Annotated in this window: 417 protein-coding genes, 4 tRNA genes, 2 other RNA genes, 4 pseudogenes, 1 riboswitch and 1 other annotated feature (2 of these 429 running past the window's edge); of the genes and pseudogenes, 201 read left to right on the top strand and 226 right to left on the bottom strand. The window is 69.7% G+C overall.

What is annotated here, in order from left to right:
- Positions 1-927 carry the 3' portion of a malate dehydrogenase gene (gene mdh / locus M8231_RS12820; protein ID WP_250201627.1) on the top strand. It extends 36 nt beyond the left edge of the window, so the window shows 927 of its 963 coding nt (coding positions 37-963); its start codon lies off the left edge, out of view; its stop codon occupies positions 925-927.
- A gap of 76 nt (positions 928-1,003) precedes the next feature.
- Here mdh and M8231_RS12815 read toward each other — a convergent pair whose 3' ends face one another.
- From M8231_RS12815 to M8231_RS12795, 5 genes are read right to left on the bottom strand one after another with little or no spacing between them, the layout of a single operon-like run.
- On the bottom strand, positions 1,004-1,786 hold the full coding sequence (locus M8231_RS12815; RefSeq protein ID WP_250201626.1) for a MipA/OmpV family protein: 783 nt from the start codon (positions 1,784-1,786) through the stop codon (positions 1,004-1,006).
- Positions 1,787-1,830: 44 nt separating this feature from the next.
- Positions 1,831-2,568, bottom strand: a complete 738-nt coding sequence (locus M8231_RS12810) for a lysophospholipid acyltransferase family protein (RefSeq protein WP_250201625.1) — start codon at positions 2,566-2,568, stop codon at positions 1,831-1,833.
- Positions 2,569-3,195, bottom strand: a complete 627-nt coding sequence (locus tag M8231_RS12805) for a YdcF family protein (protein WP_249749619.1) — start codon at positions 3,193-3,195, stop codon at positions 2,569-2,571. It lies immediately after the preceding gene.
- The gene (locus M8231_RS12800; protein WP_250201624.1) at positions 3,192-4,082 is read right to left on the bottom strand and encodes a cell division FtsX domain-containing protein; all 891 of its coding nucleotides are present in this window, start codon (positions 4,080-4,082) and stop codon (positions 3,192-3,194) included. Before M8231_RS12800 ends, M8231_RS12805 begins: the two co-directional genes overlap by 4 nt.
- On the bottom strand, positions 4,079-4,789 hold the full coding sequence (locus M8231_RS12795) for a cell division ATP-binding protein FtsE (RefSeq protein WP_250201623.1): 711 nt from the start codon (positions 4,787-4,789) through the stop codon (positions 4,079-4,081). Before M8231_RS12795 ends, M8231_RS12800 begins: the two co-directional genes overlap by 4 nt.
- Positions 4,790-4,861: 72 nt before the next feature.
- Here M8231_RS12795 and M8231_RS12790 point away from each other — a divergent pair, with 72 nt between their 5' ends.
- Together M8231_RS12790 and M8231_RS12785 are read left to right on the top strand one after the other, a co-directional pair.
- Positions 4,862-5,878 (top strand): MJ0042-type zinc finger domain-containing protein, encoded by a 1,017-nt coding sequence (locus M8231_RS12790; RefSeq protein ID WP_250201622.1) that lies wholly within the window; start codon positions 4,862-4,864, stop codon positions 5,876-5,878.
- On the top strand, positions 5,871-6,404 hold the full coding sequence (locus M8231_RS12785; RefSeq protein ID WP_250201621.1) for a phosphoribosyltransferase: 534 nt from the start codon (positions 5,871-5,873) through the stop codon (positions 6,402-6,404). The genes M8231_RS12790 and M8231_RS12785 overlap by 8 nt, the downstream gene beginning before the upstream one ends.
- Here the strand turns inward: M8231_RS12785 and lysA are convergent.
- The 3 genes from lysA to argH are packed head-to-tail and all read right to left on the bottom strand — an operon-like array spanning position 6,401 to position 9,351.
- Entirely contained in the window at positions 6,401-7,675 is a 1,275-nt protein-coding gene (gene lysA / locus M8231_RS12780) for a diaminopimelate decarboxylase (RefSeq protein WP_250201620.1), read from the bottom strand. The two genes, M8231_RS12785 and lysA, sit on opposite strands and share 4 nt — an antisense overlap.
- A 3-nt stretch (positions 7,676-7,678) precedes the next feature.
- On the bottom strand, positions 7,679-7,915 hold the full coding sequence (locus M8231_RS12775; RefSeq protein ID WP_250201619.1) for a hypothetical protein: 237 nt from the start codon (positions 7,913-7,915) through the stop codon (positions 7,679-7,681).
- Positions 7,912-9,351, bottom strand: a complete 1,440-nt coding sequence (gene argH, locus M8231_RS12770) for an argininosuccinate lyase (protein ID WP_431307105.1) — start codon at positions 9,349-9,351, stop codon at positions 7,912-7,914. Before argH ends, M8231_RS12775 begins: the two co-directional genes overlap by 4 nt.
- Here argH and M8231_RS12765 point away from each other — a divergent pair.
- Entirely contained in the window at positions 9,350-10,015 is a 666-nt protein-coding gene (locus tag M8231_RS12765) for a TlpA family protein disulfide reductase (RefSeq protein ID WP_250201618.1), read from the top strand. The genes argH and M8231_RS12765 overlap by 2 nt on opposite strands.
- A 2-nt stretch (positions 10,016-10,017) precedes the next feature.
- Here the strand turns inward: M8231_RS12765 and M8231_RS12760 are convergent, their stop codons facing one another.
- Positions 10,018-10,320: a hypothetical protein gene (locus M8231_RS12760; RefSeq protein ID WP_250201617.1), complete on the bottom strand. Its 303-nt coding sequence runs from the start codon at positions 10,318-10,320 to the stop codon at positions 10,018-10,020.
- 82 nt (positions 10,321-10,402) lie between these two features.
- A tRNA-Met gene (locus M8231_RS12755) sits at positions 10,403-10,479 on the bottom strand.
- A gap of 186 nt (positions 10,480-10,665) precedes the next feature.
- Here M8231_RS12755 and M8231_RS12750 point away from each other — a divergent pair.
- The 4 genes from M8231_RS12750 (at position 10,666) to M8231_RS12735 (ending at position 15,878) form a co-directional block, all read left to right on the top strand.
- Positions 10,666-11,898, top strand: a complete 1,233-nt coding sequence (locus M8231_RS12750) for a PQQ-dependent sugar dehydrogenase (protein WP_250201616.1) — start codon at positions 10,666-10,668, stop codon at positions 11,896-11,898.
- A gap of 36 nt (positions 11,899-11,934) precedes the next feature.
- The gene (locus M8231_RS12745) at positions 11,935-12,150 is read left to right on the top strand and encodes a hypothetical protein (protein WP_249749624.1); all 216 of its coding nucleotides are present in this window, start codon (positions 11,935-11,937) and stop codon (positions 12,148-12,150) included.
- A 312-nt stretch (positions 12,151-12,462) separates the two neighbouring features.
- The gene (locus tag M8231_RS12740; protein ID WP_250201615.1) at positions 12,463-13,668 is read left to right on the top strand and encodes an acetyl-CoA C-acetyltransferase; all 1,206 of its coding nucleotides are present in this window, start codon (positions 12,463-12,465) and stop codon (positions 13,666-13,668) included.
- Positions 13,669-13,685: 17 nt separating this feature from the next.
- Complete coding sequence (locus tag M8231_RS12735; protein ID WP_250202613.1) at positions 13,686-15,878, top strand: 3-hydroxyacyl-CoA dehydrogenase NAD-binding domain-containing protein; 2,193 nt, start codon at positions 13,686-13,688, stop codon at positions 15,876-15,878.
- A 116-nt stretch (positions 15,879-15,994) separates the two neighbouring features.
- Here M8231_RS12735 and M8231_RS12730 read toward each other — a convergent pair whose 3' ends face one another.
- A complete protein-coding gene (locus tag M8231_RS12730) occupies positions 15,995-16,831 on the bottom strand; it encodes an aldo/keto reductase (RefSeq protein ID WP_250201614.1) in 837 nt (278 codons plus the stop codon).
- A 31-nt stretch (positions 16,832-16,862) separates the two neighbouring features.
- Between M8231_RS12730 and M8231_RS12725 the strand changes: the two genes are divergently transcribed.
- Positions 16,863-17,822: an alpha/beta fold hydrolase gene (locus M8231_RS12725; RefSeq protein ID WP_250201613.1), complete on the top strand. Its 960-nt coding sequence runs from the start codon at positions 16,863-16,865 to the stop codon at positions 17,820-17,822.
- Here the strand turns inward: M8231_RS12725 and M8231_RS12720 are convergent.
- Positions 17,819-18,823, bottom strand: a complete 1,005-nt coding sequence (locus M8231_RS12720) for an LLM class flavin-dependent oxidoreductase (protein ID WP_250201612.1) — start codon at positions 18,821-18,823, stop codon at positions 17,819-17,821. The two genes, M8231_RS12725 and M8231_RS12720, sit on opposite strands and share 4 nt — an antisense overlap.
- An 89-nt stretch (positions 18,824-18,912) precedes the next feature.
- Between M8231_RS12720 and M8231_RS12715 the strand changes: the two genes are divergently transcribed.
- The 4 genes from M8231_RS12715 to M8231_RS12700 all read left to right on the top strand — a co-directional run bounded on the left by M8231_RS12715 (position 18,913) and on the right by M8231_RS12700 (position 21,554).
- Positions 18,913-19,224 carry a ribonuclease gene (locus M8231_RS12715; RefSeq protein WP_250201611.1) on the top strand — a complete coding sequence of 104 codons (312 nt, stop codon included), beginning with the start codon at positions 18,913-18,915 and terminating at the stop codon, positions 19,222-19,224.
- Positions 19,225-19,297: 73 nt separating this feature from the next.
- Positions 19,298-19,804, top strand: a complete 507-nt coding sequence (locus M8231_RS12710) for a hypothetical protein (protein WP_250201610.1) — start codon at positions 19,298-19,300, stop codon at positions 19,802-19,804.
- Entirely contained in the window at positions 19,801-20,601 is an 801-nt protein-coding gene (locus tag M8231_RS12705; RefSeq protein ID WP_250201609.1) for a phosphatase PAP2 family protein, read from the top strand. The genes M8231_RS12710 and M8231_RS12705 overlap by 4 nt, the downstream gene beginning before the upstream one ends.
- A gap of 2 nt (positions 20,602-20,603) precedes the next feature.
- Positions 20,604-21,554, top strand: coding sequence for a right-handed parallel beta-helix repeat-containing protein (locus tag M8231_RS12700; protein WP_250201608.1), 951 nt, complete (start codon positions 20,604-20,606; stop codon positions 21,552-21,554).
- Here the strand turns inward: M8231_RS12700 and glmM are convergent.
- On the bottom strand, positions 21,551-22,900 hold the full coding sequence (gene glmM / locus M8231_RS12695; protein WP_250201607.1) for a phosphoglucosamine mutase: 1,350 nt from the start codon (positions 22,898-22,900) through the stop codon (positions 21,551-21,553). The genes M8231_RS12700 and glmM overlap by 4 nt on opposite strands.
- Positions 22,901-23,063: 163 nt before the next feature.
- Between glmM and glmS the strand changes: the two genes are divergently transcribed.
- Positions 23,064-24,878, top strand: coding sequence for a glutamine--fructose-6-phosphate transaminase (isomerizing) (gene glmS, locus M8231_RS12690; protein ID WP_250201606.1), 1,815 nt, complete (start codon positions 23,064-23,066; stop codon positions 24,876-24,878).
- Here glmS and M8231_RS12685 read toward each other — a convergent pair.
- The 5 genes from M8231_RS12685 to M8231_RS12665 form a co-directional block, all read right to left on the bottom strand.
- Positions 24,865-25,479 (bottom strand): helix-turn-helix domain-containing protein, encoded by a 615-nt coding sequence (locus M8231_RS12685; RefSeq protein WP_250201605.1) that lies wholly within the window; start codon positions 25,477-25,479, stop codon positions 24,865-24,867. The genes glmS and M8231_RS12685 overlap by 14 nt on opposite strands.
- A gap of 52 nt (positions 25,480-25,531) precedes the next feature.
- Positions 25,532-26,275: a Crp/Fnr family transcriptional regulator gene (locus tag M8231_RS12680; RefSeq protein ID WP_250201604.1), complete on the bottom strand. Its 744-nt coding sequence runs from the start codon at positions 26,273-26,275 to the stop codon at positions 25,532-25,534.
- Positions 26,272-26,535, bottom strand: coding sequence for a DUF6894 family protein (locus tag M8231_RS12675; protein ID WP_249749637.1), 264 nt, complete (start codon positions 26,533-26,535; stop codon positions 26,272-26,274). The genes M8231_RS12680 and M8231_RS12675 overlap by 4 nt, the downstream gene beginning before the upstream one ends.
- Positions 26,536-26,591: 56 nt before the next feature.
- Entirely contained in the window at positions 26,592-27,680 is a 1,089-nt protein-coding gene (locus tag M8231_RS12670) for a glycosyltransferase family 4 protein (RefSeq protein ID WP_250201603.1), read from the bottom strand.
- A 76-nt stretch (positions 27,681-27,756) separates the two neighbouring features.
- The gene (locus tag M8231_RS12665) at positions 27,757-28,218 is read right to left on the bottom strand and encodes an Lrp/AsnC ligand binding domain-containing protein (RefSeq protein WP_249749639.1); all 462 of its coding nucleotides are present in this window, start codon (positions 28,216-28,218) and stop codon (positions 27,757-27,759) included.
- A gap of 111 nt (positions 28,219-28,329) precedes the next feature.
- Between M8231_RS12665 and putA the strand changes: the two genes are divergently transcribed.
- A complete protein-coding gene (putA, locus tag M8231_RS12660) occupies positions 28,330-31,461 on the top strand; it encodes a bifunctional proline dehydrogenase/L-glutamate gamma-semialdehyde dehydrogenase PutA (RefSeq protein ID WP_250201602.1) in 3,132 nt (1,043 codons plus the stop codon).
- Between the two features lie 21 nt (positions 31,462-31,482).
- Here the strand turns inward: putA and M8231_RS12655 are convergent, their stop codons facing one another.
- On the bottom strand, positions 31,483-31,668 hold the full coding sequence (locus M8231_RS12655) for a hypothetical protein (RefSeq protein WP_250201601.1): 186 nt from the start codon (positions 31,666-31,668) through the stop codon (positions 31,483-31,485).
- 109 nt (positions 31,669-31,777) lie between these two features.
- Between M8231_RS12655 and M8231_RS12650 the strand changes: the two genes are divergently transcribed.
- The 9 genes from M8231_RS12650 (at position 31,778) to rfbA (ending at position 40,201) form a co-directional block, all read left to right on the top strand.
- Positions 31,778-33,100 carry a glycosyltransferase family 4 protein gene (locus tag M8231_RS12650; protein WP_250201600.1) on the top strand — a complete coding sequence of 441 codons (1,323 nt, stop codon included), beginning with the start codon at positions 31,778-31,780 and terminating at the stop codon, positions 33,098-33,100.
- A gap of 92 nt (positions 33,101-33,192) precedes the next feature.
- Positions 33,193-33,966, top strand: a complete 774-nt coding sequence (locus tag M8231_RS12645) for an ABC transporter permease (protein WP_250201599.1) — start codon at positions 33,193-33,195, stop codon at positions 33,964-33,966.
- A gap of 40 nt (positions 33,967-34,006) precedes the next feature.
- Positions 34,007-35,170 carry a KpsE/RkpR family capsule polysaccharide export protein gene (locus tag M8231_RS12640; protein WP_249749643.1) on the top strand — a complete coding sequence of 388 codons (1,164 nt, stop codon included), beginning with the start codon at positions 34,007-34,009 and terminating at the stop codon, positions 35,168-35,170.
- Positions 35,170-35,853: an ABC transporter ATP-binding protein gene (locus M8231_RS12635; protein WP_250201598.1), complete on the top strand. Its 684-nt coding sequence runs from the start codon at positions 35,170-35,172 to the stop codon at positions 35,851-35,853. Before M8231_RS12640 ends, M8231_RS12635 begins: the two co-directional genes overlap by 1 nt.
- A complete protein-coding gene (locus M8231_RS12630; RefSeq protein ID WP_250201597.1) occupies positions 35,850-36,716 on the top strand; it encodes a hypothetical protein in 867 nt (288 codons plus the stop codon). Before M8231_RS12635 ends, M8231_RS12630 begins: the two co-directional genes overlap by 4 nt.
- A 62-nt stretch (positions 36,717-36,778) precedes the next feature.
- On the top strand, positions 36,779-37,387 hold the full coding sequence (gene rfbC, locus M8231_RS12625; protein ID WP_348521879.1) for a dTDP-4-dehydrorhamnose 3,5-epimerase: 609 nt from the start codon (positions 36,779-36,781) through the stop codon (positions 37,385-37,387).
- Positions 37,387-38,439, top strand: coding sequence for a dTDP-glucose 4,6-dehydratase (rfbB, locus tag M8231_RS12620; RefSeq protein WP_250201596.1), 1,053 nt, complete (start codon positions 37,387-37,389; stop codon positions 38,437-38,439). Before rfbC ends, rfbB begins: the two co-directional genes overlap by 1 nt.
- Positions 38,436-39,329, top strand: coding sequence for a dTDP-4-dehydrorhamnose reductase (gene rfbD / locus M8231_RS12615; protein ID WP_250201595.1), 894 nt, complete (start codon positions 38,436-38,438; stop codon positions 39,327-39,329). Before rfbB ends, rfbD begins: the two co-directional genes overlap by 4 nt.
- Positions 39,326-40,201 (top strand): glucose-1-phosphate thymidylyltransferase RfbA, encoded by an 876-nt coding sequence (gene rfbA, locus M8231_RS12610; RefSeq protein ID WP_250201594.1) that lies wholly within the window; start codon positions 39,326-39,328, stop codon positions 40,199-40,201. The genes rfbD and rfbA overlap by 4 nt, the downstream gene beginning before the upstream one ends.
- A gap of 7 nt (positions 40,202-40,208) precedes the next feature.
- On the opposite strand, the gene M8231_RS12605 is transcribed toward rfbA, so the two are convergent.
- Positions 40,209-41,177, bottom strand: coding sequence for a cell wall hydrolase (locus tag M8231_RS12605; protein ID WP_250201593.1), 969 nt, complete (start codon positions 41,175-41,177; stop codon positions 40,209-40,211).
- A 117-nt stretch (positions 41,178-41,294) separates the two neighbouring features.
- Between M8231_RS12605 and M8231_RS12600 the strand changes: the two genes are divergently transcribed.
- From M8231_RS12600 to M8231_RS12590, 3 genes are read left to right on the top strand one after another with little or no spacing between them, the layout of a single operon-like run.
- Positions 41,295-41,912, top strand: a complete 618-nt coding sequence (locus M8231_RS12600; protein ID WP_250201592.1) for a prepilin-type N-terminal cleavage/methylation domain-containing protein — start codon at positions 41,295-41,297, stop codon at positions 41,910-41,912.
- The gene (locus tag M8231_RS12595) at positions 41,902-42,951 is read left to right on the top strand and encodes a type II secretion system protein GspK (protein WP_250201591.1); all 1,050 of its coding nucleotides are present in this window, start codon (positions 41,902-41,904) and stop codon (positions 42,949-42,951) included. Before M8231_RS12600 ends, M8231_RS12595 begins: the two co-directional genes overlap by 11 nt.
- Complete coding sequence (locus tag M8231_RS12590) at positions 42,920-44,020, top strand: hypothetical protein (RefSeq protein ID WP_250201590.1); 1,101 nt, start codon at positions 42,920-42,922, stop codon at positions 44,018-44,020. Before M8231_RS12595 ends, M8231_RS12590 begins: the two co-directional genes overlap by 32 nt.
- Here M8231_RS12590 and M8231_RS12585 read toward each other — a convergent pair.
- Together M8231_RS12585 and gspG are read right to left on the bottom strand one after the other, a co-directional pair.
- A complete protein-coding gene (locus M8231_RS12585) occupies positions 43,944-44,453 on the bottom strand; it encodes a pilus assembly FimT family protein (RefSeq protein ID WP_250201589.1) in 510 nt (169 codons plus the stop codon). The two genes, M8231_RS12590 and M8231_RS12585, sit on opposite strands and share 77 nt — an antisense overlap.
- The gene (gene gspG, locus M8231_RS12580) at positions 44,425-44,922 is read right to left on the bottom strand and encodes a type II secretion system major pseudopilin GspG (protein WP_250201588.1); all 498 of its coding nucleotides are present in this window, start codon (positions 44,920-44,922) and stop codon (positions 44,425-44,427) included. Before gspG ends, M8231_RS12585 begins: the two co-directional genes overlap by 29 nt.
- A 155-nt stretch (positions 44,923-45,077) precedes the next feature.
- Between gspG and M8231_RS12575 the strand changes: the two genes are divergently transcribed.
- From M8231_RS12575 to M8231_RS12565, 3 genes are read left to right on the top strand one after another with little or no spacing between them, the layout of a single operon-like run.
- Positions 45,078-45,707 carry a hypothetical protein gene (locus tag M8231_RS12575; protein ID WP_250201587.1) on the top strand — a complete coding sequence of 210 codons (630 nt, stop codon included), beginning with the start codon at positions 45,078-45,080 and terminating at the stop codon, positions 45,705-45,707.
- Positions 45,704-46,189, top strand: coding sequence for a hypothetical protein (locus tag M8231_RS12570; protein ID WP_250201586.1), 486 nt, complete (start codon positions 45,704-45,706; stop codon positions 46,187-46,189). Before M8231_RS12575 ends, M8231_RS12570 begins: the two co-directional genes overlap by 4 nt.
- A gap of 38 nt (positions 46,190-46,227) precedes the next feature.
- Positions 46,228-48,570 (top strand): secretin N-terminal domain-containing protein, encoded by a 2,343-nt coding sequence (locus M8231_RS12565; protein ID WP_250201585.1) that lies wholly within the window; start codon positions 46,228-46,230, stop codon positions 48,568-48,570.
- Here the strand turns inward: M8231_RS12565 and M8231_RS12560 are convergent.
- The 5 genes from M8231_RS12560 to M8231_RS12540 form a co-directional block, all read right to left on the bottom strand.
- Entirely contained in the window at positions 48,567-49,007 is a 441-nt protein-coding gene (locus tag M8231_RS12560) for a type IV pilus modification PilV family protein (RefSeq protein WP_250201584.1), read from the bottom strand. The two genes, M8231_RS12565 and M8231_RS12560, sit on opposite strands and share 4 nt — an antisense overlap.
- A complete protein-coding gene (locus M8231_RS12555; protein ID WP_250201583.1) occupies positions 49,004-50,209 on the bottom strand; it encodes a type II secretion system F family protein in 1,206 nt (401 codons plus the stop codon). The genes M8231_RS12560 and M8231_RS12555 overlap by 4 nt, the downstream gene beginning before the upstream one ends.
- Positions 50,210-50,220: 11 nt before the next feature.
- The gene (locus M8231_RS12550; protein ID WP_250201582.1) at positions 50,221-51,978 is read right to left on the bottom strand and encodes a GspE/PulE family protein; all 1,758 of its coding nucleotides are present in this window, start codon (positions 51,976-51,978) and stop codon (positions 50,221-50,223) included.
- A 147-nt stretch (positions 51,979-52,125) separates the two neighbouring features.
- Positions 52,126-53,646 (bottom strand): hypothetical protein, encoded by a 1,521-nt coding sequence (locus M8231_RS12545; protein ID WP_250201581.1) that lies wholly within the window; start codon positions 53,644-53,646, stop codon positions 52,126-52,128.
- 456 nt (positions 53,647-54,102) lie between these two features.
- Complete coding sequence (locus tag M8231_RS12540) at positions 54,103-55,209, bottom strand: phytase (protein ID WP_250201580.1); 1,107 nt, start codon at positions 55,207-55,209, stop codon at positions 54,103-54,105.
- A 240-nt stretch (positions 55,210-55,449) separates the two neighbouring features.
- Between M8231_RS12540 and M8231_RS12535 the strand changes: the two genes are divergently transcribed.
- A complete protein-coding gene (locus M8231_RS12535) occupies positions 55,450-58,272 on the top strand; it encodes a TonB-dependent receptor (RefSeq protein WP_250201579.1) in 2,823 nt (940 codons plus the stop codon).
- A 192-nt stretch (positions 58,273-58,464) separates the two neighbouring features.
- Entirely contained in the window at positions 58,465-59,865 is a 1,401-nt protein-coding gene (lpdA, locus tag M8231_RS12530; RefSeq protein WP_250201578.1) for a dihydrolipoyl dehydrogenase, read from the top strand.
- A 15-nt stretch (positions 59,866-59,880) separates the two neighbouring features.
- On the opposite strand, the gene M8231_RS12525 is transcribed toward lpdA, so the two are convergent.
- From M8231_RS12525 to M8231_RS12480, 10 genes are all read right to left on the bottom strand, one after another.
- Positions 59,881-60,276, bottom strand: coding sequence for a hypothetical protein (locus tag M8231_RS12525; protein ID WP_250201577.1), 396 nt, complete (start codon positions 60,274-60,276; stop codon positions 59,881-59,883).
- Between the two features lie 107 nt (positions 60,277-60,383).
- On the bottom strand, positions 60,384-61,910 hold the full coding sequence (gene odhB, locus M8231_RS12520; RefSeq protein WP_250201576.1) for a 2-oxoglutarate dehydrogenase complex dihydrolipoyllysine-residue succinyltransferase: 1,527 nt from the start codon (positions 61,908-61,910) through the stop codon (positions 60,384-60,386).
- Between the two features lie 39 nt (positions 61,911-61,949).
- Complete coding sequence (locus M8231_RS12515) at positions 61,950-64,961, bottom strand: 2-oxoglutarate dehydrogenase E1 component (RefSeq protein WP_250201575.1); 3,012 nt, start codon at positions 64,959-64,961, stop codon at positions 61,950-61,952.
- 224 nt (positions 64,962-65,185) lie between these two features.
- On the bottom strand, positions 65,186-66,088 hold the full coding sequence (gene sucD, locus M8231_RS12510; protein WP_250201574.1) for a succinate--CoA ligase subunit alpha: 903 nt from the start codon (positions 66,086-66,088) through the stop codon (positions 65,186-65,188).
- 17 nt (positions 66,089-66,105) lie between these two features.
- On the bottom strand, positions 66,106-66,531 hold the full coding sequence (locus M8231_RS12505) for a PIN domain-containing protein (protein WP_250201573.1): 426 nt from the start codon (positions 66,529-66,531) through the stop codon (positions 66,106-66,108).
- A complete protein-coding gene (locus tag M8231_RS12500; protein ID WP_250201572.1) occupies positions 66,515-66,778 on the bottom strand; it encodes a ribbon-helix-helix protein, CopG family in 264 nt (87 codons plus the stop codon). The genes M8231_RS12505 and M8231_RS12500 overlap by 17 nt, the downstream gene beginning before the upstream one ends.
- A gap of 73 nt (positions 66,779-66,851) precedes the next feature.
- The gene (locus tag M8231_RS12495) at positions 66,852-67,400 is read right to left on the bottom strand and encodes a hypothetical protein (protein WP_249749666.1); all 549 of its coding nucleotides are present in this window, start codon (positions 67,398-67,400) and stop codon (positions 66,852-66,854) included.
- Positions 67,400-68,590: an ADP-forming succinate--CoA ligase subunit beta gene (gene sucC, locus M8231_RS12490; protein WP_249749667.1), complete on the bottom strand. Its 1,191-nt coding sequence runs from the start codon at positions 68,588-68,590 to the stop codon at positions 67,400-67,402. The genes M8231_RS12495 and sucC overlap by 1 nt, the downstream gene beginning before the upstream one ends.
- 86 nt (positions 68,591-68,676) lie before the next feature.
- Complete coding sequence (locus tag M8231_RS12485) at positions 68,677-70,047, bottom strand: spinster family MFS transporter (protein ID WP_249749668.1); 1,371 nt, start codon at positions 70,045-70,047, stop codon at positions 68,677-68,679.
- Between the two features lie 128 nt (positions 70,048-70,175).
- The gene (locus M8231_RS12480; RefSeq protein ID WP_249749669.1) at positions 70,176-72,404 is read right to left on the bottom strand and encodes a TonB-dependent receptor; all 2,229 of its coding nucleotides are present in this window, start codon (positions 72,402-72,404) and stop codon (positions 70,176-70,178) included.
- Between the two features lie 177 nt (positions 72,405-72,581).
- On the opposite strand from M8231_RS12480, the gene M8231_RS12475 reads away from it, so the two are divergent.
- Together M8231_RS12475 and M8231_RS12470 are read left to right on the top strand one after the other, a co-directional pair.
- Positions 72,582-73,340, top strand: a complete 759-nt coding sequence (locus M8231_RS12475) for a TetR/AcrR family transcriptional regulator (protein ID WP_249749670.1) — start codon at positions 72,582-72,584, stop codon at positions 73,338-73,340.
- Positions 73,337-74,098 carry a LytTR family DNA-binding domain-containing protein gene (locus M8231_RS12470; RefSeq protein ID WP_250201571.1) on the top strand — a complete coding sequence of 254 codons (762 nt, stop codon included), beginning with the start codon at positions 73,337-73,339 and terminating at the stop codon, positions 74,096-74,098. The genes M8231_RS12475 and M8231_RS12470 overlap by 4 nt, the downstream gene beginning before the upstream one ends.
- A 3-nt stretch (positions 74,099-74,101) precedes the next feature.
- Here M8231_RS12470 and M8231_RS12465 read toward each other — a convergent pair whose 3' ends face one another.
- Positions 74,102-74,617 (bottom strand): COG3650 family protein, encoded by a 516-nt coding sequence (locus tag M8231_RS12465; RefSeq protein WP_249749671.1) that lies wholly within the window; start codon positions 74,615-74,617, stop codon positions 74,102-74,104.
- Between the two features lie 79 nt (positions 74,618-74,696).
- Between M8231_RS12465 and M8231_RS12460 the strand changes: the two genes are divergently transcribed.
- Positions 74,697-75,824: a DNA cytosine methyltransferase gene (locus tag M8231_RS12460; RefSeq protein WP_249749672.1), complete on the top strand. Its 1,128-nt coding sequence runs from the start codon at positions 74,697-74,699 to the stop codon at positions 75,822-75,824.
- Positions 75,825-75,831: 7 nt separating this feature from the next.
- On the opposite strand, the gene M8231_RS12455 is transcribed toward M8231_RS12460, so the two are convergent.
- The 4 genes from M8231_RS12455 to M8231_RS12440 form a co-directional block, all read right to left on the bottom strand.
- The gene (locus tag M8231_RS12455; protein WP_250201570.1) at positions 75,832-76,107 is read right to left on the bottom strand and encodes a hypothetical protein; all 276 of its coding nucleotides are present in this window, start codon (positions 76,105-76,107) and stop codon (positions 75,832-75,834) included.
- 9 nt (positions 76,108-76,116) lie between these two features.
- Entirely contained in the window at positions 76,117-76,476 is a 360-nt protein-coding gene (locus M8231_RS12450; protein ID WP_250201569.1) for a DUF1318 domain-containing protein, read from the bottom strand.
- Positions 76,477-76,507: 31 nt separating this feature from the next.
- The gene (locus M8231_RS12445; RefSeq protein ID WP_250201568.1) at positions 76,508-76,696 is read right to left on the bottom strand and encodes a YnbE family lipoprotein; all 189 of its coding nucleotides are present in this window, start codon (positions 76,694-76,696) and stop codon (positions 76,508-76,510) included.
- A gap of 82 nt (positions 76,697-76,778) precedes the next feature.
- Complete coding sequence (locus M8231_RS12440) at positions 76,779-79,970, bottom strand: intermembrane phospholipid transport protein YdbH family protein (RefSeq protein WP_250201567.1); 3,192 nt, start codon at positions 79,968-79,970, stop codon at positions 76,779-76,781.
- A 376-nt stretch (positions 79,971-80,346) separates the two neighbouring features.
- Between M8231_RS12440 and M8231_RS12435 the strand changes: the two genes are divergently transcribed.
- Entirely contained in the window at positions 80,347-81,702 is a 1,356-nt protein-coding gene (locus M8231_RS12435) for a M23 family metallopeptidase (RefSeq protein ID WP_284150790.1), read from the top strand.
- Positions 81,703-81,705: 3 nt separating this feature from the next.
- On the opposite strand, the gene M8231_RS12430 is transcribed toward M8231_RS12435, so the two are convergent.
- Positions 81,706-83,349 carry a TadG family pilus assembly protein gene (locus M8231_RS12430; RefSeq protein ID WP_250201566.1) on the bottom strand — a complete coding sequence of 548 codons (1,644 nt, stop codon included), beginning with the start codon at positions 83,347-83,349 and terminating at the stop codon, positions 81,706-81,708.
- A gap of 1 nt (position 83,350) precedes the next feature.
- Complete coding sequence (locus tag M8231_RS12425; RefSeq protein WP_249749678.1) at positions 83,351-83,740, bottom strand: TadE/TadG family type IV pilus assembly protein; 390 nt, start codon at positions 83,738-83,740, stop codon at positions 83,351-83,353.
- A gap of 308 nt (positions 83,741-84,048) precedes the next feature.
- Between M8231_RS12425 and M8231_RS12420 the strand changes: the two genes are divergently transcribed.
- Positions 84,049-84,402 (top strand): helix-turn-helix domain-containing protein, encoded by a 354-nt coding sequence (locus M8231_RS12420; protein WP_249749679.1) that lies wholly within the window; start codon positions 84,049-84,051, stop codon positions 84,400-84,402.
- Between the two features lie 151 nt (positions 84,403-84,553).
- Positions 84,554-85,744, top strand: coding sequence for a methionine adenosyltransferase (gene metK / locus M8231_RS12415; RefSeq protein WP_249749680.1), 1,191 nt, complete (start codon positions 84,554-84,556; stop codon positions 85,742-85,744).
- Positions 85,745-85,750: 6 nt separating this feature from the next.
- Here the strand turns inward: metK and M8231_RS12410 are convergent, their stop codons facing one another.
- The 3 genes from M8231_RS12410 to gpmA are packed head-to-tail and all read right to left on the bottom strand — an operon-like array spanning position 85,751 to position 88,405.
- Positions 85,751-87,019 carry a pentapeptide repeat-containing protein gene (locus tag M8231_RS12410; protein ID WP_250201565.1) on the bottom strand — a complete coding sequence of 423 codons (1,269 nt, stop codon included), beginning with the start codon at positions 87,017-87,019 and terminating at the stop codon, positions 85,751-85,753.
- Positions 87,020-87,065: 46 nt separating this feature from the next.
- A complete protein-coding gene (gene ribD / locus M8231_RS12405) occupies positions 87,066-87,695 on the bottom strand; it encodes a bifunctional diaminohydroxyphosphoribosylaminopyrimidine deaminase/5-amino-6-(5-phosphoribosylamino)uracil reductase RibD (protein ID WP_249749681.1) in 630 nt (209 codons plus the stop codon).
- Positions 87,692-88,405: a 2,3-diphosphoglycerate-dependent phosphoglycerate mutase gene (gpmA, locus tag M8231_RS12400; RefSeq protein ID WP_249749682.1), complete on the bottom strand. Its 714-nt coding sequence runs from the start codon at positions 88,403-88,405 to the stop codon at positions 87,692-87,694. The genes ribD and gpmA overlap by 4 nt, the downstream gene beginning before the upstream one ends.
- 257 nt (positions 88,406-88,662) lie before the next feature.
- Between gpmA and M8231_RS12395 the strand changes: the two genes are divergently transcribed.
- A complete protein-coding gene (locus M8231_RS12395; protein ID WP_250201564.1) occupies positions 88,663-90,162 on the top strand; it encodes a phosphomannomutase/phosphoglucomutase in 1,500 nt (499 codons plus the stop codon).
- Positions 90,163-90,830: 668 nt separating this feature from the next.
- Here M8231_RS12395 and M8231_RS12390 read toward each other — a convergent pair.
- From M8231_RS12390 to M8231_RS12380, 3 genes are read right to left on the bottom strand one after another with little or no spacing between them, the layout of a single operon-like run.
- Positions 90,831-92,156 (bottom strand): ammonium transporter, encoded by a 1,326-nt coding sequence (locus tag M8231_RS12390; RefSeq protein ID WP_284150789.1) that lies wholly within the window; start codon positions 92,154-92,156, stop codon positions 90,831-90,833.
- Between the two features lie 32 nt (positions 92,157-92,188).
- Positions 92,189-96,700 carry a glutamate synthase large subunit gene (gltB, locus tag M8231_RS12385; RefSeq protein ID WP_250201563.1) on the bottom strand — a complete coding sequence of 1,504 codons (4,512 nt, stop codon included), beginning with the start codon at positions 96,698-96,700 and terminating at the stop codon, positions 92,189-92,191.
- Positions 96,697-98,127 carry an NAD(P)-dependent oxidoreductase gene (locus M8231_RS12380; protein WP_250201562.1) on the bottom strand — a complete coding sequence of 477 codons (1,431 nt, stop codon included), beginning with the start codon at positions 98,125-98,127 and terminating at the stop codon, positions 96,697-96,699. The genes gltB and M8231_RS12380 overlap by 4 nt, the downstream gene beginning before the upstream one ends.
- 230 nt (positions 98,128-98,357) lie before the next feature.
- On the opposite strand from M8231_RS12380, the gene M8231_RS12375 reads away from it, so the two are divergent.
- Positions 98,358-100,787: a membrane-bound PQQ-dependent dehydrogenase, glucose/quinate/shikimate family gene (locus M8231_RS12375; protein WP_250201561.1), complete on the top strand. Its 2,430-nt coding sequence runs from the start codon at positions 98,358-98,360 to the stop codon at positions 100,785-100,787.
- A 96-nt stretch (positions 100,788-100,883) separates the two neighbouring features.
- On the opposite strand, the gene M8231_RS12370 is transcribed toward M8231_RS12375, so the two are convergent.
- Positions 100,884-102,146 (bottom strand): glutamate-5-semialdehyde dehydrogenase, encoded by a 1,263-nt coding sequence (locus M8231_RS12370; RefSeq protein WP_250201560.1) that lies wholly within the window; start codon positions 102,144-102,146, stop codon positions 100,884-100,886.
- Complete coding sequence (gene proB, locus M8231_RS12365) at positions 102,143-103,309, bottom strand: glutamate 5-kinase (protein ID WP_249749686.1); 1,167 nt, start codon at positions 103,307-103,309, stop codon at positions 102,143-102,145. Before proB ends, M8231_RS12370 begins: the two co-directional genes overlap by 4 nt.
- Before the next feature lie 65 nt (positions 103,310-103,374).
- On the opposite strand from proB, the gene M8231_RS12360 reads away from it, so the two are divergent.
- Positions 103,375-104,157 carry a ZIP family metal transporter gene (locus M8231_RS12360; protein WP_250201559.1) on the top strand — a complete coding sequence of 261 codons (783 nt, stop codon included), beginning with the start codon at positions 103,375-103,377 and terminating at the stop codon, positions 104,155-104,157.
- 109 nt (positions 104,158-104,266) lie between these two features.
- Positions 104,267-106,636 (top strand): glycoside hydrolase family 3 N-terminal domain-containing protein, encoded by a 2,370-nt coding sequence (locus tag M8231_RS12355; protein ID WP_250201558.1) that lies wholly within the window; start codon positions 104,267-104,269, stop codon positions 106,634-106,636.
- Positions 106,637-106,655: 19 nt separating this feature from the next.
- Here M8231_RS12355 and M8231_RS12350 read toward each other — a convergent pair.
- The 3 genes from M8231_RS12350 to metX all read right to left on the bottom strand — a co-directional run bounded on the left by M8231_RS12350 (position 106,656) and on the right by metX (position 109,033).
- Positions 106,656-106,730, bottom strand: a tRNA-Glu gene (locus tag M8231_RS12350).
- Between the two features lie 51 nt (positions 106,731-106,781).
- Positions 106,782-107,963 (bottom strand): cystathionine gamma-synthase, encoded by a 1,182-nt coding sequence (gene metB / locus M8231_RS12345; RefSeq protein WP_250201557.1) that lies wholly within the window; start codon positions 107,961-107,963, stop codon positions 106,782-106,784.
- Positions 107,960-109,033: a homoserine O-succinyltransferase MetX gene (metX, locus tag M8231_RS12340; RefSeq protein ID WP_250201556.1), complete on the bottom strand. Its 1,074-nt coding sequence runs from the start codon at positions 109,031-109,033 to the stop codon at positions 107,960-107,962. Before metX ends, metB begins: the two co-directional genes overlap by 4 nt.
- A gap of 77 nt (positions 109,034-109,110) precedes the next feature.
- Positions 109,111-109,223, bottom strand: a riboswitch (SAM riboswitch).
- Positions 109,224-109,412: 189 nt separating this feature from the next.
- On the opposite strand from metX, the gene M8231_RS16940 reads away from it, so the two are divergent.
- From M8231_RS16940 to thrB, 3 genes are all read left to right on the top strand, one after another.
- A complete protein-coding gene (locus M8231_RS16940; protein WP_283843605.1) occupies positions 109,413-109,538 on the top strand; it encodes a hypothetical protein in 126 nt (41 codons plus the stop codon).
- 103 nt (positions 109,539-109,641) lie between these two features.
- A complete protein-coding gene (locus tag M8231_RS12335) occupies positions 109,642-111,387 on the top strand; it encodes an amino acid kinase family protein (protein WP_250201555.1) in 1,746 nt (581 codons plus the stop codon).
- 3 nt (positions 111,388-111,390) lie between these two features.
- The gene (gene thrB / locus M8231_RS12330) at positions 111,391-112,335 is read left to right on the top strand and encodes a homoserine kinase (protein ID WP_250201554.1); all 945 of its coding nucleotides are present in this window, start codon (positions 111,391-111,393) and stop codon (positions 112,333-112,335) included.
- A 15-nt stretch (positions 112,336-112,350) separates the two neighbouring features.
- Here thrB and M8231_RS12325 read toward each other — a convergent pair whose 3' ends face one another.
- From M8231_RS12325 to tsaD, 3 genes are read right to left on the bottom strand one after another with little or no spacing between them, the layout of a single operon-like run.
- A complete protein-coding gene (locus M8231_RS12325) occupies positions 112,351-112,734 on the bottom strand; it encodes a Rieske (2Fe-2S) protein (protein ID WP_249749692.1) in 384 nt (127 codons plus the stop codon).
- Entirely contained in the window at positions 112,731-113,729 is a 999-nt protein-coding gene (locus M8231_RS12320; protein ID WP_249749693.1) for an NAD(P)H-dependent glycerol-3-phosphate dehydrogenase, read from the bottom strand. The genes M8231_RS12325 and M8231_RS12320 overlap by 4 nt, the downstream gene beginning before the upstream one ends.
- Before the next feature lie 26 nt (positions 113,730-113,755).
- Entirely contained in the window at positions 113,756-114,895 is a 1,140-nt protein-coding gene (gene tsaD, locus M8231_RS12315; protein ID WP_249751941.1) for a tRNA (adenosine(37)-N6)-threonylcarbamoyltransferase complex transferase subunit TsaD, read from the bottom strand.
- Between the two features lie 46 nt (positions 114,896-114,941).
- Here tsaD and hemC point away from each other — a divergent pair, with 46 nt between their 5' ends.
- The 4 genes from hemC (at position 114,942) to M8231_RS12295 (ending at position 117,203) form a co-directional block, all read left to right on the top strand.
- Entirely contained in the window at positions 114,942-115,916 is a 975-nt protein-coding gene (gene hemC / locus M8231_RS12310) for a hydroxymethylbilane synthase (protein ID WP_249749694.1), read from the top strand.
- Positions 115,913-116,626 carry a uroporphyrinogen-III synthase gene (locus tag M8231_RS12305; protein WP_250201553.1) on the top strand — a complete coding sequence of 238 codons (714 nt, stop codon included), beginning with the start codon at positions 115,913-115,915 and terminating at the stop codon, positions 116,624-116,626. Before hemC ends, M8231_RS12305 begins: the two co-directional genes overlap by 4 nt.
- 36 nt (positions 116,627-116,662) lie before the next feature.
- Positions 116,663-116,738 (top strand) — tRNA-Thr (locus M8231_RS12300).
- Between the two features lie 198 nt (positions 116,739-116,936).
- Positions 116,937-117,203, top strand: coding sequence for a hypothetical protein (locus M8231_RS12295; RefSeq protein ID WP_249749696.1), 267 nt, complete (start codon positions 116,937-116,939; stop codon positions 117,201-117,203).
- Between the two features lie 3 nt (positions 117,204-117,206).
- On the opposite strand, the gene M8231_RS12290 is transcribed toward M8231_RS12295, so the two are convergent.
- The 7 genes from M8231_RS12290 to purL all read right to left on the bottom strand — a co-directional run bounded on the left by M8231_RS12290 (position 117,207) and on the right by purL (position 125,325).
- Positions 117,207-118,160, bottom strand: coding sequence for a hypothetical protein (locus tag M8231_RS12290; protein ID WP_250201552.1), 954 nt, complete (start codon positions 118,158-118,160; stop codon positions 117,207-117,209).
- Complete coding sequence (gene carA / locus M8231_RS12285) at positions 118,157-119,323, bottom strand: glutamine-hydrolyzing carbamoyl-phosphate synthase small subunit (RefSeq protein WP_249749699.1); 1,167 nt, start codon at positions 119,321-119,323, stop codon at positions 118,157-118,159. Before carA ends, M8231_RS12290 begins: the two co-directional genes overlap by 4 nt.
- Positions 119,324-119,426: 103 nt before the next feature.
- Positions 119,427-120,989: an alkaline phosphatase D family protein gene (locus tag M8231_RS12280; RefSeq protein WP_249749700.1), complete on the bottom strand. Its 1,563-nt coding sequence runs from the start codon at positions 120,987-120,989 to the stop codon at positions 119,427-119,429.
- 39 nt (positions 120,990-121,028) lie between these two features.
- A complete protein-coding gene (locus M8231_RS12275) occupies positions 121,029-122,444 on the bottom strand; it encodes a cytochrome P450 (protein WP_249749701.1) in 1,416 nt (471 codons plus the stop codon).
- Between the two features lie 28 nt (positions 122,445-122,472).
- Entirely contained in the window at positions 122,473-122,787 is a 315-nt protein-coding gene (locus tag M8231_RS12270; RefSeq protein WP_249749702.1) for a type II toxin-antitoxin system RelE/ParE family toxin, read from the bottom strand.
- A gap of 3 nt (positions 122,788-122,790) precedes the next feature.
- The gene (locus tag M8231_RS12265) at positions 122,791-123,048 is read right to left on the bottom strand and encodes a ribbon-helix-helix domain-containing protein (protein ID WP_249749703.1); all 258 of its coding nucleotides are present in this window, start codon (positions 123,046-123,048) and stop codon (positions 122,791-122,793) included.
- A 48-nt stretch (positions 123,049-123,096) separates the two neighbouring features.
- Positions 123,097-125,325 carry a phosphoribosylformylglycinamidine synthase subunit PurL gene (gene purL / locus M8231_RS12260; RefSeq protein WP_249749704.1) on the bottom strand — a complete coding sequence of 743 codons (2,229 nt, stop codon included), beginning with the start codon at positions 125,323-125,325 and terminating at the stop codon, positions 123,097-123,099.
- Positions 125,326-125,428: 103 nt separating this feature from the next.
- Here purL and M8231_RS12255 point away from each other — a divergent pair, with 103 nt between their 5' ends.
- Both M8231_RS12255 and M8231_RS12250 read left to right on the top strand, forming a co-directional pair.
- Positions 125,429-125,656, top strand: coding sequence for a hypothetical protein (locus tag M8231_RS12255; protein WP_249749705.1), 228 nt, complete (start codon positions 125,429-125,431; stop codon positions 125,654-125,656).
- Entirely contained in the window at positions 125,653-125,889 is a 237-nt protein-coding gene (locus M8231_RS12250; protein WP_249749706.1) for a Tat pathway signal protein, read from the top strand. The genes M8231_RS12255 and M8231_RS12250 overlap by 4 nt, the downstream gene beginning before the upstream one ends.
- Here the strand turns inward: M8231_RS12250 and M8231_RS12245 are convergent.
- The gene (locus M8231_RS12245; protein ID WP_249749707.1) at positions 125,886-126,683 is read right to left on the bottom strand and encodes a hypothetical protein; all 798 of its coding nucleotides are present in this window, start codon (positions 126,681-126,683) and stop codon (positions 125,886-125,888) included. The genes M8231_RS12250 and M8231_RS12245 overlap by 4 nt on opposite strands.
- Before the next feature lie 144 nt (positions 126,684-126,827).
- On the opposite strand from M8231_RS12245, the gene M8231_RS12240 reads away from it, so the two are divergent.
- Positions 126,828-127,226, top strand: coding sequence for a hypothetical protein (locus M8231_RS12240; protein ID WP_250201551.1), 399 nt, complete (start codon positions 126,828-126,830; stop codon positions 127,224-127,226).
- 54 nt (positions 127,227-127,280) lie between these two features.
- Entirely contained in the window at positions 127,281-127,517 is a 237-nt protein-coding gene (locus M8231_RS12235; protein ID WP_249749709.1) for a hypothetical protein, read from the top strand.
- Here the strand turns inward: M8231_RS12235 and M8231_RS12230 are convergent.
- The 8 genes from M8231_RS12230 to purC all read right to left on the bottom strand — a co-directional run bounded on the left by M8231_RS12230 (position 127,514) and on the right by purC (position 132,726).
- Positions 127,514-128,332: a hypothetical protein gene (locus tag M8231_RS12230; protein ID WP_250201550.1), complete on the bottom strand. Its 819-nt coding sequence runs from the start codon at positions 128,330-128,332 to the stop codon at positions 127,514-127,516. The genes M8231_RS12235 and M8231_RS12230 overlap by 4 nt on opposite strands.
- Positions 128,333-128,362: 30 nt before the next feature.
- Positions 128,363-129,025 (bottom strand): phosphoribosylformylglycinamidine synthase subunit PurQ, encoded by a 663-nt coding sequence (gene purQ, locus M8231_RS12225; RefSeq protein WP_249749712.1) that lies wholly within the window; start codon positions 129,023-129,025, stop codon positions 128,363-128,365.
- Between the two features lie 33 nt (positions 129,026-129,058).
- A complete protein-coding gene (locus tag M8231_RS12220; RefSeq protein WP_249749713.1) occupies positions 129,059-130,276 on the bottom strand; it encodes an MFS transporter in 1,218 nt (405 codons plus the stop codon).
- Positions 130,277-130,348: 72 nt separating this feature from the next.
- Positions 130,349-130,828 carry a YbhB/YbcL family Raf kinase inhibitor-like protein gene (locus tag M8231_RS12215; protein ID WP_250201549.1) on the bottom strand — a complete coding sequence of 160 codons (480 nt, stop codon included), beginning with the start codon at positions 130,826-130,828 and terminating at the stop codon, positions 130,349-130,351.
- Between the two features lie 178 nt (positions 130,829-131,006).
- A complete protein-coding gene (locus M8231_RS12210) occupies positions 131,007-131,414 on the bottom strand; it encodes a type II toxin-antitoxin system VapC family toxin (RefSeq protein ID WP_249749714.1) in 408 nt (135 codons plus the stop codon).
- On the bottom strand, positions 131,411-131,671 hold the full coding sequence (locus M8231_RS12205; protein WP_249749715.1) for an AbrB/MazE/SpoVT family DNA-binding domain-containing protein: 261 nt from the start codon (positions 131,669-131,671) through the stop codon (positions 131,411-131,413). Before M8231_RS12205 ends, M8231_RS12210 begins: the two co-directional genes overlap by 4 nt.
- Positions 131,672-131,716: 45 nt before the next feature.
- Positions 131,717-131,968: a phosphoribosylformylglycinamidine synthase subunit PurS gene (gene purS, locus M8231_RS12200; protein WP_249751942.1), complete on the bottom strand. Its 252-nt coding sequence runs from the start codon at positions 131,966-131,968 to the stop codon at positions 131,717-131,719.
- Complete coding sequence (gene purC / locus M8231_RS12195) at positions 131,968-132,726, bottom strand: phosphoribosylaminoimidazolesuccinocarboxamide synthase (protein ID WP_250201548.1); 759 nt, start codon at positions 132,724-132,726, stop codon at positions 131,968-131,970. Before purC ends, purS begins: the two co-directional genes overlap by 1 nt.
- A 275-nt stretch (positions 132,727-133,001) precedes the next feature.
- On the opposite strand from purC, the gene M8231_RS12190 reads away from it, so the two are divergent.
- Positions 133,002-133,325, top strand: a complete 324-nt coding sequence (locus tag M8231_RS12190) for a DUF1476 domain-containing protein (RefSeq protein WP_249749716.1) — start codon at positions 133,002-133,004, stop codon at positions 133,323-133,325.
- 183 nt (positions 133,326-133,508) lie between these two features.
- On the opposite strand, the gene purU is transcribed toward M8231_RS12190, so the two are convergent.
- Genes purU through purB form a run of 3 tightly spaced genes read right to left on the bottom strand, consistent with a single transcriptional unit; the run spans position 133,509 to position 136,173 of the window.
- Positions 133,509-134,363: a formyltetrahydrofolate deformylase gene (gene purU / locus M8231_RS12185; protein WP_249751943.1), complete on the bottom strand. Its 855-nt coding sequence runs from the start codon at positions 134,361-134,363 to the stop codon at positions 133,509-133,511.
- Positions 134,360-134,875, bottom strand: coding sequence for a DNA-deoxyinosine glycosylase (locus M8231_RS12180; protein WP_249751944.1), 516 nt, complete (start codon positions 134,873-134,875; stop codon positions 134,360-134,362). Before M8231_RS12180 ends, purU begins: the two co-directional genes overlap by 4 nt.
- The gene (purB, locus tag M8231_RS12175; RefSeq protein ID WP_250201547.1) at positions 134,872-136,173 is read right to left on the bottom strand and encodes an adenylosuccinate lyase; all 1,302 of its coding nucleotides are present in this window, start codon (positions 136,171-136,173) and stop codon (positions 134,872-134,874) included. The genes M8231_RS12180 and purB overlap by 4 nt, the downstream gene beginning before the upstream one ends.
- Positions 136,174-136,236: 63 nt before the next feature.
- Between purB and M8231_RS12170 the strand changes: the two genes are divergently transcribed.
- On the top strand, positions 136,237-136,881 hold the full coding sequence (locus M8231_RS12170) for a glutathione S-transferase (protein ID WP_249749717.1): 645 nt from the start codon (positions 136,237-136,239) through the stop codon (positions 136,879-136,881).
- An 86-nt stretch (positions 136,882-136,967) separates the two neighbouring features.
- On the top strand, positions 136,968-137,096 hold the full coding sequence (locus M8231_RS16935) for a hypothetical protein (protein WP_283843608.1): 129 nt from the start codon (positions 136,968-136,970) through the stop codon (positions 137,094-137,096).
- A 7-nt stretch (positions 137,097-137,103) separates the two neighbouring features.
- Here M8231_RS16935 and M8231_RS12165 read toward each other — a convergent pair whose 3' ends face one another.
- Positions 137,104-138,660: a lytic transglycosylase domain-containing protein gene (locus tag M8231_RS12165; RefSeq protein WP_249749718.1), complete on the bottom strand. Its 1,557-nt coding sequence runs from the start codon at positions 138,658-138,660 to the stop codon at positions 137,104-137,106.
- A 223-nt stretch (positions 138,661-138,883) separates the two neighbouring features.
- Positions 138,884-139,684 carry a uracil-DNA glycosylase gene (locus M8231_RS12160; protein ID WP_250201546.1) on the bottom strand — a complete coding sequence of 267 codons (801 nt, stop codon included), beginning with the start codon at positions 139,682-139,684 and terminating at the stop codon, positions 138,884-138,886.
- 196 nt (positions 139,685-139,880) lie between these two features.
- On the opposite strand from M8231_RS12160, the gene M8231_RS12155 reads away from it, so the two are divergent.
- The 6 genes from M8231_RS12155 to glyS all read left to right on the top strand — a co-directional run bounded on the left by M8231_RS12155 (position 139,881) and on the right by glyS (position 148,874).
- Positions 139,881-141,536 carry an electron transfer flavoprotein-ubiquinone oxidoreductase gene (locus tag M8231_RS12155; protein WP_249751945.1) on the top strand — a complete coding sequence of 552 codons (1,656 nt, stop codon included), beginning with the start codon at positions 139,881-139,883 and terminating at the stop codon, positions 141,534-141,536.
- A 67-nt stretch (positions 141,537-141,603) separates the two neighbouring features.
- Positions 141,604-143,553, top strand: a complete 1,950-nt coding sequence (locus M8231_RS16930) for a tetratricopeptide repeat protein (protein ID WP_284150788.1) — start codon at positions 141,604-141,606, stop codon at positions 143,551-143,553.
- A 2-nt stretch (positions 143,554-143,555) separates the two neighbouring features.
- Positions 143,556-144,461 carry a 4-(cytidine 5'-diphospho)-2-C-methyl-D-erythritol kinase gene (locus M8231_RS12140; RefSeq protein WP_249749719.1) on the top strand — a complete coding sequence of 302 codons (906 nt, stop codon included), beginning with the start codon at positions 143,556-143,558 and terminating at the stop codon, positions 144,459-144,461.
- Positions 144,462-144,637: 176 nt separating this feature from the next.
- Positions 144,638-145,543, top strand: a complete 906-nt coding sequence (locus tag M8231_RS12135; protein WP_249749720.1) for a fasciclin domain-containing protein — start codon at positions 144,638-144,640, stop codon at positions 145,541-145,543.
- 100 nt (positions 145,544-145,643) lie between these two features.
- On the top strand, positions 145,644-146,537 hold the full coding sequence (locus M8231_RS12130) for a glycine--tRNA ligase subunit alpha (RefSeq protein WP_249749721.1): 894 nt from the start codon (positions 145,644-145,646) through the stop codon (positions 146,535-146,537).
- A gap of 156 nt (positions 146,538-146,693) precedes the next feature.
- Positions 146,694-148,874: a glycine--tRNA ligase subunit beta gene (gene glyS / locus M8231_RS12125; protein ID WP_249749722.1), complete on the top strand. Its 2,181-nt coding sequence runs from the start codon at positions 146,694-146,696 to the stop codon at positions 148,872-148,874.
- Positions 148,875-148,926: 52 nt separating this feature from the next.
- On the opposite strand, the gene M8231_RS12120 is transcribed toward glyS, so the two are convergent.
- Both M8231_RS12120 and M8231_RS12115 read right to left on the bottom strand, forming a co-directional pair.
- Complete coding sequence (locus tag M8231_RS12120; RefSeq protein ID WP_249749723.1) at positions 148,927-149,604, bottom strand: SDR family NAD(P)-dependent oxidoreductase; 678 nt, start codon at positions 149,602-149,604, stop codon at positions 148,927-148,929.
- A gap of 45 nt (positions 149,605-149,649) precedes the next feature.
- Positions 149,650-150,147 carry a GAF domain-containing protein gene (locus tag M8231_RS12115; protein ID WP_250201545.1) on the bottom strand — a complete coding sequence of 166 codons (498 nt, stop codon included), beginning with the start codon at positions 150,145-150,147 and terminating at the stop codon, positions 149,650-149,652.
- 114 nt (positions 150,148-150,261) lie between these two features.
- On the opposite strand from M8231_RS12115, the gene M8231_RS12110 reads away from it, so the two are divergent.
- Together M8231_RS12110 and M8231_RS12105 are read left to right on the top strand one after the other, a co-directional pair.
- On the top strand, positions 150,262-151,464 hold the full coding sequence (locus M8231_RS12110) for a tetratricopeptide repeat protein (RefSeq protein ID WP_249749725.1): 1,203 nt from the start codon (positions 150,262-150,264) through the stop codon (positions 151,462-151,464).
- Positions 151,440-152,105 (top strand): FkbM family methyltransferase, encoded by a 666-nt coding sequence (locus M8231_RS12105; RefSeq protein WP_249749726.1) that lies wholly within the window; start codon positions 151,440-151,442, stop codon positions 152,103-152,105. The genes M8231_RS12110 and M8231_RS12105 overlap by 25 nt, the downstream gene beginning before the upstream one ends.
- On the opposite strand, the gene M8231_RS12100 is transcribed toward M8231_RS12105, so the two are convergent.
- The 9 genes from M8231_RS12100 to M8231_RS12060 all read right to left on the bottom strand — a co-directional run bounded on the left by M8231_RS12100 (position 152,099) and on the right by M8231_RS12060 (position 162,191).
- Complete coding sequence (locus M8231_RS12100) at positions 152,099-153,118, bottom strand: class I SAM-dependent methyltransferase (RefSeq protein ID WP_250201544.1); 1,020 nt, start codon at positions 153,116-153,118, stop codon at positions 152,099-152,101. The two genes, M8231_RS12105 and M8231_RS12100, sit on opposite strands and share 7 nt — an antisense overlap.
- A 164-nt stretch (positions 153,119-153,282) precedes the next feature.
- Positions 153,283-153,966, bottom strand: a complete 684-nt coding sequence (locus tag M8231_RS12095; RefSeq protein ID WP_249749728.1) for a response regulator — start codon at positions 153,964-153,966, stop codon at positions 153,283-153,285.
- Positions 153,967-153,973: 7 nt separating this feature from the next.
- Positions 153,974-156,643, bottom strand: coding sequence for a DUF4118 domain-containing protein (locus M8231_RS12090; RefSeq protein WP_431307134.1), 2,670 nt, complete (start codon positions 156,641-156,643; stop codon positions 153,974-153,976).
- A complete protein-coding gene (gene kdpC / locus M8231_RS12085; protein WP_249749729.1) occupies positions 156,640-157,215 on the bottom strand; it encodes a K(+)-transporting ATPase subunit C in 576 nt (191 codons plus the stop codon). Before kdpC ends, M8231_RS12090 begins: the two co-directional genes overlap by 4 nt.
- The gene (locus tag M8231_RS12080; RefSeq protein WP_249749730.1) at positions 157,215-157,952 is read right to left on the bottom strand and encodes a TorF family putative porin; all 738 of its coding nucleotides are present in this window, start codon (positions 157,950-157,952) and stop codon (positions 157,215-157,217) included. Before M8231_RS12080 ends, kdpC begins: the two co-directional genes overlap by 1 nt.
- A gap of 29 nt (positions 157,953-157,981) precedes the next feature.
- Positions 157,982-160,030 (bottom strand): potassium-transporting ATPase subunit KdpB, encoded by a 2,049-nt coding sequence (kdpB, locus tag M8231_RS12075; RefSeq protein WP_430641224.1) that lies wholly within the window; start codon positions 160,028-160,030, stop codon positions 157,982-157,984.
- Positions 160,031-160,066: 36 nt separating this feature from the next.
- Positions 160,067-161,776: a potassium-transporting ATPase subunit KdpA gene (kdpA, locus tag M8231_RS12070; RefSeq protein ID WP_249749732.1), complete on the bottom strand. Its 1,710-nt coding sequence runs from the start codon at positions 161,774-161,776 to the stop codon at positions 160,067-160,069.
- A 13-nt stretch (positions 161,777-161,789) separates the two neighbouring features.
- Positions 161,790-161,876 (bottom strand): potassium-transporting ATPase subunit F, encoded by an 87-nt coding sequence (locus M8231_RS12065; RefSeq protein WP_250202610.1) that lies wholly within the window; start codon positions 161,874-161,876, stop codon positions 161,790-161,792.
- Positions 161,877-162,115: 239 nt separating this feature from the next.
- Positions 162,116-162,191: transfer RNA gene (locus M8231_RS12060), tRNA-Ile, on the bottom strand.
- A gap of 183 nt (positions 162,192-162,374) precedes the next feature.
- Between M8231_RS12060 and M8231_RS12055 the strand changes: the two genes are divergently transcribed.
- The 3 genes from M8231_RS12055 to M8231_RS12045 all read left to right on the top strand — a co-directional run bounded on the left by M8231_RS12055 (position 162,375) and on the right by M8231_RS12045 (position 165,868).
- Positions 162,375-163,136 carry an SIMPL domain-containing protein gene (locus M8231_RS12055; protein WP_249749734.1) on the top strand — a complete coding sequence of 254 codons (762 nt, stop codon included), beginning with the start codon at positions 162,375-162,377 and terminating at the stop codon, positions 163,134-163,136.
- A gap of 71 nt (positions 163,137-163,207) precedes the next feature.
- Positions 163,208-164,908 (top strand): bifunctional protein-serine/threonine kinase/phosphatase, encoded by a 1,701-nt coding sequence (locus M8231_RS12050; RefSeq protein ID WP_249749735.1) that lies wholly within the window; start codon positions 163,208-163,210, stop codon positions 164,906-164,908.
- A gap of 132 nt (positions 164,909-165,040) precedes the next feature.
- Positions 165,041-165,868 (top strand): outer membrane protein, encoded by an 828-nt coding sequence (locus tag M8231_RS12045; RefSeq protein ID WP_249749736.1) that lies wholly within the window; start codon positions 165,041-165,043, stop codon positions 165,866-165,868.
- A 19-nt stretch (positions 165,869-165,887) separates the two neighbouring features.
- On the opposite strand, the gene M8231_RS12040 is transcribed toward M8231_RS12045, so the two are convergent.
- Positions 165,888-166,457: a YqgE/AlgH family protein gene (locus tag M8231_RS12040; protein ID WP_249749737.1), complete on the bottom strand. Its 570-nt coding sequence runs from the start codon at positions 166,455-166,457 to the stop codon at positions 165,888-165,890.
- 122 nt (positions 166,458-166,579) lie between these two features.
- Here M8231_RS12040 and M8231_RS12035 point away from each other — a divergent pair, with 122 nt between their 5' ends.
- Both M8231_RS12035 and M8231_RS12030 read left to right on the top strand, forming a co-directional pair.
- Positions 166,580-167,065: a peroxiredoxin gene (locus tag M8231_RS12035; protein ID WP_250201543.1), complete on the top strand. Its 486-nt coding sequence runs from the start codon at positions 166,580-166,582 to the stop codon at positions 167,063-167,065.
- Between the two features lie 54 nt (positions 167,066-167,119).
- Complete coding sequence (locus M8231_RS12030) at positions 167,120-167,542, top strand: very short patch repair endonuclease (protein ID WP_249749738.1); 423 nt, start codon at positions 167,120-167,122, stop codon at positions 167,540-167,542.
- On the opposite strand, the gene M8231_RS12025 is transcribed toward M8231_RS12030, so the two are convergent.
- The 5 genes from M8231_RS12025 to M8231_RS12005 all read right to left on the bottom strand — a co-directional run bounded on the left by M8231_RS12025 (position 167,527) and on the right by M8231_RS12005 (position 172,240).
- Positions 167,527-169,470 (bottom strand): hybrid sensor histidine kinase/response regulator, encoded by a 1,944-nt coding sequence (locus M8231_RS12025; protein WP_250201542.1) that lies wholly within the window; start codon positions 169,468-169,470, stop codon positions 167,527-167,529. The two genes, M8231_RS12030 and M8231_RS12025, sit on opposite strands and share 16 nt — an antisense overlap.
- Positions 169,471-169,535: 65 nt before the next feature.
- Positions 169,536-170,579, bottom strand: a complete 1,044-nt coding sequence (locus tag M8231_RS12020; RefSeq protein ID WP_249749740.1) for a quinone-dependent dihydroorotate dehydrogenase — start codon at positions 170,577-170,579, stop codon at positions 169,536-169,538.
- A complete protein-coding gene (locus tag M8231_RS12015; RefSeq protein ID WP_249749741.1) occupies positions 170,576-170,920 on the bottom strand; it encodes a DUF952 domain-containing protein in 345 nt (114 codons plus the stop codon). Before M8231_RS12015 ends, M8231_RS12020 begins: the two co-directional genes overlap by 4 nt.
- The gene (locus tag M8231_RS12010; protein ID WP_249749742.1) at positions 170,917-171,420 is read right to left on the bottom strand and encodes a SixA phosphatase family protein; all 504 of its coding nucleotides are present in this window, start codon (positions 171,418-171,420) and stop codon (positions 170,917-170,919) included. Before M8231_RS12010 ends, M8231_RS12015 begins: the two co-directional genes overlap by 4 nt.
- 49 nt (positions 171,421-171,469) lie before the next feature.
- Entirely contained in the window at positions 171,470-172,240 is a 771-nt protein-coding gene (locus M8231_RS12005; RefSeq protein WP_249749743.1) for a class I SAM-dependent methyltransferase, read from the bottom strand.
- Positions 172,241-172,287: 47 nt separating this feature from the next.
- On the opposite strand from M8231_RS12005, the gene gloB reads away from it, so the two are divergent.
- Complete coding sequence (gene gloB, locus M8231_RS12000) at positions 172,288-173,016, top strand: hydroxyacylglutathione hydrolase (protein WP_250201541.1); 729 nt, start codon at positions 172,288-172,290, stop codon at positions 173,014-173,016.
- A gap of 3 nt (positions 173,017-173,019) precedes the next feature.
- Here the strand turns inward: gloB and M8231_RS11995 are convergent, their stop codons facing one another.
- The 11 genes from M8231_RS11995 to M8231_RS11945 all read right to left on the bottom strand — a co-directional run bounded on the left by M8231_RS11995 (position 173,020) and on the right by M8231_RS11945 (position 181,673).
- A complete protein-coding gene (locus tag M8231_RS11995; protein ID WP_250201540.1) occupies positions 173,020-173,727 on the bottom strand; it encodes a DUF4908 domain-containing protein in 708 nt (235 codons plus the stop codon).
- A gap of 90 nt (positions 173,728-173,817) precedes the next feature.
- Entirely contained in the window at positions 173,818-174,543 is a 726-nt protein-coding gene (gene phbB / locus M8231_RS11990; RefSeq protein WP_249749745.1) for an acetoacetyl-CoA reductase, read from the bottom strand.
- 108 nt (positions 174,544-174,651) lie between these two features.
- Positions 174,652-175,716: an NAD(P)-dependent alcohol dehydrogenase gene (locus M8231_RS11985; protein WP_249749746.1), complete on the bottom strand. Its 1,065-nt coding sequence runs from the start codon at positions 175,714-175,716 to the stop codon at positions 174,652-174,654.
- Between the two features lie 48 nt (positions 175,717-175,764).
- Positions 175,765-176,538, bottom strand: a complete 774-nt coding sequence (locus M8231_RS11980; RefSeq protein WP_250201539.1) for a DUF72 domain-containing protein — start codon at positions 176,536-176,538, stop codon at positions 175,765-175,767.
- The gene (locus tag M8231_RS11975; protein WP_249749747.1) at positions 176,535-176,855 is read right to left on the bottom strand and encodes a type II toxin-antitoxin system RelE/ParE family toxin; all 321 of its coding nucleotides are present in this window, start codon (positions 176,853-176,855) and stop codon (positions 176,535-176,537) included. Before M8231_RS11975 ends, M8231_RS11980 begins: the two co-directional genes overlap by 4 nt.
- Entirely contained in the window at positions 176,852-177,106 is a 255-nt protein-coding gene (locus M8231_RS11970; protein WP_250201538.1) for a type II toxin-antitoxin system ParD family antitoxin, read from the bottom strand. The genes M8231_RS11975 and M8231_RS11970 overlap by 4 nt, the downstream gene beginning before the upstream one ends.
- Before the next feature lie 211 nt (positions 177,107-177,317).
- Positions 177,318-178,679, bottom strand: coding sequence for a glutamate--cysteine ligase (locus M8231_RS11965; protein ID WP_249749748.1), 1,362 nt, complete (start codon positions 178,677-178,679; stop codon positions 177,318-177,320).
- 66 nt (positions 178,680-178,745) lie between these two features.
- Positions 178,746-179,219, bottom strand: coding sequence for an ion channel (locus M8231_RS11960; RefSeq protein WP_249749749.1), 474 nt, complete (start codon positions 179,217-179,219; stop codon positions 178,746-178,748).
- 38 nt (positions 179,220-179,257) lie between these two features.
- Positions 179,258-179,977: a 16S rRNA (uracil(1498)-N(3))-methyltransferase gene (locus tag M8231_RS11955; RefSeq protein ID WP_249749750.1), complete on the bottom strand. Its 720-nt coding sequence runs from the start codon at positions 179,975-179,977 to the stop codon at positions 179,258-179,260.
- 81 nt (positions 179,978-180,058) lie between these two features.
- Positions 180,059-180,391: a GIY-YIG nuclease family protein gene (locus M8231_RS11950; RefSeq protein WP_249749751.1), complete on the bottom strand. Its 333-nt coding sequence runs from the start codon at positions 180,389-180,391 to the stop codon at positions 180,059-180,061.
- 118 nt (positions 180,392-180,509) lie between these two features.
- Complete coding sequence (locus tag M8231_RS11945; RefSeq protein WP_250201537.1) at positions 180,510-181,673, bottom strand: acyl-CoA dehydrogenase family protein; 1,164 nt, start codon at positions 181,671-181,673, stop codon at positions 180,510-180,512.
- Positions 181,674-181,746: 73 nt separating this feature from the next.
- On the opposite strand from M8231_RS11945, the gene M8231_RS11940 reads away from it, so the two are divergent.
- Positions 181,747-182,112 carry an ATP-binding protein gene (locus M8231_RS11940; protein WP_249749752.1) on the top strand — a complete coding sequence of 122 codons (366 nt, stop codon included), beginning with the start codon at positions 181,747-181,749 and terminating at the stop codon, positions 182,110-182,112.
- Here M8231_RS11940 and M8231_RS11935 read toward each other — a convergent pair whose 3' ends face one another.
- The 6 genes from M8231_RS11935 to M8231_RS11910 form a co-directional block, all read right to left on the bottom strand.
- Positions 182,113-183,897 carry an acyl-CoA dehydrogenase C-terminal domain-containing protein gene (locus M8231_RS11935; RefSeq protein ID WP_250201536.1) on the bottom strand — a complete coding sequence of 595 codons (1,785 nt, stop codon included), beginning with the start codon at positions 183,895-183,897 and terminating at the stop codon, positions 182,113-182,115.
- A gap of 2 nt (positions 183,898-183,899) precedes the next feature.
- The gene (locus M8231_RS11930; RefSeq protein WP_249749754.1) at positions 183,900-184,379 is read right to left on the bottom strand and encodes a MerR family transcriptional regulator; all 480 of its coding nucleotides are present in this window, start codon (positions 184,377-184,379) and stop codon (positions 183,900-183,902) included.
- 150 nt (positions 184,380-184,529) lie between these two features.
- The gene (locus M8231_RS11925; protein WP_249749755.1) at positions 184,530-184,856 is read right to left on the bottom strand and encodes a DoxX family protein; all 327 of its coding nucleotides are present in this window, start codon (positions 184,854-184,856) and stop codon (positions 184,530-184,532) included.
- A gap of 235 nt (positions 184,857-185,091) precedes the next feature.
- Entirely contained in the window at positions 185,092-185,325 is a 234-nt protein-coding gene (locus M8231_RS11920; protein WP_250201535.1) for a helix-turn-helix domain-containing protein, read from the bottom strand.
- An 8-nt stretch (positions 185,326-185,333) separates the two neighbouring features.
- Positions 185,334-185,861 (bottom strand): DUF2975 domain-containing protein, encoded by a 528-nt coding sequence (locus M8231_RS11915; RefSeq protein WP_250201534.1) that lies wholly within the window; start codon positions 185,859-185,861, stop codon positions 185,334-185,336.
- Between the two features lie 116 nt (positions 185,862-185,977).
- Positions 185,978-187,420: a protein adenylyltransferase SelO family protein gene (locus tag M8231_RS11910; RefSeq protein ID WP_250201533.1), complete on the bottom strand. Its 1,443-nt coding sequence runs from the start codon at positions 187,418-187,420 to the stop codon at positions 185,978-185,980.
- A gap of 264 nt (positions 187,421-187,684) precedes the next feature.
- On the opposite strand from M8231_RS11910, the gene nhaA reads away from it, so the two are divergent.
- On the top strand, positions 187,685-188,929 hold the full coding sequence (nhaA, locus tag M8231_RS11905; RefSeq protein ID WP_250201532.1) for a Na+/H+ antiporter NhaA: 1,245 nt from the start codon (positions 187,685-187,687) through the stop codon (positions 188,927-188,929).
- A gap of 212 nt (positions 188,930-189,141) precedes the next feature.
- A complete protein-coding gene (locus tag M8231_RS11900) occupies positions 189,142-191,793 on the top strand; it encodes a TonB-dependent receptor (protein WP_250201531.1) in 2,652 nt (883 codons plus the stop codon).
- Positions 191,794-192,257: 464 nt separating this feature from the next.
- On the opposite strand, the gene M8231_RS11895 is transcribed toward M8231_RS11900, so the two are convergent.
- Together M8231_RS11895 and M8231_RS11890 are read right to left on the bottom strand one after the other, a co-directional pair.
- On the bottom strand, positions 192,258-195,353 hold the full coding sequence (locus M8231_RS11895) for an efflux RND transporter permease subunit (protein WP_250201530.1): 3,096 nt from the start codon (positions 195,351-195,353) through the stop codon (positions 192,258-192,260).
- A 9-nt stretch (positions 195,354-195,362) separates the two neighbouring features.
- Entirely contained in the window at positions 195,363-196,532 is a 1,170-nt protein-coding gene (locus M8231_RS11890; protein ID WP_250201529.1) for an efflux RND transporter periplasmic adaptor subunit, read from the bottom strand.
- A gap of 192 nt (positions 196,533-196,724) precedes the next feature.
- On the opposite strand from M8231_RS11890, the gene lepA reads away from it, so the two are divergent.
- Positions 196,725-198,533 (top strand): translation elongation factor 4, encoded by a 1,809-nt coding sequence (lepA, locus tag M8231_RS11885; protein ID WP_250201528.1) that lies wholly within the window; start codon positions 196,725-196,727, stop codon positions 198,531-198,533.
- A gap of 9 nt (positions 198,534-198,542) precedes the next feature.
- Here lepA and putP read toward each other — a convergent pair whose 3' ends face one another.
- Both putP and uvrB read right to left on the bottom strand, forming a co-directional pair.
- A complete protein-coding gene (putP, locus tag M8231_RS11880) occupies positions 198,543-200,051 on the bottom strand; it encodes a sodium/proline symporter PutP (protein WP_284150787.1) in 1,509 nt (502 codons plus the stop codon).
- 348 nt (positions 200,052-200,399) lie between these two features.
- Positions 200,400-202,739: an excinuclease ABC subunit UvrB gene (uvrB, locus tag M8231_RS11875; protein ID WP_250201527.1), complete on the bottom strand. Its 2,340-nt coding sequence runs from the start codon at positions 202,737-202,739 to the stop codon at positions 200,400-200,402.
- 153 nt (positions 202,740-202,892) lie between these two features.
- Here uvrB and M8231_RS11870 point away from each other — a divergent pair, with 153 nt between their 5' ends.
- The 3 genes from M8231_RS11870 (at position 202,893) to M8231_RS11860 (ending at position 206,219) form a co-directional block, all read left to right on the top strand.
- On the top strand, positions 202,893-203,225 hold the full coding sequence (locus tag M8231_RS11870; RefSeq protein ID WP_250201526.1) for a PadR family transcriptional regulator: 333 nt from the start codon (positions 202,893-202,895) through the stop codon (positions 203,223-203,225).
- Between the two features lie 26 nt (positions 203,226-203,251).
- Complete coding sequence (locus M8231_RS11865) at positions 203,252-204,271, top strand: HAAS signaling domain-containing protein (protein ID WP_250201525.1); 1,020 nt, start codon at positions 203,252-203,254, stop codon at positions 204,269-204,271.
- A gap of 172 nt (positions 204,272-204,443) precedes the next feature.
- Positions 204,444-206,219, top strand: a complete 1,776-nt coding sequence (locus M8231_RS11860; protein WP_249749767.1) for an SLC13 family permease — start codon at positions 204,444-204,446, stop codon at positions 206,217-206,219.
- Between the two features lie 16 nt (positions 206,220-206,235).
- Here the strand turns inward: M8231_RS11860 and M8231_RS11855 are convergent, their stop codons facing one another.
- Complete coding sequence (locus M8231_RS11855; protein ID WP_249749768.1) at positions 206,236-206,445, bottom strand: flagellar basal body rod C-terminal domain-containing protein; 210 nt, start codon at positions 206,443-206,445, stop codon at positions 206,236-206,238.
- Between the two features lie 185 nt (positions 206,446-206,630).
- On the opposite strand from M8231_RS11855, the gene M8231_RS11850 reads away from it, so the two are divergent.
- The 3 genes from M8231_RS11850 (at position 206,631) to M8231_RS11840 (ending at position 209,923) form a co-directional block, all read left to right on the top strand.
- Positions 206,631-208,523 (top strand): DEAD/DEAH box helicase, encoded by a 1,893-nt coding sequence (locus M8231_RS11850; RefSeq protein WP_250201524.1) that lies wholly within the window; start codon positions 206,631-206,633, stop codon positions 208,521-208,523.
- A gap of 80 nt (positions 208,524-208,603) precedes the next feature.
- The gene (locus tag M8231_RS11845) at positions 208,604-208,927 is read left to right on the top strand and encodes an Mpo1-like protein (protein WP_249749770.1); all 324 of its coding nucleotides are present in this window, start codon (positions 208,604-208,606) and stop codon (positions 208,925-208,927) included.
- 93 nt (positions 208,928-209,020) lie between these two features.
- The gene (locus M8231_RS11840; protein WP_249749771.1) at positions 209,021-209,923 is read left to right on the top strand and encodes a hypothetical protein; all 903 of its coding nucleotides are present in this window, start codon (positions 209,021-209,023) and stop codon (positions 209,921-209,923) included.
- Positions 209,924-210,016: 93 nt separating this feature from the next.
- Here the strand turns inward: M8231_RS11840 and M8231_RS11835 are convergent, their stop codons facing one another.
- The 3 genes from M8231_RS11835 to dusA all read right to left on the bottom strand — a co-directional run bounded on the left by M8231_RS11835 (position 210,017) and on the right by dusA (position 212,499).
- Positions 210,017-210,583, bottom strand: coding sequence for a 3D domain-containing protein (locus M8231_RS11835; protein WP_249749772.1), 567 nt, complete (start codon positions 210,581-210,583; stop codon positions 210,017-210,019).
- Between the two features lie 84 nt (positions 210,584-210,667).
- Positions 210,668-211,492 (bottom strand): sulfite exporter TauE/SafE family protein, encoded by an 825-nt coding sequence (locus M8231_RS11830; RefSeq protein WP_249749773.1) that lies wholly within the window; start codon positions 211,490-211,492, stop codon positions 210,668-210,670.
- A 32-nt stretch (positions 211,493-211,524) separates the two neighbouring features.
- On the bottom strand, positions 211,525-212,499 hold the full coding sequence (gene dusA / locus M8231_RS11825) for a tRNA dihydrouridine(20/20a) synthase DusA (RefSeq protein WP_249751951.1): 975 nt from the start codon (positions 212,497-212,499) through the stop codon (positions 211,525-211,527).
- Between the two features lie 250 nt (positions 212,500-212,749).
- Between dusA and M8231_RS11820 the strand changes: the two genes are divergently transcribed.
- From M8231_RS11820 to M8231_RS17090, 3 genes and pseudogenes are all read left to right on the top strand, one after another.
- Positions 212,750-213,939 (top strand): IS3 family transposase gene (locus tag M8231_RS11820; RefSeq protein ID WP_250201334.1). Its coding sequence is split into 2 segments (ribosomal slippage): positions 212,750-213,002 and positions 213,002-213,939, totalling 1,191 coding nucleotides; the frame shifts between segments, so codons are not numbered across the junction.
- Positions 213,936-214,544, top strand: coding sequence for a TonB-dependent receptor domain-containing protein (locus M8231_RS11815; RefSeq protein WP_250201523.1), 609 nt, complete (start codon positions 213,936-213,938; stop codon positions 214,542-214,544). Before M8231_RS11820 ends, M8231_RS11815 begins: the two co-directional genes overlap by 4 nt.
- Positions 214,545-214,653: 109 nt before the next feature.
- Positions 214,654-214,740, top strand: a pseudogene (locus M8231_RS17090) (hypothetical protein); the annotation flags it as partial.
- A gap of 39 nt (positions 214,741-214,779) precedes the next feature.
- On the opposite strand, the gene M8231_RS11810 reads toward M8231_RS17090, so the two are convergent.
- The 5 genes from M8231_RS11810 to M8231_RS11790 form a co-directional block, all read right to left on the bottom strand.
- Positions 214,780-217,782 carry a TonB-dependent receptor gene (locus M8231_RS11810; protein ID WP_249749818.1) on the bottom strand — a complete coding sequence of 1,001 codons (3,003 nt, stop codon included), beginning with the start codon at positions 217,780-217,782 and terminating at the stop codon, positions 214,780-214,782.
- A gap of 115 nt (positions 217,783-217,897) precedes the next feature.
- Positions 217,898-218,800, bottom strand: coding sequence for a FecR family protein (locus tag M8231_RS11805; RefSeq protein WP_250201522.1), 903 nt, complete (start codon positions 218,798-218,800; stop codon positions 217,898-217,900).
- Positions 218,801-218,820: 20 nt separating this feature from the next.
- Entirely contained in the window at positions 218,821-219,423 is a 603-nt protein-coding gene (locus M8231_RS11800; protein ID WP_250201521.1) for an RNA polymerase sigma factor, read from the bottom strand.
- Between the two features lie 175 nt (positions 219,424-219,598).
- Positions 219,599-220,474 carry a tyrosine-protein phosphatase gene (locus M8231_RS11795; RefSeq protein ID WP_249749820.1) on the bottom strand — a complete coding sequence of 292 codons (876 nt, stop codon included), beginning with the start codon at positions 220,472-220,474 and terminating at the stop codon, positions 219,599-219,601.
- Positions 220,475-220,499: 25 nt separating this feature from the next.
- On the bottom strand, positions 220,500-223,136 hold the full coding sequence (locus M8231_RS11790; protein ID WP_249749821.1) for a TonB-dependent receptor: 2,637 nt from the start codon (positions 223,134-223,136) through the stop codon (positions 220,500-220,502).
- Positions 223,137-223,381: 245 nt separating this feature from the next.
- Between M8231_RS11790 and M8231_RS17085 the strand changes: the two are divergent.
- Positions 223,382-223,438 (top strand): annotated as a pseudogene (locus M8231_RS17085) (hypothetical protein); the annotation flags it as partial.
- 105 nt (positions 223,439-223,543) lie between these two features.
- Positions 223,544-224,515 (top strand): TetR/AcrR family transcriptional regulator, encoded by a 972-nt coding sequence (locus M8231_RS11785; RefSeq protein WP_249749822.1) that lies wholly within the window; start codon positions 223,544-223,546, stop codon positions 224,513-224,515.
- A gap of 69 nt (positions 224,516-224,584) precedes the next feature.
- Here the strand turns inward: M8231_RS11785 and M8231_RS11780 are convergent, their stop codons facing one another.
- Both M8231_RS11780 and M8231_RS11775 read right to left on the bottom strand, forming a co-directional pair.
- Positions 224,585-225,361: an SDR family NAD(P)-dependent oxidoreductase gene (locus M8231_RS11780; protein WP_250201520.1), complete on the bottom strand. Its 777-nt coding sequence runs from the start codon at positions 225,359-225,361 to the stop codon at positions 224,585-224,587.
- Between the two features lie 81 nt (positions 225,362-225,442).
- Entirely contained in the window at positions 225,443-226,282 is an 840-nt protein-coding gene (locus tag M8231_RS11775) for an SDR family NAD(P)-dependent oxidoreductase (protein WP_249749824.1), read from the bottom strand.
- Positions 226,283-226,361: 79 nt separating this feature from the next.
- Here M8231_RS11775 and M8231_RS11770 point away from each other — a divergent pair, with 79 nt between their 5' ends.
- A complete protein-coding gene (locus M8231_RS11770; protein WP_249749825.1) occupies positions 226,362-227,255 on the top strand; it encodes a LysR family transcriptional regulator in 894 nt (297 codons plus the stop codon).
- A gap of 77 nt (positions 227,256-227,332) precedes the next feature.
- Here M8231_RS11770 and M8231_RS11765 read toward each other — a convergent pair whose 3' ends face one another.
- The gene (locus M8231_RS11765; RefSeq protein ID WP_249749826.1) at positions 227,333-228,133 is read right to left on the bottom strand and encodes a helix-turn-helix domain-containing protein; all 801 of its coding nucleotides are present in this window, start codon (positions 228,131-228,133) and stop codon (positions 227,333-227,335) included.
- A 95-nt stretch (positions 228,134-228,228) separates the two neighbouring features.
- Here M8231_RS11765 and M8231_RS11760 point away from each other — a divergent pair, with 95 nt between their 5' ends.
- On the top strand, positions 228,229-229,515 hold the full coding sequence (locus M8231_RS11760; RefSeq protein ID WP_249749827.1) for an acetamidase/formamidase family protein: 1,287 nt from the start codon (positions 228,229-228,231) through the stop codon (positions 229,513-229,515).
- 261 nt (positions 229,516-229,776) lie between these two features.
- On the opposite strand, the gene M8231_RS11755 is transcribed toward M8231_RS11760, so the two are convergent.
- From M8231_RS11755 to M8231_RS11745, 3 genes are read right to left on the bottom strand one after another with little or no spacing between them, the layout of a single operon-like run.
- Complete coding sequence (locus M8231_RS11755) at positions 229,777-230,397, bottom strand: 2-dehydro-3-deoxy-6-phosphogalactonate aldolase (protein WP_249749828.1); 621 nt, start codon at positions 230,395-230,397, stop codon at positions 229,777-229,779.
- Positions 230,394-231,284: a 2-dehydro-3-deoxygalactonokinase gene (locus M8231_RS11750; RefSeq protein ID WP_250201519.1), complete on the bottom strand. Its 891-nt coding sequence runs from the start codon at positions 231,282-231,284 to the stop codon at positions 230,394-230,396. The genes M8231_RS11755 and M8231_RS11750 overlap by 4 nt, the downstream gene beginning before the upstream one ends.
- 1 nt (position 231,285) lies before the next feature.
- Positions 231,286-232,860 (bottom strand): sodium/sugar symporter, encoded by a 1,575-nt coding sequence (locus tag M8231_RS11745; protein ID WP_250201518.1) that lies wholly within the window; start codon positions 232,858-232,860, stop codon positions 231,286-231,288.
- Between the two features lie 188 nt (positions 232,861-233,048).
- Between M8231_RS11745 and M8231_RS11740 the strand changes: the two genes are divergently transcribed.
- The 3 genes from M8231_RS11740 (at position 233,049) to M8231_RS11730 (ending at position 236,509) form a co-directional block, all read left to right on the top strand.
- Complete coding sequence (locus M8231_RS11740) at positions 233,049-233,822, top strand: IclR family transcriptional regulator (RefSeq protein ID WP_249749829.1); 774 nt, start codon at positions 233,049-233,051, stop codon at positions 233,820-233,822.
- Positions 233,823-233,961: 139 nt separating this feature from the next.
- A complete protein-coding gene (locus M8231_RS11735; RefSeq protein ID WP_249749830.1) occupies positions 233,962-234,711 on the top strand; it encodes an SDR family NAD(P)-dependent oxidoreductase in 750 nt (249 codons plus the stop codon).
- A 1-nt stretch (position 234,712) separates the two neighbouring features.
- Positions 234,713-236,509 (top strand): IlvD/Edd family dehydratase, encoded by a 1,797-nt coding sequence (locus M8231_RS11730; RefSeq protein ID WP_250201517.1) that lies wholly within the window; start codon positions 234,713-234,715, stop codon positions 236,507-236,509.
- Between the two features lie 48 nt (positions 236,510-236,557).
- On the opposite strand, the gene M8231_RS11725 is transcribed toward M8231_RS11730, so the two are convergent.
- A complete protein-coding gene (locus M8231_RS11725) occupies positions 236,558-238,516 on the bottom strand; it encodes a glycoside hydrolase family 97 protein (RefSeq protein ID WP_250201516.1) in 1,959 nt (652 codons plus the stop codon).
- Entirely contained in the window at positions 238,513-240,045 is a 1,533-nt protein-coding gene (locus tag M8231_RS11720; protein WP_249749831.1) for a tryptophan halogenase family protein, read from the bottom strand. The genes M8231_RS11725 and M8231_RS11720 overlap by 4 nt, the downstream gene beginning before the upstream one ends.
- 219 nt (positions 240,046-240,264) lie before the next feature.
- Between M8231_RS11720 and M8231_RS11715 the strand changes: the two genes are divergently transcribed.
- The 4 genes from M8231_RS11715 to M8231_RS11700 all read left to right on the top strand — a co-directional run bounded on the left by M8231_RS11715 (position 240,265) and on the right by M8231_RS11700 (position 249,849).
- On the top strand, positions 240,265-243,126 hold the full coding sequence (locus M8231_RS11715) for a TonB-dependent receptor (protein WP_249749832.1): 2,862 nt from the start codon (positions 240,265-240,267) through the stop codon (positions 243,124-243,126).
- A gap of 86 nt (positions 243,127-243,212) precedes the next feature.
- The gene (locus M8231_RS11710) at positions 243,213-244,850 is read left to right on the top strand and encodes a DUF5597 domain-containing protein (protein WP_250201515.1); all 1,638 of its coding nucleotides are present in this window, start codon (positions 243,213-243,215) and stop codon (positions 244,848-244,850) included.
- Positions 244,851-244,876: 26 nt separating this feature from the next.
- A complete protein-coding gene (locus M8231_RS11705) occupies positions 244,877-247,813 on the top strand; it encodes a TIM-barrel domain-containing protein (protein ID WP_250201514.1) in 2,937 nt (978 codons plus the stop codon).
- Positions 247,814-247,872: 59 nt separating this feature from the next.
- The gene (locus M8231_RS11700; protein ID WP_250201513.1) at positions 247,873-249,849 is read left to right on the top strand and encodes a sialate O-acetylesterase; all 1,977 of its coding nucleotides are present in this window, start codon (positions 247,873-247,875) and stop codon (positions 249,847-249,849) included.
- Positions 249,850-249,863: 14 nt separating this feature from the next.
- Here M8231_RS11700 and M8231_RS11695 read toward each other — a convergent pair whose 3' ends face one another.
- Genes M8231_RS11695 through M8231_RS11680 form a run of 4 tightly spaced genes read right to left on the bottom strand, consistent with a single transcriptional unit; the run spans position 249,864 to position 255,914 of the window.
- Positions 249,864-250,880, bottom strand: a complete 1,017-nt coding sequence (locus tag M8231_RS11695) for an SMP-30/gluconolactonase/LRE family protein (RefSeq protein WP_348521878.1) — start codon at positions 250,878-250,880, stop codon at positions 249,864-249,866.
- Between the two features lie 15 nt (positions 250,881-250,895).
- Positions 250,896-251,996, bottom strand: a complete 1,101-nt coding sequence (locus M8231_RS11690) for a Gfo/Idh/MocA family protein (RefSeq protein ID WP_347342302.1) — start codon at positions 251,994-251,996, stop codon at positions 250,896-250,898.
- Positions 251,997-252,036: 40 nt separating this feature from the next.
- Positions 252,037-253,656 carry an alpha-L-fucosidase gene (locus tag M8231_RS11685; protein WP_250201512.1) on the bottom strand — a complete coding sequence of 540 codons (1,620 nt, stop codon included), beginning with the start codon at positions 253,654-253,656 and terminating at the stop codon, positions 252,037-252,039.
- Positions 253,653-255,914, bottom strand: a complete 2,262-nt coding sequence (locus M8231_RS11680; RefSeq protein ID WP_250201511.1) for a WD40/YVTN/BNR-like repeat-containing protein — start codon at positions 255,912-255,914, stop codon at positions 253,653-253,655. The genes M8231_RS11685 and M8231_RS11680 overlap by 4 nt, the downstream gene beginning before the upstream one ends.
- Positions 255,915-256,201: 287 nt before the next feature.
- Here M8231_RS11680 and M8231_RS11675 point away from each other — a divergent pair, with 287 nt between their 5' ends.
- Both M8231_RS11675 and M8231_RS11670 read left to right on the top strand, forming a co-directional pair.
- Positions 256,202-258,754, top strand: coding sequence for a glycoside hydrolase family 3 protein (locus tag M8231_RS11675; protein ID WP_249749836.1), 2,553 nt, complete (start codon positions 256,202-256,204; stop codon positions 258,752-258,754).
- A 24-nt stretch (positions 258,755-258,778) separates the two neighbouring features.
- Positions 258,779-260,131, top strand: coding sequence for a glycoside hydrolase 5 family protein (locus tag M8231_RS11670; protein WP_249749837.1), 1,353 nt, complete (start codon positions 258,779-258,781; stop codon positions 260,129-260,131).
- Positions 260,132-260,236: 105 nt separating this feature from the next.
- Here the strand turns inward: M8231_RS11670 and thrS are convergent, their stop codons facing one another.
- The 5 genes from thrS to M8231_RS11645 all read right to left on the bottom strand — a co-directional run bounded on the left by thrS (position 260,237) and on the right by M8231_RS11645 (position 264,663).
- Complete coding sequence (gene thrS, locus M8231_RS11665) at positions 260,237-262,171, bottom strand: threonine--tRNA ligase (protein ID WP_249749838.1); 1,935 nt, start codon at positions 262,169-262,171, stop codon at positions 260,237-260,239.
- Complete coding sequence (yidD, locus tag M8231_RS11660; protein ID WP_250201510.1) at positions 262,168-262,410, bottom strand: membrane protein insertion efficiency factor YidD; 243 nt, start codon at positions 262,408-262,410, stop codon at positions 262,168-262,170. The genes thrS and yidD overlap by 4 nt, the downstream gene beginning before the upstream one ends.
- Before the next feature lie 77 nt (positions 262,411-262,487).
- Positions 262,488-262,943 (bottom strand): iron-sulfur cluster assembly scaffold protein, encoded by a 456-nt coding sequence (locus M8231_RS11655; RefSeq protein WP_249749839.1) that lies wholly within the window; start codon positions 262,941-262,943, stop codon positions 262,488-262,490.
- Between the two features lie 206 nt (positions 262,944-263,149).
- On the bottom strand, positions 263,150-263,797 hold the full coding sequence (locus tag M8231_RS11650; RefSeq protein WP_250201509.1) for an HAD-IA family hydrolase: 648 nt from the start codon (positions 263,795-263,797) through the stop codon (positions 263,150-263,152).
- A 59-nt stretch (positions 263,798-263,856) separates the two neighbouring features.
- Positions 263,857-264,663: a tetratricopeptide repeat protein gene (locus M8231_RS11645; protein WP_249749841.1), complete on the bottom strand. Its 807-nt coding sequence runs from the start codon at positions 264,661-264,663 to the stop codon at positions 263,857-263,859.
- 81 nt (positions 264,664-264,744) lie between these two features.
- Between M8231_RS11645 and M8231_RS11640 the strand changes: the two genes are divergently transcribed.
- Positions 264,745-266,130: a leucyl aminopeptidase family protein gene (locus tag M8231_RS11640; RefSeq protein ID WP_250201508.1), complete on the top strand. Its 1,386-nt coding sequence runs from the start codon at positions 264,745-264,747 to the stop codon at positions 266,128-266,130.
- On the opposite strand, the gene M8231_RS11635 is transcribed toward M8231_RS11640, so the two are convergent.
- Positions 266,118-266,603, bottom strand: coding sequence for a hypothetical protein (locus tag M8231_RS11635; protein ID WP_249749843.1), 486 nt, complete (start codon positions 266,601-266,603; stop codon positions 266,118-266,120). The genes M8231_RS11640 and M8231_RS11635 overlap by 13 nt on opposite strands.
- Before the next feature lie 182 nt (positions 266,604-266,785).
- Here M8231_RS11635 and M8231_RS11630 point away from each other — a divergent pair, with 182 nt between their 5' ends.
- Positions 266,786-267,577: a C40 family peptidase gene (locus M8231_RS11630; protein WP_249749844.1), complete on the top strand. Its 792-nt coding sequence runs from the start codon at positions 266,786-266,788 to the stop codon at positions 267,575-267,577.
- A 72-nt stretch (positions 267,578-267,649) separates the two neighbouring features.
- On the opposite strand, the gene M8231_RS11625 is transcribed toward M8231_RS11630, so the two are convergent.
- Positions 267,650-268,369 (bottom strand): c-type cytochrome, encoded by a 720-nt coding sequence (locus M8231_RS11625; RefSeq protein ID WP_250201507.1) that lies wholly within the window; start codon positions 268,367-268,369, stop codon positions 267,650-267,652.
- Positions 268,370-268,502: 133 nt separating this feature from the next.
- Between M8231_RS11625 and M8231_RS11620 the strand changes: the two genes are divergently transcribed.
- The gene (locus M8231_RS11620) at positions 268,503-269,225 is read left to right on the top strand and encodes a 3-deoxy-manno-octulosonate cytidylyltransferase (RefSeq protein WP_249749846.1); all 723 of its coding nucleotides are present in this window, start codon (positions 268,503-268,505) and stop codon (positions 269,223-269,225) included.
- Between the two features lie 147 nt (positions 269,226-269,372).
- Here the strand turns inward: M8231_RS11620 and nudC are convergent, their stop codons facing one another.
- Positions 269,373-270,290: an NAD(+) diphosphatase gene (gene nudC / locus M8231_RS11615; protein WP_250201506.1), complete on the bottom strand. Its 918-nt coding sequence runs from the start codon at positions 270,288-270,290 to the stop codon at positions 269,373-269,375.
- A gap of 50 nt (positions 270,291-270,340) precedes the next feature.
- Here nudC and ffs point away from each other — a divergent pair.
- Positions 270,341-270,436: signal recognition particle sRNA small type (ffs, locus tag M8231_RS11610), an RNA gene on the top strand.
- Positions 270,437-270,447: 11 nt separating this feature from the next.
- Here the strand turns inward: ffs and M8231_RS11605 are convergent.
- The gene (locus M8231_RS11605; RefSeq protein ID WP_250201505.1) at positions 270,448-270,993 is read right to left on the bottom strand and encodes a lipocalin family protein; all 546 of its coding nucleotides are present in this window, start codon (positions 270,991-270,993) and stop codon (positions 270,448-270,450) included.
- 136 nt (positions 270,994-271,129) lie between these two features.
- Here M8231_RS11605 and M8231_RS11600 point away from each other — a divergent pair, with 136 nt between their 5' ends.
- The 4 genes from M8231_RS11600 to M8231_RS11585 all read left to right on the top strand — a co-directional run bounded on the left by M8231_RS11600 (position 271,130) and on the right by M8231_RS11585 (position 274,373).
- A complete protein-coding gene (locus M8231_RS11600) occupies positions 271,130-272,062 on the top strand; it encodes an ABC transporter ATP-binding protein (RefSeq protein ID WP_249749848.1) in 933 nt (310 codons plus the stop codon).
- Positions 272,059-272,826: an ABC transporter permease gene (locus M8231_RS11595; protein ID WP_249749849.1), complete on the top strand. Its 768-nt coding sequence runs from the start codon at positions 272,059-272,061 to the stop codon at positions 272,824-272,826. Before M8231_RS11600 ends, M8231_RS11595 begins: the two co-directional genes overlap by 4 nt.
- A 40-nt stretch (positions 272,827-272,866) precedes the next feature.
- On the top strand, positions 272,867-273,961 hold the full coding sequence (locus M8231_RS11590; RefSeq protein WP_250201504.1) for a hypothetical protein: 1,095 nt from the start codon (positions 272,867-272,869) through the stop codon (positions 273,959-273,961).
- Between the two features lie 94 nt (positions 273,962-274,055).
- Positions 274,056-274,373 (top strand): CsbD family protein, encoded by a 318-nt coding sequence (locus tag M8231_RS11585; RefSeq protein ID WP_249749851.1) that lies wholly within the window; start codon positions 274,056-274,058, stop codon positions 274,371-274,373.
- 45 nt (positions 274,374-274,418) lie between these two features.
- On the opposite strand, the gene thrC is transcribed toward M8231_RS11585, so the two are convergent.
- The gene (thrC, locus tag M8231_RS11580) at positions 274,419-275,810 is read right to left on the bottom strand and encodes a threonine synthase (RefSeq protein ID WP_250201503.1); all 1,392 of its coding nucleotides are present in this window, start codon (positions 275,808-275,810) and stop codon (positions 274,419-274,421) included.
- Positions 275,811-275,971: 161 nt separating this feature from the next.
- On the opposite strand from thrC, the gene M8231_RS11575 reads away from it, so the two are divergent.
- Entirely contained in the window at positions 275,972-276,931 is a 960-nt protein-coding gene (locus M8231_RS11575) for a retropepsin-like aspartic protease (RefSeq protein WP_249749853.1), read from the top strand.
- Here M8231_RS11575 and M8231_RS11570 read toward each other — a convergent pair.
- Entirely contained in the window at positions 276,903-277,967 is a 1,065-nt protein-coding gene (locus M8231_RS11570; protein ID WP_250201502.1) for a winged helix-turn-helix domain-containing protein, read from the bottom strand. The two genes, M8231_RS11575 and M8231_RS11570, sit on opposite strands and share 29 nt — an antisense overlap.
- Positions 277,968-278,052: 85 nt before the next feature.
- Between M8231_RS11570 and M8231_RS11565 the strand changes: the two genes are divergently transcribed.
- Positions 278,053-278,583, top strand: a complete 531-nt coding sequence (locus M8231_RS11565) for a hypothetical protein (protein WP_249749854.1) — start codon at positions 278,053-278,055, stop codon at positions 278,581-278,583.
- Here M8231_RS11565 and ypfJ read toward each other — a convergent pair.
- Together ypfJ and M8231_RS11555 are read right to left on the bottom strand one after the other, a co-directional pair.
- The gene (ypfJ, locus tag M8231_RS11560) at positions 278,570-279,421 is read right to left on the bottom strand and encodes a KPN_02809 family neutral zinc metallopeptidase (protein ID WP_249749855.1); all 852 of its coding nucleotides are present in this window, start codon (positions 279,419-279,421) and stop codon (positions 278,570-278,572) included. The two genes, M8231_RS11565 and ypfJ, sit on opposite strands and share 14 nt — an antisense overlap.
- Positions 279,422-279,481: 60 nt before the next feature.
- Positions 279,482-279,871: a hypothetical protein gene (locus tag M8231_RS11555; protein WP_249749856.1), complete on the bottom strand. Its 390-nt coding sequence runs from the start codon at positions 279,869-279,871 to the stop codon at positions 279,482-279,484.
- 105 nt (positions 279,872-279,976) lie between these two features.
- On the opposite strand from M8231_RS11555, the gene M8231_RS11550 reads away from it, so the two are divergent.
- Positions 279,977-280,570 (top strand): type 1 glutamine amidotransferase domain-containing protein, encoded by a 594-nt coding sequence (locus M8231_RS11550; RefSeq protein WP_249749857.1) that lies wholly within the window; start codon positions 279,977-279,979, stop codon positions 280,568-280,570.
- 40 nt (positions 280,571-280,610) lie between these two features.
- On the opposite strand, the gene M8231_RS11545 is transcribed toward M8231_RS11550, so the two are convergent.
- Positions 280,611-281,261: a class I SAM-dependent methyltransferase gene (locus M8231_RS11545; protein WP_249749858.1), complete on the bottom strand. Its 651-nt coding sequence runs from the start codon at positions 281,259-281,261 to the stop codon at positions 280,611-280,613.
- Between the two features lie 130 nt (positions 281,262-281,391).
- Between M8231_RS11545 and M8231_RS11540 the strand changes: the two genes are divergently transcribed.
- Genes M8231_RS11540 through M8231_RS11530 form a run of 3 tightly spaced genes read left to right on the top strand, consistent with a single transcriptional unit; the run spans position 281,392 to position 282,960 of the window.
- The gene (locus tag M8231_RS11540; protein ID WP_249749859.1) at positions 281,392-281,796 is read left to right on the top strand and encodes a hypothetical protein; all 405 of its coding nucleotides are present in this window, start codon (positions 281,392-281,394) and stop codon (positions 281,794-281,796) included.
- A complete protein-coding gene (locus tag M8231_RS11535; RefSeq protein ID WP_250201501.1) occupies positions 281,793-281,990 on the top strand; it encodes a helix-turn-helix transcriptional regulator in 198 nt (65 codons plus the stop codon). Before M8231_RS11540 ends, M8231_RS11535 begins: the two co-directional genes overlap by 4 nt.
- Positions 281,991-282,027: 37 nt before the next feature.
- Positions 282,028-282,960 carry an alpha/beta fold hydrolase gene (locus M8231_RS11530; protein ID WP_249749860.1) on the top strand — a complete coding sequence of 311 codons (933 nt, stop codon included), beginning with the start codon at positions 282,028-282,030 and terminating at the stop codon, positions 282,958-282,960.
- Here M8231_RS11530 and M8231_RS11525 read toward each other — a convergent pair.
- From M8231_RS11525 to M8231_RS11505, 5 genes are all read right to left on the bottom strand, one after another.
- A complete protein-coding gene (locus M8231_RS11525; RefSeq protein ID WP_249749861.1) occupies positions 282,957-283,781 on the bottom strand; it encodes a DUF3298 and DUF4163 domain-containing protein in 825 nt (274 codons plus the stop codon). The two genes, M8231_RS11530 and M8231_RS11525, sit on opposite strands and share 4 nt — an antisense overlap.
- 11 nt (positions 283,782-283,792) lie before the next feature.
- Complete coding sequence (locus M8231_RS11520) at positions 283,793-284,824, bottom strand: UbiA family prenyltransferase (RefSeq protein ID WP_250201500.1); 1,032 nt, start codon at positions 284,822-284,824, stop codon at positions 283,793-283,795.
- Positions 284,825-284,935: 111 nt separating this feature from the next.
- Positions 284,936-285,715, bottom strand: coding sequence for a GIN domain-containing protein (locus tag M8231_RS11515; protein WP_249749862.1), 780 nt, complete (start codon positions 285,713-285,715; stop codon positions 284,936-284,938).
- Positions 285,712-286,305, bottom strand: coding sequence for a DUF1700 domain-containing protein (locus M8231_RS11510; RefSeq protein ID WP_249749863.1), 594 nt, complete (start codon positions 286,303-286,305; stop codon positions 285,712-285,714). The genes M8231_RS11515 and M8231_RS11510 overlap by 4 nt, the downstream gene beginning before the upstream one ends.
- Positions 286,302-286,667, bottom strand: coding sequence for a PadR family transcriptional regulator (locus M8231_RS11505; protein ID WP_249749864.1), 366 nt, complete (start codon positions 286,665-286,667; stop codon positions 286,302-286,304). Before M8231_RS11505 ends, M8231_RS11510 begins: the two co-directional genes overlap by 4 nt.
- Before the next feature lie 254 nt (positions 286,668-286,921).
- Here M8231_RS11505 and coxB point away from each other — a divergent pair, with 254 nt between their 5' ends.
- The 5 genes from coxB to M8231_RS11480 all read left to right on the top strand — a co-directional run bounded on the left by coxB (position 286,922) and on the right by M8231_RS11480 (position 291,402).
- Positions 286,922-287,950, top strand: coding sequence for a cytochrome c oxidase subunit II (coxB, locus tag M8231_RS11500; RefSeq protein WP_431307104.1), 1,029 nt, complete (start codon positions 286,922-286,924; stop codon positions 287,948-287,950).
- Positions 287,951-287,971: 21 nt separating this feature from the next.
- The gene (gene ctaD, locus M8231_RS11495) at positions 287,972-289,624 is read left to right on the top strand and encodes a cytochrome c oxidase subunit I (protein WP_249749865.1); all 1,653 of its coding nucleotides are present in this window, start codon (positions 287,972-287,974) and stop codon (positions 289,622-289,624) included.
- An 86-nt stretch (positions 289,625-289,710) separates the two neighbouring features.
- The gene (gene cyoE / locus M8231_RS11490; RefSeq protein WP_250201498.1) at positions 289,711-290,676 is read left to right on the top strand and encodes a heme o synthase; all 966 of its coding nucleotides are present in this window, start codon (positions 289,711-289,713) and stop codon (positions 290,674-290,676) included.
- Positions 290,677-290,680: 4 nt separating this feature from the next.
- Positions 290,681-290,866 (top strand): hypothetical protein, encoded by a 186-nt coding sequence (locus tag M8231_RS11485; protein ID WP_249749866.1) that lies wholly within the window; start codon positions 290,681-290,683, stop codon positions 290,864-290,866.
- Positions 290,863-291,402 (top strand): cytochrome c oxidase assembly protein, encoded by a 540-nt coding sequence (locus M8231_RS11480; RefSeq protein ID WP_249749867.1) that lies wholly within the window; start codon positions 290,863-290,865, stop codon positions 291,400-291,402. The genes M8231_RS11485 and M8231_RS11480 overlap by 4 nt, the downstream gene beginning before the upstream one ends.
- 15 nt (positions 291,403-291,417) lie before the next feature.
- Here M8231_RS11480 and M8231_RS11475 read toward each other — a convergent pair whose 3' ends face one another.
- Positions 291,418-291,786 (bottom strand): hypothetical protein, encoded by a 369-nt coding sequence (locus M8231_RS11475; RefSeq protein ID WP_249749868.1) that lies wholly within the window; start codon positions 291,784-291,786, stop codon positions 291,418-291,420.
- A gap of 114 nt (positions 291,787-291,900) precedes the next feature.
- Here M8231_RS11475 and M8231_RS11470 point away from each other — a divergent pair, with 114 nt between their 5' ends.
- The 6 genes from M8231_RS11470 to M8231_RS11445 all read left to right on the top strand — a co-directional run bounded on the left by M8231_RS11470 (position 291,901) and on the right by M8231_RS11445 (position 296,896).
- Positions 291,901-292,590: a hypothetical protein gene (locus M8231_RS11470; protein ID WP_249749869.1), complete on the top strand. Its 690-nt coding sequence runs from the start codon at positions 291,901-291,903 to the stop codon at positions 292,588-292,590.
- Positions 292,591-292,716: 126 nt separating this feature from the next.
- The gene (locus M8231_RS11465) at positions 292,717-293,625 is read left to right on the top strand and encodes a cytochrome c oxidase subunit 3 (RefSeq protein ID WP_250201497.1); all 909 of its coding nucleotides are present in this window, start codon (positions 292,717-292,719) and stop codon (positions 293,623-293,625) included.
- Positions 293,626-293,875: 250 nt separating this feature from the next.
- Positions 293,876-294,577 (top strand): SURF1 family protein, encoded by a 702-nt coding sequence (locus M8231_RS11460; RefSeq protein WP_249749870.1) that lies wholly within the window; start codon positions 293,876-293,878, stop codon positions 294,575-294,577.
- A 50-nt stretch (positions 294,578-294,627) separates the two neighbouring features.
- The gene (locus tag M8231_RS11455; protein WP_249749871.1) at positions 294,628-295,839 is read left to right on the top strand and encodes a M16 family metallopeptidase; all 1,212 of its coding nucleotides are present in this window, start codon (positions 294,628-294,630) and stop codon (positions 295,837-295,839) included.
- Between the two features lie 63 nt (positions 295,840-295,902).
- Positions 295,903-296,457 carry an NADPH-dependent FMN reductase gene (locus M8231_RS11450; RefSeq protein WP_249749872.1) on the top strand — a complete coding sequence of 185 codons (555 nt, stop codon included), beginning with the start codon at positions 295,903-295,905 and terminating at the stop codon, positions 296,455-296,457.
- A gap of 94 nt (positions 296,458-296,551) precedes the next feature.
- The gene (locus tag M8231_RS11445) at positions 296,552-296,896 is read left to right on the top strand and encodes a YMGG-like glycine zipper-containing protein (protein ID WP_249749873.1); all 345 of its coding nucleotides are present in this window, start codon (positions 296,552-296,554) and stop codon (positions 296,894-296,896) included.
- An 87-nt stretch (positions 296,897-296,983) separates the two neighbouring features.
- Here M8231_RS11445 and M8231_RS11440 read toward each other — a convergent pair whose 3' ends face one another.
- A complete protein-coding gene (locus M8231_RS11440) occupies positions 296,984-297,196 on the bottom strand; it encodes a cold-shock protein (protein WP_249749874.1) in 213 nt (70 codons plus the stop codon).
- 212 nt (positions 297,197-297,408) lie between these two features.
- On the opposite strand from M8231_RS11440, the gene M8231_RS11435 reads away from it, so the two are divergent.
- Positions 297,409-297,591 carry a hypothetical protein gene (locus M8231_RS11435; protein ID WP_249749875.1) on the top strand — a complete coding sequence of 61 codons (183 nt, stop codon included), beginning with the start codon at positions 297,409-297,411 and terminating at the stop codon, positions 297,589-297,591.
- An 8-nt stretch (positions 297,592-297,599) separates the two neighbouring features.
- On the opposite strand, the gene M8231_RS11430 is transcribed toward M8231_RS11435, so the two are convergent.
- The 4 genes from M8231_RS11430 to M8231_RS11415 are packed head-to-tail and all read right to left on the bottom strand — an operon-like array spanning position 297,600 to position 301,979.
- Entirely contained in the window at positions 297,600-297,770 is a 171-nt protein-coding gene (locus M8231_RS11430) for a hypothetical protein (RefSeq protein ID WP_249749876.1), read from the bottom strand.
- A gap of 58 nt (positions 297,771-297,828) precedes the next feature.
- On the bottom strand, positions 297,829-299,019 hold the full coding sequence (locus M8231_RS11425) for a DUF1501 domain-containing protein (protein WP_250201496.1): 1,191 nt from the start codon (positions 299,017-299,019) through the stop codon (positions 297,829-297,831).
- On the bottom strand, positions 299,016-300,437 hold the full coding sequence (locus tag M8231_RS11420) for a DUF1800 domain-containing protein (protein ID WP_250201495.1): 1,422 nt from the start codon (positions 300,435-300,437) through the stop codon (positions 299,016-299,018). Before M8231_RS11420 ends, M8231_RS11425 begins: the two co-directional genes overlap by 4 nt.
- A gap of 57 nt (positions 300,438-300,494) precedes the next feature.
- A complete protein-coding gene (locus M8231_RS11415; RefSeq protein ID WP_249749881.1) occupies positions 300,495-301,979 on the bottom strand; it encodes a SulP family inorganic anion transporter in 1,485 nt (494 codons plus the stop codon).
- A 50-nt stretch (positions 301,980-302,029) separates the two neighbouring features.
- Positions 302,030-302,093: a sequence feature (sul1 is cis-regulatory element that is thought to sense ions involved in sulfur or methionine metabolism; They are found in Alphaproteobacteria), on the bottom strand.
- Positions 302,094-302,185: 92 nt separating this feature from the next.
- Between M8231_RS11415 and M8231_RS11410 the strand changes: the two genes are divergently transcribed.
- A complete protein-coding gene (locus M8231_RS11410) occupies positions 302,186-302,788 on the top strand; it encodes a GNAT family N-acetyltransferase (RefSeq protein ID WP_249749882.1) in 603 nt (200 codons plus the stop codon).
- A 16-nt stretch (positions 302,789-302,804) separates the two neighbouring features.
- Positions 302,805-304,472 carry a putative bifunctional diguanylate cyclase/phosphodiesterase gene (locus M8231_RS11405; protein ID WP_249749883.1) on the top strand — a complete coding sequence of 556 codons (1,668 nt, stop codon included), beginning with the start codon at positions 302,805-302,807 and terminating at the stop codon, positions 304,470-304,472.
- Between the two features lie 61 nt (positions 304,473-304,533).
- Here M8231_RS11405 and panD read toward each other — a convergent pair whose 3' ends face one another.
- Positions 304,534-304,890 carry an aspartate 1-decarboxylase gene (gene panD / locus M8231_RS11400; RefSeq protein WP_249749884.1) on the bottom strand — a complete coding sequence of 119 codons (357 nt, stop codon included), beginning with the start codon at positions 304,888-304,890 and terminating at the stop codon, positions 304,534-304,536.
- Between the two features lie 228 nt (positions 304,891-305,118).
- Between panD and sppA the strand changes: the two genes are divergently transcribed.
- From sppA to M8231_RS11385, 3 genes are all read left to right on the top strand, one after another.
- Entirely contained in the window at positions 305,119-306,900 is a 1,782-nt protein-coding gene (gene sppA / locus M8231_RS11395) for a signal peptide peptidase SppA (protein WP_249749885.1), read from the top strand.
- A gap of 229 nt (positions 306,901-307,129) precedes the next feature.
- Positions 307,130-307,453: a hypothetical protein gene (locus M8231_RS11390; protein WP_250201494.1), complete on the top strand. Its 324-nt coding sequence runs from the start codon at positions 307,130-307,132 to the stop codon at positions 307,451-307,453.
- Between the two features lie 13 nt (positions 307,454-307,466).
- A complete protein-coding gene (locus M8231_RS11385; protein ID WP_250201493.1) occupies positions 307,467-308,228 on the top strand; it encodes a peptidoglycan recognition protein family protein in 762 nt (253 codons plus the stop codon).
- Here M8231_RS11385 and M8231_RS11380 read toward each other — a convergent pair.
- On the bottom strand, positions 308,225-308,521 hold the full coding sequence (locus M8231_RS11380) for a type II toxin-antitoxin system RelE/ParE family toxin (RefSeq protein WP_250201492.1): 297 nt from the start codon (positions 308,519-308,521) through the stop codon (positions 308,225-308,227). The two genes, M8231_RS11385 and M8231_RS11380, sit on opposite strands and share 4 nt — an antisense overlap.
- Entirely contained in the window at positions 308,518-308,715 is a 198-nt protein-coding gene (locus M8231_RS11375) for a hypothetical protein (protein ID WP_249749886.1), read from the bottom strand. Before M8231_RS11375 ends, M8231_RS11380 begins: the two co-directional genes overlap by 4 nt.
- A 79-nt stretch (positions 308,716-308,794) precedes the next feature.
- Between M8231_RS11375 and rnpB the strand changes: the two genes are divergently transcribed.
- From rnpB to M8231_RS11315, 12 genes are all read left to right on the top strand, one after another.
- An RNA gene (gene rnpB / locus M8231_RS11370) (RNase P RNA component class A) lies at positions 308,795-309,170 on the top strand.
- Positions 309,171-309,580: 410 nt separating this feature from the next.
- A complete protein-coding gene (locus M8231_RS11365; protein WP_249749887.1) occupies positions 309,581-310,057 on the top strand; it encodes a division/cell wall cluster transcriptional repressor MraZ in 477 nt (158 codons plus the stop codon).
- Positions 310,054-311,022: a 16S rRNA (cytosine(1402)-N(4))-methyltransferase RsmH gene (gene rsmH / locus M8231_RS11360; protein ID WP_249749888.1), complete on the top strand. Its 969-nt coding sequence runs from the start codon at positions 310,054-310,056 to the stop codon at positions 311,020-311,022. Before M8231_RS11365 ends, rsmH begins: the two co-directional genes overlap by 4 nt.
- Positions 311,019-311,462, top strand: coding sequence for a cell division protein FtsL (ftsL, locus tag M8231_RS11355; protein WP_249749889.1), 444 nt, complete (start codon positions 311,019-311,021; stop codon positions 311,460-311,462). The genes rsmH and ftsL overlap by 4 nt, the downstream gene beginning before the upstream one ends.
- Positions 311,459-313,237, top strand: a complete 1,779-nt coding sequence (locus M8231_RS11350) for a peptidoglycan D,D-transpeptidase FtsI family protein (RefSeq protein WP_430641148.1) — start codon at positions 311,459-311,461, stop codon at positions 313,235-313,237. Before ftsL ends, M8231_RS11350 begins: the two co-directional genes overlap by 4 nt.
- Entirely contained in the window at positions 313,234-314,703 is a 1,470-nt protein-coding gene (locus M8231_RS11345; protein WP_249749890.1) for a UDP-N-acetylmuramoyl-L-alanyl-D-glutamate--2,6-diaminopimelate ligase, read from the top strand. Before M8231_RS11350 ends, M8231_RS11345 begins: the two co-directional genes overlap by 4 nt.
- Complete coding sequence (locus M8231_RS11340; protein ID WP_250201491.1) at positions 314,696-316,135, top strand: UDP-N-acetylmuramoyl-tripeptide--D-alanyl-D-alanine ligase; 1,440 nt, start codon at positions 314,696-314,698, stop codon at positions 316,133-316,135. The genes M8231_RS11345 and M8231_RS11340 overlap by 8 nt, the downstream gene beginning before the upstream one ends.
- 11 nt (positions 316,136-316,146) lie before the next feature.
- Positions 316,147-317,256: a phospho-N-acetylmuramoyl-pentapeptide-transferase gene (mraY, locus tag M8231_RS11335; RefSeq protein WP_250201490.1), complete on the top strand. Its 1,110-nt coding sequence runs from the start codon at positions 316,147-316,149 to the stop codon at positions 317,254-317,256.
- Between the two features lie 133 nt (positions 317,257-317,389).
- Complete coding sequence (locus M8231_RS11330; protein ID WP_250201489.1) at positions 317,390-318,913, top strand: Mur ligase family protein; 1,524 nt, start codon at positions 317,390-317,392, stop codon at positions 318,911-318,913.
- Positions 318,910-320,085, top strand: a complete 1,176-nt coding sequence (locus M8231_RS11325; RefSeq protein WP_249749891.1) for an FtsW/RodA/SpoVE family cell cycle protein — start codon at positions 318,910-318,912, stop codon at positions 320,083-320,085. Before M8231_RS11330 ends, M8231_RS11325 begins: the two co-directional genes overlap by 4 nt.
- A gap of 344 nt (positions 320,086-320,429) precedes the next feature.
- Positions 320,430-321,548 (top strand): undecaprenyldiphospho-muramoylpentapeptide beta-N-acetylglucosaminyltransferase, encoded by a 1,119-nt coding sequence (gene murG, locus M8231_RS11320; RefSeq protein WP_249749892.1) that lies wholly within the window; start codon positions 320,430-320,432, stop codon positions 321,546-321,548.
- Positions 321,549-321,580: 32 nt separating this feature from the next.
- Positions 321,581-322,732: a mechanosensitive ion channel family protein gene (locus M8231_RS11315; protein WP_249749893.1), complete on the top strand. Its 1,152-nt coding sequence runs from the start codon at positions 321,581-321,583 to the stop codon at positions 322,730-322,732.
- Here M8231_RS11315 and M8231_RS11310 read toward each other — a convergent pair.
- The 5 genes from M8231_RS11310 to M8231_RS11290 all read right to left on the bottom strand — a co-directional run bounded on the left by M8231_RS11310 (position 322,683) and on the right by M8231_RS11290 (position 328,644).
- On the bottom strand, positions 322,683-323,126 hold the full coding sequence (locus M8231_RS11310; protein WP_250201488.1) for a hypothetical protein: 444 nt from the start codon (positions 323,124-323,126) through the stop codon (positions 322,683-322,685). The genes M8231_RS11315 and M8231_RS11310 overlap by 50 nt on opposite strands.
- Before the next feature lie 170 nt (positions 323,127-323,296).
- Entirely contained in the window at positions 323,297-326,734 is a 3,438-nt protein-coding gene (smc, locus tag M8231_RS11305; protein WP_250201487.1) for a chromosome segregation protein SMC, read from the bottom strand.
- A gap of 12 nt (positions 326,735-326,746) precedes the next feature.
- On the bottom strand, positions 326,747-327,343 hold the full coding sequence (locus M8231_RS11300) for a thioredoxin domain-containing protein (RefSeq protein ID WP_249749895.1): 597 nt from the start codon (positions 327,341-327,343) through the stop codon (positions 326,747-326,749).
- An 8-nt stretch (positions 327,344-327,351) separates the two neighbouring features.
- The gene (locus M8231_RS11295) at positions 327,352-327,996 is read right to left on the bottom strand and encodes a DsbA family protein (protein WP_250201486.1); all 645 of its coding nucleotides are present in this window, start codon (positions 327,994-327,996) and stop codon (positions 327,352-327,354) included.
- A 96-nt stretch (positions 327,997-328,092) separates the two neighbouring features.
- Entirely contained in the window at positions 328,093-328,644 is a 552-nt protein-coding gene (locus M8231_RS11290) for a DUF721 domain-containing protein (protein ID WP_250201485.1), read from the bottom strand.
- 20 nt (positions 328,645-328,664) lie between these two features.
- Between M8231_RS11290 and mutY the strand changes: the two genes are divergently transcribed.
- The 3 genes from mutY to M8231_RS11275 are packed head-to-tail and all read left to right on the top strand — an operon-like array spanning position 328,665 to position 330,225.
- Positions 328,665-329,717 carry an A/G-specific adenine glycosylase gene (gene mutY, locus M8231_RS11285; protein ID WP_250201484.1) on the top strand — a complete coding sequence of 351 codons (1,053 nt, stop codon included), beginning with the start codon at positions 328,665-328,667 and terminating at the stop codon, positions 329,715-329,717.
- Between the two features lie 12 nt (positions 329,718-329,729).
- Positions 329,730-330,002: a BrnT family toxin gene (locus M8231_RS11280; protein WP_249749896.1), complete on the top strand. Its 273-nt coding sequence runs from the start codon at positions 329,730-329,732 to the stop codon at positions 330,000-330,002.
- Positions 329,962-330,225: a BrnA antitoxin family protein gene (locus M8231_RS11275; protein ID WP_249749897.1), complete on the top strand. Its 264-nt coding sequence runs from the start codon at positions 329,962-329,964 to the stop codon at positions 330,223-330,225. Before M8231_RS11280 ends, M8231_RS11275 begins: the two co-directional genes overlap by 41 nt.
- Here M8231_RS11275 and M8231_RS11270 read toward each other — a convergent pair.
- The 4 genes from M8231_RS11270 to M8231_RS11255 form a co-directional block, all read right to left on the bottom strand.
- Positions 330,222-332,369 carry an amylo-alpha-1,6-glucosidase gene (locus M8231_RS11270; protein WP_249749898.1) on the bottom strand — a complete coding sequence of 716 codons (2,148 nt, stop codon included), beginning with the start codon at positions 332,367-332,369 and terminating at the stop codon, positions 330,222-330,224. The genes M8231_RS11275 and M8231_RS11270 overlap by 4 nt on opposite strands.
- A 135-nt stretch (positions 332,370-332,504) precedes the next feature.
- On the bottom strand, positions 332,505-333,620 hold the full coding sequence (locus tag M8231_RS11265; protein ID WP_249749899.1) for a glycosyltransferase family 4 protein: 1,116 nt from the start codon (positions 333,618-333,620) through the stop codon (positions 332,505-332,507).
- Between the two features lie 200 nt (positions 333,621-333,820).
- Positions 333,821-334,912 carry a site-specific DNA-methyltransferase gene (locus M8231_RS11260; protein WP_249749900.1) on the bottom strand — a complete coding sequence of 364 codons (1,092 nt, stop codon included), beginning with the start codon at positions 334,910-334,912 and terminating at the stop codon, positions 333,821-333,823.
- Positions 334,913-335,009: 97 nt separating this feature from the next.
- Entirely contained in the window at positions 335,010-337,097 is a 2,088-nt protein-coding gene (locus M8231_RS11255) for a catalase (protein WP_250201483.1), read from the bottom strand.
- A gap of 173 nt (positions 337,098-337,270) precedes the next feature.
- On the opposite strand from M8231_RS11255, the gene murC reads away from it, so the two are divergent.
- From murC to lpxC, 8 genes are all read left to right on the top strand, one after another.
- Positions 337,271-338,683, top strand: coding sequence for a UDP-N-acetylmuramate--L-alanine ligase (gene murC / locus M8231_RS11250; protein WP_249749901.1), 1,413 nt, complete (start codon positions 337,271-337,273; stop codon positions 338,681-338,683).
- A complete protein-coding gene (locus M8231_RS11245; RefSeq protein WP_249749902.1) occupies positions 338,680-339,147 on the top strand; it encodes a hypothetical protein in 468 nt (155 codons plus the stop codon). Before murC ends, M8231_RS11245 begins: the two co-directional genes overlap by 4 nt.
- Positions 339,140-340,057, top strand: coding sequence for a UDP-N-acetylmuramate dehydrogenase (murB, locus tag M8231_RS11240; protein WP_250201482.1), 918 nt, complete (start codon positions 339,140-339,142; stop codon positions 340,055-340,057). The genes M8231_RS11245 and murB overlap by 8 nt, the downstream gene beginning before the upstream one ends.
- Before the next feature lie 111 nt (positions 340,058-340,168).
- Positions 340,169-341,110: a D-alanine--D-alanine ligase gene (locus tag M8231_RS11235; protein ID WP_249749903.1), complete on the top strand. Its 942-nt coding sequence runs from the start codon at positions 340,169-340,171 to the stop codon at positions 341,108-341,110.
- Positions 341,098-341,985 carry a cell division protein FtsQ/DivIB gene (locus M8231_RS11230; protein ID WP_430641151.1) on the top strand — a complete coding sequence of 296 codons (888 nt, stop codon included), beginning with the start codon at positions 341,098-341,100 and terminating at the stop codon, positions 341,983-341,985. The genes M8231_RS11235 and M8231_RS11230 overlap by 13 nt, the downstream gene beginning before the upstream one ends.
- 63 nt (positions 341,986-342,048) lie before the next feature.
- Positions 342,049-343,341, top strand: coding sequence for a cell division protein FtsA (ftsA, locus tag M8231_RS11225; RefSeq protein ID WP_249751963.1), 1,293 nt, complete (start codon positions 342,049-342,051; stop codon positions 343,339-343,341).
- Between the two features lie 191 nt (positions 343,342-343,532).
- Positions 343,533-345,122, top strand: coding sequence for a cell division protein FtsZ (gene ftsZ / locus M8231_RS11220; RefSeq protein WP_249749905.1), 1,590 nt, complete (start codon positions 343,533-343,535; stop codon positions 345,120-345,122).
- Positions 345,123-345,325: 203 nt separating this feature from the next.
- Complete coding sequence (gene lpxC / locus M8231_RS11215) at positions 345,326-346,225, top strand: UDP-3-O-acyl-N-acetylglucosamine deacetylase (protein WP_249749906.1); 900 nt, start codon at positions 345,326-345,328, stop codon at positions 346,223-346,225.
- A 47-nt stretch (positions 346,226-346,272) separates the two neighbouring features.
- Here the strand turns inward: lpxC and pgeF are convergent, their stop codons facing one another.
- Genes pgeF through lgt form a run of 3 tightly spaced genes read right to left on the bottom strand, consistent with a single transcriptional unit; the run spans position 346,273 to position 348,976 of the window.
- Positions 346,273-347,043 (bottom strand): peptidoglycan editing factor PgeF, encoded by a 771-nt coding sequence (gene pgeF, locus M8231_RS11210; RefSeq protein WP_249749907.1) that lies wholly within the window; start codon positions 347,041-347,043, stop codon positions 346,273-346,275.
- Positions 347,040-348,113: a class I SAM-dependent methyltransferase gene (locus tag M8231_RS11205; protein WP_249751964.1), complete on the bottom strand. Its 1,074-nt coding sequence runs from the start codon at positions 348,111-348,113 to the stop codon at positions 347,040-347,042. The genes pgeF and M8231_RS11205 overlap by 4 nt, the downstream gene beginning before the upstream one ends.
- The gene (gene lgt, locus M8231_RS11200; RefSeq protein ID WP_250201481.1) at positions 348,110-348,976 is read right to left on the bottom strand and encodes a prolipoprotein diacylglyceryl transferase; all 867 of its coding nucleotides are present in this window, start codon (positions 348,974-348,976) and stop codon (positions 348,110-348,112) included. Before lgt ends, M8231_RS11205 begins: the two co-directional genes overlap by 4 nt.
- Positions 348,977-349,077: 101 nt before the next feature.
- Between lgt and M8231_RS11195 the strand changes: the two genes are divergently transcribed.
- The 11 genes from M8231_RS11195 (at position 349,078) to M8231_RS11145 (ending at position 361,568) form a co-directional block, all read left to right on the top strand.
- Positions 349,078-350,373: an Nramp family divalent metal transporter gene (locus M8231_RS11195; RefSeq protein ID WP_250201480.1), complete on the top strand. Its 1,296-nt coding sequence runs from the start codon at positions 349,078-349,080 to the stop codon at positions 350,371-350,373.
- Positions 350,374-350,466: 93 nt separating this feature from the next.
- The gene (locus M8231_RS11190; protein WP_249749910.1) at positions 350,467-351,897 is read left to right on the top strand and encodes a purple acid phosphatase family protein; all 1,431 of its coding nucleotides are present in this window, start codon (positions 350,467-350,469) and stop codon (positions 351,895-351,897) included.
- Between the two features lie 103 nt (positions 351,898-352,000).
- Positions 352,001-352,945 (top strand): ACP S-malonyltransferase, encoded by a 945-nt coding sequence (fabD, locus tag M8231_RS11185; protein ID WP_249749911.1) that lies wholly within the window; start codon positions 352,001-352,003, stop codon positions 352,943-352,945.
- Between the two features lie 150 nt (positions 352,946-353,095).
- A complete protein-coding gene (fabG, locus tag M8231_RS11180) occupies positions 353,096-353,836 on the top strand; it encodes a 3-oxoacyl-[acyl-carrier-protein] reductase (protein WP_249749912.1) in 741 nt (246 codons plus the stop codon).
- Between the two features lie 171 nt (positions 353,837-354,007).
- The gene (locus tag M8231_RS11175) at positions 354,008-354,247 is read left to right on the top strand and encodes an acyl carrier protein (protein ID WP_249749913.1); all 240 of its coding nucleotides are present in this window, start codon (positions 354,008-354,010) and stop codon (positions 354,245-354,247) included.
- 136 nt (positions 354,248-354,383) lie between these two features.
- Positions 354,384-355,658, top strand: a complete 1,275-nt coding sequence (gene fabF / locus M8231_RS11170) for a beta-ketoacyl-ACP synthase II (RefSeq protein WP_250201479.1) — start codon at positions 354,384-354,386, stop codon at positions 355,656-355,658.
- 1 nt (position 355,659) lies between these two features.
- A complete protein-coding gene (gene mltG, locus M8231_RS11165; RefSeq protein ID WP_249749915.1) occupies positions 355,660-356,820 on the top strand; it encodes an endolytic transglycosylase MltG in 1,161 nt (386 codons plus the stop codon).
- A 17-nt stretch (positions 356,821-356,837) separates the two neighbouring features.
- Positions 356,838-357,704: a YicC/YloC family endoribonuclease gene (locus M8231_RS11160; protein ID WP_250202608.1), complete on the top strand. Its 867-nt coding sequence runs from the start codon at positions 356,838-356,840 to the stop codon at positions 357,702-357,704.
- Positions 357,694-358,335, top strand: a complete 642-nt coding sequence (gene gmk / locus M8231_RS11155; RefSeq protein ID WP_249749916.1) for a guanylate kinase — start codon at positions 357,694-357,696, stop codon at positions 358,333-358,335. The genes M8231_RS11160 and gmk overlap by 11 nt, the downstream gene beginning before the upstream one ends.
- 199 nt (positions 358,336-358,534) lie before the next feature.
- On the top strand, positions 358,535-360,289 hold the full coding sequence (locus M8231_RS11150; RefSeq protein ID WP_250201478.1) for an ATP-binding protein: 1,755 nt from the start codon (positions 358,535-358,537) through the stop codon (positions 360,287-360,289).
- Between the two features lie 79 nt (positions 360,290-360,368).
- Positions 360,369-361,568, top strand: a complete 1,200-nt coding sequence (locus M8231_RS11145) for a cation:proton antiporter (protein ID WP_250201477.1) — start codon at positions 360,369-360,371, stop codon at positions 361,566-361,568.
- On the opposite strand, the gene M8231_RS11140 is transcribed toward M8231_RS11145, so the two are convergent.
- From M8231_RS11140 to M8231_RS11110, 7 genes are all read right to left on the bottom strand, one after another.
- Positions 361,565-362,689: a pyridoxal phosphate-dependent aminotransferase gene (locus M8231_RS11140; protein WP_249749919.1), complete on the bottom strand. Its 1,125-nt coding sequence runs from the start codon at positions 362,687-362,689 to the stop codon at positions 361,565-361,567. The genes M8231_RS11145 and M8231_RS11140 overlap by 4 nt on opposite strands.
- Positions 362,686-363,498 (bottom strand): 16S rRNA (adenine(1518)-N(6)/adenine(1519)-N(6))-dimethyltransferase RsmA, encoded by an 813-nt coding sequence (gene rsmA / locus M8231_RS11135; protein ID WP_249749920.1) that lies wholly within the window; start codon positions 363,496-363,498, stop codon positions 362,686-362,688. The genes M8231_RS11140 and rsmA overlap by 4 nt, the downstream gene beginning before the upstream one ends.
- A gap of 9 nt (positions 363,499-363,507) precedes the next feature.
- Positions 363,508-364,503 carry a 4-hydroxythreonine-4-phosphate dehydrogenase PdxA gene (gene pdxA / locus M8231_RS11130; protein WP_249749921.1) on the bottom strand — a complete coding sequence of 332 codons (996 nt, stop codon included), beginning with the start codon at positions 364,501-364,503 and terminating at the stop codon, positions 363,508-363,510.
- On the bottom strand, positions 364,500-365,858 hold the full coding sequence (locus M8231_RS11125) for a peptidylprolyl isomerase (RefSeq protein ID WP_250201476.1): 1,359 nt from the start codon (positions 365,856-365,858) through the stop codon (positions 364,500-364,502). The genes pdxA and M8231_RS11125 overlap by 4 nt, the downstream gene beginning before the upstream one ends.
- Positions 365,859-365,937: 79 nt before the next feature.
- Positions 365,938-368,439: an LPS-assembly protein LptD gene (locus tag M8231_RS11120; RefSeq protein WP_249749923.1), complete on the bottom strand. Its 2,502-nt coding sequence runs from the start codon at positions 368,437-368,439 to the stop codon at positions 365,938-365,940.
- A gap of 45 nt (positions 368,440-368,484) precedes the next feature.
- Positions 368,485-369,624, bottom strand: coding sequence for an LPS export ABC transporter permease LptG (gene lptG, locus M8231_RS11115; protein WP_249749924.1), 1,140 nt, complete (start codon positions 369,622-369,624; stop codon positions 368,485-368,487).
- Positions 369,621-370,757, bottom strand: coding sequence for an LptF/LptG family permease (locus M8231_RS11110; RefSeq protein ID WP_249749925.1), 1,137 nt, complete (start codon positions 370,755-370,757; stop codon positions 369,621-369,623). The genes lptG and M8231_RS11110 overlap by 4 nt, the downstream gene beginning before the upstream one ends.
- Positions 370,758-370,896: 139 nt before the next feature.
- On the opposite strand from M8231_RS11110, the gene M8231_RS11105 reads away from it, so the two are divergent.
- From M8231_RS11105 to M8231_RS11085, 5 genes and pseudogenes are all read left to right on the top strand, one after another.
- Entirely contained in the window at positions 370,897-372,372 is a 1,476-nt protein-coding gene (locus M8231_RS11105) for a leucyl aminopeptidase (RefSeq protein WP_249749926.1), read from the top strand.
- A gap of 45 nt (positions 372,373-372,417) precedes the next feature.
- Positions 372,418-372,732: pseudogene (locus M8231_RS17005) on the top strand (endonuclease domain-containing protein); the annotation flags it as partial.
- A gap of 144 nt (positions 372,733-372,876) precedes the next feature.
- On the top strand, positions 372,877-373,332 hold the full coding sequence (locus M8231_RS11095; protein ID WP_249749928.1) for a DNA polymerase III subunit chi: 456 nt from the start codon (positions 372,877-372,879) through the stop codon (positions 373,330-373,332).
- Positions 373,290-373,658 (top strand): hypothetical protein, encoded by a 369-nt coding sequence (locus tag M8231_RS11090; RefSeq protein ID WP_249749929.1) that lies wholly within the window; start codon positions 373,290-373,292, stop codon positions 373,656-373,658. Before M8231_RS11095 ends, M8231_RS11090 begins: the two co-directional genes overlap by 43 nt.
- A gap of 29 nt (positions 373,659-373,687) precedes the next feature.
- Positions 373,688-373,996: a hemolysin gene (locus M8231_RS11085; RefSeq protein WP_249749930.1), complete on the top strand. Its 309-nt coding sequence runs from the start codon at positions 373,688-373,690 to the stop codon at positions 373,994-373,996.
- A gap of 3 nt (positions 373,997-373,999) precedes the next feature.
- Here the strand turns inward: M8231_RS11085 and M8231_RS11080 are convergent, their stop codons facing one another.
- Positions 374,000-374,926, bottom strand: coding sequence for a LysR family transcriptional regulator (locus tag M8231_RS11080; protein ID WP_250201475.1), 927 nt, complete (start codon positions 374,924-374,926; stop codon positions 374,000-374,002).
- A gap of 112 nt (positions 374,927-375,038) precedes the next feature.
- On the opposite strand from M8231_RS11080, the gene M8231_RS11075 reads away from it, so the two are divergent.
- Both M8231_RS11075 and M8231_RS11070 read left to right on the top strand, forming a co-directional pair.
- Positions 375,039-375,737, top strand: a complete 699-nt coding sequence (locus tag M8231_RS11075) for a pirin family protein (RefSeq protein WP_249749932.1) — start codon at positions 375,039-375,041, stop codon at positions 375,735-375,737.
- Positions 375,738-375,822: 85 nt separating this feature from the next.
- Positions 375,823-376,206: a DoxX family protein gene (locus tag M8231_RS11070; protein WP_249749933.1), complete on the top strand. Its 384-nt coding sequence runs from the start codon at positions 375,823-375,825 to the stop codon at positions 376,204-376,206.
- A gap of 167 nt (positions 376,207-376,373) precedes the next feature.
- On the opposite strand, the gene M8231_RS11065 is transcribed toward M8231_RS11070, so the two are convergent.
- The 5 genes from M8231_RS11065 to M8231_RS11045 form a co-directional block, all read right to left on the bottom strand.
- The gene (locus tag M8231_RS11065; RefSeq protein ID WP_249749934.1) at positions 376,374-378,347 is read right to left on the bottom strand and encodes a M61 family metallopeptidase; all 1,974 of its coding nucleotides are present in this window, start codon (positions 378,345-378,347) and stop codon (positions 376,374-376,376) included.
- A gap of 68 nt (positions 378,348-378,415) precedes the next feature.
- On the bottom strand, positions 378,416-380,371 hold the full coding sequence (locus M8231_RS11060) for a M61 family metallopeptidase (protein ID WP_250201474.1): 1,956 nt from the start codon (positions 380,369-380,371) through the stop codon (positions 378,416-378,418).
- Positions 380,372-380,428: 57 nt separating this feature from the next.
- The gene (locus M8231_RS11055; RefSeq protein WP_249749935.1) at positions 380,429-381,439 is read right to left on the bottom strand and encodes an alpha/beta fold hydrolase; all 1,011 of its coding nucleotides are present in this window, start codon (positions 381,437-381,439) and stop codon (positions 380,429-380,431) included.
- 55 nt (positions 381,440-381,494) lie between these two features.
- On the bottom strand, positions 381,495-382,037 hold the full coding sequence (locus tag M8231_RS11050; RefSeq protein WP_249749936.1) for an FKBP-type peptidyl-prolyl cis-trans isomerase: 543 nt from the start codon (positions 382,035-382,037) through the stop codon (positions 381,495-381,497).
- A gap of 40 nt (positions 382,038-382,077) precedes the next feature.
- Positions 382,078-382,725 carry a glutathione S-transferase family protein gene (locus M8231_RS11045; protein ID WP_249749937.1) on the bottom strand — a complete coding sequence of 216 codons (648 nt, stop codon included), beginning with the start codon at positions 382,723-382,725 and terminating at the stop codon, positions 382,078-382,080.
- Positions 382,726-382,874: 149 nt separating this feature from the next.
- Here M8231_RS11045 and M8231_RS11040 point away from each other — a divergent pair, with 149 nt between their 5' ends.
- On the top strand, positions 382,875-385,511 hold the full coding sequence (locus tag M8231_RS11040) for a TonB-dependent receptor plug domain-containing protein (RefSeq protein WP_250201473.1): 2,637 nt from the start codon (positions 382,875-382,877) through the stop codon (positions 385,509-385,511).
- Between the two features lie 17 nt (positions 385,512-385,528).
- Positions 385,529-385,873: an ArsC family reductase gene (locus tag M8231_RS11035; RefSeq protein WP_249749940.1), complete on the top strand. Its 345-nt coding sequence runs from the start codon at positions 385,529-385,531 to the stop codon at positions 385,871-385,873.
- Positions 385,874-386,020: 147 nt separating this feature from the next.
- Here the strand turns inward: M8231_RS11035 and M8231_RS11030 are convergent, their stop codons facing one another.
- The 14 genes from M8231_RS11030 to folE form a co-directional block, all read right to left on the bottom strand.
- Entirely contained in the window at positions 386,021-386,815 is a 795-nt protein-coding gene (locus M8231_RS11030) for a 3'(2'),5'-bisphosphate nucleotidase CysQ (RefSeq protein ID WP_250201472.1), read from the bottom strand.
- Complete coding sequence (locus tag M8231_RS11025) at positions 386,812-388,176, bottom strand: TldD/PmbA family protein (RefSeq protein WP_249749941.1); 1,365 nt, start codon at positions 388,174-388,176, stop codon at positions 386,812-386,814. Before M8231_RS11025 ends, M8231_RS11030 begins: the two co-directional genes overlap by 4 nt.
- A 40-nt stretch (positions 388,177-388,216) precedes the next feature.
- Complete coding sequence (locus M8231_RS11020; protein WP_250201471.1) at positions 388,217-388,627, bottom strand: MAPEG family protein; 411 nt, start codon at positions 388,625-388,627, stop codon at positions 388,217-388,219.
- 3 nt (positions 388,628-388,630) lie between these two features.
- Positions 388,631-390,406, bottom strand: a complete 1,776-nt coding sequence (locus tag M8231_RS11015) for a M14 family metallopeptidase (RefSeq protein ID WP_431307133.1) — start codon at positions 390,404-390,406, stop codon at positions 388,631-388,633.
- 86 nt (positions 390,407-390,492) lie between these two features.
- The gene (locus tag M8231_RS11010; RefSeq protein ID WP_249749945.1) at positions 390,493-391,110 is read right to left on the bottom strand and encodes a hypothetical protein; all 618 of its coding nucleotides are present in this window, start codon (positions 391,108-391,110) and stop codon (positions 390,493-390,495) included.
- A 28-nt stretch (positions 391,111-391,138) separates the two neighbouring features.
- The gene (locus M8231_RS11005) at positions 391,139-392,668 is read right to left on the bottom strand and encodes a UbiD family decarboxylase (RefSeq protein WP_249749946.1); all 1,530 of its coding nucleotides are present in this window, start codon (positions 392,666-392,668) and stop codon (positions 391,139-391,141) included.
- A gap of 9 nt (positions 392,669-392,677) precedes the next feature.
- Entirely contained in the window at positions 392,678-393,337 is a 660-nt protein-coding gene (locus M8231_RS11000) for a Pr6Pr family membrane protein (RefSeq protein ID WP_249749947.1), read from the bottom strand.
- 1 nt (position 393,338) lies between these two features.
- Positions 393,339-394,073, bottom strand: a complete 735-nt coding sequence (locus M8231_RS10995) for a sulfotransferase family 2 domain-containing protein (RefSeq protein WP_250201469.1) — start codon at positions 394,071-394,073, stop codon at positions 393,339-393,341.
- 46 nt (positions 394,074-394,119) lie between these two features.
- Positions 394,120-394,962, bottom strand: a complete 843-nt coding sequence (locus M8231_RS10990) for an aldo/keto reductase (RefSeq protein ID WP_249749949.1) — start codon at positions 394,960-394,962, stop codon at positions 394,120-394,122.
- A 33-nt stretch (positions 394,963-394,995) separates the two neighbouring features.
- A complete protein-coding gene (locus M8231_RS10985; RefSeq protein ID WP_249749950.1) occupies positions 394,996-395,874 on the bottom strand; it encodes an alpha/beta hydrolase family protein in 879 nt (292 codons plus the stop codon).
- A 63-nt stretch (positions 395,875-395,937) separates the two neighbouring features.
- On the bottom strand, positions 395,938-396,282 hold the full coding sequence (locus tag M8231_RS10980) for an MmcQ/YjbR family DNA-binding protein (RefSeq protein ID WP_249749951.1): 345 nt from the start codon (positions 396,280-396,282) through the stop codon (positions 395,938-395,940).
- 13 nt (positions 396,283-396,295) lie between these two features.
- The gene (locus M8231_RS10975) at positions 396,296-398,146 is read right to left on the bottom strand and encodes a gamma-glutamyltransferase family protein (protein WP_249749952.1); all 1,851 of its coding nucleotides are present in this window, start codon (positions 398,144-398,146) and stop codon (positions 396,296-396,298) included.
- 128 nt (positions 398,147-398,274) lie between these two features.
- The gene (locus M8231_RS10970) at positions 398,275-398,712 is read right to left on the bottom strand and encodes a biopolymer transporter ExbD (RefSeq protein ID WP_249749953.1); all 438 of its coding nucleotides are present in this window, start codon (positions 398,710-398,712) and stop codon (positions 398,275-398,277) included.
- Positions 398,713-398,862: 150 nt separating this feature from the next.
- A complete protein-coding gene (gene folE / locus M8231_RS10965) occupies positions 398,863-399,477 on the bottom strand; it encodes a GTP cyclohydrolase I FolE (protein WP_249749954.1) in 615 nt (204 codons plus the stop codon).
- Positions 399,478-399,606: 129 nt separating this feature from the next.
- On the opposite strand from folE, the gene cysS reads away from it, so the two are divergent.
- From cysS to M8231_RS10915, 10 genes and pseudogenes are all read left to right on the top strand, one after another.
- The gene (gene cysS, locus M8231_RS10960) at positions 399,607-401,016 is read left to right on the top strand and encodes a cysteine--tRNA ligase (RefSeq protein ID WP_249749955.1); all 1,410 of its coding nucleotides are present in this window, start codon (positions 399,607-399,609) and stop codon (positions 401,014-401,016) included.
- Between the two features lie 213 nt (positions 401,017-401,229).
- Positions 401,230-401,697, top strand: a complete 468-nt coding sequence (locus M8231_RS10955) for a hypothetical protein (protein WP_250201468.1) — start codon at positions 401,230-401,232, stop codon at positions 401,695-401,697.
- Positions 401,694-401,879 (top strand): hypothetical protein, encoded by a 186-nt coding sequence (locus M8231_RS10950; RefSeq protein WP_250201467.1) that lies wholly within the window; start codon positions 401,694-401,696, stop codon positions 401,877-401,879. The genes M8231_RS10955 and M8231_RS10950 overlap by 4 nt, the downstream gene beginning before the upstream one ends.
- A 4-nt stretch (positions 401,880-401,883) precedes the next feature.
- On the top strand, positions 401,884-402,258 hold the full coding sequence (locus M8231_RS10945) for a hypothetical protein (RefSeq protein WP_250201466.1): 375 nt from the start codon (positions 401,884-401,886) through the stop codon (positions 402,256-402,258).
- A 99-nt stretch (positions 402,259-402,357) separates the two neighbouring features.
- Positions 402,358-404,193 carry a type I restriction-modification system subunit M gene (locus M8231_RS10940; RefSeq protein WP_250201465.1) on the top strand — a complete coding sequence of 612 codons (1,836 nt, stop codon included), beginning with the start codon at positions 402,358-402,360 and terminating at the stop codon, positions 404,191-404,193.
- Positions 404,190-404,549, top strand: a complete 360-nt coding sequence (locus M8231_RS10935; RefSeq protein WP_250201464.1) for a hypothetical protein — start codon at positions 404,190-404,192, stop codon at positions 404,547-404,549. The genes M8231_RS10940 and M8231_RS10935 overlap by 4 nt, the downstream gene beginning before the upstream one ends.
- Entirely contained in the window at positions 404,546-406,501 is a 1,956-nt protein-coding gene (locus M8231_RS10930) for a restriction endonuclease subunit S (protein ID WP_250201463.1), read from the top strand. Before M8231_RS10935 ends, M8231_RS10930 begins: the two co-directional genes overlap by 4 nt.
- A 66-nt stretch (positions 406,502-406,567) precedes the next feature.
- Positions 406,568-407,536, top strand: coding sequence for a DUF4268 domain-containing protein (locus tag M8231_RS10925; RefSeq protein WP_250201462.1), 969 nt, complete (start codon positions 406,568-406,570; stop codon positions 407,534-407,536).
- Positions 407,533-408,471 carry a GIY-YIG nuclease family protein gene (locus M8231_RS10920; RefSeq protein ID WP_250201461.1) on the top strand — a complete coding sequence of 313 codons (939 nt, stop codon included), beginning with the start codon at positions 407,533-407,535 and terminating at the stop codon, positions 408,469-408,471. Before M8231_RS10925 ends, M8231_RS10920 begins: the two co-directional genes overlap by 4 nt.
- Positions 408,468-411,287: pseudogene (locus M8231_RS10915) on the top strand (type I restriction endonuclease subunit R); the annotation flags it as partial. The gene M8231_RS10920 and the pseudogene M8231_RS10915, both read left to right, overlap by 4 nt.
- 302 nt (positions 411,288-411,589) lie before the next feature.
- On the opposite strand, the gene M8231_RS10910 reads toward M8231_RS10915, so the two are convergent.
- The gene (locus M8231_RS10910; RefSeq protein WP_250201460.1) at positions 411,590-411,952 is read right to left on the bottom strand and encodes a DUF6471 domain-containing protein; all 363 of its coding nucleotides are present in this window, start codon (positions 411,950-411,952) and stop codon (positions 411,590-411,592) included.
- Positions 411,953-412,185: 233 nt separating this feature from the next.
- Here M8231_RS10910 and M8231_RS10905 point away from each other — a divergent pair, with 233 nt between their 5' ends.
- Positions 412,186-413,805, top strand: coding sequence for an IS1595 family transposase (locus M8231_RS10905; RefSeq protein ID WP_250201459.1), 1,620 nt, complete (start codon positions 412,186-412,188; stop codon positions 413,803-413,805).
- On the opposite strand, the gene M8231_RS10900 is transcribed toward M8231_RS10905, so the two are convergent.
- Both M8231_RS10900 and M8231_RS10895 read right to left on the bottom strand, forming a co-directional pair.
- Positions 413,802-414,329 (bottom strand): hypothetical protein, encoded by a 528-nt coding sequence (locus tag M8231_RS10900; RefSeq protein WP_250201458.1) that lies wholly within the window; start codon positions 414,327-414,329, stop codon positions 413,802-413,804. The genes M8231_RS10905 and M8231_RS10900 overlap by 4 nt on opposite strands.
- An 886-nt stretch (positions 414,330-415,215) precedes the next feature.
- Complete coding sequence (locus M8231_RS10895) at positions 415,216-416,502, bottom strand: lytic murein transglycosylase (protein WP_250201457.1); 1,287 nt, start codon at positions 416,500-416,502, stop codon at positions 415,216-415,218.
- A gap of 604 nt (positions 416,503-417,106) precedes the next feature.
- On the opposite strand from M8231_RS10895, the gene ykgO reads away from it, so the two are divergent.
- From ykgO to M8231_RS10880, 3 genes are all read left to right on the top strand, one after another.
- Positions 417,107-417,232: a type B 50S ribosomal protein L36 gene (gene ykgO, locus M8231_RS10890; protein WP_031448545.1), complete on the top strand. Its 126-nt coding sequence runs from the start codon at positions 417,107-417,109 to the stop codon at positions 417,230-417,232.
- Positions 417,233-417,393: 161 nt separating this feature from the next.
- Positions 417,394-417,669, top strand: coding sequence for a nucleoid-associated protein GapR (gene gapR, locus M8231_RS10885; RefSeq protein ID WP_135063746.1), 276 nt, complete (start codon positions 417,394-417,396; stop codon positions 417,667-417,669).
- Positions 417,670-417,680: 11 nt separating this feature from the next.
- Entirely contained in the window at positions 417,681-418,052 is a 372-nt protein-coding gene (locus M8231_RS10880) for a hypothetical protein (RefSeq protein WP_249749957.1), read from the top strand.
- A 105-nt stretch (positions 418,053-418,157) separates the two neighbouring features.
- Here the strand turns inward: M8231_RS10880 and M8231_RS10875 are convergent, their stop codons facing one another.
- Both M8231_RS10875 and M8231_RS10870 read right to left on the bottom strand, forming a co-directional pair.
- Positions 418,158-419,630 carry a sigma-54-dependent transcriptional regulator gene (locus M8231_RS10875; protein WP_249749958.1) on the bottom strand — a complete coding sequence of 491 codons (1,473 nt, stop codon included), beginning with the start codon at positions 419,628-419,630 and terminating at the stop codon, positions 418,158-418,160.
- A gap of 109 nt (positions 419,631-419,739) precedes the next feature.
- Positions 419,740-421,500, bottom strand: a complete 1,761-nt coding sequence (locus M8231_RS10870) for a DUF4153 domain-containing protein (RefSeq protein WP_250201456.1) — start codon at positions 421,498-421,500, stop codon at positions 419,740-419,742.
- 95 nt (positions 421,501-421,595) lie between these two features.
- Between M8231_RS10870 and M8231_RS10865 the strand changes: the two genes are divergently transcribed.
- The 7 genes from M8231_RS10865 to M8231_RS10835 all read left to right on the top strand — a co-directional run bounded on the left by M8231_RS10865 (position 421,596) and on the right by M8231_RS10835 (position 427,898).
- On the top strand, positions 421,596-423,407 hold the full coding sequence (locus tag M8231_RS10865) for a M3 family oligoendopeptidase (protein WP_249749962.1): 1,812 nt from the start codon (positions 421,596-421,598) through the stop codon (positions 423,405-423,407).
- 239 nt (positions 423,408-423,646) lie between these two features.
- Positions 423,647-423,916 carry an aa3-type cytochrome c oxidase subunit IV gene (locus tag M8231_RS10860; protein WP_249749963.1) on the top strand — a complete coding sequence of 90 codons (270 nt, stop codon included), beginning with the start codon at positions 423,647-423,649 and terminating at the stop codon, positions 423,914-423,916.
- 250 nt (positions 423,917-424,166) lie between these two features.
- A complete protein-coding gene (locus M8231_RS10855) occupies positions 424,167-425,300 on the top strand; it encodes a Re/Si-specific NAD(P)(+) transhydrogenase subunit alpha (protein ID WP_250201455.1) in 1,134 nt (377 codons plus the stop codon).
- A gap of 160 nt (positions 425,301-425,460) precedes the next feature.
- On the top strand, positions 425,461-425,784 hold the full coding sequence (locus M8231_RS10850; protein WP_249749964.1) for an NAD(P) transhydrogenase subunit alpha part 2: 324 nt from the start codon (positions 425,461-425,463) through the stop codon (positions 425,782-425,784).
- Complete coding sequence (locus M8231_RS10845; RefSeq protein ID WP_249749965.1) at positions 425,781-426,047, top strand: hypothetical protein; 267 nt, start codon at positions 425,781-425,783, stop codon at positions 426,045-426,047. The genes M8231_RS10850 and M8231_RS10845 overlap by 4 nt, the downstream gene beginning before the upstream one ends.
- 22 nt (positions 426,048-426,069) lie before the next feature.
- Entirely contained in the window at positions 426,070-427,488 is a 1,419-nt protein-coding gene (locus M8231_RS10840; protein WP_249749966.1) for an NAD(P)(+) transhydrogenase (Re/Si-specific) subunit beta, read from the top strand.
- Positions 427,489-427,490: 2 nt separating this feature from the next.
- Complete coding sequence (locus M8231_RS10835; RefSeq protein WP_249749967.1) at positions 427,491-427,898, top strand: DUF1801 domain-containing protein; 408 nt, start codon at positions 427,491-427,493, stop codon at positions 427,896-427,898.
- A gap of 115 nt (positions 427,899-428,013) precedes the next feature.
- Here M8231_RS10835 and recA read toward each other — a convergent pair whose 3' ends face one another.
- The 6 genes from recA to chpT all read right to left on the bottom strand — a co-directional run bounded on the left by recA (position 428,014) and on the right by chpT (position 434,874).
- Positions 428,014-429,096 (bottom strand): recombinase RecA, encoded by a 1,083-nt coding sequence (gene recA / locus M8231_RS10830; RefSeq protein ID WP_249749968.1) that lies wholly within the window; start codon positions 429,094-429,096, stop codon positions 428,014-428,016.
- 145 nt (positions 429,097-429,241) lie between these two features.
- Complete coding sequence (locus M8231_RS10825) at positions 429,242-430,906, bottom strand: MHYT domain-containing protein (protein ID WP_249749969.1); 1,665 nt, start codon at positions 430,904-430,906, stop codon at positions 429,242-429,244.
- Positions 430,907-430,972: 66 nt separating this feature from the next.
- The gene (locus tag M8231_RS10820; protein WP_250201454.1) at positions 430,973-432,859 is read right to left on the bottom strand and encodes a M20/M25/M40 family metallo-hydrolase; all 1,887 of its coding nucleotides are present in this window, start codon (positions 432,857-432,859) and stop codon (positions 430,973-430,975) included.
- A gap of 61 nt (positions 432,860-432,920) precedes the next feature.
- Entirely contained in the window at positions 432,921-433,736 is an 816-nt protein-coding gene (locus M8231_RS10815) for a CheR family methyltransferase (RefSeq protein WP_249749972.1), read from the bottom strand.
- A complete protein-coding gene (locus M8231_RS10810; protein WP_249749973.1) occupies positions 433,733-434,110 on the bottom strand; it encodes a response regulator in 378 nt (125 codons plus the stop codon). Before M8231_RS10810 ends, M8231_RS10815 begins: the two co-directional genes overlap by 4 nt.
- Positions 434,111-434,208: 98 nt before the next feature.
- Positions 434,209-434,874, bottom strand: coding sequence for a histidine phosphotransferase ChpT (gene chpT, locus M8231_RS10805; protein WP_250201453.1), 666 nt, complete (start codon positions 434,872-434,874; stop codon positions 434,209-434,211).
- A gap of 100 nt (positions 434,875-434,974) precedes the next feature.
- Between chpT and cysQ the strand changes: the two genes are divergently transcribed.
- Positions 434,975-435,802 carry a 3'(2'),5'-bisphosphate nucleotidase CysQ gene (cysQ, locus tag M8231_RS10800; protein WP_249749975.1) on the top strand — a complete coding sequence of 276 codons (828 nt, stop codon included), beginning with the start codon at positions 434,975-434,977 and terminating at the stop codon, positions 435,800-435,802.
- Here the strand turns inward: cysQ and M8231_RS10795 are convergent.
- The 4 genes from M8231_RS10795 to M8231_RS10780 form a co-directional block, all read right to left on the bottom strand.
- Positions 435,799-438,243 carry a PAS domain-containing sensor histidine kinase gene (locus tag M8231_RS10795; RefSeq protein WP_249749976.1) on the bottom strand — a complete coding sequence of 815 codons (2,445 nt, stop codon included), beginning with the start codon at positions 438,241-438,243 and terminating at the stop codon, positions 435,799-435,801. The genes cysQ and M8231_RS10795 overlap by 4 nt on opposite strands.
- A gap of 88 nt (positions 438,244-438,331) precedes the next feature.
- The gene (locus M8231_RS10790; RefSeq protein ID WP_250201452.1) at positions 438,332-438,880 is read right to left on the bottom strand and encodes a hypothetical protein; all 549 of its coding nucleotides are present in this window, start codon (positions 438,878-438,880) and stop codon (positions 438,332-438,334) included.
- A gap of 119 nt (positions 438,881-438,999) precedes the next feature.
- Complete coding sequence (locus M8231_RS10785; RefSeq protein ID WP_249749977.1) at positions 439,000-439,410, bottom strand: CBS domain-containing protein; 411 nt, start codon at positions 439,408-439,410, stop codon at positions 439,000-439,002.
- A gap of 67 nt (positions 439,411-439,477) precedes the next feature.
- Positions 439,478-439,882, bottom strand: coding sequence for a winged helix-turn-helix transcriptional regulator (locus M8231_RS10780; RefSeq protein WP_249749978.1), 405 nt, complete (start codon positions 439,880-439,882; stop codon positions 439,478-439,480).
- 105 nt (positions 439,883-439,987) lie between these two features.
- Here M8231_RS10780 and M8231_RS10775 point away from each other — a divergent pair, with 105 nt between their 5' ends.
- Positions 439,988-440,740, top strand: coding sequence for an SDR family oxidoreductase (locus M8231_RS10775; RefSeq protein ID WP_249749979.1), 753 nt, complete (start codon positions 439,988-439,990; stop codon positions 440,738-440,740).
- 2 nt (positions 440,741-440,742) lie between these two features.
- On the opposite strand, the gene M8231_RS10770 is transcribed toward M8231_RS10775, so the two are convergent.
- Positions 440,743-441,126: a MerR family DNA-binding protein gene (locus tag M8231_RS10770; RefSeq protein WP_249749980.1), complete on the bottom strand. Its 384-nt coding sequence runs from the start codon at positions 441,124-441,126 to the stop codon at positions 440,743-440,745.
- 76 nt (positions 441,127-441,202) lie between these two features.
- On the opposite strand from M8231_RS10770, the gene M8231_RS10765 reads away from it, so the two are divergent.
- The 3 genes from M8231_RS10765 to M8231_RS10755 all read left to right on the top strand — a co-directional run bounded on the left by M8231_RS10765 (position 441,203) and on the right by M8231_RS10755 (position 444,704).
- Positions 441,203-441,958, top strand: a complete 756-nt coding sequence (locus tag M8231_RS10765; protein WP_249749981.1) for a glutaredoxin family protein — start codon at positions 441,203-441,205, stop codon at positions 441,956-441,958.
- 67 nt (positions 441,959-442,025) lie between these two features.
- A complete protein-coding gene (locus M8231_RS10760; protein WP_249749982.1) occupies positions 442,026-442,910 on the top strand; it encodes a hypothetical protein in 885 nt (294 codons plus the stop codon).
- 327 nt (positions 442,911-443,237) lie between these two features.
- A complete protein-coding gene (locus M8231_RS10755) occupies positions 443,238-444,704 on the top strand; it encodes a DEAD/DEAH box helicase (RefSeq protein ID WP_249751965.1) in 1,467 nt (488 codons plus the stop codon).
- A gap of 91 nt (positions 444,705-444,795) precedes the next feature.
- Here M8231_RS10755 and M8231_RS10750 read toward each other — a convergent pair whose 3' ends face one another.
- Complete coding sequence (locus M8231_RS10750; RefSeq protein WP_249749983.1) at positions 444,796-446,145, bottom strand: OmpP1/FadL family transporter; 1,350 nt, start codon at positions 446,143-446,145, stop codon at positions 444,796-444,798.
- Positions 446,146-446,475: 330 nt separating this feature from the next.
- On the opposite strand from M8231_RS10750, the gene map reads away from it, so the two are divergent.
- From map to M8231_RS10730, 4 genes are all read left to right on the top strand, one after another.
- On the top strand, positions 446,476-447,294 hold the full coding sequence (map, locus tag M8231_RS10745; protein ID WP_249749984.1) for a type I methionyl aminopeptidase: 819 nt from the start codon (positions 446,476-446,478) through the stop codon (positions 447,292-447,294).
- A gap of 53 nt (positions 447,295-447,347) precedes the next feature.
- Positions 447,348-447,806 (top strand): JAB domain-containing protein, encoded by a 459-nt coding sequence (locus M8231_RS10740; protein ID WP_250201451.1) that lies wholly within the window; start codon positions 447,348-447,350, stop codon positions 447,804-447,806.
- A gap of 139 nt (positions 447,807-447,945) precedes the next feature.
- Positions 447,946-448,764, top strand: coding sequence for a hypothetical protein (locus M8231_RS10735; protein ID WP_165118071.1), 819 nt, complete (start codon positions 447,946-447,948; stop codon positions 448,762-448,764).
- 152 nt (positions 448,765-448,916) lie between these two features.
- Positions 448,917-449,585: a 3'-5' exonuclease gene (locus M8231_RS10730; RefSeq protein ID WP_250201450.1), complete on the top strand. Its 669-nt coding sequence runs from the start codon at positions 448,917-448,919 to the stop codon at positions 449,583-449,585.
- A 13-nt stretch (positions 449,586-449,598) separates the two neighbouring features.
- Here the strand turns inward: M8231_RS10730 and M8231_RS10725 are convergent.
- Positions 449,599-450,794 (bottom strand): IS3 family transposase gene (locus M8231_RS10725; protein WP_250201343.1). Its coding sequence is split into 2 segments (ribosomal slippage): positions 449,599-450,524 and positions 450,524-450,794, totalling 1,197 coding nucleotides; the frame shifts between segments, so codons are not numbered across the junction.
- Between the two features lie 166 nt (positions 450,795-450,960).
- Here M8231_RS10725 and M8231_RS10720 point away from each other — a divergent pair.
- Positions 450,961-451,836: a 3'-5' exonuclease gene (locus M8231_RS10720; protein ID WP_250201449.1), complete on the top strand. Its 876-nt coding sequence runs from the start codon at positions 450,961-450,963 to the stop codon at positions 451,834-451,836.
- Here M8231_RS10720 and M8231_RS10715 read toward each other — a convergent pair.
- The 3 genes in view from M8231_RS10715 to M8231_RS10705 are tightly spaced (at most 15 nt apart) and all read right to left on the bottom strand, a layout consistent with a single transcriptional unit that may run on beyond the window.
- Positions 451,833-452,006 (bottom strand): GIY-YIG nuclease family protein, encoded by a 174-nt coding sequence (locus tag M8231_RS10715; protein ID WP_184280343.1) that lies wholly within the window; start codon positions 452,004-452,006, stop codon positions 451,833-451,835. The two genes, M8231_RS10720 and M8231_RS10715, sit on opposite strands and share 4 nt — an antisense overlap.
- 15 nt (positions 452,007-452,021) lie before the next feature.
- On the bottom strand, positions 452,022-452,420 hold the full coding sequence (locus tag M8231_RS10710) for a hypothetical protein (protein ID WP_250201448.1): 399 nt from the start codon (positions 452,418-452,420) through the stop codon (positions 452,022-452,024).
- A protein-coding gene (locus M8231_RS10705) for a hypothetical protein (protein WP_184280345.1) crosses the window boundary here: on the bottom strand, positions 452,417-452,481 show its final stretch. The gene runs 409 nt beyond the window's last position; 65 of the gene's 474 nt are visible here — the last part of the coding sequence; the start codon falls outside the window, past its right edge; it ends in the stop codon at positions 452,417-452,419. The genes M8231_RS10710 and M8231_RS10705 overlap by 4 nt, the downstream gene beginning before the upstream one ends.

Below are 452,481 nucleotides of genomic sequence, written 5' to 3'. Positions count from 1 at the left end.
ATGATCGGCGGCACCCTGGCCCATGTGGCCGCGCGCGAAGCGCTGGGCGACGTCATCCTGTTCGACATCGCCGAGGGCACCCCCCAGGGCAAGGCGCTGGACATCGCCGAAGCCTCGGCCGTCTTCGGCCAGGACGTGGCCCTGAAGGGCGCCAACGACTACGCCGACATCGCCGGCGCCGACGTCTGCATCGTCACCGCCGGCGTGCCGCGCAAGCCGGGCATGAGCCGCGACGACCTGATCGGCATTAATCTGAAGGTCATGAAGGCCGTCGGCGAAGGCATCAAGGCGCACGCCCCGAACGCCTTCGTCATCTGCATCACCAACCCGCTGGACGCCATGGTCTGGGCCCTGCAGAAGTTCTCGGGCCTGCCCAAGGAGAAGGTCGTCGGCATGGCCGGCGTGCTGGACAGCGCCCGCTTCGCCTACTTCCTGGCCGAGAAGACCGGCGTGTCGGTGCAGGACGTCCACGCCTGGACCCTGGGCGGTCACGGCGACGACATGGTGCCGATGGTGCGTCACTCGACCGTCGGCGGCCTGCCGCTGCCGGACGCCGTCGCCGCCGGCTTCCTGTCGCAGGCCGACCTGGACGGCATCGTCGATCGCACCCGCAAGGGCGGCGGCGAGATCGTGGCCCTGCTGAAGACCGGCTCGGCCTTCTACGCCCCGGCGGAATCGGCCATCGCCATGGCCAAGTCCTACCTGCTGGACCAGAAGCGCGTCCTGCCTTCGGCCGTCTATCTGAACGGCGAATACGGCCTGTCGGACCTCTATGTCGGCGTCCCCGCCCTGATCGGCGCAGCCGGCGTGGAGAAGGTGGTCGAGTTCACGACCAACGACGACGAGAAGGCCATGCTGGCCAAGTCGGTCGATTCGGTGAAGGGCCTGATCCAGGCCTGCAAGGACATCGAGTCCTCGCTGGCTTGATTTGAAGGGGCGCGGATCAGCGCCGCCTGGAGTTCGGAAAGGGCCGTGGAGCGATCCGCGGCCCTTTTTCCATGCGTCAGCTTCCGCTGGAGAAGCGAACGACCCCGATCAGGCCGGCGCGCCACACGCCCTCGTCCTCGACCAGGGGGCTGTCCTTGGTGTCGCCCAGCCGCTGCTCGTAGTTGACGAAGCCGCCGACGCCGAACCGCTCGCCGATCGGAATGGCCAGGAAGGGCACGGCCCCGGCGCCGGACAGGCCGCCCGACGCCTCGTACGGCTGATAGCCGCTGCCCGGCGCCTGCTCGGGGGAGACGCCGAAGTAGCGCTGGATGCGCTCGTCGTTTCCGCCCACGACATAGCCCGACACCCGCAGCAGGCCCACCGGCGTCACGCGCTGGTGGCCGATGGAGGCGAAATACTGCAGGCCGGCGTCGTCGCCCGACACGTCCTGGGCCACGCGGCCGCCCACGACCACGCCGCCCAGGCGCTTGTAGGCGTAAAGCGCCGCATCGGCGCCGAAGTCGGGCCGCTCCAGGTTGGAGGCCTCGATGTCGCCGGCGGCGAAGCGGGGACGAAGCTGGACGCCGGCGCGGAAGTCGTCGGTCTTGACCGCGTTCCAGCCCAGGCCGTCCAGGCCGTTGGCGTAAATGATGTCGCGATAGCTGGCCGAGCCCCAGGCGGTGTAGTTCACGTCGTCGCCGGTGTTCCCCGTGGCGCTGAAGCCGTGGGTGATCCCGCCGCCGACGTCGACGCGCCAGGTCTTGGGCGCCTCCACCTGCTCATAGGGCTGGGACTGCGCCAGGGCCGAGCCGGCGACGGCGGCGAAGGCGGCGGACAGGACGAGGGTGCGAAACGACATGGATGCGGCCTTGGGCGATCTGCGGGACGCCCGGCCGGGGAGGGTCAGGCCGGATCAGAATGCGCAAGCGCGGCCTTTGGCTCCAGCAGCGCGCTCGAAGCCGTCTCGATGCGGCTTTCCAGCAACGCCATCATCGGGCCTCGCTTCAGGCCGGCGGGGATGGGCTCCAGAAACTCGAAGGTCACCACGCCGGGATGGCGCATGACGCCGTGCGCGGGCCAGCCGACGCCCGAGTTGGTCGCCACCGGCCAGCACGGCCCCTCCAGGTCGCGATAGATGGCCGCCACGCCGGGCTTGTAGTCGCCGGGCGCGCCCGGCGCGGTGCGGGTGCCCTCGGGGAAAATCACGATCTGGCGCCCTTCGGCCAGGCGTTCGCGCGCCTGGCGGGCCATGTCCTTCAGCGCCTTGGCGTGGCCGGCCCGGTCGACGGCGATCATCTTGGTCTTCCAGGCGAACCAGCCGAAGAAGGGCAGGGGCATCAGCTCCTTCTTCAGCACGAAACAGGCGTCGGGCAGGATGGCCAGCAGGGCCACCACGTCCAGCATCCCCTGGTGCTTGGACGCCACCAGGGCGGCGCCCGAGGGGCGGTGTTCCAGCCCCTTCACCTCGACCTTCACCCCGGCGATCCAGCGCAGGCCGAACAGCACCGTGCGCGCCCAGGCCTTGATGACCCCCATCGCATAGCGGTGCGGCATCAGCAGCGCCGGCGACAGGCCGACGGCGAACAGCGGCATCGACAGATAGAGCCACAGGGTGAAGACCAGGGAGCGCAGCAGGGTCACTTAAGCCGGAGCCTTCTCGTCAACGGGCGCGGCCGCGGGCCGGTCGCGGGTCACACGCTCGACCCCCTCGCGGCCCAGGGCGACCAGATACTTCATGTATTCCAGGGTCATGCGCCGGGCGGTGACGGCCGCGCGCCACCAGCGGGCGTTGTCCAGCGACGGCGTCGACACCGCATAGGGCGTCAGCCGCACCCCGGGCAGGGCGCCGCGGATCTCCACCAGGGACCGGGGCATGTGGTAGTCGGAGGTGACGACGATCAGGTCGTCATAGCCCTTGGCGCGGGCCCAGGCGGCGATCTCCTGAGCGTTGCCGACCGTGTCCTCGGCCTCGAAACCCAGGTCGACGCAGCAGTTGAACAGGCGGCTGGAGCCGGGCGTCAGCTCGCGCAGCTCGCGCCGGCGCACCTCGCGGTTGACGCCCGAGATCAGAACGCGCTGGCCCTTGCCCTGCTCCAGCAGGCGGATGGCGGCGTTGACGCGTTCGGACGACGGGCCGGTCAGGGCCACGATGGCGTCGGCGCGGGCCGGCTCCTCGGCCGGCGTCAGGCCTCGCACCCGATCGGCGAAGGCGAACAGCCCGACCAGCCAGATCAGGGCGACGATGGCGATGATGACCAGCAGCCTCATCCGTCCTGCCTGTCCGAGCCCAGCACCTTCAAGGCGGCGAATCTGGCCGCGAGAACCGCCACAGTAGCGGCCAGCAGCGGGCAAGGCGAGAGCAGCAGCAGATCGCTCCACGCCAGGGGCAGGGCCTGGGTCAGGCCCTCCGATCCGCCCAGGAAACGCAGGAAGATCACCAGCAGCCCCGCCCCCGCCGCGCCGATGGCGCCCGCCGCCAGCGCCATCAGGCCGAAGCGGCGCATGAACAGGCCGGCGATCCGCGCATCGGTCGCCCCGTTCAGGCTCAGGGTCTCGATCGTGCTGCGCCCCGCCGCGAGGCCCGCGCGGGTGGCGTAGGCGATGGCGGCCCCGGCGGCCAGCGCGATCGCCAGGAAGGCGGCGGCGGCCAGAAGGGCGATCAGCCGCGCCGACCGCTCGACCTCGCCGCGCCACAGGCTGTGGTCGTCGACGCTGGCGTCCAGGCCGGCTTCGGCCAGGGCGCGGCTCAGCGTCAGGGCGCTGGCGGGCGCCTCGGGGTTCAGGCGGACGGCGACCAAGAACGGCAGGGGAAGGTCGGGAAGCACCGCGTCTCCCAGCCAGGGACGCAGCAGGTCCTCGGCCGCCTTGCGGTCTAGGGCGGCGGCCTCCTCGACCCCGTCGACGCCGGCCAGGGTCTCGGCGGCGCGGGCCGCGGCGGTGGCGCCCGATTCGCCCACGCGCGGGCGGACCTGGACGGTGGCCTCGGCGCCCAGCTGGCGCGCCCAGCCCTGGGCGGCGCGGTCGGCGGCGGCCCCCGCGACCGCGGCCAGGCAGGCCAGGAAGCACAGGACGGCGATGACCGTCATCAGCCACGGCTCGCCGGCGGCGGCGGGCGGCAGCAGGCCGGGGCGGCGTGCGGGGACCAGGCGGATCACGCGGCCGCCTCGTACAGTCCGCCCTTGTGCAGATGAAGCACGCGCGCGCCGGAGCGTTCGGCCAGGGCCTGGTCGTGGCTGGCGATCAGCACCGTCGCGCCCAGCCGGTTCAGCGACTGGAAAAGGCGCAGCAGCCTGTCGGCCATGGCGGCGTCGACGCTGCCGGTCGGTTCGTCGGCGACGATCAGGCCGGGGCGGTTGATAACGGCGCGGGCGATGGCCAGCCGCTGCTTCTCGCCGCCGGACAGGGCGGGCGGGCGGGCGTCCATCCGACGGCCCAGGCCGACCCACTTCAGCATTTCTTCCACGTCGGCGTCCTGGCCGACCTCGCGCCCGCCAGCCAGCCGCAGAGGCAGGGCGGCGTTGTCGAAGGCGGACAGGTGGTCCAGCAGGCGGAAGTCCTGGAACACCACGCCCATCCGTCGGCGGAAGGCGGGAATGTCGCGGCGCGCGATGTCGGTCACGTCCGAGCCGAACAGGCTGATCCGGCCCGTCTGAGGGCGCGCCCCCAGCGTCAACAGGCGCAGCAATGAGGACTTCCCCGCCCCCGAGGGGCCGGTAAGGAAGTGGAAAGAGCCGCGCGGCAGAATGAGGTTAACGTCCCGCAGGATCCCGGGCGCGTCCGCATAGCCGAAACCCACGCCGGACAGGCGGACGGTTTCGGGCGCGGAGGCGGTTTCGGCGGCGCTGGCGGGCGGGGACGGCATGGTTTCGGTTTCAGGGACGGGCGCGCGGGTCGCGCCTCTCGGGAGGGGGCGCAAGCCTCGCAGTCAGACGACATGATACTGACCTGCCCCGCCTGCGCCACCAGCTATTTCATCCGCGACGACCTGGTCGGGCCTAACGGGCGCAAGGTCCGCTGCCAATCCTGCGGCGAGGTCTGGCGCGCGGGCGCCGAGGAGCCCCTCGAACTGACGGCCGAGCCCGAGGCGGCGGCCCCCGCCCAGCCTTCGCCGACGTCGGCCGGCGCGCCCGAACCGGCCAGCCTGGCCGAGACGCCCGCCCCCGAACTGCCCAAGGCCTTCCGCGCCCGCGCCGAGCAGCAGCGCCGCCTGCGCCGCGCCGCCGCGCAGGGCGCGGTCTGGGCCGCGATGGCGGCGATCTTCGTCGGCCTGCTGGTTTCGGCCTGGCTGTTCCGGGTCGAGGTGGTGCGCGCCTTCCCCCGCGCGGCGGCCGCCTACGCCATGGTCGGCGCGCCGGTGAATCCGGTCGGGCTGGACTTCGAGGCCATGAGCGCGCGCGAGGCGCCGGACCGGCCGGGCGTGGTCCTGGTGGCCGGCGCCCTGCGCAACGTCCGCGACGAGGAGATCGTCGCCCCGCCCGTGCGCGTGGCGCTGCTGGACGAGCACGGCGCGGAGGTCGGCTTCAAGGTCATACCGATCGACGCGGCCCCGGTCCTGCCCGGCAAGGTGCAGGGCTTCGCCGCGCTGATCCCCGATCCTGGCGGCCATGCGGCCGACATCAGCGTCGATTTCGCCCCCGCGCCGGCCCAGCGTGCAAGGGCCGAAAAGAGCGCAAAGGCGCACGGGGCGGCCGCGCCCGAAACGTCCGATCATGGCGCCGCCCATGGCGAACCGGCCCAGGCGACGGGCGCGCTGAAGACGGCCGACGCTTCGGCTGACCACGCGCCGCCGGCGTCGCCGGGCAAGACGCCCGCCAGCGCCCAGACACGGGGTCTGCGCCCCGCCGCCGCGCCCGGTTTCGACGGTTCGGCCGCCGCGCCGGTCGACGCCAAGCCGCTGAGCGCGGTGGACAGCGGACACGGGGAGGCGGTATCGGCCTCCCATCATGGCTGACACCTCCCCGACGCCGACCGTCCTGCTGCCCGAGGCCGAGATCGCCCGCATCGTCGCCGACCTGGCCCGGCGCATCGCGCCCGCCATCGACGACGACACCGTCGCGGCCGTGCTGCTGACCGGCGGCCTGTGGTTCGCCGCCGACCTGACCCGCGCCCTGGCGCGCGAGGGCCGGCGGGTGCGCTTCGACGCCCTGTGGCTGGCCTCCTACGGCGACGACAAGGCCAGCCGGGGCGCGATCGACGTCCATGCCCCGTTCCAGCGGCCGATCGAGGGCCGGCGCGTGCTGATCCTGGACGATGTGTTCGACACCGGCCTGTCGCTGGCCGAGGCCGTGCGGATCGCGCGCGAGGGCGGGGCGTCCGAGGTTCTGACCTGCGTCTTCGCCCGCAAGCCCTGGCCCAAGCCGCGCGCGCCCGAACCCGACTTCGTCGGCTGGGAGGCGCCGAACCGGTTCCTGGTCGGCTACGGCCTGGACCACGCCGGAGGGCTGCGCGGCCTGCCGGACATCTGCGCCCTGGATTAGAGCCAGTCGGCGAAGGGCTCGCGGTCCAGCATCTCCTCATAGGTCGGGCGCGGACGGATGACCGCCCATCGGTCGCCATCGACCAGCACCTCGGGGACCAGCGGGCGGCTGTTGTATTCGCTGGCCATCACCGCGCCATAGGCGCCGGCCCCGGTGAAGACGACCAGGTCCTCGGCTTCCAGCACAGGCAAGTCGCGGTCGCGCGCGAAGGTGTCGCCTGTCTCGCACACCGGGCCGACCACGTCGTGGGGCCGCCTCGCGCCCGAGCGGGGCCGCACCGGGACGATGTCGTGAAAGGCGTCGTAAAGGGCCGGGCGCATCAGGTCGTTCATGGCCGCATCCAGCACCAGGAAACGGCGGCCGTCCGAGCGCTCGGTGACCTGGATCACCTGGCTGAGCAGGACGCCGGCGTTGGCGGCCAGAAGACGGCCCGGCTCGAACGCCGCCTCGACCTCCAGCCCGGCCAGCACGCGTGCGGCCATGGCGACATAGTCGGCGGGAGAGGGCGGCGCCGCGCCGCCGGCGTAGGGGACGCCCAGCCCGCCGCCCAGGTCCAGCCGGGTGACGGCGCAGCCCTGGCCGCGCAGCGTCAGGGTCATTTCGGCCAGGACGCGGAAGGCGGCCTCCAGCGGGGCCAGGTCGGTGATCTGGCTGCCGATGTGGCAGGCCAGGCCGACGGGCGTGACATGGGGCGAGGCCGAGGCGCGGGCGTACAGCTCCAGCGCTTCGTCCACCGGCACGCCGAACTTGTCGCCCTTGCCGCCGGTGGTGATCTTGGCGTGGCCGCCGGCGCCGATGTTGGGATTGACGCGCACGGCGACGGCCGGGCTGGCGTCCAGCAGGGCCGCGACCTGGATCAACCGGTCCAGTTCGGCGCCGGATTCGATGTTGATCTGGCGCACGCCGACGGCGATGGCGAAAGCCAGTTCGACATCGGTCTTGCCCACGCCGGAGAAGATGATCCGCTCGGCCGGTATTCCCGCGGCCAGGGCGCGGCGGATCTCGCCTTCCGACACCGTGTCCGCCCCCGACCCCATCCTGGCCAGGGTCGCCAGCACCGACAGGTTGGAGTTGGCCTTGACCGCGAAGGCGATCAGGGCCTCTCCCAGGGCGTCGCGATGCGCGTCGGCGGCGGCCCGAAGCAGCCCGTAGTGCCGCTTCAGCGTGGCGGTCGAATAGACATAGACCGGCGTGCCGACCTCGTCGGCGAGGGTCTCCAGCGAGACCCCCTCGGCGTGCAGCACGCCGTCCTTCGGTTCGAAATGGTGCAAGGCCTAGCGGGGTTCGTTCTGGGCGGCGCCGGCGCCGATGGGATTGGTGGGGCCGCCGTCGATCGGCACGCTGCTGGACGGACGGTTCACCGTCGCGGGCTCGGGCAGGGACGGGGCGTTGCGGTCGCGCACGGCGCGCTCGGTCTCGCGGCGCGGGGCCTCCAGGTCGGCCATGCGGCCGCAGGCGGAGGTCGCCAGCGCTAGGACGCCGACGACAAGCAGGGATTTCTTGATGATCACAGGCGCTTCCTCCAGTCGGCGACGCGCGCGCGGACCTGTTCCGGCGCGGTTCCCCCAAAGCTCTGACGGCTGGCGCAGGAAGCCTCGGGCGAGAGCACCTTGTAAACCGCCTGCGTGACGCCGGCGTCGAGTTTCTGCAGTTCTTCCAGGGGCAGTTGCGCCAGGTCCACGCCCAGGGCTTCGGCCCGCTTCACCGCGGCTCCGGTGACGTGGTGCGCCTTGCGGAACGGCAGGTTCAGTTCTCGCACCAGCCAGTCGGCCAGGTCGGTGGCGGTGGAGAAGCCCGCGCCGGCGGCCTCGGCCATCCGTTCGGTGTTGGGTCGCAGGGCCGCGATCATGGCCGTCATGGCGTTCAGCGCCAGGTCCAGGGCGTCGAAGGCCTCGAACACCGGCGGCTTGTCCTCCTGCATGTCCTTCGAATAGGCCAGCGGCAGGCCCTTCATCACCGTGGACAGGGCGATAAGCGACCCCATGATCCGGCCCGTCTTGGCCCGCACCAGTTCGGCGGCGTCGGGATTGCGCTTCTGCGGCATGATGGACGAGCCGGTGGTCAGGTCGTCGGGCAGGGTTGCAAAGCCGAACATCGGCGTCATCCAGACCACGATCTCTTCCGCCAGGCGCGACAGGTGGCCGGCGCAGATCGAGGCGGCGGCCAGGCTTTCCAGCGCGAAGTCCCGGTCCGACACGGCGTCCAGGCTGTTGGCCATCGGCCGGTCGAAGCCCAGTTCGGCCGCCGTCATGTGGCGATCGATCGGGAAGGGCGAGCCGGCCAGGGCCGCGGCGCCCAGCGGGCTTTCGTTCATGCGGGCGCGGGCGTCGGCGAACCGGCCGGCGTCGCGGCCGAACATCTCGACATAGGCCATCAGGTGGTGGCCCAGCGTCACCGGCTGGGCGGTCTGCAGATGGGTGAAGCCCGGCATCAGGTCGCCGGCGTGCTGTTCGGCGCGGTCCAGCAGGGCCGATTGCAGCGCCTTCAACTGGGCGAGCGTGCGATCGCAGGCGTCGCGCACCCACAGGCGGAAGTCGACGGCGACCTGGTCGTTCCTGCTGCGGGCCGTATGCAGACGGCCCGAGGGCTCGCCGATCAGCTCGTTCAGGCGCGCCTCCACATTCATGTGGATGTCCTCGAACTGATCGCGGAAGGGGAAGGTCCCGCCCGTGATCTCGGCCTCGACGGCGTCCAGGCCGCCCAGGATGGCGTCGGCGTCGGCCTGCTGGATCACGCCCTGTTTGGCCAGCATGCGGCAATGGGCGCGCGATCCGGCCAGGTCCTGGGCCCACAGGCGCCGGTCCACCCCGATGGAGACGTTGATCGCCTGCATGATCTCGGCCGGGCGCGACGAAAAGCGTCCGCCCCACATGTCTTGACCCGCCGGCTTCAGGGGCGCAGTCGAACCGCCGTCAACGGTGGCGTCGGAAGAGGTCTGGTCGGTCATGAGCGGCTCAAGAAAGGCGATCTGGGCGGTGGTCGGCGGCCTGGTCCTGATCGGAACCCTGGCCGGCGCGGGGGGCGTGGCGATGTCGCTATACGCCAATCACCGCAGGGCCGCGCAAGAGCAACCGGCCGTTCCGAGCGCATCCGAGGCGAAAAGCGACCTGGCGCGCTTCGCCGTCGGCCCCCTGGCGGCGCTGGAGACGCCGGCGGATGCGCCCCCGGCTCCCGACTATGCGTTTCGCGACGCGCACGGCACGGCCGTGCGTTTCGCCGCCTTCCGCGGCAAGGTGACGGTGGTCAATCTATGGGCCATGTGGTGCGCGCCCTGCCGCCAGGAGATGCCGACGCTGGCGGCCCTGGCGCGGCGCTATTCGGACCGTGAGGACATGATCGTGGTTCCGGTCAACGTCGACGCCACGCCGGAGGGCGTCGCCCAGGCCAGGGCCTTCCTGGACGACCACAGGCCGCTGCCCTTCTACGCGGACGCGCGGTTTCAGCTGCCGTTCGAGTTTCCCGGCAAGGGCAAGATGCCGCAGACGATCCTGCTGGACCGCCAGGGACGCATCCGCGCCGCCCTGTCGGGCGAGGCGAATTGGGACGGGCCGGAGGCGCGCGCCCTGATCGACGCGCTGCTGGCCGAAGGGACGGCGCCGTCGGCGACCTGACGTCAGTGCGAGGGGACGCGCTGGTCCGTGGCCGGGTCGATGGCGCCGGGGCGGCCCTCGGCGGCGGCCTCGGACTGGTTCTCCTCGAGTTCGCCCGCGACCTTGCCCGCGCCGGTCTCCACGGCCTGGGCAGCCTTCATGGCGCCCGCCTCGATCACTTCGCCGGCCTGGGCCGCGGCGTCCTGGGCCTTGTCGCCCGCGGCCTCGGCGTGGACCTCGGCGCGATCCTGCTCGGCCTCGGTGCAGGCGGCTGCGCCCAGGGTCAGGACGGCGGCGGCGAAAAGGGTGTTGATGCGCAGGCCCATGGCTGATCTCCGGTCAAGGTTAGGCTTGGCCGTTGAACGCGGAAGTGGAGGGGGAGTTGCGCCGGCCCCGATAGGGGGGCGGTGGTGGCTGGGGGCGGGATCGAACCGCCGACCTGTGGGTTATGAATCCACCGCTCTAACCACCTGAGCTACCCAGCCGTCGCCCTTCGCACGGACGGGCGGTGCGAAGGGAGGCGTGCCTATATCGCCGCCGGGCCCCCGGTTCAAGTCATCCGATGCGAAAGGCTGCGGCGATCGGGCGCACGGCCAGCGGGTCGTCGGAACGCTAACGCTCGAGGCGTCGTTTCGCGACCGTTCGCGTCGCCCTTCCGGAGATCTCCGTCCATGCGCCTGATCGTTTCCGCCGCTTCCGCTTCCCTGTTGGTCCTGGCCGCCGCTTGCGGAGCCAACGGCGAGGCGAGGCAGGACGCGCCGGCCGGGGCGCCGCTCGAGACCCGGCCCGCCAACGGCGTCGGGCAGGAGCCCGCCTTCGCCGGCCAGACGCGCGCGCCGGGGGTCCGCACCGAACAGGCGCTGGCGCACACGGTCGTCGCGTCCGGGCTGGAGCACCCCTGGGGGTTGGCCCTGCTGCCCGACGGAAACTGGCTGGTGACCGAAAAGCCGGGCCGGATGCGGATCGTCACGGCCCAGGGGCGGGTCGGGCAGCCGATCCAGGGGCTGCCGCCGGTCGATGCGCGGGGCCAGGGCGGCCTTCTGGACGTGATCGTGGGGCCAAGCTTCGGTCAGGACCGGATGATCTACTGGAGCTACGCCGAGCCTCGCGAGGGCGGCAACGCCACCTCGGTCGCGCGGGGCCGCCTGTCGCAGGACGGCGGCCGCGTGGAGGACGTCCAGGTCATCTTCCGCGCCCTGCCGACCTATGACGGCGACAAGCATTTCGGGTCTTCCCTGGCCTTTGCGCCCGACGGCAAGCTGTTCGTGACCCTGGGCGAACGGTCCGACAGGCCGATGCGGCCCCAGGCCCAGGACCTGGGCTCGCACATGGGCAAGACCATCCGCATCAACGCCGACGGCTCGGTCCCCCAGGACAATCCCTTCGTCGGTCGGGGCGGCGCGCGGCCCGAAATCTGGAGCCTGGGCCACCGCAACGTCCAGGGCATCGCCGTCCAGCCGGGCACAGGGGCGGTCTGGACCATCGAGCACGGCACGCGCGGCGGCGACGAGGTCAACCTGGATCGCGCGGGCATGAACTACGGCTGGCCCGACGCCGCCTATGGGGTCGAATACGCCGGCGGGGCGATCAACGGCGGCGCCACCCGAAAGGACGGCTCCGAACAGCCGGTCTATTACTGGGATCCCGTCATCGCGCCGGGCGGCGCGGTCTTCTACCAGGGGGCGATGTTCCCGGGATGGGACGGGAACCTGCTGGTCGCCGCGCTGAAGGAAAAGCATATCGCCCGGCTGGTCATCGAGAACGACCGTGTCGTCGGCGAGGAACGGCTGCTGACCGACCTGGGCGAGCGGGTGCGCGACTTGGCGATCGGGCCGGACGGGGCGGTATGGGCGATCACCGACGAGGACGACGGCAAGCTGGTCAGGTTGGCCGTCGCGCGCTAGTCTCCGCTGCAAGGGGCTGTTTGAAGGAGTACGCCAATGCGCGTGATGATTTCGCTTGCCGTTCTGGCCCTGCCTCTGGTCGCCGGCTGCGCCACCACCGACGGTCCCAACCGCTATCAGGCCGACCTGGATCGGCTTGACGCCCAGTGCACGGAACGCGGCGGCATTCTTCAGCCCACGGGATCGCAGAGCGGCGAGCCGGCGCGCGATTACGCCTGCCGCATCACCGGCGGGGCCAGCCGCCTGAACTGACGGCCGGCCGGGCGCGCGGGCCTGGCCTCGCGCGCCCCTGCCTTATTCGCTGGGCGCGTGACGTCTTCCCGAAGGTCGCGCCTCAAGCCCGCGCGTCGGCCAGCGTTTCAAACGCCAAGCAAGATAAAGCCGGTCTTCTCGATGCGGCGCCGTATCGGCGCCACCGGAGGCGGGCCCTCGCGTTCAGCCCAAGGAGCCGTTGCCCCCTGGCGTCCGCTCACGCGGCTTATTACTTGACGTTGACGTAAACGTAGGGTTCTTGGCCTCAACGCCTTGACCCACCTTTCCAGGGTCCGAAAGAGGAGAGGCCTGATGGCTGACGCCTATATCTACGACGCCGTTCGCACCCCGCGCGGCAAGGGCAAGAAGGACGGCTCGCTGCACGAGATCACCGGTCTCAGCCTGGCGACCCAGGTGTTGCAGGCCCTGCGCGACCGCAATGACCTGGACACGTCCAAGGTCGACGACGTCATCCTGGGCTGCGTGACGCCGGTGGGCGAACTGGGCGCCGACATCGCCCGCACGGCGGTGCTGTCGGCCGGCTGGTCGCAGGACACGGCGGGCGTCCAGATCAACCGCTTCTGCGCCTCGGGCCTGGAAGCGGTGAACATGGCCACGGCCAAGGTGAAGTCCGGCGAGGCCGACTTCGCCGTCGGCGGCGGCGTCGAGGTCATGAGCCGCGTGCCGATGGGTTCGGACATGGGCGCCTGGCCGACCGACCCGTCCTCGGCCTTCCCGACCTATTTCGTGCCGCAGGGCGTGTCGGCGGACATGATCGCCACCAAATACGGCTTCAGCCGCGACGACGTGGACGCCTATTCGGTCGAGAGCCACAAGCGCGCGGCCAAGGCCTGGGCCGAGGGCCGGTTCAAGAACTCGGTCCTGGCGGTCAAGGACCAGCTGGGCTTGACCATCCTGGACCATGACGAGACCATTCGTCCGAACACGGACATGCAGACCCTGGGCGGTCTGAACCCCTCGTTCGCCATGATGGGCGAATTGGCCTTCGACAGCGTGATCAACCAACGCTACCCCGAGGTCGAGCGCGTCAACCACGTCCACACGCCCGGCAATTCGTCCGGCATCGTCGACGGTTCGGCCGGCGTTCTGATCGGCACGCTGGAGGCCGGCCAGGCCCTGGGCCTGAAGCCGCGCGCCAAGATTCGCGGCGGCGCCTCGATCGGGTCCGAGCCGTCGATCATGCTGACGGGGCCGGAGTACGTCTCGCGCAAGCTGCTGAACAAGCTGGGCATGACCACGGCCGACATCGACCTGTGGGAGCTGAACGAGGCCTTCGCCGCCGTGGTGCTGCGCTACATGCAGGCCATGGACATCCCGCATGACAAGATGAACGTGAACGGCGGCGCCATCGCCATGGGCCACCCGCTGGGCGCCACGGGCGCCATGATCCTGGGCACGGTGCTGGACGAGCTGGAGCGCTCGGACAAGTCGACCGCCCTGATCACCCTGTGCATCGGCGGCGGCATGGGCACCGCCACCGTCATCGAACGCGTCTGATCCGGGAGCGAATGAACATGGAAAACTTCAAGATCGACGTCGACGCCGACGGGATCGCCCTGGTCGTCTTCGACGTGCCGGGCCGGTCGATGAACACCCTGACCTCCTCGGTGATGAAGGAAATCCCCGAGCTGGTCGAACGCATCAAGACCGACGAGGCCATCAAGGGCGCGGTCATCACCTCGGGCAAGGCGTCGGGCTTCTGCGCCGGCGCCGACCTGGGCGACATGGCCGGCGGCGTGCTGTCGGGCGGCGGCGACCTGCAGAAGGCGTTCGACGCCGGCTGGGCGCTGAACGGCGCCTTCCGCGCGCTGGAAACCTCGGGCAAGCCGATCGCGGCCGCGATCAACGGCCTGGCCCTGGGCGGCGGGCTGGAGTTCACCCTGGCGACCCACTACCGGGTGGTCGAGAACGACAACAAGATCCAGCTGGGCCTGCCCGAGATCAAGGTCGGCCTGTTCCCCGGCGGCGGCGGCACCCAGCGCCTGACGCGCCTGATCGGCGTCCAGGCCGCCATGATGGCCATGAGCGAGGGCAAGTCCTTCCGCCCCAACGACGCCAAGGGCGCCGGCATTGTTCATGAGGTGGTCGAGAAGGGCCAATCGGTCGAGGCGGCCAAGGCCTGGATCAAGGGCGGCGGCAAGGCCGTCCAGCCGTGGGACGACAAGTCGTTCAAGCTTCCCGGCGGCGGCCCCTATCACCCGGCCGGCATCCAGAACTTCATGGTCGGCAACGCCATGCTGCGCAAGCAGTCCTACGGCAACTATCCGGCCGTGGTGAACCTGATGAAGGCCGTCTATGAGGGAACCCAGGTTCCGATGGACGCGGCCCTGCGCATCGAGACCCGGTACTTCATCAAGACCCTGATGACGCCGCAGGCCCAGGCCATGATCCGCAGCCTGTTCTTGTCCAAGCAGGAGCTGGACAAGGGCGCGGTGCGTCCCGCGGGCGTGCCCAAGTCCGATCCGAAGAAGGTCACCGTCCTGGGCGCCGGCATGATGGGCGCGGGCGTGGCCTATGTTCAGGTCATGGCCGGCATCGAGACGGTGCTGATCGACCGCGACCAGGACGCCGCCGACAAGGGCAAGGCCCACGTCGAGGAACTTCTGAAGAAGCGGCTGTCGCGCGGCCAGATGACCCAGGAGAAGTATGATGCGACCCTGGCCCTGGTCACGGCGACGACCGACTACGACCTGATCAAGGGCTCGGACCTGGTGATCGAGGCGGTGTTCGAGAACCGCGAGATCAAGGCTGACGTGACCAAGCGCGCCGAGGCCCAACTGGCTGAAGGCGCGGTGTTCGGCTCCAACACCTCGACCCTGCCGATCACCGGCCTGGCCGAGGCCAGCGTGCGGCCCGAGGACTTCATCGGCATCCACTTCTTCTCGCCCGTCGACAAGATGATGCTGGTCGAGATCATCCTGGGCGAGAAGACCGGCGAGGCGGCGATCGCCAAGGCGCTGGACTACGTCCTGAAGATCAAGAAGACGCCGATCGTCGTCAACGACAGCCGCGGCTTCTACACCTCGCGCTGCTTCTCCACCTTCCTGATGGAAGGCATGGCGATGCTGGAGGAAGGCTGGGCGCCGGCCCTGATCGACAACGTCGGCCGCATGACCGGCATGCCGCGCGGCCCGCTGGAGATGCACGACGACGTCGCCCTGGACCTGTCCTACAAGATCGCCAAACAGACCCGCGAGGACTTGGGCGACAAATACGTGCCGACCGAGGGCGAGGACATCGTCGCCAGGATGGTCGAGGGCGGACGCTTCGGCCGCAAGAACGGCAAGGGCTTCTACGACTACGACAGCAAGCCCAAGACGATCTGGAAGGGCCTGGCCGAGCTGGCGCCCGTGACCAAGGCCATCGAAGGGCCGGAAGAGCCCGGCGCCTTCGCCCAGATCGACGAACTGAAGACGCGGCTTCTGTATCGCCAGGCCGTCGAGGTCGCCCGCTGCTGGGAAGAAGGCGTCATCGACGACCCGCGCGAGGCGGACCTGGGCGCCATCCTGGGCTGGGGCTTCGCGCCCTGGACCGGCGGTCCGATCAGCTTCATCGACGGCATCGGCCTGGCCAAGTTCGTCGAGACGGCGGACCGGCTGGCCCAGACCTACGGCGACCGGTTCAAGGTCCCGCAGCTGCTGCGCGACATGGCGGCCAAGAACGAGACCTTCTACGGCAAGTTCGCGCCGGAGAAGAAGGCGGCGTGATCGGCGGCTGAGCCAGAAAAACGAAGGGGCCGGGAGTGATCCCGGCCCCTCTTGCTTTCCATCATCCTCGGGTCAAGCCCGAGGGTGACGGGATGAGGCGGCAGTTCACGCGAACGTCAGATGATATCCAGCGGCGTCTCGTGCGTGGGCGGCGGGAAGGCGTGGTCCAGACGTTCCAGATCCTCGGCGTCGAACTGGACGTCCAGCGCGTCCGCGTTCGCCTCGACGTGTTCGACCGACGACGCCTTGGGAATGGCGATGACGCCGTCGTGACGCAGGACGGCGGCCAGGGCCACCTGGGCCGGCGAGGCGTCGTGGCGGTTGGCGATGTCGACGATCAGCGGGTGCTCCAGCAGGCCGCCGCGTCCCAGGGGCGAATAGGCCATCATCGGCATGTCGCGCGCCTGCATCCAGGGCAGCAGGTCGAACTCCACCCCGCGCGAACCCAGGTTGTAGAGCAACTGGTTGGCGGCGCAGAGGTCGCCGTCGTCCAGCGCCTCCAGCCGGCGCATGGTCGCGAGGTCCAGGTTCGACACGCCCCAGCGGGCGATCATCCCCTCGTCGACCAGTTCCTGGAAGGCGGCGACCGTCTCTTCCAGGGGCACGCGCCCTTCCCAGTGCAGCAAATAGAGGTCGAGGCGGTCCGTTCCCAGACGCTCCAGCGATCGCTCGCAGGACAGCATCATCTTCATTTCGGAGGCGTTTTCGGGTCGGACCTTGGAGACCAGGAAGACCTCGTCGCGGCGTCCGGCGATCACCTCGCCCACCAGCCGCTCGGAGCGGCCGTCGCCGTACAGTTCGGCGGTGTCGATCAGGGTCAGGCCCAGGTCCAGGCCGCGGGCCAGGGCCTGTTGCTCGGCGTCGCGGCGGGCGGGATCGTCGCCGATCTCCCAGGTCCCTTGGCCGAGGGCGGGGACGGTCGTACCGTCCGCGAAGGTGACGAGGCGGGTCATGCGCGTTCTAATGCCTGCCGCAGGGGGAAAGATGCAGTCGCGCCATATCAAGACCGACGGGCTGATCCAACAGGTGCTGGAGGCGGGCGACGGGCCGCTGGTGTTGCTGATCCACGGCTTTCCCGAACTGGGCGTCAGCTGGCGCGCCCAGGTCGAGGCGCTGGCGGCGGCGGGCTATCGGGCCGTGGCGCCCGACATGCGCGGCTATGGCGGGACCGAAAAGCCGGAGGGCGTCGCGGCCTATTCGATACTGAGCCTCGTCGGGGACATGGTCGATCTGGTGCGGGCGCTGGGCGCCGACGCCTGCGTCGTGGCGGGGCATGACTGGGGCGCGCCGGTGGCCTGGCATTGCGCGCTGCTGAGGCCGGACGTCTTCACCGCCGTGGCGGGCCTGTCGGTGCCGTTCCAGCCGCGCCGCCCTGGCGGGCCGCCCACCCCCGTCATGGCCGCCATGACCAGGAAGGCGGGGCAGGGCGAACTCTACATCAACCGCTTCCAGGCGCCGGATGCGCACAAGGCCCTGGAGGCCGATCCGGCGACGACGCTGAGGAAGCTGTTCTTCGCCTACGACGGGGCGACCCCGGCGGAGCGGCGCTCGACCGGCTTCATGCCGCAAGGCGTCAGCCTGCTGGACAGCATCGACGACGGGGCCAGCCTGCCGCCGTGGATGGGTGCGGATCATTTCCGGGACTACGTCGACGCCTTCTCGGCCGGCGGTTTCGACGGGCCGCTGAACTGGTATCGGGCGCTGGACCTGAACTGGACCCTGACCGCCTTCCTGCAGGACCAGAGGATCGCTGCGCCCGCCCTGTTCATGGTCGGCGAGAACGATCCCGTGCGTCGCTACGCCGGGCGGCAGGAGGCGACGCTGAAGGACTGGGTTCCGAACCTGACCCGGATGGAGGTGCTGCCCGGCGCCGGTCACTGGATCCAGCAGGAACGGGCGGCCGAGGTGAACGCCCTGCTGCTGGATTTCCTGTCGGGGCTCTAGGCGGCGTCGGCCGCGTCCAGGGCCGCGCGGGCGTCGGCGACGATCTCGAGGCTGCGGATGCGGGCGGCGTTGTCGTGCATCATGCCCGTGACCATCAGCTCGTCCACGCCGGTCAGAGCGATGAAGTCGGCCAGCTTGCGACGCACCGTGTCGGGACCGCCGACGGCGGAATAGAGCAGCCGGCTTTGCGCGCCCGCGATCTGCTGGGGCGTCAGGACGGAGGCGATGTCGTCGACGGGCGGCGGCAGCTTGCCCGGCTTGCCGGTGGTCAGGCGCGCAAAGCTCTGCTGCATGGAGGTGGACAGGCGCACGCCCTCTTCATCGGTGTCGGCGGCGAAGACGTTGATGGCGGCCATGGCGTAGGGCTTGTCCAGCCGGTCCGAAGGTTCGAACGATCGCCGGTAGAGGGCCAGGGCCTCCAGCAGCAGTTCGGGGGCGAAATGGCTGGCGAAGGCGTAGGGCAGACCCAGCTGTCCGGCCAGTTGGGCGCTGAACAGGCTGGAGCCCAGCAGCCAGATCGGCACGCGCAGGCCGGCGCCGGGGACGGCGCGGACGGCTTGCCCGGGCGTTTCCGGCTCGAACCAGTGGATCAGTTCGGCCACGTCGCGGGGAAACTGGTCCGCGGCGTCGAAATAGCGGCGCAGGGCGCGGGCGGTCGCCCCGTCCGTGCCGGGCGCGCGGCCCAGGCCCAGGTCGATGCGGCCGGGAAACAGCGTCTCCAGCGTTCCGAACTGTTCGGCCACGACCAGGGGCGCGTGGTTGGGCAGCATGACGCCGCCCGAGCCGACGCGGATGCGTGCGGTCCCGGCCGCCACATGACCGATCACGATCGCGGTGGCCGCGCTGGCGATGCCGGGCATGTTGTGGTGTTCGGCCAGCCAGAACCGCTCATAGCCCAGGCGGTCGGCCGCCTGGGCCAGGGACAGGGTCTCGTCGAGGGCGCGCCGGGCGTCGCCGCCTTCGACGATGGGGGACAGGTCGAGGACTGAGAACGGGATCATGACGTCTAGATCGGGACGCGGGGCGACGGATCAAGGGGAACCGCAACCGAAGCTGCGGCTTTGACTCTGCCGTAGCGAAGGAGCGCGCCATGACCGACCAGCCCCCCAAGCCCTTCCCGCCAAGGACCGCTGACGGCGGCGACGCCCGAGAGGCGGCCGACATGGGCGAGAAGCCGGACCTTGGCCATCGCGCCGATGCCTTGATCGAGGCGCTGGACGGCACGGACTCAGGCTCCGACACCCGCGCCGGGTCGCTGCGGGGCGGGTCGGCCAGCGGGTCGGACGACGATCCGGATTCCGCTCGCATCAATCACGCGCTAGCCGAGGAAGGGGAGGCCCTGGGCGAGGCGGACAGCGATGCGGACATTGACGCCGACGGGGGCGGGCGCGAAGAGACGTGATCCCTTCGCCTTGCCGCCGCCATACGGAGGCGCCACGGTGGCGCTTCGATCCTGCGCCTGAGATGTGCCCTCGATGATGCGACGACTGGCGGCCTCGGCCGCTTTCCTGGTTCTCGGCCTGGCCGGGTGCGACCGAACCGAGCAGCCGGCCGAGACCGTCTCGGAGACGTCCGCGCTGGAGGTCGAGGCGTCGCAACCTGCGCCGGCCCAGACCCCGGCCGACGCCCCGACTTCGATGGCGGCCCTGGGCGAGGCCGAGCCGGCGGCGCCGGGCGCGCCCCCCTTCGCCGCCCTGTATCCGGGCGCCACGGCCGACACGCCGGCCGTGATCGCCGCCGGGGACGCTGGGCAGGGCGGACTGGTGACGTTCGAGACCACCGCCACGCCGGACGAGGTCATCGCCTACTATCGCGACCGCGCCGCCCAAGCCGGTCTGAGGCCGGTCATGGGCATGAACCAGGGGGACGCGCGGGCCTATGGCGCCGCCGACGGGGAACCCGACGGCGCCAAGCTGTCGGTCGTCGCCGCCCCGGCCGAGGGCAGCACCTCGGTGCAGCTGAGCTGGAGCGAGGGCCGGTGAGGGGGGCGGCCGGGGCCAGCGCCCTGGCGGCGCTGCTGCTGGCGGCCTGCGCGCCCGGCGCTTCGCATCCGCCCGTCTTTCTGGACAGCGACACGGGCTATCTGGCGCCGGCCGACCTGGCGCGGCTGGCCCAGGCGGTCCCGCCGCCGCCCGCGCCCGGGTCGGCGACCGACCGGGCCGACAAGGCGGCCTCGGCGCGCTATGCGGCGCTGGAGGACAGCGACCGCTGGCTGCTGGCGACGGCCCACGCCGAACTGCGTCCGCCGCTGGCGCTGCAGCATTTCGATTGCGCCCTGGGGGTGCGGCTGGGGTCGGCCGAAACCCCCGCCCTGGACCGGGTCATGGCGCGCGCCTTTCATGACGCCAACGCCGTGGCGGAGTTGGCGAAGGCGCGAGCGACGCGGCCGCGGCCGGTCGGCGACGATCCCGAGCGCCGGGCCTGCCAGAGGCTGGACGCGGCGGCCCGCGACAGCGCCTCCTATCCGTCCGGAAGCGCTGCGGTCGGCACGGCCTATGCCGAGACCTTCGCGGCGCTGGAGCCCGGGCGGGCCGAGGCGGCGCGGCGCATCGGCCGCGAGATCGGGATCAGCCGGCTGATCTGCGCCATGCACTATCCCAGCGACGTGGCGGCTGGAGAGGCTCTCGGGCGCGCGGTCGCGGCCGAGATCACGGCCGCGCCGGCCTTCGCCGAGGACGCGCCGGCGGCTCGCGCCGAACTGGCCGCCGCGCGCGCCTCGGGCCGAACCAGCCCCGGCTGCGCGGCCGAGCGTGCGGCGCTGGCGACGCCGCTGCCCTGACCATGCTGGCGCTGCTGGCCGCGCTGGCGATCCAGGCCGGGCCCCCGGCGGCGCGGCCCTGCTCGACGGCCGAGATGGACGCGCTGACGCAGCGGTCGGCAGAGCCGTATCGCCTGCTGTGCCGGGCCGCGCTGGCGGGGCGCGACGTGCGCCGGCCGGTGCTGATCGAGGGCGCGGAGGCCTCGGGCGCGGCGCTGGACTGCGGCGGCGGCCGGATCGAGGGTCCGGACGAGGCGACGACGCGGGTTCCCACGATCGCCGTCTGGTCGCGGCGCGACGGCGCGGGCTGGAGCCGCCCGTCCGGCGTGACGGTGCGCGACTGCCGGGTGGCGGGCAACATCCGCATCTGGGGCATGGGCGCGGGCGGGTCGATGCGCGACCTTCTGGCCTCGTCGCGCACGCCCGGTCACACGCGCGCCGCCCAGGCCGCCGCGCCGACCCAGGTGCGGATCGAGCGGGTGCGGTTCGAGGCGACGGGGACCATTCCCCTCTATGTCGGGCCGGGCGTGACGCGCACGACGGTGACGGGCTCGACCTTCGCGGGCCGGTCGACCTCGACGGCCATCTATCTGGACGCCGAGAGCGCGAGGGCGGAGATACGGGGCAACGTCTTCGACATCCGCACCGGACGCGAGCAGATCGCGGTGGACGGGTCCGGGGCCAACCGCATCGTCGACAACCGCTTCGCCCTGCACGGCCAGGGCGGGATATTCCTCTATCGCAACTGCGGCGAGGACGGGGTGATCCGACACCAGACGCCGTCCCACAATCAGATTACGGACAATGTCTTTTCCGGCGCGGCGTGGCTGAGGCCGCGCACGGTCGTGATGGGCGCGCGCGAGGGGCGGCGGCGCTATTGCGGCGACGACGCCGGCTGGCCGTTCGGGTCCAGCGCCGACGACGGCGACGGCGCGCGCGGCAACCGGGTGTCGGGCAACCGGACGACCCGCTAGCCGGCGGCCCGCACCGCGGCCGAGACGTCGGAGACGACCTGCCGCACCAGGGCCTCGTCGTCGCCCTCGGCCATGACGCGGATCAGCTTTTCGGTGCCGGAGGGGCGGACCAGAAGGCGGCCCTGGCCGTCCAGGGCGGCCTCGGCCTGGCGGATGGCGGCCTTGACGGCCTCGCTCTCCAGCGGCTTTTCGGCGCCGTAGCGGACGTTCTCCAGCCGCTGCGGCACCGGGTCGAACTGGCGGGCCAGTTCGCTCATCGGCTTGCCGGAGTCGACCAGAACGGCCAGGACCTGAAGCGCCGCCATCAGGCCGTCGCCGGTGGTGGCGTGGTCGTGCAGGATAATGTGGCCGGATTGCTCGCCGCCGATGTTGAAGCCGCCTTCGCGCATCCGTTCCATGACGTAGCGGTCGCCGACCTTGGTGCGCTCAAGCGTCAGGCCCTCGGCCGTCAGGCGGCGCTCAAGACCCAGGTTGGACATGACGGTGGCGACCACGCCCCCGCCGGTCAGGATGCCGCGCCGGGCCCAGTCCAGGCCGACCAGGGCCATGATCTGGTCGCCGTCCACGACCTGGCCCTTCTCGTCGCAGATGATCAATCGGTCGGCGTCGCCGTCCAGGGCGATGCCGATGTCGGCCCGGTAGCGCTTCACCGCCTCGGCCAGGGTCGCCGGATGGGTCGAGCCGCATTCGGCGTTGATGTTCAGCCCGTCGGGCGACACGCCGACGGCGCAGACCTCGGCGCCCAGCTCGAACAGGGTGGTGGGGGCGACCTTGTAGCCGGCGCCGTTGGCGCAATCGACCGCGATGCGCAGGCCCTTCAGGCTGAGGCGGCGGGGAAAGGCCTGTTTGGCGATCTCGATATAGCGCGCCTGGGCGTCGTCGATGCGCTTGACCCGGCCCAGCCGGTCCGACGGCGCCAGCCCCTTGTCCAGGCCGTCGTCCATCATGGCCTCGATCTTCAGCTCGATCTCGTCGGACAGCTTGTAGCCGTCCGGGCCGAACAGCTTGATCCCGTTGTCGGCGTAGTCGTTGTGCGAGGCCGAGATCATGACGCCCAGGTCCGCGCGCATCGAGCGGGTCAGCATGGCCACGCCCGGCGTCGGCACGGGGCCGAAGGTGCGCACGTCCATGCCCACCGAGGCGAAGCCGGCGACCAGGGCCGGCTCGATCGTATAGCCCGACAGGCGGGTGTCCTTGCCGATCACCACCAGGTGGCGGCGGTCGTCGCCGGTGTTGAACAGCTTGCCCGCGGCCAGGCCGACGCGCAGCGCCACCTCGGCGGTCATCGGATGGACGTTGGCGCGGCCGCGAATGCCGTCGGTGCCGAAGTATTTTCTCTCGCCCACGCGGTGGTCCTCAGTCTCGGGTAACGTTCCGAAACCCCAATTTTGATGCGGCCCGCCTTAAGATTGCATAGACGGCCGTTGGGGCATCGCTAGCGTGGCTTAGTCCCTGTTCGCCGCCAGTGCAAAGCGGCGCTTCCTGTTTCCCCAAGGCGGAGTTCGCGGCATGTGCGGCATCATCGGCGTCACCGGCAACGGGCCGGTCGTTCCCCGGCTGATCGACAGCCTGAAGCGGCTGGAATACCGGGGCTATGATTCCGCCGGCGTCGCGGCGGTGGTGAACGGCCACGTCGAGCGCCGTCGCGCCCAGGGCAAGATCCGCAATCTGGAAGCCGTGCTGGCCGCCGATCCGCTGAACGCCACGGTCGGCATCGGCCACACCCGCTGGGCCACCCATGGCGCCCCGACGACGGCCAACGCCCACCCGCACAAGGCCGGGCGCGTCACCCTGGTCCACAACGGCATCATCGAGAACTTCGCCGAGCTGAAGGCCGAACTGGCGGCCGAGGGCCATGTGTTCGAGAGCCAGACCGACACCGAGGTCATCGCCCATCTGCTGGACGCCGAGCTGAAGACCGGCCGCGCGCCGCTGGAGGCGTTCAAGGCGGTGCTGGACCGGCTGACCGGGGCCTATGCGCTGGCGGTGCTGATCGACGGCGAGGACGACCTGATCCTGGGCGCGCGGCGCGGCAGCCCGCTGGTCGTCGGATGGGGCGAGGACGAGATGTATCTGGGCTCCGACGCGCTGGCGGTCGGGCCGTTCACCCAGAAGATCAGCTATCTGGAAGAGGGCGACTATGTCGCCGTGACCAAGGCGGGCGCGCGGATGTTCGACGCCTCGGGCGCCGCCGTCGAGCGCCCCGTCGTGCAGGTGTCGGCGTCCTCGGCCATGGTCGAGAAGGGCGAGTACCGCCACTTCATGGAAAAGGAGATCCATGAACAGCCCGACAGCGTCCAGCACACCCTGTCGGAATACCTCGACCTGGTGACCGGCGCGGCCAAGACCAACGCCGTCGATTTCGCCGCCGTCGAGCGCATCCAGATCGTGGCCTGCGGCACCGCCTTCTACGCCGGCCAGATCGGCCGCTACGCCTTCGAGAAGCTGGCCGGCCTGCCCTGCGACGTCGAGATCGCGTCGGAGTTCCGCTACCGCTCGCCGGCGGTGTCGAAATCGACCCTGGCGGTCGCCGTCAGCCAGTCGGGCGAGACCGCCGACACCCTGGCCAGCCTGACCTGGTGCAAGGCGCAAGGGTTGAAGACGGCGGCCGTGGTCAACGTCCATTCCTCCTCGATGGCGCGCGAGGCCGAGGTGCTGTGGCCGACCCACGCCGGGCCCGAGATCGGCGTGGCCTCGACCAAGGCCTTCACCGCCCAGGTGGCCGCCTTGCTGGCCCTGGCGGTGGCGGCGGGCGTGGCGCGCGGGCGGATCGACGCCGCGACCGAGGCCGAACTGGTCAAGGCCCTGTTCGAAAGCCCGCGCCTGATCGCCGAAGCCCTGCGGATGGACGGCTCCATCCGGGCCGTGACGCAGGACCTGGCCAAGGCCGACGACGTGCTGTTCCTGGGCCGAGGCGCCATGTTCCCCCTGGCCATGGAGGGCGCGCTGAAGCTGAAGGAGATCAGCTATATCCACGCCGAGGGCTACGCCGCGGGCGAGCTGAAGCACGGCCCGATCGCCCTGATCGACGAGGCGACCCCGACCATCGCCCTGGCCCCGCTGGACGAGGTGTTCGAAAAGACCGCGTCGAACCTGCAGGAGGTGGCCGCACGCGGCGGGCCGGTCATCATGATCGCTCCGGAAAAGGCGCCCGATCCCCACGGCGCCGGCATCCGCCGGGTCCATGCGCCGGACTGCCATCCGCTGATCGCGCCGCTGGTCTATGCGGTCCCGGTGCAGCTTTTGGCCTATTACACCGCCGTGCAGAAGGGGACCGACGTCGACCAGCCCCGCAACCTGGCCAAGTCCGTCACGGTCGAGTGAGGCCGGAGGCGCTCGCCAGGGTCGCGACATCGGCGACCTCGATCCCGCCGCGATGCAGACGCACGGCGCCGGCCGCCCGAAGCGCGGCGGCGGCGGTCGACACCCCGGCGCGCCGCACGTGCAGCAGGTCGGCCAGGTCGCTCTGACGCAGCGCCACCTTTTTCTGGCCGCCGCTTTGATGGACGTCGTGCAGCAGGGCGGCCAGCCGCTGGACCAGGGTCAGCCGGGCGTGACGCAGCACCTCCTGGCGCAGGGCGACGGCCTTGGCCTCCAGATCCGCCATCCGAAGCTGGGCCAGCAGGCCGGGTTCGATCGACAGGACGTCGCGCATCGACACGCGGGCCGCGCGACCCGGCGTCAGCCAAACGGCTCCGTCGGCCGGGCCTTCCAGCCCGACCGCCTGCCCCGGTCCCGCCAGACCCATGGACACCGCCGACCCCGCCCGTTGTCGCGCCAGGACGCCCTCGAGCACCAGAAGGACGGCGGGCGGCCCGTCCGGAGCCGCGGCCGGTCGACCCGGAGAGCCGTTCAGGTCCTGGGCGGCCACGCCCCGCACGGCGAGGTGCGACAACAGCGTGGAGGCGATGTCGGGAATATTCATGATCCCGCTCGACGCCGATCCGGGCGCGGGCGCGATAACATGGGTTAAGCCGTCAGACGGGTTCGTTGCTGAGGCGCAGGTAGGTGGCGTCGAATTCGGCGATTTCGGCCAGCCGGTGCCAGTCCAGGATCTCCACGCGCCGGCCCGACCAGTTGACCACGCCCTCGCCGCGCAATTCGGTGATCAGGCGGCTGACGTGGACGGTCGACAGGCCCAGGGCGTCGCCCAGAACGGTCTGGGTCAGCGGCAGGTCGAACGTCATGTCGCCCGCCTGCCCCGCCGCGCGCAGGCGCAGATAGAGCTCGCACACCAGGTGCGCCAGGTGGCTCAGGCCGCTGCGCCTACCCATCGCGACCAGCCACTGGCGATGGATGGCGGCGTCGATGATGGTGTCCAGCCACAGCAGTCGCGCCAGGTGCGGATGGCGCTCGGTCAGTTCGATCAGCCGGGCGTGGGGGGCGCTGGCGATCACGCAGTCGGTCAGGGCCAGCACGCCGTGGTCCATCTGCTTCATCAGCAGGCTGTGAAGGTCGATGAAGTCGCCCGAGATGTTGATCTCGGTGATCTGGCGACCCCCGTCCTTGAGCGTCGAATAGCGCGCCGAGAAGCCGGAGATCAGCAGGGTGCTCTGCAAGGGGTGGCTGTGTTCGCGCACGATGTCGGCGCCGGCGGGGATGGTGCGGCTGGGGCCGAGCACGGTCTCCAGGGCGACGACCTCCTCGGGGGACAAGGCGTCGCGCAGGGACAGTTTCTCGACCAGATTGGCCACCTTGGCTTCCGCCACGGGCGCGTTCATCGACCCGCCTCCGACGCGGGCGCGCCTTGCTGCGGCTCCTCGGAGGCCGCGGCGGTGACGCGGACCACCGTGCGGCCGCCGTCGTCGGTGACGATCACGCTGAACGAGCCGGTGTCCCAGAAGCTGGCGCCGCGATAGCGCAGGATTTCACCCAGGACCGTGACCGCCTCCTCGCGCGCGGCCTCGACGCCGGCCAGTTCTTCACCCTGATCGTCGCGAATGCGATCGCCGTTTTCGGTGTGGAAATAGTAGCGGGGCAAGCCGTCCTCCAGCAGCGGGCGAGGAAGGAAGCGAGCGACGCCGATTTTGGTTCAGATCAGGCCGCGGCGGCGCGCTTCCTGATGCGCGCGATGCGGCGCAGGCGGCGCCAGAAGCGGCCGCGTTCCGGTTCGGGATAGGGCTGGAGGTTCTCGACGAACTGCTCGGCCGAGGCGCGCCAGCTGAACTTCTCGGCGTAGGCGCGCACGTCCTTTCGATCCAGCTCCAGGCACGCCAGGCAGGCGGTCTTCAGGTCCTTGTCGATGGCCCCGGCGTTCGATCCGGGGATGATGTCGATCGGGCCGTGGGCCGGATAGGCGGCGACCGGCGTGCCGGCGGCCATCGCCTCCAGGATCACCAGGCCGAAGGTGTCGGTCCAGCTGGGGAAGACGAAGACGTCGGCGTCGCGGAAGCAGCGGGCCAGATCCTCGCCGAACTTCGCGCCCAGGAACTTGGCCTCGGGGTATTTTTCCTGAAGCTCGGCGCGGGCGGGGCCGTCGCCGACGATGATCTTGGTGCCGGGCAGGTCCAGCTCCAGGAAGGCCTCGATGTTCTTCTCCACGGCGACGCGGCCGACGTTGAGGAAGAAGGGCCGGGGCCAGTCCTTGCCGCCCATCTCTTCGAAGATGCGCGGCAGGTCGGGGTTGAACAGTTCGGTGTCCACGCCGCGCGACCAGGGCGAGACGTTCTTGAAGCCGTGCTCCACCAGTTCGTCGCGCAGCGTCGGGGTGGCCACCATCAGACGGCCCGACGGCTTGTGGAACCACTTCATATAGGCGTAGCCGACCTGGACGGGGATCGGGAACCGGGCCGAGACGTATTCCGGAAATTTCGTGTGGTAGCTGGTGGTGAAGGGCAGCTTCCATTCCACGCAGATGCGCCGCGTGGCGATGCCGATGGGGCCTTCGGTGGCGATATGCACGGCCTCGGGCTCGAAGGCGCGCAGCATTTCGCGAATCTCTTCCTCGGCGCCCAGGGCCAGCCGAATCTCCGGATAGGTGGGGCAGGGAATGGTCTTGAACAGGCTGGGCTCGATGACCTCGACCTCGTGGCCCATGCCGCGGCATTCCGCGACCGTGCGCGTCAGGGTGCGGACGACGCCGTTGACCTGAGGTTCCCAGGCGTCGGTGGCCAGAACGATGCGCATGGAGGCAGGGCGACCCTGAGCCGTGAACGAAGGGCGGAACTTCTAGACCGTTCGGATGACGAAGGCGAGACGGATGCTAGAGCGGCAGCACCGTCGTCGACTTCACCTCTTCGAGAACGGCGTAGGTCCGGGTTTCGCGCACCCCCGGCATCTTCACCAGAACGTCGCCCAGGAAGGCGCGATAGGCGTCCATGTCGCCGACGCGGGCCTTGATCAGATAGTCGAAGCCGCCGGCGACCATGTGGCACTCCAGCACCTCGGGCTGTTTTCGCACGGCCTCGGCGAAGGCTTCGAACACATCGCCGGTGGTGCGGTCCAGAAGCACCTCGACGAAGATCAGCAGGTCGCGGCCGACGCGCGACGGGTCGATCATGGCCGCATAGCCGGTGATGATCTTCTTCTCGCGCAGACGCCGGACCCGCTCGAAACAGGCGGCGGGCGACAGGTTGCAGCGGCGGGCCAGCTCGGCGTTGGAAATGCGCGCGTCGGTCTGCAGCACGCGCAACAGGCGACGGTCGACGGCGTCAATATCGGACATCGGAAAACAGGCCACTTCGCCGAAGGTTCTTCGGTCAGCGACCCTATCATACGAAGCACATTCCACGAACTCAGGAATATACGGCGGAAATCCACAGGACATGACGCCCCGATGACGCCGCCCGCCTTTTCGCCTTCGAGCCTGGCCGCATGGGACGCGCTGGATCGCGACAAATTCCGCGACGAACGCGAGGCGGTGGCCGAAAACCTGCTGCTGGCGCCCCTGGACCCGGCCGAGCGCGAGGCGGTGACGGCCGAGGCCGTCGCCCTGGTCGAGGGCGCGCGCCGCAGCCAGAAGAAGCAGGGGGTGGTCGAGAGCTTCCTGCAGCAGTTCGGCCTGGGCACGCGCGAGGGTCTGGCCCTGATGTGCCTGGCCGAAGCGCTGCTGCGCGTGCCTGACGAGGAGACGCGCGACCGCCTGATCGCCGAAAAGATCGGATCGGCCGACTGGGCCGCCCACCTGGGCCGATCCGACAGCCTGTTCGTCAACGCCTCGACCTGGGGCCTCATGCTGACGGGCAAGCTGGTGGATGTCGACGACCAGGCCCGCAGCGACCTGCCGGGGTTCCTGAAGCGCGTCGCCGGCCGGCTGGGCGAGCCGGTGATCCGCCAGGCCGTGGCCACCGCCGTCAAGATCATGGGCGAGCAGTTCGTGGTCGGCCGGACCATCGAGGCGGCGCTGAAGCGCTCGAACCGCGAAGGCTGGCTGTGCAGCTTCGACATGCTGGGCGAGGGCGCGCGGACGACGGCCGACGCCGACCGCTACGAAGCCATCTACGCCCACGCCATCGAGGCGGTGGGGCGGACGGCGACGGGGCGCGGGCCCGAACATGGCCACGGCGTGTCGGTCAAGCTGTCGGCCCTGTCGCCGCGCTACGAGCCGGCGCTTGAGGCGGCGGTGTGGGCCACCCTGTATCCGCGCGTGAAGCGGCTGGCCCTGATCGCGGCGCGCCACGACATCAACTTCACCCTGGACGCCGAGGAGGCCGACCGGCTGGCCCTGTCGCTGAAGATGCTCGACCGGTTGGCGCACGAGCCCGACCTGGGCGGCTGGACGGGCCTGGGCCTGGCGGTGCAGGCCTATCAGAAGCGCGGCCTGGAGACGATCCAGCGGGTCGCCGACCTGGCGCGGCGGTCCGGTCGTCGCCTGATGGTGCGGCTGGTCAAGGGCGCCTATTGGGACACCGAGATCAAGCGCGCCCAGGTGGCGGGCCGCACCGACTATCCGGTCTTCACGACCAAGGCGGCGACCGACCTGAACTATCTGGTCTGCGCCCGGGCCATGATCGAGGCGTCGCCTGCGATCTATTCCCAGTTCGCCAGCCATAACGCCCATACCCTGGCGGCGGTGCGCCACATGGCCCGCGATCGCGGCGTGACCATCGAGCACCAGCGGCTGCACGGCATGGGCGAGGCCCTGTACGACGCCGCCATCGAGGAATGGTCCGACGAGACGGTGATCGTGCGCGCCTATGCCCCGGTCGGCGGCCATGAGGAACTGCTGCCCTATCTGGTGCGCCGCCTGCTGGAAAACGGCGCCAACTCCTCCTTCGTCCACGCCCTGCTGGACGAGCGCGTGCCCGCCTCGGCCGTGGCGGCCGATCCTATCTCCCTGGTCGAGGCGCAGCCCGACCGTCACCCCAAGATTCCGGTTCCGAAAGACATGTACGGCGATCGTCAGAACTCCCTCGGCCGCGACTATTCCCAGGCCGCCGTCCGCGAGGCGCACGCGCGCGCCCTGGAGGGCGTCGATCGCGAGAAACTGACCGCCGGGCCGATCGTGGGCGGCAAGCTGCGCGCCGGGGTCGACGCGCAGACGGTGACCAATCCGTTCGACCGGTCCCAGGTGCTGGGCCATGTGTCGGAGGCGACCGAGGCCGATGTCGACGCCGCCGTCGAGGCCGCGGCCAAGGCCCAGATCCACTGGGATCGCCAGGGCGGCGCCAAGCGCGCCGTCGTCCTGCGGGCCATGGCGGACGCCCTGGAAGCCGAGATGGACCGGCTGGTCGCCCTGCTGAGCCGCGAGGCCGGCAAGACGCTGAACGACGGCGTGGCCGAGGTGCGCGAGGCCGCCGATTTCTGCCGCTACTACGCCCTGCTGGCCGAGCGGGACTTCGCCGCGCCCGAGACGCTGAAGGGGCCGACCGGCGAGACCAACCAACTGGTCCTGCACGGCCGCGGCGTCTTCGCCTGCATCAGCCCGTGGAACTTCCCCCTGGCCATCTTCACCGGCCAGATCGCCGCCGCGCTGGCCGCCGGCAATGCGGTGCTGGCCAAGCCGGCCGAGCAGACGCCGCTGATCGCCGCCGAGGCCGTGCGGCTTTATCACAAGGCCGGGCTGGACGCGGACCTGCTGGCCCTGGTTCCTGGCCGCGGCGAGACGGTCGGGGCCCAGCTGGTCAGCCACGCCGGGATCGACGGCGTCGCCTTCACCGGCGGCACCGACACGGCCGGCGCCATCAACCGCGCCATCGCCGCGCGGCCGGGGGCCATCATCCCCTTCATCGCCGAGACCGGCGGGCTGAACGGCATGTTCATCGACACCACGGCGCTGAAGGAACAGGTCATCGACGACGTGATCGCCTCGGCCTTCGGCTCGGCCGGCCAGCGCTGTTCGGCCCTGCGCGTTCTTTATGTGCCCAAGGATTCGGCGGACGCCCTGATCGAGGGGCTGAAGGGCGCTTTGGCGGTGCAGACGGTGGGCGATCCGTCCGACCCCGCCACCGACATCGGCCCGGTGATCGACGCCGAATCCCGTCAGGCGCTGGAGGCCCATGTCGAGCGCCTGACCAGGGAGGCCAAGGTGCTGGCCCGCGCCGACCTGCCGGCGGGCGCCGACAAGGGTGATCTGTTCGCCCCGACCATCGCCGAAATCCCCACGCCCGACTTCCTGGAAAAGGAGGTGTTCGGTCCGATCCTGCACGTCTATCGCTACGATCCGTCGGAGCTGAAGTCGGTGGCCGGGCGGCTGGCGGCGCGCGGCTATGGCCTGACGCTGGGCGTGCACAGCCGGATCGACGCCTTCGCCGAGGAGGTGATCGCCCTGGTCCCGGCCGGCAATGTCTATGTGAACCGCTCGATCACCGGCGCGGTGGTGGGCGTCCAGCCCTTCGGTGGCGAGGGCCTGTCGGGCACCGGGCCCAAGGCCGGCGGACCCAACAGCCTGATCCGCTATGCCTCCGAAAAGGCGATCAGCGTCAACATCGCGGCCCAGGGCGGCGACCCGGCGCTGCTGAACCTGTAGGACACGCGCTGGACTGGCGGGTCATCCCCCGCCGGTGCGGCCCACCGCCCGGCCCGTGCCTTCGCATACGGGGCAGGTCTCGCCGGACGGCAGCGCGCCGGCGCCCTCGCATTCGGGGCACAGGGACGCGTCGTGATGCTGGGCCGCCGCGGGGTCGACCGGGTCCTGCGGGCCCAGGCCGCGATCGTCGATCTCGGTCTCGTTCATGTCGGGACAACGGCCGTAGGCGCGCCGGGTTGCGGGGCGGAGGCGACACGCCTTGACGGGGAGGGGGCATCCGTCGTCCATGCCGGTTCAAAGGCGCTGACGGATTCCCATGACCACCATCTGCATCGACGGCTTCAACCTGGCCCTGGCCAAGGGCTCGGGCATCGCCACCTATGGCCGCAACCTGCTGCAGAACGTGCGCGCCATCGGGTTGGGGACCGAGGTGCTGTACGGGCCGCCGACGCCGCGCCGGTCCGACAATGTGCTGAACGAGGCCGCCTTGGCGGACGCCGAGCGTCCCCCCCAGAAGCTGAGCCGAAAGCGCAAGATCCAGCGCTTCCAGGAAACCTACAAGTCGCGCTTCGGGCGCGAGGCCTATCCGATCACGCCGTCGGGCGAGGTGATCTGGCCCGAGCGGGACGGCGGCCGTCCGGCGGCGGACCGGTTCTGGGCCTCGCAGGATCTGTTCAGCTACGGCAACCGCGCCTTCGCCGCCTACGGCAAGGAGACGCCGGTGGATTTCGACGCCTCGGCCGACGCGCCGGCGCCGGACGTGATGCAATGGACCGCGACCTTGCCGCTCTACGCCCGCAAGGTCCCCAATATCTACACCATCCACGACCTGATCCCGCTGCGGCTGCCGCACACCACCCTGGACGACAAGGCGACGTACAAGGCGATGTGCGACGCCATCGCCCGGCGCGCGGACCACATCGCCGTGGTGTCCGAAACGACGCGCCAGGACGTCATCCGCCTGCTGGGCGTGCCGGAAGATCGCGTCACCAACACCTATCAGGCGGTCAGCATTCCCGAGAAGCTGACGGCCCGCAGCCAGTTGGAGGTGGAGCTGGAGCTGTCCGGCGTCTTCAACCTGGGCTGGAAGGACTATTTCCTGCATTTCGGCGCCATCGAGCCGAAGAAGAACCTGGGCCGCATCGTCGAGGCCTATCTGGCCTCCGGCTCGACCACCCCCCTGGTGGTCATCGGCGGCCGGGCCTGGCTGGACGAGGGCGAGACGGCCCTGCTGAATCAGGTCAAGCGCGACGGCGGGCCCAGCGCCGACCGCATCCGGCAGTACGAGTACATGCCCTTCTCCATGCTGATCAGCCTGATCCGCGGCGCCAAGGCCACGCTGTTTCCGTCGCTGTACGAGGGTTTCGGCCTGCCGGTGCTGGAGTCCATGGCCCTGTCGACGGCGGTGCTGACCTCGACGGGCGGATCCCTGCCCGAGGTGGCGGGCGACGCGGCCGTGGTGGTCGATCCCTATGACGTCCAGGCCATCACACGCGGCATCCAGGCGCTGGACGCGGACGAGGCGATGCGGGCCGATTTTGAAGGGCGCGGCCTGGCCCAGGCCGCCCGCTTCACGCCGCAGGCCTATCAGGCGCGGCTGCGCGATCTGTACGCCAAGGTCGGGGTCGCCGTCGGCTGAGCTTGCCCTTGACCCGGACCGGTCTTCGAGCGCATGACCGGACAAGACATCCCGGCCGAGAACGGCGCCCGCATCCTTCCGCACGCGAGAGAATGGTCGCCTTTTTCACTCGAAACGCCACCATCGTGTCGGCCTTGATGAAGCGGGAGATGGTGACCCGCTTCGGGCGTGAAGGGCTGGGCTTCGCCTGGCTGATCGCCGAGCCGCTGGTGTTCTGCTTCGGCGTGATGATCCTGTGGAGCTTCACCAAGCCGGCCTATGAGCATGGCGTGCGATTGGCCCCGTTCGTGATGACGGCCTATATGTCGCTGATCCTGCTGCGGCACCTGATCTCGTACATGAGCGGGGCGGTGCAGGCCAACATCGGCCTTTTGTACCATCGACAGATCACGCCGATCCACATCTTCACCTCTCGCATCTTGCTGGAGATTCTAGGGGGCGGGACGGCCTTTTTCATCGTTTACGCCATCCTGTTCGCCATCGGCGAGGTCGGGCTGCCGCACGACTATCTGCTGCTTTACACGGGCTATGTGATCCTGGGCTGGACCGGCGCCGGGTTCGCCTTGATCCTGGCCGGCATCGCGATGCGCTATGAGTTCTTTGAGAGATTCGTAACCCTGATCAGTTACCTTCTTATACCGATCTCGGGGGCGTTCGTGATGGTCGCCTGGCTGCCGCCGCAATATCAGGACCTTTATCTGAAGGTGCCCTTCACCCACCCCATCGAGATGATCCGCGCCGGGGTGTTCGGCGAGTTCGTCGAAACCCACTATGATTTCGGCTATCCCATCCTGGTCGGAGCGATCATGAACATCGGCGGCCTGCTTCTGATCGCCAGCGCCCGGGACCGGATAGAGACGCAATGACGACGACCTGCCCGACCGCCCTTCGCCTTGCGGACCTGACATGAGCGACACCAAACTGAATTATCTCGGGCCGATCCCGGAACTGCTCAGCGGCCCGCGCCGGTCTTCGCTGCGTCGACGCATTCCTCTGGTCTTCATGGGCGTGGTGGTGCTGCCGACCCTGCTGGTCGCGATCTACTACCTGCTCATCGCCGCGCCCCGCTACGTTTCGGAATCGCGTTTCGTCGTCCGGGCGGCGGCGGACAGCAGACCCCAGGCGACCGGTCTGGGCCTGGCGCTGCAGGGCGTCGGCCTGACGGCGTCCAACGACGCCTACGCCGTGCACGACTACATCACCTCGCGCGACGGCGTCGATGCGCTTGAAGCCCGGTTCAACTTCGCCGAACTTCTGCACCCGCGCGGTCTGGACGTCTTCAACGGCTGGCCGCGTTTCTGGGAAGGGCGGTCGGCGGAGAGCCTGGAAAAGGGCCTGAACCGGCTCGTGACCGTCGGTCATGACGCCTCGACGGGGATCAGCGTGCTGCGGGTCGAGGCCTTCGATCCGCGCGCGGCCCAGCAGATCAACGAGGCCATGCTGCGCAACGGCGAGGGGCTGGTGAACCGGCTGAACGACCGCCAGGCGCAGGACGCCGTCTCTCAGGCCCGGCTGGCGACCTCCGAGGCCCGCACGCGGCTGGCGTCGACCCAGCAGCAGCTCACCGCCTTCCGCAACCGCGAGCAGTTCGTCGATCCCGAGAGCAGCGCCAGCCAGGGCGCGGGCCTGATCAGTTCGCTGCTGACCACGGTGGCGAACCTGCGGGCCGAACGAGCCCAGATCGCCGCCGAGGCGCCGGCCAGCCCGCAACTGGCCGCCATCGACAGCCGCATCAACGCCTTCGAGCGCCAGATCGAGGCCGAACGGGCCAAGCTGGCCGGCGCGTCGGATTCGCTGGCGTCCAAGCTGGGGACCTATGAGGAACTGGTCGCGCAGCGCGAACTGGCCAGCGAGGAACTGGCCCAGGCCACCGCCGCCCAGATCAGCGCCGAACAGGAGGCGCGCCGGCAGAAGCTCTACCTGGAGCGCATCGTCAATCCGAGCCTGCCGGAAAAGGCCACGGCCCCCAACCGCTGGCGCGCGATCCTGACGGTGTTCGTCAGCCTGCTGCTGGTTTACGCCATCGGCTGGCTGATCTGGACCGGCGTGCGCGAGCACAGACAAACCTGATGTCCGCCCTGCCTGTCGAGGCCGATGTCGGGCTGGTCGTCACCGACCTGGCCCGGACCTACCACGGGGCGCATCGGCCGCTGTTCTCGGGGCTGAACTTCTCGCTGAAGCGGGATGGGCGGATGGCTGTCCTGGGGCGAAACGGCCAGGGCAAGTCGACCCTGATCCGAATGCTGGGCGGGGTGGATCGGCCCTCGGCGGGACGCATCGACTGGCTCATGAGCCCGTCGTGGCCGATCGGCTTCGGCGGCGGCTTTCAGGGCAGCCTGTCGGGCCTGGACAATATTCGCTTTCTGTCGCGCCTCTACGGCCGGGATTTCAAGGAAGCCCTGGCGCGGGTGGACGACTTCGCCGAACTCGGCCGGGTCGCGCTGCGTCAGCCGGTCAAGCAGTATTCGTCAGGCATGCGCGCGCGCCTGGCGTTCGGGCTCTCCCTGGCGATCGAGTTCGACTGCTATCTGGTGGACGAGGTGGTGGCCGTCGGCGACGCCCGTTTCCAGCGCAAGTGCCGCGAACAGCTGTTCGAACACCGCGCGCACCGGGCCTTCCTTATGGCCACGCACGTCATGGACATGGTCTCGGACTATTGCGATCGCGCCCTGATCGTCGAAAGCGGCAAGGCCAAGATGTTCGACGACGTCGGGGAGGCGATCGAGGTCTATACGTGGCTGAGGGCGGCGTGAGCGGGACGGCGACCTCCAGGGCCCGCTGGATCATCCTGCCCGCGATCCGAGACCACGAGGCGTGGCGATCCGCGATAGCGGCCGCGACACAGGCCGCCGGACTGCATCTGATCGACTGGGACGCCGCGCCCCTGGCGGATGCGCGCGACGATCCCGCGGCGATCCTTCTCACGATGGACGCCGATGCGGCGGCGGCGGCCGGAGCCGACCCGGAGCGCACCACGGTCGTCCTGGGCGCGGGGGCGCCGGATGTCGAGGCGGTTCCCGAAGGGGCCGATCGCAACGCCTTGCTGCTGCATCTCACCCAGCACCTGGCGCGGGCGGAAGCCTTCGCCGGCGCGCGGGTGGTGGGCGTTCGGGATCTGAACGGCGCCCCGGTCGAACTGGCGCCGGGGCTGAACGTCGCGCCGCCGCCGACGGCCGCGCCGTCGGACCTGGCGCGGAACCTGACGCTTTACGGGCGGCCCGACGCGGCGGTGACCTGGGGACCGTCGTTCTTCACCTTTGATCCGCGCAATGCGGACCAGGGGCCCAGGACGGGCGAGATGGACCTGACGGGTCGTCCGCGCTTCCTGATCCACGGTCCCTACATCGTCATGCCGCCAGGGCGATGGAAGGCGGTCTTCCGCCTGAGTTTCGACCGGCCGGGCAGCCGGGTGCGCTTCCGCCTCGATTGGGGCGGCCAGACGGAATACGACTCCGAGGAGTTCATTCCCGGCAAGCCGGGCCAGTTCGAGATCGAGATGGACTATGTCTGGCGCGAGCCCGCGCCGGCCGAGTTCCGCATCCTGGTGATGGAAGGCGTGTTCGACGGCCGGCTGACCTTCGGCGGGGTGAAGGTGTCGCGGATGAGCGACGTCTGACGGTCGCACTGGCGACGACGGCCGCGCCCGTCCTATCTAGGCGCGACAGGGAGACGATCCGCATGGGCGAGGCGGCCACGGGACGACGGGCGACGAACGGACCGGTGATCCTGCTGCGTCCGCAACGCCACGGCGATGCGCGCGGCTGGTTCATGGAAACCTGGTCCGAGGCCTGGGCTGCGACGGGCGGGATCGCGGCGCGCTTCGTCCAGGACAACCACTCCTTTTCCCAGGCCGAGGGGACGGTGCGGGGGCTTCACCTGCAACGCCCGCCCCACGCCCAGGCCAAGCTGGTGCGCTGCCTGCGCGGCGCGATCATGGACTATGCGGTCGACCTTCGCCGCGACTCGCCGACCTATGGGCGCTGGACCGCCGCGCGGCTGACGGCCGAAGGCGCCGAACAACTGTTCGTGCCGGTCGGGTTCGCCCACGGCTTCGTCACCCTGAGCGCGGCGACGGAGGTGGCCTACAAGGTTTCCGACATCCATGCGCCGCCGTGCGAGGCGGGCTTGGCGTGGGACGATCCGGCGCTGGGGCTGGACTGGCCGCTGCCTGCGACCGGACCGGTGCTGTCCGCGCGCGACCGCGCCTGGCCGACGCTGGCCGCCTTCGACAGCCCCTTCGCCTATGACGGCGAGCCGCTGGCCGCGCCCGACGAGCGGATGAACTGATGCGGGTGCTGATCACAGGCGGCGCCGGCTTCATCGGTTCGGCCCTGGCGCGACGGTTGATGGCCGGGGGCGGCCATGCGGTGCTGGTCTATGACGCCCTGACCTATGCGGCCTCTCCCGAGGCGTTGAAGGCGCTGGACGGCCGGCCCAGCTACGGCTTCGTCCAGGGCGACGTGTGCGACGCCGCCGCCGTGGCGTCCGCCCTGGCGGCGTTTCGGCCCGAGGTGATCGCCCACCTGGCGGCTGAGACCCATGTGGACCGGTCGATCGACGGGCCGCACGCCTTCGTGCGGACCAATGTGACGGGCACGGCGGTGATGCTGGAGCAGGCCCTGGCCTATTGGCGCGGGTTGGACGCGCCGGGGCGAGAGCGGTTTCGTTTCCATCACATCTCGACCGACGAGGTGTTCGGATCGCTGGGGGAGGAGGGGCGGTTCACCGAGGCCTCGCCCTATGACCCGCGCTCGCCCTATGCGGCGTCGAAGGCCGGGGCCGATCACCTGGTCCGGGCGTGGGGGGCGACCTACGGCCTGCCCGTGCTGGTGACCAACTGCTCCAACAACTACGGCCCGTTCCATTTTCCGGAGAAGCTGATCCCGCTGATGATCGCGCGGGCGCTGCAGGGGCGGTCCCTGCCGGTCTATGGCGACGGGGGGCAGGTGCGCGACTGGCTGCACGTGGACGACCACGCCCGGGCGCTGGAGACGGTGTTCCTGCGCGGCGCGCCGGGACGGACCTACAACGTCGGCGGCGACGCCGAGCGGCGCAACATCGAGGTGGTCCAGGCGATCTGCCGGTTGCTGGACCGATTGCGGCCGAGGCAGGACGGCCTGTCCTACGCCGAGCAGATCGTCTTCGCGCCGGACCGGCCGGGCCACGACCGCCGCTATGCGATCGACGCCTCGCGCATTCGCGACGAGCTGGGCTGGGCGCCCGAGATCGACTTCGACCAGGGTCTGGAGGGGACAGTCCGCTGGTATCTGGAGAACGAGGCGTGGTGGCGCGCCATCCTGGCCGGACCCTACGACGGCGGGCGGCTGGGGAAGACATGACCCGCAAGGTGCTGATCCTGGGCGGGACCGGGCAGGTCGGGCGCGCCCTGAAGCGGCTGTCCTGGCCCGCCGATGTCGCATTGGACGTCCCGGCCCGTGCGGATCTGGACCTGACTGACGCCGAGGCCGCGCGTCGCCGGATCGGCCAGGGCGGATACGCCGCCGTGATCAACGCCGCCGCCTATACCGCCGTGGACCGGGCCGAGCGCGAACGGGACGCCGCCTTCGCCGTCAACGGCGTCGCTCCGGGCGTACTGGCCGACGCCGCGGCGACCGCGGACGCCGTCCTGATCCACCTGTCGACCGACTATGTCTTCGACGGCCGGGCGGGCCGACCGTATGATGAGGATGACGCCCCGGCGCCGCTGAACGTCTATGGCGCGTCCAAGCTGGCGGGCGAGCGGGTGGTGCTGGAAGCCCAACCCCAGGCGACGGTGATGCGGACCTCGTGGATCGTCGGGCCGGATGGAAACAACTTCCTGACCACCATGCTGCGCCTGGCGGGCGAGCGCGCAGCGATCGACGTCGTCGACGACCAGACAGGACGCCCGACGGCGGCGTCGGAGGTGGCGCGGGCGGCGCAGACCGTGCTGCTGCGGCGGCTGGACGATCCGACCGCTCCGGGCGGGCTGCTGCATTTCGCCGGGGCGGGCCAGGCGACCTGGGCGGACCTGGCGCGGTCGGTTCTGGACGCCAGCCGCGCCCGCGGCGGCCCCCACGCCGAGGTGCGGCCCATTGCGACCCGCGCCTATCCCACGCCGGCGCGGCGGCCCGCCGACACGCGGCTGGCGACCGGGCGAATCACGCGCGACTATGGCGTCCGGCCGCGACCGTGGGACGAGACGGTCGCGGAGATCGTGGCCGAACGTCTGAAGGGAGCGGGGGCATGAAGGGGATCATCCTGGCCGGGGGCTCGGGCACGCGGCTGCACCCGATGACGCTGGCCGTCTCCAAGCAGCTGATGCCGGTCTACGACAAGCCGATGATCTATTATCCGCTGTCGACCCTGATGCTGGCCGGCGTGCGCGAGGTCCTGGTCATCTCCACGCCGCGCGACACGCCGCTGTTCGAGACGCTGCTGGGCGACGGGTCGCAATGGGGGATCGAGATCCGCTACGCCGTCCAGCCTGAACCCGGCGGCCTCGCGCAGGCCTATCTGATCGGCGCGGACTTCGTCGGCGACCAACCGTCGGCGCTGATCCTGGGCGACAACATCTTCTATGGTCATGGGATCGCCGACCTGTTCGCGCCGGCGCTGGCGCGACCGGAGGGGGCCACCATCTTCGCCTACCACGTCAATGATCCGGAACGGTACGGCGTGGTCGAGTTCGACGCGGCGATGCGCGCGCGCTCGATCGAGGAGAAGCCCGCGCGGCCGCGCTCCAGCTGGGCGGTGACAGGGCTCTATTTCTACGACGCCGAGGTGGTCGACATCGCGCGCGGGCTGAAGCCGTCGGCGCGGGGCGAGCTGGAGATCACGGACGTGAACCGCGCCTATCTGGAGCGGGGGCGTCTGTCGGTGGAGGTGATGGGGCGGGGCTACGCCTGGCTGGACACCGGCACGCCCGACAGCCTGATGGAGGCGGCCCAGTTCGTGCGGGTGCTGGAACATCGCCAGGCGCTGAAGATCGCCTGCCTGGAAGAGGTCGCCTACCGCCAGGGCTTCATCGACGCCGAGGCGGTGGAGCGGGCGGCGGCGGCGATGGGCGCCAACGCCTATGGCCGCTACCTGACCGAACAGGTGCTGGGCCGGCGCACCTGACGGACGATCAGGAGCCGGCGTCTTCGGCCGGCTTGCCCGTCAGCATGGCGTAGGCCCGCTCGAAGGCGTCGTTCTTGACGAACATCAGGCCGCGCTGGCGCGGGGCCGGTGCCTCGTTGGCGCCGGGCGTCGAGCCGTTCAGCGCCGCGCCGTAGAAGATGTGCGCTCCGATGCGGCGCACGCGTTCCAGCCGCGACGACCAGCTGGGGCGGACATAGTTGGCGTGATAGTTGACCGAAGTGCGCGGGAGCAGGGTCGTCGGCTTTCCGGCGTAAACCTCGCGCGCGATGCGTTCGGCGCGGGCCCAGGCGGTCATGTTGACCGGATAGCGGCCGATGGAGCCGTCGCAGGTGAAGGTGAACTGGCAGGTGCGGCTGTTGCGCTGATAGACCACCGCGCAGACGTCGCCCGGATAGCGCCCGCTGTCGGCGCGGTTCAGCACCACCTCGGCGACGGCGGCCTGGCCGTCCTCGCTCTCGTTGCGGGCCTCGTAATAGATGGCCTGGGTCAGGCATTCGACCGGATCGGTCGGGACAGCCGGCATGGAAGTCAGGTCCAGCTTCGGCGCCGTATAGCCGCGTCCGCCTGTCGGCCGCGCCCGGCTCGGGTCATAGGCCGGCGGGGCGATGGTGGCGGTCGGCTCCAGCGCGGGCGCCGTCGCGCGCGCGGCGACGGCCCGGGCCGGCCGAGGCGTCTCGGGCGATCGGCGGGCGGCGGTCTGGCGGCGGGGCGCGGGCGTGGTCTGCGGCTTGGGATCGGCCAGGCGCGCCCCCTTGCCGTCCTGCAACATCGCCTGGAGTCGCGCGTTCAATTCGGCGCGGCGGTCGGCGTCGCTGACGACCGCGACCTTGGCGGGAGCGTGCAGGGCCTGGGGCGGACGACCGGCCTCGGCGCTGGCGTCGCGCACGGCCGCGTCGCCGAACCACAGGGTCCCGCCGACGGCCGTTGTGATGATGATCGACGCGGTGTGGCGCATCCCCGTCCCCGAAATATTGTCCGCAAATATCCCAAAGCGGCGAAAGCGCCAAGCGCGGCCGTGCGCGGCGCGCCTGGATCATTGGCGCGCGGGGCGTCAGGGTCTAGGGAGAAGGCCATGCGCGCGCGCCGTCCCGGATTTTCGCTGATCGAGGCGCTGGTGGTCCTGGCCATCAGCGGCATGGCGTTGGCCATCGTCTTCTCCATCGGCCTGAAGGCGGGGGACGCGGGCTTCGGCCTGGGGCGCAAGGCCATGTCGGCGGCCGACCTGGACGTGGCGGTCAGCGACTTTCGCGCCGTGGTGCGCAGCATCGCCCTGCGCCCCGAGCGCGCCTTCCTGGCGGGCGTGGACAAGCCGGTCGTAGGCGCGGCGCGGCGTTTCGAGGGCGAGGTGGTGATGGAGCGCGCCACCCAGTGCGCGCCGGCCGGCTGGGCCGGAACCCTGGTGCTGGCTGTCGAGCCGCGAGGCGACGAACAGATCCTGACCTGCACCGCCGGAGAGCGCACCGCGACGCTGTTCGCCACGCGAAAGCGCGACGCGGCCCTGTCCTATTCGGTGAACGGCCGGGACTGGAGCGACAGCTACACCAACGCCCCGCCGGATGGGTTCGGCGAAGGCCTGCTGCGGTCCGCGCGCGTCTTCGTGCGTTTTTCGGGCGGCGCCGGCATGGACGTGATCGAGGCGGCCTCTTCGGGGCTGCCGGACAACTGGGCGCGGCCGGTCGATGATTTCTGAGCCTATCGACGGCGCCAGGCGCGGTTTCGCCCTTCCGGCCGTGCTGGCGGTGATCGGGGTGGTGACCATCGTCTTCCTGGTGGCCATGACGGCCCTGAGCAGCCTGAACGCCGAGGCGGCTTCGGCGCGCGACCGCGTGCGCTTCACCCAGCGCGCCCTGACGGCGGAGGCGACCCTGGCCCATATGATGTCGACCGAGCCGTTCGGTCCCCTGGGGATGCGGATCGGCGCGCCGCGCGCCCTGGATCCCTTTCTCGAACCCGAGGACGTGGAGGCGCTCGCCAGCGGTGTCCCGACCCAGGATTTGCGGCTGGACGGCAGTCCCTATCTGCTGGACGTGGGCGGCCCGATGATGGTCAGCCTGCGCGACCAGGCGGGGATGGTGAACCTGGCCTATCTGACGCCGGACCAGGCCGAGCGGCTGGCCGAACAGGCGGGGGCGCCGCGCGGTTTCGGGCGGACGCTGCTGGCGCGATATCGCGACTATGCGGACCCGGACGATCTGCGCCAGATCGACGGCGCCGAGTCCTCGGAATACGGCGGCGATGGGCCAGCCAATCGCAATCTGCTGCGGGCCGACGAATATCTGTCGATCCTGGGGGTGCGGCAGGCGGTCGACAGCCGCAGGTGGCGGGCGCTGCGCGACGCCCTGGCGGTCGACGCCGGCGTGCCGCGCGCCAATGTGAACACCGCCAGCGCCGACGCCCTGGAAATCCTGTTCGGCGCCTCGCCGCAGCAGGCCGAGGCGGCCATACGCGCGCGTCAGCAGGCGCCCTTCCTGTCCTTCCAGGACTTCGTGGCGGCCAGCGGCGTGCCCGACGTCAGCAATGACGAGATCCTCTACACCTTCCCGGCGGGAAAGGTCTTCTTCACGCTTCGGGACGGGCGCTCGGCCTGGATTTACCGGGGCCGCATCTCGTTGACGCCGTCCGGGCTTGAGCGACCGGTCTGGATCGACCAAACTGACACCACAGAAGCCCCGCGCCGGGTCGCCGCCGATACATCCAATGCAACTCGATTTCCTTACGCCCCGCGTTGAGCGGCTGTCGGCCGACGGGGCCTGGACGACGCTGCATCAGGGCGGCGCGATCGGACGCCTGCGCACGCCGGTGGTGCTGCTGGCGCGCGAGCTGACGGTCTTTTCCCGCTTCGAGACGGCGGCCCTGCCCAAGAACCGCCGCCGCCAGGCCGCCCGCCTGCACGCCCGGACCGGCGCGCCCTATCTGAACGCGGCCTCGCTGGTGATCAAAAGCGGCGCGGACTTCGGCCTGTGGTGGTGGGACGCCGAGCGGGTCGACGCCATGGTGCGGCAGCGTTGGGGCGGACAGATCCCGGCCCTGCGCCCGGAAACCCTGGCCCAGCCTGCGGGCAGGGGCTGGCGCATCGTGCGCCTGACGGAAGGTCACGAGGCGCAATACTGGCGCGACGGCCAGCTGCACGCTTCGGCCTGGCGCCGCGAGCGCTTCGACGCGCCCGCCTGGGCGGCCTTCACCCGCGTTCAGCGGGGCGCGGAAGACGCGCCGGAGACGCCGCCGGCGCCTCAGGCTCTGCCCATCGACTACGACGGGCCGGCCTTCTCGCTTTCGACGACCGAGATCACGCGTGAACAAGCCATCGGCGGGGCGGGCGCGGCCTTGGCGACGACGGCGATCTGTGCGGCGCTGTTGCTGGCGGGGCAGGGCGCGCGCCTGTCTTCGGACGCCAAGGAGATCGAGGCGGAAACCGCCGATATCCAGGCCCAGACCCCGCGCGCCGGCGCCCTGCAAGGGCTGGAGACCAACCGGCGCCGTCTGGCCGCCTATCGCCAGGTGGAGGAGCGCACCAGCCCGCTGAGCGCCGCCGGCGCGGCCATCGGCATCGTCGCCATTCAGGACCTGACGCCGCTGGCGCTGGACGTGCAGGAGGACAGCCTGTCCATCACCCTGCCGTATTCGGCGGTCGGCCGGGCTGACAGCCTGATCGCCGACTTCGAGCAGTCGGGCTACTTCTATGACGTCCAGCCCCGCACCGACGCGCAGAACCAGCGGCTGGTCATGGAGATGAAGGTGCGAGAGGCGGCGCCGCCCCTGTCGGCCGATCTCTCCGCAGGTCCGACTGCAGGCGGATGAAGCGGCAGTCGTCGCCGACCGAGCGCAACGTCATCACCACCCGGTCGCCGTTGATCAGGTTGGCGGTCGTGGGCGAGCACACGCCCCCGGCGGCGATGTCCAGCGCCGGCGCCAGGGTGTAGCGCCAGGGCGAGCGCAGGGTCAGGGTGCGGGCGTCGTCCGCCTCGGCCGGGTCCTGACGGCCCGATGCGGCGACCGGATCGACCAGGCGGATCGGCAGGCTGGTGCGGTTCGCCTCGCGACGCAGGTCCGAGACCTGACGCTGGAATTCGAAGAAGACCGCGTGCGCCGTGGCCTGGTCCAGCATGCGCGACGTCGACGGCATGATCACCGCCGTGCTGAGGGCCAGGATCACCAGCACGACCAGGATCTCCATCAGGGAGAAGCCGGCCCGGCCGGCGGCCTTACCGCTGGTCGGAGTTGACGTCGGCATTGACGCCGCTGCCGCCTTCCTGCCCGTCGGCGCCGTAGCTGACGACGCGGGCCCGCGCCTCTGGGGCGCCTGGCGCGCCGGTGGCGGCCGCCGCGGGGGGCACGTAGATGTAGGGGCGCGCCCACGGATCGGAGGGCAGGGCCTTGTCCAGATACGGGCCGGACCAGCCGGGCACCTGTTGCGGATCGGCCTGCATCAGAAGGGCCAGGCCCTCCTGTTCGGTCGGCAGGCGGCCGATGTCGATCCGCATCGTTTCCAGCGCCGCCTCGATGGAGCGGATCTGCAGCCGGGCGGTGGTGGTCTTGGACCGGTCCAGCTGCGCGAACAGACGGGGCCCGACGACCGAGGCGATCAGGGCGATGATGGCCAGGACGACCAGGATCTCGAGCAGGCTGTAGCCGGCGCGGGCGCCGCGGGCGGCGCGTCGCGCGCGGAGGCGGCGTTGAAGGCGGGAAAGGCGGAGAAACACGCGGACGACCCTGAAAAGGCTGGACCTATTACGATGGCTCAGGGGCTGCTATAGCTCACGCCCATGCGCCCGTCGATGCGAAACGACCCGGGCGACCAGACGCAGCGGGACGGCATTTGCAGGACATCACAGCCGGATTGAGGGCCTCTGCGGGCGTGCGGACCCGCGACCTCGTCGCCCGCCTGAAGCGCACCACGCCCCGCGAACGGGTGCTGCTGGCGGTGCTGGTGCTGGGGGCGCTGGTCTATGCGCCGATCGCCGCCTCGGACTGGCGCGCCGCTCAGGAGACGCGGTATGTCGACGCGATGAGCGAGCGCTCCTCGGCGCGGCTCGCCGCCGCGGCCGCCCGACGAATCGAGGCCGCCACCGCCGACCAGGCGGCGCTGGAGGACATGGAGACCTGGGGCTTCGAGGCCTCGAACGTGGCCGTCGCCCAGGTGCGGATCGAACAGCAGCTGGTCGAGGCCGCCACGCGCGCGGGCCTGACCAATCTGCGCGTCACCACCGACAGCGAGGTCGAGACGATCGGGCCGACCCAATGGCTGGGCGCCGAGGTCCAGGCCAATCTGCTGTGGACGCCGACCTTCGCCTTCCTGGACGCCCTGGCCGCCTGGCCCGAGGGATTCCGCGTCACCGGCTTCCAGTACGAGATGCAGCCGCTGACGCCGCTGCAACAGGAGGCGGGCATGACCGCGCCGACCGGATCGGTGCGGATCGGCGTGGCCTTTCCGGTGATCCTGCCGCCGACGGCCGCGGCCCCGGCCGCCGGGGGAGCCGGGTCGTGACGCGCTGGCTGCCGTTCGTCCTGCCGGTGCTGATGGCCGCCGCCTTCCTGTGGGGCTGGCTGGCGCCCGGTCGTCCGGAAGAGCCGCCGGGCGTGACGCGCGGCGCCGGCGGCGGGGAGCTGGCGACGTTGCGGCCGGGCGAAAGCGCCGCCGCGGCCGTGCGTTTCCTGCGCACCCTGCGCTCCGACCCGCCGCCGCCGCCAGGACCTCCGCCCCCGCCGCCGCCGCCCCCTCCGCCGCCGCCGCCCCCGCCGCCCGATGTGGCCGTGGTGTTCAAGCAGGCGCTGGCCGGGATCGAGCGCGATCCGCAGTCCCTGACCTATGCCGCGCTTGTCCGCGATCCTGCCGCGCCGGGGCCGCAAATACGCTCTATGCGGGTCGGAGACACGTTCGGGGAAGGCTGGCGGGTCAGTCAGATTACGGAATACGCCGTGACGCTGAGCAAGGGACGCGAGACGCGCGTCGTGCGCCTGTTCGGCTGAGGGGGAATGAAGTGGATAGAGGCATGAAGAAGGCGGGGATGCGGGCTCGGCCCGCGCTGCGATTGAAGGCGGCGGTTTGCCTGGCGCCGCTGGTGATGACCGCCGCCTGCGCCGCCTTTCCGACGATGACCACGTCGATCGAGCGGGGCGGGGACGGATCGCGGCTGGAAGGCGAGACCACGCTGCCTACGGTCGACGGCCCGGCCGGCTCCACGGCGACCGACCGCACCCCCGAACGGCTGAACGTCCCCGGCGCGGCGCGCCCGACCCGCACGCGCGAACCGGCCACCGAGGCCCAGATCGCCGCCCTGGTGCCGGACGAGATGGTGGACGCCACCCTGGCGCCCCAGCCCATTCCCCAGTTCGCCGCCACGGTCTTCGGCGGCCTGCTGAACCTGCCTTATTCGCTGGCGGGAGACGTGGCTTCGCGCGGCGAGATCGTGGCGGGCGGCACGGGCGGCTCAATCTCCAAGCGCGCCCTGTTCCGGCTGACCCAGCAGGCGCTGAAGCAGTACGGCGTGGATGTCTATGTCGACGGCGCGGGGGTGACGATCGGCAACGCCGAGGCCTCGTCCATCGGCGCGACGGTGAACCGCAACCGCGACGTCCCCAACGCCAGCGGCCGCGTGGTGCAGTTCTTCGCCGTGCAGACCATCGAGGTGAACGCCCTGCAGTCGCTGCTGTCGGGCCTGTTCCCCAATCTGGGCGGAGCGCGCATCACCCCGGACCCGCTGACCAACAGCCTGCTGATCTCGGGCTCCGGGCGCGACGTGGCGCAGGTGGTGCGGGTGCTGCGCGAACTGGACCAGCCGCGCTTCGCCGGCGGCCAGGTGCTGCGCGTCGAGCCGGTCTATTGGCCCGCCGACCAGTTGGCCCAGTCGCTGGAACAGGTGCTGAAGACCGAAGGCTATGTCGTCAGCCTGCAGGCCCAGGCGGCGCGCGCCATCACCATCCTGCCCTTCCCGCAGGCCAATCAGATCCTGATCTTCACCCGCGAGCCCGAGGCGCTGGACCGCGTCAACTACTGGGTCGGGCAACTGGACCGGCCGGCGGCGCTGGGCGACAAGGCCACGACCTTCGTCTATCAGGTGCGCAACACCGATGCGACGTCGTTGGGCGAACTGGCCATGGGCCAGACGCCGACGACCAACCAGGTCCAGACCCCGGTGGGCGTCCCCGGCGCGGTGCCCGCGCAGACGCCGACCGTCAGCCTGAGCGACGACGGGGGCCAGAACTCCAGCCGGTCACAGCGCGGCCGGAGCGGCGGCGGCTCGGGCCAGTTCATGAACGGCCGGCTGCTGACCGACCCGATCGGCAACCGCATCCTGTTCACCGGAACCGCGACCGAATACGCCCAGCTGCGAAACCTGCTGACCACGCTGGACATTCCCGCGCCGCAGGTGGTGATCGAGGTGATGATCGCCGAGGTGACGCTGACGGATTCGACCGATATCGGCGTCAGCCTGTTCGGACGGGAACAGCGTGGCGATGGCTTGCTGACGGGGTCGACCGAGGGATTGTCGCTGGGCAGCGGCGCGGGCGTCTTCTCGTTCACGGGCCCGGACTATCGCGTGCGGCTTGTGGCCAATGCGACCAACGACCGGGTCAACATCCTGCAGCGGCCGCAGTTGGTGACGCGCAGCGGCGGCGTCGCGCGGTTCCAGGTCGGCACGGACGTTCCGATCATCACGTCCCAGCGGGCGTCGGACAACACCAGCAACGGCGACACCGACATCCTGCAGAGCGTCCAGTATCGCCAGACCGGCACGATCCTGGAGATCGAGCCCGTCGTCTATGGCGACCGCGTCGACATCACCATCAGCCAGGAGCTGTCGTCCGCCGGCGCTTCGCCGCCCGGAATCGCCAGCCCGACCATTCTGAACCGCAGCCTGACCACGCAGATCGCCATCAAGGACGGCTGGACCGGCGTTCTGGGCGGCCTGATCGACAATCAGTATTCGAAGGTGAACACCGGGATTCCTTTCCTGAAGGACATTCCCATCGTCGGGTCGGCCTTCCAGTCGAACACGGTGGAAGGCGGGCGGACCGAGCTGTTGCTGCTGATCACCCCCTATATCGTGCGCGGGGACGAGGACATGGCCGACTTCGCCGACCAGTACGCCAACAACATGAACGCCGCCTTCCGCACCGGACGCGGCTGGTCCTATACGCTGACGCCGTGGTCGGTCGGGACGTCCCGTTTCCGGGGCATCGGCTTCGACCTGCCCAGTCCGCTGCCGGCGTCTGAGACGCCGCCGCTGATCCCGCGCCGGGGCCGCCCCGGGATCCCGCAAGACATCGACGGCGCGCTGGAGGCGGCGCCGGCCGCGGATGCGCCGACCGAACCGACCGTCACGATCGAGCCGACGCCCGGCGCCTAGCCGAAGGGGTCGGCCAGGGGATCGGCCCCGCCCAGGCGACGCCAGCCCATCCGCTCGAAGGTCAAGGGCGGGGGCGGGCGGCCCTCGCGGCGGTCGATGGTCACCGCCACGGTGAAGCGCTGGACCTCGAAGGCGCCGTTGCCGCTGGGAAAGCCGGCGTTGACGATGGGGCGGCCGATCGGCGTGGAGCTCCACTGGATCACGTCGCCCTCGGGTATGGCGATCTCTCCCTCCGGATCGCTCATCGGATTCAGTTCGCGCAGCAGGGCGATGGCGTTCTCCTGGGCCGTGACCTGGGCCATGGCCTCGACCGCGCGCTGCTGGCCGCGCGCCATCTGGATCTGAAGCTGGAAGATGGCCGTCAGGGTCATGGCCGCGATGGCCAGGGCGACCAGGGCCTCGATCAGGCTGAAGCCCGCGCGGCGCCGCTTCGTCACACCACACCCTCGTAGACGCTGGACAAGGCCAGGACCAGCGACAGGGCCACGAAGCCGACGATCAGCGAGATCACGGCGATGGCGATCGGCTCCAGCAGCGAGGTCATGCGCTTCATGCTGTCCTTGAGCCGGTTCTCGTAGTTGTCGGCCATGAAGCCGAACATGGCGCCGACCGCGCCCGAGCGCTGGCCCGCGCGCAGCAGCGACAGGTCCATCGCCTCCAGCTTGGTGTGCGCCGCCAGCGACGCGTCCAGCGTCATGCCGGCCTTGAGGTCGCTCTCCAGCCGGTTCAGGCCCTGGCGGAAGGGACCGATGGGCACGGCGGCGCGGGCCAGGCCCACGGCCGAAAGGATGGGCACCCCGTTGTTCAGCGCAAAGGCCGTCAGCCGGGCCCAGGACGACACCTCGCGCGCCTGGAGCACATTGCCCACGACCGGCAGGCCGTGCGCCACGGTGTAGGCGCGCGCGCGAATCTCGGGGTTGGTGACGATGAAGGCTACGGCGGCGGCCAACACGCCCAGGACGATCAGGACCAGGGCCGAGTTGGCGTTGGCGAACTCCCCCGCCGCCAGGACCCAGCGCGACATGGCCGGGACGTTGGAGCGGTCGTCGCCGATCATGGCCCCGAAGCGCGGCACGACCTGGGTGAAGATGAAGGCGATGGCGGCCACCCCGGCGCTGAGCAGAAAGGCCGGATAGGTCATGGCGTTGCCGAACTCCTTTCGGAGCCGATCCTCGTAGGCCATCTGCTCTGCCGCCTGTTTCAGCACCTCGGCGATGCGGCCCGAGGCCTCGCCCACGCGGGCCATGGCGTAGAGGTAGTCGGGAAAGCCGGGGACGTTGTCCTCCAGCGCCTGGCCCAGGGAATCGCCCCGGCGCAGGGCGGCGATGGCGGCCTGGAACTGCTGGCGGCCCTTTCGCGCCTGCATCCCCTGCGCGACCGTGTCCAGCGCCTCCAGCAGGGAGACGCCGGCCTCCAGCATCAGGCCCAGCTGGCGCAGGATCAGCACCCGCTCGGCTGGCTTCAGATTGCGGTTGGCCCCGTCGGCGCGGGCGGCGACCGCCGGGGCGATCTTCAGCACCGTCAGGCCGTCCGACGACAGGCGGCGCACGGCGGCCGCCTCGGTGCCGGCGCTGATCACGCCCTTGACGATCTGTCCGTCCCGCTGGGCGGCCTGGTACTGGAAGGCGAGGTCGGTCATCGGCGGGCGGGTCAGACCGTCTCGACGCCCGCGTCGCCGCCGGCGATGCGGTGGATTTCGCTGAGGGCGGTCTCGCCGCGCCGGGCCTTCAGATAACCGTCGTCGACGAAGCTGAGAAAGCCGTCGCCGCGCGCCGTGGCGGTCAGCCGGTCCTCGTCGGCGCTGTCGCGCAGGCCGGCGATCAGGGCGGGGGACATGGGCGCGATCTCATAGACGCCGACCCGGCCGCGAAAGCCGCTCTGGCCGCATTTGGGACAGCCGACGGGCTCGCGCCAGGCGGCGGGTTCGCGCTCGGCGAGGGGGCGCAGGTGGGCGGGCAGCGAGCGTTCGTGGGCGGCGGCCTCTTCGGGCGTCGAGGGCCGGGCGCAGTCGCACAGGCGGCGCACCAGCCGCTGGCCCGCCACGCCGCGCAGCACATCGGCCAGCAGATAGTCCTCGATGCCCAGGTCCAGCAGGCGGGGAATGGCGGCCAGCGCGGTGTTGGTGTGGACGGTGGAGATGACCAGGTGGCCGGTCAGGGCGGCCTGCACGGCGATGCGCGCCGTCTCGGGGTCGCGGATTTCGCCCACCATGATGACGTCGGGGTCCTGGCGCAGGATGGACCGAAGGCCGGCGGCGAAGGTCAGGCCGATCTCGGAACGGACGCGAACCTGGATCACGCCCGGAAGGTCCAGCTCGACCGGATCCTCGACGGTGATGATCTTGCGCTCGCCGTCGTTCAGGTGGCTGAGCAGGCGATAGATGGTGGTGGTCTTGCCCGAGCCGGTGGGGCCGGTGATCAGGAAGACGCCGTTCGGGTGTTCCGACAGGGTCAGGAAGGTGCGTTCCTGGGCCGGGCTGACGCCCAGTTCCGACAGTTCGGGCAGACGGCTGGTCTTGCCCAGCAGGCGCAGAACGATCGATTCGCCCCAGGAGCAGGGCAGGGTGGAGACGCGCAGGTCGATCTCCTGGCCCGAGACGCGGATGGTCTGGCGGCCGTCCTGCGGCAGGCGGCGCTCGCCGATGTCCATCTGGGACAGCAGCTTGATGCGCGAGGCCACGGCCTCGAAATTGGCGCGCGGCGCCGCGCGGGCGGTGGACAGGACGCCGTCGATCCGCATCCGCACCAGGAAGCGGTCCTCATAGGGTTCGACGTGGACGTCGGAGGCGCGGCGGGCCAGGGCCTCGGCGAAGACGCTGTTGACGAAGTCGATGGTGGGGGCTTCCTGCGCCAGTTCGCGCAGGCGCGCGGCGTCGGCGCCGGTCCCGCTCATCAGGTCCAGACCGGGCGCGGCGTCGGCGTGCAGGTCCTGGGTCAGGGCCTCGATCAGGGAGCGCTGGGCCAGCAGGAAGTCGATCGGGTCGTCCGAAACCTGGGCGATGCGCTCAGCCAGCTGGGGATCCAGCGGCTGGACGCCGGCCAGGCGGACGCGGCCGGTCTCGTCGTCGCGCCAGGCGACGGCCTCGGCCTCGGCCCACCAGGACAGGGGCGAGCGGATTTCGGCCAGGAAGCCGGCGACCTGGTCGGGGCGGGGGCCGTCCTCGGCCAGCAGGATGGGCAGGTCCAGCTGTTCGGACACGACCTCCAGCAACTGGGCTTCGGAAATGGCGCCCAGACGCACCAGGTTCAGGCCCAGAAGGCCGCCGTTCTGCTGCTGCAGGGTCAGGCCGTTGGTCAGGTCGGCGGGGCGGATCAGGCCGCGCTCGACCAACAGTTCGCCCAGCCGCCGACGGTCGGGCGCGGGCAGGGCGGGAAAGCGGATGGCGACGGTTTCGACGGTGTCGGTCAAGGCGGACTGCGCGGGCAAGGAATGACCCGGCGTTGATAGCCGGTTTTCCCGCCGCGATCACGCGCCGCGTGGCGGGAGGGGCGGCGCGCAAAAGAAAAGGGAGGGCCGAAGCCCTCCCTTCCCAAAATCCAGAAGGATTTTTGTCGGTTACTCGACGTCAGCCGAGTCGGCCGGCGTTTGCTCGGAAGCAACGGTGCCGTTCGACAGCTCGGTGATGCCGCCGTTGGCGGTTTGCAGGTAACGACGAGCCGTGATGTTGGCCGGCGGGGCTTCGACGCTGATGCGCACGTCGCCGCGGCCGAAGGCGCCCAGGGCGGCCGTCAGCGACGCGGTGCTGATGCGCACTTCGCCGTTGGCCGGGATGCTCGGGGCGATCTGCACCGGAGCGCGCGAGACCGAACCCGTTTGGTTCAGCACTTCGGCGTAGACCGGACCGGTCGCAGCCGTGCCGGTGTTGCCCAGACGGATACGGTTGGTGGTGCCGCTTTGACCCGAAACGGTCTCGTCGTTCAGCCAGGGGAACACGACGTTGGTGCCGTCACGACCGATACGCTCCAGGTCGCCCTGAGCCGTTTCGCTCTCGACGTAGAACGTCGGGTTCAGCTGGTACGTAACCGTCGAGCGGTAATCCGAGGTCGGGATGGCCACAGCCGGGGTCTCACGGGTCACGATGAAGGCGTCCGGAGTCGTGGCGGTAGTGCCGGCTTCGACCAGCGAGCCCAGCAGCGGCGAACCAGAAGCAGCCGTGTGGGTGACTTGCGACGCAGCTGCATTGAACGTGCCAGCCACACCACCCAGCGTGGCGCCGCCGCCCGTGCCATTGAAGGCCGAGAAGTTGCCGACCGTCACGATGCTGGCGCTTTGGACGTCGGCGACGTCGACCAAGGCCTTGGCGAGGTTGCGGTAAGCGGTGGTGTCGACGGCGATGCCGATGGTGCCCAACTGGCCGACGGTGGCGGTTTCGGTGGCATTGTTGTGGCCCGGAGCGCCGACCTTAAAGGTCGTGTAGACCGGGGTCACGGTCAGGGTGGCGTAGGTGTCGTCCAGAGCGCCTTGGCCGATCACGCCGTTGATGAACGCATTGAAAGCGCTCGGACGGGTGACGATAGTCAGTTGCTCTTGGTTCGCAGCGGTGGCGGTGTTGGTGGAATCCGGGTCGATCGGGCTGCCTGCTTCGGTGGTCAGCGTGGTCGTCACAACAGTGGAGCCTGTGGCACCCGGGGTGACCGGCAGGTCAAGATTGGCGACGTTACAGCTGGCGCCCGCCGACGACACGAGGAAACGTGCCGTGGTCGAACCCGAAGCGCCGCCCGAGGACAGAACCACGGTACAGCCCGGAGCGACGACAGTCGACGACGTCAGGCCCGAAGCAAACGAGCCGTTGGTCAGGTCGATCTGGATGAAGTTGTTGCCCGAGGGGAAGCTGCTGCCCGTAGACAGCGCAGCCGCGAGTTCGAAGGTCGCGGAGGTCGGCGTGGTAGCCGTGGATTCGACCGCCAGCTTGTACGGCGACGTTGCGCCGCCCGTACCGCCGTTGGCACCCCCCGGCGCGCTGCCGTTGATGTTGGGAGAAGGCGCGGTGCGATATTGCAGGGTGTGAGCGCTGGCGGCGCCCGCGAAGGCCATAGCGGACAGAGCCGCCGCAGCCAGAAGGATGTTCTTGGTCATAAGGATATGGTCCCCTCAGAGAAGCCTTGATGTGTGGACGAAGCCAACTTTAGACGCCTTCCGGCCACAGTCCTGAACTCGAATTGAGTCGGAGGCTGCGTCCACGGCACCCGCCTTGTATCCCGCGCCAATCCGGGGCGTCAAGCCGGTTGTGGCCAAAATCGTGGCGCGGTTGAGTATTCGAAAAACCGATTGAATTCCGCGATGTGGGAAGGGGAAATTGGTCTTCCCGGCGTTCGCCGAATGTGGCTCGGGCGCCGCAGTCGATGCGTTAATGCGAGACTTTCGCGCTTTTTCAGAGGTGAAATCGTGACCTGAGTCGATGAAATCTTAAGGCCAAGGTCATTTTTCTATCAAGATTTCACGGTTCGACTTGTCACTTTTGAGATGACTTCGATCAGTCGAACTGTGTCGCAAACAGCAATGCGGCGACAGGCGTTCGGTTGCACCGCGTGATCAGAGACCCAGCGCCGTGCGGATGGCGCGCCAGTCGACGTACTTGAAGTTCTGGGTGCCGACGTCGTTGACGTCGTCCTGGATGACCACCAGGCCCTCGGGGAAGGGGCCGACCGGACCGCCCAGGGCGGCCAGGCCGTCGGTGCCGGTCACTCCGTCGACGGCGCCGTCGACCACCACGAACCGGCCCTTGTATTCCGGCGCCGCGCCGTCGATGCGCCAGACGGGGAAGGTGGAATCGCCCTGGCTGGAGCCGATCAGATAGCGGGCCTGGCCGTCCGCGAGCGTGGTCAGCCCCTCGGCGTCGGCGACCAGGACGCCGGGCGCGACCGGCTGGACCAGGGTGCGGGCCGCCCCCGACGCGGGGTCCAGCCCATAGCGCCACAGGCCGACATTCTCCTCGTTGACATAGAGGGCGTCGGCGCCCTCGTCGGCGGCGCAGCCCTCGGAGATCGAACCGATCTCGGCGCGGCGGACCTCGCGCGCTGCGGGCGCGCCGGCCGGGTCGGCGGTCAGGACGAATTGGCGCAGCTCGCCCTCATGGCCGACCAGGACGGCGTGGATCTCGTCGCCGCGCCTGCCGAAGCAGAATCCGTAGGGCTCGACCACGTCGGTCGCGATGGAGCCCCAGTAGCGCACCCCGTTGTCGCCGGTCCCCGCCGGGTCGAACAGATAGAGGGCGACGCCGGTCTTGCCGGGCGTGCGGTCGCTGGCGCCCAGAACCAGCTGGGGCCGACCGGCGACGCTGAGGCCCTCGGCCACGTCGACGTTGTTCAGCAGGCCCTGGGGCATGAACTGCAGCATCTGGCCGTCGAAGCCGTAGATATAGAGACCGGACTTCTTGTCGGTGCCGGCCACGAAGCCGGAGGTCTGCCGGCCCATGACCGTGACGGGCGTGGCGGAGGCCCAGACCGCGGGGTCGTCGGCGGCGTCGTCGCCCACCGTGCCGACCGACGGCGTCTCCAGCACCGCCATGACCGGCGCGCCCTGGCCGACGAAACCTTCGCCCTCGCCTTGGAAGTCCACCTCGTGCGTGGCGCAGGCCGCCAGCAGGGAAAGGATGGAGGCGGCGGCCGTCAGGCGAGCGGCGAAACGAAACGTCGGCATGGCGAACCCCCGCATATGAAACGTCGGCGCCCTGATCATCGTCGCGCGCGGCCAGGTCAACGGCGCGAGAATGACGATTTCCCTTCGCTTTGGTGACGACCGATCCCGATACGGAAGTTTCGTCATGCGTCGTTCCCAAAACGGCGATGCAGTCGTCGCGGAACCGTCGTTATCGCTTCGCGCCTCGGCAATATGCGCAGCGCCATTCGTCGGCGACCGCGCCGGCCCAGGGGATTTCGCATGAAACTGCATCTGCTCGCGGGCGTCTCGCTCGCGTCCGTCGCCGTCGTGTTCGCTTCCGGCGCGGCTCGCGCCGAAGCGACCGCCGCCGCCGTCTCGGCCGCCATCGCCGGAGAGGTCGTCCACGGCCGCGTGGTCAACGGCGCGGGCGAGCCGCTGCCGGGCGCCGAGGTGCGCGTACGCGGCTCGGGCCAGCGCGCGGTCACCGACACGCAGGGCGAGTTCAACCTGGTGCTGCCGACCGGCCAGGCGGTGCTGGACGTCAACTACATCGGCCTGCCCTCGACCAGCCAGCCGCTGACGGTCGCCGCCGGCGGCGTGGATCTGTCCATCGTGCTGGGCGGGACCGCCACGGACCTGGCCGACGTTGTCGTCACCGGCCTGATCTCGGACGGGGTGGCGCGTTCGCTGAACCAGCAGAAAAACGCCGATGGGACGCTGAACGTGCTGTCGGCCGACGCCATCGGCCGCTATCCCGACCCGAACGTGGCAGAGTCGCTGCAACGCGTGCCCGGCATCGCCATCCAGCGCGACCAGGGCGAAGGCCGCTACATCAACGTGCGCGGCGCGCCCTCGGCCTTCACCGCCGTGTCGGTGGACGGCGTCCAGGTGCCCGCGGTCGATCCGGGCACGCGCGCGGTCGATCTGGACACCCTGCCCAGCGACATCGTGTCGAACGTCGAAGTGTCCAAGACCCTGCTGCCCAGCCAGGACGCCGACTCCATCGCCGGCGCCGTGAACATAAAGACGCGCTCGCCCTTCGATCGCCGCCGGCTGGTGCTGAACGGCTACGGCGGCGGCAGCTACAACGACTACGGCGGCTCGGACGTGCGCGCCGGCGCCACCGTGTCCAACGTCTTCGGGCCGAACGAAATCTTCGGCGCCCTGGTCTCGCTCAGCTATTCGCAGACCAATCGCCGCCCCGAGAACGTCGAATCCGGCTGGACCAAGATGGAGACGCCGGAAGGCGGCGAGGTCTTCGCCCTGGAAGAGAGCCTGTTCAAGGACTACGACACCGAGCGGACCCGCCAGGCCGTCACTGGCGCGCTGGAATACCGCCCGTCGGACAACTTCCGCGCCTGGCTGCGCGGCTCGTTCGCCCAGTTCGAGGACGACGAGTACCGCAACCAGCTGCTGCTGACCTATGACGAGGACAACCTCCAGCCCGGCGCGACCGACAGCGCGGCGGAATTCTCTGAGGTGACGGTCGAGCGCCAGCTGCGCCACCGCACCCAAAAGAACGAGATCACCATCCTGTCGCTGGGCGGCGAGCGCACCTTCGGCAACGGCGCGGTGTGGGACGCCAACCTGTCGTGGGCCGACAGCGAGCAGACCTATCCGAACCGCAACGAGCTGCTGTTCCGCTCCGAGCTGGAGCCGACCGTCTCCTACGACTTCTCGGGCGACCACTACGAGCCGACCTATTCGATCTTCGAGACGGGCGAGCATCTGGACGCCTCGGAATATGCGTTCCGCGAGAACGTCTACCGCTCGAACACGACCCAGCAGGAAGACGTCGCCTTCCAGACCAACGTCGAACTCCCGTCCAACTTCGGCGGCCGGGACGTGACCTGGAAGTTCGGCGCCAAGTACCGCACCCGCGACGTGACCGCCGACGAGGAGCGCTTCCGCAGCCGGGCTTCGGCCGACGCGCCGTCGCAGACCTTCGCCGATCTGCTGACGGACTCGCCGTCGCGCAACTACGGCTACTTCCTGGGCGACAAATTCGACAGCGGCCTGGTCGACGACTATTTCGCCAGCCACCGCGCCACCTCGGGCCGTCGCATGCCCGACTCGGTGGTCGCCGACTACGAGGCGCAGGAGGACATCCTGGCCGGGTACGGACAGGCCCGCCTGGACATCGGCGCCACGAACGTCGTCCTGGGCCTGCGGGTCGAGCAGACCAAGTTCGAAGGCTCCGCGCCGACCTATACGGTGACCGAGGACGGCGACGAGATCTATTCGACCGCCAGCGTCGATCGCGACCAGACCGACTTCTTCCCCAGCCTGACGGTCCGCCACAGCTTCTCGGACAACCTGATCGGGCGGTTCGCGCTGACGCGTTCCATTTCCCGCCCCGAGTTCAGCCAGATCGTGCCGCGCCGCATCGAGGAGACCGACGGGACGGATATCTCCTACGAGATCGGCAACCCGGACCTGGAACCGACGCTGTCGAACAACGTCGACCTTGGGCTGGAATACTATTTCGCCTCGCTGGGCGTGGTGTCGGCCAACGCCTTCTACAAGGACCTGACCGACTATCGCTACGTCCTGACCTATGAGGACGAACTGAACATCGGCGGGACGATCTTCGACGCCGAGTTCGAGACCCCGATCAACGCCCCGGACGGCCACATCGCCGGCCTGGAACTGAACTGGCAGCAGAAGTTCGGCTTCCTGCCGGGGCTGCTGTCCGGATTGGGCGTGTTCGCCAACTACACCTGGACCGACGCCGAGATCACGACCGCGCAGCCCTATGGCGGCCGCACCGACTTCGCCTTGCCGGGCCAGTCGGACAACAACTACAACGTCGCCGTCTTCTACGAGAAGGCGGGGGTCAGCGCCCGTCTGTCCTACACCAAGCGCAGCGACTACCTGGAAGAGATCAACGCCGACGATCCCGATTTCGACCTGTACGTCGAAGGCCGCGAGCAGCTGGACTTCACGGCTAGCTACGACTTCGGCAACGGGGTGGAGGTCTTCACCGAGGCCAAGAACCTGACCAACTCGGCCGGGACCCGCTACTACGGTTCGCGCGAGCGGACCTACGAGTACGAGAAGTTCGGCTACAACGTCTTCTTCGGCGTGCGCTTCAAGCTCTGATCCGCGATCAGAAGCGGTGAGGGGGCCGGGCGGCGACGTCCGGCCCCTTTTCGTCGTCTGCGACCCTCCAAAGGTCGAGATCGGGCCCCATATGGGGGCGGGGCGGTTGACCCCGGCGGGGCGTCTGCCTACAGCCCCGCATAGTCTGTATTTGCGCGTCGTCTCCCCCGCGCCGAACGATCAGAGGACACCATGGCCGAAGCTTCCTACGACGTCGTCATCATCGGGGGCGGCCCGGGCGGCTACAACGCCGCGATCCGCGCCGGTCAGCTGGGCCTGAAGGTCGCCTGCGTCGAAATGCGCGAGACCCTGGGCGGCACCTGCCTGAACGTCGGCTGCATGCCGTCCAAGGCCTTGCTGCACGCCTCGGAGCTGTGGGACGCCGCCAACGGCGAGTTCGCCAAGATCGGCATCGAGGTGAAGCCCAAGCTGAACCTGCCCCAGATGCACAAGGCCAAGGACGACAGCGTCGGCCAGCTGACCAAGGGCATCGAATTCCTGTTCAAGAAGAACAAGGTCGAGTGGCTGAAGGGCAGGGGCAAGATCGTCTCAAAGGGCAAGGTCGAGGTGACCGCCGCCGACGGATCGGTCCAGACCGTCGAGGCCAGGAACATCGTCATCGCCACCGGCTCGGAGCCGACCCCGCTGCCGGGCGTCGCCTTCGAGGACGGCAAGGTGATCGATTCCACCGGCGCCCTGTTCCTGCCGGCCGTGCCCAAGAAGCTGATCGTGGTCGGCGCCGGCATCATCGGCCTGGAGCTGGGCTCGGTCTGGCGCCGCCTGGGCGCCGAGGTGACTGTGGTGGAGTTCCTGGACCGCATCACGCCGGGCATGGACACCGAGGTCGCCACGACCTTCCAGCGCACCCTGACCAAGCAGGGCATGACCTTCAAACTGGGCGCCAAGGTCACGGCCGCCACGTCGGGCAGGGACGGGGTGGAGCTGACGGTCGAGCCGGCCGCCGGCGGCGCCGCCGAGACGATCAAGGGCGACGTCGTTCTGGTCGCCATCGGCCGGCGTCCATACACGGACGGCCTGGGGCTTGAGAGCATCGGCGTGACGCCGGACAAGCGCGGTTTCATCGATCACGACCACTTCAAGGTCGCCGACGGCGTCTGGGTGATCGGCGACGTGACCCACGGGCCGATGCTGGCGCACAAGGCGGAAGAGGACGCCGTGGCGGTGATCGACACCATCGCCGGCAAGTACGGACACGTCGACTACGCCCTGGTTCCCAGCGTGGTCTATACGGCGCCTGAAGTCGCCTGGGTCGGCCAGACTGAGGATCAGCTGAAGGCCGCCGGCGTCCAGTACAAGAAGGGCAAGTTCCCCTTCACCGCCAACAGCCGCGCCAAGATCAACCACGAGACCGACGGTTTCGTGAAGGTGCTGGCCGACGCCGCGACCGACAAGGTGCTGGGCGTGCACATCATCGGCCCGCAGGCCGGCGAGATGATCCACGAGGCCGCCATCACCATGAGCTTCGGCGGCGCCTCGGAAGACATCGCGCGCACCTGCCACGCCCACCCGACGCGTTCGGAAGCCGTCCGTCAGGCGGCCATGGATGTCGAAGGCTGGATGATGCAGGCCTGACGGCCGCCGGTCGCCCTAGCTGAGAACACCCAGCAACGGCAGGCACAGCACGCCCGCCGTCACCATGGTGTAGGCCGCGAAGGCGTCGACCGACAGTCGACGCCCGCGTCGCGCCACGGGCTTGCGCGCGCGGATTTCGGCGGTCGGCCACAGCAGATAGGCGGCCTGGATCGACCAGCCCGCCAGGAAGGCCACGACCGCCAGCGCGCTGAGCAGCGCCAGCGCCAGGCCGGACAGCAACACGACCAGGCCGCCCAGGGCGATCACCAGATCGGCCGCCCGCTCGCGCGGGCTGGGCGCCAGGAAGCCCGGCAGGGCGGCCTGGACGCGCCAGTTCGCCCACGCCTGATGCAGCAGCATCAGGCCCCCCAGGCCGTAGAACACCCCGATCGCGCGCGCCGCCCACTCCATGGCGAGAATATGGCCACGGAAATTATCGGCTGTAACGTCCCGAAATGAGAAAAGGCGGCGATCCCATCGGACCGCCGCCTCCAAGACACAATCGCTGATATGCGACCTTACAGGTCCAGCAGGGCGCGCTGCGGGTCTTCCAGCAGTTCCTTGACGCGGACCAGGAAGGTCACGGCTTCCTTGCCGTCGACGATGCGGTGGTCGTAGCTGAGCGCCAGGTACATCATCGGGCGAATCTTGACCTCGCCGTTGATGGCCATCGGGCGCTGGACGATGTTGTGCATCCCCAGGATGCCCGACTGCGGCGCGTTCAGGATCGGCGTCGACATCAGCGACCCATAGGTGCCGCCGTTGGTGATGGTGAAGGTGCCGCCCTGCAGCTGGTCCAGGCTGAGCGAGCCGTCGCGCGCGGCCTTGCCCAGGGCGGCGATGCCCTTCTCGATGCCCGCCAGATTCAGCGTGTCGGCGTCGCGAAGGACGGGCACGACCAGGCCCTTCTCGGTGCCGACGGCGATGCCGATGTCGTAGTGGTTCTTGTAGATGATGTCCGTGCCGTCGATCTCGGCGTTGACCGCCGGAATCTCGTGCAGGGCCGCGATGACCGCCTTGGTGAAGAAGGACATGAAGCCCAGCTTGACGCCGTGGCGCTTCTCGAAGGCGTCCTTGTACTGGCTGCGCAGGGCCATGACGTTGGTCATGTCCACCTCGTTGAAGGTGGTCAGCTGGGCGGCGGTGTTCTGCGATTCCTTCAGGCGACGGGCGATGGTCTGACGCAGGCGCGTCATCTTGACCCGCTCCTCGCGCGGCTGGTCGGCGCGGGGCGCGGCCGGGGCGGCGGCCGGGGCGGGCGTCGGCGACTGGCCGATAGCGGCGATGGCGTCGGCCTTGGTGATGTTGCCCTTGGGGCCGGTCGCGGCGATCGACTTCGGGTCCAGGTTGTTCTCGGCGACCACGCGCTGGACCGCCGGGGACAGGGTGTCGTTCCTGGCGCCCGAAACCTGGGCCGATCCCGTGTTGGCGGGGGCGGCGGCGTGGGCCTGGGCGGGGGCGGGGGCTGCGGCGGACGGCGCGGCGGCCGAGGCGTCGCCCGATGCGGCGACAGAGCCGATCTTCTGGCCCGGGGTCACCGTCGCGCCCTCGTCGGCGGCGATGGTCAGCACGCCATCGGCCGGGGCGGAGACCTCTACGGCGACCTTGTCGGTCTCGATCTCGACCAGCAGTTCGTCCTTCTTGACCGCTTCGCCGCTCTTCTTGAGCCACTTGCCCATCGAGCCCTCGGCCACGCTCTCGCCCATGGTCGGCACATTGATGTCGACGGTCTCGGACGCCGCAGCGGCCGGCTTGGCCTGCTTGGCAGGGGCGTCCTTGGCCGGGGCCGACTTGGCCGGCGCGGCGGCGCCGCCTTCGGAGACGGAGCCCAGGACGGCGCCCGGCGTCACCGTGTCGCCCTCGGCGGCCTTGATGTCGCCCAGCACGCCATCGGCCGGAGACACGACTTCCAGCGAGACCTTGTCGGTCTCCAGTTCGACCAGCAGTTCGTCCTTCTTGACCGGATCGCCGACCTTCTTGGTCCATTTGGCGATGGTGGCTTCGGTGACGGATTCACCGAGGGCGGGGGTCAGGATGTCGGCCATGTCGGGTCCAGCTGTCTTTCGGTCGGTCTTGCAGGCTTATCAGGCGAAGGCTTCGTTGGTGAAGGTCTCGAGTTCCTTCAGGTGCCGGCTCATCAGGCCGGCGGCGGTCGAGGCGGAGCCGGGACGGCCGACGTAGCGGGCGCGCTTGGCCGCCACGTCCAGCTTGTCCAGCGTCAGTTCGATCCACGGATCGACGAAGGTCCAGCCGCCCATGTTCTTGGGCTCTTCCTGGCACCAGACCACTTCCGCCTTGGGGAAGCGGGCCAGTTCCTTGCGCAGCGACTGGATCGGCCACGGATAGAACTGTTCCAGGCGCAGGATATAGACGTCGTCCACGGCCTGGCCGTCCTTGGCCTTCTTCTCGCGCGCGTCCAGCAGGTCGTAATAGACCTTGCCCGAGCACAGGATGACGCGGCGGATGTCCTTGTCCGCCTTGATCTTGATCCCGGCGATCTCGGGCCGCGTCTGGGCGTCGTCGTGCAGCACGCGGTGGAAGGACGAGCCCTCCGCCAGGTCGGCCAGGGCCGAGGTCGCCTTCTTGTGACGCAGCAGCGACTTGGGCGTCATCAGGATCAGCGGCTTCCTGAACGACCGGTGCATCTGGCGACGCAGGATGTGGAAGTAGTTGGCCGGGGTCGTGCAGTTGGCGACCTGCATGTTGTCTTCGGCGCAGGCCTGCAGGAAGCGCTCCAGGCGAGCCGAGGAGTGTTCCGGGCCCTGGCCCTCGTAGCCGTGGGGCAGCAGCATGGTCAGGCCGCTCATCCGCAGCCACTTGCGTTCGCCCGAACTGATGAACTGGTCGATCACCACCTGGGCGCCGTTCACGAAGTCGCCGAACTGGGCTTCCCACATCACCAGCGTGTTGGGGTCGGCCAGCGAGTATCCGTATTCGAAGCCCAGCACCGCCTCTTCCGACAGGGCCGAGTCGATGACCTCGAAGTTGGCCTGGCCCTCACGCAGGTTGTTCAGCGGGACGTAACGCTCCTCGGTCGTCTGGTCGATGACGCCCGAATGGCGCTGGGAGAAGGTGCCGCGCACGGAATCCTGGCCCGACAGGCGCACCGGGAAACCTTCGTCCAGCAGGCTGGCGAAGGCCAGGCTCTCGGCGGTGGCCCAGTCCAGGCCCTGGCCGGAGGCGATCGCCTCGCGCCGGCCGTCGATGACCCGCTTCAGCGTCTTGTGCATGTCGACGCTGTTGGGAATGGTCGTCAGCCGGTGGCCGAGGTCCTTCAGCGTCTCCAGCGGCACGGCGGTCTCGCCGCGCTGCTCTTCCTTCTGCGCCGCCAGCCCCTTCCACTGGCCGTCCAGCCAGTCGGCCTTGTCCGCCGACCAGGTCTTTCCGGCGTCGAACTGCTCGTCCAGGAAGGTCTCGAACCGCTCGATCTCGGCGTCGACCTCGGCCTGGGTCAGGACGCCCTGCTCGACCAGACGCTTGGAATAGATCTCGCGCGTCGACGGTTGCGCCTTGATCTTGGCGTACATGATCGGCTGGGTGAAGGTCGGATCGTCGCCCTCGTTGTGGCCGAAGCGGCGGTAGCAGAACATGTCCACCACCACGTCCTTGTTGAACTTCTGGCGGTATTCGGTGGCCACCTTGGCGGCGAACACCACAGCCTCCGGGTCGTCGCCGTTCACGTGGAAGATCGGCGCCTGGACCATCAGCGCCACGTCCGACGGATAGGGCGACGAGCGCGAGTTGCGCGGGCTGGTGGTGAAGCCGATCTGGTTGTTGATGACGAAGTGCAGGGTGCCGCCGGTGCGATAGCCCTTCAGCCCCATCAGGGCGAAACATTCGGCCACCACGCCCTGGCCGGCGAAGGCGGCGTCGCCGTGGATCAGCAGCGGCACGACCTTGGAGCGGTCCAGCGCCCACTGGCCTTCCGGCACGCCTTCGTTGGCCTCGCGGATGTCGAAGGCCTGCTTGGCGCGGGCCTTGCCCAGGACGACCGGGTTGACGATCTCCAGGTGCGACGGGTTGGCGGTCAGCGACAGGTGGACGTGGTTGCCGTCGAACTCGCGGTTCGAGCTGGCGCCCATGTGGTATTTGACGTCGCCCGACCCCTCGATGTCGCTGGGCACGGCCGAACCGCCCTGGAACTCGTGGAAGATGACCTTGTAGGGCTTGCCCATCACGGCGGCCAGCACGTTCAGGCGTCCGCGGTGGGCCATGCCCAGCACCACCTCGTCGACGCCCAGGGCGCCGCCGCGCTTGATGACCTGCTCCAGCGCCGGGACCATGGCCTCCCCGCCGTCCAGGCCGAACCGCTTGGTGCCGGGGAAGCGCTTGTGCAGGAACCTCTCGAACCCTTCGGCCTCGATCAGCTTGTTCAGGATGGCCAGCTTGCCTTCCTTGGTGAAGCCGTTCCGCTCGAACTTGTCCGGCCCTTCGAAGCGCTCCTGCAGCCAGGATTTCTCCTCCGGCTCGGCGATGTGCATGAACTGGATGCCGATGTTGCCGCAGTAGGTGCGCTTGAGGATGTCCAGCACCTCGCGGATCGTGCCGGTCTGAAGGCCAAGCACGCCGTCCAGGAAGATCGGCCGATCCAGGTCTGCGCCCGAGAAGCCGTAGAATTCCGGCGTCAGCTCCGGGTTCTCGATCGGCTGTTCGATGCCCAGCGGGTCGAGGTTCGCCTGCAGGTGGCCGCGCACGCGATAGGCGCGGATCAGCATCAGGGCGCGGATGGAATCGTGGGCGGCGGCGCGAACGTCGTCGACCGACACGGCGGCGCCGGCCGAGGCGGCCTGGGGCGCGGGCGCGGCGCCGGGCTTCTTCGGATCGGGCTTGGGGGCGGGCCAGCGGCCGTCGAACACCGCCGTCTGTTCGCTGGGCTCGGTGACGGCGGGACGGCCCCATCCGCCGGCGGCGGCCGAGGCCTTCACGCTGGCGGCGTTGTCGCGAAGCTGGTCGAAGAAGGTGCGCCACTCCGACGAGACCGAGCCGGGATCATTGGCCCACTTCTCGTGGAGCTCCTCGATATAGGCCGCGTTCGACCCGTAGAGGAAAGAGGTCTCGGCAAAGACCTGGTTCAGCCGACCCGCATCGTCCGCCATCGTTCTCGTCAGTCCCTTGGAGCCCTTCCGGACACATCTCCGTGAGGGCGCGCCCGTCATATAGGCGTCGTTTCTTCATGGGTCATGACCGAAACGGGGCAATTGGGTGAGAAATTGGTCGCAGGCGCAAAGAAAAACGCCCCCGGCGCGAACCGGGGGCGTTCCTGCCGGTCGGACCCGGCATTTTTGATGCGCGACGCGCGGAGGGCGCCCGATCGGGCCTCTTAGCCCTTCAGCACTTCAACCAGGGTCTTGCCCAGGCGCGCGGGCGAGGGCGAGACCTTGATGCCGGCCGATTCCATGGCCGCGATCTTGGATTCCGCATCGCCCTTGCCGCCCGAGACGACGGCGCCGGCGTGGCCCATGGTGCGGCCCTTGGGCGCCGTGCGGCCCGCGATGAAGCCGGCCATCGGCTTCTTGCGGCCCTTCTTGGCCTCGTCGATCAGGAACTGGGCGGCGTCTTCCTCGGCCGAGCCGCCGATCTCGCCGATCATGATGATGGACTCGGTCGCGTCGTCGGCCAGGAACATCTCCAGCACGTCGATGAACTCGGTGCCCTTGACCGGGTCGCCGCCGATGCCGACGGCCGTGGTCTGGCCCAGGCCCTCGTTGGTGGTCTGGAACACGGCCTCATAGGTCAGAGTGCCCGAACGCGAGACGATGCCGACGTTGCCCTTCTTGAAGATCGAGCCTGGCATGATGCCGATCTTGCACTCTTCCGGCGTCAGGATGCCCGGGCAGTTCGGGCCCAGCAGACGCGAGTTCGACTTGTCCAGGCGCGCCTTGACGCGGACCATGTCCAGCACCGGGATGCCTTCGGTGATGCAGACGATGAAGGGGATCTCGGCCTCGATGGCCTCGATGATGGCGTCCGCCGCGCCGGCCGGCGGGACATAGATGACCGAGGCGTCGGCGCCGGTGCGCTCCTTGCCCTCGGCGACCGAGGCGAAGATCGGCAGGGTCTCGCCCTTGGAGCCGGTCCAGGTCTCGCCGCCCTTCTTGGGGTGGATGCCGCCGACCATCTGCGTGCCGTAATAGGCCAGCGCCTGTTCGGTGTGGAAGGTGCCGGTCTTGCCGGTCAGGCCCTGGACCAGGACCTTGGTGTCTTTGTTGACGAGGATGGACATGGCGTCTCGCTTGTTGGTTAGGCGGGAAGGAAGGGGTTTTCGACGCGGACCGACCCGTAGGTCTGACCGTGGCTCAGGTCTTCGGAATACAGCACCTTGGCGCCCAGGCGCTCGGCGGCGGCGACGATCGCGCCGTCCCAATAGGAGAGCTGGTAGCGACGGGCGTTGTCGATCCCGGCCACGACCACCTCGGGCGTGATCGGCTGGCAGGGTTTCATGGCGACGACGCGCACCCACTCGCGGGCCTTGTCAGGCGACAGGGGCGTGGCGCTCTTGCGAATGGCGTTGTTGTAGAATTCGGCCAGCACCTGGCCGGAGGTGCAATAGTCCTCGGTCAGCACGATCTCGCGCGCGCGCTCCCACCGGTGACCGGCGTGGTCGCGGCCCAGGGCGGCGTACAGCAGCACGTTGGTGTCCAGGAAGACGTCAGAATTCGCGATCAAACCGGGGCTCGCCGCTGTAGGTTTCTTCTCGCGTGGGCGGACGCCAGCCCTCGCCGCCACGGCCTTCCGACTCGTCGATCAGCTTCAGCAGGGCCTCGCGCGCCTCGTCCTTCGACTGTTCCTCGGCGACCAGCCGGGTCAGGAAGCCGCGCACCATCTCGTTGACGCTGGTCCGTTTCATAGCCGCCAGCACCCGCACCTTGTCGAGGAGGTCGTCGTCGATGGCGAGAGTCAGGTTGCGGGTCACACGTCCGATTTACACGGGTTATGTGGAGCACGCAATCCGTGGACGCATCGGCGGTCGGAGCACGAGGCGCCCGTCAAGGCGTCGGAGCGACGGTTCTCGTCCAGGTAACCTCCATCGTGTTCTGGCGCCGTCGGTACTGACCCTCGATCTGATCGCCATCCCTGCTCCACCAGGCCGTCTGAAAGTCGGCATCGGGATCACGTCGGACAATCGGCCTATTCAGGGTCATGCCCAGCCGGTCCTCGGCGACCTCGCGCAGAGGGTCCCGCCACCCTTCCTGCAAGACACCTGACACGCGACAGATCACGGCCCCGGGATAGCTCACGGAGACCACCGATCCCGTGCCGCTGCTTGAAGCGCTGCCAGCCGAATAGGAGAAGAGATAGATCGTGCTAGAGCCGACGGCGTAGGCGTCGGCCCAGTCGACCCTGTCCGAAACCTGACCCTCGGCGACCGGGACCTGCGGCCAATCGCGTGTGTCAGCGATACGCCGCAACGCCGCGCGATCTCCGGCGATCAAGGCGCAGGAGTCCGCGAACACGGCCACGACCGGGGGCGCAGCCTGGACTTCGCCGGTCGGTGCGCCGGCGGCGATGACCAGCATCGCCGCCTGACTGATCATCAGCCGACCGCCTTCACGATCTTCTGGGCGGCGTCGTCCAGGTCGTCGGCGGCCTGGATGGTCAGGCCGGACTCGTTCAGGATTTTCTTGCCCAGTTCGGCGTTGGTGCCTTCCAGGCGCACGACCAGCGGCACCTTCAGACCGACTTCCTTGACCGCGGCCACCACGCCCTCGGCGATGACGTCGCAGCGCATGATGCCGCCGAAGATGTTGACCAGGATGCCCTCGACCTTGGGGTCGGCGGTGATGATCTTGAAGGCCGCCGCGACCTTGTCCTTGCCGGCGCCGCCGCCGACATCGCAGAAGTTGGCCGGCTCCTTGCCGTACAGCTTGATGATGTCCATCGTCGCCATGGCCAAGCCAGCCCCATTGACCATGCAGCCGATGTTGCCGTCCAGGGCGACATAGGCCAGGTCCCACTTGGAGGCCTCGATCTCCTTGGCGTCCTCTTCGGTCTCGTCGCGCAGTTCCTTCATGTCGTCGTGGCGGAACAGGGCGTTGCCGTCGAAGCTGACCTTGGCGTCCAGGACGCGCAGGTGGCCGTCGGTCATGACGATCAGCGGGTTCACTTCCAGCAGGGCCATGTCCTTGTCGACGAACGCCTTGTAGAGCGCCGGGAACAGGGTCTTGGCGTCCTCGGCCGCCGGGCCTGTCAGGCCGTAGGTCGAGACGATCTTGGCCACGTCGGCGTCGGTCACGCCCGTTTCCGGGTCGATGGCGACGGTGATGATCTTTTCGGGCGTGTCGTGGGCGACGGCCTCGATGTCCATGCCGCCCTCGGTCGAGACGACGAAGGCCACGCGGCCGACCGAGCGATCGACCAGCAGCGAGCAGTACAGCTCACGGTCGATGTCGGCGCCGTCCTCGATGTAGAGGCGGTTGACCTGCTTGCCGGCGTCGCCCGTCTGGGCGGTGACCAGGGTGTTGCCCAGCATTTCCTTGGCGTGGGCGACGACCTCTTCGATCGACTTGGCCAGGCGAACGCCGCCCTTGGCGTCGGCGCCCAGTTCCTTGAACTTGCCCTTGCCGCGCCCGCCGGCGTGGATCTGGGACTTCACGACATAGAGCGGACCCGGCAGCTGCTTGGCGGCGGCCTCGGCCTGATCGGCCGAGGTGATGGCCACGCCCTGGGCGACCGGGGCGCCAAAGCCCTTCAAGACCTGCTTGGCCTGATATTCGTGAATGTTCATGGGGGACCACCGCAACCGCTGCTGGGAAAGTTGCGGGGCTTATAGGCCCCCCGCATTCGCAGGTGCAACAGGGGGCGGTCGCGACTCTAGTCGACCCAGTCCTTCTTTAGCGTGCGCGAGGCTCCGATCAGCAGGGCCGAGGCCAGCAGATAGAAGCCCATACCGGTGTAGATGGCCCAGCGCAGGCTCTCGTCCCCGAAGGTGGGACGAAGCAGGTCCGACATCCAGCCGAAGTAGAAAATGCCCACGGCGATGCCGAGCAGGTTGTTGATCAGCAGGAACAGGGCCGAGGCGGTGGTGCGCATATTGGCCGGGACCAGATGCTGGACCGAGGCGGTGATCGGCCCCAGCCACGCCAGGTTCAGCCCCGTGGGGATCAGGAAGATGACGAAGGCCAGAGTCAGGGCGGCGGCGCCATTGGCGTCCCCGCCCGGCAGGACGGCGCCGATGATCGCGCCCGAGTTCATCGCCAGCAGGAAGCAGGGCACGGAAATCAGGAAGGCGATGGCCGGCACCAGCGGATAGGCCCCGCGCGAGGCCCGGCCCAGCCGGTCGGCGACGGCGCCGCCCAGCCAGATGCCGGTCAGACCGCCGACCAGGGCGATGCCGGAATAATACCAGGCCGTCTCGGCCAGGGTCAGGCCGAAGCTGCGCTGGAAGAAGCTGGGCAGCCAGGCGGCGACGCCGTAGCCGCAGACCGACGAAGCCGCCGCGCCGAACGACAGCAGCCAGAAGCTGGGCTTGGGCAGCAGGGTCTTCAGCACCTGGCCGAACGGCGGGGCCTTGGGCGGCGCGGCGACCATGTTGGCGACGGGGGCGGGCGCCGCGGTCTCGACCGGGACGGGCTCGTCCATGCCGCCGCGCTTGGGATCGCGCACGGTCAGGCGCAGCAGCGGCGCGGCCAGGACGCCCAGCAGGCCGACCACGATGAAGGCGGTCCGCCAGCCGTAGGTCGCCGCCAGCAGGCCGCCGACCAGGGTGCCCGCCGCCGTGCCGATGGGAATGCCGAAGGCGTAGGCCGCCAGCGCCCGCGCGCGCTGCGACTTGGGGAAATAGTCGGCGATCAGCGAATACGCCGGGGCCACGCCGCCCGCCTCGCCCACGCCGACGCCCATGCGGCACAGGAACAGCTGGCCGAACGATCCCGCCGCGCCGCACAGGGCGGTGAAACCGCTCCAGACCGTCAGGGCCGCGGTCATGATCCAGACGCGGCTGAACCGGTCGGCCAGCCAGGCGATGGGGATGGCCAGGGTGGAGTAGAGCAGGGCGAACGCCAGGCCGCCCATCAGGCCGAACTGGGCGTCGGTCAGGCCGAACTCGGCCTTCAGCGGCGTGGCCAGGATGCCGACGATCTGCCGGTCCAGGAAGTTCAGCATATAGACGAAGATCAGGACCGCCAGGACATAGTAGCGGTAGCCCGAGGCGGGCGCGGCCTCGCGCGACGGTGCGGTCGTCATCGGCGTTTCCCTTCGATCATTCGTGCGATCGTTCTTGTCTTGTCGGGGGCGAGGCTAGCCATAAGCCTCGCCGGAAAGCAAAGGGCGGCGGCCTTGCGACCGCCGCCCCCATGTCGTTGCGCGTCGGGTCAGAACTTGACCGTCAGGCGGGCCGAATAGGTCGTCGGCGGACCGTAGAAGGCGCTGATCGAGTTGTTGTAGGTCGCGCCGGGGAAGCTGTAGGCGCCGACCCGGTAGCGGACGTCGGTCAGGTTGCGGCCGAACAGCCCGATCTCCCAGCGCTCGCTGGGCGCGGTCCAGATCACGCTGGCGTCGGCCAGGACATAGCCGTCCTGGTCCAGGATCGGATCGGGAATATCGAACAGATGGTAGTCCGACCGATAGGACAGCGACGGCGTGACCCGCAGTTCGCCGCCCATGATGTCGCCACGCCAGGTCATGCCGTAATAGGCCGACCATTCCGGAGAGTTCTGGGGCTCGCGCGTGTCGGAGATGTCGACCGGCGTACCGGTGACCAGGGTGATGAACTCGTCGAACTCGTTCTTCAGATAGCCGACCGAGAAGTTGGCGGTGATGTCGTCGGTCAGGAAGGCCGATCCCTCCAGCTCGAAGCCGTAGATGGTCGAGGCGCCGACGTTGTCGACCACCGAGGCGATGCCGACGGCGGGCGGGGTCGCCACCTGCTGGGTCGTGATCTGCTGGTCCTGATAGTCGGAATAGAAGACCGCGGACGCGAACGACAGGCGCCGGTCGAAGGCCGAACCCTTCAGGCCCAGTTCATAGGCGGTGACCGTCTCGGGCTGATAGCCATTGACCGTCTGGGGCACCAGGGCGGCGTCGCCGCGCATATCCCAGCCGCCCGACTTGAAGCCCTGGCTGACCGAGGCGTAACCCGTGATCTGGTCCGAGAAGTCGTACGAGAGGCTGGCGCGCGGCGTGAACTTCTCGAAGGTGTCCGATGCCGTGTAGTCCGTGCGAACCGCGAACACCGGGCGGTCAACGCCGCCGGTGAACGGCGTGCGCGTGGCGCCCAGGTAGAACAGGCGCAGGACCGAAGCGTCCTTGTCATCCTTGGTGTAGCGGCCGCCCAGCGACAGATGCAGTCGGTCGGTCAGATCGTAGCTGAAGTCGGCGAACGCCGAGAAGGATTGGGTGTCGACCGAACCGGCGGCGGCGATCGACAGGCCCAGGTTGCCGGCGATGGTGTCGAAGGCGCCCGACGAGGTGCCGTCCAGATAGAACAGACCGGCCACGCCCGACCAGCGGTCGCCGGTGAACAGGGCCTGGAATTCCTGGGTGAACTGGTCGTCGGAATAGATGGCCGGGATGTCCAGGGTCGGGTTCGGCGTCTCGTCGAAGTCGATGATCGTCTGGGTGTCGCCCGAACGATAGGCGGTGATCGACTTCAGGGTCAGCCAGTCGTTGACGCGGTATTCGCCGGTCAGCGACACGCCTTCGGTGACGACCTTCTGCTCGCCCGTGATGCCGGCGTAGGTGTCGTATTCGCTGGCCGGCGGCGTCCACAGGCCGTCGGTGGAGATGACCTCGCGGTGGCCGTGACGGGGGGCGGAATCGTCTTCCACGCGATCCCAGGCCAGGCGGAAGAACAGGTCGTCGCTGGGCGTCCACTCCGCGCTGGCGCGATAGGCCATCACGTCCTTGTCGTACTGGTCCTCGCCGGTGAACAGGTTCTCGCCGTAGCCGTCGTGATTGTAGCTGGCGACGGCGGCGCCGATGGCGAAGGTGTCGCCCACGGGAAGGGAACCCGACAGCAGGAAGTTGTGCTCGTCATAGCTGCCGAACTCGGCCCGCGCCGTCAGGTTGGGGTCTCGGTCCAGGCGCTTGGTGACGTATTTGATCGCGCCGCCGATGGTGTTGCGGCCGTACAGGGTGCCCTGCGGCCCGCGCAGCACCTCGATGCGCGAGATGTCGAACACGTCCAGCACCGCGCCCTGCGGGCGCGCGACATAGACGTCGTCGATATAGAGGCCGACGCCGGGTTCGAAGCCCCACAGCGGATCCTGCTGGCCCACGCCGCGGATGAAGCTGATCAGGGTGGAGTTGGAGCCGCGCGCCACCTGCACCGTGGCGTTGGGCGTCTGCTGTTGCAGCGCCGTGATGTCGACCGCCCCGGTCTGCTCCAGGCGCTCGGCGCTCAGGGCCGAGACGGCGACCGGCACGTCCTTCAACTGCTCGTCGCGGCGACGGGCGGTGACGACGATGTCCTCGACCGTGGCCGTGGACTGATCCGCATTGGCCGCCTGGGCGGCCGCTTCGGCGTCCTGGGCGGCCGAAGCCCCCGCGAGCACGCCCCATGCCGCGCCGGCCAGCAGCGCGCACTTCACATGACGATTCATGGTCCTAAACCCCTTTGTCGTTTCCAGCCCGTTGACGCTTTTATTCAGCGTTCAATGATTTTCCCGAACGTGACCCGCTTTCGCGTCCCTGTCAAACCTTTGCGGTGAAGCGGCGTCAGGTCCTGCGGGCGGCGTGGCGCCGTTGCACCGGACGCGGCCCCCGCCTAAGCCTGTGGCATGAGCAAGCCGGACGCCGCCATCGCCGCCCGCCCCGTCGCCGCCGCCCGCCGCAAGGCCGCCGCGGGCGCGGCGCCCGCCCGCCGGGGACGTCCGCCCAAGGCCCAGGCCAAGGCCGCCGGGGAGACCCGCGACCTGATCCTGGACGCGGCCGAGGACCTGTTCTCCAAGCATGGCTTCTATGGCGTCACCATCCGCGAGGTGGCGCGCGAGGCGGGCGTCGACACCGCCCTGGTCCACTACTATTTCGGCGCCAAGCGCGACCTGTTCGATGCGGTCTTCCTGCGCCGGGCCGAGGTGTGGAACAGCGAGCGCGTCGACGCCGTGAACCGTTACGCCGAACAGGCCGGTTCGGACATGACGCTGGAGGGATTGCTGGACGCCTTCCTGCGCCCCCCGTTCGAATGGTCGCTGAAGGGCGGGCCGGGATGGAAGCACTACGCGGCCCTGGTGGCCCAGGCCAACGCCAATCCCACCTTCGGCGGCGAGACGATGGCGCGCTATTTCGACCCGGCGGTGCGGCGCCTGATCGAGCTGATCCGCCAGGTCCTGCCGGGCGCGCGGGAAGTCGATCTGTACTGGGCCTATCACAACCTTTCGGGCGCCCTGACCCTGACGCTGGGCGAGACGGGGCGTCTGGACCGGTTGTCGAACGGCCTGTGCCGTTCGGGCGATCTGGAAAGCGCCGGCGACTACATGGTCCGCTTCGCCGCCGCGGGCTTCCGCGCCGTCTGCGCGCCCGGGAGCGATCGCCCTTGAGCCTGGCGGAGCGGCTGCGGCTGAAGGACATGGCGCGGGGGCTGGCCACGGCCGCGGCGGGCGGCCTGCTGCTGGCGCTGACCGGGGCCTTCGAGACCGGGCGCGTGCCGCTGGGGCTGCGGCTGTCCTACTGGATTCCCGTCATGGTGGGGGGCGGGCTGTGGGGCCACGCCTGCTCGTTGATGCTGGACCGGATCGTCGCGCTGGACGAGCGGCCCTGGCTGTCGGTGGTCCTGTTGACGGCGGTGATCTCGGGTCCGCTGTCGGTGGTCGTCTGGGCGGTGACGGGGCCGGCGCTGAACGGGGGCATGATGCCCCTGTCGCACCTGCCGATGATCGCCTTCTATGTGGTGACGATCACCGCCGCCATCAGCGCCGTCAACGTCTTCGTCACGCGCGCGCGTCCGGTCCAGACCCATGCGCCGGGTCCGGTCGACCGGACCGCATCGCGCTTTCCGGAGCGTCTTCCCGCCCGGTTGAGGGGGGCCGCGATCCGGGCGGTCCAGGCCGAGGATCACTATCTGCGCATCCACACCGACCGAGGGTCGGACCTGATCCTGATGCGGCTGTCCGACGCCCTGGAGGAGCTGCAGGGTCTTGAGGGCGCGCAGACGCACCGCAGCTGGTGGGTCGCGCGCGAGGCGGTGCGCGACGTGGCGCGCAGCGACGGTCGTGCTGTTCTGACGCTGGAGGGCGGCCTGACGGCGCCGGTCAGCCGCCGCTACGCCCGGGCCCTGCGCGCCGCCGGCTGGTACTGAGGCTCAGCCCGCCGCCGGTTCGACGACCGGACCGGACTCGCCGCCGGCCATGATGGCGGCGGTGGACGCCGCGCAGCCGTTCAGCGTCTGGTCGCCGATCTCGACCCGCGCCGTCAGCGGATAGGTGCGGTCGCTCATCCCGTCCGAACATTCGGTGGCGATCAGGCTGACGTTCAGCGGCTGGTTCAGGCTGGTCGTGGTGGTGAAGGTCGCCACCGTGCCCTGCACCGTCACCCCGCGGTTGGGCGCGCGCTGCTCGGGCTGGTCCATGCGGGTGTAGATCAGGGCGTCCGGCGTGATCTCGACGCTCCAGAAGGGCTCGGTTCCCAGGACGCGCACCGGTCTCGACAGGTCCACGCCGCCCAGTTCGGCCGACGTCTCCGGCGCCGGCGCGGGCTTGGGCGCGTTCTCCTGCCGGTCGTAGCATCCGGCCAGGGTCAAGCCGGCCAGGACCAGGCCCACCAGGGTCAGGGTCGGCGGCAGGGCGCGGGCGCGCTTGCGAAGCGTGATCGGGGGCATGGCGAGGTCCTCTCTCAGACCCGCAGGTGTGCAGCCCGCCGGCCTCGGTCAAGGGCGCCGGCTGCGCTATGGTCGCCCCATGTCGATTCGTCCGACCGTATTCGAGTTCTTCGCCGGCGGCGGCCTGGCGGGTCTGGGGCTGGACGGCGCCGGCATGGGCGGGATGGATGTCGCCTTCGCCAACGACATGGATTCCATGAAGTCCGCGGCCTTTCGGGCCAACCATCCCGGCACGGCCTTCCGCCAGGGCGACATCTGGGCGCTGACGGCGGCGGACCTGCCCGGGCGGCCGGATCTGTGCTGGGCGTCCTCGCCCTGTCAGGACGTCAGCCTGGCCGGCGCGCGCGGCGGGCTGGAAGCGGGTCGGTCGGGCGCCTTCTGGGGTTTCTGGAAACTGATCCAGGAGTTGCAGGCCCAGGGGCGGGGTCCGCGCGTCATCGTGCTGGAGAACGTCATCGGCCTGCTGACCTCGGGCCAGGGCCGCGACTTCGCCGCCGTGTGCGCCGCCATGGTCCAGGCCGGCTATCGCGTCGGCGCCTTGGAGATGGACGCGGCGCTGTGGCTGCCGCAATCGCGGCCTCGATTGTTCGTGGTCGCCGTGCAAGGCGAGGCGCCGCAGGCCGCCGGACCGATCGCGCCCTTTCACAGTCCCCGCGTGGTCGCCGCGCACGACCGGCTGCCCGAGGCGGTGCGCGCGGCGTGGGCCTGGTGGTCCTTGCCCACGCCGCCCCGGCGCAATCTGGATCTCGCCGCCGTTCTGGAGCCGGACGAAACGGCGGGCTGGCTGGACGACCCGGAGGCTGTGCTGTCCCTGGCCGCGCCGCTGCACCGGGCGCGGATCGCCGCCGCCGTCGCGTCGGGACAGCGCCGGGTCGGGGCCGCCTATCGTCGCGTGCGGGTGGAGAACGGCCTCAAGGTCCAGCGGCTGGAAGTGCGGTTCGACGGCCTGGCCGGCTGCTTGCGCACGCCGGCCGGCGGCTCGTCGCGACAGTATGTCGTGGTCTGCGACCAGGGGCGGGCGCGGGTGCGCCGCCTGACGGGGCGTGAAGCGGCGCGGCTGATGGGGGTGTCGGACGACTATCGCCTGCCGTCCAGCGAAAGCGCCACACTGAAGCTGATGGGCGACGCCGTCGCCGTGCCGGTGGTCCGGGCCCTGGCCCAGGGGCTGCTGCTGCCCGCCCTTCAGGCGAGCCGCGCCGCGGCTTGATCGGCCGTCAGTCGTCCTCGCGGCCGGGATCCAGGCGGTTGTCCACGCGGTCGTCCCACCCCTCGCGGTTCGACTTGAAGGCCAGGGCCATCAGGACCCAGGTCAGCAGCACCGTGCCGACGACGCCCAGGGTCAAGGCGATCCAGCCGTGCAGCGTCAGGTCGCCGCCGCCCATCAGCGACCAGGCGACGTTCAGCAAGGCGGTCGCGACGGCGGCGACGAACCCCGCCAGCAACAGCGCCAGCAGAAGGCGGACGATCCGGTCACGCCCGGGACCGCGCATCGGATCGGCCTAGCGCTGGACCCACTGGCCCTGGGGGTTGCGATACCACTGGCCGGACTGGATGCGCGGCAACAGTTGGCTTTCGAACATCCGGGCCCCGGCGACGTCGGCGCTGGTGCCGGCGTCGGCGGCGCTGCGGGCGTAGGCGGCGCGACGGCCGCTGTTGGTGGCGTCCACGGCCGCGCGCAGGGCGGCGTCCGAAGACGAGGAGCGGAAGCCGAGGTAGCCGTCGGCCTGTTCGCCGACCACGCCCTGGGCCTTGGCCTGGTCGATCATCGACTTCTGGGCGGCGGTCTGGGCCACGGCGGCGCCGGCCACGCCCAGCGCGGCGACGGCGGCCCCGATCACGAAGAGCTTGCGGAAGGTCATGTCAGCCTGTCCTTTCAAAAGAGCGAGGCGATCAGAAGAGGTTCGGATTTTCCTGGAGCAGTTGCTGCAACTCCTGATCCAGGCGAACGCGAACGTCGGCGTCCAGTTTCGCATAGATCTGGATCGGCGCGACTTCCAGACGGATGGTGGGGGCGCAGGCCGAGACGGCGACGACCGCCGCTCCAAGGCCGAGGCCGGCCAACTGCCGCTTGGTGATCATGGCGAAGGCTCCGTTCGGCCAAGGTTGAAGGATGTTCTAGCACGTCCGGCGGTGAACGGCGGCTGAATGATGGCGACGTCCGTCATGGGCGGCTGGCGTCTTCCTCGGCCTGGCCCTGGCGGGCGCGGTTGACCGCCATCAGGTCGCCGATCAGTTGGTTCAGGTTCAGCGTCGTGTCCAGCGTCAGGTCGATGCCGGTGTCGGACGGCAAGGGCAGGGTGCGGTTCAGGAAGCGCCGGCTGATCAGGTCGCTGATCGTCAGGCGCAGCTCCTGCCGCTGGGGCGGATCGTGGCGGCCCCGGATGTGGAACAGCACGGCCATGCGGTCGTCGTCGCGGCTGTTGACGTCGGCGGTCAGCACCTCGAACGCCAGGTTCTCCATCGCCTGGTAGGCCAGGTCCTCGACCATGCCGGGCGGCACGGCGTCGCCTCCGCCGCCCGCGTCCACATCGGTCAGCACCTCCCGGCTGATCGACAGCCGACCCGGCTGGACCGCGACCAGCGATCCGCCGACGACCTTGAAGCCGGTCCTGGGGTCGGAGGTGAAGGGCAGGCGGCCGGAGACCAGGGCGTCCAGCTTGACCTTGTCTCCGAAGCCGGAATCGGAAACCACCTGGCCCAGTGGCACGCGGTCCAGCACCACTACGCCGCTGTATGGCTGCGTCGAGTCCAGCGGGATCGAAAGCGGCTCGACGGAGACGAAGCCGCCCGCCGCCGCCACGCGCGCCCCGGCGACCTCCAGGGCCGTCGGCGTCAGCGAGAAGGTCAGGTCCAGGGCCGTCGCGTCGGTCGCCGTGTCCAGCCGGTCGATCGTCAAGTGCTGATCCGGCGCCGTGACCAGCGGCGTCAGGCTGGTCAGGACGATGTCGCCCTTCAAGCCTTCGATCGGTCCCGCCGGGCTGACGAAGTCCAGACCGGGCACGGTCAGGCGGCCGCTCGAGGTCGGTTCGGCGTCCTTGGTCCAGTCGAAGCGCCCCTCGAAGCCGACCGATCCCGTCACCGGCGACTGGACGAAGTCGTCCAGCAGGGGCGACAGGTCCGACGGTTGAAGCCCGTGTTCGGCGAAGACGATCTGGGGGGTGTGGATGCTCAATCCCCCCGCGCCGGTGCGGCCGTCGTGCGCCAGGGCCAGGTCGCCCAACGCCGCGCCCGCGCGGCTCAGGTCGAAGGCGCCGGTCCAGCGTTCGCCCGCCAGGCGCGCCTGGCCCCGCGCCGTGAGCGGATGGAAGCGCCGCGGGTCGGTCGCGTCGACGACGCGGGCGTCGCCCACGGTCGCCGTCAGGCCGATCCCCGCGGGGCCGCCGTCCACCGCGACCTGGCCGGCCACCTGTTCGAACCGCATTCCCAGGAACGGCGCCTGGGCCTGCGCCTCCTGGAAGGCGCCGCGCACGCGCCAGACGCCTTCGCGCGAGGCGAACAGGGGGCCGTCCTGCGGGCATAGCCGGCCGGCGATCTGGTGGACGTCGTTCTCGTCCAGCTCCAGCCGGTCGACGGTCAGCCCGATGCAACCCTGCGGCGCATAGGTCAGGGTTCCGTCCGTCAGGGCCAGCCGGCCCGCCGTCCGCGCCTTGACGCCGCGCGCCAGGTCGAAATCGAGCGCGGCGCGGCCGTCCAGTCGCGCCTCGAAGCCGCCGGGCGTCAGGCGCCATTCCGGCACGGCGACGTCCAGTTCGGGCAGGCCGCGCCCGCGCGTCGCCTTCAGCGCCAGGGCGCCGCCGCCCAGGCGGCCCGGTTCGGCCTGATAGACGGCCTGTCCCGACGGGCTCACCGTCAAGGCGCCGCCGTTCATCGGCCGAAGAACGGCGGGCCGGGCCAGGTTGACGCGCGTGCCCTCGCTGCCGGTCTCGATGGCGAAGGCCGGGGCGTCGAGAGCGAAGGCCCCCAGCGCCCGCTTGATCTCCGCCAGGTCCGGCAGGTCGTCGCCCGCGACCGGCCCGAACAGCGGCCACGACGCCTCCGCGGACCGCAGGCCGCCGGTCAGCCCGATCCGCATCGCTCCGTCCTGGACGAGGTCCAGCGCCATCCGGCCCCGGGCCTGGCGCAGGGTCAGGTCGGCGAAGCCCAGCGCGTCGAAGGCGACGTCGGCCTGGCCGGTCGCCTCCACGGCCGCGCCGCGTCCGCCCAGGCTCAGGTCGCCGATGCGGATGTCGGCGCCGCGCGCCTGGGCCTCTCCGCTCCGGGCGGAGGCCGCGGTCAGCCGGAGCGGCGTGTCCACGCTCCAACGCAGGTCGTCGTCGCGGGCCACCACCAGGCGGCCGCCATCGGCCTGGGCGGCCAGGCGGGCGACACGGAGGTCCAGCCCCTCGACGGTCTCGGCCTTGAGGTCGAGGTCCTGGCGGCCCTCGATGCGGAAGGTCTCCAGCCACCCGGCGGTCCGCCCGTCGAAGCGCCAGGCGACATCGGCCCGGCGGGCCTGAAGACCCGTTGGGCCCAGGCTGTCGGCGGTCAGCCGGGCGTCCAGGATCGCCCGGCCGTCGCCGCGGCGCGTCTTCAGGTCCGGATAGGGCAGGTCGCCCTGCAGCGTCAGCCGCGCTGTCCGGCCGGCCGCCGCCGGAGCGTCGAAGGCCGCCGCCGTCGCCGCAAGGGTCACGGCCACGCGGTCGCCGCGCGTGGCCAGGTCGATGCGCCCGCCCAGGCCCTGCGCCTGGATGTCGCCGCTCTTCAGCGCGGGCGCGGCCACGTCCGCGGCCAGGCGCATCAGCTTGCCGTCGTCCAGGCGCGCATCGCCGCGCACGGTGATCTGTCCGTATTCGGTCTGGACGCGGGCGCGGCCGTCCTCGACGATGACCACGGGCGCGCGGGAATCCGGGCGCGGCGGCTGTCCCGTGAACTCCTTCAGGACCGGATCCAGCGCGCCCAGCGACAGCTTTCCGTCACGCCAGGCGGCGCGCACCACGGGGCGCACCAGCCGGATGCGGCTGGGCGTGACGCCCAGGCCGGCGCGGGACCACGGCAGGCCGACCGCATAGTCGACCTCGACCCGTTCCACGGTCACGTCGGGGTTGGCCGGATCGCCGATGCGGATACGGCCGACGAAGCCGTCCAGCTCTATCCGCTCCACCTCGACCTCGGCCGGAACGCCGCGCTGGTCCAGCCAGCCCACCAGCGCCTGCCGCGCCGCCGCGCGGCGGTTCAGGTAAAGGGCGGCCAGCGCCACCGCCGCGATGATCAGCACGACCAGCAAGGTCGCGCCGGCCCGCCGCGCCAGGCGCGCCGAGCGGGGCGAGGGCGGACGCCCGGGGGCGGGCTTCGGATCGGCCGGGGCGTCGGTCAAGCGATTGGCGTCAAGCGAGAGGTGAGAACTGAGACAGAATCGATGTCGCCCGAGGTCAGCACAAGATCGATATCCAGGCGTGCGAACACCATCCGGCGGGCATGCGTTGCAGCCAAGCTGGGCGACAAGAGGGCGGGAATGTCAACAAGCGCGGCGCGCACGCCCCTCATGTTCTCTAACGTGTTCTCTGAACCGTCGGCGCGAAAAGTGAAACGTTTACAGAAGATGTCGGCCCGTTAACCATTTGTAACGGACTGTCTTCCCAAACTGGTACAGGCGGGCTATAGGGCTTGCCTTCGCGTCCGGGGCCTTGGGCGCGAGCCTTCGCTGCAGTACGCTTTGGCGCCCTAGGGGCGTCGCCAACAGACGGGGAACGATGGCTCAGTTCGACCCACGCCGGCAGCACATGCGCCTTGCGCCGCACATGCTGACCGCGGTCGCCGCCATATCGGTGGCTCTGTTCGCCGGACGCGCTTATCAACCCGCCCAGGCGGAAGAGGTTTCGCCTCTGTCCGCCACCCAGATCGCCGCGCTGGAGGCCGAAGCCTTCGCCGCCGCTGGATCGCCCGCCGGCCTGACCGCCCCCGAGGCCGTTCCCGTTCAGATTCGTCGCGGCGAGACCTTCGAGCAGGCCGTGCGCCGCACCGGCGTCGCCGCCGAGGAAGCCAGCGCCGTCGCCGCCACCATCGCCAACGCCTTCGACCTGACCGAGCTTCGCGCCGGCCTTCGGTTCGAGACGGCCATCGCCAAGCCCAGGGACGGTTGGGGCGACGCCCGCCTGATCGGCCTGACCATGCGGACCGGCCCGGCCAGCCAGTTGACGGTGTCGCGCAGCTTCGACGGCGCGCTTCGCCTGCGCTCGCTGGAGGAAAAGGTCACCCACGAGACCGTCGTGCTGAAGGGCGACGTGGAGCGCTCGCTGTCGGCCAGCGCCCGCGAACTTGGCGCGACCGCCTCCATCGTGCGCGCCGCCAGCCGCCTGTTCGCCACCAAGTTCGATCTCCAGCGCGACATCCGCGCCTCGGACGAGTTCACCCTGGTGTTCGACCGCGACGTCACCGAGGCCGGCCGCACGGTCGGCGTCGGCGACCTGATGTACGCCGAACTCAAGGGCCGGACCTTCTACCGCTTCCGTCCCGCCGGCGCGAAGGAAGACCAGTTCTTCGACGAGAACGGCAAGAACCTGCGCTCGGCCATGATGCGCACGCCGCTGCAGAGCTTCCGCCGCATCAGCTCCAGCTTCGGCGTTCGCACGCACCCGATCTCGGGCTTCCGCAAGATGCACCAGGGCATCGACTTCGCGGCCGGCTCCGGCACGCCGGTGGTCGCGCCGGCGGACGGCGTGGTCGTCGAGGCCCGTCGTTGGGGCGGCTACGGCAACTGGCTGCGCATTCGCCACGCCAACGGCCTGGAAAGCGGCTACGGCCACCTCTCGCGTTATGGCTCGGGCATCCGCGCCGGCCAGCGCGTCAGCCAGGGCCAGGTTGTCGCTTACGTCGGCTCGACCGGCGCCTCGACAGGCCCGCACCTTCACTATGAAATCTGGCGCAACGGCCAGCGGATCAATCCGGCGGGCATCCGCACCCAGGAGGGCACGGAACTGACCGGCGCTGACCTGGCCGCCTTCCGCGCCGAAAAGAGCCGCATCGACCGCATCATCGCCTCGGGCGGCCAGCGCCGGCCTGCGATCCAGCAGGCGTCGGCCGCCGGCCTGCGCGCCGCCAGCGCCTGATCGTCATCCCACCAGCCTGGGGAGGCCCCGGCCCTGGTCGGGGCAGGACAGGCCGTGGACCTGCACGTCCGCCTCTCCGAACCTGAGACCCAGCAGGTCGAAGACCGGGTTCAGCAGGGCGTCCAGCGCCGGCCCGATCGGCGCCAGCAGGCCGCCCAGCGCCCGCGTCAGCCCTCCCAGATCGAGCGGCAGGTTCAGCACGCGGGGCGTCAGCTCCAGCCGTTGCAGCAGCGAGGCGATCAGACTGTCGGCCAGATGGCGGGAGGCGACGGTCTTGACCGCGCCGGCGTCGATCTCGGCGCGGTCGAACCGTAGAGCCTTGAAGCGCGTGTCCGCCGCCTCGATGTCGGCCTTGGCGTCGAGCACGACCAGGCCAAGCAGGGACAGGATCGTGGCGGGCTGCGGGTTCAGCGGGCGCTTGAAATCATCCAGGCGGCTTTCGTCCACCACGCCGACCATGGCGCGCGCCAGGCCGGGGCGCACCCCCACCTCGACCGCCTCGTTCGGCCGGCACGACAGGGCGTTCAGTCGCGCCTCCGACGCGGCGAGCTCCACCAGGATCGGCAGGTCCACCTGCGCCAGGCCGGCCAGCTTGGCCGACGTCCTAAGGCGGATGTAGAGGCGCGTCTGCGCCGTGCGGATGATCGGAGCCCCCGTCCCGGTGACGGTCAGCCAGGGCGAGCGATTGGGGCGCTCCCCGATCGCCAGGCGGGTCTTCAGATCGGCCACGCCGAGCGGCGCGTCCAGCTTCAGCGCCATCTGCCGGTCGCCGGCGCCGACCTCCAGCATGGCGGTGATCAGGTCCAGCGCCGAGACCTCCGCGTCCAGACCGGCGCGCAGTCCGTCCGGGGCCTGGGCGTCGACCCCAATCAGGCGCCCAAGGGGCACCTTGACCCCCGCCGCCGCGCCGGTGAGCTTGCCCAGCGCGCCGCCGTCCCGGCCGCCCGCCAGCGCGTCCAGGACGCCCAGCGCGGTTCCTGCGTCCACCGTGGTCCCCAGCAGGGCGTCGTAATCTCCAGCAGTCACGCCCAGGCGCGTGGCCAGGGCGTCGGTGAAGGCCAGCAGATTGACGTCCAGGTCCGCCACGGCGCGGTAGTCCATGAGGCTGAGCGACACCTGGCTGCCGGTCAGGCCGGTCAGCAGTTGGTTGGCCACGCCGCCATCCAGCCGCGCCAGGCGCGAGCCCAGGCTGAACATGGCCTTGGGGCTGTCGGAAATCGCCGCCGTCGCGTCACGGGCGACGACGACCCGGTCGCGGCCCATCAGCCACCGGCTGAAGAACAGCGGCGCGGGCGCCGTCAGCGTCACGCGGGCCGCGTTGGGTTCGCCGCCGCCCGCGTTGAAGCGGTTCTCGGGCGCCACGGCCTTGTCGGGCGTGTAGCGGCCGATCGCGGTCTCCACCGACAGAGGACCGCGCGCGACATTGGCCTGGGCCGTGGCCTGCGCGGCGGCGGCCGCTCCGTCCAGATTTCCGGCCGCGGCCAGGGCGGCCAGGTCGGCGGCCCCCTGAAGCCGCCGCGCGTGCAGCGCCAGGCCGCCGAGGTCGATCGCCATGGCCGCGACCAGGGCGAGCAAGGCCAGGCCCGCCGCCGCCGTCACCCCGACCGCGCCGCGTCGATCCGTCAGCAGCTTCCGCGCGCGGATCACCTCACCGCTCCCCGAACCGGACGACGGCGGAACGTTCTATGACCTCCGGGGGACGGGGCAGCATCCCGCCCAGCAGCATGATCGGGTGGTCATGGATGTCGTAGGCGGCGACCACGCGCACCGTGACGCCGTCGTCCTCGACCCGCAGCGCCAGCCGCCGGGCCTCCAGGGCGCCGATATCGCCCACTGTGGCGTCGGCCTCGGCCTGGGCCAGCGCGGCGCGCTCCTGGGCGTCGAGCCCACCCAGCGCGGCCCGGGCGGCCTCCGACGCCAGGGACTGCACCGACTGGGCCAGCAGAAACCAGCCGCCATACACCACCGCCGCCAGCAGAAGCGCGATCAGGACAGGACCGATCAGGGCGAACTCGACGGCGGCGGAGCCTTGCCGCATCCGCAGCGGCGAATTCCGGACTGAAGACGATGAGGCCACGACCGCGCTCCTTCGACAGCACGGATAGGTTGTATATCGGCCAGGATTAACAGGGCGTGTGCGTTCACAGTCTGGGCGTGTGATGGGCCCGGTCTTCGCCTGTGTAGGGAAGACTCCGCGTTGTTCAACGCTTTCAGGGCCTTGGCGCGAGCAGTCGTCGCCGACAACCCGCATAGGGCGTATAATTGCGTGAAATATGAGGAGCGCGGCCTTGACGGACGCCGTGTTTTCAGGCCTCACGCGGCTTTCGTCGAGCTTTACAGGCCCCAATGACCGACGCAGTAGATCCCGTTGACGTGGCGATCGGAACCCGCATCCGCAGCCGCCGCGAAGAACTCCGTATCACCCAGGCCCAACTGGCCGCCGGCGCCGGAGTGACCTTCCAGCAGATTCAGAAGTACGAGCGCGGCGTGAACCGTGTCTCGGCCGCCCGTCTGCTGCAGATCGCGGCGGTGCTGAAGACGACCGGCGCAGCCCTGCTGGGCGAGTTGGACGGCGAGCACGGGGACGAGCTGGTCCTGGCGGCGCCGGGCGTGTCGGAGTTGCTGTCGGCCTTCCGCGGCATCGACGACGCGGACAAGCGCGACGCCCTGCTGCTGGTCGCGCGCGGCCTGCGCAACTGATCCATCGCGGCTCCGGCCGTTGAGCCCTCTTCGCCGTCGGGCGGGGAGGGCTTTGTCATGTCTGCGGCGCCGGGGATGGATGTCGAACGCTTGAAGATATAAGCATGTCTTTATATGTGTGTTCGCCACATCCCAGACAGGAGCCTTCGGCTTGGCGCGTTCGTCCTTTCTCTTCACCTCCGAAAGCGTTTCCGAGGGCCATCCTGACAAGGTCGCGGATCGCATCTCCGACACGGTCGTCGACCTGTTCCTGGCCAAGGATCCCGAGGCGCGCGTCGCCTGCGAGACCCTGACAACCACCAACCGGGTGGTCCTGGCCGGCGAAATTCGCGGCAAGGGGATCTGGGAAGACGGCGGCTGGGCGCCGGGCGTCGAGGCCGAGATCGAGGCCGCCGTGCGCGCCGCCGTCAAGGACATCGGCTATGAGCAGGACGGCTTCCACTGGCGGACGTTCGAGTTCTCCAACCACCTGCACGGCCAGTCGGTCGACATCGCCGTGGGCGTCGATTCCACGGACACCAAGGACGAGGGCGCCGGCGACCAGGGCATCATGTTCGGCTACGCCTCGAACGAGACGCCGGAACTGATGCCGGCCACCCTGGCCTACAGCCACCGTATCCTGCGTAAGCTGGCCGAGCTGCGGCACGGCGGCGACACGCGGCTGGAGCCGGACGCCAAGAGCCAGGTCACGCTGTACTACGAGGACGGCAAGCCGGTTCGCGCCGCCTCCATCGTCGTCTCGACCCAGCACGCCAAGGGCCTGACCCAGGCCCAGGTGGCCGAGGTGGTCAAGCCGGTGGTGGCCGAGGTGCTGCCCGACGGCTTCATCACCAACGAGACCGTGTGGCACATCAATCCGACCGGCATCTTCGAGATCGGCGGGCCGGACGGCGACGCGGGCCTGACGGGCCGCAAGATCATCGTCGACACCTATGGCGGCGCGGCCCCGCATGGCGGCGGCGCCTTCTCGGGCAAGGATCCGACCAAGGTGGACCGCTCGGCCGCCTACGCCGCGCGCTACCTGGCCAAGAACGTCGTGGCCGCCGGCCTGGCCGACCGCTGCACCATCCAGCTCAGCTACGCCATCGGCGTGGCCCAGCCGCAATCCGTGCACGTCGACCTGCATGGCACCGGCAAGATCGACGAGGCGGTGCTGGAGCGCGAACTGCCCCAACTGATCGGCGGGGCGACGCCGCGCGCCATCCGCGAGCATCTGAAGCTGAACAAGCCGATCTACGCCCGCACGACTTCCTATGGCCACTTCGGCCGCGAGCCGGACGCCGACGGCGGCTTCAGCTGGGAAAAGACCGATCTGGTCGAAAAGCTGCAGGCCCTGGCGTAAGCGCGATCAGGCGGCCTGGTCGATGGTCAGGCCGCGCACGCCCGTCAGATTGGCGTCGGTGAAGTCCGTCTGACGGGTCTGGGCGCCGTGCAGGGTCGCCCGACCCAGGTCCGCCCCCGCAAGGACCGCGCGGCGCAGGTCCGCGCCGGCCAGGTCCGCGCCGCGCAGATTGGCGCCCGTCAGATCGGCGGGCAGCAGCCGGTCCGCCGTGATCATCAGCGGTCCCAGTTGGGCCTCGCGCAGGTCGGAGCCCGTCAACTTGGCCCCCCTCAGCCGCGCGCCCCGCAGGTCCGCGCGGCGCAGGTTGACCGATCGCAGGTCGGCGTTCTCCAGGTGCGCGCCCTGCAGTTGCACGCCCTCCATGTCCAGGCCGTAGAAGACTGCGCCCTTGGCGGACAGGGCGGTCAGGTTCAGGCCGACGATCGACTTCAGCGGCCGGAGGTCGACCCCGTCGAAGACTGAGGGCTGGCCCTGGGCGCCGCCGCTTTCGCACCAGCGGGCGTGTTCGCGCAGCATTTCGGCGGCCGGCATCTCGGAGACCGGCGCGCCGGCGCAGCGGGTGTCGGTCAGGGCGCCGTCCAGATCGGCCCCGTCGGCGCGCCACATCGTGGTCTTGGCGCCGACCAGGATGGCGTCGCGCAAGTCGGCGCCCGACAGGTCGGCGCCCGACAGGTCGGCCCCGGCCAGATCGGCGCCGCGGAAGTCGGCCTGTTTCAGATTGGCCCGGACCAGCTTGCAGTCCTTCATCACCGCGCCGGAAAAGTCGGCCTTGATGGCGATGACGCCGGACATCTTGGAACGCTGCAGATTGGCGCCGGCCAGGCAGGCGCCGCCGACCTGGGTCTGGTCGCGGGGACGCGGCTCGATGACCTTGAAGCCCAGCTTGGCGTCGGCGGCGGCGATGGTGCCCTCGCGCAGGTCGGCCTCGAACAGGTCGGCGCCGGACAGGTCCGCGCCGCGCAGGCAGGCCCCGCGCAGATCGGCGCGGCGCAGGGAGGCGTCGGCCAGGATCGCGTCCTGCATGTCGGCGCCGAAGAAGTTGGCGTTGTCCAGCTTGGCGCCGGTCAGGTCGCAGGTCTCGAGACAGGCGCCGGCGAAGTCCGCGTCGGAAAGATTGCGCCCCTTCAGGCTGAGGCCCGTCAGGTCCAGCCAGGCGAAGACGGCGCGCGCGCCGCCGGGGCGCGCCTGGAACAGACGGTCGTGCCGGGCGCAGATCACGTCCAGCTCAGCCTGGGAAAGGCGCTTCCTGACGATCGGTTCGGCGACGGCGACCATCCGATCACCTTACGGCGTCCGACTTAAGAAAGATTATCGATCCGCGCTATTCGGTCAGCAGGCCCTGGTCGCGCAGGGCGTCGGCCAGTTCGCCGGGCGCGGTCCACAGGCGGGTGTAGCCGGCCTCGCCCAGCCGCTTCAGTTCGGTGACCAGATCGGCCTTGGAAGAGGCGGCGAAACGGCCGTCGAAGCCGGCCCCGTCCTTCGACACCCGCACCATCGGCCGGCCGGTCTCCAGCCGGTGCAGGAAGCCTTCGCACAGGGCCGCGCCCTCTTCGCACATCAGGCCGGTCTCGACGGTCAGGCCGGCGGCGCGCAGCCGCTCGGTGCCGCGTCCGGCGGCGAAGGGTGAGGGGTCCAGGCAGGCGATGACGACGCGCGACACCCCGGCGTCGGCCAGGAAATGGGCGCAGGACTTGCGGCCTGACGAGCGGGCGCCGCACGGCTCCAGCGTGACATAGGCGGTCGCGCCCTTCGCCTGGTCGCCGGCGGCGGGCACGGCCTGTTCCTCGGCGTGGGGGCGCCCGCCCGGCGCCGTGGCGGCCTGGGCGACCACGCGGCCGTCCTTGACCAGGACGCAGCCGACCGCCGGATTGGGCCAGGTCTCGCCCATGCGTCCGGTCGCCAGATCGATGGCCTGGGCCATGAAGGCGCGGTCGGCGTCGCTCCAGGTCATGCGACGGCCGGAAGGTCTTCGGCGCGCGACGCATCGAGATAGCGCGCGGCGGTCGGCTTCAGCTGATCGTCCAGGTCGATCTCCAGCGGATTGCCGGTCGGGATCTCGACACCGACGATCTTGTCGTCCGGCACGGCGAACAGCAGCTTGACGATGGCGCGCAGCGAATTGCCGTGCGCGGCGATCAGCACGTCCTCGCCCGCCTTCAGGCGCGGCGCGATCTCTTCGTCCCAATAGGGCTTCACCCGGTCCAGGGTGGTCTTCAGGCTTTCGGTGTCCGGGATGGCCTTGCCGGCGTAGCGGGGGTCGGTGGTGAAGTCGAACTCGCCGCCCGGCGCCAACGGGGGCGGCGGCGTGTCATAGCTGCGCCGCCAGACCTTGACCTGGTCCTCGCCGTGCTTTTCGGCCGTCTCGGCCTTGTTCAGCCCGGTCAGCCCGCCGTAGTGGCGCTCGTTCAGGCGCCAGTCCTCGATCACGGGAACGTCCTTCAGGCCGGCGGACTGAAGCGCCAGGGCGCCGGTCCGCTTGGCGCGGGTCAGGACCGATGTGAACATCACCGCCGGCTTGAAACCCGCCTCGGCGATCAGTTCGCCGCCCCGCCGGGCCTGGGCCTCGCCCTCGGCGGTCAGGTCCACGTCGACCCAGCCGGTGAAGCGGTTTTCGAGGTTCCACTGGCTCTGGCCGTGGCGCAACAGGATCAGGCGGGGCATGGGCGTCTCCGGGAGGCGGTCCGTCGGGCGTAGGACGCCGTCACGAACCGGTCAAGTTTTCGCCGGGCGACGCGGCGACCGGAGCCATATCGTCCTCCGTGCGTTGTTGCAGCTTCACCGGGGCCGCCGCTATACCTTCGCCATGTCCGACCGCCTGTTCTTCGCGCTGGCCCTGACCGGCGTCGTCCTGATGGTCGCCCTGGCGCTGGTCTGGCCCTAAGGCCCGGTCGCCCCGCCGTTCTTTCCCAAGGATTCCCATGCTGAAGCCCCGCCAGGACCTGAAGCCGAACACGGCCGCCTATGAGACGCAGGCGCTGGTCAAGCCGACCGGCTTTCGGGAATACGACGCCCGCTGGATCCTGGAGAAGGAGATCAACCTGCTGGGCGTCCAGGCGCTGGGTCTGGGCCTGGCGACCTATGTCCACGAGATCGGCGTCAGGCCCAAGATCGTCACCGGCCACGACTTCCGGGGCTATAGCCTCAGCGTCAAGCAGGCGCTGATCCTGGGCCTGCTGGAAGGCGGCATGGAGGTGCTGGACGTGGGCCTGGCCCTGTCGCCGATGGCCTATTTCGGCCAGTTCGAACTGGACGCCCCGTGCGTGGCCATGGTCACCGCCAGCCACAACGAGAACGGCTGGACCGGCGTGAAGATGGGCGCCAATCCGCCCCTGACCTTCGGCCCCGACGAGATCGGCCGCCTGAAGGAGATCGTGCTGAACGGCCAGGGCGTGGCCCGCGACGGCGGCAAGCTGGTGCGGGTCGAGGACTTCCGCGAAAAATACATCGCCGATGTCGCCTCCAAGGTTCAGGTCAAGCGGCCGCTGAAGGTGGTCTGCGCCTGCGGCAACGGCACCGCCGGCGCCTTCGCCCCCGACGCCCTGCGGCGCATGGGCGTGGAGGTGATCGAGATGGACACCGACCTGGACTTCACCTTCCCCAAGTACAATCCCAACCCCGAGGACCACGCCATGCTGGTGCAGATGGCCCAGCGGGTGAAGGAGACGGGCGCCGACCTGGCCCTGGGCTTCGACGGCGACGGCGACCGCTGCGGCGTGGTGGACGACACGGGCGAGGAAATCTTCGCCGACAAGATCGGCCTGATGCTGGCCCGCGACCTGTCGGCCATCCATCCGAACAGCACCTTCGTCGTCGATGTGAAGTCGACGGGCCTGTACAAGACCGACGAGGTCCTGAAGGCCAATGGGGCGGAGACCGTCTATTGGAAGACGGGGCACAGCTACATCAAGCGCAAGACCGCCGAGATCGGCGCCCTGGCCGGGTTCGAGAAGTCGGGCCACTTCTTCATGGCCGGCGAACTGGGCCACGGCTACGACGACGGCCTGGTCGCGGCCGGCGCCGTCCTGGCCATGCTGGACCGCAATCCGGGCAAGACGCTGTCGGAGCTGAAGGCGGCCCTGCCGGACGCCTGGACCAGCCTGACCATGAGCCCGCACTGCGACGACGAGCTGAAGTACGAAGTGCTGGAGCGGATCGTGAAGGAATATTCCGACCTGGCCGAGGCCGGGGGGGAAATCCTGGGCCGCAAGATCGTCGAGGCCATCACCGTCAACGGCGTTCGGGTGCACCTGGAGGACGGATCGTGGGTGCTGGTCCGCGCCTCGTCCAACAAGCCCGAACTGGTCGTGGTGGTCGAGAGCATGCGGTCCGAGGACGACATGCGCGACCTGTTCAGGAAGGAGGTCAAGCCGCGCCTGGCCGCCTATCCCGAGATCGGCGCCTTCAACCAGGAAATCTGACGGGTCGGGCATGGCGGGGCGCCTCCGCCGTTCCGGGCGGAGTTTGGAGGGCCGGGCGGAGCGCCGGGCCTTCGCCCGGAGGTCTGTGATGTGAGTACCGTTTCGACGAAGTTCGACGCTCCGCGCGGAGGATTGACCTGCAAGCTCGGGGCGCCGAGTGGTGGCGGTCTTATCGCCTAACCCCATAAGCCTGCGGCGGGCCGGCGGCTCCTGCGAGAACCGTCCGGGTGCGGCCGAGTATCCCCCTCGACCCTCCGCCTCGCGCGTCCGGTGCGCCGGCCGGCGAGGCGGCGCGGGCCGTTCCAGACCCGCCCCCGCTTCCTCCGCTCCCGCCGCCGCAAGGTCGCAGGCCTTACGAGCCCTCCGGTGCGACGGGACGAGGAAAGCATGGCACGGTTTCCAGCTCAGGCGGGCTGGGGGGCGCGAGAATCAGGCAAGCCGTTGGAATCGTTGCGGTCGAGGCAGCGTCACTTGGAGAGTTGGCGGGTTCCGACCTCGCATTCCCGCCGTCCTCCACACCCGTCATCCTCGGGCTTGACCCGGGGATCGGAGGTTCAGCCGCAGGTGCGAAGACAGCGACGTACGGCCCGATCCACGCCCGATCCTCGGGTCAAGCCCGAGGATGATGGGAGAGGGAGGCAGGACGGGGACGGGAGAGGGCGTTCAGGTCAGTGGATGGCTTCGCCGTGCTGGGTGTAGTCCAGGCCCTCGATCTCCTGCTCTTTGGTCACGCGCAGGCCGGTGGTCAGGCGGCAGATGGTCAGCACCAGATAGGCGCCGGCGGCGCTCCAGGCGATGACGCCGAGCAGGCCCACGGCCTGCTTCCACACCGTGGCGCCCTCGGCCAGCGGATTGACGGCGGTGGTGGCGAACAGGCCGGTCAGCAGGGCGCCGACGATCCCGCCGATCCCGTGCACGCCGAAGGCGTCCAGGCTGTCGTCGTATTTCAAGGCGCGCTTCAGCCACACCGCCCCGGCGTAGCAGGCCGGGCCGGCGATCAGCCCGATGAAGAAGGCGCCCTTGGGGTCGACGAAGCCGGCGGCGGGGGTGATGGCGACCAGACCGCCGACGATGCCCGACAGCAGGCCCAGCAAGGTCGGGCGCTTGCGCTCGATCCATTCCACCACCATCCAGCCGATCGCGGCGCTGGCGGCGGCCAAGAGGGTGTTGAAGGCGGCGGCGGCGGCCAGGGCGTCGGCGGCCCCGGCGGACCCCGCGTTGAAACCGATCCAGCCGACCAGCAGCAGGCCCGTGCCGATGGCGCTGTAGGCCAGGTTGGCCGGCGCCATGTTGTCGCGCCCGAAGCCGTGCCGCGGCCCCAGCGCCAGGGCGCAGACCAGGCCCGTGACCCCGGCGTTGACGTGGACAACCGCCCCGCCGGCGAAGTCCAGCACGCCCAGCGACCCGATCCAGCCGCCGCCCCAGACCTGGTGGCAGATCGGCGCATAGACGATCAGGTGCCACAGGGCGAAGAACAGGACGCTGGCCGAGAACTTCATCCGTTCGGCGAAGGCGCCGGCGATCAGGGCCGGGGTGATGATGGCGAAGGTCATCTGGAAACTGACGAACAGCAGTTCGGGCAGGCCGGGCAGCAGGCCATGCGCCGTCCGCATCGTCACGCCGTTCAGGAAGGCCGCCTGCAGGCCGCCGACGAAGCCGTCCACGGCGGCCGGTCCGGCGCCGAACGACAGGCTGTAGCCCGCGATGAACCACAGCACGCTGACCACGGCGAAGGCGGCGGCGGACTGGGCGATGACGCTGATGATGTTCTTCTTCCTGACCATGCCGCCGTAGAACAGGGCCAGGCCCGGCAGGGTCATCATCAGGACCAGGGCGGTGGCGGTCAGGATCCAGGCCGTGGCCGCCCCGTCGATCTGGAGCGGCGCCTGGTGGGCCAGAAGGGCCCCCTGGGTCAGCGTCTGGGCCAGGGCCGGACAGGCCAGGGACGCCGCCCCGGCGGCGGTTGCGGCGGCGAGGGCGACGTGTCGTTTCATCGGCGTGAACCCTGGGGAGAGAGCGAAGGCGGTCAGGCCGAAGTCTTGAGCCGTTCCGGCTGTCTGACAATCTCCGTCAGCGGAAGAATCCGCGTGAACTGTCCCAGGGCCGTCGGCCAGTCGGCCAGCAGGCGGCGCGCCAGGGGCGAGGCGGTGACGTCCAGATGCGCGCGGATCAGGCTCTGCAGCCGCTGGGCCGCCGCCTCGTCCATGTCGGCGAAGCCGGCCAGGTCGCCGTTCAGGGCCTTGGCCGCCGCGCCGTCGGCGTCCCAGACGAACAGTTCGCCGCCGCTCATGCCCGCGGCCAGGTTCCAGCCGACCGAGCCCAGCACGACGACGCGGCCGCCGGTCATGTATTCGCAGCCGTGGGCGCCCAGGCCCTCGACCACGGCCTCGGCGCCGGAGTTGCGCACGGCGAACCGCTCGCCCGCCGCCCCGGCGATGAACAGCCGGCCCGAGGTCGCGCCGTACAGGGTGGTGTTGCCGCAGATCAACTGGTTCGGGCGCCATTCCGGCGTGCGGATGGAGATTTCGGCGCCCGACAGCCCCTTGCCGACATAGTCGTTGGCCTCGCCGGTCAGGTGCAGTTCCAGGCCCCTGGCCGCGAAGGCGCCGAAGCTCTGGCCGGCGATGCCTTCCAGCTTCAGCCGCAGCCGCCCGGTCGGTCCCTGCGGACCGAAGCGGCGGACGATGGCCGAGGAGACGGCGGCGCCGACCGTGCGCTGGGTGTTGTTCAGCGGATAGGACAGCTCCAGCGTCTGGCCGCGATCCAGGAAGCGCACCGCGTCCTTCAGCACGCGGGCGTCCAGGCTGTCCTCTATGGGCTTTCTCGCCGCCTTGTCGGCCCACTTGCCGGCCGCGCCCTCGTCGACCTGGACCAGCAGGGGGTTCAGGTCGAGGTCGTCCAGATGCGATCCGCCGCGATGGACCTGGCGCAGCAGGTCGGTGCGGCCGATGATCTCGTCCAGGGTGCGGGCGCCGATGGAGGCCAGGATCTCGCGCGTTTCCTCGGCGATGAAGGTGACCAGGTTGACGACCTTGTCGGCCGTGCCGGTGAACTTCTCGCGCAGCCGCTCGTCCTGCGAGCAGACGCCGACGGGGCAGGTGTTGGAATGGCACTGGCGCACCATCAGACAGCCCATGGCGATCAGGGCCGTGGTGCCGATGCCGAACTCCTCGGCGCCCAGCAGGGCGGCGACGACCACGTCGCGGCCCGTGCGCAGGCCGCCGTCGGTCCGCAGCGTGACCGAGCCGCGCAGATTGTTCAGCGTCAGAACCTGATGCGCCTCGGCCAGACCGATTTCCCACGGCAGGCCGGCGTGCTTGATCGAGGTCTGGGGCGAGGCCCCGGTGCCGCCGTTGTGGCCGGCGACCAGGATGGCGTCGGCCTTGGCCTTGGCCACGCCGGACGCAATGGCGCCGATGCCGGAGGCGGACACCAGCTTCACCGTGACCCGGGCGTCGGGATTGATCGCCTTCAGGTCGTAGATCAGTTGGGCCAGGTCCTCGATCGAATAGATGTCGTGGTGCGGCGGGGGGCTGATCAGGGTGGTGCCGGGCACGGCGTGGCGCATGCGGCCGATGAATTCGGTGACCTTGAAGCCGGGCAGCTGGCCGCCCTCGCCGGGCTTGGCGCCCTGGGCGACCTTGATCTCGATCTCGCGGCACTGGTTCAGATATTCGGCCGTGACGCCGAAGCGGCCGGACGCCACCTGCTTGACCGCCGAATTGGCGTCGTCGCCGTTCGGGCGGGGGTGATAGCGCTCCGGATCCTCGCCGCCCTCGCCGGAGACCGAACGGGCGCCGATGCGGTTCATGGCGATGTTCAGCGTCTCGTGCGCCTCCGGCCCCAGGGCGCCCAGCGACATGGCCTGGGTCAGGAACCGCTTGCGGATGTCCGAGACGCTCTCGACCTGGTCGATGGGAATGGCCGCGCCTTCGCGGAAGTCCAGCAGGTCGCGCAGGCTGAGGTCCGGCTGGTTCCGCACCACCTCGGAATACTGCTTGAAGCGACGGTAGTCGCCGCGGTTGCAGGCGTCCTGCAGCAGGTGGATGGTCCGCGCCTCGTGGGCGTGGGCCTCGCCGCCCGAGCGGATCTTGAAGAAGCCGCCGATCGACGGGACGGGCTGGGCCTCGCCCCAGGCCAGGCGGTGGCGCTTCATGGCCGCCTGCTCCAGCCCGGCCAGGCCGATGCCGGAGATGCGCGACGGGGCGCCGGGGAAGAACTCGGCCGTCAGGGCGCGCGACAGGCCCAGCACCTCGAACTCGCAGCCGCCGCGATAGGCGGAGATGACGCTGATGCCCTTGCGCGCCAGGGTCTTCAGCAGTCCGGCCTCGATCCCCTTCTTGTAGTTCAGGCAGGCGTCGCGCAGCGTCAGGCCGGGATACAGGCCTCGGTCCAGACGCTCCTGGAACAGGTCCTGGGCCAGCCAGGCGTTGACGGTGGTGGCGCCGACCCCGACCAGGACGGCGAAGCCGTGCGGATCCAGCGTCTCGGCGGTGCGCACGACGATCGAGCAATAGGTGCGCAGCCCGACCTTGGTCAGGCGACCGTGAACCCCGGCGGTCGCCAGGATCATCGGTGCGGCCAGGCGCTCGGCCGCGCCGTGCTGATCGGTCAGGACGATCAGGGCCGCGCCGTCGCGGGCGGCGGCCTCGGCCTCGTCCATGATGCGGTCCAGCGCCGCCCGCAGCCCGGCGCCGGGCCGCGCGTCGTCGGCCGGCACGTCGTAGCTGCAGTCGATGACGGCCGTGGCGCCGGCGCCGACGGTGTCCAGCATCCGGTCGTACATGCCGTTGGTCAGGACGGGGCTGTCCAGCACGAAGACGTCGGTCTGGGCCTCTTCCTCGGCCAGGATGTTGCCCAGGTTCTTGAACCGGGTCTTCAGGCTCATCGCCCCCGCTTCACGCAGCGGGTCGATGGGCGGATTGGTGACCTGGCTGAAGTTCTGGCGGAAATAGTGCGACAGCGGGCGCGGCAGGGCCGACAGGACGGCGGGCGGCGCATCGTCGCCCATCGAGCCGACCGCCTCCTTGCCGTCGCGGATCAGCGGATCCAGCGTCAGGTCCAGGTCCTCGCGGCTGAAGCCGGCGGCGATCTGGCGGCGCGTCAGGGCCTCGCCCTGGGCCGAGCGAGGCTCGGGTCCGGGGCCGATGATCGGCTCCAGGTCCACCATGTTGTCCAGCCAGTCCGTATAGGGATGGGCGGCGGCCAGGGCCTCGACGGCCTCGTGCTCGTCATAGAGCCGGCCGTTCGCCATATCGACGGCGATCAGCTTGCCGGGGCCGATGTGCAGACGGCGCTTCACCCGGCTCTCGGGGATCGGCACCAGACCGGCCTCGGAGCCGGCCATCAAGAGGCCGTCCACCGTCTCGACCGCGCGCAGGGGCCGCAGGCCGTTGCGGTCCTTGCCGGCCACGACCCAGCGGCCGTCGACGGCGCAGATGGCGGCCGGGCCGTCCCACGGCTCCATCACCGCATTGCAGTAGGCGTAGAAGGCGCGGTGCGCCTCGGGCATCACCACGTCGTCCTTGGCCCAGGCCTCGGGGATCAGCAGGGCCTTGGCCATCGGGGCCGGGCGGCCGGCGCGCACCAGCACCTCGAAGACGTTGTCCAGAGAGGCCGAGTCCGACCCGCCCGGCTGGACCACCGGCTTCACCTCGCCGTCGCGGTCGCCGAAGGCCTGGGCGGCCATGCGGATCTCGTGCGACTTCATCCAGTTGAGGTTGCCCTTCAGCGTGTTGATCTCGCCGTTGTGGGCCAGCATGCGGAAGGGCTGGGCCAGCCGCCATTCCGGAAAGGTGTTGGTCGAATAGCGCTGGTGGAAGACGGCGTAGGCCGAGACGAAGCGCGGGTCTTCCAGGTCCGGATAGAGGTCGCCCAGCAGTTCGGCGCGGACCATGCCCTTGTAGGCGATCGAGCGCGACGACAGGGTGCAGATATAGACGCCCTGCAGGTTCTCGGTCTTGACGGTCTTCTCGATGCGGCGCCGGGTCAGGAACAGTTCGCGCTCCAGCGCCTCGCCGTCCAGGGGCCGGCCGGCGTCGTCCAGCGGGGGCGCCAGCATGATCTGTTCGATCTCCGGACGGGTCGCCCCGGCCTTGGTCCCGACCACGGACAGGTCCACCGGCGTCTGGCGCCAGCCATAGATCCAGAAGCCGGCGCGCAGCGCCTCGGTCTCGACGATGGCGCGGGCGCGGTCCTGGTCGCCCAGGTCGGTGCGCGGCAGGAAGATCTGGCCGACGCAGATCGGGCCAGGGCGCACCGACTGGCCGATGGAGGCGACCTGGTCGGCGAAGAAGCCCTGCGGCAGCTCGACCATGACGCCGGCGCCGTCGCCGGACAGGCCGTCTGGATCGACCGCGCCCCGGTGGGCCACGGCCTTCAGGCTGCGGATCGCATAGTCGACCACGTCGCGGCGCGGGCTGCCGTCGATGGAGCAGACCAGGCCGACGCCGCAGGCGTCGCGTTCGGACGCGCGGTCATAGGCGTGGCCGGCTTCCAGCCGCGCGCGGGTTTCTTCGTACTGGTTCAGCCAGGTCACGCCGCGACCTCCTGGGTGCGGGTCTTCAGGTAACGATCGATCTCGGCGGCGGCGTCCTGTCCTTCGCGCACCGCCCACACGACCAGCGAGGCCCCGCGCACCGCGTCGCCGGCGGCGAACACGCCGGGCAGGCTGGTGGCGAAGCTGACGGCGCCGACCTTGATCGTGCCGTCGTCGCGCAGCTTGAGGTCGGGCTCGTGCGCCGCGAAGGGCTCGGGCTGGAAGCCCAGGGCCTCGATGACGATGTCGGCGGGAATGTCGAAATCCGAGCCGGGGACGGGCGCGATGTTGCGACGCTCGCCCGGCGCGGCCTCGGTCAGGGCCATGCGCTGGGCGCGCACGCCGGTCACGGCGTCGCCCTGGGACAGCAGCGCCTTGGGCGCGGCCAGCCATTCGAAGACGACGCCTTCCTCCTCGGCGTTCTGCACCTCGCGGGCCGAACCGGGCATGTTGTCCCGGTCGCGGCGATAGACGCAGGTGACGCTGCGGGCGCCCTGGCGGACGGCGGTGCGGACGCAGTCCATCGCCGTGTCGCCGCCGCCGATCACCACGACGCGCTTGTCGCGCGCCTCGTGCCAGCCGTCCTGTTCGGCGTCGCCCAGGTCGCGACGGTTCTGGTGCGTCAGGTACTGCAGCGCCTCCACGGTCGAGTCCGGGCCCCGGCCCGGGGCCGACAGGATGCGCGGCTGATAGACGCCCATGGCCAGCAGCACGGCGTCGTGGCGGTCGCGCAGTTCGCTCAGGGTCACGTCCTTGCCGACCTCGCAGCCCAGGACGAATTCGACCCCGCCCTCGGCCAGGCGGTCGACGCGACGCTGGACGACGTGCTTCTTCAGCTTGAAGCCGGGGATGCCGTAGATCAGCAGGCCGCCCGCCCGGTCGTGCCGGTCATAGACGGTGACCTGATAGCCTTCGCAGCGCAGCCGGTCGGCCGCCGCCAGGCCCGCCGGGCCGGCGCCGATCACGCCGACGCTCTCGCCGCGTTCGGCCAGGGGGCGGATCGGTTCGACCCAGCCGTTCCGCCACGCCTGTTCGGCGATCCAGGCTTCGACCGAGCCGATGGTGACGGCTTCCCAGCCGGACTGGTTCAGGGTGCAGCCGCCTTCGCACAGCCGGTCCTGCGGGCAGATGCGGCCGCAGATTTCAGGCATGGTCGAGGTCTGGGACGACACGCGCCAGGCCTCGCGCACCTCGTTCTCGGCCGACAGGCGCAGCCAGTCGGGGATGTTGTTCTGAAGCGGGCAGGCGTTCTGACAGAACGGCACGCCGCAGTCGGTGCAGCGCGACGCCTGTTTCTCGGCCGTCTCGGTGGACGGGGGCAGGGTGATCTCGCCGAAACCGCGGGCGCGCAGTTCGGCGGAGGCCTTCGAGAGGCGGCGCGGCTCTACGACGAAAGTCCCGCCTGGCGTTATGGTCTTGTGTGTCACGGCGTCGCATATGCCGCAAACGAGACATTCAAGGCAAATAATATTGGCGTAACCGGCGTTATCGTCCGTAAAAAGAAATAATATTTCAAAACCTGCGTTTGAGGCATCAAAAGATGCTGACAGGGCGGTGTGCAGCGCAACAGAGTTTTTGGTTCCCGCCTGCGACAATCTGGAACTCCCTCTGGCAGCGAGCGTTGCCGTTCCTTGATCAGCAGTTTCAGGGGGCTCTCATGCCACGATGGACAACACCAACCGGTCTGGGGGGCTGGCTGACGCTGCTTCTCGGCGTCTTGCTCGCCGTGATCGGCCTGATCCTGACCGTCGGCGGGGTGCAGCTCGCGACCCTGGGCGGCTCCTGGTACTATCTGATCGCGGGGCTGGCGCTGATCGCGTCGGGCGTGCTGCTGATCCTGCGCGACGTGCGCGGGGCGTGGATCTACGGCGCGACCTTCCTGGCGACGCTGATCTGGGCCTTCTGGGAAAAGGGTCTGAACGGCTGGGCCCTGGTGCCGCGCCTGGTGGGACCGCTGGTGCTGATGTTCCTGGTCATCGCGACCCTGCCGGCGCTGCGTCGCGGCGCGGGCCGGCTGGCGGCCGGATCGGCGGCGGGCCTGGCGGTGCTGACCCTGATCTTCGGCGTCGTGATCGCCCAGGCCAACAAGGCCCAGGTCGACCATCCGGTGCCGGGCGCGCGCGGCGCCTACAACGACCCCGCCCTGCTGAAGACGGGCGCGGACTGGCCCGCCTGGGGCGGCACCGACAGCGCCCAGCGCTACACCCCGCTGACCCAGATCAACAAGGACAACGTCGGCCGGCTTGAACGCGCCTGGACCTTCCGCACCGGCGACCTGCCGGGCGAGCGATGGGGGGCGGAGACCACGCCGCTGAAGGTCGGCGACACCGTCTATCTGTGCTCGGCCCGCAACAAGCTGTTCGCCCTGGACGCCAATACGGGCCAGCAGAAGTGGACCTATGATCCCCAGGTCGCCGACGACCAGATCCCCTACACCGCCGCCTGCCGCGGCGTGGCCTATCACGCCCGGGCGAACGCCAATCCGGCCGAACCCTGCGCCATCAAGATCATCGAAGGCACGCTGGACGGGCGGATCATCGCCGTGGACGCCCGCACGGGCCGTCCGTGCCCGGCCTTCGGCCAGAACGGCGCCGTCAGCATCAAGGTCGGCATGGGCGATCCCTATCCGGGCATGGTGTCGATCACCTCGGCGCCCGTCATCGTGCGCGGCGTCATCGTCACGGGCCACCAGGTGCTGGACGGCCAGAAGCGGTGGAACGCCTCAGGCGTGATCCAGGGCTTCGACGTGGAGACGGGCGAGCTGCGCTTCGCCTGGGACATGATGCGGCCCGACCGCAACGGCCTGCCGCCGGAGGGCGAGACCTATACGCCGGGCACGCCCAACATGTGGACGACCGCCTCGGTCGATGAAAACCTGGGCCTGGTCTATCTGCCGATGGGCAACTCCGCGGCCGACTACTGGTCCAGTTCGCGCCGCCCGCTGGAGAAGCAGTATTCGACCTCCATCGTCGCGCTGGACGTGACCACCGGAAAGCCGCGCTGGCACTATCAGACCGTCCATAACGACGTGTGGGACTTCGACCACGGCTCGCAGGCGACGCTGATCGACTTCCCGACGGCGGCGGGCGTGGTCCCGGCGCTGCTGGTGCCGACCAAGCAGGGCGACATGTACGTCTTCAACCGCGCCAACGGCCAGTTGCTGCACCGCGTGGAGGAACGGCCCGTGCCGACGACCGGCGGGACCGAACAGGGCCAGCGCTCGCCGACCCAGCCCTTCTCGCTGTTCGCCACCCTGAGGAAGCCGAACCTGGTCGAGGCCGACATGTGGGGCATGTCCCCGATCGACCAGATGTTCTGCCGCATCAACTTCAAGAAGGCGAACTATCAAGGCTATTACACCCCGCCCTCGACCAACCACTACATCAACTATCCGGGCTATAACGGCGGCTCGGACTGGGGCGGCGTGGCGGTCGATCCGGTGCGCGGCGTGATCGTGGCCAACTACAACGACATGCCCAACTACAACCGGCTGGTGCCGCGCGCCGAGGCCAACGAGAAGGGCTGGTTCCCGCGCGACGACCCGCGCTACATCGCCCAGCAGAAGCAGGCGGCCGAGCGCGGCGGCAGCCTGTCCAAGGGCGAAGGCGCCGGCGACCCGCAGATCGGCGTGCCCTACGCCATCGACGTCAACGCCGGCTGGCGCGTGAAGTGGACGGGCCTGCTGTGCAAGGAGCCCCCCTATGGCGGCATCACCGCCATCGACATGCGGACCGGCCAGACCCTGTGGGACCGTCCGTTCGGCACGGCGCGCAAGAACGGCCCGTGGGGCATCCCCTCGATGCTGCCGCTGGAGATCGGCACCCCCAACAACGGCGGCGCCGTGGTGACGGCCAGCGGCCTGATCTTCATCGCCGCGGCCACCGACGACCTGATCCGCGCCATCGACATCGAGACCGGCAAGACCGTCTGGTCCGACGTCCTGCCCGCGGGCGGCCAGGCCAATCCGATGATCTATGAGCAGAACGGCCGCGAATACCTGGTCATCATGGCGGGCGGCCACCACTTCATGGAGACGCCGGAAGGCGACTACGTGATCGCCTATGCTCTGCCCGAAGGTAGAGCCTAGGCTCTCCTATGGGCCTATCGCGCTTGGCGCGGCTTGAGGCCCGGATGAGGTAGACGGCGAGGAGCCGGAGGCGGAGACGTCTCCGGCTTCCTGCTGTCACGGCCTGATCTGGCCCTGGCCGCGGACGACGTATTTATAGGTCGTCAGCTGCTCGGCGCCGACGGGGCCGCGGGCGTGCAGGCGGTTGGTCGAGATGCCGATCTCTCCGCCGAATCCGAACTCGCCGCCGTCGGCGAACTGGGTCGAGGCGTTGACCAGGACGATGGCGCTGTCGACCTGGGCGGCGAACCGCTCGGCCGCCTCCACGTCGGCGGTGACGATGGCCTCGGTGTGGCCCGAGCCGTAGCGGGCGATGTGGTCGGTTGCGGCGTCCAGGTCGTCGACCACCCGCACGGCCAGGATCGGGGCCAGATATTCGGTGGTCCAGTCCGCCTCGGTCGCGGGCGTCATCTCGGGCACCAGGGCGCGAGCGGCCTCGTCGCCGCGCAGTTCGCAGCCGGCGGCGATCAGGTCGGCGGCCACGGCCGGCAGCAGGCTTTCGGCCGCGGCGCGATCCACCAGCAGGGTCTCGGTGGCGCCGCAGACCGAGGTGCGCCGCATCTTGGCGTTGACCGCGATGGCGCGCGCCGCGTCGGGATCGGCGGCCCGGTGCAGATAGGTGTGGTTCAGCCCCTCCAGGTGGCTGAGCACGGCGGTGCGCGCCTCGGCCTGGACGCGGGCGACCAGGCTCTTGCCGCCGCGCGGGACGATGACGTCGATGGCGCCGTCCAGACCGCCCAGCATCAGGCCCACGGCCGCCCGGTCGGGGGTGTCGACCAGCTGGACGGCGTCGGCGGGCAGGCCCGCTTCGGACAGGGCCTCGGCGACGACCCCGGCGATGGCCAGGGACGATTGCAGGCAGTCCGAACCGCAGCGCAGGATGGCGGCGTTGCCCGAACGGATGCACAGGGCGGCGGCGTCGGCGGTGACGTTGGGCCGGCTTTCGTAGATGACGCCCAGCACGCCGATGGGGGTGCGGACGCGGGCGATGTCCAGGCCGTTGGCGGGGGTCCAGCGCTCGGTCTCGACGCCCAGGGGGTCGGGCACGGCGGCGATGACGGCGACGGCCTCGACCATGCCGGCGACGCGGGCCGGCGTCAGGGTCAGACGGTCCAGCAGGGCCTCGCTCATGCCGTTGGCGCGGGCGGCCTCGACGTCGCGGGCGTTGGCGGCCAGCAGGTCGTCCTGGGCGTCGCCCAGCTTTTCGGACAGCAGGGTCAGGGCGCGGGTGCGCGCATCGGCCGGGGCCTGGCGCAGGGCCGAGGCGGCGGCGCGGGCCCGGCGGCCCAGGCCCGTCATGGCGGTCGTCAGGTCGGTCATCGCTTGTCCAGCACCAGGTCGTCTCTGTGTATCAATGCGGCGGGGCCGCGGTGGCCGAGCAGCAACTGGATCTCGTCGCTGCGCCGTCCGCGAATGCGGAAGGCTTCGTCGGCGGGATAGGCGGCCAGGCCCACCCCGATCACGGCGCCGTCCGGGTCGGTGATCTGAACGCAGTCGCCCTTGGCGAAGTCGCCGATCACGGCGGTCACGCCCGCCGGCAGCAGGCTCTTGCCCTTGCGCAGGGCGGCCACGGCGCCGGCGTCCAGCTTCAGCTCGCCGGCGGGCGCCAGGCTGCCCGCGATCCACTGCTTGTAGGCCGCCATCGGGCTGTCGGGCGCATCGATCAGGGTGGCGCGCGCGCCCTGGCGAATGGCGCTCAGCGGCGCGATGGTCTGGCCCGACGCGATCACCGTGGCGCAACCGGCCGAACGCGCGATCTGGGCCGCCTTCAGCTTGGTGGCCATGCCGCCGGTGCCGACCCCGGCCGAGGCGTTGGCCCCGCCCGCCATCGCCAGGATTTCCGGCGTCAACTCCTCGATCAGGGGCAGGTGCCGGGCCGACGGGTCGCGGCGCGGGTCGGCGGTGTAGAGGCCGTCGACGTCCGACAGCAGGATCAGCAGGTCCGCATGGGTCAGCTGGGCCGCGCGGGCGGCCAGCCGGTCGTTGTCGCCGTAGCGGATTTCCTCGGTCGAGACGGTGTCGTTCTCGTTGACCATGGGAATGACGTTATGGGCCAGCAGCACCTCGATGGTGGCGCGCCCGTTCAGCCAGCGGCGGCGGCGTTCGGTGTCGTCTCGCGTCAGCAGCACCTGGCCGACCGTCAGGCCGTGCGGCTGGAACACCTCCTGCCAGGCGGCCATCAGCAGGGACTGGCCCACGGCGGCGGCGGCCTGCTTGTCGTGGACGCGCCGGCCGATGTCGCCCAGGCGGCCCCGGCCCAGGGCGACCGAACCGGAAAAGACCACGATCACCTCGCGCCCGTCGCGGCGGAAGGCCGCCAGCTCGGTCGCCAGCGCCGTCAGCCATTCGCGCGCGACCCCGCGCGAGGCCGGGTCGATCAGCAGCGACGAGCCGATCTTGACGACGATGCGCCGCGCGGCGGCGAGGGCGGAGGCGGCGGTGTGATCGGGTGTTCGGGCGGCGGAGGGCGTTGCGGCGGACATCTGCGCCCTTGTAACGCGATATTGCCGACTTGTCTCATCGGCGCGGTCCGGTCACAGCAGGGGACATGATGGAAACCCTCTCTCCGATCGCCCTGGGCGCCCTGGGCAGCCTGGCGGCGGGCATGATGACGGCGCTGGGCGCCGTGCCCATGCTGTTCTTCCGGCGGCCCGGCGAACAGACCCAGCGCGTCCTGCTGGGCTTCGCCGCGGGGGTGATGCTGGCGGCCTCGTTCTTCTCGTTGATCATCCCCGGCGTGGCGGTGCTTCAGGACGGGGGCGCCGGCAAGGGAACGGCCGCCGCCGCCATGGCCGCGGCGGTGCTGATCGGCGCGACGGTGATCGGCCTTTTGAACCGGTTCGCGCCGGTCGACATGCTGGCGATCGGTCCTGCCGGGTCGCGCGATCTGGCGCGGCGCATCTGGCTGTTCATCATCGCCATCACCCTGCACAACTTCCCCGAGGGGGCGGCCGTGGGCGTCAGCTTCGGCGGCGGCGACATGAACCAGGGCCTGGCGACCGCGCTGGGCATCGGCATCCAGAACATGCCCGAAGGCCTGGCCGTGTCGGCGGCCATGGCCAGCCTGGGCTACGGCCGCTGGCCAGCCTTCGCGGCGGCCACGGCGTCGGGCCTGGTGGAGCCGATCGGGGGCCTGATCGGGGCCAGCGTCGTGGGGTTGCTGCCGGGCGCGCTGCCGTGGGGCCTGGGCCTGGCCGCCGGGGCGATGATCTATGTCGTCACCGCCGAGATCATTCCCGAGACGCGCGGGCGCGCCAAGGGCGAAGGCTCGATGATCGGCCTGATGATCGGACTGGTCGGGATGATGTTCCTGGATATCGCCCTGGGATAGCCGCCCGCGCGTCGCCGCGCGACGCAATCGGGGCTGGACGGGGCGGGGGCGCCAAGGCTAGGCCTTGGGACAAGGCGAGGGGGAAGATCGCCGATCGCCACGGAGCCCCATGAGTTCGACCCGACCCCTCAGGGCCGCGCCCTCCAGACGCGGCGTCCTGTCCGGCCTCAGCCTGATGACGATCATGGGCGTTGGAGGCCCGGCCATGTCCGCGTTCGCCCAGACCGCCCGCTCCCCTCATTCGGCCCAGCCCTCGGCCGTCGAGCGTCACGCCGCCCGGATCGAGGATCTGATCGCGCGCATGACGATCGACGAGAAGGCCGGCCAGCTGAACCTGCTGGCCGATCCGTTCCGCTGGCGGCCGCAGAACGTCAATCCACTGGACGGCCAGGGCGATCCGGGCCGGGTCACGGCGATGATCCGGGCCGGCCAGGTCGGGTCGCTGTTCAACGGCGTCGGCGCGGCCATGGGCCGGACCATCCAGCGCGTGGCGGTGGAGGAGAGCCGGCTGGGCATACCGCTGCTGTTCGCCGCCGACGTGATCCACGGGCTGAAGACGGTGTTTCCCGTGCCGCTGGCCGAGGCGGCGGCCTTCAATCCCGAACTGGCGCGGCGCACGGCCCAGGCCGCCGCGCTGGAGCTGGCGGCGTCGGGCGTGCACCAGACCTATGCGCCGATGGTCGACGTCGCCCGCGACCAGCGCTGGGGCCGGGTGGTCGAGGGCGCCGGCGAGGACGTGACCCTGAACAACCTTCTGGCCGCCGCGCGCGTGCGCGGCTTCCAGGGGGACGAGGGGCTGGACCATCCCGACGCCATCCTGGCCACCGCCAAGCACATGGCCGGCTATTCCGCCGCCATCGGCGGGGTGGAATACAACACCACCGACATGAGCGAGCAGACGCTGCGCGGGGTCTTCCTGCCGCCGTTCAAGGCGGCGGTGGACGCCGGCTGCCTGGCGATCATGAGCGCCTTCAACGACGTCAACGGCGTGCCGGCCTCGGCCAATCACGAGCTGCTGACCGAGATCCTTCGGGACGACTGGAACTTCCAGGGCTTCGTGCTGTCGGACTACACCTCCGAGCAGGAGCTGGTGGCCCACGGCTTCGCCGAAGACGGTCGCGACGCCACGCGCCTGGCGATCATGGCCGGGGTGGACGTCAGCATGGTCTCGGGCCTGTTCCTGCAGCACATACCGGAACTGGTGCGCTCCGGCGCCGTGCCGATGGCGCGGGTGGACCAGGCGGTGCGCCGGGTGCTGAGGACCAAGGCCGCGCTGGGCCTGTTCGACGATCCCTACCGCGGCACGGACCCGGTGCGCGAGCAGGCCATGGTGGGATCGCAGGCCCACTACGCCCTGGCGCGAGAGGCGGCGCGCGAATCCATCGTCATGCTGAAGAACGACGGCGACCTTCTGCCGCTGAGCAAGGCCGGCCAGAGGATCGCCCTGATCGGGCCGTTCGCCGACGACGTGGACAATGTGTTCGGGCCGTGGACCATCTGGGGCGACGAGAGCCGGCGGGTGGCGCTGGACGTCGGGCTGCGCGAGGCGATGGCCGATCCGTCGCTGCTGACGGTGACGCGCGGTTCGGGCGTGGAGGGGGCGCTGGACGGCGGGATCGACGCCGCCGTCGCGGCCGCGCGCGCGGCGGACGTCGTGGTCCTGGCCATCGGCGAGAGCCAGCGGATGTCGGGCGAGGCCCAGTCGCGCACCGACATCGTCGTGCCCGAGGCGCAGCAGCAGCTGGCCGAGGCGGTCGCGGCCGTCGGCAAGCCGGTGGTGGTGGTGCTGAAGAACGGCCGGGCTTTGGCGCTGAGCGGGGCGGTGCGCAACGCCCAGGCGATCCTGGTCACCTGGTTCCTGGGCAGCGAGACCGGGCGCGGGATCGCCGACATCCTGTTCGGCGACTTCGGGCCGTCAGGGCGCCTGCCGGTCAGCTTTCCCCGGCGTTCGGGCCAGCAGCCCTTCTATTACGACCGCAAGAACACCGGCCGTCCCGCCGATCCGAACCTGGAGGAGGAGGAGTACAAGGCCCGCTATCGCGAGACGCCCAACACCGCCCTCTATCCGTTCGGCCACGGCCTGACCTACGGCCGGATCGAATATGGCGCGGTCGAGCTGAGCGCGTCGGAGCTGCCGCTGAACGGCACGCTGGAGGTGGCCGTCACGGTCACCAACCGCGGCGCGCGGGCGGCCGAGGAGACGGTGCAGCTGTATGTCCACGACCGGGTGGCCAGCCTGACCCAGCCGGGGCGGTTGCTGAAGGATTTCAAGGCGGTGCTGTTGCAGCCCGGCCAGTCGGCGCGCGTCGCTTTCGACCTGCGGCCGTCGCAGCTGACCTTCATCAACGCCGATCTGGAATCGGTGGTGGAGCCGGGGCTGTTCGACGTCTGGGTCGCGCCCTCGGCCCAGGGCGGACCCGTCGCCACCTTCCGCGTCACGGCCCCCGAAGGCCAGACCCCGGTGGGCGATCAGCGCTGACGAGGGGCGGAGGCGCCGGTGGCAGTCCCTAGGGGAATCGAACCCCTCTTTTCAGGTTGAAAACCTGACGTCCTAACCGATAGACGAAGGGACCGCGGCCGGGGCGGCGCATTTGCCCCGGTTCGCGTTTCTCCGCAAGAGGAAATTACGCCGCGGCGGCCTCGGGCTGGTCGACCAGGGCGTCCAGCGCCGGGATCAGGTCGGCGATCAGGTCCTCGACATGCTCCAGCCCGACCGACAGCCGCACCAGGCCGTCGCCGATGCCGGCGGTGGCCCGCTGCTCCGGCGTCATGGCGGCGTGGGTCATGGTGGCCGGGTGGGCGATCAGGCTTTCGACCCCGCCCAGCGATTCCGCCAGGGTGAAGATCTCCAGGCTTTCGACCAGATCGCGCACGGCCCCGGTCCCGCCGGCCAGTTCGAAGCTGAGCATGGCGCCCGGCCCGGCCTGCTGGGCGGCGACCAGGGCGTGGTTCGGGTGCGACTTCAGGCCGGGATAGCAGACCGCCTTGACCGCCGGGTGGGCGTCCAGCAGCTCGGCGATGCGGCCGGCGGTCGCCTGCTGGCGCTCGATGCGGGCGAACAGGGTGCGGACCCCCCGCAGGGTCAGATAGGCGTCGAAGGGCGAGCCGGTCACGCCGGTGCAGTTGGCCCACCAGGCCAGCTGTTCATGATCCGCCGCATCGGCCGAGACGACGGCCCCGCCCACCACGTCGGAGTGGCCGTTGATGAACTTGGTCGTCGAATGGACCACGAAGTCGGCGCCCAGCTTGATCGGGTTCTGCAGCGCCGGCGACAGGAAGGTGTTGTCGCACACCACCTTGGCCCCGGCCGCATGGGCGCGGGTGCAGATGTCGGCCACGTCGACCAGGCGCAGCAGGGGGTTGGACGGCGTCTCGACCAGGACCAGCTTGGGCTTCAGCGCCAGGGCCGCTTCCAGCGCGACGGGGTCGCCCTGATCGACCAGCAGCAGTTCGAAATGGCCCTTTCTGGCGCGGGCGTTCAGCAGGCGACAGGTGCCGCCGTAGCAATCGTGCGGCGCGATCAGCAGGTCGCCGGGCTCCAGCAGGGCCAGCGGCAGATCGACCGCGGCCATGCCGGTGGCGGTGATGACGCAGCCGGCGCCGCCCTCCAGTTCGGCCAGGGTTTCGGCCAGGACGTCGCGGGTCGGATTGCCCGAGCGGCTGTAGTCGTACTTCCGCTTCTGCTCGAAGCCGGCGAAGGAATAGTTCGACGACAGATACAGCGGCGGCATGACCGCGCCGTGCGCCGTGTCCGAATCCACGCCCGTGCGGGCGGCGATCGTGTGCGGGGAGGCGAAGCGGGTCATGCTTTGATGTCCTTGAAGGCGGTGCGGAGGATGTCGCCGACGAAGGCGTCCTCCTTCAGAAAGGCGTCGTGGCCGTAGAGAGAGGGCGCCTCGACGAAGCGCCACAGGGTCGGCAGGCGGGCGGCCAGCTCGCGCATGTCGTCGATCGGCACCAGCCGGTCGGAGGTGAAGCCGATCAGGGTGACGGGGGTCGAGATGGCTTCGGGCGTCACGCTGTGGCGGTCGATCGAATCCGACATCGACAGCCAGCGGGCCGGGGTGGTGTGGGTGCGGTAGGCCTGACCCCGCGCCGTCAGATAATCGCAGATCGGATAGTTGTCGCCGGCCGCGGCGGGGGCGGCGCTGTCGAAACGGTCGTCGAACTCTTCCGCGGTGCGATAGGTGGTCATGGCCAGCTCGCGGGCCAGGGCGACCCCCTCTTCCGGGCGGCCGGCGGCGACCGCGAACTGCAGGATGCGGCGCTGGATGCCGCGCCAGGCCGTCGCCTGCGGATGGGCCCGGTGGGCGGCCGAGACGACGATCAACTGGTCGGCCCGGTCGGGGAACAGCTCCGCGAAGGCCAGGGCGACCATGCCGCCGTAGGAGCAGCCCACGAAGGCGGCCACGCGCTGGACCTTCTGATGATCCAGCAGCAGGGCCAGCAGGCGCGCCTGGTCCTGGGTGGTGATGGTGACGGGCGCGGCCGGGACGCCGGGCTCGGGCTCGGAGCCGGGGGCGAAGTCGAACGACAGGACCTGGAAGCGCGACAGGTCGATCGGGCCGCGCACCGACACGGCGCCCGACCACCAGCCCAGGCCGTTGGTCTCGGTGCGATGCACGAAGCGTCCGGCCGAAATGCCGCCCGCGACCACCACGACCGGGGCGCCGGCGCGGCCGTGGACGCGGCCGACGATGCTGGACTGGTTCAGCTTTTCGCCCGAGGCCAGGCGGAAATCGGCGGGGAGGGGAACGACGACGTCGCGGGCGCCGCCCCGTTCGCGAACCGGCGGAGCGGGCGCGCGCACGGGCGTTTCGGTCGGCTGGGACCGACAGAAGGGCTCTTCGAGCAGGGATGTTTCAGCCAGGGTCATCAATCGTCTTCCGCATCGTCTCGCTCAGCAAGGCTCGATACGGTGACAGATCGTGGGGCATCGCCTCGTCGATGCTCCACTCATCTCTCGCGGCCCAGGGGACCCCGCAGGAGTTGGCACCGTTTCGGGCGGAACCCGATGGTTGCCCCGGCGTCAAAGGGCCTAATCCCTCAGCCGGTCTTGATGAGTGCTTTTAGGGATGGTGCAGGCGGCCGCTTTCGTCAAGAGAAAAATTCAACCCAATCAGCCCCGCGCCTTCGCGCCAGACTGTCCGAAACGGACCATAAACCGCTCCAGATGAAAAAATCGTGCAGAGGGGCTTGACGCCCTGCATCGACCTGCATCACCCTGAGGCAAGATTTCAACCGGATCCCGCCCTGTGCTCCAGCGCTCGATCATCGCCGAAACCCTCGCCGTCGCCGGCCTCGCCGCGACGCGCTTCGGCATGATTATCGGCACCGGTATGACCACCACCACCATGCCCTCGCGGGCGGGACGAGTTTAGCGCGCCGAAATCCGGCCCCGCAGAACCCGAACCCCGCCCGGTCCGCCTGGCGGGGTTTTTCTTTTCACCCCACGCCCTTCACCGAAAAATCCGAGAAACCCCGATGTCCGCCTCCCTCGCCCTGGTCGAAAATCCCGACGCGCCCAAGCCCAAACCCGCCGTGCAGGCCGCGCCCGAAGTCGTGGTGCTGAAGTTCGGCAGTTCCATCCTTCGCAGCCCGGACGACGCGCCGCTGGTGGCCTCGGCCTGCTACGGCCACGTCCGGGCGGGCCGCAAGGTGGTGGCGGTGGTGTCCGCCTTCGCCGGGGCGACCGACCGCCTGCTGGCCGAGGCCCGGGCGCTGGGCCTGCCCCATTCCAACGCCCTGCTGCCGGGCTATGTCGCCCTGGGCGAGGAGAAGTCGGCCGCGCTGACGGCGGTGGCCTGCGACCGGGTGGGCCTGGACGCCTGCGCCCTGTCGGTGCGCGAACTGGGCATCGTGGCGGAGGGCGAGCCCGAGCACGCGCGGCCGTGCGGGCTTCGGGCCGATCACCTGAAACAGGCGCTGGACCGGCACGAGGTGGTGGTGGTCCCCGGCTTCGGCGCGGTGCGCCCCGATGGCCGGGTCGCCCTGCTGGGGCGGGGCGGATCGGACCTGACGGCGGTGTTCCTGGCGGCGGAGCTGGGGCTGAACCGGGTGCGGCTGGTCAAGGACGTGGACGGCCTCTACGACCACGATCCCAACGACAACACCGCCCCGGCCCTGCGCTATCGCCGGGCGTCGTGGGATGTCGCGCGCAAGCTGGGCGGCGCCCTGGTTCAGCACGACGCCATCGACCTGGGCGAACAACGCGGCGTGGAGATCGAGGTGGCGGCCTTGGACCGCGCCGACGGCACGGTGATCGGTCAGAAGTCGGCCCCGCCCGGACCGGCCCCGGCCCTGCCGCCGCTGAAGGTGGCGGTCGCGGGCTGCGGCGTGGTCGGCGGCGGCGTCCTGGGCCGGCTGCTGAACGACCCCCGGTACGACGTGGTCGGCGTGCTGGTGCGCAACCCGGACAAGCCCCGCGACGTGCCCTGTCCGCCCGATCTGTTCACCGCCGACGCCGACGTCCTGTTGTCAAGAAAACCTGACATCGTGCTGGAGGCCCTGTCGGAGGGCGAGGCCGGCCACGCCCTGATCCGCAAGGCCCTGGAGGCCGGCTGCGACGTGGCCAGCGCCAACAAGCAGGCGGTCAGCCGCGATCCGGCCGGGCTGCAGGCCCTGGCCTATCAGAAGGGGCGGCGGGTGTTCTGGTCGGCCTCGGTCGGCGGCGGCTCGCCGATGATCGAGACGGTGCGCGCGGCCCGCGCCGCCGGCGAGGTGGCCGGCTTCGAGGCGGTGCTGAACGGCACGGTCAACTTCATGCTGGAGCGGCTGGTCGACGGCGCCGCCTTCGCCGAGGCCCTGGCCGACGCCCGCGCCGCCGGCTTCGCCGAGGAGGACCCGTCCGCCGACCTGGAGGGGCTGGACGCCGCCGCCAAGGTGCGCCTGCTGGCCTATGAGGCGTTCGGCGTCTCGCCCGACGCCGATGCCGTTCCGCGCGACCATCTGTCGGACCAGACGGAGGCCGCGCCGGGCGTGCGCCAGATCGGCGCCTGCCGCCGCGACGGCGCGGCGCTGGAGCCGTCGGTGCGGCTGACGGCCGACCACGGCGATCCGCTGTTCTCCAGCCTGAGCGGCGAGGGCAATGCGCTGAAGGTCTGGAACGCCGACGGACGGGTATGGCGCTGCCGCGGCCGGGGCGCCGGACGCTGGGCCACCACCGAGAGCATCATGGCGGACCTGGCCGAGATCGTGCGCGCGCGCCGCGCCGACGCCGGGCTAAACTAGCGTATGGCCGTCTTCACCCCCGTCACCCTCGATCAGGCGCAAACCTGGCTGGCCGGCTACGAACTGGGCCGGGCGGTCGAACTGGCGCCCATCGCCGAGGGGGTGGAGAACACCAACTACCGGCTGGAGACCGATCGCGGCCGCTTCGTCCTGACCCTGTTTGAGGGGCGCACGGACGAGGCGTCGCTGCCCTTCTGCCTGGGGCTGACGGCGCATCTGGCCGATCGGGGCTTTCCCGCACCGCGGCCGGTGGCGGATCGGTCCGGGGGCTGGCTGGGGCGGCTGAACGGGCGCGCGGCCGCGGTGATCGAATGGAAGACCGGCGCCTGGCTGCGCCAGCCGTCGCCGGCCGACCAAGCCGCCGCCGGCGCCGTCCTGGCCCGCCTGCACCAGGCGGCCGAGGGCTATGCGGGCCGCAGGAGCAATCCGGTGGGGCCGCCGGCCTGGCGCCGCCTGGCCGACCGCTGCGCCGTCGGCGCCTCGGGCGAGGACCGGCTGCTGCTGGACCGGGTGGAAGGCGCCCTGGCGCGGCTGGGCGATCCGTTCGCCGACGACCTGCCGACCGGCGCGATCCATGCCGACTATTTTCCCGACAACGTCCTGTTCGAGGACGGCGCCGTGTCGGGCGTTATCGACTTCTATTTCGGCTGCACCGGCGCCCTGGCCTATGACCTGGCCATCGCCCTGTCGGCCTGGGGGTTCGATGCGGACGGGCGGGCGACGCCGGACGCCCTGGCCGCCTTCCAGCGCGGCTACGAGGCCGTGCGGCCGCTGAGCGAGGCCGAACGCCAGGCCCTGCCGCGGCTGGGCGAGGCGGCGGCGCTGCGCTTCACCCTGACGCGGCTGCACGACCGCATCTTCCACGACCCGTCCAACCTGGTGACGCCCAAGGATCCGGCCGTCTTCCTGAACCGGCTCGACCACTGGCGCGCCCGGGAGGCGGCCTAGAAGCGGCGCGTGAAGTCAGGCCGTGCGGATCACCCCGCCCGAGGCCGCGACCGGCCACGGCGTCAGCCGTCCCCCCGCGCACGGTCCGCCCCGGCATTCGCCGGTCAGGGGTTCGAACACCGCCCCGTGCCATCCGCACAGGATCAGGGCGGCGTCGGGCGTCAGATAGCGGTCCAGCTCTATCGCCAGGGGAAAGCCCGCGTGGGGGCAGCGGTCGATCCAGCCGGCGACCTGGCCGTCCTTTCGCACCACGAAGCCGTGGAAGAAGGCCTCGCCGATCTGCAGCACGAAGCCGCGCGAGCCCGGATCGGCGATGTCGTCCTCGGCGCACAGGGCCACGCCCGGCGGGGTCTTCCAGACGCGCGGGCGCTCGGCGGGCGCGGCGGGCGCATCCGTCAAATCCGTTCGGCCTTCAGCGGACGCGACAGCAGGGCCTCGATGGCGCCGTCGACCGTCGTCTCTCCGGCCAGCAGGGCGGCGGTGATCTCGGCGATGGGCATCTCCACGCCCAGGCGCGCGGCCAGGTCGCGGACGGCCGGCGCGCTCTCATAGCCCTCGGCCACCGACCGCTTGCCGGCCAGGGCCTGTTCGACGCTCTGCCCCTGGCCCAGGGCCAGGCCCAGGCTCATGTTGCGCGATTGCGGGCTGGAGCAGGTCAGGACCAGATCGCCCAGGCCGCACAGGCCCGCCACCGTCTCGGCCTCGCCGCCCAGGGCCACCGCCAGGCGCGTCATCTCGGCGAAGCCGCGCGTGATGACCGCCGCATGGGCGCTGCGGCCCAGTTGGCGGCCCTCCACGATCCCGCAGGCGATGGCCAGGACGTTCTTCAACGCGCCGCCCGCCTCGGCGCCGATCAGGTCGGTCGCCAGATAGGGCCGGAAGGCCGGCGCCGACAGGGTGTTCAACAGCGCCTCGCCCAGGGCGCCGTCGGCGCAGGCCAGGGTGACGGCGGAGGGCAGGCCGCGCGCCACCTCGGCGGCGAAGCTGGGCCCGGACAGGACGGCGGCGGTCGCCTCGGGCAGGGTCTCGGACAGCACGTCGGTCATCAGCTTCAGGGAGCCGCGCTCGATTCCCTTGGAGCAGAGGACGATCGGAACCTCGGGTCGCGCATGGGGCGCGAAGGCCGCCAGGGTGGCGCGCATGTGCTGGGCCGGCGGCACGGCCAGGATCAGGTCGCAACCCGCCAGCTCGGCCATGTCGGACGTGGCGCGGATGGCGGGATCCAGTTCCACCCCGGGCAGGAAGGCCTCGTTGACGCGCCGCGCGGCGATGCTGTCGATCACCTCGGCCTCGCGCGCCTGAAGCGTCACCGCCAGCCCCGCCCGCGCGCAGACCTGGGCCAGGGCCGTGCCCCAGGCGCCCGCGCCGATCACACCCGCCGTGCGGAATTCCATGGGCCCTCCCAAGCCTTTGTTGACGGTCAAGCCTTTGCGCCCTTGCGCCCGGTTCGGTGCGAAGGATCGGACAAGGCGCGCGCTTCGTCCAGCGGCCATCGCGGCCGGGCGACGACGTCGATGTCGCTGGTCAGCCCCAGCGCCAGCCGCTCGGCCCCGGCCAGGGCGATCATGGCGGCGTTGTCCGTGCAATAGGCCATCGGCGGCGCCAGGAAGTCGAAGCCGTGTCGCGTCGCCGTCGCCTCCAGCGTGCGCCGGATCGTCTTGTTGGCGGCCACCCCGCCCGCGACCACGAACAGCCGATGGTCGTGGGTTTCGGCATAGGCCTGCATCGCCCGTTCGGACCGTTCCGACAGCTGCCGGGCGATGGCGGCCTGGACGGCGTCGGCCAGGTCGGCCTTGTCCTGCTCCGTCTCGCAGGTCTGGGCGACGCGGAAGGCGGCGGTCTTCAGGCCTGAGAAGGAGAAGTCGCAGTCCTTGCGGCCCAGCAGGGCGCGGGGCAGGTCGATCGTCGAGCCGTCGCCCGTTTGCGCCAGCCGCTCCAGCGCCGGCCCGCCCGGATAGCCCAGGCCCAGGGCCTTGGCGATCTTGTCGAAGGCCTCTCCGGCGGCGTCGTCGATGGTGGCGCCGATGCGCCTCATGTCGCCCACGCCGCGCACCTCCAGGATCTGGCAGTGCCCGCCCGAGACCAGCAGCAGCAGGAAGGGATAGGCGACCTCGGCTCCCAGCCGGGCGGAAACCGCATGGCCTTCCAGATGGTTCACCGCGACCAGCGGCAGGCCGCGGGCCAGGCTGACCGCCTTGCCGTAGCCCAGGCCGACCATGACCCCGCCGACCAGGCCCGGCCCCGCCGTCGCCGCCACCCCGTCCAGGTCTGCATGGTCCAGTCCCGCCTGCGCCATCGCGCGGCGGGCGACGCCGTCGATCATCTCCACATGGCTGCGCGCGGCGATCTCGGGCACCACGCCGCCATAGGCCGCATGGTCGTCGATCTGGCTGTGCACGATCGAGGACAGCACCTCGGCCCGGCCGCCCCGCGCCGACGGATGCAGCCGCACCACCGAGGCGGCGGTCTCGTCGCAGCTGGTCTCCAGGCCCAGCACCGTCAGGGGGCGGACATCCCGTCCGGTTGCCGCTGCGGCGTCGCTGCTATAGTCGGCGGACATCTCCATCGGGTCGAGGTAGCGACCCGGCGACCGGCGCGCAACGATCATGACCCTTCCCCTCCGCATCGGCACCCGCCGCTCCAAGCTGGCGCTGGCCCAGTCCGGCATGATGCAGCGCGCCATCGCCGCCGCCCTGGGCGTGCCCGACGACGAGGTCGAGACCGCCGTGCCCCTGGTCGAGATCGTCACCACCGGCGACCGCATCCAGGACCGCCGACTGCTGGAGCTGGGCGGCAAGGCGCTGTTCACCAAGGAGATCGAGGAGGCGCTGCTGGACGGGCGCGTCGACATCGCCGTCCACTCGATGAAGGACGTTCCCGCCGAACAGCCCGACGGCCTGTGCATCGCCGCCATCCCCGAGCGCGAGGACGCCCGCGACGCCTTCGTCAGCCGCGACGTCGCCGCCTTCCAGGACCTGCCGATGGGCGCGCGCCTGGGCACCGCCAGCCTGCGCCGTCAGGCCCAGGCCCTGGCGCTGCGCCCCGACCTGAAAATCGAGATGCTGCGCGGCAATATCGACACGCGCCTGCGCCGCGCGGCGGAGGGCGACTTCGACGCCATCCTTCTCGCGGTTTCGGGCATGCGGCGGCTGGGCGTGGATGCGGCCATTCGCCAGACCCTGTCGCCCGACGCCTTCCTGCCGGCGCCGGGGCAGGGGGCGCTGGCCATCCAGACCCGCGTCGCCGACGTCGACGCCGCGTGGGCGGCCGCCCTGAACCACGCCCCCTCCGCCCTCGCCGTCGCCGCCGAGCGGGGCGCCATGACCGCGCTGGAGGGCAGCTGCCGCACCGCCGTGGGCGCCCATGCGCGCCTGGCCGACGGCGTGCTGCATCTGACCGCCGAGATGCTGAGCCCGGACGGTTCCGCCCGCTGGCGGCGCGTCGGCCAGATCGCGGCGGGCGAAGACCTGGCGTCGGCCGAGGCCCTGGCCGCCGCCCGCGAACTGGGCCTGCGGCTGGGCGCCGAGATACACGCGGCCGCCGGCGACCAGGAAGTCGATCCGGCGACCCTGCCCGGATGACGTCGCGGGCGCCGCGCGTCTGGATCACCCGCGCCGAGCCCGGCGCCGCCCGCACCGCCGCGCGCCTCCTGGCCCTGGGGATGGAGCCGGTGGTCCGTCCCCTGTTGGCGATCCAGACCCTGTCGCCCGAGCTGCCGGACCTGGACGCCTTCGCGGCCCTGGCCTTCACCAGCGTCAACGGCGTGGCCGCCTTCGCCGGCCTCAGCGCGCGCCGCGACCGGCCGGTCTTCGCCGTGGGCGACGCCACCGCCCAGGCCGCCCGCGACGCCGGCTTCGCGCGGGTGGACTCGGCCGACGGCGACCTGGCGGCCCTAGCCCGGCGCATCGCCGCGGGTGCGGCCGGTCCCGTCCTGGCCGCGGTGGCGGAAACGCCGGTCGGCGACCTGGCCGCCGCCGTGCGCCGGGCCGGGGGCGGGGCCACAGTCGGGGTCGGGGTCCAGGCCGTGGCGGTCTATCGCGCCCGGTCGACGGGGGCGGCGCCGCCCGACCTCTTCGACGCGGTCCTGGTCCATTCCCCCCGCGCCGGACGGGCGCTGGCGAACGCGGGCGGGGCGGTGTTCGCCACCGCCGTGATCGCCGCCATCTCCCCGGCCGCCGCCGCGCCCCTGCAAGCCTTGGGGCTCTCGCCTGCCGTGGCCCCCGCCCCGCGCGAAGACGCCCTGCTCGATGTCTTGCAGGCGGCGCTTGGCAAGCGCGATCCACGCGTATAAAGAGCCCCTCTCGCGCGGGCTCGCCCGCCGCACCGGGCCGCTTTAGCTCAGCCGGTAGAGCACCTCATTCGTAATGAGGGGGTCGCGTGTTCGAGTCACGCAAGCGGCACCACCACTCCCACATGGCGACGTTTCTGACGCGCGCGGGCGGGCGTTAAGGTCTTGCTAACCATTTTGTCCGGATCGCGGCGGTAACGTCATGGATTCGCGACGTTTTTTGAACGCAGTCGGGAACTATCCACAGGGGGTGTGGTTAACCGAGTCGTAATGACGGCCGCAGAAGCGGCGCTCCCTTCCAGCAGAGATCCTGATGTTCATCGCCATCGCCCGTCCGGCGGTGGAGCCCCAAGGCCCCGACGCCGTCGCCGTCCCCGGCTCTCCCGCCATCGCCGAACTGTCGCCGCGCGCTTTGCATGCGCGCCTTCTGGAAAACGCCGCCCTGCGCCGAATGCGAGGCGTCGAGCGCCGGCGCGAGCGGCGCTTCGACGACGCCGACTACTGGCTGCACGCGGCGCCGGCGGCCGTCAGGAAGGCCTGCGCCCTGCGCGAGGCGCGCAGCTTCGCCCCGCTGCCGTAGGCGTCAGCGCAGTTCCGGCAACCGGCGCCGCAGCGACTCCCGCAACCGGTTCAGACGGTCGCCCGAGGTGCGCGGGCGCTCGCGCCGCCGCGCCGGATAGCCCTGGCCCCAGCGCGCATGGACCGCCTGCAGCAGGGCGGGATGGCGGTCGTACTGATGCACGATCGGGCTGCGCGTGCCGTCGGGATTGACGATGCGGCCGTCGACGAGGCCCAGGCCGTCCGCGGGGGTCAGGCCCAGGGTGGCGACCCGGCCGTAGTTCGGCACGACGTCCATCTCCATCAGCCCCAGATGGGCGGCCAGGTTGCAGGCGGCCTGGTCGGCCCCGAACGCGCCGCCGATCTCCGAGCGGGGGGTCGCGGCCAAGGTCAGGACCAGCCGGCAGAACCGCATCATCGCCTCGCGCGGCCCCATGACGGTGCCGACGCACAGGCAGGGCGCCGCGGCCAGCTGACGCGCGACGTCCGCCCCGGCCAGGGCGGTCAGGTACTTCATGTTGAAGGCATGCCGGCCCAGGGGCTGATCCGCCTCGACGAAGACCTGAAGGCGCGTCGGCGACGGCTCGAACGGCGGGGCCTGGAAGACGACGTCGCGCACATCGGTGATCAGCACCCCGCGCACGCCGGGCCGCTGGGACAGGAAATGATCGAAGGCGGCGAACCGCTGCATGACCGGATGGGGGGACCAGCCGTCCACGCACGGCGGCGCGACGGCCTCGACGCCGGCCTCTTCCAGCAGGGCCCGGACATCGTCGCGCGGATCGACGACCAGGGCCGCCGGGCCCGAGAAGACGCTGCGCAGGGAGCGGACGAACGGCGCGATGTCGGCCGCGTCATAGCCGGTCGCATAGCCCAGGACGAGGTCGCCCTGGACCGACAGGTCCGGCGCGCCCGTGGGACGTCTCAGCGCCTGGGCCAGCCAGCCCAGATAGGCCGATCTGGCGCCGACGCCGCTCACCGGACGGCGGGCGCCATCAGTTCGGCGAAGCGGTCGAACAGATACAGGCTGTCCGTCGGCCCCGGAGAGGCCTCCGGGTGGTGCTGGACGCTGAAGATCGGCTTGTCCTTGACGGCGATGCCGCAGTTGGTGCCGTCGAACAGGCTGACGTGGGTTTCGGTCACGGCGTCGGGCAGGCTGTCGCGGTCCACGGTGAAGCCGTGGTTCATCGACACGATCTCGACCTTGCCGGTGGTCAGGTCCTTGACCGGATGGTTGGCGCCGTGGTGGCCCTGATCCATCTTCACCGTCCGGGCGCCCAGGGCCAGGGCCAGCATCTGGTGGCCCAGGCAGATGCCCATCAGGGGCTTGCCGCTGGCGACCAGCTTCCTGATCTCGGGCACGGCGTATTCGCCGGTCGCGGCCGGATCGCCGGGGCCGTTCGACAGGACCACGCCGTCGGGATTGCGGGCCAGCACCTCTTCGGCCGTGGTCGTGGCGGGCACTACGGTGACCTTGGCGCCGGTGGAGGCCAGGGCGCGCAGGATGTTGCGCTTCACGCCGTAGTCGATGACCACCACGCTCTTGCCGCCGGCGACGGTCGGATAGCCTTCCGGCCAGTCCCACACGCCCTCGTTCCATTCGAAGGCCTGGAGGGTGGAGGCGGGCTTGGCCAGGTCCAGGCCGACCAGGCCGGTCCAGTCGCGCGCCTGGGCGACCAGGGCGTCCAGGTCGAACTGCCCGTTCGGATCATGGGCGATGACGGCGTGGGGCGCGCCCTTGTCGCGGATCAGTTTCGTCAGGGCGCGGGTGTCGACGCCGGCCAGGCCGACCACGCCGCGCCGCTTCATCCAGGCGTCGAAACCAGCGTCTGCGCGCCAGTTGGCCGGATCGGTCGGGACGTCGCGGAAGATCGCGCCGCGCGCCGAGGTGTCCGAACCCCCGCCCATCTGTTCGACGTCCTCGACGTTCGCGCCGACATTGCCGACGTGCGGGAAGGTGAAGGCCAGGATCTGGCTCATGTAGGAGGGATCGGTCAGGATTTCCTGATAGCCGGTCATGGCGGTGTTGAAGACCACCTCGCCCAGCGCCGAGCCGGTCGCGCCGACGCCGAGACCCTGAAACACGGTTCCATCGGCGAGCACGAGGACGCCTGTCGCGCCCGGAAGGATCTTCGTCGTCATGGGCGCGCTCCTACACCGAATCCGGGCCCAAAATCAGGCGAACGGCAAACGGCCGGGTCGTTATAGACCCGACGCCCCCGGGTCAATGCATCGGCGGGCGGCGTCAGCCCTGGTGCAGGACGGTCGAGCCGGCCTCGACGACCAGGGTCTGGCGCGTGCTCAGGGCGCCGCCGCGCTCCGAAACCCGGTCCAGCACCTTGAAGCGCGTCGTCCAGCGGTCGGGCGCCACCTCGCACACGACATAGCCGCGCTGGTTGTTGGTGAACGTCAGCTGCGGGTTGGCGGCGGTGAAGCGGTCGTAGTCCGCCCGTCGGTCGGCGCCGTCGCCGCCCGAGCTGATGGAGGTGGAGACGAACTCCACCGCCGTCGCCGGCCCCTGGGGATCGCGGCCGTCGACCCACAGGCCGCCGGCGTAGTTCTGATGCTCGTCGCCGGTCAGGACCACGACATTGTCGATCCGCCGCTCCTTCAGGTGACGCAGCAGGCGCGCGCGGGGCACGCGATAGCCGGCCCAGCTGTCCGGGTTGACGCCGAAGCCGCCCGAGGTGTCGCGGTTCAGGTCCATCACCATGACCTGCTGGGCCAGCGCCTTCCAGCGCGCCCGCGACCGGTCCAGGTTCGTCAGCAGCCAGGCCTCCTGCGCCTCTCCCAGGATCTGGGCGGCCGGGGCGTCCAGGCCTTCGCAATGGGCGTTGTAGCGGTCGTCGCACGGCTGGTCCGAGCGGAACTGGCGCGTGTCCAGGAAGGTCACGTCCAGCAGGGTCCCGTACTGGGCGCGGCGGTACAGCTGCATGGCCGAGCCGCGCGGGAAGGCGGACTTCCGCATCGGCATGAATTCGTAGAAGGCCTGCATGGCGGCGGCGCGGCGCAGCAGGAAGACCTCGGGCGGGACGCCGTCCTGGTCGATGTCGCCGACCCAGTTGTTGTCCACCTCGTGGTCGTCATAGGTGCAGAACCAGGCGGCCGAGCCGCGCGAGGCCTGCAGGTCCGTGTCCATCAGATATTGGGCGTAGCGGCGGCGGTAGTCGTCCAGGCTGTAGATCTCGCCGCCGGCGTGCACGCGCGTCGCGTCGCGGGGTCCCTGCCAGCTTTGGGCGAGGGGATTGCCCCGGCCTTCGTAGATGAAGTCGCCGTAGCAGAAGATGAAGTCCAGGTCCTCTGCGGCCAGGTGGCGGTGGGCGGTGTAGTAGCCCGCCTCGTAGTTCTGGCAGCCGGCGACGCCGAAACGCGCCGAGGCCAGGTCGGCGCCGGCGGCCGGCGCGGTCTTGGCCACGCCGACGCCGCTCCGTTCGGTCCCGCACAGGAAGCGGTAGAAGTAGGGGCGGGCGGGCTCCAGCCCCTCGACCTCGACATGGACGGAATGGCCCAGTTCGGGCCGGGCGATCGCCTCGCCCGAGCGGACCACGGTCCCGAAGCCGCGGTCGGCCGCGACCTCCCACTTCACCGCCACCGGCGCGGCCGGCATGCCCGAACCATAGGCCAGCGGGTCCGGCGCCAGCCGCGTCCAGATGACGAAGCCGTCGGGCAGGGGATCGCCGGCGGTGACGCCCAACCGGAACGGATTGGTCTCGAACACCGCCTGGGCCAGGGCGGGGCCGGTCGGCGACAGCGCCAGGCCGCCGCCGAAGGCGCCCAGGATCGAACGGCGGGAAAGGTTCAGGCGCATGGCGGGCTCCGACTAGGGTGACGCCGCCCTAGCGCCGGATCATGACACGGGTGTTGCGGTCCGCCGCGCCCGGAGCCGCAGCCGCATCGGCTCGCGGCTTCGCAGGGTGATCTGGTGGACCGGCCGGGGCTCGTCGCGGACGACCGGCTCGACCTGCGCCACGCGCAGGATGGCGGCCAGGGCGATCATCGCCTCCTGCATCGCGAAGGCGGCGCCGATGCAGACGCGCGGCCCGGCGCTGAAGGGAATGTAGGCGTAGCGGTCGATGGCCTTGCGGTTCTCGGGCAGGAAGCGTTCGGGCCGGAAGGCGTCGGGGTCGTCCCACAGCAGCCGGTGCCTCTGCAGGATCCACGGCGAGATGATGACGGTGGCGCCGGCGCCGATCCGCTGGCCGCCGATCTCGTCCTCGGCCAGGGCCTTGCGGGCCATGGTCGGCGCGGGCGGGAACAGGCGCATCGTCTCCTCCAGCACCGCGCGGGTCCACGGCAGGCCCTCGGCCCATTTCGGATCGGACACGTCGAAGGCGTCCGCCTCGGCCTGGAGGCGCGCCAGATGTTCAGGCTGGCGCGACAGCAGGTGCAACGTCCAGCCCAGGGCGCGCGCCGTCGTCTCGTGGCCCGCCAGGATGAAGGTCAGGATGTTGGCGGCGACCTCCTCGTCCGACAGGCCCGCCCCTTGCGAACCGGGGCCGCCGGTCTCGTCGCGCGCCAGCAGCAGGGCGCTGAGCAGGTCGTCGGGGGCGGGGGCGCCGGTCTCGATCCGGGCGCGACGCGCCTCGACCAGGCGGGTGACGCGCTGCTCGAAGAAGCGGGCCGAGCGGACGCTGGCCAGGCGACCCAGGCGGGGCGCCCAGTCCGGCGCGCCCAGCACGTCCAGCGGATCGATCCGCGCGCCATTGGCCAGGAACTGGTTCAGCGCCCGCTCGAACCCCTTGGCCTCGCCGCCCAGCTCGTCAGAGAACATGGTCGCCGACAGGATGTCGAAGGTCAGGCCCGACATTTCGGAATCGACGTCCAGCACCCGCCCGCGCGCCGACAGGGACCAGCCGGCCACGCGCGCGGCGCAGACCTCGGCCATGCGCGCGTTCAGGGTCGCCATCCTGGCGGGGGTGAACAGGGGCGCCAGGATGCGGCGGGCGCGGCGCCAGGTCTCGCCCTCGGTCAGCAGCAGGCCCTCGGCCAGCATCGGCCCCAGCACCCGGCGCTGCAGGTCGCCCTTGACGTAGTTGGCCGCGTTCTCGGTCAGGACGTGGCGCACGCCGGCGGGGTGGCTGACCACCAAGATCTCGCCGAAGGCGCTGTTCCCATGCAGTTGCGGCTCGTCGAAATGCCGTTCGGACCACATGCGGATCGGATCGCGCCAGCTGATCCACAGGAAGGGCAGCAGCGCCAGGGGCTTGCCCGCCCGCCGGGGCGGGATGGCGGGTCGGAAGACGGTGTCGGCGGTCGCGTCCATTCTGGCGATCCTGTTCGAAGGCGCCGGTTCAGGCCGACGCGTCGTTCCTGAAACGGTCGATCTGATGCATCCGTTCATGCAGGATGGTCACGATGCCCACAGCCCCGTCCGAAAGTCGGCGCCAGTAGATGTAGTGCCGCTCATGGCGGGTGTAGAAGCCGTCGACGCCGAACTCCGCCGGAACCGCGCGTCCGATCCGATGTCCAGCCGCGATGTCCTCGAACGCGGCGAAGAGGTCGTGGATATAGCGGTCCGCCTGGGCCTCGCCCCAGGCGTCACGGGTGTAGGCGTGAATTTCTCTGAGGCGGCGCTCGGCCGTCGCCGAAACGCGAAAGCCGGCCATCCGCTAGGCGCGCCCACTGCCGGCGATGACGGCTTGCGCGTCCAGGGTACGATAGTCGGCGTCGGGCGCGTCGAACGCGCGGGTCAGTTCGGCCCTGAGGCGTTCGAACCGCTCACGTTCCACCCGTTCGTGGTCACGACGGATCAGGTCGCGCACATATTCGCTGACGTTCTCGTAAGCGCCGTCCTGGCCCACGTTCGCCGAGACGAACTCGCTCAACGGGCCGCTGATGCGGACGTTCAGAGTTTGAGACTTGGACATGAGGCGCCTCCTGTCCTCAATATGAGGATTATCGAGGACGCGGCAAGTTCAGCCCTGCGCTTCGATCCAGCCGGGCATCCAGCCTTCATGCCATTCGCGCAGGTGCGTGACGGGGATGCTGAACAGTTCGCCCTTGTCGCCCCTGGAGGCGAAGGCGTCCCCGCCCGCGCGGCCGACGACCGAGGCGTGGAGGCCCGCCGCCTGAGCCTGGGCGATCAGGGCGTCGGGATCGGACACGGCGACCAGGTAGCGGGCCTGGTCCTCGCCGAACAGGAAGATGTGGGCGTGGGTCGCGCTGGAGGCGTCAAGCGTCACGCCGACGTCCGACGCCAGGACCAGGTCGGCCGCGGCGCCGATCAGGCCGCCGTCGGACAGGTCGTGCACAACGGTCAGGTCGCCGGCCTCGATCAGGCCGCGCACGAAGTCGCCGGTCTTCTTTTCCAGCTTCAGGTCGACGGGCGGCGGGGCGCCGTCCTCGCGGCCCAGGACCTCGCGCAGATAGATGGAGGCGCCCAGTTCGCCGTGCGTCTGGCCGATCAGGACCAGCGCATCGCCTTCGGCCATGGTCGAAAAGCCGGTGACCACGTCGTAGTTGGGCAAGAGGCCCACCGCGCCGACGGTCGGGGTCGGCGGAATGGCGACGCCGTTGGTCTCGTTGTAGAGCGACACATTGCCCGACACGACGGGGAAGGACAGTTCGCGGCAGGCCTCGGCCATGCCGTCGATGGCGCGCACGATCTGGCCCATGATCTCGGGCCGCTGCGGATTGCCGAAGTTCAGATTGTCGGTGATGGCGATGGGGCGGCTGCCCACGGCGGTCAGGTTGCGCCAGGCCTCGGCCACCGCCTGCTTGCCGCCCTCGTAGGGGTCGTTCTGGACGTAGCGCGGGGTGCAGTCCGAGGTGACGGCCAGGCCCTTGTCCGTGCCGTGGACGCGCACCACGCCGGCGTCGGCGCCGGTGGCCGAATCCTGCAGGGTGTCGGCCATGACGTGGCGGTCGTACTGCTCCCAGATCCAGCGCTTGGAGGCCATGTCGGGGCAGGCGACGACCTTCATCACCGCATCGGCCCAGTTCTCGGGCGCGGGGATGTCGGAATGGTTCAGCTTCGGTTGCAGCTCGGGCTGGACCCAGGGACGGTCATAGAGCGGCGCGTCGTCGAACAGCGGCGCCAGCGGCACGTCGCAGACGGTCTCGCCGTGATGCTTCAGCACCAGACGGCCGGTGTCGGTGGTCATGCCGATGACGGCGGCGTCCAGACCCCATTTCTGGAAGATGCGGTGGCCGTCTTCCTCGCGGCCGGGCTTCAGGACGGCCAGCATCCGCTCCTGCGACTCGGACAGCATCATCTCATAGGCGGTCATGCCCTCCTCGCGCTGGGGCACGGCGTCCATGTTCAGTTCGATGCCGACGCCGCCCTTGCCGGCCATCTCCACCGAGGAGGAGGTCAGGCCCGCCGCGCCCATGTCCTGGATCGCGGCGACGGCGCCCGAGGCCATCAGCTCCAGCGTCGCCTCGATCAGCAACTTCTCGGCGAAAGGGTCGCCGACCTGCACGGTCGGGCGCTTCGATTCCGACTCGTCGTCGAACTCGGCCGAGGACATGGTCGCGCCGTGGATGCCGTCGCGGCCGGTCTTCGATCCGAAATAGACCACCGACAGGCCCGCCGAGGGCGCGGCCGAGTAGAAGATGCTGTCGGCCCGGGCCAGGCCCACGCACATGGCGTTGACCAGGATGTTGCCGTTGTAGCCGGCGTGGAAGTTGGTCTCGCCCGCCACGGTCGGCACGCCGACGCAGTTGCCGTAGCCGCCGATGCCCGAGACGACGCCCTTGACCAGACGTTTGGTCTTCTCGTGGCCGACGTCGCCGAAGCGCAGCGCGTTCAGCAGGGCCACCGGCCGCGCGCCCATGGTGAAGACGTCGCGCATGATGCCGCCCACGCCGGTCGCCGCGCCCTGATAGGGCTCGATGAAGCTGGGGTGGTTGTGGCTCTCCATCTTGAAGATGCAGGCGTCGCCGTCGTCGATGTCGATGACGCCCGCGTTCTCGCCCGGCCCGCAGATGACGCGCTCGCCGGTGGTCGGGAACTTGCCCAGGTGGATCTTGGACGACTTGTAGGAGCAGTGCTCGGACCACATGACCGAGAAGACGCCCAGTTCGACCTGGTTGGGCTCGCGCCCCAGCCGGTCCAGGACGACCTGGTATTCGTTCGGGGCCAGGCCGTATTCGGCGGCCAGTTCGGCCATCGATTTTTCGGGGGACTTCTGCGGAGCGCTCATGGGCGGGGCTTCTAGCCGCAGATCGGCCGAATGTCAGCCTCGCGCGTGCAGGGGCGGAACATCCGGCGGGCCGAGCGATTGATTCCGGCGAAAGGAACCCGCCATGACCCAGCCCGAGATCGAACCGAACCCCCTGACGCCTTCTCCTGAGACGCCGCAGCCCGAGCCCAGCGCGCCGGGCGTTCCGGCCGACACCCCGACGGAAATACCTCCGGGAAGCCCCGCCGAGTTCCCCGAAACCAACCCGCCCGGCGGCGGAGCCGAGATCGCGGCCGACGACGCGGGCGCCTCGGCGCTGGCCGAGACGGCTCAGAAGGAGGCCGGCCGATGACCCGCAGCCCCAACGGCGTCGCGCCCACGCCGGCCGACGGCCAGCAGATGGATCGTTCCGACGATCCGGAGATCAGCGCCGCCCTGGACGAGATCGCGCCTGACATGGCGATGGACAGCCGTCGTCAGCATCTGACCGGCTCGGCGACGGGCGTCGGCAGCGTGGGCTTCGAGGAGACGGGCGCCTTCGATGTCGGCGACGGAGAGACGCCGGACGGGTCGGACGAACCCTAAACCGCCCGTTCGACGCCCGGCTTCAGCCGGAAGGCCAACAGGACGCCGCCGACCAGCAACAGCACGGCGCCGGCCAGGGCGGTGAAGGCGACCGCCGGCTTTTCCCCCTGTTCGGCGACGAAGGCGCCCAGCAGGCCCCACGCCGTCGGCAGGGGATAGGCCAGGGTCCGCAGCGCCGCGGCGACCGCCAGCGCCCCCGCCGTCGTCGCGACGATCGCCAGTATGGCCCAGCCGCTGGGCGCCAGCACGTCCGGCAGCGCCTGGAAGGCGGTCAGGGTCGTGATCAGGTTCAGCGGCGCGGCCACCGTCAGCCAGCCGGCCAGCGCCGCCAGCGGCCACAGAACCAGCAGGCGGTCGCGTTCGAACCGGCCCAGACCTCGCGCCAGGGGCGCCACGGCCAGCAGCGGAACCACCAGGGCGATCAGGCTGGCAAAGATCACCGCGACGCTGGCCGCCTTCAGGTTCAGGGCCGCGACCACGATCCACAGTCCGATGCCGAAGAAGGCCACCGCCGACGGCCAGCCCAGGCGGCGGATCATGTCGCTCTCGCCGGTCTGCGGCAGGGCCTGGCGCACGGCGTAGGCCAGGACGCCCAGGTAGATCAGGCCCCAGATCGAAAAGGCGTAGCCGGCGACGCGCAGGGTGGAGTTTCCGTCGGCGGCGAATTCGGCCTGGCTCAGGCCCAGGCCCGCGAGGTTCTGCACCAGCGGGACCACGACGGCGAAAACGGCGGCGGCCAACACCACCAGGCGGCGGGTGCGCTGGGCGGGCGTGGGGCGGATGATCGAGGACATGAGCGGCTCCGGTCCGGCGCGTCGTCACGCCTGGCTTGGCAATACGCGCGGACGGCGCGCTTGGTTCACGTCCTGGCGCTCCGACGGATTCCGGCGAGGCGCGGCCGGTGCTAGGATCGGGTCGATCCTCGGTTCGGAGCCGCCGTGAAACCCTTCTACGCCCGCCTTGCGATGGCGGCCCTGGCGGCCGTAGCGGGTCCGCCCGCCGGCGTCAGCCAGGCCCAGGACGGCCCCGCGCCGGTTGCGCCAAGCCCCGACGCCGCGGCGCTGCAACTGGCCTGGGCGCGCGTGCGCGCCGCCCTGACGCCGGCGCAGCAGGCCCTGGAGGTACGCCGTTTCCTGGAGGTCGTGCGCGCGCGCGGGCCGGGCCGCACGCTGGAGGTGGACATGCGCGATCGGGCCTCGGGCCGCGCCGTCCCGCTGGACGATCCGTCGATCCTGCAACGGCCGCAGGCCTATCAGGCGACCGTGGTGCTAGACGGCCGCTTCTACGAGTTTCAGCCCCTGTCGCGCGCCAGCCTGGAGCCGCTGGTGACGCGCTGACGGAACCGGCGCGGGCCCGACCGGTTGTCCCTGCATCATCACAGGAGACACGCCATGGCCGACGCCCCCAAGGAAACCCCGACCTTCCAGACCGACGAGGTCAAGGCCAACCTGGCCATCGAGGCCGGCCAAGGCGTGGGCGCGCGCGAACTGGCCGCCCAGCGCGATCCCGGCGGCGTCAACACCGCCGACGAGGACGAGGAACTGGAAAACGGCGTCGCGGTCCAGGCCGGCGACAAGGACCAGTTGGACGAGAACGTCAGCGTCCAGGGGCTGGACAACGCGGGCTAGCGCAGCTCGAAATTCACCGAGAAGCTGATCATCCGCCCCGCGAGGTCGGCGCCGCTGGCGGCGGCCTCGTCGGTCAGCGCCACCCTCGCCCTTGGCAACGCCCGCTCCACGGCGCGGCCGAGATTGTAGCCGCGGGGCACCTCGCTCTCGGTCTGGCAGTCGCTCAGCGACCCGTCGTCTTTCGTCAGACAGGTCAGCACCACATAGCCCTGGTTGGGCATTCGGCCCCCCACCGGCGCGGGGAAGCTGGGGCGCGGCGCGGCGCGCCACTGGATGAAGGCGGGCAGGCCGTCCTGGCCGTTGCCGTCCACCTCATCCACCCCCGCCATGCGGGGATCGACCAGGGGGCGGCCGCAGGCGTTCAACGTCTGCTCGATGGCGGTGCTCGACGGCTCGATGTCCATGACGTAGCGGGTGCGCCTGCCCCCTTCTTGTTCCGGGGGGACAATGATCTGGAGTTCGCCGCCGGCCGCCAGATCCCGGGCGACCTGGGCCGGAATCCGGCTGAAGGCGACGGATTGACTCGTTCCGACGCTCCAGACGCTGGTCTTGGACTCGCCGCCCTCGCCGACCTGAAACGCCAACTCCCGTTTGACGCCGCGAACCTCGGGCAAACCTTGGACAATGAGGTCGTACACCCCGTCCTGGCACCGCGAGACCAGGTGAAGGCCATTGGTGAAGCTGATCGTGGCGACGACGGTCTTCGCCTCCGGCAGGCGCGTCAGCACCCAGTCGCTGGCGTCATCCTGGCTCCAGGCGGCCGTCGGGGTCGCCATGGCGAGAGCGAGAAGCAGAGGGAGGATCGGGCGTGACATCACCTCATTCACCCCAACGTCAGATTGTCGTCAAGCCGCCGCGTAGATGCTCCGGAACAGGGTCGCGCCGTCGGCGGAGCCCAGTTCGGCCTCGAAGGCGCGGTCGGGGTGGGGCATCATGCCCAGCACGTTGCCGCGCGCGTTCTGGAGGCCCGCGATGTCGTTGACCGAGCCGTTGGGATTGTCGACGTAGCGGAACACGACCTGTCCCTCGCCCTCGATCCGCGCCAGCGTCTCGGCGTCGGCGAAGAAGTTCCCGTCGCCGTTGCCTTGCGTCATGATCACCTCGCGCTGGCCCTGATAGCCGGCGGTGAAGCGGGTCTGGCCGTTGGCGACCGTCAGGCTGACGGGCTTGCAGACATATTTCAGGCCGGCGTTGCGCAGCAGGGCGCCCGGCAGCATCCCCGCCTCGCACAGGATCTGGAAGCCGTTGCAGATGCCCACGACCGCCACGCCGTCGTCGGCGGCCTTCTTCACCGCCTGCATCACCGGCGACTGGGCCGCCATGGCGCCGCAGCGCAGATAGTCGCCGTAGGAAAAGCCGCCGGGAATGACGATCAGGTCGAGACCCGCGGGCAGTTCCGTCTCGGCGTGCCAGACCATCTTGACCGGTTCGCCGGTGGAGCGTTCGACGGCGACCTTGCAGTCGCGATCGCAGTTGGATCCGGGGAAGACGATGACGGCGGCGCTCATGGCGCGGGCCTCTAGCACCGTTTTCGGCGAATGTCAGGCCGTCGCCGCGCGGCGTCCGGTCAGCCAGGCGACGACGAAGATCGCAAAGCCGCCCAGGGACAGGCCGACGCCCACCCAGGCCGTGGAGGTCCAGCCGTATCCCGCCGCGATGGCCATGCCGCCCAGCAACGGGCCGATGGCGTTGGCGGTGTTGAAGGCCGAGTGGTTCAACGCCGCCGCCAGGGTCTGGGCGTCGCCGGCCACGTCCATCAGCCGGGTCTGCAGCACCGAGCCCAGCCCGCCGCCGCCGCCGATCAGCAACACCACCGCCAGCACGGCCCACAGGTTGGACGCGGCGAAGGGATAAAGGGCGAGGGCCGCCGCGCTCCAGAGCAGCAGGCCGCCGGCGGCCTTGAAGCCGACGTGGTCCGCCGCCCAGGCGCCCAGAAGGTTTCCCGCGAACATGCCGACGCCGAACACGGCGAACACCCACGGCATCACCTCCGGCCCCACGCCGGTCACGGCTTGCAGGGTCGAGGCCAGATAGGCGTAGACGGCGAACATCCCGCCGAAACCCACGGCGCCGACGCCCAGCGTCAGCCACACCTGCCCGCGCTTCAGCGCCCCCAGCTCGCGCAGGGGACTGGCGTCCGGGTGGGCCGGATCCCGCGGCGCGAACAGGGCCACCAGCGCCATGGTCACGATCGCCAGGGCCGCGACGATGGCGAAGGTCCAGCGCCAGCCGTGGGCGTGGCTGATGACGTTCACCACGGGGACGCCCAGCACCGTGCCGACCGTCAGGCCCATCAGGATGGTGGAGACCGCGCGGGTGCGGAAATGCAGCGGCACGACCGAGGCCGCGACCAGGGCGGCGACCCCGAAATAGGCCCCATGCGGCAGGCCGCTGAGGAAGCGGAACACCAGCATCCAGCCGTAGGTCGGGGCCAGGGCGCTGAGGCCGTTGCCGATGGCGAACAGCGCCATGAAGACGATCAGCAGCACCCACCGCGGCAGCCGCGCGCCCAGCACGGCCAGGATGGGCGCGCCCACCACCACTCCGGCGGCGTAGGCGCTGATGACGTGGCCGGCGGTGGGGGCGTCGACGCCCAGGCCGGCGGCGAAGTCGGGCAGCACGCTCATGGCCGCGAACTCGGTCACGCCGATGGCGAACCCTCCCATGCCCAGGGCGATCAGGACCAGGGCCACCTGTCCGACCGACAGCGGCTGGGACGTCAGGGCGTCGGAATCGACGACGGCGCCGCTTGCGGCCATGGGAAATCCGTGGGGAGGAGGGGAGGGATGTTGCGCTGCAACATAGGCCCTCGCCCCGCTCGATCAACCGCTTCAGCTGCGGTTTTCGTAGGTCGCCGTCAGCGAGGCCTTGGCCAGGGTGTGGAAGTGCAGGTTGAAGCCGAACACGGCGCCGGAATCGTCGGCGGTGACGTCCAGCGCCTCCACGTCCACGGCGAAGACGGTGAAGATATAGCGGTGCGGGCCGTGGCCGGGCGGCGGGGCGGCCCCGCCGAAGCCGGGCTGGCCGTAGTCGGTCCGGCCCTGAACCGCCGCCGTCGGCAGGTCGCCGCCGGGAGAGCCGGCGCCGGTCGCCAGTTCGGTCACGTCGGCGGGGATGTTGGCGACCGTCCAGTGCCAGAAGCCGGACCCGGTCGGGGCGTCTGGATCATAGCAGGTGACGGCGTAGCTCTTGGTCCCCTCCGGCGCGCCGGACCAGGCCAGGTGCGGCGAGGTGTTTCCCTTGGCGTGGACCTGCGCATCGGGCAGGACGCCGCCGTCGGTGATGTCCCTTGAGGTCAGGGTGAAGGTCATCGGCGTCTCTCCTTTTCGTGATTCTGAAGCCTAACGAGCGGGGTCGCCGCGACGTTGCGCGGCCATCCGTCACCCGCTGCGCATCGGATACGGTCAAGCCGAGCCCGGAGGGCGCGGCAAGGGCCCGCGCGCCTGCACGGGCGCGCTTTATTTCGAACGCGGTCGCGCCGGGACGGGATCATCCCGGCTTGTGAAGCAGGCGCGCGGCCTGTCCGGCTTCGGCCAGCAGGCGAACCGCCTGGACATCGAAGGACACGAAGGTCTCGCCGCCCAGCCATCGACCCTCATGGGCTATGACGCCATCGGCGAAATCGCCCCCGGCCTCAAGCACCGCCAGGCCGGCCTCCACAGCGGGACGGTCGGTCGCCACGTTGCGCAAATCGACGATCCGGCGGATCGCGCCTGCGATGTCGTCGCGCGACGCCCGATACCCGCGCGCCATCACCCAGGCGAACTCGCACAGGGACAGGACGCTGACGGCGACGACATCGGCCGATTCCAGAACTTCGAGCGCCAGCTGTTGCTGAGCTTCGTCGTCGCCCGTCACCGCCCGCAGCAGGACATTGGTGTCGAGGGCGATCCTCACGTGCGCCCGGCGTCCGCCCCGGCCTCGGCGGTCAGCGCGGCGATCTGCTCGATCGTCAGGCGGGCGCCGTTCGTCCGCCCCTTCATGAAATCGGCGAGTTCCCGCCAGGAGCCCTGAGGCTGATCGGCGCTGAGTTCGGCCCGTCCATCCGGCAACAGGTCGAGCCGCACCTTCTGGCCCGGCTGAACGCCGAGATGCTGCAGCACCTCCTTGCGGAAGGTCACCTGGCCCCGACTGGTCACGGTCAGCGTCGTCATGGCGACAATGTAATGCAAAACTGCATTACGCGCAATCGAGGCGCGTCAGGCCGTCTCGATGCGGTAGCCCTCGATCACCGTGTTGGCGAGCAGCTGTTCGCACATCTTCCTGGCCTCGGCCTGCGGGTCCTCGACGCCGGCCAGGTCGAATTCGATCAGCTTGCCGACGCGGGCGTTGGAGACGCCGGTCCAGCCCAGGCCCTGCAGCGCGCCCTCGACGGCCTTGCCCTGGACGTCCAGCACGCCGGGCTTGAGGAAGACGTGAACCTTCACCTTGCTTGAAGCGGTTGGGGCCATCAGTGCAGCCCCCCCTGGATGACCGTCGGCATGCCCTTCATGATGCCCAGGCGGCGCGCGACCTCGGTATAGCTTTCGATGACGTTGCCCAGGTCGCGGCGGAAGCGGTCCTTGTCCAGCTTCTCGCCGGTGGCGGCGTCCCACAGGCGGCAGCTGTCGGGGCTGATCTCATCGGCCAGGATCACGCGGCTGAAGTCGTTTTCCCAGATGCGGCCGAACTCGATCTTGAAGTCGACCAGGGTGATGCCGACGGCGCCGAACATGCCCGACAGATAGTCGTTCACCCGCACCGTCATGGCCAGGATGTCGTCCAGCTCCTGGGTCGAGGCCCAGTTGAAGGCCGTGATGTGCTCTTCGGTGACCATCGGGTCGTTGAGCTCGTCCTTCTTGAGGTAGAATTCGATGATCGAGCGGGGCAGGGCGGTGCCCTCCTCGATCCCCAGCCGCTGGCTCATCGAGCCGGCGACGATGTTGCGGCACACCACCTCCAGCGGGATGATCTCGACCTCGCGGATCAGCTGCTCGCGCAGATTCAGCCGCTTGATGAAGTGGTTGGTCACGCCGATGCCGTTCAGGCGCGACATGATGAATTCGCTGATCTGGTTGTTGATGACGCCCTTGCCTTCCAGGGTCGCCTTCTTCTGCGCGTTGAACGCGGTGGCGTCGTCCTTGAAGTACTGGATCAGGGTGCCGGGCTCGGGTCCCTCGTACAGGATCTTGGCCTTGCCCTCGTAGAGCTTCTTGCGCTTGGTGTTCATCTCAGGTCCGCCTGCGCTCGCCAGAAACAAAAATCGCGCGACCCAGAGCGGATGGGAAAACCCGGTCTCGGCGGCGCGTTTCGGAATCGGTCGGGCTGGTAATCTCGGTTCGGCGTCTCCTTAGCCGAAGCGGGCACGCGATACAAATCAAGGCGAGAGCGACGACCGGACATCGCGCCTCACCCTGCGCAAGTCAGGTTGCGTTCAGGCGGAAGGGGGCTATAGACGGGCGCTTGCTCCGGCGGGATCGGGGCGTACGGAGCTTGCTGAGCGAAATGACGACCTTCGACGATCGGGAACAGGCCTTCGAAGCCAAGTTCGCCCTCGATCAGGAGCAGGAATTCCGCGCCACCGCCCGGCGCAACAAGATGCTGGGCCTGTGGGCCGCCGAGAAGATGGGCCTGTCGACCGACAGCGCCGACCAATACGCCGCCGCCGTGGTCCGCGCCGACATGGAGCAGCCGGGCGACGAAGACGTCTTCCGCAAGGTCGCCGGCGACTTCAAGGCCTCGGGCCTGACCGTTTCCGAAGGCGAGCTGCGTTCCAAGATGGACGAGTTCGCCTCGATCGCCCGCGACCAGATCCGCGCCGGCGAATGACCGTTCGGCCCCAGGGCCGACGCTGAATGTCGAAAGGGCCGCACCCGGGGGAAAGTGCGGCCCTTTCTTTTTTCCGGGGACGTTGGGGGATGTCTCGCCCGGGGTACTGTGCGTCTCGCGCCCCTGAAGAACACCGCTTCGCGCGATTGGTTCACCGACCAGGGGAAAAATTTTCGGGGCGGCTCAATCCTCGAACACCACCGTCTTGGCGCCATGCAGAAGCACCCGGTCCTCCAGGTGCCGGCGGACCGCGCGGGCCAGGACGCGCCGCTCGATGTCGCGGCCCCGGCGGATCAGGTCCTGGGGCGTGTCGCGGTGGCTGATCCGCTCCACGTCCTGTTCGATGATGGGGCCTTCGTCCAGGTCGGCGGTGACGTAGTGGGCGGTCGCGCCGATGACCTTCACCCCGCGCGCATGGGCCTGGTGATAGGGGCGCGCGCCCTTGAAGCCGGGCAGGAAGGAATGATGGATGTTGATGCAGCGTCCGGCCAGCCGCCCCGCCAGGTCGTCGGACAGCACCTGCATGTAGCGGGCCAGCACCACCAGTTCGGTTCCGGTCGCCTCGATCAGGCGCAGCAGTTCCGCCTCCTGCGCGGCCTTGGCGGCGGCGTCGCCGGAATCCCTCAGCGGCAGGTGATGGAAGGGCAGGTCGCCCAGATCGACATGGCCGATCAGATCGCGCGGGTGGTTGGAGACGATCGCCGTCACTGTCATCGGCAGTTCGTCGATGCGCCACCGATACAGAAGGTCGGCCAGGCAGTGATCGAACTTGGACGTCAGGATCATGACCCGCCGCGGTTCGGGCCCGCGCAGGGTCCAGTCCATCTCGAACCGCTCGGCCAGCGGCGCGAAGGCCTGGCGCACCGCCTCGATCGCGTCGCCGTCGGCCGGCTCGAACACCACGCGCATGAAGAAGGTCCCGCTGACGGCGTCGCCGAACTGCTGGGCGTCGGAGATGTTGGCGTCGCGCTGCATCAGAAAGCCCGAGACCGCGGCGACGATGCCGTGGCGGTCGGGGCAGGACAGGGTCAGGATCATCGGGCCGGCGCGCTGGAGGGAATGAACCGTTCCAGTATGGCCCAGCTTCGCGCCTTTTCCGACAAGGATCTTGCGTGGGCGGGGCTGGACGACGGCAGGTCGACCAGCATCGGCCCGTCCGCCCCGGCCAGGATGCGTCGCCCCAGGCGCGCGGCCAGGCCGCCATTGAAGGCCACGGCCTGGAGGCGTGGCAGGCCGGCGACCAGGCCCCTGAGGTCGGCCGCCTCCGGCGAGCGGATGGCCGCGTCCAGGCTGCCCGATCGTTCGGCCGAGGCGATCACGTCCCACAGGCCCACGCCCCGCGCCCGCAGCCGCATCAGCCGGCCCTCGTAGGGCAGGGCGGCCAGGTCCTCGCCCAACACCCCGCCGATCAGGGGCCAGAAGGCGTTGCGCGGATGGGCGTAATACTGCGCCGCCTTCAGCGAGGCGTCGCCGGGCAGGCTGCCCAGGACCAGCAGGCGGGTGTCCGCATCGACGACGGGATCGAAGCCGATGCGACGCGTATCGGTCACGCCTGACCGAACACCCGGTCGAACACCACGTCGACGTTCTTGGTGTGGTAGCCCAGGTCGAACAGGGCTTCCAGGTCGGCGTCGGGCAGGGTGACGCGGGCGTCGGCCTTGAGGAAGTCGATGAAGCGGCCCTCGCCGCGCCAGACCTTCATGGCGTTCTCCTGCACCGCCGCATAGGCGTCCTCGCGGCTGATCCCGGCCTGGGTCAGGGCCAGCATGACGCGCTGGGAGAAGACCAGCCCGCCCAGGCGATCCAGATTCTTCTGCATGTTCTCGGGGTACACGTTCAGCCGCTCGATCACCCCCGCCAGGCGGTGCAGGGCGAAGTCCAGGTGGATGGTGGCGTCCGGGCCGATGCCGCGCTCGACCGACGAATGGCTGATGTCCCGCTCGTGCCACAGGGCGACGTTCTCCATCGCCGGCGTCACGGCCGAGCGGACCAGGCGCGCCAGGCCGGTCAGGTTCTCGGTCAGGATGGGGTTGCGCTTGTGCGGCATGGCCGACGAGCCCTTCTGGCCCTTGTCGAAGAACTCCTCGGCTTCCAGCACCTCGGTGCGCTGCAGGTGGCGGATTTCCACGGCCAGTCGCTCGACCGAGGAGGCGACGACGCCAAGCGCGGCGAAATAGGCGGCGTGGCGGTCGCGCGGGATCACCTGGGTCGAGACCGGCTCGACCTGCAGGCCCATCTGGTCGGCGACATATTGTTCGACCGCCGGATCGACGTTGGCGAAGGTGCCGACGGCGCCCGAGATGGCGCAGGTGGCGATCTCCTCCCGGGCCGCGACCAGGCGGCGCTTGGCGCGCTGGAACTCGGCGTGATAGCCGGCCAGCTTCAGGCCGAAGGTCACCGGCTCGGCGTGGATGCCGTGGCTGCGGCCGACGGTGACGGTGTACTTGTGCTCCTTGGCGCGGGTCTCCAGCGCCTTCAGCACCCGGTCGACCCCGTCCAGCAGCAGGTCGGTGGAGCGCGCCAGCTGGACCGCGAAACAGGTGTCCAGCACGTCCGAGGACGTCATCCCCTGGTGCAGGAAGCGGGCCTCGTCGCCGACGATCTCGGACACGTGGGTCAAGAAGGCGATGACGTCGTGCTTGGTGGTGCGCTCGATCTCGTCGATGCGGTCGGCGTCGAAGGTCGCGTCCTTGCCCTTGGCCCAGATGGCGTCGGCCGACTCCTTGGGGATGACCCCCAGTTCGGCCATCTTGGTCGCGGCGTGGGCCTCGATCTCGAACCAGATCTTGTATTTGGTCTCTTGCGACCAGATGGCGACGGCGTCGGGGCGGGAGTAGCGCGTGATCATGGGCGCCCGTAAAGGCTTCGCGGGCCGCCGTGTCAAGGAAGCGCAAGGACAGGAGACGACGTCATGGACCTGATCATCGGTCCCAGAACCTATTCGACCTGGTCGCTGCGCGGCTGGCTGGTGATGAAGGCGACCGGCGCGGCGTTCGCCGTCGTGGACGCCCGCTACGACACGCCCGAGCGGAAGGCGGCGCTGACCGCCCTGTCGCCGTCCGGCTTCGTGCCGGCCCTGCGGGTGGACGGAGAGGTGATCTGGGACACCCTGGCCATCGCCGAATGGGCGGCCGAGCGCTATCCCGAAGCGGGCCTCTGGCCAGCCGATGCGACGGCGCGGGCCCTGGCCCGGTCCGTCACGGCGGAGATGCATTCGGGCTTTCAGGCGCTTCGGACCCTGTGCGGCACGGGACCCGATCATCCGATGGTCGGCGACGCGCGGGCCGAGACGCCGTCCGATCCGGCGCTGGACCGGGACCTGGCGCGCATCGTCGGGCTGGTTCGCCAGATGCGGGGCCGGTTCGGCCAGGGCGGTCCGTGGCTGTTCGGCGCGCGCACCATCGCCGACATCTTCTATACGCCGGTCGCCGCCCGGGTGCGCCATTTCCAGATCGACCTGGACGCGCACGGGGACGACGGGACGGCGCAGACCTATATGGCGGCGCTGCTGGCCCACCCGGACTTCCGGCGCTGGGAAGTCGAGGCCCTGAGTTAACCGCGGGCGAACCATGGCGGCTGACGTCGGGTTAATCGGACGGCGTTATCCAGGGCGTCGGCCGCTTCCGGCCGGAGAAACCCGCCATGACGGCGCCTGCCTCTCGTCCCGCCCTCAAAGCGTCGGCCCGGCCGATGCATCCCGTCATCGCGCACGGCCTTGTGGCGACGGTGGGGGCGATGGCCTGGGCGATGCTGTTGGCCGCCCTGATCTGAGCGGGGTCTATTGGGCGCCCGGAATGAGGGCGGCCTGCGCGATCTGCACCGGCTCCGCGGCGGGCGGCACGTAGTCCAGAGCGACCGGGATCAGCGGCGCGCCCGAAGCCACCGCCTCCAGCGTCTTCAACGGGCCGCCGAACATCCGTTGATAGATCCAGTAGGCGGCCACGACCTTTTCGACGTATTCGCGCGCCTGGGGCACGTCGATGGTCTCGATCAGCAGCAGCGGGTCGGCGTCGCCGCCCAGCTTGCGGATCGCGCCCAGCATGGGGCCGGGGCCGGCGTTGTAGGAGGCCACCGCGCGCAGCAGGTCGCCGTGGAAGGCCGGCAGCTGCAGCATCCGGTTCACATAGGCCTGGCCCAGCCGCATGTTGACGGCCGGCTGCAGCAGCTTGGTCGGATCGCTGACGAAGGTGCGGTCGCCGGTCATCTCGGCGGCGGTGGCCGGCATCACCTGCATCAGCCCATAGGCCCCCGCGCCGGAGCGGGCGTCGGGATTGAAATCCGTTTCCTTGCGCGCCAGGGCGTACACCAGCGCCTTCTCGATGGTGAAGCCGCCCTCGGGCTCCAGCACGGGCGCGGGATAGCGCAGGGCGTCGATGCGGGCGGCCTCGGCGTTGGCGGCGGCGCCGGGGCTCATGATCCGGGCCAGGGCGTTCCACATCCGCGCCGCGTCGGCGGGGGCGGTGCGAACGCCGGCGCGAAGCTCGCTGTCCGCCTCGCCCCGTCGGCCGATCTCGTACAGGGCCACGGTGCGGCGCGCGCGGTCGTCGGTCTGGACGAAGGCGGCCAGGGCCTCGGCGTCGACGCCGGCGTCGGCCACATAGGCGGCGCGCTGGAATCGGGCCTCCTGCGCATAGGGCCGCGGACCCAGGTTCTCGATCACCGGTTCCTCGCCCAACTGGGCCAGGGCGATCTGGCCGTAGAAGGTGGCGGGCCACTGGGCGGCCAGGCGCAGATGTTCGACGATCCGGTCCTGGCGGCCCGACTGGCCGGCGGCGCGGGCGGTCCAGTAGGCGGCGCCGGCGCGGACCCAGGGGTCTTCCGTCGGATCGTTGGCGACGCGGGCGAAGGCGGTGAAGGACTCGCCGAACTGGCCCAGCCGCCATTGCGCCAGGCCGACCGTCCACCAGTCGCCGATCTGCTGGCCGATGGCGACCGCGCCGGTCAGGTCGTCGGCGTTGTAGGCGATGCGCGCGGCCTTGGCGGGGTCCTGGCCCGGCGTTCCGGCCACGGCGGCCACGACGCTGCTCCAGGTGCGGCCCAGGAAGCTGGGCTTCTTCGGCTCGGCCGCGCCGTCCGGACGCCGGCGAAGCGCCAGGTCGTACACCCGATCGGCGCACGGCAGGTCGGCGTAGTCGTCCAGCCAGGCCGACAATTCCTCATAGGTCGCCACATGGTCCGGGTGGAACAGGCGCTCGAATTCGACCTGGCCCAGCAGGACGCGGTCCTTGGCCTGGCGGGCGGACAGGCGCGCCGCTTCCAGGTCGCCGCGTCGCAGGGCGTCGAAGGCGGTGGTGTAGCTGAGGCGGTCCGCCGGGGTCAGCGCGGTCGGGCGCATGGAACCGGACGCGCCGGCGGACGCTCCTCCCTCGTAGGGCGTTTCCGCAAGTGCGGCGTTCGCGCCCCCGGCGAATGCGAGGGCGAGCGTCGACGCGAGGATCGCGCGGCGGATCGAAATCATAAGGCGGCCCCCGTTGGCGTCCTTGGCCCGTCTCGACTCAGGCGATGGATCGTTTGGCGTCGGTCGTCAGCATGGAAACATGCTGCAAACAGTCGTGACCTCAAACCGAGTCCGTTTCAAGGCGGGACGCCAGGGTCAGCATGTCCGCCCACGCCTGTCGCTTGGCCTGGGGCTGGCGAAGCAGGAAGGCCGGATGAAGCGTCGGCAGGGCGGGGGCCTGAACGGCGCCCTCGGCCAGGCGCCATTCCCGCCACTGGCCGCGCATCTTCATGACGCCCTCTTCGGTCTGCAGCACCGACTTGGCGGCGGCCGCGCCCAGCAACAGCACCGCGCGCGGCTTCAGCAGGGCGAAGGCGCGCTCGACGAAGGGGGCGCAGACCGCCTGCTCCTGCGGACTGGGGGTGCGGTTGCCGGGCGGGCGCCAGAAGACGGTGTTGGTGATGAAGACCTTTCCGGTCAGCCCCGCGGCGTCCAGCATCCGGTCCAGCAGCTTGCCCGCCTTGCCCACGAAGGGCTGGCCCAGCCGATCCTCGTCCGCGCCGGGGCCTTCGCCGATCACCAGCACGGCGGCGTTCGGATCGCCCCGGCCGAACACCGACTGGGTCGCGCCCATGCCGCGCAGGGCGCAGCCCTCGAAGGCCGCCACCGCCGCAGCCAGGTCCTGAAGCGTGCCGGCCCCGGCCGCCAGCCGTCGCGCCTCAGCCACGGCCGCGCCGCCGTCCAGCGCGGTGGGACGCGCCACCACCGAGGCGGTCGCGCGCTGCACCGCCTTGACCGCCGCGGGCGGCGCGACATGGGTGTGGTCGACCGGCGCCTCGCCATAGCAGGCGTCCACCCCCGCATCCCGCCAGAAGGCGAGCAGGCTTTCCATCGCAGCGATGTCGTGGGGTTGCGCGTTCATGTCTCGACCCACCGATAAGCCTTGACCGCCCTCGCGTCACCTTCCGATAAGCGGCATAACCATACGAATAACCGGGATTTCAGGGGAAGACATGGCGGAACAAGCCATCGAAGGCGGCGCCGAGAACGCCCGCCAGGAAGCGATCATCGACAATCTGCCGCCGATCGAGGCGCTGGAGGGCGTCGAGCGCGAGGTGATGGAGTACGACGTCGTCATCGTCGGCGGCGGCCCCGCCGGCCTGTCGGCCGCCATCCGCCTGAAGCAGCGCGCCGAGAAGGACGGCAAGGAGGTCAGCGTCGCCGTGCTGGAAAAGGCGGCCGAGGTCGGCGGTCATATCCTGTCGGGCGCCGTGATCGATCCCAAGGCGCTGAACGAACTGTTCCCGGACTGGAAGGCGCGCGGCGCGCCGCTGGAGACGCCGGTCGCCAAGGACCGGTTCCTGCTGCTGGGCCCGCAGGGGTCGGCGCCCCTGCCCATGCCGCTGATGCCGCCCTTCATGCACAATCACGGCTGCTACATCGCCTCGCTGGGCAATCTCACACGTTGGTTAGGCGAACAGGCCGAGGCGCTGGGCGTCGAGGTCTATCCCGGCATGGCCGCAAGCCACGTGGTCTGGGACGAGCCGACGGGGCGGGTGAAGGGCGTCGTCGCCGGCGTTTTCGGCATCGACCGCGAAGGCAAGCCGACCGGCGACTTCCAGCCGGGCATCGAACTGCACGGCAAGTACGTCTTCATCGCCGAGGGCGTGCGCGGCTCCCTGGCCAAGACCATCATCGCCAGACACAGGCTGCAGGACGGCAAGTCGCCGCAGAAGTACGGCATCGGCCTGAAGGAGCTGTGGCAGGTCCCGGCCGAACAGCACCAGCCGGGCCTGGCCCAGCACACCACCGGCTGGCCGCTGGACGAGCACACCGGCGGCGGCAGCTTCCTGTATCACTTCGGCGACCGCTATGTGGCCGTCGGCTATGTGGTGCACCTGAACTACAAGAATCCGCATCTGTCGCCGTTCGACGAGTTCCAGCGCTTCAAGCACCACCCGGATATCGCCAAGCATCTGGAGGGCGGAACGCGCATCTCCTATGGCGCGCGCGCCATCACCGAGGGCGGCCTGCAGTCCATTCCGAAACTGTCCTTCCCCGGCGGCGCGCTGATCGGCTGTTCCGCCGGTTTCGTGAACGTGCCGCGCATCAAGGGCAGCCACAACGCCATGAAGACCGGCATGCTGGCCGCCGACGCCGCCTATGACGCGGTGCAGGCCGGGCGGTCCGGCGACGAACTGGTCGAGTACCAGACCGCGTTCGAGAAGAGCTGGGTCTATAAGGAGCTGTCGGTCGTTCGCAACGCCAAGCCCCTGCTGTCCAAGTTCGGCACGACGCTGGGCGGGGCGCTGGGCATGTTCGACATGTGGTGCCGCACCCTGCTGGGCGGCTGGTCGCCGATTCCGACGCTGCAACACCACAAGAGCGACGCCGCCTCCACCGAGCCGGCCGCCGGCCACAAGCCGATCGCCTATCCCAGGCCGGACGGGAAGCTGTCGTTCGACAAGCTGTCTTCGGTCTTCATCTCCAACACCAACCACGCCGAGGACCAGCCGGCCCACCTGAAGCTGCTGGATCCGTCCGTGCCGATCCGCGTCAACCTGCCCAAATACGGCGAGCCGGCGCGGCTGTATTGCCCGGCGGGGGTGTACGAGGTCGTCTATGGCGACGAGGCGGCCCGCAAGGACCCGCGCTTCGTCATCAACGCCCAGAACTGCGTCCACTGCAAAACCTGCGACATCAAGGACCCGTCGCAGAACATCGTCTGGACCACGCCAGAGGGCGGGGGCGGCCCGAACTATCCGAACATGTGATCGACAGCGGGCGCGGGGGCGTGCGCGCCCCTTGCCCGGCGCCGGAAAAGCGTGAAGGGTCCGGCGCATGACCGCTGCTGATCGTTCGCGCCTGTTCGCCGCCTCCCTGAGCGTGCTCGCCCTCGCCGCCGGGATGGCCGGCGGGGCCGCCCGGGCGCAGACCCTGCCGTCCGGCGAGCCCGTTCGTCGGATCGCGCCGCAGGACCAGCTGCCGCCCGCCGTCATACTGGCGCCCGAGCAGTCCCCCGACGAGGCCGCGCCCGGCCAGACGGAGCCTGGACAGACTGCGCCCGGAGAGGATGCGCCCGACGAGGCGTCGCCGGACGACGAGGAGACGCCGCCGACCGTCACCCTGGCCGAGGAACCGGCCGAGCCGGCCATCCCCGAGGTGTGGGCCCCCGTGCCGACCGACGCCGAGGGCCGCAGCGCCTATGGCCTCTATCTGGCGGGCAAGCTGGCCCTGATGCAGGGCCAGGGCGGGGCGGGCGCCGACTTCCTGGCGCGCGCCCAGGCCCTGACGCCCGAGCAGCCGCGCGTGAAGGCCCAGGCGTTCACCTCGGCGCTGCTGTCCGGAGACCTGGACCAAGCCGCTCGCATCGCCCCCGCGCCGGGCGAGGCGCCGGCCGTGATGGTGGAGGGCGGACGCCTGGTCCGCATCGTCCAGACCTTCGCGCATGGCGACGCCCGCGCCGCCGACGCCGCCCTGGCGCGCGAACCGATCGCCGCGCCTCATGCGCGGGCCGGGCTGATGGTGTCGCCGTGGATCGCGGCGGCGGCCGGGGACTGGGACCGCGCCCTGCAGGCCCCGCCGACGGCGGCCGACCCCCTGACCCTGGCCTTCGCCCGGCTGAACCAGGCCCAGCTGCTGGAGCATCGCCGTCGCTATGACGAGGCCGAGGCCGCGCTGAAGGGGCTGTCCGACACGGCCGTGATCGGCGCCCTGTTCCATCGCCCCTACGGCGAGTTCCTGGAGCGGCGCGGGCGACGCGACGAAGCCCTGGCCGTCTATCGCAAGGCCATCGAAGGGGGCACGGTCGACCTGGCCCTGGTGCGGGCCCTGACGCGCGCCCGCGACGGCGGCCGCGCCCCGGCCATGCCGACCTTCCGCCAGGGCGCCGCCGAGGCCCTGGCCAACGCCGCCGCCCAGGCCTCGGCCGAACGGGGGCACGAGTTCGCCGCCGTCTATCTGCGCCTGTCGCTGAACCTTGACGACACGCCCGCCTCGCAGCTGGCCCTGGGGCAGACGCTGGACCGGGCCGGACTGTCGGCCGCCTCGCGCACCGCCTATTCCCTGGTGGGGACCCAGGACCCGGTGCTCTACGCCACCGCGCGGGCCCAGCTGGCGGCGGGCCTGCAGGAAGAGGGGCGGCCCGAAGACGCCCTGGCCGAGCTGCGCCGCGCGGCCGAAGCGGCGCCGGACGATGCGCGCGTCGCCCTGATGCTGGCCGGCCAGCTGATGCCGGCCGAGAAGAACGCCGAGGCGCTGGAAATTCTGAACGGCCCGCTGCTGAACCGCGAGGGGCAGACCGCCCAGGTCCACTTCCTGCGCGGCGCGGCCTACGAGGCGCTGGAGCGCGTGCCCGAGGCCGAGGCCGAGCTGTGGGCCGCCGTCCAGGCCGCGCCCGAGGACGCCGACATGCTGAACTACCTCGGCTATCTGTGGGTGGACCGGGACCTGCGCGTGCAGCAGGGGGCCGAGATGATCCAGCGCGCCCTGGCCCTGGAGCCGGAGAACGGCAACATCCAGGATTCCCTGGGCTGGGCCCAATACCGTCAGGGCGACTATTCGGCCGCGGTGGACTCGCTGGAGCAGGCCATCGACAAGGAGCCGGCCAACGCCGAGATCAACGACCACCTGGGCGACGCCTACTGGCGGGTCGGGCGCCGTCGCGAGGCGGAATGGATGTGGAAGCGCGTCCTGGTGCTGGAACCCGACGACGCGCGCCGCGCCGAGGTCGAGCGCAAGATCGAGCAGGGCCTGGACGACGGGGCGGCGACCGGCGGCGTGTCGCAATAGCCATGCGGCGGACGGCGACGGCCCCGGCCAAGATCAACCTGTTCCTGCACGTCGGCGCGACGGGCGCCGACGGCTATCATCCGCTGGCCAGCCTGGTCGCCTTCGCCGACGTGGGCGACCGCGTCTCGGTCGAGCCGGCCGAGCGCCTGTCGCTGGAAGTGCAGGGGCCGTTCGCGGCGGCCCTGGCGGACGCGGACGACAACCTGATCCTCAGGGCGCTGCGTCGCCTGGGCGAAGCCACGGGGAAAGGGCCGCCCGCGCTGAGGGTCGTTCTGGACAAGCAGCTGCCGATCGCCGCCGGCCTGGGGGGCGGGTCGTCCGACGCCGGCGCGGCGTTGCGCCTGGCCGCCCCGGCCCTGGGCCTGGAGGCCGACCATCCGGCGCTGGAGACCGCGGCGGCGGTCGTGGGAGCCGACGGGCCGATGTGCCTTCACGTCCGCCCGGCCTGGGCCGAGGGGCGCGGCGACCGGCTGACGGTCGAGACGCGCCTGCCGGACCTGCCGATCCTTCTGGTCAATCCCGGCGTCCCCTCGCCGACGGGGGCGGTCTATCGCGCCTATGACGCCGGACCCGTTCGGTCGGCGGATCGCCCCGCCCCTCCCGGCGACTGGAGCCCGCGCGGAGTGGCGGACTGGGTGTCGCGCCAGCGAAACGACCTGGAGGCGCCGGCGCTGTCGCTGGCGCCCGCCATCGGCGAGGCCCTGGCCGAGGTCGCGGCCGGCGAGGGCGTGCTGTTGACGCGGATGTCGGGCTCGGGCGCGACCGTGTTCGGTCTCTACGCCGACGACGCGGCCGCGCGCGCGGCGGCGCAGGCCCTGGCGGCCCGGCGACCGGGTTGGTGGGTGCGCGCCGGTCGTCTGAAGGGCGCTGAAGCAAACGCTCAGCTTTCGGGCGACAATCCGGCGTAACCGGCGTCTTCGCCGCTGTATGGTCGAGCTTTCGCCAAGATCATCACGAAAGTTTCCGATTGTTTCACTTTCGCGGAACCGTAGCGTCGGTTTGCGACTTTGCCAGCCAGTTCCGAATACGGGAACGGATCGCCTTTCCCCCGAGCGCGATCCCACAACGCAAAGAGGAAACCGCCATGCTTCGCACCAAACTGCTTGCCGCCACCGCCGTCGCCACCCTGATGGCCGCGCCCGCCCTGGCCCAGGAGGCCACGCCTCCGGCCCAGACCACGGTCCCGGAAGCCACGACCTCCAGCACGCCGCAGACCATGCCCGCCCCGGCCCAGGCCGCGCCCCAGGCGGCGCCGCAAGCCGAAACCGAAACGCCCGCCGCCGGCGAGACCGTCGTGGACGTGCTGCGCGCCAGCGGCCAGTTCTCGACCCTGCTGAGCGCGCTGGACCAGGCGCAGCTGACCGAGACCCTGTCGACGCGTCCGGCCATCTCGATCTTCGCGCCGACCGACGCGGCCTTCGCCGCCCTGCCGGAAGCCGAGCGCACCCGCCTCATGGACCCGGCCAACGCCAATGAGCTGCGTCAGGTGCTGCTGTACCACGTGATCGTCGCCGACGTGACGCCCGACCAGATCGAGGGCCGCAAGGGCGGCGTGCCCACCGCCTCCGAGGCGCAGATCCTGCTGGACGGCACCGGCGAGGCCATCAGGGCCGACGGCGCCACGGTGGTCAGCGCCGAGCTGGACGCCTCCAACGGCGCGGTCTTCCCGATCGACAAGGTGCTGAACCCGGCCCAGTCGATGGCGGCCATGGGCGACGAGGAAAGCGCGACCGCCACCGAGGCGGGCGAAACCTCTGGCGACGACGCGGCCGCGACCGAGACCACCACCCCGGCCGAGCCGGGCATGACGGCGCCGAACGGCCAGCCGGCCGCGACCGCCACGACGGTCGCCTCGCCCCCGGTCGCCAACCCGACCGACGGCCAGATGGACAGCGCCGCCGACCCGGCCGTGAACCCCTCGGCCACCCCGCCGGTCCAGACCCCCGATGCGGTCGACGGCGATCAGGAAGGCGACCCGACCCCGCAGTAAGGCGTCGGACGGCCTTCGCCCCTTGTCGGGGCGAGTTGAAGCGGAAGGCGGCGGGCCCTATGGTCCGCCGTCTTTTTTCTGAGCCTTCCCCGAGCCCGACTTGACCGCTTCGACTGAACCGCTCGCGTTTCAGGACCTGATCCTGACGCTGCACCGCTACTGGGGCGACCAGGGGTGCGCCATCCTGCAGCCCTACGACATCGAGGTCGGGGCCGGCACCCTGCACCCGGCGACCGTGCTGCGCGCCCTGGGACGCAAGCCCTGGAAGGCCGCCTACGTCCAGCCCAGCCGCCGCCCCGGCGACGGCCGCTATGGCGAGAACCCCAACCGGCTGCAGCACTATTACCAGTATCAAGTCATCCTGAAGCCGAACCCGGACGACCTCCAGGCGCTGTATCTGGGGTCGCTGGAAGCCATCGGCATCGATCCGAAACTGCACGACATCCGCTTCGTCGAGGACGACTGGGAGAACCCGACGGTCGGGGCCTGGGGCCTGGGCTGGGAAGTCTGGTGCGACGGGATGGAGGTGACGCAGTTCACCTATTTCCAGGGCGTCGGCGGCATCGAGGTGGACGTGGTGTCGGGCGAGCTGACCTATGGCCTGGAACGCCTGGCCATGTACGTCCAGGGCGTCGACAACGTCTATGACCTGAAGTTCAACAAGGACGGCCTGACCTATGGCGAGGTCTTCCTGGAGAACGAGCGCCAGCAGTCGGAAGCCAACTTCCACGGCTATGACGTCGATGGGCTGAAGCGCCGGTTCGAGGACATGGAGCGCGAGGCCGCGCACCTGCTGACCATGAAGGGGCCGCAGGGCCAGCCGCTGGTCCTGCCCGCCTATGACCAGGTGCTGAAGGCGTCGCACCTGTTCAACCTGATGGACGCCCGCGGCGCCATCGCCGTGGCCGAACGCCAGAGCTACATCGGCCGCATCCGCGACCTGTGCAAGGCGTGCGCCCTGGCGCAGGTCGAGCAGGAACGGGCCGAGGCATGATTTCCCGTTCCGCCCATCTCGGCGAAGGCCGGGATCCGGTCGTGTCGCACGGCGCGATGTCCGGGATGGCGGTTGAAGACCACACGGCGCCGTTGGCGCGCCCAAAGCGCTGGGTCCCGGCTTTCGCCGGGATGAGCGGACAGACTTGAGACCCCGATGCCCCAACTCCTCCTCGAAATCTTCTCCGAAGAAATCCCCGCCCGCATGCAGCCGGGCGCCGCGCGCGACCTGGAGCGGATGGCGTCCGATCGCCTGAAGGCCGCCGGCCTGACCTGGGACGCGCTGACGACCTACGCCGGCCCGCGCCGCCTGACCCTGGTGGTCGACGGCCTGCCCGCCGCCACGCCCGACCGTTCCGAAGAGGTGAAGGGGCCCAAGGTCTCGGCCCCGCCCCAGGCGCTGGAAGGCTTCCTGAGAAAGACCGGCCTGACGCGCGAGCAGCTGGTCGAGCGCGACGGCGTGCTGTTCGCGGTCATCAGCAGCCAGGGCCGCGCCACGCCGGACCTGATCCCCGAGATGGTCGACCAGATCGTGCGGGCCTTCCCCTGGCCCAAGTCGATGCGCTGGGGCACGGGAAGCCTGCGCTGGGTGCGGCCGATCAAGCGCATCCTGTGCGTCTTCGACGGCAAGGTGGTTCCGTTCGAGATCGACGGCATTGCGTCCGATGCGATCACCGAGGGCCACCGCTTCCTGGGCTCGGGCCAGCCGCTGAAGGTCAGCGACTTCGTCGACTATCGCCAGCAGTTGGAGCGGAACTTCGTCCTGCTGGACATGGCCGACCGCAAGCTGCGCATCCTGGAACAGGCCAAGGCCGCCTGCGCCGCGCGGGGGCTCACCCTGGTCGACGACGACGGCCTGCTGGACGAGGTGGCGGGCCTGGCCGAATGGCCGACGCCGATCCTGGGCGACATGGACCCGCAGTTCCTGTCGTTGCCGCCCGAAGTCGTGCGCCTGTCGATGAAGGTGCACCAGAAGTATTTCGCCGTGCGCGATCCGGCCCGGGACGGGCTGGCGCCGAACTTCGTCGTGGTGGCCAATGTCGAGGCGACCGACGGCGGCAAGGCCCTGGCGGCCGGCAACAGCCGCGTGCTGAGCGCGCGCCTGAACGACGCCCGCTTCTTCTGGGACGAGGACCAGAAGGTGGGCTTCGACGCCTGGCTGAAGAAGCTGGAAGGCGTCACCTTCCACGCCAAGCTGGGGACCATGGCCGAGCGCGTCGCGCGCATCGCCGCCCTGGCCCGCGAGATCGCTCCCCTGGTCGGCGCCGACCCGAACCAGGCCGAACAGGCCGCGCGCCTGGCCAAGGCCGACCTGGCCAGCGGCATGGTCGGCGAGTTCCCGGAGCTTCAGGGGATCATGGGCGGCTATTACGCCCGCCTGGCCGGCCGGCCCGACGCCGTCGCCGACGCCGTCCGCGACCACTACAAGCCGCAGGGACCGGCCGACACCGTCCCGACCGCGCCGGTCACGGTCGCCGTCGCCCTGGCCGACAAGCTGGACACGCTGGTCGGCTTCTTCGCCATCGACGAGAAGCCCACGGGGTCGAAGGACCCCTATGCGCTTCGCCGCGCGGCGCTGGGCGTGATCCGGCTCATTCTTGAGAATGATGTCCGCTTCGGCGACTTCGAAACTCGACTGCAGGATTGGCTGGCGACTTACTACGCTGAGGAGCGAGCGCTGCCGGGCTATCCAGCCTCGGAAGCGCACGACTTGGCAAAACTGAGTAAGCGTCCCGAAGTGGCGGGAATGCCGTGGGTGAGCGCGAAGTACGGCGCCGATGGGGTCGTATATGCTGTCACCGCCTACACCTCTCCCAAGCAGGTGCTTGAATTTTTCGCCGACCGCCTGACCGTCCTCCTGCGCGACCAGGGCCAGCGCCACGATCTCGTCGCCGCCGTCTTCGCCCTGGGCGACGACGATCTCGTGCGTATCGTCCGCCGCGTCGAGGCCTTGGCCGCCTTCCTCGCCACCGACGACGGGGCGAACCTGTTGGCGGGCTACAAGCGCGCCTCCAACATCCTGCGCGCCGAGGAGAAGAAGGGGCCGCTGCCGACCGGCATGGTCCGGACCGGCCTGCCGAACCAACCGGAGGAAGAGGTCGCCCTGGCCTTCGCCGTCGGCGCCGCTCGGACGGCGGTGGAGACGGCGCTGGACACGGAGGACTTCGCCGCCGCCATGTCGGCCCTTGCGGGTCTGCGCGCGCCCGTGGACGCCTTCTTCGAGGCGGTGCTGGTCAACTCGGACGTGGCCGAGGAGCGCGAGAACCGGCTGAAGCTGCTGGGTCAGGTCCGCGACGTGATGGGCCAGGTCGCCGACTTCGGCCAGATCGCGGGCTAGTCGCTTTCGTCATTCCGGGTGCGCCCTGCGGCTGCCCGGAATGACGAGGATTTCACACCCGCCCCGTCACCGGAACCAGCGCCCCCGTCATCGCCCGGCTTTCCGGCGAGGCCAGGAACAGGATGACGGCGGCCAGGTCGGCCGGCGCCACCCACTGGGCAGGATCGGCGTCGGGCATGTCCTTGCGGTTGGCCGGCGTGTCGATGATCGACGGCAGGACGGCGTTGACCGTCACCGAAGTCGCCTTCAGCTCCTCCGCCAGGGCCTGGGTCAGGGCGTGCACCCCCGTCTTGGCCGCGCCATAGGCCCCCATGCCCGCGCCCGGCTTCAGCGCGGCGGCCGAGCCGACGTTGACGATCCGGCCTTCGTCCGACGCCTTCAGATAGGGCAGGGCGGCGCGGCTGGCGTTCAGGGCGGTGGTCACGTTCAGGGCGTGCATCCGGTCCCAGGCGGGCTCGGCGTCGTCGGTGGTCTGCCAGACGAAGCCGCCGGCGATGTTCAGCAGGGCGTCCAGCCGCCCGAAGCGGCCGATGACGGCGGCGATCGCATGGCCCGCCTGCGCCGGATCGGTCAGGTCGACGCCGCCGACCTCCAGCACGCCGTCGGGCGCGGAACGGCCCCGGGCGTGGTCGATCACGGCGACCTTCAGCCCGCCGGCCAGCGCCGCCTGCAGCACCGCGCGGCCCAGCGCCCCGTGTCCGCCCGTAATGGCGACGACCCGATCCGTTATGTGCGTTCTCCTTCGGCCGCGATCCTAGAGCGGGCGGCCGTGGGATCAACCGGCGGCGAACACCTTGCCCATCAACCGCTCCAGCGCCTGGGCGTCCGTCGCGTCGAAGGCGGCCTTGGTCGTCGCGTCCACGTCGAAGACGGCGATCAGCGCGCCTGAGGCGTCCAGAACCGGCACGACGATCTCGCTGGCCGAGCGGCTGTCGCAGGCGATGTGGCCGGGAAAGGCGTGCACGTCCTCGACGACCTGCGTCGTCTTCGTGGCCGCCGCTGCGCCGCACACCCCCCGCCCGAAGGCGATCCGCAGGCAGCCCAGCGTGCCCTGGTACGGCCCCACCACCAGCTCGTCCGCCTTGTCCGGCGCCACGACATAGAAGCCGGTCCAGAAGAAATCGTCGAACGCGTCCGCCAGCATGGACGACACCGTGGCCATGCGCGCCGTCACGTTCGGCTCGCCCTCCAGCACCGCCAGGATCTCGGCCTCGGCCTCGGCGTAGCGGGCGGCCTTGTCGGCGGGGCGGTCGTCGCGGGCGACATAGGACATCACGGGTCTCCTTCGCGGCCGCATATAGGGCCGGAACCGGACGATGCGAAGGGCCGTCCGACCGACTGACGATATCGCTCGCCGCGCGAAAAAAGCGGCGCTAAAGAGCGGACGATGGATGAGTTGTTCCGCAGCGAGAACCTGGTCGTGCGCCGCGTCCCGGCCCAGGATCAGAGCCGCTGGGTCGTGACGTTCGACAACTACAGCATCGGCCACGGCTTCGACCGCGAGGGCTTCGGAGAGGCGTTCCTCAAGCAATACGGCGTTTCGGCCATCCACGTGATGGGCCAGCGCGAGGACTGGTACCAGTATCCCGACATGGAGGCGGCCCTGGCCGCCGTGCGCGCGGCGACCGCGGGCGCGACGCGGGTGATGACCTATGGGTCGAGCATGGGGGCCTATGCGGCCATCCGCTTCGCCGACCGGGCCGGCGCCCATGCCGCCCTGGCCCTTTCGCCGCAGTATTCCATCGATCCCGCCAAGGCCCCGTTCGAAAAGCGCTGGCCGGCGGATGGGCGGCGCATCCAGTGGCGGGCCGAGTTGGACGGGCCGATAACCTCCGCCATTCGACCGGTCGTGGTCTATGATCCCGCCAGCGACGACCGCCTGCACCGCGACCTGATCGTGCGCGACATCGACATCGACGAGATCGCCCTGCCGTACAGCGGCCACCCGGCGGCGACCTATATGTTGGAGGTCGGGCTGCTGGTTTCGCTGGTGTTCGGCGTGCTGGAAGGCACGGCGGATGTCCGCACCTTCCAGCGAGAGGGGCGTCAGAGACGCCGGGGCAGCACGGCCTATCTGTGCCACCTGGCCGAACGGCAGCCGGCGTCGCGCCAGGCGACGGCCATCGCCCTGGCGCGCCGCGCGGTCGAGCAGAACCCCGACAGCGCCATCGCCGGCGTGACGCTGGCGCGGCTTCTGACGGCGGCGGGACGGCATGAAGAGGCGCTGGACCTGCATCGCCGGAACATCGAACTGACGTCCCGGTACTTCATCTACCTGGTCGCCTACGCCGACGCCCTGGCCGCCGCCAAGGATCCGGAGGGGGCGCTGGCGGTCGCGCGCGAGGTCATGGCCGAGGTCGAGATGCAGCGCATGCCCCACCTGAACGGCTGGCTGGGGCTGATCGCCTGGTCGGCCGGCGAACGCGACGAAGCGATCGCGGCCCTGACGCGCGCGGTGGAGCTCGATCCCGCGAACATGGGCTATCGTCGGCGTTTGCGGGACTATCGCGCATCCGCCGGCGGCGTCCGTGCGCGGGCGTCCGCCCTTCTGGATCGCACCTGGGCGTGGCTGGGCGGTCAGCGCGGCTAGATCACGCCGCTCGGGCGGGCGTCGAGGTCGGCGCGAACCTGGGCTACTACACCGTGGCCATGGCGCGCCGCGTCGGGTCGGATGGCCCGGTGACCGCGCTGGAAGCCAATCCGCGCCTGGTCGGCCTGCTGCGCCGCTCGGTCGACCTGAACGCCTATAACGGGCGCGTCCGCGTCCTCGACCAGGCGGCGGCCGATGCGCCGGGCCGCCTCAGCTTCGTGACCAGCCGCCGTCATTCCGGGGGCGGCCATACCCGCGTCGTCGAGAGCGCGATCGGCGCCGAGACCGAGGTGATCGACGTCGAATCCGTGCGGCTGGACGACCTGGGCCTCGCGCGCGCGGACTTCATCCGACTGGATGCGGAGGGCTCCGAGCCCCTGATCCTGCGCGGCGCCGCGCGGCTGCTGCAAAACCCGGACATCGTCGTGTGTCTGGAATGGAGCGCGATCCAGATGCAGTGCCGCGCCTCCATGCCCGAGTTCGTCGGCTGGCTGGCGGGGCAGGGCTTCCGCTTCTGGAAGATCGAGGAAACGGCCGCGCTGACGCCGATGGAGGCGCACCAGATGATCGACTTGAACGGCTGCGACGTGGTCATGAGCCGGCGGCCGGTGAAGATACGGCCGATGCGTCCCGCCTACTGATCGCCGCGCTGCACGATCAGGCCGATCGATGTCGCGGCGAAGCCGGCGAGGGCGACCTTGACGTGGGGTTGGGGCTTGTAGGGCGGGACGTCGTAATAGACGTCCAGCGGCTCGTCGCCCGGGTTCCAGTCGATGACCGCCATCCTGTGGCCCTTGGCCGCCAGCCGCTGGGCCAGCGCTTCGAGGTCGCGCCGGCGGAACAGGACGGTCTCCATGTGGTCCACGGTCGCAACGTCGGACGACAGGTTGAACTCGGTCGTGTGGATGGCCCAGCCGCCCGGCTTCAGGCATTCGACCGACCGCTCGATGAAGGCCAGACCCTTTTCGATCGACCCCAGATGTTCCAGCGCGCAGGCCGACCAGCAGAAGTCGAAATCGACCAGGTCGGCGGGCACCGCGTTCATGTCGCACTCTCGGAATGAGACATTGCGGTCGAACAGCGCGTCGGGACACACCGCCGGCCGGCGCAGGGATTCCTTGCCGTGGGCGTGCTGAAGGGTGTCGACCCACCCCATCTCGACGGCGCCGTCCAACGCCAGGTCCGTCGCCACGACCGCCACGTCCTGCGAGGCGAAGAAGGCCGGCAGCGGCTCCAGACCGACCCCGAACCCCAGCGCGCGGGCTCCTGTCCGAACCGCCCCCCGCTCCCACAAGGCCTGGGCGATGAAGACGAATTCCCAAAGCTTGCGGTGATAGCGGAGCGAATCCCCCAGTCGGCCGGTCCAGTAGGAGAAATAGGGCGCGCGAAAGGACTCCTGGCGGCACAGCGCGCCGCCCGGAAACGCCCGTTCGCCCGGCGCCGCGTTCGGAATCAGGGGCGGCTGCCCCTTCCACTGTTCGACCGGCGGCAGCGCCAGCGCGTCCAGGATCAGGCGGGTCTCGCGCTTGTGCTCGGCGAAATCGACCTCCAGGCGGGCGAGCGCGCGTTCCATCCGCGTGATGCGGCCGGGCAGCCGGTTCAGTTGTCTGAAAAATCCGTCGAGACGACGGAAGGCGTCGGCAAGGCCCGTCAAGTTCAAACTCCCTCCGCGGCGGCTATCGTCTCCGACCGAGGCTCAAGCCGACAGCCTCTACCCGTCCAACCGACGCGCGAAAAGAGGGGGCTCGTCCCTGTGGGGACGAATCGAGAACGGCTGCGATTCGCAGAAGAGGCGATCCGGCGTCCGAAAAGCTGACCTTACGCGTCGAGCCGGTAACCCACGCCAGGCTCCGTCAGCAGCAGCGCCGGATGCGCCGGATCCGTCTCCAGCTTCTGCCTCAACTGACCGACGACCACCCGCAGGTACTGGGTGTCGTTCGCGTGCGCCCCGCCCCAGACGGCGGTCAGCAGGTCCCCGTGGCCGACGACCTTGCCGCGGTGGCGGGCCAGATGGGCGAGGACGTCGAACTCCTTGGGGGTCAGCCTGACGACCTCGCCGGCGCGGCGGACGCGGCGATGGTCGAGGTCGATGGAGACCTGGCCGGCGTCGATCGGACCAAGAGCGTCCGGGGTCGAGGCGCGCAGGCTGACCCGCAGGCGGGCCAGCAGTTCGCCGACGCCGAACGGCTTTTCGACATAGTCGTTGGCGCCCAGGTCGAGGGCGGCGATCTTCTCGGCCTCCCGGTCGCGGGCGGACAGGACGATGATCGGGCCGGCGTAGAACTCGCGAGCGCGCGCGAGGACGGCCTTGCCGTCCATGTCCGGCAGGCCGAGGTCCAGCACCACGGCGTCGGGCGACCACAGGGCGACGCCGCGAAGGCCTTCCTGGCCGCTGTCGGCGCGCCTGGGCTCGTATCCCGCCGCGTCCAGGGCCGGCGACAGGAAGCGGTGGATCTGGGGTTCGTCGTCGATGACGAGGATGACGGGACGGACGGCGGACATGGTCTGTCTATAGCAGGTCGCGGTGGGTCGCGATGGCCTTGGGCAGGCTGATCAGGATGCGCGTGCCGTGGCCGTCGACGATGGGGCTGGCGGCGGCGATGCGACCGCCCATGGCCTCGACGAAGCCCTTGGAGATCGCAAGGCCGAGGCCCGCGCCCTTGGAGCGGTCGGTCGGCTCCTCCATGCGGCGGAACTTGTCGAAGACCCGCTCCAGTTCGGCGGTGGGGATGCCCTTGCCCTCGTCCTCGATCGAGATGACGACCGAGCCGCGATCCTCATAGGCGGCCAGTTCGATGGTCGAGCCGTCGGGACTGTAGGCGATCGCGTTCTCCAGGATGTTGACCACCGCCTGTTCCAGAAGCCCCTGGTCCAGCATGACGAGGCTGAGCTGGGCCGGGAAGTCGCGCGTCGTTCGGCGGTTTTCCAGCCGACGCGACACCCGCTGGGCGGCGGCGTTCAGGACATCGCGCACATCGACCCAATCGGAGCGGACGTTCAGCCCCCCGCCCTCCAGCCGCGTCATGTCCAGCAGGTCGCCGACGTAGCGGTTCAGCCGCTCGGCCTCCTCGCGGATGCTGAGCATCAGGTCGTCGCGCACTTCGGGCTTCAGGGTGTCGCCATAGTCGATCAGGGTGGTCGAGGCGCCCAGCACGGTGGACAGGGGCGTGCGCAGGTCGTGGCTGACCGAGTTCATCAGGGCGCCCCGGAAACGGTCGGCGCGGCGCAGGCTCTCGGTCTCGACCGCCTCGCCCGCCAGGCGGGCGCGTTCGAGGGCGACGGCGCCCTGGTCGAGCAGGGCGATCGCCAGCCGTTCCTCGTCCGAGCCGGGCGCCAAGGCCTCGGCCTCCACTCCGGCCACGCCCGCGCGGCCGCGAACCCCCTGCAGCGGCCTGAAGGTCCAGGGCGTGTTGGGCAGGGTGCCGGTCCCGTGGCCGGCGGGCTCGCCGTGTTCCCAGGCCCAACGGGCGGCGGCCATGGCGGCCGAGCCCAGGGTCTCGGCATGAGGCGCGCTGGCGGCCAGCGTGAGGTCGTCGCCCTGGGGAAGGAGGACGACGGCCTTTGCTCCTGCGGCGGCGGCGGTCTGCTCGGCCAGGACGCGCGCGGTCTCCGTCACGCCGTCCGCGTCCGTCAGGGTCTGGCTGGCGGCCAGCAGGGCCGAGACGGCGGAGGCCCGCCTCTGCGCGCGCCGCGCCTGCTCCTTCACCCGCCCGGCCAGATAGCCGGTGACGAGCGCGACGGCCCAGAAGACCAGAAGCGTCAGGATGTCCGTCGGCGAACCGATGGCGAAGCTGTAGCGCGGCTGAAGAAACAGGAAGTTGTACACCAGGAAGGCCGCCGTCGCGGCGGCCAGGGCCGGACGCAGGCCGTAGAGCACGCCGGCCGCCAGAACCGCCGACAGATAGACGACGCCCAGATCCACCCGCTCGAACGACTGGTCCAGCGCCAGGGCGAGCGCCGTCGCAATCCCGACGAACCCCACCCCGATGGCGTAGCCGGCCAGATCGGTCGCCTTCAGCGGACGCCGGGCGGGCGGTTCCGCAGCCTCGACCGCGCGGTCGGTCACGATGTGAATGGCGACGCCGCGTGACATCCTCAGCAGTTCGGCGGCCAGAGACCGCCCCAGCAGCTCGCGCAGCCGGTTGTCCCGACGCTTGCCCAGGACGATCTGGGTCACATTGTTCTGGTGGGCGTAATCCATCACCGCCCGCACCACGTCGTCGCCGCTCAGCACCACCGTTCGCGCGCCCAGCTGCTCGGCCAGCTTGAGGGCCTCGGCGAGCCGCGCCGCCCGCGCGGCGCCGGATGACGAGGCGCTGGGCCGGTCGACGTGAGCCACGGTCCAGGGCGCGTCCATCATCATGTCGGACAGCCGGCGGCCGGTCCGCACCAGTTCCGCCGCCATGCCGTCCCCGCCGATCAGGACGACAATGCGCTCGCCCGCCGCCCAGGGGCCCTGCACCCCCTTTTCGCGCAGGGTGGCGACCAGGTGATCGTCCACCGTCTGGGCCGCGCGGCGCAGGGCCATCTCCCGCAGGGCCGTCAGGTTCTCGACCTTGAAGAAGTTCTCGGACGCCAGGCGAGCGGTTTCGGGGACATAGACCTTGCCCTCGGCGAGACGCTTGCGCAGCTCCTCGGGGGTGATGTCGATCACCTCGATGTCGTCGGCCTTCGAAAGGACGCCGTCCGGCACAGTCTCGCGCTGGCGCACGCCCGTGATCCTCAGGACCACGTCGGAGAGGCTTTCCAGGTGCTGGACGTTCAGCGTGGTCCAGACATCGACGCCTGCGGCCAGGATTTCCTCCACGTCCTGCCATCGCTTTGGATGGCGCGAGCCCGGGACGTTGGAGTGGGCGTATTCGTCGACCAGCAGCAATCCAGGCCGCCGCGCCAGGGCGCCGTCGATGTCGAACTCCATCAGGGTCCGCGACTTGTAGTCGGTCGGCTGGCGCGCCATCACCTCCAGCCCGCGCAGCAGGCTCTCGGTCTCGCGTCGGCCGTGGGTCTCGACGACGCCGACGACGACATCGTCGCCCTCGGCCTTCCGGCGGCGGGCGGCGCGCAGCATCTCGTAGGTCTTGCCGACCCCCGGGGACATGCCCAGAAACACCTTCAGCCGGCCTCGCTTGCGGGAGGCCGGCTTCAGGGGATCGGTGCGGGAAGGCTCCGGCAAGCTCAGCTCGCCGGGACGCGCGCGTCCAGCGCCCGGTTGGTCAGCAGCACATTCACGTGCGGTTGACCGATGAAGCCGAGCAGAGCCCCGTCCGTATGCTGGTCGATCACGTTCTGGACCTCCTGGACGGGCACGCCGCGCGCCGCCGCGATGCGCGCGGCCTGAAGCCGAGCGTAGGCCGGCGAGATGTCCGGGTCGAGGCCCGAGGCCGAGGCCGTCACCGCATCGGCGGCGATGGCGCCGGGTCCGTCCTCGGCGCGGATGTTCCGGGCCTCCTCCGCCACGCGGGCGGCGAGATCCGCGTTCAACGGCCCCAGGTTCGAGCCGGACGATCCGGCGGCGTCATAGCCGTCGCCGGCCGCCGAGGGGCGCGGATGCAGATAGGCGGCGCCGGCGAACGGCTGGCCGATCAGGGCCGAGCCGATCACCTGGCCGTCGGCGTTTCGGATCAGGCTGCCGTTGGCCTGATCCGGGAAGACGGCCTGGGCGACGCCGGTCACCGCCAGCGGATAGGCGAGACCGAGCAGCAGGGTGAAGAGGGCGACCATCACGATCGCGGGGCGGATCGAGCGCAGCATCAGAAGGTCGCCTTCAGGCTGGCCACGGCGCGGCCGCCATAGGCGTCGCCAAGGTCGTGTTCGTCGGTGTCGTGATAGCGCACGTCGATCGCCAGGGCGTCGGTCAGGGCGAAGGCCGCGCCCAGGTTCCAGGTCGTGTAGTCCAGGTCGGAGGACACGAACTGCCGGCCCACCGCGCCCGAGACGGTCCAGCGGTCCGCGGGGCTGAAGGCGGCGTTGGCCTCGACATAGGTCGCCTCGTCCTCGGCCGCGCCGAAGAAGTCAGGCGACCAGTACAGGGCGGCGCCGACCGTGGCCGGGCCGATGGCGCGCGAGGCGGCGGCCTTCAGCTCGATGTAGTCGTAGTCCAGCGCGCCGGGCTCGTCGTACAGATAGCCGACCCCGCCGAAATCCCAGTCGAAGCCGGCGAACTGCGGGCGGACGCCCGCATAGAGGTCGGCTTCGATCCCGGTGTCGTCATCCCCGGCGAAGGAGACGTTCGACGCCCAGGCGCCGGCGTAGACGGCGCCGTTGGTCAGATCGACACCGGCCGAGATCGCCGCGTCCTCCTCGGTCTGACTGACGCCCCGGAAGACGTAGTCCGAGGCGACGGCGACGTTGGCGGACCACCGGGGGCCCTCGGCCTCCTGGGCGTCGGCATGGTTGGCGACGCCCCAGATCACCAGGGCGATCAGGCCGGAGCCGGCGAACCAGACGTCGTTCCGGCCAGAGCCCCTGTAAGGCGGTTTGCGGGTCATGGAGTGTGCTTTCATGAGAGGGATGTCGGTCACGCCAGGCCCAGCCCGGAGACGACCAGATCGATCAGCTTGATGCCGACGAAGGGGGCGATCAGGCCCCCCAGGCCGTAGATCAGCAGGTTGCGGCCCAGCAGCTTTCCCGCCCCCACGGCGCGGTACTTGACCCCGCGCAGGGCCAGCGGAATCAGGGCCACGATGACCAGGGCGTTGAAGATCACCGCCGACAGGATGGCGCTTTCGGGGCTGTGCAGCCCCATGACGTTCAGCGCGCCAAGCGCCGGCAGGCCGACCACGAACATCGCCGGAATGATGGCGAAATACTTGGCCACGTCGTTGGCGATGGAGAAGGTGGTCAGGGCGCCGCGCGTGATCAGCAGCTGTTTGCCGACCTCGACGATCTCGATGACCTTGGTGGGGTCTGAGTCGAGGTCGACCATGTTGCCGGCCTCGCGCGCGGCCTGGGCGCCGGTCTGCATGGCCACGCCGACGTCGGCCTGGGCCAGGGCGGGCGCATCGTTGGCGCCGTCGCCGCACATGGCGACCAGCCGACCCTTGGCCTGTTCCTCGCGGATCAGCCGCAGCTTGTCCTCGGGCGTCGCTTCGGCCAGGTAGTCGTCCACCCCGGCCTCCGAGGCGATGGCGGCGGCCGTGACCGGGTTGTCGCCGGTGATCATGACGGTGCGCAGCCCCATCCGGCGCAGGTCGGCGAACCGCTCCTTCACGCCCGGCTTGACGACATCCTTCAGGTGGATGACCCCGACCAGGGCGCCGTTCTCGGTGACCGCCAGCGGCGTGCCCCCTGAACGGGCGATGCGGTCGACGGCCTGACGGAACTCCGCCGGAGCCTGCCCTTCGGACAGATCCAGCGCCTTCAGCACCGCATCGACGGCGCCCTTGCGCCAGCTCTGGCCGTCCGCATCCACGCCCGACTGGCGCGTGACGGCGGAGAACGGAATGGCCTTGGCGCCGTCGGGCAGGACCGGCGACAGCCCGGCGTTGCGGCCCAGTTCGATGATCGAGCGGCCTTCCGGCGTCTCGTCGGCCAGCGAGCCCATGACGGCGGCGCGCAGGGCCGTTTCGGGCCGGACGCCGGGAACCGGGATGACCTCGGTCGCCATGCGGTTGCCGAAGGTGATGGTGCCGGTCTTGTCCAGCAGCAGGGTGTCCACGTCGCCCGAGGCCTCGACCGCCCGGCCCGAGGTGGCCAGGACGTTGACCTTCAGCAGCCGGTCCATGCCCGCGATGCCGACCGCGCTGAGCAGGCCGCCGATGGTCGTCGGGATCAGGGTGATGAACAGGGCGCCCAGCACGATGGGGTCCAGTTCGACCCCGGAATAGGCGCCCAGGCCCAGCAGCGTCACGACCGCGATCAGGAAGACCAGCGTCAGGCCGGCCAGCAGGACCGACAGGGCCAGTTCGTTCGGCGTCTTGCGGCGGTTCGCGCCCTCGACCATGGCGATCATCCGGTCGAGGAAGGTCGCGCCGGGCGCGGAGGTGATGCGGACCTTGATCCAGTCGGACACCACCGTGGTGCCGCCGGTCACGGCCGAGCGGTCGCCGCCGGCCTCGCGGATCACGGGCGCGCTCTCGCCGGTGATGGCCGCTTCGTTGACCGAGGCCACGCCCTCGACGATCTCGCCGTCCGAGGCGATGACGTCGCCGGCTTCGACGAGGATGATCGAACCGACCTGCAGTTCGTGCGCGGGCGTCGGGACGACCGTGCCGGTTTGGGGATCGACGATCAGCTTGGCCTTGGTCGTCACGCGGGTGGCGCGCAGGCTGTCCGCCGCCGCCTTGCCCCGCCCTTCGGCGACGCTTTCGGCGACGTTGGCGAACAGGACGGTGGCCCACAGCCACAGCGCCAATTGAATGGCGAAACCGGCCGGCTGGCCGCCCGCCACGGCGGCGACCGCCGAGATCGAGGCCAGCAGGGCCGTGACCCAGGTGACGAAGATCACCGGATTACGCAGCAGGTGCGCGGGGTTCAGCTTGACGAAGGCCTCGCCCAGGGCGCGGCCGATCATGGCGCCCGTCAGGCCGCCGGCGAGCGACGTCTGGCGGGGCTTTTCGCCCGGCATGTCGGGGTTTGCGAATGTCATGACGCGATGTCCGGTTCAGACCCCGGCCGGACCGGCGAGCATCTGGAAATGCTCGACGATCGGACCCAGGGCCAGGGCGGGGAAGAACTGCAGCCCGCCCAGGATGAGGATGACGCCGATCAGCAGGCCGACGAACAGCGGCCCGTGGGTCGGCAGGGTGCCGGCGGACGGCGCCAGCTTCGGCTTGGCGACGAGCGAGCCGGCGATGGCCAGCACCGCGACGGCGGGCGCGAACCGGCCGAGCAGCATGCCGAGGCCGAGCGTCGTGTTCCACCAGGGCGCATTGGCGGTCAGGCCCGCGAAGGCCGAGCCGTTGTTCGCCGCCGCCGAGGTGTAGGCGTAGAGAATCTCGGACAGGCCGTGCGGACCGGGGTTCAACAGTCCGGCCAGCGCCGTCGGGAACACCGCCGCCACCGCGCCGAAGCCCAGGATGGCCAGCGGCAGGACCAGAACGGCCACCATGGCGAACTGGATTTCGCGCGCCTCGATCTTCTTGCCCAGGTATTCCGGCGTCCGCCCGACCATCAGCCCGGCCACGAACACCGCCAGCATGGCCATGACGACCATGATCGCGAGGCCAGAGCCTATGCCGCCAGGCAGGATCTCGCCCAGCTGCATCAGGAACATCTGCAGGCCGCCCGACAGCGGCATATAGCTGGCGTGCATGGAGTTGACCGAGCCGTTGGACGCGCCGGTCGTCTGAACCGCCCATGCGACGGACGACGGCACGCCGAAGCGGACCTCCTTGCCCTCCATATTGACCGGCTGCTGGATCCCGGCGGCGACCAGGGCCGGCGCGGGCTGGCTCTCGGCGGCGTAGAGGCCGGCGGCGCATGCGGCCAACAGCACGAAGGCGGCGACGACGAGCGCGCGCACGTCCTTCTTCGCAAGCACGCTGCGGCCGAAGGCGAAGAAGGCCGCCCAGCCGAGCACATTGATGGAAATGGCGGTGATCAGATTGGTCAGGGCCGAGGGGTTCTCGAACGGGTGGGCGGAGTTGACGTTGAAGATCCCGCCGCCGTTGACGCCCAACTGCTTGATCGCCAGTTGCGAGGCGGTCGGGAACAGCGACAGGGTCTGCTGTCCGCCCTCCATGCCCATGGCGGCGACCGAGGCGGACAGGCTCTGCACCACGCCCAGCCCCGCCAGCACCAGCGCCAGGATCAGCGAGGCCGGCAACAGGAGGTACAGCGTCGTCCGGGTCATGTCGGCCCAGAAGTTGCCGACGCCCTCGCCGCGATTGGCGACAAACGCCCGCGCCAGGGCGGCCGCGATGGCCGCGCCCGTGGCGGCGGACAGGAAGTTCTGCACCGTCAAGCCGGCCATCTGGGTCAGGGTCGACATCGTCGTCTCCCCGCCATAGCTCTGCCAGTTGGTGTTGGTGACGAAGCTGACGGCGGTGTTGAACGCCAGATGCGGAGACAGGCCCCCGAACCCCTGCGGGTTCAACGGCAGGCCGCCTTGCAGGCGCAGCAGCGCATAGAGGGCCAGGAAGCCGACGAGGTTGAACGCCAGCAGGGCGCCGGCGTAGCCCAGCCAACCCTGGCTGCGCGTCGGGTCGACGCCGGACGCCTTGTAGAAGACGCCCTCGACCGGACGCAGCACCGGGTCGAGCCAGGTGCGCTCGCCGTTCCAGACGCGCGACAGATAGATTCCCAGCGGCCATCCGATCAGCACGGACAGGCCCAGCGTCAGGGCGATCTCGCCCCAGCCTTGAATGGTCATGGACGCGGCTCCCTCAGAACCGCTCGGGCCGCAGCAGCGCCGCGACCATATAGATGGCGACGACGACCGCGCCGGCGCCCCACAGGATGCTGACGATCATCGTCACACCCGCTTCAGCAGAACGGCGAGCGCGGCGAACGCGAGAAACGCGCCGCCGCCGATCGCCAGAAACATCACATCGGCCATGCCGATCGCCTCCGACTTGTTGGAGACGTCAGATGCTCACCGACCGACGTAAGGGCGCCATTCGAGTTCGGCCCGCGCGCATAAGGAAAACATAAGCCGGCGGATCGCCCGGCTGCACCTCGGCTCGATCGGGGCTTCGGGCCTTGTCGTCTCTGGTAGGCCCGGAGGGACTCGAACCCCCAACCAGACCGTTATGAGCGGTCGGCTCTAACCATTGAGCTACAGGCCCCCGAGACGAGGAGGTTCGGCCTAGCAGGGGCGGGCGGTCACGCCAAGGGGCGGGGCGGTTTCGGGGGAATCGGTCGATGAACGGAACCTGACAGGGCGCGTCGGGCGTTCATTCAGGCGCAAACGGCCAAGGTGCGCCCGTGGACGGCGCCAGGCCGGCCGGATCGACCTCACGGAGACCTTCATGACCCGCACCCTGAACGCCCTGATCAAGCCGGCCGCCCTGGCGGGCGCGGCCGTGGTCGCCGTGGCCCTGGCCGCCGGCGCGCCGCCCGCCATGGCCCAGACCCCCCAAGCGATGACCCCCATGCAGCCCGCGCCCTCCCTGAACCTGTCGGCCTTCGGCGAGGTCAAGACCGCGCCCGACATGGCCACCATCACCTTCGGCGTCCAGACCGAGGCGCCCGCCGCCGAGGCCGCCATGCGCGCCAACGCCGAGCGGATGAACCAGGTCATGGCCGCCCTGCGCCGCGCCGGGATCGCCGAGCGCCACGTCCAGACGTCGGGCCTGAACCTGTCGGCCCAGTACGATTATCAAGAGAACCAGCCGCCCAAGCTGCGCGGCTATCAGGCCGTCAACCGGGTGACGGTGCGGATCGAGGACCTGTCCAAGGTCGGTGCGACGGCCGACGCGGTGGTCGCCGCCGGCGTCAACCAGATCGACGGCATCGGCTTCGGCCTGAAGGACCCGACCACGGCCGAGAACGAGGCGCGGCGCCTGGCCGTGCGCGCCCTGCAGGAAAAGGCCGCCCTCTACGCCCAGGCCCTGGGCGTCCAGCTGGGCGGCGTGCGCAGCCTGAGCGAGGGCGGCGGCTATGCGCCCCCGCCGCCGATGCCGATGTACGCCCGCGCCGCGTCGCTGCAGGCGGCGGATTCCAGCCCGGTCTCGGGCGGCGAACTGTCGGTGCGGATCGACATCACGGGCGTCTATGACATCGCGCGCTGAGGTTTGAGCGCTTGACGCCGGCCCCCGTCGTTGCTCCGCTGGCTGCGGGGCGCGACGGGGGGATTGGGCGGTTGACCGACGCCAGACTGGAGATCGCCGCCGGCTTCGCCACCCTGCAGGGGCCGAAGGCGGACAATCAGGATTTCGGCGGGGTGCATCTGGGCTCGCCCGTCGAACGGCGCGAGCACGGCGTCGTGGCCGTCGTCGCCGACGGCGTGTCCGGTTCCAAGGCCGGCCGCACGGCGGCAGAGCTGGCGACCCGCAGCTTCATCGACGGCTATCTGGACCAGAATCCGCTGAACGGCATCGCCGCCAACGGAATCAAGGCCCTGCGCGGCTTCAACCGCTGGCTCCACGCCAAGGGGCGGTCCGATCCGGCCATGACGGCGGCGGCCACCACCTTCACCGCCCTGGTGCTGAGGGGGCGCGAGGCGACGGCCCTGCACGTCGGCGACAGCCGCGCCTGGCATTTCCGCGACGGCGTGCTGACGCGGCTGACCGAGGATCACACCCGCGCGGTCGAGGGGCTGAACCACGTGCTCTATCGCGCCGTGGGCATCGAGGCGGACGTCAAGCTGGACGTGCGCCACGTCGGCCTGGCGCCCCACGACCGGCTGATGCTGACCACCGACGGGGTGCACGGCGTGCTGGACGAGGCGGCCCTGGCGCGGCTGCTGGGCCGCCGCGCCTCGCCCGACGCGGACGCCAAGGCGGTGCTGGCCGAGGTCGAGGCGGTCGGGGCGCGCGACAACGCCACGGTCATCGTCATCGACGTGATCCGGACCGGGGCGCCGGACTGGGAGGCGATCACCGCCGAGGCCGAGGGCCTGCAGGTCCAGCCGCCCCCCGACGCCGGGGCGACCGTGGACGGTTTCGCGCTGCAGCGGCTGATCGCGGACGGCCGCTACACCCGCCTGTTCCTGGCGCGCGACGCCGCCGGCGACCTGGGGCAGGTGGTGCTGAAGTTCCCCAAGACCGCCGTGGTCTCGGCGCGCGGCGCGCGACTGGCGTTCCTGCGCGAGGCCTTCATCGGCCGCCGCATCGACAGCCCGTTCGTGGGCAAGGTGCTGACGCTGGAAGCCGGCCGCCAGAGCCGCCTCTACATCGCCCAGCCCTTCTACGCCGGCCGCACCCTGCACGCGCGCCTGGCCGACGACGGCCCGCCCGAGATCGCCGAGGGGGTGGAGACGGCGCTGCGCCTGGCCCGCGCCGTGGCGGCCCTGCACCGCGCGGGGGTGATCCACCGCGACATCAAGCCGGACAATGTGATCCTGGAGGCGAACGGCGGGCTCAAGCTGGTGGACCTGGGGGTCGCGCGCCTGCGCCAGGCCGAGGAGTTCGCCGAGGCCGAGGCGCCGGGCACCAACGGCTACAAGGCGCCCGAGATGTATCGCGGCGAGGCCGGATCGCCCGCCACCGACCAGTTCGCCCTGGGCGTCACCCTGTACCGCCTGTTCACCCGGACCTATCCGTGGGGCGCGGTCGATCCCGAGGACGCGCCGCGCTTCGACCGCACGCCGACGCCCGCCGGCCGCCATCGCCCGGACATGCCCGCCTGGCTGGAGGCGGCCATCATGCGGGCCGTCTCCCTGGACCCCGGCGACCGCTTCGAGGATGTGGAGGAGCTGGTCCATGTCCTGGAAACCGGCAGCGCCGTCGCCGCCCCGCCGCCCCGGCCGTTGTCGCTGATCGAACGCGACCCGGTGCGCTTCTGGCAGGGCGTGTGCCTGCTGCTGGTCCTTGCGCTGCTGGTCTCGCTGGCCACGCGATAGGCGACCCTACGCAGCGAACGGACGATTGGATGCTGCGGCGTTTAGCGGCGGGGGCATGGGGGAACGCGCCGGTTCGGACGCGCCTTGTGGCGGATGCGGGCCGCCTGTCCGCGCGGCAAGAAGGACCTCGCCATGATCAAGACAGCCTCATGCGCCCTGGCGCTGGCGCTCGTCGCCTCTCCCGCCCTGGCCCAGTCGACCCCGGACTGGACCGGCCCCTACATCGGAATCTTCGGCGGCTACGGCCAGGCCAACGACGACGAGGACGAACGTCTGGGGTTCGACCGCAACCTTGACGGCGTCTATGGCGAGACCGTCGCCACGGCCGCCGGCGCCGACGCCTTCAGCCCCGGTTTCTGCGACGGCGCCGCCAACAGTTCGGTGGCGGCGGACGGATGCGACAGCGACAAGGGGGCCCCGGAAGCGGGGGTGCGGGTCGGCTACGACTGGCAGTTCGGCGCCTTCGTCGTCGGCGGCCTAGCCGAATACAGCGTGACGGACATGGAGGACCGGGTGACCGGCTTCTCGACCACCCCGGCCTACTACACCTTCGAGCGCGAACTGGACAGCCTGGCGGCGGTGCGGGCGCGGATCGGCTACGCCATGGGGCCGGCCCTGATCTACGGCACGGGCGGCTACGCCTACGGCACGTTCGACAACGCCTTCACCACCAGCAATCGCGCCAACAGCTTCAACACGACCCAGGATTCGGACGACGGCGACGGCTGGCAGGCCGGCGGCGGGGTGGAATACGCCCTGGGGCGCGGCCTGACGGTGACCGGCGAATACCTCTACACCTCGCTGGACGTGGACAGCCCGGTGGTGCGGGTCGGTCCCGGCTCGGCGCCGGCCAGCAATCCCTTCATCCTGCCGCCGAACACGACCGGCACGGACATGATCCGCTCGAACGACAAGTTCGGCGCGCATCATGTGCGCATCGGCATGAGCTATCGGTTCTGAGCCTTGTTCGGTCGGGCCGTCAGGCCCGGCCGCCCTGGCTGGACAGCATGGCCGCGTCCACGCCCATCCGGGCCAGGGCGCGGTTCCATTTCGTGTCGTGCTCGCCGTCGAAGATCAGGTCCATGTCGGCGTCGACCGTCAGCCAGACGTTTTCGGCCAGCTCTTCCTCCAACTGGCCCTCGCCCCAGCCGGCGTAGCCCAGCAGCAGGGTCGAGCGGCGCGGGCCGGACACGGCGTCGGTCATGGCCGCCAGCGCCTCGCGCGTGCCGGTCATGGCCAGGCCGTCGCCGAACGGCAGGCTGTCGTCGCCGACCATCCAGTCGTCGGTGTGCAGGACGAAGCCGCGCTCGCGCTCGACCGGCCCGCCCATCAGCACGACGCGCCCGGCCGCCTGGTCGGGCGCCGGCTGGTCCAGCTTGTCCAGGACCGTCTTCAGGTCGACGCCCGGCGCGGGACGATCCAGGCGCAGACCCATCGCATGGTCCGCGCCGTGGGCGCAGATCAGGATCACCGCGTGTTCGAACCGGGCGTCGCCGATGCCGGGCATGGCGACCAGGAGACGGCCCGTCAGGGAGGAGGCGTCGGTCATGGTCTTATCATCGGGTGCGAAACGGGCCGGCGCAAGGCGCATCGGCGCTTGCGGTCGCGGCCGGCGTGTCTATGTGTCGCGCACGCTGTTCCCTTTCCCCCCATCCCCTGCGGAGACCTTCCATGACCATCCAGATCGGCGATCGCATTCCCGCCGCGACCCTGGCCCAGGCGACCGCCGACGGCCCCAAGCCCGTCTCCACCGCCGAGATCTTCAACGGCAAGACCGTGGCCCTGTTCGCCGTGCCCGGCGCCTTCACCCCGACCTGTTCGGCGCGCCACCTGCCGGGCTTCAAGGACCATCTGCAGGACATCCGCGACAAGGGCGTGGACACGGTCGCCTGCATCTCGGTCAACGACGCCTTCGTGATGAAGGCCTGGGCCGACAGCCAGGGGATCGACGACGATTCCATCGTCATGCTGGCCGACGGCAACGGCGAGCTGACGCGCGCCCTGGGCCTGGTGCTGGACGGCTCGGGCTTCGGCCTGGGCGAGCGCTCGCAGCGCTATTCCATGCTGGTCAAGGACGGGACCGTGACCCAGCTGAACATCGAGCAGGGCGGCGAGTTCAAGGTGTCCTCGGCCGAGCACCTGATCGCCCAGCTCTGATCTCTTCGTCGGTCCAGGCTCAAGCAGCGCAGCGGTAGCCTGGACCGGGGAACCATGACCACCGACGTCTTCAGCCCGGAGAAGCGCAGCGCCGTCATGCGGCGCGTGAAAGGCCGCGACACCGGGCCGGAGCGGGCGGTGCGCCGGATGCTGCGCGCGGCCGGGATCGGTTATCGGCTGGGCGGCCAGGGGCTGCCCGGCCGGCCCGACGTGGTGATGAAGGGGCGGCGCACGGCCGTGTTCGTCCACGGCTGCTTCTGGCACGGCCACGACTGCCCGCGCGGCGCGCGAAAGCCGAAAGCCAACGCCGACTACTGGCTGGCCAAGATCGCGCGCAACCGCGCCCGCGACGATCGCGCCGTCGCCGAACTCGAGGCGGCGGGCTGGCGCGTCCTGATCGTCTGGGAATGCGAGATGCGCGCGCCCGACTTCGCCGAACGGCTGGTGGCGCGGGTTCGGGATCAGGCCGCGGCCTGATCCCCGTCGGCCTGAGCCTCGCCGCCCTGCGTTTCCTCCAGCACGTGCTGCAGCGCGCCCAGCAGGGCGGGCGGCGTCAGCGGCTTGGGCACGAAATAGGCCATGCCCGCGGCCTGGCAGGCGGCGATGTCCTCGGGGGCGGTGTCGGCGGTGACGGCGACCACGGGCGTCGCGGCGTTGGGTCCGCCCTCGGCGCGCAGGCGGCGGGTGGTCTCGCGTCCGTCCAGTTCGGGCATCCGCACGTCCATGAAGATGACGTCGAACACCGTCTCGCGGCACCGGTCCAGGGCGGCCAGGCCGTCCGCGGCGGCGACGATGTCGCAGCCCAGCGGCTGGAGGATCAGCTGCACCGCGCGGCGGTTGATGTCGTGGTCGTCGACCACCAGCAGGCGCAGCGGCCGATCCTCGTCGTCGGCCTGGGCCGCGAGCGGCGGTTCGGGCTCGACCCGCGCGGGCGCCGGGGCAGGGGCAGGGGCGGGGGCGATGGGTGCGGTCCGCACGGGGGCAGGGCGGGCCGACCCGGCCTCGGGCGCGCGGCGTTCGGCCAGGACGCGCGCCACCGCCAGCCGGCTGTCGTCCAGGGTCGGCGCCGTCGCCGTCGCCACGGCGTCGGCGCGCGGCAGGAACAGGGAGACGGTGAAGCGGGCGCCCTGGCCGGGCGCGCTTCGCGCGGTCAGCCGGCCGCCCATCAGCTCGATCAGGTTGCGGCTGATCGACAGTCCCAGGCCCGACCCGCCGTGGGCGGCGCCCACGCCGTCGGCGGTCTGGTCGAACGGCTTGAACAGGCGGCCCAGCTGGTCGGACGTCATGCCCGGACCGGTGTCGGCCACCTCGATCAGCAGGGCGTAGCCGGACGGCTCCTCGCTCCAGGCGTTCAGCCGCAGGGTCACGTCGCCCTGGGCGGTGAACTTCACCGCGTTCGACATCAGGTTGTTCAGCACCTGGCGCAGACGCATGGCGTCGCCCCGGACGCCGGCGGGAATGCGATGCGCGCCTTCGATGCGCAGCCTCAGCCCCTTGGCCTCCACCGCGCCGCGCCACAGGCGCAGGGTCTGGGCCAGCAGGGCGCGCAGGTCGAAGTCGGCGACCTCGACCTTCATCCGGCCCGCCTCGATGCGCGAATGGTCCAGAAGGTCGTCCAGCAGCGACTTCATCATCTGGCCGGCGTCGGTGATCAACTCGGCCTTCTGGCGCACCTGAAGGTCGCCGCCGCGCAGTTCGGCCGCCCCGCTCAGGATGGCGCCGATGGGGGTGCGAAGGTCATGGCCGATCGCGGCCAGGAAGGCGCCCTGTTCGTCCAGCGCCTTGCGCAGCCGCGCCGCGTGGTCTTCGGCCAGCAGCCGATCCTTCTGCTCGCGCCGCGCGCGCTCGGCCAGCCCGCGCCAGACGCTCAGGCAGTAGATGACGAAGATGGTCACCGCCGCCGCCGCCGTGACCGCGGTCGCCGGCGGAGCCCCCATCTGCATCAGCAGCAGGGGGAAGGCGGTCATGTAGAGGATCTGCGGCGTGACGGTGCAGGCCAGCACCGTCAGCGAGCGGGGGGCGTTGACCATCGAATAGACCATGGCCGCCGGCAGCATGATCGCCGCCGACACGCCGCCCGCCGGTCCGCCGAACACCCACAGCAGCAGCGACAGCGCGCCGTACAGGCCGGTGTTGGCGAACATGGTCGCCCCGCCCAGGACATGGCGCGCGCGCGACATCGGACACGAGGGGGAGGCGTTGACGGGGCCGAAGACGAAGGCCTCCCAGACCTGGATGGCCATATAGGCGGCGCCCCAGGTCAGGGCGATCGGCCAGCCCACCAGGGGCGTCGCCGCCAGACTGCTGGCCAGGCCCACGGCGACGCGCTGCATCATCGCGCCACGGCGTTGCCGGACGGCGAAAGCCCAGCCGCTGACCGTGTCGCCGCCCGTGGTGTCCGACATTCGTTTCCCCGTTGGCGCAAGGCGCGCGTTTCCAGCCATCTTGGCGGCTTGAGGCTAACGCTCCGTCAACGGCCCGCGCCGACGGCCTCCGAAACGGTGGAAAAGCCGTCCGCGCGCAGCCGGTCCGCCAGGTCGCGCTTGATCCGCTGGACCAGGCCGGGGCCCTCGTAGATCAGGGCGGAATAGACCTGCACCGCCGTCGCGCCCAGGCGGATGCGGCGATAGGCTTCCGCCCCGCTGTCGATCCCGCCGACCGCAACCAGGGGCAGGCGGCCCTGCGCCGCCTCCGCCGCCGCGACCAGGGCCTTTTCGGCGAACGGCCGGATCGGCGCGCCCGACAGGCCCCCGGCCTCCGCCGCGTGGACGGAGCGCAGGGTCGCGGGCCGCTCCAGCGTGGTGTTCGACACGATCAGGGCGTCGATGCGGTGGGCCAGGGCGGCCTCCACGATCATGGCGATCTCGGCGCCGGCCAGATCAGGCGCGATCTTCAGCAAGACGGGCTGGCGCGCGGTCGCCCGGGGCCGGGCGGCGTCGATCCGGCCCAGCAGGTCGTCCAGCTGCGCCCGGCCCTGCAGGGCGCGCAGGCCCGGCGTGTTGGGCGAGGAGATGTTGATGGTGAAATAGTCCGCCAGGCCGTCCAGCCGCTCCAGACCCGCGACATAGTCCGCCGCCTTGTCCTCGGTCTCCTTGTTGGCGCCCAGGTTGGCGCCGACCACCGCCGCCGCCGGCCGCGCCGCCAGCCGGCGGGCGAAGGCCTCCAGCCCGGCGTTGTTGAAGCCCATGCGGTTGATGATCGCCCGGTCCTCGGCCAGGCGGAACAGGCGCGGCTTCGGATTGCCCGGTTGCGGCCGGGGCGTGACCGAGCCGCACTCCACGAAGCCGAAGCCCAGTCGCGACAGGCCCCGCAACGCCTCGCCGTTCTTGTCCAGGCCCGCCGCCAGGCCGACCGGATTGGGCAGGTCCAGGCCGGCCAGCCGCGTGCGCAGGATCGGCGCGTCGGCGGACGCGGCCGGCAGGGGCGCCAGCGCCAGGCCCCGCAGGGCCAGGACGTGGGCCTGCTCCGGGTCCAGGCGGCGCAACAGGGCGGCGCCGGCGTCCATCACGCTCATGCCGGGTCTCCGACCCGCATCGTCCCGTCGGCGTCGACGGTCATGGGGCGGGCCTCGCCCACGGCCGCGACCGGCAGGGGCGAATAGAGGTGCGGGAACAGGTCGCCCCCGCGCGAAGGCTCCCACGCCGGGGCGTCCTCCAGCCGGTCCAGATGCACGCTCAGCAGCATCAGCCCGTCCCGCCCGGCGTAGTGCCGACGCGCCGTCTCGGCCAGCTGCGCCTGGGTCGACAGGTGGATGTAGCCGTCGGCGCGGTCCACCGCCGAACCCTCGTAGCGGCCTTCGGCGACCGCTTGGCGCCATTCGCCCGCGTCGATGATCTTGTAGGCGACCGGGGTCATGCGCCGCCGGTCCGGGGCGTCAGGAAGCCTTCGTAGGCGCAGCGGCCCGCGACATCGACGCTGAAGATCGCCGCCGAGCCGGGCGCGAAACCGCCCGCCAGCCGGTCCAGCACCGCCGGGGAGGCTGCGCTCTCGGTCAGGTATTCGACCGCCAGAAGGTGGACGCCGGGATTGTGGGCCACGATCATCAGGCAGCCGGCCTCTTCCTCGGATCCTTCGACCAGGCCGCGGATGACGTCGGCGCCGGCGTTGTACAGCATGGCCAGGTCGCGCACCTCCACGTCGCCGAAGGCGTCGTGCATCAGGTCCCAGGTCTGACGCGTGCGCGCCGCGGTCGAGACCAGGGCCAGGTCCGGCTTGATCCCGCGTTCGGCCAGGGCCCGGCCCATGGCGCCGGCCTCCGTGCGGCCCTGCGGCGCCAGGGGGCGCGCCTTGTCGCCGCCGCCGGAGGGGGCGGACATCTCGGCCTGGGCGTGGCGCATGAGGATCAGTCGATGCATGGGATCGCCATTAGGGCGCTTCGGGGCGCGGGGCCAGACGCCGCGTCGGTCAACTCCGCGTCAGCCGCGTCGGCGTCTCGGGCGGGGGCGACAGGCGGGACGGAACCGAGGCGGCCGGCTGGGGCGCCAGGGCGGGACGGGCCACCCGCTGGGTCTGGCCGCTGGGCCGGATGCGGGCGTAGGCGTGGCGGGTCGCCTCCAGCAGGATCAGGCCCGCCGCGCCGGGCGCGATCCGTCGACCGACCTGTTCGAACCCGTCCGCCAGCGGCAGCAGCGGCCCCCAGGGCGGCACATACAGGGTCTGGGACCAGGCCGAGGGCTCCAGGCCCGCCTCGCGCACCAGCCGCTCCAACTGCCGGCGCGAGAAGGGACGGCCGTATCCGAACGGCGTGTTCTCGGTGCGCGCCCACAGGCCGCCGCGCGCCGCCGCGACCAGGATGATCCGCCCCGCCGGAGCCAGGGCCCGCACCGCCTCGGTCAGGACCGCGCCCGGATCGTCGGCCTCTTCCAGCACATGGACCAGCAGGATGCGGTCGAAGGTCCCCGCCTGGAACGGCAGCCGCCGCTCGTCCGCCAGCAGGGTGCGGTTTCGCCCCACCGCAGGCCAGTGCTCGACCCCCTGTCCGCCCGGCATGGCCGCGACCACGCGCCGCGCCCCGACGAAGGCGTCCAACCAGGGCGTGGCGTAGCCCAGGCCCAGCACGTCGCAATCCGCCGCCTCGCCCCAGGCGTCGTCCAGCCTTCGCGCCAGCAGTCTTCGCGCGAGCACGCCGGTCGGCTCGCCGTAGAAGGTTCTCAGCTCATCGATGCTGCGCCGCATGGGCCTCACTATAGGCCGCCGAGGGGTCCCGCTGCTAGGATGGGCGCATGACCCTGGACGTGCATCTGTTTCCCTGTCGCAGCGACAACTACGGCTTGCTGGCGCGCGACCGCGCCACGGGCGTGGTGGCGGCCATCGACACGCCGGACGCCGCGCGCATCCTGGAGGAGCTCCAGGCCCTGGGCTGGGGGCGGCTGGACCTGATCCTGAACACCCACTGGCACCCCGACCACACCGAGGGCAATGCGCGGCTGAAGGCCGAGACCGGCTGCGAGATCGTCGGCCCCGAAGAGGTCGCGCGCGTCGCTCCGCTGGACCGGATCGTGGCGGACGGCGACGTCGTCAGGATCGGCGACGCCGTGCTGACGGTCGTGGCCACGCCGGGCCATACCCTGGGCCATGTGGTCTATCACGACGCGGCGGACGGCCTGGCCTTCGTTGGCGACACCTTGTTCGCCCTGGGCTGCGGGCGACTGTTCGAGGGCTCGCCGGAGCAGATGTGGGACAGCCTTTCGCGCCTGACGGCCTGGCCGGACGAGACGGTGATCTGGTGCGCCCACGAATACACGGCCGCCAACGCCCGCTTCGCCCTGAGCCTGGACGACCGTCCCGAGATGAAGGCGCACGCCGAGGCGATCTTCCAGGCGCGCGAGCGGGGGCAGCCGACGGTTCCCACGACGGTCGGGACGGAGCGGCGGTTCAATCCCTTCCTGCGGGCCGGGAGCGCCGAGGCCTTCGCCGCCCGCCGTCGGGCCAAGGACGACTTCGCCGGCTGAGGCTCAGTCCCCCGCCATGGTGCGGATCACCACGGCCGACGACGGCCGGCCGACGATGCCGCGCGACGGGTCGACCATGACGCGCAGCTCCCCGCGCGAGAAGGTCACGGAGGCGCGTCCGCCCTCGACGATGCTGATCTTGCGCAGGCGGTTGACGGCGCCGCGGGTGGACGGATTGCGGGCCATGCGGATCACCGCGTCGGTGGTGACGATCAGGGCCTCGACGCACAGCGCCTCCGACTGGCTGCCGTCCAGGTCGATGGTGATCAGCCGGCCCACCGCCTCGGACACCAGATTGCTTCGCCGCGCCATCAGGTTGAACAGCTGCACCGGCCCCAGGTTGGGCGTGCGCAGCGGCTGGGCCGCGCCTGAGCGCGACACCGGCGAGCCTTGCGGCGTGCGCGTGGTGTACAGGGTGATGCCCCCGTCGGCGGTCACCCGCAGGATCTGATCGCCGTTGTCGTTGCGATAGATGATGTCGCCGCGCGGGGCGGGGGTGGGGCGCAGCACCCAGATCTCGGCCGACTGGTCGAAGCGCAGCAGGGGACGCACGCCCGAACTGTCCAGCACGAACGCCTGGCCGCCGTCCGAGACGTAGCGGCCGGTCGACGGCATGGCCCGCCGGGACTGGGCCTCGGCCATCGAGGGGGCGAGCGCGATCAGCAGCGACAGGGCCGCGGCCACGAAGGCGACGAGCGCCATCGTGGTCATGCGTGGCGAGTTTTTCGCCCTGACCTCGTCCGTCAACTTCATGAGACTAGGGATGAAACCGACGCACGGCGGATTTTTGGCGAAGGCCCGTCAACCGACCAGATACTGACCGCCGTTCAACGACAGGGTGCAGCCTGTGACATATCCGGCACGCTCGCCCACCAGCCAGGACACCATGTCCGCGATCTCCTCGCCCTTGCCCAGGCGGCCGACGGGGATTTGGCCGACGATCCCCTCCAGCACCTTGGGATCCATCGCCCCGACCATTTCGGTGTCGATGTAGCCGGGCGCGATGCAGTTCACGGTCACGCCCTTCCTGGCGTTCTCCAGCGCCAGGGCCTTGGTGAAGCCGATCATGCCGGCCTTGGCGGCGGAATAGTTGGTCTGGCCGATCTGGCCCTTCTGGCCATTGATCGAGGAGATGTTGACGATCCGCCCGTGGCCCCGGTCGCGCATCCCGTTGATGACCTGGCGGGTCATGTTGAAAACGCTGTCCATGTTGACCCGGATCACGTCGGACCACTGGTCGTGGCTCATCTTGTGGAAGAAGCCGTCGCGGGTGATGCCGGCGTTGTTGACCAGGATGTCGATGGGGCCCAGCTCGGCCTCCACCTCGGCCACCGCGCGGGCGCAGTCCTCGAAGCTGCCGACGTTGCCCTTGACCACCATGACGCCCAGCGCCTTGGCCGTGGCGTTGGCCGCCTCGTCATTGCCGGAATAGCCCGCGGCGACGCGGACGCCGTCCTCGTTTAACCGCTGGACGATGGCCTTGCCGATGCCCCGGGTGCCGCCGGTCACGAATGCGACGCGCGCCATGATCGTCTCCTGTCCCTGTCGCCGGCCCTTGCAAGGCCTTGTCGAGGTTCAGGATTAACGACCGTGGCGGCGCGCGCAAGCGGCGTTTCCGTGACGGAAGCCTGTTCTTCAGGCCGCCAGCTTGTCGATGTCGATCACGAAACGGTAGCGGACGTCGGACTTCTCCATCCGCGCATAGGCCTCGTTGATCTGTTCCGGAGCGATCATCTCGATGTCGCAGGCGATGCCGTGCTCGGCGCAGAAGTCCAGCATCTCCTGGGTCTCGCGGATGCCGCCGATCAGGGAGCCGGCGACGCGACGCCGACGCCAAAGCAGGGGCATGGCGAAGACCGGCAGGCCTTCGGTGGTCAGGCCCAGCATGACCATCGTCCCGTCCTTGGCCAGCAGCTGCAGATGGCCCGAGATTTCGTGGGTGGCCGAGACGGTGTTGATGATCAGGTCGAACGTCTCGGCCGCCGCCTTCATCGCCTCCTTGTCGGAGTTGATCAGGAAGTGTCTGGCGCCCATCCGCTCGGCGTCCGCGCGCTTGCGATTCGAGGTCGACAGGACGGTGACCTCGGCCCCCATGGCCGCCGCCAGCTTGACCGCCATGTGACCCAGCCCGCCCAGGCCGACCACGGCGACCTTCGAGCCGGGGCCCACGCCCCAGGTCTTCAGTGGCGAATAGGTGGTGATGCCGGCGCACAGCAGGGGCGCCGCGGCGTCCAGCGGCAGGCTGTCGGGGATGCGCAGGACAAAGTCCTGATCCACCACGATGGCGCTGGAATAGCCGCCCTGGGTGATCTTCTGGTCCACGCCCGCGCCCTTCGGATCGGGCGAGCCGTAGGTCTGGGTCATGCCGGGGACGCAATACTGCTCCTCGCCCTCCTGGCAGGGTTTGCACTGGCGGCAGCTGTCGACCATGCAGCCGACGCCGACGCGGTCGCCGACCTTGAACCGGGTGACGTTCTGGCCCACCGCCGTGACGACGCCGGCGATCTCGTGGCCCGGCACGATCGGATAGGTGGTGTTGCCCAGGTCGTTCTTCACGATGTGCAGGTCGGAGTGGCAGACGCCGGCGTATTTGATCTGGATCGCCACATCGTCGGGGCCCGGATCGCGTCGCTCGAAGCTGTAGGGCGTCAGCGGCTTGTCGGAAGCGGTCGCGGCGAAGGCGCGGGTGGCGATCGGCATGGGAAGTCCTTCAGGCTTTGCGGCAGGCGCCTCAGATGTGACGCGCAATCACCGCCCGCAAGGCGTGGACCGCAATTTCAGCTTGGCGATCAGCGCCTGCGCCGCCGCCGGGTTCCGGACCTTCGCGCCGGATATGAAATAGGCGAAGACCTCGCCGCGCCTGGCCCAGGCCTTGGCCTGTTTCGCGATGTCGTCGAGTTCGGCGGCGGTCATGCCGGTCGGCTCGTCCTCGCGGCTGGACATCAGGCGGGCGTAGGTGAAGTCGGCGGTGTCCTCGTCGATCTGGGGCCAGGTCGGCTCCTCGTCGTCGACGGCATAGACGATGGCCGCGCCGTATTTCCGGGCCAGGTCGTAGAACTGCTCGGTGGCGAAGGTCGGATTGCGGACCTCCAGCGCGTGGCGCAGGCGCAGGCCGTCCTTCTCCTTCGGCAACAGCTTCAGGAAGCCCTCGAAGTCCTCGGGATCGAATTTCTTGGTCCCCATGAACTGCCAGTTGATCGGCCCCAGCTTGTCGCCCAGCTCGGTCAGGCCCTGGGACAGGAACTTCTCGAAGCTCTCGCCGCCTTCGGACAGCACCTTGCGATTGGTGCAGTAGCGGCTGGCCTTGACCGAGAAGACGAAGCCGTCCGGCGTCTCGTCGCGCCATTTGCGCCAGCTGTCGGGCTTGAAGGTCGAATAATAGGTGCCGTTGATCTCGATCGAGGTCAGCTGGCGGCTGGCGTATTCCAGCTCGCGCTTCTGGACCAGGTCGTCGGGATAGAAGACGCCGCGCCACGGCTCATAGGTCCAGCCGCCGATGCCGATGTGGATGGGGTGGGTCATGGTTGTTCCCCTGCGTCGCTGTCGCCTTGCGGAGCGGTCCGCCAGTCTTCGTGCCCGTGCCGGACGCGCTGGATCAGGACGCCTTCCGGCTCTTCGTCATAGATGACCACATGAGCCTTGAAGGTGAAAACCCGAATGGGCGGATCGTAGTCGGTGCGCAGCCGAGCGACGCCGGGCGATGCCGCCAGTCGGTTGAACAGGGCTTCCAGTTCGTCCTGATAACGATCGGCCTGTGGCGGACCGAACTGGTCGTGGCTCTGGATGTAGATGGCGATGAGATCCTCGCTCGCCTCCACGGACAGCCGATAGCGGCTCATCCCGTCTTGCGCCGCTCAGCGATGCGGGAGAGAGCCTCGGCGCGAATATCGGCCATAGTCCTGTCGCTGATGCCGCTGGCCCGGCCTTCGTCGATCAGCCGCTGCATGTTGGCGATCTTGTCGGCCTTGACCTGCTCCTGGCGGATCAGGTCGCGGATCACGTCCGAGGCGTTGGCGTAGCGGCCGGATCTGGCCTGCTCCTCGACCCAGGCCTTCATCGGGTCGGGCAGGGAGATGTTCATCGTCGCCATGATCGGTCTCCTTTTCAGGAAGAAGAGGGTTTCTTGGCAAGGGTTGTCAATCCTTGCCATCTTTCACACGGTCGCGACGGAAAACACAGTGTGAAAGGTATGAATCGTGTGAAATCGCCGTCACCGTCACCGTCGCCGTCGCCGTCGCCGTCGCCGTCGCCGTCGCCATCGCCGGTCATAGCCGGCGTCCGCGTCGAAAACGGACGCGGGCTCAGTAGGCGAAGTCGGCGTAGATCCGCTTCACGTCGCCCTGCCAGGGGCCGTGGTAGAGGTCCAGCAGGCGTTCGGCGGGCGTGATCCCGCTGTCGGCGATATCTTCCAGTTCGGCCAGGTATCCGCGCTCGTCCACCATGCCGCCCGAGAATTTGGCGCGGTTCTTCAGGCCCTGCCGGGCGATGGCGACCAGGTCCACGGCGATGTCGCGAACGGAGCGGCCCGCCACCTCGGCCTTCAGGCCCAGGCGGGTGACGTCGCGGCGCAGGCGCTCGTGATCGGCGACAGCCCAGTCCTTGACCAGGTCCCAGGCGGCGGCCAGCGACGGCGCGTCATAGAGGACGCCGGCCCACAGGGCGGGCAGGGCGCAGATGCGGCTCCACGGCCCGCCGTCGGCGCCGCGCATCTCCAGATAGGCCTTCAGCCGCACCTCGGGGAAAAGCGTCGTCAGATGGTCGTTCCAGTCCTTGATCGTCGGATACTGGCCGGGCAGGGCGGGCAGCTTCCCGGCCTGGAAATCGCGGAACGACTGGCCCGAGGCGTCGACGTACTTCCCGTCGCGCTTGGCGAAATACATCGGCGTGTCCAGGGCGTAGTCGGCATAGCGCTCGAAGCCGAAGCCGTCCTGGAAGACGAAGTCCAGCATCCCCGTGCGGTCGGCGTCGGTGTCGGTCCAGACATTGGCGCGCGCCGACAGGAAGCCGTTGGGGCGGCCCTCGGTGAAGGGGCTGTTGGCGAACAGGGCGGTGGCGATGGGCTGAAGCGCCAGCGAGGTGCGGAACTTGGCGACCATGTCCGCCTCGCTGTCGAAGTCGAGGTTCGCCTGGATGGTGCAGGTGCGCAGCATCATGTCCAGGCCCAGCGTCCCGACCTTGGGCATATAGGCGCGCATGATGTCGTAGCGGCCCTTGGGCATGACCGGGATGTCGGCGCGGCGCCACAGCGGATCGAAGCCGGCGCCCAGGAAGCCGACGCCGATCTGGTCGGCGACCTGCTTGACCTCCATCAGGTGCTGGCCGGTCTCGTTGCAGATGTCGTGGATGGTCAGGAGCGGCGCGCCCGACAGTTCGAACTGGCCGCCGGGCTCCAGGCTGACCGAGGCGATGAAGCCCTCGGCGTTCCTGCGCTCCAGCCCGATCAGGACGCCGTTCTCCTCGACCCGCGACCAGCCGAACCGCTCCAGCCCCTCCAGCATGGCCCTGATGCCGTTCGGGCCTTCGTAGGCGGGGCGCGCCAGGGTGGTCTTGTCGAAGCCGAACTTCTCGTGCTCGGCGCCGATGCGCCACTGGTCCCTGGGCTTGGCCCCCCGGGACATGGCCTCGATCAGGGCTTGGCGTGTCAGCGGCGCGGCTTCGGTCATGCGTCAGATCCCTCCGGCGCGTCGCGGCCGTCTGTCGCGGCTAGATGGGCGAGGACGGGGCCGGGCTCAAGGGGCGTCGGCACGATCGCGGCGCGCCGGGCGTCGCGAAGCGCGCCGATGCGGCAGGACGCGCGCCATGACCGTGACGAAGAAGGCCACCGACCAACCCATCAGCAGGGTGCCGTTGACGCCCTCTATGGCCCCCAGAAGCCGCCACCGCTCCAGGATCGGCGCGTCGCTGTATCCGATGGTGGCGTAGCTGATCGTCGAGAAATAGACCGCCTCGGGCAGGGTCGCGATGGCGTCCAGCGTCACGAAGAGAAAGGCGTAGAGCCAGATCTCCACGCCGTGCAGCGTCAGCAGCGCCAGGGCCACGCCGCTGGCGATGACCGCGCCTTCCAGGGAGAACGGGCTGATCCGGTATCCGGCGCGGCGAAGATCCCGCTCGTGCAGGACCCGCGCGATCACCAGCAGGCCGACGCCGTGCAGCGCCACCGTCGCCAGAACCATCACCGTGGCGATCAGCAGTTCCAGGATCATGCCGCATGGTCCCAGCCCGCTCGCCCTTTGGCAATCGCCTAACGCGCCCAGTCGCCCACGGCCGCCTGCCACAGCGTCATGGCCGCGATGGCGGCGGTGTCGGCGCGCAGGATGCGCGGGCCCAGCGACACGGCGGTGGTGAAGGGCAGGGCCCGCAGGCGCTCGCCCTCCTCGGGCGAGAAGCCGCCTTCCGGACCGATCAGGATGGACCAGGGCCCTTCGCCGGCGTCGCGCAGGGCGGCGACCGCCGGCGCGCCGCCGGTCTCGTCGCAGAACATCAGCCGGCGGCCGTCCCCCCAGCCGTCCAGCAGCGCGTCCAGCCGGATCGGATCGTCGACGGCGGGCACGTCCAGCCGTCCGGTCTGTTCGGCGGCCTCCTCGGCGATGGCGTCCAGCCGGTCCAGGCGGATGCGGTCGGCGTTGGTGCGGTGCGTCAGGACCAGCCGCACGCGCTTGGCGCCCAGTTCGGCCGCCTTTTCGACGATGGTCTCGACGCGCGCCTTCTTCACCACGGCGACGATCAGCTCCAAGTCGGGGCCGTAGGCCTGGGGGCGCACCTGTTCCTCGGCGCGCAGGATCACGCCCTTCTTCAGCACCTCGGCGACGGTGCAGCGCCACTCGCCGTCGCGGCCGTTGAACACCAGCAGGTCGTCGCCCGCCTTCAGCCGCATCACCTGGGTCAGGTAGCGCGACTGGTCGAGGGTGGGGGCGACGGGGGCGGCGGGGGAAAGCGGTTGGGCGACATGGAGACGGATCATCAGCCTACATGACCTGAGGGCGGGCGCTTGTCATCCCGGCCGCAGCGAAGCGGAGAGCCGGGACGGGATGCAGCTGACAATCTAGGCAAGCCCGGTCGGCGTCGCCGAACCGGGCTGAAGGCGCGTCCGCACCTCGCCGTAAAGATCCAGCCAGCGGGGGTTGTCCTTTTCGACCAGCGCGAACTTCCATTCCCGCAACCAGCGCTTGATGCGCTTTTCCCGCAGGATCGCCTGGTCGATGTATCGATGGGTTTCGTACCAGACCAGTTGGTCGATGCCGCGTTCCGCCGTGTAGCCCGGGATCAATCCCGATTTATGCTCGGCCACCCGGCGCACGATGTCGTTTGTCACGCCGACATAGAGATAGCCGCACGGGCCGCTGGCGAGCAGATAGACGTAGAAGCATTGGGTCATGACACCGTCTCCCGGCGCAACCCTTGGGGGTTGTCCGGGAGCGGTCAAGGGGATGGTTTGGCTGGTCCCGTCCCCGATCTTCGCTGCGCTTCGTCGGGGATGACAAGGAAGGGTGCGCCTACAGCGTCCGGGCGATCAGCAGCTTCATGATCTCGTTGGTGCCGCCGTAGATGCGCTGGACGCGGGCGTCCTTGTACAGCTGGGCGATGGCGTATTCGTTCATGTAGCCATAGCCGCCGTGCAGCTGCAGCATCTCGTCGATGGTCTCGCCCTGGATGTCGGTGACCCAGTATTTGGCCATCGAGGCGGTGGCGGCGTCCAGCTGGCCCTTCAGGTGCAGGCCGATGCAGTGGTCGACGAAGACCTTGGCGACGGTCAGCTTGGTCTTGACCTCGGCCAGCTTGAACTGGGTGTTCTGGAAGTCGAGGATGCGCTTGCCGAAGGCCTTGCGCTCCTTGACGTAGGCCAGGGTCGCTTCAAGGCCGCGTTCGGCGGCGGCGACGCCCTGGACGGCGATGTTCAGCCGCTCCTGCGGCAGCTGTTGCATCAGCTGGACGAAGCCCTGGCCCTCGGTCCCGCCGATGATGTTGTCGCCGGGGACCTTCACCTCGTTGAAGAACAGCTCGGAGGTGTCGTTGGCCTCCATGCCGATCTTGTGCAGGTTGCGGCCGCGCTCGAAGCCTTCGGCGCCGTCGGTCTCGACCACGATCAGCGACGTGCCCTTGGCGCCTTCCGACGGATCGGTCTTGGCCACCACGATGATGAAGTTGGCCAGCTGGCCGTTGGTGATGAAGGTCTTGGAGCCGTTGACGACATAGCCGTTGCCGGACTTCACCGCCGTCGTCTTGACGCCCTGCAGGTCCGACCCGGCGCCCGGCTCGGTCATGGCGATGGCGCCGACCAGTTCGCCGGATTGCAGGCGGGGCAGCCAGCGTTGCTTCTGCTCCTCGGTGCCGTAATGCCAGATGTAGGGCATGACGATCGCATTGTGCAGCGAAATGCCGAAGTGGTCGGCCCCCTTCCAGCCCAGCTGGCGCATCAGCACGACCTCGTGGCGATAGTCGCCGCCCATGCCGCCGTCTTTCTCGGGCATCGACAGGCCCAGCAGGCCGTCGGCGCCGGCCTGGCTCCACAGGGCGCGGGGCACGCTGGACGCGGCGATCCACTGCTGGACCTTCTCCGGCGGCGCGTGCTCGTCGATCCATTTGCCGACGGAATCGGAGAAGAGGGTGATCTCTTCTTCCTGCATGAAGGCGGGGTCGGGGCTGTTGAGGATGTTCATGGCGTCTTCCCTTGGACGGTGGTTCCGATCAGTGTCGGAGCTCTGATTGGAGGTGGGGATGCGATCTGTCTGGGTGGCGATCATCGCCTTGGGGCTTGCCGCCTGCGGACAGCCTGTGCGCTGGCAGAAGGTCGATGGCCCCTATCTGATCGTGGCGGCCGACGATCCGCTCAACCGCCACCTGTCGTACGACCTGGGGGACGGAAATGCGATCGGCCGCGTCGATTCCACGGTCACGGGGGTCGGCCACGACGACCGGTACATCACCGTGCGCCGCGAGCCGAAGGGTCGGTCCGGTCTGGTCGAATATTATTATGTTGTACGCGCTCTCGACGGGCCGGGTGTTCCACCGGAGGCCTTGAAGGGCCCTTTCGACGAAGCGGCTTACGAACGCGAGGTCAAGCGTCTGCATCTGCCTGACCTCGCACCCGTTTATTGATCAGAACGCCTCGGCCGGCATGGCCATCAGCACCTCGGCGCCGGTCTTCATCTTCTTCAGGTGGGCGCCCGCGTCGGGCAGGATGCGCTCGACGAAGTAGCGGCCGGTCTGAAGCTTGGCGGCATAGTAGGGATCGGTCGAACCGGCCTCGATCTGTCCTTGAGCCGCCTTGGCCATCTGGGCCCACATATAGGCCAGGGCCGTCAGGCCGAAGACGTTCAGATAGTCGGTCGAGGCGGCGCCGGCGTTGTCCGGATTGGCCATGCCGTTCTGCATCAGCCACATGGTGCCGTCCTGCAGCTTGGCCTTGGCGTCGGCCAGGCCGTCGACGAAGGGCTTGATGGCCTCGTTCGCGCCGTTCTCGGCCACGAAGGCGTCGATCTCGCCGAACCAGGTCATGATGGCGCGGCCGCCGTTGGAGGGCAGCTTGCGGCCCACCAGGTCCAGCGCTTGAATGCCGTTGGCGCCCTCGTAGATCATGGTGATGCGGGCGTCGCGCAGATACTGGCTGGCGGGGAAGTGCTCGGTGTAGCCCGAACCGCCGTGCACCTGCATGGCCAGGGACGCGACGTGGAAGCCCTTGTCGGTCAGATAGGCCTTCAGTACCGGCGTCAGCAGGCCCATGTAGTCCTTGGCCCGGGTCGCCACGGCCTCGTCCTCGGACTTCTCCAGGTCGGCGTGCAGCGCGGTCCACAGGATGAAGGCCTGGCCGCCCTCGACGAAGGCGCGGGCCTCCAGCAGCATCCGGCGCACGTCCGGGTGGACGATGATCGGGTCGGCCGGGCCGTCCGGGTTCTTCGGCCCGGTCAGCGAACGGCCCTGCAGGCGGTCCTTGGCGAACTCGACCGCGGCCTGGTAGGCGGCCGTGCCGATGGCCAGGCCCTGCAGGCCGGTGCCCAGGCGCGCCTCGTTCATGACCACGAACATGTTGTTCATGCCGCGGCCTTCTTCGCCCAGCAGCCAGCCCTTGGCGCCGTCGTACTGCATGACGCAGGTGGCGTTGCCGTGGATGCCCATCTTCTCTTCCAGGCCGGCGCATTCCAGGCTGTTGCGCTCGCCCAGCGAGCCGTCCTCGTTGACCAGGTATTTCGGCACCACGAACAGGCTCAGCCCCTTGATGCCGGGGACGGCGCCCTCGATGCGGGCCAGGACGGTGTGGATGATGTTGTCCGAGAAGTCGTGCTCGCCCGCCGAGATCCAGATCTTCTGGCCGGTGATCGAGAAGCTGCCGTCGTCGTTGCGCACGGCCTTGGTGCGCACCATGCCCAGGTCGGTGCCGCACTGGGGCTCGGTCAGGTTCATGGTGCCCGACCATTCGCCCGAGACCATCTTGGGCAGGTACTTGGCCTTGATCTCGTCCGAGGCGCTGGCGTGGATGCCGGCGTAGGCCGAGGACGTCAGGCCGGGATACATCGAAAAGGCCGCCGAGGCGCCGGCCGTCATCTGGCCGAAGGCCGAGGCGACGACGCTGGGCATGCCCTGGCCGCCGTATTCCGGATCGGCGGCCAGCGCCATCCAGCCGGCCTCGGACATGGCCTTGTAGGCTTCCTTCCAGCCCTTGGGGCCGGTCACGACGCCGCCCGGCGCCCAGTGGCAGCCTTCCTTGTCGCCGGGATTGTTGATGGGGGCGATGACCTCGTCGGCGAACTTGGCGCCTTCCTCCAGGATCTGGCCGACCAGGTCGGACGAGACGTCCTGGAAGCCGGGCTGGTTGGTGTAGCGGTCGATCTCCAGCACCTCGTTCAGGATGAAGGTGAAGTCGCGGACGGGCGCCTTGTAGGCCATGATTACGCTCTCGCTTTGAACGGGTGGTGGTCGTGGTTGAGGCGGGACTTGAGCAGCCGCTCATAGTCCTCGGCGCCCGGCAGCAGGTCCGGGCGGTGTTCGGACAGTTTGGATTCCATCCAGGCGCAGGCCTCCTCGGCCGTCTCGATGGCGCCCTCGATGTCTTCCAGCTGTTGTTTCAGCGCCTCGATCTGGGCGCGGTGGCGCACCAGGGCGACGGCCATCTGATGGACGTTGTGATCCTTGCGGTCGTAGAGATCCATCATCTCCTGGATCTCCTGCAAGGTGAAGCCGATGCGGCGCCCCCTCAGGATCAGCTTCAGCCGGGCCCGGTCGCGCGCGTCATAGACGCGGGTCTGGCCCTTGCGCGCGGGCGTCAGCAGGCCCTTGTCCTCGTAGAAACGAAGCGCGCGCGCCGTCGCGCCGAACTCGCGGCACAGCTGGCGGATGGAATAGGTGCGATGATCGTCGGCGGTCGCCATGCCGCCTTCATAACTTTACGTGCGCGTAAAGGGAAGCGTCTTTACGCGCACGTAAGGGTAAGCTTCACGCGCGCCGCGCCGCGCCAGAAAGAGGGCCCGGAACCTGGGGGAGGGGTTCCGGGCCCATGCGGCGCCGCCGGCTGGGGGAGATCAGGCCTTGCGGCGACCCAGCAGCACCGGAACGGTGATGGCCAGAAGGACGGCGTTGACGACGGCCAGGCCGATGTCCTGGCTGAGCGCGTGAACGGCCAGCATCACGGCCTCGAGGATGATCAGGCCGACGGTCGAGGTCAGCAGCACCGGCCGGAAGGCGCGCCAGGAGATCAGCGGCGTCAGCACGCCCAGGGCCAGCACGATCTCGACCACGCCCAGGCCGCGCACCATGTTCTCGGGCGCGACGGCGGGCCAGCCCATCAGGGTGATCAGGTTGGTCATCGACTCGGTCAGCTTGGCGTAGCCGGCGGCGATGAAGAACATCGCCAGCCAGCCCTGCAGCGTCCACAGGGCGATGTTCTTGTAGGCGGCGCGCGAACGCGCCCGGGGGGGAGGAAACGGGGAGGGTGGTCGTGGTCATCGGAAGAGCGCCTGAATTCGCAACAGTGACGATATCGGATTGCTCCTCGCCCTGCGCAAGAGGGTGTATAGCGACGCTCCGCCGATTTGTCATCACGCGATGACATCAACTGATGACATCAGCTGATGACTTATTGTTTCAGTCCGGTGAAAGCTCTGTCTCCGGATGGGGGCCCGGCGTCTGGACGATCAGGTCGCCGGGCTGGCAATCCAGTTCGCGGCACAGGGCGTCCAGGGTCGAGAAGCGCACGGCGCGCGCCTTGCCGGTCTTGAGGATCGACAGATTGGCCATGGTGACGCCGACCCGGTCGGACAGTTCGGTCAGGGACATGCGCCGCTCGAGCAGCAGGCGGTCCAACTGGATCAGGATCATGGCGCGCCTCAGACCGTGCTCAGCTGTTCGTCGCGCATCGCCGATCCCTGCCGGAACACCTCGGCCAGGATGAAGACGACCAGGATGCCCAGCCAGGAGCCCAGGCCGATATCGTAGTCCGTGGGCGCCTGGTCGATGCTGAGCGGCGCGACGACGGCCAGCAGAATGGCCGTCAACTGGATCCCCAGCAGACCGAAGCCGACGGCCTGCAGGCGCTTCACATTGGCGCGTTCGAAGGCGTCGCCGCGGTTGACCGACAGCAGGATGGCGCGCAGCCGGTTGATCACCCACCAGGTGAAGCCGCAGGCCAGGAAGGCGCCGAGCAGGGTCAGCCGCTCCACGACCGCCAGGCGCCGGCTCGGATCTTCGCGGGCATCGTTGAGGCCGTCGAGAAAGCCGGACGCCAGGTCCGGCACGAACAGGCTGAGGAATGTGACGAAGGCCATGAAACAGGCGGCGATCATCACGAACACATTGACGAACCCCAGGCACCAGCGCAGCGCGCTCGCCGCCGAATATTTCCCGATCAGCTTCATAAGCCCGTCTCCCGGGCCGCCCCTCGCGGCCTGCTTGGCGACTATCGATATGCATTTATCGAAAAACAGACAAGAACATTATCGATAAACGAGATGAAGCTTTTGTAAGGTTAGGATCAGCCGAAGGCCCAGGCCGCGCGCGCCGCCTCCAGCCGCGCCAGCTTGGCCTCGAACGGCGCCCAGTCGTCGTCGGCGTCGATCGCGCTCCAGATCGCTTCGACCTCCTCGATCAGCATCTCCTCCGGCTCGCGGGCGGCGAACATCGGATGCTCCAGCCGCGCGATGCGGTCGGGTTCGTGCTCCATCAGGGCGAAGCGGAAGGCGTCGAAGGTCTCGCCCTGATAGATCCTGGCGCGCGGACCCGACAGGGCGCGGGCGGAGGAGGCGAAGCCGCCGAACCAGTCGAAGAACAGCGGCTCCCACCGCAGCGACGCGCCGCCTTCCCGCAGCAGGGCCAGGGTCGCGTCCAGCAGCCGCTGGTCCGCCGCCTCGCCCAGGCTGAGCACGCCCAGCCGCATCAGGAAGGCCGCGCGCAGTTCGCGGATGTAGGCGGGGCCGAAGCCGTTCAGGGCGTCCGTCAGCGGCTCGACCTCGGCGACCAGCTTCAGGCAGCCGGCCAGCTGCGTCAGGTTCCAGAACACCGCCTCGGGCTGGCGGGCGAAGGCGTAGAGGCCCGTCTGGTCGAAATAGGCGGCGGTGAAGCCGGGGTCGTAGAAGGGCAGGAAGCGCCAGGGGCCGTAGTCGAAGCTCTCGCCCGTCACGTTCAGATTATCGGTGTTCAGCACGCCGTGGACGAAGCCGGCGGCGATCCAGCGCGCGGTCAGCCGGGCCGAGGCGGCGACGATCGCGGCCAGCAGGCCGGGCGCGTCCCCCGGCGCGACCTGCGGGTGATACAGGGCGCGCACGTGCTCGACCAGCGCCTCGATCTGGTCCCGACGGCCCAGATAGGCGGCGCGCTGGAAGGTCCCGAAGCGCACATGGCTGTGCGACAGCCGCACCAGCACGGCCGAGCGCGTGGGCGAGGGTTCGTCGCCCCGCTCCAGCGCCTCGCCGGTCTCGATCAGCGACAGGGCGCGGCTGGTCGGGACGCCCAGCGCCTCCAGCATCGCGGCCGCCAGCGCCTCGCGCACCCCGCCCTTCAGCGTCAGCCGGCCGTCGCCGCCGCGCGACCAGGGCGTCCGCCCGGACCCCTTGGTCCCCAGGTCCATTAATCTTGGCCTATCGCTCGCGACGCGGTCGCTCGCCGCCTGCGGCGTTTCGCGCAGCTGGGCGGCCAGGAAGCCGCGGCCGTCGCCCAGGTCGGGATTGTAGGTGCGGAACTGATGGCCGTGATAGCGCATGGCGATCGGGCCGGGCTGGCCGGGCAGGGGCGCGAACCGGCCGAAGGCGGCGATCCATTCGGCGTCGGTCAGCGTCTCCAGCCCCACCTCGGCGGCGGCCCGGTCGTTGCGCAGGCGCAGGATCGTCTGGGGAAAGTCCGCCGCCGTCACCGCGTCGGCGTAGTCCGGCCCCAGGTCGAAGAAGCGGGGTTCGGGGCGATAGGCGGGGGAAACGGGCATGGCTGCTAGGTGCGTCGCCCGGAGGTCCGGCGCAAGCGGGGCCGCCGCCGCTTTCCCGGCCGCCCCGCCGGGCGCGAAAGACGCCCCGGCGGTTGAACCTTGAGCGTGGAGCCGTATTATTCCCCGCAGAGATCAGGCCCTGCGGCGTCCGCCGCAACGGCCAGGCCGGCGTCGTCTTCCGTCGTGAGGGCGGCGAACCCGGTCCGGCGTCCGTCGATAACCTGGCGCCGCGACAGCTTCAGCAGATCAAGACCGGAGGCCGCCGTGGCGCGCAAACTCACGCTCGATTTCCTCAAGACCGAGGCCGCATCCGGCTCGGCCCTGGCGCTGGCGGCGATCGCCGCGGTGCTGGTGGCCAACTCGCCCTGGTCGGCGGACTATTTCACCTGGCTGAAAAGCTATCACGTGCTGCAGATCGGCCCGCTGCGGCTGGAGGAGACGATCTCCGACTGGATCAAGGAAGGCCTGATGGCCATCTTCTTCCTGGTCGTCGGCCTGGAGATCAAATACGAGATCCTGCGCGGCGAGCTCAGCGATCCCAAGAAGCTGGCGACGCCGGTCCTGGCCGCGATCGGCGGCATGGCGGGCCCGGCGGCCGTCTATCTGGCGCTGACCGGCCTGATCGGGGCGCCGCACCAGGGCTGGCCCATCCCGCTGGCGACCGACATCGCCTTCGCCCTGGCCATCTTCGGCTTCGTGGGCAAGGGCCTGCCGTCGTCGCTGCGCATCTTCCTGCTGACCCTGGCCATCGTCGACGACCTGGGCGCCATCGCGCTGATCGCGGTGCTGTTCAGCGAGGGCGTGAACTGGACGCCGCTGCTGTGGGCCGCGGCCATGCTTTTGGTGGGCGCCGTGGCGGCCCGCCGCTTCCAGGTCGCGGCGCCCTTCTGGGTGCTGGGCTTCGCGGCGGTCTGGTACCTGACGGTGATTTCGGGCCTGTCGACGTCGCTGACCGCCGTGGCCTTCGCCGCCATCGTGCCGATCAAGGCCCGTCGCGAGACGCACCAGAGCCCGCTGAAGGAGGCGATGCACGACCTGCACCCGTGGAACGCCTATCTGGTCCTGCCGCTGTTCGCCTTCGCCAAGGCGGGGGTGTCCTTCGCCGGCCTGTCGATGGAACAGGCGTTCGCCCCGCTGGTCATCGCCATCGCCCTGGGCCTGTTCCTGGGCAAGCAGGCCGGGGTCCTGGCCGCCGCCTGGCTGGCCTCGGCCCTGAAGATCGGCGCGCGGCCCAGCGGCGCCAGCTGGATGCAGGTCTATGGCGTGTCCCTGCTGTGCGGCGTCGGCTTCACCATGAGCCTGTTCATCGGCGTGCTGGCCTTCCCCGGCGCGGTCGATTCCCCCGAGCAGATCGAGGTCAAGCTGGGCGTCATCGGCGGCTCCATCCTGTCCGCGGTCGCGGCGGCCGTCGTGCTGGCCCTGGCCGGTCGCGGCCGCGAGGCGGACCCCGCCGCCGAGGAGCCGGATGTCGAGCCTTTGCAGGGGTATGGCGCGCAAAAAGTGACCTAAGGTCAGGATTTTCTGTCTCTTCCGTGTCACAGATCGGCGAACTGAGGCGAAAAATCGTCGCGGCGAACAACGCTCGCTTGTCCCGCGACGCGAAGCGGGCTTAGCCTCGCAATACTGAACTCGTCCCCACGCAAGGGCCGGGTCGCCAAGGGAACAAGGAAACGCCGCGGTCGCCCCGCGCGACCGGGCCTCTAGAGCCGGGAGGACGCCTCATGCGCCGCATCAATCACCTCAAAACCACCGTATCCGCCGCCGTCGTCGGCGCCGCCGCCTTCGGCCTGGCCGGCGCGGCCGCCGCCCAGGAAGCGCCCGCCACGGTCGACGACATCATCGTCACCGCCCAGCTGCGCGAGCAGAGCCTGCAGGACGTGCCCGTCGTGGTCACCTCCCTGTCTGAGGAAGCGCTGCAGAAGGCCGGCGTGCGCGACATCAAGGATCTGCAGATCCTGACGCCCGGCATGACCGTGACCTCGACCCAGTCCGAGGCCTCCACCACCGCCCGCATCCGCGGCGTCGGCACCGTGGGCGACAACCCCGGTCTGGAAAGCTCGGTCGGCGTGGTCATCGACGGCGTCTATCGCTCGCGCAACGGCGTGGGCTTCGGCGATCTGGGCGAACTCAGCCGCATCGAGGTGCTGAAGGGGCCGCAAGGCACCCTGTTCGGCAAGAACACCTCGGCCGGCGTCATCAACATCGTCACCGCCCTTCCGTCCTTCAATCCCGGCTTCCAGGCCGAGGCGACCGCCGGCAACTACGGCGCCTGGGGCGTGGCGGGCTCGGTGACCGGGCCGATCGCCGACGGCGTGGCCGGCCGCCTGTACGCCGCCGCCCGCCAGCGCGACGGCTTCTATGACGTGGACACCGGCGACGGTCCGCGCACCACGACCGACGACCAGAACCAGGACTTCTGGACCGTGCGCGGCCAGCTGCTGATCCAGCCGTCCGAGAACGCCTCGGTCCGCCTGATCGCCGACTATTCCAAGCGCGACGAATACTGCTGCGTCGGCGTGGTCACCCGCTCCAGCCCGACGGCCGCCATCATCAACGCCCTGACGGCGCCGAACGGCCCCGGCACGGCGGCGCAAGGCGGCGGCGACGGCCGCGTGCCGTTCTCACGCCAAGCCTACGCCAACCGCGACACCAACCAAGTGATGGAGGACATGGGCCTGTCGGCGGAAGCCAACATCGACATCCCGTCGTGGAACGCGCGCCTGACCTCGGTCACCTCGTACCGCGATTGGTCGACCGTCAACGGCATGGACATCGACTACACCGGCGCCGACATCCAGTATCGCGACGACGACGGCAGCTACGGCTACGACCTGACCAACCTGACCCAGGAAATCCGCCTGGCCGGCACCAGCGACAAGTTCGACTGGCTGATCGGCGCCTTCGCCACCAAGGAGGACATCGGTCGTCAGGATAGCTATTTCTTCGGCGCCGACTACAACCCGTTCCTCTCGCTGCTGCTGACCTCCAGCCTGGCGGCGCAGACGGGCGGCGCGGTGGCCCCCAGCCCGGCGCGGCTGGGCTGCTTCTCGGGCAACTACGGCCTGGTGCCGGCCGCGGCCCGGGCCCAGTACTTCCTCGGCTGTCTGACCGGAAACGCGGCGACCCCGCCGCTGCCGGGCGCGCCGGTGAACATCGTCGGCCAGGGCGTGGTCGACAACTACGCCCAGACCTCCAAGTCGTTCGCCATCTTCACCAACAACACCTGGCGCGTGACCGACCAGTTCGAACTGACGCTGGGCCTGCGCTACACCATGGACGACAAGCGCCTGCTGGGTCTGCAGGACAACGTCAACGGCAACGGCGCCTCGTGCGCGGCGGTGCTGGGCAACTCGGCCCTGATCGCCGGCGCCTTCGGCGGCCTGCTGGGCAGCCCGGCGGCCGGCGCGGCGGCCGCCAACGCCCTGATCGGCCCGCAGTGCCTGCCGTGGAACAACGTGCTCTACGACAATCGCGCCATCAGCGAGAACTTCGACGACGGCGAGGTGTCGGGCACCTTCAAGGCGGCCTACCGGATCAACGACGACGTCATGGTCTATGGCTCCTACGCCCGCGGCTACAAGGGCTTCGGCTACAACATGGACCGGGTGCAGACGGGCGTCACCCCGGACGCCTCGCTGTTCTTCCCGGCCGAGACGGTGGACAGCTACGAAGCGGGCTTCAAGAGCTCGCTGTTCGACAAGTCGGTGCTGTTCAACGCCACCTACTTCAACCAGAAGTTCGAGGACTTCCAGCTCAACACCTTCCTGGGCACCGCCTTCGTGGTGGAATCCATTCCCGAGCTGAAGACCCAGGGCGTCGACGCCGACATGATGTGGTTCACGCCCCTGGAGGGCCTGACCCTCTCGGGCGGCCTGACCTACACCGACGCGGAATACGGCGACTTCACCGCCGCCGACCTGACCAGCCCCGGCCGCTTCCCGCAGCTGTCGCTGCTGCCGGGCGCGCGTCCGTCCTTCGCGCCGGAATGGTCCGGCTCGGCCTCGGTCAACTTCGAGCGTTCGCTGGGGGGCGGCCTGCGCGGCGGCTTCGCCCTGTCGGCCAAGTACATGACCGAATACAACACCGGCTCGGACCTGATCCCGTTCAAGATGCAGGACGCCTTCACCGTCGTGAACGGCCGCATCTCGCTGGGGTCGGACGACGAGCGCTGGACCGTCGACGTCTGGGCCCAGAACCTGACCGACGAGGAATACGTCCAGGTCGCCTACAACTCGCCGCTTCAGGGCACGGCCTTCCAGACCTCGGTCCAGCCGAACGGCACCTATTACAACCAGGCGCTGGACACCCAGGGCATCAGCGCCTTCCTGGGCGCCCCGCGCACCTACGGCGTCACCCTGCGCGTCAAATACTGATCGCTTCGCGCCCGGGCCGAACGACGAAGGGCCGACCGGGAAACCGGCCGGCCCTTTTTCATGGTCGTATTACAGGCATGGAATCCGCTTCCGCATCCGACCCATTGCGGCTGTTAGCCGAGTCGTCGCGCAATCAGCGACCTGACCTGACTCACCACCTCATCCGGTCCGTCGATGACGAGGCCCATGTATGTTTCGGCAGTGAGAGTGAGAGGCCCGGTTGGAGACGCCCAACGCTGCTCAACGACTTCCTGCGAGCCGAACAGCGACCATTTATGATCGAGTCGCCGAGCCCCGACCTTCTTCAACGCCCATGTCGCGACGCGGAGCAGGCGTCGATCGTGTTCAGGCCCAAGAACTTCTGTCGCCATAGTGCCGCCTCCATTCAAGCGACACCGTTGCACTGCCAAGGTCCGCTTTCCACCCATCGCGGACCTTCCGAAGGTCCGCGACGGGCGTCGGCCTCATTCCGCCAGCGTCGGCTGCTCCCGCTCTCCGTCCATCCGCCGTTGGCCGGCGGTCAGGCCGCGCAGGCGGCGGCGCGCGAACTGGGCCACGTCGTCGACGATGGTGAAGATCGCGGGGATGTAGAGCAGCGACAGGAAGGTCGAGGAGATCAGCCCGCCCAGCACGGCGATGGCCATGGGCGAGCGGAACTCCACGTCGGCGCCCCAGCCGATGGCGATGGGCACCATGCCCGCGCCCATGGCGAAGGTGGTCATCAGGATCGGGCGCGCCCGCTTGTGGGCGGCGTCCATGATGGCGTCGAACCGCTTCATGCCCTCCTGCTCGGCGATGATGACATAGTCGACCAGCAGGATGGAGTTCTTGGCCGCGATCCCCATCAGCATCAGCACCCCGATCAGGGCCGACATGGAGAAGCTGCGGTCGGCCAGCACCAGGGCGATGAAGGCCCCGCCGATGGCCAGGGGCAGGGCGGCCATGATGGTGATCGGATAGGCGAAGCTTTTGAACAGCAGCGTCAGCACCGCATACATCAGCAGGATGCCCGAGACGAAGGCGATGGCGAAGCCGGTGATCATCTCCTGAATGAACTCGGCGTCCCCGGCCGGCACCTGGCGCACGCCGGCGGGCAGGTTCTGCACGGCGGGCAGGCGCTGCACCGCCTGGCCGGCCGCGCCGGTGGTGATGCCGTCCAGCTCGGCCGTGATCGAGGCGATACGCGAGCGGTCCTGGCGGCTGACGGTCGCGGGGCCGGCGCCGAAGGCGATGTCGGCCACGGCGCTGAGCGGCACCGAGGTTCCCGACGCCGTCGGCACGCGCAGGTTCTCCAGCACGTTCAGGTCCTCGCGCGCCTCTTCGGTCAGCTGCAGGCGGATCGGGATCTGGCGGTCGCCCAGATTGTACTTGGGCAGGTTCTGGTCGACGTCGCCGATGGTGGCGACCCGCACCGCCTGGGAGATGGTCCCCGCCGAGACGCCGGCCAGGGCGGCCTCGTCCGGTCGCGGGGTCACCACGATCTCGGGGCGGGCGATGGCGGCGGTGTTGACCACATTGGCCAGGCCGGGGACGCCGCGCATCTGTTCCTCGACCGCGCGGGCGGTGGCTTCCAGGGTGTCGGGATCGTCGCCCAGGATGGAGAAGGTGTAGCTGGTGCCGTCGCCGGGCCCGCCGCCCTGCTGGGCGATGCCGGCGCGGATGCGGGCGCCGGGGATTTGCTTCATCTGGTCGACCATGACGCGGGCGAAGGCCTGCTGGCTCAGGTCGCGGTCGCCCTTGGGCACCATGTCGGCATAGACGTTGGCCTGGTTCACGTCCTGGCCGCCGATGGCCGCATAGACCGAGGTGACCTCGGGCCGGGCCTCCAGCAGGTCCGTGACCCGCTGCACGATGGCGTCGGTCTCGCGCAGGGTGGTGCCCGGCGGCGTCTCGATCTGGAAGGCCGCGCGGCCCTCGTCGGCCGGCGACATGAACTCGAACGACATCCTGGCCGCGATCGACAGGCCGATGGAGCCGATCAGGAACAGCGCCCCCAGCACGAACACCTTCCAGCGGTTGCCCAGCGACCAGCGCAGCGCCTTCAGATAGCCGCTCATCCAGAACGGATCGCGGTCCTCGTGCTTGGTGTGCTTCAGCATATAGGCCGCCATCAGCGGCGTCAGCGTGCGCGCCACGACCAGCGAGAAGAACACGCTGATGCAGGCCGCCAGGGCGAAGGCCTTGAAGAACTGGCCGATGATGCCGGGCATGAAGCCGACCGGCGCGAACACGGCGATGATGGTGCCGGTGGTGGCCACGACCGCCAGGCCGATCTCGTCGGCGGCCTCGACGGCGGCGTCATAGGGCGGCTTGCCGTCGCGCATGTGGCGCACGATGTTCTCGATCTCGACGATGGCGTCGTCGACCAGGATGCCGATGGTCAAGGACAGCGCCAGCAGCGTCACCACGTTCAGCGACTGGTCCATCGGCGCCAGGATGGCGAAGGTCGGGATCAGCGACATCGGCATGGCGGTGGCGGCGATCAGGGTCGCGCGCCAGTCGCGCAGGAAGATCCACACCACGATCACGGCCAGGACCGCGCCCAGGATCAGGGCCTCCAGCGAGGCCAGATAGCTTTCCTCGATATACTGGACGCTGGACGTCACCTGCTGGATGGTCAGGTTGGGATTGGCGTCGTCCAGGCGGGCGACCTCGGCGCGGACGCGCTTGGCCAGGTCGACCTCGCTGGCGGTGCGCGAGCGCAGGAAGTTGAAGGTCACCGCCTCCTGGCCGTCGTAGCGGGCGATGCGGCGCGGCTCGCCCCACTTGTCCTCGACCTTGCCCAGGTCGTCCAGGCGCACGGTGCGCCCGTCGCCCAGCGGCACCAGGGTCTGGCGCAACTGCTCCAGCGAGGTCGCGGCGCCGACCGTCCGCACGGCCCGCTCGGACCCGGCCACGGTGACGCGGCCGCCCGGCAGGTTGTTGTTGACGTTGACCAGGGCCTGGCTGACCTGGGCGGCGGTCACGCCATAGGCGGCCAGACGCTGGGGATCCAGCTCGACCCGCATCTCGCGATCGACCCCGCCGGAGCGGTTGACCTCTCCGACCCCGCCCAGCGCCAGCAGCGAGCGGCTGACCTCGTTGTCGATGAACCAGCTGATCTGTTCCGGCGACATGGTCGCGGAGCGCACGACATAGGTGATCAGGGCGTCGCCGGTGATGTCGATGCGCTGGACCGTCGGCTCCTGCATGTCCTGGGGCAGGCTGGCGCGCACGCCGCTCATGGCGTTGCGCACGTCGTTGGTGGCGCGCTCGGTGTCGGTGCCCAGTTCGAACTCGATGGTCGTGGAGGACACGCCGTCCGAGACGTTGGAATAGATGTGGCGCACGCCCGACAGGCCGGCGATCGAGTCCTCGATCAGGCGCGTGACCTGGACCTCCATCTCGGCCGGGGCCGCGCCCGGGCGGGCGGCGGTGACGGCCACGATGGGGAAGTCGATGTCGGGGTTGTTGTTGATCCGCATCCCCGCGAAGCCGGTGATCCCCGCCAGCGTCAGCAGGATGAACAGCAGGATGATCGGGATGGGGTTCTTGATCGCCCAGGACGAGATCTGGTTCATGGCCGGGCCCTACTTCGCGGCCGGCTGGGCGGGGGCTTGGGCGGGAGCCTGGGCGGGCGCGGCGGGACGGCCGGCGCCGGTCGTGGCCACGGCGACGCGGTCGCCGTCGTTCAGGAAGCCCGCGCCCTGCACCACCACCCGGGCGCCGGTCTGGACGCCGCTGACGGCGGTCTGCGCGTCGGTGCGCGACAGCACCTCGATCGGCTGGAAGCGGACGGTGGCGCCGTCCGCGCTCAGCACGAAGACGCCCGCGCGATTGTTGCGATAGAGCACCGAGGCGGTCGGCACCGTCGTCGCCGGCTGGTCGCCCACGGCGATGCTGGCGCGGGCGAACATCCCCGGCTTCAGCTGGCTGCCGGGCGCCAGGGAGATGCGGGCCACGCCCAGGCGCGTCTCCGGGTTCACCTCGGGCGTCACGATGCGCACCGTGCCGGTGGTCGATCCCGCCTCGCTGGAGGTGACGGCGGCCGACTGGCCGGCGCGGATCAGCGGCAGTTCGGTCTCGGGCACCTGGGCGTCCAGCTCCAGCCGGCCGTCGCGCACCATGCGGAACAGTTCGGTCCCGGCCTGGATGATCTGGCCCTTGGTGACGCTGCGGCTGATGATCTGGCCGCTGACGGGCGCGCGGATGGTGGCCTGGCTCAGCTGGGTGCGGGTCTGGGACAGGGTGGCGCGGGCGGCGGCCAGGTTGGCGGCCGAGGACCGCTGGTTGGCCAGGGCCGTGTCCAGCGACGCCTGCGACAGGAAGCCGCGCGCCTTCAGCTCCTGGGCGCGGGCCAGGGCGGCGTCGTCGCGGGCCACGTTCGCCTCGGCCAGCTGGACCTGGGCCTGCTGCTGCTGCTGCTGGGCGCGCAGCAGGACGTCGTTCATCTGCACCAGGGGCTGGCCCTGGCGGACGTAGGAGCCCTCGTCGACATAGAGGGCGGTCGCCGTCAGGCCGCCGGTCTCGGCGGCGACGGGCACCTCTTCCCAGGCCGAGACGGTGCCCGAGGCGCTGACCTTGCGGTCCAGGTCGGTCTGGCTGACCGTGGCGACGGTGACGGTCTGGCGCGACGCGCCGGCCTTTTCCGAGGCCTTTTCGTCGCCGTGGCCGCCGCAGGCCGCGAGAAGCATCACGCCAAGGGTCGCGGTCGCGGCCAAGGTCGAACGGCCGAGGGTCGAACGAGAGAGGGTGAACACGGAAACGGTCCTTGCGTCTGTGGTCCCTGAGACCGGGCGGGAAGGCGACTGTGCGGTTTCGTCCCATACCGCGTCCGGGAAGTCCGCTCAAACGCCCACAGCTTTCATTGCAAAGGCTTAATGTGGCGCGGTGAAGGTCGTCGCGGCCCCCGCCGCTTGGTCCCGGCCCGCGCGCGTGATAGGGGCGCGCGCATGACCACGCCGCCCATCGACCGCATCCGGAACTTTTCCATCGTCGCCCACATCGACCATGGGAAATCCACCCTGTCCGACCGCCTGATCCAGGCGACCGGCGGCCTGTCCCAGCGCGAGATGTCCGAGCAGGTGCTGGACAACATGGAGATCGAGCAGGAGCGCGGGATCACCATCAAGGCGCAGACCGTGCGCCTGAACTACACGGCCCGCGACGGGCTGGACTATGTCCTGAACCTGATGGACACGCCGGGCCACGTCGACTTCGCCTATGAGGTCAGCCGCTCGCTGGCCGCCTGCGAGGGCTCGATCCTGGTGGTGGACGCCTCCCAGGGGGTCGAGGCCCAGACCCTGGCCAACGTCTATCAGGCCATCGACAACAATCACGAGATCGTGCCGGTCCTGAACAAGATCGACCTGCCCGCCGCCGAGCCGGACCGGGTCAAGGCCCAGATCGAGGACGTCATCGGCATCGACGCCTCCGACGCCGTCCTGGCCAGCGCCAAGTCGGGCCTGGGCATCGAGGACGTGCTGGAGGCCGTGGTGGCCCGCCTGCCGGCGCCCAAGGGCGACGCCAACGCCCCCCTGAAGGCCATGCTGGTCGACGCCTGGTACGACCCCTATCTGGGCGTCGTCGTGCTGGTGCGCGTGTTCGACGGCGTGCTGAAGACCGGGATGCGGGTCAAGATGATGCGCAACGGCTCGACCCACCTGATCGACCGGGTCGGCGTCTTCCTGCCCAAGAACACGCCGGTGGACCAACTCGGCCCCGGCGAGGTCGGCTTCATCACCGCCCAGATCAAGGAGGTCGCCCACGCCGCCGTCGGCGACACGATCACCGACGAGAAGAAGCCGACCGCCGAACCGCTGAAGGGCTTCAAGGAAGTCCAGTCGGTGGTCTTCTGCGGCCTGTTCCCGGTGGACGCCGCCGACTTCGAGGACCTGCGCGCCGCCATCGGCAAGCTGCGCCTGAACGATGCGTCCTTCACCTATGAGATGGAATCCAGCGCCGCCCTGGGCTTCGGTTTCCGCTGCGGCTTCCTCGGTTTGCTGCACCTGGAGATCATCCAGGAGCGGCTGAGCCGCGAGTTCAATCTGGACCTGATCGCGACGGCCCCCAGCGTCGTCTACAAGATCAAGCAGCGCGACGGGACCGAGATCGACCTGCACAACCCGGCCGACCTGCCCGACGTGATGCAGATCGAGTCGATCGCCGAGCCGTGGATCAAGGCGACCATCCTGACGCCGGACGAATATCTGGGCGGGGTCATCAAGCTGTGCCAGGACCGCCGCGGCATCCAGTCCGAACTGTCCTACGTCGGCAGCCGGGCGATGGTGGTCTATGAGCTGCCGCTGAACGAGGTGGTGTTCGACTTCTACGACCGGCTGAAGTCGATCTCGAAGGGCTACGCCTCGTTCGACTACGAACTGACCGACTATCGCGAGGGCGACCTGGTCAAGATGTCGATCCTGGTCAACGCCGAGCCGGTGGACGCCCTGTCGATGCTGGTCCACCGCGCCCGGGCCGAGACGCGCGGCCGCGGCATGGTCGAGAAGATGAAGGAGCTGATCCCGCCGCACCTGTTCCAGATCCCGATCCAGGCGGCCATCGGCGGCAAGATCATCGCCCGCGAGACGGTGCGCGCGCTGCGCAAGGACGTGACGTCCAAATGCTACGGCGGCGACGCCACCCGCAAGAAGAAGCTGCTGGAGAAGCAGAAGGCCGGCAAGAAGCGGATGCGCCAGTTCGGCAAGGTCGAGATCCCGCAGGAAGCCTTCATCGCCGCCCTGAAGATGGACGAGGACTGAGGCCCCGCCTCAGTCCCCGCGCCTGCGCGCGTCGGCCAGCAGCTGCTCCACGTGCTCGAAGGTTTCGACCACGTCCTGGGGCGGCGCCGTGTCCAGCTTGCTGACGACCACGATGGCCAGCAGGCTCAGCAGGAAGCCGGGGACCATTTCGTACAGCACGCTGCTCAGCGCCGCGCCGTTCGGCAGCACGGGGGCGTAGATCCAGAACAGCACGGTGGCCGCGCCGACGATCATCCCCGCCAGGGCGCCGTTGCGGGTCATCCGCTTCCACGTCAGCGACAGGATCACCAGCGGCCCGAAGGCGGCCCCGAACCCGGCCCAGGCCTGGGACACCAGGCTCAGCACGTTGCTGTTGGGATTGTAGGCCAGGCCGATCGCCGCCAGGGCGACGGCCAGCACCGCCAGCCGCCCGACCATCACCAGCTCCTTCTGCGGCGCGTTCCGGCGCAGGAAGACGGCGTAGAAATCCTCGACCAGCGAACTGGACGACACCAGGAGCTGCGACGAGATGGTGCTCATGATCGCCGCCAGGATGGCCGCCAGCAGGAAGCCGGTGATCAGCGGGTGGAACAGGATGTCGCTCAGCACGATGAAGATGGTCTCCGGGTCCGCGATCTGAAGCCCCGTGCGGGTGGCGTAGGCCAGACCCGCCAGGCCGGTGCCCAGGGCGCCGATCACCGTCACCGCCATCCAGCCCATGCCGATGTTGCGCATCGTCGGCACGTCGCGCACCGAGCGCACGGCCATGAAGCGCACGATGATGTGCGGCTGTCCGAAATAGCCCAGCCCCCACGCCAGGGCCGAGATCGCGCCGATCACGGTGACGCCCTGGAACAGGTCCAGCAGGCCGGGATCGATGCCGCGCACCGTCTCGGTCATGCCCCCCACGCCGCCGATCTGGCCCAGCGCCACGATCGGCACCAGCACCAGGGCCACGAACATGATGCAGCCCTGGACGAAGTCGGTCAGGCTGACGGCCATGAAGCCGCCGATCATCGTATAGGCCAGCACCACCCCGGCGGTCAGCCACAGGCCCCAGCCGTAGTCCAGGCCGAAGGCGCTCTGGAACAGCTTGCCCCCCGCCACCATGCCCGACGAGGTGTACAGGGTGAAGAAGACCACGATCACCACCGCCGACACGATCCGCAGCAGGCGCGACCGGTCGTTGAACCGCTTGCCGAAATAGTCGGGAATGGTCAGGGCGTCCTGCGCCGCCTCGGTATAGACCCGCAGCCGCGGCGCCACGATCAGATAGTTGGCCAGGGCGCCGACGAACAGGCCGATGGCGATCCACGCCGACGACAGGCCCGACACATACATGGCGCCGGGCAGGCCCATCAGCATCCAGCCGCTCATGTCCGACGCGCCGGCCGACAGCGCCGACACCGTCGGCCCCAGCCTGCGCCCGCCCAGGACATAGCCGGACACGTCGTCGGTGCTGGTCCGGAACGAATAGACGCCGATGCCCAGCATCAGCGCAAAATACAGTCCGAGGGTGATGTAGGTTCCGATTTCCATGCCCTGGGGTAGCAAGCGAAATCCCCCGCCGACAACCCTTTGCGGCCAAATCGGGGCAGGGCGGCCCCGGCCTCAGGGCGCCGCCGCCCCCTCGGGCAGGCCCCGTTCCTCGCGCAAGTCGTGCGCATGCAGCCGCGCCATCGCCTGGCCCGGCACGTCCAGCGGCCTCAGCGAGCCGTCCGTCCGCCAGAACGCCTCGGCCCACGGACGCCCGGCCTGGACCGCCCGCCGCCGCCGGAACCTATCCGATCAGGATGTTGCAACCCTGCCAGCCCTCACTCGCACCCGGGCGTTCTATGCCGCACCCTTGAAGACGGCGGCCTCATAGCCGAGCGGAATGTTCCGCCCCTACCGTCCCTTCCTGAACGCCTCCGCCTTCTCCGCCGCCGCCTGGGCGCGCCACTTCTTCGGGGCGGACTTGTCGACCTCTTCGCCGGCGGCGGTCAGGGCTTCGTTGGCGAACTCCAGGTCCATCAGCTTCATGCGTTTGATCTCGTCGCGCAGGCGGGCGGCTTCCTCGAACTCCAGGTTGGAGGCGGCCTCGCGCATGCGGCCTTCCAGGTCCTTCAGCGCGGCCTGGAAGTTGGAGCCGACGAAGGGCTTGGAGGCCTCGGCCACGCCCGGTTTGGTCAGGCGGTCCAGCTCGCGGGACTCATAGGGGCTTTCCAGGATCTCCTTGATGTCGCGCTTGACGCTTTCGGGCGTGATGCCGTGTTCGGCGTTGTAGGCCTGCTGCTTCTCGCGGCGGCGGTCGGTCTCGGAGATGGCGCGTTCCATGCTGCCGGTCATGCGGTCGGCGTACAGGATGACGCGGCCGTCGACGTTGCGGGCGGCGCGGCCGATGGTCTGGATCAGCGAGGTCTCGGAGCGCAGGAAGCCCTCCTTGTCCGCGTCCAGGATGGCGACCAGGCCGCATTCGGGGATGTCCAGCCCCTCGCGCAGCAGGTTGATGCCGATCAGGCAGTCGAAGGCGCCCAGCCGCAGGTCGCGCAGGATCTCGATCCGCTCCAGCGTGTCGACGTCGGAGTGCATGTAGCGGACGCGCACCCCCTGTTCGTGCATGTATTCGGTCAGGTCCTCGGCCATCTTCTTGGTCAGGGTGGTGACCAAGCTGCGGTAGCCGCGGGCGGTCGTGGCCTTGACCTCGTCGATGACGTCGTCGACCTGGTTGCGGGTGGTCCCCGAGACCGGGCGGATCTCGACCGGCGGATCGATCAGGCCGGTGGGGCGGATGACCTGTTCGACGAAGACGCCGCCGGACCGCTCCATCTCCCACGGGCCGGGGGTGGCGCTGACGTGCACCGTCTGGGGCCGCATGGCGTCCCATTCCTCGAACTTCAGCGGGCGGTTGTCGATGCAGGACGGCAGGCGGAAGCCGTATTCGGCCAGGGTCGACTTGCGGCGATAGTCGCCGCGGAACATGCCGTTGATCTGGCCGATGGTGACGTGGCTTTCGTCCACGAACAGCAGGGCGTTGTCGGGGATGTATTCGAAGAAGGTGGGCGGCGGCTCGCCCGGCGCGCGGCCGGTCAGCCAGCGGGAATAGTTCTCGATGCCGGCGCAGCTGCCGGTGGCCTCCATCATCTCCAGGTCGAAGCGGGTGCGTTGCTCCAGGCGCTGGGCCTCCAGCAGCTTGCCGTTCTCGACCATCCAGTCCAGCGTCTCCTTCAGCTCGGCCTTGATGCCCAGGGTGGCCTGGTTCAGCGTCGGGCGCGGGGTGACGTAGTGGCTGGCGGCGTAGACCGTGACCTCGTCCAGGGCGGCGGTCTTCTTGCCGGTCAGGGGATCGAACTCCTCGATCGCCTCGATCTCGTCGCCGAACAGGCTGACGCGCCAGGCCCGGTCCTCCAGGTGGACGGGGAAGATCTCGACGGTGTCGCCGCGCTTCCTGAACATGCCGCGTTCGAAGGTCGCGTCGTTCCTCTTGTACTGCAGCGCGATCAGGTCGGCCCGCAGCTTCGCCTCGTCGATCGTCGCCCCGACCTTCAGGTCGAACGTCATCGCCGTATAGGTCTCCACCGAGCCGATGCCGTAGATGCAGCTGACCGACGCCACCACGATCACGTCGTCCCGCTCCAGGATCGCCCGCGTCGCCGAATGCCGCATCCGGTCGATCTGCTCGTTTATGCTTGAGTCTTTCTCGATATAGGTGTCGGTGCGCGGAACGTAGGCTTCCGGCTGATAATAGTCGTAATACGATACAAAGTATTCGACGGCGTTGTCCGGAAAGAACGACTTGAACTCAGAATACAGTTGGGCGGCCAGGGTCTTGTTGTGGGCCAGGATCAGGGCCGGGCGCTGGGTCTGTTCGATGACCTTGGCCATGGTGAAGGTCTTGCCCGAGCCGGTGACGCCCAGCAGCACCTGGTCGCGGTCGCCGGCCTCCGCCTGGGCCACCAGTTCGGCGATGGCGGCGGGCTGGTCGCCGGCGGGGACGTATTTGGTCTCCAGCCGGAACTTGCCGCCCTTCCGGGCGCCCTCGCGCGAGGGGCGGTGCGGGGTCCAGTCGGCGGGGGCGGCGGGCGCCTCCTCCGGCGTCAGGCGCGGGCCGGCCACGGGGGCGAACATCGGCATCTTGCCCGTGTCGCGGATGAAGGCGGCGGCGGCCTCGCGCACGCCGGGATCGGGCACGTGGACGGGCTTGTTCGTCTTCGTGGGCGTCGATTTCGGCGAGGAGGAACGGTTCATGAACGAAAGCTAGTGCGCCAAGGACGGTTTCGCCATAGCGCGCGGGCGCCGAGGGAGGTTGCGTCAGGCGGCGCGGCGCCCGTCCTTGACTCTCTCACACAGTATGCCGCATACACTGTGTGTCACACACTATGTGACGCATGGAGAGTGCGAGTGGGCGCGGACGAGGAACTGCTGTTCGAGAGCCTGAGGCTGGAGCTGAGGCGGGGGTCGCTGATCCTGGCCGTGCTGGCCAGCCTCAGGCGCGAGCAATACGGCTATTCGCTGCGCGTCGCGCTGAACGAGGTCGGCGTCGAGATGGAGGAGAGCACCCTCTATCCCCTGCTGCGCCGGCTGGAGAGCCAGGGGCTGCTCGACAGCGAATGGCGCGAGGAAGATCGACGGAAGAAGCGGTTCTACCGCCTGTCGTCGCGGGGCGAGGCCATGCTGGCGCGGCTGGCGGCCGAATGGCGGAGCCTTTCGGCCTCGCTGGAGAAGATGCTGTGAACACCGGGAAAGAAGGAGGGGCCGGGATGGACCTGGTCGAACGCTATCTGAAGGCCGTCGCGGCGCAGCTGCCGAAGGAAACGCGCGAGGACATCGTCGCCGAACTGCGCGACGACATCATGGGCCGGATCGAGGACCTGGAGGCGCGGCTGGGCCGGGCGCCGACCGACGACGAGGTCGAGGCGCTGCTGCGCGAGGCGGGACATCCGCTGACGGTGGCCGCGCGCTATCGCCCGGGACCGCAGGCGCTGATCGGGCCGGAGCTCTATCCCTGGTGGCTGTTCGGCGTGAAGGTCGGCCTGACGGTGATGGCCTGCGTCACCCTGATCGGCCTGGCGGCGCGGGTGCTGGCCGGCGACGTCTATCCGGGCCAGGCGATCGGCCAGGGCGTGGCCAGCCTGTTCAGCGGGGCGGTGTCGATCATCGGCATACTGACCGTGGCGGGCTTCATCCTGGAGCGGCAGGCGAAGAAGCCGGACTTCATCGCCAAATGGCGCGTCAAGGACCTGGGCCTGTTCGAGCTAGGCGGAAACATCGACGCCGACGACTGGAGCCGCAAGCTGGCAGGCGACTGGTCGGAGCCGAAGGCCAAGCCGGGCCCGGCGGTGAAGGAAAGCGCCGAGATGTCGCCGGTGGCCCGCGCGGTGGCCAGCGCCATCGGCTGGACGGTGGTGCTGCTGTGGTGGACGGGCCTGCTGCCGGTGATGGCGATCCGGCCCGAGGAACTGGCCGGCGTGGTCGACGGCGTCAACTATGGCCTGATCCTGCGCCAGATGGTCCAGGCGGCCTATTGGCCCGTGACCCTGTTCGCGGTCTGCCGCATCGGCTTCGACCTGATGCGGGCGGCCTCGGGCGGAAACGCGCGGCTGACGGCGCTGGGCGACCTTGCGTTCGGCGCGGCGGCGGCCTGGGGCGTGCTGTGGATCTGGTTCTGGTCGGCGCTGAGCCCGGTGATCTGGGTGGGCACGGTCACGGAATTCATCCAGCGCGTGAGCGGACTGTCGACCGGGTCGACGGCGACGTCGGCGGCCTGGCGACCATCCTGATGGTGGTCGTGGTCTGGGCCTTCCTGGCGGAGGTCGCGCGCATGCTCCGGGCGGCGGGCCGGCTGGCGGTCGGCCGGTGAGTTTCCGCAGCGGAAGCGGCTGAACCTTCGGACGCTTTCGCCGTTCCGGCCAAGCGGCGCCATTCCGGCCCGCATCGGGGCTGGATCGTCGCGTGACATTGCAACAGGGTTTGGCCTTCGGGCTGGTGGGGCTGACGGTCGCGGCCTTCATCTGGGGACGGTTCCGCTATGACCTGGTCGCGGTGGGGGCCCTGGTCGCGGGCCTGGCGATCGGCGTGATCCCGGCCGAAGACGCCTTCGAGGGGTTCGCCAACGATGTGACGGTCATCATCGCCTGCGCCCTTGTGGTGTCGGCGGCCTTCGCCAAGTCCGGCATCGTCGAGATGGCCCTGAAGCGGGTCATGCCCTACCTCAAGACCGAGCGCAGCCAGGTTCCGGTGCTGACCACGGCGGTGACGCTGCTGTCGATGGTGACGAAGAACGTCGGCGCCCTGGCCATCATGATGCCCGTGGCCCTGCAGGTCGCCCGCCGCACGGGCACGCCGCAGTCGCGCCTGCTGATGCCGATGGCTTTCGGCGCGATGGCGGGGGGCATGGTGACGCTGGTGGGCACGTCGCCCAACATCCTGGTCGCCGAGGTGCGCCAGGACATCGTCGGGCAGCCGTTCCAGATGTTCGACTACGCCCCCGTGGGCCTGGCCCTGACGGCGGCGGCGCTGGCCTTCCTGGCCTTCGGATACCGGCTGCTGCCCAAGGATCGGACGGGGGCGCTGGGCCTGTCGGCGGCCCTGTCGGCCAACGCCTATCTGACCGAGGCCCATGCGCCCGAGGATTGGCCGCTGGAGCCGACCACGATCACCGCCCTGAGCGAGGCGGCCGGCGGCGAGGTCAAGGTCATGGCCCTGATCCGCGAAGGCAAGCGAAAGGCCCGGCCGCGGGGCAACACCGTGGTCCGCCCCGGCGACACCCTGTTGCTGAAGGGCGGGCAGGAGGCGCTGGAGGACTTCATCGACGCGGCGCGGATGAAGCTGGTGCGCGGCGACCGGCCGGTGCTGCTGGAAGAGGCCAAGGACGAGGTCCATCTGGTCGAGGCGGTGATCGGGGCGGACTCTCCGTTGACCGGCCAGTCGGTGCGGCAGCTGGACCTCTACGGCCAGCATGGGCTGAACCTTCTGGGCGTGTCGCGCAGCGGATATGAGCTGACCCAGCACCTGCGGACCGCCAAGCTGCAGTCGGGCGACGTCCTGCTGCTGCAGGGCTCCGAATCCAACCTGCCGGCCCGGTTGGCCGAACTGAGGCTGCTGCCCCTGGCCGAGCGCGAGGTGCGGCTGGGCGGCGCGCGCCGCAAATTCCTGCCGGCCGTGGTCCTGGCCGTCGCCATGGTGATGGTCGGCTTCGGCGTGATCCCGGTGTCCATCGCCTTCTTCGGCGCGGCCGTGGTGATCGTGGCCCTGGGCGGACTGAAGATGCGCGAGGCCTATGCGGCGCTGGACGGGCCCCTGCTGGTGCTGATCGCCGCGCTGATCCCCGTGTCGGACGCCATCCAGCAGACCGGCGGGGCCGACCTGATCGCCAGCGCCCTGCGCGGCCTGTTCGAGGGCATCCCGCCGGTGGTGGCGGTGGCGGGAATGATGCTGGCGTCGATGGCGGTGACGCCGTTCCTGAACAATGCGGCGACGGTTCTGGTGGTCGCGCCCATCGCGGCGACCCTGGCCCAGCAGCTGGGATACCGGCCCGATCCGTTCCTGATGGCGGTGGCGGTGGGGGCGGCGTGCGACTTCCTGACCCCCATCGGACACCAGTGCAACACCATGGTCATGGGGCCGGGCGGCTACAAGTTCTCGGACTATCCCAAGCTGGGCCTGCCGCTGAGCCTGCTGGTGCTGCTGATCGGGCCGCCGACCATCCTGCTGTTCTGGCCGATGTAGGCGCCCGGCGCGGTCGTCAGGCCAGGATGTCGAGCAGGGTTCCCGTCATCTCGTCGGCGGTCTTCAGCACGGCGACATTGGCCTTGAAGGCCGTTTCGCTCTCGACGCGCTCGACCACTTCCCGTTCGAGGTTGTCGAGCGGTTGGGCGGCGGTGCGGCGCGCGCTGGCCTCGAAACGGCTCTGGGCCGACATCAGGCCGGCGGCGGCGATGGACGTGGCCTGCATGGCGGCTCTCCTTCGCCGGCCAGAATGGACGGGCCCCGTCAACGGGGACTGAAGCAACAGGGTGAACGGCGAAATCCGCCCCACGCCCGCCTTTATCCGTGTATAGAGCGCGCCATCCGCCCGGCCTGAGGACGTCCTCGGCCGGGCGCGGCCGTTTCGGCCGCCGTTCGCTGTTCAGGTTTCCGATGCCCTTTCCCGCCGTCCACCCCGCGCTCGACCGCGCGCTCGCCAACAAGGGCTACGCCGAGCCGACGCCGGTGCAGGCCGCCGTGCTGGAAGAGGGTCACGCCACGCGCGACCTGCTGGTCTCGGCCCAGACCGGATCGGGCAAGACGGTGGCGTTCGGCCTGGCGGCGGCGCCGACCCTGCTGGGCGACCGGCCGACCTTCGGCCCCGGCGGCGCGCCCCTGGCCCTGGCCATCGCCCCCACCCGCGAACTGGCGCTTCAGGTGGCCGAGGAGCTGCGCTGGCTCTACGCCGACGCCGACGCCAAGATCGCCACCTGCGTCGGCGGGATGGACGCCCGGCGCGAGGCGCGGGCCCTGGGCTTCGGCGTCCACATCGTCGTCGGCACGCCGGGCCGCCTGAAGGATCACATCGACCGGGGCAACCTGGACCTGTCGCAGCTGAAGGTCGCCGTCCTGGACGAGGCCGACGAGATGCTGGACATGGGCTTCCGCGAGGACCTGGAGTTCATTCTGGACCAGGCGCCGGCCGAGCGCCGCACCCTGCTGTTCTCGGCCACCATCGCGCGCGACATCGCGACCCTGGCCAAGCGCTATCAGAACGACGCCGTGCGGATCGACGCCACCGACAAGAGCCGCCAGCACGCCGACATCGAATACCGCGCCTATCGCATCCAGCCCAACGAGATCGAGCACGCCACGGTCAACACCCTGCGCTGGTTCGAGGCGGGGCGGGCGATGGTGTTCTGCTCGACGCGCGACAGCGTGCGCCATCTGCAATCCTCGCTGCTGGAGCGGGGCTTCGCCTCGGTCAGCCTGTCGGGCGAGATGGGCCAGAGGGAGCGCACCGAGGCGCTGCAGGCCCTGCGCGACGGCCGTGCGCGGGTGTGCGTGGCCACCGACGTGGCGGCGCGCGGCCTGGACCTGCCCGACCTGGGCCTGGTGATCCACGCCGAGCTGCCGGTGAACCGCGCGGCCCTGCTGCACCGGTCGGGCCGCACCGGCCGGGCGGGCAAGAAGGGCGTCTCGGTGATGCTGGTCCCGCATTCGCGCCGCCGCAAGGCCGAGCGCCTGCTGGCCGAGGCCGGGGTGGAGGCCCAGTGGACCGGCGCCCCCACCTTCGACGAGATCAGGAAGGCCGACGACGCGCGCCTGCTGGACCCCGTCCATTTCGAGGCCGAGGTCTCGGATGAGGACATGGCCGTCGCCAAGCGCATGATCGCCGAGCGCACGCCCGACGAGATCGCCGCCGCCCTGGTCCGCCTGCTGCGCAAGGAGCAGCCCGCGCCGGAGGAGCTGTCCGACCCGGCCGCCGACCGTCCGGGCAAGCGCGAGCGGGTGCGCGCCGACGACGGGACCGCCGCCCAGCCGTGGCCGGGCGAACGGCTGCAGCCCGACGAGGTGGTCTGGTTCCGCATGGACATCGGCCGCAACAAGAATGCTGATCCCAAGTGGCTGATCCCGCTGATCTGCCGCGTAGGCGGCGTCTCCAAGCCGCAGATCGGCTCGATCCGCACCTTCCCCGAAGAGACGCGCTTCGAGATCGCCAAGACCCACGAAAAGGCCTTCCGCGAGGCCGTCGCCGCCTCCAGCGAAGACGTCCGGATCACGCCGTCCGAAGCGCCGACGCCCGGTTCGATGAAGGCGGCGAAGTTCGCCGGCCACAAGTCGGGCGGCCCGCGCCGCGACGACGGCGAGCGCCCGTTCAAGAAGCCCTACGCCAAGCGCGCCGAGGGCGGGGAGGGCGACGCCCGCCCGCCGTTCAAGAAAAAGCCCTGGGCGCCCCACGCCGACAAGGCCCGGGGCGAGGGCGGCGAAGGCGGCAAGTCCTTCGCCAAGAAGCCGTTCAAGCCCAAGCCGGGCTTCAAGAAGGGCGGCTTCAAGAAGGGATGATCGCAAGACGCCCCTGCCCGTGAAGCGGGAGGGGGCCGGCGGCGCTTGCCAGACCCGCGTTCCGGGCGCAGGCTGGCGTCATGACCAGTCCGACGCCGCCTCAGGGACGGTACGCCTCGTTCCAGGCCTTCTATCCCTATTATATCCACGAGCATTCCAACCGGACGTGCCGCCGCATCCATGTGGTCGGCACCGGCCTGGTGATCGCGGCGTTCGTCGCCTTCCTAGTGACGCTGAATCCGTGGTGGCTTCTGGCCATGCCGCTGGTGGGCTACGGCTTCGCTTGGGCAGGGCATTTCTTCTTCGAGAAGAACCGGCCCGCAACGTTCAGATATCCGGTGTGGAGCCTGATGGGCGACTTCCGCCTGTTCTGGGAAACGGTCTCGGGCAAGCGGCGGTTCTGATCGGGCGACCGCTGTTCGATTGAATCTTCACAGGCGCGGGTAAAGGCGTATCTTCCGGTGCGCGGCGGGGGCCGCTCACAGGGGGAGGCATCCATGAAGACGATCGCCACGGCGGCGATTCTGGCGGCGTTGCTGTCGCCGACGGCGGTCCTAGCGCAGAAGGCCGGCGGCGCGCCGGACTTCACGCTGGAGCCGAACTACGGCTCGGTGAACCTGGAAGCCGGGTTCACGCCCGATCCCTGGACCAAGTCGATCCTGGCCGGGGGTTCGGTTCCCGCCTCGGGCGCGCGATCCGGCTGCGAGGGCCGGGTCAGCGCGGCGCCGGACCTGCAGCTGTTCTACGAAGCCGGGTCGTTGGATCTGACCGTTCGCGTCCATGCGTCCGAGGACACGACCCTGTTGATCAACAGCCCCGACGGTCAGTGGTACTGCGACGACGACGGCGGCGGCGGCCTGGACCCGCGGGTCGTCGTGTCCGGTCCGCAAAGCGGCCGCTATGACATCTGGGTCGGCACCTATGGCGACTCCATGGTCCAGTCGACGCTGGAGATCAGCGAACTGGGCGGAACCAGCGGAAGCGGCGGCCCGGGAGCCAGCGGCGGCCCGGACGTGAACGCCTCGCCCAACTACGGCACGGTCAATCTGCGCGCGGGCTTCACGCCGGACCCCTGGACCAAGTCGATCCTGGCCGGCGGTTCGGTTCCGGCCTCGGCGGCGCGGTCCGGCTGCGAGGGCGCGGTCAGCGCCGCGCCCGACGTTCAGGTCTTCTACGACGCCGGCGGCGCCGATCTGACGTTCAAGGTCTCGGCCGGGGAGGACACCACCCTGCTGATCAACACGCCGAACGGACGCTGGTACTGCGACGACGACAGCGGCGGGGCGCTGGACCCCAAGGTCGTGATCACCAATCCGCAGAGCGGGCGCTACGACGTCTGGGTCGGAACCTACGGCGACGACATGGTTCAGTCGACGCTCCAGGTCACGGAAGTGGACTGAGCCCCAGCGCGGCCGCGGGGACGACAAGGAAAAGGCCGGCGGTCCTCTCGGATCGCCGGCCTTTTCACGAATTCAGGCAGACGCCCCGCCGTCTCAGTTCGAGGCGGTGGTCCAGGCCGGCGGGCAGCCGTCGAAATCGCCCGCGTCCACGATGGTCAGGGTGCGCATGTTCAGGCGCTGGGCCGGGCGCATCGAGCCGCGGCCGTGGCCGGTGAACAGATCGATCTTGGCGCCCTTGATCGCCCCGCCCGTGTCCGAGGCGTACCAGTAGCCGTCGTGGATCGAGCCGTCGGCCAGACGCAGGCCCACGGTTTCGCGGATGAACAGCTTGGTGCGGCGCGGAATGACGCGCGGATCGACCGCGACGGTGCGCATGGCGATCGGCCGGCAGCCCAGCGAATCGTTGCCCGTCGCGCCGCCCCCGCCCGCATGATAGAGCCGCGCCGAAGCGCGCCAGTCGGGATCGCCCGCCATCATCTCGGTCTGGTCGGCGCTCAACGCCAGGGCCGCCTCTTCGACGGACCCGGAACCGGTGTCGGCTTCAGGGGTTTCCACCCTGAAAGCATCCGCCGCGACAGCGACATTGTAGGGCACCGGTCCGTTGGCGACGGACGACAGGGCGGCCCAGAACAAGGCGAAGGCAGCGGAGGCGCCGATCATCCGTTCAACTCATGGAGACACCGGCTCCCAACGCCGCCGGCGCCGGATTTGTCCCGTTAACTTGTGTCCGAAAAGTGGCCGCCGCTAAATGGCCTTGAGGACGACGGACGCCGCCGTCCCTAACAGATAGACGGCGAAGGCTTTTTTCAGCAGCCGCTGATCCAGCCGATGCGCCAGGCGCGCGCCCAGCGGCGCCGACAGCGCCGTCATCACGCCCATGACGACGGCGGCGGGCAGATTGACGTATCCCAGCGAAAGCGGCGGCCGCCCCTCCGCGCCCCAGCCGAACGCCATGAACCCAAGCGCCGCCGTCGCGCCGATGGCGACGCCGAAGCCCGACGCCGTGGCCACCGCCTGGTGGATCGGCCGTCCGCACAGGGTCATGGTCATGCCGCCCAGGCTGCCGCCGCCCACGCCCATCATGGCCGACAGCAGGCCGATGCCCGTCCCGATGATCCGGCGCGCCCACCCGACCGGCATGTCGCGGCGCAGGACATAGCGATCCGGCAGCAGGCCCATCTGCGCCGCCACCAGCATCAGGCAGGCGCCATAGACGATGGCCAGCCCCTCCATCGACGTCAGCCCCGCGACCGCCGCCCCGACCGCGCCGCCCAGCGCCACCCACGGCGTCCAGGTCCTCAGAACCTCCTCGTCGACCGCCCCGTGCCGACGGTGCGCCGCCAGGGAGCGAAGCGCGGTGACGACGATGGTGGCCAGCGAGGTGCCGATGGCGGTGTGCAGATTGCCTTCGCCGCCCACGCCCAGGGTCTCGAAGGCGTAGAACAGGGCCGGCACCAGCACCGTGCCGCCGCCCACGCCGAACAGGCCGGCGATGACGCCGCCGATCAGGCCGGCGGCGATCAGGGCCGCCGCCAGGGCCAGGATTTCGGACAGGGGCAGGGCGAACATGACGCTCCCTTAGCCGGCGGACGGCCGTCGGGTCACGCCGCCTCGCGCCGGGCCTCGGCCTCGCGCACCGCGTCGGCGGCGCGGTCGATCACCTCCAGCCCCGCGCCGGGCCGGATCGCCTCGACGGTCAGGATGCGGCGGAAGGCGCGCGCGCCGGGACGGCCGTGCATCAGGCCCAGCATGTGCCGGGTCATGGCGGGCAGGGCGACGCCCTCTTCCAGCCGCGCGGCCATGTAGGAGCGATAGCGTTCCAGCGCGGCGAAGGCGTCGACGTCCGGCCCGGGCGCGCCGTACAGCCGCCGGTCGGCCTGGCCCAGCAGGGCGGGCTCGTGATAGGCGGCGCGGCCCAGCATGACGCCGTCCAGGGCCACGCCGTCGACGGCGTCCAGATGCGCCTCGGCCTCGTCCAGCGAGGCGATCCCGCCGTTGATCGAGACCGACAGATGCGGCCGCTCGCGCTTCAGCCGGCGCACCAGGGCGTAGTCCAGGGGCGGCACGTCGCGGTTCTCCTTGGGCGACAGACCCTTCAGCCAGGCCTTGCGCGCATGGACGATGAAGACCTCGATCCCGACCGCGGCGCAGGCGTCGACCGTGGCGAACAGGCTGACCGCCGGGTCCTGATCGTCCACGCCGATGCGGCACTTGACCGTCGCGGGCACGTCGACCGCTTCGCGGATCGCCGCCATGCAGTCGGCGACCAGCTCGGGCTCGCGCATCAGGCAGGCGCCGAACCGACCCGACTGGACCCGATCCGACGGGCAGCCGACGTTCAGATTGATCTCGTCATAGCCGAACGCCGCGCCGATCCGCGCAGCCTCGGCCAGCTGCGCCGGATCGGACCCGCCCAACTGCAGCGCGACGGGATGTTCCGCCGCATCGAATCCCAGCAGCCGCTCGCGATCGCCATGCAGCACCGCCGGCGCCGTCACCATCTCGGTGTAAAGCAGCGCGCGCGCCGTCAGCGCACGGTGAAACGCCCGGCAATGCCGGTCGGTCCAGTCCATCATCGGGGCCACGGACAGCCTACGTGCTTGATTTACAGACATTTCGTGCATGTTCAGGCGGTTGGCTCGCAGGAGCGAACGACGGTTCTACGACCATTTTCGACGGTTTTCGCCCCTCTGCGAATTCTCACTGCACCCTTTTTGCACCCGAAACATGGCTTCCATCCGAAGGCGGAAATCTGGTCGGTGGTGACGTGACCCCCTGAAACTCCTCCAGGAATAGCTAGAGTCCGCCCAACGAAGGACGGACAGAATGAAGCGATCGAGGTTCACGGAAGAGCAGATCATCGGGATCCTGTGGGAGCAGGAGGCCGGTGTAGCGACGGCGGAGGTGTGCCGACGCCACGGGGTCAGCTCGGCGACCTTTTACAAATGGAAGGCCAAGTTTGGCGGGCTCAACGTGTCGGAGGCTCGGCGGCTCAAGGCGCTCGAGGATGAGAACGCCCGGCTGAAGCGGATGCTGGCGGACGCGATGCTGGACAACGTGGCCCTGAAGGACCTGCTGGGAAAAAAGTGGTGACGCCCGCCGGCTATCGCGAGGCGGCTGGCCATCTGCAGGCCGCCTACGAGATGAGCGAAAGGCGGGCGTGCCGTGTGCTGGGCGTCGATCGGACGAGCGTGCGCTATCAGGCGACGCGCCCGGACGACGGCGCTCTGCGCGACCGGCTGAAGGCCCTGGCCCAGGACCGTCGACGGTTCGGCTATCGTCGCCTGCACGTGCTGCTGCGGCGCGAGGGCCATGCGGTCAACAGGAAGCGGGTCCAGCGGATCTATCGCGAGGAGCAACTGACGGTGCGCCGGCGCGGCGGCCGGAAGCGAGCGATGGGCCCGCGGCGACCGCTGGACCTGCCGCTGGCGCCCAACCAGCGCTGGTCGCTGGACTTCGTCGCAGACCAGATGACGGACGGGCGGCGCTTCCGCATCCTGACGGTGATCGATAACTGCACGCGCGAGTGCCTGGCGCTGGTGGCCGACACCTCGCTGTCGGGCGCGCGGGTCGTGCGGGAGTTGGACGCCGTCATCCGGCAGCGAGGGCGGCCCGACACCATCGTCAGCGACAACGGCACGGAGTACACCTCGAACGCGGTCCTGGCCTGGGCCGACGACACCGGCGTCGGCTGGCACTACATCGCGCCGGGCAAGCCCCAGCAGAACGGCTTCAACGAAAGCTTCAACGGGCGGCTGCGTGACGAGCTGCTGAACGAGACGCTGTTCCGCTCGCTGCCGCACGCTCGCGCCGTGCTGGAGGCGTGGCGACGCGATTACAACGAGCAGCGTCCGCACTCGAAGCTCGGGTGGCTGACGCCGCAGGCTTATGCAGAAGCGCTCACCGGACACATCGGCCGGCCTGCTGCGCTGGTTGGAGGCTGCGCTGACCGGCCTCTTGCCAACCCAGCCGATCACAGCTCAGATCAACCTAGGACTCTCGTTATGGCTGGATGAGAAACGGGGGTCACGTCACCAAGAACGGCGAAGGCGCCGAGACCAAGGGATTCGAGGTCAGCTTCGATGCGGCGGTGACGGAACGGTTCAGCCTGAGAGGCAGCTATTCGTATGCGCAGGCGGAACTGACCGACGATGCGCCCAACCTGATCACGGCGCTTGATCCGCCCGGGTTCGGCACCGTCTATGTGGATGGCGAGGCGGGCGACCGTCTGCCGGGGTCGCCGGAATACCAGGCCAGTCTCTACGCCGAATACAACCTGCCGCTCTCAAGCGGGCTGGACCTCGACTTCGCCTACGGCTTCACCGCCTCGGGCGATGTCCTGACGCGGACAGGCGCGCGAGGCGGCGGCATCGCCTTGCCGGCCTTCCAGATCCACAACGCCTCGGTGCGGCTCAGCGCTCCGGCCGCGGATTGGGCGGTGACCGCCTATGTCGACAACATCTGGGACGAGTATGCGGAGACGGGCGCGCGCTCGACCCCGATGGCCAACCAGGTGCTGGAGGACGCGGACGGCGGTCCGGTCTACGCCCGCAACTTCTTCGCGAACGTTCTGCCGCCACGCAAATTCGGGCTGCGGTTCACCAAGACGTTCGGTCTTTGATGCGGGGCGGGGCGCGAGACTGTCATGAGCTCGCCAAGGCCTGAATGTCTTGAAGCCCCGTCATGCGCGATGTGCGGTGTTGGCGCGGAGCCGCCGCCATGACCTCGGATTGGCCCGCACCCACTTCATTATGAGGCGCCTGCCCAACGTGAAGACCGAGATTAGCCTCCACATCTTGCCCTACAATATGAAGCGGGGTTGGACCGCCGCGTTGCGGCGGCCCAACATTGTCGCGTCAGAACACATAAGTCAGGCCGACCGTGAAGGTGCGACCGCTCTTGGTGTAGGAGGTCGATCGTTCCTCGACGATGTCGGTGTATTGGTCGGTCGCCTCGTCGCTCAGGTTGATGCCCTCGACCACCAGCTTCAGCGACGGAGTGACGTTCCAGAAGGCCGTGGCGTCGATATTGGTGGTGGCGTGGTAGCCCGACCCGACGTTGCCGTTGCCGCCGATCCCGTCCAGGTAACCGTCGCGATAGGCGCTAGACACGCGCGCGCCCCACACGTCCGTCTCATAATACAGGGTCGCATTCGACGACCACTTCGACAGGTTGGCCAATGCAAGCGTGCGGCGCACGCCGTCGACCATCGCGTCCGTCTCCCCTTCGGCATAGGTGGCGTTGAAGCTGACGCCCAGATTGCTGAACAGGCCCGGCAGGAAATCGAAGTCACGCTGAACGGCGAACTCCGCCCCCTTGATCGAGGCGCCGTCGCCGTTCACCGGCCGGCTGAAGGAATAGATGGTGTCCGCCGTCTGATCCGGCCCCAGCAGAGACAAGGGATAGCCGATGTCGCCATATCGCACCGAGGCGGTCTCGGCGGTGATGAAGGAGTCCATCTTCTTGTAGAAGACGCCCAGCGCCACATAGCCGCTGCGGCCCATGTAGTATTCCCAGGACGCCTCGACGGAGTCGGCCAGGAACGGCTCGAGGTTCGGATTGCCCGCGCTGACGCTGCCGCCGAACGGGGTGAAGCTGACCGAGCCGGCGGCGCGCAGGTCGTCCAGGCTGGGGCGGCTGATGTTGCGGCTGGCGCCCAGGCGCAGGATCATGTCGGGCATGACCTCCAGCGACAGGTTCGCCGCCGGAAGATAGCCGTCATAGCTGCTCTCGATGGTGGTCGGCACCAGGCCGGCGTTGGTCGCCACCGTGCCGGCCGAGGTCAGGTCGGTCGAATAGTAGCGCACCCCCGCATTGGCTTTCAGCGGCATGGAGCCCACTTGGGTGTCCAGTTCATACTGGACGAAGGCGGCCGTGGTCTTTTCGGTCAAGGCGTAGTTGGTGCCCGCGCGATCATTGGCCTGGGTCAGGTCGCGCAGTTGGCCCGTTCGGTCGAAGGTCGCCACCGCATTCGGCACGATATAGGGCAGCAGGCTGTCGTAGCCGATCACCTCCACAACCGGCGCCGGACGGCTGGGATTGTTGTACCAGTCGACGCGGTTGAAACGCTGCCAGCCGTCGTTCTGGAAGTCCTTGTGCGAAACGCCGAACTTCAGATTGGAGGATGGTGCGAAGTCCCAGGCGCCGTTCAGTTCGGCGGTCTTGTATTCGCTGGTGATGAAGTCCTCGCGGGCGTCGGCGCGCATCAGGCCCCACAGGCTGGGATCGGTCGTGTCGAAGCCGTAGGTCACCGCCACCGGGCTGCCGTCGCGGTAGTCGTAGGTCAGGCTCTGGTTCGTGGCCTGGATGAAGACCTTGTCGAAGACCGGTCCCTCGAACTCGGACTTGGCGTAGCCGACCAGGGCGTTGAACCGCAGGGCGTCGGTCGCTTGGTAAGCCCCATTCCACACCGCCTGTGTGAAGGTGGTTTCGTCCTCGGAGTGCTTGTGTTCGTTGCGCATGTCGACGCCTGACCAGTCGGCGTAGACGATGCTGTCGCCACGGATCTCGACGGCGTTCAGCCGCTGGGTTCCGGTCACGTTTCCGGTCAGGGCGTTCACCCCCGCCGGCGCCTGGGCGTATTCGTCGCGGGTGTTGGCCAGCGTGCCGTACATCAAGTCCAGGCTCATGTCGGTGCGGGCGTTCGGCCGCCATTGCAGCGATCCGGTAACGCCGACGCGCTCGCGCTCCGCATACCAGGTCGAGGGGCTGACCGCCTGTGGCGCGGAGATCCGGTTCAGACCCGTGGCGTTGACCAGACGGTCGCGGTCAGCCGCCGAGACGTTCGGGCCGATGTTGGCGGTGCCGACATTGATCTTGGTCCAGTTCCAGCTCCGCATGCCGTATTCATTGACGTCGTTGCGGGTGTAGGCGGCCGAGACCAGTGCGCCGAACTCGCCCGCGCCCGTGTCCCAGCGGTTCGAGGCCAGGGCGATGACCCGCGGGGTCACGCTGTCGGTGTTGGAGTTGGTCTGGGCCTTGGCGCCCAGCACCAGCCGCGAACCGGCGTAGTCGAAGGGACGGGCCGTGGTCAGAGCGATGGTGCCGCCGATGCCGCCCTCGTCCTGTTCGGCCGCATAGGACTTCTCCACGGTCACCCGATTGAACAGTTCGGAAGCGAACAGGCTGTAGTCGAAGCTGCGGGTCCGGCTGACCGAGCCGCGGTTGTCGAAGCCCGACGCCGTATTGCCCAGCACCTCCATGCCGTTCAGCTGGGTGCGGGTGAAGTCCGGGCCAAGGCCGCGCAGAGAGATTTGACGCCCCTCGCCGGCGTCGCGGGTGATGGCCACGCCCGGCACGCGTTGAAGCGATTCCGCCAGGTTCAGGTCTGGAAACGCGGCGATGTCGTCGGCGACGATGACGTCCTGGGCGCCGACGGCCTCACGCTTCAGGTCGCGCGCCGCGTTCAGACTGGCGCGAAAGCCGGTGACGACGACGTCGTCCACCTCGGCGGTCTGGGCCAAGGCCGTCTCGGCTGCGGGCGTCGTTGCGCCACGAGGCATGATGGTGCGTTCGACACGGGGCGCGGCGGAGGCGGTCGGCGCGACCGCCTCCACCAGAACCGAGCGCCCGACGATCCGTGCGTGAACGCCGCTGGCGGCGGTCAGGCGCGACAGGGCCTCGGCGGGGGTGAACCGCCCCTCGACGGCGCGGCTGCGACGACCGCGCAAGACCTCGGGCTGGGCCGCGACCTGCAGGCCGGTGGCGCGCGAGAAGTCGTTCAGCGCCAAGGACAGATCCTGGGCAGGTATGGCGAAGGTCTGCCGGGGCGACTGTGCGACCGCGACAGCGGGCGCAGCGGCAGCCAAGGCGGCCGCCAGGGCGAAGGCGGACGCACGCAGCGTCAGATCGGTTTTCATGTCTTGGTCCCCCGGGGAAGATGTCGGCGTCAGTCGCCTGCGGGAGAGATGTCCGGCGGGGTCGGAACCCTACCTTTTCAGAGGTGAAATATTGGCGACGGTTTCGCTACGCTTCTCACCGTTCGATCCGTATCCGGTCGCTTTCCTCAACCACGCGAACCCCATATGCGGTCTCGATCAGGGCCAGGACGACATGGGGTTCCCCAACGTGAAACCGCCCGCTGATGCGCATCCGGCGAACCTCCGGATCCGCCTGAATCGGCTTGAGGGAGAAGCGGTCGATCTCTTCGGCCAACTGCCCCAGACTGGCGTCCTCGGTGTCGAACCAGCCGTCGAACCAGTCGGGACCGGCCGCTCGCAGCGGCGCGCTCCGGCTTAGACGACCGCCGTCGACGACGGCTCGCTCGCCTGGCTTCAGATCGATGGTCTCGCGCGAGCGCCCGCGTACGCGCACGGCGCCGCGATACAGGGCCACTTCGGTGCGGCCCGAAGATAGGCGATCGATGTTGAACGCCGTGCCCATGACCTGCACCCGTCCCTCGCCAGCGATGACCGCGAAGGGGCGCCCGTCGTGGCGGACATCGAAGAACACCTCGCCCTGTTCCAGGGTCGCGCTCCGTCCCATCGGGCTCTGCCGCACGAGCAATCGCGCTCCGCCGCTCAGACGCACGGTCGAGCCGTCGGCCAATCGCATTTCGTCCGATTGCGCTCGGGCGGTCTCCAGCGTCCTGTAATCCATCCAAGGCGCATAGAGGATGACCAGGGTCGCCGCTGCGGCGGCCATGGCCGTCGGAACAATAAGGCGCCACGGCAGGTTGCGCTCGCGCCGCCGCGGTTTGGCGACAGCCAGGCCAGCCGCCGCCTCTCCCAAGGCGCCCGAACGCCACAGAGCCGCCAGGTCGGCGAAGGCCCTGCGGTGGGCCTCGTTCTCGCCCATCCAGCGCTCGAAGGCCGCAACTTCAGCCGGGCTCACGTCGGATCGGGCGGACCAATCCACCCAGGCGGCCGCTTCGGCCATGACGCGCTTCTGGTCCGTCTTCAATTCGGCTTCCCCCGATCGCGCCCGTTCTGATCGAACGCTCGATTGAGGTCCAGCAATCCACGCGTCACATGCTTCTCGACCGCCTTGACGCTCAGCCCTAGGTCGGCGGCGATGGCGGCGCAACTCTGATGGCGAACCCGCCGCCGGATGATGATGTCTCTTCGCAAGGCGGGCATCCGCTCGAGCGCCTGCCTCAGCGTGGCGACGGCCTGCTTGCCTTCGATCACGCGGTCCGCGGCGGGCTCCGCGCTGGCCAGGGTGTCGCTGAGTTCCACCTGGCCCCATCGGCGCTCTCGCCGAAACTGCTCGTTCACGAGGTTCTCCGCGATGCGCAAGGCGAGGCCGTAGCGATTGTCGATCGGCGCGCCCCCGCGACCGTATTCGACCAGCCGCAGGACCGTCTCCTGGGCGATGTCTTCGGCAAGATCGGCTCGGCTGAGCCGGCGTCGCGCCAGGCGTCGCACGAAGTCGAGGACCGGAGACCAGTCCTGCGCCGCCCGACTGTCGTCGCCATCATATGCCACGGACGATCCCCACCCGACCCGCCCTCTAGCGCGCCAGCGTGAAGGTTCGATGGCGTTCACGGCGTACAGGTGCATCGAAACCGCCCTCGACACTTGATGTCGAGACGCTCGCTCATGATCAAAGATCGCGCCCTCGCGCCGAGGGCGGTCCTCGCGCCGGGCCGGCAGCGGACATTGCAGCCTCTGCCGGGGGCAGGCTTGTGCCCGCGCCCCGGAAGACGGCCGCCCCAAGGTGGGGCGGCCTTATCGGTCAGACCGTGTAGAGCGACCGCAGGCGCTGGATGTCGGCGGCGTCGACGTCCAGTTCCTGATCCAGATAGGCCTCGACCGATCCATAGTCGCGGTCGATGATGTCGAACACGGCCTGAAGATAGCGCGCGTCGACCCCCATGAAGATGGCGCGCACGTCCTCGGGCAATCGCATGAACGCCGCCGCCTGCGGATTGTCGCTGGCCTCGGCCGTCGTCAGGTCAGGACGGTAATACTGGTTGGACAGTTCATAGTCCGCCAGGATGGTCTCGCGCGGCACGCCCAGGGCCGACAGGATCAGGGCCGTGGCCATGCCCGTCCGGTCCTTGCCGGCCGAGCAATGATACAGGACCGCGCCCTCGCCCTTCAGCAGGTCGGCGAACAGGGCGCGCTGCTGCGGACGCTGCATCTTCAGCAGTTCGGGGTAGGAGGCGGCGAAAACCTCCCGCGCCCGATCGGCCGTAACCTCGCCCTGGAACAGGGCGGCGAAGCCCGACATGTCCATCGAATAGTCGAAGGCGGTGATGGCCGGGGCGCCCTCGCCGGTCCAGTCCGTCGGCTGGTCGCGACGTTCGTCGACCGAGCGCAGGTCGTGGATGGAACGCAGGCCGCGCGCTTCCAGCAGGGCCTTGTCATGGGCGGTGAGGTGCGACAGTTCGGCGGTCCGGTAGATCACGTCCCACTTCACCGTACGGCCGTCGGCGGTGCGATAGCCGCCGATGTCGCGGGCGTTCTGAACCCCTTCCAGCGGCAGCAGCCGCTGGTGCGCCGAGGGTTCGGCGGGCGCCGCGGCGGGGGCGGCCTGGCGGGCGATCGCCGCCTGGGCGGGCAGGGCCGCCAGCGTCAGGGCGGCGGCGCAGACAAGCAGTCTCTTCATCTCGAATATCCTTCGTCGGTGGGGATCAGAAGCGGAAGCGCAGGCCCGCCAGGTAGCGACGGCCCACCTGTTCGACCTCGGTCGGATGCAGGGCGTCGCCCTGGTAGGCGACATAGGTCTCGTCGCTGAGGTTGTTGGCGTCGAAATAGACCGAGACGTTGTCGGTGACGGCGTAGCGAACCGACAGGTCCAGGTTCTCGTAGCCGTCGCGCATCTGGTCGCCGAAGCCGGCGAAGCTGAGGGTGTCGATCCACTCCGAACGCCACTGATAGCTGACGCGCGCCGACAGGCCGTGGTTCTCGTAGAAGATCGAGGCGTTGGCGATGGTGTCGGACACGCCGGGGAAGTCGACCGTGCGGCCGTCCGGCGCTTCGAAGTCGCCGCTCAACAGCGACAGGTTGCCCTGGAAGCCGAAGCCGCTCCAGACGCCCGGCAGGAAGACGAACTGCTGCAGATAGGCGATCTCCACGCCGTACAGCTTGCCCTCGCCCCCGTTCAGGGTGGTGACGTAGTCATAGCCGGTCCGGTCCAGGCCCGGGGCGTCGAACAGGTCGTCCTCGACCACGGTCTGGCTGTCGAACAGAACGTTGTCGACGTTGCGGTAGAAGCCGCTGACCGAGGCCAGGCCCGCGCCCGGCAGATACCATTCCAGAGAGGCGTCGCCGCCCCAGGTGCGCTCCGGCTCCAGATAGGGGTTGCCGGCGCTGACCGTCTCGCCGGTGTCGTCGATCGAGGCGCTGGTGCGCACCACCGAGAAGGACGGGCGGGCGATCCCCGTCTGGGCCGACAGGCGCAGCAGGATGTCGTCCGTCAGGTCGAACTTCACATTGATGCTGGGGAACAGGCTGGTGTCGTCCTGGCTGGCGTTGACCGGCAGGAAGGTCGTGGGGCTGTCGGGCACGAAGCCGCCGATGTCCTGCGACAGGTGTTCGACCCGCAGACCCGCCACGATCTGGGCCGGGCCGGCCTGGAACTTGGCCATGGCGTAGCCGGCGAACAGGTCCTCGCCGATCGTGTAGAGGCCGTTGGGCGCCGTCAGGTTGGCGGGATCGTACAGGCCCGCGCCCTCGAGCGCCGTCAGGATGCCGTCGATGTCGCGGCGCATGGCGACGTTGTCGACCCAGTTGATCCGGAAGCCCAGCGGAAAGCCGGTGTCCCAGGGCCGGTCGGTGACGTAGTCGGCCGCATTGAACGTCAGGCCGACCCGGGGCAGCAGCGCCGGCAGCATCAGGACCGAGGTCTGGCTGATCGCCGAACCCCTGACCTCGCGGCTGTCGTACTCGACGCCGGCCGACATCTCGACCGACCGGCCGCCCCAGTCGAAGGTCCGCGTCGCGTCGATCTTGTAGACCCAGCTCTCGGTGTTCACCGCGCTGGTGATCGGGATCATCAGGTTCAGGGTCGGATCGCCCTGGCGCAGGCTGTCGCGGGCCGGGCCGCGAGCCAGGCCGCCGGCCCCCGCGACCGTATCGTACAGGGTGACGATGGGCAGGTTCGGATCGGACCGGTCATAGCTGAGCGACGGCGACGTCAGCGGATTGACCCACATCTGCCGCATCATCGGCAACCAGGTCGTGTTTTCGGTCTCGGTATAATTGATCCGCCAGCTCAGATCCCAGTCGGCCATGCGGTGGTCGCCGCCCAGGGTGCTGATCCAGTTGTCGTTGCGATATTCGCCGTAGTTGAAGGCGCCCGTGACCGGCACGCCGACCAGGTCGCCTGCATCCGCGCCAATCGTTCCACTGACCGCGTCAGCCAACTCCAGCACATACTGGTTGCGCTCCTCGTCGTCGTTGAAGTTCGAATACAGGGTCTTGAAGAACAGCTCGTGGCCGTCCGCCGGGCGGAAGGCCAGGCCCAGCATGGCCGCCTCGCTGGAGCGGGTGACGCGATAGCTGCGGATGTCGAACGCCTCGGGCAGGCCGGTGTCGGCGTCATAGGAGAATTCGCGGTTGTCGGTGATCTGCTCGCGCTCATAGTGCGAGGCCGCCGCCATGACGCCGAAGCGGTCGTTGGACCACGACCCGCGCAGGGCGGCCTGCTCCTGCGGTCCGCCGCCCAGGTCCATCTCCCCGTATCCCAGGTCGCCTTGCGCGTGGAAGCCGCGCCGCTCGAACGGCGAGAAGGTGCGCAGGTTGACGCGCGCCAGGATGGCCTCGCCCGGCAGGTCCGGGGTCAGCGACTTGTTGACCTCCAGCGCGCTCAGGATCACGGCCGGGACGGCGTCGAAGCGGAAGGCGCGCGACACGCCGCCCTCGTCCACGCCGATGATGTTGACGCCGTCCACCGACACGCTGGTCCAGCGGTTCGGGCCGCCGCGCACCTGCAGATAACGTTCCTGTCCCTGGTCGCGCTGGACGGCGACGGCTGGCAGGCGGGCCAGGGCGGCCGCCGAGTTCTGGTCGGGGAACTGGCCGACGGTGTCGGCGGCGATGACGTTGATCAGGTTGTCGGCGTTGCGCTGCTGGTTCAGGGCGGCGCGCTGGCTGCCGACGATCGGCGAGGCGGTCACGACGATGTCGTCGACGGTCTGGGTGTCGATCTGCGCCTGGGTTTCGGCCGCGGTCTGGGCCTGAACGGCGCCGGACGCCACCAGCGCCAGGGCGGCGACCCCGACGCCAAGCGCGGATTTGGACACGTAGGAAGAACGGATGAGAGACATGGCGACACCCCCTGTCGACGATTGGATGAGGCCGTCTAGAAGGTTTGTTTCGCAGAATTAGAACAGTTGTTCTGTCGATCTGCGACCGTATTGCGACGGTTGGGCGACGCGACACTCCGCCCGTTGCCGCGGGCGCGGGAACAGGGCACACAGACGATGTGCCGTTGTCGTCAGAACCCGTCATTACTTCGCCTGCCTCGTCCAACCGACGGGCGACCGATCTCGTCGACGCCTTTCTGCTGGAGATGGCCGAATCGGGCCCCGCCGGCGCCACCGCCCGCAGCGTCGGGGCGCGTGCCGGCGTCTCAGGGTCCGCGATCAACTATCATTTTGGTTCGATAGAACGACTGTACGGTTCGGCTCAGGCTGAGGCTGTCCGGCGCGCCTCCCTGTGGCTGGACCAGCGATTGAACGATGTCGCTGCGGGCGAGCCCTGGCCGTTCGAAGCCTTTCCCGCCTTCGCGGCCGACCTGATCGATTCCTGGAGCGACGCGCCGGTTCTGGCCCAGGCCGAGGCCTCGGCCTTTCTCCAGGCGGCCTGGGAACCGTCCGAGGCCGCCGCCGCATGGCTGCGGCTGTGGGACGCCTTCTGGGCGCGCGCCCTGCCGCGCTTCTCGCTGGACGCGGATCACGGCTCGATCGTCGCCGCCGTGCTGCATTCCGAAAGGCTGGGCCACCTGGTGCGCTGGCGGCGACCCCATGACCGCGCCGGCCTTGAGGAAGTCTGCGCCCGCCTGGTCGGGCGGGTGACCGGCGATACGGCTCTGCTGGCGCGCCAGACGCCGTGGCGCGAGGGCGCAGAGGCCCTGTCGCGGCAGGCCGTGGACTTTCCGGTCCTGGCGCCCGCCGCCGCCCGCATCGCGGAGTCGGTGGTCGCGGCGGTCGACGAAGGGGGCGAGGCGGCCCTGACCCACCGCGCCGTCGCCGCCGCCGCCGGGGTCAGCCTGGGCGCCGTGACCCATCATTTCCCCACGCGGACCGCGCTGGCCGAGGCCGGCTACGCCTGGCTCTACGACAGCATCGTCCAGTCCGCCCGGCGCGCGGGCGTCGGCCAGGCCGACCACGGCGACATCGGGGCGCACATCCTGTCCTTCCTCGACATCGGTCGCGCGGCGCCGCGGTCACGGGCGCTGGAGGTCTTCTTCCTGGCGGCCACGCGCGATCCCGCCCTGTCGAACTTCGCCGCCCGCGTGCGTTACAGCCGGGGCCTGGGCACATGGGGCTTTCTTCGCGAACAGGCGCCGCATCTCACGCGACTGGACGCTCTGCTCATCTCGCACTGGACCGCAGGCGCCGGCCGGGCGATCGCGGCGGATCCAGGCTTGGACGACAGGGTCAGAGCCGCCCTGCTGAAGGCCAACGACATCTTCGCGCGGTAGGCCGTTCGACGATCGACCCGCGAAACCCTGTGCGCCGGAGCCGCGCCAAGAGGCCAGCAGCGGTCATCGTCATTCGCCGGACGGGGGGACCGGTCCGAGCATCATTCCGCCGTCGATGACATAGTCGGAGCCCGTGATGAACGCCGAGGCTTCCGAGGCCAGGAACAGGACAAGGCGCGTGACCTCGGCCGGCTCCCCCATGCGCGGCGTCGCGAAGGGCGCGGCGGAGAAGTGGTCGCTGACGGGGACTTCGCCCGCCCGCAGGGGTTGGGTGATCAGCGGCGTGTCGATGACGCCCGGGCTGATGGAATTGACCCTGATCCCGTCACGAGCCAGTTCCAGGGCGGCGGTCTGGGTCAATCCTCGCACCCCCCACTTGCTCGACACATAGGGGGCGATCATCGGCGTCCCGACATGACCCGAGGTGGAGGCGATATTGATGATCGCGCCGCCGCCCGCCCGCTTCAGCGACGGCGCCGCCGCCCGAACGCCCAGGTAGGGACCCTTCAGATTGACCGCGATGACGTGGTCCCAATCCGCGGGGTCGCTGTCCGCGATCGACGCCGACGGGGCCAGGACGCCCGCGTTGTTGACGAGGATCGAGATCGGTCCGAAGCGGCTTTCCGCCTGCTTGACTGCGGCGTCCCAGTCCGAGGCGACCGACACGTCGAGCGTGATGAAGAGGGCTTGTTCGCCCAGGTCATCGGCCAGCGCGCGCCCGCTCTCCTCTCGAACGTCGGCCAGGACCACCTTGGCGCCCTCGCTCGCGAACCCGCGCGCGTGAGAGGCGCCCTGGCCCCCGGCCGCGCCCGTGATCAGCACGGTCCTGCCTTCAAAGCGTCTCATCGTTCGATCCTTTCCTGTGAACCTGCTGATGGGCGGGGGGGCAGGGGACCATCGCCCCCGGCGCCGCCGTCGCTCGCCGCCTCAGCTCTGATCGGCGGAGCGGGCGATGTCCTGCCGCAACTGGTCGACCTTCGCGCCGGCCCACCGCCGGGCGTCGTCCCCGAACACCAGCCGCGACGGCGTCTCGTCCTGCGAAGCCAACGCCACGATCCGCGCGGCGAGCGCCTTGGGATCGCCGGGCTGGGCGCCGTTGGCCTGGTCCACGAACGCGCGATGCTGCGCGACCGCCTCGGCGTAGTCGGAAATCTGGATGCCGCCGAAGCTCGCCGACTTGCCGTCCATGAACTCCGTGCGCAGCATTCCCGGCTCGACCAGAAGCGAGCGGACGCCCAGGGGCGCCAGCTCCTGCGCAAAGCCCTCCATCCACCCTTCGAGCGCGAACTTCGACGCCGAATAGACCGATCCCCCGCCGTTGGAGACCACGCCGCTGACCGACGAGATGGTGACGATCAGGCCCGACCGCCGTCCCCGCATATGAGGAACGACCGCGCGGGCGACCGACATGGCGCCGAACAGATTGACCTCGAACTGACGCCGCACGGCGGCGTCGGTGAAGGTCTCGAAGAAGCCCAGTTCCGCATAGCCGGCGTTGTTGACCAGCACATCGATCGCGCCGAACCGTTCGAGGGCCTCGGCGACGACGGCGCGCGCGGCCTCGGCGTCTGTGACATCCAGCGCCAGGACGTGCAGGCGATCAGGATCGTCCACGAAGGCGTCGCGCACCGCTTCGGCGGACCGCGCCGTCGCGACCACCGTCTGGCCGGCGTCGAGCGCGGCGCGCGTGATCTCGCGCCCCAGCCCTCGGCTCGCGCCCGTCACCAGCCAAACCTTGCCCATCGCCTGCTCCTTGATCCGCGACATCGGAGTCATTTAAGTAGGCGTATTAATCTATCGGAATAACCAGCTAATCAGTAACAGGGCCCAGTAGCGGAGGTCATCAATGCGTCCGGACCGGTTCGGGGATCTTGCGGTCTTTGCGGCGATCGCCGCCGACCGCAGCTTCACGCGCGCCGCGAGGCGGCTGGGGGTCACGCAGTCGGCGTTGAGCCAGACCATGAAGCGGCTGGAGGGCCAGCTCGGGTTCAGCCTCCTCTCGCGCACGACGCGCAGCGTCGCCCCGACCGCCGCGGGCGAGCGCCTGCTCGCCACCCTGGCGCCGGCGTTGGCCGGGTTGGACGACGAGATCGAAATCCTGTCCCAGACCCGCGGAACGGCGATCGGGACCGTGCGGATCACCACGGGCAAGCACGCCGCGGACACCGTGTTGTGGCCGATGCTCCCGGCCTTCATGCGCCGCCACCCCGGCATCGAGGTGGAGGTGTGCGTCGAGGATGCAATGACCGATATCGTGGCGGGCCGCTACGACGCCGGCGTCCGGCTCGGCGAGCGATTGGAGAAGGACATGATCGCGCTGCCGATCGGGCCTTCGCTTCGCATCGCGGTTGTGGCGTCCCCGGCCTATCTGGCCGACCATCCGGCGCCGATGAAGCCCGCCGACCTCACGACCCATCGATGCATCGCCTATGGCGACTCGCAGGGCTATCTGTCGCCCTGGTCGTTCGAGCGGAATGGCCACGCGGTGACGGTCACGCCGGGTCGCGGGCCGGTGTTCAACGACGGCGACCTGCTGGCGGCCGCGGCCCTGGAGGGTTTCGGCGTCCTCTATATCCTGGAGGACCTGGTGGCCGCGCCGATCGCCGACGGTCGCCTCATCCGCCTGCTGGAGCCGTGGTGCGAGCCGTTCGCCGGCTATCACCTCTATTATCCGGATCGGCGTGGGACGAGGGCGTTCGAACTGCTCAAGGAGAGCCTCAAAGCCGGCAGGGTCGCATGAAGGCCTGGGCGGCGCGATCCCGTTTCACCGATATCCGCTGAGCCTGACCTCGCGCGCCAAGGATTCCGCAGCGGGGATCATACGACGGTGTAGATCAACTGGTCGCCTGCCTTCGCCTTCGCCTTGACGTAGCTGAGCCGGCTCATGCCGGTGAGGTCGGAGAAGTCGCGGTCGAGGTGGGCCTGGTCGTGGTATTCGAGGAACGGGTCTTCCGGCGACGCGCCGGTCCACGGTCGGGGGTGGATCGACTGCAACACGCGTTGCAACCGGGCAAGCCGAAGAAGGCGCTTGGGCGAGCAGCCCACCTCGCGATTGAAGGCCTTGCTCAAGCCGCGAGGCGTGACGCCGATGGACCGCGCGATATCCGTAACGGGCGCCCGCAGGGTTCCCAACACGATGCGATCCGTCAAGGCGACGATCGGAGGAACCGCGCCGGCGGGACTTTCGAAACGACGCCTGATCCACGCGCTGGCCACCCGTTGCCGGGCCGGGAAGTCTTCGGCCTTGAGCAGCGGGCCCGTCAACGTTCGGTCGGCATGGGCGTCGATCGTCGCTAGGGTGATGCGCCGGCCGGAAAGCTGGGCCAGTTGACGGCCTGACAGCGTCACGGCTCCGTATCCGGTCAAGAAGATCAGGAACACCAGGGCTGGGGCGTCAGTCCAGGCCAGGGAGGAGGTCACGACGGGGCCCCAAAGGGCCGCGCGCGGCGCTGGCCCGACCCCTGCCAGATGATAGTCTCCTCCCATCATGAACTGAAGCGCCGGGCTGGGCATCGGCAACTCGCGCATCGCGCTGAAGGCGCGAAGGTCGCGCCGCTCTCCGAAGCCGATCACCCACGGCGCGAGGTCGGGCGGCGACGGCGCGAAGACAAAGCTCATGGCATGGCGGCCTTTCGTCGGGGCGGTTCCGATTTCTACATGGCCCAGGCCGGCGGCTGGCTTAATTCGGCGAAAGGTTTCCCGGAGGATGTCTCATGCGTATCGCCCTGATCGCCGGATGTGCGACCCTGCTGGCGGCGCCCGTCGCTGGACAGGATATGCAGACGTGGCTGTTGTCGGTCGATCGGTGGGGAAATGCGGAACACGACATCCTGACGCTGGAGGGCGAGGGGAAGACGCTGTCGGGAACGTTCGGTTCATGGCCGCTCAGCGGCCGTCAGGATGGCGATCAGGTAAGTTTCACCGCCCTCGACACGCACGGCGTCGCCTATCGATTCGAAGGTGCGATGACGGGGGACGCTCTGACCGGCTGGGCCGACTATCCCGACACCAGCAACACGGGACCTCGCGTTCGACATGCCGCCCGCGGCGTTCGATTGCAGATGCCGACGGGCGAGCCGAGGCGTCGAACCTATGACCCGACGAGCTTCTCCAACACCTTCACGGCCGACCTGCCGCCGGCGATGATCATCCAGCCGGGGGACGTCGTGGCGACGCGCACGATCGATTCCGGCGGCGTCGACGAGAAGGGCCAGGTCGTCGCCCTGTACGGAAATCCGCAGACCGGACCCTTCTTCGTCGCCGGCGCGAAACGGGGCGACATCCTGGCGGTCCACATTCGTCGGCTGGAGCTGAACCGAGACTACGCCGACAGCCTCGACGGCGTGACGGGCCGGGCCATGTCCTTGGGTCTGGCGTCACGGTCCGCTGATCTGGGCCGGCGCGTCCGCTGGCGGCTGGACCGCGAGGCCGGGACGGCGCGGCTCGACGATCCGCCCGAAGGCCTGAGGAATTATGTCGTCCCTGTCCGGCCGATGCTCGGCGGCTTGGGCGTCGCTCCCGACTTCGGGCTCGCGGCGCAATCGGCCGGCGACACCGGAAGATGGGGCGGCAACATGGATTTCAACCAGATCGGCGAAGGGGCGACGATCTACCTGCCTGTGTTCCAGCCCGGCGCCATGCTTTTCCTCGGCGACGGCCACGCGCTGCAGGGCGACGGCGAAACCACCCAATGGGCCCTGGAGACCTCGCTGGATGTCGAGTTCAGCGTCGACGTTCTTCCGAGCAAGCCGATGGCGGCGCCCCGCATCGAAACCGCCGACCGGATCACCGTCCTCGGTCAGGCGCCGTCGCTGGACGAGGCGGCGCGAACGGCGACCGCGGCCATGATCCAGTGGCTGGAGCAGGACTATGGCCTGAGCGTCTCAGAGGCCTCGCTGATCCTCGGCACGGCCGCCGAGTATCGCGTGGCGACGCTTGCCGGGCGAAACGCGGGCTTGGCGTTGAGTCTGGATAAGTCTCGTTTGGCTGCCTTGAAGTGAGGCGCGACTTCGCGCCACGTCGAGGGCAAACAGACGATATCTCCCGCCGCTCGCGAGATGAGTCTCATTATCGTATTTCGATAAACGCCCGGTGTCGTGCCCGGACAGTCGGCGCCGATCAAAAAATCAGCCATCCGGTCTCGCGCAGTCGTCGGACCCGTAATGTCGATCGCGAGCGGCCTGGCTTCTGGTCGATGCTGCTTCGCATGGCCGGGCGAACTGCTGGCCATAACAAGCGCATCGGCCCAGGCAAGCCAGCGTTCAGCGCGTCGCGGCGATGAATTCGCTCGCGCGGCGAGAGACCAGGGTCGGGGAATCGCCGGGCTTGAAGATCGCGGAGCCGATGCCGAACCCGGAGGCGCCGCACAGTCTCCAAAGCTCGATCGTGTCGGGTTGAACGCCGCCGACGACGAAGACGCGGGCGGATCCCGGCAGGACGGCGCGGAGCGCTTTCAAGCCTTTCGGCGTGGCGACCTCGGCCGGAAACAGTTTCAACGCGTCCGCCCCCGCGTGCAGAGCCGCGAAGGCTTCCGACGGCGTGAAGAAGCCCGGCAGGGACAACAGGCCCAGGCGTTTCGTCTCCCGGATCACGTCGACATCGGTATTGGGCGAGATGACAAGCTGCCCGCCTGCGTCGGCCACCTGGCGTACGGCGGCGACGTCGAGCACCGTGCCGGCGCCGACCAGCGCGCGGCCGTCCAGCGCCTGGCGCAGGCGGCGGATGCTTTCCAGCGGCTCGGGCGAGTTCAGCGGCACTTCGAGACAGCGGAAGCCGGCGTCGACGATCGCCTCGCCGATCTCGACCGCCTCGTCCGGTTTCAGGCCGCGCAGGATGGCGATCAGGGGCGGGGCGTCCAGGCTTTCGACGGCGACGGGGATCATCGGGACAGGACCTCGCGGATGCGCCACAGGCCCTGGGCCGTGGCGGAGGCGGCGTCCGCGACGCGGACGTTCTGGAAGCCGCCCTGGGCGAGGGCGGCGGCGTAGCGGCGGCACAGGGGGGCGGCGCCGATGAGGATGACGGGGCGGTCGTTCATGTCGGCCTGGGCGGCGACTTCGGCCCCGATCAGCAATCCCGACAGATAGTCGGCCGCAGACTCTGTCGAAAGTCGTCCCGCGAGGCCTTCCACGCGAACGGAAAACAGGGCGGCGGTGGGGGCTGGGTCGTTCAGGGCGCGTCCTACACCCCTGGCGAAGGCGTCGTCGTCCCCGCCGGGATCGCCCATGCCGGCGCCCAGGATCGTGCCCTTGCGGACGGCCGCGAACAACTCGCCGGTCAGGAAGGTGCGCAAGCCGTCGATCCCGCCCCGACGGGTTCGGATCCATTTGCTGTGGGTGCCGGGGGCGACGACGAGGGCGTCCTCAAGCGCGTCGAGGCCGAAGACCTGGGTCTCCTCGCCACGCGCCACGTCCGCAAGCGCGCCGTTCTCGAACACGGCGACGCCGGGCACGAGGCGGACGCCGGGGGCGTCCTGGGGGCTGGCCACGGCGGCGGCCAGATCCTCGATCCCGGCTGGGCAGGGCAGGTAGGGCATCTCGCGCCACCGGCCGCGCGCCCCGGCCATGCCGCTGCACAGAACGGGCAGATCCTGGGTCAGCCAGTCGGCCGCGACGTCCTGGAGCACCGGCAGGAAGGCGTCCTGGGACAGGCCGCCCGCCCCGCGCGGATCGGAGCGGCTGTCCAGGACCCGGCCGCCTTCGGCGATCCGCATGACGCGCAGATTGCTGGTGCCCCAGTCGACGCCGATCAGACGGGCGGGTTCGCTCACGTCACCACCAGATCGAATAGACCAGGATCAGGAAGGCGACGACGCCGACGGCGGCCAGGTTGAAGCCCAGCGACGTCTTGTAGCTGATCTGGTCCAGCTTGATCTTCATCGCGTCCGGCTTGGCCGGGACCAGCAGGGAGACGACCACGGCCGCGATCAGCGAGGCGACGAACACCACGCCGACCCGGTTCATGAAGGGGAAGATGAACTGACCGCTTTCCTGCAGCCACCAGAAGACCGCCGACAGCACCACCGAGCCGATGGCGGCGGTCAGGGCGCCGGCTTCCGACGCCCGTTTCCAGAACAGGCCCAGCATGAAGATGACCACGATCCCGGGAGTGAAGAAGCCGGTGAACTCCTGAATGAACTGGAAGGCCTGGTCGAAGCCGCCCAGCAGCGGACGGGCCGTCAGAATGCCGATGATGACGGCGACGACGGCGGCGATGCGGCCCACAGTGACCAGTCGGTGCTCCGGCACGTCCTTTCGGATCTTGGCGTAGAGGTCCAGGGTGAAGATGGTCGAGATCGAGTTCACCTTGGACGCCAGCGAGGCGATGATGGCGGCGATCAGGGCGGCGAAGACCAGACCCTTAAGCCCGACCGGAAGCAGGTTCATCATGCTGGGATAGGCCTGGTCCGGCGCCGACAGGTTCGGGGCCAGGATCAGGGCGGCCATGCCCGGCAGCACCACGATCACCGGCATCAGCAGCTTCAGATAGGCGGCGAAGGCGATGCCCTTCTGCGCTTCCGGCAGGGACTTGGCGGCCAGGGCGCGCTGGATGATGTACTGGTTGAAGCCCCAGTAGCTGATGTTCATGACCCACAGTCCGCCCAGCAGCACGGCGATGCCCGGCAGTTCCTGATAGTGCGGATTGTCCTTGGACAGGATCATGTCGAACTTGTCCGGAAATTCGGTCAGCAGGGTGTGGAAGCCCGCCACGGCGCCGCCCGCGCCGCCGATGGTCGACAGGGCGATGAAGCCGATGATCAGGCCGCCGCAGACCAGCAGGGCCACCTGGACGATGTCGGTCAGGGCCACGGCCTTCAGCCCGCCCCACAGCTGATAGGCCAGGGCGAAGACGCCGATGGCGACGATGGCGTAGTCCTGATCGAAGCCGGTGACGGTATGGACCGCGATGGCGCCCAGCCACAGGATCGAGGTTACGTTGACGAAGACGTAGAGCAGCAGCCAGAAGACGGCCATGACATTGCGGATCGTCGGCCCGTACCGCTGCTGCAGGAACTGCGGCATGGTGACGATCTCGTTGCGCAGGAAGATCGGCAGGAAGAACTTGCCCACGATCAGCAGGGTCAGGGCCGCCATCCATTCGTAGGAGGCGATCCCCAGGCCGATCACATAGCCCGAACCGCTCATGCCGATGATCTGCTCGGCCGAGATGTTGGCCGCGATCAGGGAGGCCCCGATGGCCCACCAGGGCAGGCTTCTCGAAGCCATGAAGTAGTCGGTGGAGGTCTTCTGTTCGCCGCTCCTGCTGCGCGAGACCCACTGGGCCAGACCGAAAATGAAGATGGCGTAGATCGCCAGGATCGCCAGATCGATGCCCACGAGCGTCATGATGCAGTTCCCGTCCCTGGACCCGTTTTCGGGTTCCTGCGGCAGTCGTAGGGGAGGCGTCAGACTGTCGCAATCATTTTTTATATATGCCTAATGGTTTTACCCGCGATAATGTGGACCGTATGGTGGAGGCGGCCTTCACCGTGCGACGGCGGATCGCTAGCCTGATCCCGCGAGACAGGATTCCCATGCCCGACCAAGATCAGACCGACGACCGCAAATACCGAGCCCCCGCGCTGGAAAAGGGGCTGGACGTGCTGGAGCTGCTCTCCTCGCAGGGGGAAGCGATGACGCCCTCGCAGATGTCGGCGACCCTGGGGCGGTCGGTCAGCGAATTGTTCCGCATGATCCAGGTGCTGGAGTTCCGGGGCTATATCGAACAGTCCTCGGACGGCTATCGCCTGACCAACCGGCTGTTCACGCTCGGCATGACCCAGGCGCCGATCAAGTCGCTGGTCGATGTGGCCATGCCCGCCATGCGGGACCTGGCCTCAGCGACGATGCAATCCTGCCACCTGGTCGTGCCGTCCGGCGACCAGATCGTGGTCATCGCCCGTATCGAGAGCCCCGGCGATCTCGGCTACTCGGTGCGGATCGGCTATCGCCGCAGCATCCTGCACGCCACCTCGGGGCTGATGTTCTATTCGCGGGCCAACGCGCGGGCGCGTAAGCACCTGCACGATCTCCTGGCGGCCGAACATGGGCAAGCGACCGTCGCCGCATTCGCCGAGCGCGCCATCGCCATGACCCAAGGCGCGCACGTCGAGCGGGCCAGCGATTTCGTCAAGGGCGTGACGGACCTGGTGGCGCCGATCATGGGGTCGGACGGGGTCATCGCCACCCTGATCACGCCCTTCATCGAACAGGTGCCTCTCGCCTGCACCCGCCAGGAGGCCGCGGCGATACTGGTGCGCATCACCGGGGTCATTTCCGACCAGATGGGCGCGGTTTCCCAGGCCTGAGCGCCTCTGATCCGCTCTGGGCGCAGTCCGCCGTTGACAGGAACAATGGCTGTCGCCATTTTCGTTGACGGTAACGGCTTTCATTTGTGAAAGACTGATAGCCGCCGATCAACGGCGGGGCGTCGGGGAGGCGCGCGACATGGCCGCCATCTATTCGGATCTGAAGGATCGGACCGTCGTCGTCTCGGGCGGCGCCGGGGGCATCGGCGAAAGCATCGTCCGCGCCTTTCACGCCCAGGGCGCGCGGGTCGGGATTCTGGACATCGACACGGCGCGCGGCGCCAGGCTGCAGGCCGAACTGGGGCAGGGCGCGCTTTTCGTCGCCTGCGACCTGACCGACATCCCGGCCCTGAAGGCGGCGATCACGGCTGTGCGCGAGGCCTTCGGTCCCATCGACATCCTGGTCAACAACGCGGCGCACGACGAGCGTCACGAGACGCTGGAGGTGACCGAGGACTATTGGGACGGTCGCATGGCGGTGAACCTGAAGCACCAGTTCTTCGCCGCCCAGGCCGTGCTTCCCGACATGAAGGCGTCCGGCAAGGGGGCCATCGTCAACCTGGGGTCGACCTCGTGGGTCATCGGCCAGGGCGGGATGCCGGCCTATACGGCGTCCAAGTCGGCGGTGATCGGCCTGACGCGGTCCCTGGCGCGCGACTTCGGCCCGTTCGGCATCCGGGTGAACGCCGTGGCGCCCGGCTGGATCATGACCGAGCGCCAGCTGCAGCTTTGGGTCACGTCCGAAACCGAAAAAGAAATCTACGCCAACCAGTGCCTCAAGCGCCGGCTCGTGCCCGACGACATCGCCAGGGTCGTGGTCTTCATGTGCTCGGACGAGGCCGGGGCGATCACCAACCAACACTATGTCGTCGACGGCGGCTGGACCTGAAATGACCGACACTCCCCCCAAGACGCTGCGCAGCCGCGCCTGGTTCGACAATCCGGAAAACCCGGACATGACGGCCCTCTATCTGGAGCGCTATCTGAACTACGGCCTGACCCGCAAGGAACTGCAGTCGAACAAGCCGATCATCGGCATCGCCCAGACCGGGTCCGACCTCTCCCCCTGCAATCGCCATCACCTGGTTCTGGCCGAACGCGTTCGCGAAGGCATTCGCGAGGCCGGCGGCATCGCCATGGAATTCCCGGTCCATCCGATCCAGGAGACGGGCAAGCGCCCCACCGCCGGGCTGGACCGCAACCTGGCCTATCTGGGCCTTGTGGAAAGCCTTTACGGCTATCCGCTGGACGGGGTTGTGCTGACCATCGGCTGCGACAAGACCACGCCCGCCTGTCTGATGGCCGCCGCCACGGTGGACATCCCCGCCATCGCCCTGTCGGTCGGACCGATGCTGAACGGCTGGCACAGGGGCGAGCGCACCGGCTCGGGCACCATCATCTGGAAGGCGCGCCAGATGATGGCCGCCGGCGAGATCGACTATGACGGCTTCATCGAACTGGTCGCCTCGTCCGCGCCGTCGGTCGGCTATTGCAACACCATGGGCACCGCGACGACGATGAACTCGCTGGCCGAGGCGCTGGGCATGTCCCTGCCGGGATCGGCCGCCATCCCCGCGCCCTATCGCGAACGCGCCCAGATCGCCTACGAGACCGGCCTGCGCATCGTCGAGATGGTGCGCGAGGACCTGAAGCCTTCGGACATCCTGACGAAGGAAGCCTTCCACAACGCCATCGTGGTCAACTCGGCCATCGGCGGTTCGACCAACGCCCCGATCCACCTGACCGCCCTGGCGCGCCACGCGCACGTCGACGTGCCGTTGCAGGACTGGCAGACGGAAGGCCTGCATGTGCCGCTGCTGGTCAATCTCCAGCCCGCCGGCGACTATCTGGGCGAGGATTACTTCCATGCCGGCGGCGTGCCCGCGGTGGTCGCCGAGTTGATGAAACAGGGGCTGATCCGCGAGAACGCCATGACCGTCTCGGGCCGGTCCATCGGCGACAACTGCCGGGACGCCGAGATCGTCCTGCCCGATGTGATCAAGACCTTCGACGCCCCGATGAAGACCGACGCCGGCTTCGTCGTCTTCTCCGGCAATCTGTTCAGCTCGGCCGTCATGAAGCTGAGCGTGATTAGCGACGAGTTCCGCGAACGCTATCTGTCCAACCCCGACGACCCGAACGCCTTCGAAGGTCCGGCGGTCGTGTTCGACGGACCCGAGGATTATCACCACCGGATCGACGACGAGAGCCTGGGGATCACCGAACAGACCCTGCTGTTCATGCGCGGCGCGGGACCCATCGGCTATCCCGGCGCGGCCGAGGTCGTGAACATGCGGCCGCCGGCCTATCTGATCAAGAAGGGCGTCAGCGCCCTGGCCTGTATCGGCGATGGGCGGCAGTCGGGCACCTCGGGATCGCCCTCGATCCTGAACGCCTCGCCCGAGGCGGCGGCGGGGGGAAACATCGCCCTGCTGAAGACCGGCGACCGGGTGCGGATCGATCTGAACACCGGCCGGGCCGACATCCTGATCTCCGACGAGGAACTGGCCGAACGCCGCACCGCCTTCGAGGCGGCTGGCGGGTACAGATATCCGGCCTCCCAGACGCCGTGGCAGGAGATGCAACGGGCCGTGGTCGGTCAGTTGGAGACGGGCGCCGTGCTGGAGCCGGCGATCAAATATCACCGCATCGTCGACCGGTTCGGCCTGCCGCGCGACAATCACTGATCGGATGAAAAGCAGGGAAGGGGGCGGCGTCGGCCGCCCCCTTCTTGGTCAGCGCGGGACGATGCGGATCGCCGCCCCGCCGCTGGGCTTCAGCGCCAGGGTCAGGACCGTCGAGGCGTCCACCGCCTGGGTCGATCGGGTCGTCCGGTCCGGCGCGTCCGCGTCGGCGTAGAGGGTCGCCTCGAAGCGTCCGCGCCCCAGAAAGTCCAGGGGCAGGCTGATGGTGCGGCCGGCGTCGTCGGTCATGGCCCCCACATACCAGTCGCGCCCCTTGCGGCGGGCCAGGACGATCGACCGCCCGATCTCGCCCGCGATGAAGCGGGTCTCGTCCCAGGTTGTCGGAACCTGGCCGATGAAGGCGGTTTCCGGCTGGCCGGCATAGGCGTCCGGGGTGTCGGCGACCGTCTGCAGAGGGCTTTCATAGACCACGAACATCGCCAGGCCGTGGGCGCGCGTGGTCATGACCGTCGGCAAGAGGAAGCGGTCGCGGAAGGTCTCGGGCGTCTGGTTGCCAAATCCGCCCGGCGTGTAGTCCATCGGCCCCAGCAGCATCCGGGTATAGGCCAGGGTCACATTGTGCCCGGCCGTGATCCGGCGGGACCATTTGTTGTTCTCGGCGCCCAGAACGCCTTCCTGGGTGATGAAGTTGGGATAGGTCCGCGCCAGGCCGGTCGGATGGAAGGCGCCGTGCAGATTGACCATCAGGCGATGCTCCGCCGCCCGGCCCAGCAGGCGATGGTACCAGTCGACCATCACCTGATCGTCGCGGTCCATGAAGTCGACCTTGATCCCGGCGATCCCCCAGGCCTGGTATTGGTCCAGGGCGGCGTCGAACTGGGCGTCCAGCGCCTTCCAGTTCAGCCACAGGAACAGGCCCACGCCCCGGTCGCGGCCATAGGCGACCAGTTCGGGAATGTCGATCTCGGACACGGTGCGGGTCACGTCGACCCCGGGCCGGACCACGCCGCCGCCGCCGGCGCCGCGATACCAGCCCTCGTCGATGGTGACGTATTGCAGGCCATTGGCCGCCGCGAAGTCGATGAAGGCCTTGAAGGTGGCGGTGTTCATGCCGCTGTCGAGCACGGCCGAAATCTTGCCGCCGTTCCACCAGTCCCAGGCCGACTTGCCCGGCCTGACCCAGGCGGCGTCGAAGGCGGCGGGGGCGCTGAGGTCGGTGATCAGGGTCGATTCGATCAGGTCTCCGGCGCGGTCGCCGACCATGACCACGCGCCAGGGCGTCGTGAGGTCCCGGCCGACCCGGGCGGTCGCCACGACGGCGGGGACGCCGTCCGGCGCGTCGGGACGCGGCGCCAGCTTGGCCTGGACGCCCAGGCCGCCGTCCCCCCGCCCCGCCAGATAGAGACCGGGATAGTCCTTCAGGTCCGCCTCGGCGATGGCGAAGGCCGGGCCGCCCGCCGCGGTCTCGCACACCAGAGGCGCGTCATAGGCGTTGTATTCGCGGATGCGCGAGGCGGCGATCGGATCGAACTCGCCTTCGTGGCTGGAGTTGAAGCGGCCCAGATTCAGCCCCCAGCAGCCAAAGTCGGCGGGGAAGGCGAACGTCGTATTCTCCGCCACCACGCCCAGGGGCCCGCTGTCCGAGGCCGGCAGACGATAGCGGAAGGCCACGCCGTCGTCATAGGCGCGCAGCACCAGGTCCACGGCCGGCGCATGCAGCACCATTTCGCGATACCGGACCCGCACATGCGAAGCGCGACCCAGCAGGGGGTAGTCTTCGACGCCGGTGGTCGCCGGCGCGGCGGTGAACCGGGTCCCGGCGGCGCCGGGCCTGGATCCGTCCGACAGGGCCAGGCCCACCGTTGAGGGAGCGATCAGCATCCGGCCGTCGCGCGACACCGACAGGGCCGGCGCGCCGTCCACCGTCTCGACGCGGATAGAAAGTCGACCGTCGGGCGAGGAGAGGGCGGCCGGATCGGCCTGCGCCGCGGACGCCGCCAGCATGGCCAGGGCGACGCCGCACGTCAGTCGGGCGAGCGAACGGGTCATGCGGGCTCCTTGGCCGCGGGGGCGTCCGCGCGGCAGTGTCTGTCGATGAACTGCTGGTGGGGCGGCATGGCCGACACGCCGTTGCGGATGACGGCGCGGATCTGGGCCAGGCGGGCGGCCATCTCGGCCGCCGGGCTCTGGTCGGCCATCGGGTCGTGGCCTTCGGGCGTGATCCCCTGGCCCAGCATCACGGCGACCCAGCTGGTGTGGGCGAACAGGTCCTCGTGCCGGCCCATCACCCGCCCGCGCGAGCGGAACAGGTCGATCCTCTCCTTCAGGCTGTCGGGGATTTCGGTGGCGCGCACATGACGCCAGAACTCGGAATCGTCCCGTTCTCCGACGTGGTAGTGCAGGATGATGAAGTCGCGGGCGTGCTCGTACTCCTCGCGCATCAGGCTGTTGTATTTGTCGATGTCGGCCTGGTCGAAGCGCCGGTCCGGGAACAGGGACATCAGGGTCGTCACCCCGCTCTGGATCAGGTGGATGCTGGTCGATTCCAGCGGTTCCAGGAAGCCGGACGCCAGGCCCAGCGAGACGACGTTCTTGTTCCACGCCTTCTTGCGTCGTCCGGTCACGAAGCGCAGCGGGCGGGGATCGGCCAGGGGCTTGCCGTCCAGGTGGGTCAGCAGGGTGTCGCGCGCCGCCTCCTCCGTGGTGAAGGCGCTGGCGTAGACATGGCCGTTGCCGGTCCTGTGCTGCAGCTGGATCCGCCACTGCCAGCCCGCGTCATGGGCGGTGGAGCGGGTGTAGAGGGTCGGGGCGCCGACCGCCTCGCACGGCACGGCCAGGGCCCGGTCCATCGGCAGCCAGCGGGACCAGTCCTCGTATCCGGTCTTCAGCGCCTGTTCGATCAGCAGGCCCCGAAAGCCGGAGCAGTCGATGAACAGGTCGCCCTCGATCCGCCGTCCGTCGTCCAGAACCACGGCCTCGACGAAGCCGCTGTCCGGGTTCAGCGCCACATCGACGATCCTGGCCTCGATCCGGTTCACGCCGCGCGCCATCGCCATCTCGCGCAGGAAGCCGCCGTACAGGCCGGCGTCGAAATGATAGGCGTAGGCCATGCGGGAATGGACATGGCGGGGATCGTCGGACGTCCGGGTGAAGCGGCCCGCCTTCATCGCCATGATCGGCAGGGAATAGGCGTCGATCGCGTCCACGTCCGCCAGACCGCGCAGTCTCAGCCAATGCTGGTGAAAGGCGATCCCGTCCAGATCGGCCCCATAGGCGCCGAAGGGGTGGACGTATTCGTGACCCAGACGGCCCCAGTTCCTGAACTGGATGCCCAGCTTGTAGGTGGCCTGGGTGCGGCGGACGAATTCGTTCTCGTCGACGCCCAGCAGGCGGTTCAGCGTCAGAAGCGGCGGAATGGTCGCCTCTCCGACCCCGACCGTGCCGATCTCGGGCGACTCGACCAGATCGATCTGGGCGTAATCGGCCGCCAGGTTTCTGGAGATCACGGCCGCGGCCATCCAGCCCGCCGTGCCGCCGCCGACGATGACGATCCGTCTGATCCGCTGGTCTTGCGACATTGTGGTCCTCCCCGGCCGCGAACGTCTGACGCGATGCGTGCCGCGCCCTTGTCGTCCTAAAAAATGTTACCGCTACCGAAAACAGTTTTCTTTCTATGAAACTTGTTGCATCCTTGAAAGTGGGTCAAGCGAAACGCGGGCCCGTTTGTCTTGGGAGAGATGCCAGTCCAGCGCGCCTTCAGAGCGCGCGGCGGCATCGGAGGGAAGGGGAGGAGACGCATGTCTCGCATCACTCGCGCCAACCGCTTCGCACTTCTGTGCGGCGCATCGGCTCTGACACTGTCGGTCCTGGCCGCGCCGTCGTTCGCCTTGGCGCAGGACGCCGTTCCGGCCGCGACCAGCCAGGATGACGAATCGACCGAAGTCGACGAAATCGTCGTCACGGGCATCCGCGCCAGCCTGGCGTCGGCCCAGTCGATCAAGCGCAATTCGGATCAGTTCGTGGATTCGATCACGGCCGTCGATATCGGCCGGTTGCCTGACATCAACGTCGCCGAGGCTCTTCAGCGGATTTCGGGCGTCCAGATCAGCCGGGACCGCGGGGAGGGCAACGGCATCGCCATTCGGGGGCTGACCCAGGTTCGCACCGAACTGAACGGGCGCGACATCTTCAGCGCCAACGGCGGTCGTGGTCTGAGCTGGGAAGAGGTCGGCTCCGACCTGCTGGCCGGCGTGGACGTTTACAAGAACCCGTCCGCAGACCTGATAGAGGGCGGTCTGTCCGGCACGGTGAATCTGCGCACCCGCATGCCGTTCGACGCGTCGGGTCGGATCATCTCCGCCAGCGGGGCCTATACCTATTATGATCTGGCGGACGATTACGGGAAGACGCTGTCGGGTCTGATCAGCGACCGTTTCGATACGTCTGCGGGCGAGATCGGCGTGCTGCTGAACCTGTCGTACGGCGACACCAGCTTCGGCCAGGAGAAGGCCGTGGTCGAGCCGTTCTGGGAGCGGACCGATATTCCCGGATACGAGGGCCTGGATAATATCTTCGTGCCGGCGGGCGGCGGGGTCTATTACACCGAGGGCGCGCGCGAGCGGAAGTCGGCGGCCTTCGCCCTGCAGTGGCGGCCCAACGACAGCACCGAATTCTATCTGCAGGCCCTGCGGACGGAATACAACTTCGACGAAACGGGCCTGTCCTATTTCGCCTACGGTCCGAACAGCTCGGGCGGGGCCATGACGGCGGTTCCGGGAACCTTCACCATCGGCGACGACGGCGTCGCCATCACCGGCGCTTATCAGAACCCGAACGTCGATGCGGTGACCTTCGCTTCGTCGCGAGAGACCTCGACCACCGATATCTCGCTGGGCGGCAAGTGGCGTCCGATCGATCGTCTCGAGATCAGCGGCGATCTGCAATACATCAAGTCCGATGTCGCGCTCGACACCATCAATCTGACGGCCAGCGTGCTTAGCTCGACGGGGTCGGTGCCGGGCTTCGGCGGGGACTGGACCTTCGGCTTCGACCTGTCGGACGAGATCCCACGCTTCACGGCGACCGACGGCTATCTCGCTGATCCGAACAACTACGGCCTGACCGCCATCCTGCCCTATCGAGAGCAGAACGACGCCGAGAGCTGGGCCGGTCGGTTGGACATGACCTGGGACTTCGACGAGGGCGGCTTCTTCAAGAACGTCAGCGTCGGCGTTCGCGCGACCGACCGTTCGGCCGTCAACCGCACCACAACCTACGGAACCTGGACCGGCGTCGGTTCGTGCGCCAACTGGTCGTCGGCGGCGAACTGCATCGTATTGGGCGACTATCCCGATCAGGTGCAGCTCAACGACGGCGTTGCCGGCAACATCCGCGGCAGCGATCTGTTCGGACCCGTCGCCTTTTGGACCGTCGAGACGGCGAAGGATTCGCAAGCCGCGTTCGACTTCGTCAACGGCCTGCCTTTGGGGCTGAACATCGGCTTCCGCGACTTCGACGATCCCAACGCGGTCATCGGCGATATCGCCGAGAACACCTACGCCGGTTACGGGGTCGTGCGCTTCGGCGCGACGACACGCGGCATCGATTGGAGCGGCAACCTGGGGCTGCGTTGGGTGAAGGTGGAATCGACCTCCAACGGCTTCCAGACCCTGAACTATCGCGACCCCGATTTCGTCAGCGACGGCGTCAGCACGCCCAGCACCATCACCCTGCGCACGGCCATGAGCGGCAGTCAGGAATATGATGAACTGCTGCCCAGCCTGAACCTGAAGGCCAATCTGACGGATCAGCTGATCCTGCGGTTCGCGGCGTCGAAGAATATGTCGCCGCCGTCGTTCAGCCAGTTGAACTCGACCTTCAGCATCAGCCCGGCCTACCAGAACGCCGGGGATGTCGTCCCGACAGGCGTGGGGACCGGAACCTCGAACGGCAACGCCCTGCTGAAGCCCGAGAAGGTGACCCAGTACGACATGGCGCTGGAATGGTATTTCTCGCCGATTGGGTACCTGTACGGGACGGTCTTCAAGAAGGACATCACGGACCTGATCTTCTCGGTGTCGAACACCGAAACCTACGACCTGACCGGATCGAACGGCACGGTCCTGGCGGATCAACCCTTCCTGATTTCCCGCCTGGTGAATCTGGACGAGGGCAGCGTTGAAGGCTTCGAGGTCGGCGGCCAGTACTTCTTCGACTTCCTGCCGGGCGCCTTCTCAGGTTTGGGATTCCAGGCCAACTACACCTTCGTCGATTCCAACGCCTCGACCATCGCGGCTTCGGACATCACCGGCGGTTCCTCGATCGACGTGCCCTTGGTCGGTCTCTCGGAGAACAGCTACAACCTGATCCTGTTGTACGAGAAATACGGCGTCAACGCCCGCCTCGCCTACAACTGGCGCGACGACTGGCTGGTCACCACCCAGTCGAACGGCACGGGCAACCTGCCGATCTTCGCCAAGGAGTACGGCACGCTGGACGCTTCGATCAGCTACGACTTCAACCCCAGCGTCGCCCTGACCATCGACGCCCAGAACCTGACGAACGAAGCCTACCGCAGCTATCAAGGCGTTGAGTCGCGGCCGCGTGATTATCAGATCGACGATCGTCGCTTCAGTGTCCGCTTGCGCGTCCGCTACTGACGCGGCGACACCTGACTGACCATCCGGGCGCCGTCGTCCTCGGCGGCGCCCGGTTCCGTATTCGGATCGAGCAGAACGAGGAAGCCATGACCCTTCGCACCCTTCGCCGGGGCGCCGCCCTGGGCCTGATCGCAGCCGCGTTGCTCGCCGCCCAGGCTTCCGCCGAACCCATCCCCCAGTTCGTCACCCGCGACGGCCGTCATGCCCTGATGGTCGACGGCGCGCCTTTCACCATCCTGGGGGGACAGGTCAACAACTCGTCCAACTATCCGGCCCCACTGGCCCAGGCCTGGCCCGCCCTGCGCTACATCGGCGCCAATACGGTGCAGATCCCCCTGGGCTGGGAGCAGATCGAGCCGGAAGAAGGCCGGTTCGACTTCTCCTTCGTCGATCACGCCATCGAACAGGCCCGCGCCAACGATATGCGCGTCGTCTTCCTGTGGTTCGCCACCTGGAAGAACACGGCCCCGGCCTACGCCCCCGCTTGGGTCAAGCTGAACCCCGAACGCTTCCCCCACCTGATCGACAAGGACGGCAAGGAAAGCTACGCCCTGTCGCCCTATGGCGCCGAGACCCTGGCCGCCGACGCCCGCGCCTACGCCGCCCTGATGCGCCACATCCGCCAGGTCGACGAGCGCCAGCGCACCGTCATCATGATGCAGCCCGAGAACGAGGTCGGCACCTATGGCCCGGTGCGCGACTATTCGCCCGCCGCCCGCGCCGCCTTCGCCGCGCCGGTCCCCCAGACCCTGCTAGACCGCACCGGCAAGGCGCCGGGAACCTGGGCCGAGGTGTTCGGCGAGGATGCGGACGAATTCTTCCACGCCTGGTCGATCGGCCGTTACGTCGGCACGGTCGCCGCCGCCGGCAAGGCGGAATATCCGCTGCCCGCCTACGTCAACGCCGCCCTGCGCGACGCCATCAACGACCAGGACCCGGCCACCTATGCGTCCGGCGGCCCGACCTGGAACGTGATCGAGGTCTGGCAGGCCGCGGCGCCGTCGATCGATTTCCTGGCCCCCGACATCTACACGCGCAAGTCGGTCGAATACGAAGCCCACCTGAACCGCTACGCTCGGCCGGACAACGCCCTGTTCGTCGCCGAGACCGGCAGCGACGCCCAGTACGCCCGCTATCTGTTCGAGACGCTGGGCCGAGGCGGCATCGGCTTCTCGCCGTTCGGCATCGATTACACCGGCTATTCCAACTATCCGCTGGGCGCCAAGGAGATCACCGAGGAGACGCTGGTCCCGTTCCGCGACCTCTACCGCCTGATCGCGCCGTGGCAGCGCACCTGGGCCCGCCTGTCCTTCGAGGGCAAGGTCTGGGGCGCCGCGGAACCGGACGACCGCAGGTCCGAGGTCATCGACCTGGGCGACTGGACCGCGACCACGGCCTATCAGCGCTGGCAGTTCGGCGCGACCTCGGCGCCCTTCGATCCCAACGACGTGCCGGCCGGCACGGCCCAGCCGAACGGCGCCGTCGCCATCGCCGAGATCGAGCCGGGTCAATTCATTCTGGCCGGCTACAACATCCGCATCGACTTCGCCGCCAAGCCCGCGACCGACGGCAAGCGCCGCATGGTGTTGCGGGTCGAGGAAGGCCATTTCGATCCCGCCGGCGAATGGGTGTTCGAACGCATCTGGAACGGCGACCAGGTCGACTACGGCCTGAACTTCTCCGACAGCGCCAAACTGCTGCGCGTCGTCACCGCCACCTACTGAACCTGTCTGTGAAAGCGAGCGCCCCCATGACCCTGACCCTCGCCCGCCGCCTGATGCTGGCCGCCCTGATGATTGCGCCCCTGGGCGTCTGCGCCGGATCGGGCCTGATGGACAGCGCCTCCGCCGGGGCCATCCAGCAGGCTGCGTTCCAGCGGATCCCCGCCGGCGTCGTCGTCACCCCGGCCGAAGGCGCCGCCCGTCGCGTCCGGCTGGAGGTCTATGGCCCCGAGACCATTCGCGTCACCGCCACCGAGGACGCCGATCTGAACCTGCCGGCCAGCCTGATGGTCACGGCCCAGCCCTCGACCACGACCCCGTTCGAGGTCGAGGCGCACGGCGATGTCGTGGTGCTGAAGACCGCCGAGGCGACCGCCGAGGTCTCGCGCCTGACCGGGGCCGTCCGCTTCCTGGACGAGGCCGGAAACGAGGTGCTGAAGGAACGGCCCGGCAGCCGGGAACTGAACCCCGTCACCATCGAGGACCAGCGCGGCGCCCATCGCTATCTGGCGACGCGTCAGGTCTGGGACAGCCCGGCCGACGAGGCCTTCTACGGCCTGGGCCAGCACCAGCAGGGGATGATGAACTACAAGGGTCAGGACGTCCTGCTGGCCCAGCACAACATGGACGTCGGCATTCCCTTCGTGGTCTCCAGCCGCAACTACGGCCTGCTCTGGGAAACCAACGCCATCACCCGTTTCGGCGATCCCCGCCCCTATGGAATGCTGTCGGACCGTCTGATCGTCCGCGACGCCGGGGGCGCCTTCGGCGGGTTGACCGCGCGCTACTACCAGGACGGCGCGCTGAAGGTCAGCCGCCCCGAAAGCCAGGTGAACTACGAGTTCATTCGCGACCAGCAGCGCTGGCCCGAAGGCTTCAAGGCCCAGCCCGGCGCGCCCGTTCAGACCGGCGACATGGGCAAGCCCGGCCAGGCCGGCGTCAATGTCGTCTGGGAAGGCACGATCGAGACGGCCAATCCGGGCCTGCACAAGTTCCGCCTGTATTCGTCCGGCTATGTGAAGGTCACGATCGACGGCAAGGTCGTCGAGCAGAACTGGCGCCAGAACTGGAACCCCTTCGACCATGATTTCCAGGTCGAGATGGCGGCGAACGCCCGCGTGCCGATCAAGATCGAGTGGACGCCGGAAGACGGCTATATCTCGCTGCGCCACATGGACCCGCTGCCCGCCTCCGACCAGGGCGCGCTGAGCCTGGCGTCCGAAGTCGGCGACGCCATCGACTACTACTATGTCGGCGGCGACGACATCGACGACGTCATCGCCAACTATCGCGGCCTGACCGGCAAGTCGGTGATGCTGCCCCGGGCCGCCTACGGCTTCTGGCAGAGCCGCCAGCGCTACAACACCCAGGACGAGGTCGTGGGCGCGGTGCGCGGCTATCGCGAGCGCGGCCTGCCGATCGACATGGTGGTGCAGGACTGGTTCTACTGGCCCGAGAACGCCTGGGGTTCGCACCAGTTCGACGCCGCCCGCTATCCGAACCCGACCCAGATGGTGAAGGACGTTCACGACATGAACGCCAACATCATCATTTCGGTCTGGCCGAAATTCTATCCGACCACCGACCACTACAAGCAGCTGGACGCCATCGGCGGCATGTACACCCGCAACGTCGACGTCGGCGCGCGCGACTGGGTCGGCCCCGGCTACGCCAACAGCTTCTATGACCCCTATCTGCCGGCGGCGCGCGACCTGTACTGGAAGCAGATGTCCGACAGTTTCAAGGGCATGGGCTTCGACGGCTGGTGGCTGGATTCGGTCGAGCCGGACATGCACTCCAACCTCGACTTCGCCGAGCGCACCCTGCGCATGGGTCCGACCGCCAACGGGCCGGGCGCCTATGTGTTCAACTCCTATCCGCTGGTGAACGCCGAGAACGTCTATCGCCACTTCCGGGCCGAGCACGACGATCAGCGCACCACCATCCTGACCCGTTCCGCCTGGGGCGGTCTGCAACGCACGGGCTCGATCCTGTGGTCGGGCGACGTCGTGGCGCGCTGGGACAATCTGCGCGATCAGATCTCGGCGGGCGTCAACGCCGGCCTGTCGGGCCTGGCCAACTGGACCCACGACATCGGCGGCTTTTCGGTCGAGAGCCGCTACTCCAATCCGGCGGGCATGAAGCCCGAGGACAAGGCCGAGTGGGACGAGCTGCAGCTGCGCTGGTTCCAGTTCGGCGCCTGGTCGCCGATCTTTCGCTCGCACGGCGAGTTCCCGCTGCGCGAGGTCTATAACCTGGCCGAGCCGGGCACGGACTATTACGCCGCCTACGCCGCCTCGCTTCAGACCCGTTACCGGCTGATGCCCTATATCTACAGCCTGGCCGGCGACACCTATCTGCGCGACGGCACCATCATGCGCGGGCTGGTCATGGACTTCCCGTCCGACCTGAAGGCTCGCGACATCGCCGACCAGTACATGTTCGGCCACGCCCTGCTGGTCGCCCCGGTGACGGAATACAAGGCGCGCAGCCGGTCGGTCTATTTCCCCGCCGGCGCCGAATGGTACGACCTGCAGACCGGTCAGAAATATGCGGGGGGCCAGTCCGCGACCGTCGCGGCGGCGCTGAACAAGATACCGGTCTATGTCCGCGCGGGTTCGATCCTGCCGACCGGCCCGGCGATCACCTATACGGCCGAGAAGCTGGACGGTCCGCTGACCCTGGTCGTCTATACCGGGGCGAACGGCGCCTTCTCCTTCTACGAGGACGAGGGCAAGGATTACGGCTACGAGCGGGGCGAGTTCTCGAACATTCCGATGACCTGGGACGACGCGCGCGGCGTTCTGAGCATCGGCGCCCGCACCGGCTCCTATCCGGGAATGCCGATGAGCCGCACCATCAATGTGCGCTTCGTCAGCGGACCGGGCGCCGATGTCGGCGACTTCGACGCCGCACCGGCCCGGACCGTCCAGTACGCCGGACAGGCCGTCGAGATCCGCCGCTAGTCAGACATCGCCGCCCCTTCCCGTCGCCGGGGATGGGCGGTCAGGTTCAGGAGGCGCGGATGCGCTCGTTGCTGCTCACCGCCGTCGCCGCCGCCGTCGTGGCGACCACTGCGGCCGTTCCGGTCCAGGCCCAGACCCCGCCCCGCAACGCGGCTGCGGCCGTCGCGGGGCCCCTGCTGGACGCCATGTTCCAGGATCACGCCGTGCTTCAGCGCGACCGGCCTGTGGCGGTGTGGGGCAGGGCGCCGGGCGGCGCCGAGGTGACGGTTTCCCTGGGCCAGGCGCAGGTTCAGGCGGTCGCCGATGCGACCGGCGTCTGGCGCGCCCATCTTCCGCCCACGCCCGCCGGCGGGCCCTATGTCCTGACGGCCCGTTCGGGCGGATCGACCCAGACCCTGTCGGACATCATGGTCGGCGATGTCTGGCTGTGTTCGGGCCAGTCGAACATGGAGTACCCGCTTCGCCAGGTCACCAACGCCGAGACCGAGGTCGCCAACGCCCATGACGAGGGCTTGCGCCTTTTCCTGGTCGGCCGGTCCAGCCTGCCGCAGCCGTCGCCCGCGACCGGTCCTGTCGGCCAGTGGCGGCTGACGACGCCCGCGACGGCGCGCGACTTCTCGGCCGCCTGCTATTTCATGGGGCGCGATCTGCGCCAGGCCCAGGGCGTTCCGGTCGGCCTGATCGCCGCCTCCTGGGGCGGTTCGATCATCGAGGACTGGCTGAGCCGCAAGACCCTGACCGACCTCGGCGGCGCCGAGGACGCGCTTGAGGCCCTGTCCGCCTATGCCCGCTCGCCGGAAGAGGGCGAGGCGATGTGGCGCGACTTCACCCTGGCCTGGTGGAACGACAATGACCCGGGGTCGAGACAGGGGTGGAACCGCGAGCGGTTCGATGACCGCGACTGGGCGCCGATCCCGGCCGAGGGCGCATGGGAGACCACCGTGCCGGCCTTGCTGGCCTTCGACGGCGTGGTCTGGATGCGCAACACGGTGCAGCTGACCGCCGCCCAAGCGCGCCAGGCGGCGACCCTTGAACTGGGGCCGGTGGACGACGTGGACACCACCTGGATCAACGGCCGCAACATCGGCGGCCAGCAGGGCTGGGACACGCCCCGCACCTACACGATCCCGGCGGGCGCGCTGAAGGCGGGACGCAATGTCGTGGCCCTGGGGGTGCTGGACACCAACGGCGGCGGGGGCGCGTGGGGACCGGCGTCGGGCAAGCGGATCGTCTTCGCTGACGGCTCGACCGTCTCGCTGGGCGACGGCTGGCGCTACAAGGTTTCCGCCCAGGTCGCGGCGTTGCGATCGCTGCCGCGCACGCCCTGGATCGGCGGCAGCGGTCTGACCACCCTCTATAACGGCATGATCGCGCCCCTGGGCGCCTATGGCCTGAAGGGCGCCGCCTGGTACCAGGGCGAGTCCAACGCCGGGGATGCGGCCGGCTATTCCAGGCTGCTGCCGGCCCTGTTCGCGGACTGGCGCGCCCGGTTCGAGAACCCCGACCTGCAAATGCTGGTGGTCCAGTTGGCCAACTATGGTCCGGCCGCGACCCAGCCCGCCGACAGCCTGTGGGCGGCCCTGCGCGAGAGCCAGCGTCTGGCCGTCGCGGCGGACCCCCACGCGGGGCTGGCCTTGGCCATCGACATCGGCGACCGCTACGACATCCACCCCACCAACAAGCAGGAGGTCGGGCGTCGGCTGGCGCTGGAGGCCCTGCGCCTGGCCGGCCAGTCGACGGTCGCGTCGCCCCAGCCGGTCGCGGTCGAGCGCGGCGCGGACGGCGTCCATGTCCGCTATGCCGCCGGGACCGCCCTGACCCTGTACGGATTTCACCGTCCGGTGGGGTTCGAACTGTGCGACGCGGACGGGGCGTGCCGGTTCGTGGATGCGACCCTGGCCGGGGATCAGGTGATCCTGCCCGCCGCCCGGCCCAGCGACGTCAAGGTGCGGCTGTGCTGGGCCGACAGCCCGATCTGCAACCTCTATGGTCCCCAGAACCTGCCGGCGACGCCGTTCGAGGCGCCCATCGTCTAAAGGCCGGTTTCGCGTCAGCCTTGGGTCAGGGTTCTGACGCGCAGCAGACGGCTTCCCGCGGTGATGAACAGCGACCGGCCGTCCTCGCCGAACGCGCAGTTGGCGGCCGCGCCGCCCGTGTCGATCACCCCCAGGCTTTCGCCGGCGGGCGTCAATATGTGGACGCCGCCCGGTCCGGTGCAGAACAGGCGGCCGGCGGAATCGACGGCCATCCCGTCCGGCAGGCCGGGCGCTTCCGGTCCCACAAGGGGCGTAAAATCCCTCAGGACGCGCCCGCGTGCGAGCGGGCCCTCGTCGGTCAGGTCATAGGCCATCAAGACCGCATGGCCGGGGTCGGACACCGCGACATACAGGGTCCGCTCATCCGGCGACAGGGCGATCCCGTTGGGAAAGGACAGGGCGTCGGTCAGAAGGCTGACGGCGCTGTCGGGATCCAGCCGATAGACGCCGCTGAAGGGAATCTCCTTGAGCGGCGACTGATCCAGGCCCTCCAGCCCATAGGGCGGATCGGTGAAGAACAGGGCGCCCGACGAGGCCTTGACCAGATCGTTGGGCGAGTTGAAGCGGCGGCCCTCGAACCGCTGGGCCAGGATCGTCTTGGCGCGGGTCTTCAGGTCCAGCCGGGCGATGGCGCGATTGCCGTGATCCGCCATCAGGATCGACCCGGGCGGGCCGGGGATCAGGCCGTTGGAACCGGGCTCTCCAAACCCGGACGGGTCGCTTCCCGCATAGCCCGAAGGCGTCAGGAAGACCGAAGCCCCGTCCGTCGCCGACCAGCGATGGATCCGGTTTTGTGGCACGTCGCTGAACAGCAGGAAGCCGCCGTCCGCGATCCAGACCGGCCCTTCCGACCAGGCGAAACCCTCGGCCAGCACCTCCAGCCGCGCGTCGGAGGCGATGATGGAATCCAGGGCCGGGGACAGGCGTCGCACGCCGCCCGAAGGCGCGGCGGCGGGCCGACCGGGCAAGGCGGATGCGGACAGGGGCAGGGCGATGCCGCCTAGAAGGGCGTTGCGTCGGGACAGGAACATGCGGGCGGTCTCGATCTAGGCGACGGAAAGAGCGACGGCGCGGCCTTCGCGTGCGGACGTATAGATGGCTTCGATGATGCGCATGTCCCGCAAACCCTCTTCGCCGGACACGATCGGTTCATCGCCCGACATCACGCATTCCGACAGATGATCCAGCTGGGCCGAGAACTGGTTCAGCGCGGTGGGCGGGGCCGGGTGGTCGCGGGTGCGCCAATCCTGATTGAGGCGCAGGCGATTGCCCTCATAGGCCGTGGCCGGCTCGGCCTCGATCCAGCCCTTCGATCCGGTGACGCGATATCGATTGTGGTGGGAGCTGTAGGCCGACACGCAGTTGGCCGTGGCGCCCGAGGGGAAACGCAGCTGGAACAGCACCGTGTCCTCGACCTGGGCGAAGCGCGGATCGGTGCGGTCGGTCGTGTCGACCGCGCTGACCAGCACGGGCTCCTCGCCGGTCAGATACCGCGCCGCCTGCAGGCTGTAGATGCCGATGTCCATCATCGAGCCGCCCCCCGCCAGGGCGCGGTCCAGCCGCCACTGGTTCGGGCGGATGTCGAAGCCGTGCTCGGCGGCGACCACCCGGGCGGCGCCGATCTCGCCTGCGCGGACGATGCGGATGGCCTCGCGGTTCGTGGCTTCGAACCGGCTGCGATAGCCGATCATCAGCTTGCGGCCGGCGGCCCGGCACGCGGCGACCATCTCCTGGGCCTCGGCCGCCGTATTGGCCATCGGCTTTTCGCACATCACATGCTTTCCCGCGGCGGCCGCGCGAAGCGTGAACTCGTGATGCAGGCCGTTGGGCAGGATGACATAGACGATGTCTATGTCCGGATTGTCCTTGATCGCGTCGAACGACCGATAGTCGTAGAGGTTCTTCTCCGGGACGCCGTATCGGGCCGCGTACCGCCGGGCCTTTTCCGGCGATCCGCTGACCAGGGCGGTCAGGCGGGAAGCGCGACATTCGGCGAACCGAGGCAGGATGACGTCGGCGTAGCCGCCCAGTCCCACAATGGCGTAGCCCAGCTTTCGCTCGGTGTCGGCGCGCGCGGTCAGGGCGGGAAACAGAGCGGCGGCGGCCCCCAGCATCATCGCGGCGCGGCGGTCGTATTGATCGAACATGGCGTCCTCCCCTCCAGGCTGCCCCGTGCGGGGCCTCGCTTCAAACCAGGCCGGCGCCCTGCAGTCTGATCGCCGGCGCGGTCGTCACGGGGCGTTCCGAAGGAAGGGACACGACCAAGCCGGCCTCGGTCTGTCGGAAACCAAGCGTCCCGCCGCCCAGAAGTTCCACGGCCTCGACGCGACCCGCCTGGGGCTTCAGCGCATCGATGACCATGCGGCCGTCCTCAGGCCAGTCCAGGGCGAAGGCGTAGAGGGTCCGGCCCTTGGTCGTGAAGCGGATGTCCCGGCCGGTCCAGGGGCGGGCGTCGCCTTCGCCGTGCATGCCGCCGACCACCGTGGTCGGGCCTTCGCCATAGGTGCGCCAGGGCCGGGTGTCGAAGATCGCCTCGCCGTTGACCTTCATCCAGGCGGCGATATCGGTCAGGATCTGGCGCTCGTCGCTGTCGATCGAGCCGTCGCCCCGCTGGGGGATGTTCAGCATCAGATTGCCGTTCTTGGACACCACGTCGACCAGACGCTGGATCACGCTGTGGGCCGGGACGTAGTAGTGGCGGGTGAAGCGGGCGCGGTTGTAGTGCCAGTCGCCGATGCAGGTGTCGGTCTGCCACGGCTCGGGCTTCAGGCCGTCCGAAAAGCCGCGTTCGACGGTCTCGACGATCCCCTTGCGCTGGCGCTCGTCCAGTCGTTTGCCGTTCACCACCGGCAGTTCGCCGCGCCATTGCAGGGAGGCGTTGTAATACTCCGCCACGGCCTCCAGCCCATGGCGTCCCAGCGGCAGGCCGTAGTTGTCGAAATAGACCATGTCTGGCCGGTATTTGGTGATCAGGTCGCGCTGACGCGCCACCCACGACCGCACGAAGGCCGGATTGTTCGGGGGCGGGGTCTCGATCCACTGGCCGTCGCGCGCGTCGTGCCAGGCGTTCATCTCGGCGATGGAGTCGATGCCCTCGGGCGGGGCGAAACTGGGGCCGGTATAGAGTTCCTGCGGATCCAGCCCGTCCCACCATTTGCCGGCGCCGTCGGCCCGGGTCAGGCGCGCGGCGTCGTAGCGGACGCCCTTCATCGGTCCCTCGGCGTCATAGCCATAGGCCGTCTGCCACCAGTGCCAGGCGTGGGCGGCGTGGTTGGAGACGGCGAAGCGCAGGCCCCGCGCCCGCACCGCCTTTTCCCAGGTTCCGACGATGTCGCGCCTGGGCCCGACCCGCATGCTGTTCCAGCTGTGATGGGCGCTGTCGAACAGGTCCAGATTGTCGTGGTGGTTGGCCATCGACATGATGTAGCGGGCGCCCGCCGCCTGATAGAGGTCCAGCAGGCCCTCGGGATCCCACTTGTCGCCCTTCCACCGGTCGATCAACTCCATGAAGCCGAACCGGCTGGGATGGCCGTAGGCGGCGACGTGATGGTCGTAGAAGGGATTGCCCTGGATATACATCTGGCGGCCGTACCAGTCGCCGAATTCCGGCACGCACTGGGGGCCCCAATGAGACCAGATGCCGAACTTGGCGTCGCGGAACCAGTCCGGCGTCCTGTAGCCGTCGATCAGACTGTCCCAGGTCGGCTTGAACGGTCCGTCCGCGACTCCGTTGGGCGTCGTGGCGCACGCCCCCAGCATCGAAGCCGAGGCGCCGGCGCCCAGAAGGCTGCGTCGGGACAGGGTCATGCCGGTTCTCCATAGACGACGCCGCGCCCGTCGGTAGCCACATAGACGCGGCCGAAGACGCGGGGATCGCCCGCGATGGCGCGATAGCGGCGCCCGTACTCATGATGGTCGTCGTTGACGCGGATCCACGACCGGCCCCGGTCGTCGGACCGGAAGACCCCGCGAACCTGCCCCTTCACCCCTATGGCGAACAGGGCGGGGTAGGTCGAGCCTGCGGGCGGCTTGCCGAAGTCCAGCATCTGAACGGTCAGCCCGCCGTCGATCCGCTCGAACCTCTGGCCGCCGTCGCGGCTGTGGTAGAGGCCGGACTGCGACACGAACCACAGGTCCCCGTCGTGTCCCGGCGTCGCCTTCAGCGGGAAGGCCTGTTCCCGCCAGGTCGGCCGGTCGCCCGAAACGTCGGGCAGGCCGACCGATCGCACCGGCGCGAAACGGCGCGCGCCGTCCACGCTGACGAACCAGCCGCCGCCCTGGAAATCGAGGGCGTAGAAGAGGCCGGCGTCCTTCCGGTCCGCCACCGGCCGCAAGAGCAGGGGCAGGTCGGCGCAGGGGCGCCAGGTCGCGCCGCGATCCGAGGACCAGACCGTCTGGGGCGTCGACAGCACGAAGGTCGATCCGTCCGCCGATACGGTGATCGGCGCGTCGCGATACAGGTCCATGCGGGGATTGTCGGCCGGGACGGGCGTCGCGCCCGACGCCGGGCGCGGCCGGCCCAGCGGTTTCCAGCTTCTGCCCGCATCCTCGGACCAGGCGAGGGTCGAACCGTCATGACCGCCCGAGCCGACGCCCTCGTGCGGCGTGCCGCTGCGCACCACCACGGCGGGGGCCGCTCCGGCGTAGTCGATCTGATTGGTGTTGCCGAAGACCGGGGTCGTGAACTGCAGGCGCGGCGACCGGTCCAGATCCTCGTGCGCGAAGCCGGAGATGTCGCCGAAGCCGGTCAGAAGCTGCGGCCCCTCGGGCGGACTGACCAGGGTGATGACCGCCGTCTGTTCGATCCCCTCGACCCAGGGGGTCCAGTCGGTCGGCTTGCGGTCGTCGACGGCCGACAGGTTGCGGGTCTCATAGACGGTGGCGCCGGTCGCATAGACCAGTCGGTCGCTGTCGAAAGGATCCAGCGCCAGGGCCGCGATCCACCAGCCGAAGTCCGGCCTGTCATTGCCCCAGTTCAGATAGGGGGTGGCGCTGACGTCGTGGCGCGCGTCCTCGCGCAGGCTTTTCCAGCTTCGCCCGTCGTCGGTGCTGCGCCAGATGGTGTCGCCGGGCCGCCACCGGTTCAGGGTCGAGACCATGACGACGCCGGGGCGTTTCCGGTCCAGCGCCACCCCCATGAAGCCGCCCAGCGGACGCGGCGGCGTGATGTCGCGCCAGCCGCCGGTGTTCGTATCCAATCGCCAGACCGCGCCGTCGGTCACCCCGTTCGGGCCAATGCCCAAGGTGCAGGTGACATACAGCACACCCCGGCCGTCGATCTCGGCCTTCGCCGCCGACAGGTCCGCGCGCGGTCCGCCTTCGACCGGCCGCCAGGTCCGGCCCGCGTCGTCGGAACGGTAGAGGGCGTGGGCGTGCGGATCGGCGACGCCGACGAACAGGGTCTTGGACGCCTGCCCCTCCGCGCCGCTGCGGGGGTCGAAGACGACGAAGCTCAGACCGCCGTGCGTCTCGCGTCCGGTCGGCGGACCCAGTCCCTTCAGCGGGAACGACTCGACCCTGGCCCAGCTCGCGCCGCCGTCGGTCGAGCGCTGCAGGCCGTCGTGGCGCGAGCCGAAGTAGAGGATGCGGTTGTCGTTCGGATCGACGGCCAGGCGCTCGCCCAGACCGCGTCCGTCCTCGTTGCCTCCCATGCGGAACGGCACCTCGGTGCGCATCCAGGTCGCGCCGCGGTCGGTCGAGCGCAGCATGGCGCCCGGATCGCCCCGATGAACCCCGACCGCCATATGGACGACGTCGGCGTCGACCGGGTCGGCGGCGATGCTCTCGACGCCGAAGTCGCTGGAGAGGGGGCTGGAATCCTGCAACGGCAGCCAGCGCGCCAGGGCGGCGTCGAACCGATAGGCGCCGCCCATGTCCGAGCGGGCATAGGCCAGGCCCTGTTCCACGGGACTGAAGACGATGCCGGGGATGAAGCCGCCCGCCCCCACCTTCACATTGCGCCAATGATAGGCCGGTTCGGCCGCCGCCGCCGGGCGGGTCATCGCCAGGCCGCCGACGCCCAGGGCTGCGATGCCGGCTGCGCGTCGGGTCAATCCTGTGGTCATGCCGCCGTCTCCCCTTGGTCGTCGGGGCGTCTGCCGGCCCCTTATTCTGTTAGCGCTACCCATGACAGGTTGACATCATTGTCATAGGTGCATCAAGTTGCGCTGGTAAAAATCGACGTCGGTCAACGGCGCGCCGGGAGCGAAGCGTCCTTGTTTGCGGATTCCGCCGTTTCCGGCGCGCCTTGGCGCTGATCTTTTGCAACCCTGAGCAACTTCCGGTGCGGTCGGTGGGCCGCACCGGGTTTTTCCGCGGCAAATCACTCGCCTGACGACTGGACGGACCCGACATGACCCCGCGTTTCCTGAACCTCCGCCGCAGCGCCGCCTCGGTCCTGGCGCTGGGTTTCGCCCTGAGCGTCGGCGCCTGCGCGACCCCGGGGACCTTGCGTCCGACCCCGATCACCTATGTGAAGCCCGCCGACAGCCTCGTCACGGACGTCAGCCGCGCCCATCCGGACCTGTGGCCACATGCCGCATCCCCGACGGCCATGAGCGATGCGGCGACCGAGGCCTTCGTCACCGAACTGATGAGCAGGATGACGCTGGAGGAGAAGGTCGGCCAGACGATCCAGGCCGACATCGCCTCGATCACGCCGGAGGACCTGCTGACCTATCCGCTGGGCTCGATCCTGGCAGGCGGCAACTCCTCGCCGGGCGGGGACGAGCGCGCCTCGGCGCAGGCTTGGGTCGAACTGGCCCAGGCCTTCCGGGCCGCGGCGGCCCAGCGTGCGGGGGCGAAGATCCCGCTGATCTACGGCATCGACGCGGTCCACGGTCACAACAACATCGTCGGCGCGACGCTGTTTCCGCACAACATCGGCCTGGGGGCGGCGCGCGACCCGGACCTGATCCGCCGCATCGGCGAGGCGACCGCGCTGGAAGTGGCCGTCACCGGCGCCGACTGGACCTTCGGCCCGACGCTGGCCGTGCCGCAGGACGACCGCTGGGGCCGCGCCTACGAAGGCTATGCCGAGAACCCCGAAGTGGCCCGCAGCTACGCCGGGCCGATGACCCTGGGGCTGCAGGGCGAGTTGTCCGCCGATCATCCGCTGGCGTCCGGCCACATCGCCGGGTCGGCCAAGCACTTCCTGGCCGACGGCGGCACCACGGGCGGCAAGGACCAGGGCGACTTCGCCGGGACCGAGCGCGAACTGATCGACGTGCACCTGTCGGGCTATCCGCAGGCGATCGACGCGGGCGTGCTGTCGATCATGGCCAGCTTCTCCAGCTGGAACGGGGTCAAGCATTCGGGCAACGAGACCATCCTGACGGACGTGCTGCGCGGGCCGCTGGGCTTCGACGGCTTCGTGGTGTCGGACTGGAACGCCCACGGCCAGCTGCCGGGCTGTTCCAACGAGAGCTGCGCCCTGGCCTTCAACGCCGGCATCGACATGTTCATGGCGCCCGACAGCTGGAAGCCGCTCTACGAGAACACCCTGGCCCAGGCGCGTTCGGGCGAGATCCCGATGGCGCGTCTGGACGAGGCGGTGCGCCGCATCCTGCGGGTCAAGGTCAAGACCGGCCTGTTCCAGGACGCCCGGCCGGTCGAGGGGCGTCTGGAGGAGCTGGGCTCGCCGGCGCACCGGGCCCTGGCGCGCGAGGCGGTGCGCAAGTCGCTGGTGCTGCTGAAGAACGAGGGGGTGCTGCCGATCCGGTCGAACGCGCGGGTGCTGGTGGCCGGAACGGCCGCCGACGACATCGGCCAGGCCTCGGGCGGCTGGACGCTGACGTGGCAGGGGACGGGCAACAGCAACGCCGACTTCCCCAACGGCCAGTCGATCTGGAGCGGCGTCGAGGAGGCGGTGAGGGCCGGCGGCGGCGCGGCGACGCTGAGCGCCGACGGCGCCTACAGCCAGAAGCCCGACGTCGCCATCGTCGTGTTCGGCGAGACGCCCTATGCCGAGTTCCAGGGCGACGTGGACACGCTGGACTTCCTGCCGAGCGAACCGCTGGAGACGCTGAGGCGGCTGAAGGCGGCGGGGATCCCCACCGTCTCGGTCTTCCTGTCGGGCCGACCGATGTGGACCAATCCGGAGATCAACGCCTCGGACGCCTTCGTCGCCGCCTGGCTGCCGGGCACCGAGGGCGGCGGCGTCGCCGATGTCCTGATCGGCGATGCGGCGGGCAAGGCGCGCCACGACTTCCACGGCAAGCTGTCGTTCAGCTGGCCCAAGGACGCCAGGGGCGAACCGCTGAACGTAGGCCAGCCGGGCTACGACCCCCAGTTCGCCTATGGCTATGGGCTGAGCTACGCCCGGCCGGGACGGGTCGGGACGTTGTCGGAGGAGAGCGGGGTCACCGGCGAGGTCGGCAGCATCGACCGCTATTTCGTCGATGGTCGTTTCGTCGCGCCCTGGTCGCTGATGCTGCGCGACGCGGGCGGGGAGTTCCGCCTGGGCGCGGAAAGCAGCGGCGCCAGCCCGCGCGCCGGGGTGACGGTGCGGTCCACCGACGGCGCCGGCCAGGAATCGGCCCGCGCCCTGACATTCGGCGCCGCCGGCGGCCATGCGCTGATCGTCGCCAGGCCCGTCGATCTGACCCGGCAGGCCAACGGCGAAATGGCCCTGACCTTCCGCTACCGCGTCGACGCCAGGCCCGACGCGGCGGTGATGTTGACGCTGGGTTCGGGCCAGGTCGATGTCAGCGCCATCTTCCAGGCGGCGCCGCTGGGCGAATGGCGCACCCTGAAGACGCCGCTGTCCTGCCTGAAGGACGCAGGAGCCGATCTGGCCGCCGTGGATCAGCCCTGGGGCCTGCGTTCGGCCGGCGCCTTCGGCGTCACGGTCGAGGATATCCGCCTCGGTTCGGACGAGGGCGACGCCGTCTGCCCCGCCGCCTGATCGTCGACGCCACAGGAGCCTCCGATGAAGACGACCCCGAGCACCGGTTTCAATCTGACGCGCCGCAGCGTCCTGGCGTCCTCGGCGGCGCTGGCGCTGGCGCCGTCGGCGGTCGCCCACGCCGCCCCCGCCGCCGGGTTCGTCACGCGGGACGGAATCGCATTGAAACTGGACGGCAAGCCCTACCGGTTCGTCGGGGCGAACGCCTGGTATCTGGCCTGGCTGGGCGCCGACGCCGACTATGGGGACCAAGGTCGGCTGAGCCGCGAGCTGGACGCCCTGGCCGCGGACGGCGTGACCAATCTGCGGGTCGGCGCCTCGGCGGAGCTGTCGCCGCTGAAGAACTCGGTCCGCCCCGCCTTCCGCGATCAGACGGCGACCTACAACGAAACCCTGCTGGTCGGCCTGGACCGGACTCTGGTCGAGATGGCGAGCCGCCGGATGAAGGCGGTCCTTTACCTGACCAACTTCTGGGAGTGGTCGGGCGGGATGATGACCTATCTCTCGTGGGTCAACGGCGGCCGCTACATCAACATGAACGACCCGGCGCATCCCTGGCCGGAGTTCGCCGACTTCAACGCCGACTTCTATCGCAGCGAAGAAGCGGTGGCGCTCTATCACGACTATGTCCGGGCCGTGGTCGGCCGCACCAATACGATCAGCGGCGTCCGCTACGCCGACGATCCGACGATCATGGCCTGGCAACTGGCCAACGAGCCGCGCGCGGGCGGCGGCCCCGAGGTCGCCCTGGGCAATCTCCCGGCCTTCTACGCCTGGATCAACGGCACGGCGCGACTGATCAAGTCGATCGCGCCCCGGCAACTGGTCTCGACCGGCGGCGAGGGGCTGAAAGGCTCGTCCGAGCGGGCCGAGGTGGTGATCGAAAGCTGCCGCTCGCCGGACATCGACTATCTGACGGCCCATATCTGGCCGGGCAACTGGGGCTGGCTGGACCGCGAGGACATGGCCGGAACCGACGCGCGCGCGCGGGCCCTGGCGATCGACTATGTGAGCCGGCACATCGGTTTCGCCCGACAGCTGGGCAAGCCGCTGGTGATCGAGGAGTTTGGCTATCCGCGCGACGGCGACCTGTACGATCCGTCCGTGCCGACGACCCTGCGGGACGGCTTCTACGCCGACATCCATGCAGCGGTTCTGGCCGACGCCCGCGCCGGAGGCCCTCTTGTCGGCTCCAACTTCTGGGCCTGGAACGGCGAAGGCCGCACGCGCAACCCGGACTTCCGCTTCCACGACGGCGACAGCGCCTGGCTGGGCGATCCGCCGCACGAGCCCCAAGGCTGGTACGGCGTCTTCGACACGGATCTGTCGACGCGGACCCTGATACGCAAACAGGCCAGGGCCCTGTCCGAGCTCTAGGCTCGCGCCCTTCCGTCGGGTCGACGATCCGAGTCTGGGGACCGCCCGGCCTGAGCCGATCGGTCGGCGGGTCCGATGGCGCTGCTGGGCCCAGGCCGGGGCGAACTAGGCTCGCGCCTCGCGCCTCAGGTCCGGCGGCGTCGCTTCCTCGGTCAGGATGCGGATGGCCTCTTCCACCGTGACAATGGTCTGGGCCTGGCTGCCCAGGCGGCGGATGGCGACCTTGCCTTCCTCGGCCTCCTTGCGGCCGACGACGGCGATGGCCGGGACCTTGGCGACCGAGTGCTCGCGGATCTTGTAGTTGATCTTCTCGTTGCGCAGGTCGGTCTCGACGCGCAGGCCGGCCGCGCGGAACCTGGCCGCCACCTCCTCGGCGTAGCCGTCGGCGTCCGAGGTGATGGTCGCCACCACCGCCTGCGTCGGCGCCAGCCACAGCGGGAAGGCCCCGGCGTAGTTTTCGATCATGATGCCGATGAACCGCTCGAACGATCCCAGGATCGCCCGGTGCAGCATCACGGGGCGATGCTTCTGCCCGTCCTCGGCGATGTAGGTCGCGTCGAGGCGTTCCGGCAGCACATAGTCCAACTGGATCGTGCCGCAGGTCCATTCGCGGCCGATGGCGTCCTTGACGATGAAGTCCAGCTTGGGCGCATAGAAGGCGCCGTCGCCGGGCGTGACGACGGGCTCGGAGCCGGCGGCGCGGGCGGCCTCCAGCATCTGGGCCTCGGCCTTATCCCAGAACTCGTCCGTGCCGGCGCGCGTCTCGGGCCGGGTGCCCAGGCTGATGTAGGCCGTCTCCATGCCCAGGTCGGCGTGGACGCTGCGGCACAGCTTGATGAACTCGGCCGTCTCTTCGACGATCTGGTCCTCGCGGCAGAAGATGTGGGCGTCGTCCTGGGTGAAGCCGCGCACGCGCATCAGGCCGTGCAGCGACCCCGACGGCTCATAGCGGTGGCAGGCGCCGAACTCGGCCATGCGCAGCGGCAGTTCGCGATAGGACCGCTGGCCCTGGTCGAAGATCTGGACGTGGCCGGGGCAGTTCATCGGCTTGAGGGAAAGGGTCTCGCCCTCGACCGTCTCGCAGACGAACATGTTGGGGCGGTACTTCTCCCAGTGGCCCGAGGCCTCCCAGAACTTGCGGTCCAGCACCTGGGGCGTCTTGACCTCGACATAGCCGGCCCTGGCCAGGCGGCGGCGCATATAGTCCTCCAGCACGCGCCACAGCACCCAGCCCTTGGGGTGCCAGAAGACCATGCCGCGGCCCTCTTCCTGCATGTGGAAGAGTTCCATCTGGCGGCCCAGCTTGCGGTGGTCGCGCTTCTCGGCCTCCTCGATGCGCGTCAGATAGGCGTCCAGGTCCTCCTTGGTCGCCCAGGCGGTGCCATAGATGCGCTGCAGCTGGGCGCGGCTGGAATCGCCGCGCCAATAGGCGCCGGCCAGCTTGGTTAGCTTGAAGGCCTTGCCGACGAACCTGGTGGTCGGGAAGTGCGGCCCCCGGCACAGGTCGGCCCAGTCGCCCTGCTTGTAGACGGTGATCGTCTCGCTTTCGGGCAGGTCGCGGATCAGCTCGGCCTTGTAGCTCTCGCCCGCAGCCTCGAAATGGGCGATGGCCTCGTCGCGGTCCCAGACCTGGCGTTCCAGCCGGGCGCCGCGATCGACGATCTCGGCCATCTTTTTCTCGATCTTGGGGAAGTCGTCGGTCGAGAAGGGCTCGTCGCGGGCGAAGTCGTAATAGAAGCCGTCCTCGATGGCCGGGCCGATCGTGACCTGGGTGCCGGGAAACAGCTCCTGCACCGCCTCGGCCAGCACGTGGGCGGCGTCGTGGCGGATCGTCTCCAGCGCCTCGGGGTCGTCGCGCATCAGCAGGCGGAAGTCGCCGTCGCCGTCGATGACGCGGTCCAGGTCGCGCTGCTGACCGTTCCAGACCACCAGGGCCGCCTTCTTGGCCAGGGAGGGAGAGATGGCGGCCGCCACGTCGCGGCCCGTGGAGCCTTCCGGATACTGACGCACGGCGCCGTCGGGGAATTTCAGTTCGATCATGATTTCGTCTTTGCGGGCGGGGCCGGGACGGGATCGTATCCCGACCCGCCGAAGGGGTGGCATTTACAGAGGCGGCGCACGGTGAGCCATCCCCCCCTGACCGGCCCGTGCCGGATCAGGGCGTCGCGCCCATAGTCCGAGCAGGTCGGCAGGAAACGGCACTGCTGGCCGATCAGGGGGGACAGCGTCAGCTTGTAGCCCCGATGGGCCGCGCGCACGCCGCGTTCGTAGAGAGACATTCGTCCCTTCGCCGGGGGCCGTTGAGGTTCGTCGCGCTTATCCCCAATCCGAACGCGGGGATCAACCGGAACGGGCCTCAGGCCGCGCCGGCGAGGCGAGTTCGCGCGGTCTGCGCCGCCTCGACGGCCTCCAGGGCGGCCTCCAGGGCGACCAGGGTCGAGGCGTGGCGGGCCGGGTAGTCGGCGACCTGTTTCAACACACGCAGATCCTCGAACCGGCCGGTCGGACCCTCTCCGCCCGATTTCAGCATGACGATCATCGCGTCGCGCGCCTGACGAAGCTCGTCGGCCGTGGCGCCCAGGACGTGCTGGCCCAGCACGCCCGCCGCCGCCTGGCCAAGGGCGCAGGCTTTCACGTCCTGGGCGAAGTCGGCGATGCGCCCGTCGTCGTCCAGCACCACGTCCGCCGTCGCACGCGATCCGCACAGCTTGGCGGTCCGCTCTCCGGTGCCCTGCGGCGCCGCCAACCGCCCCGTGTGCGGCAGGTTCGCCGCCAGCATCAGGATGCGCGCGCTGTAGAGATCGTCGATCATGGGCGGAAGATAGGGGGGCGGGCGCCTGAGGGAAAGCCGTGCCGCACAGACCTTCCCCCGCTTGCGGGGGAAGTGTCAGCTCGTCGAGCGAAGCGAGACGGCTGACGATGGGGGAAGTTTACTCATCTTCAACAACACTTCCCTCTCCGACCCTGGTTCGGCTGCGCCGAACGACGGGCCACCTCTCCCGCAAGCAGGAGAGGGTCTCAGGAACCCAGCTCCAACGACCCGTCCGGCCGCACCTCCAGCCGTAGATCGCCATAGTCCGCCAGCGTCGGATGCGTCGTCTCCAGCGGGTGGGTCCAGGCGGCGGTGACGATCCGGACGTCGCAGCCGGCCGCCTCGCCCGCCGCGATTCCGGCCTCGGCGTCCTCGAACACCAGGCAGTCGGCGGCCGCGACGCCCAGGCGTTCGGCGGCCAGGCGATAGCCGGCCGGGTCCGGCTTGCCCCGCGCCACATCCTCGGCGGTGATCAGGACGGCGGGCGGCTCGACCCCGGCGGCCCGCATCCGCGCCGTGGCCAGCGGCACGGTGGCGGAGGTGACGACGGCCCAGCGATCGGGCGGCAGGCGGCGCACGAAGTCGATGGCGCCGGCGATGGGCGCGACCCCCTCCAGATCCTCGATCTCGCCGCGCTCGACCCAGGCGGCCTCGGCCTCCACGTCTATTCCCGGCAGGTTCTGGCGACGGATGGTGTCGGCGGCGCGCACGCCGTGGATGGTGGGCACGAAGGCGGCCGCGTCCAGGCCGTGGCGCGCCGCCCAGCGGGTCCAGACGCGCTCGGCCGCGACGGTGGAGGTGATCAGGGTGCCGTCCATGTCGAACAGGAAGGCGGCGTAGGAGGGGGAGGGCATGGCCCTATCCAGCACGGGGCCGGCAAGGGGGCAACCGCAGCCGACGCCCGCGCGGGACGTCAGCCGCCCTGCAGCGAGCTCCAGGTGCGGGCGGTCTCGGCGGTGCGGGCGGGCGATGCGGCGCGCTCGCTCAGCCACTGAAGATTCTTCTCGGCCAGTTCGGGCGGCAGTTCGCGGCGCAGGATCTGTTCGGCCTCGCCCATCTTGCCCTGCAGGCCCAGGACCATGGCCAGGTTCTGACGCACCTTGGGCGAGGCGCCGGCCTGGGCGGCGGCCCGGCGCAGCAGGGTCTCGGCGCCGGCCGCGTCGCCCTGCGTCATGGCGGCCATGGCGGCGTTGGTCAGGACATCGGGATTGTCGGGCGACAGGGTCAGGGCCTGGTTCCACGCGGCGCGGGCGTCGTCGAAGCGGCGCACCTGCTCATAGGCCACGCCCAGCACCGACCAGGCGCGCCAGTCGCGCGGCGCCTGGTCGCGCGCCTTCTCCAGCGGCGCGATGCCGTAGAAGGCCTGGCCGCGCGCCACATGGGCCCGGCCCAGCTCCAACAGGGCGTCGAGATTGTCGGGCTGGACGGTCAGGGTCGCCTCGGCGGCGGTCGCCGCCTGGTCGTAACGGCCCAGTTCGCGCAGCGCCTGGGCCAGCTTGACCCCCGCCACCGGGTCGGTCGGATCGTTCTCCTGCTCTCTGGCCCAGAAGACCGAGCGCGACAGGGCGTCCATCCGGTCGTAGGTGGCGCGCACCTCGGCCGAGGCGCGCACCGGCGCCGGCTGTCGGGCCTGGGCCGGGGCCGGGGCTTGGGCCTGGGCGGCCCCGGCGGCCAGGAACATCAGGGCGGCGGTTGCGACGGCGGCGGTCATGCGCGACATGGTCAGGTCCAGACGGTCCTCGGTAGGCGCTCAAGGTCGCCGGTTCGCGTCAACACCCGGTTAACCGTCGCGAGGTCCGCCATGTCCGCCCTTCATCCCCAACTGGTCGCCGCCGACGCGGGCCAGGGCGCCGTCCCGATCCGCTTCGCCGCTTCCGCCGAGGCTCTGGACCCGGCCGCGCGCCGCTGGGGAGAGACGAACGGTTTCGCCGGCAAGCCGGGCCAGCTTCTGGTCGTGCCGGACGCGCAGGGCGGGGTGGCCCAGGTCGTGGTCGGGACCGGGGGGGCGTTCGATCCGATGGTCGCGCGCGGTCTGTCGGCCCGGCTGCCCGGCGGCCTCTACCGGCTGGAGGCCGAGCCCGAGGCGGCGCGCCGCGCGGCCCTGGCCTTCCTTCTGGGGACCTACGTGTTCGACCGCTACAAGGCCCGGACCGACAGGACGCCGGTGCGGCTGGTCGCGCCCGAAGGGCTGGACCTGGCCGAGACGTCGCGCATCGCCGCCGCCTGCGCCCTGGCGCGCGAGATGGTCGACACCCCCGCCGCCGACATGGGGCCGCTGCAGATCGAGACCATCGCCCGCGAGATCGCCGAGGAGTCGGGCGCGACGATCGCGGTGACGACGGGCGACGCCCTGCTGGAGGCGAACTATCCGGCCGTTCACGCCGTGGGCCGCGCGGCCGCCCCGCACCGGGCGCCGCGACTGATCGAGATCGGCTGGAACCTGGACCGGACCGACCGCCCTCTGGTCGCCCTGGTCGGCAAGGGCGTGGTGTTCGACACCGGCGGCCTGGACCTGAAGCCGGCGGCCGGAATGCGCAACATGAAGAAGGACATGGGCGGTTCGGCCCACGCCCTGGCGCTGGGGCGGCTGGTCATGCAGGCCGATCTGCCGGTGCGCCTGGTGGTGATCGTGGCGGCGGTCGAGAACGCCGTTTCGGGCGACGCCTTCCGGCCGGGCGACATTCTGGGCACGCGCAAGGGCCTGACCGTCGAGGTCGGCAACACCGACGCCGAGGGACGCCTGATCCTGGCCGACGCCCTGACGCGCGCGGGCGAGCACGCGCCGGACCTGACGCTGGATTTCGCGACCCTGACGGGGGCCGCGCGGATCGCCCTGGGGCCGGAGCTGCCGCCGCTCTACACCGATGACGACGCCCTGGCCGAGGGCCTGTCGCAGGCCGGGAAGGCGGTGGGCGATCCGCTGTGGCGGATGCCGCTGTGGCCCGGCTACCGGCCGGCGCTTGAGGCCGAGATCGCCGACCTGCGCAACGACCCGGCCGGCTGGGCCCAGGCCGGATCCGTCACCGCCGCCCTGTTCCTGCAGAAGTTCGCGCCCGAGACCGGCGCCTGGGCGCACATGGACATCTTCGCCTGGAATCCGCGCGCCCGCCCGGGCTATCCGGAAGGCGGCGAGGCCCAGGCGCTTCGGGCCTGCTACGCCCTGCTGAAGGCGCGCTACGCCGGTTGAGGCCAGGCGAAGGCCGGCGTCGGCTCGACATCGTCGCGGCCGGGCCGGGGCGGGCGCGCCTTTCGCGGGCGTCGGGCGCGGGCCGTCGCGGCGGTCCCGATCCGGCGGGCGGCGTTCAGAACGGGGCGGATCACGGCGGCGGCCTGCCGGGCGACGGCGCGCCAGGCCGAGGCCGCCCTCAGCCCGACGATCAGGACCATCAGGTCGAGCACGACGGCGACGTCGAACATCATCGCCCAGGCGGTCAGTTCGGGCGCCGCCATCGAGAACAGGCGCAGCCCCTCCGCCTCGAACGCCAGCACCGCCGCCAGGCCCAGCAGGCCGACCAGGGCGACAGCCCCGATGTGACGGCGCGACAATCCGGCCAGCATTCGCGCCGGCGCGTCCACCAGCCAGCGCCTCAGCGCCCGTCCCGCAGCGCCCTGATCGACGACGGTCAGGCCGACCACGATCAGCAGGATGGACAGCAGCACGGTCGGGCTCCTCGGCGCGATGACAGGCGACCTTCGACATGGGCGGCCAGGGCCGGGAAGCAAGCGCCGAAGAGTCGTCAAGAACGCGGTTCGGTTGATTTTCCACGGAAAAGCGACGCCTGTTAACGGCCCATTCGCCTTGGGTCCCTAGGACTAGGGTCTCAATCGACGCGAGCCCACGTTTGACCGACGTCCTCGACCTGATCCCGCCCGGCGCGCTTCTGGCGCGTCCCGACCTCGCCGAACAGGCGCTGGAAGGGCTGGTGCGCGCCCAGGCCTATCGCGCGGTCGAACCCATGCATTGCCGCGTCGCCGTCGCCGACCTGTGGTCCGACGACGACGCCCGGATCGACCAGCTGCTGTTCGGTGAGGCCTTCGACGTGCTGGACCGCCGCGACGGGCGCGCCTGGGGCCGCGCGCGCCGCGACGGGGTGATCGGCTGGGTGGTGCTGGACAGCCTGGCCGCCGGCGCCCCGCTGCCCACGCGCCGGGTCGCCTCGGTCGACGCCGCCCTGCCGCTGAACGCCCTGGTGGCCGTGGACGCCGCCGGCGTGGCCGACGACGCGCTGGAACCCATCGGCGCCTTCGAGACCGACCCCGCCGCCGTGGCCGAGCGCCTGCTGGGCCGGCCGCACGCCCTGGGCGCCCGCTCGTCGATCGAGACCGATTGCGCGGGCCTGGTTCAGCAGGCGCTGCTGGCCTGCGGACGGCCGGGGCCGCGCCGGTCGCACGACCAGGCGGACCTGGGCCAAGCCGTGCAGGCCGCGAACGCCCGTCGCGGCGACATCGTGGTCTGGCTGGCGCCGCCGGGCGGCGCGCACGACTGGACCGGCCATTCGGCCCTGATGGTGGACGCGGAGCGCGTGATCCATTCCACCGGCGCGCGGGGCGGCGTGGTGATCGAGCCGCTGGCCGAGGTCGAGGCGCGGCTTGTCGCCGAAGGCTTCGCCCCCGCCCGTTTCCGCCGGGTCTGATTTCCCAGACATGAAAAAGGGCGGCTCGACGGAGCCGCCCTTCTCAATTCTTCCAGCCTGGTCCTGGCCGGATCAGTGGTTCGGCGGCGCCGCGCTGGTCGCGGCGGGCGGGGCCGCCGGGGTTTCCTGCGTCGTGGCCGGCGCGCCGACGGCCGGCGTCTCGCCGGTCGCCTCGGTGGCGGGCGCGCCTTCGGCGGCCGGGGCCTCGGCGCCCTCGGCGGGGGCGGCGGCGCCCGGTTGGCGCGCGGGGTCCGGCGCCGGGATGGCGAAGCCGCCGGAGCCTTGCGTCCGCAGCCAGGCGATCAGGTTGATGCGCGTCTGGGTGTCGCGGATGCCCGCGAACGACATCTTGGTGCCTGGGACGTAGCGGGCGGGGGCGGTGATGAATTCGTTGATCTGGTCGTAGCCCCAGGTCGGCGCCTCGGCCTTGTGCTTGGTCATGGCGTCCGAATAGGCGAAGCCCGGGCGGTGCTCGACCGGGCCGCCCACGACGCCCCACAGATTCGGACCGATCTTGTCGGCGCCGCCCTGGTGCGCGTCATGGCAGGCCTGGCAGCGCGCGAAGGCGGCCTCGCCGGCGGCCAGGTCGGCGGCGGGCAGGACCGTGCCCCAATCCGGCGGCAACTCGGCGGCCTCGCCGGCGGCCTCTTCCGGCGCATCGACGAAATAGCCCATCTTTTCAGGGGGCTCGGAGTGATAGACCGCCCCCGACACCTGCTGGACGACCAGGATGACGAAAGCCGTCCCCAGACCCGCGCCGAAAATCTTATTCCACTTCAGATCGCCGCTCATGCGCGTGGTCGCATCCCTCTCCGGAATCCGGGCCCCTGGCGTACACCCCCCGGACATAATCTTGCGTGGGCGTCTCTGGCACGGTAGCGCGGCCTTCGCAACCGGCCCGCACCTCTATGCGACAGGGAAGTCGATGAATCCTCTGATAATGATACCCGCTCGCATGGCGGCGACCCGCCTGCCGAACAAGCCGCTGGCCGACATCGGCGGGCTGCCGATGATCGTGCGCGCCTACCGCCAGGCCGAGGCCTCGGGCCTGCCGGTCGCGGTGGCGGCCGGCGACCCCGAGATCGTCGAGGCGATCGAGGCGATCGAGGGCCGCGCCATCCTGACCGACCCGAGCCTGCCCAGCGGCTCGGACCGCATCCGCGCGGCCGTCGACGCCATCGATCCGGAAGGCGACTTCGACGCCGTCATCAACGTCCAGGGCGACATGCCCTTCGCCGATCCGGGTCTGGCGACGGCCTGCGCGGCCATCCTGCACGGAGAGCCGGACTGCGACATCGCCACCCTGGTCGCGCCCGAACTGGACGCCTCGGACCGTGGCAACCCTGACGTGGTCAAGGCGGTGCTGGCCCTGGCCGAGGGCGAACGCCAGGGCCGCGCCCTCTATTTCACCCGCTCGACCCTGTACGGCGACGCGCCGATCTGGCGCCACATCGGCGTCTATGGCTATCGCCGCGCGGCGCTGAACCGCTTCTGCGCCGCGCCGCCCTCGCCCCTGGAGCGCCGCGAGAAGCTGGAGCAGCTGCGCGCGCTGGAGATGGGGATGCAGATCTGGGCCCGCGTGATCGACGCGGCCCCGCTGTCGGTGGACAATCCCGCCGACCTGGAGGCGGCGCGGGCGATGGCGTGAAGAATTCTCCCTCCCCTTCATGGGGAGGGACGGCGAGGCAAAGCCGAGCCCGGGTGGGGAAGTGTGAAGCGCGCTTCGCCCGTTCGAGCCCCACCCGGCTTCGCCTTCGGCTCAGCCACCCTCCCCATGAAGGGGAGGGAGAGTCGTTCACCCCTCCGCCCAGGCCTGGATCAGGCTGTGGGCGATGGCGAAGGGGAGGGGGGCGTGGATCGTCGGATGGGCGCCCGCCAGGACCGCGCGGGCCTCGGCGCGGGTCAGCCAGGCGACGGCCTCCAGCTCGGTCTGGTCGGGGCGGGCCTGGTCGTCCGACACCCGGGCGATCAGGCCGATCATCAGCTGGGACGGAAAGGGCCACGGCTGGCTGGAGTGGTAGCGGACGTCGACGACCGTCAGGCCGGCCTCTTCCTCCACCTCGCGGGCGCAGGCCTCCTCGATCGACTCGCCGGGTTCCAGGAAGCCGGCCAGGGCCGACATCCGTCCCTGGGGCCAGGCGGCCTGGCGGCCCAGCAGGCAGCGCGGCTCGTCGCCGCCCTCGAACACCGGCAGCATGATGACGACCGGATCGACGCGGGGGAAATGCTCGGTTGCGCAGGCCGGGCAGCGGCGCTTCCAGCCGCCGGCGGCGGTGTTCGTCATCGTGCCGCAGGCGGCGCAGAAGCCGTGGCGGCGACGCCAGTCGAACAGGCTCTTGGCCGCGCCCGCCATCGCCGCGTCGGCCGCGGGCAGCAGGGCGGCGGCGGCCCTCATCTCGTGAAAGGCGCCCAGGCCCCGCACCGGACCCTCGGCCGGGTCGAGGGAGCCCTCGAACTCCACCGCGAACACCGGGGCCTGCTTCCACAGGCCCAGGAACAGGTCGCGGTCTCGCACCATGTCGCGCGCGTGCTCCAGCGACACCCAGGCCAGGCGCGGTCCCTCGGGCGTCTCCTCGACCAGCGGCCGGCCTTCCCACAGGATCATGGCCTGCGCCTCGGGGTTCGCCTCCTGGGCTTCAAGCCATTCGGGATCGTTGCGAAGGTCCCCGGCGCGGTCCAGGGGATTGCCGGCGAAGGTGTTGCGGATGGCCATGGGCGACTTCTAGCGCTTGATTCCCAAGCCCGCACCCGCCATATCCCGTCTCGGAGATCGTGCGGGCGAAGGCTTCGCCAACCTGGTCAGGGCCGGAAGGCAGCAGCCACAACGAATTCCCCTTCGGGTCGTGCGGTCTCCACCCTTCCCCTCATCGTCATCGCGGCGGCTGCGCCGGAAACTCCAGCCGGGTGACGTCGTAGCCCAGGGCGCGGGCGCGTTCGGTCAGGGCGCGGACCTGCGCGTCGGTCGGGACCTCGCGGGTGTAGATGAACAGCCGATCGAAAGTCGGATCGGCCGAGATGAACCAGCTGTAGTCGTCGGCCCGGTCCAGGATCCAGTAGTCCCACGTCACCAAGCCGGCCAGATACCGGACGCGCAGCTTGGCGTTCACGCCCGGGTCCAGGATTTCGCCGCGGCCGCCGATGGCCTTTTCCCGACCCGACGGCGTGCCGACCTGGCAGGTGTCGCGCACGTCGATGCGGGTGTCGCTGACGGGGGTGTAGATCGAGGCGCCGGCCACGCAGCCGTCGGTCAGCCGGTCGGGCAGGCGGGCGACCTCGTGCCAGCGGCCAGACCACAGGCGCGATATCTCGACCGGCTTGGCCGGCTGCGGCGCGCGGTATTCCGAAGGGGAGGGGGCGGTGACGCAACCGCACAGCATTGCGGCGGCCGTCGCGGCGACGAAAATCCTGGCGGTCATGCGGTCTGTTCCGATCCTGGGATGACGCCCTGATACGTCGCAATGCGCGAACTGGACCAAGGCCCCCTTGAGACGGCGGAAAGGTGCGCCATATTGCCGCCATACGGGGCGCCGCCTCCGCAATTCGGGAGGCGTGATGCCGGTCATCGAAATCGAAGGCCTGACCAAGACCTACAAGTCGGGCCTGCAGGCGCTCAAGCGCGTCGACCTGAGCATCGCCAAGGGCGAGATCTTCGCCCTCTTGGGGCCCAACGGGGCGGGCAAGACCACCCTGATCTCGATCGTCTGCGGCATCGTCACGCCCACCACCGGCACGGTAACGGCCGACGGCCACGACATCCAGAGCGATTTCCGGGCCGCGCGCACCAAGATCGGCCTGGTGCCCCAGGAACTGACCACCGACGCCTTCGAGACGGTGCTGGCCACCGTCACCTTCAGCCGGGGCCTGTTCGGCAAGGCGCCGAACCCGGCCTTCATAGAGGGGGTGCTGAAGGACCTGTCGCTGTGGGACAAGCGCGACGCCAAGATCATGACTCTGTCGGGCGGGATGAAGCGCCGGGTGATGATCGCCAAGGCCCTGAGCCACGAGCCGGACATCCTGTTCCTGAACGAACCGACGGCGGGCGTGGACGTGGAACTGCGCCGCGACATGTGGGCGATGGTGCGTAAGCTTCGCGAGCGCGGCGTCACCATCATCCTGACCACCCACTATATCGAGGAGGCCGAGGAGATGGCCGACCGGGTGGGCGTGATCCTGAAGGGCGAACTGATCCTGGTCGAGGAGAAGACCGCCCTGATGAAGAAGCTGGGCAAGAAGACCCTGACCCTGAACCTGGTCGAGCCGCTGGACGCCGTGCCGGCCGACCTGTCCGACTGGGACCTGACGCTGAAGAACGAGGGCGGGGAGCTGGAATACAGCTTCGACGCCAACGCCGAGGACACCGGCGTGCCCGCCCTGATCCGTCGCCTTGAGGCGCTGAACATCGGCTTCAAGGACCTGAACACCCGCCAGAGCTCGCTGGAAGACATCTTCGTCAGCCTGGTTCACCGCAACGGAGCCGCCGCATGACCTTCAACGGATACGGCGTGTGGGCCATCTATCGCTTCGAGATGGCGCGGGCGCTGCGCACCATCTGGCAGAGCATCGTCACCCCGGTCATCACCACGGCGCTCTATTTCGTGGTCTTCGGCGGCGCCATCGGCAGCCGGATGCAGGAGGTCGGCGGCGTGCCCTACGGCGCCTTCATCGTGCCGGGCCTGATCATGCTCAGCCTGTTCACCCAGTCGATCTTCAACGCCAGCTTCGGCATCTACTTCCCCAAGTTCACCGGGACGATCTACGAGATCCTGTCCGCGCCGGTGTCGTCGCTGGAGATCGTTCTGGCCTACGTCGGGGCGGCGGCGACCAAGTCGGCGGTGCTGGGCCTGATCATCCTGGGCACGGCGGCCTTCTTCGTGCCGCTGCAGATCCTGCATCCAATATGGATGATGACCTTCCTGATCCTGATCTCGGTGACGTTCAGCCTGTTCGGCTTCATCATCGGGGTGTGGGCCGACGGCTTCGAGCAGCTGCAGATGATCCCGATGCTGATCGTCACGCCCCTGACCTTCCTGGGCGGCGCCTTCTATTCGATCGACATGCTGCCCGAGGGGTGGCGCACGGTGACGCTGTTCAATCCGGTGGTCTATCTGATCTCGGGCTTCCGCTGGGCCTTCTATGGCCAGGGCGACGTGGCGATCGGGATCAGCGTGGCGGCGACCCTGGCCTTCTTCGCCGTCTGCCTGGCCATCGTCATGTGGATGTTCAAGACGGGCTATCGCCTGAAAAACTGACCGTCACGAAACCGGCCAGATCGCGAGCCATTTCCCCCTGATGTCCGACGACAAGACGACCCCGACCCCCGCGCCCGGCGCCGCCCCGGCGAATGCGCCGACCGACCGCGAGGCGCCCTTCGCCCGCAAGGCCATCACCTGGGGGCGCATGCCCCAGACGACCTTCCACGTCGGGCCTGTGCCGGTCGCGCCCGATCCCCTGGCGCGGATCAAGGTTCCGCCCCGTCCGCAAGGCCAAGGACAGGCTCAGGGGCAGGCTCAGGGCCAGGCCCACGCCCGGCCGTCTCCGCGTCCGGCCCCCTCGGCGCCCAGCATCCTTTCGGGCTCGCTGATCCCCCAGGCGCGTCCGCAGCCGACGCCTCGCCTTGCGGATGCGGAAAGATCGAACGCGGGTCCCGCCCCCGCAGGCCCCCCGGCGGCCTCTCAGGCCGCCGCGCCTCAGGCCGATCTCACCGTCCGCCCCTTGCCGGGCGCCGAGGCCGAACGTCCCGCGCCCCAGGCTCAGGCCCAGGCCCAGTCCCAGGCCGCGCCACAGGCTGCGGCCGCGCCTCGCCCGCTTCCGCGCCCCGCGCAAGCGGCGACCGAGGCGGCGCCGGCGTCGGTCGTCGCAGCCTCTCCCCGTCCGGTCCCGGCCCGGGCCGCGACGCGCAAGGCCTCGCGCCTGCCGCTCTACGTCGGCGCCGGGGTCGCGGCGGTCCTGATGATCGGCGGCGGCCTGTGGTTCGCGCTGCGGCCCGACGCCGCCGCGCCGGTCTCGCCCGCCCCCGCCGTCGCCCCGTCCGACGCCGCTCCATCCGACGCCGCCCCGGTCGCTCAGGATCCGATCCCGCCGGCCCAGGGTGCGCCGCTGGCGGCGGCCCCGGGTCCCGCCGGGACCTCGGCGCCGGTCCAGGCGGCCTCTCGACCGGTCGAGGAGGCCGCCCCCCGCCGCGCCTCGACCCCCGTCGCTTCCCCGAACCCGGGGTCGTCCGCGCCGGTCGACGCCGCGCCGACCCCGGCCCAGGCCCCGCCGCCCCAGATCGAGACGGCGCCGCTTGTCGTGGTGACGCCGCCGGCGCCCGCGCCGACCGTCGCCCGGCCGAGCCAGACCGATCCGAACGCCCCGGTCGTCACCCGCCCTCAACCGCTGGACTGAGACCGCCGGTCGCGGGAACCGACGACGCCGGACCGCGCTTCCCTGTCAGGCGGCGCCGCGTGGCGGCGCTTCTCCCCGAGGAAGAGGTTTCGAGATGACCGATCAATACGCCGACGGCGCCGCATCGCAGGCGCAGGGCAAGGCGCAAAAGGGTCTGGGCAAGCTGGTCGGCGACCAGAAGCTCCAGGTCGAAGGCGCTTACAACGACGCCAAGGGCAAGTCGCTGGAGCAGTTCGGCAAGGCCATGGACGCCGTCGACCGCCTGGTCGAAAAGGCGCCGGCCGACTATCGCCCCAAGGCGCGCGAGGTGGCCGCCGCCGCCCGCAAGAAGCCCCTGCTGACGACCCTGTCGGTCGCGGGCGTGGGCCTGCTGCTGGCCGGCCTGGCCTCGCGCGGAATGCGTCGCCGCTGATCCGCGCGACGGTCGTCCCGCCCCGGCGGGGGCGGGCGCCACCGCCTAGGTTCGCGCCGTGAAGGCGGTCACCGCCGCCAGGGCGGCTTCCATCGTCGCCTCCACCGTCGTCATCCGCTCGGCCTGGTCGCCCAGGGCGGCGATCACCGGCGCGGGCTCCGGCGGGAAACCCAGCACGTCGCCCACGAAGTCGCCGAACTTTGACGGATGCGCGGTCGACAGCGCCACGACCGGCCCCTTGCTCCGGTCCTGGCGGCGGGCCGCGGCCAGGGCGACGGCCGTGTGCGGGCAGACCACCCGCCCCCATTCCGCGTGGGCGCGCGCGATCTCGGCCCGGGTCTCGGTCTCGTCGATGGAGACGGCCGAGACCGCCGCGCGAAGCGCCGCCAGCAGATCGGGCTCGAACGCCACGGCCCCGTCCCGGGCGAAGGTCTCGAACACCGACCGGGTGCGCGCGGCGTCGCGGCCGGCCGCCTCGAACACCAGCCGTTCGAAGTTGGACGGGGCCTGGACGTCCATCGACACGCTGGCGCTCTCCACCGCCGGGCGGCGCGAATAGAGGCCGTCGTTGACGGCGCGGGCCAGGGCGTCGTTCTGGTTCACGGCGGCGACGAAGCCGTGGGCCGCCAGCCCCATCCGGGTCGCCGCCATGCCGGCGAAGGCGTCGCCGAAATTGCCCGTCGGCACCACGAAGGTCGCCGGCCCGCCCAGTTGCGCCGTGGCCGAGACATAATAGGCAATCTGGCCGGCCAGCCGCGCCCAGTTGATCGAATTGACCGACGACAACCGCCCGCGCTCGCGCAGGGCCTCCTGGGCCAGCAGACCCTTCACCAGGCGCTGGCAGTCGTCGAAGTCGCCGCGCACGGCCAGGTTCAGCACATTGTCGGCCTGGACCGTGGTCATCTGCCGGCGTTGGATAGGCGAGACGCGGCCCAGCGGATGCAGCACCACCAGGTCCACCGACCGGGCCCCGGCGAAGGCCCGCACCGCCGCCGCCCCCGTGTCGCCCGAGGTCGCCGTCAGGATCGTCAGCCGCTCGCCGGAGGCGGCCAGGGCCTCGTCCGTCAGCGCCGCGACCAGCTGCATGGCCAGGTCCTTGAACGCCGCCGTCGGCCCGTGAAACAGCTCCAGCACGAAAAGGCCGGGCTCCAGTTCCACCAGGGGCGTCACCGCTGGGTGGTCGAACCCGGCCGTCAGCCGGTCCAGCGCGCGATCCAGCGCGCCGGCGGGCAGGGCGTCCCCGATGAACGGGGACACGGCCTCCAGCGCCAGGGTCTTGTAGTCGGTGGTGCGCATCGCCTGCGGCGACAGGGCGGGCCAGGCGCACGGCATATACAGCCCGCCGTCGGGCGCGATGCCGCGCAGCAGGGCGTCGGAGAAGTCGGTCTCGGGGGCCTGGCCCCGGGTCGAGACATAGCGGGCGCTGGAGGTGCTCATGCGGGGTTCGTAGCCATGACGGCGCCGGCCGTCATCCCGTTTCTGGATGATTTTTTCATGATCCCCGCCCAAGGGCGCCGCCGGGCGCACGGATGTTGCGGCGTCGGGTTGCGACCTCGACGGCTCTGGCGATCCGATCGGGGACGGTCCATGTCAGAGACATGAGACGTCGTGACCTTCTGATCCGCCTGGGCCTGGTCGGAGCCGCCGCCGGCGGGGCCTGGTGGTTCCGCGACTATGTGCTGTGGCGCGAGCCGGAGATCGTCCTGCCCGGCGCGGGCGACACCGGCTGGCTGCCCTACGCCGAGCCGCGCGCCACGACCCCGACCGTGGCCGCGACGGTGAACGGGACGCCCGTCCGCGCCCTGATCGATTCGGGCGCGCAGTATTCGGTCATCGACCGGTCGCTGTTCCAGACGCTGGGCCTGACCGACGTGTTCCGCCTGCCGATGGTGGCCTATGGCGTCGGCGGCGACGCCCAGGTCGGGCGCGGCGTGACGCTGGACGTCGCTGTCGGCGGACTGAGGCTGGAGGGGCTGCGCGCGGCGATCCTGGGCCTGGGGCCGCTGGCGGGGCCGCAGGGCCTGGCCGCGCCGCTGATCCTGGGTCAGGACGTGCTGCGCCACCTGGTGCTGGATCTGGACGCGCCGGAGCGGCGGCTTCGGTTCTCGGCGCGCGACGGCTGGACCCCGCCGGCCGAGGTGCGGCCCATCGCCGTCACCCGCAACGGCCGCGCCCTGCAGGCCGCGATCACGGTGGAGGGGGCGGAGGTGCAGGCGGTGGTCGACACCGGCGCCTCGGCGGTCCTGGCCGTCACGCGCGAGACCGCCCGCGCCGTCGGCCTGCTGGACGGCCGCGACAGCCGCCCCGGCCAGAGCATCGTCCTGGGCGGCGTGGTCCGCGCCGACACGGTGGTGGCGCGGACCCTGACCATCGGCGACGATCTGCACCGCGACGCCGAGGTGGCGATCTACGACGACGTCGCCGTGCCCGGCTTTCCCAAGGCCCTGATCGGCATGGAGGCCTTCGCCGGACGCCGCCTGGCCCTGGACCTGGGCGGACCCCGCCTGTTCGCCTCGCGCGCCCTGGACATCACCGTGGGCGGGCCGGAAGGGCGCTGAGCGGCGCCCCCTCGCGCGAGATGATCAGGGCCGTGGCGATGCAGGCGCCGAACAGAAAACCCTCGGCCGCGCTCGTCGCCAGACGGCTGGCCAGGCCGAAGCCGTTCTCGCCTAGCCAGCCGCCGATCCGGTCTAGTCGCAGGGTGGAGGCGGGAAACTGCATCGCCAGCTCCGCCAGGCTGCCGCCCATCAGCCGGCCGCCGAGCGCGGTGATCAGCACGCCCGCGAGCGCCGTCAGGACGCCCGAGCCCGCGATCCGCAGCGTCCGCGACCGGCCGCGGCGCACGATCAGGAGGGTCGAAAGGCCGATGGCCGCGCCGAGCAGGGCGCCTTCGGGCGCGCCGGTGACGCCCTGGGGCGCACGGCCGAATAGCAGGTCGAAGGCGTCCAGCCCCACCAGCTCCACCACCGCGCCGATCAGCAAGCCGCCCGCCGCGCCGCCCAGCACCGTCAGCAAACCGCGATGACCGGGCAGCAGGGCTGCGGAGGCCACCCCGAAACAGACCGCGCTGCCGCCCAGGGCGCCGATCACCATCGTCAGCACGGCCATGACGATCAGCGCCGATACGCCGCCGCCTCCGGGCGCCGCGGTGACACCGTAGAATAACCCGCCGATAAGCCCCGCGAGCGCCCCTCCGATCAGGCCGGAGCGGCCGGTTCGCGTGACATCCTCGAGCGCCCAGCGCCGCAGCGGAGGCGGAACGCTGCCGGCCTCGGTCTCCCGAACGACCGGCGCGATGAAACGGTAGCCGTGCTTGGGTACGGTCTCGATGAAACGGGGACGCGCCGCGTCGTCGCCCAGCCGGCGGCGCAGGGTGGTGACGCACTGGGTCAGGGCTTCGTCGGTGACGGGCACGCCGCGCCAGACGTCCTCCAGAAAGCGATCCTTCGACACCAGCCGATCCTTCTCGCGCACCAGCAGGATCAGGGCGTCCAGATAGCGGGCGTTCAATTCCACAGGGGTTCCGTCCCGCGACAGGCGACGACCATCGGGGTCGAGCGTGAAATTCTCGAAGCGGAAGACCTCGCGCGACACTTTTCAGCGGTTCCTCAGGATTTGCTCATGCCGCTCAGCGGCGATCGGGCCATGCCGAAGCTCCCTCATGGATGGAGAGAAGGCAATGGAGAAGACCCTGAAACCCGGCGCGCTGCGCATGGCGGCGTGGGGCGGCGCGGCCCTGCTGTGGCTGGCGCCGCTCGTGGCGATGCAGTTCACGAATGAAGTGCGATGGAGCGTGTTCGACTTCGCCGTCTTCGGGGCCATGCTGGCGATCGCCGCGTCCCTGTTTGATCTGGCCACGCGGATGGGCGGCGATCTGGCGCGTCAGGCGGCCTTCGCCCTGACCATCGGCACGGGCTTTTTGATGACCTGGGCCAATCTGGCGGTGGGCTTGGTGGGCGGCGAGGACGATCCGGTCAACCTGATGTTCTGGACGCCGCTGGTCGTGGCCTTTATCGGCGGTGTCCTGGTTCAGTTCAGGCCGAAGCCGTTCAGCCTGGTGCTCGTCGTCACGGCGGCGGCGCAGATGGCGCCGGCGATTATTGCGGCGGTGATGGGCTGGGGCCTGGCGCTGGGACCGGCCGCCTTCTTCAGCCTGATGTGGCTGGGCGCGGCGGCGCTGTTCCGGATGGCCCCCGTCACGCCCCGCTGAAGGTGTCGCAGGCGGCGGGGTCGCCGGACTGGTAGCCGCGCTGCAGCCATTCGACCCGCTGGGCCGAGGAGCCGTGGGTGAAGCTTTCGGGCGAGACCCGGCGGCCGGCGCCGCTCTGCAGGGCGTCGTCGCCGATCGCCTGGGCGGTCTTCATGCCGGCCTCGAAGTCGCCGGGCTCCAGCGCCACCGCGCCGTTCGACGCGGCCGAGGCGTTGGCGGCCCAGACCCCGGCGTAGCAGTCGGCCTGCAGCTCCAGCGCCACCGAATACTGGTTGGCCTCGGCCTCGCCCCGCGCGCGCTGCTGGGCCTGGCGCACCTGGTCGGACGTGCCGGTCAGGGTCTGGACGTGGTGGCCGAACTCATGGGCGATGACATAGGCCTTGGCGAAGTCGGCGTCGGATCCGCCCAGCCGGTCCAGCTCCTGCCAGAAGCCCAGGTCCAGATAGACCGTCCGGTCCGTCGGGCAATAGAACGGGCCCATCGCCGCCTGGCCGTAGCCGCAGCCGGTCGGGGTGCCCTGTTCGTAGATGACGACCTTGGGCTGCTGATAGCCGCGCAGTTTCTGGGTCCAGACGTCGTTGATGTTGGTTCCGATCACATCGACGAAGCGGCCGGCCTGGTCCTCTGGCGTGCCGACCTGGCCCTGCTGCTCCTGCGAGCCGACGCCGCCCAGCGAACTGGCCAGCTGGGTGGTGGTCGACGGGTCGATGCCGAAAACCAGATAGCCGATGATGGCCAGGACGCCGACGCCGATCCCGCCTCCGGCGATGGCCCCGCCGCCCAGCCCGCGGCGATCCTCGATCCCGCCGCCGCCGGTTCTTCCGCCTTGCCACCGCATGTCCGCGCCTCCGTTTCACGCCAAGCTAGGCCGGAACGCGGAGGGAAGGGAAGGGATGCGTCAGTTCGGGCGATCCAGCCAGGCGTCGATCTGGCCCACGCCCTGGGCGGTGCGGGCGCGCCGTTCGGCGGCCCCTTCGCGCAGGGTCCGCTCCTGCTCGGCGGAATACAGCGGGCGCGCGGCGGCGGCCGGCGGGGCGGCGATCTGGCGCGCGGCCTCGATCCGCTGGCGTTCGATGCGGCTCTCCAGCGCCTGCTGGCGGGCCAGGGCCGCATTGGCCTGGGCCTGGTTGCGCAGCCGCTCGGTCTCGTAGCGATGCTGGTCCGCGATGGCCGCCGGCGCCCCGCCCGGATAGGCGGCGTAGGGCGGCTGGCTCTGACGCCAGGTCTGGGCCGCGGCCGGAGCGGCGGCGCAGACGATCAGGCCGGTCAGGATCAGGGCGGTCTTCATGAACCGCATATGGGCGCGACGCCCTTTTCCGCCAAGCGGGGCCGCAACCGCCGCCCGGCCCGCGGGTTCATCAGCCCTCACCCCCGAAACGATGGAGCAGATCCCATGGCCCAGTCCCTGTCCGGAAAGACCGTCGCCGTTCTGGCGACAGATGGCGTCGAACTTGTCGAACTCACCCAGCCGGTCAAGGCGCTCAAGGACGCCGGCGCCGTGGTGGAGATCGTCTCGCTGAAGGCCGGCGACTTCCAGGGCTTCAACCACCTGACCCCGGGCGACAAGGTCACGGCCGACAAGGCGGTGGCCGGGGTCGACGCCTCGGCCTATTCGGCGCTGATGCTGCCGGGCGGCGTGGCCAATCCCGACCAGCTGCGGGCGAACGAGGATGCGGTGAAGTTCGTGCGCGCCTTCTTCGACGCCGGCAAGCCGGTCGCCGCCATCTGTCATGCGCCCTGGCTGCTGATCGAGGCCGGCGTGGTCGAGGGGCGCACCTTGACGGGCTATCCCAGCATCCGCACCGACCTGCGCAACGCCGGCGCGACCGTGGTGGACGAGGAAGTGGTCGTCGACGACGGCCTGGTCACCAGCCGCAATCCCGACGACATCCCCGCCTTCAACGCCAAGATGGTCGAGGAATTCGCCGAGGGCCGTCATCGCGGCCAGGCCGAAAAGACCGACCAGGCCCGTCCCGCGACGCACTGACGTCATGATCGCCTGGAGCCCGACCTGAACGGGTCGGGCTCTAGGGCATGGCCCAGACGGAGGATCGCTTGATTTCCTGGTCCTCCAGCTCCCGCGTCGTGGGCACCCGGTATTCCGCCAGGAACTCCAGCCCCTGGCGCGGGAAATAGGTGCGGCCGGGGTCGCCGATCAGAACCCGCACGCCTCGGCCGCGCGCCTGGCCCAGCCAGGCCAGGACCGCCTCGGTCATCGGCTTTTCATAGCAGATGTCGCCGGCGCAGATGACGTCGACGTCGGGCGGCGGCGCCGAGAGCAGGTCGCGACCCGCGAACCGCAGCGAGACCCCGTTCGCGCCGGCGTTGACCGCGACGGCGGCCTCGCAGAAGGGATCGATGTCGGCGCACAGGCACGACGCCGCGCCCGCCTTCATCGCCGCCACCCCGACCAGACCCGAGCCGGCGGCGAAGTCCAGCACGCGCTTGCCCGCGACTTCTTGCGGATGATCCAGCAGCCAGCGCGCCAGCGCCTGGCCGCCGGCCCAGGCGAAGGCCCAGAACGGCGGCGGCAGACCGATCTCGCCCAGCTCCTCCTCCGTCAGCCTCCAGATGGGCGTGATCTCGTCCGCCAGCCACAGCGCGATTTCCGGCGCGTGAGGCACGGTCTGAAGGCGGGTGTTCTCGCGGATGAAGGCGGCGGGATCGGCGATGGCCATGCGCCCCTTTAGGGCCTCGCGCCCCTCCGGTGAAGCAGCGAGAATCGATGTGCGGATGACCTGACAAAAAGTCAGGTTGACATGACATCACGAGGATGTAAGGTAGGCCTTACAAAGAGGGAGCGGCCCGATGCGGATCGACAAAATTTGGGGAGGTGACGCAGATGCCCGATATGGGTTTGGCACCTTCGCCTCCATGACAGTTTATGGCCTGGCCATTGCCGGCGTCAGCGTCGGCGTGAATTACGGTTGGCTGAAAGGGTGGATGCTGTATGTCGCTGCGCTCGTGCCTGGGCTGGCGATCGCCGCCCAACTTGGCTTCACCCTGGATTTCTTTCGTCGAGCAGACGAATTCGTCCGCGCCGTAATGGCCAAACGCTTCATTGTCGCCGCCTGCCTGACCTTCGCCGTATGGTCGGTATGGGGCTTCTTGGAGACATTCGGCGGCGCCTATCATCTGCCTGGGTGGCTGGCGTATGCGACGATGTGGTTCTTCTTCGGGATCGCATCCGCCTTCATACGGTCAAGCCGATGAAGAACCGCCTCAAGCTGCTGCGGGTCGAGCGCGGCTGGACCCAGGAACAGCTGGGTCAGGCGCTGGGGGTGTCGCGCCAAGCGGTGATCGCCCTGGAGACCGAGCGGCACGACCCCTCGCTGGACCTGGCCTATCGCATCGCCGCCACCTTCGATCGGCCGGTCGAAGAGATATTCGAGAACCCGCACGCCTGAGCGCGGGCGGTCCCCCTTTCAACCCAGGAGACATCCGATGTTCAACGCCTTCTTCAAGGCGCGCCCGCGCCTGCGCGCCGTCCTGTTCGGCCTGGCGATCTGCGCCCCGTCGCTGGCGGTCGGCGTCGGCGCCGCCCTGGCCCAGGACGCCGCTCCGGCCGCCGCCTTCGTCTCGGACCGATTGTCGGTCGAGGTCGAGGGTCAGGGCCCCGACGTGATCCTGATCCCCGGCTTCGGCTCTTCGCGCGAGGTGTGGCGGGCGACCGCCGATCGGCTGAAGGCGACCCACCGCGTCCATCGGGTCCAGCTGGCGGGCTTCGCCGGCGAGCCTTGGCGCCACGGCGACGGGCCGTTCGTCCAGCCCGTCGTCGACGACCTGGACCGCTATGTCCGTGAACGGGGCCTGTCGCGTCCCGCCGTGGTCGGCCATTCGATGGGCGCCCTGATCGGGCTGATCCTGGCGCAACAGCATCCCGACGCGGTCGGACGGCTGATGAGCGTGGACAGCCTGCCGTTCTTCTCCGCCCTGTTCGGCCCGCAGGTGACGGCCCAGAGCGCGGCGCCCTTCGCGGATCAGGCGGGGGCCGCCATCCTGGAGACGTCCGACGACGACTTCCGCGCCGCCCAGGCGGCGTCCGCCGCCGGCTTCAGCCGCGACCCGGCGACGCAGGCGCAGATCGTGGCGTGGAGCCTGGCGGGCGACCGCCGGGCGATGGCGACGGCCATCCGCGAGGTGATGACTACCGATGCGCGCCCGGGCCTTGCGGCCATGACCACGCCGGTGACGGCGCTCTACGCCGCGGACGCCGACGGCGGCGCGCCGGCCGCCCTGGCCGATGCGACATGGAGCCGGGAATACGCCGCCCTGCCGGGGGTGGAGTTGGTCCGCATCGACGGCAGCCGCCACTTCATCATGGCCGACCAGCCCCAGCGGTTCGCCGAGGCGCTGGACGCCTTCCTGGCCGACTAGCCGTTCCGGGGCGTCACGTCCCCGGCCTTGACGGGCGCGCCGCCGAACTGGTCGGCGTAGGCGGGGTTCAGCAGGGCGCGGAAGGCGTCCTGCGGCACCGTCACCCAGTAGTAGCCGTCCGAATAGGGGCCGATCTGATAGGCGCCGATCAGGAAGGTCACGCCGCCTGCCTGCCCGGGCGCTTGGCCCGGCGCCAGGACGAAGGGCGTGGCCACGGCCTTGGGGCAGGTCCACATCTTGCCGTCCTGGGTCGCGCGCTCGGACCCCGGCGAGCGGGCCTGCTTGGCCGCGTTGGCGGCGTCGCACAGGGCCTTGTCCAGCACCGACAGGTCGGCGCCGGGACGGAACAGGTCGGCGAAGCCCAGCCGCTTCTTCTGCGTCTTGTCCCACAGCACGGCCGAGAAGCTGGTGTTGGGGTGGGCGCCGCCGGTGTATTCGAAATCGGTGCGCGACAGGCTGAACAGCCGCGCCGTCTCGCCCCCCGGCGCATAGGCGATCGACTTCTCGTACGGGTTGGGGCCGCCGCCGGCCTCGGTCAGGTCGGCCTGGGCGCCTTCCTCGAACTGCTTCAGGTCGCGCACCGCCGCCGCATAGATGGGGGCGTGCAGGTCAGGCTGTCCCTTGACCGCCGCCGGCAGGGTCAGCTTGACGCTGGCGTACTGGGTCTTGTCGTCGAAGGCCATCGGCGCGCCGGCGGCCGCCGGGGTCGTGGCGGCGGCCGGCGCGGGCGGGGCGTCGGCCTTGTCCTCGCGTCGCTGGCAGGCGGCCAGGCTCGCCGCCACGGCTGCGGTCAGGATCAGGGTGCGGACGGGGAGGGTCATGCGAAACTCCTTCATGACAGGCCGACGAAACCGAGCGCGACGGCGCCGAGCAGGATCAGCCCGGCCTCGCGATTGGACTTGAACAGGCGCAGCGCCAGGGCCGGGTCGTCGCGGTCGATGCGCCGAACCTGCAGCGCCAGATGGACCGCATAGGCCAGGACGCCCAGGGCGAAGATCGGCCCCAGTCCCGCCGCCGCGCCGGCCAGGGCGGCGAAGACGACGGCCAGGCCGTAGAAGACCGCCACGCCCGGCCGGACCGCCGAGGCCAGCCGCCGCGCCGAGGACTTGACCCCCACCATGGCGTCGTCCTCGATGTCCTGCAGCGCGTATATGGTGTCGTAGCCCAGGGTCCAGAAGACGCCGCCGACCCACAGCAGGACGGCGGGGATATAGGCCTGCCAGGCCAGGGCGACGGCGTGATCGCTGTCCGAGGGCGGCGACCACAGGAAGGGACGGAACTCGCCGGCCATCTCGGGCGGCAGCAGGGCGGCGGCGGCCAGAGGCAGGGCGGCCGCGAACCCCATCAGGGCGCCCCAGTTGAAGGTCAGGCCCAGCCAGGCCTGGGGCCACCAGGTGATGCGCTTCATGAAGGGATAGGCCGCGACCAGGGCCAGGGAGGCGACGCCCAGCCCGATCGCCGCCGCCGGCAGGGTCAGCAGGATCATCAGGCTGACCAGGCTGCAGCCGATCACGAAGGCCCAGGCCTGTTTCACGCTGATGCGCCCCGACGGGATCGGGCGCTGGGCGGTGCGGGCGACCTTGGCGTCGAAATCGCGATCGACGATGTCGTTGAAGGCGCACCCCGCCGCCCGCATCAGGCACGCCCCGACGCCGAAGCCCACGAACAGCCACAGGTGATAAGGGCCCGGCGGCTGGCGGTACTGGGCCAGGGCCAGGGCGATCCCCTGCCACCCGGGCAGCAGCAGCAGCCAGACGCCGATCGGCCGGTCGAACCGCCCCAGCTTCAGCCACGGCTTCATCCCCTCGGGCGCGTGCCGGTCCACCCAGTTGGCGCCGGCGTCGGGAAGGGGGGCGAAGGTCATGGCCGATGACTTAGCCGGAATGGCCGAGGGGGTGAAGGCGTGCCTGACCGCCCCCTCGCCGTTCGCCGCCCCCTCGCTCCCCGCGAAGGGGAGGGAGGGGGGCGCCGCGCCTCAGTCCTGATAGACGTCGCCCGAGCCGGCGATGTCGGTGGTCAGCTTGGACGGCCGGTCGGTCAGGGCCACGTCGCCCGAGCCCGAGATGCTGACCGCGGTCTCGCCGGTCGGGGCGATGCGGGCGTCGCCGGAGCCGGACAGGTCCACCTTCGCGGTTCCCGTGGCCAGGTCCTCCAGGTCGGCGTCGCCGGATCCGGAGATGTCCAGGTCCAGGGCGTCGGTGCGCCCGGAGGCCCGGACCTCGGCCGAGCCGGCGATGTCGATCGCCAGGGCGGGGCGGTCGTATCCGGCGATGGACAGGTCGCCGGAGCCGTTGACCTGGAACCGGTCCACGTCCGGCGCGGTGACGACCACCCGCAGCGCGTCGCTCTCGGAGCGTCCGTTCACGCCGTGACGGTTCCAGGTGACGATGGCTCTTTCCGCCCCGTCGGCCAGGAACAGCCGCCCGTTCTCCAGCCGCACGCGGTCGGCGACGCCCTTGGGGCCCGTGATCACGACGCTGGCCGCGTCGCCCTGCACATAGTCGACGTCTATGGCGGCATCGACGCGAAGCGTGCGTTCGCCGTCCCAGGCCAGGGTGCGGGTCACGACGGGACCCAGGTCGGCGGTTCCGCCGCGCACACGCTCGATGCGGACGCTTCCGCTGTCGTCGTGGCGGACCGTCCAGGCCCAGCCGTGGCGCTGGAGGTCCGAGCCGCCCAGGGCGACCGCGCCGCCCAGGGCCGCGACGCACAGCACCAGGGCGGCGCCGGCGATGATGAACAGGGTGCGGATCATGCCGAGGCTCCCGTGACGGATGGGGTGGTTTCAGGTTCCAGCGCCGGCTTCAGCAGCCGGTAGTGCAGGCGGGCGAACCAGACCAGGCCGTTGACCAGCCAGACGGTCACGATGGTCAGCAGGGCGCCGACGAAGATCGCCCCGGCCATCAGGCCCAGCCCCATCAGGATCGCCGCCAGCGGCCCGCCGGGGAAGCCGACGAACGGCCCCGCGACCATGATGCCGCCGCCGACGAAGAACAGGGCGATGGCGGCGATGAAAAAGCCGAACAGCGTCCCCACCACGCCCATCAGGAGGGGCAGCAGGATCAGGATGTCGATGGCCCCCAGACCCAGCACGGCGAACACAGCGGCCGCGGCGGCCGAGGGGTTCTTCTCCTGCGCCCAGCGCTGGATGCCGGCCTCGGCCTTCAGTTCGCGGGCCAGGCGGGCGGGGTCGCCCAGCGCGGCGGCCACCTCGGCCTCGGTGCGTCCGGCGGCCAGGCCGTCCTCGAAATGGGTTTCGTAGTCGGCGACGATGTCGTTGGCGGTCGTGGTCGGCAGGCCGACCAGGCCGTTCTTCAGACGGGCGATGAATTCCGCGCGCGTCATTGGGCTCCCTCCGGTTGATCTTGATGGGGTGGGGCGGCGTCCGGCGCGGCCACCACGGCGTCGACGGCGCGGGTGAAGGCGGTCCATTCGGCGCTCTGCGCGGCCAGGGCGGCGCGTCCCGCCTCGGTCAGGCGGTAGTATTTGCGCGACGGGCCGGACGAGGATTCGACCAGATAGGTCTCCACCAGGCCGTCTCCCTGCATCCGGCGCATCAGCGGGTAGATGGTCCCTTCGCCCATGTCGATCGCGTCCGACAGGCGGCTGGCGATCTCGTAGGCGTAGCTGTCCGCCCGGTTCAGCAGGGCCAGGACGCACAGTCCCAGCACCCCCTTCTTCAGCTGTATCTCGATGGTTTCAGGCACCTCGATCTCTCCTGTGATGGAGATTGGATACGGCAAGGTATCTGGCGACGCAAGGTAGCTGTGAAAACATGACAGCGATTTAATCGTGGCCGTCGAACGGCGGGTTTGCGGCCGGCGCGGGTGTTGTTGCTTGGCAAGCCGAAAACGATCCGATAGGGACGCCACAGCGCCGGGCGTGGGAATCGCGCCAGCGTGATTACTTGCGATTCATTCGCAAGTGTCTGCTGCATAACGGTTTTATGGGGACTTCTCTTATGGGGATGGGCACGGGAGCCCGAGGAACGCTCAAGGGCGCCGTCGCGACGGCCGTTCTTGGCGCCGGCCTGGCGATCTTTTCCGCCGCGCCGACCTGGGCGCAGGATCTGATGGGGCAGCCGACGCCGGGGGGCATCGGCCTGCAGCCGGCCGCCTCGCCGCTGAAGCACGACGCGCATTTCTTCCACGACGTGATCCTGCTGCCGATCATCACGCTGATCACCCTGCTGGTGCTGGGCCTGCTGGTGTGGATCGTCATCCGCTACAACAAGCGCAGCAATCCGACCCCCGCCCGGTGGAGCCACAACACCACCATCGAGATCATCTGGACGGTGGCGCCGGTGGTGATCCTGCTGTTCATCTCGCTGTTCTCGTTCCGGCTGCTGTTCGCCTATCACGACATGCCCGAGCCGGACGTGACGGTGAAGGTCACGGGCAACCAGTGGAACTGGGCCTATGAATATCCGGACCAGAGCGTCTCGGAATACATCTCCAACATGCTGCCGGAAGACGAGGCCAGGGCCCGCGGCGTCCCCTACCGCCTGGCCGCCGACGAGCCGATGGTCGTGCCGGTGGGCAAGACCGTGCGCCTGCTGATCACCGCCGCCGACGTCATCCACTCGGTCGGTCTGCCGGCCTTCGGCCTGAAGACCGACGCCATCCCCGGCAAGGTCAACGAGACCTGGTTCAAGGCCGAGCGCACCGGCGTCTTCTATGGCCAGTGCTCGGAACTGTGCGGCGTCGACCACGCCTTCATGCCGATCCAGATCAACGTCGTGACCCAGGCCGAGTTCGAGCGTTGGGTCGCCTCCAAGGGCGGCTCCATGACCCCGCCGGCCGTCGCGGCCGCGGGCGGCACCGCCGCCCAGGCCCAGGCCGGCACGACGGGCGCCCCGGTCGTGGGACAGGCCACCACCGGCCCCGAGGCCGGCGGAACCTCGATCCCGACCGCCCAGACCGCCACGACCCCGACGGCTCCGGCCGCCGCCGCCCAACCCGCCCCGGCCGCCGCGCCGGCGGCTCAGTAATCGCGAGAGGCTGAGACGAGCATGGCCACCGCAGCCGCCGCCCACGACCACGACCACGGTCACAAGATGGGCTTCTTCACCCGCTGGTTCCTGTCCACCAACCACAAGGACATCGGCCTGCTGTACCTGGGCTTCGCGATCTTCGCGGGCCTGATCGGCGGCGCCCTGTCCGGCCTGATCCGCTGGGAGCTGGCCGAGCCCGGCATCCAGCTGTTCAAGGAAGGCACCATCATCCAGCAGCTGGGCCTCGTGGAGGCCTCCAAGCACGGCTACAACGTCACCGTCACCGCTCACGCCCTGATCATGGTGTTCTTCGTGGTCATGCCGGCGACGATGGGCGGCTTCGCCAACTATTTCGTGCCGATCATGATCGGGGCGCCGGACATGGCGTTCCCGCGCATGAACAACATCTCGTTCTGGCTGCTGTTCTTCGCCTTCGTGCTGCTGTGCCTGTCGCTGTTCGTGGACGGCGGACCGGGACGCGGCTTCGGCGGCGGCTGGACGGCCTATCCGCCCCTGTCGACGACCGGCCACACCGGCCCGGCCTTCGACTTGGCCATCTTCTCGCTGCACGTGGCGGGCGCCAGCTCGATCCTGGGCGCGATCAACTTCATCACCACCATCTTCAACATGCGCGCGCCGGGCATGACCCTGCACCGCATGCCGCTGTTCGCCTGGGGCGTGCTGATCACCGCCTTCCTGCTGCTGCTGTCGCTGCCGGTCCTGGCGGGCGCCATCACCATGCTGCTGACCGACCGCAACTTCGGCACCAGCTTCTTCAATCCGGCCGGCGGCGGCGACCCGGTGATGTACCAGCACCTGTTCTGGTTCTTCGGCCACCCCGAAGTGTACATCATGATCCTGCCGGGCTTCGGCATCGTCAGCCACATCGTCTCGACCTTCAGCCGCAAGCCGATCTTCGGCTATCTGGCGATGGCCTATGCGATGGTCGCCATCGGCTTCATCGGCTTCATCGTGTGGGCGCACCACATGTACACCGTGGGCATGAGCATCAACCTGCGCGCCTATTTCGTGGCCGCGACGATGATCATCGCGGTGCCGACGGGGGTGAAGATCTTCAGCTGGATCGCCACCATGTGGGGCGGCTCCATCACCTTCAAGACGCCGATGCTGTGGGCGATGGGCTTCATCTTCCTGTTCACCCTGGGCGGCGTCACCGGCGTGGTCCTGTCCAACGCCGGCATCGACTACAGCCTGCACGACACCTACTACGTGGTCGCCCACTTCCACTATGTGCTGTCGCTGGGCGCCATCTTCTCGATCTTCGCGGGCTTCTACTACTGGTTCGAGAAGATGTTCGGCGTGAAGTACAACGAGTTCCTGGGCCAGCTGCACTTCTGGATCATGTTCGTCGGCGTGAACGTGATCTTCTTCCCGCAGCACTTCCTGGGCCTGCAGGGGATGCCGCGCCGCTACATCGACTATCCCGAGGCCTACACCCTGTGGAACCACGTCTCCTCGATCGGCTACGCCATCACCGTGGTGGGCGTGGTGGTCTTCCTGGTCATGCTGGCCGAGGCCGCCATCCGTCGCCGCAAGGGCGTTCCGAACCCCTGGGGCGAAGGCGCCACCACCCTGGAGTGGACCCTGTCCTCGCCGCCGCCGCAGCACCAGTTCAACGAGCTGCCGGTGGTCAAGGCCGAAGAGCACTGAGCCTCGGTCCCTGCTGAAAAAGAAGGCCGCCTCTTCCGACGAAGGGGCGGCCTTCCGCTTTTGGGTATGCTAAGCCGCGCGCGACCATGACCGACGCCCAGACCCGCCCCGTCCTGTCCACCGCCCAGCCGGAAGACTATTTCCAGCTGCTGAAGCCGCGCGTCATGTCGCTGGTGGTGTTCACCGCCGCGACCGGCCTGGTGGTGGCGCCGGGCGCGGTCAACCCGCTGGTGGCGGCCATCGCCGTGCTGTGCATCGCCGTGGGCGCGGGCGCCGCCGGGGCGCTGAACATGGCGCTGGAGGGCGAGACCGACGCCCTGATGCGGCGCACGCGGGGCCGTCCCGTCGCGGCCGGCCGGGTGCGCAAGAACGAGGCCATGGCCTTCGGCGTGATCCTGAGCCTGTTCTCGGTCATGTTGCTGGGGATGAACGCCAACTGGCTGGCGGCCGGGCTGCTGGCCCTGACCATCGTCTATTACGCCGGCTTCTACACCCTGCTGCTGAAGCGCCGCACGCCCCAGAACATCGTCATCGGCGGCGCGGCGGGCGCCTTCCCCCCCGTGATCGGCTGGGCGGCGGCGACGGGCCAGGCGCCGTGGCAGGCGTGGCTGCTGTTCGCCATCATCTTCCTGTGGACGCCGCCGCACAGCTGGGCCCTGGCGCTCTATTCGGCCGGCGACTACGCCAAGGCCGGCATTCCGATGATGCCGGTGGTGCGCGGCGCCCGGTCCACCCGCCTGCAGATCCTGATCTACAGCCTGGTCTTCGTGCCCGTCGCCATCGCCCCGGCCGTGGTCGGCCTGGGCGGACCGGTCTATCTGGCGGTGTCGGTGCTGGGCGGCCTGGGCTTCCTGGGCCTGGCGCTGCGCCTTTATCGCTCGCGCGCGGGCGACGAGCCCGACAAGGTCGAGGCGGTGGGGCGCGAGGCCGCATTGTACGACGTGCGCGCCCAGGCCAAACCGGCGCGCGACCTGTTCGCCTTCTCCATCCTCTATCTGATGGCGCTGTTCGCGGCGCTGCTGGTCGAGGCCCTGTCCGGTATGGGAGCGTAAAGCCATGCGTCTGACGCCCGACGAACTGAACGCGCGCAAGCGCCGCAACCTGTTCATCGCCCTGGGCCTGGTCGCCTTCATCATCCTGGTCTTCCTGACCACGGTGCTGCGCCTGCAGCAGAACCAGGCCGACGCCCGCGCGGCGCTGGAGGGACCCGGCGTGATCGAGGCGGAGCCCGCGGCCCGATGAGGAAGGACCGCAAGAACGCCATCGCCATCGCCTGCGTCCTGGGCGTGATGGGCATGACCGGCGCGGCCTTCGCGGCCGTGCCGCTGTACCAGATGTTCTGCCAGGTGACGGGCTTCGACGGCACGGTGCGCAAGGCCGACAAGGCGCCCGACACCGTGCTGGACCGCACCGTCCTGGTGCGTTTCGACACCAATGTGCGCGGCGTGCCGATGAAGTTCGTCTCGGAGCAGACGACCCAGCGTGTGCGGATCGGCGAGACGGGCCTGGCCTATTTCGACGTGACCAACACCTCGGACCAGCCGATCCACGTGCGCGCCGGCTACAATGTCGTGCCGGAATACACCGGGCCGTATTTCCAGAAGCTGCAGTGCTTCTGCTTCACCGCCCAGACCCTGGCGGCGGGCGAGACGCGCCAGTTCCCGGTGCAGTATTTCATCGCCCCCGAACTGGCCACCGACCGCGAGGCGCGCGGCGCGCGCGAGATCACCCTCAGCTACACCTTCTACCCGGCCGACGATCCGGCCGCGCAAGGGTAGGGCCCGGCCTGGACGTCAGCCGTTGCTGTAGGCGACCTCGAACTTGCCGTCGCTCAGGCCGCCGATGGCCCAGACCATCGAATGGCCGCCGGCGAACCTGACGGTGTAGAACTCGACCCGGCCGTAGGTCCCGTCCTCCGCCCGGATGAAGGTCAGCGTCTCGACCGCCCCCAGGCGGCTCAGGCCCGCCGCCATCGCCTCGACCTGCTGCCGGCAGGCGGCCAGCAGGCCCGGCCCCATGACGTCCTCGGGACAGGTTCCGGCCGCCGTCGCGGTCAGCATCCGCGACAGGGCCGCCGAATAGTCCTGGGCGGGCTCCTCCGCCTGGGCGGCGCCGACCAGGCCCGCCGCGAGGGCTCCGGCGACAAACATGTAAAGACGCATGACGACCTCCCCTGGGTTGCGGCTCGACAGTGCCCCAGGCGGACGGTCCTGGCAAATGCCGGTCGCCTTCTCGTCGACGCGCCCCTACTGTCGTCGGCGGGGCAGGAGACGACGATGCGCGGTCTGGACTTCAGTTCATGGCACAGTCTGCTGGTCACGCTGATCGGCCTGGCGCTGGTCACCCTGATCGGCATGGGCATCCGGCTGGTGATGATGTTCACCATCCAGCAGCGCCGCGAGCGGATGAACCGCCAGATCAACGAACGGCTGCGCACCCTGATCGCCGCCTACAAGACCCTGGGCGGCTCGTTCACCGGAAACCTGGCGGTCGACCCCACCCATATGCGCGACCTCAGGCGGCGCCAGGCCGAGGCCCTTGAGGCGGGGGCGCAGCCGCTGGATCTGACGGGGCTGTCGGACCGGACGCGCCAGGTGCGAGACGCCGTCGAGGGCGCCCTGTCCGATATTCTTCTGCTGGGCACTGAGGAGCAGGTGCGGCTGGCCGAACGGGCCGCGCGCGAACTGGCGGCGGGCCGGCCCGTCCACGTCCACGATCTGGTGACGTCGCTGCGGAACTTCATCCGCAAGGCGCTGGACCTGGAGCCCATGCCCGCCGACCTGGCCCTGCCGCCCCAGGGCCCGGCGCGTCCGTCGGCCGGCGGCAAGGGCGGGCGCGACGCGGCGTCCGGCCGAGGCGGCGCCGGCGGAGGAGGAGGAGGAGGCGGCATGGGCGGAATGGGCATGGGAATGGGCGGCGGCGGCGCGGACGAGCCGCCGGCCGATCCGCCGACCCGGAACAGCTGATCCCGTCTCAGCCCGATCCCCCGGCGCCGATAAAGGCCGAAAGGCGGCGGGGCTCTGGCGTCGTGGAAAAGGGGACGCTATAGCCGCTGTCATAACCGACTCTCGCCGACCAAAGAGACGCGATTCATGGCCGACGCCCACGCCGCTCCGCACCACGACTATCACCTGGTCAACCCCAGCCCGTGGCCGCTGGTGTCCTCGATGGCCGCCTGCATCATGTTCATCGGCGCCGTGGTCTGGATGAAGGGCCTGGTCTCGGCCGACGCCGGGCCGGTGGCCGCCGCCTTCCTGGCCGAGGGCAGGAAGGGCCTGTTCTTCGCCGGCCTGGCGGGCGTGCTGGTGTCGATGTTCGGCTGGTGGTCGGACGTGATCAAGGAATCCAAGGCGGGCGACCATACGCCGGTCGTCTCGATCGGCCTGCGCTACGGCATGATCCTGTTCATCGCTTCGGAAGTGATGTTCTTCGCCGCCTTCTTCTGGATGTTCTTCGACATGGCCCTGTTCGCCGAATCGCGCGCCCTGACGCCCGAGATCGGCACCTGGGCCGACACCGCCAAGGCCTGGTCGACCTGGCCGCCCGCCGGCGTCGAGGTGCTGAGCCCGTGGCAACTGCCGCTCTTGAACACCGTGACCCTGCTTCTGTCGGGCTGCACCGTGACCTGGGCCCACCACGCGCTGCAGGTCGGCGACCGCAAGGGCGCCAAGATCGCCCTGATCATCACCGTGGTGCTGGGCGTGCTGTTCACCTGCGTCCAGGCGTACGAGTACCACCACATCATCCACGAGCACCTGTTCTTCAACGAGGAAGCGCTGAACTCGGGCCTGTACGGTTCGGTCTTCTTCCTGGCGACGGGCTTCCACGGCTTCCACGTCCTGGTCGGCACCATCTTCCTGACCGTCTGCCTGATCCGCCTGCTGCGCGGCGACTTCACGCCCGAGAAGCATTTCGGCTTCGAGGCGGCGGCCTGGTACTGGCACTTCGTGGACGTGGTGTGGCTGTTCCTGTTCGCCTTCGTCTACGTCGTCTTCGGTTGATCCAAGGCTCTCACGACACGGTTGGGGCGGCGCGGGGCGAGGGATCGTCCCGCGCCGTCGCCGTTTTGCGATCCTCCCCCGCAACGCGGGGGAGGGGGACCGCCCGAAGGGTGGTGGAGGGGGCGGACGTCGCACGGACGGTCGGCGCTTTTGATCCGTCCAGGACTTCAAAGAGCGGTGCGCGGGTCGCCCCCTCCACCACTTCGTGGTCCCCCTCCCCCGTTACGCTGCGCTTCTCGGGGGAGGATCTATGAAGCGTTTCCCGTGGATGCTGACCGTCCTCACCACCGCCGCCATCGCCCTGCTGATCGGGCTGGGCGTGTGGCAGGTGCAGCGGCTGCGGTGGAAGGAAGGGCTCATCGCGAAGGCCGAGGCGGCCTCCACCCGCCCGCCCGAACCGCTGGACGCCGTGCTGGCCGGCGGCGACGTGGAGTTCCGCAAGGCCCTGATGGTCTGCCCCGGCTTGGCCACCGCCCCCTATGTCGAGCTTCAGAGCATCCATGACGGCCAGCCGGGGGTGCGGCTGATCTCGGCCTGCCGTCCGGCCGGACGCCAGGACGTGCTGCTGGTCGATCGCGGCTTCGTGGCGGACGGGCAGGGGGGGCGGCCGCGCGTCCTGGCCTCGACCCTGCCGCTGGTGCTGGTGGGCGAACTGCGCGTCACGCCGCCGCCGCCCGCCCTGGCGCCACCGCCCGCCAACAACCGCTTCTACGCGCGCGACGACGCGGCGATGGCGACGGCGCTGGGCGTGACCGGCCCGGTGCGGCCCGAGACGGTCTTCGCCCTGACCGCGATCAATCCCGAGGTTTCGGCCGTGGTCCCCTCGGCCCCGCCGGCGGCCTTCTCCAACAACCACTTCGGCTACGCCCTGACGTGGTTCGGACTGGCGATCGCGCTCGTCGGATTCTATGTGGCGATCCTTCGCCGCCGAACTGAGAAAGACCCCTCCTGACCGCCTCCCTGCATACCCTGTCCAACGGCGTCCGCGTCGTCTGCGATCCCATGCCGGGGCTGAAGACCCTGGCCGTCGTCGTGGCGGTCAAGGGCGGTGCGCGGTGGGAGCCGGAGGACCGCTCGGGCTGGTCGCACCTGCTGGAGCACCTGGTGTTCAAGGGCGCTGGCGACATGGCCGCGCGCGAGATCGTCGAGCGGATCGAGGCCGAGGGCGGCACCATCAACGCCGCCACCGGCTATGAACGGACCAGTTTCGAGGTGCGCGGCCTGGACGGCTCGCTGCCCCTTGCCATGCAGGTGCTGTCGGACCTGGTGTTCCGCCCCACGCTGGATCCCGCCGAGATCGAGCGCGAGAAGGATGTGGTGGCCCAGGAGATCGCCGAGGCCTTCGACACCCCCGACGACCATGTGTTCGAAATGGTCCAGACCCGCGCTTTCCGGGGCCAGCCGTTGGGCCGGCCGATCCTGGGCTCGGTCGCCAGCCTGAAGCCCGCCGACCGGGCGGCGGTCGAGGCGTGGCGCGCCCGGCTGTATTCGCCCGACCGCATGGTGGTGGCCGCGTCCGGCGCGGTGGACGAGGCCGAGCTGCTGGCCCTGGCCGAGCGCGGGTTCGGCGACGCCAAGGCCATGCCCGCCGATGCGCCCGAGACCGCGGCCTTCGTCGGCGGCCACGCCCGGCTGAACCGCAAGATCGAGCAGGCCAATCTGGTCTTCCAGCTGCCCGCGCTGGGCGCGACCGATCCGCAACTGCCGGCCCTGCGGCTGTTCGCCGAAATCCTGGGCGGCGGCATGGCCTCGCGCCTGTTCCAGAGCGCGCGCGAGGAGCGGGGCCTGGCCTACGCCATCGACGCCTATCAGGAGCCCTACGCCGACGCCGGCGTGCTGGGAATCTACGCCGGCGCGGCGGCGGACCGGGCCAAGGAGCTGGCCCAGGTCTCGGCGGCCGAGGTGCGCGCGCTGGCCGAGGCCGGGCCGACGACGGCCGAGCTGTCGCGGGCCAAGGCCGTGATGAAGGCCGGCCTGTGGATGTCGGACGAAAACCCGATGAGCCGCGCGGGACGCAATGCCGCCCAGACCCTGATCTTCGGACGCCCTTTGTCCGGCGAGGCCATGACCGAACAGCTGGAGGCCCAGACGGTCGAGGACGTGCGCGCGGTCGGCGCCCGACTGCTGGCCGGCGGCAAGGCGGCCAGCGCCGTGCTGGGGCCCAGGGCGGCCGGCGGCGCGGGCGAGGCCTTCGAGGCGGCCCTGTTCGGCTGACGGCCGGAACCGCTCCCGCCCGGCGACGGTTGTCGTGACGCGTCGAAACCCGGGAGAACCCTCATGTCCGTCCGCGTCGCCCTTATCGTCGGCAGCCTGCGCGAAGGCTCCTATTCCCGCGCCGTCGCCCTGGCGCTGAAGGACCTGGCCGCGCCGGGGCTTGAGCTGGTCCCGGTCGAGATCGGGGACCTGCCGCTCTACAATCCCGATCTGGAGACGGACCAGCCGCCCGCGCCCTGGCGACGGTTCCGGGCGGAGGTCTCGGCGACCGAGGCCGTGCTGTTCGTCACGCCGGAATACAACCGCTCCATCCCCGGCGCGCTGAAGAACGCCCTCGACGTCGGCTCGCGCCCCTATGGCCACAGCGTCTGGCAGGGCAAGCCCGCCGCCATCGTCAGCGTCTCGCCCGGCGTGATCGGGGCGTTCGGCGCCAACCACCATCTGCGCCAGCCGCTGGTTTTCCTGAACATGCCGGTGATGCAGCAGCCGGAGGCCTATGTCGGCAACGTCGAGGCCTTGCTGGACGACGAGGGCCGGCTGACGAACGAAGGCACTCGCGACTTCCTCAAGACCTTCGCCGACGCCTTCGCGGACTGGATCGACAAGACCAGGGGCTGATCGCGCAAAGTCAGCAGATCGGTCGTCCCGATCCCGGAACGTCCCCCTGGCCGCAGCGTTGCGGTTCGGGACCTGTTCAGGAGAGGGTGATCGCATGCGGATGTTCTTGAGCCTGGCGGCGGTGGCGGGATGCGGGCTGATCGCCACCGGCTGCGCCACGACGGACGGCTACGCCTCGCGATGCGAGCGCGACTATGCGCAGAACCGCCAGTATGCGACGGCCAGCGGCGCGGCCCTGGGCGCGTTGGCGGGCGCCGCGATCGCCGGCGACGGCGACCGGGAACAGGGCGCGGCCATCGGCGCCTTGGCGGGCGGCCTGCTGGGCAACCAGCTGTCGGAACGGGACGATCCTTGCGGCTACGGCTTTGGCGGCTACAACCGCGACGGTCGCTACGGCTACACGCGCGTGCCCCGCCGGGGCGACTATCGATACTACTGAGCCCTGCGGCGGGGCCGTTGCGCCGGCCCAATTGAAAACGGCGGCTCCGTCGTGAGCCGCCGTTTCCGTATCAGGCGTGAGCTGAACTCAGCCGACGGTCTGGAGCTGGCCAGCCGATTCCTTGCCCGAGCGCTTGTCGCGCTCCAGCTCGTAGGAAACCTTCTGGTTTTCGTCCAGGCCGCGCAGGCCGGCGGCTTCGACGGCCGTGATGTGGACGAAGACGTCCTTGCCGCCGTCGTCCGGCTGGATGAAGCCGTAGCCCTTGGTCGCGTTGAACCACTTAACAGTGCCGGTAGCCATGATGAGACCTCCGTTAGAAGTTGACCGAGGGAACGTCCCTGCGGCCTGTCGGGTCTGAATGGATCGGCCAGAACTCGGTGCGTTCGCAAAGAGAGGGGCGTTACGCAGAGAGATCGACGCGCCCATTGCGCAGGTCTTGGCGCGAAACGCAAGCGTTGCGGCGGAACGGCCAAGCCTCCGGGACGTTTACCCTGTCAGCGAGGAAGCCCACCATGAACCAGATTCACGTCGTCGAACGCGCCTATCAGCTGGCGCGCACGCCCAACTGCCAGAACACCGGGGACGTCGTTAAGGCGTTGTCGGCCGAAGGCTATTCGGGCGCCGAGATCTCGCACTTCCAGGGCGCCTCGATCCGCGCCGACCTGAACCGTCTGTGCAAGCTGCCGACCGAATAGGCGAACCGTCAGCGCTTGAAGGTGTCGCCGACGGCGCGGGCGTCCGGGCCGTCGGGACCGGCGCTCCGGGTCTCCTTGCGGCCCGTCTCGCGCACCGCCTTGTCGGAGGTCGCGGCCTCCGGCTTGCCGCCCGGCATGGCGCCGTTGTCCTTGCGGCCTTCGCTCTGCTTGTCGTCCATGGGGACCTCCTGAGTCCTTAGCGATCCGGGCGCGCGGCGGTTCCCTGGGATCGGTCGGTCAGGCCAGGCCGTCCAGCGTCGGCGCCTCCGCCGCGCTGCCGGGAAAGACCCTCTGGTCCAGCGCGGCCCGGTCCAGGCCCAGGTGGTCGCGCAGCACCCCCTTGAACACCGAGCGGACGTCCAGGGTGGGCGCCAGGTCGCGATCCTCGAACAGCCGGCTCGCGGCCAGGGTCGGCCAGTCGCCGATCGGTCCGCCAGGCTTCAGCGCGCCGCCGACCATCAGCAGCGAGGAGCCGGTGCCGTGGTCGGTGCCCTGGGTGCCGTTGGCGCGGGCGGTGCGGCCGAACTCGGTCGCGACCACGACGACGGTGCGGTCCCACTGGTTTCCCAGTCCGTCCTTCAATCCGGCGACCAGCTGATCCAGCCCGGTCAGCCGCGTCTGCAGCTGCGCCTTCTGGCCGGCGTGGGTGTCCCACCCGTCCAGGGAAACGGCCACCACGTCCGCCCCTTCGTCTCCGCTCATCAGCCGGGCGACCGCGCGACCCAGGCCCTGAACGTCGTTGCGGCGCACGGGGGCGCCCCCCTCCATGTCCTGATCCTGGGCGACCAAGGCCTCGGTCGCCAGGCCGCGCGCCAGGTTCTGGCCCAGCATCGGATCCTCGACATAGAGATCCTGCAACAGGGAGGCGATGCGGTCCTCGCCGCGCACCTGGCCGCCGGGCGCCCAGGACGAGACCGGCGCCGCGCCTCGCAGGATCAGCGGCGTCTGCGCCCCGATCGACAGGCCGCGCAGGGTCGTCCCGCCCGCCGCCGCCATCGCCCGGTTCAGCCAGCCGTCGGTCTGTTGGCGCAGGCCTTCGCCGCCGTTCTCCAGCACGTCCTGGGCGTCGAAATGAGAGCGCACCCGCACCGGCAGGGCCACCGCCGGCGCGAACCGCACCTGTCCCTGGCCGTACAGGGCGTGCAGCCCCGACAGCGCCGGATGCAGGCCGAAGCCCTCGGCCAGGTCCAGCGCGCCGCTCGCCTCTCCCGGCGGCGGGACGGCCAGGCCGCCGCGCAGCGGAACATAGTCGGCGTCGGCGTAGGGGACCGTCACCGACAGGCCGTCCATCGCGCCGCGGGCGATGACCACCACCAGCTTGTTGCGCGGCCCGGCGGCCTGGGCGGCCACGCGGCCGGCGAAGGCCAGGCCGATCCCGGCGGAGGCGGCGGCCAGAAGCGTGCGTCGATTCAGGGGCGGGGCGGTCATCGGCGTTGGAACTCCGGCGACATCAGAAGAAGGGTCAGGGCCTCGGGTCGGCTCTCGGCGCGGGCCACGGCCAGGCGGGTGCGCTGGCCCAGCCGCTCGCCCAGTGCGGAAAGGGCGACGGCGCTCGGATCGTCCTGCATCGCCGCCTCGGCGGCGACCTTGGCCCAGTTCAGCCGCTTGACCAGGGCGTCCGGCCCGGCCCAGTCGGCGGCCGTGTCGGGCCAGCCTTCGGGAGAGGGCGGGGCGAACATCGGCTGGCCCATGCCGGCCAGCGCCTGGCGCAGCGGCGGCAGGCGGCGCGGCCGCGTTCCCAGGGCGCGATGCGCGGAGACGACGAACTCGTAGGGCGTCTTGATCTTGGCCGGCCGGGGGTCCCAGGTCTCGGGCGCCGCGATCAGGGCGCGCGCCACCTCGGCCAGGTCGCCGCCCGAGCGCGCCCAGGCCGCCTCCAGCGCCGTGACCAGGGCCGCGGGCGGATCGTCCGCGACGAAATGGGCGGCCAGCCGCCGCGACAGCCGCCGCCCCGTCGCCGGGTGGCGGGCCAGGTCGCGCAGGATCGCCTCGCCCTGGCTGCGCCCGTCCTGGCCGCGTCCGCTGGCCGGATAGGTCTTGCCCATCACGGTCCGCGCGCCCGGCTGGTGCAGATTGGCGCGAAAGACGAAGCCGTCGCCTTCGGCCGTCGCCGCGCGCTCGCCTCCGCGCCCGGCCCGTGCGTCACGGGCGGTCGGCACGGACCAGCCGGTCAGGGCGCGCGCCAGTTCGGTGACGTCGGCCTGGCCGTAGCCGCCGTCGGCGCCCACGGTGTGCAGCTCCATCATTTCGCGGGCCAGGTTCTCGTTCAGTCCCGCCTCGCGGCGCGCCCCCGCCGCGCTGTCCGGTCCGGCCGAGCGGGCCTGATCGAGGTAGAGCAGCATGGCGGGGTGCTGTTCGGCGGCCAGGACCAGGTCTTCGAAACGGCCGAAGACGCGGGGGCGTATGGCCTCGGCCTCGTACTGGCCCAGGAAGACGCCGGCGGCGAACTTGGTCGACGACACGCTCAGCGCGTTCGCCCAGAACAGGGCCCAGCGCTCGGCGAAGCCTTGGTCGGTCGTGGCCGCCAGGTCGGCTCGGGCCAGGAAGGCGCGGCCCGTATCGTCGGCCAGGGCGCGGCGCCCCGCCTGCCGGGCCTCGCGCCGGGCCTCGGCGTCCGCCGTCGCGGCGTTTCGCCGGGCGCCCCCGTCGGACTGATAGGCGACGTATTGCGTCATGCGCTGAGCGGTGTCGGGGCGTTCGCCCGCCGGAAGGGGCGCGCCTTCAGGCCGGATCTGCGCGCGCAGCCAACCGCGCGGATCGCCGGCGACCCGGTCGATCTCGCCCGGTCGCGCGCCCATTCCCAGCCGGGTCAGGGCGATGGCCGCGTCGATCGAGGATGAAGCCATGGGACGTCTCCGTTCCCCCGTCCCTCCTGTAACGCGCGACCTCGCCGGTTCCGTCGCTCAGTGGGCGCCGGCCGTCTCGGGCAGGTGCTGCTTCTCGAACCGGCCGACCCGATCCACCAGGGTGCGCGCCGCCGCGTTCATCCCCGTGACCACGACCTCGGCGCCCTGTCGGCGGTAGCGGAAGACGACCTTGTCCACCGCCGCCACCCCGGTCAGGTCCCACAGGTGGGCCTCGGCCATGTCGATCTCGACCCGCTTCGGATGGCCGTGGTGCTCGAAGCTGGCGGCGAACAGGTCGGCCGAGGCGAAGAACAGCTGGCCTGTCACGCGATAGCGCAGCACGCCGGGCTCGGGCGTCTGGATCTCGGTCACGCTCAGCGTCTTGCCCAGCTTGCGCATGAAGAAGACCGCCGACAGCAGAACGCCCAGGACGACGCCCTTGGACAGGTCGTGGGTGGCCACCACCGTCACGGTCGTGGCGATCATGACGATCGAGGACTGAAGCGGCGTCGAGCGCAGCTTCAGCACCGATCCCCAGTCGAAGGTGCCGATCGACACCATGATCATGACCGCCACCAGGGCCGCCATCGGGATCCGCGCCACCCAGTCCTGCAGCGCCAGCATCAGGAACAGCAGCAGCAGGCCGGCCCACAGGGTGGACAGCCGGCCCCGGGCGCCCGAGGTCACATTGATCATCGACTGGCCGATCATGGCGCAGCCGGCCATGCCGCCGAACAGGGGCGACAGGATGTTGGCGATCCCCTGGCCGCGCGTCTCGCGATCCTTGTCGGAAGGCGTGTCGGTGATGTCGTCGATCAGATTGGCGGTCAGCAGGCTTTCCAGCAGGCCGACGAAGGCCAGGGTGGCCGAGATCGGGGCGATGATGACGAACGTCTCCCACGTCAGCGGCACGGCGGGCAGGTGAAAGGCGGGCAGGGCGGCGGGCATTTGGCCCATGTCGCCCACGGTGCGCACGTCCAGCCCCGTCATCATCACGAAGGCGCTTACCAGGACGATGGCGACCAGGGGCGACGGCACGGCCCTGGTCAGGCGCGGCAGGCCGTAGATGACCGCCAGGGCCGCGGCCACCAGGGCGAAGGTCTGCCAGTTGGCGCCGATCAGCTCCGGCGTCTGGGCCAGGAAGATCAGGATCGCCAGCGAGTTGACGAAGCCGGTCATGACGCTGCGGCTGACGAACTTGACGTAGCGGCCCAGTCTCAGCAGGCCGACGCCGATCTGGATCACCCCGCACAGGATCGAGGCGGCGAACAGATATTCCAGCCCGTGGTCGCGCACCAGCGTGACCATCAGCAGGGCCATGGCCCCGGTGGCGGCCGAGATCATGGCCGGGCGGCCGCCGACGAAGGCGATGGTCACGGCGATGACCACGCTGGCGTAGAGCCCGACCGCCGGATCGACCCCGGCGATGATGGAGAAGGCGATGGCTTCGGGGATCAGGGCCAGGGCCACGACGGTCCCCGCCAGCAGGTCGCGGCGAGGATTGGCGAGCCATTGCTGGCGCGCGGAGGCGATGATGGACATTCGGTTTTCATCTGGATGAGCCGCGCCCGACCTCTCGGGTTCGGCGGCTCGGTTTCCCGGCGGATCGGCGGCCGGGATAGCCACCCGTCGCCTGCGTGCAGGGGCGGGTCCAAGGTGAGGCCGCCCTGATGCTCTGTCGCGGCGCGAAAATCAAGTTCGCGTGCCGCCCGTCGCCAATCGCCGGTTCGCGCGTTAGGGTCCGCGTCATGGCCCTCTTGGACTGGATGATCGACGCGACCGGACCGATGGTCCGCGGCGACGGGGTGCGCCTGCGGCCGCCGCGCGCGTCCGACTATTCCGCCTGGTCGCGGCTGCGCGAGGGATCGCGCGACTATCTCCAGCCGTGGGAGCCGGCCTGGCCCGAGGACGACCTGACCAAGGCCGCCTTCAAGCGCCGCCTTTCGATCTATGCGCGCGAGATGGAGCTGGGCAACGCCTGGCCCTTCTTCGTCTTCAGCGAGGACGGCGAGACCCTGTTCGGCGCCGTCACCCTGTCCAACGTCCGGCGCGGCGTGGCCGAGACCGGGACCATCGGCTACTGGATCGGCCGTCCCCATGCCGGCAGGGGCGTCGCCACCGCGGCGGTGCGGACCCTGGTGCGCTACGCCTTCGACCGGCTGGAGCTGCACCGGCTGGAGGCCGCCTGCCTGCCGACCAACGCCGGCTCGCGCCGTGTGCTGGAGAAATCCGGCTTCCGCCAGGAAGGATACGCCCGCGCTTATTTGAAAATTAACGGGGAGTGGGCAGACCATCTGCTGTTCGGTCTTGTCGAGGACGAGGTCGATCGCGGCGGCCGAACGTCGTCCTGAAGGGGGCCTGAACGCCTTGAACACGCGACCCAGATCGCTGGCCTGGGACGCCACGACCGCCATCGAGGCGCTCGCGGCGGCCGACACCGCGCTGTGGGTGTGGACCCCGTCGGAGGATCAGATCCGCTTCACCGGCGCAACCCGGCCGCTGGGCCTGGGGCCGCTGGCGCCGGAATGTTCGGGCGCGGGCTTCGTCGCCTCGGCCATGCCCCAGGACCGGGCCCTGGCCGAGAAGATGCTGAAGCCCCAGGACGAGGGAACCGAGGTCGCCGTGCGCCTGCGGATGCGCGGGGCCGAGACCTGCCTGTGGCGCGGCGTCTGGCTGGAGGATGGGCTGCGCGCCGCCGGGGTGGTGGCGCTGGAGGCCAAGTTCGCCGGCGGCGACCGGGACAATCTGACCGGCCTTCTGGACCGCCGCGGCTTTTTGGCCCGGGTCGGCGAGGTGCTGATCCAGCCCGGCGAATACGAACTGGTGGTCGGCGACGTGGACCGGCTTCGGCGCCTGAACGAGGCGCTGGGCCACGAGCGCACCGACCTGGTGCTGTCGGCCCTGGGCTCGCGCCTGGCCGCCGCCTTCGCCAAGGAGGCCAGCCCCGCCCGCATCGGCGAGGACGAGTTCGCCATCATCGTTCCCAAGACCGGCGCCCACGTCAGCTACCGTGTGCGCGAGGCGCTGGAGCAGCCGCTGCGCGTGGCCGGTTTCGACATCTATCCCACCGTCTCCATCGGCGCGGTGGTGGTCGAGGGCGGCCCCGACGCGCCCGACCCGGCCGAGATCCTGCGCCGCGTCGAACTGGCGGTGGAATCGGCCAAGGGCGCCGGGCGCGGCGGCTCGGCCGCCTACGGCCGCGCGCTTGAGAGCGACAGCCTCAGCCGCCTGGCGCTGGAGGCGGACCTGCGCAACGCCTTCGTGCGCGGCGAGATCACCCCCTTCTTCCAGCCGATCGTGAATCTGAAGACCGGCGCGGTGGCGGGCTTCGAGGCCCTGGCCCGCTGGCGCCACCCCCGGCGCGGCCTGGTGCCGCCGGACGAGTTCCTGGGCCTGACCAACGACCTGGGCATGATGAACGACCTGGGCCTGTTGATGATGACCCAGTCGGCGCGCCAGCTGGCCGAATGGCTGGACCGCCACCCCCTGGCCGGCAAGCTGTTCTGCAGCGTCAACCTGTCGGTCGGCGAGATCGAGCGCCGCCATCTGGTCGAGGACGTCGAGCGGATCATCAAGGACAGCAACCTGCCGCGCGGCGCCCTGAAGCTGGAAGTGACCGAGGGCGACATCATGCGCGACACAACGCGCGCCGCCGAGGTGCTGCAGCAGCTGAAGGCGGTCGGCGCCTCGCTGGCGCTGGACGACTTCGGCACCGGCTTCTCGTCGCTGTCCTACCTGGCCAAGCTGCCGTTCGACACGCTGAAGATCGACCGCTACTTCGTGCTGACGATGAACAAGGACGAGGGCTCGGCCAAGATCGTCAAGTCGGTGGTCAACCTGGGCCGCGACCTGGCCCTGGAAGTGGTGGCCGAAGGGGTGGAGAACGCCGAACTGGCCCGCCTGCTTCTGGACGCCCAGTGCCACTACGGCCAGGGCTTCGGCTACGCCCAGGCTCTGCCGGCCCAGGAGGCCGAGGTCTATCTGGCCGAAAGCCTGGCCGACGGCACGGCGCCGCTGAAGCAGCGTTCGGCCTGAGCGTCGCGTGTTGTTTCCTCGTCATCCTCGGGCTTGACCCGAGGAGACGGAGAGGGGTGGCTCAGGCCGCGCGCTTGATGGCGTTGTGGTCGTCCAGCAGCACGACGTTCGGCTCCCACTGGCGCGCTTCTTCCTGCTCCAGCTGGCCGTAGGTGACCACGATCACCTTGTCGTTCTTCTGCACCAGGCGCGCGGCGGCGCCGTTGACGCCGATGACCTTCGACCCGCGCGGGGCCTCGATGGCGTAGGTGGTGAAGCGCGCGCCGTTGGTGATGTTCAGCACGTCGACCTGCTCGTTGGGAAAGATGCCGGCCGCGTCCAGCAGGTCGCGGTCGATGGCGATCGAGCCCTCGTAGTCGAGGTCGGCCTGCGTCACCGTCGCGCGGTGCAGCTTGGACTTCATCATGGTGACCAGCACGGCGGGTCTCCCGAACGGATGCGCGGGGCGACAGGCCCTCGCTCTGAGGCGGCTCATATAGGGATTTCGCGCGGGCCTATCAATCGTCCCTGCTGCGCCGCAGCGGGGCCGTGCTGCGGCGCGGCGCGGCGCGGCCGGCCGACCATTGCCGGACGTTCATTTGACGGCGACGCGCCCCTCTCTATGCTGGCGCGCGGCCAACGGCGGCCGTCTGCGGGATCCCCTCCTTTGAAACAGTTCTTCCTGACCGTCCTGGGCGTCTTCACCGGGCTGGTGCTGTTCCTCGTCGTCGTGCCGGTGGTGCTGCTGACCTTCGCCATCGCAGCCGGTTCGTCCAAGCCCGCGACGCCGGCCGCCACCGTGCTGGAGCTGGACCTGCGCGAGGGCATCAGCGACCAGCCCTCGACCGACCCGTTCGCCGTCTTCGCCGGGGGCGGCCTGTCCACCCTCCAGGTCGTCGACGCCCTGATCCAGGCCCAGGACGACCGCAGCGTGAAGGGCCTTCTGATCCGCCTGCCCGAGGCCGGCATCACCCCCGCCGCCGCCGACGAACTGCGCCAGGCCATCGTGCGCTTCAAGGCGTCGGGCAAGCCGGTGATCGCCCACAGCCAGGGCTTCATGCCAGCCGGGACCGCGATCTCGTCCTACATGATCGGGGCGGCGGCGTCCGAACTGTGGATGCAGAACACCGCCGGCTTCCAGGCCACGGGCCTGGCGACCGACAACCTGTTCCTGGGCCGGGCCTTCGAGAAATACGGCGTGCGCGCCGACTTCGAGCAGCGCTACGAGTACAAGAACGCCGTCAACGAATACACCCAGAGCGACTACACCCCCGCCCACCGCGAGGCGCAGACCGCCTGGATGACCGCCCTCTACGACAGCGCCCTGGCCCATGTGGCGCGCGATCGCAAATCGACGCCCGAGGCGGTCAAGGCGCTGGTCGAGGCCGGCCCCTATTCGGCCGAGCAGGCCCGCGCCAACGGCCTGGTGGACAAGATCGGCCAGGTCGAGGAGGCCGAGGCCGCGATCAAGACGCGCGCCGGCCGCGGGGCCGAGATCGTCGAACTGGCCAAGTACGCCTCCGACAAGGGCGCGCGCGCGGGCTCGGGCCGCAACGCCATCGCCATCGTCGGCGGCGAGGGAGCGATCGTCACCGGGCGCGGCGGCTCGGCCAGCCCCTTCGGCGGCGGCGCCATGATCCATTCCGACGACACGGCCGAGGCCATTTACGACGCCATTCAGGACAAGGACGTGAAGGCCATCGTCTTCCGCGTCTCCTCGCCCGGCGGTTCGCCCGAGGCGTCCGAGCAGATCCTGGCGGCCGTGCGCGCGGCGCGGGCGGCCGGAAAGCCGGTCGTGGTGTCGATGGGCGACTACGCCGCCTCGGGCGGCTACTGGATCAGCTCCCAGGCCGACTGGATCGTGGCCCAGCCCTCGACCATCACCGGCTCCATCGGCGTGTTCGGCGGCAAGTTCGTGGTGGCCGAGGCGCTGGGTCGCTTCGGCGTGGACATGCGCGGCCTGTCGGTCGGCGGCCAGTACGCCGACGCCTTCTCGCCGACCCAGCCCTTCACGCCCGAACAGCGGGCCGACTTCTCGGCCTCGATGGACCGCATCTACGACGACTTCATCACCCGGGTGTCGACCGGCCGCAAGCTGCCCGCCGACCGGGTGCGCGAGATCGCGCGCGGCCGCGTCTGGACCGGCGCCCAGGCCCTGCCGCTGGGCCTCATCGACCAGTTGGGCGGCCTGACCGAGGCCGTCGTCAAGGCCAAGGAACTGGCCAGGTTGCCGGCCGACCAGCCGGTGCGCTTCAAGCACTTCCCCAAGGTCCGCTCGCCCTGGGAGGCCTTGTCGGAGGCCTTCGGCGTCCAGACCGAGGCCGCCCGCGCCCTGGTCACCATCGGCGGCGTCATGGCCGATCCCCAGGCCCAGGCGGTGATGCGCCGCATCCAGGGCGAGCGGATGCGCAGCGAAGGCGCCGTCGTCCTGGCCGACCAGCCGCTGTAAACGATCCTCCCCCGCGCCGGCGGAGCAGGGTCGCCCTCAAGCAGCGCGACGCGCGATAGGGCGAGCAACCACGCCCTCAAGCAGCGCGACGCCCTCAAGCAGCGCGAAGCGCGGTAGGGCCGCCAAAATGCCGCACGCAGGCGTGAGGGGCGGCGTCCTTGACCCGGCGGGGCGATGGACCGACATTGGGGGTTCGGCGTTTCAAGAAACGCCCGAAGAGGATCGATCCATGTTCCAGCCCGAACGTCTCGTCACCGTCGGCTTCACGCCGCGCCGCCGTCCGAACGGCCTCGTCGCCTCGGTGATGTGGCTGGGCGGCCTGATCGCGGGCGTGGCGGCGATGGCCGTGGGCGCGATCCTGGCGGTCTTCACCGCCGCCGCCGTGGCCGTGATCGCGGTCATCGCGGGGGTGCTGGTCTTCCTGGCCGGCCTGGCGCTGCGGGCGCGCCGCAACATGATCCTGCGCCGCCGTTCGACCGATCCCGAGGTCATCGACGCGCAGAAGGTCGGCGACACCTGGGTCGCCTACGGCTGGGAACGTCACGGCCGCTGAGGCCGCCCTGGCCATGATCGACGTCATCGAGGCGCCGTCGCCGAACTTCGACGCCCGCCGCGCCCCGCCCGACATGCTGGTGCTGCACTACACCGGCATGGCGACCGGCGAGGCCGCGCTGGCGCGCCTTTGCGACCCCGAGGTCAAGGTCTCGGCCCACTATCTGGTCGAGGAGGACGGCCGCGTCTTCCGCCTGGTCCCCGAGGAACGCCGGGCCTGGCACGCGGGGCGCGGCGTCTGGCGGGGGGAAACCGACTGCAACGCCGCCTCCATCGGCGTCGAGATCGTCAATCCGGGCCACGCGTTCGGCTATCGCGCCTTTCCCGACGCCCAGATCGCATCGCTGATCGCCCTGGTCGGCGACATCCGCACCCGCTGGACCATCCCCGACAACCGCATCATCGCCCATTCCGACCTGGCCCCCGACCGCAAGGAGGATCCCGGCGAACTCTTCCCCTGGAAGCGGCTGGCCGAGGCGGGGCACGGCCTGTGGTTCGAACCGGCGGCCGAGCGGATCAAGGCCCTGGGCGGTCTGCTGCAGAAGGGCGACCAGGGCGTCGGCGTGGTCGTGCTGCGCGCCGGCCTGCACCGCCTGGGCTACGGCCTCCAGCCCGGCGGCGACTACGACGCCGAGACGGAAACCGCCGTGCGCGCCTTCCAGCGCCACTGGCGGCCCGCCCGCATCGACGGCGTGGCCGACGGCGAGACCCGCGCCCGTCTGGTCGGCCTGCTGCAACTGGCCAGCGTCGAAAGCGTCACGGGCGTGCTGGACTAGACGTCGGACCGGTCCTGGAAAGGGCCGAACACGCGCAGGATCGTCACCGCGCGGGCCGCTTCGTCGACGCGATAGAAGATGCGGTGTCCCTCCACCGGCCGCTCGCGCACCCCGGCGCCGTCGCCGACGGGCCATCGCCGGGGCGCCAGGCGCAGTTCCACCAGCGCCCGATTGATCCGTGCAAGCCGCAGTCGGGCGCGAAGGCCGCTGCCGGGCTGGTTCAGCCATCGCCTCACCGCGAGAAGGTCGGAACGGGCGCGCGCGGTGAAGGTGACGGACCAGTCGACGTTCATCCGCGAAGGTCGGGTTCTTCCAAGTCTTCGCCGGCCGCCCAGCGATCCAGCCATTCCAGCGCCTCATCGCCGCTGATGACCCGTCCGGCGGCGATGTCCTCGTCCGCCTCGGCGATGCGGGCGCGTTCCCAGGCGAGGCGGCGCGCGCGCTGCTCGTCGCTTTCGGTCGTCGCTCTGGCGGCGGGTTCGGCCATGACCGGATCATAGCCCATTCCCCCGCCCTACGCATCCATCGGTTGACCCGCGCGGAGCGAGCGCGCATCTAGCGCCTCGCCAGACGGCCGGGCGGTCGCGGCGGGCTTCGCGCCCGTCGAGGAAAGTCCGGGCTCCACGGTGAAAAGGCGGCGGATAACCTCCGCCCGGGGCGACCCGAGGGACAGCGCCACAGAAAGCAAACCGCCGGGCCTTCGGGTCCGGCAAGGGTGAAAGGGTGGGGTAAGAGCCCACCGCGTCCTCAGCAATGCGGACGGCATGGCAAGCCCCGCCTGGAGCAAGACCAAATAGGGACGTCGCGCGGTTTCGGCCGCAGGGTTCACCGCCCCAGACGTCCGGGTAGGTCGCGAGAACCGCTCAGCAATGGGCGGTCCAGAGGAATGATCGTCGCCGTTTTCGGACGGAACAGAACCCGGCTTACAGGCCGTCTGGCATTCTTTCCCGTTGGCCTGCCGCGCTTCGCGCTGCTTGAGGCTCTCCCCTTTGGCCTACCGCGCTTCGCGCTGCTTGAGGCTCTCCCTTTCGGCCTGCTTGAGGCCGTTTGTCCCCATGATTTGAAGGTTGGGCCGTCATCTGCGGCCGGTCGGGCGTTAACCCGCTGTAGGGGCGGGCTGATTCACAGTGGCTCACAGGCTGTGAATACTTGCATTGTTCCGTGTATGTTCTCAGTTGAGCCAGTGTTGCCGCCGCCACAGCCCGACGACATGGTTAAGTAAAGCCTTCAATCCCATTGAGACCCATTTCATCCCATGATATCCCATCCTCATGAGATGGGGCTGAGAGGCGTGCGCGGCGGGCGTGCGCCAAGGCATCTAGGGACGGGCCGAAGGGTCCGATGGGCAGGGCGTGTTTCTCTCGACCTACGAGAAGCAGCTGGACGGCAAGCGCCGTCTCCTGATCCCCAACGATTTCCGCACGGCCGAGAACGGCGCCGCCGGCGGCGTCTTCATCTTTCCCTCGATCGAGGCCGACTGCCTGGAGGCGGGCGGCGACCGCCTGTTCGCCGTCTACGCCGAGATGATCGAAGCCCTGCCGTTCGGCTCCGAAGAGCGTTCGGCCCTGGAATGGCAGGTGATGGGCGAGCAGGTGCGCCTGGCCTATGATTCCGGCGGCCGCATCACCCTGCCCGAGGGCCTGTGCGCCGAGGCGGGGCTGGACGACACCGTCGTCATCGTCGGCCTGAACGACCGCTTCCAGATCTGGAGCCGCGACAAGTGGGCCGCCCGCCGCGCCGAGCAGCGCGCCCTGGCCAAGGCCGGCATGGCCCAGATCGGCGCCCTGAAGCTGGCGGCCCAGATGAAGCTGGCGGGAGGCGGATCGTGACCAGCGCCCCTCACGCCCCCGTCCTGCTGGCAGAGGTCCTGGAGGCCCTGGCCCCCGCGCCCGGCGACGTCATGATCGACGCCACCTTCGGCGCCGGGGGCTACACCCGCGCCCTCCTGAAGACCGGCGCCCGCGTCATCGCCCTGGACCGCGACCCGACGGTGCAGCCGCACGCCGACGCCGTCGCCGCCGACTTCCCCGGCCGGTTCCAGTTGGTCCGCACCCCCTTCTCCGGCCTGGCCGAGGCGTTCGCCGGCAGCGACGCGGACCGGCTGGACGGCGCCGTCTTCGACATCGGCGTCTCCTCCATGCAGCTGGACCAGGCCGAGCGCGGCTTCTCCTTCATGCGCGACGGCCCGCTGGACATGCGGATGAGCGACGAGGGCGAAACGGCGGCCGACATCGTCAACACCTGGGATCACGGCCCCCTGGCCCATATCCTGAAACTGTACGGCGAGGAGCGTCAGTCCGGCCGCGTGGCGACCGCCATCCTGCGCCGCCGGGTCGAACAGCCCTTCACCCGCACCCTGGACCTGGCCGAAACGGTGGAAAAGGCCCTGGGCGGCCGTCGCGGCGCGCCCATCCATCCGGCCACCCGCACCTTCCAGGCCCTGCGGATCGCGGTGAACGACGAACTGGGCGAGCTGGAGCGCGGGCTTGAGGCGGCCGAGGCGACCCTGGCGCCCGGCGGCCGGCTGGCGGTCGTCACCTTCCACTCGCTGGAGGACCGCATCGTCAAGGCCTTCCTGGCCCAGCGCAGCGGCAATGCGCCGGGCGGATCGCGCCACGCGCCGGTCGCGACGGACACGCGCAAGCCCACCTTCGCCCTTCAGTTCAAGGGTGCGCGCGAGGCGACCGAGCAGGAGCGCGCCGCCAATCCCCGCGCCCGTTCGGCCAAGCTGCGCGCGGCGGTCCGCACCCAGGCCCCGGCCTGGGCTCCGATGGCGGGGAGGGCGGCGGCATGACCGCGACCAACCCCTTCGCCTATCGCAAGAGCCTGCTCCAGCGCCTGTTCGACTGGAAGGTGCGCGGCGTGCGCTGGATCGAGATCATCGGCGTGGCCCTGGTCGCCGTCATGGTCATGTCGGTCTATGTCGCCAAGGCCGCCGCCGCGCGCGAGAGCAGCCGCATCGCCGAGCTGGAACGCGACATCCGCGAAAACGCCCAGCGCGTGCGCCTGCTCAAGGCCGAGGCCGCCCGCCTGGAGCAGCCCGCCCGGCTGGAGGCCCTGTCGCGCCAGATGGGCCTGGGCCCGGTCGATGTCCGCAAACAGGCCGACGCCGACGACCTGCCCGAGCTCAAGGTCGAGGCGGCCCCCGCGCCCGCTCCCGTTCCGCCCGCCGCCCCCGCGACGGCTCCGGCTCCGGGGCCCGCCGCCGCCCCTGTCGCGGAGGCCGCCCAGTGAGCGTCCAGGACCACGATCACCGCGCCTATCGCCCCCAGCCGAACGTCGACCTGCAGGGTCGGCTTTCGCCGTTCTGGCGCGCTCTGTCCGAACTGGTGCTGCGCCTGGAGCACGGCTTCGAGCGCGCCCGCGCCGACGCCCGGCCCGAGGACGACGCGCGGGTCCGCATCTTCCTGATCGCCGTGGTCTTCTCGGTGGTCTTCGCCGCCCTGGCCGTCGGCGCCAGCTACCGCGCCCTGTTCGCCGAGGCGGGCGGCCGCTGGGCGGGGGCCAATCCGAACGCCCTGGTGCGCGGCGACCTGACCGACCGCAACGGCCAGCTGCTGGCCGCCAACATCATCCACTACGGCCTCTACATCGACCCGCGCGAGGTCTGGGACCGCGACCTGGCCGCCCGCCAGATCCGCCGCGCCCTGCCGCGCGTCTCGGCCGCGCGCCTGAAGAAGGTGATGGACGGCGAGCGCCGCCTGATTGTGCTGAACGGCCTGACCCCGGGCGAGAAGTCGGCCGTCCACGCCCTGGCCCTGGGCGGCGTCACCTTCGAGCCTGAGGACCGCCGCGCCTATCCGCTGGGCAGTTCGGCCGTCCACCTGATCGGCGACGCCGACACGGGCGGACAGGGCGTCTCGGGCGCCGAACTGGCCTTCAACGACGAGATCCGCGCCGCCGGCCAGCGCGGCGAGAGCTTCCCCCTGTCGATCGACCTGCGGGTCCAGGGGGTGCTGGAGAACGAACTGGCGGCCGCGGCGATCGAGAACCAGGCCAAGGGCGCGGTCGGCATCGTCACCGACGTCCAGACCGGCGAGATCCTGGGCATGGCCAGCTGGCCGACCTTCACCCAACAGACCCGCGGCGCCGCGCCGGACGGGGCCACGCTGAACCGCGCCGTCTCGGGCCACTACGAGATGGGCTCGGTGTTCAAGACCTTCACCGTCGCGGCGGGCCTGGACCAGGGCCTGGCGGACATGAACACTCTGTTCGACGCCTCCCAGGCGCTGCAGATCGGCAATCGCCGGATCAAGGATTTCCACGCCCAGAACCGCGTCATGACGCTGGAGGAGGTCTATCTCCACTCGTCCAACATCGGCACCTCGCAGCTGGCGCTGCAGATGGGGCCGGAGCGGATGCGCGACTATTTCGAGCGGCTGGGCCTGCTCAGCGCCTCGTCCGTCGAACTGCGGGAATCGGCCCGCCCGGTCGTGCCGCGAAACTGGAGCGATTCCACCCTGGCCTCGCTGTCGTTCGGCTACGGCATCATGGTCACGCCGGCCCAGGTCATCCAGGCGATGGGCGCCCTGACCAACGGCGGCCGCATGGTGCCCCTGTCGCTGCGTCGCGGCGGCGCCCTGAACGCCCATCCGCGCCAGATCGTCACCGAGGACACCTCGCGCACCATCCTGGACCTGATGCGCCGCAACGTGGTCAAGGGTTCGGGCGGCTTCGCCGATGCGCCGGGCCTGCGGGTCGGGGGCAAGACCGGTTCGGCCAACAAGCTGGTCAACGGCCGCTACGACCCGACCCACGCCGTGGGCTCCTTCGCCGCCGTCTTCCCGGTCGACGGACCGCTGACGGCCAAGCGCTACGCCATCCTGATCGTGATGGACGAGCCGGGCAAATATCCGCGCACCGGCGCCTATGTCGCCGCGCCCGCCGTGCGCAACATCGCCGACCGCATCGCCGGCTTCCTGGGCGTGGAGCGCCGCGCCGACCACTGGCGCACCGCCGACGGCCAGAAGATCGCCGCCTACCAGGACGTGGAAGGGGACGGGCGATGAGCGACGTCGCCGCGCCCATGCGGCTGTCGGCCCTGCTGCGGCGCGACGTCGCCGCCGATCCCGTCATCACCGCCGTCACCGCCGACAGCCGCCAGGTGCGGCCCGGCGCCCTGTTCGTCGCCCTGCCGGGCACGGCGGCGGACGGGCGGGCCTTCATCCCTCAGGCGCTGGCCCAGGGCGCCGCCGCCGTCCTGGCCCCGGCCGACACCCCGGCCGAGGCCGCGCCGGTGCTGGTCACCTCGGGCGACGTGCGCCGGGCCTACGCCATCGCCGCGCGCGGCTTCTACGGGACCCAGCCGCGGACCTGCGTGGCCGTGACCGGCACCAACGGCAAGACCTCGGTCGCGACCTTCTGCCGCCAGATCTGGGCCGCCATCGGCCACAAGTCGGCCAGCATGGGCACCCTGGGCCTGGTCGGCCAGAAGGGCGACAAGACCTACGCCCTGACCGGCCCCGGCCTGACCAGCCCCGACGCCGCCGAGGCCGCCCGCCTGATGGCCGAACTGGCGCGCAAGGACGTCACCCACCTGGCGCTGGAGGCGTCCTCGCACGGCATCGACCAGCGCCGCGTGGACGGCGTGGCGCTGAAGGCGGCGGCCTTCACCAACCTGACCCAGGACCACCTCGACTATCACGGCGACATGGAGGCCTATCGCGCCGCCAAGCTGCGCCTGTTCGACACCCTGCTGCCGCGCGGGCGCACGGCGGTCCTGAACGCCGATTCCGACGCCTATTCGACCTTCGCCTCCGCCTCCATCATGGCCGGCCTGGGCGTGATGGGGGTGGGCGAGCGCGGCCGCGACCTGACCCTGATCGGCCGCGTCGCCACGCCGGAGGGCCAGCGCCTGACCCTGGACGCGCGCGGCGACGTCCATGAGGTGCTGCTGCCCCTGGCCGGCGCCTTTCAGGCGTCGAACGCCCTGGTGGCGGCGGGCCTGTGCATCGCGGCGGGCGACCGGCCCGAGGCCGTGATCGGCGCCCTGGAAAGCCTGACCGGCGCGCGCGGGCGGCTGGAGCGCGTCGGCGGCGGCGCGCGGGGCGGAGAGGTCTATGTCGACTACGCCCACACCCCCGACGGCCTGGAGACGGTGCTGACGGCCCTGCGCCCGCACGCGACCGGCCGGCTGATCGTGGTCTTCGGCGCCGGCGGCGACCGCGACCGGGGCAAGCGGCCCCAGATGGGCGCCATCGCCGGCCGCCTGGCCGACGTCGCCATCGTCACCGACGACAATCCCCGCTCGGAAGACGCCGCCGCCATCCGCGCCCAGGTCAAGGCCGGCTGCCCGCAGGCGATGGAGATCGGCGACCGCCGCGCCGCCATCGCCGCCGCCGTCGAAATTATGCGCGACGGGGATGTGGTGGTGATCGCCGGAAAAGGGCATGAGCAGGGTCAGATCGTCGGCGGCGTGACCCACCCGTTCGACGACGTCACCGTCGCGTCCGAGGCCCTGTCGATCCATGCCTGATAACGCCGCCCGCCCGCTCTGGACGGCCGCCGAAGTCGCCGCCGCCACGGGAGGCGTGCTGGCCGGAGACGACGCCCCCATCGGCGGCCTGACCTACAACAGCCGCGAGATCGCCCCCGGCGACCTCTTCCTGGCCCTGCACGGCGCGCGCGACGGGCATGAGTTCGCCGCCGCCGCCTTCGCCGCGGGCGCCGCCGCCGCCCTGGTCGACCGCCCGGTCGACGGCGGACCCACGGTGATGGTCCAGGACACGCTGCGGGGGCTGGAGCGGCTGGGCGTCGCCGCGCGCGACCGCGCCCCGCACGTCCGCCGCGGCGCCGTCACCGGCAGCGTCGGCAAGACCAGCGTGACCCAGGCGATCAAGGCCGGCCTGGACCTGGCCGGTCCCGCCCACGCCTCGATCAAGAGCTACAACAACCATATCGGCGTGCCCCTGACCCTGGCCCGGATGCCGGTCGAAACCGAACGCGCCGTGTTTGAGATCGGCATGAACGCGCCGGGCGAGATCGCCCCCCTGTCGCGCTTCGTGGCTCCTCACGCCGCCTGCGTCACCACCGTCGGCCCGGTCCATATCGAGGCCTTTGCGGACGGGGAGGCGGGCGTGGCGCGCGAGAAGGCCTCGATCTTCGACGGCCTGGTCCCCGGCGGAACGGCCGTGGCCAACGGCGACGTCGCCTTCTCCGGCCTGCTGTGCGACCGTGCCAGGTCGGTCGGCGCGCGCCTGGCCGTGTTCGGCGCCGGCCCCGGCTGCGACGCCCGCCTGATCGACTTCCGCCCGGACGCGGAGGGCGCGACGGTCCGGGCCGAGCTGTTCGGCCGGCCGCTGGACTACCGCCTGGCCCAGTCCGGCGCCCACTGGGGCCTGAACAGCCTGTGCGTCCTCCTGATGCTGGACGCCCTGGACGTGCCGCTGGAGACGGGGCTTCAGGCCCTGGCCGGCTTCCAGCCCCTGGCCGGGCGCGGCCAGACCCGCACGGTCGCTGTCCCCGGCGGGGCCTTCACCCTGATCGACGAGAGCTACAACGCCAATCCCCTGTCGATGGCGGCCGGCTTCCGGACCCTGGGCGCGCGCGCCGCGCCCGGCCGCCGCGTCGTGGTCCTGACCGACATGCTGGAGCTGGGCGAGCACAGCCGCGCCCTGCACGAGGGTCTGGCCGGTCCGATCGAGGCGGCGGGCCTGGACCTGGTCCACGCCGCCGGGCCGCAGATGCGCTGGCTCTACGACGCCCTGCCGGCCTCGCGCCGGGGCCTGTGGCGCGAGACCGCCGCCGAACTGGCCGCCGAGGCCGCCCTGCTGGCCGGTCCCGGCGACGTCGTCATGGTCAAGGGCTCCAACGGATCGAAGGCCTCGCTGGTCGCCCAGGCCCTGGCCGATCTCCAAAACGCCGAAGGCGCCCCCTCAGGCAGCGACGCCCCCCGGGCGGCGCGGTAGGGAAAAGAAGAATGTTCTACCTGCTCTATCTCTACTACGCCGACGTCGCGCACCAGTATCCGCTGCTGAACCTGATCCAGTATCAGACCGTGCGCGTGGCCCTGGCCATGGCCACGGCGATGATCGTGGCGGTGGCGATGGGCAGCCGCTTCATCAATTGGATCCGCGCCAAGCAGGGCCGGGGCCAGCCGATCCGCGACGACGGCCCGGTCTCGCACCTGTCCAAGGTCGGCACCCCCACCATGGGCGGGCTGATGATCCTGGCGGGCATCGGCGTGGCGGTGCTGCTGTGGGGCGACCTGACCAATCCCTACATCTGGATCGTGTCCGGCGTGACGGCGGCCTTCGGCGTGCTGGGCTTCATCGACGACTACGCCAAGGTCACCAAACAGACCTCGGCCGGCCTGACGTCGAAGCAGAAGCTGGCCGCCCAGACCCTGGTGGCGGTGATCGCCGGCGTCCTGACCGTGCTGTGGATGACCCGCTCGCCCACCTCGCCGGGGCTGGAGACCTCGATCGCCTTCCCGTTCTTCAAGGCGGTGCTGCTGAATATCGGCTGGTTCTACGTGGCCTTCGCCGCCTTCACCATCGTGGGCTTCTCCAACGCCGTGAACCTGACCGACGGGCTGGACGGCCTGGCCACCGTGCCGGTGATGATGGCGGCGGCCGCCTTCGGGGTGATCTCCTATCTGGCGGGCAACTTCGTCTTTTCCGAGTATCTTCAGATCCACCACGTGCCCGGCTCGGGCGAACTGGCCATCTTCTGCGCCGCCATGATCGGGGCGGGGGCGGGCTTCCTCTGGTACAACGCCCCGCCGGCCAAGATCTTCATGGGCGACACGGGCTCGCTGGCCCTAGGCGGCGCCCTGGGCGCCATCGCCGTCACCACCAAGCACGAACTGGTCTTGGGCATCGTCGGCGGCCTGTTCGTGGCCGAGGCCGCCTCGGTCATGATCCAGGTCGGCTACTACAAGCTGACCAAGAAGCGCATCTTCCTGATGGCCCCGGTCCACCACCATTTCGAGAAGATGGGCTGGCCGGAATCGACCGTTGTCATCCGCTTCTGGATCATCGCCGGCGCCCTGGCCCTGGTCGGCCTGTCGACGCTGAAGCTGAGATGAGGACCACCCCTCATTCGTCATCCTCGCCCTTGTGGCGAGGATCCAGACTCCCGGTCTTCGGGCGTCCGGCCCTGACGTCTGACACCGGGAATCTGGATCCTCGGGACAAGCCCGAGGATGACGGAGTCCGTGCATGATCCCGGTCCCCGGCTTCGAGAACCGGCGGGTCGCGGTCTTCGGCCTGGGACGGTCGGGGATCACGGCCGCGCGCGCGCTCCAGGCCGGGGGCGCCGTCCCCATCCTGTGGGACGACGGCGTCTCGGGCCGGATGCAGGCCGAGGCCGAGGGCTTTCCCGTCGAGGACCTGACCGCCGCCGACTGGTCCGGTTTCGCGGCCCTGGTCCTGTCGCCCGGCGCGCCCCTGACCCATCCCAAGCCGCACTGGACGGTCGACCGCGCGCGCGACGCCGGCGTGCCGGTCATCGGCGACGTCGAACTGTTCGCCCGCGCCGTCGCGGCCCTGCCCGAGGGCCAGCGCCCCAGGGTCGTCGCCGTCACCGGGACCAACGGCAAGTCCACCACCACCGCCCTGATCGGCTGGGTGCTGAAACAGGCCGGGCTGACGGTCCACGTCGGCGGCAACATCGGCATCGGCGTCCTGGCCCTGCCGGCGCCGACGCCCGAGGCGGTCTATGTCATCGAGGTCTCCAGCTACCAGCTGGACCTGACCACCACCTTCGCCCCCGACGTCGCCATCCTGACCAACATCAGCCCCGACCACCTGGACCGCCACGGCGGCATGGAGGGCTATGTCGCGGCCAAGCGGCGCATCTTCCAGGCGCAGCGGCCGGATGCGACAGCGCTGGTGGGCGTGGACGAGCGGTGGGGGCGGGAGATCCTCGCCGGCCTGCGCGCGGACGGCCGTTCCGCGGTCGAGGTTCGCACCGCATCCCCTTCCCCCCTCGCGGGGGAAGGTGGCCCGAAGGGCCGGATGGGGGGGCTGTCGGAACAGGACGCCCTGCCAGCCGATCCGTCGCAAACAGCCCCCCCATCCGTCTCGCTCCGCAAGCCACCTTCCCCCGCGAGGGGGGAAGGGATCGTGCGGGCCGCCCCCGGCCGTATCGAGATCGATGAAGGGCCGGGCATAGACCTCTCCACCGCCCGCTCGCTGCCGGGCCGCCACAACGCCCAGAACGCCGCCTTCGCCTACGCCACGGCCCGCGCCCTGGGCGTGTCGCACGACGCCGCCGTCGAGGGCCTGCTCACCTTCCCCGGCCTGGCCCACCGCATGGAGGCGATCGGTCATATCGGCCCGGTGCGCTTCATCAACGACTCCAAGGCCACCAACGCCGACGCCGCGCGCCAGGCCCTGTCCAGCTATCCGTCCGTCTTCTGGATCGCCGGCGGCCGGGCCAAGGACGGCGGCATCGACGACCTGGCCGACCTCTTCCCCCGCATCGCCAGGGCCTATCTGATCGGCGAGGCGGCCGACGCCTTCGCCGCCGCGCTGGGCGACACGCCGCACCAGATCGTCCACACCATCGACGCCGCCGTCGCCGCCGCCGCGCGCGACGCCGCCTCGGCCGGCGGCCCCCAGATCGTGCTGCTGTCGCCCGCCTGCGCCAGCTTCGACCAGTATCCCGACTTCGAGGCGCGCGGAGAAGCCTTCCGCGCCGCCGCCCTCAACCTCGGCGCCACGCCGGAGACCGCGTCATGAGCGCCGCCTACACCCCCGCCTTCTCCCGCAACGACCAGAGCCTGGTCGCGCGCTGGTTCTGGACCGTCGACCGGGGCCTGCTCGGCGCGGCCCTGGCGCTGATGGGCCTGGGCGTGGCGCTCAGCTTCGCCTCCAGCCCGGCGGCGATCCTGGCGGATGAATCGATCACCGACCCCTTCCACTATTCCTGGCGCATGATGGTCTTCGCCGGCGCGGGCCTGGTGACGATGCTGACGACCTCGCTGATGTCGCCGCGCGGCGTTCGGCGCATCGCCCTGCTGGCCCTGGCCGGCGCCATCGTCGTGATGATGGCCCTGCCGTTCATCGGCGACACGGTGAAGGGCGCCGCGCGCTGGGTGAACCTGGGCCCGTTCAGCCTCCAGCCCAGCGAGTTCGCCAAGCCCGGCCTGATCGTCTTCGCCGCCTGGATGTTCGCCGAGGCGCAGAAGGGCCAGGGCGTGCCCGGCGTCACCATCGCCTTCGGATTCTACGCCCTGACCGTCTGCCTGCTGCTGATCCAGCCGGACATCGGCCAGACGCTGCTGATCACCACCACCTTCATGGCCGTCTTCTTCATGGCCGGGGTGCCGTTCAAGTGGATGGCGGTGCTGGCCAGCCTGGGCATGGCGGGGCTGGTGTCGCTGTATTTCGTCTTCGGCCATATGCGCGACCGCCTCAGCCGCTTCTTCTCGCCCGACAGCACCGACACCCACCAGATCGACGCGGCGTCCGAGGCCATCCGCGCCGGCGGCCTTCTGGGCCGCGGGGTGGGCGAGGGGGTGATGAAGCGCCACGTCCCCGACCTGCACACCGACTTCATCTATTCCGTCGGCGCCGAGGAGTTCGGCCTGGTGCTCAGCCTGCTGATGATCGGCCTCTACGCCTTCATCGTCATCCGGGGGATGCGCCGGGCGATGAAGCTGACCGACTCGTTCGAGCAGACGGCGGCGGCGGGCCTGTTCATGCTGATCGGGCTTCAGGCCTGCATCAATGTGGCGGTGAACCTGAACCTGATCCCGACCAAGGGCATGACCCTGCCCTTCATCAGCTACGGCGGCTCCTCCATGCTGGCGATGGGCCTGACGATGGGCTTCGCCCTGGCCCTGACCCGTCGCCGCCCCGGCGCCTACGAACCCGGCGCCACCCTGGCGACGCGGCGGCGGCTGCTCTGACGTCTTGTACCGCTTTCCGCCTTCTACTTCCCGTCATCCTAGGCACAAGGCCTAGGATGACGAGCAAAGGGTCGGCCATCACAACTCAGCGGGCAAAGTCGAGATAAATCAACGCCTCGGTGCGCCCGATCGCCGTTTTGCCTGACACGCTCCAGAACCGTGCGATTATCCCAACCCCACGCCCCAAACCCGTCATCCTCGGGTCAAGCCCGAGGATGACGACAGGAGGAACCGGACCGCCCGATTTCGCACCTTTCACACTATCCAGACTCTCTTTTTCCGCTCCCCCCGTCCCGATTTCAGACAATTCACACTATTCAGACGGTGTTTTTTCGGAGCCCTCCATGACCAAGCTCTGCGTCGTCGCCGCCGGCGGCACCGGCGGCCACATGTTCCCGGCCGAGGCCCTGGCGCGAGAGATGGCCGCGCGCGGCTGGCGCGTGGTCCTGGCCACCGACCATCGCGGCGAGCAGTACGCCCACGCCTTTCCGGCCGAGGAGCGGCTGGCGCTGGACGCGGCGACCGGCTCGGGCCCGCTGGGCCTGGTCAAGGCGGGCGTCGCCATCTTCCGGGGGGTGATGCAGGCCCGGTCGGCCTTCGACCGGCTGGGCGCGGACGTGGTGGTCGGCTTCGGCGGCTATCCGTCGGCGCCGGCCCTGGTCGCCGCCGTCGTCTCGGCCCGGCCGACCGTGATCCATGAGCAGAACGCCGTGCTGGGCCGCACCAACCGCACCCTGGCGCCCCATGTGAAGGCCGTCGCCTCGTCCTTCCCGACGCTGGAGCGCGCTCCGGCGGCGGTCCAGGGTCGCGCCCACGTGGTCGGCTCGCCCGTGCGCGCCGACATCCGCGCCCTGTTCGACCGCGCCTATGTCGCCCCGGCCGGGGACGGCCCGATCCACGTCCTGGTCACCGGCGGCAGCCAGGGCGCCCGCCTGCTGTCCGAGACCACGCCGCGCGCCCTGGCCGCCCTGCCGGACCCCCTGCGCCGCCGCCTGAAGGTCCAGCAGCAGTCGCGGCCCGAAACGCTGGAGGCCGCCCGCCAGGTCTATCTGGAGGCGGGGATAGAGGCCGAGGTCGCCCCCTTCTTCCGCGACATGGCCCAGCGGCTGTCGCGGGCCCATCTGGTGGTGGGCCGCTCCGGCGCCTCGACCTGCGCCGAACTGGCCGTCGCCGCCGTGCCGTCGATCCTGATCCCGCTCAAGATCGCCACCGACGACCACCAGCGCCTGAACGCCAAGGCCCTGGTCGACGCCGGCGCCGCCCAGGTGATCCTGGAGGACGACCTGACCGTCGACCGCCTGGCCGCCGCGCTGGACGGCGTCCTGTCCGACCCGGCGCGCCTGTCGGCCATGTCGACCGCCGCCCGCTCTGTCGCCATTCCCGACGCCGCCCAGCGCCTGGCCGACCTGGTCGAGGCGACGGCCAACGCCTCTCCCTCCCCCGGACGGGGAGCGAGGGAATGACAACCGCCCCGGCCGTGATGCGTTAGGAACCGATGCCTTCCGAGATCACCAACCTCACCCGCGAGATCGTCGCGCTGTGGCGCCGCTTCGACTGGCTGCCGGAATGGGCCGTGATCGCCCTGGTGCTGCTGGTCTTCGTCGGCGGCGGCTGGCTGACGCACAAGATCGCCTTCGCCATCCTGCGCCGCCTGGTGAAGGACAAGGACGTCTTCTGGCGCGGCGTGGTCGAGCGGGCGCGGCTGAAGCTGCGCATCCTGATCATCATCATCGGCGTCGGCATCGGCGTGACCGTCTCGCCGATGGACCCCGGCCCGTCGGCCGACATCCGCGACGTCCTGGTCTTCCTGTTCATCCTGACGCTGGGCTGGCTGGCGTCGGGGGTGCTCGACATGTGGTCGGTCATGCACCTCAAGCGGTACAACGTCGCCGTCGAGGACAACCTGCTGGCCCGCAAGCACCTGACCCAGACCCGCATCCTGCAGCGGGTGGCCAAGGTGATCCTGTTCATCGTCACGGTCGGCCTGGCCCTGATGACCATCTCGGGCTTCCGCCAGTGGGGCGTCAGCCTGCTGGCCTCGGCCGGCGTGCTCGGCATCATCGCCGGCCTGGCGCTGCAGCCGATCCTGACCAACATGGTCGCCGGCATCCAGATCGCCCTGACCCAGCCCATCCGCATCGACGACGCCGTCATCGTGGAAGGCGAGTGGGGCAATGTGGAGGAGATCACCTCCACCTACGTCGTGGTCAAGATCTGGGACTGGCGGCGCATGGTCCTGCCGCTCAGCTACTTCATCACCACCCCCTTCCAGAACTGGACGCGCGAGAACGCCCGCCTGATCGGCTCGGCCTTCTTCTATGTCGATTACGAGGCGCCGATCGACCGGCTGCGCGCGGCCTTCGAGGGGATCGTCAGGGCGTCCAGACACTGGGACGGCGACGTCCAGGTCATGCAGGTGACCGACATCACCGAGCGCGTGCTCCAGGTCCGCTGCCTGGCCAGCGCCCGCAACGCCGGCATCGCCTTCGACCTGCGCTGCGAGATCCGCGAGAAGCTGATGGCCTTCATGCGCGACGAATGCCGCGAGGCCCTGCCCCGCGACCGCGTGGAATGGCCGCAGGGGGAGGGGGCGTCGATCAGTCCGCCAGCGCCGATCGCCCCCGCTCGATCGCCTGGTCCAGCGTGAGGACGGTCTCCGGCCGCGCCTCCCCACAGGCCACGGCCAGCAGTTCGGCCGCATCCCCGCCCGGCGCGGCGTCGTAGGCCGGGGCGGGCTCCGGCGTCGCGGGCCCCTCGACCCCGTCGGCGCGCAGCGAGGCGAAGTCCAGCCGATCCGCCGTCCTCGCCCGGCAGTCGAACGCCCACCGCGACCAGCCGCCGACGTACAGCGCCTCGCCGACCCGAAAGCCTTCCTCGGCCACCTGCAGGCTCCGCATCCGGGCCACGTCGCCCTCGCGTTCGATGGAGGCCACGTCCGCGAACTGCGCGAACCGCCCCACGCCGGTCTCGACCAGTTGGGGCTCCGCCAGGGCGGGCGAGGCGAACAGCAGCCCCGCGACGCCCCAGATCCTCCCCCGCACGGCGGGGGAGGGGGACCGCGAAGCGGGGGAGGGGGCGGACGCCGCAGGGGCGGCGGGCGTGGGAGAGGGATCGGGATCGCAACGGCAGCATCTGAGCGCCATCCGCCCCCTCCACCACGCTGCGCGCGGTCCCCCTCCCCCGTTCCGCTGCGCTTCTCGGGGGAGGATCGTCACGCGACCAGCGTCTCGGCCTGGTGCAGGTCCACCGAGACCAGCTGGCTCATGCCGCGCTCGGGCATGGTGACGCCGTACAGGCGGTCCATGCGGCTCATGGTGACCGGGTTGTGGGTGATGACGATGAAGCGGGTGTCGGTGCGCTTCCTCATCTCGTCCAGCATCCGGCAGAAGCGGTCGACGTTGGCGTCGTCCAGCGGGGCGTCCACCTCGTCCAGCACGCAGACGGGGGCGGGGTTGGCCAAGAAGACGCCGAAGATCAGGGCCGCCGCCGTCAGGGCCTGCTCGCCGCCGGACATCAGGCTCATGACCGACAGCCGCTTGCCGGGCGGGCAGGCGTAGATCTCCAGGCCCGCCTCCAGCGGATCGTCGCTCTCGACCAGCTTCAGCTCGGCCTGGCCGCCGCCGAACAGGGCCTCGAACAACGCCTTGAAGTTCTCGTTGATGACCTCGAAGGCGGCCAGCAGGCGCTCGCGCCCCTCGGCGTTCAGCTCGTCGATGCCGTCGCGCAGCTTGGCGATCGCCTGGGTCAGGTCGATGCGCTCGGTCTTCATGGCGCTGAGGCGTTCTCCGTATTCGACCGCCTCGTCCTCGGCGCGCAGGTTGACGGCGCCCAGGGCCTCGCGCTCGCGCTCCAGGCCGAACAGCAGGCTCTCGGCCCCGGCGGCGTCGGGGGGGCGGGCCACGGCGTCGTCGCTCAGCTTGCGCCCCAGGTCCTCGGGCGACATCTGCGCCGTCTCGCGCACGGTGGTCTCGGCCTCGGCCAGCTTTTCGGCGGCGGCTTCGGCGCGGGCGGCCAGGCCGGCGCGGGCCTCGCGCGCCTGGGCGGCGGCGGCCTCGGCGGCGCGGGCGGCGCGGTCGGCCTCGGTCGCTTCGGTCTCGGCTGCGGCCATGGCGTCGGAAGAGGCCCGCTTGCGCCGCTCGGCCTCGCTCAGCATGTCCAGCAGCCTGCCGCGCTGCTCGGCGAAGCCCTGCGGCGCGACCTCGGCCTGTTTCAGCAAGGCGGCGGTCCTGTCCGCATCCCGCGCCAGGGACGCCACGCGGGCGGCGCTGTCCTTCGAGCGCGCGATCCAGCCGTCGCGCGCGCGGGTCAGGGCGCCCAGCCTCTGTTCGCGGCTCTGCCGGTCGCGCGCCTCGGCGTCGCGGTCCGAGCGCGCGGTCTGGGCCGCGGTCCGCGCGGCCTCGGCGGCGCCGCGCGCGGCCGCCAGTTCGTCGCGCAGCCCGGCCAGGGTCTCGGACGGCGCCTCGACAGACTGGGCCGCGTCGAAGGCGGCCTGGGCCTCGGCGACCTCGACCGCCAGCCGGGCCACGGTGTCGTCCAGCGCCTGGGCGCGGGCCTCGCGCCGGGCCTGGTCGCGGGCCAGGGTCTCGACCCGGTCGCGGGCGGCGGTCGCGGCCTTGTCGGCGGCGAAGGGCGCAAGGCGGGCGGCCTTCACTTCGTCTTCGGCGGCCCGGAACGCCTCGGTGGCGGCCTTCTGCGCGGCCTGCGCGGCCTCCAGCGCCGGCCTGCCCTGGTCGATGTCGGTCTCCAGTTCGGCCAGCCGGGTGCGCTGGGCCAGGCGCACGGCGGCGGGGCGGGGCGCCTCGGCGCGGCTGACGAAGCCGTCCCAGCGATAAAGGTCGCCCTCGACCGTGACCAGGCGCGCGCCGGCGGGCAGGGCCTGGGCCAGACGCCCGACGTCGGCCCGGGGCGCGACGCCGCACAGGGCCAGGCGTGCGGCCAATTGATCCGGCGCCTGCACATGGTCGGCGAGCGGCTCCACGCCGGCGGGCCAGGCGGGCGTGGACGCCCGCGCTCCAGCCCAGTGCGCGGCGGCCTTCGGGTCCAGCGCGGCGTCCAGATCGTCGCCCAGAGCGGCGGCCAGGGCGGCCTCATAGCCCTTGTCGGCGCGAACCTTGTCCAGGGCGGGCGGGTGGTCGCGCTTGCCGGTGACCAGCAGCTGGGCCAGACCCCGCGCCTCGGTCTGCAGGCGGCCCAGCCGGTCCTCGGCGCTCCGCGCCGCGGTGCGGGCGTCCTGTTCGGCGCGGGCGAGGTCGCCGCGTTTCGCCTCGGCGGCCTCGACGGCGTCGCGCGCGGACGCCAGGTCGGCCTGCGCCGCCGCCAGCGCCTGACGCGCGGCCTCAAGCTCGGGCGTCTCCAGCGGGCCCAACGCCTCGCGCTCGCGCCCGGCCTGCGCGTGCTGGGCGACGACGCGGGCCAGCCGCGCCTCGGCGTCGCGTTTGCGGGCGGTCTCGGCGTTGGCGCGCGCCTCGACGGCGGCCAGGGTTCCGGCCAGCCGCTCGACCTCGGCGTCGGCGGCCTTGCGGGCGTCTTCCGCAAGCTGAAGCGCCGTGTCCAGTTCGGGGCCGCGTTCGGGGGCGGCGGCGATCTCGGCCTTCAGCCGGTCCAGCTCGTGGTCCAGCCGGTCCAGTTCGCGCCGGGCGTCGGCGGCCATGCCCTCCTCGCGTTCGGCGTCGGCGGCGATGCGGGCGGCCTCGGCCTTCAGCCGGTCCACCTCGGCGCGGGCGGCCTGTTCGGCCATGTCCAGGCGGTCGCGCTCCAGGCTGGCGCGGTGCAGCAGGGCCGAGGCCACGGCGTCCTCCTCCCGCGCGGGCTTCAAGGCCTCCTGAGCGGCCAGGGCGGCGGTCTGGGCGGCGGCGGCGGCGGTCGTGGTCTCGGCCACGGCCTGGTCGGCTTGGCGCAGTTCCGCGGCGGCGGCTTCGGCGGCGACCCTGGCGTCGTTCCAGCGGACGAACAGCAGCGCGGCCTGCAGGGCGCGGATCTCGGCGGAGATCTTCTTGTACTTCTCGGCCTGCCGCGCCTCGCGCTTCAGCCGGTTCAGCGCCGTCTCCAGTTCGCGGCCGATGTCGTCCAGCCGGTCCAGATTGGCCTCGGCCGCCTTCAGGCGCAGTTCGGCCTCGTGGCGGCGGGTGTGAAGGCCGGCGACGCCGCCCGCCTCTTCCAGGATGCGGCGGCGGTTCTGCGGCTTGGCGGCGATCAGTTCGGAGATCTGGCCCTGGCGCACCAGGGCGGGGGAGTTGGCGCCGGTCGAGGCGTCGGCGAACAGCAGCTGCACGTCGCGCGCCCGCACCTCCTTGCCGTTGATGCGGTAGGTCGAGCCCTGGCCCCGGTCGATGCGGCGCGACACCTCCAGCACCGGCGCGTCGGTGAAGGGCTGGGGCGCGCGGCGCTGCGCATTGTCGATGGTCAGCTGGACTTCGGCGTGGCTGCGCGGCGGGCGCCCGGCGGCGCCGGCGAAGATGACGTCGTCCATGCCCTGGCCGCGCATGGCCTTGGCCGAGTTGGCGCCCATGACCCAGCGCAGGCTCTCCAGCACATTGGACTTGCCGCAGCCGTTGGGTCCGACGACGCCAGTCAGCCCCGCCTCGATCTGCACCTCGGCCGGGTCGACGAAGGACTTGAACCCGACGAGCCGGAGGCGCTGGAACTGCATCGGCTCAGGGGGTCAGGGCAGCAGCGGCTCGATCGCCGCCGCCAGGCCGTCCAGCGTCGTGTCCTCGACCCGCTTGCCGTTGACGAAGAAGCTGGGCGTGCCGGTGACGCCGGCCGCCTGGGCGTCGGCGATCTGCGCGTCCAGCGCCGTCTGGGTGGCGGGGTCCTCGACGCAGGCGCCGACCTCCTCGGCGGTGCGGCCGCCGACGTCGATGGCGTTCAGGAACCAGCCGGCCGGATAGCGCATCAGGCGCGCCGCCTCCTGCTGGGCCATCATCAGCTCGATGGCGGCGAAGGCCTTGTCCGGCGCGACGCAGCGCGTGACCTTGGCCGCCAGGGTCGCCACGGGCGCCGGCGCGGTCGGCAGGTCGCGATAGACGAAGCGGACCTGGCCCGTGTCGACGAACCGCGTCTTGAACGCGGGCAGGACGGTGTTGGTCCAGGCGGCGCAGTGCGGGCAGGTCAGGGACGAATATTCGATCACCGTGACGGGGGCGTCCGCCGAACCCAGCGTCCGGTCGGCGGCCGTGACCGCCGCCGGCTCGGCCGCCAGCGCGGCGGCGGGCGCGGCGGCCAGCAGCGCCAGGCCCATCAGGGTCGAACGGATCATGCCGGTCTTCACTTGTTCAGTTCGGCGTCGATGGCGGTCGACAGGTCGGCCAGGCTGGCGCCTTCGCCGCCGGGGGTGATGACCTGGGTCCCGTTGACGTAGAAGGCCGGGGTTCCGGTCACGCCCTGGGCGCGGGCGGCCTGGATGCGCTGATCCATGGCGGCGATCGCGTCCTTGTCGGTGATGCACTGGTTGAACTGGTCCTCCGACAGGCCCGCCGCCTGGGCGGTGCGCAGCAGCCAGTCGCGCGGCGAGGTGGTGATCATCTCCTGCTGCGTCGCCATCAACTGGTGGACCACGTCGAAATATTTGTCGTCGCCGGCGCAGCGGGCCACCAGGAAGCCGGCCGTCGCGGCGTCGATCGGCGGGGTCGGCAGTTCGCGGAAGACGTAGCGGACCTTGTTGGTGTCGACGTACTTGGCCTTGAAGCCCGGCCAGGTGTTCTTCTGCCACAGGGCGCAGTGCGGGCAGGTGACGGAGGCGTATTCGACCACCGTGACCTTGGCGCCTTCCGGGGCGCCCATGGCCATGTCGCCCTCGGCCGCGCCCTTGGCGCCCCCGTTGCAGGCGGCGAGGGCCATCGTCGCCAGGGCGGCGCCGGTGATGGCGGCGCGGCGGCTCATGCGGGCGAAGCGGGATTCGGTCGAGGCCATGGGACGTCCTTGGTCGGAGCTATGACGGATGATCGCGCGATTCCCCCGGAACCACGCAATCCAAGACTTTTCGAGAACAGGTGCGGCGAAGGTTTGTCAATCGTCGCCCTTCGTCCGCGACATCGCCGCGCGGCCCAGCCGCGCCAGGGCGGCCTTCAGCGCCTCGGGGGCCTGGGCGATGGAGGCGGCCAGTTCCGCCTCGGCCGCGGCGGGCAGGGGGGCGGGCGTGCGGCTGGATTTCGGGCGCTGGGCCGGTTCGGCCAGCGGCTTGACCGGGCCCTGGGCGATCCGGAGTTTCCCCACCGCGCCCTCGCCCAGGAACAGGTTGACGCGGGCCAGGATGTCTTCCGACTGGTGCTGGACCAGCAGGGCCGCGGCGCCGGCGACGCGCAATTCCAAGACGCCGGGCTGGCCGCCCCGGCCCTTGGTCAGTTTCTGGGGGCGGGTGACGCGGGCCAGACGGTCGCCGACGATCTCGCGCCAGCGGGGCTCCAGGGCGCCGGCGCCGCGTCCGAACTGCGCGTCCAGCTTCTTGATCAGCGGCGTCAGCGCCTTGCCTGCGCGCGGCGCCGGGCGGGGCGCGGGCCGGGTGCGCCGTCGCGACAGGATCTCGCGGGCTTCGGCTTCTGTGGGCAGGACGCGGCGCATGGGCCTATATAGCCCGACCCATGCCGCCAGTCTCTCCCGACGTCGCTTCGATCCGGTCCCGGCTGCTGGCCTGGTACGACGCCCATGCGCGCGCGCTGGCCTGGCGCGCGCCGCCGGGCGAGGCGGGCGGGATCGACCCCTATCGGGTCTGGCTGTCGGAGGTGATGCTGCAGCAGACCACCACGGCGCACGCCACGCCCTATTTCCTGAACTTCGCCGCGCGCTGGCCGACCGTGCGCGACCTGGCGGCCGCCCCGGACGCCGAGGTCATGGCCGCCTGGGCGGGGTTGGGCTATTACGCCCGCGCCCGCAATCTGCTGGCCTGCGCCCGGGCGGTGGCGGGCGATCATGGCGGCGTCTTTCCCGATACGGAGGCGCGGTTGCTGGCCCTGCCGGGGGTGGGCGCCTATACCGCCGCCGCCGTGGCCGCCATCGCCTTCGACCGCCCGGCCAATGTGGTCGACGGCAATGTCGAGCGGGTCATGGCCCGCCTGTTCGCGGTGGAGACGCCTGTTCCGGCCGCGCGGCCCGAACTGAGGCGGCTGGCGGCGCGCTTCGTGACCGACCATCGGCCCGGCGACTGGGCCCAGGCGCTGATGGATCTGGGCGCGACGGTATGCCGGTCAAGGTCGCCCCTGTGCGGCCAATGCCCCCTCGCCGCCGACTGCGCCGGCTTCGCCTCGGGCGCGCCGGAGCGGTTCCCGCTCAAGGCGAAGAAGGCCGACAAGCCCCGCCGCCACGGCGTGGCCTGGGTCATCGTGGACGCGCGGGGACGGGTGGCGCTGGAGCGGCGGCCGGACAAGGGCCTGCTGGGCGGCATGCTGGGCTTGCCGACCAGCGACTGGTCGACCGTCCCCGAGGCTCGCACGCCGCCGTTCCCCGGCGATTGGCGCGACGCCGGGGCGGTGGAGCACGTCTTCACCCACTTCGCCCTGACGCTGCACGTGCGCACGGCGCAGGCGGCCCACCTCGGAGCCTATGACTGGCGGCCGGCGGCGGAAGCCCGCTCCGCCCTGCCCACCGTCTTCGCCAAGGCCCTGGATCGGGGACTGGCGCCGGCCTTATTTTTGTAGTAACAAATAAATGTGCGCATCACCTTCGATCCGGCCAAACGCGACCGAACCTTGGAAGCGCGGGGACTGGACTTCGCATCGGCGACGGAGGTGTTCGTCGGCGACCACCTGACGTTTCCGGATGAGCGCCAGGATTACGGCGAGCCCCGCTTCATCAGCGTCGGGCGCCTGGCCGGGCGGATGGTGGTGCTGGTGTGGACGCCGCGAGGCGACGCGCGGCACGTGATTTCTATGAGGAAGGCCAATGAGCGGGAACAGAGACGCTTCGAAGACCGCCTGGGTTGACCCGGACGACGCGCCCGAACTGGACGACGCCTGGTTCGAGAAGGCCGACCATTATCGCGGCGGAAGCCTGGTGCGGCGCGGGCGGCCGCGCGGGTCCGACAAGGTCTCCACCACCATCCGTTTCGACGCCGACGTGCTGGCCGCGTTCAAGAAGGACGGACCGGGCTGGCAAACGCGGATGAACGACGCCCTGCGCGACTGGCTGGCGCGCCGCGCGGCCTAGCGCAGGGTCCGCACCGATATCTGGCCGCGCGCCTTGCGCGGGATGACCACCGAGCGGCCGTCGACGCGCTGGATGGCCAGGTCGACGGTCGCGTCCCCGACCGTCAGGTCGCGGATCAGCAGCCGTTCCAGGCCGTCGGGCAGGACGGGATCCGCCATGTCGATGGCGCCGGTCCAGGCGTCGATCGACAGGCCCAGCGCCGCCTGCAGCATCAGGAACACCGACCCGGCCGCCCACGCCTGGGGCAGGCAGGCGACAGGGTAGGCGATGGGCGGCTCGCCCGGCGTCCGCGCGAAGCCGCAGAACAGTTCCGGCAGGCGCAGATGGAAGTGGGTCGCGGCGTCGAAGATCTCGCTCAGGATCTCGGCTACGGCGGCGCGCTCGCCGTAGTTGGCCATGCCGGCGGCGGCCATGGCGGTGTCGTGGGGCCAGACCGAGCCGTTGTGATAGCTCATCGGATTGTAGCGCGCCTGGCCCAGCTCAAGCGTGCGGATGCCCCAGCCGGTGCGGAACTCGGCCGACAGCAGACGCTTGGTGACCTTGCGGGCGCGCTCGGCCGAGGGCAGGCCGGTGAACAGCAGGTGGCCGGCGTTGGAGGCGATGGCGCGGCAGGGCTGACCGTCGCCGTCCAGGGCCACGGCGTAGAAGCCCTGGTCCTCCATCCAGTATTTTTCCTCGACCAGGGCGCGGACCTGTTCGGCCCTCATACGCCATTCGGGCGCGCGGTCGTCGTGCAGGCGCTCGCCCAGGTCGGCCAGGGCGCGCCAGGCGGCGAAGGCGTAGCCCTGGACCTCCAGCAGGGCGACCGGCCCCTTGGGGAAGCGGCCGTCGGCGTGGAAGATGGAGTCCTCGGAATCCTTCCAGCCCTGGTTCGACAGGCCCGTGTCGGCCCCGCGCTGATAGTCGATCAGGCCGTCGCCGTTGCTGTCGCCATAGTCGCGCATCCAGTCGGCCGCCGCGATCAGGTTGGGCCACAGCCTGCGGATCAGGTCCAGGTCGGCCGTGCGGCTGGCGTAGGCGCCGGCCAGGGCGATGAACAGGCAGGTGGTGTCGACCCCGCCGTAGTAGAGGCCGAACGGCACCTCGCCCAGGGCGCTCATCTCGCCGCCGCGCGTCTCGTGCATGATCTTGCCGGGCTGGCTGTCCTGGAAGGCGCTGGTCTCGGTCGCCTGGCGCGACGCCAGATAGGTCAGCACGCCCTTGGCCAGCGAGGGATCCAGCCACAGCATCTGCCAGGCGGCGATGATGCCGTCGCGTCCGAACGGGGTCGAGAACCAGGGCGTGCCGGCGTAGGGGTAGGGGCCGGTCGGCAGGTCGGTGGTCAACAGCGCCATGTCGGCCCGCGACTGGTCCAGCCAGTCGTTGAAGCGCGGGCTGCGGGGGCCGCGCACGGTCGCGCCCCTGCGCCGCTTGGCCCGCATGGCCAGGCGCGCCTGGATGGCGTTCAGCCGCCAGCGCGTCGGATCGGGCGCCTCGCAGCTGTCGACGCCGCATTCGACGAACAGCTCGACCTGGCGGCCCTTGGGCAGGCTGAACATGAAGTCGGCGCGCGTGGCGGTCAGGCGGGCGGGCGGCTCGGAAAAGGCCAGGCAGCTGCGCCGCTCGACCGCGTCCAGACCGGTGTAGCGGAAAGTGACGCGCCGTCCGTCCATCTCGGGCGGATGGATGGTTCCGCGCCGTGGGCGGGGCGTGCCGCGCACCTGGAAGATGTCGGCGAAGTCGGCCCCGAACTCGAACGACAGCGGCAGCAGGACGTCCTCGACGCCGTGGTTGGTCATCTGCACCCGCTCGAACATCCGCCGGCCCCACAGGAAGCGGCGGCGCTCGATGTGGAGCACGCCGGCGGGGGCCGAGCGGCCGCCCATCGGGGGCAGGGGACGGTTGGTGGTGTGGCACGAGAAGAAGACGTTGTCCTGGCTGACCCCCGACGACAGGCGCGAGGGGCGCAGCTGGCCCACGCTCATCACCCATCGCGACAGGGCGCGGGTGTCGCCGGCGAACAGCCCGTCGGCGCCGCCCCTCATGTCGCCCCAGCCGTCGGCGACCAGGAAGGTGTCGCCTTCCTTCAGCGCCATCAGCTGTTCCAGGCCTGACGCCTCGACGCTCTCGCCGGCGGTCAATTGGGTCGAATAGGCGTCGTCCATGCGGTCTTCCCCTTGTTGAAAGGCCGATACGAGCATTCCACCCGAATGCGGCGCTGAATGGCCGCTTGCCATGCAAATGAAGAAGGCGGCGGAGGGTTCACCCCCGCCGCCTGAATTTTCACCTCTGGCGGCCGGTCAGGCCAGGGCGGCGAAGCTTCGCTCCTCGTCCATCGGGCGAAGCGGGGTGACGACGTCCGGCAACGGCGTCTCGGCGAAGGGGCGCTTGGCCAGCAGATCGCCATAGACGTCCAGATATCGCCGCGCCATGGCGGTGGCCGAGAACCGCAGGTCAAACCGCGCGCGGATGGCTTCTCGGTCCAGCAGATGCGCGCGGCCTGCGGCGGCGACGGCCTGTTCCATCGTATCCACCAGGAAGCCGGTGGCCCCGTCCTCGATCACCTCGGGCGTCGAGCCGCAGCGGAAGGCGATCACCGGCGTGCCGCAGGCCATCGCCTCGATCATCACCAGACCGAAAGGTTCGGGCCAGTCGATCGGGAACAGCAGGGCGTCCGCCCCGCCCAGGAAGGCCGACTTCTGGTGGTCGCCGATCTCGCCGACGAACTCGACCAGCGGATTGCCGACGACCAGCGGCTGGATCACCTCTTCCCAGTACCGCTTGTCGGCCGCGTCGACCTTGGCCGCGATCTTCAGGGGCTTGCCCAGTTTGGTGGCGATCTCGATGGCGCGGTCGGGGCGTTTCTCCGGGGAAATCCGTCCCAGGAACGCCAGATAGCCCTCGGACTTGGGAGCGAAGCGATAGAGCTCGCCCGGCATTCCGTGGTGCACCGTGGCCTTCCAGTTGGCGAAGGACAGGGGCTTGCGCTGGTCGTCCGAGATCGAGACCAGGCCGTACTGGTTCCAGCGCTGATAGACGCCAGGCAGGTCCTTCATGTCCAGCCGGCCATGCAGGGTGGTGATGGTCCTGTCCGCATACTGACGGAACAGCGGGAAGTGGATCATGTCGGTGTGGAAGTGGATGACGTCGAAGTCGTCCGCCCGGTCCAGCACTTCAGTCAGCATGGTGATGTGGGCCGCCAGGTCCGACTTCAGCGGCGCCGGGTCCAGGCGGATCGCCTGGTCGCGCACGGGCACGAGCCGCGCCTTGGTCTGGGCGTCGGCGCTGGCGAACAGGGTGACGTCGTGGCCCAGGTCGACCAGGGCGTCGGTGAGATGGGCGACCACGCGTTCAGTTCCGCCATAGAGCCGAGGCGGCACGGCTTCGTACAAGGGAGTGACCTGGGCGATCTTCATGATGTGTGCTCCGGCCCCCGTCCTGCGCCAGGGGCTTGGATCACAATGATTTCGCACCTGCGAAGTTCCGTTGGGTCAGGACGAAATTTCGCAGGAGTTTCGGTGGGTTATGGCGAAGCTGAGTGTACGTAACCGCGCATAATCCGCCGTCGCCGGCGCTAACCCCTTGTTGTTGCTCATGCGACGGCCTGTCGCAGGGGTCAGAGCGTGGCGCGCACCTCGGCCCGCAGGGCGTCGATGGACTTGAACCCCTGATCCGTCTTGAAGCGCCAATAGGTCCAGCCGTTGCAGGCGGGCGCGTTCTCCAGCAGGGCGCCCAGCTTGTGGATCGACCCCGTCAGCGAGCCGTGGACCAGCGATCCGTCGGCCCGAACCCGCGCCTCGCGCTCGCCCTTGGGGCAATACAGGCGGTCGCCCGGATGCAGCAGGCCGGCCTCGACCAGGGCGCCGAACGGCACCTTGGGCTCGGCGCGCTTGGAGCCCATGACGGCCAGGTCCTCGGGGTTGGCCTGGATGACCGAGGCGATGCGGGTCTCGGCCACCTGGGCGTAGGTTTCGTCACGCTCGATGCCGACATAGTGACGGCCCAGCCGCTTGGCCGCCGCGCCCGTCGTGCCGGTGCCGAAGAAGGGGTCCAGCACCACGTCGCCCGGACGGGTGGCGGCCAGCAGCACGCGGTGCAGCAGGGCCTCGGGCTTCTGGGTCGGATGGGCCTTCTTGCCATCGGCGTCCTTGATCCGCTCCTCGCCGGTGCACAGGGCGAAGGTCCAGTCCGAGCGCATCTGGGTGTCTTCGTTGAAGGCCTTCAGGGCGTCGTAGTTGAAGGTGTAGCGCTTCTGGTCGCGCGACTTGGCGGCCCAGATCAGCGTCTCGTGGGCGTTGGTGAAGCGCGTGCCCTTGAAGTTCGGCATCGGATTGGACTTGCGCCAGATGATGTCGTTCAGCACCCAGAAGCCCAGGTCCTGGATCGCCGAGCCCAGGCGGAAGACGTTGTGATAGCTGCCGATCACCCAGATCGAACCCTCGGGCTTCAGGACACGACGGCATTCCGCCATCCAGGCGCGGGTGAAGGCGTCGTATTCGGCGAAGCTTGCGAACTTGTCCCAGTCGTCGTCGACCGCGTCGACCTTGGAATTGTCCGGCCGCAGCAGGTCGCCGCCCAGCTGCAGATTGTAGGGCGGGTCGGCGAAGACCATGTCCACCGAGGCGTCCGGCAGGCCTTTCAGCACCGCGATGCAGTCGCCGCGATGGATGACGTCCCTGGCCAGGACAGGTGTCTGCAAGTCGGACATGGAAACGCGGCCCCGTACAATGAGAGCCGCGATGGTGAATCCTTGTGGTTAAGGTGGCGTAACCGGCGCGACGGATCGCGCCGGTCGCTCCATCGCATCAGGCCAGCATGCGGACCTTGGGTTCGCGATCCCACTGTCGCGTGCGGGCCGGGGCCAGGAAGGCGTCGGCGTCGGCGGACAGGTCGACCACGCCCGCGTCCGGCTCGACGCCCGCCTTGTCCAGCAGGGGCTGGGCCTGGGGCGTGTGGCCGATGGCCTTGAGGTGGCCGAAGGCGTCCTTGGCGAAATCGACCGCCGCGCCTTCCTTGAGCAGATCGGCGCATCCCTCGTCGGACAGGACGATGGCGACCGCGTCGAACAGCACCGACGGGCTGCCGGCCAGCTGGCCGTCGGCGGCCAGAAGCTTGCCGCCCTTCAGCTTGGCGCCGCCGACCTTGGGCGCGACGATGAAGACCGAGCCGCCGTCGCCTTCGACCGCCGCGCGCACCGCATCGACGACCGCGCCGTCCGAACCGTCGGCGACCAGGATGGCGACCTTGCGGCCCTTCAGCGTGTCTGGATATTTGCCGACGATGCGCAGGGCCGGCGACGGCTCCAGGTCGATCGGGGCCACGGCGGCCTGCGACGCCTCGGGCAGCGGCAGGTTCAGGCCGTCCGCCACCCGCTGGGCCAGGGTTTCGTCCACGTTGCGCAGATTGGCCAGGATGCGCTCGCGCACATGGGGCAGCGACACCTTGGACAGTTCGAAGACGATGGCGCTGGCCAGGTGGGCCTGTTCGATCTCGGTCTGAGAACGGAAGAACAGCCGCGCCTGGCTGTAGTGGTCGGCGAAGGTCTCGGCGCGCAGGCGGACCTTTTCGCCCTGGACCGGAACAGGCGCGGTGCGGAAGCCGCCCTTGGGGTCCTCGCGCGGGCCGCCGTCCTCGCCGGCCTGAGCCAGGCTGTTGGGCTCATAGTTGGCGCGGCCCTTGAAGACCTGGGTCTGCATGTGGCCGTCGCGCTGGAAGTTCTGGAACGGGCAGCCCTTGGCCTGGTTGATCGGAATCTGGTGGAAGTTGACCGTGCCCAGGCGCGACAGCTGGGTGTCCTGATAGGAAAACAGCCGCCCCTGCAGCAGCGGATCCTCGGAGAAGTCGATGCCCGGCACGATGTTGGTGGGCAGGAAGGCGGCCTGCTCCGTCTCGGCGAAGAAGTTGTCCGGGTTGCGGTTCAGGGTCATGCGCCCGATGACGCGGATCGGATGGTCCTCCTCGGGGATCAGCTTGGTGGCGTCCAGGATGTCGAAGGGCAGGGCGTCGGCCTCTTCCTGGCTGAACAGCTGCACGCCCAGCTCCCACTCGGGGAAGTCGCCCTGCTCGATGGCCTCGAAGAGGTCGCGGCGGTGATAGTCGGGATCGGCGCCGGCGATCTTGACCGCCTCGTCCCAGCAGGTGGACTGCGTGCCCAGCTTGGGCCGCCAGTGGAACTTGACCAGGGTGGCGACGCCCTCGGCGTTCAGCAGGCGGAAGGTGTTGACGCCGAACCCTTCGATCATTCGCAGACTGCGCGGAATGGCCCGGTCGGACATGGCCCACATGATCATGTGGGTGCTCTCGGGCGTCAGGCCGATGAAGTCCCAGAAGGTGTCGTGGGCGCTGGCGGCCTGGGGATAGCCGCGGTCCGCCTCCATCTTCACCGAATGGATCAGGTCCGGAAACTTGATCGCGTCCTGGATGAAGAAGACCGGGATGTTGTTGCCCACCAGGTCCCAATTGCCCTCGCGGGTGTAGAACTTCACCGCGAAGCCGCGCACGTCGCGCGGGGTGTCGATCGACCCCGCGCCGCCCGCGACGGTGGAGAAGCGGGTGAACACCTCGGTCTTCTCGCCCACGGCCGTCAGGATCCGGGCGGTGGTGTAGTCCGACAGGCTGTCGGTCAGCTCGAACACGCCGTGGGCGGCCGAGCCGCGCGCATGGACGATGCGCTCGGGAATGCGCTCATGGTCGAAATGCTGAATCTTCTCGCGAAGGATGAAATCCTCCAAGAGGGTGGAGCCGCGCGGCCCCGCCTTGAGCGAGTTCTGATTGTCGCTGATCGGCGCGCCGTGATTGGTGGTCAGGCGGGCGTCGGGCGCCGAGGCGGTCTGATGAGTCTCGCCGCCGTCGCCGACATGGGACGCGGGGGCGCGGTCGGGGGTCTTGGCCATCGGGCAACCTTTTGGGAAAGCGGCGTCCACACCATGTGGCGCGCGTCTTCCTGCTAACGTCGCCGGATGACGATGGTTCTGCGCGAAGCCGCGCACAGCGGCGGGTCACAAAAAGTTCGTTTCCGGTCCGCCGCGCCCTTCGCAGCGGGCGAGGCGGCGGCTATGAGGCGACGATGATCGCGCGCCTACGCCCCGTTCCGTTCGACCTCGGCCCCGTCCACTTCGTCGGCATAGGCGGCATCGGCATGAGCGGCATCGCCGAGATCATGCTGAAGATCGGCTATTCGGTTCAGGGCTCCGACGCCAAGGCCAGCGCCAACACCGAACGGCTGGAAAAGCTGGGCGCCAGGATCTTCATCGGCCACGACGCGGCCCATGTCGGCGAAGGCGTTTCGGCCGTGGTCTATTCCACCGCGGTGAAGGCCGACAATCCGGAGATGAAGGCCGCGCGCGCGCGCCGCATCCCCCTGGTCCGCCGGGCCGAGATGCTGGCCGAGCTGATGCGGCTGCAGTTCTCCATCGCGGTGGGGGGCACCCACGGCAAGACCACCACGACCTCGATGGTGGCGGCCCTTCTGGACGCGGCCGGCCTGGATCCCACCGTGGTCAACGGCGGCATCATCAACGCCTACGGCACCAACGCCAAGGTCGGCGACGGCGACTGGATCGTGGTCGAGGCGGACGAGTCCGACGGCAGCTTCCTGCGCCTGAAGTCGACCGTGGCGGTCGTCACCAACATCGATCCCGAGCACCTGGACCATTACGGCGACTTCGACGCGGTGCGCCGGGCCTTCTGCGACTTCGTGGAGAACATCCCCTTCTACGGCTTCGCGGCCGTGTGCCTGGATCACCCCGAGGTGCAGCGGCTGGTCGCCAGCATCGATAACCGCCGGCTGATCACCTATGGGCTGAACCCCCAGGCGATGGTGCGGGCCGAGGGGTGCCAGATGGGCCCCGACGGCGCCCGCTTCGACGTGGTGATCAGGAACGGCGAGGAGCACCGGATCGAGAAGCTGCATCTGCCGATGGCCGGCTGGCACAACGTCTCCAACGCCCTGGCCGCCATCGCCGTGGCGCGCGAACTGGACGTGTCGGACGAGGCGATCCGGACGGGCCTGGCCGGGTTCGGCGGCGTCAAGCGCCGCTTCACCACCACCGGCGTGGTGGGCGGGGTGCGCATCGTCGACGACTACGGCCACCATCCGGTCGAGATCGCCGCCGTGCTGAAGGCCGCGCGCCAGGTCGCCGAGGGGCGCGTCATCGCCGTGGTCCAGCCGCATCGCTACACCCGCCTGCGCGACCTGATGGATGATTTCTCCACCGCCTTTTCCGACGCCGACAGCGTCATCGTGGCCGATGTCTATCCGGCGGGCGAACCGCCGATCGAGGGCGTGGACAAGCACGCCCTGGTCGAGGGCGTGCGCCGCTTCGGCCACCGCAGCGTCCAGGCGCTGGAGAACGCCGCCGTCCTGCCCCGCCTGATCAAGGACGAGGCCAAGGCCGGCGACGTCGTGGTGCTGCTGGGCGCCGGCGACATCACCAGTTGGGCCTACGGCCTGCCGGCGCAGCTGGAGGGGTTGGCTTGAGTGAAGAGAGCCGGCATCTGCTCGCGGCGGTGACGCCTGACGGCGTTGCGGGCCTCGATCACGAAATCCGCTATCTCGGCGGAAACCTTCGTGAAGCCCTGGCTCACTACCGCATCCTGTTTCCCGAGTTGATCAGCTATCGGGGCGGCTTGTTCATCGAGAGCCATTTCGATCAGCAGATCGTAAACGACATCCTCGACGCATCGAGGTTCGATGCGGGCGACAATGCCGTCGCAACGGCGGAACAGTATGTCAACGCGGTCTCGTTGGCGGCGGAGGATGACCAGCAGCATTTTGATATCGCCATCGCCCGCGCGAATGCGGCCGCGATCGGCTGGGTCTGGACGAGGTGGATCCGGGAGACCTATGCGGTCGAAGTGAAGGTCGAGACGTCGATCTCCTCTGCCGAAGACTGCTGCATCTGGTTTGAAACTGGCACAAGTGACGAGAATTTTCGTGGTTGACGCCTTCCCTGCAGTTCGAGGCAAGCTGCTGCTGAACGAGCCCCTGGCGCCCTACACCTGGTTCCGTGTCGGCGGGGCGGCCGAGGCCTTGTTCATTCCGGCGGACGCCGACGACCTGGCCGAATTCCTCAAGGCGCTCGACCCCGCCGTTCCGGTGACCGTGCTGGGTGTCGGCTCCAACGTCATCGTCCGCGACGGCGGGGTCGAGGGCGTGGTGATCCGCCTGGCCGGACGGCCCTGGGCGCAGGTCACGACGGACGGCGACGCCATCACCGCCGGCGCCGGCGCGCTGGACTCCATGGTCGCCAAGGCCAGCGCAAAGGCGGGGATCGCCGGGCTGGAATTCTACGCCGGCATTCCGGGCACCATCGGCGGCGCCCTGACCATGAACGCGGGCTGCTACGGGGCGGAGACCAAGGACGTCCTGGTCTCGGCCTGGGGGCTGAATCGCGCGGGCGAGCGGGTGGACTATGCGCTGGCCGATTTTGGCTACACCTATCGCCATTCCCAGGCGCCGGCCGACATCATCTGGGTGGAGGCGACCTATCGCGGGACGGCCGATGCGACGGACGCCGTCGCCGGCCGCATCGCCGAGATCACCAGCCGCCGCGAGCAGACCCAGCCGATCCGCGAAAAGACCGGCGGCTCCACCTTCAAGAACCCGCCCGGCCATTCGTCGTGGAAGCTGGTGGACGAGGCGGGCTGGCGCGGAAAGCTGCACGCCGCGCCTTCGCCTCAGGGCGGCGGCGGCGCCAAGTTCAGCGAGCTGCATTCCAACTTCATGATCAACCCCGGAGAGGCCACCGCCGCCGACATCGAGGGGTTGGGCGAGGCCGTGCGCGCGGACGTTCTGGAAAAGACCGGCGTTCAGCTGGATTGGGAAATCCGGCGCATCGGCCGCCCCGCCTGAACGGCGCAGCGCGCATGGGGAGAAAGGGTTAGGATCGCTCGTCCGCCCGGCTTTGGTTGACGCGCTGTTAACGACCTTGGGGCCATCGCTGCGGACAGTCCGGAGCTGAAGATGAACCGCCCCCTTTCCGACCTTCACGTCGCCGTCCTGATGGGCGGAATTTCGGCGGAACGGCAGGTCTCGCTGTCCTCGGGCGAGGAATGCGCCAAGGCCCTTGAGCGGCAGGGCGCGCGGGTTAGCCGCATCGACGCGGGCCGCGACCTGGCCAATGTGCTGTCGGGCCTGATCAAGCCCGACGTGGCGCTGAACTGCCTGCACGGCGCCTGGGGCGAGGACGGCTGCGTCCAGGGCGTGCTGGAAACGCTGCGGATCCCCTACACCCACTCCGGCGTCCTGGCCTCGGCCCTGGCGATGGACAAGGACAAGTCCAAGGCCGTGCTGAAGGCCGCGGGGCTCAAGGTTCCCGGCGGGGGCCTGTTCGACCGACGCCAGGTGGCGACCCGTCACGTCATCGACCCGCCCTATGTCGTCAAGCCGAACGCGGAAGGCTCTTCCGTCGGCGTCTATCTGGTGCGCGAGGGCGCCAACGACTTCGCCAGCGAGGTCGCCGCCCCGGACTGGACCTATGGCGAGAAGGTGATGGTCGAGCCCTTCATCCCGGGCAAGGAGCTGGCCGTCACCGTTCTGGGCGAAGCCGCGGGACCGCGCGCCCTGACCGTCACCGACATCACCCCGGTCAAGGGCTTCTACGACTATGAGGCCAAGTATGCGAAGGGCGGGTCGATCCACGTCCTGCCCGCCGTCCTGCCGCCGCACGTGTTCGAGGCGGCGCTTCGCCAGGCCGAGCAGGCGCACACGGCGATGGGTTGCCGAGGCGTGTCCAGAAGCGACTTCCGTTATGACGATGTTAAGGACGATCTGGTCCTGTTGGAGGTCAACACGCAGCCCGGCATGACCCCGACCTCGCTCGCCCCCGAGCAGGCCGCCCATGTCGGAATGAGCTACGAAGACCTGGTTCGGTGGATGGTGGAGGACGCCTCATGCCCGCGGTAGTTCGCGGCGGTCGGCGACAGAGTTCGGCGCAGTCCCCCCGGCGCGCGGCAGGCTCCGCGCAGGGCCGGGGGCGCGGCGGCGCCCGCCCGGGCGGCGGGACCGTTCCCGGCAAGATGGCCGCTATCGGCCGCGTCGACCTGTCCCCCCGCGCGGTGGTGATCGCCCTGGCGGCCGGGGCCCTGGTCGTGGCCGGCGTGCTGGCCACCGGCGCGCGCGCCGAGCGGATCGGCCAGTCCGTCTCGGGCGGCGTGGATCGTCTGACGGCCGGCATGGGCTTGACCCTGAAGCGGGTGCACGTGACCGGCGCCTCGGCCGAGGCCGAGCCGGCCATCCAGCGCGCCCTGGGTCTTCACGCCGGCCAGCCCATCGTCGGCCTGGACCTGGACGTGTTGCGCCAGCGGGTGCAGTCGGTCGGCTGGGTCAAGGAGGCGCGGGTGGTGCGGCTGTTGCCCGACACCCTGATCGTCGAGGTCAAGGAGCACGACCGCCTGGCCGTCTGGCAGGTCGACGGCCAGATCAAGGTGATCGACGCGGGCGGCAAGGTGATCGAGGGGGCTGACGCGCGCCGCTATCCCGTCCTGCCGCTGGTGGTGGGGCGCGGCGCCGACGTGGCGGCCGGCGAAATCCTGCCGCTGCTGAGCCAGCGTCCGCGCCTGATGGGCCGGATCGACGCCCTGGTGCGGGTCGACGAGCGCCGCTGGGACCTGCGGCTCAAGGACGGCGGCCTGATCCAGCTGCCCGCCGTCGAACAGGAGGCGGCGCTTATCCGGCTGGACGCGCTGGACCAGCGCGAGCGGCTGCTGGACCTGGGGTTCGCCCGGGTCGATCTGAGAACGCCTGAAGCGGTCGCGGTGCGGCCGACCGGCGACGTCTGACGAAGGGACACGACCGGCATGGGCGGCAAGCAACGGATGGCGGCGAACGATCAGGGCCGGGGGATGGATCCCCGCGGCGGACGCGCGCCCGTGGTCGCCGCCCTGGACATCGGCCATTCCAAGGTCTCCTGCTTCATCATGAAGCCCGACGGCGTGCGACACGCCGACCGCACCATCCGCGTGGCGGGCGCCAGCCACGTCCAGTCCAAGGGCGTCAAGGGCGGGGCCATCATCAACATGGACGAGGCCGCGCAGGCCATCGGCCACGCCGTCGAACGCGCCGAGCGCGCCGCCCAGAGCCCGGTCTCGGGCGTCGTCGTCACCACCGCCATGGGCCAGATGGCCAGCCACCGCGTCCAGGCGCGCGTATCCCTGGGCGCCAACCCGATCGGCGACGCCGACCTGGCGCGCGCCATCGGCATGGCCCTGGCCCAGATCCGCCTGCCCAACCGCCGGCCGATCCATGTCCTGCCCATCGCCTGGTCGGTGGACGGGGCGCGCGGCGTGCACGACCCGCGCGCCATGCGCGGCGGGTCGCTGGGCCTGGACCTGCTGGTCGTGTCCATGTCCGAGAGCGTCTTCACCACCCTGAGCCACTGTCTGGAGCTGGCGCACCTGGATCTGCAGGGCGTCGCCGCCGCGCCGGTCGTCTCCTCGCTGGCCGCGCTGGAAGACGACGAGATGGACCTGGGCTGCGTCTGCATCGACATGGGCGGCGGCTCGACCAGCGCCGCCGTCTGGGGCGGCCGGTCCCTGCTGCACATCGAGAGCCTGAACGTTGGGGGCGATCACGTCACCTCCGACATCGCGCGCGGCCTGTCGACCTCCAAGGCGGGCGCCGAGCGGCTCAAGACCCTGCACGGCTCGGCCATGGCCAGCGCCAACGAGGACCGCGAGATGCTGGAAGCCCCGCCGCGCGGCGAGGACCCGTCGGCCGGCCCCGTCGTGGTGCCGCGCGCCATGCTGAAGACCGTCATCGCCCCGCGCGTGGAAGAGACGCTGGAGCTGCTGCGCGACCGGCTGAAGACCGCCGGCGTGGGCCTGGAGCCGGGCGCGGGCCTGGTCCTGACCGGGGGCGCCAGCCAGTTGAACGGCGTGCGCGAACTGGCCGTGCGCGTCTTCGACCGCCCCGTCCGCCTTGGAAAGCCCCAACGGGCGCCACATTTGGCCGACGCCGCCTCCGGCCCCGCCTTCTGCGCCACCTCCGGCGTCCTCCTCCGCGCCGCCTACGGCCCGCGCGAAGCGGTCTCGGCCCGCAAGCTCATGGCCCGCCAGATCACGGCGGCCGACGCCCCCAGGATCCACCGCGGCAATGTGGTGGGCCGCGTGGCGGGGTGGCTGAGGGATAACCTGTGATTATCGACCGGTCGGGCCGATAAATCTGCGGCAAAGCTGGAATAAGGACCTTTCCGTAGCACCGACTCACATTATCGCCGTAACCTTCTCTTAACCCTCATGGGCGCACTCCTTAACACGCTCATAACCAATGCGATTCGGCGGGGCGTTCGCATGGTTTCCGAGGGCAGGGTCGGAAGGTCGGAAAAAGAATGTCACTCTCGCTGGTCAAGCCTCAAGCCACTGAACTGAAGCCCCGGATCGTCGTGTTCGGCGTCGGCGGGGCGGGCGGCAACGCCGTAAACAACATGATCGACGCGGGCCTCGAAGGGGTCGAGTTCGTCGTCGCGAACACCGACGCCCAGCATCTGTCGTTCGCCAAGACCGACCGTCGCATCCAGCTGGGCGAGACCATCACCCAGGGGCTGGGCGCGGGCGCCCACCCCGAGGTCGGCATGAACGCCGCCGAGGAATCCGCCGACGAGATCCATCAGCATCTCGAAGGCGCGCACATGGTCTTCATCACCGCCGGCATGGGCGGCGGCACCGGCACCGGCGCCGCGCCGATCATCGCCAAGTGCGCGCGCGATCGCGGCATCCTGACCGTCGGCGTCGTGACCAAGCCCTTCACCTTCGAAGGCCGTCACCGGATGCGCCTGGCCGATGCGGGCATCGCCGAGCTGCAGCGCTACGTCGACACCCTGATCGTCATTCCGAACCAGAACCTGTTCCGCGTCGCCAACGAACGCACCACCTTCGCCGACGCCTTCGGCATGGCCGACCAGGTGCTGCACTCGGGCGTGCGCTCGATCACCGACCTGATGATCCTGCCGGGTCTGATCAACCTCGACTTCGCCGACGTCCGCGCCGTCATGTCCGAGATGGGCAAGGCGATGATGGGCACGGGCGAGGCCTCGGGCGACGACCGCGCCCTGCTGGCCGCCCAGAACGCCATCGCCAACCCGCTGCTGGACGAGACCAGCCTGAAGGGCGCCAAGGCCGTGCTGGTCAACATCACCGGCGGCCTGGACATGACCCTGCTGGAGGTCGACGAGGCCGCCAACGCCATCTCGGCCGAGGTGGACGGCGACGCCAACATCATCTTCGGCGCCGCCTTCGATCCGGCGCTGGAAGGCAAGATCCGCGTCTCGGTGGTCGCCACCGGCATGGACGAGGGCGAGGTCAAGCGCATCGAACCGATCGCGCCCGCGACCGGAACCGGTTCGCCGCTGGCGACCCATGACGCCCGTCGTTCGGCCGGCGGCCTGTACGGAACGGCCGCCCAACGTCCGGAGCCCGCCCGCGACACATGGCGCGAGCCGACCCGCGCCGAGGCGACGCGTGCGCCGGAGCCGACCGTCGCGCCCGCCGCGCCCGCTTACGAGCCTCCGGTCGCCCGTGCGCCCGAGCCCGCCCCGGCGCCCGAGCCGCGCATCGAGGTCCGCCCCGAGCCGGTGATCCGCGTGGCCGAAGAGCAGCCCCAGGCCCGCAACCTGGATCCGATCGTCGATCCGTGGGTCGAGGAGTACGAGACGACGCGCAAGCCCGCGCCGTCGCAGCCGGCCGCCCAGGCCGACCTGTACGATCGCGCCGAGCCGATGGACGACTACGACGACCGGGATCATCGCCGCAGCGGCTGGAGCCTGTTCGGCCGCAAGCGGGCGCAGGCCCCGCAGCCGACCTATGCGCCTCGTCCGACCTCCGGCGCCCGCGCGGCCGCCCAGCCGGCGCCCGAGCCCGAGGCCGGTCAGGCCGACGACGACCTGGAGATTCCCTCTTTTCTCCGACGGCTGGCGAACTAGGCCTTAGGGCGTGAACGTCTGATTTGGGAAGGGCGGCCGAAGGGCCGCCCTTTCTCGTTTTCGCAAGCCGTCGCCGCCGCGCCGTGGCCTCGGAAACAATCCGAAACCCGACTTTCATTTTCTCCTTGCGAACGCGCCGCTAGATCAGCGGTGAGGCGCAATCCGCACGCAGAGGCGGAAGCGCGCAGACAGAGAGTTTGAGCTTGCCGGTCATCAACGACCATCACGAACGCACCCTCGTCGCGCCGGCGATCATCGCCGGCGTGGGCGTGCACACGGGCCGCCGCGTGCGCCTGGCCGTGCGTCCGGCGCCGGCCGGAACGGGCGTCGTCTTCGTGCGGACCGACGTGACGGACCGCGACAACCGCATCCCTGTCTCGGGCGAGGCGGTGGTCGATGCGCGCCTGAACACCATGATCGCCAACGGCGACGACGTGCGTCTGTCCACCATCGAGCATCTGATGGCGGCCTTCTCGGCGCTGGGCGTGTCCAACGCCGTCGTCGAGGTGGACGGTCCCGAGTTGCCGATCCTGGACGGGTCGGCGCGGGATTTCGTCAACCTGCTGGATCGGGCGGGCTTCCGCCGCCAGCCGACGCCGGTGCGCTACATCGAAATCCAGGAGCCGATCCATGTGGAGGAGGGCGACAAGCACGCCGCGCTCCTGCCCTGCGACCGCTACGAGATGCGCATGGAGATCGACTTCCCGTCGGCCGCCATCGGCAACCAGGTGGTGGACTTCGTCGTCGACGAGACGACCTTCCGCACCGAGATCATGGCCGCGCGCACCTTCGGCTTCGCCCATGAGGTGGAGGCGCTGCGCCAGGCCGGCCTGGCGCGCGGCGGCTCGCTGGAGAACGCCGTGGTCATCGACGGCGACGACATCCTGAACCCCGGCGGCCTGCGCATGGAACGCGAGTTCGTGCGGCACAAGGCGCTGGACGCCATCGGCGACCTGTATGTGCTGGGCGCGCCGATCCTGGGCCGCTACGAGGGCTATAAGGCCGGTCACGCCCTGAACAACAAGCTGGTCCGCGCCCTGCTGGCCGCGCCGCACGCTTGGCGCGAGGTCGCCCGCGTGCCGGAGATGGCGGAAGCAGGCTGACAATCGTTCCGCTCATCTCGGCGTTCGCCGGGATGAGCGGTTTAAACTCAAACCCGGATCACAGAGATCAACCGGCCGAAGTCCGCTTCGCCGCGCTGGAAGGCGCGGCGGTTGGAATAGAAGCGGTCCTCGTCCGCGCAGGTGTCGTGCCCGGTCCAGACGGCCTGGCGGACGCCGGCCTGCTGCAGCCGCCACAGCACGAAGCCGGGCAGGTCGAACTGGCGCTTGTCGGCCGTCGCCCCGGGGCGGAAGAAGCGGTCGCTGCCGGGATCATGGTGGGTGAAGCGCGCCTGGAAGTCCTCGCCGACCTCGTAGCTGTCCTGGGCGATGCAGGGGCCGACGACGGCCAGCATCCGACGCGGCTCGGCGCCCAGCGCCTCCATCGCCGCGACGGCCGAATGGACGACCCCGCCCAGCGCGCCCTTCCAGCCGGCATGGACGGCGGCGACGATGCGCGTCTCCGGATCGGCCAGCAGCACCGGCGCGCAGTCTGCGGTCAGCACCGAACACAGCACGCCCGGCTCGGCCGTGACCACGGCGTCCCCCTCGGGCCGGTCGCCCCGCCACGGCCCCTCGGCCACGCGCGCGACGGCGGAATGGATCTGATAGCAGCCGTTCAGGTGATCCAGGTCCGCGCCCATCGCCTCGGCCACGCGGCGGCGATTCTCGGTCACGGCGGCCGGGTCGTCCTTGGAGCCGACGCCGGTGTTCAGCCCTTCGTAGAGGCCCGTCGAGGTTCCGCCCGCGCGGGTGAAGAAGCCGTGGGCGATCCCGGCGGCGCTCAGCAGCGGGTGCGTGACGGGTTCCACCAGGCTCATGCGTCCCACCCCGGCACGACCAGCGAACGGGGCGAGAAGATCGCGGCGGCCTTGAACAGGGTTCCCATCTGGTCCTCGGCGGTCAGGCGGTTCAGCTGGCGCTCGATCACCGGCGCGGCGTCGGGCCGTCCCCGTTTCAAGGCTTCGGCGCGGTGTTCGATCCCCAGTCGCCTGAGGAATTCGCCCTGGCCCAGGCATCCGGTCACGTCGGCCCCGGCGCGGACGGCCGCTTCCAGCACGGTGGGGAAGTCGGCCCACTGGGTCAGATCGGCCTGGCCGGGCGCGTCCAGCGGATCGACCTTGGCGTGGCGGCGCAGGGCTTGAAGCGTGTCGCCCGCCTCGGGCCGGGCGCGGCCATAGTCGATCAGCAGGGCGGCGCCGGACGCCGCGCGCACCAAGGCCCCCAGGTCCCGGCCGAAGGCGGCCTGCTGCTCGGAAATCTCGACCACGCCGCCGGGCGCGACCTCGAACGCCGGACGAATGAAGCCGCCCGTGACGGCCGACAGGCCGAACACCAGGTCGTTGTCGTCGGTGACGCCGACGCGCCGCTCGAACCAGCCGTCGTCGGTTCTCATGAACTGGCGCGCCGGCAGACAGTCCAGGACCTCGTTGGCGATCAGGATCACGGGCGCGTCGGTCTCGACCTGGGTCAGGTCGCGCACCCAGCGCGGGGCGACGTCGGCGCCCGCCAGCGCCCGCGCCTGCAGATCGCGCAACGGCCCGCTGGGCTCGATCAGGATCAGGTCGACCGCCTCCAGGAAGCCGGGCGCCAGGCGGGCGGCGCGCAGCACGTCGCTCATCAGCGCGCCGTCGCCGGGCCCGACCTCGACCAGTCGCAGCCGCTCGGGCGCGCCCAGGCGATTCCAGGTCTCCACCGCCCACAGGCCGATCAGTTCGCCGAACATCTGGCTGACCAGGGGGGCGGTGATGAAGTCGCCGCCTTCCCCCAGCGCCGGCCGGGTCGCGTAATAGCCGTCCTGCGGGTCGTGCAGGCAGCGCGTCACATAGTCGGCCACCGTCATCGGCCCGGTCAGGGCGATCTCGCGCGCCAGCCTGGCCTTCAGGCTCATGCGACGACGGGCGGGCGGCTCCGGGCCCGCCAGATCAGCCACAGGCCGACCAGGATCATCGGGATCGACAGCATCATCCCCATGGTCAGGCCCAGCGGGAAGTCCGGCATGCCGTAATCCGGCTCGCGCACATTCTCCAGCAGGGCGCGGCAGACGCCATAGCCGACCAGGAACAGGCCGGTGACATAGCCCGGCTTCATCAGCAGGCGACCCTTCCAGACGGCGAGCGACAGCAGGCCGAACAGGACGATCCCCTCCAGGCCCGCCTCATAGAGCTGGCTGGGATGGCGCGGCGCGTCGCCGGCCGGGCAGAAGCCGTACATCGATTGGATGCGGTCGTTGCAGAAGCGGATGGCCCAGGGAACCGTCGTCTCGCGGCCCCACAGCTCGCCGTTGATGAAGTTGGCCAGCCGGCCGAAGCCCAGGCCGATGGGCACCACTGGGGCCACTAGGTCGCCGATCCGCAGCATGTCGATCTTCTGCGCGCGCGAGAACAGCACGATGGCCAGGGCCACGCCCAGGAAGCCGCCGTGGAAGCTCATGCCCCCCGTCCACAGCTGGAACAGCTCGAACCGTTCGCCCAGCGTGTCGCCGGTGAACAGCTGGGCGTACATGACCGGCTTGTAGAACAGCGCGTAGCCCAGCCGCCCGCCCAGGATGATGCCCAGCACGATCCACAGCACCAGGTCGTCCAGCTGCGCCGGGGTCATCGGCGGACGGCCGCCCCACAGCCGGTCGGTCTTGACCAGACGGGTGGCGTACCACCACCCCAGGACGATGCCCGCCACATAGGCCAGGGCGTACCAGCGGATCGGCAACGGCCCCAGATGGATCAGGACCGGATCGAATTCGGGAAAGGGCAAGGCGGTTCCTCGAAGGGTTCAACGACGCCGCTTTAGCAAGCGCGGCCGCCTTCGTCGCGTGCGAAGGTGACGTCCTCGGGGCGGACGGCTAGGCTGGCGTCATGTCGCGCCCCGAGAACGAGCCCCAGGCTCCCGCCGCCCGCTGGTCCCTGATCGGACCGGGCATCGTCGTCGCCGCCACCGGCGTCGGGGCGGGGGACCTGGTCGCCACCCTGATCGCGGGCTCCCGCTTCGGCTACGCCCTGCTGTGGGCGGCGGTCGCCGGCACGGTCATCAAGATCGCCCTGGCCGAGGGGGTGGGGCGCTGGACCCTGGCCAGCGGGCGGACCATCTTCGACGGCTGGTCCTCGCTGGGCGGCGGCTGGTTCGGGGGGCGGCTGAACTGGGCGGGCCTCTATTTCGGCCTCTATGTCGTCGTCTGGGGCTTCGTTTACGGCGCGGCCGCGATGACGGCGGCCGCCCTGCCGCTGGCCGCCCTGTTCGGCGGTGATCTGAAGGCCTGGGGCGTGGCCAGCGGGGTGGCGGGCCTGGGCCTGGTGTGGATGGGCGGTTACGGCCTGTTCGAAAAGGTGATGACCGCCCTGGTCGGCGTCATGTTCGTCACCGTGGTCGGCCTGGCCGTCATCGTGGCGCCCGACCTGCCGGCGCTGGCGACCGGCCTGTGGCCCCGCCTGCCTGAAGGGTCCGTCTTCTACACCCTGGGCCTGATCGGCGGGGTCGGGGGCACCATCACCATGGCCGCCTACGGCTATTGGGCCAACGCCAAGGGCTGGCGCGGTCCGGGCTGGATGCGGGTCATGCGGCTGGACAACGGCGTGGCCTATGTCGTCACCGGCGTCTTCGTCATCGCCATGATGATCGTCGGGGCCGAACTGCTCCATTCCGCCGGCATCGCGCTCAGCAGCGGCGACCGGGGGCTGCTGGACCTGGATCAGGTCCTGCGCGACCGCTTCGGTCGGCCGATCTCCATCCTGTTCCTGGTCGGCTTCTGGGCCGCCACCTTCTCCAGCCTGATAGGCGTGTGGCAGGGCGTCAGCCTGATGTTCGCCGACTTCTACGGCCATGTCGCGGGCCGCTCGCGCGGGCTGGAGCACGGAATCCAAGGGGACGGCCCCGTGGAAAGGACCTGGCCGTTCCGCGCCTACGCCCTGTGGCTGACCTTCCCGCCGATCGTCCTGCTGTTCATGGACCGGCCCTTCGGCCTGATCGTCGCCTATGGGGTGCTGGGCAGCCTGTTCATGCCCTTCCTGGCGGGGACGCTGATCTGGCTGCTGAACAGCGACAGAACGCCGCGCGCGTGGCGCAACGGCTGGCTGTCGAATCTGCTTCTGGGCGCGGCGGCGCTGCTGTTCGCGGCGCTGGCTGGCAACGAACTGGTCGGCCTGATCCGCCCCTGAACGGTCAGGACGTGGAGGCAGCGTCACAATGGCCTCTACGAACCGTCACCGTTCCCCGCTAGGCAGCGTTCGATCGACCTCGGGGGAAGCAGCATGAAGACCTTCGTCGCGGCCTTGATGGGCGCCGTCGCACTGTCGGCCGGTCCGGCCCTGGCCCAGGTGACGGCGCCGCCGGACCCCGATCCCGCGCCGCCGCCGGCCCATGCGCCGAACGGACGCTGGGCGGCCAGGGGCTGGGCCGACCGCATCGTGCTGAGCCCCGCCGCCGACGCCGCGCGCGGCGCGGCCGTGGCCTGGCGCACCGATGTCCGCCAGACCTCGGCCGAGGCCCAGATCGCCGAGGAGATCGACGGCCCGCTGCTGGGCTTTTTCGCCCGCACCGTCGCCGGGACGACCGCCCCGATCCAGAACGAGAACGGCCAGGCGCTGTATCACCAGGTCCGCTTCGAGGATCTGCAGCCCGCCACACGCTACGTCTATCGCGTCCGCGCCGCCGACGGCTGGAGCGAATGGCTGCCGTTTCGCACGGCCGCGGCGGACTTCGCGCCGTTCCGCTTCATCTATCTGGGCGACACCCAGAACGACATCCTGGAAATCGGCTCGCGGGTGATCCGCTCGGCGCTGAAGGAGGCGGGACCGGCCGCCCTGGTCGTCCACGCCGGCGACCTGGTGGCCCAGCGCGAGACAAAGGTCCACGACGACGAATGGGGCGAATGGACCGAGGCCGGCGGCCGCGCCTTCGCCATGACGCCGCAGCTGCCGGCGCCGGGCAATCACGAATACGTCGACCACATCCTGCCGGACGGCACGGAGTCGCGCCTGTTGGGGCCGCACTGGCCGCTGCAGTTCGCCCTGCCGGCCAATGGCGCGCCGGGCGCCGAGCAGACCAGTTATTTCGTCGACTATCAGGGCGTGCGGTTCATCGTGCTGGACGGCACCGCCGCCATCGACCTGGGCGCCTCCGAGAGCCAGACCCGCTGGCTGGACCAGACGCTGGCCTCCAGCCCCGCGCGCTGGAACGTGGCCCTGTTCCACCAGCCGATCTACACCTGCGCCCGGCCCGAGGACACCGAGGAGTTGAAGACGGCCTGGAAGCCGATCTTCGACGCGCGCCGCATCGACCTGGTGCTGCAGGGGCACGACCACTGCTACGGTCGGGTCTCCGACCCGGCCGGCGCCGAGGCCTCGCGCGCCAACAGCGACGCCGGGCGGCCGCAGGGGCCGGTCTATGTCGTCTCGGTCACGGGCTCGAAGATGTACGGTCTGAACGACCGCGCGGATGCGCAGCCGGTCCGCGCCGCCGAGAACACCGAGCTGTACCAGCTGGTCGATGTCGAGGCGGATCGCCTGAATTTCCGCGCCTTCACCGCCACGGGGCGGCTGTATGACGCCTTCACCCTGGTCAAGGGCGAGGACGGTCTGAACCGGCTGATTGAGACGGAGGAGACCCTGCTGGCTGCCCGTCGTTGCGACGGCGAGGCCGGACCAGACGACCGTCCCTGCACGGCCGAGATCAAGGACTGATCGGGGGCGTGTTTTCGGCCTGTTTTCGGTCTGGCTTGCCGTAGGGGAGGCTTTCGCCTACCCCTCCCGGCTCGATTCCAGGACGATGACGGACGAAACGCCCATGACGCTCGCGCTTCTTTTCCCCGGACAGGGCAGCCAGGCCGTCGGCATGGGCGCGCCGCTGGCCGACGCCTTCCAGTCCGCCCGCGACGTCTTCGCCGAGGTCGACGAGGCCCTGGGCCAGAAGCTGTCGGTCCTGATGCGCGAGGGGCCGGAGGACCAGCTGACCCTGACCGAGAACGCCCAGCCGGCCCTGATGGCCGTGTCCCTGGCCGTGATCCGGGTGCTGAAGGCCGAGTTCGGCGTGGACGTGGCCCAGGCGGCCTTCGTCGCCGGGCATTCGCTGGGCGAATATTCGGCCCTGGCGGCGGCGGGCGCGCTGAGCGTGCCGGACACCGCGCGCCTGCTGAAGCTGCGCGGCCAGGCCATGCAGCGCGCCGTCCCGGTGGGCAGGGGGGCGATGGCCTCGCTGATCGGACCCAGGACCGACCTGGCCCTGGCCGAGGCCGCCGCCGCGGCGGGCGCCGAGGTCGGCGTCTGCGTCGTCGCCAATGACAACAACGCCGGCAACATCGTCATCTCGGGCGACAAGGCGGCGGTGGACCGCGCCATCGAAAAGGCCAAGGAACTGGGCGCGCGGGCGATCCCGCTGAACGTCTCGGCGCCGTTCCACTGTCCGCTGATGCAGCCGGCCGCCGACGAGATGGCCCAGGCCCTGGCCTCGGCCGCCATCCTGGCGCCGGCCGTGCCGGTGGTGGCCAATGTCACCGCCCGCCCGGAGACCGACCCGGAGACCCTCCGCCGCCTGCTGGTTGAACAGGTCACCGGCCGGGTGCGCTGGCGCGAGAGCATGGAATGGATGGCGGGTGAGGGCGGCGTGACGCGCTTCGTCGAGGTCGGCTCGGGCAAGGTGCTGACCGGCATGGCCAAGCGGATCGCGCCGGAGGCCGAAAGCCTGCCGCTGAACACGCCGGAAGACCTGGAAGCGTTCGCGAAGGGCCTCTGATCGCCCGATCGCCGTCATCCTCGGGCTTGACCCGAGGATCGGACCATCCGCACTTCGGCGTTAGAGAGCGAGCGCCATCATCGACATCGGCGCCGCACGGCGCCTGATCCTCGGGTCAAGCCCGAGGATGACGGAACAGGAGAGACACGGATGTTCAATCTCGCAGGCAAGACTGCGCTGGTGACGGGCGCGACGGGCGGCATCGGCGGGGCGATCGCGCGGGCGCTGCACGCCCAGGGCGCGACCGTGGTGCTGTCGGGCACGCGTGAGGCGGTGCTGGCGGACCTGGCCAGGGAACTGGGCGAGCGGGCGCATTTCGCCACGGCCAACCTGTCGGACGGCGAGTCGGTCGACAATCTGGTCAATGCGGCGGAAACGGCGGCGGGCGCGCCGCTGGACATCCTGGTGGCCAATGCGGGCGTCACCAAGGACGGCCTGCTGATGCGGATGAAGGACGAGGACTTCGAGCACGTGCTCAAGGTCAATCTGGAAAGCTATTTCCGCCTGACCCGCGCGGCGGTGAAGGGCATGATGAAGCGCCGCGCCGGCCGCATCATCGGCGTGACCTCGGTGGTCGGCGTGACCGGCAACCCCGGCCAGACCAACTATTCGGCGTCCAAGGCCGGCATGATCGGCTTTTCCAAGTCGCTGGCCCAGGAGGTCGGCTCGCGCGGGATCACCGTCAACTGCATCGCGCCGGGCTTCATCGCCAGCCCCATGACGGACGTGCTGAACGAGCAGCAGCGCGAGACCATCCTGGCCCGGATCCCCGCCGGTCGCCTGGGTTCGGGCGACGAGATCGCCGCCGCCGCCGTCTATCTGTGTTCGGACGAGGCCGCCTATGTCACGGGCCAGACCTTGCACGTCAACGGCGGCATGGCGATGATCTGACCGCGATCACGACACGCAACAGACTATTTCCCGCCCCGACGGCTGTGCTAAAGGGCGGTATGCATTGGCGGTTCGATCCCTTTGGGCTTGCGTCGCCGGCGCTGCCGTGAGACGGCGATTTTTGATGAGACCCCGCCTCTACGGCGCATTTAAACAGGCAGAGAGACACTCATGTCCGACACCCTCGAGCGCGTTCGCAAGATCGTCATCGACCACCTGGACGCCGATCCGGACAAGGTCACGGAAAAGGCCAGCTTCATCGACGACCTGGGCGCCGACTCGCTCGACAACGTCGAGCTGGTGATGGCCTTCGAAGAAGAATTCGACATCGAAATCCCCGACGACGCCGCCGAACACATCCAGACGGTCGGCGACGCCGTGAAGTACATCGACGAAAAGTCGGCCGGCTGATTTCAGCCGCCGATCGGCGATAGTCAGGGCCGCCCGGCGCTCCTAGCGGAGACGCCCGGCGGCCTTTACTGTTTCTGACCCGCGAATCCGGCTTCGGGATTCGCGATGAAGCGATAAGAGCGAAGGAGCGAACGCCATGCGCCGCGTCGTGGTGACAGGAATCGGCCTGCTGACCCCCCTGGGCTGGGGCGTCGAAAAGAGCTGGAAGGGCATCGTCGAGGGGCGTTCGGGCATCGGTCCGATCACCGCCTTCGACACCGAGGGCTACGCCTGCACCATCGCCGGGGAGGTGCCCAGCGTGGACGGCCGCGGCGGCGGCGGCGAGGGCGACTTCGACCCCGACCAGATCATGTCGGCCAAGGACAGGAAGCGCGTCGACGACTTCATCCTATACGCCATCGCGGCGGCCGACGAGGCCCTGCACGACGCGAACTGGAAACCCGAGACCAACGAGGCGCGCGAGCGCACGGGCGTCATGGTCGGCGCCGGCATCGGCGGCCTGGGCCCCATCGCCGACACCGCCATCATCCTGAAGGAGCAGGGTCCGCGCCGCGTCAGCCCCTTCTTCATTCCCAGCGCCCTGATCAACCTGGCCGGCGGCCAGATCTCGATCCGCCACGGCCTGAAGGGGCCCAACCACGCGGTCGTCACCGCCTGCGCCACCGGCGCCCACGCCATCGGCGACGCGGCGCGGATGATCGCCCTGGACGACGCCGACGTCATGGTGTGCGGCGGGGCGGAAAGCTCCATCGTGCCCATTGGCATCGCGGGCTTTCTGGCCTGCAAGGCCCTGTGCACCGCCTATAACGACACGCCCGAGACGGCCTCGCGCCCCTACGACCGGGGCCACGCCGGCTTCGTCATGGGCGAGGGCGCGGGAATCTTCGTGCTGGAGGAATACGAGCACGCCAAGGCGCGCGGCGCGACCATCTACGCCGAGGTCGTCGGCTATGGCATGAGCGGCGACGCCTATCACATCACCGCCCCGTCCGAGGACGGCGAGGGCGGCGAGCGGGCCATGAAGGCGGCGCTGAAGCGCGCCGGGCTGCAACCCTCCGACCTCGACTACGTCAACGCCCACGGCACCTCGACGATGGCCGACTGGATCGAGCTGAAGGCCATCGAGCGGCTGGTCGGCGACCACGCCAAGGATCTGGCCGTCTCCTCGACCAAGTCGATGACCGGCCACCTGCTGGGCGCGGCCGGCGCCATCGAGGCGGCCTTCTGCGTCCTGGCCATCCGCGACCAGATCGCCCCGCCGACCATCAACCTGGACGACCCGGAGCACGAGACGGCGATCGACCTGGTCCCGCACAAGGGCAAGCCGATGAAGATCGACGTGGCCATGTCCAACAGCTTCGGCTTCGGCGGCACCAACGCCTCGGTGATCTTCAAGAAGGTCGTGGACTGAGATGTTCGGGCGCGGACGGGTCGAGAAGCGATCGGGCCTGACCGTCGCCCTGCTGACGGGCTCGGCGACCTTCGCCCTGTTCCTCATCGTGGCCCTGGCGGCGATCTGGGCGGTCTATTACGCGCCCGGCCCCGCCGCGCGGCAGGGCGATTCGACCGTCGTGACCCTGCCCAGCGGGTCCAGCGTCTCGGCCATCGCGGCCCAGATGAAGGCGGCGGGCGTCATCCGGTCGCCGGACCTTTTCAAGGCGGCGGCGTCGCTGACCGGGGCGGATCGGCGGCTTCGCGCGGGCGAGTACGACGTGCCGTCTGGAACCTCGCTGGCCGGGGTCTTGAAGCTGATGGTCGAGGGGCGGGTGGTGCGCCACTTCGTGACCCTGCCCGAAGGCTGGTCCTCGGCCCAGGCGGTGGACATCCTGATGCGCCAGCCGGTCCTGGTCGGATCGGTGGAGGAGACGCCCGAAGAGGGGACCCTGTGGCCCGAGACCTATGAGGTCACCCGCGGCGAAAGCCGTCAGTCGGTGATCGAGCGGATGCAGGTCGCCGCCCGCGACAACCTGCGCGTCCTGTGGGCGCAGCGCGCGCCCGGGACCATCGCGCGCAATCCGGAGGAGGCGCTGATCCTGGCCTCGATCGTCGAGAAGGAAACCGGCGTCGCCGCCGAGCGCCCGCGCGTCGCCGCCGTCTTCACCAACCGGCTGCGCCAGGGGATGCGGCTGGAGAGCGACCCGACCATCGTCTATGGCCTGACCAAGGGCCGGCCCCTGGGGCGCGGCATCCGCCGTTCGGAACTGACCCAGGCCACGCCCTGGAACACCTATCTGATCGACGGCCTGCCGCCGACGCCGATCGCCAATCCGGGCCGCGAGGCCCTGCGCGCGGTGCTGAACCCGCCGGCCGACCCGGCCCTGTTCTTCGTCGCCGACGGCACGGGCGGCCACGCCTTCGCCAACACCTACGAGGAGCACCTGCGCAACGTCGCCCGCTGGCGCCAGATCGAACGCCAGAAGGCCGGCCTGCCGCCCGAGGCGCCGGCTCCGGCCGCGCCGGGGATGTCGACGGCGCCCATGACCGATCCCGCCGGCCAGCCCGCCGCTGCGGCCCCGCCGGGCCAGGCGACGCTGACCCTGCCGGCCGGCGCCAGCCAGGGGCCGAACCGGTGAGCGGACAGATTTCGGGCATGACCGGCTTCGGCCGCGCCGATGGCGCAGCGGACGGCTGGACCTGGTCGGTCGAGGCCCGCTCGGTCAACGGCCGCAATCTGGAGGTCCGCTATCGCGGCCCCAACGGCTTCGACGAACTGGAGCGGCTGGCCAAGACGTCCGCCCAGGCCCGGTTCGCGCGCGGCCAGGTGACGCTGGGCCTGCAGGCGCGCCGCGCCCAGGCCGCCGATGTCGCCGTGGTCGTCAACGAGCCCCTGCTGGCGCGCTATCTCTCGCTCGCCAATCAGCTGGCGGAGGACGGGGCCACGCCGCCGTCGGCCGACGGCATGCTGGCGCTGCGGGGCGTCATCGAGGCCCCGGAGGAAGAGGACGACGCCGAGACGCGCGCCGCCGTCCAGGCCGAAATGGCGAAAACCTTGGAGGCGGCGCTGGACGCCCTGAAGGCCTCTCGTCAGCGCGAGGGGGCGCAGCTGGCGCCGCTGCTGCAGGATTTCGTCGCCCGGATCGAGACCCTGGTCGGTCAGGCCGAGGCCGAGGCCCAGGGCCAGGTCGAGGCCATCCGCGAGCGCTTCACCCGTCGCATCGCCGAACTGGCGCCCGACGCGCCGGGCCTTGAGGACCGCATCTTCCTGGAAGCCGCCGCCCTGGCGGCCAAGGCCGACGTGCGCGAGGAGCTGGATCGACTGACCGCCCATGTCGCCTCGGCCCGCCAACTGCTGGGCCAGCCGCCGGCGGGGCGCAAGCTGGACTTCCTGATGCAGGAATTCATGCGCGAGGCGAACACCCTGTGCTCGAAATCCGCTACCACCGCCCTGACCGGAATCGGCCTGGAGCTGAAGGCGGTGATCGAGCAGTTGCGTGAACAGGTCCAGAATGTCGAATGAACACACCCCCCGCCGCGGCGTCCTGCTGATCGTCGCCAGCCCCTCGGGCGCGGGCAAGACCAGCCTGTGCCGCCGGCTGATGGCCGACCACAGGGCGCTGGAGCTGTCGGTGTCCATGACCACGCGCGACATCCGGCCCGGAGAGGTGCACGGCCGCGACTACAACTTCGTCAGCCACGAGGAATTCCAGCGGCTGATCGACGCCGACGCCTTCCTGGAATGGGCCGACGTGCACGGCAACCGCTACGGCAGCCCGCGCGCGCCGGTCGACCGCGCCCTGGCCGAGGGGCGCGACGTGCTGTTCGATATCGACTGGCAGGGCGCGCGCGACGTGGCCGAGAAATGCCCGGAGGACGCCGTGCGCGTCTTCATCCTTCCGCCCAGCCTGGCCGAGCTGCGTCGCCGCCTGGTCACCCGCTCACAGGACGCAGAGGACGTGATCGAACGCCGCGTGGCCAACGCCAAGGGCGAGATCGAGCACTGCGGCGAGTTCGACTATGTGCTGGTGAACGAGGACTTCGACCGGTCCTACGCCGAGCTGGCGCACATCTATCACGCCGAGCGGTCGAGGCGTTTCCGCAACCTGTGGGTCCGCCAGTATCAGGACGCCCTGCTGCGCGAGGTGGTCTGAAGGCGACGCCGCGGGGGGTGCGGCGCCGCCTCGGTACTCTACTCTACGCTACGCTACTCACGGGTCCGGTTTCGCGTCTCGCCGCTTCCAGCGGGTAAACAGCCGACTAAGGGAGACCCCCTAGATCGCCGTTCCTTGGCCGGCGATTCATAAGCCGTTCGCGAAACTGACCTAAGGGTAGGGCGAACGGGGTGGGTTAATGCGTTTTCTGAAGTCTCTCGGTCCGATCCTGGCGGCCAGCGCGCGGGAGAGGCTGAAACAGGTTCCGGTGCGGATACTGCTGGCCTGCGTGGTCGCCTGGGCCCTTCACGCGGCCGGCCTGGGCGGGTGGATCGGACCGTGGCTGGGCCTGGCCGCCCTGGTGCAGCTGTTCGAATATCTGGCCATGACGCCGTTTCGGCGAGCCGTTCCTTCGGACGATCCGCGGCTGATGGGGCTGGCCCTGGCCTCGACCGCCCTGATGGCGACGGCCTATGGCGGCGTCGGCCTGGCGATCTGGTCCACCAACTATCCCGCCCTGGTGACCCTGGCCGCCCTGACCCTGGCCGGCGGATTGCTGACCAATGTGGCCTCGGGCATCGGCTCGCGCACCGTCTTCTTCGTCGGCGCCACGCCCTATCTGGTGGTCCTGGCCCTGATGCCGGTGGTCAAGATCGTCCAGGGCGACCTGCAGGGCGTGGTGGTGATGTCGCTGGCGTCGGCGCTGTTCGCCGGCGCCATCCTGAACGTCTATTGGCGGGTGCACGCCGCGCGTCGCGCCGAGATCCAGGCCCTGGCGGAATCGGAACGGCGCGTGGAGCAAGCGCAGGCGGCGATGGCCGATCGCGCCGCCATGGCCGCCATCGTCAGCCACGAACTGCGCACCCCCGTCAGCGCCATCCTGGCCGGCGCCCACGTCCTTCGCGACGGCACGCTGCCTGACCAGCGCGAGGAAACGGCCGACCTCATCATCGACGCCGGCCGGCTGATGACGGGGATGCTGAACGACCTGCTCGATCACTCCAAGATGGAGGCGGGCGCCATGCCGCTGGAGGCGCGCGCCTTCGAGCTGGGCGACTTCATCCGCGACGCGGTGCGCTTCTGGGCCGCCCCGGCCGCCGAGAAGGGCCTGAGGCTGGAGGCGTCGGGCGTCGACAGCGATCCGGTTTGGCTGCGCGGCGACCCCTACCGGCTGCGCCAGGTGGTCAACAACCTGATCTCCAACGCCATCAAGTTCACGCCCTCGGGCGTGATCCGCCTGCGCGCCCAGGCCCCGGTCAGCGAGGGGCGGCGCTGCCTGACCCTGACCGTCGCCGACCAGGGCGCTGGCATCTCGGCCGAGGCGATGACGCGGCTGTTCTCGCCGTTTGCGCAAGGGTCCGCCGAGGTGGCCCGCACCTATGGCGGCACGGGTCTGGGCCTGACGGTCAGCCGCGAACTGGCCCGTCTGATGGGCGGTGATCTGACCGCCACCAGCGTCGAGGGGCAGGGCGCGACCTTCACCCTGTGCGTCGATCTGCCCCCCGGAACGCCCGTCGCGCCGGAGGACGCCTCCGACGCCGCGCCGCCCGCACCGATGCGCCGCATCCGCGTCCTGGCCGTCGACGATCACGAGATCAACCGCCGCACCATCGCCCTGGTGCTGCAGCCGCTGGACGTGGACCTGACGACCGCCTCCGACGGCCATATCGCCCTGTCGCTGCTGGACCAGCGCGCCTTCGACGTGGTGCTGATGGACGTCAACATGCCCGGCATCGACGGCAACGAGACCACGCGCCGCCTGCGCGCCTCGGGCGGACCCAACGCCGCCACGCCCGTGATCGGCTTCAGCGCGGGCACGGAGGCCGAACAGGTCGCGGCCTGCTACGCCGCCGGAATGACGGACTGGCTGGCCAAGCCCCTGGAGCCCCGGCGTCTGTACGACGCCCTGCAACGCGCCGCGGCCGGCGCCGAGGCGGTCGAACGGGCGGCCTGACCGGGCGCAGATCGGCGATTTCCTCTCGACGCGTCACGCTCTAGGCTCGCCGAAAACGGGGGAAGCGATGCATCACGGCGTGACCACGACCGAGCTCTATCTGGCGGCCATGCTGATCATCTTCAGCGCGCCCTATCTGATTTGGCGCGGGCTGAGGACCGACTATTACGCGCCCCTGGTGGTGGTGCAGATCATCGGCGGCGTCCTGCTGGGGCCGGGCGTCCTGGGCGCGGCCTTTCCGGCCTATTACGCGACCGTCTTCACCCCCGACGTGATCACCGCCCTGAACGGCGTGGCCTGGTGGGCGGTGATGATCTTCGTCTTCGTGGCGGGGCTGGAACTGGACCTCAGTCAGGCCTGGCAGCGCAAGGCCGAGACCGGGGTGACGGCCGGCCTGGCCCTGGCCACGCCGCTGCTGTTCGGGGCCGTGGTGGCGCTGGGCATGATCCGTTTCCCCGGCTGGATCGGACCGCAGGGCCAGACCTGGCAACTGGTGCTGGGCGTGGGCATGGCCTGCGCCGTCACCGCCCTGCCGATCCTGGTCCTGTTCATGGAGAAGCTGGACATCCTGCGCCAGCCGCTGGGCCAACGCATCCTGCGCTACGCCAGCCTGGACGACATCGCCATCTGGGGCGTGCTGGCGCTGATCCTGCTCGACTGGGAGCGGGTCGGCCGGCAGGCGGCCTTCCTGATCGGGTTCGCCGTGGCGGCCTGGGCCGTCCGCTGGATCATGAAGCGCATTCCGGAAGGCGATCGGTGGTACGTCGCCCTGATCTGGCTGGCCGCCTGCGGACTGGCTGGCGACTGGTCGGGCCTGCATTTCATGGTGGGCGCCTTCCTGGCCGGAGCGGTTCTGGACGCCCGGTGGTTCGACCAGGCCCGGATGGACCTGTTCCGCACCCATGTCCTGTTGGCGATCATGCCGGTCTTCTTCCTCAGCACCGGCCTGCGGACCCAGTGGGGCGTCGGGGGGCTGATGGTGTTCGGCGCGGCGGCGGCCCTGCTGGTCGCCTCGGTGACGGGCAAGCTGGCGGGGGTCCACCTGGCCGGCCGCCTCCTGAAATGGCCCAAGGGCGAGGCCTCCGTCGTGGGGTGGCTGCTGCAGACCAAGGCCCTGATCATGATCATCTTCGCCAACATCCTGCTGGACCGCCAGATCATCACCAACGAGACCTTCACCGCCCTGCTGCTGATGGCGGTCGGCTCGACCATGCTGACCATCCCCCTGACCACGCCGCGCCTGGCCCGGCTGGCGGGACGGGTGAGGAAGGACGGCTAGCCCAGAGCGGCGAACCAGGGGCGCAGCCGGTCCAGCGCCTCCTGCACCTCGTCCGTCGAGACGGCGAAGCTGAAGCGGATGAAGCGGCGGCCCTCGACCGGATCGAAGTCGACGCCGGGCGCCGCAGCCACGCCGGTGTCGCGCAGCATCCGCTCGCAGAAGGCCAGGCTGTCGTCGGTCAGATGGCCGATGTCGGCCCAGATGTAGAAGGCGCCGTCCGGCGGCGCGATCTTCCTCAGGCCCAGCGACGGCAGGGCGTCCAGCATCAGGTCGCGGTTGCGCGCATAGGTGCGGACGTGGCCTTCCAGTTCGTCGTGCGCGTCCATCGCCACCAGGCCGGCGTGCTGGCTCAGGCTGGGCGGGGTCAGGAACAGATTGCCGATGTGGGCGCGCGCCGTCTCGGTGTGCGGGGCCGGCGTGACCAGCCAGCCCAAGCGCCATCCCGCCATGCTCCAGTATTTGGAGAAGCTGTTGATGACGAAGGCGTCCGGCGCGAACTGCAGCATCGAGGCCGTCGGCCCGACGTAGCTGAGGCCGTGATAGATTTCGTCCGAGACGATGGCGATCCCACGCCGGCGGCAGACCTCGGCGATGGCGGCCAGTTCGGCGTCAGGGATGATCGTCCCGGTCGGATTGGCGGGGCTGGCGATGATGACGCCCGCCGGGGCCGGGTCCAGCGCCGCCAGATGGGCCGCGGTCAGCTGGAAGCGGCTTTCGGCCCCGCACGCGATCTCCACCGGCTCCAGATGCAGGGCGCGCAGGGTGTTGCGATAGGCGACATAGCCGGGCCGGGCCAGGGCCACGCGGTCTCCCGGTCGGAACCGGACCGTCAGCGCCAGCACTAGGGCGGGGGATGCGCCGTTGGTCAGCACGACGCGGTCCGGGTCCACCGCCACGCCGTGCCGCTGGTCGTAGAGCCGGGCGATCCGTTCGCGCAGGGCCGGGCTTTCCCAATAGCCCATGGCGTCGGCGTCCAGCACCTGGTGGGCGCGGGCGATGGCGGCGGCGGGCGCGCCCGTCGAAGGCTGGCCGAACTCCATGTGGATGATCGACCGGCCCTCGGTCTTCAGCCGATGGGCCAGGCGGCTGATGGCGATGGCGCGGAACGGCTCGACGGTCATTGCGAAAGCGCGTCCGCCAGCCGCAGGAAGCCCGCGATGTCGATGGTCTCGGCGCGGGCGTCGGGCTCGATCCCGGCCGCCTCGCACAGGGCCGCCCCGCCCAGTTGTTTCAGGCTCGAGCGCAGCATCTTGCGGCGCTGGCCGAAGGCGGCGGCGGTGACCCGCTCCAGCCTTTTCAGCCGCTCCGGCGACGGGCGTTGCTCCAGCGGGACCAAATGCACGACGGCCGAGGCCACCTTGGGCGGCGGGGTGAAGGCGGCGGCGGGCAGATGCATGACGATCCGCGCCGCGCACACCGCCTGGGAGATCACCGCCAGCCGGCCATAGGCGTCGTCGCCGGGCGCCGCCACGACCCGCTCGGCGACCTCCTTCTGGAACATCAGGGTCAGGGCGCAGGGCGTCCACGGCCCGGTCAGCCATTTGATCAGCAACGCCGTGCCGACGTTGTAGGGCAGGTTCGACACCAGGTGCGCCGGGCCCTGGACCAGTTCGGCCTCTCGCACCTTCAGCGCGTCGGCCTCGACGATCGACAGGCGGCCCGAGCCGTCGTCCAGTTCGGACAGCAGGGGGATGAAGCGGGGGTCCTTCTCGACCAGCACCACCGGTCCCGCGTCGGATTCCAGCAGGGCGCGGGTCAGGCCGCCGGGGCCGGGACCCACCTCGATCACCGCACGGCCGTCGAACGGTCCGGCCAGGCGCACGATCTTTCGCGTCACGTTCAGGTCCAGCAGGAAATGCTGGCCGAAGCTCTTCTTGGCCGACAGGCCGTGGGCGTCGAGCGTTTCGCGGAGGGAGGGCAGGTCGGTCACCGCGCCCTGTTAGCGCGCGGCGCGCGCCGCCGCCATCTCCGAGGCCAGTCGGATCGCGGCGATCAGGCTGTCGGGCCGCGCGATCCCTTGTCCGGCGATGTCGAAGCCGGTGCCGTGGTCGGGCGAGGTGCGGATGATCGGCAGGCCCAGCGAGACGTTCACCCCGCCCCAGAAGTCCAGCGTCTTGACCGGGATCAGCGCCTGGTCGTGATACATGCAGATCGCCGCGTCATAGGTCGCGCGCGCGTCCTCATGGAAAAGGGTGTCGGCCGGTCTGGGATCGGTGATGTCGATCCCTTCGCCGCGCAGCTGTTCGGCCACGGGAATCAGGGTCTCGATCTCCTGCAGGCCCAGGGCGCCGCCCTCGCCCGCATGGGGGTTCAGGGCGGCCATGGCCAGGCGCGGGCGGGCGATGGCGAAGTCGCGCCTCAGGCTTTCGTGGACCACGCGGGCGGTGCGGGCCACCCGCTCGGCCGTCAGCAGTTCGGCCACCTGGTCCAGGGCCACATGGATCGTCACCAGGCAGGCGCGCAGATCCTTGGCCGTCAGCATCATCACCGGGCCGCGCGTCCCCGGATAGGGCGCGTCCGCGGTCAGTTCGGCGATGAACTCCGTATGGCCGGGAAAGCGGAAGCCCGAGGCGTACATCGGCGCCTTGGCGATGGGGGCGGTGACCACCCCCGACGCCTGGCCCGCCAGGCACAGGCCGACCGCCTCCTCGACGCCGTCGGCCACCGCGGCAGCGTTGGCCGGATCGGGCCGGCCGACCACGACCGGCGCGGGCAGCGGCCGATGGATCACGGGCAGGGCGCGCGGGAAGGCCTCGGCCGCATCGACCGGCGCGAAGACCTCGGCGATCGGCGCTCCCTGACGGCGCAGCAGGTCCGCGTCGCCGATGACGGCGAAGGGCAGGGCGTCGGTCGAACGCGCGCGCCAGGCGGCCGCGATGATCTCCGGCCCGACGCCGGCGGGCTCGCCCAGCGTCAGGACCAGAGGCCGGGTCACTTGAACTCGATCAGGGCGTCGTTGCGCAGGTCGCGCAAATAGCGCCGCTCCAGGACCTGCAGGTTCTGCGAACGCAGGCGGCCTTCGACCTGCTGGCGCGACGGCGCTTCAGGCCCGCCGACCCGGCGGCCGCACAGGGCGACCAGGTGCAGGCCCAGGGGCGTGCGGATCGGCGTCGAAACCGTGCCGATCTCGCCGGTGCGGGCGAACTGCTGGAACTGGGGCGCCAGGTCGCCGACGTCCGATTCGCCCAGGTCCGCGCCCAGCACGCCCTGGGTCGCGCGCGCCTGCGACAGGATGTTGTCGCACGTCAGGCCCTGGCGCAGGCCCTCCAGGGTGCGGGTCGCCTCGGCGACCTGCGCCTCGGTCGCCGTCTCGGGCAACTGGACCATCACCTGCTTCATCGACACCAGGCTGGCCGCGGCGCCGTCGCGCTTGTCGCGCATGTAGATGATGTACACGCCGCCATCGACCGCGATCGGATTCGACAGCTGGCCCGGCTGAAGCTGGTCGAACACCGTCTGCAGCGCCGGCTGGACCGAACCCTTGACCAGCCAGCCGGCGTCGCCCGGCACGCGCGCGGCGGCGGACGGGGCGGCCGAGAACTGCCGCGCCACGGCCTGGAACGGGGCGCCCTGGATGATCTGCTGGACCAGCTGCTGGGCGCCGTTCATGGCCGCCTGCTGGCCGCCGACGCGCGCCGCCTCGATGTAGATCTCGCCGATCAGATACTGGGGCTGCGAGGCCGCCTGGTTCAGACGACGCATCTCCTGATCGACCTGAGCCGGCGTCGGACGGGCGCGGCTGCCGAAGCGGCCGCCCACCAGACGGCTCCAACCGATGTCGGTGCGCATGTTCTGGCGGAAGGCGTCGGGCTGGATGCCGCCCTGGCGCAGATAGTCGAGATAGGCCTGGGGCGTCGTTCCCGAGGACTGGGCCATGGCCGCGATCTCTTCGTCGACGTCGGCGTCGGTGACCTGCAGCTGGTCGGCGAACTGCGCCAGCTCCCCGGCCTTCAGCTGATCCTCGATCAGGGCGTTCAGCGCCGCCTGCTGGATCGCCGGCAGGTTCTCCTGCGTCGGCTGCACCTGGGACGAGGCGATCAGCATCAGCATCCGCTGGCGCAGGTCATAGCCGGTGATGATGCGGTCGTTGACGGTGGCGACGATGCCGTCGGCCATCTCGAATTGCGGCTCCGCGGCCTGGCGGGCGGGCGCTTCCTCGGCGGCGGGATTGAGCGCGCCGGCTGCGGGCGGCTGCGCCGGCGCCGGCGACGGGGCTGTCTGACCATGAGCCGAACCGGCGAGGAGGACCGCCGCGAGCGCAGCCCCCGTCGAATAACGCATCAAACCCATCGGTCGTCCTGATTCCTCAAAGCGGTCCACCCGGCCGCGCCGGGCCGTCGCCATGACCGCGCCCCGTCAAGCCTCATGCTCAACGCATTTCGCTCTGTCCATAACCTGAACCTCCGAAAGTGGCGAGGTTTAGGCGCACATAGACCCCTTCGGAGGGGCCGCTGGGCCGCACGCGCGTGTTGTCGCGGCGGAAGCCCAGTTCGAAGCGGAAGCAGTCGTCGTCGAACAGCAGGCCCACTTCCGAGCGGGTGATCACGTCGCGCTCCAGGTCCGCGATGCCCGCGACGGTGAAGCCCCAGTTGCGATAGACGAACTGCTGGCCGGCCAGCTGGATGAATTCGTAGTTGCGGTTCAGCGACCCCAGCGGCGGCCCGCCCGGATTGGCGGGGTCGGGCCGGTCCTCGATGTACAGCGGATCGGAACGGTCGACGATGTAGCTGATGCTGGCCAGGTTGCGTCGCCCCCAGCGTCCGTCCACGGCCGCCTCGGCCCGGCGGATGTCGCCCGAGCCGTCGATGGTGGCGTGGCCCCAGCTGCGGATGCGGTCGGACGGCGAGAACGTGCCCTGGACCACCCAGTCCGACGTCTCCGAAGCCAGGCCCGTGGGATCGTAAAGCCGCGTCGGATCGTCGGGGATCGGCGTGCGGAAGGCGTCTTCCTGGTCGAAGCGGTGGCTGCGGCCCACGAACAGGCTGGCGCTGCGGCCCTCGGCCCAGCGGATGGTGGCCCGGCCGCCCGCGGTGAACCGGGCGCCGCCCTCCAGCAGGTCGTAGCCCGAGAAGCGGTCGATGCGGAACAGCGAGGATTCGTCCAGCTCGACGATCTGGGCGTCCTCGTTGGGGATGCGCGGATCCAGGTCCGGGTCCGTCGACACCGACAGCTGCGCCACCGGCTCCAGGATGATGTCCGCCTCGGCCGTGCGCCGGATCAGCGGATAGCTGACGTCGACGCCGGCGCTCAGGCGCGTGCGGCTGACGGTGGCGTCGTCCGGATCGACGCCCAGCACCGGGGGCAAGTCGCCGACCGAATAGACATCGGCCCGGCCGTCGACGAAGGGCTCCCAGCGCACGCCCAGGGGCGAGATCAGGGCGCGACGCCATTCGAACTGTCCCGTGACGCGGCGGGTGTCGACGCCGCCTGCCCCGACCGTCGTCGTCGGCAGCAGTTCGGGGCGAAGCACGGGCGAGCCGACGTAGGCGTCGCGGTAGAGCGACACCGCCGATCCCTTCAGCCGCAGCCGCCCGCCCAGAACCGGGCCTTCCGGCTCCCAGCGGGCGTCGATCAGGGGCGCCACAAGCGGCAGGGTGTCGTCGTCCTCGAACACCTTGAAGCCGTCGGCGTCGCGGAAGTCGGTGTCGGCGAAGCGCGGGTCCAGCCGCAGGCTCTGGATCGAGAAGGCCGCGACGGACAGGTAGGACCGCTCGCTCTGGCGCTCGGCGTACACCTGGCTGATCAGGCGGCGGCGATCGCCGTAATAGAGGCCGTTGTCCTGATAGGGATCGCGGACGTCGTAGCGGTCGAACAGGGTCTTGTCCGAGGTGCGCTCGGCGGTGAAGCCGAACCGCCACGGCCCTTCCGGGTCGAACTCGCCGTGCGACAGCAGATAGCTGCGGTGGTCCCTGTCGCCGAAGCGGACGTTGCTCTCGAAGTCGCCGTCGCCGTTCAGGTCGAAGTCGCCGAAATTGCGCTCGTAGGTGTAGCCGCCGCGCACCACGACCTGGCCGTTCACGAACCGCCGCCGCCATTGCAGGTTCAGCAGCGGCGCGACCTCGGTGTTGATCTGCGGGCTGATCAGCCAGTCCTCGGACGGCGACACCACGATCAGATAGGGCAGTTCTACCGAGACGCCGCGTCCCTCGTCATAGTTGACGATCGGCACCAGCAGGCCCGAAGCCCGCTCCACCGTCGGATCGGGATGGGCGAAGAAGGGCGTGTAGAACACCGGCACGCCGCCGATGCGGAACACGGCGTTGCGGTAAAGGATCGCCCGCAGCTCCTCGTCCTGGACCACCTTTTCGGCCTGGATCGACACGCTGGGCGTCTTGGGGCCGTTGGCGTCGCAGATCGGGCAGGGGGTGAAGATGGCGTAGTTCATTTCGTTGGCGGTCTCGCTGCGACGCACGGCCGTGGCGGCCATCAGGCTGGCGCCGTCCGGCGTGCGGGTGGCGAAGTCGACCGCGACGCCGGCGTTCAGGTTCTGGTCCAGCTCCAGCCGGCTGGCGTGGACCACGGTGCCGTCCGGCGCGGTCGCCTCCACCTGGCCTTGCGCCGCGGCCGTCCCGGCCGCCAGGTCGTAGGAAACGCTTTCCCCGCGCAGCGTATGGCCGCGCGTGCGCAGATAGACGCGGTCGTCGGGCCCGCCCTGGGCAGTCACCACATCGCCGTCGCGGCGGGCGCTCTCGGCCTCGACATAGACGGCGTCCGGCGCCAGGCCGTCCGCCGCCGGCGCGGATTGCGGGGCCCCCGCCGCCGTCTGAGCCAGCGCGGGCGAGGCCAGAGGCGCGCAGGCGATCAGGGCCGCGCCGGCCAGCAGCCTGTGTCTCAGGACATTCGAGCGGCGCTCGCGGCGATCACCCTGCATATGCCATCCGTGGTTGGGAGCCTGTTGGAGGAGCGGGCGGTCCGCTTAGCCGTCTTCGGTATAGAACAGCAAGGTGAAGGCGGCGAGCGCCGTCAGGATCGGCGGCAGCCAGGCGGCCACGAAGGCCGGCGCCACCTCGGCCGACCCCATCGCCGCCGAAAACTGGTTCAGGAAGAAGAAGGCGAACCCCAGCACCACCGCCGCCACGCTCATCCGCGCCATGTCGCCCAGCCGCATCAGCCGCAGCGAGAAGGCGGCCGCCAGGATGGACATGGCCGCGAACACCAGCGGCGTGGCCAGCAGCTGCTGGAAGCGCAGCCGGTAGGCCGTCGAACTGAACCCCGCGTTCTCGATGCGCTGGATCTGGTTGGGCAGGGACCAGAAGGGCGTCGACTGCGGTCGGGCGAACCGCTCGAACGCCTCCTCGTCGGCCAGGCTGGAGGGCAGGTCCAGCGTGGAATAGGTCACCGCCCGCTGGCCCACCGTGGCGCCGGTCGCATCCTGCAGCCGCCAGCGGCCCGCGCTCAGGGCGGCCGACTGGGCGTCGATCCGTTCCGAGAAGGTGCGCCCGCCGCCGGGCTGGGTCGTGTAGATGAAGAAGGTCACGTCCAGCAGGCGGGCGTTGGCCCGGTCCTGCCGGCCGGCGCGGATGATCATCTGGCGCTGGTCGTCGCCTTCGCGCAGCCAGATGGCCTCGGGCGGTCCCGCGCCGGGCGCCGTGCCCGAGATGCGGGCGCGTTCGCGTTGCCACATGGCGTCCCCCGCCGAGGCCATCGGCCCCAGGACCGTGACGGTCAGCACGCCCAGCAGAAAGGCCATGCCGGCCGAGGGCAGCACGAACCGCCAGGCCGAAACCCCCGCCGCGCGCATGGCGATCAGTTCGCTGCGCCGGTTCAGGCCGATGTAGGCCCCCAGCGTCCCGAACAGGAAGACGAAGGGAAACAGCTGCACGATCACCGCCGGCGACTTGATCGCCACCAGTCCCAGGATGCGCAGGGCCGACAGGTCCTGGTTGGAGCCGACGCCGCGCGACACCTCGACGAAGTCGATCAGCATCACCAGGGCCGAAATCACGGCCAGGGCCGTGGCCAGCGAGCGAAGCTGCTGGATCAGCACATAGCGTTCGATGCGCCCGATGCGGGGCAGACGGCGCGCCGCGGGCAGGGAAGGCAGGGCCAGCGTCATGCGAACCTCGCCTTCAGGCGACGGGCGACGGGCCGAAGCCGGCTGCGGCGCGGCTTCAGCGCGCGGAACAGCACCCTCATGGCGATGGCCAGGGCGACCAGCGGCGCGACGTACTGCAGCACGTTCATCCATCCGTTCCAGGCGCTGGCCGCCACCAGGCCATAGCCGATCACCCGGGCCAGCAGGAAGAAGCCCGCCGCCTTGGCGATGCGCCAGCTGTAGCCGCTGCGGCTGAAGGCGCCGCCCAGGATGGCCGCAAGGGCCATCGCCATGGCGACCAGGACATACAGGGGCGACGACAGCCGCGAATGCGCCTCGGCCAGCAGTTCGCCGCGCGATCCGGCGCTCTCCAGCACCCGCGGCGAGGGATTCAGCAACTGGCGCAGATAGAGGTCCGACGGCTTGTAGCGAATGGTTTCGGCCACGTCGGCGAACGGCGCCAGCGAGAAGTCGTAGCGCTGGAACGACAGGGTCTCCAGCACGCCGTTTGACGAATAGCGCTGGGCCGAGCCGTCGATCATGGTCAGGATCGGCTGGCCGGTCGCGTCGCGGCCGAACCGGGCCTCGCCGGCGTTCCAGGTCGTCACCTCGTCGCCGTCGACCAGATAGACGAACAGGTTCACCAGCAGGCCGCTCTGCTCGATCTGCTGCACATAGACGGTCAGGCCGTTGGGGCCTTGGACGAACTGGCCCTCCTCGACCAGCAGGGCGGCCAGGTCGGTGCGGATGGCGAAGGCTTGGCGGCGCACCTCGTGCTGGGCCCACGGCAGCATGAACAGATTGATGAACAGCGCCAGGACGGCGACCAGCAGGGCCAGACGGGCCGTCGGCGCGATGACCTGCCAGCGCGTCATCCCGCCCGCGAAGGCCGCCGTCATCTCCTGCTCGCGCTGCAGCCGGGTCAGGGCGATCAGGGCGCCGATGAACAGGCCGATGGGCAGGATCACCGCCAGCAGCTGCGGCAGGGCCAGCAGCGTCAGCTTGATCATCACCCACACGCTCTGGCCGCGTTCGACGATGACTTCCAGTTGGTCCAGGCTCTGGCTCAGCACGCCTATGCCGGCCAGGGCCGCGCACGCCGCCACGACGGGCAGGGAGATCTGTCGGAAAAGGTAACGCTGAATCAGAGTCATGGGCGGCTGGACTTCGCCCGGTTGCAGGCGGCGATATTGAGGCGCATCTAGTAGCACATCGGGGCGCGTCGGCGACAAGCGGACGCGCCATTGTGTTTTTTCAAGCTGACGCCAGGTGGGGCCTGGCTGGAGTTGCCGCATGAAGATCGAATTCGTCGCCGCCGCCGGTTCCGCCGAAATCCTCGCCGTTCCGGTCCACGAGGACCGCGCGCTGGCGGGGGCGGCGCCTGGGCTGGACCAGTCGGCCGGCGGCGCGCTGGCCAAGGCCCTGTCCAAGAGCCGCATGACCGGCAAGTCCGGGCAGACCCTGTCCGTCGCCGCGCCCGCGGGCGTGGAGGCCGACAGCATCCTGCTGGTGGGCGCCGGCGCCGCTGAAAAGCTGGACGACCTGGCGGTCGAGGCCTTCGGCGCCAACGCCTACGCCGCGGCCAAGATGTCCGGCGCCGAGGTCCTGACCCTGGACGCGTCCGACCTGACGCCCGAACAGGCCGCCCGCGCCGCCTTCGCCGCCAGCCTGGCCGCCTACCGCTTCGACAAGTACCGGACCACCGAGACGGCGGACAAGAAGCCTTCGATCAAGACCGTGCGCGTCGTCACGTCCGACATCCGCGCCGCCGACGCCGCCTATGAGGCCCTGTCGCCGGTGGCCGACGGGGTGATGTTCGCCCGCGACCTGGTGTCCGAGCCCGCCAACGTCCTGTATCCGGCCGAGTTCGCCCGCCGGGTGAAGGATCTGGAGCGCCTGGGCCTGACCGTCGAGATCCTGGGCGAGGCCGAGATGGAAAAGCTGGGCATGAACACCCTGCTCGCCGTCGGCCAGGGCAGCCGCCGCGAAAGCCAGCTGGCCGTGATCCAGTGGAACGGCGGCGCGGCCGGCGAGCAGCCCATCGCCTTCGTCGGCAAGGGCGTCTGCTTCGACACCGGCGGCATCTCCATCAAGCCCGCCGAGGGCATGGAGGACATGAAGTGGGACATGGGCGGCGCCGCCGCCGTGGCCGGCACCATGATGGCCCTGGCCGGCCGCAAGGCCAAGGTGAACGCCGTCGGCGTGCTGGGCCTGGTCGAGAACATGCCCGACGGCAACGCCCAGCGCCCCGGCGACGTGGTCGTGTCCATGTCGGGCCAGACGGTCGAGGTCATCAACACCGACGCGGAAGGCCGCCTCGTGCTGGCCGACGCCCTCTGGTACACCCAGGACCGCTTCAAGCCGAAGTTCATGATCGATCTGGCCACCCTGACCGGCGCCATGATCGTGGCGCTGGGCCTGGACTATGCGGGCATTTTCTCCAACTCGGACGAGGTTTCGGAGAACATCCTGGCCGCCTCCGAAAAGGTGGGCGAGAACTTCTGGCGGATGCCGATCCCCGATCGCTACAACCAGCACATCGAATCCAAGATCGCGGACCTGAAAAACATGGGCAACGGCCGCGCCGGCGGCTCCATCACCGCCGCCCTGTTCCTGCAGAAGTTCACCAACGGCGTGCCGTGGGCCCACCTGGACATCGCCCCCACCGCCTGGGCCAACAAGAGCCCCAGCCCCACGGTGCCCGAAGGCGGCGTCGGCTTCGCCGTCCGCACCCTGGACCGCATGGTGGCCGACAAGTACGAAGGCTGATTCCTTCCCCCCTTGCGGGGGAAGGTGGCCCGCGCAGCGGGTCGGATGGGGGGTGTATCCCGGTCTCGGCCGGAATACCCTCGTCCCGTGGCCATCCACCATCACGACCGCGCTCATGCTCTGGCCCGCGACCTCCGCAAGGCGCAGACGCTGAGCGAGCGCGCCATGTGGCGTCTGTTGCGGGAGCGCCAGCTCGAAGGTCTGCGGTTCCGACGACAGGTTCCGCTTGGGCCCTATGTCGCCGACTTCTGTTGCCACGCGCTGAAGCTGGTGATCGAACTGGACGGCGGCGTTCATCGCCTGCGAGAAGAGCGCGACGCCGCGCGCGACGCGTGGCTGGGAGAGCAGGGCTTTGAAGTTCTCAGGTTTCCGAACGAGGCGGCGGGCCGAAATCCGAACGTCGTGCTGGACGCGGTGCGCGCCGCGGCCCTGCGGAAACACCGGGCGTCACCCCCCATCCGTCTCGCTGGCGCGAGCCACCTTCCCCCGCAAGGGGGGAAGGGCGTGACGACCAAACCCGAAGTCTGGTTCTATCACCTGGAGCGGTCGACGCTGGATCAGGTGCTGCCGACCCTGCTCGAGAAGACGCTCGAGCGGGGCTGGCGGGCGCTGGTCAAGGCCGGCCCGGCCCGGCTGGAGGCGGTCGACGAGGCGCTCTGGACCTATCGCGACGACGGTTTCCTGGCGCACGGCCAGGCCGGCGGACCCCATGACGCGCGCCAGCCCGTGCTTCTGAGCGACACGGGCGAGAACCTGAACGGCGCTCAGGCGCTGTTCATTCTCGACGATGCAGAACTGGGCGCCACGGAAGGGTTCGAACGATGCTTCATCATTTTCGACGGTCGGGACGAACCGGCGCTGCAGCACGCGCGCGGCCGCTGGAAGACGCTGAAGGACCAGGGCGCGCCGCTGGCCTATTGGCGTCAGACCGACGAGGGGCGCTGGGAAAAGGCGGCCTGATCGTCCTGGCCGGCGCGGCCCTGCTGGCCGCCTGCTCCTCCACGCCCGCCGCCGACGAAACCGCGCCCCGCACGGTGGAAAAGGCGCAACTGACCCCGCCTGTCGGCAGCCGGATGCCCACCGCCCCGACCGCCGACCTCTGCAAGGCCGGAGAGATGCAGTATCTGGTCGGGAAACCGCGCGGCGAGATCCCCGTTCCGGTGGATGTGGTCAACCGCCGCGTGACCTGCACGGAATGCGCCATCACCGAGGAATTCTCGGCCTATCGGCTCAACATCTTCTACGACCGGGAGACCGGGATCATCGAACAGGTGCGTTGCGGCTGACGCGGCGCGACAACGAAGGAAGAACAGCCATGAAGACCGCCTTGATCCTGACGTCCCTCTTCAGCGCGGGCATGCTGGGCCTGTCGGCCTGCGCCCCGGTCGAGGGGGCCGATCCCATGCCCGGCCCGGGCGACCAGACCGCCTTCAAGCCGTGCAAGGTTGAGGATTACCAAAGCTACGTCGGCCGAAACCGCTCGACCATTCCGGCGGCGCCCGCGGGCCAGACCTTCCGCGTCCTGTGCACCACCTGCGCGGCCACGATGGACTATCGCGAGAACCGGGTGAACTTCGTCTATGAGGAATCCACCGGCGTCGTGCGCGAGGTGAAGTGCGGCTGACCCTCAGCGGCCGACCGTGTCGCCGGGCCACAACGGCCCGCTGAACCGCCGGGCCAGGAAGTCCATCAGGGCCGTGACCCGCGCTGGTCGCGGCCCGCTGCTGGGCGCCACCAGATGCAGGGCGATGGGCGGCAGGCGCCAATCGGTCATCACCGGTTCGAGCCGACCCTCGGCGACGTGGCTCCAGCAGATGAAGTCCGGCAGCGGCGTCAGGCCCAGGCCCGCGCACAGCGAGGCGATCAGGGCGTCGGAATTGTTGGCTCGCAGCGGCCCGGCGGGACGCACCGCCGCCTCCTCTCCGTCGTCGTTGACGAACCGCCAGACGTCCGGCGTCGGCATATAGGCGTAGCCCAGGCAGGCGTGGCGGCTCAGGTCGTCCGGGCGCGTCGGCCGCCCGCGCTGGGCCAGATAGTCGGGCGAGGCCACCAGGAACCGCTCCACCGGCCGCAGGCGACGCGCCGTCAGCGAGGAGTCCGCCAGGGCCGCGATCCTCAGCGCGCAATCGAATCCGCCGCCGACCAGGTCGATCACCTCGTCCGACAGGTGCAGATCGACCGAGACATCCGGGTGGCGCGCCAGGAAGTCGGGCAGGGCGGGCGCGACATAGCCCATGCCGAAGGACATCGGCGCGGCCAGCCGCACCAGGCCGCGCGGCGTCACAGACATGTCCAGCGCCTCGCTGACCGCCCCTTCGGCCTCGGCCAGCATATGGGCCGCCCGCGCCGCCAGGGTGCGCCCCGCGTCGGTCAGGGCGAAACGGCGCGAGGTGCGGTGCAGCAGGGTCGTCTTCAACTGCTGTTCCAGCCGCGTCACCGCCTTGGACGCCGTGGCTTTCGACAGGCCCAGCGCCTCGGCCGCGCCCGAGAAGGACTGGGCCTCCGCCACCTTGGCGAAGACGGCCAGGGCCTCGAGATCGGGCAGGCGCGACATGACTTCTCCGGAAACGATGAGTTTCGAGCGTTTCTATTTCTGAACCGAAGCCGATCGCTATCTTGGCGTCAAGCAACAGCGCCGGAACGGTCCGGCGCGGAGGACTTGAACCATGATCGAACGCAGACCCTTCGAAGGCCTGGGCGGCGCCGACCACGGCTGGCTGAACGCCAAACACCACTTCTCCTTCGCCAACTACTACGATCCCAAGCGGATGAGCTGGGGCAATCTGCGCGTCTGGAACGATGACGAGATCGCCGCCGGCACGGGCTTCCCGCCGCATCCCCACGCCGACATGGAGATCATCACCTATGTCCGCGACGGCGCCATCACCCACGAGGACAGCCTGGGCAACAAGGGCCGCACCGTGGCCGGCGACGTCCAGGTGATGAGCGCGGGGACCGGCATCCGCCACGCCGAGTACAACGCCGAACCCGACCTGACCCGCATCTTCCAGATCTGGATCGAGCCGACCAGGCGCGGCGAGGCGCCCAGCTGGGGCTCCAAGCCCTTCCCCAAGGGCGAGCGGTCGGGCCGGTTCGTGGTCCTGGCCTCGGGCTTCGAAGGCGATGACGACGCCCTGCCGATCCGCACCGACGCGCGGATCGTGGCCGCCACGCTGAACGCCGGCGACAGCGCCGACTATCCGCTGGGCTCGACCCGCCGCGCCTATCTGGTCCCGGCCAAGGGCGAGGTCGAGGTCAACGGCGTGCGCCTGAACGCCCGCGACGGCGCCGCCATCGCCCAGGAAGACGTCGTCACCGTCAAGGCGCTGTCGGACGCCGAGATCGTGCTGGTGGACGCAGCCTGAGTTTTGGGATCAACCTGTCCGGTCAAGCTTGGCTTGGCCGGACGACCCGTGCGGGCGTCCGCGATCCGGGTAAGGAGATATCGATATGGCGAGATCGGTCAGCGGCTGGTCGCCGCGCGCCCTGGCGGCCCTGCGCATCGTCGCGGGCCTGCTGTTCCTGGCCCACGGGGTCGTCAAGCTGTTCGGCTTTCCCGAGGGCGCCCAGCCCGGCGAGGTCGAGATCGCCTCGCTGATGGGCGTCGGCGCGATCATCGAACTGGTCACCGGCGCGCTGCTGATGCTGGGCCTGTTCACCCGCCCGGCCGCCTTCATCGCCTCGGGCCAGATGGCCGTCGCCTACTGGATGTTCCACTTCCCCTCCAGCCCCTATCCGGCGGCCAACGGCGGCGACGCGGCCATCCTGTTCTGCTTCGTCTTCCTGTACATCTTCACCGCCGGCCCCGGCGCGTGGAGCCTGGACAAGCGCTGAGGTCATTGATCGGAAGCAGGAGCGCGCACCCCTGCTTCCGTCATCCTCGGGCTCGACCCGAGGATCGGGCGTTGAGGCGACGGACCTCCCCGTCTTCGCACAAGCGGCGGATCCTCCGATCCTCGGGTCGAGCCCGAGGATGACGGCGGTGGGGGCGAAAGTCCTCCCTACCGCCGCCTCGGCGCATAGATGTCGGCCAGCCGGTCGCGGGTCCCCTCGATCCGCTCCAGCCGCGGATAGCGCAGCCCGTCGTGGTAGTCGAAGGCGACGGTGCGATAGCGCTCGCCGTTCCTGACCAGCAGTTCGATCGGCGCGTCCGTCCCCTTCGCCGCCGTCACCGCCTCGCGTAGGACCTCGGCCGAGGCCGCCTGGCCGTTCACCGCCGTCAGGGTCCAGCCCGCGCCGATCCCCTGGTCGAAGGCCGGGCTTCCCCACCGCACGGCGTTGATCTTGTCGCCCGACAGGGTGAAGCCCAGCGAATACTGGAAGTCGTTGGCCCAGCCGCTCTGAACCGCCTTCTCCGTGGCCGTCAGGTCGTCGACGTAGGTCAGGCGGTATCCGGCCCGCTCGATCCCGGCCAGCGGCGCCGTCGCCTCCGGCCCGGCCGCGTCCAGCCGCTCGCGCAGGAAGCCGGCCCAGTCGTGCGGATGCACGGCGTTCAACGCCGCGACCACATCCTGGAACGTATAGCCCTGCGGCGCCCACGACCCGTCGTCATGCCCGAAAAAGCGCTTGGCGAAGTCGTCCAGCGAGCGGCGGTTGTTCGTCGCCTCGCGGATCAGGGTGTCGGCGTCCAGCCAGATCAGCAGGCTCTCGCGATAATAGTCGCCCGTGCCCCGCATCCACGACGTCCACTGCCCCGGCACGCGATAGCCCAGCAGATTGTGGTTGTTGACGTCCTGCAGCGGCCGCCATTCGCGGCCCGGCTGGTTGTCGTAGAAGGCGGCGATGGTCGCCAGCAGCGCCACCGCCTCGTCCGGCGAGTGCAGGCCAGAGCGCGCCGCCAGCACGTCGCCCCAGTATTCCGTCTGGCCCTCATAGACCCACAACAGGGTGTTCTGCGTCGGGACGTTGTGGTTGGCCGTCAGCTCGTCAGCCGGCCGCATGAACTTGCCGTTCCACGAGTGGGTGTATTCGTGCGGCAGCAGGGCGCGGTCGCCGGCGCTCTTGTTCCAGGCGCTGAAGAAGTCGGGCGCCGAGGTGTTCTCGGAACTGCGGTGGTGCTCCAGCCCGATCCCGCCCATCTGATCGGTCAGGCCGAACAGGAACTCGTAGGTGTCGAAATGGCGCGCGCCGAACAGGCGGTCGGCCTGGGTCACCATCGCCTCGTAGTAGCCCAGCTGTTCCGCGCTGGGCTGGATGTTCTTCGCCTCGTCGCCGAACAGGTTCAGCCAGACGTGGTCGCCGCTGGGGTCGATGTCGATCCGCCGGTGATGCGCCCCGGCGAACACGGGGCTGTCGATCAGGGTGTAGAGGTCGGTTTCGGCGAACCGCACCCAGCCGTCCTCGCCCGGCGTCGCGGCCAGAGCCGAGGCCTGGGTCCAGCCGGCGGGCAGGCGCACCGACGGCGCCACGGCGATGCGGCGGGCGAAATGGCCGGCCGGGTAAAGGATCGCCTTCTCCCACTGCAGGTTCAGCATCGACGGCGCCTGCGTCACCCGCCACTGTCCCGGCGGCTGGGTCAGCCACTGGAACCGCACCTCGATGGCGGCGACCCCCGCCGGGATGTCCAGATGGAAGGCGTACGGGTCCAGGGTGTCGCGCACCCAGTCCAACCGCTGGCCGTTCGCCGTGACCGTCAGCCCCGACAGCAGTTGGATCGGTCCCGTCGCGGCATGGTTGCCCGGCAGGTATTTCGGATACAGCAGGGTCAGCGGCCCGGCCTGGGCGACCGGAATGGTCTGCTCCACCTGAACGATGCGGCGGTCCAGGTCGCTGACGTCGGCGCGGTACTGGATCACGCCGGGATAGGCCCGGTCCGCCGGCGCGGGGATCGCCGGCTGCGGCCGGGGCAGGGCCAGGGCGGCCTGGCTGGGATCGGTCACGACCGGCGTGGACCGGAAGTCTTGCGCCAGAACCGGCGAGGCGGCGCCGCAGATCAGGGCGGCGAGGCAGGCGGCGGTCAGGCGTGTACGCGACATCGAGGCATCCGGACTGAAACAGGGGAGGCGCAACCTCGACCGCGCGCCTCCCCTTCGTCAACCCGCGGTCAGCGCCGACGGGGCGTCAGAATGTCGCCCAGCCGGTCCGGCGTCCCCTCGATCCGCTCCAGCCGCGGATAGCGCAGGCCGTCGTGGTAGTCGAAGCGGATCGTGCGGTACTGGTCGCCGTCCTTCACGATCAGCTCGACCGGCGTCGCCGGGTCCTTGGCCGCCGTGATCGCCTCGGCGATGCCGTCCGCGTCGGCGGCGCGGCCGTTGACCGCCACGATCTCCATGCCGATCGCCAGTCCCGCCTTGAACGCCGGGCTGCCCCACTGGACGCTGCGGATGTTGTTCGAATCCCCCGTCTGGAAGCCCAGCGAATAGGTGAAGTCGTTGCGCTTCAGCTCCTTGTAGAGCGTCTTCTGATAGTCGCTGGGCGTCTCGGCGTAGGTCAGCCGCCAGCCGCCGCGCGCCAGGCCGTCCAGCGGCGCGCCGGGCCCGTGCCCGTCCAGCCGCGTCCGCAGGAACGTCGCCCAGTCGTTCTCGACCACGCCGTTCAGCGCCGCCACCACGTCCTCGAAGGTGTAGGGCTTCGGGTCATAGCTGCCGTCCTCGATGCCGTAGAAGGCCCGGGCGAAGTCATCCAGCGACTTGCGCCCATTGGTCCGCTCGCGGATCGTCGTGTCCACATCCAGCCAGATCAGCTGGCCTTCCGAATAATAGTCCTCGTCCCGCTGCCAGCTCAGCCAGCCCTTGGGTTGGCGCTGGCTGATGATCGGATCGTTGGTGGTGTCCTGCATCGCCCGCCATTCGCGTCCGACGCGGGTGTCGTAGGTGGCCGCCGTCATCGCCAGGCTGTCCATCGCCTGCTGCTTGGTCAGCAGGCCGGATCGGGCCGCGATCACCTGGCCGTAATACTGCGTCTGGCCCTCATAGACCCACAGCAGGCTGTTCTGCAGCGGCGTGTTGAAGTTGGGCACATACTGGTCGGCGGGGCGGCGCCACTTGCCGTCCCACGAGTGGTTCATCTCGTGCGACAGCAGGTCCCGGTCGCCCAGATGCGTGTCCCAGCCGGTGAAGAACTCCGGATCGACCGAATTCTCGGAACTGCGGTGGTGCTCCAGGCCGATGCCGCCCAGCTTGTCGGTCATGGCGATCAGGAAGTCGTAGTGGTCGAAGTGCCGCGCGCCGTACAGTCGGTCCATCTGCGTCACTAGGTTCCGCAGCGTCTGGATCTGCTCGTCGGTGGCCTCCAGGCTGGCGGCCCTGTCGGCGACGAAGTTGGCCCGCACCGGCGAGCGGCCGCCCGGATCCAGGTCGATCTGGCGATAGTGCAGCCCGGCGAACATCGGGCTGTCGATCAGCACCTCCAGGTTCACCGGCTTGAAGGTCTGGACGTCGCCGTCTTTGGTTTCCGGCTCCAGCGCCGTGCCGAAGGCCCAGCCGGTCGGCAGCTTGACGCTGGGCTGCAGCGTGATGTTCCGCGACCAGTGGCCGGCCGGGTACAGCAGCATCTTCTCCCACTGGATGTTCAGCATCTCGGGCGTCATGGTGATCCGCCCCTGGGCGCCGGCCGTGGGCGACAGGTGCTGCATCCGCGCCACGATCTCGGTCGCGCCGGCCGGCACGTCGATGTGGAAGGCGAAGGGGTGCAGGGTGTCGCGCACCCACTCCACCCGCTGGCCGTTCGCGGTGATCTCCAGTCCCGCCAGCTGGGCGATCGGTCCCACCGGCCCGTGGTTGCCCGGCAGCCATTCGGGGAAGAACAGCGTCATCGGCCCCGTCTGCGCGACCGGGATCGTCTCGGTCACGTCGAAGATGTGCTGGCTCAGGTTTGTCGCATCGACGTCCAGCCGGATCACGCCCGGATAGGCGACGTCCCGCACCGCCGGGATCGGCGGCAGGCTGATGGGCAGGGCCGGCGGCGCGGCGCCCGGTCCATCCTGCGCCAGCGCGGCCGGCGCGGTCGAGGTGAGCAGAAGGAGGGCCAGGCCGGCGGCGCTCAGGCGGGATCGGGACATGGGATACTCTTCAGGCTGACGCGAAAGGCGCGACAGTCCGCCGCACCCCCGCCGGCGTCAACCCTCAGGTTCGGCCAGCGCCTCCAGCAGGGCCTGATGGAAGCGGTCCGGATCCTCGGTCTGCGGCGCGTGGCCCAGGTCGTCGAACAGGACAAGCCGCGCATTCGGGATCGCCTCGGCGGTCCGTCGGCCCAGCTGGGGATAGAGGCCCAGCCGCGCCTGGACCGCTTCCGGCGCGCGATTGGCGCCCGGCGCGGTGCGGTCGGTCCCGCCGATGATCAGGGTCGTCGGCGCGTTGATGCGGTCGAACTCGTGGACAACCGGCTGGGTGAAGATCATGTCCGAGGTCTGGGCCTGGTTCCACGCGACGATCTCGCCGCCCGGCCCGGCGTACAAGCCCGCCAGCATCTCGACCGGCGCATCGTATTCGGGCCGCCAGTCGCCATCGTAGTAGAAGCGCCGCTGATAGGCCTTGATGCTGTCGAAGGTGGTCCGGCGCTCGCCCGCGAAGGCGGCGTCCAGCGTCGCATAGGGCACGCCCTCGGCCTGCCAGTCCTCCAGCCCGATCGGATTGACCAGCACCAGCCGCTCGACCGCCTCCGGGTGTTGGATGGCGAAGCGGGCGCCCAGCATGCCGCCCATCGAATGGCCGATCACCACCGCCTTCTCGACCCCCAGCGCGTCCAGCAGCCCCTTGGTGTTCGCCGCCAGCTGCGGCAGGCTGAACTGGTATCCGGTGGGCTTGGACGCCTTGCAGAAGCCGATCTGATCGACGGCGACGACGCGGAAGCCCGCTTCGGCCAGCACCGCGATGGTCGGCGCCCAGGTGGCGGCGCAGAAGTTTTTGCCGTGCAGCAGCACCGCCGTGCGCCCATTGGCCGGGCCGGTCGGCGCCACGTCCATATAGGTCATCTCCAGCGGCTGGCGCTGGCTGTCGAAGGCGTGGACCCTGACCGGATGCGGATAGTCGTAGCCCTCCAGCCGCGGGCCATAGGTCGGCCGGTCCTGCGCGGCGGCGGGCAGGGACATCAAGGCGGCGAAGGCGGCGGGGAGGAGGGCGCGGATCATGACGGGCCAACGATAGCCGCCCGGCGCCCGTTCCGCGCCGCGACCGACTGTCCTGTCAGCCGGCCGGATTCACCTCCAGAAGTTCGACGGTGAACCGCAGGGTCGAGTTCGGCGGCAGTTCGCCGCCGCCCACCCAGCGCGAGCCATAGGCCAGGTCCGACGGGATCACGAACTCGAACGTCTCGCCGACGTGCATCAGGGCCACGCCCTCGGTCCAGCCCTTGATGACCCGGTTCAGCGGGAAGGACGCCGGCTCGTTCCGCGAATACGAGCTGTCGAACTCGCGTCCGTCGATGAAGGTCCCGCGATAGTGAACCTTGACCGTATCGGTCGCGCTCGGCTGGGGCGCGTCCGGATGGGCCCTGCCGACGCGGCGATACTGCAGGCCGCTTTCCGTGGTGGTCCAGCCGCGACGCGCGCCGTTCCATTCCAGATAGGCGCGGTTGCCGGCGTCCCAGCCTTCCTGCGTCCCCGGCGTCGACACATTGTCGGCCGCGCGCGCGGCGGCCAGCGACGTCTCCTCATAACTGACGGGCGTGTGCCCGCAGGCGGCGACGATCAGGGCGGAGGCGCTCAGGGCCAGGAATCGCAGGGTCATGGACTGAACCTTAGCAGGTCGCGCGCCCGTCCTCACCTGCTCAGTCGCGGTCGGGCGCGCCCAGCGGGAAGTAGCTGCGATACTTGCGCGCCTCGTCCACCGCTCGCGCCGTCGCCGGCCGCGCCAGCAGCCGCGCGCGATAGGCCCTCAGCGCCTCGAACTTCTCCGGGATCGGATAGGTCCAGTCGGCGTAGAACAGCGCCGGCCCGGCCCCGCAGTCCGCCAGGGTGAAGCCGTGATCGGTCGCCCATGCGCGGCCCTTCATCCGCTCGTCCAGCCACGGATAGATCCGGTCGAACATCGCCGCCGCCTCCTTCACGCTGGCCGGGTGGCGCTGATCCTCCGGTCGCAGGGCGTCATAGACGAAGGCCTGCTGCGGGCCGTTGACGTAGTTGTCGAAGATCCGGTCCATCATCCGCGCCTCGACCGCCGCGACCGGATCGGCCGGAATCAGCCACGCCGCCTCGGGCCGTGTCGCCGCCAGATATTCGATGATGGCCGTGGCCTCGACGATGGTCGCGTCGCCGTCCGTCAGCACCGGAAACCGCTTCAACGGCCACAGCGCCGCCAGTTCTTCAGCCGCGCCGGGCGCTTCCAGGTGGCGCAGTTCGAACGGCGTGTCCGTTTCGTAGAAGGCGACGATCGCCTTCTGGCAGTAGGACGAGAAGGGATGGGCATAGAGTTTCATCGTCGGCGCTCGTCGTGGTTAGAAAAGATAACCGTGAGGCGGTCGTGGTCGCTCGTCAAGCGCGGCGGATTTGCAAAATCGACTCTTTGCACTTTCGCAAACGGCGAAGCCTGTCTAGAAGCCGCCTCCGGATTCGACGGGAGGACCTCATGCATCGACGCCTGGCTCTTAAGGGAAGCGCGGCCTCCGCCGGCCTGATCGCCGCCTGCCTTCTGGCGCAGCCGGCCCGGGCCCAGACTTCGCAACCGGCGTCCCTGGACGAGGTGGTGGTCACCGGCTCGCGCATCGCCGGCGGCGACCGCCTGGCCCCGGTCGATGTGATCGACCGTCAGACCTTCGCCGCCGCCGGCGTCTCCGACGCTTCGCAACTGGTGCGGCTGCTGACCGCCAACTCGGGCTCCGAGGCCCAGGTCGACCAGCTGAACCAGCCGCAAAGTTCGGGCACGGCCCAGTTCAACCTGCGCAATCTCGGCCTGGGCTCGACCCTGGTCCTGATCGACGGCCAGCGCTGGACCAACAGCGCGGTGGTCGCCACCGACGGCTCGGCCTTCGTCGACATCAACTCCCTGGTGCCGATGATCGCGCTGGAGCGGATTGAGGCGGTCAAGGACGGCGCCTCGGCCGTCTATGGCTCCGACGCCGTCGCCGGGGTGGTCAACTTCATCACCCGCAAGGGCGTGACCCGCCCCGAGATCAGCGCCAAATACGCCGTCGCCGACGGTTCCGAGGAATCGGTCATCGAGGCCATCGGCGGCCTGTCGCTGCTGGGCGGCGACCTGACCCTGGCGGCCTCGCACTTCCACCGGTCGGCCCTCGGCTCGGACGAGCGCGCCTTCACCCAGGCCGAGACCTACGGCCGCGCGCCGTGGACCGCCGTGACCAGCTACGGCCAGCCCGGTTCCTATTTCCGCCCCGGCACGGGCGGTTTTGCGCCCGACCCCGATTGCGACGATCCCGCCTTCGCCGAGGCCTATCGCAACAGCCCGACCGACAGCTTCTGCCGCCTGGACTACTCCGACTTCTTCGACCTGGTCCCGGAGGAGACGCGCACGCAGCTGTTCGCCGACTACCGCCGTCCGCTGGCCGGCGCCGAACTGTGGCTCCAGGGCGCCTGGTCCTCGACCGAGACCGTCGCGCGCCAGTCGCCGTCCCTGCCGATCCTGGCGCAGAGCCTGACGGTGCCGGCCTCGCACCCCGACAATCCGTTCGGCGAGGCCGTGCTGTTCCGCGGCCGCCTGCTGGGCGCCGAGGCCGGCGCCTCGGTCGCCGACTTCGTCTATGAGACCTGGCGCGTCGCCGGCGGTCTGTCCGGCGACTTCTCCACCGGCTGGACCTGGGATGTGTCCGCCACCGCCAGCCGCCAGCACGTCGCCTACGATAAGCCCGACGCCATCGGCAGCGCCCTGCAGAACGCCCTGAACGGTCTCGGCGGCCCCGGCTGCGACCCGACGACCGGAACGCCCGGCGCCGGCGCCTGCCGCTACTTCAACCCTTTCGGCAGCGCGTATCTGGGGACCGGCACGGCCAATGACGCCGACCTGGTCGACAGCCTGATCGGCTCCGTCGGCCTGCGCGGCGCGGCGGGCCTGATCACCCTGGACGCCTCGACCGGCGGCCAGGCCCTGGCCTGGGCCGGCGGCTCGATCGACGTCGCCCTGGGCGCTCAGTACCGCCGCAGCACCTTCCGCCACGATTGGAGCGACCGGGTCAACGCCGGCGACCTGCTGACCGCCGGCTACTCCCCCGACTTCGACGGCGATCAGGAAGCCCTGGCCGCTTTCGCCGAGGCCCGCGTGCATCTGGGCGATCGTATCGAGGCGCAACTGGCCGCGCGCCATGAATCCTACGACGGCGACGACGGAAAGCTCAGCCCCAAGGTCGCCGTGCGCTGGGACGCGAACGACGCCCTGGCCCTGCGCGCCTCATGGAGCCAGGGCTTCCGCGCCCCCTCCGTCTACGCCCTGACCGGCGCCCAGGCGTCGCAGCCGTCGGTGTTCGACCGGGGCGCCTTCGTCTTCGTCAACACCCTGACCTCGGGCGATCCGGACCTGAAGCCGGAGGAGTCCGAGAGCCTGACCCTGGGCGCCCTGTGGCGGCCGCTGCCCGGGCTGGAGCTCGGCCTCGACGCCTGGCGCTTCGACTACACGAACCTGGTGGTCAAGGAATCGGCCCAGGCGATCATCGACCAGGCCGCCGCCGACGACGCGGCGGGCCTGACCGGCACGCCGGCGCAAGCCCGCGTCACCCGCTCCGGCGCGGGCGCCCTGACCTTTGTCCAGCTCTATTTCACCAACGCCTCGTCGATCGAGACGCAAGGCCTCGACCTCTCGGCCCGCTATTCGCGTGACCTGCTGGGCGGCGTCGCCCGCGCATCCGCCACCTGGACCCATGTCGACCGCTACGACATCCGCCTGACGCCCGGCGCCGCCGCCACCTCGGGCCTGGGCTCGACCAATCTGAACACCCTCGGCCGCTCTTTGCCCCAGGATCGCGGGGAGTTCGCCCTGTCGTGGGCCGATGCGGCCAACAGCCTGACGGCCCTCGTCCACTACACCTCCGGCTACAAAAACGACCGCAGCGGCGTCACCGACCCGGACATCGCCAGCCAGACGACGATGGACCTGCTCTACACCCTCGCGGTCGGCGCCGACCTCGACCTGTCGCTGGGCGTCGTCAACCTGACCGACGAGGACCCGCCGCTGGCCCAGTTCGCCCTCGGCTACGACCCCGTCGTCGCCGACCCGCGCGGCCGGGTGGTCAGCGTGGGGCTGACGAAGCGGTTCTGAGCGGCTAGGAGGCGGGGATGATCACGATGTACGGCATCCCCAATTGCGACACCGTCAAGAAGGCCCGCGTCTGGCTGGACCAGCACGGCGTGGATTACGCCTTTCACGACTACAAGAAGGCCGGCGCCGACCGCGCCAAGCTGGAGCAATGGGTCGACGAGCACGGCTGGGAGACGGTGCTGAACCGCGCCGGCACCACGTTCAAAAAGCTGCCCGACGCCGACAAGACCGACCTTGACCGCGACAAGGCCGTCGCCCTGATGCTGACCCAGCCCTCGATGATCAAGCGCCCGGTCCTGGACCTGGGCGACCGCCGCCTGGTGGGCTTCAAGCCAGAGGCTTACGCGGCGGCGCTGGGTTAGGTCGCAAAGACGGTCGTCATTCCGGGGCCAAGCGCAGCGAGGAACCCGGAACCCAGGGCTCCAGTCACGCCGCCAGCGACATTGAGCGCTTGATGCATGCCTCCTGGGTTCCGGGTTCGTCCTGCGGACGCCCCGGAAGGACGAAGATCAGCCGCCCATCGGCACGTCGCGGCACCGCCTGACGATCTGCGGATGCAGCGCCGGGGCGGCGCAGACCAGGCTGGCCTGGCGCGGGTCGGGGCGGTTGAAGCGCCAGGGGCGGCCATGGTGGTCGCTGACCGCGGCGCCGGCCTCCTGGGCGATCAGGCTGCCGGCCGCCACGTCCCAGTCCCACTTGGGCGTAAGCGCAATGGCCGCGTCGAAGGCGCCGGCCGCCACCAGGGCCATGCGATAGGCAAGGGCGTTCCGCTTCTCGAACCGCACGCTGGGCCAGGGCTCGGCCCAGTGCGGCCCCTCGATCAGGCGCGCGTCGCCCAGGAAGGACGCGTCTTCCAGCGCATCGGCGTCGGACGCCGCGATGGGCCGGTCGTTCCGCGTCGCGCCGCCGCCGCGCGTCGCGGCATAGGTCTCGCCGACCTCGGGCGCATGGATCACGGCGGCGACCACTTCGCCGTCCTCGACCACGGCGATGGGCACGCACCACCACGGCGTCCGCTTCATGTAGGCCACCGTGCCGTCGATGGGATCGACCACGAAGATGCGTCGTCTCGACAGCCGTTCGGGCGAATCCGCCGTCTCCTCCGACAGCCAGCCATAGTCGGGCCGCGCGCCCAGCAGCCGTTCGCGCAGCAGGGCGTCGACCTTCAGGTCGCCGCTGGTGACGGGCGACCCGCCCGGCTTGGCCTCGATCTTCAGCCCCCCCTCGCGCTCGGCTAGGGCCAGGGCGCCCGCATCGACGGCGGCCTGCCGGATCAGTTCGAGATCGGCGCTCCAGTCCGTCATTTGCCCGCGATGGCCACCGCGTCGAACATCAGGCTGGGCACGTTGAAGGCGCCCCGGAACTCCAGGTCCGAGCCGCGCTGGAGGCGCAGATAGAGGTCAGTCAGCTTGCCGGCCACCGTCACCTCGCTGACCGGATAGGCGATCTCTCCCTCCTCGAACCAGAAGCCGGACACCCCGGCCGACCAGTCGCCGGTGTTGCCGTTAAGCGACGGCCCGAACATGGAGGTGACCAGAAGCCCCGTCCCTGCATCGGCCATCAGTTGCGCCAGCGTCCGCTCGCCCGGCGCCATGTGCAGATTGTGGGTCGAGACGCCCGACGGTCCCGCCAGCCCGCGCGAGGCGTGGCCGGTGCTGGCCAGGCCCAGCTGCGCCGCCGAGGCCGTGTTCATCAGCCAGGTGGTCAGGACGCCGTCGTCGAACAGCTTGCGTTCCTGAACCGCCACGCCCTCGTCGTCGAAGGGGGTGGAGCCCAGGCCGCGCGGCCGAAACGGATCGTCGATCAGATCGACCCCCGGCGCGAACACCCGCTGGCCCAGCCGGTCCTTCAGGAAGGAGGTGCCGCGCGCGATCGACGGCCCGGCGATGGCCCCCACGACGGGGGAGACGATCTGCCCGGCCACGCGGTTCTCGAAGATCACCGGCGCGGTGGTCGAGGCGATCTTGCGCGCGCCGACCCGTGCGACCGCGCGCCGCCCGGCGAAGTCGCCGATGGCCGGGGCGCCGGGCAGGTCGGACAGGTGCCGCGTCGTGCGGCTCTCGCCGCCGCGCTCCATCGCCCCGTCCTTCTCGGCGATCACGCCGACGCCCAGCGAATAGGCCGAGCCCTGATAGGCGCCGTCGAAGCCGCCAGAGGTCACCAGCCGCCAGCGGCTGGACGACCAGGAGGCGTGCCCTCCCTCCGACTTGGCCACGCCCGGCACGGCCAGGGCCACGCCTTCCGCCTCGGCCGCGGCGGCCTCCAGATCGGCCGCGCCGCGCTCGGTCGGGTCGAAAAGGTCCAGGTCCGCGAACGGCCCGCGCGCCAGCCGCTCCTCCGGCGCCAGGCCCGCATAGGGGTCTTCCGGCGCCAGCCGCGCCATGGCGACGGCCCGCTCCACCAGCCGCGCCCGCGTCGCCGGCGACAGGTCGGAGGCCGACACCGTCGCCTGGCGCCTGCCGACGAAGACCCGCAGGCCCAGGTCGCGCGACTCCTCGCGCTCCACGTCCTCCAGCCGGCCGTTGCGCACCCCGACCGACAGCGACTGGCGGTCGGCCGTCACCGCCTCGGCCGCGTCGGCGCCGGCCGTCAGCGCGGCCTGGACGATGTCGTTGAGGATTTCGGGAGAAACGGACGCCGGGGCGCCGGACAGGACTTCGGTCATGCCCCGATATGGCGGACCCCTCCGGTCGCCGCAACCGGCGTCACAGCACCCCGTAGGCGATCAGGCCGACGCCGGCGGACAGCAGGGCGATCCAGGTCAGCGCCATGCCCAGCACCCGGCCGATGGACGGGCCCGTCTGCAGCATCAGGCCCAGCGCATGGAGGATGCGGCCCGCCAGCAGGGTCGCGCCCACCGCATGGACCATCCACGCCTGGCCGCTGACCAGGGCCAGCAGCGCCATCGCCGCCATGCCGGGCGTGGCGTATTCGACGCAGTTGCCGAAGGCGCGGCTGGCGGCCAGCAGGTCGGAATGGCCGCCATCGCCGAACGACACCATGTGCCGCCGTCTCCCGCTGACCACCATGCCCGACAGCACCAGCAGCATCAGGATCAGCAGGCCGCTCCACAGGGCCGCGGCCTGCAGGGCGTGCATCAGGGCTTCGGTCATCATCGATCAGTCCTCGCGCCCGACCGGATAGAGCAGATAGCGGTCGTCGTAAAACGGCGTGCGCTCATAGAACCAGGCCAGACGGGCGTGCGGATCGGCCGCGAAGCCCGGCTCGGCCGCCAGCTTGGCCTCGAACTCGGCCTTCAGCGCCGGATCGGCCGCCAGCATCCGGTCCGCCAGCGGGGCGATGGCGTAGGGCTCGATATATTCGACCCGGCTCAGCACCTCGGGGAACATCCCCCAGGCGAAGAAGCTCTCGCTGGATTGCGGCTCCAGCAGCAGCACGACGATGTCGCCCAGCGGCTGGTCGGTGGACACCCGCACCGAACCGGCGGGGAAGATCCAGTCGCGAGCCTCGACCTCGACCGCCTCGACCGAGGCCTGGACGTGGCCCTCGTTGGCGCGGGTCGCCAGCTTGGGATCGACCAAGCGCAGCATGGAGACGGCGATGGTGCGGGGTTCGCTCACCGCCTCCATCTCGATCCCGTGCGCCTTCAGCCGCTCGATGATGTCGGCGCGATAGCCGGGGACCCAGTAGGCGGCGGGGCGCTTCAGCGTCAGCGTCGGCCTGGAGCCATAGAAGGGCAGGGACCAGATTTCCGGATCGGCTTCGCCCAGCCAGCGGATTTCCTTGCGGCCCGACGCGGCGCTGTCGACCATCTCGTAGCGGATGCCCTTGAAGGCGCGGGTGGAGGACGGGGCGTCCTCCTGCTCGAAATTGGCCAGGATCTCGGCGGGGCGCAGGGCCTTGTCCTCCTCGGTCGCCGCCCGCAGCGCCGCGCCCTGGTCCGCCAGCAGCCTCAGCGCCGCCTCGATGAAGACATAGGTCCCCAGCACCCGCTGCTCGTGGGGCTTCAGGCTGTGGTTCTCGATCAGGATGGTCGGCACATGCGCCGCCGCGCCCCAGCCGTTGGAGAAGCGCTCGCCCAGGCCGCCGTCGTTCAGCCCCGCCCGGGGGTCGTCGTCGTCCATGCCGAAAACCAGCTCGCCGGGGATATGGCCTTCGCGCTCCAGCGCCGCGTTCATCGCCGGCTTGAACACCGAATCCAGCCAGGCCGAGCTGTTCGGCGACCGGCTGAACGCGCCGTCCTCGCCGTTGAAGCCATAGGTGACGTCGTACTGGTAATCCATGCCGTCGGTGACGTGGACGTCCACGTAAAGATCGGGCCGGTACTTCAGGATCAGGCCGCGCACGGCCCGCATCTCGGGCTGGTCCAGCTTCAGATAGTCGCGGTTCAGGTTCTGGTTGGTCGCCGTGTTGCGCCAGCCCTGGATGCGCGGGCCGCGCTGGTTGGGCCGCGAATAGGCGGACGCCCGCTCATGCCCGTCCACGCTCAGGATCGGGATCAGGATCAGGTTGACCCGGTCCAGCAGCCCGTCCTTGCCGTAGAAGGCGATGTCGCGCAGCAGCATCATGCCCGCGTCCTTGCCGTCGATCTCGCCGGGGTGGATGCCCGCCTGGATCATGAGAACGGGCTTGGCCGGATCGAAGGCGGCTCCGTCCTTGGACGCGATCACCGCATAGATCGGCCGCCCCTCCGGCGAGACGCCGAACTGTTCGATGCGGATCAACTCGCTGGCCTGGTCCAGCCGGTCGAACCAGGCGCGGGTGTCGACATAGATCGGCGAAAAATCGTGCGCCGCATCCGCCTCGAACGCGGTGACCCACGGGTCGGAGGCGTCACGCAGCAGCGCTTTCGACGCGCCGTCCCAGGCGGGCGCCGGCGGCAGGAAGGCCTGATCCCAGGGGGCGGCGTTGGGCAGGGACGGCGGCTGGGACATGGCGGGGCTCGCAATCAGAACGGACAAGGCGGCGAAGATCGGGGCATGACGCATGGAGCGGTCCTTCATGGCAAGGCAGGGTCCGGTCAGGGCGCGGTCGCGGCGGCGGGCCCCTGGCTGTCTTGCGCGGGCGGCGATTGCGGCGCCGGCAGGCAGGCGATCGCCAGATAGATCAGCACGTGAAGGCCGACCAGCCCTGCGAACCACCGCTTGCTGCGCGTCAGCGCCGCCGGGACGATGAGGATCAGATACAGCGGATAGGCGATGGCGTAGTTGAGAAGAATCATCCCCGCGCCCGGCTGGCCCAGCACCTGAAACGCGGAGACGGCGACCATCATCGTGTTCGCGGCCGTGGTCAGAAGCAGCACGATCTTCTTGTTGGCCCAGAAATGCTCGTCCAGCGCCAGCCCGTCCTCGATCTGGTGGGGAAACACCAGGGAGGCGGCGATGAAATAGACCAGGGCGATGGCCAGGCCGATCACCAGCATCCCATAGCTGAACGGCGCGTCGCGAAAGGCGTGCCAGGCCGCATCCCAGAAGGTGGCGATGTCCAGGCCGACGAACAGCGCCAGCAGCGGCGTCAGCCAGCCGATGCGGATGGCCTTGCGATGCTGGATGGCCGTCGCCAGGCCGGTGGCGATCACCGCCACCGAAAGGCCCAGCGCCAGACCGTAGAAGCTGAAATAGAATTCGAACGCGCTCAAATCGCCCCCCGGCGGTCAAAGGCCGAGCTTATTTCCAGATCGGCGCGCCGTCACCCGGCAATCCCAGCCGGTCCCATATCTCCGACACCCGCTCGATCACGTCCTGATCCATGCGGATTTCCTCGCCCCATTCGCGCTTGGTCTCGGGCGGCCATTTGTCGGTGGCGTCGAGGCCGATCTTCGACCCCAGGCCGCTCTCGGGACTGGCGAAATCCAGATAGTCGATCGGCGTCGATTCGATCACCGTGATGTCGCGCGCGGGGTCCATCTTGGTCGAGATGGCCCACATGACGTCCTTCCAGTCGCGGGCGTCGATGTCGTCGTCCACCACGATGACCCATTTGGTGTACATGAACTGGCGGAGGTAGCTCCACACGCCCAGCATCACCCGCTTGGCGTGGCCCGGATAGGCCTTCTTCATCGACACCACGGCAATCCGGTAGCTGCACCCCTCGGGCGGCAGCCAGAAGTCGACGATCTCGGGGAACTGCTGGCGCAGCAGGGGAATGAAGACCTCGTTCAGCGCCTCGCCCAGCACGCTCGGCTCGTCCGGCGGCCGTCCCGTGAAGGTGGTCAGATAAATCGGGTCGCGCCGCATGGTGATGGCGCTGACCTGAAACACCGGGAATTTCTCGACCGAGTTGTAATAGCCGGTGTGGTCGCCGTAGGGACCCTCGTCCTCGAACTCGTCCAGCAGGACATGGCCTTCCAGCACGATCTCGGCCTGGGCCGGGACCATCAGCGGCACGGTCTTGCAGGCGACCAGTTCGGCCTTGGCGCCGCGCATCAGGCCCGCGAACTGATATTCCGACAGGGTGTCCGGCACCGGCGTCACCGCCGCCAGGATGGTCCCCGGATCGGCGCCCAGCACGACGGCGCAGGGCAGGGGTTCGCGCTTTCCGGCCTTCTTGTGCCGGGCGTAGTGTTGCGCCCCGCCGCGGTGCGCCAGCCAGCGCATGATCGCCTTGTCCTTGCCCAGCACCTGCATCCGATAAATGCCCAGGTTGAAGTCGTCCTCGCGGTCGTCCGACGGCCCCTTGGTCACCACCAGGCCCCAGGTGATCAGGGGCGCGGGCTCGCCGGGCCAGCACGACTGGACAGGCAGGGCCGTCAGGTCGATCCGGTCGCCCTTCAGCACCACCTCCTGCACCGGCGCCTTCTTCACCGTCTTGGGCCGCATCGACATGACGGTCTGCGCCAGCGGCAGCATCTCCATCGCATCGCCCAGGCCCCGCGGCGGCGTCGGATTGCGCAGGAAGGCCAGCAACTCCCCGACCTCGCGCAGCTCGCCCGCCGTGGTGCGCGACTTGCCCTCCAGCGTCACCCCCATGGCGACCCGCTTCACCGTGCCGAACAGATTGGCCAGGCAGGGGATGGGGCTGATCGTCCCGTCCGGCATGACCGGCCGTTCGAACAGGACCGCCGGCCCGCCGTTGCGCAACAGCCGGGTCTGGATCTCGGTCATCTCCAGCACGGTGGACACGGGCTCGGTCACCCGGACCAGCTCGCCTTGGGCTTCCAGCTGATCGATGAAGTCGCGCAGGGATTTGTAGGCCATGCGACCCGCCTAAAGCGCCGAGGCGGAACTGTCACGCGCCGCGCGTGCGAACAGGCGGTCCAGCCCCGTCAGGCTCAACCCGACCAGCAGGAAGAACATCAGCAGCCCGCCGAAGATCGCGACCACGCGGCCCAGGCCCAGCTGATCCACATTGACGAACCCATAGGGCCACCAATGCGTCGCCAGCCCGTGGACCAGCGTCCAGCCGCCATAGACCAGCGGGAACGCCAGCCATTTGACCGGGTCGATCCAGCGCAGCCGGCCCTTGGGCGTGAACCACAGCCAGTCCAGCACGAAGGCGGCGGGCATGACGTAGTGCAGCACCACATTGACCGCCAGCGACCAGCCGGTCGGGCTCCAGTAGGGATGCAGGAGCAGGTGGTACACCACCCCCACCACGACGATGTACATGGCGACGGCGGCCCGCACCCCCTCGCTGGCGGACCATCGCGCCAGCCGCGAGCCGGGGCTCAGCAGCGGCCCCGTGAAGGCCGCCGCGACCAGCACATTGGTCAGGATGGTGAAGAAGCTGAAGAAGTTGACGGTCAGGCCCGCGACGTCCCCCGGCTCGGCCGGGCCGACCATCAGCACATATTGCAGGGCCAGCGCCGCCCAGCCGACGACCGCGAACGTGGCGCGCCAGAGCCGGGCGGGCGGGGTCCGCCGCATCCTACAGGCCCAGGTCGGCGATCTGCCGCTCGAACATCGCGCGCGCGGCGGCGTACATCGCGTGGTCGGAATGGAACACCTGTTCGTGGCGGCTGCGATAGGCCTCGTAGTCGCTGGCCTGGCCGTAGGTCGTGACGTTCGTCCGTTCGTCCGCCGCCTCGGGCTTGCCCAGCACGGCCGCGAACAGGCGCAGGGTCTCGGGGAAGCGCTCGCTGACGCCCACGGCCACGAAGTCGCGGTCGAACGCCGTGTGCGCCGTCTCCGGCGTCAGGTCGTTCGGCATCTGCATCATCAGGCGGGTGATCGGCTGTTCGGCGACCTCATCGGCGCGGCGGCCGAACCAGGTGTCGAAGGACGGATCGTCGTCCATCTCGTCCACCGGGTCGCCGGCGGTCTTCAGCATGTTCTTGAACCGCCACTCCGAGATGATCCGGTCGAAGGGATCGCGCATCACCGTGATGACCTGCTCGGCGTCGGGATAATACTGGCGGATGGCCGAGTTGTTGCGGCGGGTGAAGTGGCCGTGGACGCAGGCGTCGGCCTGGGCCTCGGTGCGCGTCAGGGGCGTGGGCCACCCCGGATAATGGTTGTGCAGCCGCTCGCCGAACCAGCCGCCGAGTATCGTTCGGAACGACGTGCCCGCCGTCTTGGGGATGTGCAGCGAGATCAGCAGCTTGGCCGGGTCGTAGGGTTTCGGCCCGGCGGGAGCGGAGGGTGCGGCGGCGGAAGGTGTCATGGGCTCTGCTTCTAACCCCTTCCGCCGCGAACGCCAGCGCTTCGCCTCAGCCTTCCGGATCGTCCCAGCGGTAGGCCGGATCCAGCCAGTCGCCCAGCCGCTCGGCCCGGTCCAGCGCATCCATCCGCTGCACCTCCTCCGACGTCAGTTCGAAGTCGAAGATGTCGAAATTCTCGCGCGCGCGGCTTTCCTTGGTGGTGCGGGGAATGGCGATGATCCCGTTCTGGATCAGCCAGCGCAGGGTGATCTGGCCGGGCGTCTTGCCGTGCGCGCGGGCCAGTTCGCCGATGGTGGCGTCGTCGGCGATCTTGCCCTGCGCCAGGGGCGACCAGGCGGTGATGGACGACCCCAGGTCCCGGGCTGTCGCGACCAGGGCGCCGATCCCCAGATAGGGGTGGTGTTCGACCTGATTGGTCACCAGCCGGGCCTTCGACAGCGCCTGGGCCTGGCGCCACTGGGCCGACGGGAAGTTGGACAGGCCGATCGACCGGGTCAGTCCCTGGTCCTTGGCTTCATTCAGGGCGCCCAACGTCTCCTCGAACGACGGTGTGGGCTTGGGCCAGTGCAGCAGCAGCAGGTCGGGGGTGGTCCCCAGGCTGTCGGCCGATTCCTTCGCCTGTCTCAGCAGGCCGTCGCGATCGAAATGCTCGACCCAGATCTTGGTGGTCAGGAAGATGTCCTGGCGCGGAACGCCGGAATCCCGGATGCCCTCGCCGACCGCCTTCTCGTTCTTGTAGATCCAGGCGGTGTCGATGTGGCGATAGCCGATCCGCAGGGCCTCGGCGACCATGCGGCGCGCGTCGTCCGGCTCCAGCTGCCAGGTGCCGAACCCCAGCAGCGGAATCTCGATGTCGTCCACCTTCGCGGTGGGCTGGTCGCCATAGGGCATGCGGGGCTCCTTGAATCCGTCGGGGCGGCTCAGTTAGGCGCCCTCGCCCCCGCCCGAAAGGTCGGCGTCGAACCAATCCAGAATTTCTTCCCACAACGGCTCCATCCCCTTGCGGAAGGCGCCCTCGTGGCCGATGCGCCGGACGCCGAAGTCGCGGGGCGTTCGCGTCGCGATCTCGGCCGGAGCGGCGGGATAGGCTTCCAGCAGCCGCGCGGCGGTGCGGGGCGTCGCGATGGGATCGTCGGGAAAGACCCACGACCGGATCGGCGCGCGCACCTGGTCGAAATGCTGCGGCTCCAGCCGCCCGGTCTTCAACTCGTCCAGGAAATAGGTCGGCTTCAGGCACCACCGCCGCCAGGTCTCGAACACCCCGCGCGGCAGGTCCGTCCCGCGCCAGCCGCCGCCCGACTTCACATAGCCGTGCCGCCTCAGGTGCGCCGGCCCCAGGCCCAGCCAGAAGAACAGTTCGACGGGGTTGTAGGTCCGGTGGTGGCCGCCCCACCAGCCCGTGCCCACCGAGACGAAGGCGTGTCGCGCGATCTGGTCGTGATTGGGCATGAAGCCCACGAAATGGCCGCCGACGCTGTGCCCGACATGGAACAGGGGCAGGCCCGGCGCGGCCGCCTTCAACGCCTTCAACGCCGCGGGCATGTCCAGCCGGCCCCAGTCGGGATAGTCCATCGTCATGGCCGCCAGGTCCTCGGGCCGGGATCCGCCGATGCCGCGATAGTCATAGGTCAGGACGGTCGCGCCGCGCCCGGCCATCCAGCGGGCGAACCGGCCGTAGAAGCCGCGCGGAAAGCCCGTCCCCGCCGACACCAGCACCGCCATCCTGGGCGTTTCCGGCCGGAACAGGGTGGCCTCCAGCGGCCAGCCGTCCGCCGCCTTGACGATGCGATCCTCCACCTTCACCGCTGTTTCCGCCCTGTTCGTTTTTATTGCGGACGGACCATGGGCGGCTTCCGTCGCGTCAGGTCAAGCGGCGTCGAACGCCTTGACCATCCGCCGGGGCGCGACGCGGCGCCATCGCCGCTCCAGCGCCGCCCTCAGCCACGTCCGATCGACCGAGGCGATGCGCGCCAGCACGATCGGATGGTCCCGGTGGTGCTCGGTGACGTGAAAGGTCGCGGGGTCCATCTCGACCAGCAGGTCGCGCTCGTCGCGATTGTCCAGGTGAACGACGATGCAGCCTTCCGGCGCCTTGGGCCACATCCAGGTGAAGAACTTCCCCGCCGCCTTGTACGACGGCTGGCCATAGGACACGCCCTCCTCGACGCCGGGAAACGACAGCAGCAGGGCGCGAACCTCGTCGTGGGTCATGGCGGCCGGCGCCTCAGTAGGCGATGGCGATGCCGTCCTTGCGCATTTCGGTCGCTGCGCCATAGGTCCAGCGGCCGCCGGGGTTTTGCTGCATCATGACGTTCTGATAGCCGCCGAAGCCGCCGTCCGGCTCGCCCAGGGTCCAGCCCAGGGCGCGCAGCCCCGTCTTGGTCGCTTCGGGCACGCCGCTTTCCAGGTGAAGCACGCCGGTCCCTTCCTGCGGCTGGCCGGTCGGCTCGGACGAGCCGTAGTGCTGCCAGCGCGGCGCATCGCCCGCCGCCTGCGGGTCCAGGTCGTAATCGACCATGTTGATGATGATCTGCGCCTGACCCTGCGGCTGCATGCCCCCGCCCATGACGCCGAACGCCATCCAGGGGTCGTCTCCCTTGGTCGCGAAGCCGGGGATGATGGTCTGGAACGGGCGCTTGCCCGGCGCATAGACGTTCGGATGGCCGTCGGTCAGGGCGAACAGCTCGCCCCGGTCCTGGAACATGAAGCCCAGCGGTTCGGAGCCGTTGTCTGGCGCCAGGCCCGAGCCCATGCCGCGATAGTTGGACTGGATCCAGCTGACCATCATGCCGTCGCTGTCCGCGACGCTGAAATAGGTGGTGTCGCCCTGGTGCGGCGCGTCGCCGGGCATCACCCGGTCCATGATCCGGTCCGGCCGGATCAGCCTGGCCCGCTCGGCCGCATAGGCCTTGGAGTTCAGCCATTCGATCGGAATCTCGCCAAAGCGCGGGTCGGCGAAGTAGCGGGCCCGGTCCTCGAACGCCAGGCGCTTGGCCTCGGCCTGGACGTGCAGCGCGGCGGCGGACTGGAAGCCCATGCCCTTCAGGTCGAACTGCTCGCAGATGTTCAGGATCTGGTTGGTCGACAGCCCCTGGGTGTTCGGCCCCAGCGCATAGACCCCCACGCCCCGGTATTCGGTGCGGATCGGCTCGACCCAGTCGGTGCGGTGCGCGGCCAGGTCGGCGCGCGTCATCCAGCCGCCGATGCGCTTGAAATAGGCCTCGATGCTGTCGGCGATCGGCCCGTCGTAGAAGGCGTCGCGCCCGCCCTCGGCGATCATCCGCAGCGTCCGCCCCAGGAAGGGGTTGGCGAAGACCTCGCCCACCTTCGGGGTTTCGCCGCCCGGCGCCCAGATGCGCTTGCGGTTGTCGTTCTCCTCGATCGGGATCCGGCCCCGGTCGAAGGACGCCATGTTCCGCTCCAGATAGTAGGCGATGACCTGCGGCACGGGCACGCCCTGCTCGCACAGCTCCGCCACCGGCAGCAGGACCTCCTTCCACGGCAGCTTGCCGTAGCGCTGGTGGGCGCTCCACCAGGCGTCGACCGTGCCCGGCACATTGACCGTCACCGCGCCATAGCGGGGCAGATAGCCGTCGATGGCCCGGGACCGCGCCGTCTCCAGGCTCAGGCCGCGCGGGCTGTTCCCCGACCCGTTGAAGCCGACGACCTTCTTCTGCTTGGGGTCCCACAGCATGCAGAAGGCGTCGCCGCCGATGCCGTTGGCGACCGGCTCCAGAAAGCCCAGCGCCGCATTGACGGCGATCGCCGCGTCGATGGCCGAGCCGCCGCGCCGCAGGGTGTCGATCCCCACCAGGCTGGCGACCGGGTGCGCCGTCGCCGCCGCCCCGTTCGCGCCCCACACGGTGGAGCGGCCCATGAACTTCGGCCCGGTCACCCGGTCGCCGATGCCGACGCCGGCGTAGGGGTCGGCCGGGCGGGCCGGGGCGGGCGCCGCCGCCGTGGGCGACTGGGTCTCTCCGGACGTCTGGACCTGGGTCTGGGCCTGGCCTTGGGATGCTGCGGCGGCGGCCAGCGCCCCGGCGGGTAGTGCGGACAGGAAGGTGCGGCGACGCATGGGCGGACTCCTCGAACAGCCGGACCGTATCAAGGCCGCCCTTCGCCGTCCCGGCAAGCCTCAGGCCAAAGAAAAAGGCCGCGTCCCGAAGGGCGCGGCCTCTTGATCTCGTCCTGGTCCGTTCGGGCTCAGGTGATGTCTTCGTTCAGCAGGCCGACCTGGAAGAAGCCGTTTTCCTGCAGGTTGTTCATGACTTCCATGAACTGCGAATACTTCACTTCCGGCTGGGCGCGGATGAAGACGCGCTCCTCGCGGCAGGCGCCGCCGCCCAGGGCGGTGCAGACATCGGCGGCCATGGTCTCGATGGTGGTCTGCTGGTCGGCGATGAACAGCGAGCCCGAGTCCTGGATGGTGACGTACACCGGCTCCTTCGGGTTCGGGTCGTTGGGGTTCGGCACGGGGGGCGGCAGGTCCAGACGGATCGACACGGTCGCCAGCGGCGCGGCCACCATGAAGATGATCAGCAGCACCAGCATCACGTCCACGAACGGCGTGACGTTGATCTCCGAGTTCTGCTCGATGGTCTTGCCGCCGTTGCCGCCCGGTCCACTCAGCTTCGCCGCCATGTGCGTCTCCGTATGATGGCCGGACCTCGTCCGGCGTGTCCTGTCGCCCGAAGGCGTGCTGGTCTCTTGGCGTCCCGATGCGCGCTTGTAAAGCGGTTCTCGACGTTCACGGGTTCCGCCGCGGCGATTTTCGTTCGCCCCGGCCCTGGATCAGCCCTTGGCCAGCTTCAGGAAGCGCTCGGTCAGGGCCGGATCGTCCCGGAACGCCCCGGTGAAGCGGGTGGTCACGGTCGAAACGTGCCGGTGATGCACGCCGCGCGTGGTCATGCACTGGTGGGCCGCGTCGATCATCACGGCCACGCCCCGCGGCTGCAGGTGCGATTCGATGGCCGCCACGATGTCGTTGGTCAGGGTCTCCTGGTTCTGCAGGCGCCGGGCGAAGATCTCGACCACCCGCGCCAGCTTGGAGATGCCGACCACCTTCTCGCCGGGCAGATAGGCGACGTAGGCCTTGCCCAGGAACGGGGCCAGGTGGTGCTCGCAATGGCTCTCCACCTCGATCTCGCGCAGGATGACCATGTCGTCATAGCCCTGCACGTCCTCGAACGTCCGGCTCAGCTCCCTGGCCGCATCCGCGTCATAGCCGTCGAACCATTCGCCATAGGCGTCGACCACGCGCTTGGGCGTGTCGACCAGGCCGGGCCGTTCGGGATCGTCTCCGGCCCAGGCGATCAGGGTCCGCACCGCCTCCAGCGCCTGTTCGCGGCTGGGGCGCTTGGGGTTCTCGTCGCTGACGAGGACGGGCTTGGCGGGCGTGACGCTCATTGAACCTGATTTCCGGCCGGTCGGGCGGTGCCGCCCGGTTTACCTTCTACAATCCGTCGGGACTGTATATCAGGCCGCTATATGGGACGGACCCTCCGTCTCGCAAGAAAACCTGCGAAGACTTCCCTGATGCCGCTGCACATCCACGACACCCTGCGCCGTGAAAAGCGCCTGTTCGAACCGCGCGATCCGAACCGGGTGACCCTCTATGTCTGCGGCCCCACGGTCTATGACTACGCCCACATCGGCAACGCCCGTCCGCCGGTGGTGTTCGACGTGCTGGTCCGCCTGCTGCGCCGCACCTATGGCGCGGACAAGGTGATCTACGCCCGCAACGTCACCGACGTGGACGACAAGATCAATCAGAAGGCCGCGAAGGAAGGCGTGCCGATCGGCCAGGTCACGGCCCGTTACGAGGCCGCCTATCTGGCCGACATGGGCCTGCTGAACGTCAGCCCGCCCGACCTTGCGCCTCACGTCACCGACTACATCCCCGCCATCGTCGACCAGATCCAGGCCATCGTCGACGCCGGCTGCGCCTATGCGGCCGAGGGTCATGTGCTGTTCGACGTCTCCTCCTATCCGTCCTACGGCGCCCTGTCGGGCCGGAACCTGGACGACATGATCGCCGGCGCCCGCGTCGAGGTCGCGCCGTATAAAAAGAACCCCCACGACTTCGTGCTGTGGAAGCCTTCCAAGGACGGCGAGCCGTCCTGGCCCTCGCCCTGGGGCGACGGGCGCCCCGGCTGGCACATCGAATGCTCGGCCATGATCGAACAGACCTTGGGCCTGCCGATCGACATCCACGGCGGCGGCATCGACCTGGTCTTCCCCCACCACGAGAACGAGATCGCCCAGGGCGTCTGCGCCCACGGCCACGCCCACGGCGACCGGGCCCACGACGAATACGCCCGCTACTGGATGCACAACGGCTTCCTGACCGTGGACGCCGAGAAGATGTCCAAGTCGATCGGCAACGTCCTGCTGCTGCACGACCTGGTCCAGGCCATGCCGGGCGAGGTCGTCCGCTGGGCGCTGCTGAGCGCCCACTACCGCCAGCCGCTGGACTGGAACCAGGCCCTGCTGGATCAGAGCCGCAAGTCGCTGGACCGGCTCTACGGCGCCCTGCACCGTTCGGCCGCGGTCCCGGCCGCCGACCTCGACCCGCCCGCCGACTTCCTGAAGTCGATCGAGGACGACCTGAACACCCCCGGCGCCATGGCGGCCCTGTTCGCCCTGTCCAGCGAGATCGAGCGCGCCATGACCGCCGGCGACCTGGACGCCGTGGCCCAGGCCAAGGGACGGCTGGTCGCCTGCGCCGACATCCTGGGCGTGCTGCAATCCGATCCCGGCGCCTGGCTGGAGGGCGAGGTCTCCGACGCCCTGCGCGTCGAGGTCGAGGCCCTGCTGGAGCAACGCGCCGCCGCCCGCGCCGCCAAGGACTGGCCCGAGGCCGACCGCATCCGCGACCGCCTGAACGAACTGAACGTCGTCGTCATGGATGGCCCGACCGGCGCGACCTGGCGCGCGAAGGGGTAGGCCACCCGTCTCCTCCCCATCGCCTGCGATGGGTGATGGAGGGCTCATGAAGCTCGTACATCCTTCTCCCTCCCCTTCATGGGGAGGGCGGCATTAGGTAGCAAACACACCTAGAGTTTCTATGCATTTTCCGAGGGTTATGTAGACTCCGCCTAGTAGCAATGGATCGCCGATGTCGTGGAAGGGACGGCGGTTCCTCAGCCGGTAGGAGACATGCCCAAACAGGAAAGCGTCGTTCCGCCAGGTGCGGATCATGCTCAAGCGCTTCATGCGCTGACACGGAAGTATGCCGAGGTCGCCGGCCTGATCGGTCGAGCCAAGGCGGAGGTGCATCGGCTGACAACCGATCTGGCCCACATCGAAGGGGCCATCCGCATCTTCGACCCGACGATCGACATCGGACGGATCAAGGCCAAGCATGTGCCGATCCGCGAGCCTTCGGCTCAGGGCGAGGTTACCGGCATCATCCTCGACACTTTGAGAGACAGCCCCGATCCTCTGACACCCCGCGAACTCGCCGAGGAACTGATGGTGAGGCGCGCGCTGCCGATCGATGATCGAGACCTATTCAACATCATGCTGAAGCGCGTTCGCGCCTGTCTGCGGTCGCAGCGGGTTCGAGGGGTGCTTAAGCCCATCGCCACGGAGGGCATGGCTCAACGCTGGGAAGTTAATCTATGAAAATTCAACGGTTCAAGGCCGGAGCAATCCGGTTCACTCGTGGTCGCAAGTTTTACGAGGTCGCCCATGCCTATGACGGGCAGGGCTTTATCGGCTTGTGCGACGGCCGCGTCATTGCGACTGCAACTGATCCGGCCGCTGTGGCCCGCGCGATGATCAAGTCCGTCGTCTGGATGCGGTAAGGGGATGCAATACGCCCCTTTGCAGCGACGGCTGGCTGATCACCTCCTGGGTCGTCCCGATCCAAGCGGCGCGCAAGAGGTGTTCGTCGGCACGAGAGCGGTAGACGATGGCTGGGTCGTCGCCTTGCTTCGGATCGATGGCTGCACGAGTGAGGAACAGGCCGCCTGGTTCGGCAGCGTTGTCCAAGGCGATCTGCACGCTCACCTTCGCCATGCTAATCAGGAGGACGTTTCGGCTGAGGCGGTGCAGGTCGAATGGGCTGTGCCGGCCGGTGGCGTGGGGTGGAGCGTCGCCATCTTCGTGACGCTGGGGTCGATGGCGGAAGCCATGGCCGTGGCAGGTTTCCTCAAGGAATACGCCGCCCCGACGGCGGCGTGATCGAAAGGGACAAGGAATCGCCCCCGCACGACGGTGGTCCAGGTCTTGCCGCCTCTACCTCTCCTTGTGCTATCCGTCGCCGCCGAGGGGTAGTAGCGCATGAACCATCAGTCTCTGTCGGCCTTCATCTGGTCGGTCGCCGATCTGTTGAGAGGCGACTACAAGCAGTCGGACTACGGCAAGGTGATCCTGCCGTTCACGGTGCTGCGGCGGCTGGACTGCGTGCTGGAGCCGACGAAGGCCGCCGTTCTGGCCGAAGACGCCAAGCGCAAGGCCGACGGCCTGAACCCCGACGCGTTCCTGAAGCGCGCAGCCAGCCTGTCCTTCTACAACACTTCGCCGATGGACATGGGGCGGCTGGTTGGCGACGCCGACAACATCGCCGCCAACCTCTACGCCTACATCCAGGGCTTCTCGCCCGAGGTGCGGGACATTTTCGAGCGGTTCGAGTTCGCCGCCCAGGTCGACCGGCTCGCCAAGGCCGGGCTGCTCTACCAGGTGACCGAGCGGTTCGCGCGGATCGACCTGCACCCCAAGGCCGTGGACAACCACCAGATGGGCCTCGCCTTCGAGGAGTTGATCCGCCGCTTCGCCGAACTGTCGAACGAGACCGCCGGGGAGCACTTCACTCCGCGCGAGGTGATCCGGCTGATGGTCAGCCTGATCTTCATCGAGGACGACGACGTCCTATCGAAGCCGGGCGTGGTGCGGTCGATATACGACCCGACAGTTGGAACGGGCGGAATGCTGTCGGTGGCAGAGGAATACCTCGTCGAGCACAGCCCCGGCGCCCGCGTCAGCTTGTTCGGGCAGGAACTTAACCCGGAGTCCTACGCCATCTGCAAGGCCGACATGCTGATCAAGGGGCAGGACGTCGGCGCCATCATTTTCGGGAACACTCTCTCTGACGACGGCCATCCGGGGCGCAAGTTCGACTACATGCTGTCGAACCCGCCGTTCGGGGTGGAGTGGAAGAAGGTCGAGAAGGTCGTCCGGGCCGAACACGAGCAGCAGGGGCACAGCGGCCGGTTCGGCCCCGGACTGCCGCGCGTATCGGACGGCTCGCTGCTGTTCCTGATGCACCTGCTGTCCAAGATGCGGCCCGCCAAGGAGGGCGGCAGCCGGTTCGGCATCGTCCTGAACGGTTCGCCCCTGTTCACCGGCGGCGCCGGATCGGGCGAGAGCGAGATCAGGCGCTACCTGCTGGAGAACGACCTGGTCGAGGCGATCGTCGCCCTGCCGACGGACATGTTCTACAACACCGGCATCGCCACCTACGTCTGGATCGTGTCGAACCGGAAGCCGGCGGCGCGCAGGGGCAAGCTGCAACTGATCGACGCCTCGGGTTTCTGGCGCAAAATGCGCAAGTCGCTGGGGTCGAAGCGGCGGGAGATGTCGGAAGCCGACATCAGTGCAGTCACCAACCTGTTCGGCCATTTCCAAACAGCCCAACTGGCGACGGTCTTCGACGCGGACGGCAAGGAGATCGGTCGCGAGATCGTGGTCGAGGGCGACGCGCCCCCGGCGGCCCCCGGCGGCGGCAAGGTCAGGCTGCGCCCGCTGTCGTTGATCTTCGGCAACACCGAGTTCGGCTACCGCACCATCACCGTCGAGCGCCCGGTGCTGGACGACCAGGGGCGGCCTGTGCTGGGGCAGAAGGGCAAGAGCAAGGGCAAGCCCGTCGCCGACAGCGCCTTGCGCGACACTGAGAACGTGCCGCTGAACGAGGCGGTCGAGGCCTACTTCGCGCGGGAGGTAAAGCCCCACGCGCCGGACGCCTGGATCGACGAGACGAAGACCAAGGTCGGCTACGAAATCCCGTTCAACCGGCACTTCTACGTGTTCGAGCCACCGCGTGACCTGGCCGAGATCGACGCCGATCTGCGAGAGGTCACCGATCGGATCAAGGTGATGATCGAGGGGCTGGCGGCGTGACGGCTTCCGCACTGCGCGACGCCGTCCGCCGGCTCCTTCACACCCACCCCGACGTTCATCCCTCGACCGCCGGCCACGCCGGCTACGTCGAGCGCTACCGCACGGCTAAAAGTTCGAACATCGGCCTGGAGACGCGCGGTGAGCGACACCAGAACCTGTTCGTCGAGGCCGCTTCCGTCGATCTCGGCCGACTTGTGGACATTCCGCACGAGGTCTATCCCGCTGCCGACTTCGACCGCACTCGGCCGAACAGCAACCTGTTCCACATCGACGCCTTCCAGGATGTGGATATCGTCCGGTTCAAGCTGTCCGACCTAGACCAGGCCAAGCGCGTGCTGGCGGACGTGCTGCGATGACCATCCCACGCGGCGTGGACTATGCCGACAGTGGCGTCGATTGGCTGGGTGCCCTGCCCGCTCACTGGACGGTCAAGCCTATCAAGGCTGTGGCGACCTTGAACGACGAGGTGTTATCCGAGGCCACCCTGCCAGCTTCCGAGATCGAATACGTCGAAATATCGGATGTGGCGGCGGGGCGCGGAATCCTCGGCTCGACCTCCCTGTTGTTCGAGACAGCGCCATCAAGAGCCCGACGCCGCGTCGCGGATGGAGACATCATAGTCTCAACCGTGCGAACCTACCTCCGAGCCATCGCGTCGGTCGAGAATCCGCCAGACAATATGGTCGTATCGACGGGCTTCGCCGTGATCAGGCCCCGCACGATGCATCCGACGTTCCTGGCCCACGCCCTGGAGATGGACGGGTTCATCAACCAAGTGATCGCGCGGTCAGTGGGCGTCAGCTATCCCGCGATCAACGCCTCGGAACTTGTGCGTCTGCCGGTGCCCGTTCCGCCGAGTCACGAACAGGCCGCCATTGCCGCCTTCCTCGGCCGGGAGACCGCGAAGATCGACGCGCTGGTAGAGGCGCAGCAGCGGTTGATCGACCTGCTGAAGGAGAAGCGTCAAGCCGTAATCTCCCACGCGGTCACCAAGGGCCTCGATCCCGCCGCCCCGATGAAGGATTCCGGCCTCGAATGGGTCGGCGAGGTGCCGGCGCATTGGCAGGTGAAGGCGCTTAAGCGGGTGACGGAAAGCTGCTGTGACGGCCCGTTCGGGTCGGGGCTGAAGTCGGAGCATTACGTCGATGATGGGGTTCGCGTCGTCCGGCTTCAGAACATCAAGGAGCAGGGGTTCGATCCCAGTGACGCGGCCTATATCGACGTCAACTACTTCGAAACCGCCCTTTTTCGGCACAACGTCCGCCAAGGCGATGTGCTGATTGCGGGTTTGGGTGACGAGCGGAACTTGGTGGGCCGGGCTTGCGTCGCGCCAGCGGGGGTTGAGCCCGCAATGGTCAAGGCAGATTGCTTCCGTTTCCGGTTAGGGCCTGAGGCGAATCCGGAGTTCGTTGCGTTCCAACTTAACGCTGGGGCCGAATACGCGTCGGGCAAGATGTCGACTGGTTCGACGCGCTCTCGGATCGCCCTGTCGTCCATGATGGAACGGCTCGTTGTCATTCCGCCGTTGCCCGAGCAACAGGAAATAGTTCGTCGTCTAGACTCCAAGGTCGCGGCGGCAACGGCCCTCGTCAAACAGGCGGAGGCAGGCATCGTCCTACTGCTGGAACGACGTGCTGCCCTCATCGCCGCCGCTGTCACCGGGAAGATTGATGTCCGCCGGCGGACTGACCCGGCGGTGGCCGCCGATGCGACGACGGCCCGCCGGCTGGTCGGCGCAGCCGTCCTGGAACTCGTTGCCGACACCCCTGCTTCCGGGCGGATGACCTCTGCCAAGCGGATGTATCTGGCCGAGGCCCACGCCGGAGTGTGGGAACTTCGGGGCCAGCCGCAGCGCATGGCCGCCGGTCCCTTCGACGGCGCCCTGATGAGCGAGGTCGAGGCCGAACTGGCGCGCGTGGGGCATATCGAGACAAGCCAGCCCGGTGGTCCGAATAGTCAGGTCCGCTACCGCCTGGCCGGACAGCGGGACGCGCTGCGGGCCGAACTGGAAGCCCTGCTGGGCGACCGCCGCGCCGCCTTCGACAAGATGCTGGCCGATCTCGGGGAACTGGAATCCAGGGGCGTCGAAGCGGTGGCCACGCTCTACGCCGTCTGGAACGATATGCTGATCGACGGAAAGGCGCCGACGGACGACGCCGTCATCGGTGGCGTCCTGCACGACTGGCACGCCGAGAAGCGGGACAAGTTCACCAAGGCGGACCTGCACAACTACCTCGGCTGGATGCGTCGCCACGCCATGACGCCAACGGGTCGTGGACCTCGCACCAAAGCCGGCGCGCTGCTCTGACCTCTTTGGGGTTGTGATGATGCGCGACGATTCCGTAGGTTGTTGTTGGAGTTGAGGGGGATCGCCGTGAACGAACTAACCGCCGCGCCTGGGATCGGAAAGCTGGAACGCGTCGCCCTGCGCGAGGTGTGGCGGCACGAGGCCTATGACTTCACCCGCTGGCTCCAAGACAACATCGACGTCCTGAACGAGGCGCTGGGCCTGTCGCTGGTCAACGTCGAGCGCGAGCAGGCTGCCGGCAGCTTCAGCATCGACCTGGTCGCCGAGCGCGAGAGCGGCGGCAAAGTCATCATCGAGAACCAGCTTGAGAAGTCGAACCACGACCACCTGGGCAAGGTGCTGACCTACATGGTCGCCATGGAGGCTCAGACGGCGATCTGGATCGTCGCCGAGCCCCGCCCCGAGCACGTCTCGGTGGTCGCCTGGCTCAATGAGTCGAGCAGTTCGGACTTCTACCTGGTGAAGGTTGAGGCCGTCCGGATCGGGGTGTCGCCGCCGGCGCCGCTGCTGACGCTGATCGTCGGCCCATCAGCCGAAACGGCCGCCGTCTCGCGCAGCAAACGTGAGTTCGCCGAGCGCCACGACGTGCGCCAGAATTGGTGGTCACGCCTGGTCGCCCGGCCCGACGCCAAGCTGCACAGCCACATCACGCCGGGTCCGTCGACCTGGATCGGGGTGACCTCCGGCGTGCGGGGCCTGCCGTTGAATTACGTCATCACTCAGCAGGACTGCGGCGCCGAACTCTACATCGACCGGGGCAAAGGATCGGAGGCCGAGAACAAGTCGATCTTCGACCAACTGTTCGCCCGGCGGGAAGAGATCGAACAGGCCTTCGGCGGCCCCCTCAGTTGGGAGCGGTTGGACGATGGCCGCGCCAGCCGCATCCGGGCGCGTGTCACCGCCGGCGGCTATCGCGCCCCCGAGGACGAGTGGGACGCCATCCAGACCCAGCAGGTCGACACCATGAACCGGCTGCACAAGGCGCTCCAGCCGCACCTGAAATCCCTCAAGCTGGGCTACGAGGCGCCGGAATGAGCGTTCTCGCGCCCGGCTCTGGCGGAGTGACGGCCGGCCGCTCGCTGGAACTCTATTTTATCGACGGCCGGCCTGACGGCATGCTGACGGCCGAGGTTTTCAACTGGACAGGCCACGTCCTGATGGCACCTCGAACCCAGCTAGCAGCCGCGCTGAGTCGGAAGGAGGCTGGCTACACGGGCGTGTATCTGCTCCTCGGCGAATATGACGGTGAACCTCGCGCTTACGTCGGCGAGGGCGAGGACATCAGCGACCGCATCCGCAGCCACGATACCCGCAAGGACTGGTGGACCACCGTGGTGCTGGTGACTTCGGCAGCCAACAACCTGCACAAGGCGCATGCAAAATATCTGGAAGCGCGCCTTGTCGAACAAGCACGCCTCGTAGGCCGCGTGACGCTGGACAACGGGAACACGCCTCCTCGACCCGGCCTGTCCGAGGCTGCTCAGGCAAACATGGAAGCGTTTCTCGACTACCTCTTCATGGTGTTGCCGGCCCTGCGGATCGACATGTTCCTTCAGGCGACGCGGCCCGCCCGCCAGAATCCCGTCGAGACGTCGGACACCAGCCCAACTCGCTTCGAACTGGTGAACCGGAGGCACAAGCTGCGGGCGACGGCTGTGCTCGACGGTGGCGATTTCATCGTTCAGGCGGGGTCGCTCGCACGAGCCAGTTGGGAGGGCCGAAATACGGAAACGAGCGGCTACGCTCTCCTGCGCGACGAACTCCAGAGAATGGGTGTGCTGGCGACCCGCGGCAGCGCCTGCGAGTTCACCAAGGACTACGCGTTCAAAAGTCCCAGCGCCGCCGCCGCCGTGGTGAACGGCCGGCCCGCGAACGGCACCCTTGAGTGGCGGCTGGAAGGCGGTGGAGCGACCTACAAGGAGTGGGAAGCCCAGCATCTAGAGGTGCTGACCGGGAAGGCCGGGTTGTGAGCCTTCACAAGGAAATCAGCTTCGAAACCGAGGTCTGCGAGTATCTCGCGGCTCACGGCTGGCACCACGACGCCGGGGACTACGTCCACCACGACCGTCGGCGCGCGTTGTTCACCCCGGACCTGGCGGCTTGGGTGGAGCAGACCCAGCCCGACGCCTGGGCGGCCCTTTACAAGACGCATGGCGCCGCTGCCGCAGGCGTCCTCGCCGACCGGCTGCGCAAGTCGCTGGACGAGCGCGGCGTGCTGGATGTTCTGCGCAACGGACTCGACATCGTGGGCGCGCGAGCGCGTCTTGCGATGGCCCAGTTCCGGCCCGCCATGGGCATGAACCCCGACATCACGCGGCGCTACGAGGCGAACCGGCTGCGGGTGGTCCGGCAGGTGCGCTACTCAACGGTCAACGAGAACTGCATCGACCTGGTGCTCTATCTGAATGGGATTCCGGTCGCGACGGCGGAACTGAAGACCGACTTCACTCAGAGCGTCCGCGACGCCGTCGATCAGTATCGCTTCGACCGGCTGCCCAAGACCAAGAGCGGCCCGGTCGAGCCTCTTCTCGCCTTCCCCGGCGGCGCCCTCGTGCACTTCGCGGTGAGCAACCGCGAGGTCGAAATGACCACCCGGCTGGAAGGGCCGGCGACGCGCTTCTTGCCGTTCAACCGTGGCGACCACGGCGGCAAGGGCAACCCGTCTGATGGACCTGGACACCCCACGGCCTACCTCTGGAAGGAGATCTGGCAGCGCGATAGCTGGCTGGAGATTCTCGGCCGCTACATGGTGACCAAGCGGGACGCCAAGAAGCGGATCATGGGGGCGATCTTCCCGCGCTATCACCAGCTCGACGCGACGAGGAAGCTGACCGCCAAGGTGCTGGAGGAAGGTCCCGGCGGGCGGTTCCTGATCCAGCACTCCGCCGGCTCGGGCAAGACCAACTCCATCGCTTGGTCGGCCCACTTCCTGTCCGAACTGCACGACGCCGATGACAATAAGCTGTTCAGCAGCGTCATCGTCGTCTCCGACCGCAACGTCATCGACAGCCAGCTCCAGGAGGCGCTGTTCGACTTCCAGCGGGTCCAGGGTGTCGTCGAGACGATCAAGAGCGAGAGCGGCTCCAAGAGCGGCCAACTGGCCAAGGCGCTGGCTGCCGGCAAGAAGGTGATCGTCTGCACGATCCAGACTTTTCCCTTCGCCATCGAGGCCGTCCGCGACCTGGCGGCCACCGAGGGCAAGGCTTTCGCAGTCATCGCCGACGAGGCCCACTCCAGCCAGACCGGCGAGGCGGCGGCCAAGCTGAAGGAACTGCTCTCGGCCGAGGAAGCGGCGGCGCTCGCTGACGGTGGCGAGGTGTCAAACGAGGACATCCTGGCCGCCAAGATGGCGGGCCGCGCCAGCGACACAGGCATCACCTACGTCGCCTTCACCGCGACGCCCAAGGCCAAGACCATCGAACTGTTCGGGCGGCCAGGTCCGGACGGCCTGCCGGTCCCCTTCCACGTCTACTCGATGCGGCAGGCGATCGAGGAAGGCTTCATCCTCGACGTCCTGAAGAACTACACGCCCTACCGGCTGGCGTTCCGGCTGGCCCACAACGGCCGCGACTGGGACGAAAAGGAGGTCGAGCGCGACGCCGCCGGCAAGGCGATCATGCGATGGGTCCGGCTGCATCCCTACAACATCAGCCAAAAGGTCCAGATCGTCGTCGAGCACTACCGGGAGAACGTCCAGCCGCTCCTCGGTGGCAAGGCCAAGGCGATGGTGGTGCTGGGCAGCCGCCAGGAGGCGGTCCGCTGGCAGCTAGCGATCAACAAATACATCGCAGACCGGGGCTATAAGCTGGGTACCCTCGTCGCCTTCTCAGGAGAGGTGAACGACAAGGAATCCGGCTTCGAGCCGTTCACCGAGACGAGCCCGGACTTGAACCCCGGCCTAAAGGGGCGCGACATCCGCGACGCCTTCGCCGGGCCGGACTACCACCTGCTGCTCGTCGCCAACAAATTTCAGACGGGCTTCGACCAGCCGCTGCTGTGCGGCATGTATGTCGATCGCCGGCTGGCGGGCATCCAGGCGGTGCAGACCCTCTCGCGCCTGAACCGCGCCCATCCGGGCAAGGACACGACCTACATCCTCGACTTCGTGAACAGCTCGGACGAGGTCCTGAAGGCCTTCCAGACCTACCACGAGACGGCGGAACTGGAGAGCGCCACCGACCCCAACCTGATCTTCGACATCAGGGCGAAGCTGGACGCCGCCGGGCACTACGACGATTTCGAGGTCGAGCGCGTCGTCCGCGTCGAACTCGCCCCGAACGCCAAGCAGTCGGAACTGATCGCCGCCATTGAGCCTGTGGCCGATCGGCTGCTGAAAGCCTTCAACGGCGCCAAGCAGGCCTACAACCTCGCTCGATCCACCGGCAACGAGACGGCGATGGCCGAGGCCATGGATCACATGTCGGCGCTGGATCTCTTCAAGGGCGACATGGCGGCCTACCTGCGCCTCTACAGCTTCCTGAGTCAGATCGTCGACTACGGCAGCACCGACGTCGAGAAGCGCGCGATCTTTTACCGGCGCCTGCTGCCGCTTCTCGCCTTTGGGCGGGAACGCGAGGGCGTCGATCTCACCGGCGTCCGGTTGACCCACCACTCGCTAAAGGATCAGGGCCAGCGGAACCTGCTCTACCCCACGGGCGAGGCGCCGAAGCTGACCGGCGTCGCCGAGGCGGGGTCCGGGGGCATCCACGAGAAGGAAAAGGCTCGCCTCGACGAGATCATCGCGCGCGTCAACGACCTCTTCGAGGGCGACCTGACGGACGATGACAAGCTGGTCTACGTCAACGACGTCATCAAGGGGAAGCTGCTGGAGTCCGAGGAACTGGCGACCCAGGCTCGCAACAACACCAAGGCCCAGTTCGCCAACTCGCCCACCCTGCGGGACGAGATGATGAACGCCATCATGGACGCCCTGGCGGCGCACCAGGCCATGAGTAAGCAGGCGCTGGATTCCCAGCGCGTGCGCGACGACATGAAGGACGTGCTGCTCGGGCCGGGCCAGCTTTACGAAGCCCTCCGCGATCGCGGCGGCAGCGATCCCATTTGACGTTCTGGAACTGACCGGCAGGATCAGTTGTCTTCTTCGGTCTCGCGCTGTTGGCGGGCATTAAATTCATCGGCACGTTGCCGATAAAGGCTGGAGATCACCGGCCCCGTCCGCGCCCGCCCTCTGATGACAGTCATCCCCGCCGGAACCGCCGGGACCAAGGTGCAGCCAATCGCATCCAAGGTTTGGAGGAAGAATGCGGCCGAAAAGTTGCCCCTGCTGATCTTGTTCCTCAGGTTCGCCTCGGTCTCCTTGACGCCGACCGCCGCCAAGGCATCCACAAGGTGGGCGTAGGTCATATTCCGCCCCTTCAGTTCGGCCTTGATCATCGACTTGGCGACTTCCGACCAGTCGCGCTTGCCGATCTCAGGTGGGGCGTCCGTCATTAGGCTGGGTTCCGGAATTGGAGGCGGTTCTTGGCCGGGTCGACCGATTCTCGTTTTAGAACGAGGCTGAGGCGTGAGGAAGGGCGCCACCACATTTGGGGCAAATGCATCTAAAAGTGATGCTTTTATCTTGACCTCGTTATTGGCGACACATATAGCCAAAATCGTTACGAACGTATCGATTTTGGATATTGATCCCAGACGTCGATCATATGGGCCGGGCAACAGCCTTGATGCCTTTCGACGTCTGGGATTGGACGGAAGAGGAGGCGCGCGCCCAGTTCGCCAAGTTCCGCTGGGCCGAGTTCGGCGGGCGACCGACTTGCCAGCGGTGCAACACCGACGCCGTGAACACGTTCAAGTGCCGGCGGCTCTACAAGTGTAAGAAGTGCCACCGTCAGTTCTCCGACACGACGGACACCCCTTGGGCTTACCGTAAGCTGACGTTCCGCAAGTTGATGACCATCATCTCGCTCTTCGCGGATAACATGCAGGCCCTGACCGCCCGCGCCATCGCTCGCCAGATGCGCCTCAACTATAAGACGGTGTTGCTGTGGGTGCATAAGCTGCGGGAAGCCATCGCCCACCACGCCAGCCTCCAGAAACTCGGCGGTGAGGTCGAGATCGATGCCTCCTACCACGGAGGATACGTCCGTCCGAAGAACATGAAGAAGACTCGGAAGGACCTGCGGAAGATTCCTTACCGCGCGAATGATCGAGCGTTCGCCGTGGTCGGTGCCCGCCAGCGTGACGGCGCCATCCTGACATGGGTCGCCAAGCAGGAGGCGCACGCCCGGCCGTTTATCTGCGAGGTGATCGAACCGGGGTCAAAGGTGTTCGCCGACAAGGCGTCCGGGTTCAAACCGATGCGCGGCCGCTTCCAGGTTTTTCAGATCAATCACAATCAAGCCTTCTACACCCCAGAGGCCTGCACCAACGCGATCGAAACCCTGTGGGCGCTCATGCGCGTGATGGGCCGGACGCATCGGCACATCGCGCAGAACTACCTCGACCTCTATGCCGCCGAGGCGGCATGGACTCTCGGCAAGGGCAAGAAGCCGGCGGGGCGGGCTTTCACCGAACTGATGACCTGGATGAGCAAGCCCCGTCGTTCGCCGCTTGCGGGCTATTTCCAAGGGCGCAAGCGGTTCCTCCCGGTGTGCCAGCCAGACGGCAGCGTGGCGCAATGGAAGCCGGCTCCCCGGAAGGGGCGGATCGACTTCATCAAGAAGGGCGGGAAGTTGATCGAGTTCAAACCCCGCCAAACGCGTGAAAAGGCGTGGCGCGAAGAATGGACGTTCTTGAGCGCCGACACCTTCCTGGCCAAGCCGGACGCCGTGCCCAACGGACCGGGCGTGTATGCGCTGTTCGCGCGCGACGAGACGGGGCTGTTGGCAGCCAGCGGCTTCGTCGAGCAGCCTGACCTGCCCCTTTGGGTGCATGACGGGGCCAGCCACATCTATACCGGGGAAACCTACGGTATCCGAGGCCGCCTGCTGGAGCATCTGGCGGGGACCGTTCGCGCGTCGCCGCTGCGTGAAACGCTGCTGGCGGTCCAGTTCGATCTCGGCCGGCTCCCGGCTGCTCCGGCACAAGAAGAGCGGGCTCTGCTTGAAGGGCACCTGACTGGATGGATGCGCGAGAACGTCGTCATCGGCTTCAAGTCGTGCGGGTATGTGCGCGACATGGAGCGGATCATTCTGAGCGCGACTGCGAGCCCGATGAACTTGGTCAGGCCCAACGCCAACGATTATACCAAGGGGCTGCACCGCCGGCGTCGCCGCTTCCGTGATGAGGTAGTCAGCACCTGGCCCGAAGTGGCCGCTCCCGTCTTCCCCCGTCGACGCCGCTAGGACTTTCCGCCGGAAGGCCGGTGCCGCCACGACCAGCGTCGTCGCCAGCCGGGATTGTCCGGCAGGTGGCCAGGGTGTTCGATCAAGTCATCCCGGAAGGTTCCGGCGAAGGCCTGGTTTATCGCGTCGTAGTAGCGTTGCCGTTCGCGGACCGAAGAGAGGTCCAGCCCGAACTGGTAGCCCATAATGTCTACGATTTCAGAAGGGGCGAGTGGCTCATCAGCTTCCCTGACGATGTCCATCGCCGTCCCAGAGATGCCATTGGGCATTTCGACCCGGTTCAAGGCCTTGGGCCGGATCGGCTTGACCTTGTTGAGATCGGCCAGGGGGTCAAGCATCTGGATGACGTAGGCGAGGTGAGGCAATGCGCCGTCGATCTCGCCTGCGCGCTGATCTCGCTCGGCTTGGGCGGCTTCGTATGCTCGCCGTTCCGGGATTAGGCGGGTGATATACTTCGGCGGCTTCAGGAGCCGCTCGCGTTCCCCCAACAGCTTTGCGTATATCTTGGTGAGGCGCAGGGCCAACTTGGCGTCTTCGTCCATTAGACGCCGATAAAGGCCCTAGATTTCGGCTTCAACGCCAAAATCAGCCTTAGGTGTGTTTGCTACCCAATGCCGGGGGAGGGACGGCGGAGCGACGCGAAGCCCGGGTGGGGAAGCGTCAGACCCCGCTCACGCCCTTTCGGGCCCCACACCGATCGCTGACGCGACCGCCCCTCCCCATGAAGGGGAGGGAGAGGGGCGGACTCCACTCCCTCCCGTCATCCTCTCGCACCCTCCCTCCGTCATCCTCGGGCTTGACCCGAGGATCGGGCGCGGATCGGTCTGTGCGTCGCCTTCATGGCGCCAGCGGCTGAACCTCCGATCCTCGGGTCAAGCCCGAGGATGACGGGGTAGGGGATGAGCGGGAATGCGAGGTTGAACCCGCCAACTCTCCTACTGACGCTGGTCCGATCCCAACGATTCCAGCCCCTTCCCCGATTCTCGCCCCAATCATCCCGCCTGGGTTGGAAACGGCCGTATGATCCTCCCCGTCCCGTCGCACCGGAGGGCTCGTAAGGCCTGCGACCTTGCGGCGGCGGGAGCGGATGGAGCGGGGGCGGGTCTGCAACGACCCGCGCCAAACGGCGCACAATCGGCATACCGATACCAGAGCGCCTGGAGGGTCGAGGGGGATACTCGGCCGCACCCGGACGGTCTTCGCAGAGACCGCCGGCCCGCCGCAGGCTTATGGGGTTAGGCGATAAGACCGCCACCACTCGGCGCCCCGAGCTTGTAGCCAAAATCATCCGCGCGGAGCGTCGAACTTCGTCGAAACGGTAATCAACACACAGACCTCCGGGCGAAGGCCCGGCGCTCCGCCCAGCCCTCCAACAACTCCGCCCGGAACGGCGGGGACGCTTTCGCGCGCCTATTCCGCCTTTCGGATGAGCTCGTCCGCCAGATCCGCCGTCAGATAGCCGTCGGCCGTCCGTCCGTTGGCCAGTTGCCAGCGACGCAGCGCCGCGCGGGTGTTGGCGCCGATGACGCCGTCGACGCCCTTGGTGTCGTATCCCATCCGCGTCAGGGCGTTCTGGGCGCCGATGCGCTGGTCGCGGGTCAGCGGCGCGTCGTTGGGCCACGCCTTGGTCAGGGCGGGCTTGCCCTGAACTCCGTCCGCGATCAGCCCGATGGCCAGCGCATAGGAGACCGAGTTGTTGTAGCGGCGGATCACATAGTGGTTGGGCAGGGCCAGGAAGGCCGGACCGTTCGCGCCCTGGGGCAACAGGATCGTCGCCTCCTCGCGCGCCTCGGCGCCGTTCGGCGTCCCGCCCTGGGCCAGGCGCACGCCCTTGGCGGCCCAGTAGGCCCAGTCGTGCCTGGGCCCTTCCGCCTCGGCGTAGTCGAACCCCGCCGGCAGCGTCACCTCATAGCCCCAGGTCTGGCCGCGCTTCCATCCGGCCTGGGCCAGCAGGTTGGCGGCCGAGGCCAGGGCGTCGGCGTCGTCGCCCCAGATGTCGACATGGCCGTCGCCGTCCTGGTCGACGCCCAGCCGCAGATAGTTGTCGGGCATGAACTGGGTCTGGCCCATGGCCCCGGCCCAACTGCCCTTCAGCCCCGCGCGCTCGCGCCGGCCGTCCACGACGATGTCCAGGGCGTGCTTCAACTGCCCCTCGGCCCATTCGCGGCGGCGCCCGTCATAGGCCAGGGTGGCCAGCGAGCGGATCACGTCATAGTCGCCCTGCACCTGGCCGAAGGCGCTCTCCTGCGCCCAGATCCCGACCAGGATCTCACTGGGCACGCCGAACCGCTGCACCACCGACCACGGCACGCGATCGATGCGCTGCTTGGCCTGGGCGATGCGGACCGGCGTGGCCGCGTTCTGCACATAGACGCCGGCGGGGCGCGAGAACTCCGGCTGGTTGCGGTCCAGGCGCACCACGCTGGGATCGGGCGTCAGCCCCTCCATCTCGCGGGCGTAGGCCTCGCGCCGGGCGCTGCTGGCGCGGGCCAGGAAGCTCTGCTTCCAGCCGTTGAACCCCTGCTGGTCATAGGCGGCCAGGGGCGGCGTCGTCGGGGCGGGCGCCGGCTGGGGCGCAGGCGTCTGGGACGCGGGCGACGGCGCGGGGGCGGGCAGGGTCGGAAGCGGCGGCTCCGGCAGCATGGGCGCACAGGCCGAGACGCAGCCGATCAGAAGCAGGCGGGAGGAAAAGCGCATGGGAATCAACTTAAAGCGGCTCGCGCATCAGGGGAAATGACAACCGCGCGAAGGCCGCGCTTTGGCCGTCAAACGCCTGACGCGCGAAATCGTGCGTCCCGCCTCCCCATTTGCCGTTGTTAACCCTGAATTTTCTCGACCTGTTGGGTCGCTGCGGCGTAATAGCGCACCGTTCCCTCTGACGGCCTGATGGCGGAGTGGCGACGCGACGGGCGTGCAACCCCGTAAACCCTCCGTTCGACTCGGAGGTCAGGCCTCCATATTTTCTTGTGCTATCGCCCTTCGGGCTACTTGAGCACGTTGGGCGTGCTAACGCCCCTCCGGCTGCTGGAGCACGTCTTGAATCTCCCTCCCCGTCCGGGGAGGGTGGTCGCGCAGCGACCGGGTGGGGCCGGCCGGCAGGCCGCGCGACGGATCGTCGGCAGGTCGGGCCCCTCCACCCTCCCCACCCGGCTTCGCCTTCCCCAAGCGGGGAGGGAGAAGGACGGCGGGATTCACGCCCTTTCGGCTTGACGCGCGGGAGTCGCCTCTCTATACGCACCGCCTCCGCCGCGATCCCACGGGTCAGCGGCTTTTCTATTGGTTTCTCTCAGGACGTCCGACCATGAAGGTCCGCAGCTCGCTCAAGTCCCTGAAGACCCGTCACCGCGACTGCAAGGTCGTGCGTCGCAAGGGCCGGGTCTATGTCATCAACAAGACCGACCCGCGCTTCAAGGCCAAGCAGGGCTGATCAGCCCTGTTTCCGTGCGCCGCTTCGGCGGCGCGCGCGCACGGGATCTCGCTGACGATCCACAGGCTGCGGATGTTGTCCGCGGCCTTTTTCGTGTTCGCGGTTGAGCCGCGCGGGCCGGCATGGTTAGCGTCCGCGCCTGATTTCTGGAGTTCTCCCTCATGGCCGACGACGCCGCCTTCGACGCCTCGCCCGACGTCTTGACCGCCACGGCCCAGGGCCGCCTGCGCACCATCATCGAGCGGCTGGAGCGGCTCGAGGAGGACAAGCAGGCCGTCATGACCGACATGAAAGAGGTCTTCGCCGAGGCCAAGGGCGAGGGCTATGACGTCAAGGTCCTGCGCAAGGTCATCCGCATCAGGAAGCAGGACAAGGCCAAGCGCCAGGAGGAGGAGGCGATCCTGGACCTCTACCTCTCCGCCCTTGGCGAGGTCTGAGGCGCCCGGGCTTGAAGCGCACGCCCTTCAAGCCAGGCGGAGGCCTCTCGCGCCCGGGCGGCCTCAAGGGGGGCGGCTCCAAGACGCCGCCCAGCCCCTTCGAGGCGCAACGCGAAGCCGCCAAACGCGCCGCCCTCAACGCCCTGAAACGCGCCCGCCGCTCGGCCGAGAAGGCGGGCGTTTCGCTGTCCGAATGGGAGGGCGAGTTCCTCGAGTCCGTCAGCGACCGCGTCAAGACCCACGGCCGCGCCTTCGCCGACCCCGAAAAGGGCGCGCCAGGCCAGGCGCTGTCGGCCATGCAGGGCAGGAAGCTCAAGGAAATCACCGCCAAGGCCAAGGGCGAGGAGCCGAAGCGTCGGCGGGGGCGTAAGAAGGACGAGTGACGCCCCTCTCCGTCATCTCGGGCTTGACCCGAGGATCGGACCGCGAGGATGACGGAGTTGGGAGCGTGCAGGCGTTTTTAGAAGCGGCCTAGACCGGGGGAGTAATCACCCCGCCTCCTTCAGCTGCCCCTCCAGCCCCTGTTCGCGCACCTTGCGGTACAGCGTCGAGCGCCCGATCCCCAGGCGGCGGGCGATCTCGCTCATGTGGCCGGAATAGACCTCGATGGCGTGCTGAATCAGGTCGCGTTCGATGTCGTCCAGGGTCCGCAGATGGCCCCGGTCGTCCAGGATGCGGATCGGCTGGTCGGGCAGGGGCGGCAGGTCCCCATAGGCCGGCGCCGGCGCCGGGGCCTGAGCCTGGGACTGGGCCTGGACCTGGACCTGGACCTGGGGCATCGGCGCGGCGACGCCCGAGATGGCGGGGAAGTCGTGCGGCTGCAGGAAGGGCGCGTCGGCCAGGACGATGGCGCGGAACACCGCATTCTCCAGCTGGCGCACGTTTCCGGGCCAGTCGAACCCCTGCAGCATGGCCAGGGTCTCGGGCGCGCAGCCGGCGACGCGCTTGCCCTCCTCGGCGTTGAAGCGGGCGATGAAGTGCTCGACCAGGGCGGGGATGTCCTCGCGTCGGTCGCGCAGCGACGGGGCCTCGATCGGAAAGACGTTCAGCCGGTAGAACAGGTCTTCGCGGAAGGCGCCGTCCTTGACCTGCTGGTCCGGATCGCGATTGGTGGCCGAGACGATGCGCACGTCGATCTTCACCGGCCGCTTGCCGCCGACGGGGTCGATCTCGCCCTCCTGCAGCGCGCGCAGCAGCTTGACCTGAAGGTCCAGCGGCAGTTCGCCGATCTCGTCCAGGAACAGGGTGCCGCCGTCCGCCTCGCGGAACTTGCCCAGGGTCTTCTCCACCGCCCCGGTGAAGGCCCCCTTCTCGTGACCGAACAGGATCGACTCGGCCAGATTGGCGGGCAGGGCGCCGCAGTTGACCGCCACGAACGGCTTGCCCGCCCGGTCGCTGGCGCCGTGCAGGGCGCGGGCGATGACCTCCTTGCCGACGCCGCTCTCGCCGGTGATCAGCACGGGGATGGACGACTTGGCCGCCCGCGCGCCCAGCGCCTTGACCAGGCGCATCGGCGCGCTGTCGCCCACGATGTCGTCGAAGCTGGCGCGCCCTTGCGCCTTCTTGGTCAGGCGGCCGACCTCGGCGCTCAGCTGCGTCAGCTGCAGCGCGTTGGACACCCCGATCAGCAGCCGCTCGGGGCTGACCGGCTTGACGAAGAAGTCCTGGGCGCCGGCCTGCATGGCCTTGACCACCGCCTCGACCCCGGCGTTGGCGGTCAGCACGATCACCGGCGTGGTCACTCCCGCGCTGCGCAGTTCGGCCAGGCACTCCATGCCCGACATCTCGGGCATCACCATGTCCAGCAGCACCACGTCGGCGCCGCCGCCGCGCGTCATCCGGTCGATGGCCTCGCCCCCGCCGGAGGCGTGCACGACCGCATAGCCGTCGCGTTCCAGCACCGCCTGGATCAGGCGGCGCTGGGTCGGATCATCGTCGACGACCAGAACGGTCTTGGCCATGGAAACCTCGTCATCACCGGCGGCCGGCCTCGGACGGCCTGGCTCGTTTCGGGACGATTTCTACGGCGACGAGGTGAAAATGGCGTTGTGGGGCGTGGTGACCGGCGGGTTAATCGGCCTTCTCGCAGCGGGTTTCCGGTTGCAGCTGCATCCGCCGCCCGCCGACCACCAGGTCGGGCAGGGCCCCGGGGGCCGTGGCGACGCCCTTCCGGAAATCCGGCTCGATCCCGTCGCGCGCCCCAGGATCGCAGGCGGAGGCGTACCGGCCCAGCGCCAGCCACCGTCCGTCCTCGCCCTGGCCGAACGCCATCACCATGCGGGCCGTCGCGACCAGGACCTCGTCCCCGCCGTCGCCGTCGAGATCGAGGCGGCGCAGCACGCAGGCCTGCTCGCGGCCGCAGAAGATCAGCAGGTCGGACAGGGCTTGCGTCTGGGCGGCGAAGCTCTCCGGCACGGTCTGGCCGTCGACGGCGACGAGGCGCACGTCTCGGGCCTGGCGCCGCAGCTCGGCGGGACTGTCGAACACGCGCCTGTCTCGCTGCTTGGCCGCCTGGGCCAGCCCGGCCACCTGCGCATCTCCCGATCGCGTCAGCCGGTCCAGCGCGGCCCGGCCGGCCTTGCCGCTCTCGAAGCGCAGGAAGTCGAAATCGAAATCCCCGGCCGCCACCGCGCCGCGCTCCAGCCGCGCCGTCTGGTCGGCGACGGCCAGGCGCGCCGGGTCCAGCAGGGGGCTGAACAGGGCCAGGATGACCGCGACCGACAGCACGGCGGCGGCCAGGTTCGTCCGCTCCAGCGGCTTCATCCAGTCGCCCCGCCGCACGGCCGCCAGCAGATAGCCGGCCGCATAGGCCGCCCCGACCCCGGCGCAGGCCAGGGCGATGATCCGGTCCGGCGTCAGCCCGTGCTGGCCGATCCGCAGCATCAGGCCCCAGAAGGCCAGGCCGACCAGGGGGACCAGCAGCACGCCCCCGACCCGCGCCGTCCAGCGCAGCGCCGTCGGCGGCCGATTGTCGGGCCGCCCGTCCTGATAGGCGGTGTTGATCAGCACGATCAGCGCCGCCGCCGCCGACAGCACCAGGGCCGTCGCGCTGCGCGTGCCCCACAGACCCTCCAGCCCGGTGAAGGGCAGGGCCGCCAGGAAGCCGGCGGTCAGCACCGCCATCACCGGCAGCAACCACGACAGCAGCATCAGCGCCACCGTCCGCACGCCCCGGATCAGGCCGTCGCGCACGTCGGTCAGCTGCACCGCCGTGGCGAAGGCCAGGCACAGCACCGGCATGGCGAACCACGCCTGGCCCAGCAGGTCGCCCAGGGCGTCGATCCCGATCACCCCGAACAGCGAGGCCCCCAGGTGCAGCAGCAGCCAGAACGTCCCGGTGAAGGCCAGCGACATCGCCAGCTGAACCCCCGCCTTCCACGCCGTGTCGAAATAGTCGGCGTAGGGCGCGATCCAGCGCCCGGCCCGCGCCGCCGGCGCGATCAGGTGATGGGCGATGAACAGGGCCGCCGCCCCGAACGCCATCGTCGGAAAGCTCAGGAACGGCGGCTGGGTCCAGCTGTCCAGCACCCGCCGGTCCACGTCGTGCCAACCCAGCAGGGCCAGGACCAGCGCCGCCGACGCCGTCCAGGTCGCCAGGGTGCGCGGCGACAGCCGCCCGACGCCCGCTAGCACCACCACCGGCGCATAGCCGGCCGCCAGCGCCAGGGCCCCGAACACCGCCGGCTGGGTGCGCGGCCACAGGCCATGCTCGCCCGCGAAATACAGCGCATAGAGCGCCAGGCCCTGGATCAGTCCGGTGATCAGCCGCGCGGCGAACAGCCGCCGCTCGCCGCCCAGGCCGATGCGTCCGCTGTCGTGCGTCAGGTCCATCCGTCTCTCCTTTGCGACAGGCTGGCACAACGAAAGCGTCGCGCGAAGGCCTCTCGCGGTTGCGACGCCGCCCGAAGGTCCCCACAACAGAGGCCATGAACGCCCCCTTCAAGACGCCCGAGACCGAAGCCCCGCTGTGGGACCTGTCAGACCTCTATGGCTCGCGCGACGACGCCCGCCTCGCCGCCGACATGACCCAGGCGCGCGCCCTGGTCGACGACCTGAACGGCCTGAAGGGGCGTCTGGCGGCCCAGCGCGCCGATCCGTCGGCGTTGGGCGCGACGCTGGATCGGGCGATCACCCTGTACGAACAGGCCTCGGACCGGCTGGGGGCGCTGGGCGCCTACGCCTTCCTGGCCGCCTCGACCGCGCGCGACGACGCGGGCGCGCAGGGGTTCGAGGCCGATGTGCGCGAGAAGATCACCGCCATCGCCACCCCGACCGTCTGGCTGACGCTGGAGATCAACCAGATCGACGACGCCGAGCTGGACGCCGCCCTGGCCGCCCATCCCGCCGCCGCCCGCTGGCGTCCCTGGCTGCGTCGCGTCCGCGCCATGAAGCCGCACGAACTGTCGGCTCAGCTTGAGACGTTCATCGCCGAGCGCGGCCCCATCACCGCCCAGTGGCCCCGCCTGTTCGACGAGCAGATGGCGGCCCTGCGCGCCCATACCGGACGAGGTGTGGCGGGTGGCGAGACCCTGACCCTGGCCGAGGCGCTGAACCGCCTGTCCGACGCCAAGCCCGCCCGCCGCAAGGCCGCCGCCGAGGGCCTGTCCGAGGCCCTGGCCGCCCGCGCCCCCACCATCGCCCTTGTGCTGAACACCGTCGCCGCCGACAAGGCGATGGAGGACCGCTGGCGCGGCTTCAAGCGCCCGGCCGACAGCCGCCACCTGGCCAATGAGGTGGACGGAGAGGCGGTCGACGCGATGGCCCAGGCGGTCGCCGACGCCTATCCCCGCCTGTCGCACCGCTATTACGCCCTGAAGGCCAGGGCGATGGGCAAGACGCGGCTGGACCATTGGGACCGCAACGCCCCGATCGAGACGGCCGCCCCGCGCGCCTTCACCTGGACCCAGGGCCGCGAGATCGTGCTGGACAGCTTCTCGGACCTGGGCGGCGACTTCGCCCAGCGCGCCGGCCGCTTCTTCGACCAGCCCTGGATCGACGGCCGCGCCCGGCCGGGCAAACAATCCGGCGCCTACGCCCACCCGGTCACCGCCGACCGCCACCCCTATGTCTTCCTGAACTGGATGGGAGAACGGCGCGACGTCCTGACCCTGGCCCACGAACTGGGCCACGGCGTGCACCAGACCCTGGCCGCCGAGCAGGGCACCCTGCTTGCCGACACCCCCCTGACCCTGGCCGAGACCGCCTCCATCTTCGCCGAGGGCCTGACCTTCGACCGCCTCTTGGCCACCGCGCCCAAGGCCGAACAGCGCGGCCTGCTGGCCGGCCGGATCGAGGACGGGCTGAACACCGTGGTGCGCCAGATCGCCTTCCACCGCTTCGAGACCCGCTTCCACGACGAACGCCAGAAGGGCGAGGTGCCGCAGCAGCGGATCAACGAACTGTGGCTGGAGGAAATGGGCGCCTCCCTGGGGCCGGCCGTGACGCTGAACCCCGGCTACGAACACTGGTGGAGCTATGTCAGCCACTTCGTGCATTCGCCCTTCTATGTTTACGCCTACGCCTTCGGCGACCTGCTGGTCGCGGCCCTGATGGAGGCGCGCCGCGCCGATCCGGCGGGCTTCACGCCGCTGTACCGCGACCTGCTGGCCGGCGGCGGAACCCGCACCTATGTCGAGGCGCTCAAGCCCTTCGACCTGAACCCGCGCGACCCCGCCTTCTGGAGCGTGGGCTGCCAGCGTCTGGAACGCCTGGTCGATCAGTTCGAGGCGCTGGGGTGATCGGAAGGCGCCGTCCGCCGCCGTCTTCGTGTTCCCTCTCTTCGTCATCCTCGGGCTTGACCCGAGGATCGGGCCTTGGGCGATAGGCGGCCTCGCCTTCCTCGCACCTGCTGCGTTCTCCTCCGAGCCTCGGATCAAGCCCGAGGATGACGGGGCGGGGCGTGTCTCTGATTGCGCGCCCGGGCTTGAGCGTCGCGCCCGCCCCGTTATAAGTCCGCCTAGAACGACTGGGGAATCTCATGGCCGAGCCGCACAATCCCGCCACCGCCGAAGCCGACGCCGACGCCAAGGCCTATGTCCACGGCGAAATGGCCATCAACGAGCAGGCCTCGACCTTCGATCTGTTCATGGCGATGACCAAGTGGGGTTCGCTGGGCGTGGCCGTCCTGCTGGTCTTCCTGGTCATGTGGTTCCATCCGGGCGGCAGCTTCATGGCCGGCCTGATCGGCGCCGTCGTCCTGGCGGTGGTCGGCTGGGTCGCCCTGAAGTCCAAGCCCCAGAGCCACTGATCCTTCCCAATTCCGCGCAAGATCGCCTTTGAATTCCGGTCTCTGATCGCTCGCCGGCGCGATCTGCGCGCCTGACCGGGGGCGTCTGCTAGGCTCGGATCGGTCGCGCGCGGGACGGGGATTTCACACGATTCACACTATTCATACGGTGTTTTTCCAGGCGCCGGGTCCGGCGCCGGACGCTCGCGCTTTGACCTGCCGCCTCCGACGGGCCTAACCTCGTTCTGAAAGAAGAACGAGGGGGATTCGCTTGGCTGTCGCTGTCGCCGTCACCCGCGAACGTCGCGAGGGAGAAACACGCTGCGCCGTCACGCCTGAGACGGTCAAGAAGCTGATCGCCCTGGGCGCGACCGTGGCGGTCGAGGCTGGGACCGGCCTGGGCTCCTCCATCCCGGACGCCGACTACGCGGCCGCCGGGGCGACGGTGAAGCCGGACACCCGCGCGGTGCTGGATGGCGCCGACATCGTGCTCAAGGTGCGCGGCCCCACGGCCCAGGAGACCAGCGCCCTGAAGCCGGGCGCCGTCGTGGTCTCCATGCTGGACGCCTATCGCGACAAGGCGACGGTCGAGGCCCTGCGCGGCGCGGGCGCCACCGCCTTCGCCATGGAGTTCGTGCCCCGCATCACCCGCGCCCAGGTGATGGACGTGCTGTCGTCCCAGGCCAACCTGGCCGGGTATCGCGCGGTGATCGAGGCGGCCTACGCCTACGGCAAGGGCTTCCCGATGATGATGACGGCGGCCGGCACCGTCGCGGCCGCCAAATGCTTCGTCATGGGCGTGGGCGTCGCCGGGCTGCAGGCCATCGCCACCGCTCGCCGCCTGGGCGCCGTCGTCACCGCCACCGATGTCCGCCCCGCCACCAAGGAACAGGTCGAATCGCTCGGCGCCAAATTCCTGGCCGTCGAGGACGAGGAGTTCCGAAACGCCCAGACCGCCGGCGGCTACGCCAAGGAGATGTCCGACGACTACAAGGCCAAACAGGCCGAACTGACCGCCGGCCACATCGTCAAGCAGGACGTGGTCATCACCACCGCCCTGATCCCCGGCCGCCCGGCGCCGAAGCTGCTGACCGCCGCCCACGTCGCCTCGATGAAGCCCGGCTCGGTCATCGTCGACCTGGCGGTCGAGGCGGGCGGCAACGTCGAAGGTTCGAAGCTGAACGAGGTCGTGACCACGCCGAACGGCGTCTCCATCGTCGGCTGGTCGAACCTGCCCGGCCGCATCGCCGCCGACGCCAGCGCCCTCTACGCCCGCAACCTGACCGCCTTCCTGGGCCTTCTGGTCAAGGACGGCACGCTGACGGTGGACTTGGAAGACGAGATCCTGAAGGCCGCCGTCGTCACCCACGGCGGCGCCGTGGTGCATGAGGGGGTCAAAGGATGAGGATGCTGCCCAACTTCTCCCTCCCCATTTTGGGGAGGGCGGTCGGCGCGTCAGCGACGACCGGGTGGGGGCGGCCGCAGGCCGCGTCCCCAGCCGTCCCCACCCGTCTGACGCTGCGCGTCAGCCACCCTCCCCAAGATGGGGAGGGAGAAAGGGCATAATGGAACACGTCGATCCCACCGTCTTCCGCCTGGCCATCTTCGTGCTGGCCATCTTCGTCGGCTACTACGTCGTCTGGAGCGTGACGCCGGCCCTGCACACGCCGCTGATGGCGGTGACCAACGCCATCTCCAGCGTCATCATCGTCGGCGGCCTGATCGCGGCGGCGGCGATGGCGGGAGAGGCGACCGGCCCCGGCGCCTGGGTCGCCAAGGGCGCCGGCGTCGCGGCCGTGACCCTGGCCAGCGTCAACATCTTCGGCGGCTTCATGGTCACGCGGCGAATGCTGGCCATGTACAGGAAGAAGGAACGGCCGGCGAAATGACCGACGCCGCCCACGTCGCCGTCGTCGCCTCCTGGATCGCCACGGCGATCGGGATCGGCCTGTGGCTGTGGAGCTGGTTCGGGACCAAGGTTCCGCTGCAGCGGCAGCGGCTGCATGACTGCGGCATCGTCTTGGTCTTCTCGGCCATACTGGTGCGGGTGGTGATGCAGGGGCGGCCGCTGGGCGTGTTCGAATGGGCGCTGATGTTCATCGGCCCCCTGTTCATCGCCGCCGCCCTGTGGCGGCTGGCGCGGACGCAATGAGAGTTTCGGGGGAAGACGGACGATGAACGCTTCGCTGGCGGCGCTGGCCTATCTGGTTTCGGGGGTGTTGTTCATCCTGTCGCTGCGCGGGCTGTCCAGCCCGGAGACCAGCCGGCGGGGCAACACCTTCGGCATGGTCGGCATGGCCCTGGCCATCGCGGTCACCCTGCTGACGCTGGGGACGACGGGGACGCTGGACGGGCTGACGCTGGCCCTGATCGCGGGCGGCGTGATCGTGGGCGGCGGCGCCGGCGCCCTGATCGCGCGCAAGGTCGCCATGACCGACATGCCGCAGCTGGTCGCGGCCTTCCACAGCCTGGTCGGCCTGGCCGCCTGCCTGGTCGCCATCGGGGCCGTCTATGCGCCGGGCGCCTTCGGCATCCTCTCGGCCGACGGGACGGGCATCAAGACTCTGTCGATCGTCGAGCTGAGCCTGGGGGTCGCCATCGGGGCCATCACCTTCACCGGCTCGGTCATCGCCTTCGCCAAGCTGAACGGCAACATGTCCGGCGCGCCGATCCTGCTGCCGGCGCGCCACCTGATCAACATCGCGCTCGGCCTGGCGCTGGTGCTGCTGATCGGGGTGATGATCGGTTCGGGCGGCACGGCGACCTGGGCCTTCTGGGGCGTCTTCGTGCTCAGCCTGATCCTGGGCGCGACCCTGATCATCCCCATCGGCGGCGCCGACATGCCGGTGGTGGTGTCGATGCTGAACTCCTACTCGGGCTGGGCTGCGGCGGCGCTGGGCTTCACGCTGGAGAACATCGCCCTGATCATCACCGGCGCCCTGGTCGGGTCCTCCGGCGCCATCCTCAGCTACATCATGTGCAAGGGCATGAACCGCAGCTTCGTCAGCGTCATCCTGGGCGGCTTCGGCGGGGATGTCGCCGCCGGCGCGGGAGGGACCAAGGAGACGCGGCCGGTCAAGCAGGGCTCGGCCGAGGACGCCGCCTTCATCATGAAGAACGCCTCCAAGGTCATCATCGTGCCCGGCTACGGCATGGCCGTGGCCCAGGCCCAGCACGCGCTTCGCGAAATGGCCGACAAGCTGAAGGAGGAGGGGGTCGAGGTGAAATACGCCATCCACCCCGTCGCCGGCCGCATGCCCGGCCACATGAACGTCCTGCTGGCCGAGGCCAACGTCCCCTATGACGAGGTGTTCGAGCTGGAGGACATCAACTCGGAGTTCTCCACCGCCGACGTCGCCTTCGTCATCGGCGCCAACGACGTCACCAACCCCGCCGCCAAGACCGACCCCCAGTCGCCCATCTTCGGCATGCCCGTGCTGGACGTGGAGAAGGCCGGAACCGTCCTGTTCATCAAGCGCGGCATGGGCTCAGGCTACGCCGGGGTCGAGAACGAGCTCTTCTTCCGCGACAACACCATGATGCTGTTCGCCGACGCCAAGAAGATGGTCGAGGGGATCGTGAAGGGGCTCTAGCGATGGCGGCCGAACCCAAAACGCGCCCGACGGACGCCTCGGTCCCCGACTTCATCGCCGCGCTCGAGAACCCGACGCGACGCGCGGACGCCGAGGCGATCTGCGCCCTGATGGCCGAAGCGACGGGCGAACCGCCGGTGCTGTGGGGGCCGTCGATCGTCGGCTTCGGCCGCTATCGCGGCCCGACCGGCGACTGGCCCCTGGTCGGCTTCTCGCCGCGCAAGGCCAATCTGGTCCTCTACATCATGCCCGGTTTCGCCGAGCACGCGGACCTGCTGGTGCGGCTGGGCAAGCACAGGGCGGGGAGCTCCTGCCTCTATCTGAACCGGCTGGCCGACGCGGATCCGGCGGTCCTGCGCGAACTGATCGACCGTTCGATCGCCTCGCTGCGCGCGACATACGGCGGCTGACGAAGGATCAAAAGATGGCCCGCCCGACATGGGGGTCGAGCGGGCCGGCTCCGCCGACCCTCGCGGGGTCGGTGGCGGGTCGCGAGGGCGACGGCGGAGTGTCGGTGAAGAGGACCTAGCCTTCCAGGTCCTGGCCTTCGTCAGGCTCGGGCGCGCCCAGCATGTCGTCGGCGATCTTGTTGGTGGACTGGCGCACGGCCTTCTCGATCTGGTCGGCGATGTCGGGGTTCTGCTTCAGGAACTCGCGCACGTTCTCGCGGCCCTGGCCGATCCGGGTCGAGTCATAGCTGAACCAGCTGCCCGACTTCTCGATGATCCCCGCCTTGACGCCCAGGTCGATGACCTCGCCCAGCTTGGAGATGCCCTCGCCATACATGATGTCGAAGATGACCTCGCGGAACGGCGGGGCGACCTTGTTCTTGACCACCTTGACGCGGGTGGTGTTGCCGACCACCTCGTCGCGGTTCTTGATCGCGCCGGTGCGGCGGATGTCCAGGCGCACCGAGGCGTAGAACTTCAGCGCATTGCCGCCTGTGGTCGTTTCGGGGCTGCCGTACATCACCCCGATCTTGTGGCGGATCTGGTTGATGAACAGGACGATGCACTTGGACTTGGAGATGGACGCGGTCAGCTTGCGCAGCGCCTGGCTCATCAATCTGGCTTGAAGGCCGGGCAGGCTGTCCCCCATTTCGCCCTCGATCTCGGCGCGGGGCGTAAGCGCCGCGACGGAGTCGACCACCACGATGTCGACCGCGCCCGAACGGACCAGGGTGTCGACGATCTCCAGCGCCTGTTCGCCCGCGTCCGGCTGGGACACCAGCAGGTCGTCCAGGTTCACCCCCAGCTTCTGGGCGTAAACCGGATCCAGCGCGTGTTCAGCGTCGACGAAGGCGGCCACGCCGCCCTTCTTCTGCACCTCGGCCACGGTGTGCAGGGCCAGGGTGGTCTTGCCCGACGATTCCGGACCGAACACTTCAATCACCCGCCCGACCGGCAGGCCGCCGATGCCCAGCGCCATGTCCAGGCCCAGCGAGCCGGTCGAGACGCTCTCGATCTCGGCCACCTGTCCGGCCTTGCCCAGCTTCATCACCGAGCCCTTGCCGAAGGCGCGGTCGATCTGGGCGATCGCCGCCTCCAGCGCGCGCTGCTTGTCGCCGTCTTCCTTGCCCACCAATTTCAATGCCGCCTGTGAAGCCATCTTACCCGTCTCCCTTGCCATGATTCCCATCTGAAGCCTGGGAGAGACCCGCCATGGACCCGCCCCCGTTGTGGTGAGACGACTATGTGCACGGTTTGTTCGTGTTCACAAGATGTTCTCTTGATCAAAACGAGAACATTCCTTTTCAGGCGTCCGCTTCTGACGTGTCGGCCAACGGCAGGCGCAGGCTGAAGGTGAAGCCTTCGGGCGGATAGGCGAGGGCCGCCGAGCCGTCCAGGTCGCGATTGATCGCCGCCTCGATCAGCTGGGAGCCGAAGCCGCGCCGCGCCGGCGCGGCGACCAGAGGGCCGCCCGTCTCGACCCAGTCCAGCCGCAGGTGACGATCCGCCACCGACCAGTCCACGCGCACGCAGCCGTTGGGGGTCGACAGGGCCCCGTATTTGGCCGCGTTCGTCGCCAGTTCGTGAAAGGCCAGGCCCAGACTGAGCGTCTGGCGCGAATCCAGTCGCACGTCCGGCCCGCTCAGGCGCACCTGCTCCTCGGCGAAGGGGGCCAGTTCCTGGTGCAGCAGATCGCGAAGCCGGACGCTTTCCCACCGTCCCGCGGTCAGCAGGTTCTGAGTGTTCGACAGGGCCAGGAGCCGCGCCTCGAACAGCGGAATGAAGCTGGCCAGGTCGGGCGCGCGCCGCGCGGTCTGGCGGGCGATGGACTGGACGGTGGCCAGGCTGTTCTTCACGCGATGGTTCAGCTCGTTGATCAGCACGCGCTGCTGGCGTTCGCTGTCGGCCAGGGCGGCGAAGGCCTGGCGCCGGTCGGTGATGTCCGTGATGACCCCCGACATCCGCAAGGGCCGGCCCGAACGGCTGCGGATCAGCCGACCGCGCAGATGGATCCAGCGCCCGACGCCGGGAATGAACCACTCCTGGTCATAGTCTTCCTCTCCGGCCATGGCGCGGGCCAGGGCGGCGCGGTGGGCGGCGCGGTCCTGATCGGACAGGCGGTCGCCGATCTCGCTGGCGGTCAGTCTGGCGTCGGGCGCGATGCCCATGATCTGGCGGGCGCGGGCCGAGACGACCGGCGGCCTCAGCGGCAGCTGCGCCTCCCAGAAACCGACCCCGCCCGCGTCGACGGCCGACAGCACATTGGTCCGCTGGTCGAAGACCGAGGCGCCCAGGGCCAGGAACAGCACCGCGACCGATCCCGCCGTGACCGCGACCGCCAGCATCAGCGGAGAGGCGCCGGCGGCCCCGGGCGCCGCCTCGGCCGGGGTCAGGACCAGGGCGGCCATGCCGGTGTGGTGCATCGCCACGATGGCTGTGCCGAGCGCCCCGGCCGCCAGCGCGCGCCAGCGCAGGGTCCGGTCTTCGCGCGCGGCGAACAGCGCGGCGATGGAGGCGCCGACGGCGATCAGCACCGACAGGGCGACAAGGCCGGGACGGTAGTCCAGAACGGCGGCCGTGCGCATCGCCGCCATGCCGACATAGTGCATGGCGGCGATCGCCGATCCCATGGCCAGGCCGGCCGCGGCCAACCGAACGAAGCCCGCGCTGCGCCGGGCGGCGGTCAGGAAGGCGACCGCCGTGCCCGCTGTCGCGAGAAGGAACGAGGCCAGCGTCAGGCCGACGTCATAGGAGACGGGCGCGCCCGGATCGAACCCCAGCATGGCGATGAAATGCATCGACCAGATGCTGGCGCCCAGCGTCAGCGCCGCCACCGCCAGCCAGCGCAACCGCGCCGAGCCCAGGTGCGCCCGCATTCGATTGAACAGGTCCAGCGCCGTCCACGCGCCCAGGACGGCGACCGCCAGGGACAGGGTGAAGAACAGGCTGACGATCGGATGGTGGTGCAAGCGGAAGGCTCAGTCGGACGTTGTCTCAGCCATAACCCGGAAGCGGCGCCGGGTCGAAGTCCTTATTCAGGGAACGACGACGGCGTCCGCCGCCGGCGGCGGCTCGGCGGCCCGGCCCGCCAGCGACAGGCCGCATCCCAGCAGCAGGACGGCTCCGGCCGCCGCGGCCAGGGTGCCTCGCGCCGACGGCGCAGCCGGCGCCAAGGGCCGGGCCAGCATGGCCAGCAGCAGGGCGATCAGCCCCAGGGCGCCGGGCAGGTCCATGCCCACGCCCAGGAAGATCCCATGCCCGTATCCCAGCAGCCAGCCGCCGACCAAGACGGCGGCGACGACCGGCGGCGCCAGGGCGGCCCGCCGCGTCAGGCGCGCCCCGATCAGGGCGCTGGCGGCGGCGGCGAGGGCGGCGGCCAGTCCCGGCCAGATCAGCAGATGGGCCGCCTCGGGCGCGGCGGCCTGGGCGAGCGCGCCCGCCAGCAGGACCAGGCCGATCAGTCCCAGCCATCCGCCCCAATGTCCCTCGTCCTCTCCACGCGGCCAGAAGGTCAGGGCCAGGGCGACGACCAGGGCGCCGGCGCCGACCGGATCGAAACCGCCCAGGATCGCGGCCAGCACGCCCGCGACGATCAGCACGCCCGCGATCAGCCGCCGCCCGATCCAGGCGCGTCCGGCCAGCAGCACCAGCACCGCCGCCAGCAGGGCCAGGCCCACCCCCGCCTCCATCCACGGCAGCCGCCTGAGCAGGGTGTAATAGGTCTCGGGCGAATCGATCCGGCGTCCGATCGGCCCGCCCAGAACCCGCACCGCCTGGGCCAGCACCAGCCCGCTGGACACCAGCCACAGCCCGCCGGCGACGCCCCGGCCGACATCGGCCCAGCGTAGCCCCGTCGCATGGCGCGCGCGCCAGGCGGCGAACCCGGTCAGCCCCGCCGCGAGCGCCAGCAGCAGCCAGCCGACGCCGGGCGCGTACCGCACCACCGCCAGGCCGAACAGGTCGCCGTACACCGCGTTCTGGGTCGCCCGCGGCAGCGCGTCCACGCGCAGGAAGTGATCCGCCGTCTCCAGCGCCAGCGAGCCGATGTGCTGCAGGCTGCCTTGGTCCAGCGCCTCGGGGGTCGAAGTCGGCGAATGGTACTGCGCCGGGCGGCCGATGAAGGCCAGGTTGACCCCGGCCAGCCCGCGCTGCGCCGCGATGGTGAAATCGGTGCCGTTGGGCATCAGCCGATAGACGAAGACGGCCAGGGAATCGCTGGACGGCCCGCCGCTGGCGTCGCGGGTCGCGCGGGCGAACTGGGCGATCGTCTCCGCATTGCCGGGGCCGGTCTCGAACATCATGGCCCGGCCGCCGCCGCCGCGCGCCTCCAGGTTCACCACCGCCCCGACGCGGTCCCGCAGCGGATGCTCGCTGAAGAAGGCCCGCGCCCCGTCCAGGTTCAGTTCCTCGGCGTCGGTCAGAAGCACGACCAGGGTGCGTTCCGCCGGACCGCGCGCCTTGATCGCCCGCACCGCTTCCAGGATGGCCGCCACGCCCGAGGCGTCGTCCGCGGCGCCGGGCGATCCGGGCACGCTGTCGTAGTGCGCCATCATCACCACGGCGGGCAGGGCGGGGTCGCGCCCGGGCAGGACGCCGACGATGTTGACCGCGCGCAGCCCCCGGGCGCTGTCGCCGCGCTTCTCGATCCTGGCCACGGCCGCCGGCGACAGCACGCCCGCCTGCAGCGTCGGCTGCAGGCCCATGTCGGTCATCCGGCCCAGAAGGTAGGCCTGGACCAGGGCGTGCTCCAGGCTGCCCACCGGATGCGGCCGGGCGGCGATGCGGCGCACGTCGGGCATGGCGCGCTCGGCCGAGAAGTCGACCGCGGGCGTGGACAGGGATGCGGGGCGGGGCGACTGGCTGGTCACGACGGCAAGGCCGAGGGCGGCCGCCAGGGCGGCGATCAGAAGGACCAGGCGCATGATGTTCCCCGTGACGCTTGGCCTAGACAATGGCCCGGGGGCCGCGCCGGACGCAAGCGCCTCAGGCGGCGCGGCGCAGGGAGGAGGGGGCCTTTACGTACAGGCCGGGGCGGCCGCTGACCGGACGGAAGGCCACGGTCTCGCCCTCCAGCCGTTCGTCGGCGCCCAGGAACAGGCAGCCGTCGTCGACCAGTCGTTGCTCCAGCCCGTCCAGAACCCGGGCGCGCCGGGCCGGCTCCATGTCGGTCAAGACGTTGCGGCAGAAGATGACGTCATGGCGGGCGTCGTCCACAGGTTCGTCCAACAGGTTGGCGCGCGCGAAACTGACCACCCGGGCCAGGTCCGGCTTGACCCGCCACTGGTCCTCTTCGGGTTCGAACCAGCGCAGCATGGTCTTGGCGGTCAGGCCCCGCTGGATCTCGAAGCCGGTGTAGCGGCCCAGTCGGGCCTTCTCGACCGCGCGATGCGACAGATCGGTGGCGACCACCTCGATGCGCGCGCCGGTCTCAAGGCCGGCCATGGCGATGGACCAGGCCTCCTGGCCGGTGGAGCATCCCGCCGACCACACCCGCACCTGGCCGGAGGGCCGCGCCGAGGCCAGGGCGGGCAGGAGTTCACGCTCGAACACCCGAAAGGGCGTCCGGTCGCGTCGGAACCAGGTCTCGGGATTCAGAAGCGCCTCGATCACCGCCCAGCCCAGGGAAGCGACGGGATGGGCCCACAGGTTCGTCAGCAGGGCCTCGACATTGGCGTAGCCCTCGCGCCGCGCGATGGGCCCCAGCCGGTGCTCGGCCAGCTGCATCCGCTCACGCCTCAGCCGATATCCGGCGCGCGTGGACATCAGCGTCTGCAGCTTGTCGAAGTCTTCGGGCGTCATGCGGCGATGGCCCCGACCTCCGCCAGCTTGGACTGCAGGATCTCGCCGTCGAACGGCTTCATCACATAGTCGTCCGCGCCCGCGGCCAGGGCCTCGGCGATCCGGTCGGGCCGGGTCTCGATGGTGCAGAACAGCACCTTGGGCCGGTCGCCGCCCGGCAGGCCGCGCAGCAGCCGCAGGAAGCTGAGCCCGTCCATGACCGGCATGTTCCAGTCGATCAGCAGCACGTCGGGCATGGCGCCGGTGCAATAGGCCAGGGCCTCGGCGCCGTCGGCGGCCTCGTCGACCTCGTAGCCCAGGCCCTCGACGATCCGGCGCGCCACCTTGCGGATGATGCGGCTGTCATCGACGATGAGGCAGGTGGTGAGGTCCAAGGCCAGATGCTCCCGAAGACGGCGCGCGTCGACTCGCCGAACCAACGCACCGCAAGATTATGTCCGTTCGGCGGTTAACGAGTCGTTGGGAAATCCTATCAGGCCGGCATCCGGGCGACCATGACGACGCGGCCGTCCTCAACCTCAAGATGCAATTCGCCGCCCGCTTCCCTGACCGTCAGCCACAGCCAGTAGGGTTGGATCCACTGGCCCGCCAGCCCCTCGGTCAGGCGTTCGCCCTTCAGGCCGGCCAGCGCCTCCGGCTTCAATCGCGCGCGCGCGCCTACAGCGAATCCTTCCAGGTGAAGACGCCCGTCCTCGACGCGGCTCTGCACCACAGCTTCGCCCCCCAGCGGCAGGGCGGCGACCGTCAGATAGGCCAGATTGACCAGGGCGCGGGCCTGGGGCTTGCTGAAATCGCCTTCCGCCACGCGCCAGTCCAGGGTCGCGCGTCCGCCGTCGGTCATGCCCGTGACCAGATCCTTCAGCTCCCGGGCGGTGAAGCGTTCGCTGGTCGTCGCCGCGCCGAAGGCGACGCGCGCGAAATGCACCAGGGCCACCATCTTCTGCGCGCTCTGGGCGATCAGGCCCAGGGCGTCGTCGCGCATGTCCTGCGCCGTCGGATCGTTCAGCAGGTCCAGGCCCGAGACGATGGCGCCCGAGGGGCTGATGAAGTCGTGGCACAGCTTGGCCGCGACCAGCGTCGCCAGTTCGGTCCCCTCGGCGGGCATGGGTTCGGGGGCGGAAGGGGCGACGTCGGTCATGGGCGCGGTCCGGGGCGTTCGGGTCACAGTTCGTGTCGGGCGCGAACCTGACGTGATTTGTCGGTTCATGGAACCGCCGCGATGCTCTATCGACCGCCCGATGACGACCCATTCCGACAACAAGCTGGCCCAGGATCTGAACTCCGGCGCCCTGTCCCTGGCCCTGGCCGAGATCGCCGAGGACGCGGCCCGCGTGATCCTGCCCTTCTGGCGCAACGGCGCGACGGTCGAGACCAAGGCCGACGACAGCCCCGTCACCCAGGCCGACCGCGCCGCCGAGGCGCTGATCCTGGAACGCCTGGCCGCCGCCTATCCGGGCGTGCAGACCGTGGCGGAAGAGGCGGTCGCCGCCGAGGGCGCGCCCGACGCGGCCGAGGGCTGGTTCTGGCTGATCGACCCGCTGGACGGCACCAAGGGCTTCATCCGCGGCGGCGAGGCTTTCACCGTCAACATCGCCCTGATCCATGACGGCTACCCGGTCGCCGGCGTCGTGACCGCGCCCGCCACCGCCACGACCTGGCGCGCCGACGCGCCCGGCGGCGGGGCGTTGCGCCGCCAGTTCGGAGACGTCCAGGAGGGCGAGGCCCACGCCGGCGCCGAATGGCGGCCGATCCGCGTGCGCGACCGGCCCCAGGAAGGGCTGGCCCTGCTCAGCCACAGCGTGACCGACGAGGAGGCCGCCCGCCTGGCCGCGCGGCACGGCTGCACCCGTTGGCAGGGGACCGATTCCTCGCTGAAGTTCTGCCTGATCGCCGAGGGGCGCTTCGACGCCTATCCGCGCTCCGGCCCGACGTCCGAGTGGGACACGGCGGCCGGCCAGGCGGTGCTGGAAGCCGCCGGCGGCCGCGTTCTGGCCGACGACGGCCAGCGCCTGGCCTATGGCAAGCCCCGCTTCCTGAACGGTCCGTTCGTGGCCATGGGCGGCTAGGCCGCCGCGCGTTCCTGCATCGGCGCCGCCTGGGTCGCCGGACGGCGGACGGGCAGGTCGAAGCTGACGGTGGTGCCTTCGCCGGGCGCGCTTTCCATCCGCATGGCGCCGCCGTGCATCTCGATCAGCGACTTGGTCAGGGCCAAGCCCAGGCCGGTGCCTTGGGTGGTCTTGGAATGCTGGCCCTCGACCTGTTCGAACGGGCGGGCCAGACGCACCAGGTCCTCTGGCGCGATGCCGATGCCGGTGTCCGTGCAGGCGGCGCGGACCCGTTGCTCCCCGTCCTCGCCGACGGAGGGGCTTAGCGTCAGGGTGATCGACCCGCCCTCGGGCGTGAACTTCACCGCATTGGAGATCAGGTTCAGCAGCACCTGCTTGACCCCGCGGTAGTCGGCCTCGATGTCGGGCAGATCGGCGGCGCGGACCGCGATGGTCAGGCCCGCCTCCTGCACCTTGCCCCGCATCAGCCGCACCGCGTCCTCGCAGACCTCCTTCAGCGACACCGGCTCGTAGTGCAGCGTCATCTTGCCGGCCTCGATCTTGGCCATGTCCAGAATGTCGTTGATCAGGCTGAGCAGGTGCTGGCCCGACTTCAGGATGTCGCCCGCATAGCCCTTGTAGCGGGCGTCGCCCAGCGGCCCGAACATCTCGGCGGCCATGATCTCCGAGAAGCCGTTGATGGCGTTCAGCGGCGTGCGCAGTTCGTGGCTCATATTGGCCAGGAATTCGGACTTGGCCTGGTTGGCCGCCTCGGCGCGGGTCATCGCGACCTCGTACTTGCGCGCCAGCAGGCTGAGTTGTTCGCGGCTGATCTCCAGCTGATCCACCATCTGGCGCAGGTGGTTGGCGGCGCGGTTCCGCTCGGCCTCCTGTTGCTTGATGGCGGTGATGTCGGCGGCGGTGACGACCGAACCGCCTTCCGAGGTGAAGCGCTCGTTCATCTGCAGCCAGCGGCCGTCGTTCAGTTCCAGTTCGCGCCGTCCCGCGCGGTTGTCGACCGGCGGGTGGTCGGCCTTGATCGCCAGGGCGGCGATGCGGTTCAGTTCGTCCTTCATCGCGCCGCGCCGGACCACGCCCGGCTCGAAGCCGAAGGCGTCCATGAAGGCCTGGTTCCACAGGATCAGCCGGCCCTGCCGGTCGAACAGGACGAAGGCGTCCGAGATGCTTTCCACCCCGTCGCGCAGCCGGCTCTCCGCCGCTTCGGCGCGGACCTTGGCGCGGCGCGCCTCGGTGATGTCCAGCGCCACGCCCAGGATGGCGGAGAAGCCGTCGTCGTTCCGCTGGCCGCGCGCCTGACCGCGCGCGTCGATCCAGCGCACCCCGCCCCGCTCCAGAGGCACGGGAAAGGTCACTTCGAAGGCGCCGTAGGCGGCGGCCTGGCGCAGGGCGTGGGCCACTTCGTCGCGATAGCGCGGGTGGATGCGCTCCATGACCGCGGCCGTATCGACCACGCCGCCCTGCGCGAAGCCCAGCATGGCGGCCATATAGTCCGACAGGGTGACTTCGTCGCCGTCCAGGTCCCATTCCCAAACCCCGCAACGGGCGGCCTCCACGGCGATGCGGAAGCGTTTTTCGGCCGAGGCGATGTCGCGGCTGGCTCTCGCGCGCCGCCAGCGCTGAAACAGAAGAAGGGCCAGGACGCCCAATCCCAGAAGCAGCGGGGCGGCCAGAACCCAGGCGTCGCTGAGCAGGGCCGCGACGCCCGCCGGCGGCGCAGGGCGAGCGGCCACGGCGAACAGGCCTGCGCCGGGGACGGCCGCCGCCGCCGTGGCCGCGGACCGACCCTCGACGGCGAGCGAGCGGGGCTGCCCCCCGGCCGCCAGTTCGGCTGGGGCGGCGCCGATCACGGCGGACGCCGGCTGGCCCGTTTCGTCCGACTGGGTCGAGGCCAGGATCAGGTCGTCCGCGCCGGCCAGCCGCAGGGTCGCTGCGCCGGGGCTCGGCGGCGACAGGACGATGCGGGCGCTCAGCCGCGGTCCGACGACAAGCAGGGCGCCGTCCGATGCGGCGCGGATCGGGCCGGTCCCGGCGCGGGCTTCGAACGCCTGGGCCTCGGCGCCAGTCACGGCCAGGGGCCGTCCGGCGGGGTCGCGCACGATGAAGGCCGTCGTCGGGGCCGCCCGCCGCGCAGCCTCGACCGCCTCGAGCGGCGCGCCGCCGGCGTTCAGCTTCGCCGCCCCCGCGTTCAGCCCGGCCTGGGCCGCGTCCAGCCGCAAACGGGTTTGGGCGGCCAGGAGAGCGGCGGCCTGGCTTACGGTCTCGTCGCGGAGCGCTTCGGCCTCGCGGGCCGGTCGTCCGACTTCGCGCGCGGCCAACAGCACATAGGCTGCGGCCGCCAGCGCCATGCCCAGGACGGCGACCCTCAGCCAGGCGGGCGTGCCGGCGGCGCGATCCGAGGCGCGTCGCCCCGGCGTCTGTCCGCGCCGCTCACTGCCTGGCAAGGCGATCTCCCGACCCCAATTCCTCTGCCAGGGGAATCTAGGCTGCGTCGCAGATTCGTGTCGAGGCTTGGTTTGCGGAGTTTTGCGTTCAGGCCGCCGCCGCCGGCGCCTCTCCCGGCACGCGCGTGACGGCCTCGGTGATCTCTCGCGCCTGTCGCGCGAGGGCCAGCACGGGGGGCGGCGCGTCCTCCGGGGAATCGGCCACCAGCACCATCAGCTGTTCCGCCAGATGCAACAGCCGGGGCGTGGCGGCGATCAGGCGCGCCTGGAACTCGATCCGTTCCGGATCCCGGTCGTATTCGGCCCCCGGAACGCGCCATCCGCCCCAGTCCGCCGAGTCGGTGACGACGACCGGATAGCTGCCGGGGAAGGGGTGATGCAGGCAATCGTCCTCGGACTGCCATTTGTTGCGGGCCCGCATCAGACGCCATTGGTTCAGGTCGTTGGCGGCCGGATCGTCGACCGCCAGTTGAAGCTCCGCCCCGGCGAAGTCCCGCCCCAGGCCGACGTCGTAGGTGACGCGCACCGGTTCGTCGAAGCCCTTGGCCCACACGGGCTGGACCTTCTCGATATGGGCCCAGGCGCCGACGCATTCGACCCAGACCTTCTGGCCCTTCTGGAACTGCGCGCGCGCCATGGCTGGTCCTTCGTCCTGATCCGCCCGTCGATCAGGATGAAGACACGGACTTAGCGCGGGGTTCGCAGACGCGGTGAAGAAAGGCTGAACGCCTGTCGCCCGTGGCTGGTCGCCCGCTTTCAAGCGCGTGAAATGCTTTCCAGCGTCTCGCCCGCGTACTTTTCCTTCACGCGCGTCGACAGGTCGCCCAGCGAGACGACGCCCACGACGCGCTCGTGCTTGTCGACCACCGGCGCGCGCCGGATCTGGCGGCCGCTCATGAGGTCCAGAACGGTTTTCAGATCGGCGTCGTCGCGCACGGTCTGGGCGTCGCGGCTGATGTATTCGATCACCGGCGAATCCGGCGACGCGCCGGCCGCCACGGCGCGCACGACGATGTCGCGATCCGTGATCGTGCCGATCAGCCGGTCGCCCTCGGCCACGGGGATGAAGCCGAAATCGCCGCGCGCCATCCGTTCCGCCACCTCGCGAAGCGTGTCTCCGGGGCGGGCGATATGGACATCGCGGGTCATGACGTCGCGAACCTTCATGGCGAGACTCCCTTGGCTGCCGTTCGACCGGATCAACCCGCGCGAACGGCCGAGGTTCCGGGGCCGCCTAGGCCTTGCGGGCGTCGAAGGCGGCGCGGGCGGATTCGATCCGTTCGATGTTCGCCTCGGCCCAGGTCCATACCCCGCAGAAGGCCTCAGCCAGCGTCAGGCCCAGGTCGGTCAGCCTGTATTCCACCTTGGGCGGGATCACCGGATGCGCCGTCCGGATCACCAGTCCGTCGCGCTCCATCTGCCGAAGCGTCTGGGTCAGCATCTTCTGGCTGATCCCGCCGACCAGATCGCCCACCCGGCTGAAACGCAGCTCGCCATGTTCGGCCAGCACCTCCAGCACCAGCATGGTCCACTTGTCCGCCACCCGGCCGATGACGTCGTTGACCAGCGCCTCCACGCGCGGATCGGCGACCGCCCCGGTTTCGGGGTGAGCGATTCTTGCGGGCGGAACGGCCGTCATGTCCAAATCTTTCGTTTCAGTAAGTATGGCGCTTTTCGGTGCCTACTTTCTGTTGGAGAGCATCACCTCTACCTCTCTGCGCGCACCAGATAAAGGAGCCTTCCCATGAACATCACCGGCAACACCATCCTGATCACCGGGGGCGGCACCGGCATCGGCCGCGCCCTGGCCGAGGCGCTGCACGCGCGCGGCAACCGCATCGTCATCACCGGCCGCCGCGAGGCGGTGCTGAAGGAGACGGCCCAGGAAAATCCCGGCATGGCCTGGGCGGTCCTGGACGTCGAGGACGCGGCCGCCGTGCGCGACTTTTGCGCCCGGATCGTCTCGAACCATCCGGACCTGAACGGCGTCATCCTGAACGCCGGGATCATGAAGGCGGAAGACCTGACGGCCGAGCCTTTCGACCTGGCGACGGCGGAGGCGACCATCAACACCAATCTGCTGGGGCCGATCCGTCTGGCCGCCGGCCTGCTGCCGCATCTCAAGGCCCAGCCGTCGGCCTTCGTCATGACCGTGACGTCGGGCCTGGCCTTCATTCCGCTGGCCGCGACGCCGACTTACAACGCCACCAAGGCGGCCATGCACAGCTGGAGCGTCTCCCTGCGCCACCAGCTCCGCCATACCTCGGTCGAGGTGCTGGAACTGGCCCCGCCCGCCGTCGCGACCGACCTGATGCCGGGACACGCGGAAAACCCCAACTCCATGCCCCTGGCCGACTATATCGCCGAGGTCATGGGCCTGATCGAAGGCGGCGACACCCCGCGCGGCGAAATCCTGGTCGAGCGGGTCAAGCCGCTGCGCCAGGCCGAGAGCGGTGGAAACTGGGATGCGGTGTTCACGGCCCTGAACGGCCGCTGATCTCAGCCGTCGAACGCCGCCAGGATCGGGCACGGTCCGTCCCTGGCCGCGCCGCACTGTTTCGCCAACCGCCGCAGCGCGTTCCGCGCCGCCTCCAGTTCGGCGATCCTGACGTCCAGCTCGGCGATCCGCGCCTGCGCCAGGGCGCGGGCCCGCGCGTGGTCGTGCCCGGCGTCCAGCGCCAGCAGTTCGCCGATCTGCTCCAGGGTGAAGCCGGCCGCCTGGGCCGAGCGGATGAATCGCAGGCGGCGCGCCTCCGCCTCTCCGTACCGGCGCACGCCGCCGGCCCCGTCCGGCGTCGGCATCAGGCCGCGTCGCTGATAGTAGCGCACCGTTTCGACGCCCACGCCGCCGGCGCGAGCCAGCCCGGCTATCGTTACGCTCATGCCTTGACTCCGTACCATGGTCCGCACCCCACATGGGCGACGTTCCATCTCGCGCAACGTCCAAGGAGCCGCCCCCGTGACCGAAGAACAGACCGCAGAAAAGACCGCCGTTCTCTATCGCATGGTGATGGACAGGCACGTCTGTCCCTGGGGGCTGCGCGCGCGTCACCTGCTGAAAAGCCAGGGCTACGCCGTCGACGACCGCTGGCTGACCACGCGCGAGCAGACCGACGCCTTCAAGGCCGAACACGGCGTCAAGACCACGCCCCAGATCTTCATCGGCGGCAAGCGGATCGGCGGCTACGACGACCTGCGCCGTTTTCTGGGCAAGCCCGCGCCGGACAAGGATCGCAAGACCTATACGCCGGTCCTGGTGGTGTTCGCTGTCGCCGCCCTGATGGCGATCGCGGCCGCCTTCGCGGCGGGGACGCTGCTGACCGTGCGGACGCCCGCCTGGTTCATCGCCTTTTCCATGTGCGCCCTGGCCATGCTGAAGCTGCGCGACCTGGACGGCTTCGCCACCATGTTCCTGGGTTACGACCTGATGGCGCGGCGCTGGGTTCCCTACGCCTATGTCTATCCGTTCGTGGAACTGGGCGCGGGCGTGCTGATGATCGCGGGCGTGCTGACCTGGCTGTCTGCGCCGGCGGCGGCCTTCATCGGCCTGGTCGGCGGATGGTCGGTGTTCAAGGCCGTCTACATCCAGAAGCGAGAGCTGAAATGCGCCTGCGTCGGGGGCGACAGCAACGTCCCGCTGGGCTTCCTGTCGCTGACCGAGAACGTGATGATGGTGCTGATGGCGGCGTGGATGGGCTGGATGGCGTGGGGTTGATTGGGGGCAACCATCGCCCGAAAGCCCCGTTCTCTGGACAACCGACACAGCCCGAAAGACGCATCGTATGTCCCTTTTCAACCGCACGATCCTGGCCACTTCGGCCGCCGCAATCCTGGGCGTCAGCGCCAGCGCCGCCGTGGCGCAAAGCGGAACCCAGACCAATCAGGACCGCCTTGGCGCCGTGGTCGGCGCCCTGTTCGGCGACCGCCTGGGCCTGTCGGCCATGGACCAGGCGTGGCTGCGCGGCGGCCGTCCCCTGAGCGACGGGCAATCCCAGTTCGCAACGCGCGTGGACGCCAGCGTCCGTTCGGGCGCCGTGTCCTCGGCGGCGGGGACCAAGCTCAGGGCCGACTACGCCAGCCTCGTCGACCTTGAGCGGCAATATTCCGCCGGCGGCATCACCACCCAAGAGCGCACCGATCTGAGCGCCCGCTACAACGCCCTGATCCAGACGCTGGATTCCGGGGCCGCCGGCTATGGCGAGACCGCCAATGTCGCGGCCGGCCGAACCGACTTCGAGCGCCGCGTCGACGCCGCCGTGACCGCGCGCCGCATCACCCGCACCCAGGCCACCCAGCTGAAGACCGACTATCAGGCGGTGATCCAGCTGGAGACGCGCTATCAGGCCGACGGCGTCATCAGCGCCAGCGAACGGGCCGATCTGGACGCACGGCTGGACGCCCTGGACGCGCGGGTCGGCGACGGTCCGGCGGGTCAGGCCGCGACCGCTAACCAGACCCCGGCCCAGCGCCTGACGGCGCTGCAGACCTCGATCACCACCGCCGAGAACGCGTCCAGGATCACCCGCGCCGAAGCCGCCGACATTCGCGTCGCCCTGGGCGATCTGCAGCGGCTGAACACCGCCTATGGCCGCTACGCCGCGTCCAGCGACGACACGGCCTATCTGACCCGCCGCATCGGCGAGCTGGAAGCGCGCGTCAACCGCTGAGCCGCCTTGCGCCGGGCCGCGCGGCGACGCGCGGCCCGGTCGGCTTGACTTTTCACGCGCCAGCGCCCATTTGCGCTGCATCGCACAATCGCGATCTCCGGCGTCTCCAGCGCGTGTGGGTCTTTTCAGACCTGTCTGTAGCAGCCGCCGGCCCCTCAAGTTCATTCGCTGCCCGGACACGCGGGGCGGCGCCCGATCCACCCCGCAGGCTTCATCCCGAAGCCCCGTCGGGACTGGCGGAGCGCGGCCCTTCGGCGTCATGCCATGGCTGTTGAGCGCGCCGCCGCACGCGAAAGACAGACTGCTTTGAGCACCACCTTTGAATCCATGGGCCTGAACAAGGCCCTTCTCCAGGCGCTGGCGTCGGAAGGCTACACCAAGCCGACTCCGATCCAGGAAAAGGCCATTCCCGACGTCATGGCCGGCAAGGACCTGCTGGGCATCGCCCAGACGGGTACCGGCAAGACCGCCGCCTTCGCCCTGCCGATCCTGCATCGCCTGGCTGAGAACCGCACCCCGCCCGTGCCTCGCACCACGCGCGCCCTGATCCTGTCGCCCACGCGCGAGCTGGCCAGCCAGATCGGCGACAGCTTCAAGGCCTATGGCGCCCATCTGGGCTTCCGGGTCGCGGTGATCTTCGGCGGCGTGAAATACGGCGCCCAGGAACGCGCCCTGCAGCAGGGCCTGGACATCCTGGTCGCCGCGCCGGGCCGCCTGCTGGACCACATCCAGCAGAAGACCCTGGACCTGTCGCAGACCGAAATCTTCGTCCTGGACGAAGCCGATCAAATGCTGGACCTGGGCTTCATCAAGCCGATCCGCCAGATCGTCAGCCGGATGCCGGCGCGCCGCCAGAACCTGTTCTTCTCGGCCACCATGCCGACCGAGATCGGCAAGCTGGCGGGCGAACTGCTGAAGGACCCGGTCAAGGTCCAGGTCACGCCCCAGTCCACCACCGTCCAGCGCATCAAGCAGTCGGTCGTGCACATCGAACAGGGCCGCAAGCGCGCCCTGCTGACCGAGCTGTTCAGCGATCCGGGCTTCACCCGCTGCCTGGTCTTCACCAAGACCAAGCACGGCGCCGACAAGGTCGCGGCCTATCTGGAAGCGGGCGGCGTCGAGGCCGGCGCCATCCACGGCAACAAGTCTCAGCCCCAGCGCGAACGCACGCTGGAAGCCTTCAAGAAGGGCAAGCTGCGCGTCCTGGTCGCCACCGACATCGCCGCGCGCGGCATCGACGTGGACGGCGTCTCGCACGTCGTGAACTTCGAACTGCCCTTCGTGCCGGAAGCCTATGTGCACCGCATCGGCCGGACGGCCCGCGCGGGCGCCGACGGCACCGCCATCAGCTTCGTCGCCGGCGACGAGATGAAGCTGCTGAAGGACATCGAAAAGGTCACGCGCCAGAAGATCCCGGCCGTCGATCGCCGCAACGACAAGCAGCTGGCCCAGCTGGACGCCTCCATCATGGCTTCGGGCGTCGGCAAAAAGGCGACCCTACCCGAGCGCGAGGGCGGCGAGCGCAACGAGGGCGGCCGCGGCGGTCGCGGTCGTCGCAACCCGCATCGCGACGGCGTCCGTCCCGAGGGCGGCGGCCAGCCGCACCGCCAGCGTCGCAACCGCGGCGGCGGCGGAGAGGCCGCGGCGGCGCCCCGGCCCGAACGGACCTACAATCCGATGGCCGGCGAGAATGTGACGCCGCGCGAACCCAAGCCTGTCGGCGAGATGAAGCGCCGGCCGCGCCGTCGTCGTCCGTCGAACGGCGGCAAGGGTTACGGCTCGGCCCAGGGCTGACCAGGTTCCTCACCCGCTACGCGGTGGAGGAAAGAAAAAACGGCGGCTCCCGCAAGGGAGCCGCCGTTCTCATGTCAGCCGGGGACAGTCCTCAGAAGTTCCAGGTCGCGCCCAGCGAGAAGCCGACGCCGGAGCCCTTGGCCTCGCCGCGCAGGCTCGAAACCACCAGGCCGTTGCCGTACAGGTCACGGGTGTCGTTGATCGTGGCCGTGTCGATGTCGATGTAGGTCACCGCGCCGTCGAACGTCATGCTGCCCACCGTCTTGGACAGGCCGGCGGCGTACAGCCAGCGGTCGCCGTCCGGGATGCGGGCGGTGCGATGGTCGTCCGGGGTCGGCGTCGGGTCGTAGCCCACGCCCGCGCGAACCGTCATGGTCGGATCGATCATGTAATCGAAGCCGATCGCGCCGGTGGTGACGTCGTCATAGTCCTGGACGATGGTCGAGCCGCCGCCGGTGTAGGCCACGCGGATGGCGTCGAACTCGCTCCAGCCGATCTGGTTGACCTGGGCGTTCAGGGTCAGGCGGTCGTTGACGGCGTAGCGGGCCGAGACGGTGGCGTACCAGGGCGTGGTGAAGGTGGCGCCGCCGTCAGCCGACACGTTGGCGCCGGCCAGCAGGCCGGTCAGGCCCGAGATGTTCACCGAGCCTTCCAGCTCGTGCTCGATCTCCGAGCGGTACGACAGGCCCAGGTCCAGCCTGCCGAAGTGCATCTGGGCGCCGGCGTTCCAGCCGTAGTCCCAGCCGTCGCCTTCCAGGTCGTTGCGGCCGTCCGAGGCCGGGTTGATCACATAGGCCGGCGACAGCACGGCGGGCACCGGCACGTTCGGCAGGGCCGAGCTCAGCGTCGCCTTGGCGTACTGGGCGTCGAAGCCGGCGCCGATGTCCAGCCAGTCGGTGACCGACATGGCGGCGACCAGGCTGACGTTGGCCGAGCGCAGTTCCGACGTCAGGGCGTCATAGCGCGCGAAGTCGGTCGGCTCGTACTTGGTGGTGAAGTTGTAGGGGGCCTGGACGGCCAGACCGACGTTGAAGCGGTCGCCGATCGGCATCGAGACGGCGAAGTTCGGCACGATGCCGCTTTCGACGACTTCGTGGACGTGCGGGTCGCCGTTGACGGCTTCGGTGTTGCTGATGACGCCGACGCCGGTCACCGGGACGTTGTAGGCCAAGCTGGAGCCGCGGTCGTCGACGTCGGAGTCGAGGATCAGGCCGTGCGCGCCCACGTACAGTTCGCGCTGGGTTCCGGCGATGGCGGCCGGGTTCCACCACAGCGATTGCACGCCCTTGTCTGCGCCGACGCCGGCGTTGGCGCGACCCTGACCGCGGGTCGATTGCTCCTGCACATAGAAGGAGCCGGCGAAGGCCGGGGCGGCGACGCCGGCCAGCAGAGCGGACGTGAGGGCGATCCCGCCGAGGCGAGTGATGTTCCTGGGATTCATGACCAATCCTAATACAGTCCCGCCGTCGCGCGGCGGGTTCGGGGAGAGACGGTGCCGCAGCGCTTCCGACACGAAAACGTTGCATGCAAGGCCGCTCTCTGCTCCGAAACGGGCGAAACCGTGGCGCCGGCGCCGCACACGATCACGGCTTCGAGAGGTTACGCGACGGCAACATCAGTGCCCGAACATGGCCGCCGTCGATCAAATCGTGCGTCTTCGCGCGGACCGGGCGGAATGGCGCAGGGGAAGGCCGGGCTTGAGGTTTTGTGCTATAACGACCATCTGCGGCGTCCCTCTTCGCCCCGCCCCACACTTTCGCAGACACGCTTCATGTACGAAACGCCCGAACTCGACACCGACGTCATGGTCCGCTCCAGCGCCATCCGCATCCACGATGCGGAAGCGTTCGAAGGGATGCGCAAGGCCGGCCGTCTGGTCGCCGAGGCGCTGGACATGATCGCGGATCACGTGAAGCCCGGCGTCACCACCGGCGAGATCGACGACCTGATCCGCGAGTTCACCCTGGACAACGGCGGCCTGCCGGCCTGCCTGGGCTACAAGGGGTACGAAAAGACCGTCTGCACCTCGATCAACCACGTGGTCTGCCACGGGATCCCGGGCGACCGGGTGCTGAAGGACGGCGACATCGTCAACATCGACCACACGGTGATCGTCGACGGCTGGCACGGCGATTCCAGCCGGATGTACGGCGTGGGCGAGGTGCCGACCCGCGCCAAGAAGCTGGTCGACGTCACCTATCAGTCGCTGGAACTGGGCTTGGCCCAGGTGAAGCCCGGAAACACGTTCGGCGACATCGGCTTCGCCATCCAGAAGTTCGTCGAGGCCCAGCGCATGAGCGTGGTGCGCGACTTCTGCGGCCACGGCATCGGCCGCGTCTTCCACGACAGCCCCAACGTCCTGCACTATGGCCGGAAGGGCGAGGGCGCGACCCTGAAGGCCGGCATGTTCTTCACGGTCGAGCCGATGGTGAATCTGGGCAAGCCGCACGTGAAGGTGCTGTCGGACGGTTGGACCGCCGTGACCCGCGACAAGTCCCTGTCGGCCCAGTGCGAACACACGGTGGGCGTGACCGAGGACGGCGTGGAAATCTTCACCGCCTCGCCCAAGGGCCTGTTCAAGCCTCTCTGACGCCTCTGGCGGCGCCTGGCCGTTCCGCCTAGGTTGCGGAGCGGAGGGCTGGGATGCTGGAAGAGAGCGCACCGCGACCGCAGAAGACCGCGCCGCGTCATGGCGGGCACCGCGACCGCCTGCGAGAGCGCGCGGCCAAGGGCGGCCTGGACGCCCTGCCGGACTATGAGTTGCTGGAACTGCTGCTGTTCCGCAGCGTGCCCTACAAGGACACCAAGCCCTTGGCCAAGGATCTGCTGGCCCGGTTCGGCGGGCTGGAAGGCATCGGCGCGGCCAGCCACGAGGCGGTGGAGGATCAGGTGGCGCGTTCGCTGGGCTATGCGCTTGGCAAGGCCACGCGCGCGGTGGCGCTGGACCTGCAACTGATCTTCGACGTGACGCGCCGGATCGCGCGCGAGCCGACGGCCAAGCGCCCGGTCATCTCCTCCTGGTCGGCGCTGCTGGCCTATGTCCGTGTGGCGCTCCAGCACGAACCGCGCGAGCAGTTCCGCGTGCTCTATCTCGACCGATAGTGTGCGTTTCACAAACCTGCGCACCTGTGGGTGAACATAGATGAAATGGTCGGCCTTGCGGTGGCAAGCAGAGCGTCTGCGGCACTGGAAACACATCGGAATGTTGTAGCCACCAAGCTCGTCCGCTTATGGTCGGCGAATGTTTAAGCCCAACAAAGCCCAACGGCTCGCTCTTGTCGCTGCTGCACTCGTCGTAGGAGCGGGAACAGCGTCGCTTGTTATGAACGATGGTTTCGAGGGCGTGACGTGGATCGGCGGGGTTCTGATAACCGTCTTCCTGTCAGTTTTAGCAATGACTGGGCCGGAGAAGGACAGACCGCCGAATGCTATAAAGACGGCAGATAACCCATCCACGGTGCATAACAACGGAACGACTCCCGAAAGAGCGTGGGTCATCAAAGCTCCGAATAGTGCGGAAGGTATACGCTACGAATATTCGATAATGTCAAAGCTCTTTGGTAAACCTCAAACGGATTGGAAGATTTTAAATCGCAAGCTAATGAAAGCTGGTGATCGAACCGTAGAGCATTTCGTCCTCTCCACAAATACAGGACGGAAGGAGATTTATTTTGATGTCTCTTCATTCATAGGAGAGAACAAAACGATGTCCGACGCTGTTCCAATATCGCTGCACCACCCCGTTTATAATAGATTAGTCACTATAAAATTCTTACCTCGCGCAGCATTTGATCTACAGAACTTCATTGCAGAAATGGACGGCAACCCCAAGCTCAACGAATTCCTTGATGCGATAGATGTTTCGAAAATCCGAGATGGTTTTGCGGCTCGCCGCCGACGCAAAGACCAGAATGAGATCATAATAGACTTGCCCCAAATGACTGCGATAAAGCTGGGGGTTCTGCTTGATTTGATAAGAAAGGACTCTGACGACTTGGAGGTGCAAGATTGGATAGATAACTGCACTGGGGCTATCCGATACGCCCTTAAGGCGGACTGACAAGGAAGCCGTTGGAGGCGCGGTAGTTCGCGGTCTTAAGTTGGACCCAGTGGTGTGCGTATCGCTGAACTCCGAAGTCGCCGGTGTCGGGCTGTTATGGGTGACAAAAGACAGCGATGCGAGAGAATGACACTCTGCAACCGGGAGGTCCTTTGAGCCAGCACACCATCGTCTTCGATCTCGAAACCGTGCCCTGCACCGAGACGCTCGCACGCCTTCACCGGCGCGAAGCCCTCACCGACGTAGAGGCTGTCGAAATCCTCGGCGAGAAGTTCCCAAAGCTGCCCCTCCATAAGGTTGCGGTTCTTGCTGCACTGATAGCGGAGCGCATCGACGGCGTTTGGAAAATCCAGTCGCTGGGCGCTCCCCATATCGGGGACCGAACAGAAGTCGATTTGATCTCCGCGTTCGCCGCCCGCGTGGACAGCCTTCGGCCGACGCTGGTGACGTTCAACGGCAATGGGTTCGATATGCCCGTTCTGCGCTACCGGGCGATGGTCAACGGCATCGCCGCGCCGGGTCTGACCTCCCGACCCTACTTCAAGCGCTACGATCAGGCGCATGTCGATCTGTGCGACGAACTTGCCAGCTTCCAATCCAACGCGAAGGCATCGTTGGACGACCTGTGCAAGATGATGGGCCTTCCGGGGAAACCGGAGGGAATCGACGGCTCGAAGGTCTGGGAGCACGTCCGAGCCGGTCACATTCAAGAGTGCGCCAACTACGGGGAGACCGATGTTGTGAACACCTACCGGGTGTGGCTGCGCTACGAACTTTTCCGAGGCGCAATCACGGAGGAGTGGTCTGCCCCCATGGGGTGATCCGGTTTCGATGTTAGTTCATGGGCGGGCCTGACGCCATGGTTGGGTTGGGCGAGCGCGCGCCTTCAAGCGCTGGCGCGCTCGCCCACGGCACGATGTTTCCGGCGCGAGGGATGAGGGCTTCCGGTGCTGGCGGTCGGTACTTCAGGGCGCTGTGCGGTCGCACGGCGTTGAAGTGACGCCGCCACGCCTCGATCAGCACCTGAGCCTCGGCCAGACTGAAGAAGGTCTCGCCGTTCAGCAGTTCATCCCGGAGCTTGGAGTTGAAGCTCTCGCAGTAGCCGTTCTCCCAGGGACTACCGGGTTCGATGTAGGCCGTCTGAGAGCCGACGGCGGCGATCCATTCACGCAGGGTGGTGGCGATGAACTCCGGTCCGTTGTCGGACCGCACATAGGCCGGCGGCCCGCGCAGTATCATCAGGTCCGCCAGGGTCTCTAGCACGTCGGTGGAGTTGAGCCTGCGCTTGACCCGGATCGCCAGAGCCTCGCGCGTGAACTCATCAATCACGCAGAGCATGCGGAACTTCCTGCCGTCCTGGGTGCGATCCTCGACGAAGTCGTAAGACCAGACATGGTTGGGCCGCTCGGCGCGCAGCCGCACGCACGACCCGTCATTGAGCCAGAGCCGGCCGCGTTTCGGCTGTTTCTGCGGGACCTTCAGCCCTTCCCGTCGCCAGATCCGCTGAACCCTTTTGGCGTTCACCGACCAGCCCGCCTGATGCAGCAGCGCCGTGATCCGGCGGTAGCCGTAACGGCCATAGGTCGCCGCCAGTGCGGTGATGGCCGCCGTCAGGGCCGCCTCGTCGGTGCGGCCCCTCGGCGTCTTTCGCTGGGTTGAGCGATGCTGTCGGAGCACCGCGCAGGCGCGCCGCTCCGACACCTTCAACTCGGTCCGCACCTTGTCGATGCAGGCCCGGCGACGGGCAGGGCTCAGAAGTTTCCCCGCGCCGCCTCCGACAGGATCAGCTTGTCCAGCGTCAGGTCCGACACCGCCCGACGAAGCCGGGCGTTCTCCAGCTCCAGCGCCTTCATCCGTTTGACCTGATCGGTCTTCATCCCGCCGAACTCCGCTCGCCAGCGGAAGTAGGTCGTCTCCGTCACCGCTATCGTCTTCACCGCCTCCGCGATCGATTTGCCTTGCCCGGTCAACACTTCAACCTGGCGCAGCTTGGCGATGATCTCTTCGGGCTTGTGACGCTTCCTGGCCATCCTTGGCTCCATCCGTTCCGGTCCGCAGACCAACATAAGGGATGGATCACTTCAAAGGGCGCAGACCAATGCATGGCGACTGACCTCGTGGGAGGACTACCGCGACGTCTCCCGGCTGGGCCGCAAGACCCGGATCGGCGGAAAGCAGCGCGAGACCCTTTGGGCGGTGTTCGAACAGGTCCGCGCGGGCCTGCGTGATCGCAAGTTGGTGACGTGGGCGGACATCTTTGGCCGACTGGCGGACCACTACGGCAGCGGCGCTGCGGAACCGTTCGATTTCGTCATTGTGGACGAGGCGCAGGACATCAGCGTGTCCGAAGCGCGATTCCTCAGCGCTCTCACAAAGGACCGGCCCGAGGCCCTGTTCTTCGCTGGAGACATTGGTCAGCGCATCTTCCAGCAGCCATTCTCGTGGAAATCTCTCGGTCTGGACGTTCGAGGCCGGTCATCGACCCTGCGGATCAACTACCGAACTTCGCACCAGATCAGGTCGCACGCTGACCGCCTGCTGCCCATCACAGTCACCGATGTCGATGGCGTGACCGAGAGCCGACGCGGCACCGTCTCGGTGTTCGATGGCGCTGAACCCATCGTCCAGACGTTCGACGATATCGGCGACGAACAGACCGCTGTCGGCGCATGGATCGCTGCCCGCATCGCAGAAGGCTGTCTGCCGCACGAGATTGGGCTGTTCGTCCGATCCGACGCCGAGATGAAGCGTGCACGTGCCGCCGCCAAGCTGAGCGGCGCGGCGGCCGTCGAACTCAGCGACAAGGTGGAAGCCGAGCCGAATAAGCTGGCCGTCTGCACCATGCATCTGGCGAAAGGACTGGAGTTCCGCGTCGTGGTGGTCATGGCCTGCGACGACGAGGTGATTCCCGATCAGGACCGCATCGAGCGCGTCGCCGACGAGTCCGATTTGCAGGAGGTCTACGACACCGAGCGGCACCTCCTTTACGTCGCCTGCACCCGCGCCCGCGACCACCTGCTGGTGACGGGCGTAAATCCGGCGTCAGAGTTCTTGGAAGACTTCGGCGTCTAGCGGCCCGCGCCCCGAATGTTCCACGGCAAATCGAAGTTCTGGATCAAGCCGAGTTCGAGACCAGCATCTCCGCTCACCGGCATGCCGTTCCACGTCAGATCGGGCGGATGGGCGGTGTAGACTTCGATGACGTCGCCGACACCGACCGCTTCAATGAGAGCAGCGTTCAAACGCCTACTGGTCCTCTAGGTCTTGCCCGGTCGGCAGTAGGATCGGAAGCGCTGAAAGACCCCCTTTGTGGCCAGACCGACGTAGAGCGCGGCGCCGTCCTTCACAAAGGCATACACACCACGTTCCTTTGGGAAATCTGCGCCCTGAACGAGCGACGCCTTGGTCACGGTCCATGCACCCACGCGGCTGAAGCCTCCCTCCCTAAGGAGAGCTACCGTGAGCGGCGGCTTGTTTGGGAGAGCTTTGCGAACACGCGGCGAACTCGGCTTCGTGGCCCGCTCAGGGCTATTCAACAGGCCGCAGCGTCTCAGGACGTTGTAGGCTTGTTGATAGCGCACGCCGACCTGATCAGCGATCTGGGCGGTCGTGAAGCCCTTGGCCGCGAGCGCTCTGATCTGTGCTGCTTTCGTCATGAGGCGCCCGATTCAGGCTGGGCCGCTAATCGTTCGGCGAGCCAATCCCAGCGACCTTCAA

The sequence above is a fragment of the Brevundimonas albigilva genome, from assembly GCF_023573565.1.
Taxonomy (GTDB): Bacteria; Pseudomonadota; Alphaproteobacteria; order Caulobacterales; family Caulobacteraceae; genus Brevundimonas; species Brevundimonas albigilva.
The sequence above is the reverse complement of the archived record's forward strand: the minus strand, read 5'-3'. Positions and strand labels throughout refer to the sequence as shown.

Coding starts and splice junctions, on each gene's coding strand:
- M8231_RS12815 (WP_250201626.1), bottom strand. CDS start 1,786: ATGTCGTTTCGCACCCTCGTCCTGTCCGCCGCCTTCGCCGCCGTCGCC.
- M8231_RS12805 (WP_249749619.1), bottom strand. CDS start 3,195: ATGAGGCTGCTGGTCATCATCGCCATCGTCGCCCTGATCTGGCTGGTC.
- M8231_RS12795 (WP_250201623.1), bottom strand. CDS start 4,789: ATGCCGTCCCCGCCCGCCAGCGCCGCCGAAACCGCCTCCGCGCCCGAA.
- M8231_RS12790 (WP_250201622.1), top strand. CDS start 4,862: ATGATACTGACCTGCCCCGCCTGCGCCACCAGCTATTTCATCCGCGAC.
- M8231_RS12785 (WP_250201621.1), top strand. CDS start 5,871: ATGGCTGACACCTCCCCGACGCCGACCGTCCTGCTGCCCGAGGCCGAG.
- M8231_RS12765 (WP_250201618.1), top strand. CDS start 9,350: ATGAGCGGCTCAAGAAAGGCGATCTGGGCGGTGGTCGGCGGCCTGGTC.
- argH (WP_431307105.1), bottom strand. CDS start 9,351: ATGACCGACCAGACCTCTTCCGACGCCACCGTTGACGGCGGTTCGACT.
- M8231_RS12760 (WP_250201617.1), bottom strand. CDS start 10,320: ATGGGCCTGCGCATCAACACCCTTTTCGCCGCCGCCGTCCTGACCCTG.
- M8231_RS12750 (WP_250201616.1), top strand. CDS start 10,666: ATGCGCCTGATCGTTTCCGCCGCTTCCGCTTCCCTGTTGGTCCTGGCC.
- M8231_RS12745 (WP_249749624.1), top strand. CDS start 11,935: ATGCGCGTGATGATTTCGCTTGCCGTTCTGGCCCTGCCTCTGGTCGCC.
- M8231_RS12740 (WP_250201615.1), top strand. CDS start 12,463: ATGGCTGACGCCTATATCTACGACGCCGTTCGCACCCCGCGCGGCAAG.
- M8231_RS12735 (WP_250202613.1), top strand. CDS start 13,686: ATGGAAAACTTCAAGATCGACGTCGACGCCGACGGGATCGCCCTGGTC.
- M8231_RS12730 (WP_250201614.1), bottom strand. CDS start 16,831: ATGACCCGCCTCGTCACCTTCGCGGACGGTACGACCGTCCCCGCCCTC.
- M8231_RS12725 (WP_250201613.1), top strand. CDS start 16,863: ATGCAGTCGCGCCATATCAAGACCGACGGGCTGATCCAACAGGTGCTG.
- M8231_RS12720 (WP_250201612.1), bottom strand. CDS start 18,823: ATGATCCCGTTCTCAGTCCTCGACCTGTCCCCCATCGTCGAAGGCGGC.
- M8231_RS12715 (WP_250201611.1), top strand. CDS start 18,913: ATGACCGACCAGCCCCCCAAGCCCTTCCCGCCAAGGACCGCTGACGGC.
- M8231_RS12710 (WP_250201610.1), top strand. CDS start 19,298: ATGATGCGACGACTGGCGGCCTCGGCCGCTTTCCTGGTTCTCGGCCTG.
- M8231_RS12700 (WP_250201608.1), top strand. CDS start 20,604: ATGCTGGCGCTGCTGGCCGCGCTGGCGATCCAGGCCGGGCCCCCGGCG.
- glmS (WP_250201606.1), top strand. CDS start 23,064: ATGTGCGGCATCATCGGCGTCACCGGCAACGGGCCGGTCGTTCCCCGG.
- M8231_RS12685 (WP_250201605.1), bottom strand. CDS start 25,479: ATGAATATTCCCGACATCGCCTCCACGCTGTTGTCGCACCTCGCCGTG.
- M8231_RS12680 (WP_250201604.1), bottom strand. CDS start 26,275: ATGAACGCGCCCGTGGCGGAAGCCAAGGTGGCCAATCTGGTCGAGAAA.
- M8231_RS12670 (WP_250201603.1), bottom strand. CDS start 27,680: ATGCGCATCGTTCTGGCCACCGACGCCTGGGAACCTCAGGTCAACGGC.
- M8231_RS12665 (WP_249749639.1), bottom strand. CDS start 28,218: ATGTCCGATATTGACGCCGTCGACCGTCGCCTGTTGCGCGTGCTGCAG.
- putA (WP_250201602.1), top strand. CDS start 28,330: ATGACGCCGCCCGCCTTTTCGCCTTCGAGCCTGGCCGCATGGGACGCG.
- M8231_RS12655 (WP_250201601.1), bottom strand. CDS start 31,668: ATGAACGAGACCGAGATCGACGATCGCGGCCTGGGCCCGCAGGACCCG.
- M8231_RS12650 (WP_250201600.1), top strand. CDS start 31,778: ATGACCACCATCTGCATCGACGGCTTCAACCTGGCCCTGGCCAAGGGC.
- M8231_RS12645 (WP_250201599.1), top strand. CDS start 33,193: ATGGTCGCCTTTTTCACTCGAAACGCCACCATCGTGTCGGCCTTGATG.
- M8231_RS12640 (WP_249749643.1), top strand. CDS start 34,007: ATGAGCGACACCAAACTGAATTATCTCGGGCCGATCCCGGAACTGCTC.
- M8231_RS12635 (WP_250201598.1), top strand. CDS start 35,170: ATGTCCGCCCTGCCTGTCGAGGCCGATGTCGGGCTGGTCGTCACCGAC.
- rfbC (WP_348521879.1), top strand. CDS start 36,779: ATGGGCGAGGCGGCCACGGGACGACGGGCGACGAACGGACCGGTGATC.
- rfbB (WP_250201596.1), top strand. CDS start 37,387: ATGCGGGTGCTGATCACAGGCGGCGCCGGCTTCATCGGTTCGGCCCTG.
- rfbD (WP_250201595.1), top strand. CDS start 38,436: ATGACCCGCAAGGTGCTGATCCTGGGCGGGACCGGGCAGGTCGGGCGC.
- rfbA (WP_250201594.1), top strand. CDS start 39,326: ATGAAGGGGATCATCCTGGCCGGGGGCTCGGGCACGCGGCTGCACCCG.
- M8231_RS12605 (WP_250201593.1), bottom strand. CDS start 41,177: ATGCGCCACACCGCGTCGATCATCATCACAACGGCCGTCGGCGGGACC.
- M8231_RS12600 (WP_250201592.1), top strand. CDS start 41,295: ATGCGCGCGCGCCGTCCCGGATTTTCGCTGATCGAGGCGCTGGTGGTC.
- M8231_RS12595 (WP_250201591.1), top strand. CDS start 41,902: ATGATTTCTGAGCCTATCGACGGCGCCAGGCGCGGTTTCGCCCTTCCG.
- M8231_RS12590 (WP_250201590.1), top strand. CDS start 42,920: ATGCAACTCGATTTCCTTACGCCCCGCGTTGAGCGGCTGTCGGCCGAC.
- M8231_RS12585 (WP_250201589.1), bottom strand. CDS start 44,453: ATGCCGACGTCAACTCCGACCAGCGGTAAGGCCGCCGGCCGGGCCGGC.
- M8231_RS12565 (WP_250201585.1), top strand. CDS start 46,228: ATGCGGGCTCGGCCCGCGCTGCGATTGAAGGCGGCGGTTTGCCTGGCG.
- M8231_RS12555 (WP_250201583.1), bottom strand. CDS start 50,209: ATGACCGACCTCGCCTTCCAGTACCAGGCCGCCCAGCGGGACGGACAG.
- M8231_RS12545 (WP_250201581.1), bottom strand. CDS start 53,646: ATGACCAAGAACATCCTTCTGGCTGCGGCGGCTCTGTCCGCTATGGCC.
- M8231_RS12540 (WP_250201580.1), bottom strand. CDS start 55,209: ATGCCGACGTTTCGTTTCGCCGCTCGCCTGACGGCCGCCGCCTCCATC.
- M8231_RS12535 (WP_250201579.1), top strand. CDS start 55,450: ATGAAACTGCATCTGCTCGCGGGCGTCTCGCTCGCGTCCGTCGCCGTC.
- lpdA (WP_250201578.1), top strand. CDS start 58,465: ATGGCCGAAGCTTCCTACGACGTCGTCATCATCGGGGGCGGCCCGGGC.
- M8231_RS12525 (WP_250201577.1), bottom strand. CDS start 60,276: ATGGAGTGGGCGGCGCGCGCGATCGGGGTGTTCTACGGCCTGGGGGGC.
- odhB (WP_250201576.1), bottom strand. CDS start 61,910: ATGGCCGACATCCTGACCCCCGCCCTCGGTGAATCCGTCACCGAAGCC.
- M8231_RS12515 (WP_250201575.1), bottom strand. CDS start 64,961: ATGGCGGACGATGCGGGTCGGCTGAACCAGGTCTTTGCCGAGACCTCT.
- sucD (WP_250201574.1), bottom strand. CDS start 66,088: ATGTCCATCCTCGTCAACAAAGACACCAAGGTCCTGGTCCAGGGCCTG.
- M8231_RS12495 (WP_249749666.1), bottom strand. CDS start 67,400: ATGATCAGTCAGGCGGCGATGCTGGTCATCGCCGCCGGCGCACCGACC.
- sucC (WP_249749667.1), bottom strand. CDS start 68,590: ATGAACATTCACGAATATCAGGCCAAGCAGGTCTTGAAGGGCTTTGGC.
- M8231_RS12485 (WP_249749668.1), bottom strand. CDS start 70,047: ATGACGACCGCACCGTCGCGCGAGGCCGCGCCCGCCTCGGGCTACCGC.
- M8231_RS12480 (WP_249749669.1), bottom strand. CDS start 72,404: ATGAATCGTCATGTGAAGTGCGCGCTGCTGGCCGGCGCGGCATGGGGC.
- M8231_RS12475 (WP_249749670.1), top strand. CDS start 72,582: ATGAGCAAGCCGGACGCCGCCATCGCCGCCCGCCCCGTCGCCGCCGCC.
- M8231_RS12465 (WP_249749671.1), bottom strand. CDS start 74,617: ATGCCCCCGATCACGCTTCGCAAGCGCGCCCGCGCCCTGCCGCCGACC.
- M8231_RS12460 (WP_249749672.1), top strand. CDS start 74,697: ATGTCGATTCGTCCGACCGTATTCGAGTTCTTCGCCGGCGGCGGCCTG.
- M8231_RS12455 (WP_250201570.1), bottom strand. CDS start 76,107: ATGCGCGGTCCCGGGCGTGACCGGATCGTCCGCCTTCTGCTGGCGCTG.
- M8231_RS12450 (WP_250201569.1), bottom strand. CDS start 76,476: ATGACCTTCCGCAAGCTCTTCGTGATCGGGGCCGCCGTCGCCGCGCTG.
- M8231_RS12445 (WP_250201568.1), bottom strand. CDS start 76,696: ATGATCACCAAGCGGCAGTTGGCCGGCCTCGGCCTTGGAGCGGCGGTC.
- M8231_RS12435 (WP_284150790.1), top strand. CDS start 80,347: ATGGCTCAGTTCGACCCACGCCGGCAGCACATGCGCCTTGCGCCGCAC.
- M8231_RS12425 (WP_249749678.1), bottom strand. CDS start 83,740: ATGCGGCAAGGCTCCGCCGCCGTCGAGTTCGCCCTGATCGGTCCTGTC.
- M8231_RS12420 (WP_249749679.1), top strand. CDS start 84,049: ATGACCGACGCAGTAGATCCCGTTGACGTGGCGATCGGAACCCGCATC.
- M8231_RS12410 (WP_250201565.1), bottom strand. CDS start 87,019: ATGGTCGCCGTCGCCGAACCGATCGTCAGGAAGCGCCTTTCCCAGGCT.
- ribD (WP_249749681.1), bottom strand. CDS start 87,695: ATGACCTGGAGCGACGCCGACCGCGCCTTCATGGCCCAGGCCATCGAT.
- gpmA (WP_249749682.1), bottom strand. CDS start 88,405: ATGCCCCGCCTGATCCTGTTGCGCCACGGCCAGAGCCAGTGGAACCTC.
- M8231_RS12395 (WP_250201564.1), top strand. CDS start 88,663: ATGCTGAAGCCCCGCCAGGACCTGAAGCCGAACACGGCCGCCTATGAG.
- M8231_RS12390 (WP_284150789.1), bottom strand. CDS start 92,156: ATGAAACGACACGTCGCCCTCGCCGCCGCAACCGCCGCCGGGGCGGCG.
- M8231_RS12375 (WP_250201561.1), top strand. CDS start 98,358: ATGCCACGATGGACAACACCAACCGGTCTGGGGGGCTGGCTGACGCTG.
- M8231_RS12370 (WP_250201560.1), bottom strand. CDS start 102,146: ATGACCGACCTGACGACCGCCATGACGGGCCTGGGCCGCCGGGCCCGC.
- proB (WP_249749686.1), bottom strand. CDS start 103,309: ATGTCCGCCGCAACGCCCTCCGCCGCCCGAACACCCGATCACACCGCC.
- M8231_RS12360 (WP_250201559.1), top strand. CDS start 103,375: ATGATGGAAACCCTCTCTCCGATCGCCCTGGGCGCCCTGGGCAGCCTG.
- M8231_RS12355 (WP_250201558.1), top strand. CDS start 104,267: ATGAGTTCGACCCGACCCCTCAGGGCCGCGCCCTCCAGACGCGGCGTC.
- metB (WP_250201557.1), bottom strand. CDS start 107,963: ATGACCCGCTTCGCCTCCCCGCACACGATCGCCGCCCGCACGGGCGTG.
- metX (WP_250201556.1), bottom strand. CDS start 109,033: ATGACCCTGGCTGAAACATCCCTGCTCGAAGAGCCCTTCTGTCGGTCC.
- M8231_RS12335 (WP_250201555.1), top strand. CDS start 109,642: ATGTCCGCCTCCCTCGCCCTGGTCGAAAATCCCGACGCGCCCAAGCCC.
- thrB (WP_250201554.1), top strand. CDS start 111,391: ATGGCCGTCTTCACCCCCGTCACCCTCGATCAGGCGCAAACCTGGCTG.
- M8231_RS12320 (WP_249749693.1), bottom strand. CDS start 113,729: ATGGAATTCCGCACGGCGGGTGTGATCGGCGCGGGCGCCTGGGGCACG.
- tsaD (WP_249751941.1), bottom strand. CDS start 114,895: ATGTCCGCCGACTATAGCAGCGACGCCGCAGCGGCAACCGGACGGGAT.
- hemC (WP_249749694.1), top strand. CDS start 114,942: ATGACCCTTCCCCTCCGCATCGGCACCCGCCGCTCCAAGCTGGCGCTG.
- M8231_RS12305 (WP_250201553.1), top strand. CDS start 115,913: ATGACGTCGCGGGCGCCGCGCGTCTGGATCACCCGCGCCGAGCCCGGC.
- M8231_RS12295 (WP_249749696.1), top strand. CDS start 116,937: ATGTTCATCGCCATCGCCCGTCCGGCGGTGGAGCCCCAAGGCCCCGAC.
- carA (WP_249749699.1), bottom strand. CDS start 119,323: ATGACGACGAAGATCCTTCCGGGCGCGACAGGCGTCCTCGTGCTCGCC.
- M8231_RS12280 (WP_249749700.1), bottom strand. CDS start 120,989: ATGCGCCTGAACCTTTCCCGCCGTTCGATCCTGGGCGCCTTCGGCGGC.
- M8231_RS12275 (WP_249749701.1), bottom strand. CDS start 122,444: ATGGACGCGACCGCCGACACCGTCTTCCGACCCGCCATCCCGCCCCGG.
- M8231_RS12270 (WP_249749702.1), bottom strand. CDS start 122,787: ATGGCCGGCTTTCGCGTTTCGGCGACGGCCGAGCGCCGCCTCAGAGAA.
- M8231_RS12265 (WP_249749703.1), bottom strand. CDS start 123,048: ATGTCCAAGTCTCAAACTCTGAACGTCCGCATCAGCGGCCCGTTGAGC.
- purL (WP_249749704.1), bottom strand. CDS start 125,325: ATGAGCGCTCCGCAGAAGTCCCCCGAAAAATCGATGGCCGAACTGGCC.
- M8231_RS12255 (WP_249749705.1), top strand. CDS start 125,429: ATGACCCAGCCCGAGATCGAACCGAACCCCCTGACGCCTTCTCCTGAG.
- M8231_RS12250 (WP_249749706.1), top strand. CDS start 125,653: ATGACCCGCAGCCCCAACGGCGTCGCGCCCACGCCGGCCGACGGCCAG.
- M8231_RS12245 (WP_249749707.1), bottom strand. CDS start 126,683: ATGTCCTCGATCATCCGCCCCACGCCCGCCCAGCGCACCCGCCGCCTG.
- M8231_RS12235 (WP_249749709.1), top strand. CDS start 127,281: ATGGCCGACGCCCCCAAGGAAACCCCGACCTTCCAGACCGACGAGGTC.
- M8231_RS12230 (WP_250201550.1), bottom strand. CDS start 128,332: ATGTCACGCCCGATCCTCCCTCTGCTTCTCGCTCTCGCCATGGCGACC.
- purQ (WP_249749712.1), bottom strand. CDS start 129,025: ATGAGCGCCGCCGTCATCGTCTTCCCCGGATCCAACTGCGATCGCGAC.
- M8231_RS12220 (WP_249749713.1), bottom strand. CDS start 130,276: ATGGCCGCAAGCGGCGCCGTCGTCGATTCCGACGCCCTGACGTCCCAG.
- M8231_RS12215 (WP_250201549.1), bottom strand. CDS start 130,828: ATGACCTTCACCCTGACCTCAAGGGACATCACCGACGGCGGCGTCCTG.
- M8231_RS12205 (WP_249749715.1), bottom strand. CDS start 131,671: ATGACGACGCTGACCGTGACCAGTCGGGGCCAGGTGACCTTCCGCAAG.
- purS (WP_249751942.1), bottom strand. CDS start 131,968: ATGGCCCCAACCGCTTCAAGCAAGGTGAAGGTTCACGTCTTCCTCAAG.
- purC (WP_250201548.1), bottom strand. CDS start 132,726: ATGAACACCAAGCGCAAGAAGCTCTACGAGGGCAAGGCCAAGATCCTG.
- M8231_RS12190 (WP_249749716.1), top strand. CDS start 133,002: ATGACGACCTTCGACGATCGGGAACAGGCCTTCGAAGCCAAGTTCGCC.
- purU (WP_249751943.1), bottom strand. CDS start 134,363: ATGATCCTGACCCTGTCCTGCCCCGACCGCCACGGCATCGTCGCCGCG.
- purB (WP_250201547.1), bottom strand. CDS start 136,173: ATGATCACGCGCTACTCCCGCCCCGACGCCGTCGCCATCTGGTCGCAA.
- M8231_RS12170 (WP_249749717.1), top strand. CDS start 136,237: ATGGACCTGATCATCGGTCCCAGAACCTATTCGACCTGGTCGCTGCGC.
- M8231_RS16935 (WP_283843608.1), top strand. CDS start 136,968: ATGACGGCGCCTGCCTCTCGTCCCGCCCTCAAAGCGTCGGCCCGGCCG.
- M8231_RS12165 (WP_249749718.1), bottom strand. CDS start 138,660: ATGCGCCCGACCGCGCTGACCCCGGCGGACCGCCTCAGCTACACCACC.
- M8231_RS12160 (WP_250201546.1), bottom strand. CDS start 139,684: ATGAACGCGCAACCCCACGACATCGCTGCGATGGAAAGCCTGCTCGCC.
- M8231_RS12155 (WP_249751945.1), top strand. CDS start 139,881: ATGGAGTACGACGTCGTCATCGTCGGCGGCGGCCCCGCCGGCCTGTCG.
- M8231_RS16930 (WP_284150788.1), top strand. CDS start 141,604: ATGACCGCTGCTGATCGTTCGCGCCTGTTCGCCGCCTCCCTGAGCGTG.
- M8231_RS12140 (WP_249749719.1), top strand. CDS start 143,556: ATGCGGCGGACGGCGACGGCCCCGGCCAAGATCAACCTGTTCCTGCAC.
- M8231_RS12135 (WP_249749720.1), top strand. CDS start 144,638: ATGCTTCGCACCAAACTGCTTGCCGCCACCGCCGTCGCCACCCTGATG.
- glyS (WP_249749722.1), top strand. CDS start 146,694: ATGCCCCAACTCCTCCTCGAAATCTTCTCCGAAGAAATCCCCGCCCGC.
- M8231_RS12115 (WP_250201545.1), bottom strand. CDS start 150,147: ATGTCCTATGTCGCCCGCGACGACCGCCCCGCCGACAAGGCCGCCCGC.
- M8231_RS12110 (WP_249749725.1), top strand. CDS start 150,262: ATGGATGAGTTGTTCCGCAGCGAGAACCTGGTCGTGCGCCGCGTCCCG.
- M8231_RS12095 (WP_249749728.1), bottom strand. CDS start 153,966: ATGTCCGCCGTCCGTCCCGTCATCCTCGTCATCGACGACGAACCCCAG.
- kdpC (WP_249749729.1), bottom strand. CDS start 157,215: ATGCTGCGCTCGATCCGCCCCGCGATCGTGATGGTCGCCCTCTTCACC.
- M8231_RS12080 (WP_249749730.1), bottom strand. CDS start 157,952: ATGACCCGCAAACCGCCTTACAGGGGCTCTGGCCGGAACGACGTCTGG.
- kdpB (WP_430641224.1), bottom strand. CDS start 160,030: ATGCCGGGCGAAAAGCCCCGCCAGACGTCGCTCGCCGGCGGCCTGACG.
- kdpA (WP_249749732.1), bottom strand. CDS start 161,776: ATGACCATTCAAGGCTGGGGCGAGATCGCCCTGACGCTGGGCCTGTCC.
- M8231_RS12065 (WP_250202610.1), bottom strand. CDS start 161,876: ATGATCGTCAGCATCCTGTGGGGCGCCGGCGCGGTCGTCGTCGCCATC.
- M8231_RS12055 (WP_249749734.1), top strand. CDS start 162,375: ATGACCCGCACCCTGAACGCCCTGATCAAGCCGGCCGCCCTGGCGGGC.
- M8231_RS12045 (WP_249749736.1), top strand. CDS start 165,041: ATGATCAAGACAGCCTCATGCGCCCTGGCGCTGGCGCTCGTCGCCTCT.
- M8231_RS12040 (WP_249749737.1), bottom strand. CDS start 166,457: ATGACCGACGCCTCCTCCCTGACGGGCCGTCTCCTGGTCGCCATGCCC.
- M8231_RS12035 (WP_250201543.1), top strand. CDS start 166,580: ATGACCATCCAGATCGGCGATCGCATTCCCGCCGCGACCCTGGCCCAG.
- M8231_RS12030 (WP_249749738.1), top strand. CDS start 167,120: ATGACCACCGACGTCTTCAGCCCGGAGAAGCGCAGCGCCGTCATGCGG.
- M8231_RS12025 (WP_250201542.1), bottom strand. CDS start 169,470: ATGTCGGACACCACGGGCGGCGACACGGTCAGCGGCTGGGCTTTCGCC.
- M8231_RS12020 (WP_249749740.1), bottom strand. CDS start 170,579: ATGAGCGTGATGGACGCCGGCGCCGCCCTGTTGCGCCGCCTGGACCCG.
- M8231_RS12015 (WP_249749741.1), bottom strand. CDS start 170,920: ATGACCCCGGTCGCCTACAAGATCATCGACGCGGGCGAATGGCGCCAA.
- M8231_RS12010 (WP_249749742.1), bottom strand. CDS start 171,420: ATGCATCGACTGATCCTCATGCGCCACGCCCAGGCCGAGATGTCCGCC.
- M8231_RS12005 (WP_249749743.1), bottom strand. CDS start 172,240: ATGCGGCGCAGCATCGATGAGCTGAGAACCTTCTACGGCGAGCCGACC.
- gloB (WP_250201541.1), top strand. CDS start 172,288: ATGACCCTGGACGTGCATCTGTTTCCCTGTCGCAGCGACAACTACGGC.
- M8231_RS11995 (WP_250201540.1), bottom strand. CDS start 173,727: ATGACCACGATGGCGCTCGTCGCCTTCGTGGCCGCGGCCCTGTCGCTG.
- phbB (WP_249749745.1), bottom strand. CDS start 174,543: ATGGCGCGCGTCGCATTCGTGACCGGCGGCACCCGGGGCATCGGCAAG.
- M8231_RS11985 (WP_249749746.1), bottom strand. CDS start 175,716: ATGCCGATCGCCACCCGCGCCTTCGCCGCGACCGCTTCCGACAAGCCG.
- M8231_RS11980 (WP_250201539.1), bottom strand. CDS start 176,538: ATGACCCACCCCATCCACATCGGCATCGGCGGCTGGACCTATGAGCCG.
- M8231_RS11975 (WP_249749747.1), bottom strand. CDS start 176,855: ATGAGCCGCTATCGGCTGTCCGTGGAGGCGAGCGAGGATCTCATCGCC.
- M8231_RS11970 (WP_250201538.1), bottom strand. CDS start 177,106: ATGGCGACGATGAACATCTCCCTGCCCGACCCGATGAAGGCCTGGGTC.
- M8231_RS11965 (WP_249749748.1), bottom strand. CDS start 178,679: ATGACCGAAGCCGCGCCGCTGACACGCCAAGCCCTGATCGAGGCCATG.
- M8231_RS11960 (WP_249749749.1), bottom strand. CDS start 179,219: ATGATCCTGGAACTGCTGATCGCCACGGTGATGGTTCTGGCGACGGTG.
- M8231_RS11955 (WP_249749750.1), bottom strand. CDS start 179,977: ATGATCCGTCTCCATGTCGCCCAACCGCTTTCCCCCGCCGCCCCCGTC.
- M8231_RS11950 (WP_249749751.1), bottom strand. CDS start 180,391: ATGACCCAATGCTTCTACGTCTATCTGCTCGCCAGCGGCCCGTGCGGC.
- M8231_RS11945 (WP_250201537.1), bottom strand. CDS start 181,673: ATGAACATCCTCAACAGCCCCGACCCCGCCTTCATGCAGGAAGAAGAG.
- M8231_RS11935 (WP_250201536.1), bottom strand. CDS start 183,897: ATGGCCTACAAGGCGCCCGTCCGCGACTTCACCTTCATCCTGAACGAG.
- M8231_RS11930 (WP_249749754.1), bottom strand. CDS start 184,379: ATGGCGACCGCCGACGATCATCGCACCTATTCCATCCGCCAGCTGTGC.
- M8231_RS11925 (WP_249749755.1), bottom strand. CDS start 184,856: ATGTTCTTCATCGCCGCCGGCTACGCCAAGCTGACCGAGTCGATGACC.
- M8231_RS11920 (WP_250201535.1), bottom strand. CDS start 185,325: ATGATCCTGATCCAGTTGGACCGCCTGCTGCTCGAGCGGCGCATGTCC.
- M8231_RS11915 (WP_250201534.1), bottom strand. CDS start 185,861: ATGAAGCTGATCGGGAAATATTCGGCGGCGAGCGCGCTGCGCTGGTGC.
- M8231_RS11910 (WP_250201533.1), bottom strand. CDS start 187,420: ATGCCCGTTTCCCCCGCCTATCGCCCCGAACCCCGCTTCTTCGACCTG.
- M8231_RS11900 (WP_250201531.1), top strand. CDS start 189,142: ATGCGCCGCATCAATCACCTCAAAACCACCGTATCCGCCGCCGTCGTC.
- M8231_RS11895 (WP_250201530.1), bottom strand. CDS start 195,353: ATGAACCAGATCTCGTCCTGGGCGATCAAGAACCCCATCCCGATCATC.
- lepA (WP_250201528.1), top strand. CDS start 196,725: ATGACCACGCCGCCCATCGACCGCATCCGGAACTTTTCCATCGTCGCC.
- putP (WP_284150787.1), bottom strand. CDS start 200,051: ATGGAAATCGGAACCTACATCACCCTCGGACTGTATTTTGCGCTGATG.
- uvrB (WP_250201527.1), bottom strand. CDS start 202,739: ATGAACCGTTCCTCCTCGCCGAAATCGACGCCCACGAAGACGAACAAG.
- M8231_RS11865 (WP_250201525.1), top strand. CDS start 203,252: ATGGACCTGGTCGAACGCTATCTGAAGGCCGTCGCGGCGCAGCTGCCG.
- M8231_RS11855 (WP_249749768.1), bottom strand. CDS start 206,445: ATGCAGGCCACGTCCATCGCCGCCGCCGGCCTGATGTCGGCCCAGAGC.
- M8231_RS11850 (WP_250201524.1), top strand. CDS start 206,631: ATGCCCTTTCCCGCCGTCCACCCCGCGCTCGACCGCGCGCTCGCCAAC.
- M8231_RS11845 (WP_249749770.1), top strand. CDS start 208,604: ATGACCAGTCCGACGCCGCCTCAGGGACGGTACGCCTCGTTCCAGGCC.
- M8231_RS11840 (WP_249749771.1), top strand. CDS start 209,021: ATGAAGACGATCGCCACGGCGGCGATTCTGGCGGCGTTGCTGTCGCCG.
- M8231_RS11835 (WP_249749772.1), bottom strand. CDS start 210,583: ATGATCGGCGCCTCCGCTGCCTTCGCCTTGTTCTGGGCCGCCCTGTCG.
- M8231_RS11830 (WP_249749773.1), bottom strand. CDS start 211,492: ATGTTCGCCCTGCCCCTGTCCGAAATCCTGGCCCTGGCGGCGGCCCTG.
- dusA (WP_249751951.1), bottom strand. CDS start 212,499: ATGATGGACTGGACCGACCGGCATTGCCGGGCGTTTCACCGTGCGCTG.
- M8231_RS11815 (WP_250201523.1), top strand. CDS start 213,936: ATGAGAAACGGGGGTCACGTCACCAAGAACGGCGAAGGCGCCGAGACC.
- M8231_RS11810 (WP_249749818.1), bottom strand. CDS start 217,782: ATGAAAACCGATCTGACGCTGCGTGCGTCCGCCTTCGCCCTGGCGGCC.
- M8231_RS11805 (WP_250201522.1), bottom strand. CDS start 218,800: ATGGCCGAAGCGGCCGCCTGGGTGGATTGGTCCGCCCGATCCGACGTG.
- M8231_RS11800 (WP_250201521.1), bottom strand. CDS start 219,423: ATGCACCTGTACGCCGTGAACGCCATCGAACCTTCACGCTGGCGCGCT.
- M8231_RS11795 (WP_249749820.1), bottom strand. CDS start 220,474: ATGAAGAGACTGCTTGTCTGCGCCGCCGCCCTGACGCTGGCGGCCCTG.
- M8231_RS11790 (WP_249749821.1), bottom strand. CDS start 223,136: ATGTCTCTCATCCGTTCTTCCTACGTGTCCAAATCCGCGCTTGGCGTC.
- M8231_RS11780 (WP_250201520.1), bottom strand. CDS start 225,361: ATGAGACGCTTTGAAGGCAGGACCGTGCTGATCACGGGCGCGGCCGGG.
- M8231_RS11775 (WP_249749824.1), bottom strand. CDS start 226,282: ATGTCGCGGATCAAGGAGCAGGCGATGGGCAAGGTTTGGCTGGTGACG.
- M8231_RS11770 (WP_249749825.1), top strand. CDS start 226,362: ATGCGTCCGGACCGGTTCGGGGATCTTGCGGTCTTTGCGGCGATCGCC.
- M8231_RS11765 (WP_249749826.1), bottom strand. CDS start 228,133: ATGAGCTTTGTCTTCGCGCCGTCGCCGCCCGACCTCGCGCCGTGGGTG.
- M8231_RS11760 (WP_249749827.1), top strand. CDS start 228,229: ATGCGTATCGCCCTGATCGCCGGATGTGCGACCCTGCTGGCGGCGCCC.
- M8231_RS11755 (WP_249749828.1), bottom strand. CDS start 230,397: ATGATCCCCGTCGCCGTCGAAAGCCTGGACGCCCCGCCCCTGATCGCC.
- M8231_RS11745 (WP_250201518.1), bottom strand. CDS start 232,860: ATGACGCTCGTGGGCATCGATCTGGCGATCCTGGCGATCTACGCCATC.
- M8231_RS11740 (WP_249749829.1), top strand. CDS start 233,049: ATGCCCGACCAAGATCAGACCGACGACCGCAAATACCGAGCCCCCGCG.
- M8231_RS11735 (WP_249749830.1), top strand. CDS start 233,962: ATGGCCGCCATCTATTCGGATCTGAAGGATCGGACCGTCGTCGTCTCG.
- M8231_RS11730 (WP_250201517.1), top strand. CDS start 234,713: ATGACCGACACTCCCCCCAAGACGCTGCGCAGCCGCGCCTGGTTCGAC.
- M8231_RS11725 (WP_250201516.1), bottom strand. CDS start 238,516: ATGACCCGTTCGCTCGCCCGACTGACGTGCGGCGTCGCCCTGGCCATG.
- M8231_RS11720 (WP_249749831.1), bottom strand. CDS start 240,045: ATGTCGCAAGACCAGCGGATCAGACGGATCGTCATCGTCGGCGGCGGC.
- M8231_RS11715 (WP_249749832.1), top strand. CDS start 240,265: ATGTCTCGCATCACTCGCGCCAACCGCTTCGCACTTCTGTGCGGCGCA.
- M8231_RS11710 (WP_250201515.1), top strand. CDS start 243,213: ATGACCCTTCGCACCCTTCGCCGGGGCGCCGCCCTGGGCCTGATCGCA.
- M8231_RS11705 (WP_250201514.1), top strand. CDS start 244,877: ATGACCCTGACCCTCGCCCGCCGCCTGATGCTGGCCGCCCTGATGATT.
- M8231_RS11700 (WP_250201513.1), top strand. CDS start 247,873: ATGCGCTCGTTGCTGCTCACCGCCGTCGCCGCCGCCGTCGTGGCGACC.
- M8231_RS11695 (WP_348521878.1), bottom strand. CDS start 250,880: ATGTTCCTGTCCCGACGCAACGCCCTTCTAGGCGGCATCGCCCTGCCC.
- M8231_RS11690 (WP_347342302.1), bottom strand. CDS start 251,996: ATGTTCGATCAATACGACCGCCGCGCCGCGATGATGCTGGGGGCCGCC.
- M8231_RS11685 (WP_250201512.1), bottom strand. CDS start 253,656: ATGACCCTGTCCCGACGCAGCCTTCTGGGCGCCGGCGCCTCGGCTTCG.
- M8231_RS11680 (WP_250201511.1), bottom strand. CDS start 255,914: ATGACCACAGGATTGACCCGACGCGCAGCCGGCATCGCAGCCCTGGGC.
- M8231_RS11675 (WP_249749836.1), top strand. CDS start 256,202: ATGACCCCGCGTTTCCTGAACCTCCGCCGCAGCGCCGCCTCGGTCCTG.
- M8231_RS11670 (WP_249749837.1), top strand. CDS start 258,779: ATGAAGACGACCCCGAGCACCGGTTTCAATCTGACGCGCCGCAGCGTC.
- thrS (WP_249749838.1), bottom strand. CDS start 262,171: ATGATCGAACTGAAATTCCCCGACGGCGCCGTGCGTCAGTATCCGGAA.
- yidD (WP_250201510.1), bottom strand. CDS start 262,410: ATGTCTCTCTACGAACGCGGCGTGCGCGCGGCCCATCGGGGCTACAAG.
- M8231_RS11655 (WP_249749839.1), bottom strand. CDS start 262,943: ATGATCGACGATCTCTACAGCGCGCGCATCCTGATGCTGGCGGCGAAC.
- M8231_RS11650 (WP_250201509.1), bottom strand. CDS start 263,797: ATGCCCTCCCCCTCCTACGCCGCCTTCCTGTTCGACATGGACGGCACC.
- M8231_RS11645 (WP_249749841.1), bottom strand. CDS start 264,663: ATGTCGCGCATGACCGCCGCCGTCGCAACCGCCGCCCTGATGTTCCTG.
- M8231_RS11640 (WP_250201508.1), top strand. CDS start 264,745: ATGTCCGCCCTTCATCCCCAACTGGTCGCCGCCGACGCGGGCCAGGGC.
- M8231_RS11625 (WP_250201507.1), bottom strand. CDS start 268,369: ATGAGCGGCGATCTGAAGTGGAATAAGATTTTCGGCGCGGGTCTGGGG.
- M8231_RS11620 (WP_249749846.1), top strand. CDS start 268,503: ATGAATCCTCTGATAATGATACCCGCTCGCATGGCGGCGACCCGCCTG.
- nudC (WP_250201506.1), bottom strand. CDS start 270,290: ATGGCCATCCGCAACACCTTCGCCGGCAATCCCCTGGACCGCGCCGGG.
- M8231_RS11605 (WP_250201505.1), bottom strand. CDS start 270,993: ATGACCGCCAGGATTTTCGTCGCCGCGACGGCCGCCGCAATGCTGTGC.
- M8231_RS11600 (WP_249749848.1), top strand. CDS start 271,130: ATGCCGGTCATCGAAATCGAAGGCCTGACCAAGACCTACAAGTCGGGC.
- M8231_RS11595 (WP_249749849.1), top strand. CDS start 272,059: ATGACCTTCAACGGATACGGCGTGTGGGCCATCTATCGCTTCGAGATG.
- M8231_RS11590 (WP_250201504.1), top strand. CDS start 272,867: ATGTCCGACGACAAGACGACCCCGACCCCCGCGCCCGGCGCCGCCCCG.
- M8231_RS11585 (WP_249749851.1), top strand. CDS start 274,056: ATGACCGATCAATACGCCGACGGCGCCGCATCGCAGGCGCAGGGCAAG.
- thrC (WP_250201503.1), bottom strand. CDS start 275,810: ATGAGCACCTCCAGCGCCCGCTATGTCTCGACCCGGGGCCAGGCCCCC.
- M8231_RS11575 (WP_249749853.1), top strand. CDS start 275,972: ATGAGACGTCGTGACCTTCTGATCCGCCTGGGCCTGGTCGGAGCCGCC.
- M8231_RS11565 (WP_249749854.1), top strand. CDS start 278,053: ATGGAGAAGACCCTGAAACCCGGCGCGCTGCGCATGGCGGCGTGGGGC.
- ypfJ (WP_249749855.1), bottom strand. CDS start 279,421: ATGCGGTGGCAAGGCGGAAGAACCGGCGGCGGCGGGATCGAGGATCGC.
- M8231_RS11555 (WP_249749856.1), bottom strand. CDS start 279,871: ATGAAGACCGCCCTGATCCTGACCGGCCTGATCGTCTGCGCCGCCGCT.
- M8231_RS11550 (WP_249749857.1), top strand. CDS start 279,977: ATGGCCCAGTCCCTGTCCGGAAAGACCGTCGCCGTTCTGGCGACAGAT.
- M8231_RS11545 (WP_249749858.1), bottom strand. CDS start 281,261: ATGGCCATCGCCGATCCCGCCGCCTTCATCCGCGAGAACACCCGCCTT.
- M8231_RS11540 (WP_249749859.1), top strand. CDS start 281,392: ATGCGGATCGACAAAATTTGGGGAGGTGACGCAGATGCCCGATATGGG.
- M8231_RS11535 (WP_250201501.1), top strand. CDS start 281,793: ATGAAGAACCGCCTCAAGCTGCTGCGGGTCGAGCGCGGCTGGACCCAG.
- M8231_RS11530 (WP_249749860.1), top strand. CDS start 282,028: ATGTTCAACGCCTTCTTCAAGGCGCGCCCGCGCCTGCGCGCCGTCCTG.
- M8231_RS11525 (WP_249749861.1), bottom strand. CDS start 283,781: ATGACCCTCCCCGTCCGCACCCTGATCCTGACCGCAGCCGTGGCGGCG.
- M8231_RS11520 (WP_250201500.1), bottom strand. CDS start 284,824: ATGACCTTCGCCCCCCTTCCCGACGCCGGCGCCAACTGGGTGGACCGG.
- M8231_RS11515 (WP_249749862.1), bottom strand. CDS start 285,715: ATGATCCGCACCCTGTTCATCATCGCCGGCGCCGCCCTGGTGCTGTGC.
- M8231_RS11510 (WP_249749863.1), bottom strand. CDS start 286,305: ATGACGCGCGCGGAATTCATCGCCCGTCTGAAGAACGGCCTGGTCGGC.
- coxB (WP_431307104.1), top strand. CDS start 286,922: ATGGGGATGGGCACGGGAGCCCGAGGAACGCTCAAGGGCGCCGTCGCG.
- ctaD (WP_249749865.1), top strand. CDS start 287,972: ATGGCCACCGCAGCCGCCGCCCACGACCACGACCACGGTCACAAGATG.
- cyoE (WP_250201498.1), top strand. CDS start 289,711: ATGACCGACGCCCAGACCCGCCCCGTCCTGTCCACCGCCCAGCCGGAA.
- M8231_RS11485 (WP_249749866.1), top strand. CDS start 290,681: ATGCGTCTGACGCCCGACGAACTGAACGCGCGCAAGCGCCGCAACCTG.
- M8231_RS11480 (WP_249749867.1), top strand. CDS start 290,863: ATGAGGAAGGACCGCAAGAACGCCATCGCCATCGCCTGCGTCCTGGGC.
- M8231_RS11475 (WP_249749868.1), bottom strand. CDS start 291,786: ATGCGTCTTTACATGTTTGTCGCCGGAGCCCTCGCGGCGGGCCTGGTC.
- M8231_RS11470 (WP_249749869.1), top strand. CDS start 291,901: ATGCGCGGTCTGGACTTCAGTTCATGGCACAGTCTGCTGGTCACGCTG.
- M8231_RS11465 (WP_250201497.1), top strand. CDS start 292,717: ATGGCCGACGCCCACGCCGCTCCGCACCACGACTATCACCTGGTCAAC.
- M8231_RS11460 (WP_249749870.1), top strand. CDS start 293,876: ATGAAGCGTTTCCCGTGGATGCTGACCGTCCTCACCACCGCCGCCATC.
- M8231_RS11455 (WP_249749871.1), top strand. CDS start 294,628: ATGCCGGGGCTGAAGACCCTGGCCGTCGTCGTGGCGGTCAAGGGCGGT.
- M8231_RS11450 (WP_249749872.1), top strand. CDS start 295,903: ATGTCCGTCCGCGTCGCCCTTATCGTCGGCAGCCTGCGCGAAGGCTCC.
- M8231_RS11445 (WP_249749873.1), top strand. CDS start 296,552: ATGCGGATGTTCTTGAGCCTGGCGGCGGTGGCGGGATGCGGGCTGATC.
- M8231_RS11440 (WP_249749874.1), bottom strand. CDS start 297,196: ATGGCTACCGGCACTGTTAAGTGGTTCAACGCGACCAAGGGCTACGGC.
- M8231_RS11435 (WP_249749875.1), top strand. CDS start 297,409: ATGAACCAGATTCACGTCGTCGAACGCGCCTATCAGCTGGCGCGCACG.
- M8231_RS11430 (WP_249749876.1), bottom strand. CDS start 297,770: ATGGACGACAAGCAGAGCGAAGGCCGCAAGGACAACGGCGCCATGCCG.
- M8231_RS11425 (WP_250201496.1), bottom strand. CDS start 299,019: ATGACCGCCCCGCCCCTGAATCGACGCACGCTTCTGGCCGCCGCCTCC.
- M8231_RS11420 (WP_250201495.1), bottom strand. CDS start 300,437: ATGGCTTCATCCTCGATCGACGCGGCCATCGCCCTGACCCGGCTGGGA.
- M8231_RS11415 (WP_249749881.1), bottom strand. CDS start 301,979: ATGTCCATCATCGCCTCCGCGCGCCAGCAATGGCTCGCCAATCCTCGC.
- M8231_RS11410 (WP_249749882.1), top strand. CDS start 302,186: ATGGCCCTCTTGGACTGGATGATCGACGCGACCGGACCGATGGTCCGC.
- M8231_RS11390 (WP_250201494.1), top strand. CDS start 307,130: ATGTTCCAGCCCGAACGTCTCGTCACCGTCGGCTTCACGCCGCGCCGC.
- M8231_RS11385 (WP_250201493.1), top strand. CDS start 307,467: ATGATCGACGTCATCGAGGCGCCGTCGCCGAACTTCGACGCCCGCCGC.
- M8231_RS11380 (WP_250201492.1), bottom strand. CDS start 308,521: ATGAACGTCGACTGGTCCGTCACCTTCACCGCGCGCGCCCGTTCCGAC.
- M8231_RS11375 (WP_249749886.1), bottom strand. CDS start 308,715: ATGGCCGAACCCGCCGCCAGAGCGACGACCGAAAGCGACGAGCAGCGC.
- ftsL (WP_249749889.1), top strand. CDS start 311,019: ATGACCGCGACCAACCCCTTCGCCTATCGCAAGAGCCTGCTCCAGCGC.
- M8231_RS11345 (WP_249749890.1), top strand. CDS start 313,234: ATGAGCGACGTCGCCGCGCCCATGCGGCTGTCGGCCCTGCTGCGGCGC.
- M8231_RS11340 (WP_250201491.1), top strand. CDS start 314,696: ATGCCTGATAACGCCGCCCGCCCGCTCTGGACGGCCGCCGAAGTCGCC.
- mraY (WP_250201490.1), top strand. CDS start 316,147: ATGTTCTACCTGCTCTATCTCTACTACGCCGACGTCGCGCACCAGTAT.
- M8231_RS11330 (WP_250201489.1), top strand. CDS start 317,390: ATGATCCCGGTCCCCGGCTTCGAGAACCGGCGGGTCGCGGTCTTCGGC.
- M8231_RS11325 (WP_249749891.1), top strand. CDS start 318,910: ATGAGCGCCGCCTACACCCCCGCCTTCTCCCGCAACGACCAGAGCCTG.
- murG (WP_249749892.1), top strand. CDS start 320,430: ATGACCAAGCTCTGCGTCGTCGCCGCCGGCGGCACCGGCGGCCACATG.
- M8231_RS11315 (WP_249749893.1), top strand. CDS start 321,581: ATGCCTTCCGAGATCACCAACCTCACCCGCGAGATCGTCGCGCTGTGG.
- smc (WP_250201487.1), bottom strand. CDS start 326,734: ATGCAGTTCCAGCGCCTCCGGCTCGTCGGGTTCAAGTCCTTCGTCGAC.
- M8231_RS11300 (WP_249749895.1), bottom strand. CDS start 327,343: ATGATCCGTTCGACCCTGATGGGCCTGGCGCTGCTGGCCGCCGCGCCC.
- M8231_RS11295 (WP_250201486.1), bottom strand. CDS start 327,996: ATGGCCTCGACCGAATCCCGCTTCGCCCGCATGAGCCGCCGCGCCGCC.
- M8231_RS11290 (WP_250201485.1), bottom strand. CDS start 328,644: ATGCGCCGCGTCCTGCCCACAGAAGCCGAAGCCCGCGAGATCCTGTCG.
- mutY (WP_250201484.1), top strand. CDS start 328,665: ATGCCGCCAGTCTCTCCCGACGTCGCTTCGATCCGGTCCCGGCTGCTG.
- M8231_RS11275 (WP_249749897.1), top strand. CDS start 329,962: ATGAGCGGGAACAGAGACGCTTCGAAGACCGCCTGGGTTGACCCGGAC.
- M8231_RS11270 (WP_249749898.1), bottom strand. CDS start 332,369: ATGGACGACGCCTATTCGACCCAATTGACCGCCGGCGAGAGCGTCGAG.
- M8231_RS11265 (WP_249749899.1), bottom strand. CDS start 333,620: ATGAAGATCGCCCAGGTCACTCCCTTGTACGAAGCCGTGCCGCCTCGG.
- M8231_RS11260 (WP_249749900.1), bottom strand. CDS start 334,912: ATGTCCGACTTGCAGACACCTGTCCTGGCCAGGGACGTCATCCATCGC.
- M8231_RS11255 (WP_250201483.1), bottom strand. CDS start 337,097: ATGGCCAAGACCCCCGACCGCGCCCCCGCGTCCCATGTCGGCGACGGC.
- murC (WP_249749901.1), top strand. CDS start 337,271: ATGATCGCGCGCCTACGCCCCGTTCCGTTCGACCTCGGCCCCGTCCAC.
- M8231_RS11235 (WP_249749903.1), top strand. CDS start 340,169: ATGAACCGCCCCCTTTCCGACCTTCACGTCGCCGTCCTGATGGGCGGA.
- M8231_RS11230 (WP_430641151.1), top strand. CDS start 341,098: ATGCCCGCGGTAGTTCGCGGCGGTCGGCGACAGAGTTCGGCGCAGTCC.
- ftsA (WP_249751963.1), top strand. CDS start 342,049: ATGGATCCCCGCGGCGGACGCGCGCCCGTGGTCGCCGCCCTGGACATC.
- ftsZ (WP_249749905.1), top strand. CDS start 343,533: ATGTCACTCTCGCTGGTCAAGCCTCAAGCCACTGAACTGAAGCCCCGG.
- pgeF (WP_249749907.1), bottom strand. CDS start 347,043: ATGAGCCTGGTGGAACCCGTCACGCACCCGCTGCTGAGCGCCGCCGGG.
- M8231_RS11205 (WP_249751964.1), bottom strand. CDS start 348,113: ATGAGCCTGAAGGCCAGGCTGGCGCGCGAGATCGCCCTGACCGGGCCG.
- M8231_RS11195 (WP_250201480.1), top strand. CDS start 349,078: ATGTCGCGCCCCGAGAACGAGCCCCAGGCTCCCGCCGCCCGCTGGTCC.
- M8231_RS11190 (WP_249749910.1), top strand. CDS start 350,467: ATGAAGACCTTCGTCGCGGCCTTGATGGGCGCCGTCGCACTGTCGGCC.
- fabD (WP_249749911.1), top strand. CDS start 352,001: ATGACGCTCGCGCTTCTTTTCCCCGGACAGGGCAGCCAGGCCGTCGGC.
- fabG (WP_249749912.1), top strand. CDS start 353,096: ATGTTCAATCTCGCAGGCAAGACTGCGCTGGTGACGGGCGCGACGGGC.
- M8231_RS11175 (WP_249749913.1), top strand. CDS start 354,008: ATGTCCGACACCCTCGAGCGCGTTCGCAAGATCGTCATCGACCACCTG.
- fabF (WP_250201479.1), top strand. CDS start 354,384: ATGCGCCGCGTCGTGGTGACAGGAATCGGCCTGCTGACCCCCCTGGGC.
- mltG (WP_249749915.1), top strand. CDS start 355,660: ATGTTCGGGCGCGGACGGGTCGAGAAGCGATCGGGCCTGACCGTCGCC.
- M8231_RS11160 (WP_250202608.1), top strand. CDS start 356,838: ATGACCGGCTTCGGCCGCGCCGATGGCGCAGCGGACGGCTGGACCTGG.
- gmk (WP_249749916.1), top strand. CDS start 357,694: ATGTCGAATGAACACACCCCCCGCCGCGGCGTCCTGCTGATCGTCGCC.
- M8231_RS11150 (WP_250201478.1), top strand. CDS start 358,535: ATGCGTTTTCTGAAGTCTCTCGGTCCGATCCTGGCGGCCAGCGCGCGG.
- M8231_RS11140 (WP_249749919.1), bottom strand. CDS start 362,689: ATGACCGTCGAGCCGTTCCGCGCCATCGCCATCAGCCGCCTGGCCCAT.
- M8231_RS11125 (WP_250201476.1), bottom strand. CDS start 365,858: ATGGGTTTGATGCGTTATTCGACGGGGGCTGCGCTCGCGGCGGTCCTC.
- M8231_RS11120 (WP_249749923.1), bottom strand. CDS start 368,439: ATGCAGGGTGATCGCCGCGAGCGCCGCTCGAATGTCCTGAGACACAGG.
- lptG (WP_249749924.1), bottom strand. CDS start 369,624: ATGACGCTGGCCCTGCCTTCCCTGCCCGCGGCGCGCCGTCTGCCCCGC.
- M8231_RS11110 (WP_249749925.1), bottom strand. CDS start 370,757: ATGACTCTGATTCAGCGTTACCTTTTCCGACAGATCTCCCTGCCCGTC.
- M8231_RS11105 (WP_249749926.1), top strand. CDS start 370,897: ATGAAGATCGAATTCGTCGCCGCCGCCGGTTCCGCCGAAATCCTCGCC.
- M8231_RS11085 (WP_249749930.1), top strand. CDS start 373,688: ATGAAGACCGCCTTGATCCTGACGTCCCTCTTCAGCGCGGGCATGCTG.
- M8231_RS11080 (WP_250201475.1), bottom strand. CDS start 374,926: ATGTCGCGCCTGCCCGATCTCGAGGCCCTGGCCGTCTTCGCCAAGGTG.
- M8231_RS11075 (WP_249749932.1), top strand. CDS start 375,039: ATGATCGAACGCAGACCCTTCGAAGGCCTGGGCGGCGCCGACCACGGC.
- M8231_RS11070 (WP_249749933.1), top strand. CDS start 375,823: ATGGCGAGATCGGTCAGCGGCTGGTCGCCGCGCGCCCTGGCGGCCCTG.
- M8231_RS11065 (WP_249749934.1), bottom strand. CDS start 378,347: ATGTCGCGTACACGCCTGACCGCCGCCTGCCTCGCCGCCCTGATCTGC.
- M8231_RS11060 (WP_250201474.1), bottom strand. CDS start 380,371: ATGTCCCGATCCCGCCTGAGCGCCGCCGGCCTGGCCCTCCTTCTGCTC.
- M8231_RS11055 (WP_249749935.1), bottom strand. CDS start 381,439: ATGATCCGCGCCCTCCTCCCCGCCGCCTTCGCCGCCTTGATGTCCCTG.
- M8231_RS11050 (WP_249749936.1), bottom strand. CDS start 382,037: ATGACCCTGCGATTCCTGGCCCTGAGCGCCTCCGCCCTGATCGTCGCC.
- M8231_RS11045 (WP_249749937.1), bottom strand. CDS start 382,725: ATGAAACTCTATGCCCATCCCTTCTCGTCCTACTGCCAGAAGGCGATC.
- M8231_RS11040 (WP_250201473.1), top strand. CDS start 382,875: ATGCATCGACGCCTGGCTCTTAAGGGAAGCGCGGCCTCCGCCGGCCTG.
- M8231_RS11035 (WP_249749940.1), top strand. CDS start 385,529: ATGATCACGATGTACGGCATCCCCAATTGCGACACCGTCAAGAAGGCC.
- M8231_RS11030 (WP_250201472.1), bottom strand. CDS start 386,815: ATGACGGACTGGAGCGCCGATCTCGAACTGATCCGGCAGGCCGCCGTC.
- M8231_RS11025 (WP_249749941.1), bottom strand. CDS start 388,176: ATGACCGAAGTCCTGTCCGGCGCCCCGGCGTCCGTTTCTCCCGAAATC.
- M8231_RS11020 (WP_250201471.1), bottom strand. CDS start 388,627: ATGATGACCGAAGCCCTGATGCACGCCCTGCAGGCCGCGGCCCTGTGG.
- M8231_RS11015 (WP_431307133.1), bottom strand. CDS start 390,406: ATGTCCCAGCCGCCGTCCCTGCCCAACGCCGCCCCCTGGGATCAGGCC.
- M8231_RS11005 (WP_249749946.1), bottom strand. CDS start 392,668: ATGGCCTACAAATCCCTGCGCGACTTCATCGATCAGCTGGAAGCCCAA.
- M8231_RS11000 (WP_249749947.1), bottom strand. CDS start 393,337: ATGCGGCGGACCCCGCCCGCCCGGCTCTGGCGCGCCACGTTCGCGGTC.
- M8231_RS10995 (WP_250201469.1), bottom strand. CDS start 394,073: ATGACACCTTCCGCCGCCGCACCCTCCGCTCCCGCCGGGCCGAAACCC.
- M8231_RS10990 (WP_249749949.1), bottom strand. CDS start 394,962: ATGCCCTATGGCGACCAGCCCACCGCGAAGGTGGACGACATCGAGATT.
- M8231_RS10980 (WP_249749951.1), bottom strand. CDS start 396,282: ATGACCCACGACGAGGTTCGCGCCCTGCTGCTGTCGTTTCCCGGCGTC.
- M8231_RS10975 (WP_249749952.1), bottom strand. CDS start 398,146: ATGCGTCGCCGCACCTTCCTGTCCGCACTACCCGCCGGGGCGCTGGCC.
- M8231_RS10970 (WP_249749953.1), bottom strand. CDS start 398,712: ATGGCGGCGAAGCTGAGTGGACCGGGCGGCAACGGCGGCAAGACCATC.
- folE (WP_249749954.1), bottom strand. CDS start 399,477: ATGAGCGTCACGCCCGCCAAGCCCGTCCTCGTCAGCGACGAGAACCCC.
- cysS (WP_249749955.1), top strand. CDS start 399,607: ATGCCGCTGCACATCCACGACACCCTGCGCCGTGAAAAGCGCCTGTTC.
- M8231_RS10955 (WP_250201468.1), top strand. CDS start 401,230: ATGCCCAAACAGGAAAGCGTCGTTCCGCCAGGTGCGGATCATGCTCAA.
- M8231_RS10950 (WP_250201467.1), top strand. CDS start 401,694: ATGAAAATTCAACGGTTCAAGGCCGGAGCAATCCGGTTCACTCGTGGT.
- M8231_RS10945 (WP_250201466.1), top strand. CDS start 401,884: ATGCAATACGCCCCTTTGCAGCGACGGCTGGCTGATCACCTCCTGGGT.
- M8231_RS10940 (WP_250201465.1), top strand. CDS start 402,358: ATGAACCATCAGTCTCTGTCGGCCTTCATCTGGTCGGTCGCCGATCTG.
- M8231_RS10930 (WP_250201463.1), top strand. CDS start 404,546: ATGACCATCCCACGCGGCGTGGACTATGCCGACAGTGGCGTCGATTGG.
- M8231_RS10920 (WP_250201461.1), top strand. CDS start 407,533: ATGAGCGTTCTCGCGCCCGGCTCTGGCGGAGTGACGGCCGGCCGCTCG.
- M8231_RS10910 (WP_250201460.1), bottom strand. CDS start 411,952: ATGACGGACGCCCCACCTGAGATCGGCAAGCGCGACTGGTCGGAAGTC.
- M8231_RS10905 (WP_250201459.1), top strand. CDS start 412,186: ATGCCTTTCGACGTCTGGGATTGGACGGAAGAGGAGGCGCGCGCCCAG.
- M8231_RS10895 (WP_250201457.1), bottom strand. CDS start 416,502: ATGCGCTTTTCCTCCCGCCTGCTTCTGATCGGCTGCGTCTCGGCCTGT.
- ykgO (WP_031448545.1), top strand. CDS start 417,107: ATGAAGGTCCGCAGCTCGCTCAAGTCCCTGAAGACCCGTCACCGCGAC.
- gapR (WP_135063746.1), top strand. CDS start 417,394: ATGGCCGACGACGCCGCCTTCGACGCCTCGCCCGACGTCTTGACCGCC.
- M8231_RS10875 (WP_249749958.1), bottom strand. CDS start 419,630: ATGGCCAAGACCGTTCTGGTCGTCGACGATGATCCGACCCAGCGCCGC.
- M8231_RS10870 (WP_250201456.1), bottom strand. CDS start 421,500: ATGGACCTGACGCACGACAGCGGACGCATCGGCCTGGGCGGCGAGCGG.
- M8231_RS10865 (WP_249749962.1), top strand. CDS start 421,596: ATGAACGCCCCCTTCAAGACGCCCGAGACCGAAGCCCCGCTGTGGGAC.
- M8231_RS10860 (WP_249749963.1), top strand. CDS start 423,647: ATGGCCGAGCCGCACAATCCCGCCACCGCCGAAGCCGACGCCGACGCC.
- M8231_RS10850 (WP_249749964.1), top strand. CDS start 425,461: ATGGAACACGTCGATCCCACCGTCTTCCGCCTGGCCATCTTCGTGCTG.
- M8231_RS10845 (WP_249749965.1), top strand. CDS start 425,781: ATGACCGACGCCGCCCACGTCGCCGTCGTCGCCTCCTGGATCGCCACG.
- M8231_RS10840 (WP_249749966.1), top strand. CDS start 426,070: ATGAACGCTTCGCTGGCGGCGCTGGCCTATCTGGTTTCGGGGGTGTTG.
- M8231_RS10835 (WP_249749967.1), top strand. CDS start 427,491: ATGGCGGCCGAACCCAAAACGCGCCCGACGGACGCCTCGGTCCCCGAC.
- recA (WP_249749968.1), bottom strand. CDS start 429,096: ATGGCTTCACAGGCGGCATTGAAATTGGTGGGCAAGGAAGACGGCGAC.
- M8231_RS10820 (WP_250201454.1), bottom strand. CDS start 432,859: ATGCGCCTGGTCCTTCTGATCGCCGCCCTGGCGGCCGCCCTCGGCCTT.
- M8231_RS10815 (WP_249749972.1), bottom strand. CDS start 433,736: ATGACGCCCGAAGACTTCGACAAGCTGCAGACGCTGATGTCCACGCGC.
- chpT (WP_250201453.1), bottom strand. CDS start 434,874: ATGACCGACGTCGCCCCTTCCGCCCCCGAACCCATGCCCGCCGAGGGG.
- cysQ (WP_249749975.1), top strand. CDS start 434,975: ATGACGACCCATTCCGACAACAAGCTGGCCCAGGATCTGAACTCCGGC.
- M8231_RS10790 (WP_250201452.1), bottom strand. CDS start 438,880: ATGGCGCGCGCGCAGTTCCAGAAGGGCCAGAAGGTCTGGGTCGAATGC.
- M8231_RS10785 (WP_249749977.1), bottom strand. CDS start 439,410: ATGAAGGTTCGCGACGTCATGACCCGCGATGTCCATATCGCCCGCCCC.
- M8231_RS10780 (WP_249749978.1), bottom strand. CDS start 439,882: ATGACGGCCGTTCCGCCCGCAAGAATCGCTCACCCCGAAACCGGGGCG.
- M8231_RS10775 (WP_249749979.1), top strand. CDS start 439,988: ATGAACATCACCGGCAACACCATCCTGATCACCGGGGGCGGCACCGGC.
- M8231_RS10770 (WP_249749980.1), bottom strand. CDS start 441,126: ATGAGCGTAACGATAGCCGGGCTGGCTCGCGCCGGCGGCGTGGGCGTC.
- M8231_RS10760 (WP_249749982.1), top strand. CDS start 442,026: ATGTCCCTTTTCAACCGCACGATCCTGGCCACTTCGGCCGCCGCAATC.
- M8231_RS10755 (WP_249751965.1), top strand. CDS start 443,238: ATGGGCCTGAACAAGGCCCTTCTCCAGGCGCTGGCGTCGGAAGGCTAC.
- M8231_RS10750 (WP_249749983.1), bottom strand. CDS start 446,145: ATGAATCCCAGGAACATCACTCGCCTCGGCGGGATCGCCCTCACGTCC.
- map (WP_249749984.1), top strand. CDS start 446,476: ATGTACGAAACGCCCGAACTCGACACCGACGTCATGGTCCGCTCCAGC.
- M8231_RS10740 (WP_250201451.1), top strand. CDS start 447,348: ATGCTGGAAGAGAGCGCACCGCGACCGCAGAAGACCGCGCCGCGTCAT.
- M8231_RS10735 (WP_165118071.1), top strand. CDS start 447,946: ATGTTTAAGCCCAACAAAGCCCAACGGCTCGCTCTTGTCGCTGCTGCA.
- M8231_RS10710 (WP_250201448.1), bottom strand. CDS start 452,420: ATGACGAAAGCAGCACAGATCAGAGCGCTCGCGGCCAAGGGCTTCACG.